This is a genomic window from uncultured Thalassospira sp. (genome assembly GCF_963976115.1).
Lineage (GTDB): Bacteria > Pseudomonadota > Alphaproteobacteria > Rhodospirillales > Thalassospiraceae > Thalassospira.
The window spans coordinates 1-357364 of record NZ_CAXBJJ010000006.1; the positions used below are offsets into that span (position 1 = coordinate 1).

Annotated in this window: 329 protein-coding genes, 2 tRNA genes and 2 riboswitches; of the genes, 184 read left to right on the forward strand and 147 right to left on the reverse strand. The window is 53.9% G+C overall.

All coding sequences use genetic code 11. The features are described 5' to 3' along the window. The first annotated feature begins 440 nt into the window (after window positions 1-440). Window positions 441-980 (forward strand): hypothetical protein, encoded by a 540-nt coding sequence (locus AAC086_RS08475; RefSeq protein ID WP_339777651.1) that lies wholly within the window; start codon window positions 441-443, stop codon window positions 978-980. A gap of 696 nt (window positions 981-1676) precedes the next feature. On the opposite strand, the gene AAC086_RS08480 is transcribed toward AAC086_RS08475, so the two are convergent. Together AAC086_RS08480 and AAC086_RS08485 are read right to left on the reverse strand one after the other, a co-directional pair. Beyond that, entirely contained in the window at window positions 1677-2087 is a 411-nt protein-coding gene (locus tag AAC086_RS08480) for a DUF4169 family protein (RefSeq protein WP_339777652.1), read from the reverse strand. Window positions 2088-2251: 164 nt separating this feature from the next. After that, window positions 2252-3379 (reverse strand): hypothetical protein, encoded by a 1128-nt coding sequence (locus AAC086_RS08485; RefSeq protein WP_339777656.1) that lies wholly within the window; start codon window positions 3377-3379, stop codon window positions 2252-2254. A gap of 335 nt (window positions 3380-3714) precedes the next feature. On the opposite strand from AAC086_RS08485, the gene AAC086_RS08490 reads away from it, so the two are divergent. Together AAC086_RS08490 and AAC086_RS08495 are read left to right on the forward strand one after the other, a co-directional pair. Continuing rightward, window positions 3715-3791: transfer RNA gene (locus AAC086_RS08490), tRNA-Arg, on the forward strand. A gap of 220 nt (window positions 3792-4011) precedes the next feature. Next, window positions 4012-4533 (forward strand): hypothetical protein, encoded by a 522-nt coding sequence (locus AAC086_RS08495; protein ID WP_339777658.1) that lies wholly within the window; start codon window positions 4012-4014, stop codon window positions 4531-4533. 12 nt (window positions 4534-4545) lie between these two features. Here AAC086_RS08495 and AAC086_RS08500 read toward each other — a convergent pair whose 3' ends face one another. After that, window positions 4546-5712, reverse strand: coding sequence for a GGDEF domain-containing protein (locus AAC086_RS08500; protein ID WP_339777660.1), 1167 nt, complete (start codon window positions 5710-5712; stop codon window positions 4546-4548). A gap of 390 nt (window positions 5713-6102) precedes the next feature. On the opposite strand from AAC086_RS08500, the gene AAC086_RS08505 reads away from it, so the two are divergent. Next, window positions 6103-7089: a CoA ester lyase gene (locus tag AAC086_RS08505; RefSeq protein ID WP_339777662.1), complete on the forward strand. Its 987-nt coding sequence runs from the start codon at window positions 6103-6105 to the stop codon at window positions 7087-7089. An 87-nt stretch (window positions 7090-7176) separates the two neighbouring features. On the opposite strand, the gene AAC086_RS08510 is transcribed toward AAC086_RS08505, so the two are convergent. Then, a complete protein-coding gene (locus AAC086_RS08510; RefSeq protein ID WP_339777663.1) occupies window positions 7177-8007 on the reverse strand; it encodes an NAD(P)H-dependent oxidoreductase in 831 nt (276 codons plus the stop codon). A gap of 98 nt (window positions 8008-8105) precedes the next feature. On the opposite strand from AAC086_RS08510, the gene AAC086_RS08515 reads away from it, so the two are divergent. Continuing rightward, a complete protein-coding gene (locus AAC086_RS08515) occupies window positions 8106-9020 on the forward strand; it encodes a LysR family transcriptional regulator (protein WP_339777664.1) in 915 nt (304 codons plus the stop codon). Window positions 9021-9107: 87 nt separating this feature from the next. Here AAC086_RS08515 and AAC086_RS08520 read toward each other — a convergent pair whose 3' ends face one another. After that, entirely contained in the window at window positions 9108-10130 is a 1023-nt protein-coding gene (locus AAC086_RS08520; protein ID WP_339777666.1) for a zinc-binding alcohol dehydrogenase family protein, read from the reverse strand. A gap of 140 nt (window positions 10131-10270) precedes the next feature. Between AAC086_RS08520 and AAC086_RS08525 the strand changes: the two genes are divergently transcribed. Next, complete coding sequence (locus AAC086_RS08525; RefSeq protein ID WP_339777669.1) at window positions 10271-10699, forward strand: helix-turn-helix domain-containing protein; 429 nt, start codon at window positions 10271-10273, stop codon at window positions 10697-10699. Here AAC086_RS08525 and AAC086_RS08530 read toward each other — a convergent pair. Continuing rightward, window positions 10675-11196: a GNAT family N-acetyltransferase gene (locus AAC086_RS08530; RefSeq protein ID WP_339777672.1), complete on the reverse strand. Its 522-nt coding sequence runs from the start codon at window positions 11194-11196 to the stop codon at window positions 10675-10677. The genes AAC086_RS08525 and AAC086_RS08530 overlap by 25 nt on opposite strands. Window positions 11197-11358: 162 nt before the next feature. Here AAC086_RS08530 and AAC086_RS08535 point away from each other — a divergent pair, with 162 nt between their 5' ends. The 7 genes from AAC086_RS08535 (at window position 11359) to AAC086_RS08565 (ending at window position 20798) form a co-directional block, all read left to right on the forward strand. Beyond that, window positions 11359-12318: an acetyl-CoA carboxylase carboxyltransferase subunit alpha gene (locus AAC086_RS08535; protein ID WP_339777673.1), complete on the forward strand. Its 960-nt coding sequence runs from the start codon at window positions 11359-11361 to the stop codon at window positions 12316-12318. Between the two features lie 352 nt (window positions 12319-12670). Next, window positions 12671-13450, forward strand: a complete 780-nt coding sequence (locus AAC086_RS08540; protein ID WP_339777676.1) for an MBL fold metallo-hydrolase — start codon at window positions 12671-12673, stop codon at window positions 13448-13450. Between the two features lie 43 nt (window positions 13451-13493). Beyond that, a complete protein-coding gene (locus AAC086_RS08545) occupies window positions 13494-16697 on the forward strand; it encodes an ABC transporter transmembrane domain-containing protein (protein WP_339777677.1) in 3204 nt (1067 codons plus the stop codon). Continuing rightward, the gene (locus AAC086_RS08550) at window positions 16697-16945 is read left to right on the forward strand and encodes a hypothetical protein (protein WP_339777679.1); all 249 of its coding nucleotides are present in this window, start codon (window positions 16697-16699) and stop codon (window positions 16943-16945) included. The genes AAC086_RS08545 and AAC086_RS08550 overlap by 1 nt, the downstream gene beginning before the upstream one ends. A 232-nt stretch (window positions 16946-17177) precedes the next feature. After that, a complete protein-coding gene (locus AAC086_RS08555; protein ID WP_339777682.1) occupies window positions 17178-18659 on the forward strand; it encodes an NAD-dependent succinate-semialdehyde dehydrogenase in 1482 nt (493 codons plus the stop codon). 41 nt (window positions 18660-18700) lie between these two features. Further along, window positions 18701-20098 carry an aspartate aminotransferase family protein gene (locus tag AAC086_RS08560; protein ID WP_339777684.1) on the forward strand — a complete coding sequence of 466 codons (1398 nt, stop codon included), beginning with the start codon at window positions 18701-18703 and terminating at the stop codon, window positions 20096-20098. Between the two features lie 322 nt (window positions 20099-20420). Then, complete coding sequence (locus tag AAC086_RS08565) at window positions 20421-20798, forward strand: hypothetical protein (protein WP_339777687.1); 378 nt, start codon at window positions 20421-20423, stop codon at window positions 20796-20798. Window positions 20799-20976: 178 nt separating this feature from the next. Here AAC086_RS08565 and dctP (AAC086_RS08570) read toward each other — a convergent pair whose 3' ends face one another. Beyond that, on the reverse strand, window positions 20977-22020 hold the full coding sequence (dctP, locus tag AAC086_RS08570; RefSeq protein ID WP_339777690.1) for a TRAP transporter substrate-binding protein DctP: 1044 nt from the start codon (window positions 22018-22020) through the stop codon (window positions 20977-20979). Between the two features lie 219 nt (window positions 22021-22239). Here dctP (AAC086_RS08570) and AAC086_RS08575 point away from each other — a divergent pair, with 219 nt between their 5' ends. The 9 genes from AAC086_RS08575 to AAC086_RS08615 all read left to right on the forward strand — a co-directional run bounded on the left by AAC086_RS08575 (window position 22240) and on the right by AAC086_RS08615 (window position 31372). Further along, complete coding sequence (locus tag AAC086_RS08575; RefSeq protein ID WP_339777692.1) at window positions 22240-23637, forward strand: PLP-dependent aminotransferase family protein; 1398 nt, start codon at window positions 22240-22242, stop codon at window positions 23635-23637. Window positions 23638-23790: 153 nt separating this feature from the next. Further along, window positions 23791-24375 carry a TRAP transporter small permease gene (locus AAC086_RS08580; protein WP_339777695.1) on the forward strand — a complete coding sequence of 195 codons (585 nt, stop codon included), beginning with the start codon at window positions 23791-23793 and terminating at the stop codon, window positions 24373-24375. Window positions 24376-24390: 15 nt separating this feature from the next. Further along, window positions 24391-25674, forward strand: coding sequence for a TRAP transporter large permease (locus AAC086_RS08585; RefSeq protein ID WP_339777698.1), 1284 nt, complete (start codon window positions 24391-24393; stop codon window positions 25672-25674). 99 nt (window positions 25675-25773) lie between these two features. After that, window positions 25774-26556, forward strand: coding sequence for an Asp/Glu racemase (locus AAC086_RS08590; protein WP_339777701.1), 783 nt, complete (start codon window positions 25774-25776; stop codon window positions 26554-26556). A 14-nt stretch (window positions 26557-26570) separates the two neighbouring features. Beyond that, window positions 26571-27593, forward strand: a complete 1023-nt coding sequence (gene eutB / locus AAC086_RS08595) for a hydroxyectoine utilization dehydratase EutB (protein WP_339777703.1) — start codon at window positions 26571-26573, stop codon at window positions 27591-27593. A gap of 2 nt (window positions 27594-27595) precedes the next feature. After that, a complete protein-coding gene (locus AAC086_RS08600) occupies window positions 27596-28588 on the forward strand; it encodes a cyclodeaminase (protein ID WP_339777705.1) in 993 nt (330 codons plus the stop codon). A gap of 31 nt (window positions 28589-28619) precedes the next feature. After that, entirely contained in the window at window positions 28620-29801 is a 1182-nt protein-coding gene (doeA, locus tag AAC086_RS08605; protein ID WP_339777708.1) for an ectoine hydrolase DoeA, read from the forward strand. Between the two features lie 84 nt (window positions 29802-29885). Continuing rightward, the gene (gene doeB, locus AAC086_RS08610; RefSeq protein ID WP_339777710.1) at window positions 29886-30887 is read left to right on the forward strand and encodes a N(2)-acetyl-L-2,4-diaminobutanoate deacetylase DoeB; all 1002 of its coding nucleotides are present in this window, start codon (window positions 29886-29888) and stop codon (window positions 30885-30887) included. Next, window positions 30884-31372, forward strand: coding sequence for an Lrp/AsnC family transcriptional regulator (locus AAC086_RS08615; RefSeq protein ID WP_339777713.1), 489 nt, complete (start codon window positions 30884-30886; stop codon window positions 31370-31372). Before doeB ends, AAC086_RS08615 begins: the two co-directional genes overlap by 4 nt. On the opposite strand, the gene AAC086_RS08620 is transcribed toward AAC086_RS08615, so the two are convergent. Continuing rightward, window positions 31317-31643, reverse strand: a complete 327-nt coding sequence (locus tag AAC086_RS08620) for a hypothetical protein (protein WP_339777716.1) — start codon at window positions 31641-31643, stop codon at window positions 31317-31319. The genes AAC086_RS08615 and AAC086_RS08620 overlap by 56 nt on opposite strands. A 202-nt stretch (window positions 31644-31845) precedes the next feature. Here AAC086_RS08620 and AAC086_RS08625 point away from each other — a divergent pair, with 202 nt between their 5' ends. The 5 genes from AAC086_RS08625 (at window position 31846) to AAC086_RS08645 (ending at window position 36141) form a co-directional block, all read left to right on the forward strand. After that, window positions 31846-33234, forward strand: a complete 1389-nt coding sequence (locus tag AAC086_RS08625; RefSeq protein ID WP_339777719.1) for an arylsulfotransferase family protein — start codon at window positions 31846-31848, stop codon at window positions 33232-33234. Further along, a complete protein-coding gene (locus AAC086_RS08630; protein WP_339777722.1) occupies window positions 33231-33503 on the forward strand; it encodes a hypothetical protein in 273 nt (90 codons plus the stop codon). Before AAC086_RS08625 ends, AAC086_RS08630 begins: the two co-directional genes overlap by 4 nt. Window positions 33504-33596: 93 nt before the next feature. Beyond that, entirely contained in the window at window positions 33597-34346 is a 750-nt protein-coding gene (locus tag AAC086_RS08635; protein WP_339777724.1) for a hypothetical protein, read from the forward strand. After that, entirely contained in the window at window positions 34343-35509 is a 1167-nt protein-coding gene (locus AAC086_RS08640) for a sulfotransferase (RefSeq protein ID WP_339777725.1), read from the forward strand. Before AAC086_RS08635 ends, AAC086_RS08640 begins: the two co-directional genes overlap by 4 nt. A 227-nt stretch (window positions 35510-35736) precedes the next feature. Next, complete coding sequence (locus AAC086_RS08645; protein WP_339777727.1) at window positions 35737-36141, forward strand: pentapeptide repeat-containing protein; 405 nt, start codon at window positions 35737-35739, stop codon at window positions 36139-36141. A 16-nt stretch (window positions 36142-36157) separates the two neighbouring features. Here AAC086_RS08645 and AAC086_RS08650 read toward each other — a convergent pair whose 3' ends face one another. The 8 genes from AAC086_RS08650 to AAC086_RS08685 form a co-directional block, all read right to left on the reverse strand. After that, window positions 36158-37321, reverse strand: coding sequence for a Gfo/Idh/MocA family oxidoreductase (locus AAC086_RS08650; protein ID WP_339777728.1), 1164 nt, complete (start codon window positions 37319-37321; stop codon window positions 36158-36160). 39 nt (window positions 37322-37360) lie between these two features. Next, a complete protein-coding gene (locus AAC086_RS08655; protein ID WP_339777730.1) occupies window positions 37361-38419 on the reverse strand; it encodes a sugar phosphate isomerase/epimerase family protein in 1059 nt (352 codons plus the stop codon). A 47-nt stretch (window positions 38420-38466) separates the two neighbouring features. After that, window positions 38467-39615 (reverse strand): Gfo/Idh/MocA family oxidoreductase, encoded by a 1149-nt coding sequence (locus AAC086_RS08660; protein WP_339777732.1) that lies wholly within the window; start codon window positions 39613-39615, stop codon window positions 38467-38469. A 12-nt stretch (window positions 39616-39627) separates the two neighbouring features. After that, window positions 39628-40374, reverse strand: a complete 747-nt coding sequence (locus tag AAC086_RS08665) for a sugar phosphate isomerase/epimerase (RefSeq protein ID WP_339777735.1) — start codon at window positions 40372-40374, stop codon at window positions 39628-39630. A gap of 41 nt (window positions 40375-40415) precedes the next feature. Next, complete coding sequence (locus tag AAC086_RS08670; RefSeq protein ID WP_339777740.1) at window positions 40416-41501, reverse strand: ABC transporter ATP-binding protein; 1086 nt, start codon at window positions 41499-41501, stop codon at window positions 40416-40418. A 5-nt stretch (window positions 41502-41506) separates the two neighbouring features. Further along, a complete protein-coding gene (locus tag AAC086_RS08675; RefSeq protein ID WP_339777742.1) occupies window positions 41507-42400 on the reverse strand; it encodes a carbohydrate ABC transporter permease in 894 nt (297 codons plus the stop codon). A gap of 10 nt (window positions 42401-42410) precedes the next feature. Next, window positions 42411-43295: a sugar ABC transporter permease gene (locus AAC086_RS08680; protein WP_339777745.1), complete on the reverse strand. Its 885-nt coding sequence runs from the start codon at window positions 43293-43295 to the stop codon at window positions 42411-42413. Window positions 43296-43382: 87 nt separating this feature from the next. Continuing rightward, window positions 43383-44624 (reverse strand): ABC transporter substrate-binding protein, encoded by a 1242-nt coding sequence (locus AAC086_RS08685; protein WP_339777748.1) that lies wholly within the window; start codon window positions 44622-44624, stop codon window positions 43383-43385. A 197-nt stretch (window positions 44625-44821) separates the two neighbouring features. On the opposite strand from AAC086_RS08685, the gene AAC086_RS08690 reads away from it, so the two are divergent. After that, window positions 44822-45859 (forward strand): LacI family DNA-binding transcriptional regulator, encoded by a 1038-nt coding sequence (locus AAC086_RS08690; RefSeq protein WP_339777751.1) that lies wholly within the window; start codon window positions 44822-44824, stop codon window positions 45857-45859. Between the two features lie 16 nt (window positions 45860-45875). Here the strand turns inward: AAC086_RS08690 and AAC086_RS08695 are convergent, their stop codons facing one another. Then, window positions 45876-46361, reverse strand: a complete 486-nt coding sequence (locus AAC086_RS08695) for a VOC family protein (protein ID WP_339777753.1) — start codon at window positions 46359-46361, stop codon at window positions 45876-45878. Window positions 46362-46912: 551 nt separating this feature from the next. Here AAC086_RS08695 and AAC086_RS08700 point away from each other — a divergent pair. The 4 genes from AAC086_RS08700 to AAC086_RS08715 all read left to right on the forward strand — a co-directional run bounded on the left by AAC086_RS08700 (window position 46913) and on the right by AAC086_RS08715 (window position 50314). Beyond that, a complete protein-coding gene (locus tag AAC086_RS08700; protein WP_339777754.1) occupies window positions 46913-48010 on the forward strand; it encodes a carboxynorspermidine decarboxylase in 1098 nt (365 codons plus the stop codon). 50 nt (window positions 48011-48060) lie between these two features. Further along, the gene (locus AAC086_RS08705; RefSeq protein ID WP_339777757.1) at window positions 48061-49308 is read left to right on the forward strand and encodes a saccharopine dehydrogenase family protein; all 1248 of its coding nucleotides are present in this window, start codon (window positions 48061-48063) and stop codon (window positions 49306-49308) included. 185 nt (window positions 49309-49493) lie between these two features. Continuing rightward, window positions 49494-49772 carry a PepSY domain-containing protein gene (locus tag AAC086_RS08710; RefSeq protein ID WP_339777760.1) on the forward strand — a complete coding sequence of 93 codons (279 nt, stop codon included), beginning with the start codon at window positions 49494-49496 and terminating at the stop codon, window positions 49770-49772. 2 nt (window positions 49773-49774) lie between these two features. Then, window positions 49775-50314, forward strand: coding sequence for a cytochrome b/b6 domain-containing protein (locus AAC086_RS08715; protein WP_339777761.1), 540 nt, complete (start codon window positions 49775-49777; stop codon window positions 50312-50314). Between the two features lie 145 nt (window positions 50315-50459). On the opposite strand, the gene AAC086_RS08720 is transcribed toward AAC086_RS08715, so the two are convergent. The 5 genes from AAC086_RS08720 to AAC086_RS08740 all read right to left on the reverse strand — a co-directional run bounded on the left by AAC086_RS08720 (window position 50460) and on the right by AAC086_RS08740 (window position 55349). After that, window positions 50460-51197, reverse strand: coding sequence for a ribonuclease Z (locus AAC086_RS08720; protein ID WP_339777764.1), 738 nt, complete (start codon window positions 51195-51197; stop codon window positions 50460-50462). 5 nt (window positions 51198-51202) lie between these two features. Further along, the gene (locus AAC086_RS08725; protein WP_339777766.1) at window positions 51203-52090 is read right to left on the reverse strand and encodes an ABC transporter permease subunit; all 888 of its coding nucleotides are present in this window, start codon (window positions 52088-52090) and stop codon (window positions 51203-51205) included. Further along, complete coding sequence (locus AAC086_RS08730) at window positions 52087-52938, reverse strand: sugar ABC transporter permease (protein WP_339777769.1); 852 nt, start codon at window positions 52936-52938, stop codon at window positions 52087-52089. Before AAC086_RS08730 ends, AAC086_RS08725 begins: the two co-directional genes overlap by 4 nt. A 78-nt stretch (window positions 52939-53016) precedes the next feature. Next, window positions 53017-54159: an extracellular solute-binding protein gene (locus tag AAC086_RS08735; protein WP_339777771.1), complete on the reverse strand. Its 1143-nt coding sequence runs from the start codon at window positions 54157-54159 to the stop codon at window positions 53017-53019. A gap of 53 nt (window positions 54160-54212) precedes the next feature. Next, window positions 54213-55349, reverse strand: coding sequence for an ABC transporter ATP-binding protein (locus tag AAC086_RS08740; RefSeq protein WP_339777774.1), 1137 nt, complete (start codon window positions 55347-55349; stop codon window positions 54213-54215). Between the two features lie 247 nt (window positions 55350-55596). Here AAC086_RS08740 and AAC086_RS08745 point away from each other — a divergent pair, with 247 nt between their 5' ends. Continuing rightward, a complete protein-coding gene (locus AAC086_RS08745; RefSeq protein ID WP_339777776.1) occupies window positions 55597-56661 on the forward strand; it encodes a LacI family DNA-binding transcriptional regulator in 1065 nt (354 codons plus the stop codon). A 3-nt stretch (window positions 56662-56664) separates the two neighbouring features. On the opposite strand, the gene AAC086_RS08750 is transcribed toward AAC086_RS08745, so the two are convergent. Continuing rightward, a complete protein-coding gene (locus AAC086_RS08750; RefSeq protein WP_339778406.1) occupies window positions 56665-57042 on the reverse strand; it encodes an Lrp/AsnC family transcriptional regulator in 378 nt (125 codons plus the stop codon). 265 nt (window positions 57043-57307) lie between these two features. Between AAC086_RS08750 and AAC086_RS08755 the strand changes: the two genes are divergently transcribed. Continuing rightward, the gene (locus AAC086_RS08755) at window positions 57308-57574 is read left to right on the forward strand and encodes a hypothetical protein (protein WP_339777779.1); all 267 of its coding nucleotides are present in this window, start codon (window positions 57308-57310) and stop codon (window positions 57572-57574) included. Window positions 57575-57708: 134 nt separating this feature from the next. On the opposite strand, the gene AAC086_RS08760 is transcribed toward AAC086_RS08755, so the two are convergent. The 5 genes from AAC086_RS08760 to AAC086_RS08780 form a co-directional block, all read right to left on the reverse strand. Further along, the gene (locus tag AAC086_RS08760) at window positions 57709-58464 is read right to left on the reverse strand and encodes an ABC transporter ATP-binding protein (RefSeq protein WP_339777781.1); all 756 of its coding nucleotides are present in this window, start codon (window positions 58462-58464) and stop codon (window positions 57709-57711) included. Continuing rightward, window positions 58461-59222 (reverse strand): ABC transporter ATP-binding protein, encoded by a 762-nt coding sequence (locus AAC086_RS08765; RefSeq protein WP_339777784.1) that lies wholly within the window; start codon window positions 59220-59222, stop codon window positions 58461-58463. The genes AAC086_RS08760 and AAC086_RS08765 overlap by 4 nt, the downstream gene beginning before the upstream one ends. Before the next feature lie 3 nt (window positions 59223-59225). Beyond that, entirely contained in the window at window positions 59226-60392 is a 1167-nt protein-coding gene (locus tag AAC086_RS08770; RefSeq protein WP_339777788.1) for a branched-chain amino acid ABC transporter permease, read from the reverse strand. Window position 60393: 1 nt separating this feature from the next. Next, window positions 60394-61410, reverse strand: a complete 1017-nt coding sequence (locus tag AAC086_RS08775; RefSeq protein WP_339777790.1) for a branched-chain amino acid ABC transporter permease — start codon at window positions 61408-61410, stop codon at window positions 60394-60396. A gap of 113 nt (window positions 61411-61523) precedes the next feature. Further along, window positions 61524-62888 (reverse strand): ABC transporter substrate-binding protein, encoded by a 1365-nt coding sequence (locus tag AAC086_RS08780; RefSeq protein ID WP_339777792.1) that lies wholly within the window; start codon window positions 62886-62888, stop codon window positions 61524-61526. A 203-nt stretch (window positions 62889-63091) separates the two neighbouring features. On the opposite strand from AAC086_RS08780, the gene AAC086_RS08785 reads away from it, so the two are divergent. From AAC086_RS08785 to AAC086_RS08800, 4 genes are all read left to right on the forward strand, one after another. Beyond that, window positions 63092-64654 (forward strand): short-chain fatty acyl-CoA regulator family protein, encoded by a 1563-nt coding sequence (locus AAC086_RS08785; protein ID WP_339777795.1) that lies wholly within the window; start codon window positions 63092-63094, stop codon window positions 64652-64654. Window positions 64655-64778: 124 nt separating this feature from the next. Then, window positions 64779-65159 carry a response regulator gene (locus AAC086_RS08790; protein WP_339777797.1) on the forward strand — a complete coding sequence of 127 codons (381 nt, stop codon included), beginning with the start codon at window positions 64779-64781 and terminating at the stop codon, window positions 65157-65159. A gap of 30 nt (window positions 65160-65189) precedes the next feature. Next, entirely contained in the window at window positions 65190-65414 is a 225-nt protein-coding gene (locus tag AAC086_RS08795; RefSeq protein WP_339777800.1) for a hypothetical protein, read from the forward strand. Between the two features lie 3 nt (window positions 65415-65417). Next, window positions 65418-68162: a sensor histidine kinase gene (locus AAC086_RS08800; RefSeq protein WP_339777802.1), complete on the forward strand. Its 2745-nt coding sequence runs from the start codon at window positions 65418-65420 to the stop codon at window positions 68160-68162. A gap of 20 nt (window positions 68163-68182) precedes the next feature. Here the strand turns inward: AAC086_RS08800 and AAC086_RS08805 are convergent, their stop codons facing one another. Next, window positions 68183-69094 carry a LysR family transcriptional regulator gene (locus tag AAC086_RS08805; protein WP_339777805.1) on the reverse strand — a complete coding sequence of 304 codons (912 nt, stop codon included), beginning with the start codon at window positions 69092-69094 and terminating at the stop codon, window positions 68183-68185. Between the two features lie 260 nt (window positions 69095-69354). On the opposite strand from AAC086_RS08805, the gene AAC086_RS08810 reads away from it, so the two are divergent. The 5 genes from AAC086_RS08810 (at window position 69355) to AAC086_RS08830 (ending at window position 76030) form a co-directional block, all read left to right on the forward strand. Further along, window positions 69355-70302: a tripartite tricarboxylate transporter substrate binding protein gene (locus tag AAC086_RS08810; protein ID WP_339777807.1), complete on the forward strand. Its 948-nt coding sequence runs from the start codon at window positions 69355-69357 to the stop codon at window positions 70300-70302. A 33-nt stretch (window positions 70303-70335) separates the two neighbouring features. Continuing rightward, a complete protein-coding gene (locus AAC086_RS08815; protein WP_339777810.1) occupies window positions 70336-72372 on the forward strand; it encodes a tripartite tricarboxylate transporter permease in 2037 nt (678 codons plus the stop codon). 61 nt (window positions 72373-72433) lie between these two features. Beyond that, entirely contained in the window at window positions 72434-73510 is a 1077-nt protein-coding gene (locus AAC086_RS08820) for a tartrate dehydrogenase (RefSeq protein ID WP_339777813.1), read from the forward strand. Window positions 73511-73566: 56 nt separating this feature from the next. Beyond that, window positions 73567-74904: a glycerate kinase gene (locus AAC086_RS08825; protein WP_339777816.1), complete on the forward strand. Its 1338-nt coding sequence runs from the start codon at window positions 73567-73569 to the stop codon at window positions 74902-74904. A 49-nt stretch (window positions 74905-74953) separates the two neighbouring features. Further along, window positions 74954-76030: a tartrate dehydrogenase gene (locus AAC086_RS08830; protein WP_339777820.1), complete on the forward strand. Its 1077-nt coding sequence runs from the start codon at window positions 74954-74956 to the stop codon at window positions 76028-76030. A 104-nt stretch (window positions 76031-76134) separates the two neighbouring features. On the opposite strand, the gene AAC086_RS08835 is transcribed toward AAC086_RS08830, so the two are convergent. Further along, the gene (locus AAC086_RS08835) at window positions 76135-77028 is read right to left on the reverse strand and encodes a LysR family transcriptional regulator (protein WP_339777822.1); all 894 of its coding nucleotides are present in this window, start codon (window positions 77026-77028) and stop codon (window positions 76135-76137) included. Window positions 77029-77144: 116 nt separating this feature from the next. Between AAC086_RS08835 and AAC086_RS08840 the strand changes: the two genes are divergently transcribed. Then, window positions 77145-78308 (forward strand): mandelate racemase/muconate lactonizing enzyme family protein, encoded by a 1164-nt coding sequence (locus AAC086_RS08840; protein ID WP_339777825.1) that lies wholly within the window; start codon window positions 77145-77147, stop codon window positions 78306-78308. 933 nt (window positions 78309-79241) lie between these two features. Then, complete coding sequence (locus tag AAC086_RS08845; RefSeq protein ID WP_339777828.1) at window positions 79242-79655, forward strand: H-NS histone family protein; 414 nt, start codon at window positions 79242-79244, stop codon at window positions 79653-79655. 82 nt (window positions 79656-79737) lie between these two features. Here the strand turns inward: AAC086_RS08845 and AAC086_RS08850 are convergent, their stop codons facing one another. Both AAC086_RS08850 and AAC086_RS08855 read right to left on the reverse strand, forming a co-directional pair. Then, the gene (locus AAC086_RS08850; RefSeq protein WP_339777832.1) at window positions 79738-80661 is read right to left on the reverse strand and encodes a response regulator; all 924 of its coding nucleotides are present in this window, start codon (window positions 80659-80661) and stop codon (window positions 79738-79740) included. Next, entirely contained in the window at window positions 80654-83989 is a 3336-nt protein-coding gene (locus AAC086_RS08855; protein WP_339777835.1) for an ATP-binding protein, read from the reverse strand. The genes AAC086_RS08850 and AAC086_RS08855 overlap by 8 nt, the downstream gene beginning before the upstream one ends. A 456-nt stretch (window positions 83990-84445) precedes the next feature. Between AAC086_RS08855 and urtA the strand changes: the two genes are divergently transcribed. The 7 genes from urtA (at window position 84446) to AAC086_RS08890 (ending at window position 90999) form a co-directional block, all read left to right on the forward strand. Then, window positions 84446-85648, forward strand: a complete 1203-nt coding sequence (urtA, locus tag AAC086_RS08860; RefSeq protein WP_339778408.1) for an urea ABC transporter substrate-binding protein — start codon at window positions 84446-84448, stop codon at window positions 85646-85648. Between the two features lie 98 nt (window positions 85649-85746). After that, window positions 85747-86673, forward strand: a complete 927-nt coding sequence (urtB, locus tag AAC086_RS08865) for an urea ABC transporter permease subunit UrtB (RefSeq protein ID WP_339777838.1) — start codon at window positions 85747-85749, stop codon at window positions 86671-86673. A 13-nt stretch (window positions 86674-86686) separates the two neighbouring features. Beyond that, the gene (gene urtC, locus AAC086_RS08870) at window positions 86687-87814 is read left to right on the forward strand and encodes an urea ABC transporter permease subunit UrtC (RefSeq protein WP_339777841.1); all 1128 of its coding nucleotides are present in this window, start codon (window positions 86687-86689) and stop codon (window positions 87812-87814) included. A gap of 14 nt (window positions 87815-87828) precedes the next feature. Continuing rightward, window positions 87829-88581: an urea ABC transporter ATP-binding protein UrtD gene (gene urtD / locus AAC086_RS08875; protein WP_339777844.1), complete on the forward strand. Its 753-nt coding sequence runs from the start codon at window positions 87829-87831 to the stop codon at window positions 88579-88581. 11 nt (window positions 88582-88592) lie between these two features. Beyond that, window positions 88593-89291 carry an urea ABC transporter ATP-binding subunit UrtE gene (gene urtE / locus AAC086_RS08880; protein ID WP_339777847.1) on the forward strand — a complete coding sequence of 233 codons (699 nt, stop codon included), beginning with the start codon at window positions 88593-88595 and terminating at the stop codon, window positions 89289-89291. Window positions 89292-89335: 44 nt separating this feature from the next. Beyond that, entirely contained in the window at window positions 89336-90568 is a 1233-nt protein-coding gene (gene fmdA, locus AAC086_RS08885) for a formamidase (RefSeq protein ID WP_339777851.1), read from the forward strand. 89 nt (window positions 90569-90657) lie between these two features. Further along, a complete protein-coding gene (locus AAC086_RS08890; RefSeq protein ID WP_339777854.1) occupies window positions 90658-90999 on the forward strand; it encodes a zinc ribbon domain-containing protein in 342 nt (113 codons plus the stop codon). 101 nt (window positions 91000-91100) lie between these two features. On the opposite strand, the gene AAC086_RS08895 is transcribed toward AAC086_RS08890, so the two are convergent. The 9 genes from AAC086_RS08895 to AAC086_RS08935 form a co-directional block, all read right to left on the reverse strand. After that, entirely contained in the window at window positions 91101-91613 is a 513-nt protein-coding gene (locus AAC086_RS08895; protein ID WP_339777857.1) for a GAF domain-containing protein, read from the reverse strand. Next, window positions 91606-92916: a TRAP transporter large permease subunit gene (locus tag AAC086_RS08900; RefSeq protein WP_339777859.1), complete on the reverse strand. Its 1311-nt coding sequence runs from the start codon at window positions 92914-92916 to the stop codon at window positions 91606-91608. The genes AAC086_RS08895 and AAC086_RS08900 overlap by 8 nt, the downstream gene beginning before the upstream one ends. 24 nt (window positions 92917-92940) lie before the next feature. Further along, window positions 92941-93447, reverse strand: a complete 507-nt coding sequence (locus AAC086_RS08905; RefSeq protein ID WP_339777861.1) for a TRAP transporter small permease — start codon at window positions 93445-93447, stop codon at window positions 92941-92943. Between the two features lie 71 nt (window positions 93448-93518). Next, entirely contained in the window at window positions 93519-94508 is a 990-nt protein-coding gene (locus tag AAC086_RS08910) for a TRAP transporter substrate-binding protein (RefSeq protein ID WP_339777863.1), read from the reverse strand. Window positions 94509-94551: 43 nt separating this feature from the next. Continuing rightward, window positions 94552-95787: an amidohydrolase family protein gene (locus AAC086_RS08915; protein ID WP_339777866.1), complete on the reverse strand. Its 1236-nt coding sequence runs from the start codon at window positions 95785-95787 to the stop codon at window positions 94552-94554. Further along, on the reverse strand, window positions 95772-96119 hold the full coding sequence (locus tag AAC086_RS08920; RefSeq protein WP_339777868.1) for a hypothetical protein: 348 nt from the start codon (window positions 96117-96119) through the stop codon (window positions 95772-95774). Before AAC086_RS08920 ends, AAC086_RS08915 begins: the two co-directional genes overlap by 16 nt. Window positions 96120-96313: 194 nt before the next feature. Further along, window positions 96314-97624 carry a TRAP transporter large permease subunit gene (locus AAC086_RS08925; RefSeq protein WP_339777871.1) on the reverse strand — a complete coding sequence of 437 codons (1311 nt, stop codon included), beginning with the start codon at window positions 97622-97624 and terminating at the stop codon, window positions 96314-96316. Between the two features lie 9 nt (window positions 97625-97633). Further along, window positions 97634-98176, reverse strand: a complete 543-nt coding sequence (locus AAC086_RS08930) for a TRAP transporter small permease (RefSeq protein WP_339777874.1) — start codon at window positions 98174-98176, stop codon at window positions 97634-97636. 125 nt (window positions 98177-98301) lie between these two features. Beyond that, entirely contained in the window at window positions 98302-99438 is a 1137-nt protein-coding gene (locus AAC086_RS08935; RefSeq protein WP_339777876.1) for a C4-dicarboxylate TRAP transporter substrate-binding protein, read from the reverse strand. Window positions 99439-99649: 211 nt separating this feature from the next. On the opposite strand from AAC086_RS08935, the gene AAC086_RS08940 reads away from it, so the two are divergent. Beyond that, complete coding sequence (locus AAC086_RS08940; RefSeq protein WP_339777879.1) at window positions 99650-100324, forward strand: TetR/AcrR family transcriptional regulator; 675 nt, start codon at window positions 99650-99652, stop codon at window positions 100322-100324. 199 nt (window positions 100325-100523) lie between these two features. Here the strand turns inward: AAC086_RS08940 and AAC086_RS08945 are convergent. Continuing rightward, window positions 100524-100609, reverse strand: a tRNA-Leu gene (locus tag AAC086_RS08945). Window positions 100610-100813: 204 nt separating this feature from the next. Between AAC086_RS08945 and AAC086_RS08950 the strand changes: the two genes are divergently transcribed. Together AAC086_RS08950 and AAC086_RS08955 are read left to right on the forward strand one after the other, a co-directional pair. Beyond that, window positions 100814-101395, forward strand: coding sequence for a YqaA family protein (locus AAC086_RS08950; protein WP_339777882.1), 582 nt, complete (start codon window positions 100814-100816; stop codon window positions 101393-101395). A 37-nt stretch (window positions 101396-101432) separates the two neighbouring features. Then, on the forward strand, window positions 101433-101951 hold the full coding sequence (locus tag AAC086_RS08955; protein WP_339777885.1) for a disulfide bond formation protein B: 519 nt from the start codon (window positions 101433-101435) through the stop codon (window positions 101949-101951). A 117-nt stretch (window positions 101952-102068) separates the two neighbouring features. Here the strand turns inward: AAC086_RS08955 and AAC086_RS08960 are convergent, their stop codons facing one another. From AAC086_RS08960 to AAC086_RS08970, 3 genes are all read right to left on the reverse strand, one after another. Continuing rightward, on the reverse strand, window positions 102069-102635 hold the full coding sequence (locus AAC086_RS08960) for an HNH endonuclease (RefSeq protein WP_339777887.1): 567 nt from the start codon (window positions 102633-102635) through the stop codon (window positions 102069-102071). Window positions 102636-103053: 418 nt separating this feature from the next. Then, window positions 103054-103347: a 50S ribosomal protein L28 gene (rpmB, locus tag AAC086_RS08965; protein ID WP_339777889.1), complete on the reverse strand. Its 294-nt coding sequence runs from the start codon at window positions 103345-103347 to the stop codon at window positions 103054-103056. 344 nt (window positions 103348-103691) lie between these two features. Further along, the gene (locus AAC086_RS08970; RefSeq protein ID WP_339777891.1) at window positions 103692-103940 is read right to left on the reverse strand and encodes a hypothetical protein; all 249 of its coding nucleotides are present in this window, start codon (window positions 103938-103940) and stop codon (window positions 103692-103694) included. 86 nt (window positions 103941-104026) lie between these two features. Between AAC086_RS08970 and AAC086_RS08975 the strand changes: the two genes are divergently transcribed. Next, a complete protein-coding gene (locus AAC086_RS08975; protein WP_339777893.1) occupies window positions 104027-104215 on the forward strand; it encodes a hypothetical protein in 189 nt (62 codons plus the stop codon). A gap of 74 nt (window positions 104216-104289) precedes the next feature. On the opposite strand, the gene AAC086_RS08980 is transcribed toward AAC086_RS08975, so the two are convergent. Then, a complete protein-coding gene (locus AAC086_RS08980; protein ID WP_339777896.1) occupies window positions 104290-104904 on the reverse strand; it encodes a glutathione binding-like protein in 615 nt (204 codons plus the stop codon). 196 nt (window positions 104905-105100) lie between these two features. Then, on the reverse strand, window positions 105101-105700 hold the full coding sequence (locus AAC086_RS08985) for a short chain dehydrogenase (protein WP_339777897.1): 600 nt from the start codon (window positions 105698-105700) through the stop codon (window positions 105101-105103). A gap of 105 nt (window positions 105701-105805) precedes the next feature. Between AAC086_RS08985 and AAC086_RS08990 the strand changes: the two genes are divergently transcribed. After that, window positions 105806-106720 (forward strand): LysR family transcriptional regulator, encoded by a 915-nt coding sequence (locus AAC086_RS08990; RefSeq protein WP_339777898.1) that lies wholly within the window; start codon window positions 105806-105808, stop codon window positions 106718-106720. Here the strand turns inward: AAC086_RS08990 and AAC086_RS08995 are convergent. The 6 genes from AAC086_RS08995 to AAC086_RS09020 form a co-directional block, all read right to left on the reverse strand. Further along, window positions 106717-107424 carry a hypothetical protein gene (locus AAC086_RS08995; protein WP_339777901.1) on the reverse strand — a complete coding sequence of 236 codons (708 nt, stop codon included), beginning with the start codon at window positions 107422-107424 and terminating at the stop codon, window positions 106717-106719. The two genes, AAC086_RS08990 and AAC086_RS08995, sit on opposite strands and share 4 nt — an antisense overlap. Further along, window positions 107402-108577, reverse strand: a complete 1176-nt coding sequence (locus AAC086_RS09000) for an AAA family ATPase (protein ID WP_339777904.1) — start codon at window positions 108575-108577, stop codon at window positions 107402-107404. Before AAC086_RS09000 ends, AAC086_RS08995 begins: the two co-directional genes overlap by 23 nt. A gap of 91 nt (window positions 108578-108668) precedes the next feature. After that, complete coding sequence (gene gluQRS, locus AAC086_RS09005) at window positions 108669-109505, reverse strand: tRNA glutamyl-Q(34) synthetase GluQRS (protein WP_339777906.1); 837 nt, start codon at window positions 109503-109505, stop codon at window positions 108669-108671. Between the two features lie 23 nt (window positions 109506-109528). After that, entirely contained in the window at window positions 109529-111445 is a 1917-nt protein-coding gene (gene cobT, locus AAC086_RS09010; RefSeq protein WP_339777910.1) for a cobaltochelatase subunit CobT, read from the reverse strand. A gap of 78 nt (window positions 111446-111523) precedes the next feature. Then, on the reverse strand, window positions 111524-112531 hold the full coding sequence (gene cobS / locus AAC086_RS09015; protein ID WP_339777914.1) for a cobaltochelatase subunit CobS: 1008 nt from the start codon (window positions 112529-112531) through the stop codon (window positions 111524-111526). A gap of 153 nt (window positions 112532-112684) precedes the next feature. Then, window positions 112685-113332, reverse strand: coding sequence for a DnaJ domain-containing protein (locus tag AAC086_RS09020; RefSeq protein WP_339777917.1), 648 nt, complete (start codon window positions 113330-113332; stop codon window positions 112685-112687). Window positions 113333-113503: 171 nt separating this feature from the next. Here AAC086_RS09020 and AAC086_RS09025 point away from each other — a divergent pair, with 171 nt between their 5' ends. After that, window positions 113504-113788 (forward strand): BolA family protein, encoded by a 285-nt coding sequence (locus AAC086_RS09025; RefSeq protein ID WP_339777920.1) that lies wholly within the window; start codon window positions 113504-113506, stop codon window positions 113786-113788. Between the two features lie 205 nt (window positions 113789-113993). Here AAC086_RS09025 and AAC086_RS09030 read toward each other — a convergent pair whose 3' ends face one another. From AAC086_RS09030 to AAC086_RS09055, 6 genes are all read right to left on the reverse strand, one after another. After that, window positions 113994-115298 (reverse strand): hypothetical protein, encoded by a 1305-nt coding sequence (locus tag AAC086_RS09030; RefSeq protein ID WP_339777924.1) that lies wholly within the window; start codon window positions 115296-115298, stop codon window positions 113994-113996. Window positions 115299-115637: 339 nt separating this feature from the next. After that, window positions 115638-116228: a DUF2889 domain-containing protein gene (locus AAC086_RS09035; protein WP_339777926.1), complete on the reverse strand. Its 591-nt coding sequence runs from the start codon at window positions 116226-116228 to the stop codon at window positions 115638-115640. A 135-nt stretch (window positions 116229-116363) separates the two neighbouring features. Continuing rightward, window positions 116364-116813, reverse strand: a complete 450-nt coding sequence (locus AAC086_RS09040; RefSeq protein ID WP_339777929.1) for a CBS domain-containing protein — start codon at window positions 116811-116813, stop codon at window positions 116364-116366. Window positions 116814-117054: 241 nt separating this feature from the next. Beyond that, on the reverse strand, window positions 117055-118329 hold the full coding sequence (locus AAC086_RS09045) for an HlyC/CorC family transporter (protein WP_339777930.1): 1275 nt from the start codon (window positions 118327-118329) through the stop codon (window positions 117055-117057). Window positions 118330-118492: 163 nt separating this feature from the next. Next, window positions 118493-119611: a 3-dehydroquinate synthase gene (gene aroB / locus AAC086_RS09050; protein ID WP_339777932.1), complete on the reverse strand. Its 1119-nt coding sequence runs from the start codon at window positions 119609-119611 to the stop codon at window positions 118493-118495. Continuing rightward, complete coding sequence (locus tag AAC086_RS09055; RefSeq protein ID WP_339777934.1) at window positions 119608-120243, reverse strand: shikimate kinase; 636 nt, start codon at window positions 120241-120243, stop codon at window positions 119608-119610. Before AAC086_RS09055 ends, aroB begins: the two co-directional genes overlap by 4 nt. Window positions 120244-120637: 394 nt before the next feature. On the opposite strand from AAC086_RS09055, the gene AAC086_RS09060 reads away from it, so the two are divergent. The 4 genes from AAC086_RS09060 (at window position 120638) to AAC086_RS09075 (ending at window position 126281) form a co-directional block, all read left to right on the forward strand. Further along, window positions 120638-122659, forward strand: coding sequence for an antifreeze glycopeptide (locus AAC086_RS09060; RefSeq protein WP_339777937.1), 2022 nt, complete (start codon window positions 120638-120640; stop codon window positions 122657-122659). Window positions 122660-122682: 23 nt separating this feature from the next. Beyond that, window positions 122683-123624 carry a site-specific tyrosine recombinase XerD gene (gene xerD / locus AAC086_RS09065; RefSeq protein ID WP_339777939.1) on the forward strand — a complete coding sequence of 314 codons (942 nt, stop codon included), beginning with the start codon at window positions 122683-122685 and terminating at the stop codon, window positions 123622-123624. Window positions 123625-123847: 223 nt separating this feature from the next. Next, window positions 123848-125746 carry a GGDEF domain-containing protein gene (locus AAC086_RS09070; RefSeq protein ID WP_339777942.1) on the forward strand — a complete coding sequence of 633 codons (1899 nt, stop codon included), beginning with the start codon at window positions 123848-123850 and terminating at the stop codon, window positions 125744-125746. Window positions 125747-125921: 175 nt separating this feature from the next. Then, complete coding sequence (locus AAC086_RS09075; RefSeq protein WP_339777945.1) at window positions 125922-126281, forward strand: hypothetical protein; 360 nt, start codon at window positions 125922-125924, stop codon at window positions 126279-126281. Window positions 126282-126510: 229 nt separating this feature from the next. Here the strand turns inward: AAC086_RS09075 and AAC086_RS09080 are convergent, their stop codons facing one another. The 5 genes from AAC086_RS09080 to AAC086_RS09100 form a co-directional block, all read right to left on the reverse strand. Next, window positions 126511-127161 carry a GDSL-type esterase/lipase family protein gene (locus tag AAC086_RS09080; protein ID WP_339777947.1) on the reverse strand — a complete coding sequence of 217 codons (651 nt, stop codon included), beginning with the start codon at window positions 127159-127161 and terminating at the stop codon, window positions 126511-126513. Beyond that, on the reverse strand, window positions 127158-128489 hold the full coding sequence (locus AAC086_RS09085) for a CCA tRNA nucleotidyltransferase (RefSeq protein ID WP_339777950.1): 1332 nt from the start codon (window positions 128487-128489) through the stop codon (window positions 127158-127160). The genes AAC086_RS09080 and AAC086_RS09085 overlap by 4 nt, the downstream gene beginning before the upstream one ends. 50 nt (window positions 128490-128539) lie before the next feature. Beyond that, the gene (locus tag AAC086_RS09090) at window positions 128540-128833 is read right to left on the reverse strand and encodes a DUF6111 family protein (RefSeq protein WP_339777953.1); all 294 of its coding nucleotides are present in this window, start codon (window positions 128831-128833) and stop codon (window positions 128540-128542) included. Between the two features lie 83 nt (window positions 128834-128916). Next, entirely contained in the window at window positions 128917-129573 is a 657-nt protein-coding gene (locus AAC086_RS09095; protein ID WP_339777956.1) for a CoA pyrophosphatase, read from the reverse strand. Further along, complete coding sequence (locus AAC086_RS09100) at window positions 129570-130193, reverse strand: DUF1285 domain-containing protein (RefSeq protein ID WP_339777957.1); 624 nt, start codon at window positions 130191-130193, stop codon at window positions 129570-129572. Before AAC086_RS09100 ends, AAC086_RS09095 begins: the two co-directional genes overlap by 4 nt. Window positions 130194-130318: 125 nt before the next feature. On the opposite strand from AAC086_RS09100, the gene AAC086_RS09105 reads away from it, so the two are divergent. The 4 genes from AAC086_RS09105 to AAC086_RS09120 are packed head-to-tail and all read left to right on the forward strand — an operon-like array spanning window position 130319 to window position 137224. Continuing rightward, window positions 130319-131362 carry a MoxR family ATPase gene (locus AAC086_RS09105; RefSeq protein WP_339777960.1) on the forward strand — a complete coding sequence of 348 codons (1044 nt, stop codon included), beginning with the start codon at window positions 130319-130321 and terminating at the stop codon, window positions 131360-131362. Beyond that, entirely contained in the window at window positions 131362-132303 is a 942-nt protein-coding gene (locus tag AAC086_RS09110) for a DUF58 domain-containing protein (protein WP_339777963.1), read from the forward strand. Before AAC086_RS09105 ends, AAC086_RS09110 begins: the two co-directional genes overlap by 1 nt. Continuing rightward, on the forward strand, window positions 132300-135155 hold the full coding sequence (locus tag AAC086_RS09115; RefSeq protein ID WP_339777966.1) for a DUF4159 domain-containing protein: 2856 nt from the start codon (window positions 132300-132302) through the stop codon (window positions 135153-135155). The genes AAC086_RS09110 and AAC086_RS09115 overlap by 4 nt, the downstream gene beginning before the upstream one ends. Continuing rightward, window positions 135152-137224, forward strand: coding sequence for a hypothetical protein (locus tag AAC086_RS09120; RefSeq protein ID WP_339777969.1), 2073 nt, complete (start codon window positions 135152-135154; stop codon window positions 137222-137224). The genes AAC086_RS09115 and AAC086_RS09120 overlap by 4 nt, the downstream gene beginning before the upstream one ends. A gap of 53 nt (window positions 137225-137277) precedes the next feature. On the opposite strand, the gene AAC086_RS09125 is transcribed toward AAC086_RS09120, so the two are convergent. After that, window positions 137278-138279: a LysR family transcriptional regulator gene (locus AAC086_RS09125; protein WP_339777970.1), complete on the reverse strand. Its 1002-nt coding sequence runs from the start codon at window positions 138277-138279 to the stop codon at window positions 137278-137280. A 171-nt stretch (window positions 138280-138450) separates the two neighbouring features. Between AAC086_RS09125 and AAC086_RS09130 the strand changes: the two genes are divergently transcribed. Together AAC086_RS09130 and AAC086_RS09135 are read left to right on the forward strand one after the other, a co-directional pair. After that, window positions 138451-139416, forward strand: a complete 966-nt coding sequence (locus AAC086_RS09130) for a glutathione S-transferase family protein (RefSeq protein ID WP_339777972.1) — start codon at window positions 138451-138453, stop codon at window positions 139414-139416. An 89-nt stretch (window positions 139417-139505) separates the two neighbouring features. Beyond that, complete coding sequence (locus AAC086_RS09135; protein WP_339777974.1) at window positions 139506-140252, forward strand: class I SAM-dependent methyltransferase; 747 nt, start codon at window positions 139506-139508, stop codon at window positions 140250-140252. Window positions 140253-140338: 86 nt separating this feature from the next. Here AAC086_RS09135 and AAC086_RS09140 read toward each other — a convergent pair whose 3' ends face one another. From AAC086_RS09140 to AAC086_RS09175, 8 genes are all read right to left on the reverse strand, one after another. After that, window positions 140339-140842, reverse strand: a complete 504-nt coding sequence (locus AAC086_RS09140; RefSeq protein ID WP_339777976.1) for a F0F1 ATP synthase subunit B — start codon at window positions 140840-140842, stop codon at window positions 140339-140341. Window positions 140843-140847: 5 nt separating this feature from the next. Next, window positions 140848-141333, reverse strand: a complete 486-nt coding sequence (locus AAC086_RS09145) for a hypothetical protein (protein WP_339777978.1) — start codon at window positions 141331-141333, stop codon at window positions 140848-140850. A gap of 75 nt (window positions 141334-141408) precedes the next feature. Then, window positions 141409-141633 carry an ATP synthase subunit C family protein gene (locus AAC086_RS09150; protein ID WP_073953291.1) on the reverse strand — a complete coding sequence of 75 codons (225 nt, stop codon included), beginning with the start codon at window positions 141631-141633 and terminating at the stop codon, window positions 141409-141411. A gap of 62 nt (window positions 141634-141695) precedes the next feature. After that, window positions 141696-142418 carry a F0F1 ATP synthase subunit A gene (locus AAC086_RS09155; protein ID WP_339777986.1) on the reverse strand — a complete coding sequence of 241 codons (723 nt, stop codon included), beginning with the start codon at window positions 142416-142418 and terminating at the stop codon, window positions 141696-141698. Window positions 142419-142451: 33 nt separating this feature from the next. Next, the gene (locus AAC086_RS09160; RefSeq protein ID WP_339777989.1) at window positions 142452-142808 is read right to left on the reverse strand and encodes an AtpZ/AtpI family protein; all 357 of its coding nucleotides are present in this window, start codon (window positions 142806-142808) and stop codon (window positions 142452-142454) included. A gap of 294 nt (window positions 142809-143102) precedes the next feature. After that, a complete protein-coding gene (gene smc / locus AAC086_RS09165) occupies window positions 143103-146636 on the reverse strand; it encodes a chromosome segregation protein SMC (RefSeq protein ID WP_339777992.1) in 3534 nt (1177 codons plus the stop codon). 79 nt (window positions 146637-146715) lie between these two features. Further along, window positions 146716-147312, reverse strand: coding sequence for a DsbA family protein (locus tag AAC086_RS09170; RefSeq protein ID WP_339777995.1), 597 nt, complete (start codon window positions 147310-147312; stop codon window positions 146716-146718). A 236-nt stretch (window positions 147313-147548) separates the two neighbouring features. Then, complete coding sequence (locus AAC086_RS09175) at window positions 147549-148148, reverse strand: DciA family protein (protein WP_339777998.1); 600 nt, start codon at window positions 148146-148148, stop codon at window positions 147549-147551. Between the two features lie 139 nt (window positions 148149-148287). Between AAC086_RS09175 and mutY the strand changes: the two genes are divergently transcribed. After that, entirely contained in the window at window positions 148288-149358 is a 1071-nt protein-coding gene (gene mutY, locus AAC086_RS09180) for an A/G-specific adenine glycosylase (RefSeq protein WP_339778001.1), read from the forward strand. A 112-nt stretch (window positions 149359-149470) separates the two neighbouring features. Here mutY and AAC086_RS09185 read toward each other — a convergent pair whose 3' ends face one another. After that, window positions 149471-149674, reverse strand: a complete 204-nt coding sequence (locus tag AAC086_RS09185; protein WP_339778004.1) for a hypothetical protein — start codon at window positions 149672-149674, stop codon at window positions 149471-149473. A gap of 146 nt (window positions 149675-149820) precedes the next feature. Then, window positions 149821-150921: a site-specific DNA-methyltransferase gene (locus AAC086_RS09190; protein WP_339778007.1), complete on the reverse strand. Its 1101-nt coding sequence runs from the start codon at window positions 150919-150921 to the stop codon at window positions 149821-149823. A 343-nt stretch (window positions 150922-151264) separates the two neighbouring features. Between AAC086_RS09190 and AAC086_RS09195 the strand changes: the two genes are divergently transcribed. From AAC086_RS09195 to AAC086_RS09205, 3 genes are all read left to right on the forward strand, one after another. Then, window positions 151265-151870, forward strand: a complete 606-nt coding sequence (locus AAC086_RS09195; RefSeq protein WP_339778010.1) for a flavin reductase family protein — start codon at window positions 151265-151267, stop codon at window positions 151868-151870. A 293-nt stretch (window positions 151871-152163) separates the two neighbouring features. Then, window positions 152164-152919, forward strand: a complete 756-nt coding sequence (locus tag AAC086_RS09200) for a carbonic anhydrase family protein (RefSeq protein WP_339778012.1) — start codon at window positions 152164-152166, stop codon at window positions 152917-152919. A gap of 68 nt (window positions 152920-152987) precedes the next feature. Further along, complete coding sequence (locus AAC086_RS09205) at window positions 152988-153950, forward strand: SAM-dependent methyltransferase (RefSeq protein ID WP_339778015.1); 963 nt, start codon at window positions 152988-152990, stop codon at window positions 153948-153950. A 110-nt stretch (window positions 153951-154060) separates the two neighbouring features. Here AAC086_RS09205 and AAC086_RS09210 read toward each other — a convergent pair whose 3' ends face one another. Next, window positions 154061-154513: a GFA family protein gene (locus tag AAC086_RS09210; RefSeq protein WP_339778018.1), complete on the reverse strand. Its 453-nt coding sequence runs from the start codon at window positions 154511-154513 to the stop codon at window positions 154061-154063. Window positions 154514-154776: 263 nt separating this feature from the next. Here AAC086_RS09210 and nadB point away from each other — a divergent pair, with 263 nt between their 5' ends. Together nadB and AAC086_RS09220 are read left to right on the forward strand one after the other, a co-directional pair. After that, window positions 154777-156423 (forward strand): L-aspartate oxidase, encoded by a 1647-nt coding sequence (gene nadB, locus AAC086_RS09215; RefSeq protein WP_339778021.1) that lies wholly within the window; start codon window positions 154777-154779, stop codon window positions 156421-156423. A 28-nt stretch (window positions 156424-156451) separates the two neighbouring features. Further along, entirely contained in the window at window positions 156452-156937 is a 486-nt protein-coding gene (locus AAC086_RS09220) for an MOSC domain-containing protein (RefSeq protein WP_339778023.1), read from the forward strand. Between the two features lie 197 nt (window positions 156938-157134). Here AAC086_RS09220 and AAC086_RS09225 read toward each other — a convergent pair whose 3' ends face one another. Then, a complete protein-coding gene (locus AAC086_RS09225) occupies window positions 157135-159003 on the reverse strand; it encodes an ABC transporter ATP-binding protein/permease (protein ID WP_339778026.1) in 1869 nt (622 codons plus the stop codon). A 236-nt stretch (window positions 159004-159239) separates the two neighbouring features. Beyond that, complete coding sequence (locus AAC086_RS09230; protein WP_339778027.1) at window positions 159240-159920, reverse strand: energy-coupling factor ABC transporter permease; 681 nt, start codon at window positions 159918-159920, stop codon at window positions 159240-159242. Window positions 159921-159975: 55 nt separating this feature from the next. Further along, window positions 159976-160192, reverse strand: a riboswitch (cobalamin riboswitch). Window positions 160193-160399: 207 nt separating this feature from the next. Between AAC086_RS09230 and AAC086_RS09235 the strand changes: the two genes are divergently transcribed. The 5 genes from AAC086_RS09235 to AAC086_RS09255 all read left to right on the forward strand — a co-directional run bounded on the left by AAC086_RS09235 (window position 160400) and on the right by AAC086_RS09255 (window position 164146). Then, a complete protein-coding gene (locus AAC086_RS09235) occupies window positions 160400-161686 on the forward strand; it encodes a glutamate-5-semialdehyde dehydrogenase (protein ID WP_339778030.1) in 1287 nt (428 codons plus the stop codon). Beyond that, window positions 161686-162294 (forward strand): nicotinate-nucleotide adenylyltransferase, encoded by a 609-nt coding sequence (locus tag AAC086_RS09240; protein WP_339778033.1) that lies wholly within the window; start codon window positions 161686-161688, stop codon window positions 162292-162294. The genes AAC086_RS09235 and AAC086_RS09240 overlap by 1 nt, the downstream gene beginning before the upstream one ends. A gap of 55 nt (window positions 162295-162349) precedes the next feature. Next, window positions 162350-162739, forward strand: a complete 390-nt coding sequence (gene rsfS, locus AAC086_RS09245) for a ribosome silencing factor (protein ID WP_339778036.1) — start codon at window positions 162350-162352, stop codon at window positions 162737-162739. Between the two features lie 172 nt (window positions 162740-162911). Continuing rightward, window positions 162912-163370 (forward strand): 23S rRNA (pseudouridine(1915)-N(3))-methyltransferase RlmH, encoded by a 459-nt coding sequence (gene rlmH / locus AAC086_RS09250; protein WP_339778039.1) that lies wholly within the window; start codon window positions 162912-162914, stop codon window positions 163368-163370. A 113-nt stretch (window positions 163371-163483) separates the two neighbouring features. Beyond that, window positions 163484-164146, forward strand: coding sequence for a hypothetical protein (locus tag AAC086_RS09255; protein ID WP_339778042.1), 663 nt, complete (start codon window positions 163484-163486; stop codon window positions 164144-164146). Window positions 164147-164233: 87 nt separating this feature from the next. Here the strand turns inward: AAC086_RS09255 and AAC086_RS09260 are convergent, their stop codons facing one another. Both AAC086_RS09260 and AAC086_RS09265 read right to left on the reverse strand, forming a co-directional pair. Then, a complete protein-coding gene (locus AAC086_RS09260) occupies window positions 164234-164764 on the reverse strand; it encodes a dihydrofolate reductase family protein (protein ID WP_339778044.1) in 531 nt (176 codons plus the stop codon). A 332-nt stretch (window positions 164765-165096) separates the two neighbouring features. Then, window positions 165097-166512 (reverse strand): L-serine ammonia-lyase, encoded by a 1416-nt coding sequence (locus tag AAC086_RS09265; RefSeq protein WP_339778046.1) that lies wholly within the window; start codon window positions 166510-166512, stop codon window positions 165097-165099. Between the two features lie 179 nt (window positions 166513-166691). Then, window positions 166692-166790: riboswitch (glycine riboswitch) on the reverse strand. A 247-nt stretch (window positions 166791-167037) separates the two neighbouring features. Here AAC086_RS09265 and gpmI point away from each other — a divergent pair. The 5 genes from gpmI to AAC086_RS09290 all read left to right on the forward strand — a co-directional run bounded on the left by gpmI (window position 167038) and on the right by AAC086_RS09290 (window position 173436). Next, on the forward strand, window positions 167038-168633 hold the full coding sequence (gpmI, locus tag AAC086_RS09270; protein ID WP_339778049.1) for a 2,3-bisphosphoglycerate-independent phosphoglycerate mutase: 1596 nt from the start codon (window positions 167038-167040) through the stop codon (window positions 168631-168633). Further along, on the forward strand, window positions 168608-169951 hold the full coding sequence (locus AAC086_RS09275; protein ID WP_339778052.1) for a peptidoglycan DD-metalloendopeptidase family protein: 1344 nt from the start codon (window positions 168608-168610) through the stop codon (window positions 169949-169951). The genes gpmI and AAC086_RS09275 overlap by 26 nt, the downstream gene beginning before the upstream one ends. Beyond that, window positions 169948-171270, forward strand: coding sequence for a S41 family peptidase (locus AAC086_RS09280; protein ID WP_339778054.1), 1323 nt, complete (start codon window positions 169948-169950; stop codon window positions 171268-171270). The genes AAC086_RS09275 and AAC086_RS09280 overlap by 4 nt, the downstream gene beginning before the upstream one ends. Before the next feature lie 111 nt (window positions 171271-171381). After that, window positions 171382-172821 carry a divergent polysaccharide deacetylase family protein gene (locus AAC086_RS09285; protein ID WP_339778056.1) on the forward strand — a complete coding sequence of 480 codons (1440 nt, stop codon included), beginning with the start codon at window positions 171382-171384 and terminating at the stop codon, window positions 172819-172821. Window positions 172822-172827: 6 nt separating this feature from the next. After that, on the forward strand, window positions 172828-173436 hold the full coding sequence (locus AAC086_RS09290; protein WP_339778058.1) for an RNA pyrophosphohydrolase: 609 nt from the start codon (window positions 172828-172830) through the stop codon (window positions 173434-173436). Here the strand turns inward: AAC086_RS09290 and AAC086_RS09295 are convergent. Next, on the reverse strand, window positions 173411-173677 hold the full coding sequence (locus AAC086_RS09295; RefSeq protein WP_339778061.1) for a hypothetical protein: 267 nt from the start codon (window positions 173675-173677) through the stop codon (window positions 173411-173413). The two genes, AAC086_RS09290 and AAC086_RS09295, sit on opposite strands and share 26 nt — an antisense overlap. A gap of 75 nt (window positions 173678-173752) precedes the next feature. Between AAC086_RS09295 and AAC086_RS09300 the strand changes: the two genes are divergently transcribed. The 5 genes from AAC086_RS09300 (at window position 173753) to AAC086_RS09320 (ending at window position 178507) form a co-directional block, all read left to right on the forward strand. Beyond that, window positions 173753-174550: a methyltransferase domain-containing protein gene (locus AAC086_RS09300; RefSeq protein ID WP_339778063.1), complete on the forward strand. Its 798-nt coding sequence runs from the start codon at window positions 173753-173755 to the stop codon at window positions 174548-174550. Window positions 174551-174640: 90 nt separating this feature from the next. Continuing rightward, entirely contained in the window at window positions 174641-175099 is a 459-nt protein-coding gene (locus AAC086_RS09305; protein WP_339778065.1) for a GFA family protein, read from the forward strand. Between the two features lie 274 nt (window positions 175100-175373). After that, window positions 175374-176255: an alpha/beta hydrolase gene (locus AAC086_RS09310; RefSeq protein ID WP_339778068.1), complete on the forward strand. Its 882-nt coding sequence runs from the start codon at window positions 175374-175376 to the stop codon at window positions 176253-176255. Between the two features lie 316 nt (window positions 176256-176571). After that, window positions 176572-177279 carry a hypothetical protein gene (locus AAC086_RS09315; RefSeq protein ID WP_339778070.1) on the forward strand — a complete coding sequence of 236 codons (708 nt, stop codon included), beginning with the start codon at window positions 176572-176574 and terminating at the stop codon, window positions 177277-177279. A gap of 169 nt (window positions 177280-177448) precedes the next feature. Beyond that, window positions 177449-178507: a squalene/phytoene synthase family protein gene (locus AAC086_RS09320; RefSeq protein WP_339778072.1), complete on the forward strand. Its 1059-nt coding sequence runs from the start codon at window positions 177449-177451 to the stop codon at window positions 178505-178507. Between the two features lie 110 nt (window positions 178508-178617). Here AAC086_RS09320 and AAC086_RS09325 read toward each other — a convergent pair whose 3' ends face one another. The 6 genes from AAC086_RS09325 to AAC086_RS09350 all read right to left on the reverse strand — a co-directional run bounded on the left by AAC086_RS09325 (window position 178618) and on the right by AAC086_RS09350 (window position 186809). After that, entirely contained in the window at window positions 178618-179727 is a 1110-nt protein-coding gene (locus AAC086_RS09325) for a DUF4340 domain-containing protein (protein WP_339778075.1), read from the reverse strand. Between the two features lie 4 nt (window positions 179728-179731). After that, window positions 179732-182635, reverse strand: a complete 2904-nt coding sequence (locus AAC086_RS09330) for a Gldg family protein (protein WP_339778078.1) — start codon at window positions 182633-182635, stop codon at window positions 179732-179734. Beyond that, window positions 182628-183542 (reverse strand): ABC transporter ATP-binding protein, encoded by a 915-nt coding sequence (locus AAC086_RS09335; protein WP_339778081.1) that lies wholly within the window; start codon window positions 183540-183542, stop codon window positions 182628-182630. Before AAC086_RS09335 ends, AAC086_RS09330 begins: the two co-directional genes overlap by 8 nt. Before the next feature lie 551 nt (window positions 183543-184093). Then, window positions 184094-185290, reverse strand: a complete 1197-nt coding sequence (locus tag AAC086_RS09340) for a phosphoglycerate kinase (protein WP_339778084.1) — start codon at window positions 185288-185290, stop codon at window positions 184094-184096. A gap of 152 nt (window positions 185291-185442) precedes the next feature. Beyond that, window positions 185443-186288, reverse strand: a complete 846-nt coding sequence (gene dapF, locus AAC086_RS09345) for a diaminopimelate epimerase (protein WP_339778087.1) — start codon at window positions 186286-186288, stop codon at window positions 185443-185445. Between the two features lie 47 nt (window positions 186289-186335). Next, window positions 186336-186809 carry a hypothetical protein gene (locus AAC086_RS09350; RefSeq protein WP_339778088.1) on the reverse strand — a complete coding sequence of 158 codons (474 nt, stop codon included), beginning with the start codon at window positions 186807-186809 and terminating at the stop codon, window positions 186336-186338. Between the two features lie 409 nt (window positions 186810-187218). Here AAC086_RS09350 and ccoN point away from each other — a divergent pair, with 409 nt between their 5' ends. From ccoN to ccoP, 4 genes are read left to right on the forward strand one after another with little or no spacing between them, the layout of a single operon-like run. Then, complete coding sequence (gene ccoN, locus AAC086_RS09355; RefSeq protein WP_339778091.1) at window positions 187219-188685, forward strand: cytochrome-c oxidase, cbb3-type subunit I; 1467 nt, start codon at window positions 187219-187221, stop codon at window positions 188683-188685. Between the two features lie 13 nt (window positions 188686-188698). Next, window positions 188699-189427 carry a cytochrome-c oxidase, cbb3-type subunit II gene (ccoO, locus tag AAC086_RS09360; protein ID WP_339778094.1) on the forward strand — a complete coding sequence of 243 codons (729 nt, stop codon included), beginning with the start codon at window positions 188699-188701 and terminating at the stop codon, window positions 189425-189427. A gap of 16 nt (window positions 189428-189443) precedes the next feature. After that, a complete protein-coding gene (locus AAC086_RS09365; protein ID WP_339778097.1) occupies window positions 189444-189599 on the forward strand; it encodes a cbb3-type cytochrome c oxidase subunit 3 in 156 nt (51 codons plus the stop codon). Window positions 189600-189618: 19 nt separating this feature from the next. Further along, window positions 189619-190491 carry a cytochrome-c oxidase, cbb3-type subunit III gene (ccoP, locus tag AAC086_RS09370; RefSeq protein ID WP_339778100.1) on the forward strand — a complete coding sequence of 291 codons (873 nt, stop codon included), beginning with the start codon at window positions 189619-189621 and terminating at the stop codon, window positions 190489-190491. A 112-nt stretch (window positions 190492-190603) separates the two neighbouring features. Here the strand turns inward: ccoP and AAC086_RS09375 are convergent, their stop codons facing one another. Further along, window positions 190604-193075: a TonB-dependent receptor gene (locus AAC086_RS09375; RefSeq protein ID WP_339778102.1), complete on the reverse strand. Its 2472-nt coding sequence runs from the start codon at window positions 193073-193075 to the stop codon at window positions 190604-190606. A 391-nt stretch (window positions 193076-193466) separates the two neighbouring features. Further along, entirely contained in the window at window positions 193467-194138 is a 672-nt protein-coding gene (locus tag AAC086_RS09380; RefSeq protein ID WP_339778105.1) for a glutathione S-transferase family protein, read from the reverse strand. A gap of 312 nt (window positions 194139-194450) precedes the next feature. On the opposite strand from AAC086_RS09380, the gene AAC086_RS09385 reads away from it, so the two are divergent. Continuing rightward, a complete protein-coding gene (locus AAC086_RS09385; RefSeq protein ID WP_339778108.1) occupies window positions 194451-195362 on the forward strand; it encodes a LysR family transcriptional regulator in 912 nt (303 codons plus the stop codon). A gap of 19 nt (window positions 195363-195381) precedes the next feature. Here the strand turns inward: AAC086_RS09385 and AAC086_RS09390 are convergent, their stop codons facing one another. Both AAC086_RS09390 and AAC086_RS09395 read right to left on the reverse strand, forming a co-directional pair. Beyond that, window positions 195382-196338, reverse strand: a complete 957-nt coding sequence (locus tag AAC086_RS09390; RefSeq protein WP_339778111.1) for a FecR domain-containing protein — start codon at window positions 196336-196338, stop codon at window positions 195382-195384. A 69-nt stretch (window positions 196339-196407) separates the two neighbouring features. Continuing rightward, window positions 196408-196956, reverse strand: a complete 549-nt coding sequence (locus AAC086_RS09395) for an RNA polymerase sigma factor (RefSeq protein WP_339778112.1) — start codon at window positions 196954-196956, stop codon at window positions 196408-196410. Here AAC086_RS09395 and AAC086_RS09400 point away from each other — a divergent pair. The 18 genes from AAC086_RS09400 to AAC086_RS09485 all read left to right on the forward strand — a co-directional run bounded on the left by AAC086_RS09400 (window position 196955) and on the right by AAC086_RS09485 (window position 215379). Continuing rightward, complete coding sequence (locus tag AAC086_RS09400) at window positions 196955-197281, forward strand: hypothetical protein (protein ID WP_339778115.1); 327 nt, start codon at window positions 196955-196957, stop codon at window positions 197279-197281. The genes AAC086_RS09395 and AAC086_RS09400 overlap by 2 nt on opposite strands. Window positions 197282-197661: 380 nt before the next feature. After that, window positions 197662-199158 (forward strand): cytochrome c oxidase accessory protein CcoG, encoded by a 1497-nt coding sequence (ccoG, locus tag AAC086_RS09405; RefSeq protein WP_339778117.1) that lies wholly within the window; start codon window positions 197662-197664, stop codon window positions 199156-199158. 28 nt (window positions 199159-199186) lie between these two features. Beyond that, entirely contained in the window at window positions 199187-199708 is a 522-nt protein-coding gene (locus tag AAC086_RS09410) for a FixH family protein (RefSeq protein ID WP_339778120.1), read from the forward strand. Further along, the gene (locus AAC086_RS09415; RefSeq protein WP_339778123.1) at window positions 199705-202071 is read left to right on the forward strand and encodes a heavy metal translocating P-type ATPase metal-binding domain-containing protein; all 2367 of its coding nucleotides are present in this window, start codon (window positions 199705-199707) and stop codon (window positions 202069-202071) included. The genes AAC086_RS09410 and AAC086_RS09415 overlap by 4 nt, the downstream gene beginning before the upstream one ends. Next, the gene (ccoS, locus tag AAC086_RS09420; RefSeq protein ID WP_339778126.1) at window positions 202068-202256 is read left to right on the forward strand and encodes a cbb3-type cytochrome oxidase assembly protein CcoS; all 189 of its coding nucleotides are present in this window, start codon (window positions 202068-202070) and stop codon (window positions 202254-202256) included. Before AAC086_RS09415 ends, ccoS begins: the two co-directional genes overlap by 4 nt. A gap of 86 nt (window positions 202257-202342) precedes the next feature. Next, window positions 202343-203044, forward strand: a complete 702-nt coding sequence (locus AAC086_RS09425) for a cyclic nucleotide-binding domain-containing protein (RefSeq protein ID WP_339778128.1) — start codon at window positions 202343-202345, stop codon at window positions 203042-203044. A gap of 179 nt (window positions 203045-203223) precedes the next feature. Then, complete coding sequence (panB, locus tag AAC086_RS09430; protein WP_339778130.1) at window positions 203224-204072, forward strand: 3-methyl-2-oxobutanoate hydroxymethyltransferase; 849 nt, start codon at window positions 203224-203226, stop codon at window positions 204070-204072. A gap of 24 nt (window positions 204073-204096) precedes the next feature. After that, window positions 204097-204951, forward strand: a complete 855-nt coding sequence (gene panC / locus AAC086_RS09435) for a pantoate--beta-alanine ligase (protein WP_339778133.1) — start codon at window positions 204097-204099, stop codon at window positions 204949-204951. 301 nt (window positions 204952-205252) lie between these two features. Then, window positions 205253-206734: a signal recognition particle protein gene (gene ffh / locus AAC086_RS09440; protein WP_339778136.1), complete on the forward strand. Its 1482-nt coding sequence runs from the start codon at window positions 205253-205255 to the stop codon at window positions 206732-206734. A gap of 142 nt (window positions 206735-206876) precedes the next feature. Continuing rightward, window positions 206877-207254, forward strand: a complete 378-nt coding sequence (gene rpsP, locus AAC086_RS09445) for a 30S ribosomal protein S16 (protein WP_339778139.1) — start codon at window positions 206877-206879, stop codon at window positions 207252-207254. 48 nt (window positions 207255-207302) lie between these two features. Beyond that, window positions 207303-207977, forward strand: a complete 675-nt coding sequence (gene rimM, locus AAC086_RS09450; RefSeq protein ID WP_339778141.1) for a ribosome maturation factor RimM — start codon at window positions 207303-207305, stop codon at window positions 207975-207977. A 2-nt stretch (window positions 207978-207979) separates the two neighbouring features. Continuing rightward, complete coding sequence (gene trmD, locus AAC086_RS09455; RefSeq protein WP_339778143.1) at window positions 207980-208702, forward strand: tRNA (guanosine(37)-N1)-methyltransferase TrmD; 723 nt, start codon at window positions 207980-207982, stop codon at window positions 208700-208702. Then, the gene (rplS, locus tag AAC086_RS09460) at window positions 208699-209103 is read left to right on the forward strand and encodes a 50S ribosomal protein L19 (RefSeq protein ID WP_085580140.1); all 405 of its coding nucleotides are present in this window, start codon (window positions 208699-208701) and stop codon (window positions 209101-209103) included. Before trmD ends, rplS begins: the two co-directional genes overlap by 4 nt. A 597-nt stretch (window positions 209104-209700) precedes the next feature. Continuing rightward, entirely contained in the window at window positions 209701-211113 is a 1413-nt protein-coding gene (gene leuC, locus AAC086_RS09465) for a 3-isopropylmalate dehydratase large subunit (protein ID WP_339778149.1), read from the forward strand. Between the two features lie 9 nt (window positions 211114-211122). Then, window positions 211123-211311, forward strand: a complete 189-nt coding sequence (locus tag AAC086_RS09470; protein WP_339778151.1) for a hypothetical protein — start codon at window positions 211123-211125, stop codon at window positions 211309-211311. A 4-nt stretch (window positions 211312-211315) separates the two neighbouring features. Further along, complete coding sequence (leuD, locus tag AAC086_RS09475; protein WP_339778154.1) at window positions 211316-211927, forward strand: 3-isopropylmalate dehydratase small subunit; 612 nt, start codon at window positions 211316-211318, stop codon at window positions 211925-211927. Between the two features lie 97 nt (window positions 211928-212024). After that, window positions 212025-213128, forward strand: a complete 1104-nt coding sequence (gene leuB / locus AAC086_RS09480; RefSeq protein ID WP_339778157.1) for a 3-isopropylmalate dehydrogenase — start codon at window positions 212025-212027, stop codon at window positions 213126-213128. Window positions 213129-213312: 184 nt separating this feature from the next. Further along, the gene (locus AAC086_RS09485) at window positions 213313-215379 is read left to right on the forward strand and encodes a hypothetical protein (RefSeq protein ID WP_339778159.1); all 2067 of its coding nucleotides are present in this window, start codon (window positions 213313-213315) and stop codon (window positions 215377-215379) included. A gap of 355 nt (window positions 215380-215734) precedes the next feature. Here AAC086_RS09485 and AAC086_RS09490 read toward each other — a convergent pair whose 3' ends face one another. The 4 genes from AAC086_RS09490 to AAC086_RS09505 all read right to left on the reverse strand — a co-directional run bounded on the left by AAC086_RS09490 (window position 215735) and on the right by AAC086_RS09505 (window position 219520). Further along, a complete protein-coding gene (locus tag AAC086_RS09490) occupies window positions 215735-216673 on the reverse strand; it encodes a sigma-70 family RNA polymerase sigma factor (protein ID WP_339778162.1) in 939 nt (312 codons plus the stop codon). A 157-nt stretch (window positions 216674-216830) separates the two neighbouring features. Further along, the gene (locus AAC086_RS09495; RefSeq protein WP_339778165.1) at window positions 216831-217265 is read right to left on the reverse strand and encodes a carboxymuconolactone decarboxylase family protein; all 435 of its coding nucleotides are present in this window, start codon (window positions 217263-217265) and stop codon (window positions 216831-216833) included. A 325-nt stretch (window positions 217266-217590) separates the two neighbouring features. After that, window positions 217591-218079: a hypothetical protein gene (locus AAC086_RS09500; protein WP_339778167.1), complete on the reverse strand. Its 489-nt coding sequence runs from the start codon at window positions 218077-218079 to the stop codon at window positions 217591-217593. A gap of 217 nt (window positions 218080-218296) precedes the next feature. Beyond that, window positions 218297-219520, reverse strand: a complete 1224-nt coding sequence (locus tag AAC086_RS09505; RefSeq protein ID WP_339778170.1) for a class I SAM-dependent methyltransferase — start codon at window positions 219518-219520, stop codon at window positions 218297-218299. A gap of 270 nt (window positions 219521-219790) precedes the next feature. On the opposite strand from AAC086_RS09505, the gene AAC086_RS09510 reads away from it, so the two are divergent. From AAC086_RS09510 to AAC086_RS09540, 7 genes are all read left to right on the forward strand, one after another. Further along, entirely contained in the window at window positions 219791-220810 is a 1020-nt protein-coding gene (locus AAC086_RS09510) for an aspartate-semialdehyde dehydrogenase (protein WP_339778172.1), read from the forward strand. A gap of 308 nt (window positions 220811-221118) precedes the next feature. Beyond that, window positions 221119-222069, forward strand: coding sequence for a sugar-binding transcriptional regulator (locus AAC086_RS09515; RefSeq protein WP_339778176.1), 951 nt, complete (start codon window positions 221119-221121; stop codon window positions 222067-222069). Between the two features lie 198 nt (window positions 222070-222267). Then, window positions 222268-223581: a sugar ABC transporter substrate-binding protein gene (locus tag AAC086_RS09520; RefSeq protein ID WP_339778179.1), complete on the forward strand. Its 1314-nt coding sequence runs from the start codon at window positions 222268-222270 to the stop codon at window positions 223579-223581. A gap of 110 nt (window positions 223582-223691) precedes the next feature. Then, a complete protein-coding gene (locus AAC086_RS09525; protein ID WP_339778182.1) occupies window positions 223692-224564 on the forward strand; it encodes a sugar ABC transporter permease in 873 nt (290 codons plus the stop codon). A 9-nt stretch (window positions 224565-224573) separates the two neighbouring features. Next, window positions 224574-225407, forward strand: a complete 834-nt coding sequence (locus AAC086_RS09530; RefSeq protein WP_339778185.1) for a carbohydrate ABC transporter permease — start codon at window positions 224574-224576, stop codon at window positions 225405-225407. Between the two features lie 39 nt (window positions 225408-225446). Beyond that, entirely contained in the window at window positions 225447-226457 is a 1011-nt protein-coding gene (locus AAC086_RS09535; protein ID WP_339778187.1) for an ABC transporter ATP-binding protein, read from the forward strand. Between the two features lie 83 nt (window positions 226458-226540). Continuing rightward, window positions 226541-227311 carry an SDR family oxidoreductase gene (locus tag AAC086_RS09540; protein ID WP_339778189.1) on the forward strand — a complete coding sequence of 257 codons (771 nt, stop codon included), beginning with the start codon at window positions 226541-226543 and terminating at the stop codon, window positions 227309-227311. Window positions 227312-227464: 153 nt separating this feature from the next. Here AAC086_RS09540 and AAC086_RS09545 read toward each other — a convergent pair whose 3' ends face one another. The 7 genes from AAC086_RS09545 to AAC086_RS09575 all read right to left on the reverse strand — a co-directional run bounded on the left by AAC086_RS09545 (window position 227465) and on the right by AAC086_RS09575 (window position 234423). Then, a complete protein-coding gene (locus AAC086_RS09545) occupies window positions 227465-228703 on the reverse strand; it encodes a crosslink repair DNA glycosylase YcaQ family protein (protein ID WP_339778191.1) in 1239 nt (412 codons plus the stop codon). A 194-nt stretch (window positions 228704-228897) separates the two neighbouring features. Then, window positions 228898-229797, reverse strand: a complete 900-nt coding sequence (folD, locus tag AAC086_RS09550) for a bifunctional methylenetetrahydrofolate dehydrogenase/methenyltetrahydrofolate cyclohydrolase FolD (RefSeq protein WP_339778194.1) — start codon at window positions 229795-229797, stop codon at window positions 228898-228900. Then, entirely contained in the window at window positions 229794-230126 is a 333-nt protein-coding gene (locus AAC086_RS09555) for a DUF167 family protein (RefSeq protein ID WP_339778197.1), read from the reverse strand. Before AAC086_RS09555 ends, folD begins: the two co-directional genes overlap by 4 nt. 36 nt (window positions 230127-230162) lie before the next feature. Next, a complete protein-coding gene (locus AAC086_RS09560; RefSeq protein ID WP_085588473.1) occupies window positions 230163-230453 on the reverse strand; it encodes a YggT family protein in 291 nt (96 codons plus the stop codon). A gap of 143 nt (window positions 230454-230596) precedes the next feature. Further along, entirely contained in the window at window positions 230597-232288 is a 1692-nt protein-coding gene (locus tag AAC086_RS09565; protein ID WP_339778202.1) for an iron ABC transporter permease, read from the reverse strand. Window positions 232289-232297: 9 nt separating this feature from the next. Next, window positions 232298-233254 carry an ABC transporter substrate-binding protein gene (locus AAC086_RS09570; protein WP_339778205.1) on the reverse strand — a complete coding sequence of 319 codons (957 nt, stop codon included), beginning with the start codon at window positions 233252-233254 and terminating at the stop codon, window positions 232298-232300. A 32-nt stretch (window positions 233255-233286) separates the two neighbouring features. Then, the gene (locus AAC086_RS09575; protein ID WP_339778208.1) at window positions 233287-234423 is read right to left on the reverse strand and encodes an ABC transporter ATP-binding protein; all 1137 of its coding nucleotides are present in this window, start codon (window positions 234421-234423) and stop codon (window positions 233287-233289) included. Window positions 234424-234690: 267 nt separating this feature from the next. Between AAC086_RS09575 and AAC086_RS09580 the strand changes: the two genes are divergently transcribed. Then, on the forward strand, window positions 234691-235329 hold the full coding sequence (locus AAC086_RS09580; protein WP_339778211.1) for a DNA-3-methyladenine glycosylase I: 639 nt from the start codon (window positions 234691-234693) through the stop codon (window positions 235327-235329). Window positions 235330-235368: 39 nt separating this feature from the next. Here the strand turns inward: AAC086_RS09580 and AAC086_RS09585 are convergent, their stop codons facing one another. The 4 genes from AAC086_RS09585 to AAC086_RS09600 all read right to left on the reverse strand — a co-directional run bounded on the left by AAC086_RS09585 (window position 235369) and on the right by AAC086_RS09600 (window position 239388). Then, window positions 235369-236340, reverse strand: a complete 972-nt coding sequence (locus tag AAC086_RS09585) for an SMP-30/gluconolactonase/LRE family protein (protein ID WP_339778214.1) — start codon at window positions 236338-236340, stop codon at window positions 235369-235371. A gap of 78 nt (window positions 236341-236418) precedes the next feature. Further along, on the reverse strand, window positions 236419-237696 hold the full coding sequence (locus tag AAC086_RS09590) for a TRAP transporter large permease (RefSeq protein ID WP_339778216.1): 1278 nt from the start codon (window positions 237694-237696) through the stop codon (window positions 236419-236421). 32 nt (window positions 237697-237728) lie between these two features. Next, complete coding sequence (locus AAC086_RS09595; RefSeq protein WP_339778219.1) at window positions 237729-238214, reverse strand: TRAP transporter small permease; 486 nt, start codon at window positions 238212-238214, stop codon at window positions 237729-237731. 142 nt (window positions 238215-238356) lie between these two features. Next, window positions 238357-239388, reverse strand: a complete 1032-nt coding sequence (locus AAC086_RS09600) for a sialic acid TRAP transporter substrate-binding protein SiaP (RefSeq protein ID WP_339778222.1) — start codon at window positions 239386-239388, stop codon at window positions 238357-238359. Window positions 239389-239533: 145 nt separating this feature from the next. Here AAC086_RS09600 and AAC086_RS09605 point away from each other — a divergent pair, with 145 nt between their 5' ends. Then, the gene (locus AAC086_RS09605) at window positions 239534-240304 is read left to right on the forward strand and encodes an FCD domain-containing protein (RefSeq protein WP_339778225.1); all 771 of its coding nucleotides are present in this window, start codon (window positions 239534-239536) and stop codon (window positions 240302-240304) included. Window positions 240305-240331: 27 nt separating this feature from the next. On the opposite strand, the gene AAC086_RS09610 is transcribed toward AAC086_RS09605, so the two are convergent. After that, window positions 240332-241375: a LacI family DNA-binding transcriptional regulator gene (locus tag AAC086_RS09610; RefSeq protein ID WP_339778228.1), complete on the reverse strand. Its 1044-nt coding sequence runs from the start codon at window positions 241373-241375 to the stop codon at window positions 240332-240334. Window positions 241376-241717: 342 nt separating this feature from the next. Beyond that, window positions 241718-242332: an alpha-ketoglutarate-dependent dioxygenase AlkB gene (locus AAC086_RS09615; protein ID WP_339778230.1), complete on the reverse strand. Its 615-nt coding sequence runs from the start codon at window positions 242330-242332 to the stop codon at window positions 241718-241720. Between the two features lie 656 nt (window positions 242333-242988). On the opposite strand from AAC086_RS09615, the gene AAC086_RS09620 reads away from it, so the two are divergent. The 5 genes from AAC086_RS09620 (at window position 242989) to AAC086_RS09640 (ending at window position 247207) form a co-directional block, all read left to right on the forward strand. Continuing rightward, complete coding sequence (locus AAC086_RS09620; RefSeq protein WP_339778232.1) at window positions 242989-244221, forward strand: methyl-accepting chemotaxis protein; 1233 nt, start codon at window positions 242989-242991, stop codon at window positions 244219-244221. 169 nt (window positions 244222-244390) lie between these two features. Beyond that, window positions 244391-244747: a metalloregulator ArsR/SmtB family transcription factor gene (locus tag AAC086_RS09625; protein ID WP_339778235.1), complete on the forward strand. Its 357-nt coding sequence runs from the start codon at window positions 244391-244393 to the stop codon at window positions 244745-244747. Next, entirely contained in the window at window positions 244744-245157 is a 414-nt protein-coding gene (arsC, locus tag AAC086_RS09630; protein ID WP_339778237.1) for an arsenate reductase (glutaredoxin), read from the forward strand. Before AAC086_RS09625 ends, arsC begins: the two co-directional genes overlap by 4 nt. After that, window positions 245157-245882 (forward strand): arsenical resistance protein ArsH, encoded by a 726-nt coding sequence (gene arsH / locus AAC086_RS09635; protein WP_339778238.1) that lies wholly within the window; start codon window positions 245157-245159, stop codon window positions 245880-245882. Before arsC ends, arsH begins: the two co-directional genes overlap by 1 nt. A gap of 14 nt (window positions 245883-245896) precedes the next feature. Then, the gene (locus AAC086_RS09640) at window positions 245897-247207 is read left to right on the forward strand and encodes an arsenic transporter (protein ID WP_339778240.1); all 1311 of its coding nucleotides are present in this window, start codon (window positions 245897-245899) and stop codon (window positions 247205-247207) included. A 43-nt stretch (window positions 247208-247250) separates the two neighbouring features. Here the strand turns inward: AAC086_RS09640 and AAC086_RS09645 are convergent, their stop codons facing one another. From AAC086_RS09645 to AAC086_RS09660, 4 genes are all read right to left on the reverse strand, one after another. Next, complete coding sequence (locus AAC086_RS09645; protein WP_339778242.1) at window positions 247251-248750, reverse strand: efflux transporter outer membrane subunit; 1500 nt, start codon at window positions 248748-248750, stop codon at window positions 247251-247253. Further along, the gene (locus AAC086_RS09650) at window positions 248750-251890 is read right to left on the reverse strand and encodes an efflux RND transporter permease subunit (RefSeq protein ID WP_339778244.1); all 3141 of its coding nucleotides are present in this window, start codon (window positions 251888-251890) and stop codon (window positions 248750-248752) included. The genes AAC086_RS09645 and AAC086_RS09650 overlap by 1 nt, the downstream gene beginning before the upstream one ends. 1 nt (window position 251891) lies before the next feature. Then, complete coding sequence (locus AAC086_RS09655) at window positions 251892-253058, reverse strand: efflux RND transporter periplasmic adaptor subunit (RefSeq protein WP_339778246.1); 1167 nt, start codon at window positions 253056-253058, stop codon at window positions 251892-251894. A gap of 312 nt (window positions 253059-253370) precedes the next feature. Further along, window positions 253371-255788: a methyl-accepting chemotaxis protein gene (locus tag AAC086_RS09660; protein ID WP_339778247.1), complete on the reverse strand. Its 2418-nt coding sequence runs from the start codon at window positions 255786-255788 to the stop codon at window positions 253371-253373. 349 nt (window positions 255789-256137) lie between these two features. On the opposite strand from AAC086_RS09660, the gene AAC086_RS09665 reads away from it, so the two are divergent. The 3 genes from AAC086_RS09665 to AAC086_RS09675 all read left to right on the forward strand — a co-directional run bounded on the left by AAC086_RS09665 (window position 256138) and on the right by AAC086_RS09675 (window position 258182). Continuing rightward, complete coding sequence (locus AAC086_RS09665) at window positions 256138-257013, forward strand: AraC family transcriptional regulator (protein WP_339778249.1); 876 nt, start codon at window positions 256138-256140, stop codon at window positions 257011-257013. 89 nt (window positions 257014-257102) lie between these two features. Continuing rightward, window positions 257103-257858 (forward strand): AzlC family ABC transporter permease, encoded by a 756-nt coding sequence (locus AAC086_RS09670; protein ID WP_339778251.1) that lies wholly within the window; start codon window positions 257103-257105, stop codon window positions 257856-257858. 3 nt (window positions 257859-257861) lie between these two features. Beyond that, window positions 257862-258182, forward strand: a complete 321-nt coding sequence (locus tag AAC086_RS09675) for an AzlD domain-containing protein (RefSeq protein ID WP_339778253.1) — start codon at window positions 257862-257864, stop codon at window positions 258180-258182. Between the two features lie 126 nt (window positions 258183-258308). Here AAC086_RS09675 and AAC086_RS09680 read toward each other — a convergent pair whose 3' ends face one another. Beyond that, a complete protein-coding gene (locus tag AAC086_RS09680) occupies window positions 258309-259904 on the reverse strand; it encodes a peptide chain release factor 3 (protein WP_339778254.1) in 1596 nt (531 codons plus the stop codon). 616 nt (window positions 259905-260520) lie between these two features. On the opposite strand from AAC086_RS09680, the gene AAC086_RS09685 reads away from it, so the two are divergent. Further along, window positions 260521-261285, forward strand: a complete 765-nt coding sequence (locus AAC086_RS09685) for a PhoH family protein (RefSeq protein WP_339778256.1) — start codon at window positions 260521-260523, stop codon at window positions 261283-261285. A 106-nt stretch (window positions 261286-261391) separates the two neighbouring features. Here the strand turns inward: AAC086_RS09685 and AAC086_RS09690 are convergent, their stop codons facing one another. After that, window positions 261392-262402 carry a cation diffusion facilitator family transporter gene (locus AAC086_RS09690; protein WP_339778258.1) on the reverse strand — a complete coding sequence of 337 codons (1011 nt, stop codon included), beginning with the start codon at window positions 262400-262402 and terminating at the stop codon, window positions 261392-261394. Window positions 262403-262571: 169 nt separating this feature from the next. Between AAC086_RS09690 and AAC086_RS09695 the strand changes: the two genes are divergently transcribed. The 3 genes from AAC086_RS09695 (at window position 262572) to AAC086_RS09705 (ending at window position 266674) form a co-directional block, all read left to right on the forward strand. After that, complete coding sequence (locus AAC086_RS09695) at window positions 262572-264563, forward strand: heme lyase CcmF/NrfE family subunit (protein ID WP_339778260.1); 1992 nt, start codon at window positions 262572-262574, stop codon at window positions 264561-264563. A 33-nt stretch (window positions 264564-264596) separates the two neighbouring features. Then, window positions 264597-265901 carry a c-type cytochrome biogenesis protein CcmI gene (ccmI, locus tag AAC086_RS09700; protein WP_339778262.1) on the forward strand — a complete coding sequence of 435 codons (1305 nt, stop codon included), beginning with the start codon at window positions 264597-264599 and terminating at the stop codon, window positions 265899-265901. 332 nt (window positions 265902-266233) lie between these two features. After that, window positions 266234-266674 carry a response regulator gene (locus tag AAC086_RS09705; RefSeq protein ID WP_339778264.1) on the forward strand — a complete coding sequence of 147 codons (441 nt, stop codon included), beginning with the start codon at window positions 266234-266236 and terminating at the stop codon, window positions 266672-266674. Between the two features lie 73 nt (window positions 266675-266747). Here AAC086_RS09705 and AAC086_RS09710 read toward each other — a convergent pair whose 3' ends face one another. Further along, complete coding sequence (locus AAC086_RS09710) at window positions 266748-267653, reverse strand: LysR family transcriptional regulator (RefSeq protein ID WP_339778266.1); 906 nt, start codon at window positions 267651-267653, stop codon at window positions 266748-266750. A gap of 96 nt (window positions 267654-267749) precedes the next feature. Between AAC086_RS09710 and AAC086_RS09715 the strand changes: the two genes are divergently transcribed. Then, complete coding sequence (locus AAC086_RS09715) at window positions 267750-268592, forward strand: SDR family oxidoreductase (RefSeq protein WP_339778267.1); 843 nt, start codon at window positions 267750-267752, stop codon at window positions 268590-268592. 154 nt (window positions 268593-268746) lie between these two features. Here the strand turns inward: AAC086_RS09715 and atpC are convergent, their stop codons facing one another. The 6 genes from atpC to AAC086_RS09745 all read right to left on the reverse strand — a co-directional run bounded on the left by atpC (window position 268747) and on the right by AAC086_RS09745 (window position 274505). Then, a complete protein-coding gene (gene atpC, locus AAC086_RS09720) occupies window positions 268747-269151 on the reverse strand; it encodes an ATP synthase F1 subunit epsilon (protein ID WP_339778269.1) in 405 nt (134 codons plus the stop codon). Window positions 269152-269192: 41 nt separating this feature from the next. After that, entirely contained in the window at window positions 269193-270611 is a 1419-nt protein-coding gene (gene atpD, locus AAC086_RS09725) for a F0F1 ATP synthase subunit beta (protein WP_102784437.1), read from the reverse strand. 52 nt (window positions 270612-270663) lie between these two features. Beyond that, a complete protein-coding gene (locus AAC086_RS09730) occupies window positions 270664-271557 on the reverse strand; it encodes a F0F1 ATP synthase subunit gamma (RefSeq protein WP_022731715.1) in 894 nt (297 codons plus the stop codon). Between the two features lie 30 nt (window positions 271558-271587). After that, the gene (gene atpA, locus AAC086_RS09735; protein ID WP_101303197.1) at window positions 271588-273120 is read right to left on the reverse strand and encodes a F0F1 ATP synthase subunit alpha; all 1533 of its coding nucleotides are present in this window, start codon (window positions 273118-273120) and stop codon (window positions 271588-271590) included. After that, entirely contained in the window at window positions 273120-273677 is a 558-nt protein-coding gene (locus AAC086_RS09740) for a F0F1 ATP synthase subunit delta (RefSeq protein ID WP_022731717.1), read from the reverse strand. The genes atpA and AAC086_RS09740 overlap by 1 nt, the downstream gene beginning before the upstream one ends. 522 nt (window positions 273678-274199) lie before the next feature. Next, window positions 274200-274505, reverse strand: a complete 306-nt coding sequence (locus AAC086_RS09745; protein WP_339778275.1) for a nucleotide pyrophosphohydrolase — start codon at window positions 274503-274505, stop codon at window positions 274200-274202. Window positions 274506-274586: 81 nt separating this feature from the next. On the opposite strand from AAC086_RS09745, the gene AAC086_RS09750 reads away from it, so the two are divergent. Beyond that, window positions 274587-275396 (forward strand): ABC transporter substrate-binding protein, encoded by an 810-nt coding sequence (locus AAC086_RS09750; RefSeq protein ID WP_339778277.1) that lies wholly within the window; start codon window positions 274587-274589, stop codon window positions 275394-275396. Between the two features lie 36 nt (window positions 275397-275432). Here AAC086_RS09750 and AAC086_RS09755 read toward each other — a convergent pair whose 3' ends face one another. After that, window positions 275433-277646, reverse strand: coding sequence for a primosomal protein N' (locus tag AAC086_RS09755; protein WP_339778279.1), 2214 nt, complete (start codon window positions 277644-277646; stop codon window positions 275433-275435). 137 nt (window positions 277647-277783) lie between these two features. On the opposite strand from AAC086_RS09755, the gene fsa reads away from it, so the two are divergent. The 12 genes from fsa to AAC086_RS09815 all read left to right on the forward strand — a co-directional run bounded on the left by fsa (window position 277784) and on the right by AAC086_RS09815 (window position 289365). Further along, window positions 277784-278440 carry a fructose-6-phosphate aldolase gene (gene fsa / locus AAC086_RS09760; RefSeq protein WP_339778281.1) on the forward strand — a complete coding sequence of 219 codons (657 nt, stop codon included), beginning with the start codon at window positions 277784-277786 and terminating at the stop codon, window positions 278438-278440. 133 nt (window positions 278441-278573) lie between these two features. Then, on the forward strand, window positions 278574-279263 hold the full coding sequence (locus AAC086_RS09765; RefSeq protein WP_339778282.1) for a DUF484 family protein: 690 nt from the start codon (window positions 278574-278576) through the stop codon (window positions 279261-279263). Continuing rightward, complete coding sequence (locus AAC086_RS09770; RefSeq protein ID WP_339778283.1) at window positions 279242-280207, forward strand: tyrosine recombinase XerC; 966 nt, start codon at window positions 279242-279244, stop codon at window positions 280205-280207. The genes AAC086_RS09765 and AAC086_RS09770 overlap by 22 nt, the downstream gene beginning before the upstream one ends. Before the next feature lie 143 nt (window positions 280208-280350). Continuing rightward, window positions 280351-280638 (forward strand): YrhK family protein, encoded by a 288-nt coding sequence (locus tag AAC086_RS09775; protein WP_339778285.1) that lies wholly within the window; start codon window positions 280351-280353, stop codon window positions 280636-280638. 114 nt (window positions 280639-280752) lie between these two features. Further along, entirely contained in the window at window positions 280753-281358 is a 606-nt protein-coding gene (locus tag AAC086_RS09780) for a glutathione S-transferase N-terminal domain-containing protein (protein ID WP_339778287.1), read from the forward strand. Window positions 281359-281624: 266 nt separating this feature from the next. Further along, window positions 281625-282116 carry a class I SAM-dependent methyltransferase gene (locus AAC086_RS09785; protein ID WP_339778289.1) on the forward strand — a complete coding sequence of 164 codons (492 nt, stop codon included), beginning with the start codon at window positions 281625-281627 and terminating at the stop codon, window positions 282114-282116. Between the two features lie 5 nt (window positions 282117-282121). Beyond that, on the forward strand, window positions 282122-283525 hold the full coding sequence (locus AAC086_RS09790; protein ID WP_339778291.1) for a glutamine synthetase family protein: 1404 nt from the start codon (window positions 282122-282124) through the stop codon (window positions 283523-283525). A 207-nt stretch (window positions 283526-283732) separates the two neighbouring features. Further along, entirely contained in the window at window positions 283733-284524 is a 792-nt protein-coding gene (locus AAC086_RS09795; RefSeq protein ID WP_339778293.1) for a DUF3800 domain-containing protein, read from the forward strand. Window positions 284525-284647: 123 nt separating this feature from the next. Further along, complete coding sequence (gene nadA / locus AAC086_RS09800) at window positions 284648-285682, forward strand: quinolinate synthase NadA (RefSeq protein ID WP_339778294.1); 1035 nt, start codon at window positions 284648-284650, stop codon at window positions 285680-285682. Between the two features lie 99 nt (window positions 285683-285781). Next, on the forward strand, window positions 285782-286621 hold the full coding sequence (nadC, locus tag AAC086_RS09805) for a carboxylating nicotinate-nucleotide diphosphorylase (RefSeq protein WP_339778296.1): 840 nt from the start codon (window positions 285782-285784) through the stop codon (window positions 286619-286621). A gap of 722 nt (window positions 286622-287343) precedes the next feature. Further along, entirely contained in the window at window positions 287344-288078 is a 735-nt protein-coding gene (locus AAC086_RS09810) for a response regulator transcription factor (protein ID WP_339778298.1), read from the forward strand. A 696-nt stretch (window positions 288079-288774) separates the two neighbouring features. Beyond that, entirely contained in the window at window positions 288775-289365 is a 591-nt protein-coding gene (locus tag AAC086_RS09815) for a response regulator transcription factor (protein WP_339778300.1), read from the forward strand. A 158-nt stretch (window positions 289366-289523) separates the two neighbouring features. On the opposite strand, the gene AAC086_RS09820 is transcribed toward AAC086_RS09815, so the two are convergent. Next, window positions 289524-290057, reverse strand: a complete 534-nt coding sequence (locus AAC086_RS09820) for a hypothetical protein (RefSeq protein ID WP_339778302.1) — start codon at window positions 290055-290057, stop codon at window positions 289524-289526. A 188-nt stretch (window positions 290058-290245) separates the two neighbouring features. Continuing rightward, window positions 290246-290893: a hypothetical protein gene (locus tag AAC086_RS09825; RefSeq protein WP_339778304.1), complete on the reverse strand. Its 648-nt coding sequence runs from the start codon at window positions 290891-290893 to the stop codon at window positions 290246-290248. Window positions 290894-291188: 295 nt separating this feature from the next. Between AAC086_RS09825 and AAC086_RS09830 the strand changes: the two genes are divergently transcribed. The 3 genes from AAC086_RS09830 (at window position 291189) to AAC086_RS09840 (ending at window position 293848) form a co-directional block, all read left to right on the forward strand. Beyond that, complete coding sequence (locus tag AAC086_RS09830; RefSeq protein ID WP_339778306.1) at window positions 291189-292049, forward strand: CsgG/HfaB family protein; 861 nt, start codon at window positions 291189-291191, stop codon at window positions 292047-292049. 5 nt (window positions 292050-292054) lie between these two features. After that, window positions 292055-293320 (forward strand): hypothetical protein, encoded by a 1266-nt coding sequence (locus tag AAC086_RS09835; protein WP_339778307.1) that lies wholly within the window; start codon window positions 292055-292057, stop codon window positions 293318-293320. Between the two features lie 69 nt (window positions 293321-293389). Continuing rightward, window positions 293390-293848, forward strand: a complete 459-nt coding sequence (locus tag AAC086_RS09840) for a hypothetical protein (RefSeq protein WP_339778309.1) — start codon at window positions 293390-293392, stop codon at window positions 293846-293848. Window positions 293849-294038: 190 nt separating this feature from the next. Here AAC086_RS09840 and AAC086_RS09845 read toward each other — a convergent pair whose 3' ends face one another. Beyond that, window positions 294039-296654: a DUF3772 domain-containing protein gene (locus AAC086_RS09845; RefSeq protein ID WP_339778311.1), complete on the reverse strand. Its 2616-nt coding sequence runs from the start codon at window positions 296652-296654 to the stop codon at window positions 294039-294041. Between the two features lie 239 nt (window positions 296655-296893). On the opposite strand from AAC086_RS09845, the gene AAC086_RS09850 reads away from it, so the two are divergent. The 13 genes from AAC086_RS09850 to AAC086_RS09910 all read left to right on the forward strand — a co-directional run bounded on the left by AAC086_RS09850 (window position 296894) and on the right by AAC086_RS09910 (window position 314603). Continuing rightward, window positions 296894-297889: a zinc transporter ZntB gene (locus AAC086_RS09850; RefSeq protein WP_339778313.1), complete on the forward strand. Its 996-nt coding sequence runs from the start codon at window positions 296894-296896 to the stop codon at window positions 297887-297889. A gap of 245 nt (window positions 297890-298134) precedes the next feature. Continuing rightward, a complete protein-coding gene (gene zapE, locus AAC086_RS09855) occupies window positions 298135-299259 on the forward strand; it encodes a cell division protein ZapE (RefSeq protein WP_339778315.1) in 1125 nt (374 codons plus the stop codon). A 618-nt stretch (window positions 299260-299877) separates the two neighbouring features. After that, complete coding sequence (mdh, locus tag AAC086_RS09860) at window positions 299878-300828, forward strand: malate dehydrogenase (protein WP_339778317.1); 951 nt, start codon at window positions 299878-299880, stop codon at window positions 300826-300828. Window positions 300829-300974: 146 nt separating this feature from the next. After that, window positions 300975-302204 carry an ADP-forming succinate--CoA ligase subunit beta gene (gene sucC, locus AAC086_RS09865; RefSeq protein WP_339778412.1) on the forward strand — a complete coding sequence of 410 codons (1230 nt, stop codon included), beginning with the start codon at window positions 300975-300977 and terminating at the stop codon, window positions 302202-302204. A gap of 2 nt (window positions 302205-302206) precedes the next feature. After that, window positions 302207-303082, forward strand: a complete 876-nt coding sequence (sucD, locus tag AAC086_RS09870) for a succinate--CoA ligase subunit alpha (protein ID WP_339778319.1) — start codon at window positions 302207-302209, stop codon at window positions 303080-303082. A 68-nt stretch (window positions 303083-303150) separates the two neighbouring features. Continuing rightward, on the forward strand, window positions 303151-306066 hold the full coding sequence (locus tag AAC086_RS09875; protein ID WP_339778321.1) for a 2-oxoglutarate dehydrogenase E1 component: 2916 nt from the start codon (window positions 303151-303153) through the stop codon (window positions 306064-306066). Between the two features lie 114 nt (window positions 306067-306180). Continuing rightward, a complete protein-coding gene (odhB, locus tag AAC086_RS09880) occupies window positions 306181-307461 on the forward strand; it encodes a 2-oxoglutarate dehydrogenase complex dihydrolipoyllysine-residue succinyltransferase (RefSeq protein WP_339778323.1) in 1281 nt (426 codons plus the stop codon). A gap of 23 nt (window positions 307462-307484) precedes the next feature. Beyond that, window positions 307485-308891: a dihydrolipoyl dehydrogenase gene (lpdA, locus tag AAC086_RS09885; RefSeq protein ID WP_339778325.1), complete on the forward strand. Its 1407-nt coding sequence runs from the start codon at window positions 307485-307487 to the stop codon at window positions 308889-308891. Window positions 308892-309064: 173 nt separating this feature from the next. Continuing rightward, entirely contained in the window at window positions 309065-309349 is a 285-nt protein-coding gene (locus AAC086_RS09890; RefSeq protein WP_339778327.1) for a type II toxin-antitoxin system ParD family antitoxin, read from the forward strand. Window positions 309350-309352: 3 nt separating this feature from the next. Further along, entirely contained in the window at window positions 309353-309721 is a 369-nt protein-coding gene (locus tag AAC086_RS09895; protein ID WP_339778329.1) for a type II toxin-antitoxin system RelE/ParE family toxin, read from the forward strand. A 19-nt stretch (window positions 309722-309740) separates the two neighbouring features. Continuing rightward, a complete protein-coding gene (locus AAC086_RS09900; RefSeq protein ID WP_339778330.1) occupies window positions 309741-310424 on the forward strand; it encodes a DNA methyltransferase in 684 nt (227 codons plus the stop codon). After that, entirely contained in the window at window positions 310421-312070 is a 1650-nt protein-coding gene (locus AAC086_RS09905; protein ID WP_339778331.1) for an Eco57I restriction-modification methylase domain-containing protein, read from the forward strand. Before AAC086_RS09900 ends, AAC086_RS09905 begins: the two co-directional genes overlap by 4 nt. Beyond that, entirely contained in the window at window positions 312063-314603 is a 2541-nt protein-coding gene (locus tag AAC086_RS09910; RefSeq protein ID WP_339778333.1) for a DEAD/DEAH box helicase family protein, read from the forward strand. The genes AAC086_RS09905 and AAC086_RS09910 overlap by 8 nt, the downstream gene beginning before the upstream one ends. A gap of 133 nt (window positions 314604-314736) precedes the next feature. On the opposite strand, the gene AAC086_RS09915 is transcribed toward AAC086_RS09910, so the two are convergent. From AAC086_RS09915 to dctP (AAC086_RS09935), 5 genes are read right to left on the reverse strand one after another with little or no spacing between them, the layout of a single operon-like run. Beyond that, the gene (locus AAC086_RS09915; RefSeq protein ID WP_339778335.1) at window positions 314737-315726 is read right to left on the reverse strand and encodes an alpha/beta fold hydrolase; all 990 of its coding nucleotides are present in this window, start codon (window positions 315724-315726) and stop codon (window positions 314737-314739) included. Next, complete coding sequence (locus tag AAC086_RS09920) at window positions 315723-316076, reverse strand: hypothetical protein (RefSeq protein WP_339778337.1); 354 nt, start codon at window positions 316074-316076, stop codon at window positions 315723-315725. The genes AAC086_RS09915 and AAC086_RS09920 overlap by 4 nt, the downstream gene beginning before the upstream one ends. 17 nt (window positions 316077-316093) lie before the next feature. Beyond that, window positions 316094-317374, reverse strand: coding sequence for a TRAP transporter large permease (locus AAC086_RS09925; protein ID WP_339778339.1), 1281 nt, complete (start codon window positions 317372-317374; stop codon window positions 316094-316096). Between the two features lie 18 nt (window positions 317375-317392). Continuing rightward, the gene (locus tag AAC086_RS09930) at window positions 317393-317908 is read right to left on the reverse strand and encodes a TRAP transporter small permease (protein WP_339778341.1); all 516 of its coding nucleotides are present in this window, start codon (window positions 317906-317908) and stop codon (window positions 317393-317395) included. 27 nt (window positions 317909-317935) lie between these two features. Continuing rightward, window positions 317936-318949, reverse strand: a complete 1014-nt coding sequence (gene dctP, locus AAC086_RS09935) for a TRAP transporter substrate-binding protein DctP (RefSeq protein ID WP_339778343.1) — start codon at window positions 318947-318949, stop codon at window positions 317936-317938. A 133-nt stretch (window positions 318950-319082) separates the two neighbouring features. Between dctP (AAC086_RS09935) and AAC086_RS09940 the strand changes: the two genes are divergently transcribed. Next, window positions 319083-320021: a LysR family transcriptional regulator gene (locus tag AAC086_RS09940; RefSeq protein WP_339778345.1), complete on the forward strand. Its 939-nt coding sequence runs from the start codon at window positions 319083-319085 to the stop codon at window positions 320019-320021. A gap of 36 nt (window positions 320022-320057) precedes the next feature. Here AAC086_RS09940 and AAC086_RS09945 read toward each other — a convergent pair whose 3' ends face one another. After that, window positions 320058-321341, reverse strand: a complete 1284-nt coding sequence (locus tag AAC086_RS09945; protein ID WP_339778347.1) for a glycosyl hydrolase family 8 — start codon at window positions 321339-321341, stop codon at window positions 320058-320060. 86 nt (window positions 321342-321427) lie between these two features. Between AAC086_RS09945 and AAC086_RS09950 the strand changes: the two genes are divergently transcribed. After that, on the forward strand, window positions 321428-321874 hold the full coding sequence (locus AAC086_RS09950; RefSeq protein ID WP_339778349.1) for a methylglyoxal synthase: 447 nt from the start codon (window positions 321428-321430) through the stop codon (window positions 321872-321874). A gap of 77 nt (window positions 321875-321951) precedes the next feature. On the opposite strand, the gene AAC086_RS09955 is transcribed toward AAC086_RS09950, so the two are convergent. After that, window positions 321952-322989, reverse strand: coding sequence for an alpha/beta hydrolase (locus AAC086_RS09955; RefSeq protein WP_339778350.1), 1038 nt, complete (start codon window positions 322987-322989; stop codon window positions 321952-321954). Between the two features lie 34 nt (window positions 322990-323023). Then, window positions 323024-323158, reverse strand: a complete 135-nt coding sequence (locus tag AAC086_RS09960) for a hypothetical protein (RefSeq protein WP_339778352.1) — start codon at window positions 323156-323158, stop codon at window positions 323024-323026. 127 nt (window positions 323159-323285) lie between these two features. Here AAC086_RS09960 and AAC086_RS09965 point away from each other — a divergent pair, with 127 nt between their 5' ends. Then, window positions 323286-323732 carry a MarR family transcriptional regulator gene (locus tag AAC086_RS09965; protein ID WP_339778353.1) on the forward strand — a complete coding sequence of 149 codons (447 nt, stop codon included), beginning with the start codon at window positions 323286-323288 and terminating at the stop codon, window positions 323730-323732. Window positions 323733-323747: 15 nt separating this feature from the next. Here the strand turns inward: AAC086_RS09965 and msrA are convergent, their stop codons facing one another. After that, window positions 323748-324452, reverse strand: coding sequence for a peptide-methionine (S)-S-oxide reductase MsrA (gene msrA / locus AAC086_RS09970; RefSeq protein WP_339778354.1), 705 nt, complete (start codon window positions 324450-324452; stop codon window positions 323748-323750). Between the two features lie 318 nt (window positions 324453-324770). Between msrA and AAC086_RS09975 the strand changes: the two genes are divergently transcribed. Next, a complete protein-coding gene (locus tag AAC086_RS09975) occupies window positions 324771-325697 on the forward strand; it encodes an AEC family transporter (protein WP_339778356.1) in 927 nt (308 codons plus the stop codon). Here the strand turns inward: AAC086_RS09975 and AAC086_RS09980 are convergent. Continuing rightward, the gene (locus AAC086_RS09980) at window positions 325623-326414 is read right to left on the reverse strand and encodes an RNA pseudouridine synthase (RefSeq protein WP_339778358.1); all 792 of its coding nucleotides are present in this window, start codon (window positions 326412-326414) and stop codon (window positions 325623-325625) included. The genes AAC086_RS09975 and AAC086_RS09980 overlap by 75 nt on opposite strands. A 150-nt stretch (window positions 326415-326564) precedes the next feature. On the opposite strand from AAC086_RS09980, the gene AAC086_RS09985 reads away from it, so the two are divergent. Genes AAC086_RS09985 through AAC086_RS09995 form a run of 3 tightly spaced genes read left to right on the forward strand, consistent with a single transcriptional unit; the run spans window position 326565 to window position 328632 of the window. After that, on the forward strand, window positions 326565-327416 hold the full coding sequence (locus AAC086_RS09985; RefSeq protein WP_339778360.1) for a DUF6134 family protein: 852 nt from the start codon (window positions 326565-326567) through the stop codon (window positions 327414-327416). Next, window positions 327413-328186, forward strand: coding sequence for an SDR family NAD(P)-dependent oxidoreductase (locus AAC086_RS09990; RefSeq protein ID WP_339778361.1), 774 nt, complete (start codon window positions 327413-327415; stop codon window positions 328184-328186). Before AAC086_RS09985 ends, AAC086_RS09990 begins: the two co-directional genes overlap by 4 nt. Further along, a complete protein-coding gene (locus tag AAC086_RS09995) occupies window positions 328183-328632 on the forward strand; it encodes a nuclear transport factor 2 family protein (RefSeq protein ID WP_339778363.1) in 450 nt (149 codons plus the stop codon). Before AAC086_RS09990 ends, AAC086_RS09995 begins: the two co-directional genes overlap by 4 nt. On the opposite strand, the gene AAC086_RS10000 is transcribed toward AAC086_RS09995, so the two are convergent. From AAC086_RS10000 to AAC086_RS10020, 5 genes are read right to left on the reverse strand one after another with little or no spacing between them, the layout of a single operon-like run. Continuing rightward, a complete protein-coding gene (locus AAC086_RS10000; RefSeq protein WP_339778364.1) occupies window positions 328598-329152 on the reverse strand; it encodes a DUF3833 domain-containing protein in 555 nt (184 codons plus the stop codon). The genes AAC086_RS09995 and AAC086_RS10000 overlap by 35 nt on opposite strands. 31 nt (window positions 329153-329183) lie before the next feature. Then, window positions 329184-330566 (reverse strand): MFS transporter, encoded by a 1383-nt coding sequence (locus AAC086_RS10005; RefSeq protein ID WP_339778366.1) that lies wholly within the window; start codon window positions 330564-330566, stop codon window positions 329184-329186. Between the two features lie 47 nt (window positions 330567-330613). Further along, window positions 330614-331888 (reverse strand): cyclopropane-fatty-acyl-phospholipid synthase family protein, encoded by a 1275-nt coding sequence (locus tag AAC086_RS10010; protein ID WP_339778368.1) that lies wholly within the window; start codon window positions 331886-331888, stop codon window positions 330614-330616. Window positions 331889-331893: 5 nt separating this feature from the next. Further along, on the reverse strand, window positions 331894-332754 hold the full coding sequence (locus tag AAC086_RS10015) for a DUF1365 family protein (RefSeq protein WP_339778369.1): 861 nt from the start codon (window positions 332752-332754) through the stop codon (window positions 331894-331896). Continuing rightward, a complete protein-coding gene (locus tag AAC086_RS10020; RefSeq protein ID WP_339778370.1) occupies window positions 332755-334086 on the reverse strand; it encodes an FAD-dependent oxidoreductase in 1332 nt (443 codons plus the stop codon). Between the two features lie 233 nt (window positions 334087-334319). Here AAC086_RS10020 and AAC086_RS10025 point away from each other — a divergent pair, with 233 nt between their 5' ends. Next, entirely contained in the window at window positions 334320-334910 is a 591-nt protein-coding gene (locus AAC086_RS10025) for a sigma-70 family RNA polymerase sigma factor (RefSeq protein WP_339778371.1), read from the forward strand. After that, window positions 334907-335611 (forward strand): ChrR family anti-sigma-E factor, encoded by a 705-nt coding sequence (locus AAC086_RS10030; protein ID WP_339778372.1) that lies wholly within the window; start codon window positions 334907-334909, stop codon window positions 335609-335611. The genes AAC086_RS10025 and AAC086_RS10030 overlap by 4 nt, the downstream gene beginning before the upstream one ends. A gap of 72 nt (window positions 335612-335683) precedes the next feature. Here the strand turns inward: AAC086_RS10030 and rlmJ are convergent, their stop codons facing one another. From rlmJ to AAC086_RS10045, 3 genes are all read right to left on the reverse strand, one after another. Further along, a complete protein-coding gene (gene rlmJ / locus AAC086_RS10035) occupies window positions 335684-336586 on the reverse strand; it encodes a 23S rRNA (adenine(2030)-N(6))-methyltransferase RlmJ (protein ID WP_339778374.1) in 903 nt (300 codons plus the stop codon). A 6-nt stretch (window positions 336587-336592) separates the two neighbouring features. Further along, complete coding sequence (locus AAC086_RS10040; protein ID WP_339778413.1) at window positions 336593-337423, reverse strand: rRNA large subunit pseudouridine synthase E; 831 nt, start codon at window positions 337421-337423, stop codon at window positions 336593-336595. Between the two features lie 144 nt (window positions 337424-337567). Next, a complete protein-coding gene (locus AAC086_RS10045) occupies window positions 337568-338293 on the reverse strand; it encodes an SIMPL domain-containing protein (protein ID WP_339778376.1) in 726 nt (241 codons plus the stop codon). 293 nt (window positions 338294-338586) lie between these two features. Between AAC086_RS10045 and AAC086_RS10050 the strand changes: the two genes are divergently transcribed. Then, window positions 338587-339261 (forward strand): D-lyxose/D-mannose family sugar isomerase, encoded by a 675-nt coding sequence (locus AAC086_RS10050; RefSeq protein WP_339778378.1) that lies wholly within the window; start codon window positions 338587-338589, stop codon window positions 339259-339261. An 84-nt stretch (window positions 339262-339345) separates the two neighbouring features. Here AAC086_RS10050 and AAC086_RS10055 read toward each other — a convergent pair whose 3' ends face one another. After that, on the reverse strand, window positions 339346-340230 hold the full coding sequence (locus tag AAC086_RS10055; protein WP_339778379.1) for a hypothetical protein: 885 nt from the start codon (window positions 340228-340230) through the stop codon (window positions 339346-339348). A gap of 378 nt (window positions 340231-340608) precedes the next feature. On the opposite strand from AAC086_RS10055, the gene AAC086_RS10060 reads away from it, so the two are divergent. The 3 genes from AAC086_RS10060 (at window position 340609) to AAC086_RS10070 (ending at window position 343407) form a co-directional block, all read left to right on the forward strand. Then, on the forward strand, window positions 340609-341706 hold the full coding sequence (locus tag AAC086_RS10060; RefSeq protein ID WP_339778381.1) for a GGDEF domain-containing protein: 1098 nt from the start codon (window positions 340609-340611) through the stop codon (window positions 341704-341706). Between the two features lie 166 nt (window positions 341707-341872). Continuing rightward, window positions 341873-343057 carry an NAD(P)/FAD-dependent oxidoreductase gene (locus tag AAC086_RS10065; RefSeq protein WP_339778383.1) on the forward strand — a complete coding sequence of 395 codons (1185 nt, stop codon included), beginning with the start codon at window positions 341873-341875 and terminating at the stop codon, window positions 343055-343057. Between the two features lie 164 nt (window positions 343058-343221). Beyond that, window positions 343222-343407: a PLD nuclease N-terminal domain-containing protein gene (locus AAC086_RS10070; protein WP_339778384.1), complete on the forward strand. Its 186-nt coding sequence runs from the start codon at window positions 343222-343224 to the stop codon at window positions 343405-343407. A gap of 109 nt (window positions 343408-343516) precedes the next feature. On the opposite strand, the gene AAC086_RS10075 is transcribed toward AAC086_RS10070, so the two are convergent. Together AAC086_RS10075 and AAC086_RS10080 are read right to left on the reverse strand one after the other, a co-directional pair. Then, window positions 343517-345298, reverse strand: coding sequence for a TRAP transporter fused permease subunit (locus AAC086_RS10075; RefSeq protein ID WP_339778385.1), 1782 nt, complete (start codon window positions 345296-345298; stop codon window positions 343517-343519). A gap of 90 nt (window positions 345299-345388) precedes the next feature. Beyond that, a complete protein-coding gene (locus AAC086_RS10080) occupies window positions 345389-346354 on the reverse strand; it encodes a TAXI family TRAP transporter solute-binding subunit (RefSeq protein WP_339778387.1) in 966 nt (321 codons plus the stop codon). Window positions 346355-346866: 512 nt separating this feature from the next. Here AAC086_RS10080 and AAC086_RS10085 point away from each other — a divergent pair. The 6 genes from AAC086_RS10085 to AAC086_RS10110 all read left to right on the forward strand — a co-directional run bounded on the left by AAC086_RS10085 (window position 346867) and on the right by AAC086_RS10110 (window position 354102). After that, entirely contained in the window at window positions 346867-348192 is a 1326-nt protein-coding gene (locus AAC086_RS10085; RefSeq protein WP_339778389.1) for an MFS transporter, read from the forward strand. 235 nt (window positions 348193-348427) lie between these two features. Then, a complete protein-coding gene (locus AAC086_RS10090; protein ID WP_339778391.1) occupies window positions 348428-350620 on the forward strand; it encodes a malate synthase G in 2193 nt (730 codons plus the stop codon). A gap of 505 nt (window positions 350621-351125) precedes the next feature. Next, entirely contained in the window at window positions 351126-351962 is an 837-nt protein-coding gene (locus AAC086_RS10095; RefSeq protein ID WP_339778393.1) for an ABC transporter substrate-binding protein, read from the forward strand. Window positions 351963-352040: 78 nt separating this feature from the next. Further along, on the forward strand, window positions 352041-352712 hold the full coding sequence (locus AAC086_RS10100; RefSeq protein ID WP_339778395.1) for an amino acid ABC transporter permease: 672 nt from the start codon (window positions 352041-352043) through the stop codon (window positions 352710-352712). Beyond that, on the forward strand, window positions 352712-353446 hold the full coding sequence (locus AAC086_RS10105; RefSeq protein WP_339778397.1) for an amino acid ABC transporter ATP-binding protein: 735 nt from the start codon (window positions 352712-352714) through the stop codon (window positions 353444-353446). Before AAC086_RS10100 ends, AAC086_RS10105 begins: the two co-directional genes overlap by 1 nt. Continuing rightward, the gene (locus AAC086_RS10110) at window positions 353443-354102 is read left to right on the forward strand and encodes an amino acid ABC transporter permease (RefSeq protein ID WP_339778399.1); all 660 of its coding nucleotides are present in this window, start codon (window positions 353443-353445) and stop codon (window positions 354100-354102) included. The genes AAC086_RS10105 and AAC086_RS10110 overlap by 4 nt, the downstream gene beginning before the upstream one ends. A 129-nt stretch (window positions 354103-354231) precedes the next feature. On the opposite strand, the gene map is transcribed toward AAC086_RS10110, so the two are convergent. Next, window positions 354232-354984, reverse strand: a complete 753-nt coding sequence (map, locus tag AAC086_RS10115; protein ID WP_339778401.1) for a type I methionyl aminopeptidase — start codon at window positions 354982-354984, stop codon at window positions 354232-354234. 217 nt (window positions 354985-355201) lie between these two features. On the opposite strand from map, the gene AAC086_RS10120 reads away from it, so the two are divergent. Then, entirely contained in the window at window positions 355202-355837 is a 636-nt protein-coding gene (locus tag AAC086_RS10120) for a trimeric intracellular cation channel family protein (protein ID WP_339778403.1), read from the forward strand. Window positions 355838-356072: 235 nt separating this feature from the next. Beyond that, entirely contained in the window at window positions 356073-357251 is a 1179-nt protein-coding gene (locus AAC086_RS10125; protein ID WP_339778404.1) for a fumarylacetoacetate hydrolase family protein, read from the forward strand. Window positions 357252-357364: the final 113 nt, after the last annotated feature.

Here is a 357364-nt window from a genome sequence, read left to right on the forward strand (position 1 = left end):
ATTAAAGGAAAAGTGCTTTAAAACAGTCAAACTTGCGACTTTGGTCTTTTTTATTCGAAAAACGCCAAAATGTTGCCGTTTGCCAAAATGGTCTGTGTGCCGTTTTCGCTGCTGAATCCTGCCAACAAACATATTGGCACCGCGATCTGACATCGTGAATATAGGTTCGCACCGACCAGGTTGTGTTTTAAGCCAGAAACTTGTTCTCGCCAAACGTGTGTTTTTTAACAAAATTCTCGTGCTCTTTATCATTCGGGCACAATTACAATCCCGATATCCGATTAAAATCAAAAAAATTCTACCGGGGCGCACTCTTGTCTTCACAAGTTTGAAACATATCTGCAAACTATACTTATAATAAAGCAGCCCGGTATTCATACCGCAAACAATGAAGGTTGCACTGGGGAGGGAATTCGTTTCGCCAAAGACGGAGGCCCATAATGACGACCACAACAGATTACATTCCCGGCGATCCCGCCCTGATGTTGACAATCTTGCGGTCAGCATCGGTCGGATTAGGTCCGGATGCTCTTAGGGAAAAAGTTCTGTCCCTGTTTTGCTGCGACGATGACGGCACGCAAATTATTCTGCAAGATACCGCGGCCCTGCGCGACCGCATTGAATATGCGGCATCCCACCTTAAAATGGCCGGCCTGATCCGCATTGCCGATAACGGCACCATGTCCATCACATCACTGGGCAAAGCCATGCTAATCACTTATCCATTGGGCATTGACGACGGGGTTTTGTGCTCCCTGCCTGCATTTCGCAACAGGATTTACACTGATAACGCCCCGGTCATACCCGCTCGACCCCGCATTAACCCTGCTTATGGGCATGGGTTTTCCGCAGGCCTTGGTGCCCACCGCCTGACCGAAAACCCCTATCCCGCCGATTGCCGCGAACATGAAGACTGGTTGATGGGGTGGGACGAAGCCCTTGACCAGGACAAACGCGAAAAGGAAACGCTCCTAAACTGACTATGAAAAACTGATTTTCGGCACCAAAAACAGCTATTTGACAGACCGCTATTTGACATAAGGTGTCACCCGACACCGCCCCGAATTGCAATATCAACCGAAATGTTGCAAACGAACCTGTACCGATTGTGCCTATCCGCACGATGCGCAGCTGTGACGAAATGTTACAGTGCGCCGAAACGTCTTCAAAGGCGGGTAAGGAACGGCACGGGCGGACCGAACCGGGTCAAATGGGGCTTCCCCGTCCATCCCTGCAATAAAATACGGCCCGCATTTTTTAAGGCCATTTTCGCGCGCAGCCATCGTCGCCGCCAAATCACCCGTTGCCGTCCAGCACAGCTTTCATTGCTCCCATCGCCAAAGCCGAGTCGCAACAGACATATCAAGCCTGCCAACAAAGCAGGCATGTCCATTTCCGCCATATTCTAAAGCATGTTTCCTTTAATATGACCCATTTTGTTTGTTTTTGGCGTGTCGTTTGGCAAGGCACAGCGCGCAGCGCGATGCGGCGCATCGGGTGAGCGGTGTAACGCCGCCAAACACCGCCAAAATCAAACCCTGCGGGTCAGCGCAGTCTGCCGCCTGGCCGCGTCGAAATCCTTGTCCGTAAACCCATTACGCCCTGCGGACTTCTCCTTACCAGGCGGCAGACTGAGCTGGCAAAATCGGTCATATTAAAGGAAACATGCTTTAAATTTACGATTTATCCTCAGGATGCTTTTTGCCGCGCCATGTGTCCATCCGAATAACACGGGATGAACGCGCCGCATCATCGCGGGTTTTGGTGGCGCGGCCTTCTTGATCAGCACATTCCTCATCACCGGTTGCATCATCCAGCGTTTTAAGACCTGTTGGCGAAAGGTTCGGTGCCCCATCCTGCGGTGCGTCGTCAGTCTGGCGCAAATGACCGTCAATTTTTTTGGCGGCCATATCCTGTTGCGCACGGGTTTCATCACGTTCGGAACGGGTGCGGCCATACGCAGCCCGGTTGACCTCCGCCTTTCTGGATTTTTCATCGCGTGCCTTGCGTTTGCGATGCTGACGCAAATTCACCACATCGACCATGATCACCTCGAAAATTACGATCCGAACAAACTGATCTGACAAAACCTGTCACATTCATTCCCCAATGACACCCGGCCAAATTAGGGGACATCGCCGCCATTGCGTAGATCGTTTCGTAAACAGCCCGTTTGCACAACAGGAAAAAGGGCACCCCCTGAAAAGGAGGCACCCTGTTTGGCCGTTCAACTGATCAGGATCGAAACTGATTAGCGAACGAAGACGTGAACTTCGTTTGCAGACACCAAAGAACTGGTCGAGTCTGACAGGCGCACGCGCGAATTGGGCATGCCCATATCGGTCAGCGACCGCACAACACTTTGCGCATCGCGTTTCGCCTTGCTGCTGTTCAATGCAACCTGTGCCGGTGTGCCGCGGTTCGGCGTGACAGCAACAATATCAAAGGTCGCATCCGGACGACGTTCCAGCGCACGATTAACAGCGTTGTACAGGGCCTGTTCATATTTCACGCTGGCACTGTCAAACCGGATAACAACCAACGGACGATCAGCCGCGTCGGGCATCGTACGGTTGCTGGCGATCGGTTGTGCCGGTGCTGACTTTGTTGCCAGCGATGCGCCAAAAATCTCGCCATTTTTAACCGCAAGCGACAAAGCGTTCAGATTGGAACGTTCCCCGGCGATATAATTGGTCTGACGTGACAGGTCTTCGCTGATTTCACTTAACAACCGGTCGATCAAAACCGAGGTCCGGCTGGTTTCGTCTTCCAGCATTGCCAACTGACGGTGGTCTTCGTCAACCGCACCCGACACCTGATATGCCGAACGCACCGATTCGAGCAGGAAGGTCGACAATGTCGAATCAGCTGCAACATCGTTGGCCAGTGAATTAAGCGATGCGATATCGCCATTCACCCGGTCAAGTTCCAGTTGCGCCTGGTTCCACTGATTGACCAGCACAGGGTTACCTGGCGTGGTCCCCACCTGAAGGCGCGCATTAATCGCGGCAACAGTGCCATGATAAGCCTGTGAATGGCTTACTGTCTGGGCACGCAACGTTTGCAGCTCGTTATTATGAGAATTAAGCGCCGATTTCAGGCGGTTCAATTCCTGACGCATGCTTTCAACCTTGGTCCCGACAAAAGTCCCTGTCGTAGACATACCGGTTAACGGCTGCGTGCTGCGCATGACATCGGCCTGTCCGGCCCCTGTCCCAATGTCCGTTTGCGCGGCCCCCATACTGGCGGAAGACTGACGCGCCGAATTTCCGGCATCCTCCCCACTGAGCGCCGGCCACATGGCATCGGTAGAATTTGAACACCCGCCTAACAGCAGGGCGACGCCGAAAACGGCGAGGTAGGTTTTGCGAACGGCCATTTCGATCAATTACCTAATAGGAATAAGCGAATCTCCCGGAGCCTGCTTTTTTATAGAAGAAACAAGCCCCTGCTCCCCTGGGATTGAAAAGCATCTTAATAGAGGGTTCCCTACGGAACAAGACGCATTTCCCCCTTTTTTCCCGTAAGATAGCGATAATCGACAACATGGCGGAAAACAGCGGTGTTTGACGGGCTTTGACGATGCTTTTTTACGGCCTTTTCAAAAAAATACAGTTTTTTGAAAATTACCGCTTGCAAAGATCAGCGCGTTTTCATAAGTTCCGCTCCGCCGACGGGGAGCACACTTCGCAAGCCGCCGGAAACAAAGACGATGCGCCCATAGCTCAGCTGGATAGAGCATCTGACTACGAATCAGAAGGCCGGAGGTTCGAATCCTTCTGGGCGCACCATTGAAAGGCTCGACGTTAACGCGTCGAGCCTTTGTTTTTTCCCGCCTGCCACCATCACCAGCCGCCATCCTGCCTTGTCGCGCGACCAATACCCCAACCCGACACAGTTGGATGGATCATCAGGACAAAGCTGTGTTAAATGTTGCACACTCTATATTATAAAGTGTGACCCGCATTGCCAGTACGCCGGTTACCTTGCCGGAAAACAACGGAGACCATTATGAACGCCAATACCCGCATTACCATTTCCTGTCGTGACCGGGTGGGGCTGGTGTCTGATATTACCGGGCGCCTGTTTGATATTGGCGTCAACCTTGGCCCGACCGGCTTTGCCCTTGATCAGGGGCGCGCCACCTTCACCACAGAATGCGAATTGCCCGACACCTGCCCGATCACGGAATGCGAGGTCGCGCTGTGTGAATTAAGTATGGAACAGCCCGAAGTCACGGTAGAGGCGATCTATCCAGTGTTGCCTGCAGCCGACGCACCGGGGGCAACCCACATGATCGAATGTACCGGCATCGACCAGCCCGGCCTGATTGCACGATTATCGGAAATATTTATCGAATTTAACGCCAACATCGTGCAACTGGCCGCAAGTGCGACCCAAGAAAACGATTCGCGTGTTTACAGCACACAATTTGCCGTTTCCATTCCGGCTGATCGTGCTGCCGCCTGCCTGGCGACGCTCGCCAATACGGCAGGTTCCCTGCGTCTGCTGTTCAAATTCCGGGAAATCTGATTTTGCCTGCCGCTACACAACCACCCTGTTACGCCCGGCATTCTTGGCAAGATAAAGCTTCTCATCTGCTTCTTTAAGAACATCCCAGGCATCGCAAGGCCGACCATCTTTTTCGCTGATACCAACCGATACAGTTATTCCAACTGCCAGCTTTTTGCCTGGCAAGGTAAAGCGCGTGGCGGCAATCTGGTCACGCAAATGGTCCAGCACGTCATATGCCCAGGCAACATCGCGCCCGGAAAACACAATGGCAAATTCTTCCCCGCCATAGCGAAACGCCTTGCCGCCATGACCAATATGGGCCAGTTCGCGGGCAATCTTGCGCAAAACAAAATCCCCGGCATCATGCCCATGGACATCATTCAGTTTCTTGAAATGATCGATATCGAGCATGGCAACGCTATATTTCCCGCCAAGTTCGGCCAAGGCATGAACAAGTGCGCGCCGCCCGGACAAACCGGTCAAATCATCGACAAATGCCATGCGCCAGGCTTCCTGCACCAACGCCAGCAAAATGATGCCCGTCGCCGCCAAATATCCGAACGGAATGTATTTGGCCCCGGCCAATGTCGCCACCAGGACCGCGGGTAATGTACAGGCAAAGGCAAATTCAAGCGGCCGCCCCCTTGCCAGCAACACCAAAAACACCAGTGCGAAAAGGATAATTGCCGCCTGGGGCACGGCATTGGCAAAACCGGCCAGTTCAATAAACTGGACATCCAGCACCTTGGACAGCGCAGATGCGACATCGGGTCGAACGGCAAGCAGCATCAGGGCAAACAACTGAACCGCCAGAAACAAAATCCGGGCAATGCCCCGCTTTCGAAACACGCCGCGTTCCGACATAAAAGCAAACAACAGCATGTTCAGCGGTATAATATAAAGCGATGCCAGTTGGAGAAATCTGTCTCCCTGTGGCCGAAGGAATTCTGCCGCACCGAAAAAGAACCAGTAACAAAAAGACAAAACCAGCATCGCAAACACAGCCCGGCTGCGGTTAAACCAGCAGCCCAGAACCACGCCCAGGAATGCCACAAAAAACGGGCGATATTGCAGGAAGCCCATAAAATCACCAGGCAGAATCGCCGCCTGGTCGGCAAATACCAGTGCCAAGGCCGACGCTAGAATCAAAAGCGGCAGAAACCCTATAGAAAGGCAGGTAAAAAAGGCGCGACGCATCAGCCCCCCGGCCTGTTGGATCGATTCTCTGAAATTTGTTCGCCAATATAAAGAGAAACTCTGAAGAATCCCTATAATAGTTTGAATTTAAGACAATGACCTGAAAACACCGCCGAAACAGACCAACCCCTGCCTGCCAAAGCTTCGTTCACCGCACAAAGGCACGTATCGCGCGCGCCAATAAACGTGTGTTGTGTCGGCAGAAACGCATCTCCAACCATCGTCGAATTGGACGCAGCACAACAAGTTTTGCTAACATGGGCAAAATCATTGCGGCACCAAAAAACAAAGACCGCAATATCTGCCAAGGCAGGCCCCGGTACAGGTTTGACGTCATTGCCCCGTTTGCGGCATCCCGCCGCTTTGCGCAATGACAGCAAGGAGAACGACATGAGTTTCACCACCCCGACCCCGGCACCGGCGCGCCTGAACCGATCCGAACTGGCCGTGCCAGGCAGCCGCATCGAACTTTTTGAAAAGGCCGCCAAATCAAAGGCCGATGCCATTTTTCTGGATCTGGAAGATGCCGTTGCCCCGCGCGACAAGGAACAGGCCCGCACAAACATCATTAGCGCCATCAATGACATTGACTGGGGCGACAAGGTTTTATCGGTCCGCATCAACGGGCTGGATACACATTATATGTATCGCGATGTTGTTGATGTTCTGGAACAGGCCGGCGACCGGCTGGATCTGATCATGATCCCCAAGGTTGGCACGGCGTCCGATGTCTATGCCCTGGATATGCTGGCAACCCAGATCGAAGCCGCCAAGGGGCGCAAAAAACGCATCGGATTTGAGCTGATCATTGAAACAGCCCTTGGTATGCAAAACATTCATGAAATTGCCGCTGCCTCCAAACGCAATGAAAGCCTGCATTTCGGGGTTGCCGATTATGCCGCATCGACCAAGGCCATGACCACCGGTATTGGCGGCCCCAACCCGCATTACGGCGTTTTAACCGACAAGGACGGCGACGCCCCGCGCGATTATCACTGGGGCGATATGTGGCATTATGCCATTGCCCGCATGGTGGTGGCGGCGCGCGCCAATGGCCTGCGCCCGATTGACGGCCCGTTTGGCGATTTTTCCGACCCCGATGGCTATCGCGCCCAGGCCGCACGGGCGATGGTACTGGGATGCGAAGGGAAATGGGCCATTCACCCCAGCCAGATCACCCTTGCCAACGAGGTTTATTCCCCCTCGGAGGCCGAGGTCACCAAGGCCAAACGCATACTTGAGGCAATGGAAAAAGCCCAGAATGAAGGCGCGGGTGCCGTGGCCCTTGATGGCCGCCTGATCGACATTGCATCGATCAAACAGGCCGAGGTTATGGTGCATCAAGCCAACGTTATTGCCGCCAAGGACAGCAAATAAACGCCCGAAAAACATACAGGGCCGCATTGATCAAACCCAGTCAACACGGCCCTGTACTTGCTGGCAGATATTGATGACACCTGAATATTAGCTGCCCGCACGCTGCGCCGGGCCAAAAACCGTTTCAACCGGGTCGCCCGGTTGCACCAGATGAATGCGCGTGCCACCTTCGCCTGTTCCAAGGCCAGGTTTAAGTCGCTGACTGGCATCATAATGCCCGCCATTCTGGGTGCGAAAGGGAATGGGCGCTGTGGTGAACAGATTTTTCAAACGGTCGCAAAAATCCTTGCTTACCTGTTGCCACCCCGCCTCATCCATCCGATCACTTTGATAGACGGAAAAGGCTGGCAACACATCAAACCCGGGATAAAACAGGGTGCCATGCGCGATAGGCCATAAAACATCATCCAGGCTGCCATTCACCCCCCGGTCGCTATAATGGGGTGAACGCCCGCCAATCGGCACAATGATCATGGCACGACGCCCGGCCAAAACCCCTTCGCCATAGCGGTCACCCCAGCGTTCACCCCCGTGTTTGCCAACACCATAGGCAAAGCCAAAGGCAAAAACCCGGTCAAACCACCCCTTTAAAATGGCGGGCATCCCAAACCACCACAGCGGAAAACTGAACAAAACAGCATCAGCCCATAAAAGCTTTTTCTGTTCGGCGTCGATGTCCGGGCTTTGGGTTTTGGATGCAAAAGCATGGCGCGATTCAGCGACGTAACTTAACCGCTCCGGGGCAATGATGTCGGTAAAATCCCCCTCGTCGGCAACCGCCTTCCACCCCATCGCATATAAATCCGACACCAGCACGTCATGGCCTTGCTGGCGCAATGTCGCAACGGCCAGATCCTTTAGCGCACTGGTCAACGACCGGGGTTCGGGATGGGCATGAACGATCAGAATATTACGCATAATTCCGTCCTTTTTGAATAATCACCTTTGATACGTGATCATTCCCCATCACCCTGCTATCGTTGAAATCAAAGCTTTTATGGTCTGGTATAAATCAAATGGATATCGAACAGCTTGATCTCAATTTGCTGGTCACCCTCGACACCTTGCTGGCCGAACGCAATGTCACGCACGCGGCCCGTCGCCTGAACCTGAGCCAACCCGCGATTTCGGCCCGATTAACACGCCTGCGCGACCTGCTGGGCGACCCGCTTTTATTGCCATCCCAACGCGGCATGATCCCGACCGAACGCGCGTTGGACCTTCAGGCCCCGCTGCACGACGCCATCGAGGCGGTGCGCCGCGTCATCGCAGAAACCAGCCCGTTTGACCCGACAAAGATCAAGGCGACAATCGCCATCGCCGCCAGCGACTATGTCCAATATTCGGTTTTGATACCGCTTGCCCAAATCATGCGGACAGAAGCACCGGGTATTTGCATTGCCTGGCGCACAATTGATACATCCCGGCTTGAGGCCCAAATGGTGCGCGGCGACATCAACCTGGCGCTAACCACACCGGAAACAGCACCTGAAACCTTGCATATGCGCAAACTCTATCAGGAAAATTATGTCGCCATTGCCCGCCCCGATCATCCTTCCATTCCCGGAAGCCTTGATCTGGAAACCTTTTGCGCCCTCGACCACGTCATCGTTTCACCTGAGGGCGGCGGGTTCCACGGACCGGCGGATGATAGTCTTAAAATACTGGGCTATGAACGCCGGGTGGCACTGTCCGCACCGGGGTTTCTTGTGGTGCCCGAAATTGTCGCACATAGCGACATGATCGCCCTTGTCCCCAGCCGCGTCGCGCATAACCGCAGCGGCCGCCTGCAAATCCTGACACCCCCCTTGCCAGTGCATGGCTTTGACATGGCCCTGGTCTGGCATGACCGCACCACAACACATCCGTTGCATCGCTGGCTCCGCGAAAGAATTTATGCGCTGCTTCGCCCGCCCGCAACAGCACCATAAAAAATGCCGAACCGGCCATTTTCAACCGGTTCGGCATCCCGTTTCAGATGACCAGGGCCTGTCTGTCACACCCTGATTCCTGCGGTGTTAAGCACCAAGGCCCACGAAGGTGATTTTGCCAATCGCCTTGCCCGATTCGAGGAATTCATGCGCCTTGCGCAGGCTTTCGGGGGTAAGGCCGCCGTAATTTTCGGTTGCTGTTACCTGAAGTTTGCCTGCATCAACCATCTTCGCGATTTCGCTTAGCAATTTATGTTGTTCGATCATGTCGGGGGTCTGGAACATGGACCGGGTAAACATAAATTCGTAGGAAAAGCTGGCTGATTTTGCTTTTAGCAAATCCACATTATGGTTGTTCATTGCCTCGGTAATCGAGGCAATCCGTCCTTGCGGGGCGATCAGGTCGCACATCACATCCCAGTATGCGTCGGTTTCCGATGTGCAAAGAATATAGTCAACCGTGGCAAAACCGGCCCCTTCAAGCTGTTCCTTTAGCGGGTTATGGTGGTTGATCACGTGATCCGCCCCCATTTTGCTGACCCACGAAATGGTTTCCGGGCGCGATGCCGTGGCAACCACCTGCAAACCGGCACTTTTGGCCAATTGAATGGCAATGGAGCCAACACCGCCGGCCCCGTTTATGATCAAAATGCTTTTGCCTTTGTTGCCCGCAATATCGGTGCGATCAATATTCATGCGGTCAAACATGGCTTCCCATGCCGTGATTGCGGTTAACGGAAACGCCGCTGCGGTGGCAAAATCCAGGCTTTTGGGTTTTTGTGCCACGATCCGTTCGTCAACCAACTGCAATTCACTGTTCGAGCCAGGCCGCGTAACATCGCCCGCATACCAAACGTCGTCGCCTGCCTTAAACAGGGTCACATGTTCGCCAACCGCTTCGACCACACCAGCCGCATCCCAGCCCAGCACCTTAAAATTACCGTCGTCGGCCTTGCCTTTGCGCACCTTGAAATCAACCGGGTTAACGGCAACCCCCTTGATACGGACCAGAATATCGTGCCCCGTCGGGGTTGGCGTGGCAATGTCAGCCTGTTCAAACAGGTTGGCATCCGTTACCGCGCGGGCAATTTTTAATCCAATGGCTTTCATGATCGTTCCTCCTTGCCGAGGTTTGATTTGCGAATGCCGGAATGCTAACGCATAATTGCCCAACTGATAAGTACGCACAGTTTTGGCCAGTAGTAACATTTTGTATACTAATGGGATTTTCTGCCGGTTTCGGAGGATGAATGCAAAATTTTGATTGCCCGCCAAATCGCAGCCCCGGTTGCCCGGTGGAAGCCACGCTAAGCGTTATTGGCGGAAAGTGGAAAGGTGTTGTGCTGTACCATCTGCTCGACGGCACCAAACGTTTCAACCAACTGGGTCGTCTTATGCCGGGCGTCACCCAGCGCATGTTGACCCGGCAATTACGCGAGCTTGAACAGGACGGCCTGATCAATCGCAAGGTCTATGCCGAAGTTCCCCCCCGCGTTGAATACAGCCTGAACCCAAAGGGCGAAACCCTGCGCCCGATTATTCTGGCCCTTAAAGATTGGGGCGAGGCGCATGTGCCCTATTATGCGCGCCCCGTTGAAGCTCATGACAAATCGCCAACAGAACCGCCATTGTCTTCACAAAAAACGCCCCTAAATCAGGCGATCGAACGCGTTTCCTGATCGGCGATGTCGCGCGTCATGATCCAATAGGTCGGCTCGGTGAAACCGGAATGCACCCCTTCACCCGTTGTTACAAACCCGCAGCGCTGAAAAAACGCAACATTCCCTGTCAGTTCCTGGCGCACATTCAGACGAAGCCGGGACACAGCCCCTTTTTGAACAACATAATCACAGGCGGCATCCATCAAGGCGCGGCCAATGCCCTTGCCATGATACGCAGGATCAACCGACATTTTATACAGATAGGCATCTTCGGGCGTGGTCTCGATCCATATCTGAGCAATAATGGCGTTCTCATTTTGCCCATCGCGGGCAACCAGCACAGCATCGCGCTGAAAGCGCCACTGCAACTCGGCCACATCCACCCGTGTTACCGAACTGGGCGGGTTCACGATACCATCCTGAGCGGCAAATGCCGCTTTCAGAATGACAATCAGGCGGTCAAAAACCGCAATATCAGGATTCAGAAGCGGCTCGATACGTAAATTGGTAGACATATTCTTTCCATTTGGCAAAGTATCTGGGCAAAATTCATGCAATTTGGCCGATGATAGGGTCAAATATTGAATTTATCGCGCCTTTTTTTGCTCCACCCTTGACGTGGCAGACTGATCACGTATGTTCCGCTCCATTGTTTCCCAGCCGGATTTGACGTCCTGATGCACAACTTTCTGGATTTCGAGAAGCCGATCGCCGAACTTGAAGGCAAGATCGAAGAACTTCGCCATTTGAGCGGCAATGACGATGAAGTCAACATTGCCGACGAAGTCGCGCGCCTGCAAGACAAGCTGACCAAATTGCTGCAAAGCACCTATGGTCGATTGACACCATGGCAGAAAACCCAGGTTGCCCGTCATCCGGACCGGCCGCATTTTGTGGATTACGTCAAAAACCTGTTTGACGGTTTCACACCGCTGGCCGGTGACCGGCTTTATGGCGAAGACGAAGCCATCATTGGCGGCCTGGCACGGTTGCGTGGCCGCAGCGTTATGGTGATTGGCCATGAAAAAGGCCGCGATACCGAGTCGCGCGTCAAACACAATTTCGGCATGGCCAAGCCCGAAGGCTATCGCAAGGCAATTCGCCTGATGCGCATGGCCGAACGGTTCAATATTCCGGTAATTACACTGGTCGATACCGCCGGGGCCTTTCCCGGCGCCGACGCCGAAGCCCGCGGCCAGTCCGAAGCCATTGCCCGGTCGATTGAAACCTGCCTGGACATCAAGGTGCCCCTGGTTTCGGTTATCATCGGCGAAGGCGGGTCGGGTGGGGCCATTGCCCTGGCAATTGCCAACACCGTGTTGATGCTGGAAAATTCGATTTATTCGGTTATTTCGCCAGAAGGCTGCGCATCAATTTTATGGCGTTCGGGCGACGAAGCCAAAACCGCCGCCGAAGCATTACGCCTGACCGCACAGGATTTGCAGCAGCTTGGTGTGATTGACGATATCATCACCGAACCCTTGGGCGGTGCACAGCGCGAACCCCAAAATGCCTGCAAGCAGGTCGGCGATGCGATTGAAAAAGCATTGATCGAACTGTCCGGCCTTGAAGGGGGTGTTTTAAAAGCCCGCCGCCGCGACAAGTTTCTGGAAATGGGCCGTCAGGGTATTAACTGATCCCCTCTTTTCATTTGTATTTAAAGGGCTGACAGTTTTGCACTGTCGGCCTTTTTTTCCCACCGACCCGCCCCCCATATTGCCATGTTATGGCACGAAACGAATCCTTTTCGACGTTTTGATCCTGCAGCCCACCTTATAACGAACGCCGTGGCAATTACCGGACAATTTCGCCAAAAATTGCAAAACCCCCAATACTCTGACGTGCATATTGCCTCAAAGGGCCGCAAAATTGGTTTTAATTTGGCAAAATTCCCCCCTGACACCGGGATCGTTACAAATTTGAATAAATTAAGGTGGTTCCCGGTAGGCTTCCTCGACTAAGATTTCCCCAAGCAAGGGGAGTTGGGGAATGAAGCTTACTTTTGCGGGAGCAGGATCAGCATTCTGTACTGCCGCAGATAATTTCCAAAGCAATATGATTTTGGAAACCAAAAATACCGAAACCGGCCAGATGGCACGGCTGTTAATAGATTGCGGCACCGATGCGCGCCACTCGCTGCATCGACTTGGCTTATGGCCAAAGGACTTTGAAGCCGTCTATATCAGCCATTTGCATTCCGACCATATTGGCGGCCTGGAATGGATGGCACTGAGCAATTACTTCATTTTCCATCACCACCGCGTCGATCTTTACATGGTTGAAGAACTGATCGAACCGCTTTGGAACCACAGCCTGCGCGGCGGACTGGAAGTAAGCGATCATGGTGACAGCACACTTGATACCTATTTTAACGTCAAACCTTTGCAGCCAACAGGCCGCTTTAACTGGCATGACGTTAATCTGGAGATTCTGCCGGTAGACCATATTGTCGCGGAAAAAGGAAAGATGCTGTCATTTGCGTTGTTTGGCACAACAAAATCGAAACGCTTTTTCATTACAACAGATGCGATTTTCGATCCCGATGCCCATATGGCCTGCTATCGCAAAGCCGATGTGATTTTTCAGGATTGCGAACTGGGTCCGCGTTGGTCTGGTGTGCACGCGCATTATGATCAGTTAAAAACGCTGCCCGACGACATCAAAGCCAAAATGTGGCTTTATCATTACACGGCCTATACAAAGCCCGATGCCGTTGCCGACGGTTTTTGCGGCTTTGTTGCACCTGGGCAAAGCTTTGACCTGACCTGACCGGATGTGCCGGGCGGGCGTCGTAATATAACGGGAAACGTGCATGCCGAATTCGGTATTTGCCTATATCTGGCGCCACAGCCGCTTTCAACAGATCGTGCTTTTGATCGTGACGGTGCTGTCTTTTCCGTTTTTGTATTATTCGCTCGACCTGCCCAAAATGATCGTCAACCAGGCCATCGGCGGGGCAGGCGAACCATTTGGCATTTTTGGCATTGACCTTAACCAGGTCGAATATCTGTTTGCGCTATCGGGCATCTTTCTCGCTCTGGTGTTCGTAAATGGCGGGTTCAAGTATTTTATCAACGTTTATACCGGCGTTATGGCCGAACGGCTTTTACGCCGGATGCGTTATATTTTATTTGAACGTGTCCTGCGCTTTCCCTTGCCCCATTTTCGCAAAACCAGCCAGGGTGAAATCGTTTCCATGATTACCGCCGAAGCCGAGCCTCTGGGCGGCTTTTTTGGCGAGGCCTTTTCCCTGCCGGTTTATCAGGGGGGCATTCTGGTCACGATTTCGGCCTTTATTTTCATTCAGGACCCGCTGATGGGGCTGGCTGCAGTGTCCTTTTACCCGCTGCAAGGCTACGTGATCCCCAAATTGCAGCGCCGGGTGAACAAGCTGGGCAAGGACCGGGTGCAAAATATCCGGCGCATGTCTGAACATATTGGCGAAACCGTGAGCGGTGCCACAGACATTCGCGCCCACAATACCCAAGGCTACGAACTCATGCGCTATACCCAGCGCATGGGGCGAATTTTTGAAATTCGCAAGGAAATCTATTTCCGCAAATTCTTTATCAAATTCCTCAACAACTTCATCGCCCAGATCACACCGTTTTTCTTTTATTCGATTGGCGGTTATCTGGTTATTGCGGGCGACCTGTCTTTCGGGGCACTGGTGGCGGCCCTTGCTGCCTACAAGGATATGTCGGCACCATGGAAAGAACTTCTGGCCTATTATCAGCGACTGGCCGATGCCCGCATTAAATACGACCAGCTATACGAACAGTTTGAACTGCCCGATCTGGATCAGGAACACGAACTGGTTGCACCGCTTGCCGGGCATTTGCAAAGCCCGATGGATGTCTATGCCCTGTCATGGACAGATGATGACGGCACCCGCGTTGTTGAAAATGTATCTTTCAACCTGGCCCTGCCCGGCTCGGCCCTTTTGACCGGATCTGCCGACAGTGGCAAATCGCATCTTGCCCGCATGCTGGTGCGCCTTCTCACACCCAGCGGCGGTCGTATTCAGTTTGCCGATACCAATGCAACACAGCTTCCCGCATCGTATCTGGGGCAAAGAACCGGCTATGTCGGCCCGGATTCCTACTTGTTCCACGGCACCATCGCAGACAATTTGCTGTATGGCCTTAAACATCGCCCCCTGGTCGAACGCCAGCCGGGCACAGACAAAGATGCAACCCTGAACAGTTCCGATGTCGGAACCCTTCTGCCACCGGCCCTGGTCGAACAGGTTGAACTGGCATCGCCCACCGACCTTCCCGACCATTTAACCGCCGAAATGTTTGATGAAATCAAACTGTCGGGCAATATCCCCTATGATCCAAGCGGGCAATGGATTGACTATATCGGCCCGGGCTATGAATCGCTTGAACAACTTAACAGCGAATTGCTGACCCTGTTGTCGGTTGTTCATCTTGACCGCGATATTTACCGCATCGGCCTGCTTCGCCGCATTGACCCGCATTTACGCCCCAACCTTTCCCAGGCTGTGCTGGCCGCACGTCCGCGGCTAAAAGAACTGCTGGCCGAACGCGGCTTGGCCGACCTGGTCGAACCGTTTGACATTGAACGTTATAACGATAACGCCACCGTCGGGATCAACCTGGTTTTCGGGGTGTCGGTAAACCCGAATTACGACCGGCGGAACTTTCTGAACCATCCGTATTTTCAAAGCGTGTTGCGCGACAATGGCCTGTATGAACCCATGATCAATATGGGCCGAAACATGCTTGATCTGATGATCGAACTGTTTACCGGCCTGCCCCCCGGGCACGAATTTTTCGATCGCTACAGCTTTGTCTCGGCCGACGAACTTACCGATGTCAAACACATGCTGAAACGCATTGATGGTGTCGATATCGACGATATCCGCGAAGACGACAGGTTGCGCCTGCTTGAAGTCGCCATGAACCTGACCCCGGCCCGTCACCGCTTGCGTGTCATGGATGATAATTTCCGCGACCTTATTTTAAAGGCGCGGCCTAAATTTCACGAAAACATTCCCGAGGATATGGCCAGCGAGATCGACTTCTTTGATGCCGAAAACTATACCGCCGCGGCCTCCATTCTTGATAACCTGCTGTTTGGCCGGTTTGCCTATGGTCGTGCACATTCAGAAGAACGCGTTGGCGAAGTTCTGTTTGAAATTGCCCGCGATGGCGGCCTGTATGAAGCCCTGATCGCGCTCGGCCTTGAATCCGATGTCGGGGTGGGGGGCAGCCGCGTATCGCAAAGCCTGCGTCAGAAAATAACACTGGTGCGCGCCCTGATCAAAAACCCCGACATTCTGGTTGTCGACGAGGCCCTGTCCGCTCTTGATAACGAAACCCGGGATCAGCTTGTCGACTATCTGACCAAAAGTGCCAATGAGCGGAGCGTGATCTGGGTTGATGGTGCCGATATGCCGGGCGACCGTTTTTCAACCTGCCTGCATATGGCAAATGGTAAACTGACAAGGCGCGACAAACCCGATGGCAGCACCCCTGACGCCCTTACAGATGCAACGGCCATTAGCGCCGAAACCGACACCATCCCGGCAGAAGACGGCAGCATCGAGGAAGAAGTCCGGTTGCTGCGGACCATCCCGCTGTTTTCAGCACTCGACCCCAATGTCATCAAACTGCTGGCATTTACCAGCCCGCGTCTTACCTATAAGCGGGGCGAAGTTATCGTCAAACAGGGGGAACCGGGCGATGCGGCCTTTATCGTCATTTCCGGGCGCGGCGAAATCTGGCTTACCACCGACGAAGCCAAGACCCTTAAATTACGCGATGTCGAACCCAAGGAAGTAATTGGCGAAATTGCCCTTCTGGTAGATCAGCCACGATCTGCGACCATCCGTGTTGTCGAAGACATGACGGTTCTAAAACTCGACAAGGCCGAATTCCTTGGGCTTGTGCGCCAGGACCAGGCCGTTTCTGTTCAGCTGTTGCGCGTTCTTGCCGAACGGCTGGACCTGACCACCAAACAGCTTACCAGCCGAGACCAGCGGAACTGATGAATAAAATTGCTGCCATTCTGATTGCCGCCGTGTTCGCCATGACCCTGATACTGGGGCTTGTCGCGATCATCGGCGGCGGTCTTGCCGGTGGGTTAATGGTTGTTATCGGCATTCCCTTTGCCTTCCCCACCACAACAACCCTGCTTTTGCTGGTTTTTATGGTGCTGCTCATTCGCACCCTGATCGAAAAGCAGCGCAAACGCCGCGAAATGAAATCCTGGCTGGATGACGACGACAGCCAATAACCCGAAAAAATCAGCATGTTCAAAGTGATAAACCCTGCTGGTTCTCAGAATTTTCACAAAGCCGTCATTGCTGGCAGAAAAAACATCGCTTAAACGCCCCTTCCCGCCAAAAAAACCACACCAAATCGCCTTACCTTCGGTGACCTCCTCTGCGCCAATATTGTTACGCTGCGTTTAGTTCAACAGGCAGACCCGGCGGCACAGTGCCGGGCCCGTTTAAAAGGAGGCTCCGATGACGGCACAATTGAAAGAACAGCGTTGTGTGTCGTTAAGCAATCTGACCGATTTGCGCTTGTTGCGCGAACACGCCTATATCGACGGGCGCTGGAGTTCGGCAGATAACCGTCAGGTCATCGAGGTGACCAACCCGTTTGACGGAAGCTTTCTTGGCACTGTTCCCAATATGGGTGTCGCCGAAACAAGGCGCGCGGTTGACGCCGCCCACGCAGCCTTTCCCGCATGGGCCGCTTTGCTGCCCCAGGACCGCGCGCAGCGCCTGCGGCGCTGGTTTGAATTGCTGATCGAAAACAAGGAAGACCTTGCCCTGCTAATGACGCTGGAACAGGGCAAACCGATCCATGAATCACGCGGTGAAATTGACTATGCCGCCAGCTTTATCGAATTTTACGCCGAAGAAGCCAAGCGGGTAAATGTTGAAAGCATTTCATCACACCTGCCCAATCGCGCCATGAGCATCCGCCGCGAACCGGTGGGTGTTACCGCCGCAGTCACCCCGTGGAACTTCCCCTGCGCCATGATCACGCGCAAGGCCGCCGCCGCCCTGGCTGCGGGCTGCACCATGATTGTACGCCCGGCCACCGAAACCCCGTTTTCTGCCACCGCATTGGCCGAACTGGCCGAACGGGCCGGTATCCCCGCAGGTGTCTTTAACGTGATCACTGGCGACCCGAGCCCGGTGGTGGGCGAACTGTGTGGCAACCCGGTTGTACGGGCATTGTCCTTTACCGGCTCCACCCAGATCGGGCGGTTGTTGCTGGCACAAGGCGCGCAAACCATTAAAAAAATGTCGATGGAACTAGGCGGGCACGCCCCGTTCATTCTGTTTCCCGACATTGATATGGACCAGGCCATTACCCATGCCATTGGGGCCAAATTTGCCACCAGCGGCCAGGATTGCCTTGCGGCCAACCGCATTTTTGTTCATCGCGATATTTATGACCAGTTTATCGCCCGTTTTGCCGATGCCATTAAAAAACTGCGCGTTGGCAACGGGATGGATGAAGATTGCGATATTGGCCCGCTAATGCATGATCGTGCGGTTGCCAAATGCGCCGAACATGTTGAAGATGCCCGCGCCAAAGGGGCCCGGGTTGTGGTTGGTGGTAAACAGCTGGGCGGTCTTTTTTATGCCCCCACCCTGCTGGCCGATGTCACCGATGACATGCAGATCTATCACGAGGAAACCTTTGGCCCTGTGGCCCCGGTTATCCCCTTTGACAGTGAAGACGAAGTGATCAAAAAGGCCAATGATAGCGAATATGGCCTCGCCGCCTATCTTTATACCAATGACCAGTCGCGTGCCAACCGGGTCGCCAATGCGCTTGAATACGGCATGGTTGCGCTCAACTGTGTAAAAATAACCGGTGCGCCGATCCCGTTTGGCGGGGTCAAACAATCGGGCCTGGGCCGCGAAGGGTCGCGCCACGGCATGGAAGAATTCACCGAGCTTAAATATGTCTGCGCAGCATTTTAAAGGCTGGCAGTTCGCCCCACTATCTCGAACGGGAGAAGATAATGAATGTGATTAAAAACAACACCGCCGAACTGCAAAAAATGGACCGGGCACATTTCATGCATCCGTCAACCAACATGCGCCAGCATGCAGACGGCGAAACACCAAACCGCATCATCAATGGCGGCAAGGGCATTTATATTCACGACACCGAAGGCAAAGAAACACTTGATGCCTTTGCCGGTCTGTACTGTGTCAATGTCGGCTATGGCCGCACCGAAATTGCCGATGCCATTTATGCCCAGGCCAAAGAACTGGCCTATTACCACACCTATGTCGGCCATGGTAACGAGCCGATCATTCGCCTGTCCGAACGCATTGTCAAAAGTGCACCCGAAGGCATGCAGCGGGTTTATTATGGCATGTCCGGGTCTGACGCCAACGAAACCAACATCAAACTGATCTGGTACTACAACAACATTCTGGGTCGCCCGGAAAAGAAAAAAATCATCTCGCGCTGGCGCGGCTACCATGGTTCGGGCATCATGACCGGCAGCCTGACCGGCCTTGCCACCTTCCACAATGCATTTGATTTGCCCAAATCCCCTGTTTTGCACACCACCTGCCCGCATTTCTACTGGAATGCCGAAGCCGGTGAAACCGAAGAACAGTTCGCCAAACGCTGTGCGGATGATCTGGAAAAAATGATCCTGCGCGAAGGCCCCGAAACCGTGGCTGCCTTTATCGGCGAACCGGTTATGGGTACGGGCGGCATCATCACCCCGCCCAAAGGGTACTGGGAAGCCATTCAGGCTGTCTTGAACAAATATGATATTCTTCTGGTCGCCGACGAAGTGGTCACTGCGTTCGGTCGTACCGGCAGCTATTTTGGTTCACACCATTATGGCATCAAACCCGACCTGATCACGATTGCCAAAGGTGTCACATCTGGTTACCTGCCGCTATCGGGCGTTATTGTCGGCGAACGGGTCTGGAATGTTCTTGAACAGGGTTCAGACAAAATGGGTCCGTTGGGCCATGGCTGGACCTATTCCGCCCATCCGGTTTGTGCGGCCGCCGCCAATGCCAACCTTGATATTGTTGACGGCGAAAACCTGACCGGTAATTCCGCAGAAACCGGTGGGTATTTCCAGAACCTGCTGCGTCAAACCTTTGCCGATCATCCGCTGGTCGGTGAAGCCCGCGGTGTGGGTCTGATGGCCGCCCTGGAATTCGTTGCCGACAAGGACAAAAAGGAACGCTTCGATGCGAACCTGAAAGTTGGTGCCAAGGTATCGGCAGCGTGCCTGGAACGCGGTATGATTGCCCGTGCCATGCCACACGGCGATATTCTGGGCTTTGCCCCGCCGCTCTGCATCACCAAGGCTGAAATCGACAAAGTTGTTGATATTGCCAAACAGGCGGTCGATGCCGTTACTGACGAACTTGCCGCCAAATAGACCAGATCACAAACGAACTGTTTTTTGAAAAACAGCTCTCTGCCTTTTGGGGCCGAACCGTATGTTCGGCCCCTCTTTTTTGCCTGCACATTTTCTTTTCAGTATGCCAGCCACCAAGAAAAATATACCAACGGAGATCTTACCTATACCAAAGAAAACAAAGACAAATACAGGTGACTGAGAAGTTAAAGCATTGAAATGGCAACTGGACTATTTTTGGTTTGTACAAATCACAAATATTTATTAGCTATACTTGTAAAACAAAAAATATACTTCGGATGGGATATAACCTAACCAATTCGCTGATATAACTGGAACCGAGATGAGCAACTTACCACGCATATGCTGGACTGTGTCCGCCTGCCTGGCCTTCGTCGAAGCAATCTGGGGGCTTCAAATGGTTGTTTTTGAAGGGGCTGAATTTTTCCCGGCACAGAGCTATTCCAACCTGATTGGCTGGATCAGTCTGGCGCTTTATGGAACATACTATCGCATAGGCCGCCGCCATTTCGATTATGTCGACAAAATCCAGGTTTTTCTGGCTGTTATCGGCACAGTGCTGCTTGCGGCCGGGGCGACAATTATTAATGTGGGCGGGCCGCATATGCCGATGAATATCGGTGCGCTGATCATGTTAATGTCGATGGGCCTGTTTGCCTATATCACGCTGGCGAAACCTCTGCGGTTACTTGCAGTCTAATCACCGATTTCCGTGGTGGTTTCCGGTTACCGGGAACTGGCGATCAGACGTTGTAAAACCGACAAAAAACCCCCGAAGGTTAACGTTCAACTTTCGGGGGTCAGTTCAGTTTTGGCTGCGGGGGTTTTGTCAAAGAAGAACTGCCCGGAAAGGCAAATCCCGACAGATGGCAGATGACTTACATCTTGCCCATTTCTTTTTCTTTCTCGGCGATTTCAGCCCGCAGATCGGTAAGAACCTTCTGGGAATCACCACCAACTTCTTTCACCATCGTTTCGCCAACATCCTTGGATGCTTCTGCAAATTTGGCACGTTGGTCGGCATCAAGTTTGATGACCTTGATGCTCGGCTTGGCTTCCTTGATTTTGGCAAGTGCCTTGTCGTTCAGCTCTGCCTGGGCCTTGAAGATATAATCATCAAGTTCCGCCTTAACATCTGTCAACAGATCTTTGCGGTCATCCGACAGGCCTTTATAGAAGGCGTCGTTGGTTACCACGGTCGTGGTATATTGCTGCTGACCGGCATAAATCAGATAGTCGGTAACTTCGTAAAACTTGGCACTTTCGATGAAGAAAATCGGGTTTACCTGCGCATCAATCACGCTGGTCTGCAGCCCGGAATACACTTCACCCCACGGCAATGCCACCGGATCAGCACCAAATGACTTATAGCTGTCAATCAGGATCGGTGATGTCATCACACGGAATTTAACGCCGTTAAAGTCCTTCGGTGTTTCGACCTTTTTCTTGGTGGTCCAGACCATTTCCCCTTCGGGATACATGGTATAAAGTTTCAGGCCTTTGCTTTCAAAATCCTTGGAAAGGCCCTGATAGATCGTCGGGCTTTTCGACAGGATTTCCTTGTTCACGTCGTTATTTTGCGACAGCAAATAAGGAACGCCAAAGACCTGAATCTCGGGAACGAACGTGCCAAGGTGGCCCGGTGATGCATTCGAAAACTGAATGGCCCCTGATGCCGTCAGTTCGGTGATGTCGTTTTCTGTTCCAAGCTGGCCATAGGTGTAAATGGTGACATCAACGTCACCGCCACTTTTTTCCTCGACCAGTTCCTTGAATTTCTGAGCGTATAAATCCTGGACATCCCCCGTGCTTTCTTCAATCGCGAATTTCCATTCTTCCGCGTGCACGGTCATTGCCGTACCTGCAACCGCAAAAACAGCTGCGGCAGACAGGGTCGCCTTGAAGAGCTTTGTCAAACTCATTACAGAAGTCTCCCTTGTTTTGCCGCTACAACCCTGCGTTCTCACAAGATCGGCGGCGGTTAGATTGATATGTCGTATGTTTGAACGTTCGAAGTTTTGAAATGTTCCTGCATCAGGTCAATGAATGTTTTGTATCATTACAAAAATACAAAGCCCCCTACCCAAAATACCCTTCGCCATGTTAGGGTATCTGTAAAACGGATGGGTGGAACGAGTACAATGTGGCTACCGACGACAGACCTGAGTGGTGATACAGGCCCGAAATACAAGGCCCTGGTCGAGGCGATCATCACGGATATCGAGTCTGGGCGCCTGCGCCATGATGTCCGTATGCCGACCCATCGTGATCTGGCATATCACTTGAAAGTCAGCGTTCAGACCGTCAGCGCCGCTTACAAGGAAGTCGAACGACAGGGCTATTTACGATCAGAACGGCGGCGGGGCACCTTCGTTCAGGCCCGCCTGACTGACCGGGCATCATCCTTTATTCTGGACAATCGCCAACCCGACCTGATCGACCTTTCCATCGTACGCGCCGCCTATACCGACTTTCACAACGACCTGTCGCGCCAGATGCACCGCCGCCTGGCCGAGGATATTCATCACCCGTGGATGGAAAGCTGCCGCCCGGTGGCCGGGTTTGATTATCACCGCGAAGTTGGCGTTAAATGGCTGGCGGGCATGGGGCTTTCCGCCGAACCAGGCCAGACAATTATTACCAATGGTGCGGCCCAGGGCATTTTTATTGCCCTGGCATCCATTGTGCAGCCTGACGACGTGGTTCTGACCGAAAGCCTGACAGATCACGGGGTTATTGGCACCGCCAGCGTCCTGCGGTTCAAGCTGGGGGCGCTTCCGACCGACAACGAAGGCATCCTGCCCGAAGCGTTTGAGCGCGAATGCCAGCAACGCGCCATTCGTGCCCTGGTTGTCACGCCGATTTATACCAACCCGACCAATTGCCTGATGGGGCTGGAGCGGCGCAAGCGTATTGCCGAAATTGCCAGCCAGCACGGTGTTTACGTGATCGAGGATGACGTTTACCGCCCGCTTCTTGAACAAAACCTGCCACCGATCACCAGCTTTTTACCCCAGCTTGGCTTTCATGTTTCCAGTCTGACCAAAATTGTGATGCCGGGGCTTCGCACCGGCTATCTGGTTGTGCCCCAACACCTTTCGATTCGCGCCAGCAGCGTGCTGCGCGTCACCGGCTGGATGGGCACCCCCCTGATTGCCGAGATGGGCGCGCGCTGGATCGAGGAAGGCGTGGTGGCCCAGGCGGTAACCGTTCAACGCGCCCTCATGCGTGAACGCCAAAGCCTGGTTGCCGACATTCTGGGGGATGCGGTTGTTCGCCACCACCCGACATCCTTGTCGGCCTGGGTGCGTATCCCCGAACATTGGCAAGAGGAATGGTTTGCCTCGGAATTGCGAAAAAACGGCGTGGCTGTCACCATTTCCGACCCGTTCATGACCGTCAAGGTCAAACGCCCGAATGCCATACGTGTTTGCATTGGCGGGGCCATAGACACCCCAAGCCTGCATCGGGGTCTTATCCAGATCCGCCAGACCATGGATCAGATGCCCGGTGTACATGCATTCGACGTCATGTACTGATTTTGTCATGACACAAAAATTTCATTGAACCGTTCAATATAGCGTTTCTATTCTGACCTTCTGGCGCGAAGCGGACTGAAATTCGTGGGAGGGAACCGTTCGTATAATCACGCGTTCCAAATAAATGTCCCGCACGCGCATCAAGGAGGTCGTATGTCTGGATCGAACGGAGAGGCGCCGATAAAATCTCACACGGCGCTATATGCTCTTAGAAAAGTTGATGACTGGCTATCTGTCATTGAACGACAGTTGCTTGGCTGGAGCATCATCATCATGGCGGTCAACACGGTCGCCAACGTCATTGCCCGAATGGGTTTTAGTTCCAGCCTGTTTTTTTCCGAGGAACTTAATACGTTCCTGATCATTCTGGTGACCTTTGTCGGCATCTCGGAAGCGGCACGAATGGGGCGTCATATTCGCATGTCAGCCTTTTCCGACATGCTGGGACCGCGTGCCAGCAAGGTCCTTATGATCATTGTTAGCCTGGGGACAGCGACCTTGCTGTTTATCCTGGCCTATTATTCGCTTGATTACATTGGCGGACTGATCAAAACCAACCGCCTGACCCCGTCCTTGCGCATTCCCATGTACTTCACTGTTCTGGTTATTCCTTTCGGTCTGACCGTGACCGGCATCCAGTTCGTGCTTGCCGCCCTGACCAATATTTTAAAGCCAGGCGTGCATTTGTCTTACCGGGTTGCGGACACGTATGACGACAACGTTGATACGCATTTGTAAGGGGACGGGAAAATAATGGATTTAGGTACAACAATTGTCGTCGTCATGCTGGGCCTTTTGCTGCTCGGCTTTCCCATGATGGTTCCCCTTGCATCGGCCAGCGTCATCGCCTTCGCATTTTTCATGCCCATCCCGCATCAGATCATTATTCAGCAAATGGTCAGTGGTATCAGCCCGGTTGCCTTAATCGCGGTGCCGATGTTCATTTTTGCCGCCGATATCGTCACCAAAGGCCACACAGCCAGCCGCCTGATTGACCTTGCCATGACCTTTGTCGGACATATGCGCGGTGGCCTTGCGGTGACCACTGCACTTGGCTGCACCTTGTTTGGGGCGGTTTCGGGCTCTACCCAGGCCACCGTGGTTGCCATGGGCGGGCCGTTACGGCCCAAAATGCTGGAAGCTGGCTATAAAGACAGTTTCACAATGGCCCTGATCATTAATGCCAGTGACATCGCCCTTCTGATCCCGCCTTCGATTGGTATGATCGTATTTGGTGTGGTGGGCAAGGTTTCCATTGGCGAATTGTTCATTGCCGGTATTGGCCCGGGCATTTTGATATTGCTGTTATTTTCGGCCTATTCTGTCTGGTACGCCAAGGTCAACGACATCCCCACCATTCCACGCCGCACATGGCTGGAACGGGGCAAGGCCGTGATCAATGCCGGCCCGGCCATCATGTTCCCGGTTCTGATTGTCGGCGGCATTTATCTGGGCTGGGTCAGCCCGACCGAGGTTGCCGCTGTTTCCGTGGTTTACGCCATCATCCTCGAAGTTCTGATCTTCCGCTCGGTCAAATGGCATGAATTATTGCATATTGCCCGGTCCACCGGCCTGATCACGGCGGTGGTTTTCATTCTGGTGGGGGCGGGTACGACGTTTTCCTTCGTCATTTCCTTTGCCCAGATTCCGCAGGCCGTGATTGGCGCACTCGCCCTTGATACCGCAGGTCCCTACACCATTCTGTTTGCCATCTCGATTGCATTTTTCATCGGCTGCATGTTTGTCGACCCGATTGTTGTTATTCTGGTTCTAACACCAATCTTTATGCCGCTGGTCAACAATGCCGGGATCGACCCCATTCTGGTGGGGACACTGGTGACATTGCAGGTCGCGATTGGCTCGGCAACGCCGCCCTTTGGCTGCGATATTTTTACAGCCATTGCCATATTCAGGCGACCTTATGCCGAAGTCATCAAAGGAACGCCGCCCTTTATCTGCATGTTGTTGCTGGTGGCGGTCTTGCTGATTTTCTTCCCGCAAATTGCAACTTTCCTGCCCGAAACCGCCTTTCACTAGGCAATCGGCCCGCCCCGGCGGTTAAAACCGGGACGGGCCAGATACCTTGAAACCCGGCTTTGAACACATCGTTATCGTTTTTGACGGAGCACACCCCCGATGTCAGCCATTTCCGACATCACACCAAAGCTGGTTGATCTGCGCTACAAACCCGACCCGGTTGCACCTGCAGGCCGGATCGGGCTTATTACACTGGCAACCGATTTTAACAGCGAAGACGACCTGCGTCGTATTCTGCCCGCTGATGTCGGCCTGTTTACCACCCGTATTGCCAATGCCAACCCGATCACGGTCGACAGCCTGCGCGCCATGGCCGATGATTTGCCGCGTGCAGCCCGCACCATCCTGCCCGGTTTTGGCGTCGATGTGGCCATTTTTGGCTGCACATCGGGCACAGCGGTGAATGGATCTGACCGTATTAGCGCCTTGATCCGCGAAGGTCTGCCCGGTTGCAAGGTCACCAATCCGCTTTTGGCATCGCAACATGCCCTGCGGGCGGTTGGGGCAAAAAAAATTGCCATCGCGGCCCCCTACACCATGGATGTCACCGCGACCGTGGCCCAAGGCATTGCACAGCAAGGGTTTGAGATAACCCGCATTTTGGCATTTGGCCTTGAAAACGACCCCGATATGACCGCTATTCCGCCCGATGCCTTGCTGGCAGCGGCTTTGCAGGCTAACTCTGATGATGCAGATGCTGTTTTTATTTCCTGCACCGCTGTGCGCGCTGCGGAAATTGTACAGCGCGCCGAACAGCTTTTGGGCAAACCGGTGATTACCAGCAATCAGGCCCTGATCTGGCACGCCCTGCATCTGATGAACTACACAAAACCGGTCACAGGCTTTGGCAGCCTGTTTGGCCAAACACCCCTCACCGCCTGATGAACGAGGTTGCAGTGAAAAAGCCGATCACGCTTGGCGAAATCCTTGCCGCCCGCAAACGTATTGCCGGGCATGTCATTCATACCCCGCTTCGCCCCAGCCAAAGCCTGAGCGACCGTGTCGGAACGCCGGTATGGATCAAATGCGAACATCAACAATATACCGGCAGTTTTAAATTGCGCGGTGCCGCCAATGCCGTTTTAAACCTGAACGACGATCAGAAAGCCAAGGGTGTTGTCGGCGTTTCCACGGGCAATTATGGCCGTGCCCTTGCCAATGCGGCGCGCAATGCCGGGGTCCGTGCAGTGATTTGCATGTCGGAACTGGTCCCGAAAAACAAGGTTGATGGCATTCGTGCCCAAGGGGCGGAAATTTCCATTTCCGGCCAATCCCAGGACGAAGCGCAAAAAGAAGTTGACCGGCTGGTGCGCGAAGACGGCATGACGATGCTGCCACCGTTTGACCATGCAGACATCATCGCGGGCCAAGGGACCCTGGGGCTGGAAGTCCTTGAACAATTGCCCGATGCCGAAACCCTGTTAGTGCCACTTTCGGGCGGCGGGTTGCTGGCCGGTGTGGCGCTGGCGGCCAAATCGATCAACCCGGCCATTCGCGTGGTCGGCATTTCGATGGAACGTGGCTGCGCCATGATTGAAAGCCTGCAAGCAGGTAAACCGACATCGGTGCGTGAATGGCCCAGCCTGGCCGATAGCCTGGGCGGCGGTATTGGCGAAAACAACCTTTACACCTTTGATATGTGCGCCGATCTGACCGACGATTTTGTTCTGGTCAGCGAAGCGCAAATTGCCGATGGCATCCGTGCGGCCTATGTCGATGACCAGCAGGTTATCGAGGGGGCCGCCGCCGTGGGCATTGCGGCCCTGCGCGCCGGACTGATCGACAACCCCGGCAGAACCGTGGTGCTCAGCACCGGTTGCAATATTGATATGGACCTGCATCGCCGGATCATCGGTGGCGAAAATGTCGATCTGGCACGCGAGGCCGAACAGACACCACGCCTATCCGAGGGTGCCTAACCATGCCAAACATCCGCATTCTAACCGAAACGGAATTACGCCGCGTTATCGCCCTGGATGTTGCGGCAATTGACTGCATTGAAAAGGCCTTTCGCGCACTGGCAACACAGGATGTTCGCATGCCGCCAATCTTGCGGCTTGATATCGACGATTATAATGGCGAGGTCGATGTTAAAACCGCCTATGTGCCCGGTGTGGACAGTTTCGCCATCAAAATCAGCCCCGGTTTTTTTGATAACCCGAAACTGGGCCTGCCCTCGGTCAATGGGTTGATGAACCTGTTTTCAGCCAAAACCGGCATCCTCGAAGCGGTCATGCTTGATAACGGGTATTTAACCGATATTCGCACCGCCGCTGCCGGTGGCGTTGCCACACGCCACCTGGCGCGCAAGGATGCCCGCCATGCCGCCATTTTTGGCACCGGGGTTCAGGCCCGTTTGCAATTAACCGCGTTAACCCTGGTGCGCAATATTACATCGGCCACCATCTGGGGCCGCGACATTGCCAGGGCCGAACAAACCGCACGCGACCTGAGCCGCGATTTAAACATTCCCGTCACCGCGACGCACGATGGCAAAGCCGCCTGCGCACAGGCCGACATTATCGTGACAACCACCCCGGCGCGCAGCCCCATTTTGCAGGCAGACTGGGTTCAACCCGGCACCCATGTAACGGCAATGGGGTCCGATGCCGAACATAAAAACGAAATTGACCCTGCCCTGATCGGGCAGGCGGGCCTTTATGTCTGCGATAGCACCGCACAATGCCGCATTCTTGGCGAACTTCACCATGCCATTGATGCCGGAATGATCGATGCCAACAGCAGTCAGACGGAACTGGGTCAGGTTATTGCCGGTTCTGCGGACGGGCGCACAGACGCCACGCAGATTACGCTTTGCGACCTGACCGGTACAGGTGTCCAGGACACCGCAATCGCCACCCTCGCCCGGCAAAGATGCGATGCATCAGGCACCGGCACCGAGATCGTTTCCTGATTAGGGCCTTGCCCTGCTTTGGAGGCCTGCAATGAGCCAGGTTGAACTGAATTTTACGCGCGACGAATATGCCGTGCGGCTTGATAAAACCAAAAAAGCCATGGTGGAAAAAGGGATCGATCTGTTGATCGTCACTGATCCGTCAAACATGGCCTGGCTAACCGGTTATGACGGCTGGTCATTTTATGTGCATCAATGTGTCGTGATCCCGATTGAAGATGACCCGATCTGGTATGGCCGATCACAGGATTCCAACGGCGCCAAACGCACCGTTTACATGACCCATGACCGGATCATCCCCTATCCTGACTATTTCGTGCAAAACACCACCCATCACCCGATGGATTATCTGTCGGAAATTATTGAATCGCGTGGCTGGGGCACACGCAATATCGGGGTAGAGCTGGATAACTACTATTTTTCAGCCCGTTGTTATCTGCAACTGCAAACCCATTTGCCCAATGCCACCTTCAAGGATGCAACCGCCCTTGTGAACTGGCAGCGCGCGGTCAAATCCGAACAGGAAATATTCTACATGCGCCAGGCGGCGCGCATTGTGGAAAACATGCACGAACGCATTATCGAAATTGTCGAACCGGGCATGAAGAAAAACGAACTCGTCGCCGAAATCTACCGTACCGGCATTGTCGGCGTTGAAGGCATTGGCGGCGATTACCCGGCCATCGTGCCGCTGTTGCCATCGGGTGTTGATGCCAGCGCCCCGCACCTGACATGGGACGACAAACCGATCCCCAATAATGCCGGTACATTCTTTGAAATTGCCGGTTGTTACAAACGCTATCATGCGCCACTGTCGCGCACGGTTTACCTTGGCGACCCCGACCAGCGGTTTCTCGATGCGGAAAGTGCCCTGATCGAAGGGTTGCAGGCCGGGCTTGAGGCTGCAAAACCCGGCAATGTCTGCGAAGATATCGCCAAGGCCTTTTTCGGTGTATTGCAAAAATTCGGCATCGAAAAAGACAGCCGCTGCGGCTATCCGATCGGGCTTTCCTATCCGCCGGACTGGGGCGAACGCACCATGAGCCTGCGCCCCGGTGATCGCACGGTTTTAGAACCGGGCATGACGTTCCATTTCATGCCGGGTCTGTGGTTTGAAGACTGGGGCATCGAAATTACCGAAAGCCTGATGATCACGGAACAGGGGTCGAAAACCCTGACCAATTTCCCGCGCCAGCTGTTTGTTAAAAACTAATCTTTTACACAGCGCGCACGGACGCATAAACAAGGGTTGCCGAGGGTCGCGGCAACCCTGCATTTTCAGTCAAGGATACGGCCAATGACACACGCATCGCCCATCACCCCGACCATCCCGCTTGATACTGACGGGGTTTTTCACGGCTTTTTAAAGCTGCCCTATTCGCGGGACGATTCCGCCTGGGGTGCTGTCATGATCCCCATCACGGTGATTAAAAACGGCACCGGCCCCACCGCCCTTTTAACCGGCGGCAATCATGGCGATGAATATGAAGGCCCGATTTCGCTGTTCAAACTGGCCAGCAACCTTGCCGCTACCGAAATTTCGGGACGCATTATCATTTTGCCTGCCATGAACTATCCGGCCTTTAAAAATGCATCGCGCACATCGCCCATCGACAAGGGCAACCTGAACCGCAGTTTCCCCGGCCGCCCCAATGGCACGGTGACCGAAAAAATCGCCGATTACGTTTTACGCTATCTCGTCGCCGAGGCCGACTTTGTGCTTGATATGCATTCGGGCGGCAAAACGCTGGATTTTGTGCCTTTTGCCGCAGTCCATGTCCTGCCCGACAAAAAACAGGAAGCCGCCTGCGTTGCTGCGATGCACGCCTTTGGCGCCCCCTATTCGATGATGATGCTGGAACTCGACAGTGTTGGCATGTTTGACACCGTGGTCGAAGAATCCGGTAAAACCTTTGTCACCACCGAACTGGGCGGGGGTGGTGCTACCAGTGCCGAACGGGTCGCCATTACCGATCGCGGGGTGCGCAATTTCCTGATCCATGCCGGTATCGTCCCGGGCGAGATTGAACAGCCAGAACAGGCCATCATGCTTGATATGCCCGACGACACCTGTTTTGTTGCCAGCGAAAATACCGGCCTGTTTGAACCCTGTGTTGATTTGGGCGAAACCGTAAAGGCAGGCGACATCATTGCCCGTATTTACGACACCGAACGCACCGGCATTCCAGCCACGGTTTATACAGCACCGCGTGATGGCATTTTATCGTGCCGCCATTATCCGGGGCTGATAAAAACCGGCGACTGCCTTGCTGTCATTGCCGATGTGGTGGCTGCATGATCCGGCTTGATGAACAGGATCTGAAGATCTTGCTCACGCTGCAACGCGAAGGGCGCATTACCAAGGTCAAATTGGCCGAGGCAGTGAACCTTTCGCCCAGCCCGTGCTGGGAACGGTTAAAACGGCTGGAAGATGTGGGAGTGATTTCAGGGTATCACGCACGCATCAGCCTGGAAAAACTGACCAAGCCCACACTGGTTATGACCGAAGTTACCCTGCGCCATCATCAACACGAAGATTTCGCCACCTTTGAACGCGCCGTACAGGACATTCCCGAAATTATCGAATGTTTTGCCCTGGGCGGCGGCGTTGATTACATGCTGAAAATCCTGTGTCGTGATGTCGATTCCTATCAACGCCTGATCGACAGCCTGCTCATCGCAGGCATCGGCATTGACCGCTATTTTACCTATATCGTGACCAAAAAGGTCAAATACACACCAGATCCCCCGCTAGAAGCGCTGATTGATCTGCCCAAACGGTAAAAACACCCCCGTGCCCCGCATTTGCAGGGCAAAGCATATCAAAAACCGTAAAACCGCCCGGTAATGGCCCTCTGCCATTACCGGGCGGTTTATTTTTGGCTGGCACAGCCACATCAAACAATTGCCCCCTGCAAAACCCAAACCTGTCCACCACGCAATATCTGCCGCCAAACAGCCCGATGCGATAAAAACCGCTTATTTCAGTAATGCACAACACACCTGACAGCGCGCCGATAACAATTTGATTTCTTTTTTCAAAAGCTTGCGTCATATCGTCGGCGATTGAAACATCGCACGGGCGCGACCACACAAATTAAAAACGTAAAACCGCGTAAAACCCGCCAAAAACTAAACTATTTGGCGAAATGGGGGCGAAAAGCGGCCAAAAAGCCCTATTTACCCTGCGATTAGCCGTAATATTGCCCCGTGCCTTAACTATCCTTTGAACCTATAAGAACCCGGAGGTTTAAGGCGTGCGCTCACCCGAACATAAAAACCAGACACCATCCACATCAGAAGATGACGGTGGTGATCGTGGCTTTTTTGCCATTTTTGTTGTTGGCATTGCCGCCATCAGCTTTTCGGTCGGCGCGGTTGTGATGCTGGCAGACCTGCCGCCATCGCAGTATTTGCGCAATGCATGGTCGGCGGGGGCCGCCCTGTGGCAAAAAGAAACCCAGTATAACGATATTGCCCGGCTGGATTTCTGGGCCCCGGCCCGCAACGACAAAAAAGGCGTTACGGTTTATGATGAAAACCGCGCCCAGAACGGGCTGACCCTTTATTCATCGGGCGATGGTCCCCATGCCGTTCTGATCGATATGCGGGGCAATATTGTCCACGAATGGAATACACCGTTTAGCAAAATCTATAACGACACATCGCCAATCAAGAACCCGCAAAAAGACGAATATATGCACTGGCATACCGCAAAGATGCAACCCAATGGCGATTTGATTGTCCAATATACTGCTGCCGGCGATACGCCTTACGGCTATGGGCTGGCGCGGATTGACAAGAATTCCAACGTTGTCTGGGGTTATCTGGGCACGGCCCACCATGATTTTTCCGTCGACAAAGACGGCAAGGTTTATGCCGTAACCCAGGAATTTCGCACCAACACCTATCCGTACCGAAATCAGTTACAGCCGCCCCGGCTGGATGATTTTGCCGTTATTTTATCGCCCGAAGGCAAGGAGATGAAAAAGGTTTCCATCCTCGATGCGATCATTAATTCCCCTTATGACCACCTGCTTGATTTTATGCCGTACTATTCCAAAGATGACGTCTTGCACACCAATACGATCGAGGTCATTACCGCAGAAACCGCCAGGAATTTCCCCTATGGCAAGGAAGGCGACGTTTTGCTGTCCTTCCGCGATCTGGGCATTATCGCGGTGCTCGACATGGATCAGGAAAAAATCGTTTGGGCGACCCGTGGTTCCTGGCTGGGCCAGCACGACCCGGACCTGCTGCCCAATGGGGATATTCTGTTATTTGATAACCAGGGGCAACTCGACGACCCCGACGCGGGCATGTCGCGAGTCTTGCAAATAGATCCAAAAACCGGTGGCATCACCTGGGAATATGATGGCAGCAAAGACCACTTTTTCTACAGCGATATCCGTTCCGACCAGGAACGCCTGCCCAATGGCAACACTTTGATCACGGAATCAACCTCTGGCCGGTTGTTCGAAGTAAATAACGATGGCGAAATTGTATGGGAATTCTATAACCCCATCCGCCGCGACAACCCCGAAAAACCCGGCGAAAAACTGATCCCCATCGTTTCACAGGCCGAGCGCATTTCTGACGAACGCGTAGCACTGTTTTCTTCCCCCAGGAAAGGAGAAGACCAATGAAGCAGACCCTTAAAAACGTCACCCTTGCCAGTACGATTGTGGCACTGATCCCGCTTTTGACCGCCATGCCCGCCCAGGCTTATGTCGGGCCGGGTGCCGGGCTTAGCCTGCTAAGCGCGCTGTGGGCCGTGATCGCCGCTGTTGCCGTTGCCATCGGCTTTGTGCTGATGTGGCCGATCCGCAAAATGATACGCAACAAGCGCCGCAAAAATGCGGCCACCAGCACAGCGGCACATGCCAACACCGCCAGCACCACCAAGTCTGACTAGCACAGCGCAAAATGCCAAAGCCCTTTGATCGACACCGGTCAAAGGGTCTTCATGAAACCATGGTAGCGCCAATACAGGAACTCGGAAACTCTCATGGGTATTTTTGACTGGCCCGCCCCCGCCTTTAGCTGGCTTGACGCCGCGATGGCCGATCCATTCGGTCCTTTGGGTCGGATCATTATCTGGTCCATCATTTGTGCGATTGTTTCCATGGTGCTTTATGCGCTGCTATCGCCGCAAAACCGGATCAAAAAGGTAAAATCCGACGTCGCAACGTCGCGACAGGCCATGGCCGACGACGATGGCGAGGATTTTGCTTCCGGGATGAAGCTGGCCAAGGCCCAGTTAGGACATTCGTTAAAGCTGGTGGGGGTCATTGTGGTGCCTGCTATTGTGGCATCCCTGCCCGCTTTGGCGTTGCTGGTGTGGCTGGATGGGCAATATGGCTATACCTGCCCCGCACCAGGCACGCCGACGACCATTTCGGCCAGCCCTGAAAATGCCCATGTTGAACAAATCGGCACCGCCCCGTTATCGTCAAATGGCGGCGCCTGCCCGATTGTGCGGGTTTCCACCACCACCGATACCGGCACATCCGACATTGTTGTTCCATTGCAGGCCGCAGTTCCGGTTATCGGCCATCACCAATGGTGGAACACCCTGATCGGCAATCCGGCGGGCTATCTGCCCGAAAATACCCCGATCCAGCAAATCCGTTTTGACCTTCCAACGCAGGAAATCATCCCTATCGGACCAGACTGGGCGCGCGGGTGGGAGCTGACCTTTTTTGTCATGCTGATTCTGGTGTCCGTGGCGATAAAAAAAGGATTCCGCATCGAATGAACAAAATGACACACAGCGACGATACACAATCGCGCAAAGGTGGCGCTTTTCACGTTTCGGGCTGGGATCACTGGATCAGCGGGCAAATTGCCGATAACCCGGACCGCTGGATCGGCTTTGGCAATTTCGATACCAAAATGGCCGCGGATGCCATTGTTGATGTCGCTATTGAAAAACCGGTTTTTGTCGCCGGACTGGCGCGGTCGGGCAGTACCATTTTGCTGGAAACTTTGGCAAAACATCCGGCATCGGCCACCCATCGCTACCGTGACTATCCCCCTGTTTTCACACCTTTTTTGTGGAACAAATTTGTTGATCTGGCGCCAAAACCCCGCCAGCAGGTTGCCGTGGAACGCACCCATGCCGATGGCATCAATATCACCCCCGAAAGCCCCGAAGCCTTCGAGGAAGTGATCTGGATGGCGTTTTTCAACCATCTGCATGACACAGACCACAGCAATGTTCTGGGCGGCGAGGTTCGCAATGCGGCCTTTGAAACCTTCTATCGAGACCATATCCGCAAAATGATCGCCATTCGCGGCGGCGCACGCTATGTCTCGAAAGCAAACTATCTGATCACACGCATGGAATATCTGCTATCGATGTTCCCCGATGCCCGCTTTGTGCTGCCGGTGCGCGATCCGCTGTGGCATATTGCATCCCTTGCCAAACAGCACACCCTGTTTTGCAACGGCGAAGCAGGCAACCCGCGCGCATTGGCGCATATGCAGCGTGTGGGCCATTACGAATTTGGCATGGACCGCCGCGCAATAAATGTTGGCGATACCCACGCCACCCGCCAGATCATGACCCTGTGGCACGAAGGCCGCGAAATTGAAGGCTGGGCGCAATATTGGGCCAATCTGCACCATTTTCTGGCCGATCGTTTGTCGATCAACGACAAGCTGCGTGCCGCAACCCTTGTCGTGCGCTACGAGGATTTCGTTGCCGACCCAGGCAACCAGCTTGAACGCCTGTTTGCCCATGTCGATCTGGACAATGCCGGTGCCATCATTGATGAGGTCGCCCCGACCATCCACGCGCCAAGCTATTACAAACCCAAATTCAGCGATGCCGAAATCACCACCATTCGCGAACTGACAGGCATTGCCGCCGCCCGGTTTGGCTATGAAAACCTGGCGGATGACCAACAGCCTGCCTAAATTGGAAACGGTTGAAGCGGGACAGCCGGATAGATTTCAGCAAAATCACCACATAATCAGCGGCTGCAAATGCGCGTTGCAAAATCGGTCACAGAAGTCCAATTTTTATCGGGATTTTTGCAACAAACGGCACTGCCGGGCGCTTCGATCTATATTCGCTGGTCGTAAATGAATGCGCAATCTGGCAATCTTTGGGGTGTAATCATCATTGACAGGAGAAAACGAAAATGAGTGATCCCCAAGAACACAACCCGTTTGATGGCCCTCAGATGCAGGGAATACACTACCAGCGGGCTGATATGTCAGGCGCTAATTTCGATGGTGTAAACCTCGCGGACGCACGATTTTATGCTGTTTTGACGAAGGCAAAATTCACCGACACCAATTTAAGCGAAGCCGTTTTTGACGATATCAGCCTTGCAGATGCGCGCTTTAACAACGTCAATCTGTCTGGAGCTGCCATCACAAATGCAAACCTGTCGCGATTGACCATAAGCGGTGTCACCTTGGCAGATTCACACATCGAAGATGCTGATTTGACCGGGATGCGGATCAATGGCGTTCTCGTAACCGATCTATTCGAGGCCTATGAAAAGGCGGCTCCGGTGAACCGCCTTTCATCATCGTCATGACGTCATCGGGCTTAAATTATAAAGTTGTCCAGCGTGCCCCGCGCTGTGACGATGCCACCACCGCCTCGATAAAGCGCATACCGTTTAAACCTTCGACAATACCGGGCACCAAGGCTGCCTCGGCATTGGGGATATGCCCATCGATCCGGGCGGAAAGCTGATCGGCGAAATCGGTATACAGGGTGGCGAACCCTTCAAGATACCCCTCTGCATGGCCTGCGGGCACACGCACCCGGCCCCCCGCCGCACTGTTACCCGGCCCGCCGCGTGTGATTAAACGCGGTTGACCGTTCAGCGGGCGAAAATGCATGTGATTGGGGTGTTCCTGCGCCCATTCAATCGATCCCTTGTCGCCATAAACCCGCAATTTCAGGCCGTTTTCATGGCCAATCGCCACCTGGCTTGCCCATAACATGCCGCGCGCACCGTTTTTATACCGCAGCAAAATTTGCACGTTATCGTCCAGCAACCGTCCTTCAACCATGCTCGACAAATCCGCGCATAATTCGGAAATTTCCAGCCCGGTGACAAAATCGGCCAGATTATGGGCATGGGTGCCAATATCGCCCAGCGCCCCGCCCGGCCCGGCCTTTGCCGGGTCTGCCCGCCAGTTGGCCTGTTTGTTTTCAACCGGTGTTGCCAGCCAGCCCTGCGGGTATTCGACCTGCACCAGCCGAATAATGCCCAATTTACCCCCCCGCACCATCTCGCGGGCTTCGCGCACCATCGGATAGGCGGTGTAATTATGGGTTAGGGCAAATAAAAGGCCGGTTTCCTTAATTTTAGCGGCCAGCTCCTCGCCTTCGGCCACACTCATGCATAGGGGCTTGTCGCAAATAACGTGAATACCCGCATCCAGCATCGCCATCGCGGCGGGGAAATGCAGGTTATTGGGGGTGACAATGGCGCAGGCTTCAATGCCGTCGTCGCGCTGTGCCTCGCGCCGTGCCATGTCGCGATAATCATCATAGGCACGATCCAGTGCGATATAGCATTCCGCCGCCGAAGCCCGGGCAATATCAGGTTTTGAGGACAAAGCCCCGGCCACCAGATCATAGCGGTTATCCATCCGGGCGGCCAATCGATGCACCGCCCCAATAAAGGCCCCTTGCCCGCCGCCGACCATGCCCAGCCGGATGCGGCGGGGCGGGGCAGGATAATCGTTTGTGGTTTCAACCATGATTATCTCCTTGTTATGGTTTTTGTCATGGTGCGCCCCTTAGGACAAACCCAACAATCGACGGTTTGCTGCATCATCGCTGCCACTGCTGGCGAAATCATCAAAGGCGTGTTCGGTGACGCGGATGATATGGTTGCGAATAAATTCGGCGCCTTCGCGTGCCCCGTCTTCGGGATGTTTAAGGGCACATTCCCATTCCAGCACGGCCCAGCCATCAAAATCAAGGGCCGTCAGTTTGGAAAAGATGGCACCAAAATCGATTTGCCCGTCACCAAGCGAGCGAAAACGCCCGGCCCGGCCCACCCAGCCCTGATAACCCGAATAAACGCCTTGTCGCCCGGTGGGGTTAAATTCGGCATCCTTAACATGGAACATTTTGATACGGTCGGCGTAAATATCGATGAAATCAAGGTAATCAAGCTGCTGAAGCTGAAAATGGCTGGGATCATACAAGATATTACAGCGTTGATGACCATCAAGCCGATCAAGGAACATCTCGAATGTCGTGCCATCAAACACATCTTCACCCGGGTGGATTTCATAACAAATATTCACCCCCGCCGCATCGGCCAGGTCAAGCAACGGCCGCCAGCGTTTGGCAAGCTCGTCAAAGGCGGCCTCAATCAACCCTGCCGGGCGTTGCGGCCACGGATAAAGATAGGGCCACGCCAATGAACCGGTAAAAGACCCCATATTGGAAAGCCCCAGATTGGCCGATGCCTTGATCGCCAGTTCAATCTGGCGCACCGCCCATTCCTGCCGTGCCTTGGGGTTATGATGCACCGACGGGTCGGCAAAACCGTCAAACATCGTATCATAGGCCGGGTGCACGGCCACCAGTTGCCCGTGCAAATGGGTGGCGATTTCGGTTAAGGAAACACCGGCTTGCGCCAATCGCCCCTTGATCTCGTCGCAATAACCCTTGCTGGTTGCCGCACGCTCCAGATCAATCAGGCGTTTGTCCCAACTGGGAATTTGCACCCCTTCATATCCCAGGCTGGCGGCCCATTTGGCGATATTTTCCAGATTATCAAACGGTGCTTCATCGCCTGCAAACTGGGCAAGAAAAACAGCTGGCCCTTTCATTGTCCGCGACATGGGACCTCCTTTATTATTCATATGTATTTCAAGGAAAGAACGCTGTTTTAACCAGCATCACGCAACAGCGCGCGTGCCGCATCGGGCCCCAAAGCTGCCGGTCGGTTACATGTTGTTTCCAAAGTTATGAAATTGCCCGTTTCACCGGATCGCAAAATCGATGTCATGACATCGATGACGTGCAAGGCAACATCCAGCCCGCAACGATTTTCGCGGTCTTCGACAATGCCAATTGCCATATCTGCCAAACCCGCCGTGCGATAATCGGCCACTTTGCGGCCATCGGGCAAATCGCGATTTGCAATACCAAAGGGATGATCCCAATCCTCCGGCCCGGCAACAAAGTCACCATTTTTTTCACTGTGCAACACCTCGCCCGCAAAAAAGTTCGGATCAGGCACCAGCAAGGTTCCCTTGTCGCCGTAAAGCTCCATCGGGGCATGGCCGTTTTTCCAAACATCCCAGCTTGCCCCCAATGTCACAACAGCCCCACTTGCAAATTCCAGAACCGCATGAATGGTTGTGGGGGTTTCAACAGCTATTTTGTCGCCAAACCGGGGTTCACTGGTAATTGTGCGTTCGGGTTCCGGGGTTGATGACATTGCCGCAACACGCCGCACCGGGCCAATCAACTGCACCAGATTGGTAATATAATAGGGGCCAAGATCCAAAATCGGGCCGCCGCCTGGTTTAAAAAAGAAATCAGGGTTTGGGTGCCAATGCTCCATGCCGTGGCTCATGACATGGCAGGTTCCGCCAACGATTTTGCCAACCCGGTCCTGATCGAGCAAATGACGGGCGAATTGATGCGATCCCCCCAAAAATGTATCAGGTGCCGAGCCAACCCGAAGGCCCCGTGCTGTCGCCATACGCGCAAGTTCCTGCCCTTGCGCCACATCCAGCACAAAGGGCTTTTCCGAATAAACATGCTTTCCCGCGTCAAGCGACTGGCGCGACACCTCGAAATGGGCGGCGGGGATGGTTAAATTTAAAATGATGTCGATGTCACTGCTGCCAAGCAGACCATCAACGGTTTCCGCCCGCACGCCAAATTCTTCGGCGCGTTGCCGTGCCGCACTTTGGTTCAAATCGGCACAGGCGCGTATCTCGATCCCGCGAAAACGCGGTGACTGGGTTAAATAAGACTGCGAAATATTGCCACAGCCGATTATGCCGACACCAAGGGTCCGGGTCATTGTTCGCCCTCCTTAAAGCTGTTGAAAATTCAAAAGCGACCGACGGGCAAACCGCTGCACATCGGAGGGTTTGTCATGCTCCATCACAAACAGCTGTGTCTGACCATGGGATTTCAAACCTGCTAAAAGTTCATCCCATTTCATCACGCCCTCGCCCACATCGGCCCAGCCATCTTCATCCTGGCAGTCCCCTTCGGGGGCAATATCCTTAACGTGGACCACCCAGATACGCGGGCCGAAACGCTCGATCCAGGCAAACGGATCGGCACCCCCGCGCACAACCCACGCCACATCCATTTCCCAGCCAATGTTCGGGGCATTTTCGAGAATGATTTCCTGGGGCACCTGCCCGTCGGCCAGTGCCTTGAATTCAAAGTCATGGTTGTGCCAGGCAAACCTGAAACCGGCGTCCTTGCATTTCTCGCCAACGGCAGCAAGGCGATGGGCAAATGCCACCCAGCCTGCACGATCTGTCGGTCGGGCGTCGGGCATCAGGAACGGACAAATGATGGTTTCAACGCCCAATTCGCTGGCAATGGCAACCGCGGTGGAAAAATCATTTTCCAGCATATCCATGGAAAAATGGCCACTTGGCATGGCCAGTCCGTTTTGATCCATCAAGGCCCGAAAAGCCTTTGGGTCCTCGTAAACCCCGCCAAAACCTTCGACATTTTTATAGCCAAGACCGGCAACAAGTTTAAGCACATCGGCCCATGGCTGAAAATTGCGGGCACTGTAAAGCTGGAAGGATACTGTCATCGCTTCGTTTCCTCTGATAACGGGATAGTTTTTTTGAAAATTTAAAGACGTTCGCCGTTTTGATCGAAAACCGACGCCCGTGCCGGGTCAAAGCCAATACGCACCTGATCGCCAACGCGATAGGTATGTTCGGAATCAATCCTAAAGGTAAATTCGTGCCCCTCAAACCGGGACCAGACCAGGGTATCGGCCCCCATCGGTTCGATCACCTCAATGAGCACTTCGGTCACAAAAGGCAGTTTTTCGGCTTGCTCGCCTGCGGCAACATGTTCGGGCCGCACCCCGAATGTGACCGGCCCGGCAACAGCGCCCCGTCCGTCAAATGAATAACCTGTAACTGGAATACGCGACGCCCCCACTTTGAACGCCGGATCGGCACCACCTTCAAGTTCGGCATTTAAAAAGTTCATGCCCGGCGAGCCAATAAAACCGGCAACAAAACGATTGGCCGGGCGGCTATAGATTGTCTGAGGGGTATCGAGTTGCTGCAACACCCCACCTTTCATGATCGCGATACGGTCCGCCAGTGTCATGGCTTCGATCTGGTCATGGGTGACATAAATCATGGTATTGGAAAGTCTCTGATGCAGGCGTTTTATTTCCACCCGCAATTCGGCGCGCAATTTTGCATCCAGGTTTGATAAAGGTTCGTCAAACAAAAAAACATCCACATCGCGCACCAGGGCACGGCCAATCGCCACACGTTGGCGCTGCCCGCCCGAAAGCTCTGCCGGGCGGCGTTTTAACAAGGGTTCGATCTGCAAAACATCGGCGGCATGGGCCACCCGCCTGGCAATTTCAGGTTTGGCCATACCCGAAACCTGAAGACCGAACGACAGGTTTTTCTCAACCGTCATTTGCGGGTAAAGGGCATAGGATTGAAAAACCATGCCAATGCCCCGGTCCTTGGGTTCCTCCCAGGTCACATTGCGCCCGGAAATCCACACCTCGCCGTCAGTTGCTTCCAAAAGCCCGGCAATCACGTTTAGCAACGTTGACTTGCCACAGCCCGATGGCCCCAAAAGAACCAGAAATTCTCCCTCCTGGATGTCGATATTCAGGGTATCAATCACCGACAGGCTGCCAAAGCTCAGCGAAAGATCGCGTATCGAAACACCATTCGTCATTGCCATTATCCCTTTACTGCGCCTGCGGCGATGCCCTGAACAAAGAACCTGCCGGACAGAAAATAAATCACCAGCGGCACAGCGGCCGTCAGGATGGTTGCAGCCATATTGACGTTGTATTCACGCACCCCGTACGAGGTCGTCACGATGTTATTTAACTGCACCGTCATCGGCTGGTTGTCGCGCCCGCCAAATACCAGGCCCAGCAAATAGTCATTCCAGATCCCCGTTGTTTGCAAAATCACGGCAACAGCGGTAATCGGCACGGCCATGGGCATCATGATGCGCAAAAAGATCTGCCAGAAACCCGCCCCGTCAATGCGCGCCGCCTTAAACAGTTCTTCGGGAAGCGAGGAAAAATAGTTGCGAAAAATCAATGTGATAATCGGCATTCCAAAAATGCAGTGCACCATCACAATCCCCGCTAAGGACCCGAAAATGCCAATTTCGCGCTGAAAAACAATCAACGGATAGATCACCGCCTGAAAAGGAACAAAAGCCCCCATCACCAGAATACCAAACAGCACATTCGCCCCGCGATAGCGCCAAAATGACAGGGCATACCCGTTCACAGCCCCCAACATGACCGAAATCAAAACACTGACGACGGTGATTTGAACGGAATTGACAAAACCGGGGCTGATCCCCGCACAGGTCACACCGGTGCAGGCCGTGCTCCAGGCTTTAACCCAGGCATCAAAGGTCACATTGCCCGGCAGCGCGAACAACCGGCCCAACCGCACTTCATCAAGCGATTTCAATGATGTAACGATCATCACATAAAGCGGTGCGAGGAAAAAAGTCGCTGAAATCACCAGCAATCCGTAAAGGCCATAACGCGCCGGTGACATTTTTTTGGGCTTTCTGCCGCGCGCCACAGCATTATCTGTCTGTGTCATATTCCCTCTCCTAGGCGCGCACGCGGCGCACATATTCGTTGTAAACCCATGGGCCAACCAACAGCAGAACCGGCAACAGCATCATGGTTGCCGCCGCCATCGCAATGGCGACATTGCCGCGTTCGGTAAAGTGATCGATGACGAATTTGGCGGGAACTTCCGTTGCAATGCCGGGTCCGCCGCCTGTTTGCGCAACAACCAGGTCATAAACCCGCACCACGCTGATCGACAGCAACACAACCGATGTCACAATGACCGGACGGATCATGGGAATAATGATAAAAATATAGGTCCGCCACAGCGGAATACCGTCGACACGGGCAGCTTTCCAAATCTCGCGGTCAACACCGCGAAGGCCCGCCAGCATCAGGCACATGATCAGCCCGGTTCCCTGCCAGACAGCGGCGATCACAACCCCGTAAATGGCATATGTTGTGCTGGTCAGCGGGGCAAAGCTGAAACTTTCCCAGCCCATATTGCGCACCACATTCTGAATGCCCAGCGCCGGGTCCATCATCCATTGCCAGATCAAACCGGTCACAACAAAGGACAGCGCATAAGGATAAAGAAAAATGGTGCGAAAAATGCCTTCCATCCGAATGTTGCGGTCCAGCATCACGGCCAGTAAAAAGCCCAGCAACAAACAAAACCCGATAAACAGAACCCCGAAAATCAGAAGGTTGGAAACCGATACCGTCCAGCGATCCGTTGTCCACAAGCGGACATACTGGTCAAAGCCGATAAAATCGAATTTCGGAAAATAGCGCGAGCGCGTAAAAGACAGCGCAATCGAATACATAACGCAAAGAACAAAAACACCAATCGCTGTCACCAGCATTGGCACACTGGCGATCTTTGCAGACAAATTGGACCACATCCGGGTTTTGCGTTTCATGGCAAATCCTGATCTCCAAAACCATAATGTCAGATAATAAAGTGTGGCTTGTCGGCACGACCCCGTTCAAACCACACTTTGATGCGCTTAGCTGCCGTCCTGCAAAATGTGGACAAACTGGTCCTGCACATCCGCAACCGTCATGGATGGTGTGTTCCAGAACTGACTAACCAGGTCTTGAATGCGTCCGTCGGTGTCCGACGACAGAATGGCGTTTTTGGGCAGGGCAATGTTTGCATCGTCGTTCAACAATGCCAGCCCCTTTTGCATACACGGATCGGCCGATGCCATATTCACATCGCCGCGCACAGGGGATGATCCCTTGGCGGTATTGAATTTCACCTGCACATCCGGACTAAGCAACATCGATGCCAGACGAAGCTGGGCGGCTTCTTTATCGGCGTCGTCCTGTTTGGGGAAAATAAAAATATCCCCGCCAGTTGTCAGTATCGGATGCTCGGAGGGACCCGGCACACAGCCATAATCAACCTCGGCTGTTTTGCCCGCCAGCACAAATTCGCCCCGCGCCCAATCGCCCATCGCCTGGGCAGCGGCCTTGCCATTAATCACAAGGCTTGTCGTATCATTCCAGTTGCGCCCGGCTGATCCTTCATCCGTCAGATCGCGCAATTTGGCATAAGTCTCAAAAACCTTGGCAACTTCGGGGCTTTTGGCGGCGTCTTCGTCACGGTCAACATAAACCTTGTTCCAAAGTTCCTTGCCGCCAACCCCCATGAACACATCATCAAAGGTCAGGTCTTCCTGCCATCCCTGTCCGCCCACGGCCAGCGGAATATACCCGGCATCGCGAATTTTCCCGGCCTGATCGATAACATCCTGCCAGCTTTGGGGTTCTTTCAGGCCAACTTCCTTATAAATGGCCTTGTTCGTCCACAGCCACTGATCCGAATGAATATTGACCGGAACACAGTAAATCTTCCCGTCAATTTCGCAGGGGTCTAAAATACTTTTCGGGCGCACGACATCGCGCCATTTTTCTTTTTTGGCAAGGTCCGATAAATCGAGCAACAAACCAGCCTCGGCCAATTCTTCGAACTGGCGGGAATTGTTAAACTGTGCTGCTTGCGGGGCATCGCCCCCCAGAATGCGCTGCATAACCACGGCACGCGCCTGTTCCCCACCTGCAATGGCCGAATCTCGCCACTGGTCCTGACCATTCGCGTCAAATTCCTTGGCCAAAAGCGAAACAGCCGCCTGCTCCCCCCCCGATGTCCACCAGTGAATAACTTCCAGCTCAGCGGCCTGGGCCGAAAATGCCGCCGAACACATCAGCGCAGACGCAAAAAGTGCAATTCTTGACGTTTTCATTTTTTCCTCCCGATGACGGAATTGTTCGCCTGTAGGATGCAGAACAATTCCATTTATTTTTGTAATCGATTACATTGTTGATATTTGCTCATCCGGCGTTTATGTAATCGATTACACAATCGTTGACGCGATTACATTGGGCTGTCAAGATTTTTTCAACCTAAAGACGACGAAATTCGGGGGAACAAAAGGCAGAAATGAAAGCCAACAAGGGAAATCTTCCCCGAATTCAAGATGTTGCCAAAATGGCGAACGTCTCAACCGCAACCGTCAGCCGGGCGCTGTCCTTTCCCGACAGGGTATCGGAAAAAACACGCGACGCCGTCCTGCAAGCCATTGAAAAATCGGGATATACCATCAACCAAAGCGCGCGTAACCTGCGAAGGGGCGGCACGGGGACCATTCTTGTGCTGCTTCCGAATCTGGCAAACAGCTTTTTTTCGCGGGTTTTAAAGGGGATTGAAACCATCGCCTCAAAAGAAGGCTTCAGCATTCTGATTGCCGATTCCCAGTTTCCGCCCATTGATGAAACGGCTTTTGGCAACCTGTTTAACATCAGCCGGATAGACGGTGCCATCATTCTGGATGGCAATATTCCAAAAACTTTCTTTGACCGCCAAAACGATCGGAAACCGGCCATGGTTTTTGCCTGCGAATGGATTCCCGGTAGCAAAACAGCCGCTTTTCACATCGACAACATCGCCGGGGCGATGATGGCAACAGATCACCTTGTGGGACTGGGCCACCGTAAAATCGGCCATGTGGCAGGCCCGCAAAATAATGTGCTATCGCGTGACCGCCTGACCGGCTTTTTACAATCCTTGCAAAAGCATGGCCTGGACTGCCCGACTGACTGGAAAATACAAGGGGACTTCACAATTGAAAGCGGCGTTTTGGCCGCACGGCACTGGCTTTCGCTGCCCCCGGAAAAACGCCCCACGGCCCTGTTCTGTGCCAGCGATGAAATGGCTTTCGGCCTGATTTCAGAATTAAATCAAAACGACATCAAGGTGCCACAACACCTGTCGATTGTCGGCTTTGATGATGTAGAATTTGCCGCCCACAGCATCCCGGCACTTAGCACAATTCACCAGCCACGCCGCCGCATTGGCGAGGCCGCAGCCCGTGCCCTGATCCACAAAATTCGCGATGCCAACGCAGCCCCCCTGCCCGCAATGGAATTTGAACTGGAGCTTATATCACGCGCCAGCACCGCCCCTTTCATCAAAAGCTAGTGGTAAACGCCATTGGTCAGACGCGAATATTGCGCCATTCATCATAAACGGCACGGGCATCAATTTCGCTATCGCCACGAGGGGGCCGGTTTTCGGCGGCAAAAATTTCAAAGCGAATCCCGTTAGGATCGCGGAAATATAACCGGCGCGACGTGCCATCATCTTCGTTGTGGTAAACCACCTTTTGCGAAAACAAATGATTTTGCCAGGCAATCACATCTCGCGGCGCGGCGCACCGTAACCCGATGTGAAAAACATCATCTGGCAATGCCGGATCATTGGCATAGGGGCCCTGATCGGCTGGCCAGTCAAAAAACGAGATTTGCGTGCCATCTGGCAAAGCAAAGGTAATGCGCAAATAGTCGCTTTTCCAGGCCGGGCTATAGCCGCTTTCGGCATGAACCAGCCGGGCCTTCAACACGCGGGAATAAAAATCATCCGTCGCGGCAAGATCGCGGGTCGGAAAAGCCATGTGATCGACGCTCAACACTGCGGGTGGCATTGGTGCCTCCTTGCCATGGTTACATCATCAGATCCAAAACAGGATCACCCCGTTCAGTCAACACTGTACCCGGATTGGGGCACAATTTTGAACTTTTTGTTTCATGCCCGCCAAACCCGCCCGCTTAAAACAGATAAGTCGTTAAACGCCCCGTGCAAGTATCCCCCCTGAATGCAAAAGATTAAACGGTCGCGCATCCACAGCACACACATGAAGTTTAATCAAACCGAAACCTGTTGTTTATCCACGCCAATATCCTCATAATTTCAAGCCATTAGACTTACGCTCATCTCTGTGCCAGAATAACGGCATCATTTCCGCCTCATATCCATGCGTCAGCACAACACGTTGAGCAGTTGACCACCCCTTGCTGCGCTGCTATTGGGTCGCGACATTGTGCGCAGGTGTGGGAACAAACGCCCCTATGTCGCATTTTAAAGGCGGGGTTTGACGCCAATGATCACGGCGAAACGATCATTGCCCACAGACCCTGAAACTTTGGGGCCAGCCGATGTGCCATTTGCCCCATTACTGGACCAGGATGCACCGCCATGATTTCCACCCCCTATTATCTGATCGATAAAGCCAAACTTTTGCGCAACATGGAAAAGATCGCCTATGTGCGCGAACATTCCGGTGCAAAGGCGTTGCTGGCGCTTAAATGCTTTGCCACCTGGTCGGTATTTGATTTCATGGCTGATTATATGGATGGCACAACGTCATCGTCGCTTTATGAAGTCAAGCTGGGCCGGGAAAAATTCGGCAAGGAAACCCACGCCTATAGCGTGGCTTATAGCGACACTGAAATTGCCGAAGTGATTGAAAATGCTGACAAGATCATTTTCAATTCCATCAGCCAGCTTAACCGTTTTGCCGATCAGGCCAGCGGCATTGTCCGCGGTTTGCGCCTGAACCCGATGGTCAGTTCGTCCAGTTTTGATCTGGCCGACCCGGCACGTCCGTTTTCGCGTTTGGGCGAATGGGATGTCACCAAGGTTGACGCGGTGATGGATAAAATTTCCGGCTTCATGATCCATAACAACTGCGAAAATGCCGATTTTGACCTGTTCGATCAGATGCTGGCCGACATTGAAACCAAATTTGGCAGCCTGCTTTCGCGCGTTGACTGGGTCAGCCTGGGCGGCGGCATTCACTTTACCGGCGAAAACTATCCGCTCGATAAATTCTGTGCCCGTCTCAAACAGTTTTCGCAAAAGTTTGGCGTGCAGGTTTATCTCGAACCCGGCGAAGCCTCGATTACGAAAAGCACGACGCTGGAAGTCAGCGTGCTTGATACGCTTTACAATGGCAAAAACCTTGCCATCGTCGATAGCTCGATCGAGGCCCATATGCTCGATTTGCTGATTTACCGCGAAAATGCAAAGGTAACCCCCAATACCGGCAATCATGAAGTTATGATTTGTGGCAAGTCCTGCCTGGCAGGGGATGTCTTTGGCGAATTTCGCTTTGAAAACGAACTCTCGGTCGGCGACCGCATCTCGATCCAGGATGCAGCTGGCTATACGATGGTCAAGAAGAACTGGTTTAACGGGGTTGGCATGCCCTCTATCGTTCTTCGTGAACTTGACGGAACCGAACGCCTCGTTCGGCAATTTGACTTTCAAGACTATGTTTCCAGCCTGTCCTAGGCGGATTGTTTGGGTTTCATCTATTTAAAAAAGGGAGTTTTTGGCCTGAAATGAAGAAAAACGTTCTCATCATCGGTGCTGGTGGTGTGGCCCAGGTCGTGGCCCACAAATGCGCACAGAACAACGACGTGCTGGGCGATATTCATATTGCTTCACGCACCGCTGCGAAATGCCAGGCGATCATTGACTCGATCCATGCCAAGCAAAACCTGAAAAATGTGGACGGTATTCTTACGGGCCATGCACTTGATGCAACCGATATTGATGCCACGGCCGCCTTGATCAGGGAAACCGGCTGCGAAATCGTCCTCAATGTCGGCTCGCCCTTTATTAACATGCCGGTAATGTCGGCCTGTATCGCCACGGGTGCCGCCTATCTTGATACGGCCATCCATGAAGAGCAGGACAAGATTTGCGAAACGCCGCCCTGGTACGCCAATTATGAGTGGCAACGCCGCGAAGAATGCGAAAAAGCTGGTGTCACCGCCATTCTGGGCGCCGGTTTTGACCCGGGTGTTGTCAATGCCTATGCCAAACTGGCTATTGAAGACTATTTCGATGAAATTGAGTCCATCGACATCATCGACATCAATGCGGGCAGCCACGGCAAATATTTTGCCACCAATTTTGACCCGGAAATCAATTTCCGCGAATTTACCGGCACGGTTTATTCCTGGCAGGATTCCAAATGGCAATCAAACACCATGTTTGAAGTCAAAAAAGTTTGGGATATGCCAGTGGTTGGCGAAAGCCAGACCTTCATGACCGGCCATGACGAGGTTCATTCCCTCTCGCAGAACCTCAAGGTGCCCAATGTCCGTTTCTGGATGGGCTTTGGCGACCATTACGTCAATGTCTTTACGGTTCTAAAAAATATCGGCCTGCTGTCTGAACAGCCGGTAACCACCGCTGAAGGGCTGGAAGTTGTGCCGCTGAAGGTGGTTAAGGCCTGCCTGCCCGACCCCAGTTCGCTGGCACCTGATTATACCGGCAAAACCTGCATTGGTGATCTGATAAAAGGCAAAAAGGACGGCAAGGAAACCGAAGTTCTGATTTACAACGTCGCCGACCACAAGGATGCCTTTGAAGAAGTCGGCAGCCAGGGCATTTCCTATACCGCTGGCGTTCCGCCGGTTGCTGCGGCCATGCTGATTGCGTCGGGCGAATGGGATGTCAAGAAAATGGCCAATATCGAAGAACTTCCGGCCAAACCGTTTTTGCATCTGCTTAACGATATGGGCCTTCCGACCCGTATCAAGGATGCCAATGGCGACCGCGATCTGGATTTTTCCAGCTAATCTTCCAAGCGGCTCATCTTTAAATCTTCCCAAAACGGCGGACATGTTCCGCCGTTTTTTGTTTTTCGTCCTGTTCAACCTGACAACCACCTGAAACACCACGACCCGATGTTTCAGCCTGCTGTCAGCTTGGAACGTCAGATTGCCCTTGTCACAACAAACCATTGTTTTCAAGGAACCCCGCAATGCTGAAAATCGTCGCCGCTGTACTTGCCCTGTCTTCCTATGGCTTTTTGCCCTCCGTTGCGTCTGCTGCCGAAATGGGCTGCAATGCCCCGATGGACCAGTGGCAGAAACCCGATGCCCTGCAAACCAAACTCGAAAGCCAGGGCTGGAAGATCAAACAGATCAAAACCGAAGATGGCTGCTACGAAGTTTACGCCCTTGACGAAAACGGCAAGCGCGTCGAAACGCTTTTTGACCCGGCAACGCTGGAAGCCGTAAACAAAAAAGACGAGAACTAATCATGGCGACCACCGTTAAAGTCTGGGACCCGCTGGTTCGTATTTTTCACTGGAGCCTGGTTACAAGTTTTGCGGTGGCCTGGCTCAGTTCCGACGAAATCAAAGATCTGCATGAATGGGCGGGCTATTGCGCCGCTGCTTTAATCAGCTTTCGCCTGATCTGGGGGCTGACCGGATCACACTATGCCCGGTTTAGCCAGTTCGTGCACGGCCCCAAAACCACCCTGAACTATTTGCGCGACATCCCCGGCGGCAAGGCCGAACGTTACCTCGGCCACAACCCGGCAGGTGGTGCCATGATTATTGCCCTGCTGATCTGCATGGGCCTTGTGGCCACCACCGGCTGGATGCAAACCACCGACGCCTATTGGGGCGTTCGCTGGGTTGAGAACCTTCATGAATTTCTGGCAAATTGCCTGCTGGCCCTGGTGATTGCCCATGTGGCCGGCGTCATCATTGCCAGTTACCATCACCGCGAAAATCTGGTGCGTTCCATGTTTACTGGCCGCAAGCGCATCGGCACCCAAAACGATATTCGCTAAGCATCCAACATCATTCAACCGCGTATCAGGCACCATAACGGGTAATCCCTCAGCCCGTTATGTGTCTGATCGCGCTTAAAGCACTTTTCCTTTAATTTCCAACCTTCCTTCCTGCCTGCGTCATGCCCCTGACGCAGGCTTTTTTTTACGACAGGCGCACAACCCCGCCCTGCGGTGCGAGTGCCATAATATGCTCCTGCTCCAGCGCCTGTGTCATCTCGGCCCGTGCATCTGCATCAATGTGATACAGCATCACTTTGCGGCAGTTGCTGTGCGCGGCAATGTCGCGACAATGGCTCAGGCTGGCATGACCAGGAACCGTCGGGTCATCGTTAAAAAGATGGCACTCATGAAACAGAAGATCGGCATCGCGGTAAAGGTCGACCGATTGTGGCGTTGCCCTGCCATCGCCACTATAGGCAAAAACCCGATCTTCACAGCAAATACGCACCGCATGATTGGGAACAGTATGATCGGTTGGTGCAAACGACAAATGCATGTCGCCCAAAACCAGCGCATCGGGCACCATGTGCCAGTCCAGTTGGAAATCTGGCCGCCAGTCGGGGCCAAATCCAAGCTCCAGCAGTTTTTCAAGCTGAAACCGCCCCCAGCGGGTTGTCACAATCAAAAGCGGTTTGCGCCGTCCATAATCCTGCCAGGCGGTCATAACGGGGGCAAAACCCCATGCATGATCGGGATGGTGGTGGGTAAAAAAGATCGCGTCAATCGCGTCGGGGTCTGGCAGGGCCAACAATAATTCCCGGGCGACGCTATAGCCACAATCAATCAGTAATTTTGTGCCATTGCCCGTCACCACGACAGACGAATTTGGCAGGGACGGGTCATTCGCCGCCCCCGTGCCCAGAACCTGAATGTCAAACATCTTGCTTATCTTCCAACCCCGGCCAGCACATCTGCCTTCAGAAAACGTTCGACCACAAACATGAACAATACCGATGGCACCAGCAGCAAAAGGGCTGTGATCGACGCAATCTGATAATTGCCTTCCATCCCGGCACGAAACATCAACATCGGCAGGGTGGTAATTTCCGGGGCACCAACAAAATAGGTACCGGTAAACTCGTCGAGCGATTCCAGAAACACAAAAATGCCGCTGGCGATGAGGCCGGGAAAGGCACTTGGCAAACTGATGGTAAAAAAGGTACGGATCGGCCCGGCACCAATGTCGCGCGCGGCGGCCTCGCATTCGGGATCAACGGCAGAAAACGCCGCTGTCGAAATCCAGACCGCGTACACCATGCCATGCAGGGTATGAACCAGCACCACCGCAGGCACCGTGCCATGCCAGCCAAATTCATAAAACAGCCGGGCAATATTGATATGCACCGGAATATTGGGAAAAGCCTGCGGCACCAAAAACAGCAACAAAATCAGCGACCGGGCAGGCAAGCGCAACCGGGCCAGCGCATAACCGGCCGGAACAGCCAGTGCCAGACAAAACATCACGGTTAAAACCGCAATCACCAGTGAATATTGCAACGACAGCCACGCCGTGCCGGTTGGCTTAAACACACGATGCCAAAATTCAAACCCGTATTGCATCGGAAAGGTATGGGGGAAATACCAGCGTTCGGTTACCGCCCACAAAAGCATATTGGTCAGCGGGCCAAAAATGATCAGCGCAAAAATAATAATTGCCAGCGCCATTGCCAGCGTCCCGACAAGGCCGCCACCGACTTTGGCGCGCAACCAGTCGGCCATGCTGCCATGACGTGGCGACACAGGCGCACCCGCATTCATATGCGACGGGTTCATACCGGTTTCCCCCCTTGTTTTACGCCACGGCGTAAATAAATCCAGGCAATTGCCCCGGTGATCAAATAGGAAATCACACCCAGCGCATTGGCCGTGCCGTAATCGTTATAGGAATTAACCCGAAAGGCCATTTGCACCGTGATCATGGTGGGGCTGTGCCCGCTGATCATGACCGGTACCGACAGAACCGACATCATGATGACAATCGACAACACCAGCGCAACAATCAGGGTGGGCATGACCTGTGGCACCACGATCTGAAACAGAATACGCAAACGACCCGCCCCCACATCGCGCCCGGCATCAAGGGTAGATCGGTCCAGTGCAGCCATCGCACCTGCCACCAGCAGGGTCACAAAGGGCAATTGTTTCCAGACAAACGTAATGACAATGCCGCGCCAGTCGAGAAACCCGATGGTTTGCAAGGGCGTTAAAATACCGGTTTCCACCAGCACCCCGTTCATCAGGCCGTTTTTGGCCAGAAAGGTCCGCATACATTGGGCGGCAACGATAAATGGAATAAATAACGGCCAGCGATACAGGGCGGCCAAAGCGCGAACGAAAAACCGGTTTTCCCCCAATGTCAGATACCCGCCAATCAGGATCGCCCCCAGGGCAATAAGGCAGGCCGAAATCGCGACAATAACGATGGTAAATAAAATATCATCGCCATAAAGCGACAGCGCGGTTGCAAAATTCTGCACAGAAAACTGCGCTGCACCGCCATCTGTGGCGGGCACCATAAATGCATCCACAAATGAATAGGACAGCGGATATATAAACATGACCCCGATGACGGTCAGGGCCGGAAGGACCAGCAAAAAGCCGACAAGCCGGGAAGACTTCATAACCTTGTTCACCCAAGACACAAAAGCGGCAGTGCCCGCCACGGCCAAACCGCAGCGGGCACACCAGAAAAAGCAGCCTTATTCGACGTTCTTTTCATAAGACGTCAGCATGGCGTTAAAATACGGTGCAATCGGAAAGGCTTTTGCCCGCTCGGCAAGGTCTTCGGGCTTGATATCGGTAAACAGCTTGTCCCATGCCGCCTGGTCAAGATGACCTTCGAGGTATTTGGCATCGATGCCCGGATACCAGTTGAATTTTTCAACAATACCCTTGGCCTGGATTTCCGGGCTGGTTGCAAGTTCGATAAATTTAACCGCCAGGTCCTGATGCTGGCTTTTGGCCGGAACCACATAATACATCGGCTGGCCCGGCATACCTGGCTTGGGCAGCAACAGTTTGACATTGGGGTTCAAGCGCCCGTCAGCCTGCCAGCTATAAAACATATCAACCCAGACCGGACCCATCGCAATTTCACCGCGATTCATCATGTCCAGCGTTCCGGCATTGCCCGGCGTGAAGGTCACGTTCTCGTTAAACGTTTTAAGATCGGCCAGGGCCGCGTTCCATTTGTCACCCGCGACCAGGCTTTCATTAAACGGACCATTGATCATCTGGTTTGCTTCACCGGTAAAGGCATACATCCAGCCTGCAACAAACGACACACCCGACATGCCATTACGAATGCCGTTATAGCCAAATGCCTTTGGGTTTTCTTTCACCCAGCTTACCAGTTCCTGGTATGATTTAGGCGGGTTTGCCACCAGGTCGGGGTTATAGGCAAGGGCGGTCTGGGACTGAAACATCGGCAGGACATAGCCCTCGACATTCGCGCCAAGGGCATTTTTTGCCGCTGCCGACGAAATCAGCTTCGCCGTTTTAGCTTTGGCGGTGTATTTTTCCAAAAGATCGCTGGAAACCATGCCCCCGACGGCCTTTTGATGCACAACGGCCACATCGATGTCGGATGCGGCATTGGCACCTTTCTGGGCTTCAAGCCGTTCAACAATGGCATTTGACCCGGCATCGCCCGGCCCGGTGCCAATCACGCGGATCGTCACATCGGGGTGAGTTTCGCGAAATTTCGGTGCCAGAAAATCGGTTACGTAATCGGCCATATTCTGCGAACCGGCCGTGGCCACCGTCAAAACGGTTTCTGCCTGGGCCGAGGATACAAATGCAAGCGCCATAACGCCGGCAACGGAAAGTGTCTTCAACTTCATTGGTCTAGACCTCCTGTTAGGCGGATTTGTGCTCCCGGCTCAGGGTAAAAACCCTAGGCTGCGTACGACTTCTGATCGATACGCGGGAACAAATGGAAAGCCCCGAAGGGCAGAAAAACCGATACCTTGCGGCCTTCATCAAACCGTTTGGCATCGTCAATCAGGACGCTGCACCCGCCAATATTAACGGCATGGCGATAGACGTCCCCCGGATAGGTAACCTGTTCGATGGTGCCGTTAAGATGCAGCCCGCCGCTGGCATCTGGCGCACCCGCCGCTGCCACCGCACCCACGCCCTTATCGGGGCCGTCGCTTAACCGGGCCGAGACAGACCGGAAACGAATGTCGAGTTTTCGCGCTCCTTGCGATGCGGCGGTGGCAAGCTTGTCATCTGCGATGTTCTGGGGTGGGCAGCCATCCTCACCGCCAATCGTCGCCATCCCCCCAGAGATCGCAAAATCAACGGTGATGACATTACTGGCCCCCATAAAATCGGCGACAAAGCTGTTGGCGGGGTGATCGTAAAGGGCGGCTGGTGCGCCAAACTGCACAATGCGCCCGTCGTTCATCAGGGCAAGCTGGTCGGCCATGACCATGGCTTCTTCGCGATCATGCGTCACATGAACCGCCGTAATGCCCAACCGCTTTAATAACGAGCGAATTTCATGACGCAGATCCAGCCGAATGCGGGCATCAAGATTGGATAAAGGTTCGTCAAGCAGCAACAACCGGGGGGCAACGGCCAGGGCACGGCCCAGCGCCACACGCTGGCGCTGCCCGCCTGAAAGGGCGGTTACGTTGCGATCCGCCAGATTATCAAGCTGCAAAAGGGCGAGAATTTCATCAATACGCCGGCCCATTTCGGCCTTGCCCATGCCGCGCAACCGCAGGCCATAGGCAAGGTTGCCATATACCGTCATATGCGGCCACAGGGCATAGGATTGAAAGACCATTGCGGTCGGGCGTTTTTCCGGCGGCAGGGATGTCATATCCTGCCCGTCAATGAACACCCGCCCCTGCGCCGGGGCAATAAAACCGCCAACCACCCGCAACAGCGTCGTCTTTCCGCAACCAGACCGGCCCAGCAAAGCCAGAAAGCCCCCCTCGGACAATTCCAGCGAAACGCCGTCTAAAACACGCTGGCGACCATAACTGGACGATACATTCTGCACCGATAAAAGCGACGTCATCCCTGGTCCCCTGCCTCGATCATTCTTTGCACAAACTTGTTGTGCACACGAGTGCATATTACAGCCGAAAAGTAACAATTAAATGACACGTGAGGGAAAGTTTTCTGACACGTTACTGTCGGCGAAAAATAGCGATAAAACCTATTTAAACGGCCATTTTTAACGATTTTATCTTGCCGGTATGTCTTTCCTGATCCATAAACTGCATACGATTTCAGTTTTTATGAAAAAGTGATCATTAAAGCCCATGAATACTCCCGGAAAAAATCCGAAAAAACACAAGGTTACCTCGCGCGACGTGGCCGAACGGGCAGGCGTATCGCGATCAGCGGTATCGCGCAGCTTTACCCCGGGTGCCTATGTGTCCGAAGCCATTCGCAAAAAGGTTCACCTCGCGGCCAAGGAACTGGGATACCTGCCCAACGCCCTGGCCCGCAGCCTGATTGGCGGGGAATCGTCGCTAGTGGCATTAATCATTGGTCCTATGGCGTCCCCCCATGATGCGCTAGTGATCGAGGCCGTAACCTGCAAACTGGCCGAACTGGGTAAACGGGTGCTTCTTGTCCCCGTTCCGGCAACACGCGTGGCAGATGACAGCCTGCTTGAAGCCCTGTCCTATCAGGTAGAGGCCGCCGTGGTTTTTGCAGGCACCGTTGGCCCGCAAGCCGCCGAAAGATGTACCCGCATTGGCACACGCCTGATCCTGTTTGGCCGTATCGTCGACGTGCCCGACACATGCTGTATCATTTATGACAATATCGCCGCCGCCCAGGCCGCCGGGCGCTTTTTACTGCGCTGCGGGCACCGCAAAATTGCCTATATCGGCACCCGGCATAATGCCTTTTCCGACCGCGAACGTCATGCCGGGCTATCTCATGTGCTCGGCGAAGCCGGGCTTGAAATTCATGCGTTTGAAAAAGGCGATTACGGCCATGACAGCGGCTATCAGGCCGCCCTTAAAATGCTGGGCAGCATTGACCCGCCCGATGCCATTTTCAGCAGCAATGACGGCATGGCCCTTGGCGCCATTGATGCAGCGCGCACCCTTGGCATTCGTGTGCCCGACGACCTTGCCGTCATCGGCATCGACAACAACCCGATGGGCGACTGGGCGGCATTCCGGCTGACAAGTTGGGGCATTCCGGTCGATGACATTGCCAATGTCATTGCAGATGAAATAATGGCGAAAACCGTAAGTGACACAGCGGCAGAAAATGATGATAGCGGCGATAGCACCCCCCCCGCCGCGCGCACCATCCGGTTGCCTCTTACCCTGACAGTGCGCGATTCAACCCGGCGGATGACTCTATGATCATTATTTGATCACCCCAAGCACGGCCAGGCTTTCATAGCGTTTGATATAGGGTTTAACCAAAACCCGGTCAACAAAGGCGCTGTATTCTTCCATATCGGCAACCCGCACCCGTAAAACGATGTCATGCGCACCGGTTACATGGTCGCATTGAACAATTTCCGGTGCCTTTTCCAAATCGGCGCGCAACATATTATAGCGATCAGGCCGGTCGCTATTAAGGGTCAGCAAAACAACAACTGTCATGCGTTTGCCAAATACGCGCGGGTTAATAACCGCAACATCACGTTCAATAGTGCCGTTTTCGCGCAAACGCTGCACCCGGCGCAAACAGGCCGCCGACGACAACCCCACACGATCGGCCAGCTCACTGCCTGTCAGCCGGGCGTTTTCCTACAATAATTCCAGCAATCGGTGATCGAATTTATCCAGCTCCGCCACGGTGCTTTAACCCTCGACATCAATGTTTTCTGTTGGGCAAACAATGGCCGAAGAGCGGCGCGAAAAGAAATCGTTTTTTCCTGAAATTTGCGAAATTATCGCGCAATCAGCCAAACTTTGCGCCCTTTTCGCACCGGCAAAATCCTAATTTGAGGGTGGTTCGGATGTGTTCCGATCCTTCATTAGCAAACTGGGAGCCAGCACCATGTCTGGATATATGCCAACCACACCCCGTCACTTTAACACGCATGACGCTTCTCGGCCCGGTGTCGGCTTGCGCGGCATCACATCCATTCGGGGCTGGCTTCTTTTTTTGGCGCGCCAATTTCTAAAGCGCCGCAAAGTTGCCCGCGATATCGCATGGCTGCAAAATGCGCCCGCCCATCACTTGAACGATATTGGTCTTAGCCGCGATGACATCGACCGCGCCTGTAAAACCGGCCACAAGCTGGACTGGCGAAACACGCCATAACCGGTGAAAAACCGCTATCTTGCACATTCCCCCGGAAAAAAGAGGAGCAGGCACCCCTTATGCCTGCTCCTATGCCGCTTTTGCGGGCTCCCCAAACCGGTGATTTTGTCCGTGGCGAACGCCCCTAAAGTGCTTTAGATCGCCAGATACTGATCGCGCAATTCCGGGTCATCGAGCACTTCTTGCGAGGTGCCATCAAACACCACCTGCCCGGCATCCATGATAATGGCGCGATCCGCCAGTTTCAGGGCGGCAATGGCATTTTGTTCGACAATGATGGTGGTGATCCCCAGTTCCTTGACACTTTGCAGGGTCTTTTCAATTTCCTGCACAATCACCGGGGCCAATCCTTCGTAGGGTTCATCTAACAACAAAATTTTAATGTCGCGGGCCAGGGCACGGCCAATCGCCAGCATCTGCTGCTCGCCGCCCGAAAGGGTGATGGCTTCTTGCAGGCGCCGTTCGCCAAGGCGGGGAAACAGTTCGTAAATCCGCTGGATGCTCCAGCCATGCGGCGGCGCGATCTGGGCAAGCTCCAGATTTTGCTCCACCGTCAAACCGGGAATGATGCTGCGGTCTTCGGGAACAAGTTGCAGGCCGATGCGTGCTGCCTGCCAGGATTTCATCTCATGAAGCGGCTGGTGGTCCAGCCAGATTTCCCCATGTTTCAGTTCGGGGTTAGACATACGCGCAAGGGTACGCAGGGTGGATGTTTTACCCGCCCCGTTGCGCCCCAGAAGGGCAATGATTTCGCCTTCGCGGATATCAAAGCTGACCCCTTGCACAATATAGCTTTCGCCGTAATAGGCATGAATATCCCACACCGAAAAGAATGCCGGGGATGACCCGCGTGCAGGAACCGGCTTCGATGTTGGCACCTGTGCATTCATAGGCTTTCTCCTCCGAGATAGGCTTCCTTGACCTTGGGATCGTTGCGCACCTCTTCGGGTGTGCCTTCGGCAATGATCGCACCTTGCGCCAGAACGCTGATGCGATCAGCCAGGCTAAACACCACATGCATGTCGTGCTCGATAATGATCTTGGTCATGCCGCGTTCTTTAATCCGTTGCAGCAATTCAATCGTGCTGTTGGTGTCATGGCGCGACATGCCCGCGGTTGGTTCATCAAGCAAAAACAGTTTGGGGTCCTGAATCAGGCACATGGCAAGTTCCAACCGGCGTTTATCCCCGCGCGACATCGACCCGGCAATTTTGTTGCGATCCGCAATCAGGCCGACATCTTCCAGAATATGTTCGGCTTGCTCGCGAATGGCACGTTCGCCAAACAGGCCTTTGAAAAGGCCAAAATTGAACTGGCCATCGCGCTTGGCAAAGGCCGGGATCATGATGTTTTGCAACAGGGTCAGATCCGGGAAAATTTCCGGCGTCTGAAACACGCGCGCCACACCAAGCTGGTTAATTTCATAGGGCTGTTTGCCCGTCAAAACCTGATCCCCCAGCAAAACCCGGCCGCGACTGGGCGCAAGCCTGCCGACGATCACGTTTAGAAAGGTCGATTTCCCGGCCCCGTTCGGGCCGATAATGGCATGAACGGTCCCCTCTTCGACCCGCAGGTTAATATCCGTCAGTGCCTGCAAACCACCAAAGGACTTGCTAACATCGGTGACGTCAAGAATGACATTCCCCATCGATCACGCCTCCCCGGTGGAATGTTGTTTGTCAGATGATCCATCATCGGCAGGTTTTTCACCCCGCTCGCGGATCATGCGGCTGATCTTGCCATAACCTTCCATCAGGCCACCGGGCAAGAAAATCACGATCATCATAAAGACAATACCCAGCAACAACTGCCAGCCTTCGCCCACAAACGGGCTGATGATGGCGGTAAGAATATTGTTGAGCCAGTCGGGCAAAAACGACAGCATGTTATGCAAAACGGTGTCGTTGAAAGCTGAAAAGATATTTTCCAGATATTTGATGATCCCGGTGCCCAGAAGCGGACCAATCAGCGTACCCGCCCCGCCGAAAATGGTCATCAGCACCACTTCACCCGATGCCGTCCATTGCATGCGTTCCGCCCCGGCCAGCGGGTCGGTCATGGCCAGAAGCGACCCGGCCAGACCGGCATACATGCCCGAAATGATAAAGGCCGTCAGCAAATAGGGCCGGGTATTATAGCCGGTATAAGACATGCGGGTCTGGTTGGATTTGATCGCGCGCAGCTTCATGCCAAACGGCGAATGGAAAATACGCATCGAGATAAAAAACGCCACAAGCAGAATGATCGCGCAAATGTAAAACCCGCTATAGCCCGTGCCTTCCAGCCCGAACAGATTGGTATTGGGCAGGCCCGATGTGGCTTCAATTCCGGCCATACGGTCAATCACGCGCGGATCAGCCTGGTTTAATTGCAGGCCGGTTTCCCCGTTGGTTATCGGGGTTAGCACCGAATAGGCCAGGTTATAGGACATCTGGGCGAAGGCCAGGGTCAGAATGGAAAAATAGATGCCCGACCGGCGCAGCGAGACAAAGCCGATCAGCCAGGCAAACAGGCCTGCCAGAATGGTGGCAAAAATAATCGCCGGCACCACATTCATCGACAGAAGTTTGAACGACCAGACGGCGGTATAAGACCCCACCCCCAAAAAGGCGGCATGGCCAAAGGACAGATAGCCGGTTAAGCCGAACAGAATGTTATAGCCAATGGCAAAAATGCCAAAAATCATGAATTTCTGCATCAGATCGGGGTAAGCAGCCCCGAAAGGTTGCAACCACAACGGCATGGTCAGCACCACAGCAGACAGCACAACCATATAGATCAGTTCCTGCCGCGGTGTTGCGATTTGCGTGTTTGACATATCAGCTCTCCATCACGCCCCGGCGGCCCATCAGTCCACGCGGACGGGTCAGCAGGATAATCACGGCGACAAGGTAAATAATGATCTGGTCAATGCCCGGAATGATCGACTTGACCTCGGTCATCGAGGAAAAGGACTGCAAAATTCCCAACAGGAACCCTGCGGCAACGGCCCCGCGCAACGAGCCCATACCGCCGACAACCACAACCACAAACGACAACACCAGGAAATCCATGCCCTGATGGTAATCGGGCGGCAAAATTGGCGTATACATCACCCCGGCCAACCCGGCGACCACAGCAGCCAGCCCAAATACAATGGTAAAGCGGCGTTCAATATCGATCCCGAGCAATTCAACCGTTTCACGGTCTGCCATGCCCGCGCGCACCACCATGCCGTAGGTGGTAAAATTAAGGAACGAGAACACCCCGGAAATAATAATCACAGAAAACAGCAGATAAATCAGACGCCACCACGGATACACCACCGCATCCCCAAGCCCGATCCAGCTGCCAATCGCCGCAGAGCCCGCCACGATTTCAGGGGCACTGACCGGAATGGGATTGGCCCCGAAAAAGGTTTTCACCAGTTCCTGCAACACAATCGCCAGGCCAAATGTCACCAGAATTTGCTCGGCATGGGACCGCTTGTAAAAATAACGGATCAGGGTGCGTTCCATTAAAATGCCCAGCCCCAGCATCACCGGGATCGATACAATAATCGAAATCGGCACCACCCAGTCAATAATCGCCGAACCGGTTTTGCCAAACCACAGTTCCAGATAAGGCGTTTCCTTGTAGGCATCGAAAAACGTGACCGAAGGGTCCTTGACCTTGGCTGAAATGGTCAGGATCTTTTCCATCGTGACGGCACAAAATGCACCGACCATAAAGATCGCGCCGTGGGCAAAGTTGACAACACCCAATGTGCCGAAAACCAGCGTCAGACCCAGGGCAATCAGGGCATAGGCCCCGCCCTTGTCCAATCCGTTCAGGATTTGCAGAAAAATCGCGTCCATGAGCTATCCGCCGCAGAGTCTATACAGAGTCTATTTCAAGACCGGAGAACCCGGCCCAAAGGAGAGGCAAAGGTGCCGGGCAACGGCCCGGCACCAAAGTAATGCGGTGCAAATCAGACCTTGTACGGGCCCAATTCCCCACCGAACATGTCGGCTGGATATTCCACCTGTGCACGCGGCACATGTTTGACCACTTCAAGAAGGTCAAACGCGCTTTGCGGGTTTTCTTTACCCCGCACAACCAGCACATCCTTGAAGCACTGATGGTCTTCGGCACGATACAGCGTCGGGCCATTGCCCATGCCATCAAATTCGTACCCTTCAAGCTGCTTGATCACTTCCCACGGCGCAAAGGTGCCCGCCATTTCACAGGCATTGGCATACAGCAATGTCTGGACATAGCAGGTATGGGCGGCCTGAGACGGCGGGAAGCCATATTCCTGGCCAAAGGACTTGACGAAAGCCTGCGACCCATCGTCGCTTAGCGACCAGTGCCAGTTGGTGGTGCCCAAAATGCCCTTGGCGGCATCACCTGCCCCCTGTGCCATCAAACGCGAATAGAGCGGCACGACGATTTCAAACTTCTTGCCATTGACCATTTTGTCCCTCAGGCCAAACTGCACGGCCTGGGTCAGGGAATTGACCATGTCCTTGCCGTAATGGTTCAGGATCAAAACATCGGCACCAGAATTAAGAACCGGGGTGATATATTGCGAAAAGTCACCCGCCCCAACCGGGGTGCGCACGGTATTAACGGTCGTCCAGCCAATGTTTTCAGTTGCGGCCTTGATCGATTCTTCCTGGGTCCAGCCCCAGGTGTAATCCGCTGTCAGATGATAGGCTTTGCGATCAGAGCCATATTCATCCTTAAGCACCGGTGCCAGCGCCTGGCCTGACATATAGGCGTTAAAGAAATGGCGGAAACCATACCGCTTTTTATCTTTGCCGGTGGTGTCGTTGGAATGGGTCAGGCCCGCCATGAAAATCACGCCCATTTCCTGGCACAGGCCCTGCACGGCAACCGCCACACCCGAGGATGAGCCACCGGTTACCATTGCAACATTGTCTTTTTCAATCATGCGCTTGGCCGAAGCACGGGCAGCGTCGGATTTGGTCTGGGTATCGCCGGTAACAAACTCGACCTTCTTGCCCAGAATACCATTCCCCTTAAGGTTATTGGGTTTCATGGTATTGAGCATACCGCCGTCGCCTTCACCATTAAGGTGTTTGACAGCCAGTTTATAGGCACGCAATTCGTCGGCACCTTCATCGGCATACGGGCCGGTCTGCGGCACGTTAAAGCCCAGAACAATGCTTTTGCTGCTGCCGGGATCGCCGCGAAATGAATCGGCGGCATAAGCATTGCGGATAAAGTGCATCGGTGCGGTGGCGCCAATAATGGCAGCGCCCGTTGTCAAAGCCGACCCTTTCAGAACGGTACGGCGTGACACATTACGGATGATCTTGGTCTCGGACATTAGGGTTCCTCCCCAATTGCTGGGATGCGTTTCAGTGAAATGCAAGGCCGGGATTGTCTTGATGTTTTGTTATGCGACCTGACAAGACAATGGGGATGGTTGGAAAATAAATCAACAACAGGTTGATAAAGAACATTTTTTTTGTAAAAATATAGATCAATGTTGTGAAAATTTGTAAATTTTGTCAAAAATAAGGAATGTACATGGCCCGGCAAGCTCCGATTGGTCACCGTATTCGTGGACGACGCAAGGACATCGCGATGACGCAAATCGCCCTTGCAAATGCGGCGGGCATTTCTGCGTCCTACCTTAATCTGATCGAACATAACCGCCGCGCAATTGGCGGGGCTTTGTTGTTGCGGCTGGCCGAAGCCCTGCAAATTCATCCCTCTAGCCTGTCGGGGTCAGAAGAAAGCCGGGTTCTGGCCGATCTGGGCGAACTTGCCGCCGACCCGGTTTTTGGCGACACGCCGCTGGACCGAAACGAATTTTCCAATGTGATTTCGGCAGGCCCGGGCATGGTCAATGCCATGCTGGCCCTTTACCGCGCCTATCGCAGCGCACTTGACGATGTTGACATGATGTCCGAACGGCTCAGCCACGATCCCTATCTGACCGAGGCCAGCCATTCGATCCTGACCCGTATTACATCGATCCGCACGGTGGCCGAAATTTTCGAACATTACGACGACCTGGCCCCGGCCCAGCGCGCGCGGTTCAACGCCACACTGGTGCGTGAATCCGAACGTCTGGCCGAATCTGCCACCGAAATTTTCAGTTTTCTCGATCGCGGGGCCGCAGGCCGCCCGGCGGCCAACCCGTCCGAAGAGGTTGACGACCTGTTATATGACAATGCCAACCATTTCCCCGCCCTGGAAGAGTGCGCCGATCAATTGCGCGCCGGGATTGAGCGCTCTGGCGGGTTGTTCCTGACCGACCTGATCAATCATTTGCAATCGCGCCACAAGGCAACGGTTGAACGATTACGCCCCGAAGAACTGCCCGCAAACGGGCATGTATGGGAGAACGCGCAAAAGCGATTGCAGTTTTCCCGCGCCTTGCCCATCACATCGGCCCGCTTTATTGCCACGCGTGCCGTGTGCCATCTTGAAGGCATGGACGCGGTTGAAAGTATTTTAAACATATCCCGCCTGACCAGCGAGGCCGCGCGCAACCGCGCCCGCCAGGCCCTGGTTTCCTATCTGGCTGCGGCGATTTTGTTTCCCTATGACAGTTTCCGCGCCGAAGCCCGCGCGTTGCGCCATGACATTGAAATGCTGCAACAACGCTTTGCAGGCAGTTGGGAGCAAATCTGCCACCGGTTAACAACATTGCGCCGCCCCGGCGAGGAAGGCATACCGTTTCACTTCCTGCGCACCGATATCGCTGGTAATATATCGAAAAGATTTTCCGCCTCTGGATTGCAATTGCCGCGTTACGGTGGGGCCTGCCCCAGATGGGCCATTCACGAGGCCTATCTGACCCCCGAACGGGTGGTGCCACAGCTTGTGCAATTGCCCGACACAACGCAATATCTGTTTGTTGCCCGGGCTGTGCGCATGGGAAATGGCGGGTATCGGGTGCCGCAATCGGTCCATTCGGTCATGATCGGCTGTGACACCGCCTTTGCCCGCGACATTGTTTACGCCGATGGTGTACCGATGGATGATGCCACCGCCGCCATACCAGTCGGCATCAGTTGTCGGCAATGCCCGCGTATTGATTGTTTGCAACGCGCCCACGCCCCGGCAAAGCCGGTTGCATAAGCGGGTTGGTGTAAATTTAAACTGGATTTCGCAGGTGGCGTGCCACACTCTAAAGTCGAATAAAATAAAAGACCGGAAAACGTTAAGGTCGATTTTATAAAAAACCAAAATCGGGGAGAACGTCGTGACCGACAAACCAACGGTCCTGATCGCGGAGGACGAGGAAACAATTGTCGAATCCCTGGCCTTTCTGATGGAGAAGGAAGGCTTCACCGTCAGCATCGCCACCAATGGCCAAAGTGCTATCGACATCATCAGCCGGGACATACCCGACATGATTTTGCTTGATGTGATGATGCCGGGACGAGACGGATTCGAAGTTGCCCGATCCGTGCGCGAAAACACCGCCACAAAACACATTCCCATCATGATGCTCACCGCGCGCACCCGCGAAATAGACCGCCGCAAGGGGCTGGAACTGGGGGTGGACGATTTCGTCACCAAGCCATTTTCGACCCGTGATGTTGTCGCCCGCGTCAAGGCATTGCTGGGCCGTAGAACCTAACTACCCAGCAAGCAAAGGCAGGGCCCCGCCATGACCCCACCCGCCAAACTGACCGAACGTGCCCTTGTTTTGGCCCTGACTGCCTTTTTGGCCTGGGTGCCCCCACTGGTGGGCATTTTTTCGCTCGATGGCACCCTTTGGGGAATGCCGGTGTTGTTTGTGTATTTCTTTGTCAGCTGGGCGGTTTTTATTGCCCTGTGCGCCCGGATCACGCGCAAACTGCGCCAAAGTGCACAACAGGCGGAGGACATATAACCCATGCTGTCGTCCGAAGTTGTGATTGCCGTTTCGCTGATTTATGTCGGCCTGCTTTATGCCATTGCGTGGTGGGGGGACAAACGCGCCCGCGCCGGGCGGTCGTGGGTGCGCAATCCAACGGTCTATACCCTGTCAATTGCCGTTTATTGCACCAGTTGGACCTTTTATGGCGCGGTCGGGTCTGCCGCGCGTAACGGGCTGGAATATTTGACCATTTATCTGGGGCCGACGATCATATTTCTGGGTTGGTGGTTTTTGCTGCGCAAAATGCTGCGCATTTCCAAGGCGCATCGCATTACCTCGATCGCCGATTTCATTTCATCGCGCTATGGCAAAAGCACCCAGCTTTCGATGCTGGTGACCTTAATCGCGGTCATTGGCACCACCCCCTATATTGCCCTGCAATTAAAGGCCGTTGCCACCAGCTATACCGTGCTGACCGTTTGGGGCAGTTCGGTATCCGAACCGTTTGTCTCGACATCGCATATTTTTGCCGATAGCGGTTTTTGGGCCGCCACCGGTCTTGCCCTGTTTGGCATTTTGTTTGGCACCCGATTTATTGATGCCGACGAACATCACGAAGGGATGGTGGCCGCCATTGCCTTTGAAAGCCTGGTCAAACTGTTTGCCTTGCTTGCTGTGGGCATCTTCGTTTGTTTTTTCATGTTTTCCGGGCTGGGCGATTTATTCAGCCAGGCTGCCCAGGCACCGCGCACCGCCGGGCTGTTAAAATTACAACCCGATAGCGGCACGCGCTGGTTCACCCTGATGGCCCTGTCGATGGCGGCGATATTAACCCTGCCGCGACAGTTTCAGGTCATCGTGGTGGAAAATGTCGATGAACGCCACCTTGCCACCGCCGCCTGGGCGTTTCCGGCCTATTTGCTGCTGATGAACCTGTTTGTTCTGCCCATTGCCCTTGCCGGGATGGGGGTGTTGCCCGCATGGGCCGACCCGGACTTTTTTGTGTTATCCGTTCCTTTGTCACAGGGGCAGTCGTTTTTGGCCCTTGCTGCCTATGTCGGCGGGCTTTCGGCCAGTACCAGCATGGTCATTGTCGCGGCCATCGCGCTTTCAACCATGGTGTGCAACGATCTGGTTATTCCGGCCTTGCTGCGTTTGCGCTGGTTACGGTTGACGGAACGGGGCGATTTAACCGGGCTGTTATTGTTCATTCGCCGCGCATCCATCGTGCTGGTGGTGTTTATGGGCTATATCTATTACCGGTCCGCCGGGGCGGGCGATGCGCTGGCCGAAATCGGCCTCATATCCTTTGCCGCCACCACACAATTTATCCCCATTATGGTGGGGGGCCTGTTTTGGAAAGGCGGCACAAAAACCGGGGCGCTGGCAGGCCTTAGCGCCGGATTTGCCATTTGGGCCTACACGCTTTTGCTGCCATCATTTGCTGATTCCGGCTGGATCGACCCCAAACTGATTACCGATGGTGCCTTTGGTCACCCGTGGCTAAGGCCCGAGGCCCTGTTCGGGCTGGATCATTTCGCCCCGCTAACCCACGCCCTGATCTGGTCGATGGCACTAAATGCCGGGTGTTTTATCGTGATCAGCCTGTTTACCAATCAGGGCGGGCTGGAACGTATACAGGCCACCCTGTTTGTCGATGCCTTTTCGCGCAAGGGTGGGGAAACCGTGATCTGGCGGTCATCGGCCACCATCGATGATCTGTATGAACTGGTGGAACGGTTTTTAGGCCGCGAACGCGCCTATCATGCCTTTTACGATTATGGCACGTCGCGCCATACCGCATGGCGTGGCAAAGGCGAAGCCAATGCCGACATGATCGCCTTTAGCGAACGGTTGCTGGCAGGCTCCATCGGGGCGGCATCGGCCCGGGTTATGGTGTCCTCGGTCGCCAAGGGCGAAATGGTCAGCCTGGATGAAGTGCTGGAAATTCTCGAAGAAACCTCGCACGTGATCGAGCATTCCCAGCGCCTTGAACAAAAATCGCGCGCGCTGGAACGCGCTGCCGCCGAACTGCGCGCGGCCAATGACCGGTTAAAGGAACTCGACCGGTTAAAGGACGAGTTTCTGACCATGGTCAGCCATGAATTTCGCACCCCGCTGACCTCGATCCGGTCTTTTTCCGAAATTCTGGTTGATACCCCGGACTTGGAAGCCGAACGCACCGAACGGTTTTTAAACGTGATTGTGCGCGAAAGCGAACGCCTGACCCGCCTGATTGACGACCATCTTGACCTTGCCCGCCTGGAAGCCGGCCATTCGGACTGGCAACCGCGCGATGTGGACCCCAAAGCCGTATTGCGCGAAACCATAGATGCACTGGAAGGTTTGTTTAACAGCCGCAATACCAAATTACGGGTCGATATTGGCGGCGATACAGTGCACCTGTTTGTTGATCGTGACCGGTTAACACAGGTGTTTATCAACCTGTTATCCAACGCAGCGAAATTTGCCAACCCGGAAAAACCCGAAGTCTTTGTGCGCGGGGCCACACATAAAGACGGATACCTCGTTTCCATTTCCGATAACGGTGCCGGTATTGCCAGTGACGAAGCCCAACTGATTTTTAACAAATTTGCCCGTGGCGGCAAATATCCCGGCGATAAACCGCGCCCGTCGGGCTCCGGGCTGGGGCTGGCGATTTCAAAACATGTTGTTGAACATTGCCACGGTAAAATCTGGGTTGAGAGCAAACCCGGCCGCGGTGCCACTTTCAACGTCTTTATTCCCGTAGCGACAGCACCTGTGACACATACGGTTTAAGGGCTTGCCCGCGTCGTTGCTTAACCAGGCCCGCCTTCTTCGCCGCGTCCCTGAAGCTGCTTGTGCAGGTAATCGATAAAAAGGCGCACCTTGGCCGACACATTATGCCGTTCGGGGTAAACCGCATAAATATCGGCATCGACCTGGGCATAGTGTGGCAATACCAGACACAACCGGTTGGCACGGATATGACGGGCGATGTCCCATTCGGACCGCAACATAATGCCATGCCCGTCCAGCACCCATTTTAAGGCAATTTCACCGTCATTGCTGCTTAAGGTGCCATGCACACGCACGGTTTCCGAATGCTGGCCGCGCTGAAATTTCCATAAATCATAACTGGCATTGTCCTGACGCAAAATAATGCAATTATGCCCCGCCAGATCCGCCAGTGTTTTGGGCACCCCTTTGCGGGCCAGATAGGAAGGTGATGCACATAAAAACCGCCGATTATCCTGCAATTTACGGGCGCGCAGGCGTGAATTGGGCAACCCGCCAAACCAGATGCCAAGATCAAACCCTTCCTCAACCAGATTAATCGGTGCGTCGCTTAACACCAGTTGCACCTCGACCTCGGGGTATAAATGTGAAAATTCCGAAATCACCGGGGTCAGATATTCGCGACCAAACCCGAAGGTCGCATTAACGCGCAGCAACCCTTTGGGGTTTTCGCGCGCGGTTGCCACGCGTTGCTCAAGCTCCTCGATCTCGCGCATGATTTTGATCGCACTTTGAAAATAAGCCTCGCCTTCGCTGGTCAGGCTGATACGGCGCGTGGTGCGGTTCAATAAGCGCACCCCCAACCGGTCTTCCAGCTTTGCCAGCCGTTTGCTGACCGCGGGGGGCGACAAATTAAGTTCCAGGGCCGCAGCCGACAAATTGCCCTTGCGCGCCAGCAACACGAAAAACCCCAAATCACTGTCTGACGACATTATTAACCCAAACGACATAATGAAATGAAAATTCAGAAATTATACAAAACCAATAATAAATCTACACTTCAATCGTCCGCTTTGCAGTTTAAAAGCCCCCACCGGCGTCCTACCGACCGGATTGTGTGGCGCGCAAAGGGACGACCAACAAATCCGCAAACCGGGTATCGCCAATAATAACAATGCCTTCCCCGGTTTCGGCACCGATACTGTCAATAAGGACAGGTCGTGTGGATGTTAAACAAACGGGAGGAATACCAATGCGTAAGCTTGCGTTAGCAGCAGCCTTTGCCGCGACCCTGATTTCAGGCCCGGCCTTTGCCGAATACCCGGATAAAACGGTAAACCTGATTTTGCCCTTCAATGCCGGGGGTGAATCCGATGTGTCGGCGCGCTTTCAGCAACCCTATTTTGAAAAAATCACCGGCCAGCAAATGGTGATCCAATATATGGCCGGTGCCGGTGGTGCACAGGCCTGGTCACAACTTAATTCCATGGAAGGTGATGGCTATACCCTGATGGGCATCAACCTGCCGCACACGGTTTTGCAGCCGATGGAAAAGGATGTTGGCTATGAAACCGATGATTTGGTGGCTGTAAACTATTTTCACTACACGCCAAATGCCCTGTTCGTGCCCAAAGACAGCGAATTTCAAAACCTGCAACAGCTGATCGACTATGCCAAAGCCAATCCCGGCCTTGTCACTTTCAGCGGCTCGGGCTCCAATTCCGCCAACCAGATCGGCCAGACCCAGTTTGACGCACTGGCGGGCATTACCACCACCTATATCCCGTTTAGTGGCACCGGACCGGCCGTTACCGCCATTTTGGGCAGCCAGGTTACCGCCGGTTTTAACTATGTTACATCGGGTGTGAATAACGGCGACGGGATGCGGATGCTGGCTGTGGCGTCTGAAAAACGGGTCAAGGCATTCCCCGATGTTCCGACCTTCAAGGAACTGGGATTTGATCTGGTCGGCGGGGCGTATCGCGGCGTTGCGGTACCTAAATCCACCCCGGAAGACATCCGTCAAAAACTTTCCGACATCATCAGTGAAATCAACCAAAACCCCGAATTCATCAAAAAGATGGAAGATGCCGGGTTTGTTCTGACCGACATTCCCTATGCCAAAATGGCTGATTTTGTTGCGCAAAAGAAAAAAGAATACCGCGCGATTGGCGAAAAACTCGGCATCGCCAACCGCTAAAAACAAAAAACGGGATCAGGGAGGTTTATCACCATGGAACTGCTTGGCTATTTGTTAAGCGCGCTAACGCCGCTCAATATTCTTATGGCGCTAGGGGGCGTGGTTCTTGGCACTGTCATTGGGGCATTGCCAGGTTTATCCGCCACCATGGCGGTGGCCGTTCTGGTCCCGTTTACTTTTACAATGGACCCCGCCACCGGATTAATTGCCCTGGGTGCGATCTATACCGGGGCCATTTATGGCGGGGCCTTTGCCGCCATTCTGGTCAATACACCAGGCACCCCGTCCGCCATTGCCACAACCTTTGACGGGTTTCCGATGGCCAAACGGGGTGATGGCAGCCTTGCCATCACACTGGCAACGCTATCTTCTGTTTTTGGCGGCCTTGTCGGCGGAATATTTTTGCTGCTGTTATCGCCACCGCTGGCCAAAATTGCGCTGGCCTTTGGCCCGCCCGAATATTTCTGGCTGGCCATGTTTGGCTTAACGCTTATTTCCGCCCTGTCGGTTGGCAATACCCTTAAGGGGCTGATGGGCGGCTGCTTTGGCCTGATGCTGGCGATGGTCGGGGTTGCGGTTGTCGGCGGTGATTTGCGTTTCACCATGAACAGCCAAATCCTGCTGGGGGGATTTGACATTGTTTCCGCCCTGATCGGCCTTTATTGCATTCCCGTTCTGATTGATCTGGTTGCCACCCGCGACCCGCATTTAAAAGTCGAAACCGGCAATCGCGGTATTCGCCTGGCCGAGGCCTTTGGCATTGCCTGGCACAGCAAATTTAACGTCATTCGCAGCGCGATTCTGGGCACCGTGATTGGCGTTCTGCCCGGTGCGGGCGGGTCGGTGGCCGGGCTGGTTTCCTATTCCGAAGCCCGCCGGTCCTCAAAACACCCGGAACGGTTTGGCACGGGCGAACCAAATGGGGTTATCGCCACCGAAACCGCCAATAATGCCACCGTGGGCGGCGGATTTATTCCGACATTGGTTTTGGGCATTCCCGGCACCCCGCCCGATGCCATTATCCTTGGGGCCCTTCTGGTTCACGGGTTTAAAATCGGGCCAACACTTTTTACCCAGCAAGGCGAAATTGTTTACACCTTCATTTTCGGTTTGCTGATTGCCACCTTGCTGATGTTGCCTGCCGGGTTGCTGATCGGGCGCTATGCTTATAAGTCGATTGCATCGATCCCCAAAACCATGCTGGTGCCGACCATTGCGTTCCTGACAATCATTGGCAGCTTTGCCATTCACAGCAACATCCACGATGTGCAAATGATGTTTGGCCTGGGCATTGTCGGCTGGATTTTAAACCGCTGCGGTTTTGCCCCCTCCCCCATCGTTTTAGGGCTGGTTCTGGGCCAGATCGCCGAACAGGGTTTTGTGCAATCCTATCTGATTGGCAATGCACGCGGCGATATTTTGGGCATGTTTTTCACCCGCCCCATTAGTGTTGGCATTATCGCCCTTGCCGCCTTTACCCTGCTGTATCCGTTTTACGCCCACCACAAAAAAAACCTCATCCTTGCAAAACTGGCGGTCGAAAACCCCGGCACCGACATTATGGGCGATGCAGAGGCGTCGGCCACCATTCCCAAAACCGGCTTGCTGAGCCAGCCGCGCGATATGGCCGGAACTATCGTTGCTTTGGTCCTGATGGTTATGTGTGCCTGGGCGCTTAGCCAAACCCCGGCCATGACGCCGATGGGGTCGGTTTTTCCCACCACCATTGCCTTGGTGTTGCTTGTTTTTGCTGGCTTTTTTGTTGGCATCAATATTCTACGTAAAAACGGCCCGCGCCCCTCCGATCCGGCCAGCACAGCGGAATCCAGCTCGCGGCGCATTGGCCTTGTGGTTGCCATGGGGCTGTGGATTGCCGCCATTCCGTTGATCGGATTTCTGGCCGCAGGCATCATCGCGTTTTTCGCCTTGGTCGCCATCGCCAATTATGACGGCCTGCCCGCAAAATCCATCATCCTTCACCTGCTGTCGGGATGCGTCATTGTCAGCGCAATGTATGTCCTGATGGCCGAAATCTTGCTGATCCGTATGCCACAAGGAATTTTGTTCTAGGCACGTCCAGGCATTGGCAGACCACCCAAAACCGAAACACAGCAAACACAAGAGACTGAACATGAAGAATTATCATATTGCGGCCATCCCCGGCGACGGGATCGGCAAAGAAGTTATTGCGGCCGGAATTGAGGTTTTAACCACCCTGGCACAGCGCGATGGCAAATTTGGCGTTTCGTTCGACCAGTTCGATTGGGGATCGGATTACTACAAACAGCATGGCCTGATGATGCCCGCCAATGGCCGTGACCAGATTGCCCATCACGATGCCATTTATTTTGGCGCTGTTGGCGCCCCTGATGTGCCCGACCACATTACATTATGGGGCCTGCGCCTGGCAATTTGCCAGCCGTTTGACCAATATGCCAATGTGCGCCCGACCCGCATTTTACCGGGCATTCAAAGCCCGCTCCGCAATGTCAAACAGGGCGATCTGGACTGGGTGATCGTGCGTGAAAATTCCGAAGGCGAATATGCCGGTCAGGGCGGGCGTTCGCACGTTGGCCTGCCCGAGGAAGTCGCGACCGAGGTGTCGATTTTCACCCGCGCCGGTGTCACCCGGATCATGAAGTTTGCCTTCGATCTGGCCCAGTCGCGCCCGCGCAAAAAGCTGACCGTGGTAACCAAATCCAACGCGCAGCGCAACGGCATGGTGATGTGGGACGAAATCGCCGCCGAAGTGGGCCGCGATTACCCCGAGGTCGAATGCGACAAAATGCTGGTCGATGCCATGACCATGCGCATGACCTTAAAACCCGACACGCTTGACACCATCGTTGCCACCAACCTGCATGCCGATATTTTGTCCGATCTGGCCGCTGCATTGGCCGGGTCGCTCGGCATTGCCCCCACCGCCAACCTGAACCCGGAACGCAAATTCCCCTCGATGTTTGAACCCATTCACGGGTCGGCCTTTGATATTACCGGCAAAGGCATTGCCAACCCCGTCGCCACATTCTGGAGTGCGGTGATGATGCTGGAACATCTGGGTGAACAGGCCGCTGCCGACCGGCTGATGCGCGCGATTGAACGTGTCACTGCCAACCCCGACCTGCACAGCCCTGATCTGGGCGGCAAAGCCACCACGCGCGAAGTGACCGATGCCGTTATTGCCGCCATCATGGGCGACAACAGCTAATCGTTTTCAAGCTGGCTCCGCGCCTAAAATCCACCAAACCCGCAGGCAAAATATCGATGACACCGCCTTTTGACTTTTCTGAAAAAACAACAGCTTATGACCTGTCATCCCCCGATGACATTCGTCACTTTCTGGACGTTTTGTTTCGCACGGCCATCAAGGCGGCCGACCCGGCATTTTGCCTGCCTCCGCACCTGCCAAATCCGCCTGCCAACGGCAAAACCGTCGTTATCGGGGCAGGCAAGGCCGCTGCGGCAATGGCAAGCGCGCTGGAACAATATTGGGGCAACAATACCGATCTGTCTGGCGTCGTGGTCACACGCTATGGACATGAAGTTCCGACCCGTAAAGTTCGCGTTAGGTCGGCATCGCACCCGGTGCCCGATGCTGCCGGAATTGCCGCCACTCGTGAAATTTGCAATGCGGTGCAAAACCTGTCCGCCAACGATCTGGTTATTTGCCTCATATCTGGCGGCGGGTCAGCATTACTGGTCGATCCAATTGCCCCGATTACCCTTGATGAAAAGCAGACCTTAAACCGCGATTTGTTAAAATCAGGTGCCAGTATTTCGGAAATGAATTGTGTAAGGCGGCATATATCGCAAGTCAAAGGCGGCAAACTGGCGGCACTTTGCCATCCGGCGCGGGTCATGATGTATGCCATTTCCGATGTGCCGGGCGATGCTTTTCTCGATATTGCATCCGGCCCGACCATTGCCGACCCGACCACCTGCGACGATGCACTGGCAATTTTGCAGCATTACAACATCGACACTGCCCCCTCGATTTTAAACGTGTTGCGCAACGGGATTGGTGAAACCCTCAAACCCGGCGACCCCCGTTTACACAACGTTACCTGCCACATGGTCGCCACCCCGCAAATGGCACTGGAAGCCGCGGCAAAAATATGTGCCGATCACGGCATTTCCGCCCATATTCTGGGTGACAGCATTGAAGGCGAGGCCCGCGATGTGGCACATGTGATGGCAGGTATGGCCCGACAAGTGCAAAAATATGGCCAGCCTTTTCACGCGCCCTGCATCCTGTTATCGGGCGGTGAAACAACCGTCACCGTCCGGGGCAACGGGCGCGGCGGGCGCAATGTGGAATTTTTAATGGCGCTGGCAAACATCCTGAACGGGCAACCTGGCATTTATGCCATCGCCGGCGATACCGACGGCATTGATGGCATCGAAGAAATTGCCGGTGCCATTATCACGCCCAACACCCTGAAGCGTGCCCGCCAGAAAAACATCAACATCAAGGACCAGTTGGCCAACAATAACGGCCACGGCTTTTTTGAAAAATTGGGCGATAGCATTATCACCGGCCCGACCCTTACCAATGTGAATGACTTTCGTGCCATTCTGATTACCGACCCAATACCTTTATAACCAGCCCACACCCCCGCCATCCCGATCAAACGATACAGGAAAAACCACCATGTCGCATAAAACCCATAGAATTGCCGTCATCCCCGGCGACGGAATTGGCAAAGAAGTCGCCCCGGAAGGCGTTCGGGTGCTAAAAGCCACGGCAAAAGCCTTTAATATCGACCTTCATTTCGATGATTTCGATTTTTCCAGCTGCGACTATTACGCCCAACACGGCCAGATGATGCCCGATAACTGGAAAGACCAGGTCGGCAACCATGATGCCATTTTTTATGGTGCCGTTGGCTGGCCCGCCACGGTGCCGGACCACATTTCATTGTGGGGGTCGTTGATCCAGTTTCGCCGCGAATTTGACCAATATGTCAGCCTGCGCCCGGCGCGCCTGATGCCTGGTGTGCCCTCGCCGCTGGCCGGGCGCAAACCTGGCGATATTGATTTTTATGTGGTGCGCGAAAATACCGAAGGCGAATATTCATCGGTCGGCGGCAAGATGTTCCCTGGTACCGACCGCGAAGTGGTGATGCAGGAAACGGTTATGACCCGCACCGGTGTTGACCGTATTTTGAAATACGCGTTCGATCTGGCCCAAAAACGCCCGCGCAAACGCCTGACATCGGCGACCAAATCCAACGGCATTGCCATTACCATGCCCTACTGGGATGAACGCGTTGTCGAAATGGCCAAGAACTACCCCGATATCACCTGGGATAAATACCATATCGATATTCTAACCGCCCATTTCGTGCTCAACCCGGACCGCTTTGACGTGGTTGTTGCCTCCAACCTGTTTGGCGATATTTTATCCGACCTTGGCCCGGCCTGCACGGGGACCATCGGCATTGCGCCCTCGGGCAATATCAACCCCGAAGGCAAATTCCCGTCCTTGTTCGAGCCGGTCCACGGATCGGCCCCCGACATTGCCGGGCAAGGCATTGCCAACCCGATTGGCCAGATCTGGGCCGGGGCCATGATGCTGGACCATTTGGGACATGCCGACGCCCATGACGCCATCCTGCGTGCCATTGAAAGTGTTCTGGTCGATGAAAACCTGCGCACCCGTGATCTCGGTGGCAAGGCCGATACCATCACCTGCGGCAAGGCAATTGCCGATGCGATTTGCGCATAATTCCGGCCAAACCGGCAACGCCTGAAACATCTCGGCCCGGTCGCCATCCTGCGGTATCCGGGCCGGGCATGGTCAAGGTGGCCAACGCCACTGCCCTTGCCCCGTCAGGAACGGCCCTGTTTCAAGACCAACTGCCAAAAACCCTCGATCATCGGACTTTGGCGGCTGGCCGGGCGGAACAACCGGATTTCGATGGGGATGATCAAATCTTCTCCGCCAAAAGGCACCAGCCGCCCGGCGGCAATATCGTTTTGTACCAATGTTTCAGGCAACCACGCCACCCCGGCCCCGGATCGCGCCATGGACTGCAAAGTGGCCGCCAAATGCGATGTAAAACTTTCACGCAAGGCAAAGGATGGGGCGTTATCGGCCCAACTGGCCCGCATAATGCGCCCCAGGCCCGATTCCCGGCGATAAGCCAGCCACGCCACATCCCCCTCCAACGCGCGCGCCTTTTGACCGAAACCCGGCGCGCAAAGCGGCATCAAGCGGTCCTTACCAATCACCACACTTTTGAACTGCCCGGCGGCCAGGTTACTTTGCATTTTGCGGTGAAAATGGGCCAACAAAAATTGCGCATCGCCGCGTTGCATCACCTGTTCGCAGGCCTGCATGCTGTCTGATATCAGGTTAAGGGTGCCAAGCGACATTAACTGCCCCATTTCCTGCATCCAACCGGGAAAAAAGGTAAATGACAAAGCATGGGTGGCCGCAAACCCCATCGCCGCCTTGTTTTGCCCCGCCACCTCGCAGGTTTCCCGGCGCAATTGCAAAACAGACCGGGTTAAGGCTTCTGCCTGATTACGAAAATGCAACCCGGCCGGGGTTAGCGACACATCGTGGGTGGTGCGCTCAAATAACGGCGTACCAACCCAGTTTTCAAGCGCGCGGATCCGGCGGCTAAAAGCGGGTTGGGTAATGTTGCGCGCCTGTGCTGCCCTGGAAAAATTAAGGCAGTCTGCCAGTGCGATGTAATCTTCAAACCAGCGCAATTCCATTTGGTAATGCCGTTTTTGTATAACAAAACACCACAATGGCATTGGTCATCCCATTGGCACAAGGCCTAAAATCGCGACATCAAACAGGTTAAACCAGTACAACAGGGCCAATTGTTATGCGTATTCTTGATGTTGTCGAAATCACCCAACCCATCGCATCGCCCATTCGTAATGCCTATATCGATTTTTCCAAAATGACAACCAGCCTGGTTGCCGTGGTAACCGATGTGGAACGCAAGGGCCGCCGCGTTGTCGGCTACGGGTTTAATTCGAATGGCCGTTATGGTCAGGGCGGGCTGATCCGTGAACGGTTTCGCGATCGTATTTTACAGGCCGACAAGAACAGCCTGCTTAACGATACCGGCGATAACCTGGACCCGCATAAAATCTGGTCGGCGATGATGCAAAACGAAAAACCCGGCGGGCATGGTGAACGCTCCGTCGCGGTGGGTACCATCGACATGGCGGTGTGGGATGCGGTGGCCAAAATTGCCGACAAACCCCTGTTTCGCCTGCTGGCCGAACAAAACGGCGTAAAAGCCGATCCGCGCGTGTTTGTTTATGCCGCAGGCGGTTATTATTACCCTGGCAAGGACTTAGGTGCACTTCGCAATGAAATGCGCGGCTATCTTGATCGCGGCTACAATGTGGTTAAAATGAAAATCGGTGGTGCCGACATTGATGAAGACCAGCAACGGATCGAAGCCGTACTGGAAGAAATCGGCTCGGAAGCCCAATTGGCCGTCGATGCCAATGGCCGGTTCGATTTGGAAACCGGCATCGCCTATGCCAAAATGCTGCGGCAATATCCGCTGTTCTGGTACGAGGAAATTGGCGACCCGCTGGATTATCAGCTTCAGGCGGCAATGGCCGAATTTTACCCCGGTGCGATGGCAACCGGCGAAAACCTGTTTTCCCATCAGGATGCGCGCAATTTACTGCGTCATGGGGGAATGCGGCCAGATCGCGACTGGCTGCAATTTGACTGTGCACTGTCTTATGGGCTGGTGGAATATCTGCGCACCCTTGATGTCATCAAACAGGCGGGCTGGTCGCCCAAACGCTGCATTCCGCATGGCGGGCATCAAATGTCGCTTAACATTGCCGCAGGTCTGGGGCTTGGCGGCAACGAAAGCTATCCCGACCTGTTTCAGCCCTATGGTGGCTTCCCTGACAGCGTGAAGGTCGAAGACGGTTACATCACCATGCCCGAATTGCCCGGCATCGGCTTTGAAGGCAAGTCCGATCTGATCCGCATCATGCGCGACCTTGCCCAATAAAATAACACGAACGCAACGCGTGACGTAAACCGGACGACAAAAAAGAAAGGCGCGCCAGGCAAGCGTGCCTTCCTTTGTATTTTGCGTTTTCAGCCTGCGCTATAAGCGCTGTATTCCAACCCTGAATGTTTAGCGCGCCAAAACCTCGGTCGCAAAATTCACAATCCGCATGTTTTCCGACACGCCTGATGTGAGGCTGATCTAACGGCCTGCAAAATCTATACTTTTATCGCGAAAGATCAATCAAACCCCAGAGTGGGTAAATGACAAAGTTCAATGGGTTAAATAGCAAAGACCATCTGCGTCTTTGATTTTCTTTCCGGTGTTTGCCGTCAATCAGTTGCCGCTGCATAAAATGATGAAACTTATACAGTTTCAGACCGCACATAAATCTGATCATTCACAAAAAAAACAGCCCGGCTTGCAAGATGCATCTGAACTATAAGGTGGGTCGAAAGTTATGACTTAATTCGTGTTTTAGCACTTCCCACCCAAAATTCACTATACTTATATACAGTATAGCTAATCCCATCACCCGCCCCTTCCGCAAAGACGGGCAGATCAGCATAACATTTTGGTATTACCACTTATAGCGATTGAAAATTCGAACTATTTTTAACCGAATATATTAACCTTTCAAAATGAAAGCAGATCCTCCCGGCTCAGGATCAACGCGTAATTTTCCAAGCCTTCCTGTCATATTTTTCACTTTGAACGGCTTTCAACAAGCCCATCAGCCATGTTGTTGCTCAATTTCCAGTAGATGAATTTAAGATTGTCTTGTGGACAACGGTTGCAATTCAAAATAAAATAAACAATTTAAAGTACTGTCCATTTTTCATATGATCAAACCACCTGCTACCAAAACGTCTTGCCCATCGGAAGAATAGGTACTATGTAGGTTCACGAAATAATTCTTTTCAGGAGAAAATAATGACCAAAATCGATATTTCGCAATTAAGTTATAAAGAACTTCGCGATCTGATGGAGCAAACCGAAGAAGAAGTTGAAAGCCGCAAAGAACAGGCGATCAAGGAACTTCGTGCTGAGTTCAACCAAAAGCTTCACGATGCCGGTTTTTCAATTCGCGAACTGTTCCCGGACGTTTTTAAAATGACGGTCGAGAGTTCATCTGCCCCGACCAAAAACAAGCAGTCAACGCCGCCAAAATACCGTAACCCTGAGAACCCCGAAGAAACCTGGACTGGCCGTGGCCGCGTCATTGGCTGGGTTCTTAAGCTGGCTGAGGAAAAAGGCACCACTGTTGATGCCATCAAAACCGATCCGGCTTACCTTAACCCGGACCACCCCAATTATAAGATCCATGTCGCTGACCTGGAAAAATAAGATCAAGGCCCCCAAACCGGGGGCCTTTTTAAATGCCTGAAAACCGCAAAAAATACCAAACCATCTCGACATCAATCGATGTTTAATCCCGCCAGAGAACACGTACCGACATGGTCGCAGCGGCGGTTCTGTTTTCCACGGCAAGTTTAACAAATATCTGTTCGAGATGCTTGTTCACCGTTCGAGGCGACATATCAAGAATTTCGGCAATTTCCTTATTCGACTTGCCATGTGTTACCCATAACAGAACTTCAGCTTCCCGGAAGGTCAGATTAAAAGCTGTGGCTAATTGTTCCTCGTCCGATCCTTTTTGGCCATCAATCAGGCGGATCAGCTTTTCAACACCTTCCCCTTCATCCAACAGACGAAATTCTATTTCCGCACCATTGCGTGAAAACTGGAACACCCCGGGAAGACCGCTGCCACCTGCATCGGAATGATCCCCAAAAAGATGATCAACGATCTCCCATGGGAGCCGGGCGGCCTCGTCGCACCGTAAACCGGCATAGCGCATCAATTCGCCTGCCTGCGGTGTTGCCCACAAAATGGCGCCAGACGGGTCACAGGCAACAATGCGCCGCCCGGTAGAATCCAGCGCCTTGCGGGCCGAACGCGCGCGCCGTGCATTGGCCAAATGCACCCGAATACGCGCAAATAACTGATCAAGGATCACGGGCTTGGCAACAAAGTCCACCCCGCCAGAGGCCAGTGCGCGAACAACATGTTCACTTTCACGAAAGCCGGTCATGAAGATAACCGGGACATCTTCACATCCTTTTTCCGATTTCAAAACGCGGCAGGTTTCAAAACCGTCAATGCCCGGCATCATCGCATCCATCAAAACAAGATCAGGGATACGGTTTTCAACCAGGCCAAATGCCTGGCGGCCACTGGTGGCAACCTCAACATCCATTCCTTCCATGGAAAGGGCATCGGTCAGCATGGTTAAACTTTCCGGTGAATCATCGACCACCAGAATATGGGTTGGTACATTCAGGTCAGGCATCTTTCCGTCCGACCTCCTCAATCGCAGCTATGAAATCCTTCAGACGGAAGGACTTGGTCAGTTTCAACATATGCTGGCAAAATCTTGCCGTATCGGGATGTGACAATTCGATGTCTTTCAACGTCACTTCAATCGAGCGAATAAAACCAATCTGCCCCAGAGTGGTCAGTTGACGCAATTTGTCCGGTGGGGGAATTTCGTGACTTTCAAAGCAAGGTGCCACGACATCCTCGCCCCCTTCGCCGTTATCTTCATAAACCCAGGACAGGGACATCAGGCTGGCAAGGTGATCAAACAGGTCATCAAGCTTAAAGGGTTTGACCAGATAACTGTCATAAAGCAGCTTGAATTCCTGATTGGTGCGCTCGGGACCGGCGTCGGCCGATATCATCAAAATCGGAACCTTGAAATCCATGCCCTGTCGCACCCGTTTTGCCACTTCCCATCCCGAAAGCCCCGGCATGGCAATATCAAGAATAATCAGATCAGGCCGGTTAAGGGCAATCGCTGACAAACAGGCATGACCATCGGTTGTCAGCACAACGTTAAAGCCAAGCGGCAAAAGCGCGTCTTCCAGCAACGCACGCTGATCGGCATCATCATCAGCCACCAAAATGGTCCGGGGTGGCCCGGCATAGCCGGTTATAGCCTGATAAGGGCGAATTTTCTTGTTTGGCTCGCCGGTTGAAGACAGCATTAAACGGATGACAAACCGCGTGCCCTTGCCCGCCTCGCTTGTAACAGCAAGGTCGCCGCCCATAATTTCAACCAGCAACTTGGTAATCGTCAGCCCCAGCCCGGTACCGGGGGTTTGCGCCATACCGATGGGTTGTTCGGCCCGTTCAAACGGCAGAAAAATACGTTCAATGTCTTCCTCGGCAATACCAATTCCGGTATCGCGAATGTCAAATGTTGCAATCTGATTGCTATAACTGACCGAAAAACTGACCGTCCCGCGATGGGTAAATTTAATCGCATTCGACAGCAGATTGATCAAAACCTGCCGCAAACGTTTTTCATCGGTATAAACATAAGACGGGATCGCCGATATGGGCTGAAACTCAAAGGCAATGCCCTTGCTTTGCGCCATCAGGGTAAACATGTCGACGATCTGGTCCAAAAACGGGCGCAGGGCTGTTTTATATCGATATATCTCCAGCCGTCCGGCCTCGATTTTGGAAATATCAAGCAAACCCTCGATCATGTCGGCCAGATGTTCGCCGCTGCGTTTTATGGTTTGCGCCGCATTAAGAATATAAGGCGGCTGCCCGCCCGATTGACGTTCCAGTAATTGGGCATATCCCAAAATGGCACTTAACGGTGTGCGCAATTCATGACTAAGGCCAACCATATATCGGCTTTTGGCCAGATTGGCCGATTCTGCGGCTTCTTTTGCCTGTTTTAACTGACGGTCGGTTTCGTTATGGGCGGCGATTTCATCCATTAAAAGCCCGGTATGGCGGCGGGCTTCTTCTTCGGCAAAACGCCTATTTTCCTGGGCCAGAACAAATAACCAGACCACAATGCCCGATATGACAAAAATAATGACAAACAATTTGGTTAATGTCAGCTCGATAAGATCGATCGAATTACGGGCATCCAGGCGGGTTTCAAAATAAATCAGCCAGAAAACCAGCCCCAAAACCCCGGTCACTGTCAGCAGCATTCCCAGATAATGGGCGATACGGGTATTCACCCACCTTCCAACACCGGCTGAAAAATGGGTTGTGGCAAAGGTTCGCAATTGCCCGGAAAACCGGCCATGGGGTTTACACATGTCATGGCAGCGCGAATCAAGCGAACAACATAACGAACAGATCGCCCCGGAATAAGCCGGGCAATATGCCATGTCTTCGCGATCAAAGCGGTGTTCGCAAATACAGCACGCTTCAATGTCGCCCGTCGCCCAGTCTGTTGCCGTGCTGCGCGCCAGATAATACCGGCTTTTGGTCAGAACCGCGATCACGGGCACCAGCACAAATGCCGATATCAGCGCCACATAGGAATACAGCTTTGATATCGTCTCGCCAAACAAACCGGAATAGGCCAGCAAGGCCAGCAAAATGGCAATGCTCATGGCACCACAGCCAACCGGGTTCACATCATAAAGATGGGCCCGTTTAAATTCGATATGGCGCGGGGCCAGACCAAACGGTTTATTGATCACCAAATTTGAAACAATGCACGCCATCCAGGCAACCGCAGCAATCGAATACAGGCCCAGAATATGTTCAAACGCCCGATAGACGCCAAACTCCATTAACAACAGGCCGATCAGCACATTAAAAACCAGCCAGACAACCCGGCCAGGGTGGCTGTGCGTCAAGCGGGAAAAAAAGTTCGACCAGGCAATTGATCCGGCATAACTGTTGGTCACATTGATTTTTATCTGACAGATCACGACAAAAATGCCGGTCAGGCCAAGGGCAAGTTCTGGCGATGCCAGCATCTTTTGAAAAACATTCAGATACATACGCGTGGGATCAGCGGCATCAGCAAAGGTCACGCCACTTTGAAAGGCAAAAAAGGCCAGAAATGACCCCGCCAGAATTTTAAGCGCCCCGATCACGATCCAGCCGGGCCCGGCGCTGAGTAATGCTGTCCACCATGCAAACCGGTTACGATGGTCCTTGCGGGGTAAAAACCGCAAAAAGTCGACCTGTTCGCCGATTTGCGCCACCAGCGAGAACAACACCGCCGATGCCGCCCCGAAGGATGCAATCGAAAACGCCCCGTCAATTGGCCCAAATAATCCGGTATAGCCCGTCCATTGCCGCACACTTTCGTGGCTGTTAAGGGCGACAAAAACAAACGGGGCAATTTGCAAAATCACCCAGAACGGCTGGGTCCATGCCTGAAACTTGTTGATAAAGGTAATGCCATGCGTCACCAGCGGGATAATGACCAGCGCACTGATAATATAGCCCAGCGACACCGGAATTCCGGCGCACAGTTGCAAGGCGGTTGCGACAATGGCGGCCTCAATCGCGAAAAAGATAAAGGTGAAACTGGCATAAATCAGCGATGTGATGGTCGAGCCGATATAGCCAAAACCGGCGCCCCGGCTGAGCAGGTCAATATCGACACCGAATTTCGCCGCGTTATAGGCGATCGGAATGCCCATCAGAAAAATAATGATCGCGGCCACAACAATCGCGCTGATCGCGTTGTGAAACCCGTAATTCAGCGTGATCGAGCCGCCAATGGCTTCAAGGGCCAGAAAAGACACCGCGCCAATCGCTGTATTGGCAATGCGCCAGCTTGAAAACCGCCTGACCTTATAGGCGGTAAACCGAAGCGCATAATCTTCAAGTGTCTGGTTTGCCACCCAGCGGTTATAGGTCCGCCTGATCCGTGGAATCCTGATTGTTGTTCCCAAAGCCTGTAGCCCGCCCTGCTTTTTGCAAATGCGAAATTCTCCCGGATGCACGATAACACATTCGCGAAAATTCCAGCTCTTTTCCCTGTGTGACAGTCCGTTCGATGATTTTTTGTATTTATTTTCATCTAAACCATCGGTGCTAAAAATGTGAAAAACAACAATGTTGCAAACAGTTGCCGCGTATCTTTTTCCAGCATGAAACGATGGTAGGGGTAAAATGCCCCATGGCATATACGTCAAATGCCCGATTGTTGCGTTGCAAAATTTCTGACGAACTAAGCCGCAGTTGGCACGCAGATAAGCCAGCACTGCTTAAAAAATCATATGTCAGAATGAGGCTTCGCAATGAGACAGAACATAACCTCTCGATTTTCCATAACACGCAGGGCGTTACTGGCCGGTATGGCTGTTCTTCCCGCCCTTACCTTTGCATCCGCGCCGCTTCGCGCCCAGGAAGTTGCGACCGCCGATGCCAACACCACCGGCCTGGCCGTTACCGACGATACCGTCAAAGTGGGTATCTTACATTCCATTACCGGCACGATGGCGATTAGCGAAACCGGCTCGGTCGAGGCGGAAAAACTGGCCATCGACCAGATCAATGCATCTGGCGGTGTTCTGGGTCGCAAGATCGAATATATCCAGGAAGACGGTGCATCGGACTGGCCGACCTTCGCTGAAAAAGCCAAAAAACTGTTGGTGGAAAATAAAACCGCCGCCGTTTTCGGCTGCTGGACATCGGCATCGCGCAAGGCTGTCTTGCCTGTTTTCGAACAATATAACGGCATGCTGTATTACCCGACCTTCTATGAAGGCCTCGAAGAATCGCCGAACGTCATTTACACTGGCCAGGAAGCAACCCAGCAGATCATCGCCGGGATTGACTGGGTTGTGCGTGAAAAGGGCGCGAAATCCTTTTATCTGCTGGGCTCAGACTATATCTGGCCGCGTACCGCCAACAAAATTGCCCGTAAACACATCGAAAAACTGGGTTTGAAGGTTTCTGGCGAAGATTATTACCCGCTGGGTAACACCCAGTTCAATTCCGTGATCAACAAGATCAAACTTAAAAAGCCTGATGTGATTTACGCCATCGTCGTTGGCGGCTCCAACGTTGCTTTCTACAAGCAGCTTAAAGCGGCCGGTATCGACATGTCGAAAGAAAAGCCGCTGTTGCTGACCATTTCGGTGACCGAGGATGAAGTCCTTGGCATTGGCGGCGAAAACATTGCCGGTGCCTATGCCGCGATGAAATATTTCGAAAGCCTGCCCAACGATAACAACAAGGCTTTCGTTGCCGCATTCAAGGAAAAATGGGGGGCTGACAGCGTGATTGGCGATGTAACACAGGCCGCCTATCTTGGCCCGTGGCTGTGGAAAGCTGCTGTTGAAAAAGCAGGCAGCTTTGACATCGACAAGGTGCGTGCTGCGTCACCGGGGATTGAACTGACCACCGCGCCCGAAGGCTATGTCCGTATCCACGAAAACCATCACCTGTGGTCGCGCACCCGCATTGGTCATGCCCGTGCCGATGGCCAGTTTGACGTCGTCTACGAAACCAAGGACCTGATCGAGCCAAATCCGTTCCCGGAAGGCTACCAGTAAGTCCCTGGTTTGCACCCCGCCATCCCGGTTTCTTTGCCGGGATGGCGTCCCCTTTCGGATGATTTTTCATCCCAACAGGTAACCGTGGTGAGGCGACAATGATCGGCGATTACACTTACACCGAATTTACATCCATTTTGGCCATGCAAGGCTTTGCCGGGCTGACGCTGTTTTCAGTCTTCGTTTTGATGGCGCTGGGGCTGGCGATCATTTTCGGCCAAATGGGCGTTATCAATATGGCGCATGGGGAATTCATGATCCTCGGCGCGTATATGACCTATCTCTGCTCGCAATTCTTCAGCGAATATCTGCCATCGCTGTTTTCGTTCTATTTTTTCTTCGCAATGATCCTGGCCTTTGCCGCGTCCTTCCTGTTGGGAATGCTGGTTGAATGGGGATTGATACGATTTTTGTATCGCCGCCCGCTCGACACGCTTTTGGCAACCTGGGGATTATCGCTGATCCTGCAACAGGCCTATCGCTCGATTTTCGGGGCGCGCGAAGTGGGCGTTACCCTGCCCGACTGGCTGATGGGGTCCATCGCGCTCACCGACATCATCGAAATTCCGATCAATGGTCTGTTTGTGATGGGATTAACCGCGCTAATAACTTTTGGCGTTTATTTCGGGATGTTCCGGTCGAACTGGGGCAAAAACATGCGGGCCGTTGTGCAAAACCGCACCATGGCCGGGGCTGTTGGCATCAACACCAAAATGGTTGACCGCATGACCTTTGGCCTTGGCTGCGGCATTGCCGGCATCGCCGGGTCGGCCTTTACCATGATCGGCTCTACCGGGCCAACCGCCGGGCAGCTTTATATCGTCGATACCTTCCTGATCGTTGTTTTTGGCGGGGCGGGCAGCCTGATTGGCACCATTGCATCGGCATTCTCGATCTCGCAGGCGCAATCGGCCATCGAGTTTTTCCTAAGCGGATCAATGGCCAAGGTTCTGACCCTGCTGACCGTCGTCGGTATCCTGATGCTGCGCCCGCAGGGCCTGTTCACCCTTAAGATCCGTCGTTGAGGAGGATGAAACCATGTCGCCTGCTCTGTTCCTGTTTCGCAAGCGTGAATGGATCTACTTTGCCATTCTGGCCTTCGTCCTTGTCATCGTTTTTCCAACATTATTCGACAATTTCCGCCTTAATCTGATTGGCAAATATCTGACCTACAGCTTTGTCGCCCTGGGTTTGGTCTTATGCTGGGGATATGGCGGCATCCTTAGCCTGGGTCAGGGCATATTCTTTGGTCTGGGCGGATATTGCATGGCGATGTTTTTAAAACTTGAAGCCTCAACCCCCGAGGCCACCGCCATTCAATCCACACCGGGCATTCCCGATTTTATGGACTGGAACCAGTTAACATCGCTGCCTTTCTGGTGGCAGCCGTTCCATTCCTTTACCTTTACCCTGTTTGCCACCATTGCCGTCCCGGTCGCACTGGCCTTTATCATCAGTGTTGCCATGTTCAAACGCCGGGTTGGCGGGGTTTATTTCGCCATCATCACCCAGGCCATTGCCGCCATCCTGACCATTCTGATCATTGGGCAGCAAGGCTATACCGGCGGGGTTAACGGCATCACCGATTTACGAACCCTGCTGGGCTGGGACATCCGCAGCGACAATGCCAGATATATTTTCTATTTCATCTGTGTTGCCCTTTTGCTGGCATCTCTGATTGTGGCGCAATTTATCCGGGTTTCAAAATTCGGCCGGTTGTTAATCGCCATGCGCGACAAAGAAGACCGGGTCCGGTTCTCGGGCTATGACGTTGCCAATTTCAAGATTTTCATCTTTTGCCTGTCCGCCGCCCTTTCAGCCATTGGCGGGGCCATGTTTACCCTTCAGGTCGGCTTTATGTCGCCGTCCTTTGTCGGCATCGTGCCGTCAATCGAAATGGTGATTTTCTGCGCAGTTGGCGGTCGTTTGTCGATCTTTGGGGCGATTTACGGGGCGTTGCTGGTCAATGCGGCAAAAACATCGCTGTCGGAAACTTTTCCCGAACTGTGGCTGTTTGCCATGGGGGGCCTGTTTATCGCCGTTGTCATGGTGTTCCCCGAAGGGGTTGCCGGGTTGTACCGCCAGCATATCGAACCGTTAATCCTGCGGGGCGCGTCGCTGTTGCGGGTTGGCAAGGTTCGCAAACCCCGCCCGGCGGCGGAATAAAGGAGGTCATTGTCATGGATGCTGCACACCCCAAGGACTTCCTGCTGAGCATCGAGGGACTAACCGTTTCCTTTGATGGTTTTAAAGCGGTCAATGACCTGTCCCTTTATGTCGAGGAAAACGAGATCCGCGTCATTATTGGCCCAAACGGAGCGGGCAAAACCACGGTACTGGATCTGATTTGTGGTCGCACACGGGCCACCGAAGGATCGATCCGGTTTCGCGGGAAAGAATTAACCAGGCTACGCGAGCATGAAATCGTCCATGCAGGCGTCGGCCGTAAATTTCAGAACCCGTCTATCTATGAAGATCTGACGGTGTTTGAAAACCTGGAACTGTCCTTTCCACGCGGGCGCAGCGTGCTGGGCGCATTAGCCTTCCGCCGCGATGCCGAGGTTATTAACCGGGTGGAGGAAATTGCCGAGATGATTTTCCTCAAAGATCATCTTCAAACAGATGCCGCCATTCTCAGCCATGGTCAAAAGCAGTGGCTTGAAATCGGCATGCTGTTAATTCAAAGCCCAGAACTTTTGATGCTTGATGAACCTGTTGCCGGCATGAGCGTTTCCGAACGCCTGAAAACCGCCGAGCTTTTAAACACCATCATTAAAAAGCATTCCGTCATCGTCATCGAACACGACATGAAATTCGTCGAGGACATCGCCCATCGGGTGACGGTTCTGCATCAGGGCAAGGTTCTTTCCGAAGGTTCGATGGAGCGGGTCCAGAGCGACCCGAAAGTCATCGAAGTCTATCTCGGTCATTAAGAGGGACTGTCATGTTATCGATAGATAAACTTCACGTCGCCTATGGGCAGAGCGAGGTCATTAACAATCTGTGCCTTGAGGTCAAACCCGGAGAAATCGTTGCCATCATGGGCCGGAACGGCATGGGTAAAACCACGCTGATGAAATCGCTGATCGGCATCATTCCATCACGCAGCGGATCGATCAAAATTGGCGATGCAACGCCCGAAAGCCTGGAAAACCTCGAAAGTTATCAGCGCGTGGCCAAGGGGCTTGCTTATGTGCCGCAGGGCCGCATGATTTTTCCGGCCTTAACCGTGCGTGAAAACATCGAAACCGGCTTAACCGTGACCGGCAAAACAGCCGTTCCGCCCCTTATCTATGAGCTGTTTCCGGTGTTGCTGGAAATGAAAGACCGGCGCGGCGGCAACCTGTCGGGCGGGCAACAACAACAGCTCGCCATTGCCCGTGCGCTGGCATCCAACCCCAAAGTTCTGCTTCTTGATGAACCCACCGAAGGCATTCAGCCCTCGATCATCAAGGAAATTGCCCGAAGCCTTTGCCGCATCCGCGACGAGATGGGCCTGTCGATTGTGGTCTCGGAACAGGTTCTGAGCTTCGCACTGGACATGGCTGATCGCGTGCTGGTGATCGAAAGAGGTGAATTTGTTCACGATAGCCCGCGTGCGAGCATCGATGAAAAGAAAGTCTCGGCATTCCTGTCGGTTTAACCGGGACACCTGCGAAACAAAGTTCCATATCAGGGAGTTTTATTATGGTTGATACGCTTATCAAGGTAGATCTTTCAGAATCGCCCTATACCAACGAAAAGATCCATAACCGCTGGCACCCCGACATTCCGATGGCATGCTGGGTCGAACCGGGCGACGATTTTCGCGTCGAAACCTATGACTGGACCGGCGGGCAGATCAAAAACAACGATGACGCCGCCGATGTGCGCGACGTCGATCTGTCACAGGTTCATTTCCTCTCTGGCCCCATCGGGGTTAAGGGGGCCCAACCGGGCGACCTTTTGGAAGTGGAAATTCTCGATATCGGCACGTTCGATAACAGCCTGTGGGGCTTTAACGGGTTTTTCTCGAAACAGAATGGCGGCGGCTTTCTGACCGAACATTTCCCCGAAGCGCAAAAGTCGATCTGGGATTTTCACGGCATGTTCACCAGTTCGCGCCACGTTCCCGGTGTTAAATATGCTGGCTTGATCCATCCCGGCCTGATCGGGTGCCTGCCGGATCGCAAAATGCTCGATACCTGGAACACCCGCGAAAAAGCCCTGGTCGATACCGACCCGCATCGCATTCCCGAACTTGCAACCTTGCCCAATGGCGGCCCAACCGCCCATATGGGCAGCCTGAAAGGCGACGAACGCGACAAAGCCGCCGCCGAAGGGGCGCGCACCGTGCCGCCGCGCGAACATGGCGGCAACTGCGACATCAAAGACCTGTCACGCGGGGCCAAGGTCTATTTCCCCGTCTATATCGATGGGGCAGGTCTGTCGATGGGTGACCTTCACTTCAGCCAGGGCGACGGCGAAATCACCTTTTGCGGTGCCATTGAAATGGCGGGCTGGTTGCATATCAAGGTGTCATTGATCAAAGACGGCATGCAGAAATACGGGGTTAAAAACCCGATTTTCAAACCGTCCCCCATTGTCCCGAAATATGACGACTACCTGATTTTCGAGGGCATTTCCGTCGATGAACAGGGCAAACAGCATTATCTTGATGTGCATATTGCCTATCGTCAGGCCTGCCTGAACGCCATCGAATACCTTAAAAAATTCGGTTATACGGGTGCACAGGCGTACGCCATCCTGGGAACAGCCCCGGTTCAGGGTCATATTTCCGGTGTGGTCGATATTCCAAATGCCTGCGCAACCCTGTGGTTGCCGACCGACATTTTCGAATTTGACATCATGCCAGGGTCAAATGGCCCGACCAAATACCTTGATGGCAAAATCGATGTACCACTCGCCCCCGATCTTTAAGACCCCAACAAAGCCCGTTGATCGCTACCGGTCAACGGGTACCAAACCCGATCTCATCGCGTATTGAACCTGGTGCAAGGAATGACGCCATGCCCTATTACGATTACGAATGCACAACCTGCGGGCCTTTTACCGAAGTGCGCCCGATGGCGCAATCCGCCGCCCCCTGCACCTGCCCCGATTGCGGGCAAATGGCGCCGCGCGCCATTCTAACGGTGCCCAATTATGCCATGATGGATGCCGGAAAACGCCATGCATCCTCCACCAACGAACGGGCATCGCACGAACCCAAAAGCAGCAAACAGCACACAAGCGGGCACGGCCCGGGCTGTTCGTGTTGTGGCGGGGGCAAAAAGAAATCCAGGGCGATTTATCGCCCCGATGGCAGCAAAACATTTCCATCTGCCCGCCCCTGGATGATCAGCCACTGATCCCCAGCCAGACAATACGTGACGAATAATATGAAAAGGGGTGACGCAAAACACCCCTTTTGGTCCATCTCCGCACGGTTTATGCTGTGGCAGGCACAGGCTTAATTTACCGCGAACAGGTCGTGATCCCGCACGCTTGCCCGCATCAAAAGCGGTGCGACAAGAAGACCGGACAACGCAGAAAGATCGTCAAGATCAGCTGTGCGATAGGTTCCCTCGACATGCAAAATGCTGATGGCCCCAATGGCCTGCCCTGCCGCAACCACCGGCACGCTCATGCAGGATGCACATCCAACAGTTTTGATCCGTTCATGATCGGGAAATGTGCGTTGCATCGCGGCCTCATCTTCACCAAACCAGGGCTGTTTTTCACGCAGTACGGTTTGGCCCCACGCGGTTGGACCCATTTTTTTGCCAATTGAAACCGGATATTTTTCCAGGTTGTTCGACCAGACCCGTTCACACAAATCACTACCCTGACTCCAGGCAAAAAACGTCATCAAACGTGGTGAAAACCTTTGTGTAAGCAGATCGGCGACGAAATCGAAAGAAGATTGCGGTTGAACCGCGCAGGCATAGGCAGCGGCCAAACGGCCCATATCAATGTCAGTCATAAAGAAAACCTGGTAACCAAAGAGCAATTTCAGGGAAAACAACCAGCAGCGCGATTGCGACAAGCATCAGGATGAAGAACGGCAGCGCATAAACGGCAACACGCCCCACCGACTGCCCCGTCAGGCTTTGCAAGATGAACAGATTAAACCCGACCGGCGGGGTAATCTGGCCCAGTTCCACGGTGACAATCAAAAAGATGCCAAACCATACCGGATCAATACCGGCCTGCATGGCAAGCGGCAGGGTAATGGGCAGGCTCATTACAATGATGGAAACGCCATCAAGAAACAGGCCCAGCACCAGATAAAACAACGTTAGAACAACAATCAGCATCACCGGGGAAAGGTGCATACTGCCAATCGCCGTGGCGACTTGTGTTGGAATGTGCAGATAGCCCATTGCTGTTGATAAAAATGCCGCCGCAATCAGAATGGAGCAGATCATTGCACTGCTGACCACCGCGCCAAGCAAGGTGTGAACCAGCATGGCAATGGAAAACTGGCGTAGAAAAATGGTAATCACAACCGCGCCAAATACGCCAACGGCAGCGGCCTCTGACGGGGTGGCAATGCCCGAATAAATCGCGCCTAAAACAATCACCATCAAACAAATGATCGGCAATAAATCGACAATCGCCGATCCAAACTGGCGCAGCTTATATTTTGTATCGGCCTTTGGCGCGACATCGGGCGTGATCAGGGCACGCACCACAATATAAACTGAAAACAGCCCCGCCACCATAATGCCCGGCAATACACCCGCGGCAAACAACCGGCTGATCGAAACCTCGGCCAGAATGCCATACACGATCATGACAATAGAGGGCGGAATGAGCAAACCAAAACTTCCTGCCCCGGCAAGCGAGCCTAACGAAAGCGACTGGTCATAGCCGCGCTTTGCAAGCTCGGTCGTGGTTATTTTGCCAACCGTTGCGGCGGTGGCGGCACTGGACCCGCTGACAGCGGCAAACATCGTGCATCCCAAAACATTGGTGTGCAGCAACCGCCCGGGCAGCCAGTTTACAAACGGCATCAACCCGCGAAAAAGGCGATCCGAAATGTCGGTACGGAAAATGATTTCGCCCATCCATATAAACATGGGGATGGCGGCCAGTTCCCATGTGGTTGAATATCGATAGACAATGTTGGCGGCAATCGTACCGATACGCCCGATATCCATACCCGCAATCAGCACCAGCGATGCGCCGCTGACCGCCAGCAAACCCACAAATATCCAGACCCCCATTCCAAGAAACAGGAAAATCAGGCACAGGACCAATCCCGCCGAGAGAAGTGCATCCATAATAAAACTCGGTTTCCAGAAATGTTACAATGCCGGGGTTTCGTGGTTCTGATCGTCAATGAATTGCCGGATCAAAAGCGCAATGAACTGAAGAAACAGCAGGCACAAACCGACAAGGATAATGCCCTGCGGGATCCACATGGGAACTTCGGCGATGCTGCTGCTGACAGAATGGCGCGTCCAGGCACGCGCAACCCGCACCCAGATAAATGAAATCAGAAGCCATGTGACGCCAAGTCCAACCAGGCAACTAAAGACTTCGAGCAACTTGCGATTTTTTCCCGTAACATGCCCCAGGAAAAGCTCCACCCGAATGATGCTTCCTTGCGCCAGAGCATAAGGCAGGGCCAGAAAAGTGGCCGCCGCAACGCCATATCCGACCATTTCATCCATGATGAAAGTCGAACTGTCAAAGACAGTCCGTAAAACGATTTCCAGCAGGATGAACGACACCATTCCCACCAATGACAGCGCGGCAATCGCAGCGCCCAGCTTGGACAAGCTATCAATGAATTTGACGAGGAATTTCATTTTCTGACCGGTTCAAGAATGACAGGCATGAAAATAACATGCCTGCCACAGGTTCATAAAGAGATGCCGGCTTATTTCGCGCGCAAGGCGTCATACTGCTCTAAAAGCGCCTGCGCATCCGCACCAACACGGGCTTTCCACTGTTCAACTTCGGGCGCGGCCGATTTTTTCAGCAAAGACAGAAGTTCCGGCGAAATATCCTTCGTGATGGTCACACCATTTTCAGACATTTTGGCATAATTGTCCTTCACGCGTGTGTCCAAAGCGGCCCAGCCATAAGCCTCGGCTTTCTTGGCGGCATCAAGAACGGCCTTTTGGTCTTTTTCGCTTAAATCATCAAAGGCATCGCGGTTCATATGGGTTACCTGCAATGGCAACGCATAGTTCACTTCGGTAAAGTTCGAAAGATATTCCCAAAACTGCGAGCCCGCACCGCCATCAGCAGATGTTAAAACAGCATCAATGCCATTGGTTGTCAGCTGCGGAACAATATCGCCCCAGCTAAGCTGTACCGGGGAGGCACCTGCATTTTGAAGTGTTTTTGTACCCGGCGTATCAAACGTCCGAATTTTCAACCCTTTGAGGGATTCAACCGTGTTGATCGGCTTGTGCGCCCAAAAGCCCGATGCAGGCCAGGGTGCCGCATACAAAAAGATCTGATTGTCGCCCTCAAGGGCTTTTTCGTAATAGGGGCGGGTTGCTTCATAAAGCTTGCGGGTATCTTCAATCGAGGTTGCCAGAAACGGCAGTGACGACACCAGAAAGATCGGATTGATCCCCGACCAAGCACCCGAAAAAGAAGACGCAAGCTGTACTGCGCCATCGCCAACAGCATCGTAATGGTCAACCGATTTAATACCCAATGCCCCGCCATGATGCACGGTGACATGCACATTGCCACCGGTTTCATCTGACAGCGTTTTGGCAAAAAAGTCGGCTGTTTGTGCGTGAATGGAACTAACCGGATATTCGCTGGCCATGTCCATATTAACTTCGGCATGGGCGGTGACCGCACCCAGACCAAATACGAGCGCAAAAACCGGAAGGATAGACTTCGTCATTATGGTTTCCTTTTAAATCAAGTGAAGCAATCAAACGCCGACGTTAAAATGACCCGGCATTTTTAAAGACCCGTCCACCCTTCATAATGAACGGCATATGCGCGCCCTGGCGGGTCAGCAGAGATAAATCTTTAAGCGGGTTGCCATCAACAACGATCATGTCGGCAAACGCACCCGGCGCAATCACACCGATTTCGCCTTCTTTACGCAGAACCTTGGCTGCATCAATGGTTGCGGCACGGATCACGTCTTTGGCGGGCAAGTGACGGCCGCGCAAGGTAAATTCTTCAGATTGATGATCATGCATCTCGCCCAGAAGGTCAGAGCCATAGCCCATCACCACACCCGCCTTGTGCAGATATGTCAGGCATTCCAGACCAGCCCCCCGGACATCTTCGATCTTGGCGACAGATTCTGCAGGCAGCCCAAATCGCGCCCCTTCACGGGCCAACAGGTCGTAGGTCACGTTGGTCGGAATAACGACAGCACCGGCCGCGCGGATCAGGGCGGCGGTTTCAGGTTTCATCAGATTGGCATGTTCGATCGATTCCACCCCGCATTCAAGCGCACGGCGGATCGCCTCGTCGGTGTAAAGATGGCCCGAAACATACATTTGTGCGTTTTTGGCTTCTTCAACGGCGGCTTTCAGTTCGTCGCTGGAAAATGCCAGAACCGCAATCGGGTCGGTTGGCGACGAAACACCCCCGTTTGCCATAACCTTGATAAATTCGGCCCCGCCTTTAATCTGCTCGCGGGCAGCACGGCGCACTTCATCGACACCATTTACAACAACCCCCAGCGATCCGATCTGATTTTGATAATAATCAACCGACCGCAGGTTATGCCGACCACGATAATCGGTGTGACCACCGGTTTGTGACAGGGCTTTGCCACAAATCACCAAACGCGGGGCTGGCAGGCCATCCTGTTCGATGGCTTCGACCAAGCCGTAATCGGCACCGCCAAGATCGCGCACGGTTGTAAAGCCGCGCATCAACATCCGTTCCATGATTTTCGCCGACCGCAAGGCGACCAGTGAATTGGGAAGATCGGCATTTTTACCAAGGCTGGTGGTGGTGGCAATGACATGCACATGGCAGTCAATCAGGCCCGGCATAACCGTTTTGCCGTGCAAATCGATAACATCAGCACCCGCCGATGTGACATCTTTTGCGACGTCGCAAATACGATCATCCTCGATCAGAATGTTAAGCGGTTCGGTTGGCTCGGCAAGGGAGCCATCAACGATACGAGCATTTTTGATCAGTTTAAGAGACATGATTTTTCTTCTGTGTTGGTGGAGCGAAGGGGACTTTCAACACCCATGCCATGGACGAACATCTGACGCATCAAATGGCGCCACATGGACAGGCGTTCAGCAAAATAATCGGTATAGGAACGGACGATGGTCTGTGCCAGCATCCGGCGAAACAGGCACATCTTGGCGTTCAGGGCGACTTCCGCATGCTTGGGGTCAGCATCATATCGTCGGGAAATCACCGCCCATATGTCATTTAGCGCGCTGTGAAAACCCTGAATGACCGGAACCAGACGCGTTTTGTACAAGGCGTTGTGAGGCATTTCCGGCAGATATTCCAACGTCACAGTCACGCCTCCCCCCCCCCCCTTTTTTTCAGTCGCATTTATCACCAGCCTGATAACAACAGTTGGCCTGATATAAAACAAACAGTCAAGATTGTTTGTTTATTAGTCGGTTAAAATCCACCCGTTTTCCCTCAGCTGTCTTTGATGGAACAAAGACAAAGCGCCTGCACCTGAAGACCTTTAAACTTCAGGGAATCGCCTTAACGATAGGCAAGTGTCGGCAACCAAAGCGACAGGACGGGAAAAAGCATCAGGATCAGAAGTGTGATAAAATCCATCACGATGAACCAGCCAACGCCACGGAACACTTCTTGCAATGTCACAAGGTTCCCCAGCGCCCCTTTGATCATATAAACATTCAGGCCAACAGGCGGGGTGACAAGGCCAATTTCCAGCAACTTGATCAAAATGATCCCGAACCAGACCGGGTCCAGCCCGGCACCATGCACCAGCGGCAAAATCAGCGGCAGGGTCAGCAACAACAGACCAATTGAATCGATCAGCATCCCCAACACGACATAAATCACCGTGACAGCCAGAAAAATCCACCACGGGGCCGAACTGACCCCTAAAACAGCATCGGAAAATGCTGTCGGAAGACCACTTAACGCCAAAAACCGGGTAAAAAATACCGAACCGATCAGGATCACGAAAATACCGGTTGCCGCGACGATGGTGTCACACAATGCGTCTTTAATTGCCGTCCAGGTCAGTGTTCCACGCACGGCCGCAATCACGGAGGCAACAAAGGCACCAACGGCCCCGGCCTCGGTCGGCGAAAAAACGCCCGAGAATATGCCGCCCAGGACAGAGAAGATTAAAACCGGCAACGGCCAGATCGTTTTCAGCGCAGCACGTTTTTCTTCGCGTGTCGGAAGTGTGGTCACCGCACCGGCAAGCGATGGTTTCAGTTTCACACGGACAATAATCATGGCCATGTAAACAAGTGCGGATAACACACCGGGAATAAACCCGGCCATGAACAATTGCCCGACCGAAACCTTGGCATAAACACCATACAAAATCAGAAGAACACTTGGCGGGATCAAGGACCCCAATGTGCCCGACGCCGCAATCGTACCGGTCGCAAGCCCCCGGTCATAATTGTTGCGCAACATTTCTGGCACGGCAATACGCGACATGGCAGATGCCGTCGCAACACTGGAACCAGCCGCTGCGGCAAAAAACGCACATGCCCCGACACTTGCAATTGCAAGGCCGCCAGGTAACCGCGCCAAATAAAGCCGGAGTGCTTCAAACAAGCCTTTGGTCATATTGGTCGAGGAACAGATGAACCCCATTAACAGAAACATCGGTGCGGCGGTTAATTCCCATTGGCCGACATATTCAAACGGGGTGGCTGAAATTGTGCCAAAGGCAACATTCATATTGAACATCGCCGCAATGCCGCCGATGGAGACAAGCCCCAAACTAAGGCCGATTGGTACGCGCAGTGCGATCATGCCAAGGGCAACAAGGGTCCCGATGATCCCGATATCAAGATTACTCATTTTGCCCTCTTACAATGCACGCCAGCGCGTCAGCGCCTTTAACAGGTTGCACAGGATCGCCAAAAGACATCCGATAAACCCGATCGGCAATGCCCAGCGGCTTGGCCACACATAAAACAGGAAATTGGACATGATCGTTTCATGCGAGCGCGTCGCCCGAATGGCGTCGATCATGCTTTGCCAGGCCAGCAAACCGAAAAACACAAACCCGGCAAGGCAAGCGAGGATATAAAGGATCACCTGGGCGGAGCGCGGCATTTGCTGAACGAACAGGTCAACACGGATGTGCTGGTTTTTCAGCTCGACATAACCGAAGGCCAGAAAAATGGCGCAAACCATGTAATAGTACGAAACAACTTCGAGGGTTCCGGTAATACCGACATCCGATACCGCCCGAAGCAGCACATCGGCTGTGACATGCAGCATCATAAGAACAACGAAAATCGCCGAAATCACAAGAAACACCGTGTTCAGCCAGGATACACAGCGATAGAGCAGGCCAGAATCGTCATCAGCGATTTCGGCCACGTCATCATTGATATTTAAAGGCATGGGACAGCTCTGCTTGATGCCGAAAATGAATTTTCAAATGCAACCGATGCCCGCAAGGATTACGCAACCCCACCCGACATCGGCAAAACGCAAGTACCGCACCCAAAGGATGCGGCACCAGCGACTTATTTGATCCCGTAGGTCGCAGGATCAAGCGTGCCATAAATGTTCTTGCTTGCGATTGCTGTCAGGGCATCAATATTGCTGCGGTCAACATTTTTCAGCAAACCTTCCCACTTGGTGTAAGTGGACCGAAAATCATCGATCAGTGCCTTGCCATCGGCAACGCCATATTTTTGTTCGGCAACGGTATAAACATCGCCCAGCACTTTGCTGCGGAAAGCTTCGACCGACGCCATCAGTTCCGGCGATGGCTGCGCAATCTGGTTGCCCTTTTCTTTGGCTTCAACCAGGGCTTCTTCTGAACGGGCAAGATAATTCACAACCATGTTCGACATGGCATGTGCTGTGGCATTCATCAGTTGCTGACGCTGGGTTGTCGTCAAACCGGCCCAAAAACCGGCATTATAGCCCCACTCCGGCCCGGACCAATACATACCCGTCGGAAGTTCGGTGGTATAAGGAGCAACTTCCCAAAGCGAGCGATCAATCAGGTCGTTCGCGGCATTGGTTGCACAATCCAGCGTACCGCGTTCAAGGCCGGTATACATTTCGCTCGACGGCACATTTACCGGAATCCCGCCAACTTCCTCGACCCATTTGGAAACGCTCGATCCGGCGGTTCTGATCCGTTTTCCCTTGATGTCTTCCAGGGTCGTTACGGGCTTGCTGCAAAACAAAATATAGGGCGGTGTGGCATAGGCCCCCAGATAGACAATGCCATTGTCCGCCCATTCTTTAAGCTGGTCTTTGTTATGCATGCTAAAATCGGCAACGGCAAAGATCGTCGTCAAAGGATCGGAATAGTTAAATCCCAGTTCCTGAACTGCATTGGCAACGGGAAGTTCAGAGGGCGTATAAACCGCGGCAATATTGGCCACATTGGCAATGTTATCGCGCGCGCCCTGAAGGCTGGCACGCGGCGCCAAAAGCACACTGCCGGTATAGACTTGCGGGTTAAGATCACCCCCCGATATTTCTTTTACGGTCTTTGCCCATTCGACGTAACCGAACTTGCTGAGCGGATGCTCTGCATCATAAAACGAATTGGCAATAAAGCTGGTTTCGGCATGGGCGCTCAGGGCGCTTCCAGCCACCACAAGGGCTGCGGCCACTGTGGCAAATGTTTTCTTGTCGATCATCTAGGTCTCCTGATATCAGATCGCGAATTGCCTTCCTGGTGTATAAAGTGCGTCCTTCAGTATGCGGGCTCGCCGTCTTCTGAATGTTATGCACAACAAACATACAGACGGGTCTGCTTGTAAATGTCAATCGCTATAAAACGGGGCTTGTAGGTTTTATGCTGGTTGCAATAAGTTAGCCCCGAGCAAAGATGCAGGAGTATTACGTCTTATGGCATTGAAAAATCAGACGTCAGGCGCGCCCGATGCGCCCCGAAAAACAACGCCTGCCCAAAGACGAAGAACCCAGGCTGAACGGTCCAGCGAAACGCGACTACGCGTCTGTCAGGCGACGTTACAGGCCCTTAGCGAAACCGGGTACGAACGAATCTCGACGCTGGAAATCGCCAAAAGGGCGAATATTTCCCGAGGCGCACTCACCCATCAGTTTCCCACGCGCAACGAATTGATCGTCGCGGCTTTTCAATATCTGATCCAGTCCTGGGAAAACGCATGGCCCTTTGATGACCAGCAAGGTCACCCCAACATGGAAACAGATGAGCTGATTGATGTGCTGTGGGAAAAACTGTTTTCGCCCGATAAATACATGGCAGCCCTGGAATTAATGCTGGCGGCCAGACTGGACGATGACCTGGGCCAGGACCTGCGCAATGCCATGTCGCGCTGGACAACAAAACGCGACAACATCATCGCCGAAATGCTGGGTGCCACCCAGGATAACGAACGCACACGCACCTTGATCCAGATAAACCTCTGCCTGCTGCGCGGTTTGGCCGTTCACAAAAGTTTTGACAGTAAACCCGACGCGGCAAAACTCATCATCGACCAATGGAAGGAAATCATGCGTGAAATTTCGAAGTCCGGAAATTTTCTAAAGCGCGGATAACAGGTTCCAGAATATCTTCTGACAGTTACAAGCGCTAGCGCTCAGCGATGGCGCATTTATACTATCTGACAACAGTCTAAGTATCGATATTGCCTGGAAAATTGCATTTCGCGGATGTCCCAAATGCATGCTATCTGCTGGCAGTAACAGATCTACGCCAGCCAAGCCCAAAAGTCATTCAAGATCAGGAAAACAACGATGGTGCCCCCGGGGAGAATCGAACTCCCACTCACAAAGTGAAACAGATTTTGAGTCTGCCGCGTCTACCAATTCCGCCACAGGGGCAGCAAGGCGCTATATGCGCCGTCCATCGTGGGGGCGGATAATAGCGAGAAATTTGTATTGGTCAATGGGGGTTTTCTTAAAAAAATCATGTAAATCACGTTTATGTCAGAAAGCATTGCAGCAACGGGGCAAATGGAGTTACATCACATCGCGTTTCTGCAATTTACTGGCCGGTTTGCGGCCCAAAATCAAAGGTCGCAACTGGTGCTTCGCAAACTCTATGACTGGACCCTGAGCCTGGCATCCCATCGCCATGCTGCGGTCGCGCTGTTTTTGATCGCATTTATCGAAAGTTCGTTTTTCCCGATCCCGCCCGATATTTTGCTGATCCCGATGATCCTGGCCGCGCGCAGCAAGGCATGGCGCTATGCCGCGATTTGCATGATCGGCTCGGTTCTGGGGGGCATGGCGGGCTATGCCATTGGCCATTTCCTGTTTGACAGTATCGGCCAGCCGGTTCTGAATTTTTACGGATACAGTGCCAAATTCGACCAGTTCCGCGACTATTATAATGAATGGGGCGCGTGGGCGGTGTTTATCGCCGGTGTCACACCCTTCCCTTACAAGGTCATCACCATTCTGTCCGGTGTTACCAGCCTCGACCCGGTCATTTTCTCAATCGCATCGATTCTGGCGCGTGGCATCCGTTTTTTCCTGATCGCCGCGCTGATCTGGAAATTCGGCCCGCCCATTCGCAATTTCATTGAAAAACAGCTGGGTCTTGTCTTTAGTATTTTCATAATTGGGTTAATCGGTGGTTTTGTCGCGATCAAATATTTGATCTGACACCCGCTTTCCCACCCCGCGTCATGGATGGAGTCTCATGGGATCGTCATATTCTCGCCGTCGCAGTCCGTCATCGACACCGGCATTATTTCTTGTTCTGGTTTCTGCTGGCAGCCTTGGCTTTGCGTTCTACGCTCAGTATATCCAGAAACTGTTGCCCTGCCTGCTCTGCCTGTATCAACGCGTTCCTTATTATAGTGTGCTTGGCCTTGCCCTTGTTTCACTGCTGTTTTTGCGCCAGCCCGGCATATCGCGCGGCCTGATTTACCTGTGCGGCCTGGCCTTTGCCATTGGTGCCGGCATTGCCTTGTACCATGTCGGGGTTCAGGAACTGTGGTGGGATGGCCCGGAAATGTGCGGTGGACTGCAAAGCGGCGCCAGCAATATTGCCGACCTTAAGGCGCAATTGCTGGCCCAGCCGATTGTGCGATGCGACAAAATTGAATGGAAACTGTTTGGCATCACCATGCCGACGGTCAATCTGTTCTTCTCGATCGCCATGGCTGTTTTCTGCTTTATGGCCCCCAGCAGCCGCATGATGCGCACCCACCATTAAAGCATTTTTCCTTTAATATGACCCATGCCACGCCATCACCCAAACATACAAAGCCGACGCGGTGCCCTGCGTCGGCTTTTCTTTTGGCCGGGTCGTATGCACAAAATGGCAGCAGGATTAAAAATCGTAATCGAGTTCGGTATCCCAGTATAAAAAATCCCGCCAACTTTCATGAAGATAGTTTGGCGGGAAAGATCGTCCGATAGCCTGCAATTGCTGCATAGAAGGCTGATCGGGCCGTCGGCGCAAATGCAACCCGGCCTCTTTCACCGATCGGCTTCCCTTGTGCAAATTACAATTGCCACATGCGGCAACGATATTGGTCCAGTTGGTGCGCCCGCCTTTACAACGCGGAACAACATGGTCGAACGTCAAATTATTAACCGGTAAACGATCGCCGCAATACTGACAGCTAAACCGGTCGCGTAAAAAGACATTAAAACGCGTGAATGCCGGTGTGCTTTTGATCGGCACATATTCTTTTAACGAAATCACACTGGGCAATTTCATTTTAAAGGAAGGCGAACGTACCTCGCGGTCATATTCAGACAGAACATTAACCCGATCAAGGAACACCGCCTTTAACGTATCCTGCCAGGACCACAAAGACAGCGGAAAGTAACTTAACGGGCGAAAATCGGCGTTAAGCACAAGGGCCGGACACGTATTGGGCGATAGAAACATTTCATCCGCTCCGCCGTGTTTACAGAGTCGTACCGCCTGTCTAGCATCTTCGTCACGGGGGGCTGATGAACATCCTGTGACGTTTTACATCCAGGTGGTAACGCACGCATAAATCACTGATTGGGAAAAGTATAAACGATTTTCCCAAAAGCGCAAATCGCCAAATGAGTCGAGTCGCCGCAGCGCAGCGACAGCCACGCCAGCAGGCCTTGTTTAAGGCAAACTTACCCGCCTGGCACGCCCGGTTCAGAACCGAAACACCATGCGAAAACGACACCGTCCCCGTCTGACAAACACCGATGAAACGCAAAACAGCCGAAACGCGCTGTTCCGGCTGTTGGCGGCCTTTCGACGAAATTATCCAAAGCAAAAGGCCCGTCAAAAACGGGCCTTCGTACTTCGTTAAAACAAAATTGCCTTAGGCAGCTTTTGCTTCAGCAGCTTTAACGATCTGACGCTTAACCTTAAGCAAATCAGCATCCAGCTTGGTATTCGCGGTGCCGATAAGAAATGCATCCAGGCCACCACGTTTTTCGATGGTGCGGATTGCATTGGTGGTCAGACGCATACGGACCGAACGGCCGAGCGCTTCGCTCAGCAGCGAGGTCTGCTGCAAGTTCGGAAGAAAACGACGTTTGGTACGATTGTGGGCGTGGCTCACATTCATGCCGACCAAAACGCCTTTGCCGGATACCGGGCAGCGACGTGCCATGACCTGATCTCCTGGTCTAAAAATTCGCAAAAGGACGCTTGGCCTGAACATGCAGGCCCGCGCTTGGAGCCGGGTTAATACTGCCTCAAAACAGTGCCGTCAAGCCTCTTCCATGCATTTCATCAACAATCGCTTCGGAAATTTCCGTTTCGGTGCCCGTTTATCGCTTTTGGCACTTTTCCACGCCGCCAGGTAGTATTGATGCGCAATGTTCATCTGGTTTTGATCGACAACCATCACCGGATTCTCGCATATTTTTTTAATCCGGCCGGGAAATTTACCCTGTCGCGGCCTGGCGAACCGGGATTCGCACCCAAAAATCGCTGATGATTCCTAAACTTGCATCAAACACCCCCCTGGCCGACTGCCTGAGCAATGCTGCCTGCGGCCAAAATGACAACGGTAGAAATATAGAGTATCATCACCGGATGGGTAAAATGGGCAAGGCGGGCAGGAAACGCATTCTGAACCACCGCCGGTCCCGACTGCCCCTGGTCCGACATATTGATAACGGATACCTGATAGGTGAAGGGCACTTGGTATTGCCGCCCCAAACCGCAAAACAACAATGGCGCGGTATTGATCCTTGTCAAAACAGGTTTCAGGCTCTGGTGTTATGGTGCTGCAGATTTTAGGGAGCCTGTCTATGACGGGCCCGCGCTTGGGGAGCAATGAAGAGATGAAAACCGATTCCAAAGTCGCCTTGCCGTTAATCGGCATTCTGCTGGTCGCCGTTATCGGCCTGGTCTTGTATCTGACCGGTTTCGTATTGGCGACCCTTGGTATTTCAATTGCGTCGGCATGGATCTATGTCGCGTTGGCGCTGGTTCCGGTTGCCTTTCTGATCCTGCTTGATTTCAGCCGCTAAGCCAAAACGCGCTGAACAGCCAGACACCAAAACAAAACAGCCTGCCGAGTGTTCGGCAGGCTGTTTTGGTATCGTTAGCCTGCAATCAGCCCTTCTGCGCGCAATGACGCCAAAACCGACGGACGGTTACGCATCCTGTCGCTGAAATCGCCAATATGCGGCCAACGGAAAATATTCAGCCCCAATATCCCCGCCCAATTGATTGCCACAAACAGATACGCATCGGCAACGCAGAAATCGCGCCCCAACAAATACTGACGGCCGTTCGAAAAAAGAGTCTCGAGTTTCTCAAATTGAGCGGACAGTTTTGCAAATGCGGCGTCGCGTATATTCTGATCCACGACATTCTGATGCAATGGTTCGAACTGCATATTCATTTCCTGTTCAATTTCCAGCAGGAAAGCGTCCATTTTTGCCCGCTGGCTTGATCCGGGTTCGGGTGAAATGCCGGTTTGCCAAAAATTATCGGCCAAATACACCAATGTTCCAACACAGTCAGTGACCAGACCGTCACCCGCAAGTTTCAAGGCGGGTACGGTGCCATCAGGATTGATGGTAAGGAAATTTTCACCGTTTTCGGTCTTGTTGTTCTTTTTATTAATCTTGACGAGATTAAATTGCTGCCCTGTTTCCCGAAGGGATATGTGGGTTGAGAGTGAGCAAGCCCCCGGCATATAATACAATATCATCTTGGCACGTCTCTTGGCTTTGCATGTGACAACCTGTCCCCCAACAGCCGACAACTATCGCGATATAAATGGAATACCAATTTATAAACGCAAGGGTTAGATGCAAAACCACCACGTTCTTATCCAAAAAAAATACATCCCCCCTCTGTTCAGCGCGTTTTTTCATGATCAAACCGGTCATACGGGTTTTGGCACCCTAAAAAATCTCGAAGACCTGCCCGGTTTGCAAACCTTCAACCGATTTGGCATAGCCCAGGGCCGCACGGGCCGCTGGCACCGGGTCATGCCCGCGGAAAAATGGCCCATAGCCTTCCATGGCTTCGCGAATCACCCCGGGGCTAACTGCGTTGATCCGCAGGCCGGGCTTCATCTCAATCGCACTGGCACGCACGAAACTTTCAAGGGCCCCGTTGACCATCGATGCCGAACTGCCATAACGGATCGGATCTTTGGCCAGAATGCCGGTTGTCAGGGTAAAGGATGCCGGGTCGGCCACGTAATCACGCCCGATCAACACCAGGTTCACCTGCCCCATCAGTTTGTCGTCAATGCCGATCCGGTATTTTTCATCATCCATATCGGCAAAATCGCCAAAATGGACTTTGCCGGTCGTCGCAATCACGGCATCCAGCGTGCCGAGTTTCTCGAACGCCGCGCGAATACTCGATGAATCACACAGGTCCATCACAACATCGCCGCTTGTGCGGCCTGCGGTAATAATATCGTGGCGTGTGCCAAGCTCGCGTGCAACGGCTTTGCCAATCGTGCCCGAGGCACCAACAAGAAGTATTCTCATCACTTTAATTCCCTATCAGGTGAAAAACGATGAAAGAAGCTTCTCACAAACACATTGGTTCGATAATCTGCCAATTACCAAACACATTGTTCATATGGTTAAACAATGAAACAGTATTTAACCGAAATGCACAGCTTTGCCGCCGTTATGGAATATGGCGGTTTTACTGCGGCAGCAAAGGTTTTGAACGTTTCCAAGGGCCTGATCAGCCAGCAGGTCACCCGGCTGGAAGAAGCCCTGGGCACACAATTATTATTTCGCTCCACCCGCAAACTGGAGCTGACCGAAACCGGGGCGGCCTTTCTGGTTTATTGCCAGCGCCTTGGCGAAAATGCCGAAGCCGGTTTTGACGCGGTCGAAAGCCTGCGCAAAAGCCCGACCGGGACGGTTCGCATTACCGTTCCGGTTTCATTTGGCGAGATTTTCCTCAATGACATCATCACCACGTTTCAGGGGCATCATCCCGACATCGTGATCGAGCTGGAACTGGAAAACCGCTATCGCAATTTAAAATCCGATCCGGTCGATATGGCGATCCGGGCCGGTTTAACCGACGATCCCGACCAGGTTGCCATTCCACTGGGCCAGCTTTCCGAACTGGTCTGTGCCAGCCCCGCCTATTGGCGAACCAATCGGCCGCTGATCACCCCGACCGATCTGATCGACCATAATTGCATCAATAATTTCCATTATTGCAAAGACAATCGCTGGCTGTTTTTTGGCGCTGACGGCCCGCAATCCATTGTGGTACGCGGCACATTACGCCTGAACCATTACCCGCTGATTCGCAATGCAGCCTGCAATAATCTGGGAGTGGCCCGCCTGCCGCGATACATAGCCATGGCAGAGATTGCCGCAGGTCGGCTGGAAACCCGGCTCGACGCCTATAAATCCCCGCGCAGCCCCATCAGCCTTGTTTATCCTTATCAAGGCGCACTGCCGCTTAAAAACCGCCTGTTCATCGATTTTATCCGCAACTGGTTTCATACCCGGCCCGATCTGTTGGAATCACAAACCTAACGAATAGATTCTTCAAGTCTCTGTTTGAAATAGTTAAAACTTGGCATATCAATCTGCAAAGGATCTATCTGTCCGCTACAGATTAAATCATTAATTTCCCGCGCTGATTCCTGCCCATTTAAAGCTTCGCACAAACGTTTTTTCAGAGCATAGGGAGATCGATCATTACCAGGCGTGTTTTCCAACGCTTGACAATCCTGATATGGGGGATCTTTTACGGCACATAGTAGCCATGCTTCAGATTTGGGACGCGGCACCATTGGCACACCTCGGTCAAATCCTTCGGCATCAAACCCTGCCGTAATAGAATAGACCTTGTCCTCCCAAACACCCCGCCTTTGCGAAACGGTCCCATCTGCATCACGAAACAAAATAGCAACAGGCTGATCATCATTCTGTTCTTCAGCTTTCACCCGAGCCAAACGGGCCAAAGCCCTCGCATTTCGATGGAAAAACGCTGTTTCCTTTTTCGATTTTGCACCGGGAAAAGACATACCCTTTTTACCCGAACTAAGCCGCTTCGATGCATGAGAAAGTTCCGTTTCATGCACAAATTGGATGATCCCGGATTGCAATGCAGAATAGCTGTGATTTTCTTCAATGATTCGATCAATAAAATATGTCATCGGCCCAGCGACAAACAGGCCATGCCCATCTAAAGCTCCAATATCACTTGGACCTTCACCACTCACCAGATAGATCATGCTGTTTCAGTCCATTTTTGGGGGAAATTTCTTGGTAAAGTGCTTTTAAATCCGTATCGGCAAAAACTTCACCCGGCCCCATGACAGACAATTTTTTGCGCATTGAGGGAATATCGAAAAACCGGACAGCTTTGACAGCTCCGTCGATATTTCTATAAAGATAATTTACAGATTTGAGCGCGACTTCGTCGGGCAGATAATTAAGAATCAACGGACTATGCGTTGTGGTAATGACCTGAGGACGCGATTTCAGAACGACGTTCACCAATTCTTCTGTCAATTCCGGGTTAATTCCGTTCTCAATTTCATCAAATACAACCAACGCATTCTCACTTTGCAACAAAGCAAGAATAGCCAACACCCTCAACACACCGTCATTAATATGTTGCTGAAAAGTTGTTAAGTCAGTGCCACCATATTTTTCGACAAGAAAAAGTTCTTTCCAGCCCGAACGCATGGATTTCGTCTTAAAGTTTGAACCGGGATAAAATTTGGACGCAACATCATGCAATTTTTTCAAAGATTGTGGCGACATTTCATGGATCAATGCTGACAGCTTTTCTCCGCCCAAACCAAGGCTACCACTTGCCTCCCGGCTTCTTTTTCGAAGCGACTGGGCCGACAAGGCATCAAGCACCTGCATGTCCCGCCATAATTGCTTTATGCTACAAATTGCAGGCCAATCTTCCAGTTCAACATCTTTTAGCTGAAAGATATATGATCCCTTGTAATCCGTTCTAATTTTAGCACTTCTTTCCGGTTTCTCCAGGTTAATAAAAACCCCATCAGACACTCTGGCGACAGTTTTCCCGTCAACTTTAATCTCTTCCTGAGTACAACGCATAAGTGACCGGTTAAAGGAGGCGCGCCAGGAACCACGATCCTGACTATCTCCCGTTTTGAAATCAAACTCTAACTCAAATTCAATATTGGATCTCTTCTTCAACTTGGAATTTAAATCTGCGGCAGACCAATCGCGTGCACGCAGCCATTCATCGGTATTCCCTTTGGCAACACTGGAGACAAAATCAATAAATTGCAAAACAGTGGACTTACCCGCACCATTCAAACCAATCAAAAAGACAGCCTTGCCAAGTTTCAATTCAAAATCGACAAGTGCCTTGAAATTGTCGACATAGAGCCTTGTCAACATATCGAATTTCCTTTGCGGGAAGGATTCAGGCTACATCCTGATAACAAGTTCCTGCGATCAGAAGCAACTATAGAAAAAAGTATCCAGCTTGCTACAAAACGACCATATCAAAAATCTTCGCCACACAAACACCTTTGTCACGCATTGACCGCAAGGTTTCGGATTTATCGCGTTTGGCAAACCGTTTGCCATCCGGCCCGGTCAGCAATTTGTGATGGTGATATTCGGGGATATTGTAACCCAGTAATTCTTGCAGCAGACGGTGCAAATGGCTGGCAAAAAACAGGTCTTCACCGCGTGTTACCAGCGAAATCTCCTGCAAATGGTCATCTAGCGTCACCGACACATGATAGCTGGTCGGCGTATCCTTGCGTGCCAGCACCACATCGCCAAAAATTTCCGGTGTTGCCACCTGTCGGCCTGCGGCGCGGTCATGCCAGTATAATCGCTTGCCCCCCTGTTTTATTGCGCGGCTCATATCAAGGCGCAGGGCATAGGATTCCCCCGCAGCAATACGTTCGGCACGCTCAGACGCACTTAAATGACGACAGGTGCCAGGATAAAGGGCACCATCCGGCCCGTGCGGCGCATTGCCGATCCGGGCAATTTCCGCCTGAATGTCCTTGCGGGTGCAAAAACACGGATAGAGCAAATCCCGATCCGCCAATCGGTCCAGCACTTGCTGATAATCGTCAAAGTGGGCGGATTGCACGCGTACCGGCGTTTCCCATGTCAGGCCCAGCCAGGCAAGGTCTTCGTATATCGCCTCGATATATTCCGGGCGGGCGCGGGTTTGGTCGATATCCTCGATGCGCAGTAAAAACCGGCCATCATCACCGGCATTACGGGCGGCAAAAACAGCCGATGCCGCATGGCCCAAATGCAAATATCCGGTCGGGCTGGGGGCAAAACGGGTGACCTCACCCATTTTGCCAGCCCCGTATATTTATATTACCAGCGATCCTTGTCGCCATGTCCCTTATCCTTGGCCGTATCGGCCGCCACATGGCGCAGCGGGCGTTTGGGGCCGCGTTTGGGTTTTTCATCAAACAGATCGGAAAGTTCGCGCAGCATGGTGCCGCCCAGTTCTTCCGGGTCATTAATCGTCACAGCGTGCTGATAATAGCGCGTCACATCATGACCAATACCAATCGCCAGCAATTCCACCGGCGACCGAGTTTGAATCCAGTTAATCACTTCACGCAAATGCCGTTCCAGATAGTTGCCTGAATTAACCGACAGCGTTGAATCATCAACCGGTGCGCCATCGGAAATCACCATCAAGATCCGGCGTTGCTCATTACGCGCCAACAAGCGTTCATGCGCCCATAACAGGGCTTCACCGTCGATATTTTCCTTTAGCAACCCTTCGCGCAGCATCAAACCAAGGTTTTTGCGCGCCCGGCGCCACGGCGTATCGGCGGCCTTGTAAATAATGTGGCGCAAATCGTTCAGACGGCCCGGTTTGGGCGGTTTGCCCGCATCAACCCATGCTTCGCGCGATTGCCCGCCTTTCCATTGGCGGGTGGTAAAGCCCAAAATCTCGACCTTCACCCCGCAGCGTTCCAGCGTGCGCGCCAGAATATCGGCTGACAGGGCGGCAATGGTAATTGGCCGTCCGCGCATGGAACCGGAATTGTCAATCAGCAAGGTGACCACAGTATCGCGGAAATCGGTATCATGTTCGAGCTTGAACGACAGCGGCGTCGAGGGCATGGCAACGATCCGCGCCAGTTTGGCCGCATCAAGAATGCCTTCTTCCAGGTCAAAGTCCCACCCCCGGTTCTGCTGGGCCATCAGGCGACGTTGCAGCCGGTTGGCAATGCGCGAGACAACGCTTTGCAAGGCAGCCAGCTGCTTATCGAGCATCGCACGCAACCGGGCCAGTTCCATGCTTTCGCACAATTCATCGGCAAAAACGATTTCATCATATTCGCGCGAGAACGGCTCATATCCACGTTCTACCGGTTCGTTGCGGCCATCAAATTCCGGCTGTTCGCCCGGCCCGGCAGGTTGTTCTTCCTGCGATTGGGCTTCAAGCTGCTGGTCGTCAACATCGCCCTCGCCGGTTTCGGCATCATCCGCCCCGCTTTCCTGCTGCTGATCATCGCCGTTCGGGTCGGTTTCATCGCTGTCGCCCTGCTCGCCGCCCTGGCTTTCCTGTTCGTCATCCGGGGCGTCGTCGCCGTCTTGCTGGTCCTGATCGTCACCGTCTTTTTCAGGCGGCTCTTCGAGCAAATCGTCTTCTAGCGACAAATGATCCAGCAAGCGGCGCATCCCGCGCGAAAAAGCTTCCTGATCATCGATCATATTGCGCAGATCAGAAAGGTCGCTGCCGGCTTTTTCCTCGATCTCGGCGCGCCACAGATCGATCAGGTTGCGGGCTGAATCCGGGGCTTTTTCGCCGGTAAACAATTCACGTGCCAACATGCCAATGGCATCGGCAAAGGGGGCATCTTCGCGCGCAGTAAGGCGATGAAAGTTTTTTGCCTTGCAATCGGCATCTTCGTGGGCGCGCAGGTTTTTGCGCACACCGGGAAAATAACGCGACCCAACGGCTTCATAACGGGCGGTTTCCAGCGCTTCGTAAACGGCCTGGGCCTCGGCACTTTCGGGCATGCGTTTTTGATGCAGGGCCGCATCATGATGACGCAGCTTAAGCGCCCAGCCATCGGCAACACCGCGCAAATCGGCCACTTCATCCTTGGGCAGCGCCTGTTTGGGCATGGGCAGGCGCACATGTTCGCCATACCCGCCCGGGCGCCCGCCTTTGACAAAGCCGACCTCCAGATCATTGCGACCGGCGAGCGCACGAAATGTCGCCGCCGTGCCGCGCAGAAATCCGGAAAGCGCCTCGTCGTTTTTCATCGCTTGCAGTCTCGTATTGCTGGGGTTTCGGGCGTTGCGTCACAATTTGCAACGAACCTGAAGTCAGGGATGGTGCGCTTAACGCACCATCACATTGATTGCACTTTGCGGCAGTTCCTCGCCAAAGCAACGCTGGTAATATTCGGCCAGAATGGGCCGTTCTACCTCGTCACAGCGGTTAAGAAAAGTGACACGGAAGGCATAGGCGATATCGTTAAAAATCTCGGCATTTTCAGCGAGCGTAATCACAGTACGCGGACTCATCACGGTTGAAATATCGCCCGACACAAACCCCTGACGGGTCAGATTGGCAAGGGCCACCATTGCCTCGATCTTGCTGCGACCTTCGGCATTATCAAAACTGGCAACTTTGGCAGCAACGATGTTGGTTTCATCGGCAACAGACAGATAATTCAATGTCGCCACAATCGACCAACGGTCCATCTGCGCCTGGTTAATCTGCTGGGTGCCATGATAAAGGCCGGTGGTATCGCCCAGGCCAACCGTGTTCGATGTGGCAAACAACCGGAAAAACGGATGCGGGTGGATCACTTTGTTCTGATCAAGCAAGGTCAGCTTGCCATCAACTTCCAGAACACGCTGGATCACGAACATCACATCGGGGCGACCGGCATCATATTCGTCAAACACCATGGCCACAGGACGTTTCAGGGCCCAGGGCAAAATGCCTTCGCGAAATTCGGTAATCTGTTTGCCATCACGCAGAACAATGGCGTCCTTGCCGATCAGGTCGATACGGCTGATATGGCTATCAAGGTTGACCCGCACACACGGCCAGTTCAGGCGTGATGCCACTTGTTCAATATGGGTGGATTTACCCGTGCCATGATAGCCCTGAATCATCACACGACGATTGTGGGCGAACCCCGCCAGGATCGCCAGCGTGGTATCACGATCAAAACGATAGGTCGAATCGGCAGCCGGAACATGTTCACTGGTCTGGCTAAAGGCCGGGACCATCATATCGGAATCAATCCCGAAGGCCTCGCGGACAGAAATTTTGGTATCGGGTGCATCCAGCGGATGTTCCGCTGCACCACCGCTCGCTTCGTAACTTTGGCTCATAAGGACTCGCGCATTTTGGGGCCGGTTGATCCGACCGAATGTGTCATCTTCGTCATTAATAACGATTAAGCCGCCGCGGACAAAGGAAAGATACCGAAAAATTTTCCCGCGGGGCAAAAACCCGTGCCTGCACCCCCCATTCGCGCAAGCGGGTTATATCGAAACGCGTGCTTCGAGATCGCGAATATAGGTCATCAAACTCGAATAAGCAGCACTGATGGTTTTAAACCGTTCCTCGGCGCGCTTGTCCCCCCCGTTGGCATCGGGGTGGTATTTTTTCGATAGCTGTTTGTATTTGGACTTCAGCTCGTCTTTGGAAAACGGCCAGCCCAGATCCAGTGTCGCCATTGCCATTTGCTGTTCACGCGGCATGCCAAGGGCCCCGGCCTTGCGCGCGGCATCTTCGGCATTGCGTTCACGACGGTGGGTATTGGGGTCGCCACCTGGTCCATGATGGGTTTGTTCACCTTCTTCGTTGAAAAAGCCAAAACCATCAGAAAACTTGAAATCGAATGGTTTTTTGGCCCCGCGAATATGGCCAAATCGCCAGGTCGGGCGTTGCCAATGGGCGTCGCGGCGCACATGTTCTTCGATATCATCGGCTTTCATGCCGCTGAAATAGTCCCAGGACTTGTTGTATTGCCGCACATGCTCCAGACAGAACTGATAATAGGTGCTGAGTTGGCGGTCCTTGGGGGCTCTGAATTCCCCATGCTCCGCACAGCCAGGCCAATCGCACTCTGGCAGATCGGGCTCGCTAAAATACAACGTCTTGCGTTTGTTTCGTTGCGCTCTGTTCATGGAGGTTTATATGTTCGGAACATTCAAGAGATGCAATATCATATGTGCCGATTGCGAATGATAAAAGGGTTGAAAAAATTTACGGCTGCTCCTTTCCGTCGCAAAAGAACGCCAAAGTTACCGCGATTTTAAAGAAATCGAGCCATCCTTCCAACGATTAGAGAATGTTACATGCAAGTTGCCCAGCAAATCCGCGAGATCATCACCGCCCGGTTCACCCCGGCCAAACTTGAAATTATTGATGATTCCGCCAAACATGCCGGTCATTCCGGTGCGGACCCCCGGGGCGAGTCCCATTTTTCAGTATTGATCGTTGCCGATTGTTTTGACGGCCAGAATCGCGTGAACCGGCAGCGCATGGTTTATAGCGCGCTCGACGATCTGCTTAAAAACCGGGTTCATGCCCTGGCCTTGAAAACCATGTCGCCAAGCGAATGGGCCAATATTGCCAAATAAAGACTAAATGTTTAAACATTTAGGGCATCCCACCATGATTTCAGCCCGAGACCCGATGCAGGTTCGGGGCGGAATTTTACCCTCGTGCCCAAGCGAACTGTCCTGATGGATATGATGGATATGAGATGGCAACAGGTGGGGTGTGTGCAAAACAAAGCGAACCGGCAAATCAAACGCGCACCTGTTTCAGTGCTGGTGCTGGTTCTCAGTCCTGGCTGGTCAGGGCTGCCGTCACATCCAGCCCGACGGTCAGCGCGCCCAGCACGTCGCCGTTTTGCGGGTCTGTCACCGGCATCGTAATTTGCGACAAAAACTTTGATGACGACGGGTCATAGTAAATATCGGCGATTTGCACGGCATCGGCGGTTTTTTCAGCAAAGATGTTAAATTTGGCTTCGCTCGACTGATCATAATTGCTGGTCGGGCTGGACATGCCAATGATCAGCCCCTGACGATCAAAAATGAAAGCCTCGGCGAAACGAACATCGCGGTTACGATAGGCACGTTGCAAATAGGTGGAGACATCATTTTGCAAAATTTCGGCCGCCAGGCGCGACGCGGTTCCATTGGCACTGGCTTCCTGCCAGTCGCGGTCCAGCGCCACAACTTTGTCCGGGCTAACAATAGTGCCGGTTGCCGGGTCCTGTTGGTTGGCTTGGTTGCGCAGGGCGTTGATCAGTGCCGGGGCCCGCATCAGTTGGCGAATCCTCACCACTTCTTCGCGCATGATCCGGTCTTGCTCGTCATGATCAAGTTTGACCACGGCAGGCTCGCAGGCATCAAGGGCCCGGTTCAGCTTTTTCAGGATTTCAGGGTTCTCTTGTATGTAATTGTGGGCAAAATACATGACCAGCGGCATATAACTGGCAAAACGCTCGCTAAAATCATCGGCGTTCAGGTTCAAATCTTCGCGTTTCCTGGCAAAGGATTGCTGATCCGTCACGGCAAAATCAATCCGACCTTTTTGCAGCAACGCAATCAAAGACCGCAATGAAGGCGCATGAACCACATCAGGATATCCCTGATCGAGAATCCATTCTGCTTCGTTTGAACCAAGAACCGCCCCAACCGTTACATTCTGGTCGGGATGGGGAACACGCGACGGACCGTCATTGACATGATGACGTGACACCCAAACCCATTTTTCCAAGGCCAGCGGCAATGTTGGCTCGGCGTAACTTGCCATTTCAGGTGACAGCCGCGACAGGAAAAAACCGTCTGCCTGACCCTTGCGGGTCATATCGCGGTTGCGCTGGCGGGGGGCAAGGGTGATGCCGTAATCGACATCGATTTTTCGAAATGCACAATCAAGCCGACGGATTGTTGTGCCGGTCAACGCACCGTTATCAAATTCCTGGTAGGGCGGCTGCAAATTTGTCTGAAGGACGAGAAAACGCTTGCTGGCAGGGTCCGCCTTTGCACGGTGATATCCTGCCAGCCCGGCAACCACACTTAAAAACAACATCAGGGCCAGTTGTTTTCCACCCCGATAAATCCTCACCTGTGCCATAACCGTCCCCAAGCAATACCCTATCCCACATACCTATCCAATATTGGGGCAAGAACGCTTGAAGACAATCTCTTTCGAGTAGCATACCTGATCTATAGTCTAGTATATTAAACAACACCTTGCAAAACATACATCTTCAGCAACCGAAAATCGCTCTGTCGCGGCGGTTTGCCGCCAGAATTTAATAATTCTTGGGGAATATGCCCCATACCCGTCACGAGTCCCGATTGCCAAACCGGCAGGTTTTAACCGTCGTCCCCGGTTGTTCCCTCAACGCCCGCTGCCATCAAACACCCTGACCAGACAGGACATATTGAAACGAATGTGCATCTTTCGTGATTAATCCGGATCGGGGCCAGTATAGTTATCGGGGGCGATACGTTTTACAGCGGCCCCGTCACTGCGCCAGCCATGGCAACTGTTTACCAGCGGGTTTTCGCGCTTGCGCGGCGTTGCCATGCCTTCCTGTTCCTGGCGTTGTTGTTTTTCAGCGGCTTCGCGCGCACGAATTGGAAAAATGGTTTGAAAGGCCGTGGTTGCCACCGGCCCCATAAGTTCCGTCAAATGGGTACATCCATGAATACCGCCAACCCGTTCACGTATTTGCCGTTTTAATCCCGTACCAATTTTCAGCCCCACCAGCTTTTTGTAATTTGGGGCAATTTCTCCACAGGCCGCAAACGGCGCATGATCGGTTACGGCTTCGGCGTCCGTGATAACCATGTCATTGCCCACGGTAATGCGCAGCCACATCTGATGGATCGGCACCCCGGCGGGGATTTCGCCGCGATCATAATTGGCAAAGCCATAGGTTTTAACATCGGTGATATGCCCTTCAATATCCCACAGGCCATCGGCACGCCGATAACCGGTGCAGGTTATTTTTCGGGTATGTATGTGTTCTCGCGGAGCGGGTTCTGACAGGGGCATTTTTCTCTCCTTTACGTAAACGTAAAGACAGAACAAGCCTCTGTGTCAACTCAGAAACGCACTTTGCAAGATCAAGCCGTCGCCTTTGGCGATGCAATCAGACCTTAAAACAGCAAAATGCCGGAGCCATAAACCTTAGGCAACGCCGTAATCCGACCCGAAAATGAACTTTTCACGGTCACGCACTTCGTCTTCCAGCCCCTCCTTGACCACATTGAACAAATCACGGATGGAGACCATGCCTACAACGGTTTCCCCGTCCACCACCGGCAAGTGGCGATAACGGTGAATGCTCATCAGAGCCAGCGCATCTTTGGCGCTGTCGTTGGGGCGCAGGGTATCGGGGTTGGCCGTCATCACGTCGGCAAGTGCTGTTTTGGCGGGGTCAAGTTGCTTTGCAACCACCCGGTTCACCAGATCGCGTTCCGTAAAAATACCGGCAAGCCGGGCAGAATCATCAACGACAATGACCGCACCAATTTTGCGTTCGGTCATCAGTGACACCGCATCCATCACGGAATCGGCAGGGTTAAGGGTGGCCAGGGATTGTTCCTTCACGAGACCCGGTACGATTTTTGTGTCCATTTTGTCTCTCTATGCGGTTTGCTGTTGCCGTTACATGGCACCACTGGCGAACCGGCGCAAAACCGGCGGGAATGCCATCAGACAAATTTTAACCGATAAGTAGAACATTTGCGACCATTTAACACGTAAAACCATAAATAGCCGATCACAAAACACATCAGCCCGCAGGAATGCTGCGGGCTAATGTGTTCTTTAAACAATGGTTTCGGGTCGTCAGCCGGTTTTGCAAAAAGAGACCCGCTTAGCTATCGTCGCTTGCAGGCACACTGTCACCCTGGCGCAGTTTTACCCGCGTCACCTGATTGCGCACCCGGCGCAAGACTTCAAATTCCAGCCCGTGAAAGCGAAACTGCTGCCCAACATCGGGAATACGCCGGGTTTCATAGAGCAAAAGCCCGGCAATGGTGGCCGCTTCCTCGTCTGGCAATCGCCAGCCGAAACGACGGTTCAGGTCGCGAATGGTCACATCGCCGCGCACAATGACAGAGCCATCGGCCTGCGGCTGCACGCCGACCACCTCGACATCGGTTTCATCGGCAATATCGCCAACGATTTCTTCCAGAATATCTTCCAGCGACACCACACCTTCAAAGGCACCATATTCATCGACAACAATCGCGAAATGCTCGTGCCGTTCCTTAAAGGCCTTTAACTGGTCGGCCAGGGTTGTCGAATCGGGAATAAACCACGGCTTTGCCGCAAGTTCGCGCACGGCTTTGGCGTTTTCAGGTTTGTTACCCCGTACAATCGCCTTTAACACTTCACGGGCATGCAACACACCAACAATGTTATCGGGGTCATTCTCATAAATCGGAATACGGGTGTGCGGGCTGGCCAGCACGGTTTCCAGAATTTCATCCATCGAGCGCGACACATCAATCATCTGCACCTTGCGACGGTGCACCATGATTTCCCACACGCCGACATCATCAAGGTCAAGAATACCGTGCAGCATCGCCCGTTCAGCCTGATGATCGCCAATCACTTCGTCATCGGCATGCAGTTCAATTGCCCCGCGCAATTCGCGTTCGCTGTCGGTACCAGGGCCGTCGCCACTGCCAAACAAATGCATGGTGGCGCGCACAATAAACTGGATGGTTTCGGTAACGGGGGCAAAAAGCGTAACCAGAAACTTCATCGGCCGTGCAACGCGCAACGCCATGCTGTCAGCATGTTTCAGCGCATAGGTTTTGGGCATGATTTCCGCAAAAATCAGCACCAGGGCGGTCATTGCGGCTGTTGCATAAACCACGCCGTTGGGGCCAAAAGTGGCAATCATCACCGATGTTGCCATCGCCGATGCCAGAATATTGACCAGGTTATTCCCCAGCAGGATCGCGCCAATCAGCCGTTCCTGGCGTTCGCGCAGGCGATTGACAATAATAGCGCGGGCATCACCATTCTGTTCCTTGTGATGCATGATCGAACGCGATGCCGCCGTCAGGGCCGTTTCCGACCCCGAAAAAAACGCCGACAACATCAGCAGAATAAAAATCACGACAATCGTGATTGTCATTTGGTCCCCTCGTTATCAGAAGGACAATTTTTGCCCTTCAAGTTCAGCCAAACAATGTATCACACCTGCCAGCCCGAATAATCAAAACCGGCAGGATCAATTCGTATCAATGCCTGTCAGCGCATCACAATCGCCACAAAAGAACGTCACCCGTCGCTTGCGCCTAATTGGATTGGCACGACCGTGAAATAGCCGACCGCATTTTGCCGACATCCATTTCGCGCGACGTAAACGCCTTGCCAATGCCCCGGGTCATAACAAAAGTAATCTGCCCGTCGCGAACTTTTTTATCGTGCGACATGTGGCTGATCAACCGGTCAACGTCCCAGTGCACACCGGCAATTTGCGATGCCCGCACCGGCAGGCCCACCGCAACCAGATGTTTAATGATCCGGGCTGTCTCCTGTGCCGGTGCCATGCCCATTGCCGCACAGACATCATGCGCAATGACCATGCCCATTGCCACGGCTTCCCCGTGCAGCAACCGCCCGTCATAGCCCAGTTCGGCCTCGAATGAATGCCCAAAGGTGTGCCCCAGATTAAGCAGGGCGCGCTTGCCGTTTTCGCGTTCATCCTGCGACACGATCCGCGCCTTGGCCGCACAACTGCGTAATACCGCCTGTTTACGTTCATCACCATCTTTGGCAATCACGGCCGGGGCGTTGATCTCCAGCCAGTCAAAAAATTCGGGATCATCAATAAGGCCATATTTTGCTATTTCGGCATAGCCCGCCAGAATTTCGCGTTCCGGCAAGGTATCAAGCACGGCGGTATCGGCCAGCACCAGCCGCGGTTGATGAAACGCACCCACCAGGTTTTTACCCGATTTGGAATTAATCCCGGTTTTACCGCCAACCGAACTGTCAACCTGGGACAAAAGGGTTGTCGGGATCTGGACAAAATCCAGCCCGCGCAGCAAGGAAGCCGCCACATACCCGGCCAAATCACCAATCACCCCGCCGCCCAGCGCAATAATCAGCGTTGAGCGTTCAATGCCGCGCGCCAGAATTTGTTCAACCACCTCTTCAAAGCAGGCGAAACTTTTTGAGGCTTCGCCCGCAGGCACCACAACACTGTGATGCCGGATGCCCGCGCGATCGAGCGATGCCGCCACAATTGGCAAATGCAGTTTGGCAACTGTGGCATCGGTGATCACGACCACCCCGGCCGATTTCGCAAACGGGGCCACATAAGTGCCGGTTTCGGGTAACAACCCGCTGCCGATCACGATGTCATAACTGCGTGCGCCCAGTTCGACGCGAAGGGTTTCAGCACTGTTCAAGATTTCAACTTTCCATTGTCATCAAAGGCCTCTGCCAAGGCGGCAAGAACCCCGTCGCGGGTATCCTCTTTCGAGGCATCCCCACAATCAAATGTTACATTGGCACCGGCATAAACCGGATAGCGCGTTTCAATCAGCTCGGCCAAAATCTGGCGCGGATTCCCTTTATTTAACAACGGGCGATGCGGACGCCCCGCTGTCCGATGAACCAGCACTTCCAGATCGGCCCGCAGCCAAACCGAAACACCCTTTTCCAAAATAAGTTTACGGGTTTGTTCACGGATAAAAGCACCACCGCCCGTCGCCAGAACAACCGGGTCGCCTTCAAGCAAGCGCGCAATGACGCGTTCTTCGCCATCGCGAAAGGCATCTTCGCCATAAAGCCGAAAAATATCGGCGATCGAGCAGCCCGCAGCTTCCTCGATTTCGCGATCGGCATCGACAAAAGGCAGATCAAGCGTTTTGGCAACCATACGGCCAATGCAGCTTTTGCCCGCCCCCATCAAGCCAACGAAAACCAGCGACCGGTTGTTTAACCTGGCACTGATCGTTGCTAATATATCCGTGTGCAAACCCGAATCGGCAATTTTGCTCTCCATGACCGGTTTGCAATCCTGTTTTACCATGTTCATACGGTCCCTTGACCGCCTGAGACGTGTTGACACTGTTGTACAATTCTTTAGGGCACGGTTGCGCGGAACGCAAGCAAACCGCACGGAGAATTGACGATCAGTATGCCCAACTTCACCATGATCGTAAAATTGACATGCAATTATTAACGTTCTCGGCCCTAGACTGCCTTGGTCCTGCCGAATTAGGATGTAACCAGTTTTTCGCAATATGACTGATGTCTCGGTCAGAACACCCAAACCAAAGCTTGAGAGCCCATGAAAATTCTATCCCGGATCATTCTTTTTCTGATTATCGCGGTTATCGCGGGTGGCGCCATTTTCCTTGTGACCTGGGATATACCGGCACCGACATCGCAAATCGAACAGCCCATCCCTGATTCGAGGTTCAATTAAAATGCGTCCAGGCACCACCAGGGCCTGTGTCTTTGCCTGCCTGACCGGGTTGGGTACATTGATGCAGGTTATCCCCGCCCAGGCCCAGCAAGGCCCCGTTCCGCTGTTTTTGCAAAACCGCAATGCCGATACCCAAACCCCGTCACAAGATGGGGCCACGGCCACCGGTGCAACACCGACAGCACCGGGACAAAATGACGGAACACCGGGTGGCGCCACAGGATCGCAACAAGGCATACCCCAGGGACCCAATGGGGTTTTTGGCTGGGGCAAAAAGGGCACCAGCCTGAACACCCCGACGGACCCTGATGCGGTGCAAACACTTGAACTAAACGCGGTTGATGCCGAATCGGTCGGGGTCCTTGATCGCGATTCAGGTGGCTTGGGCGCGGATATGTGGTCTGGCAGCAGTCGCCTGACCGCAGCCAACCTGATTGACGGCCTGCCCGACCACCCTGCCAATCGTGCCATGCGCAATCTGGAACGGCGAATATTGCTGAGCATTGCCGCCGCCCCGGCCGACCACAAAGACATCAGCCTTGTGGCCCACCGCATTGCAAAACTGCAATCAATCGGGGCCTATGGGGATGTTGCCCGGCTGATCAGCGTGACATCGCAAAACAAACCCGCCGCCGACCTTGCCGAAGCCGAAGTCAACGCTCTTTTGGTAACCGGCCAGCTTGACGATGCCTGTGCCGCGATTGATGGATACGGCACCCGGTTCGATACATCGTTCTGGTTAAAGGCAGCGGTCTATTGCCAGCTCCGCAGCAAAAACACATCCTCCGCCAGCTTTAGCACCGATCTGGTGCGCGAAGTCGAAGGTGAAAGCGACAAGCTGTTTTTTGCCTTGAACAAGGCCATTCGCAATGGCGGCAACGTTCCAACCGCTCTTTTGGTCAATTTGCGCCCGCTTGATGTGGCCATGTTGGAACTGACAAAACAGGGCCTGCCCGCCAGCCTGTTACAAAATGCCGACGCCCCCACCCTGATCGCGTTTGTCAAAAGTGCCAATACCGCATCTGATTTAAAACTTGAGGCGGCACGCCTTGCCGAACGGCAAGGTTATATTACCACCGATGAACTGGCGACCGTATACAAGGCCGTTACGTTCAGCTCCGCCGAACTGCAAGATGTGCTTAATGATGCCAGCGAAAGCGCGCCAGCCCGCGAATATGCCAAGCTTTACCAAGCGGCCGCCAAGTCCGATGTGCCGGCAGTACGGGCAGAAATTCTGGCCCATATGTATGACAATGCGCGTAACAATGGCGACTATGGCCAGATTGCGCGCCTGTGTGCGCCATTGCTTGAAGATGTCCCCATCAATAACGATTTTGCCTGGTTTGCCACCGATGCGCTGGCCGCATCAATTTACAGCAACGACCTTGAACGCGCCGGGGGATGGCTGTCGCAGGCCAAGGCATCGGCCAATGCCGGTAACGCGCTTGAAGGCCGCCTGATTGTTCTATACCCGGCACTGGCTTTATCCGGGCTGGAAGACACCGGCGCAACCGATGGCGAAAGCGCCACAAGTACCGGCCTTGCCGCGATCAGGAATTACGGATTGGGCGGAACGGTAAAACCAACCCCGCCCCTGACCGAAACGGCCCCGACATCGCAGGCCCAGGCCAAACACCGGGCACGCATGGATGAATGGGCCGAACAGCAAATGGCGCGTGACGACCAGGTGGCGGCACGGAATGACGCCGAACTGGTCTATAGCCTGTTTGCCGCTTTTGGCATCGAAGTCCCGGAAAAATTGTGGGACAACCTGCTGGTTCAGCCCTATGTCGTTTCGGGTGCCGTTCCCAATGCCGGGGTGGTTCACAAACTGGCACAGGCCGCGCGCAACAATCAGCGCGCAACTGTGGCGTCGCTGGTTGTCATCGCCAATGGCGGCATCAGTGCCGATCTGCAAAACCCGGTTTCACTGGGCCAGTCCATCGCCGCCCTGCATATGGTGGGGCTGGAGGGCGACGCACGACGCATTGCCGTTGAAACGATCATGGAAAATGGCCTGTAAACGATCATGGGTAAAAGAACGACATGGTGACACACCCGCGTGACGACCGGCTTGTTTCCGATTTTCTGGAAATGATGGCGGCTGAACGCGGGGCCAGCCGTCATACGCTTGATGCCTATCGCCGCGACCTTGACGATTATAGCGCATCTTTACAGGCGGCAAAAACCAGCCTGTCACAGGCTCAACCCGATGATGTGCGTCGATATCTGGGTGAATTGGCCGATGCCGGGCTTGCCGCACGTACGCAGGCCCGCCGCCTGTCGGCGGTGCGACAGTTTCACAAATTCATCTATGGCGATGGCATTCGCAACGATGACCCGTCGGCCCATATCGACAGCCCCCGTCTGGGCATGGTGCTGCCCAAATTTTTAACCACCGATGAAATTGACCGCCTGATCGATACTGCCAACCGGCAAGATGGCATCAAGGGGACCCGTCTGTTGGCGATGGTCGAACTGCTTTATGCCACCGGGATGCGGGTTAGCGAACTGGTCGAACTGCCCTATAGTGCGGTCGCCCGTGACCCGCAAATGCTGGTGGTGCGCGGCAAGGGCAACAAGGAACGCCTGGTTCCCCTGTCGGCCCCGGCCAAACGGGCATTGGTTACCTATATTGAAATCCGCGATGCGTTTATTCCCCTTGATAGCGGCGGCCAACCGGGGAAATCGATCTATCTGTTTCCCTCTCGTGGCAAAACCGGCCATCTCACCCGGCAAATGTTTTTAAACATGATCAAGGATCTGGCCCATAAGGCAGGCATTGCGCGCTCACGCGTGTCCCCCCATGTGCTGCGCCATTCCTTTGCCAGCCACCTTTTGGCCAATGGGGCAGATCTTAGAAGCCTGCAACAAATGCTGGGCCATTCCGACATTTCAACAACCCAGATCTATACCCACGTGATCGAGTCCCGATTGCGTGGCCTTGTGCAGGAACACCACCCGCTTGCGCATAGAAAGCCCGGTTAGGACAGGTTTTGGCGCACAGCTAATCCCGTGACAGCCGGTTCATTATCAATACTTTTGTATAACTACCCGAAACCTTATACGCGACTATTTGACGCTTGATTGATGTTGTCATCTATCGGTCATTCAATTGTCATCAAAGTGATACCAAAAGTGCGCTAACAGCATGTTGATTGCAGCCTGCCAAGACAACGAGGTTGCTTAACGATCCGCTGCACGAGGGTAAATGAGCGTGACGCTCAGGTCTGATGATACCACCGTTCCGACGTCCATTTCTGCGCATAGACATGTTCCGCGCGACTGGCCCCATATTATTAAAACGATAGATTTTGCCTTCCAACCTATCATCAGCACCCATACCGGGCGCGTTTTTGGGTATGAAGCGCTGTTGCGCAACTGGTCGGAAGCCGGTTTTGGTTCCATTCAGGATGTGTTTGATACCGCGTGGGAAAACGACGTGCTGCACCGTGTGGACATGGAGTTTCGCGCCATTGTCATCAACAAGTTTGCCCGTCTGCCCAATGCCGATAAATTAAAGCTGTTTTACAACTTTGACAGCCGTGTTGTCCGCACCGCCGATTACCGCCCCGGCCAGACGCTGGAACTTCTGATCGCCGCGGGGCTGGGACCCGATGCAATGTGCCTGGAAATTTCCGAACGTCACGACATCAGCCATGCCCACAATTTTCAAGACATCCTGCTGCGCTACCGGGCCCAGGGTTTCAAGGTGGCAATTGATGATTACGGCAGTGGCTTTGCCCAGATGCGCGCGCTTTATGACTGCGAACCCGACATCATCAAAATTGACCGTTTCTTTATTGATGGCATGGACAAGGACCGGCGCAAGGAACTGTTTGTCACCCAGATTACCGGCTTTTCGCACATGATTGGCGCGCAAGTGGTCGCCGAAGGTGTGGAAACACTGGAAGAACTGATGTGTTGCCGTCGGGTCGGTTGCGATTTTGTCCAAGGATTTTTTATCGCCCGCCCCTCGGTTACCCTGCCTGAACGCACCGACATCATCCCCGAAGTGACCGAAATTTTAGTCCAGAAGCGCCGCCAGGGTGACCATGACGGCGAATTGCTCCGCTCCTTCATGATCGAGGCACAGGCCGTTCCTGACACCATAAAACCCAACGATATTCTGGATTTCTTTCAGAAAAACGCCGATTCAACCATTGTCCCCGTGATCAATCGCCGCGATGAACCCGTTGGTATTATTCGCGATTCGGACTTCAAAGCGTTTATCTACACCCCGTTTGGCCGCGAATTGCTGCAAAACCCGTCCAACCGGGCCTATTTGTCGCGCTTTTTGCGCCGCTGCCCCTCGGCCGATATTGGCACCAGCCTGTCTGATCTGCTTGAAACATTTGTGTCGGCCGACACGCTTGACGGGCTGATCCTGACCGAAGACGGGCGCTATCTGGGTGTTCTCGACCAGCGCGCTCTGTTGCGTGCTGTGAACGAACGCAACACCCTCAATGCCCGTGATGAAAACCCGTTAACCCGCCTGCCTGGCAACAGTGCCATTTATCGCTATGCGGCCAATGCCCTGTCCAAACCGCGCAAACGACGTTTTGCTGTCTATTTTGATTTCGACAATTTCAAACCGTTTAACGACCGCTACGGGTTCCGCCAGGGGGACCGCGCCATTTTGCTGTTCAAGGATATTCTGGGAAAGGCTTTGAGCCAGAATGCCTGGTTTATCGCCCATGTTGGCGGCGACGATTTTTTCGCCTATGTGCAATCGATTGATTTTGAAGACGCTGTTTTGGCCGTGCGTCGGGCACAAGCGATGTTTGACGAGGAAATCAAAAGTTTTTACGACCCCAACACCCGCGAAACCGGCTTTTTGCAAGGCAAAGGGCGCGACGGCAGCAATAAACGTTTTCCCTTGATGACAGTCAGTGCCGCCCTGATCAGGGTGCCGCCAAATCGCACCGATATCACGCTGGATCATATTTCAACCGAAGCCGCAAAACTGAAAGACCAGGCCAAAAACAGCCCGGACCGGTTTGCCACCGCCCTCTATGAAACTAGCGATTCGTATAGCAATCCTCCAAGTGCGGGTCAAACAGCCCCGGCCCGCGAACAGACTGCACTCTTGGAGCAATATCCGGATTGATATTTATCTTTTTATTTTCAAATAGTTATTAAAAAAATACAGCCTTTGTCCGACGATTATATATGGCAATTATCCCCACAAATAAATAATGCTTCCCACGGTCAGCGGCCAGATTATGATGTGCGGCCTACCCGGTTGAATTTTTGTTTTTGTTTGCGCGGATATATCGCACGCCATGATCGGCAAAATTGGTTCTGTATATAATGCGGTTGTTCCTGCGGCCCTGCGCCCGATTGCGCCAGTTGCCGAACCTGCGGCGCGTGGCGATTTTGACCAGATCATTGACCAGACCGGCGAGGCCCTTAGCCCCTCCTCACAACGCGATACGATTGGCGATGATCGCAGCGGACAAAAAAACCTGCCGCGCCAATCGCAAAATGCCGCTGCCAGCAGCGCAAGCGATGCCTATTCAGCCCTGACCATTGATGCAAACGAACCACAAAGCGCGGCGACCGGATATAGCCGTACCGGCCAGGCCGCAAACATTGCGGCCCTTAACCTGCCGCGCGGCAGCCGCGTTGACCTGACAGCATAAATATTTAAAGCATCTTTCTTTTAATATGACGCACTTTGTTTGATTTTGGCGTGCCGTTTGGCAAGGCACAACGCGCTGAGCGATGCGGCACATCGGTCGAGAGGTGTAACGCGGCCAAACGCCGCCAAAATTAAACCCTGCGCGGGCAAAGTGCGTCATATTAAAAGAAAGATGCTTTAAGGCCGTTCGATGATGAAAAACGCCCTTCCCCCCCAAACAGGGCCGGTGATCAGTTGCCGATGCCAAAAACATCGCGCCAGCCTTGCCACTGCCAAATCATTTCAGCCAATATATCGTAGCCTGCCGCATCGGGATGATATCCGTCCCCGCGACGCAAGGCGCGTTGCCATGTTTCATCGGTCCGGGTGCGCGCCAACACATCAAAATAGGGAATATCCATTCCCTTGGCGGTTTCCGCAAACAGCTGGTTCAATCCTTCCAACCGTTCATTGACAATTTTACTCGACCGCCCGCCATCAATAACGGCCTGCGGCCCCACCCACAGGGTCGGGGCCATCGCGCGGGCTTTGGTCATGATATCGGTTGCATTGGCAAGCGATTGCGCATGCGACACCCGCATGGTGGTTTCCTCGCCGCGTTCCTGTGCGTGGTTGGCATCATTAAGGCCAAAGCAAAAAACCAGCACCAACGGAAAATCTGCGACCTGTCGGCGTGTGGCATCAGCCTGCCAGCGATCCTTTAAATCGCTGCTGGTTTCGGCACGAATGCCCAAATTATAAATTGTCGCATCCAGCCCGACATCGCTTAGCAACCGTTGGCCAAGGCGCATCGGCCAGCCGCCCTTTTGCCCGTCGCGCACGCCATTAACCAGACTGTCGCCAAAAAAACAAATCCGATGGCCAATAATACGATCTGTCATTTTGTCTCCTGAGGCAGATTGGAATCCGGGCGGGTTGGAACATGATCGGCCATATAGGCCATCAAGCGGGTGTGATCCGGGGTCATATCGTTTTCAAGCCAGTATTCTTCGGCCAGGCGCAACAATTGCCCTACCATCGGGCCGGGCGGCACCAGGTTTGCCTGCAATATATCGCGCCCCTTTACCGGCAATTGCGGTGCCTGCCACTCATGGGCACAGGCCAACATTTCCTGCCAGCGGGCATTTTCACCCGGCATCGGGCGCTCCGCCCTGGCGGCATGATCTGCCCATGCCATGATCACGGCATCGCGAAAGGCATCGGCCCCTAAATGATACAAATGGCGGCGAATACGTTTGGCATCCATCACGTTGCTGATCAGGCGGAAACTGGCCGTCATCAACGAAAACCGTTCGACTTCATCGTTGGATAACCGCAAAGAACGGGCGCATTGCGCGGCATGGGCAATGCCTTCATCGCCCCCCTTGTCCGATGTAAACAATGCCGCCATCCGGCGTAGCGGATCAACGGTAATCGCCGGGTCGGCCAAGGCCGTGGTTTCAAGCCATTCAACAATACGCAGCCGGGGAATATTAACCAGTTCAGGCAAAATAACCGGCAACACCGAAAACCCGACCATATTGGCAATGGTGGCGGCCGGCGTTTTGGCACGCAGCAATTTAAACATTTCATCGCGGATGCGTTCGCGCGATACACTGCGCAGCCCGGATGCCCCCTTGCGGCAGGCTTCGGCACCAATCGCATCAAGCGGCGGACGGCCAAAATGAGCAAAAAAGCGAAAGAACCGCAAAATGCGCAAATAATCCTCGGCAATGCGGTCTTCGGCCACGCCAATAAACCGCACCTTGCCCGCCCGCAAATCACTTTCCCCATCAAACGGGTCATAGATGGTGCCATCAGGGTCGCAATACAGGGCATTAAACGTAAAATCGCGGCGCTTGGCATCTAGCCACCAGTTATCGGTAAAGGCGACTTCCGCGTGGCGGCCATCGGTCATGACATCAACCCGCAGGGTGGTAATCTCATAGGAATATTCGTTGATAAGGGCCGTAATTGTGCCGTGCTGCAACCCGGTCGGAATCACACGAATGCCCGCATCCTCAAGGGCCTTCATGCTGGTTTCGGGTTTTAAATCGCAGGCAATATCCACATCACCCAGGTCGCGCGCCAAAAGGGCATCGCGCACAATGCCGCCGACATAGCGCGCCGTGCCGCCCTTTTGCGCCAGGGCGGCAAACAGTCGTGCTGTTTCAGGCGTTGCCATAACACCATAAGGGGCCAAATGGCCGGTGGGGTTAAGTTTTGTCATGCGCGTTCTTGCGAGGGATCAATCAGAAGGATCAAAACAAGCCGGTTTGGTTATTCCGGCTTTTTGGGTTCAAAATAGCCTGGCGAAATAACACCGTCTTTCAGTTCGGGGGCGTGATAAATCGAATCAGGCGAGGCACCGCTTGTCAGGGCGGTAAAAACCAAAATACTTCCGGCCAGCAAAACACCAATTAAAAACAGCAAAAGCCACGGTCCCTGATCCCACGGTGGCACCACATCATGTCCTTCTCGGATCGCTTTTGTCCGCGCATATTTCAACCATATGGCGTAAATCACAAATGGTAAAATAATTGGCAGAGCAATCTGGATAATTTCACGCAGCATGGCAGCTTTCTTTCTGAATTATCACAACGGCATCAATGACACGCCACAGCAACAAAGCCAAATCATTCAGCCCCACCCTTAAGCTATTTTCCGGTTGGCCGGGTCACGTTTTGCTGATGAGCCCTTAACACGTCGCTGAAATTCACCAGCATTCCCGCCGTTGCGCCCCAAATATAATAATGTTGATAGGGGATGGCAAAATAGCGCCGCCTGGCCCCTTCAAAATCCACGGTTTGCAGTTTCTGGTTGCCCGGTTCAAGGATAAACGACAATGGCACCTCGAAAACCTCGTCGACTTCAAACGGATCGGCCACAATATCAAACGGCGGGGTTATGATACCCACAACCGGCGTCACCTGAAAACCAGTGACGGTATAATAATCATTCAACCGACCCAGCAGGCGAATATGACGGCGATTCAGCCCGATTTCTTCTTCGGTTTCGCGCAAGGCCGTTTCATCCAGATCGGCATCGACATCTTCCTTGCGCCCGCCCGGAAAGCTGATTTGCCCGGCATGGGCCTTCAAATGGGCGGTTCGCCGGGTTAAAATCACCGATAATCCATCGTCACGATGCACCAGCGGCACCAATACCGCAGCAGCACGGGATTTAAGCGCGCCTTCGGCAAAGGCGCGCGCACGGGATTTGGAACCGGGAAAATCAACAGCATGGTCCCCAACACGCAATTTCAGACCCTCGCGCGGGGCATTCAAGGCCGCCATGATGTTGTCAGGTGTCATGCTTCATCATTCTCCACCGTGCCAATTTTAAAGAAACGTCCATGGCTGTAAACGCCAAGGACGGTGTCGGGGCTATCAGGGGCGGTTATTTCTTCGGCCCAGTCGACCAATTGATAAAAACTTGCACGGTTCAAACGCGCTTCAAGCCCGCGATCCAGCGCGATATAGGGCGATGGTTCACCGGTTTTGGGGTTTTCCTCCACCCGCAACGAATGGTTTTCATCAAGTTCCACCCACTGGTCAATATTGGTGCGCATCCGGATCACGCCGGTTTTGGCGGCGTGATCTCCCTCTTCGTCGGGCCGCGCCCCCGTCTCATCATGACCACGCGTCACCTCGACCACCACAAAGGCCGCGTCTTCCACATCGATCCGCGCCATTTCAGCGGGTGTCACCAGCCAATGCCCGCCTTCTTCGTCACGCTGTAAAACGGTGGCAAACAGTTTGACCAGTTCGACCCGGCCAATGGGGCCACCTTGATAATACCAGGTTCCATCACGATTTATGGACATAGGAATATCCCCGCATATTTGCGGATGACGGCCTGCGGGCGGTTTGCCGCTCCGCAGGCGTTTCCAAAGATTTTCGGCAAGATCGACAGTTTTATCGTTTTGGGTCATGCTATACACTTACGGTCAAGGTTTCTAATATAGCCTGCTTATTAACTAGTTTACGATCCTGGAATTGCCAGCCTGTGTGACAGCCCGATAGATCCAGCGCAACAGAGGATGCAGAATTTACGGCCATGACAAACACGCAGACCTTTCCTGAAGAATTTGGCATGTCGCGCGCCAGCAGCCTTGAACAGGATGCGGCCCGCCTTGATGCCTGTGTTGCCCGTCTGGGCGAAGCCCGCGATATGATCGCCTCTATCATATTCGGCCAGGATGAAGCCGTTGACCAGACATTGATCGGGGTTTTGGCCGGTGGTCATGTTTTGATGGTTGGCGCACCTGGCCTTGGCAAATCATTAATGGCCCATACCCTTGGCAAGGCATTGGGCTTACTTGATAAACGGGTTCAGTTTACCCCCGATCTGATGCCGGCCGATATTCTGGGCTCCGAAGTGCTTGACGACGGGCCCGATGGCAAACGCGCCTTTCGCTTTATCAAAGGCCCGGTTTTTTGCCAGTTATTGCTGGCTGATGAAATTAACCGTGCCAGCCCGCGCACCCAGTCGGCCCTGTTACAAGCCATGCAGGAACGCGAAATTTCGGTTGCCGGTTACAGCCATGCCCTGCCCGTTCCGTTCCACGTGCTGGCCACCCAGAACCCGTTGGAACAGGAAGGCACCTATCCCCTGCCCGAAGCCCAGCTTGACCGCTTTTTGTTGGAAGTGCGCCTTGCCTATCCCGATCAGGATGCCGAACGGCGCATTGTTGCACAAACAACAGGTCGCCATATCAACCGGCCCCGTCAGATTTTGCATACCGACGAACTGATCGAAGCCCAGGATTTTGTCCGTCGCCTGCCCATGCCTGATCGCGTGCTGGATACCATTATTGCCCTGTGCCGCGCGTGTCGCCCCGAAAGCACTCCGTTTGCCGATATTGCCAACAATGTTGCCTGGGGGCCGGGCACGCGGGCCGCACAGTCGCTGTCGCTGGCATGTCGGGCGCGGGCCATGTTGCAGGGGCGTTTTGCCCCGTCGCCTGATGATGTTGCGGCCTTGGCTGTGCCAGTGTTGCGCCATCGTTTCGGGCTGACCTATGGCGCACGCGCCGATGGCTTTTCGGCCGCCTCGCTAATCACGGATGTTCTTTCAAAAATAAGGGATCAGCAAGCATAATGGTGCCTGCGCGCAATTTGCCCGATCAGATTGCCGCCGCCCGTTCACTGGCGGCGCGATTGCCGCAACTTGTTGACGAATCCCGGCGGATGGCAACGGCCCTTCGCAGTGGTTTGCATGGCAATCGCAAGGTCGGTCCGGGCAGCGATTTCTGGCAATTTCGTCCCTATATTGCCGGTGATCCTACCGGCCAAATCGACTGGCGGCGCTCCGCGCGCAGCGACAAGACCTATATCCGCCAAACCGAATGGCAAGCCAGCCACACCTATTGGATATGGCCGCTATTTGGCATGTCATCGTTTTGGGCATCGGATGCCAAAGGCCCGCCCAAAGCCGACCGCATGATGGTGATCGCGCTGGCACTGGCCGATTTGCTGTTGCGCAATGGCGAAACTGTTGGCGCATTCGACCCGCCCCACAGCCGCATTACCGTGCATGACCAGCTTGCCAAACTTGGCCATGCCATGCTGGCTGCACCGTCGGACATGGATGCCGGTGGCAACAACATTCATCCCGGCCGTCGTAATACCGTTCTGATCGTGGGGGATTTTCTGGAATTTGCCCCGCTTGAACGCGCGCCAGCACCGATACTGCGCCGCTTGGTCCACAATCAGAATGATGGCGCCCTGATACAGGTTCTCGACCCGGCGGAATGCACACCGGATTTTGCCGGGCGCATCGATTTCACTAACACCAATGACACCGTAATTTTCCGCAGTGAAAAATTTGAAGACCTGCGCGCGGAATTTATCCATCGCAGCCGGAAATGGCGTGGACGCATTCGCGATGCCGCAATGGCCAGCCAGTGGCTGTATGACCAGCACATCACCGACCAAAGCCCCAGCCAGACATTGCTGGCCCTTTACCAGCACATTACCGAACGACCGGTACGCAGTGGCAAAACAACGGCCAGCCCCCCCAACGCCGGGCATCGGCCATGATATTTGGTGCCGTCACGTTTTTATATCCTGTGCTGCTGGCTGGCTTGTTGTTGCTGCCGGTCTTATGGCTGATCATTCGCAGTGCGCCGCGCCGGCCGCGCAAAATAGTTTTCCCAGCCGCCCTGCTGTTAATTGGCGCGGCCCATAACCGCCGCAATGCCGAACACGCACCGCTTTGGCAAACGATTTTACGCAGCCTGATTTTACTGGCCTTAATACTGGCTGCCGCCCATCCGGTTTTAAACAAAACCGATTACGCCCCGGAAAACGGGGCCATATTGGTCATGGTTGATAACAGCTGGTCTGGCGCCGCCCACTGGCCCCAATACCAGCAGGGCATGAAACAAATCGTCAATCAGGCGCGGTTAAACAACCAGTCGATCTTTATTGGTGTTACCGCGCCCGAAGCAACAGGGGCCAACAGTAGCGACCTGCCGCCGCTCCAGGGTCCGCTATCGCCCCATGATGCCCAAAATGCATTTGATCGATTGCAACCCCACCCCTGGGCACCTGCCTACGCGGCCCTTGCCACAACGATTGCCGACCGGCAGGATATTACCAACGCCATCGCTGGCGCCATTCTTCTGACCAATAATATTGATGCCCCGGGCAAAGCAACACTTGCCACGGATTTATCGGCTGTATCGCCGCTTATCGTTGTGCATCCCGGTGCCGAAATTCATAACGGCACCATTGTTATCTCTGCTCTTGCGCGCAACCGCAATGGCATGACCGTTACCCTAAGCCATAATGTACAGCCCGCAGCACGGCAAACCACACTGGTTGCACGCAATGATCGCGGACAAATCGTTTTGCGCCACCCGCTCACCATCGCCCAACAAACTGCACGCACCCGTATCGAAGTGCCCTTGCCCGGCGATATCGCCAATGCAATCCAGACCGTTGGCCTATCCGATATTGAAAGTGCGGCGGCCCTGTTTCAAACGGGAGCGAAATGGCAGCAACGCAAGGTTGGCATCGTGGTGAGTTCCGGCGAAGGCCCCGTCTTGCTGTCCGACCGGTATTTTTTCCTCGATCGGGCGATTTCACCTTATGCCAGCATCACCTATGGCACCCTGGACAGCCTTTTAGGGCAAAAACCCGATATTCTGGTAACAACCGGCACCATACCGGGGCTTGGCAGCCAGCAGGGCGCACTGGCACAATGGATCGACAATGGTGGAATGCTGGTTCGTTTTGCTGGCTCCACCACCAGCAGCCCCGATGACCGGTTTTTGCCAGTAACATTACGGCTGGGCAATCGCGATTTTGGCGGTTCCATGTCATGGGAACGTCCAAAACATTTAACCCGCTTTGGCGAAAACAGTCCGTTTTCGGGCTTGCCGGTGCCCGAAGAAATAACCGTAACACGGCAATTGTTGGCCGAACCCGACCGCGACATTGTTGCAAAAACCTGGGCCCGCCTGACCGACGGAACCCCGTTGATTACCAGCATCGCGCAAAATGCCGGGCGCATTGTTTTATTCCATGTCACACCGTGGGCGGACTGGTCAAATTTGCCAATGTCCGGGTTATTTGTCGAAATCTGGCAACGCCTGCTCCCCCTTGCCAGTCCCGAAAACCCGTCTTCCCCGCAAATACAGACATTACTTGCCCCTCAATCAATCCTGGATGGTTTTGGCCGCGCCCATCAGCCAGATCCGACGGTGCTGCCTTTGCAAACCGACAGCGAAATACCCGGGCCCCGTCACCCGCCCGGCATTTATGGTCAAAACGGCCAGGCTATTGCCTATAATCTCGGCCCGTATCTGACCGGGCTGGATGTGCCGGTGCGCTGGCCCGATCAGGCACAAATCAAAACCCTGTCTGACGATAACCAGGTCGATCTGGCAACCTTGTGCGTTTTTCTCGCCTTCTGCCTGTTTCTGCTTGATACCCTGATCCTGATTATAACCGGTGCCAACAACCGGTTTCAGGGCCACCAGCGCGGCAAAAAAATGACAAAAGACCTGGCAAAAGCCGACAGGAACGCTGCGATGCAATCAACGACGTTCGCGGCCCGACCGACATCGCGGCCGACAACACGCACCCTTTTCATGCTATTTCTTGTGTCGGCAGGTGCCCCTTTGATACTGGCCGGGTTGGGCCGCGTCCCCCCTGCGCACGCACAGGAAGAAAACGTAACACCGCGTGATTTTCAGGCCGCCTTGCATCCCAGGCTGGCTTATATGGAAACCGGCGTTGCCGCCATCGACAGGCTGAGCCATGCCGGTCTTGCAGGGTTAACCGATACCTTGCGCAAACGCACGGCAGCCGATCTGGCCGCCCCTGTCATGATCAATCCGCAAACCGATGATCTTGGTTTCTATCCGCTGATTTACTGGCCGCTGGCGGAAGGACAAAACGAACTGTCAATCTATGGCCGCGAACAATTGAACCGGTATCTCGCCAATGGCGGCATGATCCTGATTGACACCCGCGACCGCGAGGTTGAACCCGCCCGTTTGCGCAGCCTGCTTGCCGGTATTGAAATACCGACACTGGCCCGCGCCCCGCGCAATCATATTATTTTTCGCAGCTTTTACCTGCTTGACCAGGCCTATGGCCGGTTTGATGCCACATTATGGGTCGATGCCCGCCCCGACCCGCGACTTGATGGTGTGGCATCGGTTCTGTTTGGGGGCAATGACTGGGCGGCATCCTGGGTTCAAACCCGGTTAGAACTCGAACAATACGGCACCGCCACGCGCAACCCGATAGACGATATTTCGCCCCGCCAGCACGAGTTGGCCCTGCGATTTGGCGTTAATCTGGTAATTTATGCCCTGACCGGCAGCTATAAGGGCGATCAGGTTCATTTGCCCGCCATCCTTGAAAGGCTGGGCAGATGAACAGCTTGCAGGATTTTCAAATCAATCCGCTGATTGCACCGGGCTGGCTTGGCATGTTAACCGTGGTGGCGGTTAGCCTTGTTATTGTTGCCCTCGCCTTGCGGTTACGCGGCAGCATCTGGCGCGCAGGGATGATGGCATTGTTGCTGGTCGGGTTGCTGGCCCCGCAATTTACCGATCAGTCCCACGAAAAGCTAAGCGACATTATTCTGGTTCTGGCGGATCGTTCCGACAGCCAGAAACTGGGCAACCGAACCGCCCAAACCGATCAGGCGATTGAGGCATTACACCAGAAATACGATAATGATCCTGACATCGACCTGCGAATTGAAAATGTGCCCGGCACAACACACACCAACATGTTTGCCGCCCTTGACCGTCTTTTGGGGGGCATCCCGCGTGAAAGGTTGGCCGGGGTTGTCATGATCACGGATGGGCAGGTCCATGATGTTCCCAACCGGTTGCACTTAAACGCCCCCTTACATGTTCTCATCACCGGCACCCGGGACGAACGCGACCGACGCCTGCAAATGCACCAGAATGTCGATTACGGCATTGTCGGGAAAAACGCCGAATTCATTGTCGAAGCCATCGACCCCGATATGGTCCCCGGGGCACCGCTGGGCGTGACCCTGTTGCAAGAAGACGGCACGGTCCGGCGCTTTACGATGCCCGCCAACCAGAAGACACCGATTAGCATTCCGATACCCCATGCCGGGCCGGTTATTGCCGAATTGCGCATGGCCGCCCTTCCCAACGAAACCGACACCACCAACAACCGGCTTATTTTAGAGACCACCGGGGTCCGCGACCGGCTTCGGGTGTTGTTACTATCGGGCGAACCCCACCCTGGCGAACGGGCCTGGCGCAATTTGTTACGCGCCGACCCCGGGGTTGATCTGGTTCATTTCACCATTTTGCGTCCGCCGGAAAAAGGCGACGACACCCCGATCAACGAACTGGCACTCATCCCGTTTCCGATTCGCGACCTGTTTGAAGTTCGCCTGCCGCAGTTTGACCTGGTGATATTCGACCGCTATCAACGCCGCGGGGTGTTGCCAGTGCAATATCTGGAAAAGGTTGTTGAATATGTGCAAGGCGGCGGGGCCGCACTTGTGGTGGCCGGGCCTGAATATATTGCCGCCGATGGCCTTTCCGATACGGTTCTGGGGCACTTGATGCCGCTTGCCGCCACCGGGCGTATTCTCGAACAAAGATTTGTCCCCAAGGTGAATGAAACCGGGCGTCTGCACCCGGTGACCTCGGCCATTGCCGGACCACGACAGGCCGCCCCCAAATGGGGCCCGTGGTATCGGCAACTTGAAACCCGGCCAACCAATAATCAGGCCATGACAGTAATGACCGGCATCAACGACCTGCCGTTATTAACCCTGTCGCGGGTCGGCGACGGGCGGGCGGCAATTTTAACCAGCGATCAGATGTGGTTGTGGCAACGCGGGCACGATGGCGGTGGCCCAATTGCCGAATTGCTCCGCCGGTTATCACACTGGTTAATGAAGGAACCGGCACTGGAAGAAAACACCATTGAAACAACCCGGTCCGCCGACGGATCGTCGCTGAACCTGACCTGGCACAAAATCGGTGCCGATCCGCAAACAGCAACGGCACTTGATCCGGTAACGTCCCGCGCCATTCAGGCCCCCTTCACCCGCCAGCCCGACCAGACATGGCAGGCCCGCATTCCGATCGCGCAGCATGGCCTTATTCGCATTACCGCGCGTGACGTCGAAGGCAAAAGCCAAACAGCCCTGCATGTGGACCGCGATGTGCTGACCCGCGAACGGCGCAACACCGCATCAACCACCGAAATCCTAAGTGATGTTGTTTTAGCCAATCACGGCTATATTGGCCGGGTAGAAAGCGGTTTGCCATCCTGGCGGCGGGTTGACCGTGACGCGATCTGGCATGGGTCAAACTGGGCAGGAATGGTCCACACCGACAGCTATCGTACCCTGATTGGCGCCACCACCACCTTGTTGCCGTTGCCTGTCCTTGCTTTCATTGGCGTTATATTGTGCCTGTTTGGCTGGCGACGCGAAACACGATAGGGACGCGTTTCCTGGCAAAATGGGTCATATTAAAGGAAAAGTGCTTTAAATGTTCAGGTGCGCGTCGCTTGTGCGTCCGATGGCATGCTGTCTGAAACAGCTTCATTAACACCGATACGTTTGATCTTGCCACAGGGTCCGCGCATGTCGATGGCCAACCCGTTATCAAACCGTTCCACCAGAAAATCGATAAACAGGCGCACCTTGGTCGGCAGATGGCGGCGTTCCGGGTAAACCGCGTAAATACCACCCCCCAGCCGGGTCGAATAATCCGTCAGGATTGGCACCAGCTCGCCGCTATGCATGGCATTGGCAATGATAAATTCCGGCTCGCCTGCAATGCCCAGACCGCGCCGGGCCGCCGTTGCGGTAAATTCACCATTGTTGCACCACAAAACCGGGTTCACCCGCACACTGGTATGGCCATCCGGGCCATCAAAATCCCAGATATTGGGATTGGGCGTATTGGTATAGGCAATCACGTCATGGTCGCTTAAATCGGCGGGATGTTTGGGGGTGCCGTGTTTTTTAAGATAATCGGGCGACGCCACCAGTTGGCCGTGAAAATCGGCCAGTTTGCGGGCGATCATGCTCGAATCGCGCAGGCGCGTAATGCGTATCGCCATGTCAAACCCTTCCGCCACCAGGTCAACCATATGGTCGGCCAGATGAATATCAACCTTCAACCCCGGATAAAGCTGCATAAAATCGGCGATCACGTTGGGTAAAAACTGCTGCCCGAATGTTAAAGGTGCCGAAATGCGCAATATCCCACGCGGCGTGCCGCGCAAATCGGTCAGGGCGTGTTCCGCTGTTTCAATTTCTTCGACCACCCGGGCGCAATGCTGATAAAATGTAGACCCGGCATCGGTCAGGCTTAGTCGCCGGGTTGTGCGGTTCAACAGGCGAATGCCAAGGCTGTCTTCAAGTTTGGTAACATGTTTGCTAACGGCGGATTTGGACATGCCCAGCTTGCGTGCCGCCCCGGAAAAGCTCTGTTCTTCCACCACCCGGGCGAAAACCGTCATGCCATCAAGATTACCAATAAGCATCATATCATCCTTGCTGTACCGCCTGCATTGCACCGACTGTTGCGCATTTGGAAACAAATTAATGTCACATCACCCCATTGTCTTCAACTTGGAAAACGTCAAAATGAGGACAACAGATATGGGAATTTTGAAGGTCTGCTATCTAAATAGCGGACCAAGACAAAGGAAGCAGAAATGGGATTGTTGATAGACGGCGTCTGGAAAGACCAATGGTATGACACCAAATCCACCGGCGGCAAATTCAAACGCCAGGACAGTGCCTTTCGCCATCAGATTTCAGCCGATAGCAACAGTCCGTTTCCGGCTGAAAAAGGGCGCTATCATTTGTATGTGTCCTATGCCTGCCCGTGGGCGCATCGCGCCCTGATCTTTCGCAGCCTGAAAGGGCTGGAAGACATGATATCGGTTTCGGTGGTGCATTGGCGCATGTTGGAAAACGGTTGGGAATTTTCGCCCGAAGATGGCCTTGGCGATGACATTGGCAATCGCGATTTTATGCATCAGGTCTATAAAGATGCCGACCGGAAATATACCGGGCGGGTGACGGTGCCGGTCCTGTGGGACAAAAAAACCGGCCGCATCGTCAATAACGAATCGTCCGAAATCATCCGTATGCTCAATACCGCCTTTGACGGGCTGGGTGCCAAACCGGGCAACTATTACCCGGAACATCTGCGCGCTGAAATTGATGCGGTTAACGAACGGGTTTATCACGACGTTAACAACGGCGTTTACAAATCGGGCTTTGCCACAGCACAGGACGCCTATGAAACAGCCGTCACAACTCTGTTTTCGACGCTGGACTGGCTCGAAAACCGCCTTGATCAGCACCGCTTTCTGATTGGCAATGAATTGACCGAAGCCGACTGGCGGCTCTTTACAACCCTGGTCCGCTTTGACTCTGTTTATCACGGCCATTTCAAATGTAATATCCGCATGTTGAAAGACTATCCCAATTTATGGGCCTATACCCGCGACCTGTATCAGCATCCCGGTATCGCCCAAACGGTGCATTTCGATCATATCAAAGGCCATTATTACGAAAGCCACACCATGATCAATCCAACAGGGATCGTCCCGCTTGGCCCTGATCTGGATTTTAAGGCCCTGCACGACCGCGCAGAACGATTCCAGGGCTAAGCCCCGCTTTATCCCCTGTCTGCCAACTTGCACCTTGCCATTAAACAGGTCACAAAGATTGCGTCCTGACCTGTTTAATGGTGCTGCCAATGCCTTCGATCCAGAATATCTACGATGATCCGACCTTCCACAAAGGGTATCGCGCGCTGCGCCAAACCGGCAGCGGTTTAAATGATGTTCTGGAACAACCGGCGCTGCGCAGCATGTTGCCCGAAAGCCTTGCCGGGCTGGATATTCTAGACCTTGGCTGCGGCTTTGGTGATTTTGCCCGTTATACCCGGAGCCAAAAGGCCGCATCCGTCGTCGGGATGGATGTTTCGGCCAAAATGTTAGCATCGGCACGCCAGATGACAAACGATAACGGCATTACATTCGAGCAAGGCGCAATTGAAAACCTTACGGCAACGTCCTTTGCCAAAAGGTCGTTTGATCTGATCGTATCCTCGTTGGCGCTACATTATGTGGCCGACTACCCCGTTGCCATTGCCAATATTGCCCGTCTGTTAAAGCCCGGCGGCAGATTGGTGATCTCTGTCGAACATCCGATATGCACCGCGCTGGCCGCTCAGCAATGGCAACAGGATGCCGCAGGCAATGACCTGTTCTGGCCGATTGACAATTACCGCGATGAAGGCCCCAGGCACACCAGCTGGTTTGTTGATGACGTGATCAAATATCACAGAACCGTCGAAACCTATGTGAATGGCCTTCTTGATACCGGGTTACGGTTAACCCGTCTTCTCGAACCCGAACCGGTGACAGTGGGCAGCAATACCAAATGGGACAACCATCGTCGCCGACCGCCCTTTTTACTTTTGGCCGCCCAAAAACAATGACAGACGATGGTAAATGGTCGCCAAAACGAAAAAACCCCCTTGGCGTGTGTGCCGAGGGGGTTTTTACTTTTAAAATGCGAACCTGATTAATTCAGGCGGCCTTTGATTTCAGAAATCGCGCTATCAACCAGTTCGTCAGCCTTCGCACCGGTAACCTTTTCGGTCACCATTGCAAGGGTTGCCTGAGTGGCAATTTCAGCCACATGAGCCCGAACTTCCGCAACAGCCTGGGCTTCCAGGTTGCCAATGCGGTCCAGGGCCTGCTGTTCACGACGCTTAAGCGACGCTTCAAGTTCGGCCTTGGCGTTTACCAGCATGCGGTCGGCTTCAGCCTTGGCATGGGCACGAATTTCATCAGCCTCTTTCAGTGCTTCGCGCTGCTTGGCCTGATATTTGGCCAGAAGCTCCTGAGCTTCTTCACGCAGGCGTTGCGCTTCGTCAAGTTCGTTGGAAATCTTGCCAGCACGTTTATCAAGTGCTGCCGAGATCCCCTTTACAACCTTGAAGCCGCCAAAAATGACAACAACCAGGAAAGCAAGGGTGACCCAGGTTTCCGGATTGGTGAAGAAACTACCGTGTTCTGCTTCCATGGTGTTTATTCTCCAATCACTGCCGCAACTGCATTTTCAGCAGTTTTGGACTGAACCTTGACGCCGATCAGTTTTGCGGTTGCGTCGCGGGCAATATCGGCCGCGGCTTCAGACACACCACTGAGCGCGGTTGTCTTGGCTTGTGCAATCCGCTTTTCGGCTGCAGATGTCTTTTCAGACAGCTTCCTGGCCATTGCTTCGGTTTCGACAGCCTGCTGTGCAGTTGCCTTCTCCGATGCTTCGCGAATATCGGCATGAGCGGCATCCCGGGCTTCTGCCAGGGCTGCTTCGTACCGTGCGATGGCGGCATCGGTTTCGTCTTTCAACGCCCGTGCCTTGCCAAGATTGTCTTCGATAGTCTTGTGACGGCGTTCAAGAACGTCACCAACTTTCGGCAGGGCAATTTTCGACATCAAAAAATAAAGGACGGCGAAAACAACAACCAGCCAGAAAATCTGGGACGGGAACGACGAAATATCAAACTGCGGCATAGCCTACTCCCGAATTCAACGACACCGGCGAGAGTTCACCCTCGCCGGGCCGAGTATTCGCGCAACGGGCGCCGATTAGCCGAACAGAACGATCAGCGCAACGACGAGTGCGAACAGTGCAATAGCTTCGGTAACGGCAAAGCCGATCCAGCCATAAAGTTCAACATCGGCTTTGGCAGCCGGGTTACGACCGACAGTTGCGATCAGGCTTGACCAAATGTTACCCACCCCGATACCGGCACCAATCATACCAATAGCAGCCAGGCCAGCACCGATCATCTTTGCAGCATCGAGTTCCATAACTTCACCCTTTCGAAATTTCTTACAGGCAATAAGAAAAGATCACACCAGTCCACAGCACATCAGTGCATATGGATCGCATCATGGAGATAGATGCAGGTGAGAATTGTGTAAACATAGGCCTGAAGCGCGGCAATGCCGAACTCCAGAACGGTAATCCCCGTCAGCATTGCGAAAGGAAGCACGCCGAAAATGCCGATGAGTCCGACGAATCCGCCAATCACTTTCAGCATGATATGGCCGACCGTCATATTTGCGAATAGTCGGATAGCCAGGCTGAACGGACGAGAGAAATAGGAAATGATTTCGATCGGGATCAAAATGATCGCGGTTGCTATCGGGGCACCTTCCGGGAAGAACATACGCAGATAATGCGTTCCGTGGCGCGCAAAACCGATAATCGTCACACCGACAAAAATCACCAGAGCCATCGCAAACGTTACGATAATGTGGCTCGTAAAGGCAAAACCGTGCGGGATCATCCCTAAAAGGTTCCCGAACAGCACAAACATGAAAAGCGTGAAAACAAACGGGAAATACTTGCGCCCGGCAGTTCCCACATTATCTTTGAGCATGTTGGCGACGAATTCATACATCACCTCGGCTGCACCCTGCCAACGTCCCGGCACCAGTGCGCCACGACGCATGCTAAGCGTCATGAACGCCGTTACGAGAACGGCTGCGATCACCATCCAAAGGGCGGAATTGGTGAAGGATACATCAAATCCACCTACCGAAAGATCGGCCAACGGCTTGATTTTAAACTGCTCTAGCGGTCCAGCCACCGTAATCCTCGCTCAATCTTGTCAGGCCAAGGATTATTCCTTGTCCCCCTGCTTGGGCTTTCCCATCGCACGTCCAAGTCCAATGGCACTATCATACCCTTTGGCTGCGCGATAGGCGTTAAGTCCCCCGGCACCTGCCCCAAGAATGACAAAAAGGACAAGCAACAAAGGCATCGTATTAAAAAACCGGTCCAGTCCCCAACCAATTAACAACCCGACAACGACAGCAGCGATCATTTCCGCTGATATCCGCATGCCAAGCGCCATGCCCGCCGATGAACTTTTCCGGCCCCCCGAAACCGGGCCTTGCTTTTCTTCGCGCCGCCCGACAACGGCTGTTAATTTGCGATCCAGTTCAGCTAACGAGGCGCGATCTTTTTCTTCGCTCATCGTAACAAACTCCGCGCTAACAGCCTTGTTGGCAACACAAGGAAAGGCGCGGGCAACATACTTAGCCCCCCATAGGCTGTCAAGCCGTAAAACCCGGATGGTTGCCGCATGGAAAACCTCATTTAACAAATTGAAAAATAACAATTTTTACCGAAATACCACACTAAAAGCCCCTCAGGTGTGTTCGGGATCACTCCTGTTAAACCCATGCCCGGAAACAACCGCCACCCCGCACAACCGGCGGTTTCCCTAGGTTCCACGACAGAAAATGCCACATTTGGACACGCATTCGCCCTAGCTGGTTAAATTAAGCTCATGCTGTTCTTTTTGCGAATAAACTTCTGCCTGACGCAAATCAACCGACACCAGCGACGATACACCACGTTCTGCCATGGTAACACCGAACAAGCGATTCATCCGTGCCATCGTCATACGATGATGGGTAATCACCATGAATCGCGTATTGGCATGACGGCCAATGGCCTCAAGCAACCGGCAAAAGCGGTCAACGTTGGCATCGTCAAGCGGGGCATCCACTTCGTCGAGCACGCAAATCGGGGCCGGGTTGGTCATAAACACAGCAAATAGCAGGGCCATCGCGGTCAGGGCCTGCTCGCCACCAGATAGCAATGACAGGTGCTGCAGTTTTTTGCCCGGCGGAGATGCCATAATTTCCAACCCGGCATTTAGCGGGTCATCGGCATCGGTCAGCATCAGATGGGCATGGCCACCGCCAAACAGCCGGACAAACAACTGCTGGAAGTGCTTGTCGACCTCCTCAAACGCCTTGTTAAGGCGCTGGCGGGCTTCGCGGTTAAGCTGGTTAATGCCATTGCGCAACTTATCGATGGCGGCCAGCAAATCGTCACGTTCGGTCGCCAGGGTGTTTTTCTGTTCTTCCATCTCGGCCAGTTCGACCTCGGCGCGCAAATTAACCGCCCCAAGGTTTTCGCGTTCGCGCGACTGGCGGCCAAGGCGGGCTTCAATATCGTTTTCGGCGGGCAATGCGTCGTTCTGGTCCAACATGGCCAGGTCTGCCAACTGGTCTGGCGTGGCATTCACCCGTTCGCGAATCCGTTCGATCAAATCGCGGCGATATTGTTCGGCCTGCTCTAGCAAAGCCTCGCACCGCACCCGGCCTTCGCGGGCATCGGCCAGTTTTTGTTCGGCATCCTTCAAGTCCTGATCGGCCTCGCGCTGGGCGGTTTCGGCATTGACCAGCGCATCGGCGCTGTCCTTGCGAGTTTGTTCCGCCATGGCGATGCGATCGCTTAGAATGGCACGGCGTTCCTCGATCTCGTCGGGGCGCAGTTCCAGCTCTTCCAGCTCCATCTGCGCTTCTTCCTGGCGTTCGCGCAATTGGGCCACGCGATCACCCGCCCCTGCGGCACGTTCGTTCCAGGTGGCAATTTCATTTTCAACAAATTCCAGGCGTTTGCGCCGCCCCGACATATCGCGCTGCATCCGCTCAAGCTGGCTGCGCGCCTCCATCTGGTCGGCCCGCGCATCAGAAAGATCGGCGCGCTTTTCATTTAGTGCTGCCTTGATTTCGATCAGGCCTTCGCTGCTTTCCTGCGGTGTTGCGGCAAGTTTTTCCTGCTCGGCAATCAGTTCATCGAGGTCCTGGCGGGTGCGGTTAACCACCTCTTCGGCAGTTTGCAGTCGGCCTTCAATGGCGCTGGCATCGCGTTTGATATTGGCAATTTCCTCGCGCGCGCGCGAAAGCTGGCTATCGGCTTCGCGCGCCGCACGGTGGGCTTCCTGTTCAGCATTGCGGGCTTCGGTAATCTGGTCGTTCAGGCGTTCCACATTGTCACGCGCCGTTTCGGCCCGTTCCGTGCTTTCTGCCACAACATCGTCCATTTCGTCGCGTTCGGCGCGCAATTCTGCCAGCCGGTTCCGCTGGCGCAACCGGGCCGCAGCAGGCAGTTCTGCCCCGGCCAAAATACGATAGCCATCCCAGCGCCATAACGCCCCTTCGCGCGACACCAACCGCTGCCCGGTTTGCAAATCCCTGGACAGCCAGTTGCCGGTCGCATCGTCCTCGACCACGCCGATTTGCCATAAACGCCGGTTCAACACTGCCGGTGCCTGAACAAACCGGGCCAACGCCAGCACATTGTCGGGCAAGGCAGGATCATCGGTTGATGGGTCCACCCCGGCCCAATGGGTAGGGGATTGAATGGCGTCAGGCGCATCCAGGTCTTCACCAAGGGCGGCGGCCATCGCCAGTTCCAACCCGCCCTGCACCGTGATCTGTTCGATCATGGGGGTATATTCGTCGTCACCGCTGGACTTAACCAGACTTTCAAGACCGTCGATTTCGGCAATCAGGCGGGTTTTGCGGGCTTCGACATCGCGCTGGGCATCACGGGCATCGTTTTCGGCAATTTTGGCGGCATCTTCACGATCACGAAGTTCGGCCAGGCGCATTTCGGCATCTTCAATCGCCATTTTGCGCTGCTCGACCGTTTCTTCGCACGCTTCCAACGCCATTTCCGCATCTTCAAGGGCATCGCTAAAATCGGCCTCAACCCGGATATCATCTAGTTTCGCCACCGCCTCGTCATAACGATCTGTCAGGCGAATACGGCGCGCGCCCAGTTCTGACAGGCGCTGCTGCACCGATTTTAACCGGGCATCTTCGGCGGCGGCACGGGTTGTCAGTTCGTCAACTGTGGCTTCAAGCTCTTCAACCTGCAGCGCTTTTTGTGCAGCGCGTTCGCGGGCATCATCAAGCTCGTCATCCTCGCCACCCTGGGCATCCCGAAGCTCATGACGCTCATATTTCAGCTTGTCCAACGCCCCCTGGGCATCATTGGCCAGTTCCGCCTCGCGTGCCAGATCGGCGTTAATTTGCTGAACCCGGGCGCGTAGTTGCGCCATCTGGGTTTCAATTTGCTGCTTGTCTTTATCTAACCCTTCACGCTCGATCACCAGACGCTGCAAGGCGGCACTGGCTTCGGCTTCCTGTTTGCGCAAATCGGGCAGACTGGCGGCAATATGGGCTTGCCGGGTGGTTGCACGGGTGACTTCGGCGGTTAAATCGCGCACGGCCGATTCGCCGGCCACCAGCAATTCACGGGCTTCATTCTGGCGTTTTGCCGCTTCCTGCCAGCGAATATGAAACAGCAAGGCCTCGGTCTGGCGAATGCTTTCGCTTAGCTTGCGATAGCGTTGTGCCTGCCGGGCCTGTTTTTGCAGCGATGAAATCTGGCTCTCGAGCGTGACGAGAACATCTTCGAGACGTTCAAGGTTCTGATCGGCACTTTTTAACCGCAACTCGGCCTCGTGGCGGCGCGAATGCAGGCCGGTAATCCCGGCGGCCTCTTCTAGCACCAACCGGCGTTGCGATGGTTTGGCCCCGATCAGCGCGCCAATTTTGCCCTGCGATACCATGGCATTGGACCGCGCACCGGTTGCGGCATCGGCAAACAGCAATTGCACATCACGCGCGCGCACATCCTTGCCATTTACCTTGTAATTAGACCCGCCACCGCGTTCGATACGGCGCACGACCTCAAGTTCTTCATGATCATTAAACATCGCCGGGGCACGACGTTCGGCGTTATCAAGCACCACGGCCACTTCGGCCACATTGCGCGCCGGTCGGGTCGACGTGCCACCAAAAATAACGTCGGACATATCTGATCCGCGCATTTGCTTGGCCGATGTTTCGCCCATCACCCAGCGCAGGGCTTCAACCAGATTGGATTTGCCACAACCATTCGGGCCGACAACACCTGTCAGCCCGTCTTCAACCCGTAATTCGGTTGAATCAACGAAGGATTTAAACCCCGTCAGTCGCAGCGACTTGAATTGGACCAATCAGTTCCCCCGGCCGATAAAGGCCCGTGTGTTTTACCGGCGCATTCCATAACGCGCCGGTAAATCATGTTTCAATCGTTTAGTTGGTCAGATCGTCAACCTTGTCGGCAAAGAATTCCAGATCCTTTTCGCCGGCATAGGTTTTTCCGTCGATCAGAAAGGTCGGCGTCGAATTGACATTGTATTTCTGTTCGGCTTCCAGGCGCGCACCAACGATGCCGTTCATCAACGTTTCATCGGCCAGACATGTGTCAACCATCTCGCCATCCATACCGGCAAAACGGGCAACCTGCTTGATGCCTTCAATCGGATCTTTGCTCCGTGCCCAGGTCATCTGCGATTTAAACAGCAATTCCAGAACCCCGAAATAACGATCATCGCCCGCGCATTGCGCGACGGCCGATGCGCGCAATGCAACCCCGTCTAACGGGTAATCGCGATAAATCCATTTTACTTTGCCGGTATCGATCAGTTCTTTTTTGACCTCGGGAAATACCTCGTTGGCAAACCGTGCGCAGTGCGGGCAAGTGAAAGATGCATATTCAACAATCGTCACCGGCGCATCTTCTGCACCCATTACATGTTCTTTATATTCGGTGGCTTGCGCCCCCTGAGCAGTCAGTGCTGCCAGAGAAACACCAACCACGGCAACAAGGTATTTAAACGGCTTAAGCAAGGAAACCTCCGTTAAAACAAACTTTTGCGATTACAAGCCGGTTGCACGCGCCAAGTCAACACAGCCGCGAAAACTGCCATTGATCCAACGAGTCGCAAACATCACCCGCAAATGGGGCAAATCCGTGTTTATCCTTTGTCGGACAATGATTCGACAAAGGCAGATACCGGATGCATACCGCACACATATCACCGCCAGTCAAATTCAACCATAAACACGCACCCTTGCGCTTCTGATCATTTTTTTCCGGCACCACTGACATGACGACCCAAACGCAATAGCACTTCCCGCAGGGCCGGGTCTTCGATTTCATTGATCACTTTTTCGCTATCCTGGCGAATTGGGCCTTCAGGCACATGAACCGGACGGCGAATACGGGCTTCGGGGCGAGAAATTTCGCCCTGCATCATCTTGATGCGCTCTACCGCACGATAGCCAAAATAGGTATTCACCCGATCAATGATTTGCGGCATGCGATGCTGCAGCTCCAGGGCCATTGGCCCCGAGACCCGCACAATCAGGGTGCCCCCGCCCGCATTTTCACCACGCGGCTGGCTGTAGCGCACCGGTGCAGTGCAATCTTCCAGGGCCGGACCAACAATTTCGCCCCAGTGCAATAAAATCTCGGCCTGAAAAAAGCCGCGCTTGCGCACCAATGGACGGGTCAGGTTCGAAACAATCGGCGCCACATTGCGCAGGCCCGCACGACGGTCGGTATTGCCCATCGGGGTAATTTTCTGGCGTTTCTTAACCGCATTTTTGGCACCAACACGGTTCCCACCCTGATCCAGGCCAGATGCGCGAAACGTATCACCGGTATCTTTTCTATTGGTCATGGCAATATCTTTATCTCTTGCTCAGGGCTTTTTCTCTTGCTCAGGGCTGTTTTTTCTTGCTCAGGGCTGTTTATCCCCTAGGGTCGCATCAAATTTGTCACCGCTTTCGCCATCCCGCACACCATATCACGGAAACGCCGTGCATTTCACTGATCAAGACATCAACACCCTGCGTCGCACCATGCTTGAATGGTATGATCGCCATCATCGTACCCTGCCCTGGCGGTCAGAACCGGGCGATTTGCCCAATCCATATCACGTATGGCTTTCCGAAATCATGTTACAGCAAACCACGGTCATTACCGTAGGGCCTTATTTTGCTGCCTTTCTGGCGCGCTGGCCCACCGTCACCGATCTGGCCAATGCCGATTTGGACGAAGTTTTGCACGCATGGCAAGGATTGGGCTATTACGCACGCGCACGCAATTTGCACAAATGCGCCAAAGTGGTTGCCGACGCCTATGCTGGCCAGTTCCCCGATACCGAAGACGGTTTGTTAAAATTGCCCGGGATTGGCCCCTATACCGCCGCAGCGGTATCGGCCATTGCCTTTAACCGCCCGTCCAGCCCGGTGGATGGCAATATCGAACGGGTGATTTCACGGCTGTTTGCGCTTGAAACACCGCTGCCCGACGTCAAACCGGAAATAAAAGAAAAAACCGCCACCCTGACACCACCAGACCGCCCCGGCGATTACGCCCAGGCCTTGATGGATCTTGGCGCGACCATTTGCACCCCGCGCAACCCCGCCTGTGGCATTTGCCCATGGCAGGCATTTTGCGAAGGGCGTAAAACCGGCATTGCCCCGGATCTTCCGAAAAAACGCAAAAAACCGGCCAAACCCACCCGGGTTGGCTATGCCTTTTGGATCCAGCGCGACGATGGTCAAATCCTGATCCGCCGCCGCCCGGAAACCGGTTTGCTAGGCGGGCTTTATGAAGTTCCCGGCAGTGAATGGCGCGCCATCGAGGCCCCGGATGCCATTATGCGCGACGAAGCCCCGCTTAAAACGGACTGGCGCGAACTTGGCGGCACCGTTGGGCATACATTTACCCATTTCCATCTTGATATCACCATTCTGGCAACCCGGTTTAACAACGATACGGCAATTGAACCAAAGGGCATCTGGACGACAATTGACGGCCTGGCGGATTTTGCCCTGCCAACAGTCATGAAAAAAGTTGTCCGTCACGCGTTGAAACATCTGTGACAAGCGATCAAATACGCCAACCGGCGTTTGACCCGCTTCATCGCATCATACCACAACAAAAAGGCCCGCAAACTGGCGCGGGCCTTGGTATCAAGCATTGAAGATGAAAAAATCAGGCGGTTATATCAACAACCTGACCACGCCCGCTGCTTTCAAGCGGCTTTGATTGCGCTTCCTGTGCCTGGGCGGCCTGTTCAACACGCTGTGCCGGGGGGACTTCCAGATCATTGCCACCCGTTTCCGCAATCGGGGCTGCGGCCTGTTGAATCTGCATCGGATTGGGCACGTACGCCGCACCATAACCACCAATCTGCATGACAATCTCCAATCCGCTAAACTTATCAACCCCGGATTTATAGCAGAAATCATCGCAAAACAAAAAGGCCGAAACGCGCAATGCGGCGTTTCGGTCTTCACATTTATGTCAGCAGAGCCGTTTTCAAGGCCGCACCCAAAGCAGAATCAGGCCGACATCGTGCCCATTTCCTGACGCAACTGGGTACGCAGATTGTCAATCGAAACCAGTCGTCCGTCACATTTATAGTGCCAGTAAGTCCAGCCATTACAAGCCTGTGCGCCCTGAACCTGGGCCCCGACCTGATGGATTGAACCTGCAGCATCCTTATGCGCAATAGAGCCGTCTGCACGAACCAGCGCTGCGACATTGCCCCGGTTGTCGTAAATTTTTTCGCCCGGCGTCAAAAGCCCGCGTTCGATCACGGCGCCAAACGGAATACGCGGCAAAGACCGCTTTGACTCGGTCAATTCCAGGCTTTCACCATCAAGCATCTGCACCTTGGCAATGCGCGCACGCGCCGCATTGGCATAGTCTTCTTCGCGTTCCAGGCCGATAAAATGACGCCCCAGGCGACGGGCGGCAGCCCCGGTGGTGCCGGTACCAAAAAACGGATCCAGCACAACATCGCCCTGACGGGTGGTTGCCATCAACACGCGCTGCAGCAGAGCTTCGGGTTTCTGGGTAGGATGAACCTTTTTACCCTTGTCGTCTTTCAGGCGTTCCCCGCCCGAGCAAATCGGCAACAACCAGTCAGACCGCATCTGCAAGCCTTCGTTAAGCTGCTTCATGGCTTCGTAGTTAAACGTAATCGCTTTCTGCTCGGCATTTTTGGAGCACCACAGCAACGTTTCATGCGCATTGCAAAACCGTTTGCCCCGGAAATTGGGCATCGGGTTGGTTTTGCGCCAGACAATGTCGTTAAGCACCCAATAGCCGATATCCTGCATCACCGTGCCAACGCGGTAAATGTTATGATAGGACCCAATCACCCAGATCGCGCCGGTATCCTTAAGGACACGCCGTGCTGCGTTCAGCCAGTCACGACTGAAATCATCGTAATGGCGGAAACTGTCGAATTGATCCCAATGATCGTTAACGGCATCAACCTTGGTATTGTTGGGCCGCAGCAGATCACCACCCAGCTGTAAATTATAGGGCGGATCGGCAAAGATCAGATCAACCGATTTTTCCGGCAGGCTGTTCATCAGTTCGATGCAGTCGCCGACCAAAACCTGATCAAGCGGTAAAGTTTGCTTCTTTGTCATAATGCCTTCACGGTTCCCCCTTGAAACTTGAGGAAATCATGAGCGCAAAAAGTTAACAGACTCCGAAAATTATTGCGGAGTCGCCATACTTTGAATGGAATTTCAGTTGTTTAGACAATCTTAACCGATAAGCGTCAAAAGACTGGGAAATTTTGCCGATCAAAGCCGATTCGCCAGACCAGATTCCGTAGCCTGAGAAAAATCAGGCCCCGACGCGAAAATTCAGCAAACCTGCAGAGTCTCATTGCATCGCACAATATTTGAGCTAAGTTTGAGCTAAAAATTTTACAATTTTTGTTCTCTAGTCGCCAATTGCGGCAAAAATCAGATTTAAGGAACTCAAATGTTTTACGAACCGGGCAAAACTTCACACAACCTTCCCCATGATCCGTTCAAGGCCTGCGTTGTTCCGCGCCCCATCGGCTGGATTTCCACCCTGAGCCTTGACGGACATGCCAACCTGGCCCCCTATTCATTTTTCAATGCGGTTTGCGGCAACCCGCCGATGGTGATGTTTGGGGCCAGTGGCGCATCGCGCGACAGTGCGGCCAATGCCCGTGCCACCGGCGAATTTGTTGCCGCCATTACGCCAAAATCAATGCTGCGCGAAATTAACCTGTGTTCGGCCCCCTTGCCCGCCGATCAGGATGAATTTGTTCATGCCGGGCTGGAAAAAATGCCCGCATCTGTCGTCAAACCGTACTTGGTCAAGGGCGTTCCGATCCATATGGAATGCAAGGTTTTCCAGATTGTCGATCTTCCCAGCCCCAACCCGGAAAAACCCAATAGCATGGTCATTGGCACGGTGGTTGGCATTCACATTGACGACGCGGTTATTGTGAATGGCATGGTTGATATCACCCTGTTTGAACCGCTCACCCGCCTTGGTTATGAAGAATACGCCACCATTTCTGAAACCTTCACGGTGCGGCGCGAAGACTTTTGGTAAGGCGCTTGCGTTCTTTATCGATATGGCAAAATGAACAATGCCATGCGATGCGCATGCGAACAATGAGACCGCAAAATAGCGACGCAAACCAGCTGGCACGGCCTTGATTTCAAATAACGCGACACAAACATGGCTTTGATCCGTCATAGCCTGAAGGGTCTTTGCACCCCGTTCCGATCCAAAGTAAATGTTTAAATAGCCTGAAATAAAACCAAACTATAGATTGATAGTCGTGAACGTTGCAGAACCCTGATATTGCGGTGGATGAACGTATAAACATCTAGGATCGTCGCATGAAAAAATCACTTCTCTCTGCCAGCATGATGGCCATTGCGTTGGCCTTCACCTGGCAAAATACGGGCCATGCAGAAGAAAAACATGCCCATTGGAGCTATGAGGGGGCGACAGGCCCGTCATACTGGTCCAGCCTTGATCCGGCCTATCAACTTTGCGGGACAGGACGAAATCAAAGCCCGATAAACCTGGCCAGCATGATTTCATCCAAGCTGGCCCCGGTTAATTTTCAGTATCAAACAGGGGCTACCACCATCACCAATAACGGCCATACTGTGCAGATAACCGCCGAAACCGGATCATATATCGCCTTGAATGGTCATGGTTTTGCGTTGCGCCAAATGCATTTTCACGCACCGAGTGAAAACCAAATTGACGGGAAATCTTTTGCGCTGGAAGGCCACATGGTCCATGCCGACATCAACAACAATCTTGCTGTTGTGGCGGTTATGTATGAAATCGGCGCGCCGAATGCAGCACTTGGCGAAATCTGGGGCCTGTTGCCCGAACATGCAGGCGAAACAACAACAGCGCCGGCATCCTTCAAATGGTCGTCCATCCTGACCGACAACCATGACTATTACCGTTTCAATGGTTCGTTAACCACGCCGCCCTGTGATGAAGGCGTAACCTGGCTGGTTTTGAAACAACCCCAAACCATTTCAGCCGAGCAATTAACAGCCTTTACCCATACCCAGCATGGCGACAATAACCGCCCGGTGCAGCAGATATTTGCCCGTCCGGTTTTACAGTAACGCATCTTTCAAACCTGCCATATGATTTGCTGCTTTTACCCGCCCGAAAAGCGCGGTAAAAGCAGCCCATGACAGATATTTTTTCCGCACCAAACGGCATTGAAGCCGTCATTGAACCTATGAACGCCACCGGTTATCTGGCCGCTGTCGGGTTCGAAGAACAGTTGCGTCAGGAACTGGGGGACGTTATCGAAACCCACGACCGGCTGATGTTTGCGCCTGGCCCGGAAAGACGGGTGTTCTGGGCGCAAAATGTCTGGCGCAATCCGGTTCGCATTGCCATTCCCTCGATCAAGGGCGCGGCCAAGATTTTGCGCTTTAACCAGCGCAACTGGGCCCTGTTCAAGTTTGACCATTTTTCGCGGGCCAAACTGATCGAAGCCAACCTGCCCCACGTTTCGGCCAAACGGCAGGTTTTTGGCGACAATGCGCCAACCGCGCCGCTAGGGTCCTGGACGCTGATCGATCCTGATACCATCATCGCTGCGGCGGACTGTTCCAGCCCGTGGAAAAACGGCGAAATCGAATTTGAAGAAGATAAAACCACCCCGCCCAACCGCGCCTATCTGAAACTGTGGGAGGCCTTCACCCGTTTGGGCATCCTGCCGCAAGACGGCGACATGACAATGGATCTGGGCGGCAGCCCCGGCGGCTGGACCTGGGTTTTGCACGAAACCGGCGCCTCGGTTATTTCAGTCGACAAGGCCAAACTGGACCCGCGCATTGGCAGTTTGCCCCGGGTGGATTTTCGCCAGGAAAGTGCCTTTGGCCTGGAGCCGGAAAAAATCGGCCATATCGACTGGCTCTGCTCGGACGTGATTTGCTACCCGGACCGCCTGTTTCGCCTCGTCAACCAGTGGATGGATGCGGGCATGGCGACCAATTTCATTTGCACCATCAAAATGCAGGGCGATACCGACCACGCCGCCGTGGCACAGTTTGCCGATATTCCGGGATCAAAGGTTGTGCATTTATACAACAACAAACACGAACTAACCTGGATGAAAGTCCCCGGTATTACCGACCAATAACCCGTTTTGCGCCCGATCCTCCTTTAAAGTATATTTCCTTTAAGGCAATCGCGGCATCGGTCTAAAGGGCAAATCGTTTAGCCATAACGATTTGCCCTTTAGAGCATGTTTCAAGAGTGGTCGTCGTGATCAAACACCGGGATAGACGGGTCTAGCGGGTAATAGTCGCCCTTGAACGCACAAAATATTTGCGATTTGGTTTTGATGCCCGAGGGGCCGTCCAGCGTGCCGGGTGTAAGGGCAATGTTTTTTGACCGCACAACCCGCCAGAACAAACCCGACCCGCATTCCTTGCAAAATCCGCGATCGGTTTTTTCCGACAATCGATACCAGCGCAAACCGTCATCGGCGATCAAATGCAATTCATCCTTGTTGACCGACGCATAGGCGCTGACATGGCCATGCAGCCCGGCACATAAATGGCAATGGCACAAAACGGCATCCTCTATCTCGCCATGCACCTGATAGCGCACTGCACCGCAATGGCATCCACCATGATGCCGGGCCGGGCCGGAATGATCTTGCACGTGGCCGTGCGGATCGTTCTGATCGTGATCAAGCATGCTTGCTATCCTTATATCCTACGCGAAACACCGCCAGATGATGTTAGCTAAAATTAAGCAACCTTACTATAGGCGCAACTTCAGGGCAAAAAGCAGGCACCTGCACAGCAACACAGGATCATTCCAAAATACCGTTCACAGGCATGCCCGCAGGAAAAGTGCTTTTAATGTTTGAGATTGTGCACACACAGTCCTATTCTGCCGCTCTAAAGCATGCTTTAGCGGGGGCAAGATGCAAACAACCCTTCACATGATGGGAAATTATGACCGATCTTTCTTATCACTATGATGTACTTGTCATTGGCAGTGGTGCAGCCGGGCTGAGCACCGCGCTTAAAGTTGCCCCGCATGTCAAGGTTGCCGTCCTGTCCAAAGGCAAAATCGACGAAGGCTCGACCAATTATGCGCAAGGCGGCATTGCTGCCGTGCTTGATGCGGCCGACAGCATTGAAAACCATGTTGCTGACACCCTGGATGCCGGCGCGGGCCTGTGCAAACGCGAAACCGTGGAATTTGTTGCCAAAAACGCGCCAGCCGCGATTAAATGGCTTGATGAACTGGGCATTAATTTAACCCGCGACCCTGAAGGCGGCAATGATCAGCCCTTTCACTTAACGCGCGAAGGCGGGCATAGCCACCGCCGCATTGTTCACGCCGCCGACGCCACGGGCAGGGCTGTACAAACCACCTTGCAAAAGCAGGCCATCGCCCACCCCAATATCGATATTTTTGAAGATTATCTGGCGATTGACCTGGTCACCGACCGCAAGCTGGGCGGCGAAGGCCGCCGCTGCGTCGGGGCCTATGCGCTGGATTTAAAATCAGGCCGGGTGAAAAGTTTTAATGCCCGCACCGTGATTTTGGCCACCGGCGGGGCCAGCAAGGTTTACCGGTTTACATCCAACCCCGATGGCTCGACCGGGGATGGCATTGCCATGGCGTGGCGGGCCGGTTGCCGGGTGATGAATATGGAATTTAGCCAGTTTCACCCCACCTGCCTGTATCATCCGCAGGCAAAATCATTTCTGATTTCCGAGGCCTTGCGCGGGGAAGGCGGTAAATTGCTGCTGCCCGATGGGACCCGTTTCATGGACCGGTTTGACGCACGCGGCGAATTGGCCCCGCGCGACATTGTTGCCCGCGCAATTGACCACGAAATGAAACGCCTGGGCAGTGATTGTGTATATCTTGATATTTCACACAAGGGAGCGGATTTTATCCGCGAGCATTTCCCGACGATTTACGAAACCTGCCTTGGTTTTGGCATTGATATGACCCGCGAGCCGATCCCGGTGGTGCCCGCAGCGCATTATACCTGCGGCGGCATCTTAACCGATCTGCGTGCCCGAACCGATTTGACCGGCCTTTATGCCATTGGCGAATGCGCGGGCACCGGCCTGCATGGGGCCAACCGGCTGGCGTCGAATTCATTGCTCGAATGCCTGGTTTTTGGCGAAGCCGCATCGCGCGACATTATCGAGGCCCTGCCCGTTGATGACCGCTTTACCGATTTGCCGCCATGGGATGAAACCGGTATTACCGATTCCGACGAAGAAGTCATCGTTGCCCATAACTGGGAACAGCTGCGCAACATCATGTGGGATTTCGTCGGCATCGTCCGGACCACCAAACGCCTGCAACGCGCCCAGCATCGCATTGATTTGCTGTTGTCAGAAATTGACGAATATTACGGCAATTTCCGTGTTAGCAACGATTTGCTGGAGCTGCGTAACCTGTCGGTGGTGGCAAAGCTGATCATTCAGTCCGCCCTGTGGCGCCGCGAAAGCCGGGGCCTGCATTACACCACCGATTATCCGGAACGTGATGATACCGGCGCACCGCGCCAAACCATTCAGGTGCCCGAAAACTTCGCCGGTCGCTGGGTGGTTTCGGGCCAATGGAAAAGCTGAGCAAACAGTCCCCCCACAGGATAAACCCATGACATTGACCCATACCGGCACAAAAACCAGCACCGCCCCCGGCCAGCTTTGCGGCATTGCCCGCAAGGCAGCCCCGCGCGCCACTATGGAAACGCTGGATCGGGTTTCCGTTTCAACCGAACTGGGGCTGGAAGGCGATTTTCGCGGCAAACTGAAAAAGCGCAAGGTCACCGTTCTGGCACTGGAAGACTGGCAAGCGGCTTGTGCCGACATCAACCGCCCTGATCTGGACTGGACGGTGCGGCGCGCCAATTTGCTGGTATCGGGTTTCGCCCTGCCCCGCGAAACCGGCACCCGTTTTGCCGTTGGCGACCTGGTGTTAGAGGTTTCAGGCGAAACCGACCCGTGCAAGCGGATGGAAGAAGCCGCAACCGGGCTTGAACATGCCCTGCGCCCGAATTGGCGTGGCGGGGTTACCTGCCGGGTGATCAAAGGGGCGGAAATTACCGTTGGCGCACCGGTGCTTTTGGTTATCACAGACTAATCGACATAACGGTCGGTTTATCCCGATGCAGCCATTAAAGCATTTTTCCTTTAATATGGCCCATCTTGTTTCATCTGGTTTTTGCCCTGCCCACAACAGCACCAATGTGTCGTCGTATATGCAAATCGCCCCCCAAAAAGCGGGACCGCACTGTTGCAGTCCCGCCCTTTGTTCCGATCAATAATTTGCCGCCTTGTCTATTTGGCCATCGGTGCGCCATCTGTGGCACCGGCATGGGCTAAAATTTCCTCGGCCTGGCGAATTTCCTGTTGTTGCGCCCACATTTCGTCGTAAAGGCCCTTTTGTTCCAGCAAATCCTGATGGCGGCCACGTTCGGCCACCTTGCCATCACGCAGCACAATAATTTCATCCGCATCAATCACGGTGGACAAACGGTGCGCAATAATCAGCGTTGTATGCCCGCGTGACACATCGCGAAGGGCTTGCTGAATATCTTTTTCCGTCCGGGTATCAAGTGCGGATGTGGCTTCGTCAAAAATCATGATTTTCGGGCGTTTCAGCAACATCCGCGCAATCGACACACGCTGTTTTTCCCCACCCGAAAGTTTTAACCCCCGTTCGCCCACCATGGTTTTAAACCCGTCGGGCAAGCCTTTGATGAAATCACGAATGCTGGCAAGGCTGGCAACAGTGTCGATCTCGTCCTGCCCGGCACCGGGGCGGCCATAGGCAATGTTATAGGCAATGGTATCGTTAAACAGCACGGTATCTTGCGGCACGATGCCGATGGAGCGGCGCAAGGACCCCTGGGTTACATCGCGCACATCTTGCCCGGCAATGGTGATGCGCCCGCTTGAAACATCATAGAACCGGAATAACAGGCGCGTTAACGTCGATTTACCGGCCCCGCTGGGGCCAACCACCGCAACGGTTTTACCTGCGGGAACTTCAAAGCTGACACCCTTCAGAATCTGGCGGTCTTCATTATAGGCAAAATGCACATCATCAAACCGCACCGTCGCTTCCTGACACACAAGTTCACGGGCATCGGGGGTGTCTTCCACTTCCTTGCCGACATCGAGCAACGAAAACATGCGTTCCATATCGGTCAGCGCCTGTTTGATCTGGCGATAAACAAAACCCAAAAAGTTCAACGGTATGTAAAGCTGCAATAAATAGGTATTGACCAGCACGAAATCGCCGACGGTCATATTGCCGTTTTTAACGCCATTTGCCGCCAGCAGCATGTTCAAAACCAGGCCAACTGCAATGATCGCACCCTGACCAATATTCAGTTTCGACAACGATTCCTGCGATTTGACGGCAGCAACCTCGTATCCGCGCAAGGCATTGTCATAGCGCGATGCTTCATGCACCTCGTTATTGAAGTATTTCACCGTTTCATAATTGATCAGGCTGTCAATCGCCTTGGTATTGGCTTCGTCGTCGCGCAGGTTCATTTCGCGGCGATATTTCATCCGCCATTCGGTCACGATCAGGGTAAAGGCAATGTAAATCACAATGGTTGCAAGCGTGATCAGCGCGAACCATACATCATACAGAACCCACAAAATGATCGACACCATCCCGATTTCAAGCAGGGTCGGCAGGATATTGAACAGCATGAAAGACAGCAAAAATTCAATGCCCTTCACCCCGCGTTCAATGGTGCGCGATAACCCGCCCATCTGACGATCGAGATGAAACCGCAACGATAACGCATGTAAATGTTCAAACACGCCAAGTGCCGCATTGCGAATGGCACGCTGGGCAACCTTGGCAAATACCGCATCGCGAATTTCACCAAAGGCCGATGACAACACCCGGACCAGGCCATAACCGATAATCAGACTGATCGGGACCGTTACCAGTGCCGCCACATCGCCAGTGGCTGCTTCCTTGCCCCCGCCCAGTGCATCGACAGCGTATTTATATAAAACCGGCACATACACATTGGCGACCTTGGCCCCCAGCAGGAACAAAAGCGCGATCACAACGCGGATTTTCAGTTCCTTTTCGCCCTTGGGCCATAAATAGGGCAGAAAGGTTTTGATCACACCCAGATCGGCGCGGGCCGATGATTCTTTTGCACCCGTGTTTTTCACATCTTTGTCCTTGTTGAACCCGTCCCCGGCGTGGGTATTGCCGCAATGACGCAGGCATCCATAAACAATATTCCCAAACCCACCCCTCACAAATGGCCCGTATTACCGGTTTTGGCAAGCACGCGGCGCGCAACACACTGTCGCCAATTGCGCAACACCGTCCTTCATTGTGCAAAACAAAAAGGGCGTTTCCCACCCTGGCAGGAAACGCCCCGTCTTTTTAAAGTCCGGCCCGGTCAGGGCGCGGCGCGATACAAACGATGGCCAAAAAACCCGCTATCGCGAAACCGATACAGCGTTTTGGCAACAGCCAATACCGCCAGATCGATCAGCGGTTCGACCAGAACAACCGTCATATAGGCCGCGCCAAAACTGGCGACATGTGCCACATTTTCCGCGCCAAAACCCTGCCCGTAAAAAGCCCAGAACCCAACCCAGCACACGATACCGCCCTGATACGAGGTCGAAAGCGCCAGTGCCTGCAAATAGGACACATCCTTATAGGCACATTTGCGCGGAATTACTTTTTCGGCCAGAACGCCCATCGCAAAAAGCGGCACCAAAAGGGTCGTCAGGTTCATGCCATATTGCGGCAAATCGAAGGGGGCAAAAAACACGCCCTGCACCAGCAGGCCCAGCACCAGCCCGATGGCCGCCGGGGCCGCCCCGAAAATCAGAAACAGGGTCGATCCCAAAATCAGATGAACTTCCGACACCCCGACCGGGTGATGGGGCAACACCTCGAAAAAGAAAAAAACCAGCACTGTGGTAATGATGCTGCGCACCAAAAGCGACCCCACACCTTCGCGGCGTGCGGTATCGATTGCCATTTTTGCCGCCACCCCGACGGCACCGGTTGCAGTGGCATAGCTTAATGCGATTTTGGCGCCATCAACAACGCCAGGTTCGATATGCATATTATAATCCTTTCTTGCACCCACCGTGCATGGACAGAGCAGCATGGCTGGCCCTGTCAGTGATAAAAATTCGGGCAGGTCTCCTGACTTGTGCCAATTGTTGCCATTCCGTCTTCCCGGGATCATCCCAGTGACATCAAGGAGGCAACCGGCACCTACAGTTGCGGGGGCAGTTATGGATTTGGCAAAATATGCACTAATATGCCGCACCATATTCCCTATTATTCCCGATCAGTCAGCCCAACCGGAAAACCCGAAGTTGCACGCTATCAGACCCGACATCCGTCAGGTAAGTAAAATAAGCCGCCAAACCAAAAAAACCGACATGGTTTAGATCCGTAATAAACCGCAGCCTGAAACCGCACCAAGGTGATTGCAGTTGTATGCGGGGCGGACTATGTTGCTAATTTGTTGACGATTTCACAATTTAAAGACAACCCGCTTGCACACAGGCAGCACCCATAGACGGAAACAGGACCATGACGGCACTTGCCAGCACCGAAAACCAGGACATATCACACCTTATGCTTCGCATCGGCATTGCCGCGCGCGATGCCGCCCTGATTCTGGCCCAGGTCCCGTCACAACCAAAAATTGATGCTTTAAATCATGCCGCCCGCCTGATCCGCGAAAATGCCGATGAAATTCTGGCTGCCAATGCCATTGACATGGCAGGCGGACGCAAAAAAGGCCTGACGGCCGCCTTGCTCGACCGGCTTGAGCTAACCCCTGCCCGTGTTGAAGCCATGGCAAAGGGGGTTGAAGACGTTGCCAGGCAGAACGACCCGGTTGGCCGGGAAATGGCCCGCTGGACCCCGGAACATAACGGGCTTGATATTGCCCGTGTCTGCGTGCCGTTGGGTGTGATTGGCATCATTTATGAAAGCCGCCCCAACGTCACCGCCGATGCCGCCGCGATGTGCCTTAAATCGGGTAATGCCGCCATTTTACGCGGCGGGTCTGAAAGCTTTAATTCATCCCGCGCGATTTTTGATTGCATGAAACAGGGTGTGATTGCAGCAGGCCTGCCCGAGGGCAGCATTCAAATGATCCCGGTCACAGATCGTGCCGCCGTTGGCGAAATGCTGAAACTGTCAAATTACATTGACGTGATTGTGCCGCGCGGGGGCAAATCCCTGATCCAGCGCATTACCGATGAAAGCCGCATTCCGCTGTTCAAGCATCTCGAAGGACTGTGCCACACCTATATCCATGCCAGTGCCGACCCCGCCAAAATCAACGACATTGTGCTGAATGCCAAAATGCGCCGGGTGGGCGTGTGCGGCTCCACCGAAACCGTGTTGATCGACCGCGCAATAATCAGCACCCTGTTACCCGCCCTTGCCGATGCCCTTGCCAAAGCAGGCTGTGAAATGCGCGGCGATGACACAGCCTGCGGTATTGATGCCCGGATAAAACCGGCAACCGAAGCCGACTGGTCAACCGAATATCTTGATGCGATTGTATCGATTAAAACAGTTGATGGCGTGACAGAGGCCATTCACCACATCAATCATTACGGATCGCACCATACCGATGCCATCCTGGCCGAAGACAGCGCTGCTGCCGAGGCGTTTTTAAACGGGGTGGATAGCGGTATTGTCATGGTCAACGCATCAACCCAGTTTGCCGATGGTGGCGAATTTGGCATGGGGGCGGAAATTGGTATTTCGACCGGCAAGCTCCATGCCCGTGGCCCGGTTGGAGTCGAACAATTGACCAGTTATAAATATGTGGTGCGTGGCACCGGGCAAACCCGCCCGTGATGAGCGTTCGCATTCCGCGCCGTCATAATGCCCCGCCCCGAGTCGGATTATTGGGCGGGTCATTCAACCCCGCCCATGAGGGGCATTTGCACATTTCGCTTGAGGCGTTAAAGCGTCTTGAGCTTGACGAAATATGGTGGCTGGTATCGCCGCAGAACCCGTTAAAGGCCCGTCAGGGCATGGCGGGGCTGACCGAACGCTTTGATTCGGCGCAAATGATGGCAACACATCCCCGCATTGTCGTTTCTGCAATTGAAACACAGCTTGGCACCAGTTATACCGCCGACACACTTGCAGCCTTGCAACGCCGTTTTACCCAAACGCGATTTGTATGGCTGATGGGCGCAGACAATCTGGCACAATTTGATCGCTGGAAGTTCTGGGAAAAATTGATGTATTGCGCGCCCATTGCGGTTCTTGATCGCGAGGGTTATTCTAATAAAGCATTGCGTAGCACCGCAGCACAGCGTATGGAACGCTGGCGCATTGCCGCAGAAAAGGCAGGTCTGCTGGCCGACATGGAAACGCCAGCTTGGGTTTACCTGCCGATACGGCGCCATCCGGCTTCCTCTACGGCGATTCGCGCCGAAGGCCGATGGCAGGTTTGACCTGTGGGTGTTTTAATTTCCGCATAATGGCGGCGAACATCCACCCTAAATTAAGGTGGCGACAATAATTACCGCAAAACAACGCCTGACACCGAGCGAGTTGCTTGCTCTGATTCAGGAAACGCTGACGGACGACAAGGCCGAAGATCTTGTCACCATTAATCTGACCGACAAAACAGCCATGGCTGATTTTATGATCATCGCTTCAGGTTCCAGCTCGCGCCGGGTCGCCTCGATGGGTGAACATATTGTTGAAAAACTGAAAAGTTCAGGCCAGGGCCGTGCAATGGCCGAAGGCACCGAACAGGGTGACTGGGTTCTGGTGGATGCGGGCGATGTGATCATTCATTTGTTCCGCCCCGAAGTTCGCGCCTTTTACAACATCGAACAGATGTGGGGCGTTGAAAACCCGGCCCTGAAACAACAGGCTGCCCGTCTGTACTGATCGGCACATTTTGCTGTCGCCCGGCGGATTTCGCCGGGCCACCAGCCTTCTGTGATTTGGCAAACCGGTTTTGGTGTTTCTAGCCCTTCCAAACAGGGCGTATCTTATTTTGCGCCCAAATTTGCCAATCTTCCTTTGCTGATCCTGCCACAAAACAAATGGGCGACCCCGCATGCAAATTACCCTTGCCGCTGTAGGCCGCATCAAGGCAGGCCCGGAAAAGGATTTGTTCGACCATTATGTCGCCCGTCTTCGCTGGCCTTTTGTGCTGCGCGAAGTCGAGGAAAAGAAAAAGCTGCCCCCGGCCCAACTTAAGGCCCGCGAAGCAGAGCTTTTGCTGGGCGCAATCCCCGAAAATGCCTTTCTGATCGCCCTGGACGAACATGGTCGCGAATATGGATCTGTTGATTTTGCCCGGAAACTTGAAGGCTGGATCGACCAGAATGGCGGCAATATTGCCTTTGCCATTGGCGGGGCCGACGGCCATGGCGATGTAATAAAGGCCCGCGCCAATACATTATGGTCATTGGGCAAGGCAACATGGCCGCATATGCTGGTCCGCGCCCTGATCGCTGAACAGCTTTTTCGCGCCCACGCCATTCAAACCAACCACCCCTACCATCGCGAGTAGCAAAAACCTATCCCTTGGTGGCGAAATAAAAGACTTTATCCCCAAAAACTTGCAAGCCATATAAGCAACAGCTAAACAAGTTGCCTGTTTAAAAACACAAGGGGGATTTTGTGTTGTTTCAAAAACTTCGTTTGGCAGCAACCATTGGCTGCATAATGTTTCTGGGGGCCTGCGCCGTAGGCCGCAGCGTTGTCGATATTAACGCGCCTTCGTCCTCGCCCAACCCGCAAACCGGCACGTCCATTCGTTTGGTTGATGTGGTTGATAATCGCGTATTTCAGGTTAAACCGCGATCTGCCGATATTCCGTCGCTTTCAGATGCAAAAATTGGCGATCGCAGCATTACTGAACGTGCCTATGCCCGCAAACGCGGTGGATTTGGCAAAGCATTGGGCGATGTCTTGTTGCCTGAAGGTGAAACCGTTGCCAGCCAGATAAAACAGGCCATCACCACGGGATTTCGCAGAGCCGGATACCGCGTGTTTGATGCAAACAGCACCGACCCCGATGCCCAAACCGCCATTCCGGTGAATGCCGACATCAGAAAATTCTGGACATGGATGCAGCCCGGTTTTTGGCAGGTAACATTGCATAACCGCACCGAGGTTATTCTGAATGGCGATCTGCCCGCCTTGAAAGATGGGCTGACCATCGAAAACCATTATAGCGACGGCATGCAGATGGTACTCGACAATGACTGGACGCAAACAGCGTCGCAGGCCCTGGTCGAGTTTTCCGACAAATTGCGCGACGCCCTTTTGCTCCGCAGTAAATAAAACCCCGACATAAAAATGCCGATCGCCATTCATTTTTTAGCGATCGGCACCAATTCGAGCAGAAGATAGCGGGCAAAAAAGCACCCGTTATTTCAATTTGTATTCCATTCGCACCACACCGGACGGGTATATATGGGTTGCAATCGGCATCGGCTTTAAATGGCTGGTGTCCTTGCCAAACAGAGAAATCCCTTCACCCAGCATCACGGGGATGACAAACAGATCAATTTTATCAACCAGACTGGCCATCAAAAACTGATTGATCACGCTGGCCCCTCCCACGATCCAGACATCGCCATTATCAATGCGCTCATTACGCAGGGCATCGCCCAGTTCCATCAAACTGCCGCCAAACGCCACCGTATTTTCCGGTGCATCCTCAATCGGGTATGATGTCAGAACAACGGTTCGCCGGTCACCATAGGGCCACGCACCATAAGACATAACCTGATCAAAGGTTCGACGCCCAATAATCAGGGTGCCAACCTGATCCAGAAACGTCTCGAAATTGAATTCCATCGGGTCATAGTCGTCAAGCCAGTCAACCGCCCCGCTGGAGCGGGCGACATAGCTATCCAGACTGACCGCCACATAAATGCGGAACAGTTTTTTGCGCATCAATATAACCCAACCAATTGACCGGATTTTTCCGGTTTAATTTTAGTTTAAGTTTAAAAACACTGCCGGAAACAGGTGGCAACATTTCGGCTGAAATGGGGTTATATGAACGCAAAAAAGCGCGAACCACCCCAAAAACCGACATTATTCGACCTTTGAGGCACCTATTAACGCCATATTCGATCTTATCAGGACTATTTTTGGTCTGGATCAGACTGTTTTTCGACCAAAGCCTGACGAAACAGGCGTGTAAAACACATTTCCGTATCGTAAGACCCGTTTTTGTCATTTTGGCGTGCTATTTGATACGACACAGTGCGCCGAGCAATAATTTAACACTCGACCACATTGACATTGACCGCCAGCCCGCCCTGGCTGGTTTCCTTGTATTTGCTTTGCATATCGGCACCGGTCTGGCGCATGGTTTCGATCACCCGGTCCAGCGATACGGTATGTTGACCATCGCCGCGCAAGGCCAGCCGGGACGCATTGATCGCCTTGACCGCCCCCATGGTATTGCGCTCGATACAGGGCACCTGCACCAACCCGCCAATCGGGTCGCATGTCAGGCCCAGATTATGCTCCATGCCGATTTCGGCAGCGTTTTCCGCCTGTTCGGGCGATCCGCCCAACACCGCACACAATGCCCCTGCCGCCATCGAACAGGCCACACCGACCTCCCCCTGACAGCCCACCTCGGCCGCCGAGATCGAGGCCCGTTTTTTATAAATCGAGCCAATCGCCGCTGCGGTTAACAAAAATTCACGAATTTTCGCCTGGGTGACATTGGGGCAAAACCGTTCATAATAGCGCAAAACAGCCGGAATAACGCCTGCCGCCCCGTTGGTGGGGGCGGTGACCACCTTGCTGCCTGCGGCATTTTCTTCGTTTACCGCCAGGGCGTAAAGATTAACCCAGTCAATAACGGTTAACGGGTCTTTTAACCCGGCCTCGGGGCAATCGACCAGTTCGCGATACAGTTTGTTGGCCCGGCGCTTCACCTTAAGCCCACCGGGCAATATGCCCGGCGTGGCACATCCGCGATCAATGCAATCCATCATCGCCTGATAAACCCGATCGACAAATTCATAGGTTTCATCGGCCGCCCGCCACGATTTTTCATTTTCCATCATCACCTCAGCAATCGATAAATGATGTGCCTTGCAAATCGCCATCAATTCATCGGCCGAAGAAAAGGGATGGGGCAGGGTAATATTATCGCCCGAATATTCCGCCCCGCGATCATCGCCCGATACGATAAAACCACCACCAACCGAAAAATACTCCTGGCAATGCAATCGCACGCCATGACGGTCAAAGGCGGTAATCCGCATGCCATTGGGATGCTGCGGCAAGCTTTCATCCATATGAAAAACAATATTATTTTCAAAACTGAAATCTACCTTTTGCTGACCAAACAGCATCAGGCTGCTATCGCGCTTGATGGCATCAATCGTGGGCGCAATGGTATCAGGGTCGACAGTCCGGGGGCGTTGCCCGCACAACCCCATTAAAACGGCGGTATCGGTGGCGTGCCCCTTGCCTGTCAGGGCTAGCGACCCGTAAAGATCAACAATGACGCTGCCGGTTTGCGGCAGCAATTGGCGGGCATCCATTTCAAGGCAAAACCGGTACCCCGCCCGCATCGGGCCGACGGTATGCGAACTCGATGGTCCGATGCCAATGGTATATAAATCAACAACAGAAAGATTAACGTCCTGGGGACGTTGCGTGGATGAACTAGGCATAGGCCTCCTTCGGCTCAAGATCGCGTTGTTTTTATGCGACATCAACGAACCGGTGCCAGCCCCCTCTGTCCTTTGGGGCCAAGTGGCCCTTACCTGAGATTGTGCGTCGGGCGGAGAACCACCACGACTTCATCCTTCGGTGGAAAGACGGCAAAACCGGCTTTCACTCTCCAGAGCCTCAATCCGCAACGGTTCTTGTGCCTGAGAGTGTCCAGGGCAAATTGCTCCTTCGGCGCCGCCCGGAACGTTGCCCGACCGATCTCTCCCATTGCGGTATACGAGGTATCACCGTTTAAGGGTTTTATCGTACATGCCGGACTGGAACCTTGTCAAAGAAGCGCTGAGGGTAGCGTGAAAATTTCGCGCAGGGTGGCTGTTCAGCGCCATCTTTCATGATAAGTTACCAACAGAATTTGCGTCAGATGGCGGCACCCACCGCGCCCGGCGCCGTTTTGACTTGTGGCTGTGTCACCATTTACAAATTTGTTTACTGGTAATTCAGCCTTTTATCCTAGAAGTGGGGTTATGACAGTGACTGTATCGAACGCCGCAAAGCGCCCTCGTCCGGTAGTGCTATGCATTCTGGATGGGTGGGGCTATCGCAAAGAAAGCGAAAACAACGCCGTTGCACTGGCCAATACGCCGGTGTGGGACGATTTGTATGCCCATAATCCAACCGGCTTTATGAAGGCCTGTGGCCTGGATGTTGGCCTGCCCGAAGGGCAAATGGGCAATTCTGAAGTCGGCCATATGAATTTGGGTGCCGGTCGCGTTGTGATGCAGGAACTGCCCAAAATTGACGAAGCCGTCAAAACCGGCAGCATTGCCGATACCGATGCCGTTAAAAAAATCATCGCCAGCCTGAAAAAAAGCAACGGCGTTTGCCACATTGCCGGGCTTCTGTCCGAAGGCGGGGTTCATTCGCACCAGGCGCATATGGCAGCCCTGGCCAAAATTATTGCCAATGCCGGTATTGCCGTCAAAATCCATGCCTATACCGATGGCCGCGATACCCCGCCGCGCAGTGCCGCCGGGTTTTTGAAAAAATTCCGTGCCTTGCTGGGCGATGCCAACATTGAAATTGCGACCCTTACCGGGCGCTATTATTCAATGGATCGCGATAATCGCTGGGAACGGGTCAGCCAGGCTTATTTCGCCATGGTCGAGGGCAAAAATTACAGCAAGGCCCAAAAGGCAAACACCGCTGAAGACGCCATTGCCAACGCCTATGACGCCGATACCAACGACGAATTTATTCTGCCCACCATCATCGGCGACTATGACGGCATGAAAGACGGCGACGGCCTGCTGATGACCAATTTCCGCGCTGACCGGGCACGAGAAATTCTAGCCGCGCTGTGTGCGCCTGATTTTGACGGCTTTGATCGTAAAACGCCGGTCAAATTTGCCGTGCAGGCCGGGATGGTCGAATATTCATCGAGCCACGCCACATATATGGATGCGATTTATCCGCCCAAAACCCTGCCCAACATCTTTGGCGAAGTGGTTTCCAAGGCGGGCATGAAACAGTTGCGTATCGCCGAAACCGAAAAATACCCGCATGTTTCGTTTTTCTTTAACGGCGGCGAAGAACAGGTTTATCCGGGTGAAGACCGCATTCTGGTCCCCTCGCCCAAGGTTGCGACCTATGATTTGCAGCCCGAAATGTCGGCCCCCGAAGTTTGCGCCAGGCTGGTTGGCGCCATTGAAGACGAAACCTACGACACCATCATTGTTAATTTCGCCAATCCCGACATGGTCGGGCATAGCGGCATTTTGTCGGCAGCGATGAAAGCCGCCGAAGCCGTTGATGAATGCGTTGGCAAAGTGGTTGCTGCGGTTCGCAAGGTCGGGGGCGTTATGTTCATTACCGCCGATCATGGCAACTGCGAAACCATGGTTGACCCCGAAAGCGGCGAACCCCACACCGCCCACACGCTGAACCCGGTGCCGACCATTCTGGTCAACGGGCCAAAGGGCGTTACCCTGCGTGATGGCCGCCTGGCCGACGTCGCCCCGACATTGTTGCAATTGCTGGGATTACCGCAACCCGCGGACATGACCGGCAAATCGCTGATCGAAGGTCTGAAACCCGATGCTGCGCTGCCACCGGCAAGCTGATATTGGCAAATGGTTGATCGCTCCGGCACTTGCCGCCGTCATGGTGGCCAGTGCCGGAGCGTTTTTTCCGTTGGGCGCACAATCGCTGCGCAAGGTCGACTCACGCCTTGATGCCGTGCAAAGCCAGCTTTCCCAACAAAAAAAGCAGGAAGAATTCCTGTCGCGCAAATCACATGAATTGCTAACCGAAGAACAGGCCCTGCAATCCGAGGAAATTTCGGTTGCCCGTCGGGTTCAGCAATTTGAAAGCGAACTGACCGAACTTGAAGACAAGCTGGTCGATCTTGAAAACCGTGAAAAAGACGCCACCACCGCGCTGGAAGACAAAGCCGGGCAATATGCCCGCATCCTGATGGCGCTGGAACGGTTATCGACCACCCCGCCCGAAGCCCTGATCGCCCTGCCGCGCAGCCCGCAGGACACGTTGCGATCTGCGATTTTGCTAAAGGCGGCCCTGCCCGGTGTTGAACAACACGCCAAAGATTTAAAACGCGAACTGGGCGAGATTACCGACCTGCGCGCGACGATTAAAACCCGGCGCAGCGAGCTGGGCGACGTTACCGCAAAACTGCGCGACGAACGCGAAAGCCTGTCGCGGTTGCTTGACGATAAACGCCAGTTGCGACAGGACACCGAAGATGAAGCCCGTGAAGCCGCCCGGGCTGTGCAAAAAATGGCACAGGAAGCCAAAACGCTGGGCGAACTTCTTTCCAGCATTAAAAACCGCGCCGATGGTTTGCCTTCCCCGCGTGAAAAACCGGACTATGAATTGGTCAAAGACGCACCTGAGAGCGAAATTGACGATGTGCTGACCACAACCCAAACCGCATCTGTTGGCAAACCGGCGGCGCAAACCGGCATCCAAAACAGCGACGCGGCGCAAGAAGTAGCGGTCGCAAGCTCGATTACCGGGGCCCGTGGCCATTTACGCATGCCCGCGGCAGGAAAAATTGTAACACTTTTTGGTGAACGCAGTGTTCAAAGTGGACTTCCCGGCGGCGCGCACGCCAAGGGAATAGAGATTGAAACGCGCCCCGAAGCTCAGGTTGTGTCACCTTTTGATGGCAAAGTGGTGTTCGCTGGCCCCTTCCGGGGGTATGGCCGCCTCTTGATTATCGAACACGGCGAGGGATACCATAGCCTTGTTGCGGGTTTTGATCACCTGGACAGTGTGGTAGGACAATATGTACTGGCGGGTGAACCTGTTGGAACCATGGGCGAAAACAGGCCAAAATTGTATCTCGAAATGCGCCATGACGGCGAAGCGATCAATCCGCTTCCCTGGCTGGCATCACAAAACGGCAAGGTAAGCGGATGAAAACGTCTCGATTGGTAGTATTTGCACTGGCGGCGGGCCTTAATTTCGGCCTTGTAGCGCCGGTTTTTGCACAATCCACGGCCCCCGGTAGTACCCCGACATCGTCAGCCGAAACCTATCGGCTGCTAAACCTGTTTGGTGACGTATTTGAACAGGTCAAAGCCAAATATGTTGAACCGGTCGACGATAAAAAACTGATCGAGGCGGCCATCAACGGCATGCTGGCATCGCTTGACCCGCATTCATCCTATTTGAATATGGATAATTTCAAGGATATGCAGGTCGATACCCGCGGTGAATTTGGCGGGTTGGGCATCGAAGTCACACAGGAAAACGGCTTTGTAAAAGTCATTTCGCCGATTTTTGATACCCCTGCCCAAAAGGCCGGAATACAGCCGGGCGACTTTATCACCAATATTGATGGCAAATCGGTGCGCGGCCTGCCCCTGAACGACGCGGTCGATATGATGCGTGGCAAGGTCAATACCGACATCCGCCTGACCATTGTGCGCAAGGGTGAACAGGCCCCGTTCGATGTAACGCTGACCCGTGCCGTGATCAAGATCCAGTCGGTGCGCCCGCAGGTTAAAAACGACGTTGGCTATATTCGCATTACCAAATTCAGCGAACAAACCTATAGCGGCCTGCAACGCGCCATCGAAGACCAGAAAAAGGAAATCGGACCGAAACTGAAAGGTTTCGTGATCGACCTTCGCAACAATCCCGGCGGGCTTCTTGATCAGGCAATTGACGTATCCGATGCGTTTTTGAATGAAGGCGAAATTGTTTCAACCCGCCCGCGTGATACCCAAAACACCGAACGCTATACCGCCAAGGAAGGCGACCTTGCCGACAACCTGCCAATTGTTGTTCTGATCAATGACGGGTCGGCATCGGCATCGGAAATTGTCGCTGGTGCCTTGCAGGATCATGGCCGCGCCATCATTATGGGCACGCGCAGCTTTGGCAAAGGGTCGGTTCAGACCATTTTGCCGATGCCCGGTAACGTTGCCCTGCGGCTGACCACGGCACGCTATTACACCCCGTCTGGCCGTTCGATTCAGGAAGTCGGCATTGTGCCCGATATCATTATTCCCCAGTCGAAGGTCGAAACCATCGAAACCGGCCAACGCCGGTCCGAAGCCGACCTGAACGGAGCCTTGCATAACGAAGATTCAGCGACTGTCGATGCTGAAACCCAGGCAGACAAGCTCCGCCAGGACGCCGAAAAAGTAACCGAAGACGATTATCAGCTTGCCCGCGCACTTGATATGATCCGGGGCATCTCGCTTTATGGCAGCTTCAGATCAAAAAGCTGAAAGATCGTGACGGGAACAGGAAGAGACTGACCCGCAGTGATCGGTAAACTGTTCAAATTTCTGCGGCCAGGCCGCAAAACGGAATCCTCTGCAACCGATACGGATGACGCCATGTTGTCCGACACGGTGGCGGAGGATGTTCCGTTTACAGAACTTCCTGTTGCCGAACAATACCGCCTGTTGCCGGCACGTCCGCCGTCGCGGCGCTGGCGGCTGTCCAAACTTCTGCTGCTGGTGCTATATCTGCTGCCTTTTGGCGTTGCATATTTGGCCGCCCTTCCGCTTATCGACCCCGAAACGGGTTGGCGGCTGATCCATCTGGGCAGCCCCAGGGTAACAGCGGCCATCCCCGGCACAGAACGCGAACTTCAAAGTGAAATCGCCAAGGGTGTGCTTGATATCGAGGCCCGAAACCGTGCCGAAGAAGAAGCCCGCCGTAATGCAACGGATAATGGCAACAACGCCCCCGACGCACTGGGTGACCTGCCACCCGAAATTGCCAAACTGACCGGTCAGGGATCAGGTGCGACGGGCAATGAACCCGCATCTTCAGGTTCCCTCTCGCCCGAGGAACTGGCTGCCATGGCCGAAGAAGGCGGGTTTGAGCAAAAGATAGAAGCCGATCCCCTGCGCCCGGCCCCTATTCCCGGTCTGGATGAAGAAGGCAGCTTTGGCAGGGTTCCCCGCATTGCCGATGATGGCACAACACCGGCACAGGCCTATGCCCGCCCCTTTACGCTTGAACCCGAACAACCCTATGTCGCGGTTATTGTTACCGGGTTGGGGCTAAATACCGACCGCACGGCCAACGCCATCGAAGATTTACCCCTCAATATTTCACTGGCCCTGTCGCCCTATGCCGAAGATCTGCCCAAAACGCTGGCACGTGCCCGGCAAATGGGCCACGAAGTGTTTTTGCAATTGCCGATGGAACCCGATGACTTCCCGTTATCCGACCCGGGGCCGCGTGCCTTGATGACCACCCTGCCCGAAGGCGAAAATCTGGTGCGGCTGGAATGGTTGCTGGCGCGCTTCCCGGGATATGTCGGTGTTGTCGGGCATCTTGGGTCAAAATTTGCCAATCTCGACAGTTCGATTCGCCCGGTGATTGATTTTCTTGATAAAACCGGACTGATGTATATTGATGGCAACAATACCGGGACCGTCAGCCTGGCCGCCCAACTGGCCGCCAATGCAGAAGAACCCAATGCCATCATTGATTTCAATATTGATACCATCCCCAGTCGCCAGGCAATTGACGCCCAGTTAAGTGCACTGGTGAACAAGGCAAAAACCGACGGTTTTGCCATTGGCCTCGCCCAATCCTACCCGGTGACAATTCAGCGGTTGCGTAACTGGGCGCAACGACTGGAACGTCAGGGGGTAAAACTTGCACCGGTTTCTGCCCTTGCCAGCAAGCAGGTCAAACCGCAATCGCCTCAAGAAGCTGCCGCCACCCAACGCATGAACGAGACAACTGAAAATGCGCATAAGGGCGACGCTTCGCCAAACAACGCTGACGCCACCGAACAAACCATCGAGGGTAATTGATCTGCCATGTCCAAAGATCCTGACAAAAAACCCAAATCAAACAAGAAGAAAAAATCCAGAAAGATCAAAGCAGGCACCCTTCCCTTGCCCCTTGATGCCGGGCAATCGTCGGGCAGCGATGCTTCGGATACCAACCTTCCCTATCGCCCTTGTGTTGGTATTGCTTTGTTTAACGGGCGCGGCGATGTCTGGATTGGCAATCGTATCGGCTTTGAAGGTGCATGGCAACTTCCCCAGGGCGGTATAGATGGCGACGAAACGCCCAAACAGGCAGCCCTGCGCGAGTTGATGGAAGAAATTGGCACCGGCCAGGCCGAAATCATTGCCGAAACCCCGGAATGGCTCACCTATGATTTACCCCCGCATTTGATCGGCAAGGCATTCGGCGGCAAATATCGTGGGCAAATGCAAAAATGGTTCGCCATGCGCTATCTTGGCACGGACGAAGACTTTGTTATTAACGGCGCGCACCCGGAATTTGATGCCTGGCGCTGGAACGATTTTTTATCCCTGCCCGATATCATCGTTCCGTTTAAACGCCCTGTTTATCAGCAGTTGGTAGAAATCTTCAAAACTGTTCCAGATCAAATCAAACAAGCCGACGATCAGGCATAAGCAAATTTGAATGCTTGAACAAAGCGCGCATTTGATTAAATTCCTGTGTCATCAACACCCCTTGGTTTAGAAAGGCTTTAAAATGGGTATGGATCGCCTGATATTCGGTATATTGACCGTTGTAGTTGGCCTTGGAGGCCTGTTTTATGCGTCGGCCGCGCATGATGGATATTCCTATTTTGTCGGGCTGATTATGTTTTTTGGCGCCATCCTGTTCATGTTCTCGCTGATCAACAGCCATTTCGACGAAATCGAAAAAACACATTAAGCCCCAGCGGATGCACGCCCGGCGGGGTCCTGACGAAAGGACCGGATTTTGACCAATACACATTGGGACCCAACTCAATATGGCCTTTTCGGTGATGAACGCCGCCGCCCGGCAATTGACCTGATTGCCCGCCTGCCCAAACCCGCCCAGGGGTTTAATCCTGCACATATTGTTGACCTGGGATGCGGTCCTGGCACCATTACCTCGCTTTTGGTTGATGCCTTTACCGCCGACGGCAACAAACCCGCGGTTACCGGCGTCGATCATTCGGCCGAAATGCTGGAAAAGGCCCGCGCCCATGATGACCGCGTCATCTGGCAGCAAGGCGACATTGCATCCTGGGCACCCGAAACCCCGGTTGACCTGCTGTTTTCCAATGCTGCCCTGCAATGGGTCCCCGGCCATGCGAACCTGTTGCCGCGCCTGTGCAGCTTTGTAAAACCCGGCGGATTAATCGCCTTGCAGGTCCCCAACAATTTCCTGGCACCCAGCCATCAGTTGATCGCCGAAGCCGGAGAAAAATGGGAAAAAGAAGTCTCAGCCGCACAGGACCAGCTTAAAATTATGCGGCCGGGCGACTATTTCGATGTTTTGGTCCCCCATTGTAACAATGTTGATTTATGGCAAACCCAATATTGTCATGTTCTGCGCGGGGAAGACCCGGTTTTCAACTGGGTTTTTGCAACCGCCCTGCGTCCGGTTCTGGCCAACCTGCCCGACGATGACGCACGGGCGGCCTTTTGCGACCATTACAAAACCAGGCTAAAACAGGTTTATCCGGCCCGGCCCGATGGCCTTACCCTGTTTCCGTTTAACCGCCTGTTCATTGTTGCCAGCAAAGCCTGAACACCCTGGTTACCAGCATCATTATGCCCGCTGCCGATGCGGGAAATGAACATCGCCACGCAAAATAACGCCAATCAAAAGGGCAAGGATATGACACTGACAAAAAGCACCCTTACCGGGCGTTGCCGTTGCGGGCAGGTTCGGTTTGAAATCAGTGCCCCTCCGTTACTGACTGCCGCCTGCCATTGTGCGGGCTGCCAAAGCATGAGCAGCAGCGCATTTTCGTTGACCGCCATGATCCCGGGCGATGCCTTTAGGGTAACCCAAGGCGACCCGGTGATTGGCGGGCTTCATGGACCGCAACAGCATCATTATTTTTGCCCCAACTGCATGACGTGGATGTTCACCCGCATCGACGGGTTTGATGCATTCGTTAATGTCCGCCCCACCCTGCTTGAAAACAACCAGTGGTCGACGCCGTTTATCGAAACGATGACAAACAATAAACTCCCCTGGGTGCAGACCCCGGCGCACCATCGCTATGACGAATTCCCCTCCATAGACGACCTGCAACATTTAATGGTTGAGTTCGCAGCAGCCCATGACTGACGAAGACAAAAGCCCGCCCCCTTCCCGCCGCAACGCCTGACAAACAAAAGCCCGGATCGCACCCGTCACGAAATTATGACATGTGGACCATTGGCACGGGCTGCTTCAACTGTCATGATCACGGATCAAAATAGCCGACCCCGGATGGTAACATCGGCTGCCAGAGCACCATCGCCCCCGAAACACCTTTCGTGACGACGGTTTATCGCAACCGGCAACAGGGCACGGGCCGTATCGCGCCGACCGGCCCGCAACAATCACCACAGGTTTTAAAATGTCAGATATCGTCGCGACACAAGATGCACAAACACCGACTCCGGGCCGGGTGGTGCGTGATGTTTTCGTCAATCTGTGTGGATACGAAACCCGCATTCGCCAGTGGGGCACACCGGGTAAACCTGCCATCATCATGGTGCATGGCCTGGCCCGCCTATCGACCGATTTTGACATTGTTGCCCGCCAGTTGGCCGATGATTATTTTATCCTGTGTCCCGATATTCTGGGCCGGGGTTATTCCGCCTGGGCGCAAAACCCGGATCAGGAATATGTACCGGGCTTTTACGCCGCCCAGCTGATGGAGATGCTGGACCATTTCAATATCGACCAGTGCAGTTGGATCGGCACATCCATGGGCGGCATTGTCGGCCTGGTGGTTGCCGACGTGGCACCAAAACGCATCAGCCGAATATTGTTGAACGATATCGGCCCCGAACTGGCACAGGATGCCGTCGACCGAATCAAATCCTATGTCGGTGGCACGCCGGAATTTACCAGCATCGCCGAGATAGATGCCATCTTGCGGACCATTTATGCCCCGTTCGGCCTGGAAAATGATGCCGAATGGGCCGAACTGGCCCTGAATTCGACTCGTCGCCTGCCCAATGGCAAATATGCCATGCATTACGACCCGCGCGTGATGGCGGTTTTTCGCGACCAGATCGACGATTATGACGGCTGGGATATGTTTAACCGCCTGTCCTGCCCGGTCACATTGTTTAGCGGCGCGCAATCTGACCTGGTACCGGAAACAATTGTGAAAAAAATGCAGGATGCCAGACCCGATATGGCGGTGCTTTCTCTGGAAAACTGCGGTCATGCGCCCTATCTGAATACGAAGGCCCAAGTCAATTCTGTTAAAATATTCTTAAAAAGTTAGACTGGTCACACATAAACCACTTTGATCTGCACACTGGAACCATCCTGAAAAAGCTGGAAAACCGGCAGGGAATGGTTGCCATGCAATAAGTCAGCTAGCCTTTTGCGCCGAAATGACCATATTGCCGAGCCTGACACGCAAACAAAAAACCGCATCCCGTCGCCACTTGCGCGTCGGTCCAAAGATGCAGAATTTTTCTTTCAAGGGCGTCCTTTGCAGTGCCTGCAAATGTTCATATCCATGACAGTCGATTTATCGATGTCACAAATTGAACGCTGCAGACGGTACTGACGTGATCAAGACGGGAACAACGGCGATGAAAACGCAGCAATATCTAAAAACGGGACTGATCGGCGGCATTTCGATGCTCTGCGCCGCTTTTCCGTTTGGTGCTTGCGCGCAACAGGCCGTTAGTGAAACCGACATGGCGGTTGCAGCAGCGCCAACGGAAACATCCAGCCAAATATCAGGCTATCTGGTGCAGGGTATTTTACCTGGCCCCGGACGCAATGGTTTTGACACCTATTTCAGCAGTGCGCCCAGCCGCAGCCACGGCGTGGTCCTGACCCTGCCCGGCAGCAAATCCAACCCGAATGACAACAACCAGGCCGGATTGATGTGGTTTGAAGCAAATAGCAATCAAACCGCAAATAACGGCCTTGCCGCGCAGTTTGGCATTGGCTATTCGCCAAATCGTGCTGTTGGTTTTGCCTTTGGCCCGGTCGTCGAACTTAACGGATCGCTTGGTCATCATATCGGATCATCATCAAGCGATAACGAAGATTATCTCGTCACGCCAACCCTGCGCAATGACACCGGCATTTCAAGTGTCGGCTTCGGCTCCGGGCAGGGATCAGACAGCGCCGGGCTTGCCGCCAGCCTGTCCTATATGCCGTTCGAGGATTTATGGGTCGGCATTCATGGCCGGTTGACCAGCGAGTTGACATCGTCCTCCAGCGGAAGCTCGAACGACCGGTTTGATGCCATGCTGGGTCTTACGGCGGGCTATCGGCTACAATTTTAAGGCATAAATCATCAATTTTCGCGAAAATTGCGTTCGGATGCGGGTGATCTCTTGCCAGTACCGCAACGAGGTTGCATGTTGCCCATAGCAGCATTTTTAATGCACTCTGCAAAGGCCGGGCAAAATACCTGCCTTTGGTTTTAGAATGACGGCAAGCCCTGGAAAATAAATGACCGTGTCATCTTCGCCTTTTTCCGGTTCTTCTCAAGATCCGTTTCTCGCTTGCAAGGAACTGGCTGCGGCCAAAAATGCCAATCTGTATCGGGCCGCCATGCGCCTGAACAGTGCGCGACAGCGGTTCTTTCTGGCGGCTTATGCCTCTATGCGGGTGATTGACGATATCGTTGATGACGGATTTTTGGAAAAATCCGATGCCGAACGCGATAACCTGCGCGATGACACCTTTGACATGATCGACCGCTGGCAAGACCAGATCGAAGCCGCCAAAGTCATGGCCGACAACCCGTGGCCCGATGTTGGCCCCTTGCCCGGCCCGGTCTATGACGCGCTGACCCTGACGTTGGGCGAAAGCGATTTATCGGTGGACCCGTGGGTTAAACTGGCCGATGCGCTGCGCAAGGATGTCGCCGAAGACCCGCTCGATGAATGGGACGATTTTATTGGCTATTGCGAAGGGGCCACCGCCGCCCCGGCATCGATTTTCGTTTATCTGCTCTCGGCCCGCTATGACGAGGAAATCGGGTATGTTTCCAATTTAACCGCATCGCCGCTCTATCATGCCCGCGACATGGCGATTTTTTGTTATGTCATCCACATCCTGCGCGACCTGCCGATTGATATCAAAGGCCCCGACCGGCTGGTGACCATTCCCGGCGAAATTCTGCTCGCCGCCGACATCAGCATTGGCGAAATTCGCAATGCCATTGGCCAGCAAAATTACGATGCCCTAAATGTGATGGGCACCTTCATGCTGGAAAAGGCATGGGAACATTTTGAAACCGGGCAAGCCCGCAGTGCCGAGCTTCTGGCGATTCTCGAACCCGAAGAAACCGACACATTATCACGGTTGTTTAGTGTCTATATTGAACTTGCCGCAATGATGGATGCCGGATACGGCGCGTTTCTGGCCGACCGGGTCGCCATTATTGACACCACAGCCGAAAAAAGCCTGCCCGATCAAACCACATCCGCCGATATTGCGATCAAAACAATACCAGATACAGACAATTCCGAATCCGGGTCCAGCGACAACAGTACCGCATCGTAACAGCGAAATTCGATATTTCTGTTTTAAATCATTTAAATAACAAAGGCCCGGCACATAAAATGCCGGGCCTTTGTCGTTCAAATTAATCAGACTTACAAAAGCCTGTCGGTTCAGTTCACGGCCTTGGCACCTGCGGGCGCGGCCGGTGTCGCGGATGCAGCGGGGGCATCTGCCTTTTTGCCCACCAGCAAGGCTGATGCATCGGCATGTTGCACCAACTGTTTGCCGGTATAGCCCGCAATGCGGAAATATTCCGGCCGCGCGGACAGTTTCAGGGTGTAATCCCCGTCCTTGCCATCGCCTTTGCCAATCAGATACTCAACCGGCTGATCCTTGCCCTTGATCGTCAGGGACAGTTTCAACACCGGCTGATCCATGCCGTATTCGGGTTTGGCATCGGTGCCCAGTACCGATGAAATCCGAACCTTTGCCACCATTGCCGCCAATATTGAGGCCGCAGCAGGCTGAAGTTTCTGGTCCGGGGCCGCATTGGCAATCTCCCACACCGTTTTGGTATCGGCTTTGTCCTGGTCTGCCATATCGGCATTTTCACCGGCAGCCGGTTTGGCCGCCGCCGAAGCCGCATCCTTGTCAGCGCTTGTTGCGTCGGTGGTTTTGGCAACAGGTGCCTTGTTTGCCACCAGCGACAAGCCATCGACATCCATTTTCACAATATCGTCCGCCGATATTTGCAAAGCGGTGCTGTCGATCCAGTCATCTGCCTTGGCCGGGGCGTCATAACTGCCCATGGTTACGGCATAGACTTCGTTCTGGTCATCGCGGCGGGCATGAATTTGATGGGTGCCCTGCGATGTGCCAAAATACAGCACAGCCTTTGTTGCATCCCCCTTGGCAAGGGTAATGCGACGTTCAAAATCATCTTTGGCCAGTTTAAACCGTTTTACAGCGCCACTGGATGTTGCGATTGGCAAACCTTCATGAAGTCCCGAAAGTTTACTGATCAATCCGTCAACTTTATTGCTGTCAGCCGGGAAATTGCTTTGATCGGGCAATTTCCAGTCCTTGCCGGTTTTCACCAGCACAACCTTGGCACCGTCTGAATCCTCAATCGTGACATGGTCGATGTTATCGGTTTTGGCAGCGACAAGTTTGTCATTTCCAGTGCTGTCGCTGTTTTGCGGCTGGTAAAAATTAATACCAATGGCGAACCCGACCTGGACGATAAATAACAGCACCAATATCTGAATGGTCCGTTTCATAATTTCAGACCTCCTGAAGAATGCGCTGGTAGTGTTTGCGTTCGGCTGCCGCCACCCGGCGACGCCAGCCCCACACGGCCAGAAGACCGAACAGGGCAATACCGTAATTCAGATATTCCCACATCTGTTCAGAACCTTCGGATGTTGGAACAAGGGTCCGGGCAAACTGGGTCCGTCCGCGCAAGGCCAGCAAAGACTGATCTTCAAGCGACCAATCGACCACATTTTGCATAAACTCCAACGGGGCCGTGTAACGCGTGCCCATCCCGCGCGAAGCAAGGCTTAACGAGGTATCATCGGCAAAGCTGTTGGACCCCACCAGAACCAGACGGGCGGAAGACGGCGAACGATCAATCACACCGCCAATCTGGACGTTTTTGTCGTCGTCCTTTTTGGCCGTCGCAGCGTCGTTCTTTTTCGCACCGTTTTTGTCGGCGTCTTTGGCAGCATCGGCCAAAAGCGGCGAGTCTTTACCGGCATAAAAGGATTTGAACTGCCCTTCAATCGCGACCGCCAGATCATGCGATCCACGGCTTCCCGCAACAGCAAAGCCGGTATCAGGGTGGGCTTTGTAATCGGGCAGAATGTCGGTGCTGTCCGACAACCAGCTTTTTGAGGAGCTATGCAGAAGTTCTGTGACCGTCCGATCCTTGTTTTTGGCAGGATCGACCGTAACCGGCGATGCCCAGTCCAAGGTTAGCTGGTCCAGCCCGGCAGTAACCGGGTTATCGCCATTTAACTGATCGCCGCGCAAATCGGGGAAATGCGGATAAGGCATCATGCTGATTTGCTGAACGGTCATCCCGCCAATTTTACGTTCAACCGGCACCGGCAAAGACGCATTTTGAGGGTCCAGCACCATTTTGTCATCGATTGTCACCCCATAACTGGCAAGCCAGTCTTTCAGGCCAGAGCTGACCTTTTTGGCCGCAAGGGTGTTGGTGATGCTGATATCATACGGCGATGTTGCCATCACCACACTGCCACCGCGCATCAGGAACTGGTCAATGGCAAAACGCTGTTTGTCGTCCAGGTTAACCGGGTCCAGCACCATCAGCAAATCGGCTGCTTCGGGCACATGGCCGTCTTTCAAATCGGTTTCCACCACACGGGCGTTTTCCGACAGGGTTTTGTAAAGTTCGGTATATTGCGGGCCCGGGGCCTGCTGCATATAGGGGCTGGGCGGGGGGGATGCCGGTTTCATCAGGGCGATGGTTTTCAAAAAGCCCGGTGCCATACGATGCAGGGCCGAATCGATCGATCGTTTCAGCGCAGCCTTGTCGGTGGTTTCAGGCAGCGGCACCTGCACCTCGTCCTTGCCGCTTTTCAGCATCATGTAAAACCAGAACGGTTGCGGGTTCATCAGGCTGGCCACTTGCGGGCCAAAGCCATAATCATCTTGCAACCGGGTTGCCAGCGCCCCGTCATTGGCGTCGGGGTCCTGAAAGGCAACGTTGAACTTGTCGCCTGCCTGCTTTTTATAATCCTTTAAAACGTCATCCAGCGTTTTGCGAAATTTCTGCAACTGGTCGGGCAGTTTGTCACCTGGCGAAATAAAGCCTTCAAACGTGACCGGCCGGGTCATGTTTTCAAACGGGTTGCCGCCGGCCTGATACTGATTAACCAGCTTGCGAATGGTGCGGCTGATTTCATATTCCGGGTTTTTAAGGCCAACATTAATGTCGCCTTCACCCTGGGTTTTCACCTCGATCAAATCGCCATAAGTCAGGGTCTCAAACTGATCACCATAGGCAACAACAACATCGAAATAGGAATTCACAACCGACGACTGATAGCGGCTGTTGGTCTGGAACGGCACCGGACGAATACCGTATTTCGAGGCAGCTTCCTGTTCCTTGTCGGGGTCGGCTGTGGGGTCGATAAATTCAACCCGGACATGCCCTTTTGATGCCACCTGATATTCCGCCAGCAAATCCTTTATCCGGGGGACCAGAGGGGCGAGCAACGGATGGGTGCGCGGCGAGAAATAAGCGCGGATCACCAACGGTTCGGCCAGATGTTGCAGTTCCTGTTTGGTCGAGGATGACAGCGAATAAATATGCTGGCGGGTCATATCCGCACGGGCCGCCGTAATCGGGGCCAGCCAGAAATTGGCCGCGATAAAGTTCAGCACAAACAGGGTGGCAACCGCCCCCCACAAACGATGTTTGTTGCTGGCCGGATTGCCATGCCAGCGCAGTTTTTCAAGGCTGAACAGGTTCAGCGTTAAAAACACCCCCACGATGGACAGGTAATAATAAAGATCCCGCAGATCGAGAACACCGCGCGTAATTGACTGGAACCGGGTGCCGGTGCCAAGGGCCGCCAGTAAACCGCCAACTTTATCACCAAACAGCGATGTCAGCGTATCAGACCCGATCAGGTAAAAAACACCGCAAACAAGGGCTGTGAGGATCAGGGCGACAATCGGGTTATCGGTGCGACCGCTCATGTAAAGGCCGATGGCGATATAGGACGCGGCCAAAAACAGCGTTGCAACATAGCCGCCCATCACCGGCCCCCAGTCCAGCGGGCCAAGAATAGACACTGTGACGGGCAATGGCAGGGTAAGCACCAGTGCCAAAACCACCAGTAGCATCGCGGCCAAAAACTTGCCCAGCACCAGCGAAATTGGCCGGACCGGCGCGGTAAGCAGGGTTTCAAGCGTGCCTGCCCGGCGTTCTTCGGACCAGGCCCGCATGGTTAGGGCCGAAACCAGAAAAATCAGTAATACCGGCATCCATTTAAACAATGGCTGCACGTCGGCAATGTTGCGGGCGAAAAAGGTTTCAACCCAGAAAAACACAAACAGATTTACCGCCAGAAACGCACCAATAAACAGATAGGCGGCCGGGGTTGCGAAAAACCCCCGAAATTCCTTGCGGGAAATACGCAGGATGTCAGCCATTGACCACCTCCTCATTGACCTCGGCGAAAATGGTTTCCAGATCGCGGCGTTGCGGTTGCAGGGCATAAAGCAGCACGCCGTCGCGGCTCAGGGCCTGGGCAATGACCGGGGCGGCATCATTGCTGGCTTGCAGCCGGTAATGATGGCGACCGCCTTCTTGCGAATGGCTGACAATGCCGGTGATTTCAGGAACGGTTGAAAAGGCCTGTTGCGCATCGCGGTCTACGGTGACCAGCAAACCACCCGATTCCTGCAATTCATCAATGCGGGCATCGACCACCAGTTTGCCCGCCCGCATGATCAGCGCACGTTCGCAAACGGCCTGTACTTCCTGCAAAATATGGGTGGAAACAATCACGGTGGCGGATTTTGCCAGATCGGCGATCAAATCGCGCATATGGCGGATCTGGGTGGGATCAAGGCCGTTGGTGGGTTCATCAAGAATGATGATATCGGGGTTATGCAAAATCGCCTGTGCCACACCAACACGCTGGCGATACCCACGCGACAGGGTTTGAATGGTGGCGGTTGCCTTAACGTCAAGAACGGTACGGCGAATGGCACTTGCCACCGCAGCCGGGCGTTTGTCGGCAGGCACACCATGCAGGCTGGCCTGATAATCGAGATAGTCGATGACTGTCATTTCCGGCCAGACCGGGCAGTTTTCCGGCAAATACCCAATGCGTTTCTGAATGGCGCGGGTATCACGCCCGACCTCCAGATCGTCAATGGCAATTTTGCCCGAAGTCGGCTCCAGATAGCCGGTAATCATTTTCATGATCGTGGTTTTCCCGGCACCATTATGGCCCAGCAAACCGACGATCTCGCCGTGCTCTATTTTAAAACTGACGTCGTCCACCGCTATGAAATCACCATAGCAGCGCGTCAGATGCTCCAGTTTGATCATCTGTTAGTTCCGTAAACGGGATTTTTGAACGAGATGGGACACATGCAATTATTCACGCATCGCGGGGAGAGCGACACATGCCAGCTTTTTGCTGAAATTCAAGAAACCTGCCCGTTACGAAGGCGGGGGAATAGGTGTAACGAGCGGGCAGTGATGAAATCGGCTGTCATGACCAGTCATTGTGACAAACGTCCATGCTGTGACAAAACCAGGAAGGGTTAACACCCCCAACCTTTGGCTAGAACATGGCAACAATATGACACCCTGCCCATGGGAGCCAAAATTGCAAAATTTTGCTAATTTTGTGCAGGGCAACATTAGCAAACCCCGCAAGGAATAACGGCTTGCGCGGCAGTTCAAAACAGCACCAAACCCCGTATCATCCCCAAACAGCGCCTATTGTTTGACCTATACCTTTTGTGAATCGCAATACTGGAAACCGCCCGAACACATAAAACCCTCGCCAGATTTTACCGGCGAGGGTTTTATCATTCAGGGCATCATCCGACGCAACAGTCTGGCTGACAAGCCGGTTCGGGCAGCTGCCGGGATCAGTCCTGGTGCAAGGCGGCCACACCAGGCAAAACCTTGCCTTCCAGCCATTCCAGAAAGGCACCGCCTGCCGTCGATACATAAGAAAAATCGCCATCCACACCAGCATGACGCAGGGCAGAAACTGTATCGCCACCACCGGCGACAGACAGCAACTTGCCAGCCTTGGTCAATTTGGCCGCGTGTTGGGCAACCGAAACGGTCGCTGTGTCAAACGGGACAATCTCAAACGCCCCCAGCGGGCCGTTCCACACCAGTGTTTCACAGCTTTCCAGGCGCTTGTTCAAATCCGCAATCGTTTCCGGGCCTGCATCCAAAATCATGCCATCGGCATCTATCGCTTTCAGATCCGAAACAACATAATCAGCATGTTCCTTGAATTCCCTGGCAACCAGACCATCGACCGGCAACACGATTTCGCAATTGGCGGCTTCGGCCTTGGCGAAAATTTCGCGGGCGGTTGCCAGCAAGTCATGCTCGCACAGGGATTTCCCCACATCAACACCCTTGGCCGCCAAAAACGTGTTGGCCATACCGCCGCCAATCACCAGCTGGTCAACCCGTTCCACCAGATTGCCTAGAAGGTCCAGCTTGGTCGAAATTTTGGCCCCGCCGACAATCGCCATAACCGGGTGTTTGGGGGCCTCAAGCGCCTTGCCAAGGGCTTCAAGTTCGATCTGCATTAGCCGCCCGGCATAAGCGGGCAATTTGCGCGCCAGCCCTTCGGTCGAGGCATGGGCGCGGTGCGCACAGGAAAAGGCATCATTGACAAAAAGATCGCCCAGCTTTGTCAGTTCTTCGACAAAAGCAGGATCATTCTTTTCTTCTTCGGCATGGTAACGCAGGTTTTCCAGAAGGGCGATGTCGCCGTCCTTTAACCCGTTTACGACATCGGCGGCAGCCTGACCAATGCAGTCATCGGCGAAAATAACCGGGCGGCCCAACTGTTTTGCCAGGGCATCGGCCACCGGCTTTAATGACATTTCGGCAACGCGCTGGCCTTTGGGGCGGCCAAAATGGGTGATAACCACCAGGCGCGCTCCGGCATCGGCCAGCTCAATCAGGCCCGGCACCGTCCGGTCAATGCGGGTGGTATCGGTTACGACGCCATCTTTCATCGGAACATTAAGGTCGGCACGCAGCAACACGCGCTTGCCTGCGACAGAAACACCGTCAAGCGTATTGAAATCAGCCATTATCAGAACCTGCCTTTGCGTTTAACAAGCCCCGGCGGGGCAATGAAACCATGCCCCAAAACCGGAAACAGCCGCCAGAACAGCGGCGCGATCATCGGGAACCTTTTTTGGCCGATCTGCAAGCCCGGTGCAAGCCCGAAGCGAAAACCGGATCAATGAACACCAAAAAGGGAAGGATGGAGAATACCGGAAAAACTGGTGGCAACCGGACCGGTCATCAGCACATGATCATCGGCCAACCATTCAATGCCCAGAACGCCGCCATCGAGAACAACCTCGACAGTGCGCCCGGTCAGGCCGCGGCGCGCGGCGGCAACCCCAACCGCACAGGCACCGGTGCCGCACGCACGGGTAATGCCCACACCGCGTTCCCACACCCGCATCCGAATGCGATTTTCCGCCATCAAATGGCAGACTTCGATATTGGCGCGTTCGGGAAACATATCGTGATGCTCCAGAACCGGGCCGTATTTTTCCAGATCGATGCTTTCGGCATCGTCAACAAAAAACACGGCATGGGGGTTGCCCACACTGACACCAACCGCGTCAGATAGCGGTCCGACCGAAACCGGAATGTGGTTGGTATCAACAGCCTTAAGCAATGGAATTTCGCGCCAGTCCAGCCAGGCCGGACCCATATCAACGGCAACCTGGCCATCGGCAAGCCCGCGCGCTTCGAGCAGCCCGGCAACGGTTTGCACCGTCACATCGCGACGGTTCAGTTCGCCCATCAGCACATCGGCCACACAGCGCGTGGCATTGCCACAGGCAGCAACTTCGCTGCCATCATTGTTGCGAATGCGCATAAAGGCATCGGCGTCGTCATCACGCGATGGTTCAATGACAATAAGCTGGTCACAGCCCACCCCGGTTTTACGATCCGCAATGCGGGCGGCGGTGGCATCGTCCATGTCCAGAACAACCGAATCGCGCCGTCCGTCAAAGACGACAAAATCGTTGCCCAGGCCATGCATCTTGGTAAAGGAAATTCCGTTCATATCCGTTTCGCTACCGGCTGTAAAAAAGCGACTACAGCCTGACAGCATCACGGCTTTGATGCCGGGGCGCAATAGCGGATTTTGCGGGGGACATAACCGGCATCTGAAAAAAACGATTTCAACCGCATATTAGGTTCATCCACCGCAACATATGTTGCCGCACAGCCGTGCAGCCGTAACAACCGGTCCATTGCCTCGCGCATACAATTAAGAACATGTCCCCGCGCGACAATTTCCACAGCTTTTACATTATCAACATGTAGAACCGGCCCGATGCTGATGTCGGTACGAACTTCATACGAAAACAACCCGTGAACATAGCCACGTTCATTGCAGACAATGACGATTCCCTTATCACGAAGCCATAAGCTCTCAGCGACCGGATCATCTGCACAAACGTAGTCAGCGACGAAATCCTGCCATTTTTGCAAGGTCATCCCGGCTTCGGTCATCTGGACCAAAGGATAGGTCATATCTGCGACCCCGACGGTTAGGGGGCGTGCGCTATAGGTATTCAACATGATGGTTTTCCCGAATTTATACGCCGATCATGACGTAAAGAAAACGGGTCAGCGTTGATGTGCATCAACAACAACCGCCCCAATAACAAGGCATAAGCATTACTGCGACAAAACATTCCGACGCGACAGCAAGGTCACCGGTTTTATTTCGCGCATAACGTTAAACGCCCCATCATTGATAACAATCAATGTAGGGCGAACGAAATGTGCCAATATTAGCGGAAATCTATGTTTATATGCGTTTTGTTTGAACTATGTGGTATGTCTGAATGACGATCACAGGTTGAACCGGAAGTTTTAATCGTCGGCGGCACGGGGGATGACAAGGTCATTGCAGGATGCCGCCAGGGCTGTTCGGATTGCCGGCCCCAAGCGGCAATCCACCCGCACACGCAAACGGGAGTCGAGAATGAGCCAGGGGAGCATGGCACAGACGGCTTCGTCCGCCGTTGACTACAATATGGACGTAGTGCGCTGGGGCGCGCTGGCGACTGTCTTTTGGGGCGTCGTCGGCTTTCTGGCAGGTGATCTTATCGCTTGGCAGTTGGCGTTTCCCGCATTGAACTTCAACATCGAGTATCTGAATTTCGGGCGTTTGCGCCCGCTTCACACCTCGGCAGTTGTTTTTGCATTTGGCGGCAATGCGCTGCTGGCGACATCGTTTTATGTCGTACAGCGTACTTGTCGCGCCAGCCTGTTCGGTGGCAAGGCCCTGCCTGCCTTCGTTTTCTGGGGCTATCAGTTGTTCATCGTCATGGCCGCTATCGGCTATGTGCTGGGCATCACCCAGGGCCGCGAATATGCCGAACCGGAGTGGTTCGTTGACATTTGGCTGACCATCGTCTGGGTTTGCTATCTGGCCATCTTTGTCGGAACCTTGCTGAAACGCCAGGAACCGCACATTTATGTGGCCAACTGGTTCTACCTGGCCTTCATCGTGACCATCGCGATGTTGCATCTGGGGAACAATCTGGCGATCCCGGTTTCGTTTTTCGGCGCCAAATCCTATTCGCTGTTTTCTGGTGTTCAGGATGCCCTGACCCAGTGGTGGTATGGCCATAACGCCGTGGGCTTCTTCCTGACGGCTGGCTTCCTGGGCATGATGTACTACTTCATTCCCAAGCGCGCCGAACGTCCGGTTTATTCCTACCGCCTGTCGATCATTCACTTCTGGGCGCTGATTTTCCTTTATATCTGGGCTGGTCCGCACCATCTGCACTACACGGCCCTGCCCGACTGGGCGCAAACCCTTGGTATGACCTTCTCGATCATGCTGTGGATGCCGTCCTGGGGTGGTATGATCAACGGTCTGATGACCCTTTCAGGGGCCTGGGACAAACTGCGTACCGATCCGGTTCTGCGTTTCATGGTTGCCGCTGTTGGTTTCTATGGCATGTCGACCTTTGAAGGCCCGGTCATGTCGATCAAAGCGGTTAACGGTTTGTCGCACTATACCGACTGGACAATCGGTCACGTTCACTCTGGCGCTTTGGGCTGGGTTGCATTCATTACCTTTGGTGCGATCTACTTCCTGATCCCGGTTCTGTGGAATCGTGAACGCCTGTATTCCATGCGTCTGGTTGCCTATCACTTCTGGCTTGGCACCATTGGTATCGTTCTCTACATCACCTCGATGTGGGTATCGGGTATCATGCAGGGCCTGATGTGGCGTGCCCACGATCAGCTTGGTTTCCTTCAGTATTCCTTCATCGAAACCGTTGAAGCCATGCATCCCTACTACATCATCCGTGCCACCGGTGGCGCCCTGTTCCTGCTGGGTTCCTTCCTGATGGTCTGGAACGTCTACAAGACGATCCGTGGTGATGTCCGTCGGGAAGCACCGATCGGGGTCAGCGCCCCGGCAGCGGTCCAGTAAGGAGGGATGGAAAATGCTTCTTAAAAAACACCACTTCCTCGAGAAGAATGTTTTCTTCCTTATTCTCGGTATTTTTCTGACCATCATCGTCGGCGGGATTGTTGAAATCGTTCCGTTGTTCACGATGGAACAGACGATCGAGAAGGTCGAAGGTGTTCGTCCCTACACGCCGCTGGAACAGGCAGGCCGGAACATCTATCTCCGCGAAGGTTGCTATAACTGCCATTCGCAGATGATCCGTCCGTTCCGTGACGAAGTGGAACGTTATGGCCATTACAGCCTGGCTGCAGAGTCGATGTATGACCATCCGTTCCAGTGGGGTTCCAAGCGTACAGGGCCGGATCTGGCACGTGTCGGCAGCAAATATTCCAATGCCTGGCATGTTGCCCACCTTGAAGATCCGCGTTCAGTCGTGCCAGAATCGATCATGCCGGGCTATCCGTTCCTTGCGAAAAAGGAACTGAAGTTCGACGACGTTGCACAACATCTTCAAACGTTGCGCATGGTCGGCGTTCCCTACACCGATGAACAGATCAAGGACGCCGTTGCGGACCTTCATCTTCAGGCCACCGCAGACGAGGATTACGACGATTTCCTCGCCCGCTATCCGAATGCCGCCACCGGGGATTTTGACGGCAATCCGGATAAGCTGACCGAGATGGATGCCCTGATTGCGTATTTGCAAATTCTGGGACGGATGGTGGACTTCACCACCTACAACCCAAGCATGAATCTGCGCTGAGACAAGGACGCGAATTATGGAATTTTTTTCCGCACTCGCTGATTTTCTCCGGCCCTTGTGGGGTCTGTGGCTGATGGTTTTCTTTGCTGTGATTATTGCTTTCGTCATGTGGCCAAGCAAAAAACGGCAAAAAGACTTTGAAGACCATGCCCAGATCCCGTTCAAGGACTAGGACGAGGGAGAACCGAGCTATGTCGACGCATGTCGAAAAAGACAATGTTACCGGCCGCGAGACAACTGGCCATGATTGGGACGGCATCAAGGAATTGAACACGCCGCTCCCGTCCTGGTGGGTCTATGTCTTTTGGGTCTGCATCATCTGGTCGATCGGTTATTGGGTGGTTTACCCATCCTTTCCAACCGCACACGGCTATTTGAAGGGTATGTTCAACGTTACCGAACGGTCGAAAATTGAAGAAACGATGGCAAATGTAACTGCCGAACGCGCGCCTTATATGGCACGCCTCGCAGCACTGGATGTTGACCAGATTGCCAACGATTCGGAACTTCTCAATTTCTCGATGGCAGGTGGCAAGGCTGTATTTGCTGAAAACTGCGCCCCGTGCCACGGCACGGGCGGGGTTGGCAATACCGGCTTCCCGTCGCTCCAGGACGATGACTGGCTGTGGGGGGGCACGCTTGACGATATCTCGCAGACCCTTCATGTCGGTGTTCGCTGGTCGCAAAACGAAGATACCCGCTTCAATGATATGCCTGCCTTTGGCAAGGATGGCATCCTGTCGCACGATGAAATCAACGACGTCGTGCAACATGTCATGTCCTTTGGTGGCCGGGAAACCGACCCTGCCGCCGCCGCACGCGGAACAGAAATCTTTGCTGATAACTGTGCGGCCTGCCACGGCGATAACGGCAAAGGCATCACCGAAATGGGTGCGCCGAACCTGACCGATAATATCTGGCTGTATGGCGGCGACCAGGCCACCATCACAGCAACGGTCACCAATGCCCGTCGCGGCGTGATGCCAGCCTGGGAAGGCAAGCTTAGTGACGAAACCATCAAAATGCTGGCGGTTTATGTTCACTCGCTTGGTGGTGGTCAATAAGGATTATCCTTAACGACCCCAACGGAGCGGTCTGAACACCCTCCGTTATCCAGACAAAAAGAAGACCGGGGTTTTGCCGCCCCGGTCTTTTTTATTGGCGATTACCGATAAATCACAACTTGTAACTCAGCGAGAATTTAAAGTTGCGCCCCTTGCCCGGAAACACGCCCAGATAGGGTTGATAATAGCTGTCAAAGACGTTCTGAATGGTGAAGTTTGCCTCGGCCCCGTAAAAGGCTCCGTCATCGGGGGACCAGCTGACAAAAATATCATGCAAGGCATAACCCGCACTGGCCGGATAAGGCGAATAGGGGAAAACGGCATCGTCAGGAACATCTGTCTGACGTTTGACAAACTTGCCTTTCCAGCCCAGCGACAGGTCATAGGGCGCAATCTTGTAGCCCAGTGTCGTCACCAGTTTCATCGGCGCAATGTCATAAACCGGCTGATCGGCGGCCTCTGTATCACGGATCGAGCCGTTATGTTCACCTTCCATTACGGAAAAAGTCGCCCCGCCAAAAACACCCGGGCTGTCATAGTAAAACTCCGCCTCGATCCCCTGGGTATAATAACCCGGCAAATTGGCATAAGACGGCGCATTATCTCCATATCGGGCAATATTCGGGCTGCCAAACAGAACCTGGATATTGTCCTTCACATCATTGCGAAATACCGACAGGCGGGTATGAACCACGTCCTTGTCCTGCATCACGTTATCAAAACGGGTCGCCAAACCGATCCGCTTTGAATTTACCCGCTCCACATTTAGCTGGTTGGATGTCGCCCGGCTGCTGCCCACCGTATAAATTTCGTCCACCAGCGGGGCGCGCAACTTATAGGCCCAGTCGCCAAACAAGGTATAATTCGGGTTCATTTTGTAAAAGACATTCACCGACGGCGAAAACCCGCTATAGGTTTCCTGACCATAATCATGCCCGACAGCAGGATTGTTATAACGACTGCCTGCATTGGGCACCCCTTGGCTGACAATATAATCATATCGCAAACCCGGTGTCAGTTCGATGCCATGGCCAAAATCAACGCTATATTCCCCCCACCCGGAATAGATGGACTGATTGCCCGAGGGAATATTATAAGGCTGCAAATATCCATAATTATAGTCGGCCTTTTTCGCATTAAACCGATCATAGGCCCAACTGTCACGGTCCTGATATTTATACTGAACCCCATAAGTGAAACTGTTATCAAGCCCGAACAGTTCATAGTCCGACTGGTTATAAAGATCGGCGGTATAAGTGTCATAGGTCAGCCAGTTAATGTTGCCGCCCAACCCCAGGCTGACAAACATATCATCAATCAGACGGTCATCACGCTGCCGGGTGCGCGACCAGCTTAGTTTTGCTGTGGTGTTGATCAAATCGCTGTCGGGGTTATAGGTATATTCGCCCGACAAGGATCGGTCGCTGGTTTCGCGGTCCACTGTGGATCGTGCGAGAGCAAGATCATAGCCATACCGCCCAATCTGATAATCAGACGGAACAATCTGGCCGCGCTTTGCGGCAAAGGGTGCCAAACGGTCGCTTTCGGACATCGCCCCGGCCACTTCAAAAAAATGGTCGTTCCGGTCCAGGCTGCCTTTGAAATGGCCACTATAAAGGGTACCCGATGACAGGTTCAAACGCTGCCCATCGCTGGTGCGGAACTTTTTATTCGCCCGGCGGGTCCCCGAAACCAGCAACTGAATCCCGGCATCCTTGTCTTGCCCGTAAACCGCCGTGGTTTCGGTATTTTCATTCCCATTGGTCGCATAGCCAAATTTGGTGAAAGCCCCAAAATCCTGCCCTTCCTTTAACATATCGGCCGCCGATTTTGTTGTAAGCTCCACCGTGCCGCCAAATGCCCCATAGGAGCGCGGCGAAAATGCCCCTTTATGCACATCAACTTTCTTGATCAGGTCCGGCTCGATAAAAACCGTGCCCTGACGGTATTTCTCGAAATCCTTTTGCGCGCCATCAAGCAGGATTTTAACATCCTCCTGATCGCCAAACCCCCAGATATTAAGAGATTGGCCCTGCGGGCGGGCCGTGCCGTTCATATCGATACCGGGCAAATCATCCATCAATTCGGGGACGGTTGTTGCCTGAATGCGGTCGATCATTTCACTGCTGACCGAGGAAACACCGACATTGAAACGGTCAATATGATCGGCAACGATAATCACCGGGTCGAGTTTCAGAACCTCGTCTTCGCGCGCAGACAGCACATCTGTCGCAGGTTTGCCGGGCAATATGATGATGCTGCCATTACCAAGCTGGTATCTCATACCGCTTGCCCCCAAAAGGTGGTTTAAGGCCTGTTCAAGGCTATAACGCCCGACAAGAGGCCCCACCTGCTGATGACCATTCACCCCGTCACTCAGCGCAACGGGACGGTCAACCTGCTGGGATAACAGATCAATCGCCGAAACAAGATCGGTGCGGGGGATATTGAATTGCAAGCTGCTATCCGCCGCCAGTGCCGGTTTTTGCTGGGCAAAGGCAGATACCGAAATAGCAGGGATCAGGGCCGTACCCAACAGCAATACCCATTTAAACGAAGAACCCGATGGCAAGGGTGAAGTCATATTCTGGTGTCCTAAACTATCTGACGGCAGGGAAAGAAATCCGGCTTGATAGTAAGGACGCAGAAACAGCTGACTGCCCGACAAAGAAAATGAAAATTATTCGCAATTAGTTTTGGAGTTACGGAAAAAAGCCAAAATATGCTGGAATTCCGAAATTTCGGTTGGCCCACAATCTGCTGGACGACACCATCCAGCACTCTCAGCGATGCATGCTGGCGAGGGCTACCCGATATTTGAGGGGGTTTTTCCAATGGTGCCGGAAAGTATTCGCGCGAAAAACCCGACCGAAACAACACCAGCTGATCAGATAGCCCTCACCAACACATGCGTCGGATATTGGTGGCTGATCCCCACCCATAGCGGAATGGAAACCAGCCACCGCAAAGCTGTGTTACAGGGTCACACCCACGCTGCGCAGGAAGGCTTCCATGCGTTCATCGACCTCGGCTTTTGTTTCAGCCCAGGCCGGGATGGTACGCAAAAGATTATTATGCCAGACCATCAGGTGTGGATAATCACCGAATGGAAACTTTGCCCGGTCAATTTGCGAAAACGGTGCTGCAATATCGATATCGGCAAAGGTCAGCGCATCGCCAACCATGAAATTCCGACCTTCAAGATGCTGGTTCAGCACTTTCGCCGCCCCGTGGATACGGTCTTCGGCATATTTAACCACGGCTTCGTCCTGGGGCTGGCCCATGACCGGTTTTGCAACACGCTCGCCAAAAATGGTGGTGGTAAAGGTGCGCCATTGCTCACCCGACCAGAACATCCATTGCAAAACCTGAAACCGTTCTTTCTCTGTCCTGCCAACCAGCGGGGAATCCGCCTTGCTGGCAAGATAAAGGTTAATGGCCGATGCCTCCCATAAAATGGTGTCTTCATCCTCCAGCACCGGTGTCAAACCATGGGGATTAAGGCGTGCCTTGAAGGCATCGGTCTGACTTTCGCCTTTGAACAGGTCAATTTTGACGCGCTCAATATCAATGCCCATGATCTTTGCCGCAGTGGTTACACGGCGCAGGCTGCCCGAGCCCGCGTCACCGTAAATCCTGATCGCCATTATAATACCTTTCAAATCAAAGCCCGTGACTGGGCGCTGCCACGGCTATATATCCATTCACATATCGAATGAAATTGACGGAATTATAATACCATCTATTCTATTTTAGAATTTAAGATGATTGTTTTAGCAGCCATCCATGCTGCGAAACGTAGCGTCACAAGGTAGGCAGCACGATAAGCCAAAGCATTGGGGGCAGCCCTGCGCCATCGGATGGCCCTGTCTTTCCCTGCCCAATAATCACGGGCTTGGTCGCGCATATGAAAACCGGAAAAGTGAATGACCGGGTAAGCAGAAATTGAAAGGTGGAGAATGGATAAGCTGGATGCCATGCGAATGTTCGTGCGCGTTGTTGAAAGCGGCAGCTTTTCGCAGGCGGCGCGAGATTTGAATATCAGCCAGCCAACCGTCAGCAAGCAGCTTGCCGCCCTTGAAGCCCGGCTTGGGATCCAGCTTTTGCAACGTAATTCGCGGGTGCTGGCCGTTACGCCCGCCGGACAGGACTATTACGAAGCCACCCTTGATATTTTGCAGGATATAGACCTGATTGAAGAAAGGGTGACCGAGGGGCAATCCGCCCCGGCAGGATTGATCCGCGTATCGGTTTCCCCGGCATTCGGACGCATGTTTATTATTCCCAGGCTGGCGGAATTCCGCGACCGCTTCCCCGATATTTTGATTGAAATGGAGGTATCGGGTCGGCATGTGGACCTGATCGAGGAAGGCATTGATGTTGCCATTCGTATTGGGCGGCTGTCGGATTCAGCCCTGATCGCCCGCCATATTGGCGATATGCGCATGATCACGCTGGCATCAAGCACCTATTTTTCCCGGCATGGCACCCCGCAAAACCTTGATGAGCTAAGCCAGCATCACTGCATCAGCTATGTTTATAAAGGCGACATTATGGGCTGGGGTTTTCTGGTAAATGGCGAGCAAGTTACCTTTGATGCCAAGGGTGCCTTTCGCACCAATGATGCCGAACATGTGCGCGGTGCGGTGCTTGCCGGTTTGGGAATCGCCCATCATGCCAGTTGGCTTTTCACCCGCGAACTGGCAAGTGGCGAGGTGATACGCATCCTTGATGCTTATGCACCATCGCCCTACCCGATCAATGCGGTAACAGGTGCCGGGCGGCGCATGTCATCACGCGTGCGGCATTTTATCGACTTTCTGGCAGCCATTTGCGCCGGGCAGCCTGAACTGAAAATAGCAGATGACTGAAGCACAAACGGCAAGGCACCTAATAAATCAGCGTTAAATTGCCGGTTACCGGCTGAATGGTGATGGGGGCCAGTTTGGCCAGTACGGCAATGGTTTGATCAGCGCGTGTCAGGTTAAACCGCCCGGTTATCCTTTTTTGTTCCTGATACAGGGGCGAAAGTACAAAACGGTGCCCGCTATGGCGTGAAATACCATCCAGCACATCGGCAAGCGGGGCGTTGCGAAAACTTTGCCAGCCCTTGCGAATTTCCAGTGCGTTTGCCAGCGGTACTTTGGTTTGCAGGGCATCGTGCCCGGCACCAAGCCACAGGCGGTCGCCCGGTTTCAGTTCATAATTGCGGCTATCCCCGGCATTGCCATGCACCCCGACAATGCCTTCCAGAACCGACGTTTCAACATCATTCCCAATGATGGAAACGGCAAATTTGGTGCCCACTACCCGCACCGTTGCCTGGTCGGTAATCACCTGCATCGGTCGTTGCCGATCCTTGGCGGCCGAAATAACGATACTGCCATGGGAAAGGCGGATGTTGCGAAATTGATCATTGAAGGCAATGTCATAATCACTTCCCGGCGCGACCGAAGCAACCGAGCCATCCGCCAGATCAATTTCCTGCCAGGCGGCATCGCGCGGGATTACGGCAACCGCAGATAAGGCCGCGACCAGCGCAAAACCCGCACCAGCAAGGGTCATACCCAACCGGCGCAACGGATTAGCCCGCCGTGCCGGTTTATGGCTCAAGTCTTGCTGCCGAACTTGCTTGGTCCGCAAGGGCGATGCCATACGGCTTTGCTGATAGGCAAGACTGATGCGATCAAACGCTTCACGGTTGCCCGGTGCGGCGTCACACCATTGGACAAAAGCCGCGAAATTTTCGGCTGCGCGGGCATCGTCGGCCATCAAATGCCACCAGTCACGCGCCGCCTGTTCCTGTTCCTGTTCCTGTTCCGCTTTGCTCTGATCGGGCCCGGCCATCACAGGATATCCAGATTACACATCAATTGAGGAATGCTCGCTGCTACTTTCAGGTCTAAATTCATGATCCTAACTGTCCTTGTCGGAAAAATAACGCCTTTTTCCAACATCGTGCCGGCGCAATATCTCGCGCAGGTCACTTAAGGCACGTTGAATGTGTTTTTCAATTCCCTTCTTGGTCAGGCCTGTTGCATGTGAAATGGCGGAATAGCTCATGCCCTGAACGCGGCTCATACGGAATATCCGCGCGCGTTTATCGGGAAGTTCGGCCATTGCTTCCATCACCCGGTCCAGCGTTTGCCGATGTTCCAGCCGCTGTTCAGCGGATGGCGACTGATCGGATATTTTCTCCAGCCGGGCTTCAAGGCCACTGCCATCATCCGCCCATTGCCGGGTAAACTGGCGTCTGCCGTGATCGCGGATCAGGTTGATCAGAATGGTGGCCAACAGGGCATCGGGTTTTCCGACCTCGGCCCAGTCCAGTTGCATGGCACGGGCAAAACATTCCTGGACGAAATCCTCGGCATCTGTACGCGAACCGCACCGCTGATAGGCAAGCGCAAGCAACGCCTTGCGGCGCTTTGAAAACAGATTATGCAGCGGATCATGTGCAGACATGCCTGAGCTTGCGAAACCAACAGTGAAAAACAGGTTGGTGCCGTTGGTAACAGCTTTGCCACAAAACAACAATGTAAATAATAATCATTATCATTATTGTTATAAATACATAGATGCCCACTTCACCCGGCAGGTTCCTATACCCGGTTCATATGCGAATCTGGCGACGCGACGACTCATATTCGCAGTGAACCCTTCGCAACCATTTTTCAACAGCGATTTGTATGGGTATTGTCCGGCAAAATTACGTTCTTTTATGTCGCAAAAACCTCCGTTTCATGCGGCTTTCAGACGTACTTTCGTCAAAAAAATTCATAAAATTTAAAATCCTTCGCATCTGCAAAATCGCCCTGCCGTCAATACCGATCCGGTCCTTTATCACAACTTTTGAATATAAAACCGTGACACTTCAAGCACTTGCTGATGACCGGGCATCAGTTCCCCTGCTCGAAAACAGGATTTGCTTCGGTTGAATACGTGACAGGTAACCGTCCACGAGCAGTTCGCAGGGCCGAAAATTGATTTGTGTCATGGAACAGCAAGGCCAGTTTCCAATATTTTGCCTGCGGGATTTGAATAATCCCAAGTCTGTCAGGCCGAGCGTGCCGACCTGACAGATCCCCGCAGACCAGCTGGTTGATTGCCCGACAATCAACAGAGAGAGCAGACGGTCTGTATCGCACGGCGAATGGTCAGGTCCCGATCATGGAATTATCTCGTACTCAATCATCCGCGCCCGAAAAGATGACGCCGCAACACAATGACGCGCCGCTTGAGGACGACATCCCGTTATATAAAGACCGTGAAAAGGTCTACCCGAAACGGGTTTCGGGCCGTTTTCGCAATCTGAAATGGTTCGCGCTGATCGCGCTATTGGCCATCTACTGGATTGTGCCGTGGTTGCGCTGGGATCGGGGGCCGTCAGCGCCACATCAGGCGGTCCTGATCGATATGGATCAGGGCCGGGCCTATTTCTTCTTTATCGAAATCTGGCCGCAAGAAGTTTATTACATTACCGGCATCCTGATTTTGGCTGCAATCGGCCTGTTTCTGGCAACCTCGCTATTTGGCCGCATCTGGTGTGGCTATGGTTGCCCGCAAACCGTATGGACCGACCTGTTCATGCTGGTTGAACGGTATATCCAGGGCGACCGCAATGCCCGGATGCGCCTGGACAATGCCCCGTGGTCCCTTGAAAAAATTACCAAAATCGGGGCGACCCATATGGCATGGATCGTCATCTCCTTGCTAACCGGCGGGGCCTTTGTCCTGTATTTCAACGATGCGCCGACGCTGATTGTCAATATTGTCACCGGCAATGCCAGCATGGCTGTCTATGTCACCATGGCCTTTTTGACATTTTCGACTTATCTGCTGGCGGGTTGGGCCCGCGAACAGGTTTGCACCTATATGTGCCCGTGGCCACGGTTTCAGTCGGCCATGCTTGATGACGAATCCATGATCGTCACCTATGAAGGCTGGCGCGGCGAGCCCCGTGGGCCGATCAAACGCAAAAATCTGGAACGTGGCGAAGTCCCTGCCGTTGGCCATTGCGTTGATTGCCGGGCCTGCGTCAATGTGTGCCCCACCGGGATCGATATCCGCGATGGCCTGCAACTTGAATGCATCGGCTGCGGTTTGTGTATTGATGCCTGTAACGACATCATGGACAAAATAAGTTTCCCGCGCGACCTCGTGCGTTTCGACTCGGTCCAGAATTCGCAATTGCGCGCCCATGGCCAAGCCACCAAAGTTCGCATTGTGCGCCCGCGCACCATTTTCTATTCCATCTTGCTGGTACTGGTGTCGGGCGTGATGATGTTTGGCCTGCTCAACCGCAGCACGACGGACGTTAATGTCCTGCGGGATAGAAACCCGCTTTATGTGCCGCTTTCCACCGGCGATGTCCGCAATGGCTACACGCTGAAAGTTCTCAACAAGGAACAAAGCGCGCAAACTTACCTGCTGGATCTGTCGGGCGTTAATGCCACCGATTTCCAGGTTATTGGTCAAAAACAAACTGCCGATGGCACGTTTTCCCTGACAGTCCCCGCCGATCAGGTCGGAAGCTATCGGGTTTTCATTGCCGCCACCCCGTCAAGCCTGCAAAGTGATGCCACACCGATTAATTTCATTGTGACAAACACCGAAACCGGCGTTTCTGAAACCCATGACACCATCTTTGCCGGCCCTAAAAAATAGGGTCGCCCCGCCGAAAAGGGCCGTCGAAATGACCACTACAACGACCACAAACTCGATCCCGGCTTCCTCGGGCCCGCGCAAATCGGACCGGTGGATCCCGTGGTATTTCGTGGGCGGCTTTGCCGTCATGCTGTTCGCCAATGTCTGCCTGATTGTTTTTTCCCAAACCAGTTGGGTCGGACTGGTCAGCGACCACGCCTTTGAAGATGGCAACTCCTATAATCAGGCCCTTTCCGATGCGCGGGCCCAGGCCGAACTGGGCTGGCGCACCAAGGTCACGGTTGCAGGCGTGATGAATAACGAAGCCACCATCACCGTCCTGTTCCGTGACAAGGTGCAAGAGCCGATTTCCGGCGCAAAGATGGAAGCGGTTTTGATGCGCAATGACCGCGACGATATGGATGAAAAAATCATGCTTGATGAAATCAGCCCCGGCGAATACCGGACCCGCGCCAAGGTTCCGGTTTATGGGAACTGGAAATTGCGCATTGTCGCCCATGCGCAAAACCACGACTACCAGGTCGTCGAGGATGTACTGATTAAACAATGAACGCCGTGATCGCCTGCCGCCATTGTGGCGAGCCGGTGACTGCCAGTTCGCCGGCTGGACCTGACTTTTGCTGCACCGGGTGCGAAGGCGCCTTTTCCCTGATTAATGATCTGGGCCTTCAATCCTATTACAACCGCCGCAGCGTTGATCCCAACATTCGCGCCCTTAAACCCGAAGATGACGGGTTGGGCGCCTTTGATTTTACCGATCTTGTCAGCACCGGCGAGAATGGCAACTGCCGTCTCGACATGATGATCGACGGGCTGCATTGCGCGGCCTGTGTGTGGCTGATTGAAACTATTTTACAACGCCAGCAACAGGTGGTTCAGGCCCGGATCAATATGACCACCCGGCGCCTGCATCTGGAATGGCACGGACAGGCCGGTGATATTGCCGGGCTTGTGGCACCGGTTTTCCAGATGGGATACCGGTTGATCCCGTTTGACCCTGCAACCCTTGAACGGGCCGCCGACCAGCGCAATCGCGAACTTTTACGCTGCCTGGCCGTGGCCGGGTTTGCGGCAGGCAATGTCATGCTGTTATCGGTGTCGATCTGGGCTGGCTACATTCAGGGCATGGGTGAATTTACCCGCGACCTGTTTCACTGGTTTTCCGCCCTGATCGCGGTGCCTGCGGTTGCCTATGCCGGACGGCCCTTTTTCAGGTCGGCCCTGGGGGCCGTGCGGCACGGCCGGGTCAATATGGATGTTCCCATTTCGCTGGCCGTGCTGCTGGCCTTGGGCATGAGCCTGTTTGAAACCATGCGCGGTGCCGAACATGCCTATTTTGACTCTGCCATAACCTTGCTGTTTTTCCTGCTGATTGGCCGCTATCTTGACGGGCGCGCGCGCAGCCAGGCCCGGTCCGCTGCCGAACATATGCTGACCTTGCGGGCACGATCCATCACCGTGATTGAAAAAGATGGCACGCGCAAATTGCTGGCCCCGGAAAAAGCCCAACCCGGCATGATCGTGCTGGTTGCAACCGGCGAACGGGTAGGCGTTGATGGCAACATCATTGACGGACAGTCCGACATCGACACCAGTGTTATCAGCGGCGAAAGCCTGCCGACCCCGGTCACAATTGGCAGTCGGGTTTTTGCCGGCACCATGAATTTGTCGGCACCGATCCGGGTGCAGATCACGGCAACAGGCAACGCGACCCTGCTGGCCGAGATTGTCCGACTGATGGAAAATGCCGAACAGGGACGGGCAAAATATGTCGCCCTTGCCGACCGGGTTGCCCGTGCCTATGCCCCGGTGGTTCACAGCCTGTCGGCCCTGACATTTCTGGGCTGGTGGTTGATTGGCGGTATTGGCTGGCAGGATTCGCTCATGAATGCGATTGCGGTGCTGATTGTCACCTGCCCGTGTGCGCTGGCACTGGCGGTGCCGGTGGTTCAGGTGCTGGCAACCGGGCGGCTGTTAAAAGCCGGTATTCTGGTTAAATCGGCCACAGCGCTGGAACGGTTGACCAAAATTGACGGCGTTTTGTTTGATAAAACCGGCACCCTGACAACCGGCCGCCCCGAACTGATCACAAAACCGGACCCCGATGCCCTGAAACTGGCCGCATCAATGGCCGCAAACAGCAACCACCCCCTGTCACGCGCTCTGGTTCGTGCGGCGGGCGACACATTTGTTGCCACCCGTGTCACCGAACATCCGGGACAAGGGCTGTCGATGATGACGGCACAAGGCGAAATTCGGCTGGGCAGCCGTGATTTCTGCGGGGCAGGATTCGCCATTATTCCCGCACCATCCGAAAACGGGCCGGAAATATGGCTGGCCGAACCCGGCAAAGCCGCCACCCGGTTTGGCTTTCGCGATTTGCCCCGGCCCGATGCCGCCAGTACCATTGCCGCCCTGCGTCGGCAGAAAATCCCGATACAGCTGCTGTCGGGGGATCGCGTGGAAAATGTGCGTCAGCTTGCTCTCGAACTCGACATTGCCGACTGGCAGGCGACATTGTCACCGGCGCAAAAAGTTGCCGTGGTTGAACAACGTGCCAATGCCGGTCATCATGACCTGATGGTGGGCGACGGCATTAACGATGCCCCGGCCCTGTCTGCTGCCCATGCATCGATGTCACCGGCAAGTGCGGCTGAAATCAGCCAGAACGCCGCCGACATCGTATTTCAGGGCGACAGGCTGGGCGCGGTTTTAACTGCCCTTGACGTTGCCCGAATGGCCGACAGGCTGGTGCGTGAGAACTTTTCGCTCTCTTTTGCCTATAATCTTGTCACCATTCCTCTGGCCGTGGCCGGAATTGTAACACCTCTGATCGCAGCCATCGCCATGTCAACATCATCCCTGGTTGTCATTGCCAATGCGTTGCGGCTAAACTGGAAGAAACAATCATGAGCAATCTGCTGCTTTTAATACCGATTGCACTGTTTCTGGGCCTTTTAGGGCTGGGTGCCTTTTTATGGGCATTGAAGTCCGGGCAATTCGACGATATGGATGGTGCCGCAAACCGAATACTGTTTGACGATGACGAAGATATCGGTCCCAATCCCCCGCGAAAAGGATCGAAATCACAGTCATGAAATGATTGTCTTGTATCCTTTCATCACAATCGTCTAAAGTAATTCCAGTTTGTGCGCGTATATACTGTGCAACCTTGGAGAAACAGATGGCGGTTCGTTCCCAGCTTTGTGAGGCCTGCGATATTCGGGACCTTACATTTTGTTCTGCCTTGCATGGCGAAGAACATATTCGGCTGCGTCAACTACTGACCCACGTTCAGTATGACGGGCACAGCACCATTTTCCATGAAGCTGAAGATGCCGATTACGTCTTTAACGTAACCTCGGGATCGGTGAAACTTTACAAGCTTCTTGGCGATGGCCGCCGCCAGATTACCGGCTTTCTGTTTGCCGGTGATTTTCTGGGCCTGGCCCTTAACACCACCTATAGCTATACCGCCGAGGCGATCGAACCGGTAACAGCCTGCCGCTTTCCGCGCCAGAAGCTGGAACGCCTGTTTGACGAATATCCGCGCCTTGAAAAACGTATGCTTGGCATGGCGGTTGATGAACTTGCCGCCGCACAGGACCAGATGCTGCTGTTGGGCCGCAAAACCGCCAAGGAAAAAGTGGCGTCCTTCCTTTTGATGCTGGCCCGCCGCCAGGAACATCGTGGCATGGATGCTGCCGGCTCCATCGAGGTTCCGATGAGCCGATCTGACATTGCCGATTATCTGGGGCTGACCATCGAAACGGTGTCGCGCACCTTAACGCAGTTGCGCAAGGAATCGACCATTTCGCTTAAAGACAACAAGCATATCGATGCCATCGGCATGAGCATGCTCGAAGATTTGGCCGAGGGGCTGTAAATCCTTTAAAAACAGCCATCTTTATGGGGTCGGGGCCGCAAACGGGAACCACCCCTGACCAAAGTGCATATGCAACTGCGAAAAAATATTTCGCGCCCGCTGTCATCCTATTGTAAACATGACTGCCCGTCCGGCGAAGACCGGGCTGTACATACCGGCACCCCCGGGGGAGAAACGTCATGAGCACCACCACAAATAAAAAGGGCCGGATCACGGTTCCCGCCCTTCGCGCCCGCAAGGGTGCCGAGCCGATTGTCTGCCTGACGGCCTATACCACACCAATGGCCCAGCGCCTTGATGCGCATTGCGACCTGCTTTTAGTTGGCGATTCTGTTGGCACTGTGGTTTACGGCATGGACAACACGCTGGCTGTTACGGTTGATATGATGATCAACCACGGCAAGGCCGTGATGCGGGGCAGTAAAAATGCCTGCGTCGTCATCGACCTGCCCTTTGGCAGCTATCAGGAATCCCGGGAACAGGCCTTTCGCACTGCCGCCCGGATTTTATCCGAAACCGGTTGTGCTGCGGTCAAATTCGAAGGCGGCGCCGAAATGGCCGACACCATCGAATTTTTGACCCAGCGCGGCGTCCCCGTCATGGCCCATATCGGCCTGATGCCCCAGCAGGTCAACACGCTGGGCGGCTTTAAATCGCAGGGTCGTGACGATGCAACCGCCAGCAAAGTTATGCTTGATGCCAAAGCCGTTGCCAGGGCCGGGGCTTTCAGCGTTGTGATTGAAGGGACGGTCGAAGCCGTTGCCCGCGCCATTACCGCCGAAATCGACATTCCCACCATCGGCATTGGTGCCTCACCGGCCTGCGATGGTCAGGTGCTGGTCACCGAGGACATGCTGGGTCTGTTTTCCGATTTCACCCCGAAATTTGTCAAACGCTATGCCAATCTGGGGGATCAGGTGGGCGAAGCCGCAGCCCGTTATGCCGCCGAAGTTCGCAACAGAAGCTTTCCCGGTGACGAACATTGTTATGGCATGACCAAACCGGGCAATTTGCGCGCGGTAAAATAAGACAAGACAAGCGATTTTCAAAACATGAACCTGCTTACAGTTCACACCGTCGCCGATCTGCGCGCCCAGGTTGCCAAATGGCGCGCAGAAGGCCTTAAAATTGCGCTTGTGCCCACCATGGGTGCGTTGCATCAGGGCCATATCAGCCTGACAACACTGGCCCGCCAGTTTGCAGATCGCGTTATTGTCAGCGTTTTTGTCAATCCTACCCAGTTTGGCCCGACCGAGGACTTTGCCGCCTATCCCCGTACCCTGCCCGACGATCAGGCAATTATGGATGAGGCCGGGGTCGAACTGTGTTTTGCCCCCACGGTTGAAGAAATGTATCCGTCGGGCTTTGCCACCCGCCTGCATATCGATAAAATGACCAACATGTTGTGTGGTGCCTCGCGCCCCGGCCATTTTGACGGTATGGCGCAAGTGGTTAGCAAATTGCTGCTTCAGGCCCTGCCCGATGTCGCCCTGTTTGGCGAAAAGGATTACCAGCAATTGATGGTGATCAAACGTTTTGTCACCGACCTGAACATTCCGGTATCGATCATCGGTGCCCCCATCCACCGGGAAGATGACGGGTTGGCCATGTCGTCACGCAATCGCTATCTCTCTGCGAACGAACGCAAAACTGCTGGCACCCTGTATCAGGTGTTAACGGCCATTGCCAATCGCGCCGCCGGGGGCGATGCCATTGAACCCTTGCTGGAAACCGGTCGCCAGCAGATCGCGGCGGCAGGTTTCACCCCGATTGACTATCTAGAAATTCGCGATGCCGACAGCCTGGACCTGATGCAGGGTGTGATAGACCGCCCGGCACGGGTTTTTGTTGCTGCCCGCCTTGGCAAGGCCCGCCTGATCGACAATCTTGCAATTATGCCGCGCTAAAGTACCATCGCAACGACGCCTTGCCATTGCAGCATCCCGATACGCGGGAAAGGCCGTTCAAACCGGTGCGAATCCGCATCGCCCGGGCGGTTGCGGCCTGCCCCCTAAAATGTCGGTAAAAACGGCAGAAACCGGCGATTTCACCCCGCTTTGCGCTTGACTCTTACCCTGTACTCACTTAAACACCCCTCAGCAAAGGTCATCCGTGTGGTGACTCCCCCAGTCCTCGAGATCTCGAGCACTGGGCAAATTTTTTTTGTGCGCACATGGTGGAAACACCGGCAAACAGACGGGATATGGGATGTTTGAAGGACTTAGCGATCGGCTTGGCGGCGTTCTCGACAAACTGCGTAAACGCGGTGCGTTAAAGGAATCTGACGTCCGCGAAGCCATGCGCGAAGTTCGCGTCGCCCTGCTCGAGGCTGACGTCGCCCTTCCCGTTGTGAAAGATTTCATCAGCAAGGCGACGGAACGTGCTGTCGGCCAGGATGTTCTGCGATCGGTTACGCCAGGCCAGATGGTCGTCAAGATCGTCCATGATGAACTTAAAAACATGCTGGGCGATGGCGAAGAAATCAATCTTGCCGCCACCCCGCCGGTTCCGATTTTGATGGTCGGTTTGCAGGGTTCTGGTAAAACCACCAGTTCCGCCAAAATTGCCCTGCACCTGACCAAAAAGCGCAATAAAAAAGTCCTTCTGGCCTCGCTCGATATTTATCGCCCGGCCGCCCAGCAGCAGCTTAAAATTCTGGCTGATGCCAATGGTCTGCATGTTTTGCCGATTATTATGGGCGAAAAGCCGGTCGCCATTGCCAAACGTGCCATGGATATGGGCCGCAAGGAAGGCTTTGATGCCGTGATCCTTGATACGGCGGGCCGCCTGCATATCGACATGGAACTGATGAGCGAAGTCGCCCAGGTCCGTGATGCAGTAAAGCCAACCGAAACCCTGCTGGTCACCGATGCCATGACCGGCCAGGACGCGGTAAACGTTGCCAAGGAATTTGCCGACAAGGTTGGCATTACCGGCATTGTTCTGACCCGTGTTGACGGCGATGCGCGCGGTGGTGCGGCCCTGTCGATGCGTCAGATTACCGGTTGCCCGATCAAGATGCTTGGTGTTGGCGAAAAAATCGACGAGATGGAACCCTTCCATCCCGACCGTATCGCGGGCCGTATCCTTGGCATGGGCGATGTTGTCAGCCTGGTTGAACGGGCCGCAGAAACCATCGAGCGTGAAGACGCTGAAAAGATGGCCAGGAAGCTGCAAAAAGGCCAGTTCGACCTGAACGACCTTCTGGCACAGCTTAAACAGCTTCAGAAAATGGGCGATCTGTCGGGCATCATGGGAATGTTGCCGGGCATGGGTGCAATGAAAAAGCAGATGGCCCAGACCAAGATCGACCCCAAGCTTTTGAAACACCAGGAAGCAATCATTCAGTCGATGACCGTGAAAGAGCGCGAAAACCCCGCGCTCATCAAGGCATCGCGCAAAAAACGTATTGCGGCGGGTTGCGGCCTGAGCGTTCAGGACGTCAACAAGCTTCTCAAACAGTTCCAGACCATGGCAACGATGATTAAAAAAGTCGGCAAAATGGGCAAAAAAGGGATGTTTGGCAAAGGAATGCCCCAGATGGACCCATCCATGCTGGAAGGCGGGGATGCTGGCAATGTTCAGCTTCCCAAAGGTTTTCCCGGTATTGGCGGCGGTATGCCAAAACTTCCGGGATTGGGCGGCGGTGCTTTGCCGCCGGGCTTTCCGGGGTTTGGTAAAAAGAAATAACCAGGCCCCCGGTTCGAAAGAACCACTTCAAGCGGTCTCGCGCGAACCTCTCTTAAAGGTTCCTTCGAACCGGACCAAATTGGCCCTGTAAAGGGCCGTAACGTAAAGACTACTAAACCCGAGCTGAAAGGAACTTATCCGAATGGCTGTCAAGATTCGTCTCTCCCGTGGCGGTGCCAAAAAGCGTCCTTACTACCGCATCGTAGTTGCTGACGCCCGTGCGCCTCGCGACGGTAGCTTCATCGAAAAAGTCGGAACCTATGATCCGATGCTTCCGAAAGAAGCTGAAAACCGCGTTACCTTCAAAGAAGAACGCATTAAATATTGGCTCGGCGTTGGCGCCCAGCCGACCGAACGCGTTGCCCGTTTCCTGGGTAAAGCCGGTCTGGCTGATGCGTTCAAACCGACCGAACAGCCCAAGAAGTCTGCTCCGAAGGCGAAAGCCCAGGAACGTCTTCGTGAAAAAGCTGAAAAAGCTGCTGCCGCTGCTGAAGCTGCTGCCGAAGCTGCCAGCGAATAATTGGCTGATCGTACGATCTGATCAGATACCAGGTAATTGTGAACTGACATGGCTGAGAACCGCAAATCCAAAAGCGATACAGATTTTGTCTGCATCGGCATGATCACGGCCCCTCACGGGGTTCGCGGTGCCGTGCGCGTCAAAAGCTATACCGTCGATCCGGATAATCTGGTTGGTTATGGCCCGTTATTTGATGCCAAGGGGAAACAGAAATTCAAACTGTCGCCCGTTGGCCACGTTCGTGACCAGTTGATCGCCAAGATCGACGGTGTCAATGACCGTGACGGTGCTGAACGACTGCGCGGAACCCGGCTTCATATTCCACGGGCGGCATTGCCGGACACGGAAACAGACGACGAATTCTATCTTGCCGATCTGGTCGGTCTGAAAGCGATCCATATTGATGGATCTGTTTTTGGCACCGTCCGCGGCGTGGCTGACTTTGGGGCGGGCGATGTCATCGAAATCGCCCTGGAAGAAGGCCGGGGAAAAGTTGTTGTGTTGCCGTTTACCCGCGCTGTTGTGCCAGAAGTGGTTTTGTCGGAACGCAAGCTGGTGGTTAATCCGCCCGAGGGGCTGTTGCAGGAAGATGAAGGACCGGGCAATCGCCCGCGTCGGGCATCAAAATCGCGCAACAACACCCAGGCCGACCGCGACTCCGAAGCCGTGACCGCAGATGCGGCAGGCGCGGAACCCGCGACCGGCAGCGGAAAGGAGGCCTGAGGATGCCTGTGTGGCAGGCCAAGGTCGCAACCCTGTTCCCGGAAATGTTTCCCGGTGCTGTTGGCCAGGCTCTGGCGGGCAAAGCACTGGAAAACGGGATCTGGTCGTTAGATGTCAAAGACATTCGCGATCATGCGACGGACCGCCACCGCACGGTTGACGATAATCCTTTCGGGGGCGGGGCCGGTATGGTCATGCGCCCCGATATCGTCGATGCCGCCCTGCGTGAACTTCGGGCTTCGGCACCGGAGTTACCGCTGATTTATCTCAGCCCGCGGGGAAAAATGCTGAACCAGAAACGGTGCCGGGAACTGGCAGCGGGACCAGGTGTGATGCTGTTATGCGGTCGATATGAAGGTATCGACCAACGCGTATTGGACGAACACCAGGTCGAGGAAATCAGCATTGGCGACTACATCCTTATGGGCGGCGAATTGCCGGCCATGGTCCTGATTGAATCGTGCATACGCCTGATCGAAGGGGTGGTGAATAAAGCTGCTTCCGTCGATGAGGAAAGCTTTGAAACCGGGTTGCTGGAATATCCGCATTACACGCGCCCGGCCAATTGGAACGGGCGTGACGTACCGGAAATTCTACTCTCCGGGCATCATGCCAAGATACAGGCCTGGCGGCTTGACCAGGCAGAAGAAATCACTCGTGAACGGCGTCCTGACCTTTGGGATCAGTATGTTGCCACGGGCCCAGCAAAGAGGGTTAAATCATGACCAATGCAATCATTCAGCAGATCGAAAAAGATCAGCTTGATAAAATCTCCGCAAAGCGTGCCGTCCCCGAATTTGATGCCGGTGACACCGTTCGCGTTCACCTGAAAGTTGTTGAAGGCACGCGCGAGCGTATTCAGCAGTTCGAAGGCGTTTGCATCGCGCGTAAAAACCGCGGCCTGAACTCTTCCTTCACCGTGCGTAAAATCGCATCGGGCGAAGGTGTTGAGCGTATTTTCCAGAACTATTCCCCGGCCATCGACAAAATCGAAGTCGTGCGTCGTGGTGATGTTCGTCGTGCAAAGCTTTACTACCTGCGCGGCCGTACGGGTAAGTCGGCACGTATCGCCGAACAGACCACCGGTCACAAAGGCAAGCTGACGGCGGCTGAACGCAAGAAGTAAGCTGACCACCGGGAAACCGGACAGCACAAAACGGGTCCATTGCAAAATGGGCCCGTTTTTTTATTCCCGGCCACAACCTGCCCCGACCTGCGAAGACCAAACCATGGCGGTATAGCCATTTTAAGTGCTCGCAAAAGTTGTGTTATGGCGAATCGGCAAAAGGGGCCTCTCAACCATCGCATTGGCGGAATTGTTCGCCCTTAGCCATCACCTTTTCCTATATCAGCTATTTAAACTATAGGGCTTGATCCCGGTTTATCGCTGGCACCAACCACCCAGAGATGCCAAAATCTGATCATTTCAATTTAAAGATGTTGTCGTCCGAAAAAACACCCGCTCTGGCGCTTGCGATTTAAAAGCGGGCGTGTATAAAAACAGTCCCGCGGCAAAAACAGCCCCGGGCAAGCGTTTCTGAATAATAAAATTTCGCAGCGAAAAGCTGCGCCGGAGGAAATGGCGGTATCCCGCCACCCTGCATTGCCGCCAGATCATCCCGTGATGACCCTGCGACATCATCCCCGGTATCATTCACATCGCCTGCCCTGTGCATCATGTTTTGCAATACCGCACACAGGATCGAATAGAGAGGAGGTCGAGATGGGAAACCCGAAAACCCTTTTTGACAAAATTTGGGCAAGCCATGTGATTAACACGCAGGATGACGGCACCTGCCTTATTTATATCGACCGCCATCTCGTTCACGAGGTTACCAGCCCGCAGGCCTTTGAAGGCCTTCGCAATGCAGGTCGCAAAGTGCGCCACCCGGAACTGACGCTGGCCGTGCCCGACCATAACGTGCCGACCACCGACCGCTCGCAGGGTATCAAGGAAGAAGACAGCCGCATTCAGGTGGAAACCCTTGACCAGAACGCGCGCGACACCGGCATTCACTATTTCCCGATGAACGACCTTCGTCAGGGTATTGTGCATATTGTTGGCCCGGAAGAAGGCTTTACCCTGCCCGGTGTGACCATGGTTTGCGGCGATTCGCATACCTCCACCCACGGTGCCTTCGGGGCGCTGGCATTTGGTATTGGTACCTCCGAAGTTGAACATGTTCTGGCAACCCAGACCCTGGTTCAAAAACCGGCCAAAAACATGCTGGTCAAGGTCGAGGGTGATTTGCACCCCGGTGTGACCGCCAAAGACATCACCCTTGCCATTATTGGCCGCATCGGCACCGCAGGCGGCACCGGCTATGTCATTGAATATGCAGGTTCGGCCATTCGCGCGCTTTCGATGGAAGGCCGCATGACGGTTTGCAACATGTCGATTGAAGGCGGCGCACGCGCTGGCCTGATCGCACCGGATGAAAAAACCTTTGACTATATCAAAGGCCGTCCGATGGCCCCCAAAGGGGCGGCATATGAACAGGCTGTTGAATACTGGAAAACCCTGCCGTCTGACGAAGGCGCGCATTACGACAAAATCGTCGAACTTGATGCCAATGACATCATCCCGCAGGTAACCTGGGGCACCAGCCCGGAAGACGTTGCCCCGATCAGTGCCGTTGTGCCCGGCCCGGACGATGTAACCGATGCTGGCAAGAAAAAAGCCATTACCCGTTCGCTTGAATATATGGGTCTGGTTGCCGGTACGCCGCTGGAAGAAGTTAAAATCGACCGTGTTTTCATTGGTTCTTGCACCAATGGCCGGATCGAGGATTTGCGCGCCGCCGCCGTTGTCGCCAAAGGCCGCAAGGTTGACGCATCGGTCAATGCCATGGTTGTTCCGGGGTCCGGTCTGGTCAAGGAACAGGCCGAAGCCGAAGGTCTGGATCAGATCTTTATCGAAGCGGGTTTTGAATGGCGCGAACCGGGCTGCTCGATGTGCCTGGCAATGAACCCGGACCGTCTGGAACCGGGCGAACGGTGTGCATCGACATCTAACCGGAATTTTGAAGGCCGTCAGGGCCGCGGCGGCCGCACGCATCTGTTAAGCCCGGCCATGGCTGTTGCAGCTGCCGTCACCGGTTATCTGACCGATGTTCGTAAACTTGAAATTGTGTAAGGCACGGCAATGTCTGCACAAGCCTTTATGATCACCGAAAACGGCGTAACGCGGTATGGGCGGGCAATGGTGTTGGAAAGCCTGTTGCCCCAGCTCACCGGTATTAACCTGCCGGATTTCGTCGCCAATGACATTGACGCCGCCGAAGACCTGATCGAAGCGCTGGGTCTGGTGCTGGACGCCGAAAACAAGGGATAAGACAATGGACAAGTTTGACACTTTAACCGGTGTGGCCGCACCGTTGCCGATGCTCAATGTCGATACCGACATGATCATCCCCAAGCAGTTCCTCAAGACCATTAAACGTTCCGGTCTGGGCAAGAACCTGTTTGACGAAATGCGTTTTGACGATCAGGGCAATGAAATTCCTGATTTCGTTTTGAACCAGGCGGCCTATCGCAATGCCAAAATCCTGGTGACCGGGGCCAATTTTGGCTGTGGTTCATCGCGCGAACATGCGCCCTGGTCGCTGCTGGATTTTGGTATCCGGTGCATTATAGCCCCCAGCTTTGCCGACATTTTCTATAACAACTGCTTTAAGAACGGCATTTTACCGATCGCGCTGCCGCAGGAAGATGTTGATAAACTGATGTCGGATGCCGAACGCGGTGCCAATGCCACGGTAACGATTGACCTGGAAAAACAGGAAATCACCGGCCCGGATGGCGGTTGCATCAAGTTTGATGTCGAACCGTTCCGCAAGCATTGCCTGCTGAACGGCCTTGACGACATCGGGCTGACGCTGCAACAGGCCGATGCGATTAACGGTTTTGAAGCCGAACGTGCGGCTTCCCAGCCCTGGCTGTCGCTTTAAAAAATTCCGGGTGGCGCAAATATTTTGCGCCGCCCGTTTTTAATTCCCGCATGTCTGGCGCGCTTGCGCGCCGCTGTTTCTTTGCGAAGGTTTGAAAATGACGATTACCAAAAAAGTCCTGATGTTGCCGGGTGACGGCATTGGCCCCGAAGTGATGCGCCAGGTTCAGCGCGTTATGGACTGGATGGCTAAAAAACGTGACATCAATTTCGACGTCACCGAAGGCCTGATCGGCGGCGCATCGATCGATGCCCACAACAACCCGCTGACCGACGAAACCCTGGCCGATGCCATGGCGGCTGATGCGGTTCTGCTTGGTGCCGTGGGTGGTCCGAAATGGGACAATATTCCGTTCGATATCAAACCTGAACGCGGCCTTTTGAAAATTCGCAAGGAAATGGGCCTGTTTGCCAATTTGCGCCCGGCCCTGGTATTTGACGCCCTGGTTGGCGCATCGACCTTAAAGGAAGATGTCGTCAAAGGCCTGGATATCATGATCCTGCGCGAACTGACCGGCGGCATTTATTTCGGCCAGCCGCGCGGCATCGAAGAACGCGACGGTGTCCGGTATGGTTACAACACCCTGGTTTATTCGGAACCGGAAATTGAACGTATCGCGCGCGTTGCCTTTGATATGGCGATGAAGCGGAACAAGCGCCTGTGCTCGGTCGACAAGGCCAACGTTCTGGAATCCACCGTTCTGTGGCGCGAAGTTGTTGAACGTGTTGCCAAAGACTTCCCGGAAGTTGAACTGGGCCACATGTATGTCGATAACGCCGCCATGCAACTGGTCCGCAACCCCAAACAGTTTGACGTGATGGTCACCACCAACATGTTTGGCGATATCCTGTCTGATTGTGCGGCCATGCTGACCGGATCACTGGGCATGTTGCCGTCGGCATCGCTGGGGGCGGCCGATGAAAACGGCGCACGCAAAGCATTGTACGAGCCGGTCCACGGCTCTGCCCCGGACATTGCCGGCCAGGACCTTGCCAACCCGCTGGCAACCTTGCTGTCCTTTGCCATGATGCTGCGTTATTCGTTCGACATGGGCGATGACGCCACCATGATTGAAACTGCGGTTCAGAACGTTCTGAAAGGTGGCCTGCGCACTGCCGACATCATGCAGCCGGGCATGGCAAAGGTTTCAACCACCGTTATGGGTGAAGCCGTTATCAACGAACTGAACAAGCTTGTGTAACCACAGCCTGTTCATAATCTGAATTTTAAGGCCGGAGCCATCAGCGCTCCGGCCTTTTTATTTGGATTCAACCCATTGGATCGCAGAAAGAACAAAATAAATCGTAATCGGTTCATGCAATACACACCCCGCGTGATATGTTGGTGCACAATTTTTCCAAATTTGCAGGGAATCGTTCGATCAGATGGCCAAAACCGCAAAATTCATTCTTGGCAGCGTCGTTATTGTCGCTGCTGCTGGTGTCGGGCTTCACTTTTTGGCCCCGGTCTATACCGAAAACAATCTGCGAAGTGCGCTGACCGATCCGCAATCAACGATCCGTGGCGAATTTGGCAATTTTCAGATGTCGCCGTTCAAAGGCACCATGTCTGCTGACAATGTCAAAATCACCAGCGTCGATAACGCCGTTTATAACGCACAGCATGTCGACATCACGGGCATCGACTGGCTTGCCGTTTACGGGTTTAATCCATCTGGCGATGCGTTGGCGGGTACCATGGCGTTAAAAGGTGCCACCATCGCGGTGAATGGACGCAAAATTGCGTTTGATCAGGCAAGCCTTACGGGCGTTTCGGCCGATCCGGCAAGCTGGCTGCCCGAAACATTCGCCGCTGCCGATATTCAAATCCCCAACCTGACCCAGACCTATCAGGATCAAATCAGCACGATCGAGGATATCCACATTCAGGATATCGCCTCCAGCCATATTGGCGGCATTACCACGGGTGCCTGGAGCTATGATGCCGGGCCAGATCAGGGCAATGCCAGCATTGCGCAAAGCATCTTTGCCAATTGTGCAGGCCCGCTGCCGCTTTTACAGCAGCTTGACAACAGTGATTTTAACTGGAATTCGGCTGAATCTTGTAAAAACATGGCGCTGGCCGATTTAACCATGTCCCTGCCCGACCATTCCGCCATTTCGGTGGCGGGCATATTGATCGACGGCATGACCACACAATCGATTGAAACCGCCAGCATTAACGCGCTTAAAATTCGTCTGCCCAAAAATGAAGGGTCCTTCGAAATCGGACGGGTTGAGCTCAGCGGGTTTGATCAGGCCATTGACCCCGCCCTGATCCCGGTCCCGGGCGAAAAGTTTGACTTTGACCGCTGGCTGGCGGCATTTGAAACCGTGAAAATCGGCAAGCTGGAATTTTCCGACCAGCATTACACCATGCCCGATGCAGAAATACGCTGGGACCGGTTCGCCATCACCAACCTTGCCAATCACGTCATTGGTGAAGTGTCGTCGAGCGGACTTTCCGTGCATGGCAGCACCGTTGCCCAAACCATGAAAATCGGTATGGATCAGGCAACATTTCGCGATATTGACATTGCCAATATTGCTGCTTTGTCCCGCCAGTTCAAGGGCATGACCGCCAACAACCCGCAAGAACAACTTGCAGAAATCCAGGGCAAAACACTGGGCGATTTCGGTTTTCCCTTTAACCCGCCAGTCTTGTCTACTTATTTGCTGACCGGTGTGGAACTTGGCATTACCGGCAGAGAAACCTTCCATCTGACATTGGACGAGCTGGGCGGCGCATTGGGGGATGTTGGTCCGGTTCGCGAAGGCGGCCCGAATGTTGCCCGGACTGCCACCAGCCATATGGGCGGCCTGAGCATCGATATGCCCGATGAAATCAGCTCCGACCCGCGTATTACCAGTATGCTGGGTGTGGACCGATTTAGTCAGATTACAGTGGATATGGACGCACATCAGCGCTGGAACACAGAAAATGGTGAGTTCCAGTACGCGCTTGATGAATTAACCGTTCGCGATTTTGGCACTGTGAAATTCTCCCTGACATTGGCCGGGCTGACATCGGACATCATCGGTCAATTGCAGGACGTTCCCGTGATCGACACCGAACAGCGCATCGGCAAAATCCTTGGCGATTCGGCGCAACTCAAGGACGCTTCGCTGGAAATTTCCGGCGACAACCTGATGCCAACCGTGTGGAAAATTGCCGCAGCAACAAGCGGCGTTCCCGCCGACCAGTTGCAATTAACCGCCGGATTGGCCGTTATCCAGGCCCAACAGCAATATGGAACAACCGGGCAATTGGGCGCGTCGCTTGCGCAGTTGGCAACCTGGCTGGCAAAGCCGCACCGCCTTCAAATCACCCTGACACCGAGCCGTCCTGTTGCGTTTGGCCCGCTCATAAAGGCGAAACACCCGCCCACGCCGCCGGTTATGGCCGAAACCTTTGGCCTTAAAATCCTCGCCAATGATGAAATTGGCAAATAGCCGATTGCGACAAACACGATCAGATCTTAACGGCCAGGCGCATCCCTCCGCCTGGCCGTTTTCAATTGCACGGCAACCTGTGTTCGGCAGGAATGCATAACTTTAACTAAAGCACTTTTCCTTTAATATGATCCGTTTTGTTTGTTTTTGGCGTGTCGTTTGGCAAGGCACAGCGCGCTGCGCGATGCGGCGCATCGGGCGAGCGGTGTAACGCCGCCAAACACCGCCAAAATCAAACCCTGTGGGCCAGCTCAGTCTGCCGCCTGGCCGCGTCGAAATCCTTGTCCGTAAACCCATTACGCCCTGCGGACTTCTCCTTGCCAGGCGGCAGACTGAGCTGGCAAAATGGGTCATATTAAAGGAAACGTGCTTTATCTATCGGTTGAAATACGGCAAGCTTGTCGGGATTACGATGCACAAAAACACGGTCAATACTGCCGTTATTTACGGTAAACGTAATCGCGCTATGCACAACACCGTCTCTGGCAAACAGGACCCAGCTATCGGCTTCACTTTCCCGGATCAGTATATCCGAGGTCGCAAAATTTTTGCGCCAGACCCCGGCAAAGAACCGGGCAACATGATCCGTCCCGAACAATATGTTAAGATTAACACTGGCTTTACCGCCGCCGTCACTTTGCAACATCACGTCGGGCGAAAGCAGGGCCGCAATCCTGTCGGCCCGGCCCGATTGCAAGGCAGCAATGAAATCTGCCAGATCATCCCGTTTTAATCGCTGCGCGCGCCCGGCTTCGCCGGATAGAACCGCCGCAACACCGCGCATATCTGTTGCGGGTTTGCCCTGTTCCGACGCCCCCTGATCTTGCATTTTTCGACGTGCTCGAAACAATATTTGCCGGGCATTGTTGGGCTGGTTTCCCAGTGCTTTGGCAATGGCGGTATGATCCCAGTCAAAAACATCATGCAAAACCAGCGCGATACGCTCAGACGGCGAAAGCTTTTCAAGCATCATCAGATAAGCCTGAGACAGGGAATCCTGATCCATCAGCGCGGCTTCGGTGTCATTGGCAAACGGGTTCACCCAGGGTTCGGGCAACCAGTTTCCAACATAATTTTCGCGGCGACGGCGGGCTGATTTCAATACATCAAGGCATAAATTGCTGCACACCCGCACCAGCCAACCAACCGGATCTTTGAGGCTGGCAGCATCTGTGTTCTGCCAGCGCAACCAGACATCCTGAACCGCATCTTCGGCATCGGCGTGGCTACCCAGCATGCGAAATGCCAGGGCAAAAAGCCTGGGACGAAGTTGTTCAAAAATTGCTGTCGACATCTTACCGCCTTGCCCTATCCAACACACGCAGCGGCACAGGCTTGCGCCTGTACCGCTTAAAGCATCTTTCTTTTAATTGCTGTTATCACCGTGTTTATATCATGGCCGTACTATAGCGGGAGGGACAGGCCGACCCGTTAAACCCGAAAATTCCAAATCAGGCCCGTTGATGCTGAGCCACACCCAACCGGTTCCACGCATTGATCAGGGCAATACCGGTGGTAAGTTCCGATATTTGTTCAACATTAAAATGCGCGCCAAGGGCTTCAAAGCTGGCGTCAATTGCCGTGGAATCGGCACCAGCAGTCAGTTTTTCGGCCCAATCAAGGGCTGCACGCTCATGCGCATCAAAGTCCCGGGCAGTGCGCCACACAGCCAGCATGTCGATTTTATCCTGCTGCCCGCCCTGTTTCAAATAATCGTCACGATGCATGCGCAGACAAAACGAGCAGGCATTCAGCTGCGATACCCTGCATTTCACAAGCTCGGTCACCGTTTTTGGTACCGTGTTTTCAGTCTCGAACACGGTCGAGGCATGATACAGCCCTTTAAACAAAGCAGGGCTGGTTTTGGCAAATTCAAAGCGGCTCATGGTGCAATCTCCTGTTTGCAAATGGCGAAAAACATTCGCTGCAAACAGGACGAGACAGCATGGCGTGCCGTTACATCACGCCGGGATTTTTTCCCAAAAAACAATCATCGTCAAATTCAGGCCCGGCGGCACAGTTATAAAACCCCAAATAACCATTATTGAGTTAAAGCACTTTTCCTTTAATATGACCCTCATACCAGACGCAGCATGGAATTTAACGGCGTCTGGTAAGATCTAACTGGCGTTGATGTTGGTGCGACCGCCGCCTTTAACCCGTCCGCTGGTAAAGAAAACCGCGCCTTTGCTCAGGAAATTCCACTTTTGCTCAGGAAATTCCCCTTTTGCTCAGGGCTGCGGCCAATGTTGGATGCAAAACCCAGTGCCAGTCCCCGGTTTCCATCTGCCTGCCGTCGGCCAGACTAAAAATAGCGGCAAGATACTCGCTAACATCGGTTTGGCATTGTGGCAACCCGGCCGCCATCGCAATTTTGCGACCAATGCGCCCGTATTTTTTAAGGCCGATACGCGGGCCAAAATGCCCGGCAGCAAAGGCAAGGTCCAACCCGGTAATACAATGATGCGGGGCACGTAAATGCGCGCGCAGCATATCGCGCTCGCAACTCGACAAATCAACACAGCCCAAGGCTGCACAATATTGATCAACCGACCCGACATAGACCGGTCGGTCCCCTGTATCCGCTGCGTCTAATGTTGTTTGCATATCGGAGTTCACAAAATCCCGCCCGTCGCGCTGGCGGGCATGCGAATTGAGAGACGGCCTGGAATCGGGCTGAGAATGGCTTGAATACAGCATGGTTTTCCTCCCTAAAAGGAAATCAACCGTTCATATCCGGAGTATCCAGGGCCGGTTGCATCCCTGTGTCCCGGTTGGCGGACTCTTGCGGTCCACTGGGTAGGCACGTTCAAAAATACAAACCGTAATGCTGTTATTTATGAGTTATTATTTGGCAAATCAGGTAACGGCGGCAGCAAAATGGCATGGAAAACACCCCACCTTGCTGCCCGCATCTTTAATTGTGACGAAAGCCGGATTTGGTAAATACAAACTGGCCCACACGCATGCCACCACCGCCCTCGCGCGCATCAAAGGCATTGATGCAGCCCGCCAGGTAAAATTCCCACATCCGCTTGAACTCGGTATCGTATTTTTCCGGGTCAAGCTGATCCTGAATGTCGCGAAATTTGTCCCGCCATGCCATTAAGGTTCGGGCGTAGTTTTCGCCGGGATGAAAATGGCAGGCTTCCACATCCAGATCGGCCTGTTCGGCTGCTTCAACCACCTCATGCACGGCGGGAATATAACCGCCCGGAAAAATATAGCGGTCGATCCACGGCGAGGTAAAATCGGGCCGGGGCTTGATAATGGTGTGAATAACCGCACGTCCGCCCGCCTTTAACAAGTGGCTGACCTGGTCGAAATAGGTTTTGAATTGCGGACGCCCCACATGTTCAAACATTCCTACCGATACCACACGGTCATAACGTTCCTTGTTGGCTTCGGCAAATACCCGGTAATCCTGCAAGTGATAATCCAGACCTTCATGGAAATCGTCCGGCAATTCCGCCTTGCGTTCCAGTGCCCAGTTATATTGTTCGATCGACAGGGTAATACCATGGACCTCGGCCCCGGTGGTCCGGCGGATAAAGCGGCTTAGCCCGCCCCAGCCACAGCCAATATCCACAACCCGAGTTGCGGGATCGGTAATTTGCAGACGATCCGTGGTCAGCGTCATTTTATGCTGCTGGGCCTCGGCCAGGTTTTTGGCCCCGTCATCCCAAAATGCGCAGGAATACTGCATGTCAGCATCAAGAAACCGGGTATAAAGATCGTTGCCGATATCATAATGATGGCGCACCCGGCGGGATGCGGCCTCGACCGAGGTAAATTGCGCAATTCTAAACTTGAATGCCTGCAATTTTTCGATCAGCAAACCAAAGCTGCTGCTGGAATGGCCACCATCAAAATTAAGGCGCAACACGCGGATCAGGTCTTCAAGCTCGCCTGACGTAATATCGAGCCCCCCCTGCATGTAAACTTCGCCAAATCCCGGGTCGGGGCTTAACGCCATTTTCATGGCATTGGTCCAGTTGGGCAACGTCATGGTTGCGCGTGGATCACCGCCATCACCAAGGGCGACCTCGTGGCGGTCATTTGCACGCACGACAAGCGTGCCGCGCGTTACATGTTCACGGAAAAAATCCAGGACTTTCTTGTCAGTCCAATTCAAAGTCATCGGGTACGTCATAGCCGTCCTTCTCAAGCCGGAAATGCGACAACCCCCAAAATTGTGAAACATCAACAAACATTTCACAACCCCCGTACGATATAGTGACATATTTCACTGCAATCTCAAGCAGTAAAAACTGAAACCATCCTTGCGCGACGCCGCAGAAAGCCTTACATCTCGCGCAGCTTACCGGTCGGTTCAGGGTAACCCTATACAATTGCCCAGGGGGAAATCCGATGCACATGCACACCGCACCAAAACAGAAAGAGGCACTTGATGGGTTACAAAATCGCCGTTGTTGGCGCCACCGGCAATGTCGGGCGCGAAATGCTCAACACACTGGCTGAACGCAACTTTCCCGCCGAGGAAATCTTTGCGCTGGCATCATCGCGCTCAATCGGGCGTACGGTTTCGTATGGCGATGACGACCTGATCGTTCAGGACGCCGCCCGCTTTGATTTTTCTCAGACCGATATCGCCCTGTTTGCCGCAGGTGGTGAAACGTCGAAAAACATGGCCCCCAAAGCCGCCGAAGCCGGGTGCGTCGTTATCGACAATTCCAGCTACTGGCGCATGGAACCGGGCGTTCCGCTGATCGTACCCGAAGTTAATGGCGATGCCCTTGCCGGTTACGCCAGGAAAAACATCATCGCCAACCCCAATTGCTCGACCATCCAGATGGTGATGGCGTTAAAGCCGCTGCATAATCTTCAGCCGATCAAGCGCGTTATCGTCTCGACCTATCAGGCTGTTTCGGGCGCTGGTCGGGCGGCCATGGACGAGCTGTTTAACCAGACCCGCGGGATCTATGTGAACGACCTTCCGACCAGGGAACAGTTCACCAAGCAGATCGCCTTTAACGTCATCCCCCATATTGACGAATTTATGGATGATGGTGCGACCCGCGAAGAATGGAAAATGATGGCGGAAACCCGCAAAATTCTCGACCCCAACGTGGCCGTTCATGCCACCTGTGTGCGGGTGCCGGTTTTTGTTGGTCATTCCGAAAGCATCAATATCGAATTTGAAATGCCGGTGACCGTTGAAGAAGCCCGCAAGGCGCTGAAGGCTTTTCCGGGCGTGTCGGTGATCGATTACCGCCGGGACGAAGGTTATGTCACCCCGCAGGAAGTGGCGGGGGAAGACAATGTCTTTATCTCGCGTATTCGCAAAGACCCAAGCAACGCCAACACCCTGTCGCTGTGGTGTGTCAGCGACAATTTGCGCAAAGGGGCGGCCCTTAATGCAGTGCAAATTGCCGAATTGCTTGTTTCGGATTATCTGCCAAAGAAATAACGCCATTTTCTAATTGGGCGTCTGTTTAAGGTGGTCGCCCGGATTTGGGCGGCCACCTTTTTTTGCACCAGTTTAAAACCGGCATCACGGACCCGGTTAAAACAAGCAATAAAAATCTTGCCAACCCGTTGGCAATGCTTTGCTTGCCTCCTCAAACAGGTACCCAGCATGGCAGCAACCGGCAGAATGATTTGGCAATTTTTCCTTTGTCCTGTTGCCAGAACCGGCGTTAGGGAACAAAAATGACACCAACAGCAGCGCACACCATGGGCGCGCACGGCCAACAAAAATAAAATCGGATAAAAGGGATGGTCAAACGAACCCGAAAAGAAGCCGCCCGCCTTGATGAAGCCGCCCGTGCGGGATGGCTTTATTATTGCGCAGGCAACACCCAGGACGAAATCGCAACCAAACTGGGGGTCTCGCGGCCAACAGCACAAAGGCTGGTCTCGGCCGCCGTCAGCGAAGGTTTGGTCAAGGTAAGGCTGGATCATCCGATTGCCGACTGCATGGAACTGGCCGCCCGGTTGCGCGACCGCCATGAACTGGAACATTGCGAGGTTGTGCCAACCGACCCGGCCGCCCCCGATGCCATGTTTGGTATGACCCAGGCCGCAGCGACAATGCTGGAACGTGTTTTACAATCGCCCGAGCCAAAGGTTATTGCGCTGGGTACCGGGCGTGCCATGCGCGGCATGGTAAACGAAGTTCAGCGCATTGATGCCAGACACCACAAAATTGTGTCGCTGGTCGGCACCATTGCAACCGACGGTGCCGCCAGCTTTTATGATGCCGTGACCGAACTGGCAGACCTGACCCGTGCGCCGCATTACCCGTTATCGATCCCGGTGATTGTGCCACGTGCCGAGCAGCGCAAACCGATGCAGGAACAGGCGCCAATGGACAATATCCTGCATTTGGCAGCGCGCGCGGATGTCAAATTTGTGGGTATTGGCCAAATGGGCGATGACGCCCCGCTGCTGGTGGACGGGTTCATTACCCCCGACGAACTTAAAAGCCTGCAAGATCACGGTGGCATTGGCGAACTGATCAGCTGGACCTTTGATCGGCACGGGCAAATTCTGGACCATGACGTGAACAACCGCGTGACCAGCGCGCCGTTGCAAATCCCGGCGCAAAACACCATCGCCGTCGCCAAGGGCGCGAGAAAGATTGCGGCGATTCGCGGTGCAATGGCAGGCAATTTAATTACATCGCTGGTTACAGATGAAGGCACCGCACGGGCATTGCTGCGTTAAAAACGCCAAAACAATCTAAATAAATCAAATCCCTATCGAAACCCGCAGCCCATAGCTGCGGGTTTTTTCTGTTGCGGCGCACAATCGAATTGGGTTGACAAGCTGATTGAAAATTGAGTGAATGCTCATGTCATGAACAAATGATCAAAATAAGCAACGCAGTTTGCTTGACGGGAAAGCGTCCTTTAGGGAGGAATTATGAGACATATCAAGGGAGCAGCGCTGTGTGCGTTGTTGGCCGGTGGCGTCGCATTTGGTGCCAACGCCGAAACCAAACTGACCATCGCCACGGTGAATAACGGTGACATGATCCGCATGCAAAAGCTGACGGATGACTTCACCAAGAAAAATCCCGACATCTCGCTGGAATGGGTGACGCTGGAAGAAAATACCCTGCGTCAGCGCGTCACGACCGACATCGCCACCAAAGGCGGCCAGTACGACATCATGACGATTGGCACCTATGAAGCGCCGATCTGGGCGAAAAAAGGCTGGCTGGCACCGCTCGATAATCTGGGTGCGGACTATGACGTGGACGACATCATGCCCGCGATCCGCTCGGCACTGAGCAACGATGGCAAGCTGTATGCGGCACCGTTCTATGCCGAAAGCTCGATGATGATGTACCGCAAGGACCTGTTCGAGAAAGCAGGCATCGAAATCAATGGTCGCCTGACCTGGGACCAGACACTCGACATTGCCAAAAAACTGCATGACCCGGCAAATGGCGTTTACGGCATCTGCCTGCGTGGCAAAGCCGGCTGGGGCGAAAACATGGCGCTGATCACGACCATGGGCAACGCCTATGGCGCACGCTTGTTTAACGAAGAATGGAAGCCTGAATTTAACGATCAGGAATGGAAAGATGCCCTGACGATGTATGTCGACATTCTGGGCAACTATGGTCCTCCGGGCGCAACATCGAACGGCTTTAACGAAAACCTGTCGCTATTTAACGCGGGTAAATGCGCCATGTGGATCGACGCAACGGTTGCCGCGTCTTTCGTGACCAACCCCAAAGATTCCAAGGTTGCCGATCAGGTCGGTTTCACCGAAGCCCCCTGCGCTGTAACCTGCACCGGGGCCAACTGGCTTTGGGCCTGGAACCTGGCAATCCCGGCTTCGTCAAAAAACACCGATGCCGCCGAAAAATTCATCGCCTGGGCCACCTCGAAATCCTATCTCGAACTGGTCGCCAGCAAAGACGGCTGGGCGAACGTTCCCCCGGGAACCCGCATGTCGCTATACCAGAACCAGAAATATCTTGATGCCGCCCCGTTCGCCATCAAGACCCTTGCGGCCATCGACAGTGCCGATCCGATCAACTCAACCCTGAAACCCAAGCCCTATGTCGGGGTTCAGTTTGCCGCCATTCCTGAATTTCAGGGCATCGGCACCGTTGTCGGCCAGCAGTTTTCAGCCGCCCTTGCCGGTCAGGTCACTGTTGATCAGGCATTGGAAAACGCACAGCAATCCACGGATCGCACCATGCAGAAAGCCGGATATTACTGATCCTGGTTCTGTAATCTGACCTCCTTGACCTGGTAGACTGGGTGGCGGGCAATTTCGCCACCCCTTTTCTTCCCGGGTTCGTCAAAGACACTGCAAACGGGGAGCGCACCATGTCGACACGGGCCTCGACCCTGGCCGGGCGCTTTATGGCCACACCGTCGATCATCGCGTTGTTTTTGTGGATGATCGTGCCTTTGGGCATGACAATTTATTTCTCATTCCTTCGCTATAACCTGCTCACCCCGGGGACGGAGGAATGGATTGGCCTGGTTAATTACAAGTTCTTTTTAACCGACCCTGCCTTTTTTGCCTCTCTTACCAATACGCTGCTTCTGGTTGGCTCTGTTCTGGTCATTACCGTTATTGGCGGCATTTTGCTGGGATTAATGCTTGATCAACCCATTTTTGGCCGTGGCATTTTGCGTATTCTGGTCATTTCACCGTTTTTTATCATGCCAACGGTCAATGCCCTGGTGTGGAAAAACCTTTTGATGAACCCGGTGTCAGGCTTTTTTGCCTGGATATCGACATCACTGGGGTTTCAACCGATCGACTGGTTTACCCATGCCCCACTCACCGCGATTATCATTATGGTGGCCTGGCAATGGTTGCCCTTTGCCACCCTGATTTTGCTCACCGCCTTGCAGTCGCTTGACCGCGACCAGAAAGAAGCCGCCCAGATGGACGGAGCCGGCCCGGTGTCGATTTTCTTTTACATTACCCTGCCCCATCTCAGCCGCGCGATCACGGTTGTCATCCTGATCGAAACCATTTTCCTGCTCAGCGTGTTTGCCGAAATTTTCGTCACCACGGGCGGCGGCCCCGGCTTGTCGACCACCAATATCGCCTTCCTCGTCTATACCCAGGCCCTGCTGCAATATGACGTTGGCGGTGCTTCGGCGGGCGGTATCGTTGCTGTCATTCTTGCCAATATTGTTGCGATCTTTCTGGTTCGCCTCATCGGCAAAAACCTCGACGCATAGGGGACGACAATGGAAAGCAAATTCAAAACACCTTTCGGGCGATTTGCCTATTCGGCCTTTGCCTGGATCGTCGGCCTTGCCGTTTTCTTCCCCATCCTGTGGATGGTGCTGACCAGTTTTAAATCCGAACTTGATGCGGTCAACATGCCGCCCCTGTTTTTCGACTTTAACTGGACGCTGGAAAACTATACCGGGATTTTAGAACAGTCGAACTACTTCAAGTTCGCCATGAATTCGATCATCCTGTCGTTCGGATCAACCTTTATCGGCCTGATCTTTGCGGTGACCTGCGCCTGGGCCATGGCCTTTAACCCGACCAAACGCACCAAGGATACCTTGTTGTGGATGCTATCGACCAAAATGATGCCACCGGTCGGTGTGCTGGTGCCGATCTATCTGGTTTTTCGCGACTGGGGCCTGCTCGACAGCCGGTTTGGCCTGATCATGGTTCTGTTTTTAATGAACCTGCCGATTATGATCTGGATGCTTTACACCTATTTCAAGGAAATCCCGAAAGATATCCTTGAAGCCGCCCGGATGGACGGGGCCACCCTGCCCAAGGAAATTCTCTTTGTGCTGTTGCCCATGGCAATTCCCGGCATCGCATCAACCATGCTGCTTAACGTTATTCTCGCCTGGAACGAAGCCTTCTGGACCTTGAACCTTACGACCTCGGATGCAGCCCCGCTGACTGCCTTTATCGCGTCCTATTCCAGCCCCGAGGGGTTGTTCTGGGCAAAATTATCGGCGGCATCGACCCTTGCTGTTGCGCCCATTCTGATCGTCGGCTGGTTCTCGCAGAAACAGCTTGTCCGTGGTTTGACCTTCGGCGCGGTGAAATAACCGCCGCCGAACCAAAATATACAGGGAAGGAACACCACCATGGGTGCAATCCGACTGGAAAATGTCAAAAAAAGCTTCGGGAATATCGATGTTATTCCCGGTGTCGATCTTGAAATAAATGATGGCGAGTTTGTTGTATTTGTCGGCCCGTCGGGCTGTGGCAAATCAACGCTACTGCGCCTGATCGCCGGGCTGGAAGATGTCACCAGCGGCAAGATCATGATCAACGATGTTGATATGGTCAATGAATCACCGGCCAAACGCGGCCTGTCGATGGTGTTTCAGTCCTATGCGCTTTATCCTCATATGACAGTTTATAAAAACATCGCCTTTGGCCTTAAAATGGCGGGCGAACCCAAGGATGTTATCGAAGAAAAAGTGCGCAATGCTGCCAAAATCCTGAACCTGACCGACTATCTTGAACGTCGTCCGGGCGCGCTTTCGGGCGGGCAGCGCCAGCGCGTTGCCATTGGCCGGGCCATTGTCCGCAACCCGGCAGCTTTCCTGTTTGACGAACCGCTGTCAAACCTTGATGCCGCCCTTCGCGTCAATATGCGCCTTGAAATTACCGGCCTGCATCAGGAACTGAAAACCACCATGATCTATGTGACCCACGATCAGGTCGAAGCCATGACCATGGCCGACAAAATTGTGGTCTTGCAGGCAGGGCGGGTCGAACAGATTGGCAAGCCGATGGATCTGTATGCGCGGCCAGCCAACAAATTTGTCGCGGGTTTTATCGGATCGCCGAAAATGAATTTCATTGAAGGCGATTATGCCAAAGCACGCGATTGTGCCTGTGTTGGCGTGCGCCCGGAACATTTGCTGCTGGGGGCAGATCGGGGCGACATCGCCGCAACCGTCAAAATTGCCGAGCATCTGGGGGCTGAAACCTATTTGCATGTCAATGCCGACACGATTGGCCCGATGACGGTCCGTGCCACCGGCGAAGTCCCGCTGGGCGAGAATGACCGTATCTGGTTAACGCCGGACCCTGAACGCATTCACCGCTTTGACAAAAACGGCAAGGCAATTGCACATCAGGATTAACAAAAATCCGGACTTTTGATCGGATATATAAATAAATTCCGGTCAAAATCCTATTTTTCCACCGAAAAAACTGCGAGATTAAAATGTATCTGAAAATGTTCGATCTGACCGGACGTCGCGCCTATGTCACAGGCGGAGGCCGCGCCATTGGTCTTTCCTGCTGCGAGGCCCTTGCCGAGGCAGGAGCACATGTGGTTATCGGCGACATCAGTGCAGAAGTTGCCGAAGAGGGCCGCGACTACCTGAAATCCAAAGGCTATGATGCCAGCATCGATTTGATGGATGTTACCAACCCCGACCAGGTCCGCACCAGTGCCGCCAAACAGGCCACACAGGGCGGCATTGATATTCTGGTCAACAATGCCGGTATTGCCCGTTCGGAAACACCGGCCGAAACGGTTGAGGATGAACATTGGCGCAATGTCATTGATGTAAACCTGAATGGCACATTCTGGTGCTGTCGCGAATTTGGCAAACAGATGCTGGATAAAAAACGCGGTGCCATCGTCAATATCGGTTCCATGTCGGGTTTTATCGTCAACAAACCGCAAGAACAGGCCTATTACAACGCATCGAAGGCAGGCGTTCATCACCTGACCAAATCCCTTGCCGCCGAATGGGGCGCACGCGGGGTGCGCGTTAACGCGGTTGCGCCAACCTATATCGCAACCCCGTTAAACGAATTCGTCAAATCAAAGCCGGAAATGTATAACGCCTGGATCAGCGGCACCCCCATGGCCCGCCTGGGAGAAACCCATGAAATCGGGTCTGTTGTTTTGTTCCTGGCATCTGACGCCGCCAGCCTGATGACCGGTTCCATTGTTTTGGCTGATGGGGGCTATTCCTGCTGGTAAAATGGCAGGTTTAGCCGACGATCACTGTCCTGAAATGTATTTGTGATCGGGCCAAGACAACGGATGAACGGGGCGTGGTTGTGGGACCTACGCCCCGTTCGCTTTTTCAGGGCCGTTTATATGAACGGTCCATCTAATTAATGCATGTTTCCTTTAAATCACCGCCCCTTGCGCGGCAAGGCGTTTGGAAAATGCGTTCATTTGTGTCACATCCACGCCGTCCATATCAAGGAACCGGGCCAGGTGATGCAAATGTGCATATAGCTGTGCTGCAACATCATCATTGTCACAGCCCTGTTCGGCATGGGCGGAAAAAACCCGTAACAGCTTTGCCTGCCGGTCGGCCTTCAAATCCACACGGGCGACAAATGCGCCATTGAGCATAAAGGGCAGCACATAATAGCCAAACTGGCGCTTTTCGGCCGGGGTATAAATTTCGATGCGGTAATTAAAACCAAATATGCGTTCGACCCGGTCGCGTTCCCACATTACCGGATCAAACGGCACCATCAGGGCCGACGGCGTTGCCCGACGGCGTATTTTGGCATCCGGTGCAATAAAGCCCGGCTGCGCCCATCCCTCAATCTCGGCCGGAACCAGATCGCCATTTTCAACCATTTCGGCCACGCGTGCCTTGGCATCCTCGGTCGGCAGGCGAAAATATTTGCGCAAATCGGCAATGGTCGCAACCCCCATCGCCACAATGCCCTTCGCAATCAGTGCGCGCTGGGCCACATCGCGCGGCAATGCCGGTTCATGGGCAGCATCACCGATAATCCGGTGGGGCAAATCATATTCGCGTTCAAACGAACTGCGCCGTTTGCGTGCCATCACCTGCCCGCTCCAAAACAGATATTCCATCGCCGTTTTGGCCTTGGTCCAGCCCCACCACTGGCTGCCCCCTTCGCGGGGTTCCTCATTAAGTTCACTTGCCGCTGTCGTACCTTCACGATCCAGATGGCGCAGCAAACTGGCAACAAAATCGGGTTCATCGTCCGCAATGCGGGCCATGCGGCCCCACATGCCCAAGCCGCGCAGGGCATCTTCCATGCGCCAGCGATAAAGCGGATAATCTTCCACCGGGATCAGCGATGCCTCGTGCCCCCAATATTCAAACAGTTTGCGCTGCTTTGCCGTGCCCCAGCTTAACTGGTCCAAAAGATCGCGGTCATAAATACCAAGCCGGGAAAAAACCGGCATGTAATGCGCCCGGCTTAACACATTCACGCTATCAATTTGCAGCATGTTGGTCTTGCGGATCATCTTCATGATCCGTCGCCGATCCACCGGGCGGGTGGGGGCGGGTTGCTCGAACCCCTGTGCTGCCAGGGCCAGATGGCGGGCCTGCTTTGCGGAAATGGAAACGGGCTTTATCGCGCTCAGATCAGACATGGCATCCCCAAACAATTCTTGTTTCGATCCTGTAATCAACGGTTTGGCCTGATGCTATCACACCATGCTGACAATTTTGGCAGGAGCTTTTCTGTTTTTGTTCTGCCCGGGTCAGCAATAAAAAAGGGGCAGACACATTGCCTACCCCTTTTAAATTCAATCAGAAATCCGACCTGAAATATCGACTTGGCAGATCAGCCGCCAAAACCCAGTTTCGGCGGCGTCACACCATTGGCGCGACACGCCGCAATCAGGGTGTTATTCAGCAGGCAGGCAATGGTCATGGGGCCAACACCGCCGGGAACCGGGGTAATGGCACCGGCAACCTCAACCGCGCTGGCAAAATCAACATCGCCCACCAGTTTCATTTTGCCGTTTTCGCCTTCAATGCGGTTAATCCCCACATCAATCACGGTGGCACCTTTGCCGATCCAGTCGCCGGTAATCATGTTGGGGCGGCCAACAGCGGCAATCACAATATCGGCACGGCGTACTTCTTCGGGCAAATCGCGGGTGCGCGAATGGGCGATGGTCACGGTGCAGTTTTCTTTCAACAGCAACTGCGCCATCGGCTTGCCGACAATATTGGACCGGCCTACAACCACCGCACGCTTGCCCGATAAATCGCCCAACGTATCTTTTAGCAGCATCAAACAACCATAGGGCGTGCACGGGGCAATGCCATCGCCGCCGGTTGCCAGCGCACCGGCATTGATAATATGAAAACCGTCCACATCCTTGGCCGGGTCAATCGCGGCGAGAACGGCGTTTTCGTCAATATGTTTGGGGACAGGCAACTGGCACAAAATGCCATGCACCTTGGGGTCGTTATTTAACTGGGTAATCACGGCCAGCAAATCTTCCTGGCTGGTTGCGGCCGGAAGCTTGTGCTCGTAAGAATTCATGCCGCATTCAAGGGTTTGCTTGCCCTTGTTGCGGACATAAACCTGGCTGGCCGGGTCTTCGCCCACCAGCACCACCGCCAAACCCGGAACAACACCGTGCCCGGCTTTCAGTTTGGCAACTTCGCGGGCAATGTCGCCGCGCAGTTTTGCGGCAAATGCCTTGCCATCAATGATTTTTGCACTGCTCATTTTAAATCCTCGCCCGTCCATTGATTGATTTGCGCCACGATCTGCACGGTGTCGCCCGATATGGTCAAAACCTTGTTCCGGTCGGTGTGACCGCTGACAATGGTAATCGCCGATTTCGGCCACTTGGCGGTTTTTGCCAGCAACTTGACCAACGCATCGTTTGCTTTGCCATTTTCCGGCACGGTTGTCACAGTGGCTTTCAGGCGGTTCTGCCCGTCGGCATCTTCCTGTGCGCCGCCAACGCTGTTGCGCGACGCCTTGGGTGTCAGCCGCAGACAAAGCCGGACACCCTTGCCGTCTGGCAGAATATCACATGCGGGTTTTGCCATGATCAGCGGGCCGTTGTCAGCAACGAAAAGGCACGGTTAATACATCATCTGCGCAAATAATTCGAACATCAGGCTTTTAAGAAAGCTCAGCAACAAAATCAGCACGACCGGCGACAGATCAATGCCCCCCATATTGGGCAAAATCGCCCGGATCGGTCGCAAAGCGGGCTCGGTAATGCGATACAGAAAATCCCCAACCATATAGACGAAACGGTTACTGGTGTTGATTACGTTAAAAGCAACCAGCCAGCTTAGGATCGCCTGAAGAATCAGACACCAGATATAAAGGCTGATAACTGTGCTTATCAGCATCAGGACAGACTGCATTACCGCTCCTTCTTGTTGTCGGGCCCGTATGGATGACGGAAACCAATTCACCGCGAAGGTAATGACAAGGACACATGGGCGCAAGCGCCAAGCCACCCGAACGGGTGGATTTGGTCAAATTTCCCTGTATTTCCAATCAAAAATCAGAACAGGCGGCCTTGTTTGCGCGCCCAGATCGCCACAGCAACCGGAATGGTCATGGTTATGGCAATCGCCATCACACTCATTGCCATGCCCATACCAACCGATCCCTGTTCAAATTGCCGCCAGATAAACAACGCCACGGTTTTTGTGCCGATGGGGGCCAGCAAAATGGTGGCCACCAGTTCGCGCGCTGCCACCGCAAAAACCAGCAACATTGCCGCCAAAATACTGGGGAAAATCAAGGGCATTAAAATACGGAAAAACACCTTGATGCCCCCGGCCCCGGCCACGCGTGCGGCGTCTTCCAGGCTAACACTGACCTGGCGCAGGGCGGCATTGGCATAGCGCACCGGATAGGGCAGCAACAAACAACAATAAGCCAGCACCAAAATACCGATGGTATTATAGGGGGTTATCGGCAACCACGGCTGGTTCCACGCCAAAATAAGGCCCACCGCCACCACCACACCGGGAATGGTGTTGGGCATCAGGGTTAGAAAATCGAGGATACGTGATGAAACCGTGCGCTGACGCACCACGACATAGGCCGTCATGGTGCCCAATATGCCGGTAATCAGCGCAGCCCCCAGCCCCAGCGACAGGCTGGTGCCCAGGGCCTCCATTGCGCCACCGGAATTGGCGAAAATTTCGGCGAAATTATCGGTCGAGAAATTATCTGCCGCCAGACCACCGGAAATGGTCCGGGTGGAGGCGGTTAAAATCACCGATAAAATCGGCATGACCGCCCCTAAAAAACCGATAATGGCAAAAAACATCACCACCGGAATCCGCCATACGCCCAGTTCAGCCGCACCGCTTGCCCCGGGTTTGCCCGAAACGGTTTGAAAATCGCGGCGCGAGACAATGCGGTTTTGCAAAACAAAGGCCGCCATCGCGATTAAAACCAGAATAACCGACAATAACGACGCACCGGGCAGATCAATCGGATAATCCGACAGGCGTTGTTCAATGCCGGTGACCAGCACCAGAAAACCGCTGCGTGCCGCCAATGCCGCCGGTGTGCCAAATTCTTCAATCGCCATGGCGAACACCAACAGCAGGCTGGCAGCAATGGCAGGCGTGGTAAGCGGCAATGTAATGCGCCAGAACGACCGCATTGGCGGGCAACCCGCCACACGGGCCGCCTCAAGGTAGCGCCCGCCAATCGAGGCCACCATGCGCGAAACCGCAAAATAGACAACAGGAAAAACATTCAGCGTCATAACAAAGACGACGCCCCAGAATGAAAAAAGAAAACCACCGAAATTAATGCCGGTTATCTGTTCCAGATAACCACGCGGCTGCAATGCCATGATCCAGCCAAGGGCGGCAATATAGGGCGGAATGGTAAAGGGCACCAGAAACACCACATCCCACAGCCCGGCAAAGGGAATGCGAAACAGGCCGCGCAAAATGCCCAGCGGCACCGCCACCAGGGCCGAAACCAGCACCACACTGCCGCCCAGCATCAGGGTGTTAAGCGTCCAGGACAGCAAGTGTTTGTCAAACAGGGTTACAACAAACCGCGAAAACGGATTGGCAAAAATGCCCCGCGCAATATCGGGAAAAATGGCCTGTAAAATGACAAAAAGCAGCGGAAACGCCACCAATACGGTCAAAACAGGGGCAACGGCGGCAAATATCATGCCGCCATTGCCAAATACCCGCGATGTAAGATGTTTCAGGCGCACGACAGGCCTTTATTCCATGCCAAAGGTTTTGGCAAAGTGATCCAGAACCGCTTTACGGTCGGTTTTCGGGTCGACTTCCAGAATTTTAAGATCGGCAATCAACGGACGATCTGCTGTGACATCGGCGCGCGCCGGCATCAACTGGGTTTTTGCCACCAGAGCCTGACCGGCATCGGACAACACATAGTCGATGAATTTTTTGGCGTCATCCGGATGGGCCGATGTTTTCAAAATCATCATCGGGCGCGGAGCAATCACGGTGCCGCTTTTCGGGAACACAATTTCGATTGCCTCACCCTTGGCCGCCTGTGCCAGACCAATATAGTCGACCGCACCAAAAACAACGGCCTTAGCCCCCTGCAATACCGGGTTCAGGGCCTGGGCATTGGCACCGGGAACAATCATTTTGTTTGCAGCCAGACCATCAAACAGTTTCCAGCCGAGATCTGGCTGTGCGGTTAATGCCGCAACCAGTTCATAGGCCGAACCGGACTGTGCCGGGTCCGGCATCGTGATCAGGTCGTGATATTCCGGTTTGGTCAGATCGGTCCAGTCGGTCGGTTTCGGCGTGCCGCTTTTCGGGTTCCAGGCAATCGCCAGTGCCGAAATGCCCTGGGCTACATATCCCGGGCCTTTGAGAAAATCGGGAACGTTTTTGGCATTGGCGCTGGTGTAATCCAGCAGCATGTCTTTTTTGGCAAAGCTGGTGGCGGTTTTCCACGATGCCGAAATAACAATATCGGCCACCGGGTTGGATGATTCAGCTTCCAGGCGGGCCATCACCTTGCCGGTGGTGGCCTGAAAAACATTGACGTCAATACCGCTCTCATCCTTGAAACCGGCCGCCAGCTTTTCAATCAGGCTGCCCGGGCCTGCTGTATAAACCGTCACACTTTGCGCCATCGCCGTGCCGGAAAGGGTCAGGCAGGCAAAACCCGCCAACAGAACAGTTTTAAGGCTTTTCATCGTCGTTATCCCCAATTTAAAAATTGTATGACTTATGCACGGTGGGTCTGCACGTCTTCATGCGGGTACCAAAAGGCCCGGTCCCACGAAATATCAAGATCATGACGGGTGCCGTCGCCAAGGCGGGTGGCGCTGAACATTTCCAGCGCAATATCAGGCTCAAACCGCATCTGAACGGCATAGCCGTCGCCGCGAAACATGCTGTGAACAACCGTTCCGCGAATGGCATGTCCGTCGGCAATGCTTTCAACGGTGCCGGCACCGCCAATTGATGGCACCAGCGCCGAACGCGGCAAAAACAAATCCCCCGATTTGCTGCCATTCACAAGCCCGGCAGGCGGGCATAACCGATGCGCCCCACCCCGGATCACCAGATCGCCGCCGTCAACCTCGGCGGGAAGCACCAGCCCCAGCTTCAGAAAATCAACCACAATGGGCGAAGACGGATTGCCCACCAATTGTTCGGGAGCATCAATTTGCAAAATATTGCCGCTGTGTAAAATCGCCACGCGATCCGCAATGGCAAAGGCCTCGCCGTGATCATGGGTGACATAAACCGCCGTCATACCCAGTTTACGCAGCAAAGACGCAATATCAATCACGAGGCTTTCGCGCAATTCGCGGTCCAGGTTGGATAAGGGTTCGTCAAACAAAACAAGGCGCGGCCGCGATACGATGGCGCGCGCCAGCGCCACGCGCTGTTGCTGCCCGCCCGAAAGCGTTCCCGGTTGCCGGTCGCCCAAATGGCCAAGGCCAACCAACCCCAATGCCTCGGCAATGCGGGTGTCGCGTTCGGCCCGGCCAATGCCCTGCATTTCCAACGGAAAACCCACATTTTGCGCCACCGTCATATGCGGCCACAGGGCATAATCCTGAAACACCATGCCAATCGACCGGCGTTCGGGCGGTACAAACGCCCCGCCGCTGGCATCGGCGACCTGTTGATCGCCAATATGGATCGATCCCGTGGTAGGGCGCGATAACCCGGCCAGCAACCGTAACAAGGTTGTCTTGCCACAGCCCGACGGCCCCAAAAGGGCAACCACCTCGCCCGGGGCCACGCTTAAATCAATGGTTTTAAGCACGGTATTGTTGCCGAAACGTTGCGAAACGCCGGTCGCAATAACCGGAGAACCGGTTTGCACAGAGGATTTTTCAGCACTGATCATGAGAGCGATCGGACTTTTCAAGTTTATTGACCGCTCAAGGATTTATCATGCCGAAATTGTTTCAATTTTTAATATTCAGTTGCATTTTAATTACAGATTTATGTCAATCGGCTCTGCAAGCGCACACTTGCACAGTATTTACGCAACCCCGCCTGTACACGGGTTGAAAAATGCTGAAACCGGCGCTGTTTTTGCTTGCGAAAATTGCTATTCTGCGTGCACCGTAACCCCGCATCCAGGCATCCAGGCATCCAGGCATCATCAATCATGACCGAGCCCATCAAACAGTCCCCGCCCCCGGCAAACGAAGATATATTTGCCACTGGGGCACAACCGCACCGGTGCAAGTGGGCCTTAACCCATATCGATAAACCGTTTTATGTTGCCTATCATGACCACGAATGGGGCACGCCGGTGCATGACGACCGGCATTTTTTTGAAATGCTGATCCTGGAAGGCGCGCAGGCGGGGTTAAGCTGGCTGACGGTATTATCGCGGCGCGACCAATACCGTGCCGCCTATGATCATTTCGATGTGCAAAAAGTGGCGGCCTATGACGATGCCAAACAGGCCGAATTACGGGCAAACCCCGGCATTATCCGCAACCGCCTTAAAGTTTCCAGCAGTGTTGGCAATGCCCGCGTTTTCTTAAAAATCGTCGAAGAATTTGGCAGCTTTGATGCCTATGTCTGGCGTTTTGTCGGGGGCGCCCCCATCATCAATCACTGGCAAAACCACAGCGACGTTCCCGTTACCACCGATGTCAGCGACGCGCTGTCGAAAGACCTTAAAAAACGGGGTATGCGGTTTGTTGGCTCAACCATCATCTATTCGTTTTTACAGGCAACCGGACTGATCATGGATCACACCACCAATTGTTACCGGTATCACGATCTAAGCACCTGAAACTCTATCCGTCAGCCTGCCCCCTCCGCCACTGTCATCCTATCGCCAATGCCAATGCACCGGCGGCATTCCGGCAACAGGGGATCGGAAGCTGGCGATTTTTCCGTCATGAAGGCAGCCAAGATAAACCGTTCGCAAATCGGGACCGCCGAACGCCACACTGGAAATATTGGCAAGGAAACGGCCCCGCGATTCAGACATGTGTTCAGGCCCGAAACGACCGGCAAGGAATTCCTCCTCGACGAAATCAACCCGTTCGGGATCGCTGTCTTCGAGCAAAATTTGCGGTTCCTCGCCGGGAACCACCCGGATCAGCCGGTTGCTAATCACGCTGGTCAGCCAGATCGCCCCGGTGCTGTCAAAGGTCAAACCATCGGGAAACGTCCCATGGCCAAAGCTTGCCACAACCTCGCGCGTGCCCAGCGTGCCATCGGCGCGCAACGCCAACCGTGTCAGACGACGGCCAAAAGTTTCATTAACATAAAGCCATTCCCCCGCCGGATCGACGGCGACCTCGTTGGTAAACCCGAAACCATCCGCCACGATCCGGGTGCCGTGCTGGTCGGCGACAAAAACAAAGCCGTCATCGGCATCAAGCCGGTTGGCGCGCGTTCGCGGTTGCAACCGGGTACTAACCGTGCCCCAAATCCGACCCTGGGCATCAAGGGCGACAAAATTACACGGTAACAGGGTTTCCCCATCTGCCGTGGTAATAAAAGGTGTTGCCTCCCCGTCCGGCGTCATCCGCCAAATGCCGCCGCTATCGGCCAGGTTGGCGGCAAGGAACGACCCGTCGCGCATCAGGGCAATGCCGTTCGGCAAAAGTGCTGATGTGCCCGGTGCTTTTGGTGCGCCGATAAAGGATTGCTGATCATCTGCGCCCAATCGGACGATCCCGCCGCGCCAGTCGCAAACAAAGACTGATCCTGATGCCGTGGCCAGAACGCATTCCGGGCGTTCAAGCCCCACGCCGAGATAGGTTAAACGGGACGGATCAATTGGAAATGACATCGTTCGGGTAACCTCATGAAATTCACGCAAAAGAATTGAGGACAAAATGGCACGCGGTAACGGGGCTTTAACCTGTGCCTAACGGTACAAGGCCGTTGGCAGCCACATTGAAAACTGCGGTACAAATGTCACCAGCATCAGCACAATCAGCAGCGGAACGAGAAAGGGCATGGTGGCACGTGCCGATTGCTCGAAGGTGACGTTAGAAACCTTGGCCAGCACATAAAGCACCATGCCAACTGGCGGGGTTAACAGGCCGATCATTAAATTTAACACCATGATCACGCCGAACTGCACCGGGTCCACGCCAACGCCAACCGCAAGCGGCAGCAGGACCGGTACCAGAATCGTGATCGCCGCTACCGTTTCCATGAAACAGCCCACCACGAACAGGATCAGGTTAATCAGTATCAGCACCGCGATCTTGTTGTCGGTCGTCATCGCAATCATGTGCGCGAATTGCTCGGGCACACGATTTTCGGTCAAAATCCAGGAAAAGATCGATGCACTGGCGACGACAAACAGAATAACAACAGTGGTTTCCATCGATTCCCGGCTGACCGCAACAAAGCTTTTCCAGTTCAGATTGCGATAGACCACGGTTCCCAGAAACAAGGCCCAGGCAACAGCGGCAATTGCGGCTTCGGTCGGAGTGAAAATACCCATTAAAATGCCGCCAACAATCAACAACGGCGTAATCAGCGACAGGAACGCTCGCGAGAAACTATGGGCCAAAAGGCGCAAGGCAAACTTGTTGGCCGGGGTATAACCACGCCTTCGTGCATACCATGCGACCATGACCATCAGCGATGCGGCCATCAGGAGGCCGGGCACCATACCTGCGGCAAAAAGTTGCCCGATCGAGGCCGAGGCCAGAACCCCGTAAATCACCATCGGCAGACTGGGCGGAATAAGCGGGCCAATCGTTGAGGATGACGCGGTGATCCCGATTGAAAAATCGGTATCATAACCCGCTTCACGCATCGCCTTGATCTCGATTGCCCCCAGACCACCGGCATCGGCAACGGCCGCACCTGACATGCCTGCAAACAAAACCGAGGCCCCGACATTCACATGTCCCAACCCGCCACGCATCCAGCCGACCACGGAGGTTGCAAATCCAAAAATCCGCTCGGTAATCCCGGTCGAATTCATCAGATTACCCGCCAGAATAAAAAACGGCACGGCCAGCAAGGGAAAGGAATCAACACCGCCAACCATACGGTGAATCACCACCAGGCCCGGAATATGTCCGGAAACCAGGATATAAATCAATGATGATCCCGCCAGTGACAGTCCAATGGGCAAGCCCAGAAAGATGAACACCGCCAATGCAGCAAACAAAAGAATAATCAACGGAAGGTCTCCCCGAAAGCGAGTGGCGCGGATCAGCGTTCGCCGTAGCGTTGCCCGATATTGCGAATGGCGATGACAATGGCGCGCAAAGTCATGGCACCAATGCCTGCGGCAACAGTCCAATAAACGATCCCCATCGACATATTAATGGACGTCATTGGCTGATTACTCATGGCATTGGCGAGCTTGATCGCGAAATAGGTCAGCGCCCCAAGGATGACGATGCTGACAAGATCAATCAGCGCCGCCATCACGCGGCGGACCGGGACGGCAACGATCGTATGCAAATAGGTCATATTGACATGCGCATGTCGTTTGATCGCCGCAGCCGCACCGATGAAAGTCATGGCGATCAGAAGATAACGGCCAATTTCCTCGGTCCAGCCAAAAGAATCATTCAGGGCATAGCGAGTAAAGAACTGCAAAAAAATGACCGCGCCGGTCGCCCAGAAAAGCCCCAACCCCACCATATCCTCGACCCCGAGGCGGGGTACCGGCGCATCCTGATTGGCCGTCATTCCGTCCGTTTCATCCGATATCGCGAAAGGCGTTTCCCTGCGTCCTCGCTCAAAGAGCGAGGACGCAGGCGTGCTGTTCTTGTCGTCCATTTTCATCACCCCGGCACATTCCCAAAAAATGTCGCACCATTGATCGTCATAATCAGGTGATCAACTGCACTTTTTCATAATCGGATTTGCTCCACGGCACGTTCTCGCCGGTTAGTTCCGGGATCATCTTTTTGCGGAAAGCTTCGCGATCAACTTCATCAACCGAGACGTTGTATTTTGTCTTGAAGTCGTTAATCAGTGACATTTCGGTGGTACGTACTTCGTCGGTGCATTGGGCCATGGCTTCATCGAAAACCTGCGAAAATATCTGCTTGTCCTCGTCCGAAAGCTGCGACCACAATGAAGAACTGGTCATCGCGACCAGCGTGTCGATCATGTGGCCAGTCAGCGCGATATGCTTTTGAACTTCATAGAATTTCTGGGCAAAAATCGTCGGCAACGGGTTTTCCTGACCATCGACCACGCCTTGTTGCAGGGCCAGATAAACCTCGGAAAAGGCAATCGGGGTCGGATTGGCACTGACTGATCGCGGAAAAAGCAGGTAAAGCGGCACATTGGGAACGCGAAGTTTCAGCCCCTTCATATCATCTGGCTCGGCGATTTTCTTGTTCGATGAGACATGACGCAGCCCGTAATAAACCGTTCCGACAACATTCAGATTTGAGCGCGTATTGAATTCGGCGGTTACCTGTTTGCGCATGTCGCTGTCGCGATAGGCGACCCAATGATCGAAATCGCGGAACATATAAGGCCCGCTGATCAATGCCATCGGCCCATAAGCACGGCTGGCCGTCGGGCTGCCGGTAAAGCCCATGTCGATCGTACCAAGGGTCAGGCCTTGATAAATCTCTACCTCGCCGCCAAGCGAGGAAGACGGAAACACATTGATCTTATAACGACCCTGGGTTTTCTCATGGATTTGATCGGACGCCCACAGCACCCATTTATGGAAGGGCTGGCTATCATTGAAGATATGGGCGAATTTCACTTCCTGGGCTGCGGCGAAGGCCCGGGGGCTAAAGCTGCCTGCGGCAAAGGTTGCCGCTGCGGCCATCCCGGCCCCTTTTAAAAACTGGCGCCGCCCCAGGCCCCAAACGGACCCGTTCTGGTTTTCTTTAGACATGAATTCCTCCTGTGTTATTTTTTACCTGCGTCATACTTCTGGTATTTTCGCATATCCCGCTGGTTTACCAGCGGTGTTTGAGGTACACTAACAGTGACCTATCAGATAGGTCAACAGGCAAAAAGAAGAGGCCTAAAGGTTTGATATGAAAACACGCAGACAACCAAAGGTGCGCGAACCGATTTCTTCTTCCGGCAAGGCATTGCCGGAACGTCGGGTCAAACGCCAACGGCTTCACGAGCAGGTCGCGTTGCAAATCGAGGGCATCATTCGCGACAATTACAAACCAGGTGATCCGCTGCCATCCGAACGGGAATTGATGGAGCTTTTCGATGTCGGGCGCTCTGCCGTGCGCGAGGCGCTGACCCTGCTATCGCGCATGGGTCTGGTCGTGGTCCGCAATGGCGAAAAGGCGCGGGTTGCAGAACCAACCGCCAAGGCCATGATCGACGATTTATCAGGAGTGGCACGACTGCTGCTTGCAGAGGCCGAAGGTATTCATCATTTTCAAGAAGCGCGTGCCTTACTGGAAATCGGGCTGGTGCGAATTGCAGCGCAACAGGCCTCCGATAAGGATTTGCAGGTTTTGCGCGCGTTGCTAGATGACAATCGCGATTCCCAGAATGATTCTGAAGCGTTCCTGCGCAGCGACGAAGCCTTCCACATTGCGATTGCCAAAATCGGGGGTAACCCTATTTTTACCGCTGTTTATACCGGTGTGGTCGAATGGCTTGACGATCAGCGCAACATTTCGGCCAAATCGTTGGACGGCAACCGGACCGCCTATCAGGCGCATGAAAAAATCTATGCGGCAATTGCCGCCCACGACCCGGTCGCAGCCGAACAGGCAATGGAGGACCATCTTGTCGCCGTTGCCGAACGCTATTGGCGGATGAAAGCTATCATCGAAGCATAAAAGTGTAACTTCGGGATCGACATTTGTTCAGGCAAGGCTGCTGGCGCGCACGATCAGTCTGGTTTTCAGGACCCGGTTTTCTCCGATGGCCTCACCCAATGCCAGTTCGGCGGCAAGGCGGCCTTTTTCCACAGTATCCTGTGCAATCGTCGATAAGGGCGGGCGGGTGCGCCCGGCGCGTGGAATGCCATCATAGCCGATCAGCACAATGTCGCCCGGTACCGACCGTCCGATATCGTTGATCGCTTCAAGCGCCCCGATGGCGATAATATCAGACATGGCAAGAATGCCATCGATTGCGGGGTTGCTTGCCAGCATCTTGCGCGTCTCGATGCGTGAATTTTCCGACAGGTTGTCGCATTCAATATGGACAATATCGGCAGCCGATATTCCGGCATCGCGCAAAACCGCGTGATAACCCGCCAGCCGTTCACGCACCACCCGGTGGCTAACCGAACCGCGCCGGCGTGCATCCATCAGGCCCAACTGGCCTGCCTCGTCGGCCTGAAGCGACAGAATGGCAAATTTACGTGCTCCGCATTCCAGCAAATGCCGGGCCGCAGTTGCCGCCCCTTCAAAGTCGTCCAGCACCACTGTCGCCGTCGCGCCGACAATGTCGGTATCAATCCCGACCATGGGTAAATTGCGCCGCCGAATGGCAGAAATAATTTCGTTATTGTCGGAATAGCAATGCACCAGAAAAGCATCCACCGCCGCATTATTAACGGCCATAACCGCCTGTTCCTGATTTTCGGCCGAAATAATCATCATATTGACGGCCTGGCGGGCGCATTCACGGCCAATACCGCGCAAAAGTTCAATCGCAACCGGGTCGCTAAAGGCATATTCAAGGTTATCGGGAAAAACCACGCCCAACGCGCCGGCCTTGCCGGTGCGCAGCATGCGCGCCATCACATGCGGCCCGCGATATCCAAGCTCGCTTGCAATGGCCAATATCTTTTCGCGCAATTCATCGCGCACCAGATGCGGCTTGCCAAAAGCATTCGACGCCGTTCCCTGGGATACCCCCGCAGCCCTGGCCACATCCACCAGCCGAACCCGTTCGCCCATATGCCGATATTCCCCCGCTTTGCGTTCGTCACGTTGCGCAAATACCCTAGCACATCAGATGACATTTTTTTGAATCGGTTCATCATAATATTGACAGATGCCATATGACACCCCCACAATGCATTTATTGAATCGATTCATTGCGATTCTATATGGCAAATTGTCCCTTCGCAATTTGCTGACCGCGCGCTTGTTGGTGTTTGCGGTTTTCCCGGCAATCTCGTATTGCACTTCCATACCCTGCCGCCCCTGAAGTCGGGGCGGTCTTTTTTTGTGCTATGTGGTGAAAAACCGTCTCAACACCCCGGCGGCATTATCGCAACCAGCAAGCGGCACATGGCGCTAACCGCGACGATCCGCGATTGTCTGGCGAAAGGTAAGGTTGATGCGCGGCGCTACCGGACGGGCGGTTTTGGGAATTTGATGTACCCAGTGATGCTGGGTTGAGCCTGCCATGACCAGCAACGAATTATGGGGCAGGTCAACACTCACCCGGTCGCCGTTCTTTTTATGGCGCAAATGAAACCGCCGTTCCCCGCCAAAGGACAAACTGGCGATAACCGGGTTTTCGCCTAGCACATCTTCATCATCGGCATGCCAGGCAACGCTGTCGCGCCCGTCACGATAAAGGTTTAACAACACCGTGTTGAACCTGTGGGCTGCCTTTTCCTCGGCCAGCTTGCGCAAGGGCACCAATACCTTGGGAAACGGGGCTGCCGGGTGATAAACGCCGCTATAACGATAGGCAACCTCGCCATACCACGCGGTTAAACGCGGCACCGCAACATCGCGCCCCATAATAAAGGCTGTTTCCTGCTGCCAGTTAAGGGCGGTGTGCAACCGGTCAAACACGCGATCAGCATCTGCCGTTGGCAGCACATCACGATATAGCCATGCCTCGCCATCACAGGGCAGAATATTTTGTGGCGGCTGGTCAGCAAACAGATCGCGTATCATCCCGTTCTTCCCTGGCTGGAATGGGCAACGTCCATATCAATGTTTTAGAATCAGGACCCTAGGCGGTTTTGGCGCAAATTTGAAGCATCGTCACACCTGTCGCCGCCGCCGGGGGTGATGTTCTTCATATTGCAACGCAACAAAACCCTCCCAATCCGGTTTACCAATACAGCATCCGAAAGGCTCAGGGATACGTCGAACGGCCCGTTACCCCAATGCCAAGGCAGGCACGCAACAAACCTTTTATTCTTCATGGGCTTACATAAAGATTGCTGTGCGAATTTGATCGCAGTACCGGAAAAACCGGTGATATTGACGGGTCTGTTTGCCGTGCGACTCCTTGTGCCGCGTCGCAAAAACGATTCGACAGGTGGCCTGTTAATATGTGGCACACCATATAGGCTAAAATCGTGATTTTGCTATACTTAAGGTCATAAAATAGCAAGGTAAACAACCTATCCACCCACCCGTTTGGAATGAGCTTTATGCTCATTCTTCTTTTCCATTTGATATCGCAGGTAAAATCCCGCGACATACATCTGATGGTACGTGGTGGATGTCTTTGGATGCCAATAAAGCAGGCAGGGGTCCGGGGAAACGTACACAGACGGTCGGCTGGCAAAATTGCGGTCGGAAGTTCTAACAGGGGGAATAAAATGTTTCTGTCGAAACGCAATCAGATCGCCGAAAACCAGGCCGCCCTTTCGCTGGTGCAGGCCCAGCAGCAAGAAGAAGCGCTGCTTTACAAACATATTCTCAATGCCATTCCCAGCCGATTGCTTGCCTGCGACCTGGACGGGGTTGTGCGTTATATGTCCTATGGTTTTGGCGAGTTGATCTATTCGGGGCGCGGCGAACAGGCAGCATCGGCCAAAGGAAAACGGATAAATGATCTGCACCGGGTTCTGGGGCAGGATAAATTCCGTAATATTGGCCGGTCACTCAACCGTTTGCCGCTGGAATACCGGGTTCGCATCGAAGAAGACACCATCCTGATTGCTATCACCGTCATGAAAAATGATGATGGCACGCCTAATGGTTTCGCCCTTTCAGCCGATATCATCACCGATGAAATCACCTTGGGCAAAAGCTGCGTTGATCTTTCGAGCGATGTCAGCAATTCGGCTGTCGCGCTTAAAAAACTGTCGGGCGAACTGACCAAAACATCGGCCACCAGTGCCGATCTGGCCGGTTCCGTGCGCGGCTCGGCCGACAATACCGCCGTTACCGCCCAGCGCGTTGCCTCGGCATCTGAAGAAATGACACAGTCGATCAACGAAATTTCCAGCCAGATCGGCCGCCTGACCGAAATCGCCAATCGCGCGGTAAAGGAAATGGATCATACCGGGTCGGTCATGAACCAGCTTAGCAACGCGGTAGATGAAATTGGTTCGGTGGTAAAAATCATTCAGGATATCGCCAGCCAGACCAACCTGTTGGCCCTGAATGCCACCATCGAAGCCGCCCGCGCCGGGGATGCCGGCAAAGGTTTTGCCGTGGTTGCCAACGAAGTTAAAACGCTGGCCACCCAAACGGCGCGTTCAACCCAGGAAATCACCGATCGCATCAGCGCCATTCGAGACAATACCAGCCGCGTTGTCAACGAACTGGGCGACACCCGAACCGTGATCGAGGAAAACGAAGAAATTGCCGGTAATCTGGGTGCCGTTGTCGAACAGCAACGCGCGGCCTCGCAGGAAATTACCATCAATATTCAGGACGTCGCCAATGGCGTGAAAAAGATCTCGGGCGATCTGGGCAATCTTGATGCACTGGCCGATCAGGCATCGGACCAGGCAAATCGCCTTGCCAGCTTCTCGGTCGATTTAAACAGCCATTCCGATAATCTTTATCACCAGGTTAAGAGTTTGCTAAAGAACGTCGAGTAAACTTTCGCAATCAAACTCGCCCCTATGCGAACCCCGGCATCATTTTGTGATGCCGGGGTTTGTTTTTCAGAGCATGTTTCCTTTATCCACATCCCGCCGAACTTTCGCATTTATCGACCCGTTAAAAACCAGCTTGCCATCGCGCCAATATGTCTATAATGTTGGACATATGGACACAAATGAAATCATCGCGGTTTTCGCCGCCCTCTCACAAATCACCCGGCTGGAGGTATTTCGCCTGCTGGTGCGCAATGAACCCGGTGGCCTGCCTGCGGGCGAGTTGGCCAGGCTACTTGATGTACCCCACAACACCATGTCGTCACATCTTGGGGTATTGTCGCGATCAGGGCTGATCCGTTCGCAACGTCGGGGCCGATCAATCATTTACCGCGCCAGCATTGCCCGTATGAACGATCTGCTGGGGTTTATGGTCAATGATTGCTGTGCAGGCCACCCGGAGCTGTGCCACCCCCAATTATCAGACATAATCCCTGACAGTTCCCGTAAATCGGAAGCCAAAACATGATCCCGCTGATTTATCACAACCCCGATTGCGGCACATCGCGCAACACCCTGGCCATGATGCGCCAGTCCGGCGAAGAGCCCCATGTCATCGAATATTTAAAAACGCCGCCGACACGCGAAAAGCTGGTGAAACTGATCACGGCCATGCACATCACCCCGCGTGATTTGCTGCGCCAAAAAGGCACCCCCTATGACGTGCTGGGACTCGATGATGACAGCAAAACCGATGCTGATTTGATTGAGGCCATGCTGGCCGATCCAATCCTGATCAACCGGCCCATCGTGGTAACCGAAACGGGAACCCGCCTGTGCCGCCCGTCGGAACGCGTGCTTGATCTTTTGCCCCACCCGATCACGACCTTTACCAAAGAAGACGGCGAAACCGTGACACGCAAGGCCCCGACCCGATAATGACAGACATCACTTTGAACGATCTTCCCAATATCGACGCCGACAGCCTGCATCGCGTGGATTATGCCGCCCTTGCCGGGCCAGATGCCCCGCACCACGCCCCGCGTATTCTTGTTCTGTACGGGTCATTGCGCGAACAATCCTATTCCCGCCGGGTCGCCGAGGAAGCAACCCGGCTGCTGCAATGGTTTGGCTGCGAGGTTAAAATCTTTAACCCGGCTGGCTTGCCCCTGCCCGATGATGCGGGGGCCGATCACCCAAAGGTGCATGAATTACGCGGCCTTGCCGAATGGTCCGAAGGCATGGTTTGGGTTAGCCCGGAACGCCACGGGGCCATCACATCGGTGATGAAGGCCCAAATCGACTGGATTCCCCTGTCGCTGGGCGCGGTACGGCCAACACAGGGCAAAACACTGGCAATCATGCAGGTGTGTGGCGGCAGCCAAAGTTTTAATAGCGTCAACCAGTTGCGTATTTTAGGCCGCTGGATGCGGATGGTAACCATCCCCAACCAGTCTTCCGTGCCCAAGGCATTTAATGAATTTGATGAAAATGGCCGGATGAAACCCTCTCCGCTTTATAACCGTATTGTCGATGTCTGCGAGGAACTGGTGAAATTCACCTGGCTGACCCGCCACCATTCCCCCTATCTGACAAACCGCTATTCCGAACGTGTCGAAACCGCCGAGGAACTCTCCCGGCGCGTCAATCAACCCTCTATCTGATCAGGGAATAGCTTATGCTTGCAGTGCTGATTTTTGCAATCACGCTTGTTTTTGTGATCTGGCAGCCACGCGGCCTTGGCATCGGCTGGAGTGCGATGGCCGGGGCCGTGGTTGCGCTGGCCTGTGGGGTGGTCAATTGGGGCGATGTCGCCATTGTCTGGGATATCGTCTGGGATGCCACATTTACCTTTGTCGCCCTGATCATTATCTCGCTTATTCTGGATGAAGCTGGTTTTTTTGCCTGGGCGGCGTTGCATATTGCCCGCTGGGGCAACGGGCGAGGACGGCTGTTATTCCCGCTTGTGATCATGCTGGGTGCGGTCATTTCGGCATTTTTTGCCAATGACGGGGCTGCCTTGCTGTTAACCCCGATTGTGCTTGCCATTCTAACCCGGCTTGAATTTAGCCCAAAATCGGCTTTGGCCTTTATCATCGCCACCGGTTTTGTTGCCGATTCAACCAGTTTGCCGCTGGTGATTTCCAATCTGGTCAATATCGTTAGCGCCAATTTCTTTGACATCAGCTTTGCCCGCTATGCGCAGGTGATGGTGCCCGTCGATATGGTTTCACTGCTGGCGACATTGCTGGTTCTGTGGCTGTATTTCCGCCGCGATATTCCATCGCATTATGACCTGAACCTGCTGGAAGCACCCGGCAATGCCATTCGCGACCGCCAGGTGTTTTATGCCGCCTTTCCGATCATCACGATTTTGCTGGTCGCCCTGTTTGTGACCGCCCACTGGCACACCCCGATTTCGCTGATCATGGGGGCCGCCGCCCTGACCCTGATCGCCATTGCCGGGCGCTGGTTTAGCGCCAGGCACAGCCATGTCATATCGCTAACCCATGTTTTTAAACACGCCCCCTGGCAAATTGTGCTGTTTTCACTGGGCATGTATCTGGTGGTTTACGGGCTGGGCCAGGCATGGTTAACCCACTGGGCATCGGGCATATTGGCAATGCTGGCAACACAGGGCCAGGTGGTTGCCACCATTGGCACCGGCTTTGCCGCTGCTCTATTGGCATCGATCATGAACAACATGCCCGCAACCCTGATCGGCGCGCTGGCGATTGATCAGGTTCATGTCACCCCGTTAATTCAGCAATTAATGGTTTATGCCAACGTCATTGGCAATGATCTGGGACCCAAATTCACCCCGATCGGTAGCCTGGCAACCTTGCTGTGGTTGCATGTCCTGGCGAGCAAAGGCCACAAAATAAGCTGGGGTCAATATATGAAGATCGGCATCGTTATCACCACACCGGTGCTGTTTTTCACCCTGCTGGCACTCGCGATCTGGCTGCCTTTAATCTCGGCCCCTTAAGGCACGTTTCCTTTAACATCAATATCGCAAGTATGATTTGCGGTTACCCGGCAACATCCTTTGTTGCCGGGGCCACAAAATAAGGATCAAACGGCACACCATCGCGATTGGTCGTTTTTGCCATTTGATCAACTTCTTCGGCATCCAGCCCGACGGCGGAATACAAATTGATGGTTTCCAGTTCCAGGCTGGTCCGGGCATCGGCCAGGCCCTGTTCCGATTTGGTCAGGGTGCGTTGTGCATCCAGTACATCAAGGAAATTTGACAGCCCTTGTGTGTAACGTACCCGGGATTGTTCAAACGCCTGGCGATGATGGGCCACCGCCAAAATAAGACTGTCGCGCTGCGACACCGCCCCGACATAGCCAAATATTGCCGATTCAACATCACTGATCGCGGCCAGCAACGTTTGACGATATTGATAAAATGCCTGTTGGGCGCGTTCTTCGGCCACGGTGATGTTGGCCTTGCGCACCCCGCCATCATAAAGGGTGGCGTCAATCACCGCACTGATCGCAGCCAATGCCGTGCGGACAATCGGCCCGGTACCAAACCCCGTTGCCGCCATCGACAGGCTGCCCTTCAATGTCAGTTCCGGGTATAAATCAGCCGTTCGCACGCCAATTTCGGCAGTTGCCGAAATCAGGCCCAGTTCAGCCGCCCGCACATCGGGACGACGGCGCAACAAATCGGCGGGCACGCCAATGGGCGGGGCATTGTCAAATTCCGGCAGGGCATCAGCCCGGCTTAGCGCATCGCGATAGGTGCCAGGTTGGGCGCCGGTTAAAATCGCAATCGCATTGATCGAACGGTCGATGCTGGTTTGCAAAACCGGCAAAGTGGCCTCAATATCGGCCACCTCGGCGCGGGCGCGCGATAAATCAAGGTCCGATGCCAGGCCAGACCTGGCGCGCAAGTCAACGATGTTGCGGGTCTGGCGTTGCAAATCCAGCGAATTGCGCAACAATATCTGGCGTTGCTGGGTACCGCGCAGGGTAATGTAATTACGAATAATGTCGGCAATGACGGTACGATAAACATCTTCACGCAGGTAAACCTGCTGTAAAATATCGGCCTCGGCCACTTGCCCTTCACGGGCCTGCCCGCCCCAAATATCCGCGCTCCACGACAATTGAAGGCTGGCATTGCCGCCAAAATCGTCCTGATAATTTCCTTTTTCCTTTGTCGACCATTGCCGTTCGGCACTGCTCCCGCCCGATGCCGTCGCCTGCGGGCCATTGCCGCCACGCACACCCCGGGCAACGGCGCGGGCCTCGGCAATTCGGCTGGCGGCAATTTTCAAATCAATATTGTTATCAATCCCGTCTTTCACCAACTGGCTTAGCACCGCATCCGACGTACTTTGCCACCAACGGGTTTGATCGGGTTTATGATCGGCAATTTGTGGCACTTGCGGGCCATAATTGGCCTTTAAGTCAAATTGTGGTGCCTGATATTCCGGCCCTGCCGTCACACAGCCACTTAACAGCAAAAGTGACAGGCCCCAAACCGGGCTTCGCCTTAAAACTGACCCCTTCCGCATCACCCGGCACTCCCTTCATATTCATCCGTGTCGGGAATGGATTGGGCAATACGCAACTCGTCTTGCAGTTTTTGGCTGCCATCGGCGCGCGCCGCCACCAGCGGGGCCAGCAACAAATATAAAACCGGGGTCAAAAACAGGGTAAACACGGTGGCAAAACCCAGCCCGCCAAAAATAACCCAGCCAATTGCCGCGCGGGCCTCGGCCCCGGCACCAGTACCCAGCACCAGCGGCAAACCGCCCAGCACGGTTGAGATCATGGTCATCATAATCGGGCGCAGGCGGATCATTGCAGCATCATGGATGGCATCGCGCACCGATTTGCCCTGATCGCGCAGCTGATCGGCAAATTCCACCACCAGAATGCCGTTTTTCGCCATCAACCCCACCAGCATCACAAGGCCGATCTGACTATAGATATTGATCGAGGTATGGCTGATCACGAGGGCAAAAATGGCCGCCGCCAACCCGAACGGCACGGTTAACACCACAACCGATGCCGACATGAAACTTTCAAACTGTGCGGCGAGCACCAGCAACACCACCAGCACCGCGACCAAAAACGTAATCAGAACATCATGCGACGTTTCGCCAAGGGCCGCCGCATCGCCTAAAAACAGCAAACCGGTTCCGGTGGGTACAACGGTTTTGGCAGCATTTTCAATATCGCCAACCGCCTGTTGCAGGGTATAGCCGGGCGCCATATTGGCCGTGACGGTCACCGCACGTTGCTGTCCTTCCCGGTCCAGTTCCGATGCCACCGCCTCTTCATCCAGACGGATAATCGATGACAGCGGCAAAATACGCCCGTTTTTGCCCGGTACAAACAGGTTATCAAGGTCGGATGGATCATTGATAGACCCGGCACTGCTGCGCAATTTGACCGGCACGGTTGTGTCATCCACCGAAAGATCGGTGACTTCATACCCGTCAATCATGGCCCGCAAGGTGGTATCGAGGCTGTCAATCGACACCCCGAGATCAAAAGCGCGCTGACGGTCAATATTCACCAAAAGCTGCGGCTGGGTGGTTTGATACCCCACCCGAATGCTGGTGATATTGGGGTAATTCCTTTCCAGTTCTTTTTGCAAAGCCTGGGCGTTGGCGGCCAAATTGCGATAGTTGGTCCCGGTCAGGGCAAATTCCAGACTTTCGCCCGAGCTGCTGCCCCGCAACCCCAATGAATTGGGCTGATAGACAAAGGCCTGAACACCCGGCAATGCATTCAGTTTTCCCCGGATTGATGCGGTAATTTCCTGCTGGCTGCGACTGCGTTCTTCCCATGGCACCAGGCTGGCAATCACAAGGGCGCGGTTATTGTCGCGAAAACCAACAATCGTATAAATATTCTGGGCCTCGCCACGGGTTACAATTGGCCGCAAAATATCTTCAACCGCTTCGACCTGGCGGTCCATATAATCAAGGCCAACCCCGTCCGGCCCGCGCAGCGACACCAGCAACCGTCCCCGGTCTTCTTCGGGCAGCAATTCCTGTTTTACCGCCGAAAATGCCCCCGCAGCCAGGACCGCGACAATGATCGATGCCAGCACCGTCATCACTGGAAATTTCAATACCAGTTCCAGAATGCGTTTGTATAACCCGCCGAAAAAGTCACCAACACGATCGAGCAAATGAAATTTACCATCGTCTTTCTGGTGCTTTGCGGGATCAATATGTTTCAGGCGCGATGCCAAAAGCGGGCAAAGTGACAGGGCAACAAAGGACGAAATAGCCACCGAAACCGCCAGCACAAAGCCAAATTCGCGAAACAGACGGCCTGCCGTACTGGGTAAAAACGAAATCGGTACAAACACCGACATCAATGTCAGCGTGGTGGCAATCACGGCAAAAAACACCTGCCGGGTGCCCAATACCGCGGCCGCCAGCGACCCCAGCCCCTGATGCCGCCTGCGCTGAATATTTTCCAGCACCACAATCGCATCATCAACGATCATGCCCGTGGACAAAACCAGCGCCAGCAAGGTCAGGATATTGATCGAAAATCCCAGCAACCAGATCGCCGCCACCGTGCCAATCAGGGCAATGGGAATGGTCACCGTCGGAATAAGTGTGGCACTAAAAGATCGTAAAAACAGGTACAATACCCCGATCACAATCACCACGGCCAGCACAAGGCTGCGGATCACTTCCCACAAGGCACCTTCGATGAAAACCGAATCGTCGGAATTGACCAGCAGCTTAACACCGTCAAGCTGGGTATTGAGCTTTTCGGCGGTCGCCCGCACACCTTTGGAAATTGAAATGGTGTTCGATTGTGCCTGACGCACAATACCAAGGCCAATCACCGCCCGTCCATCAAGGCGGACATAGGATGTGGCATCGTCAGGGCCATAATAAATATCTGCCACATCACCCAGGCGTACGCCATCGCGCACAAAGATCGCCTTGATATCTTCGGGTTTCCAAACCGAGGCATTGGCCCGCACAAACAGTTTCTGATCGCGGGAATCAAAACTGCCCGCCGGAATATCGAACTTTGCCGTTTTCAAAACGTCGGCAATGTCATCAATCGAAAAACCATAGCTGGCAAGGCGCAACGGATCGACGCGCACATGCAAAACTTTCTCGCGGTCGCCATTTTCGTTCACCTCGGCCACACCGGGCACCGATAACAGGGCCGGTATCACCTGGTCTTCAACAACATTTGCCAACTCGTCCTCGGTCAGGCTGCTGCTGACCACGGCCAGGCGCATGATCGGGCTGGCATCTGAGTCAGCCTTGACGACGCGAATATCATCAACCTCGTCGGGCAGGCTGCGTTGCGCGCGGCTTACGGCTTCGCGAATGTCATTGGCGGCATCGTTAATTTCCACATCGGGCGAAAATTCAATCCGAACCCGCGAACTGCCTTCCTCGCTGCTTGAACTGATATCCTGCACACCGCTTACCCGCGATGCTGCGCCCTCGATGATGCTGGTTACTTCGGTATCCACCGTTTCCGGCGAGGCCCCGCTATACGTTGCCGATATGGTCACAACCGGTCGGTCGATATCGGGAAGTTCGCGAATTTCCACCCCGGTCATGGCGGCCAGACCGGCCAGAATAATCAACAGCGAAATGACGACAATCAGGATCGGCCGTCGCACACTCAGCGATGCAATGTCGTTATTTTCCGACATATCAGGTGCCCCCGTCCACAGAGCCGTTTCGTTGGGCAATGCCTTGCTGGTCATCTTCGCGAATGGTGGCGGCAACATTCCGCCCCGGGCGCAATCGCTGCACGCCTTCGACCACAATCAGGTCGCCTTGGGCAATCGGGCCGTCAAGCAGGATATGCCCGTTGGTACGCTTCACCACCCGAACCGGCACCCGGTTGGCCTTTTCCCCTTCGATCCGCCACACATAGGTGCCGCCATCGCCCCACAAAACCGAAATTTCAGGAACCGACGGGTAAGACTTGCCTTCAACGTCGATATAAACCGCAAACGACATGCCAGAACGCAACCGGCCACTGGGGTTGGGAATACGGGCACGCACGCTAAATGTCCGGCTTTCGGGGTCAACGCGGCTGCCAATGGTATCGACAACCCCTTCAAATTTCTCGCCGGGCAGGCTCCAGGTTTCTACCCGCAATGACTGGCCCGGTTGCACATCGCGAAACCGGGTTTCCGACACCTCGAAATCAACCAGAACACTCTCAACGTTATCAAGCGTGGTGATCATGGTTGTTTTATCAATCCGGTCGCCAATTTCGACAGCGGGAATACCGATCATGCCATCAAACGGGGCCAGAATGGTGCGGTCATCCAGATCAACCCCCGCCTGATCAAGGCGAATGCGGGCTTCGGCCAAAGCGGTGCGGGCTTCGTCAACTTCGCTGTCGGAAACAGCCCCTTGCGGGCGGGCCTTTTCGTAACGGTCCAGCATCTGTTTGGCGTCGCGCACCTGCACAGCGGCAAGGTCGCGGGCCAGTTTTTCGCGGGCGGAATCCAGGATCAGCAACACCTGGCCGGTTTTCACCTGATCGCCGGCATGAACCAGCACATCTTTAACCTCGCCTGCAACCGGCGGATAAAGCTGCACACCCATGGCGGACCGGCCCGTTCCCACCGCTTCGACCACCGTGTTGTCCGGGGTTAAAACCGCATATTGGGCAATCACGGGCAAGGCCGGAACAGCTAAAGCCGGTTTACCCGACGCGCCCGGAGCACGGCCCGCGTCATTCTGAACAATAATCGGCCCCCCACCAGACAGAAATGGCAATTTGCCGTTGCGATAGGCCATCAACCCACCACCAAGCACCACCGCCACCCCAAAAATTACAACCAGCCTAACCATTCGTGACATCGAATGTCCCGTCCCCTGAATTCAATTCGTGAAAAGCCGCGAAACCGGTTTGAAAAGGCATCAAAACCCGCTATCGGGTTTTTAAACAGCCCTGACATTTACACTGCCATTCACGGCGAAAATGTACGAGTTCAAAATTGTACGTCATTGTATCAAATAGTACGAAACGTCAGTTTCGATGCCATGGACCATCATAACCTATACGTCAAAATACCACCGATGAAATGACCCGGCATAAAAAAGACCGGGAAACGAGCAGGTCGCTCCCCGGTCTGACGGTTGCATTCCAGAAAAATCGTGTGCTGCCTGATATTAACCGGCAATCAGGCGCGGTTCGATAAACGAATCGTTCGCCACCTCGGCACGCAAACGGTCTTCGTCATCATAAAGGGTGCGGGCTTCGGTCAGGTGTTTTTGCCACATGCGGGCAACAAACATCACAAGGTCGCCGCGCTGTTCAAGCGGATCGGTAAATTTCAGGCGCATTTTCGGGCCATCAAGCCCTCTGCGGCTCATCACTTCAACATTATAGCGGCCCTTGAGACCGGCAATTTCCACCGTCATTTTACGGCCCCGTTCCCAGTCCTGTGACGGAACAACCGAAATCCCCCCAATCGATAAATCATACAGGCTGGTATGTGTTCGTTTGCCCTGGTCATCGAACATTACGGCAATATCACGCCGCGCCATCACCCGCGCATCATCACCATTTTTATCGTCTTTGTCGGCGGCATCGCGTACCGCCCGGTTTAGCGACAAAGTTAACTCGCTCACATGGGCGCTAACATCATCGGCATGTCCGGTCAGATCAAGGCTCAGGCTGCGGGTATGATCAATATCGCGCGATACTTCCAATATGGCATCACCCACATTTTTTGCCGCATCACTGGCCGCACGAATGGCAACCGAGATTTCCTCGGTCTCGCGGCGCTGTTGGGTAACATCGCCGGCAACCTCGTCGGAAATTGTCATCATGTCGCGTACGGTAATACCGACATTTTCCATCGCAGAAACACAGCGATCGGTCACGCTGCCCATCGCGCCCACATGGGCGGTAATCTGTTCGGTGGCTTCGGCGGTTTGACCGGCCAGGTTTTTAACCTCGGCCGCCACCACGGCAAAACCACGTCCGGCCTCACCCGCCCGGGCCGCCTCGATGGTCGCATTCATCGCCAGCATGTTGGTCTGGGCGGCAATACCGCGAATCAGATCAACCATCTGTTCAATACTGGTCGCAACTTCGCGCAAATCATCAACCGCGGCGGCAGATTGACGGGTACTGTCCACGGCCGATTGCGCAATGGTGCGCTGGCGTTCAACCCGCCCGGCGATGGACCCGATGGCCCCCGACAGGCGTGTCGCCGCATCGCTGATCGATTGTGCATGTTCCCGGCTTTGATCGGCGGCTGATGTTGCAGCTTCGGTTTGGCCGTTTACACGATCAGCGGCAGCGGCAACTTCGCCCACCGCATCGCGCATCCTGTTCACCTGGCGCGAAACCGATTCAACCAGCCCCGATGTTTCCCCTTCAATGGTCTCGGCCATGCCACCCAGCGATTCCCGGCGTTTTTCTTCTTCCTGGCGTTGCAATTCAATGCGATCTTCGGCCATGGTTTCAATTTTCAGGGCATTGTCGCGGAAAATTGAAACGGTGCGGGCCATCACGCCAAATTCGTCCCGGCGCTTGATATCAACCAGGTCAATATTGGTATCGTTGCTGGCAAGGCGGGTCATATCGCTATTTACACGGCCTAATGGCCGCAAAATGCTTGTTGCTGTCCCTGTTGCCATCACAATGGCAATCAGCGCCCCGATCCCCGCCACAATCATATTGGTCATGGCCGAACTTCCCGATTTACTGTGAACCGCGTCCACCAGTTCATTCTGTCCGGCAATGGCTTCGCTGCGGATCTGTCCGGTAATCTTTTGCACTTCCCGCACAGCCATTTTGAAATTGGTCATCGACTGGCTAAAACCGATATACGAGCCTTCAAACTGGTTCGCCCCCTGTTTTAACAAATCATTATCGCGCGTGGCATAGGAAAACAGTTTTTTATCTGCCCGCTTTAACGATCCTATCGCCGTTTTGATCTCGTCAAGAAGACCGGTCAGGGACGATGTGGCATTGCGGGCTGATTCCAGGGTTTCAGGGGTGCGGACAATCGCATATTCCAGGTTGCTGACAATGGCGGTCAATTTTTCCTGCGACAGGCGGTCACCATATTTTTCCGCAATTCCCGGGTCGCGTTTATTGATAAACGCCACCAGATCGGCGGACGATCCCCCCATCTGATGCGCGCCCAGCAGCATGGTATCTGCCGATGCGGTCATATTTTCCGCCCGCAAGACCAGCGGCTCCAGGGTGGCAATGTATTTTTCGGCCAGAACCTTCAATTCAGTGGCTTTTTCTTCATCACCAATCGCGATCAGCGCATCGGCCAGGTCTTTACGACTGGAAATCGCATTTCCCTGAATGACGGCAATTTCGTTGCGAACCTCCGGGTCAACCGTTTGCGCATAAAGCAGCACCTGGTTTGACAGCCGTTCCAGCGTCAAGGCATAGTCATTGGCCAGGCCAACCAGTTCCGTTCGTTTGGCAATGCGGTCCGCATCACTGGAAAACCCCAGCAAATACCACGACGACAGCGCACTAAGACCCAGCAGCATCAACACCAGAATTAAAAAGCCCGCATAAATGCGATGGCCAATGCGAATACGGTCAAACAACATAACGGCTCCGAAGGTTCGGTGAAAATCGTTTACGTTGCTGCCTTACAATCAAACGGGCGCCGTTTTTGTAACACTTCAATGAAGATCATGTTTCAGCCGTTTTATGCGCGCAACAACCATCATCAAAACAGCAAATGAACATTTATCACGGCAATAACGCATCAAATGAACCCATCCTTACGAAGGGGGACATCCCGTGCCTGTCAAATTACCATCCCACCATGCGACTCGGTGATTTATAGCCGTTCCAATAACATTTTCAGCCTTTTGTACCATTCGCTCGCCAACAAGATTGTATGGCATCAATATTGTACAAGCTGGCCTTGAAAATCCGCGTTATACTGGCTCCATGACCCGTTTAAACCAACCGATCCGGGCGGCAGGGCGCCCTCGTGAACATGTTCGCGAACATGCGCGCCATTGGCGGGCAGCGGACGGCATTGACCTGTTTGAAGCCGACTATAAACGGTTCACCTTTCCCAAACACAGCCATGATTATTACGCCTTTGGCACCATTCTGAATGGCGCAGAAAAGTTTCTGACACGCGGCACCACCCACATTGCCCGGCGCGGCCAGCTTTTGTTAATGAATCCGATGCAGGTCCATGATGGCGGCCCGGCCAGTGATGATGGCTATCACTACCAGATCATGTTTATTGCCCCGCAGATCTTTGCCGATCTGATCGATGAAATATCGCCCAAAAGCAAAGGCCTGCCGTTTTTCAGCCAGCATGTCATCGACGACCCGGTCCTGCATTTGCAACTGCAAAAACTGCACCGCCTGTTTCTGCCTGAAACCCGGCATTTAACCAGTAACCTGGAACGCGACAGCCAGCTTCTTTATGGCGCTGCCCGGCTGGCCCTGCGCCATGCCGATGCCCCACCGTTTGAATTTCACCCCGGTGCCGAAGACCGGCGCATTCGCAAGGTGATCGACTATATGATGGCGCATCAGGATGAAAACATCTCGCTGGAAACGCTCGCCGCCCTGACCGGGTTAAGCCGGTTTCACCTGTTGCGCGTTTTTAGCCACGCCACAGGCCTGCCCCCGCATACCTATCTGAACCATATGCGCCTGCGCCGCGCCAAACGGATGCTGTTTGACGGCCACAGCATTGCCGAAACGGCAGCCGCCACCGGTTTTTCCGATCAAAGCCATTTAAACCGGCATTTTAAAACCATGTGGGGGGTCAGCCCCGGCATTTTTATTGCCAATATGCGATAACCGCAATTTCATCCAATATTGGAACGGGTCCAAGCGCGCATAATTAATCCCAATTAAAAATGCCTTTGCATAAATATTGGGAAAACGTCATGTCGTCTGCTTCGCATTTTACCGCAAGCGCCCTGCGGCGAGGTGCCCTTGCCTGTTTGCCGCTGTTGCCCAGTACCTTTATTTTTGGTGCGGTTCTCGGTGTTCTTGCCACCCAGCGCGGGCTGAGCCTTGGTGAACTTTTATTCATGAGCCTCACGGTTTTTGCCGGGTCGGCCCAGTTTGTGTCGGTTGATTTGTGGCGCGAAACCATTCCCGCGCTGACCATCATTGTCGCCACCGTCATTATCAATCTGCGTTATGTGCTGATTGGGGCGTCACTGCGGCCGGTTTTTCGCGGTCGCCCGTTATGGGTTAAAATCTGCGCCATGCACATGGTCGCCGATGAAAACTGGGCCATGACCATGGCGCAAAAGGAAACACCGATACCGGGCTTTCTGTTAGGTGGCGGCCTTTTTCTTGCTGTTGTTTGGGGCACGGGCAATACACTGGGTTATTTGCTGGCAGGGGGCATTCCCGACCCCAATGTCTATGCGCTTGATTTTGCCTTTACCGCCATCTTTGCCGCGCTCACGGTGGGCATGTGGAAAGGCCGGGCTGACCTGCTGCCCTGGATCGCCGCAGCCACGGGGTCGATTGTCGGCCATTACCTGTTACCCGGCACATGGTCGATTCTGGCTGGTGCGGGGGCCGGTGTTGCGGTTTCCGCCCTGACCTGGCCCGGCGGCGACACCGCCCCTCGCAACACCGCAACTCCGCCCGCCGACAGCCAATATGCACCGCATGCAGGAGAATAACCCGTGACCGATTTCATGATCCTCACCCCCGAAGCGATCCTGACCATTCTGGGCATGGCGGTTGTTACCTATGGCATGCGGTTGGGCGGGCTTTTAATGGCAGACCGTTTGCCACAAACCGGGCGCTGGGCCCATGTGCTTGAACGATTGCCCGGTGCGGTTTTAATTTCGGTCTGGGTGCCAAGTGCGCTGTCGGCCGGGGCGATTGGCATGGTCGGCGCTGCGGCCACATTGATCGCCATGGTCGCCACCCGCAACCTGTTTGCCGCCATGATTGCGGGTATGGGGCTGGTCGCCTTTGGCCGTTATTTTATCGGAGCCTGAAGCTCAACCCTGAAGGTTCCGTTTTGTGTCGCGATCACTGCGACACAAAAGCCGACAGTTTTGATCAACTGTCGGCTTTTTTTCCTGTAACCTCAACAGAACGTCGTCTGCTCTGGTTGTGGCTGCTTATGCCGCAACCATATTTTGCTCACGCGTCGCTTCGAACCGGCAGTTTGGCCAGTCACGCTGGGCTGTTTCCAGATGCCAGGCATTGCGGGCAATGAAAACCAGGGTTTTGTCATGGTCTTCAAACAGGGCGGACTGGTTGGTATCGCGGAACTTTTTTAATTCCAGCGGGTCATCGCACATCACCCAGCGCGCGGCATAGGCCGGTGTTGGTTCGAAATGAACCTTGATGCCATATTCCGCTGAAATGCGTTCTTTAAGCACTTCAAACTGAAGCTGACCCACCACACCGACGATCCAGTCGGCCCCCATCATGGGTTTAAACACCTGTGAGGCGCCTTCTTCGGCCAGTTGTTCCAGCGCACGTTGCAGATGTTTGCCTTTTAACGGGTCATCAAGGCGCACTTTTTGCAGCAATTCAGGTGCAAAGGCCGGAACACCCCGGAAGCGCAGATCTTCACCTTCGGTCAGGGTATCGCCGATCCGCAAGGTGCCATGGTTGGGAATGCCAATAATGTCGCCCGGCCAGGCTTCCTCGGCAATGTCGCGTTCATTGGCAAAAAACAGCATCGGGTTATGCACGGCCATTTGTTTGCCCGCACGCACATGTTTTAATTTCATGCCGCGTTTGAAATGCCCCGAACACAGACGGATAAAGGCAATGCGGTCGCGGTGGTTGGGGTCAATATTGGCCTGCACTTTAAACACAAAGCCCGAAACCTTGGTTTCGTCGGCATTGACCGTGCGGGTGGCGGCTTCTTGCGGGCGCGGGGTGGGGGCATTCTCGGCAATGCCGCGCAACAATTCCCGCACGCCGAAATTGTTAATGGCAGAACCAAAAAATACCGGCGTCAAATGGCCTTCGCGGTACGATTCGACATCAAATGGCGGGCACATTTCGCGCACCATTTCCACATCCTCGCGCAATTGCGCAACCAGATAATCCGGCACCAGTTCGTCCAGTTTCGGGTCATGCAGACCTTTAATCTGGATCGCTTCCTTAACGACGTTGCCGCCCTTTTCCATGAACAGAACCTGATCATTGACCAGATCATAACAGCCGCGAAAATCACGACCCGAGCCAATCGGCCAGGTCACCGGGGTGACATCCAGCGCCAGATCCTGTTCGATCTGGTCCATCAGTTCAAAGAAATCGCGGGTTTCACGGTCCAGCTTGTTAACGAATGTCGTAATCGGCACATCGCGCAGGCGGCACACTTCAAACAGCTTGCGCGTCTGGGCTTCAATGCCCTTCGCGGCGTCAATCACCATCACCGCACTGTCAACCGCGGTCAGAACCCGGTAGGTATCTTCGGAAAAATCTTCGTGGCCCGGCGTATCAAGCAGGTTGAAGATATTATCTTCAAACTCGAACGTCATCACCGCCGAAGATACCGAAATACCACGGTCCTGTTCGATTTTCATAAAGTCCGAACGCGCCCCGCGCTGTTCTTTCTTTGCCTTGACAGCACCGGCCATCTGAATAGCACCGCCAAACAGCAACAGTTTTTCCGTCAGCGTGGTTTTACCCGCATCGGGGTGCGAGATGATGGCAAAGGTCCGGCGGCGCGAGACCTGATGGTCGATCGACGACATGGTGGTTCCAATAATCCTGAGACATTCAATTGCGGCGCACTGTACTGATTTTTAGCCATGATACCACAATGAAATCGTCATATCGGGCATGAAGCGGGCGGTTCAAGCCAAAAAAGGCCACCGAACAACATAACGCGCGAAACGATACGGCAACCGGCATCAATCAAATGCGACAAAATTCATCCCTTTCACCCGCGAACTGCGCCGTTTGTGTCGCAGTGAAGCAATTTTTTTGTTCGCAGTTGCAAGATAAACATTTGAAAACAAGGCGTTTGCGAATTCATTCAAATTTAACAATGCAAAAAAGGGTGACAAGTGCGGATTAGCAGGCGTAGGATTCTGATGTTCGGTCATGAACCGAACTTAAAAGGGGACAAACGAGTGCCGCAAATCAGCGTCTCACATCGTATCTTTTCTCCCCCCGGATCGCAGATGCGAAATGCATTTGGGTCCGGCACACTTCCTAGCCGTCCTCTTATTTACAAGATGAAGAATGTTCGCGCGCCTTTCCAACACTGGAATGGCGCGTTTTGCTTTTTTGCACAATGTAAGTCGAAAGCCGCTGAAATTTCATGTGTTTCGGATGGTTGCGACTTCAAATCGCGAGGTGATCATCATGGGTAAGCGCGCAGCACGCCGTCGGAGCCATCCGCAGCAGTCAGATGGCAACATCCACGAACTGTTCGACGAGAACAAATCAACCTGGGACCCCTTGGCAGAGCAGGGCCAGACCGTGCCACCAACACATCGCGATCAAAGTTTCCGCCGCCATATTCGACCCAAAAGCGAAAATCAGGCGGCCCTGATGCAAGCCATTGACGATTTCAACCTGGTTCTGGCCCTTGGCCCGGCAGGAACCGGCAAAACCTATATCGCTGTTTCCAAAGCGGTCGAGGCGCTTGATGCCGGCGATGTGGGCCGCATTGTTCTGGCCCGCCCCGCTGTTGAAGCGGGGGAAAATATCGGTTTTCTGCCTGGCGATGTCGAAGCCAAAATGGCCCCCTACCTTCGCCCGCTATATGATGCCCTAAACGACCGGCTGGGCAATAAACGCCTGCGGACTTATCTATCAGACGGCACCATCGAAATTGCCCCGATCGGCTATATGCGTGGCCGTACTCTCAACAACGCCTTTGTAGTGATTGACGAAGCGCAAAACTGCACCTATGGCCAGCTTAAAATGCTGGTCACCCGTCTGGGCTGGAATTCCACCATGATCCTGACCGGCGACCCCGACCAGACCGACCTTTTGCCGGAATTATCCGGGCTTTCGGAAATGGCAGATCGCCTGCAACATGTCGAAGACATTGCCTGCGTTCAGCTGCGCGACAAGGATATCGTCCGTCATCCGCTGGTCGCCAGCATGTTGACGGTTCTGTAATCCTCTCCTTTCGCGACCGCATTAAAACACCAAAGGGGGCTGCTTTTGCGGCCCCCTGCTTTTTTCTGATCACGATCTTGAGGGTTGAAGTCCGAACACGAACAACTCATCGCCCGGTAGCAAGCTCGCTGTTAGACGCGGGAATATCATCCAGCCCCACCTTGCGCGCCCGCGCGGCATGCCAAAATTCGGGGTCTTCGGTATAACCGCTAAATTCATCGAGATGGATATCTTCAGGCGGTTCGGGGTGGATGGTAATATCAAGGTCGGGATATTCGCCGCGAATGCTGTCCATCACCTGATGGCAAATGGTGTGGGCTTCGCGCATCAACATGCCACCATCCATGATCAGTTCAATTTCGGCAAAACGATGCACGCCCGATGACCGGGTGCGCAAGCGGTGAATGCCGATCACGGATTTGTGTTTCATGGTCAGTTCAATAATGCGCTGGCTGTCTGGTTCGGGCAATTCCCGGTCCATAAGTACGGCAACGGCTTCGCGCCCAACCTTGGCGGCGGAATAGAGCAGGAAAATCGCAACAATGCCGCCAATAAGCGGATCGGCCCACAAAAAGCCCGATCCGACCAGCAACAGGGCGATAATGACCGCGGCATTGGCCAGAATATCGGAACTGTAATGCAGCGAGTCGGCTTCTACCGCCATCGATCCTGACATGCGCATGGCCTTGCGTTGCAGCAACACCAGCCCCACCGTCATTACCAGCGATACGATCATGATATAGATCGCTTCATTGGCCAGGCGCATCGGCTGCGGGTTTACCAAGCGCGAGGATGCCTCGGCGAGAACCAGAATGGCCGCCCCCAGCATAAAGGCCGACTGAAACAACCCGGCCAGCGGTTCGGCCTTGCCATGCCCAAAACGATGATCATGGTCGGCAGGGCGCCACGCACTGCGCACGGCCATGAAATTGATCACGGACGTACCGATGTCAAGCATGCTATCAATCATCGAAGACAGAAGGCTGACCGAGTCCGTCATGAACCATCCGATGGCCTTAAGGGCAATCAGGGTCGCAGCAATGATAATGGAAGCCGTCGTCGCACGACGGGCCCACATTTCTCGCTGTGCAATGTCGATCACAGGACATTGATTCATTTCACGACCCTTCGGTATGGCTAACTGTACGCTTGAGCAGGGTGTATATAATAATTCTATTTAATGTGCCCGTGCAAATAGCGCAAATTTGATATTCCGCAAGGTTTCCAAACTTTGCATCGCACATTATACCGGCTCGAACCTGAATATAAAGGATTGGCAAGCCCCCATGATCGTTGAACTCGGACACTATGCCCTCGTATTGGCGCTCGCGATGGCGTTTGCCCAATCCACTGTGCCGTTTCTTGCCGCCGCGCGCAACGACAGTGCGCTGCTGCGTGTTGCCCCGCGCACGGCGATTGCGACCTTTGTGCTGGTTGCCTTTTCCTTTGGTGCGCTGACATATGCCTATGTCACGTCCGATTTTTCGGTTTTAAATGTGGTGGAAAACAGCCACACCGCCAAACCGCTGATTTATAAAATTACCGGTGTATGGGCCAACCACGAAGGATCGATGCTGTTATGGGTCTTGATCCTGACACTGTTTGGTGCGGCGGTTTCGGCCTTTGGCCGCAATTTGCCCCCCAGCCTGCTGGCCCGGGTGGTCGGCGTTATGGGGCTGATTGCGGTTGGTTTCCTTTTATTCATCCTGCTGACCTCAAACCCGTTTGAGCGCATCGCCAACCCGCCGCTCAACGGTCAGGGCATGAACCCGTTATTGCAGGACCCGGGCATCGCCATTCACCCGCCCTTCCTTTATCTCGGATATGTCGGTTTTTCCGTGGCTTTTGCCTTTGCCATTGCCGCCCTGATCGAAGGCCGGGTTGACCCGGCATGGGCGCGCTGGGTCCGCCCGTGGACGCTGGCCGCCTGGGTCTTTCTCACTGCAGGCATCGGGCTTGGCTCGTGGTGGTCCTATTACGAACTGGGCTGGGGCGGCTGGTGGTTCTGGGACCCGGTTGAAAACGCGTCTTTCATGCCGTGGCTGGCCGGTACGGCCCTGCTGCATTCTGCCATTGTGGTTGAAAAACGCGATGCCCTTAAAAGCTGGACCATCTTTCTGGCCATTATCGCCTTTTCGTTTTCCCTGCTCGGCACCTTTCTGGTTCGCTCCGGGGCTTTGACATCGGTTCACGCCTTCGCGACCGACCCGACACGCGGCATTTTCATTCTGGTTTTGCTGGCCCTGTCGGTTGGGGGCTCGTTTGCGCTCTATGCCTGGCGCGCCCCCACGCTAAAAGGCGGCGGACTATTTCAGCCCATTTCGCGCGAAGGGGCGTTGATTTTCAACAATGTGTTGCTGTCAATCGCGGCGGCAATGGTGTTTTTAGGCACCCTTTATCCGCTGTTTTTGGAAACCCTGACCGGAGAAAAAATCTCGGTTGGGGCGCCGTTTTTTGATGCCACCTTTGTCCCGATCATGACACCGCTGATCATTGCCATGGCCATCGGCCCGTTTTTACCCTGGAAACGCGCCGATCTGTTTGTTGCAATTGGCAAACTGAAACTGGCCATCGCCATTGTTGTGGTGACAGTTCTGGTGACTTACTGGCTTTCGGGTGGTCCGGTTTTTGCCCTGTTTGGCATGGGGCTGGCGGTGTGGCTGTTTGTCGGCTCCATTGTGGAATGGGCCGGGCGGTTCAAACTGTTTCGCGAACCGTTGGGCAACAGTTTTCGCCGTATGCGCAATTTGCCCCGCTCCGCACATGGCATGATGCTGGCCCATGCCGGGGTTGCCATTGTCATTGCCGGGATCACCGGGTCGCAAGCCTGGACCACTGAATCCGTTCAGTCGATGGCAATTGGCGATAGTGTCAAGGTCGGAAGCTATAATTTCACCTTAAACGACATCAAGGAAATTCAGGGGCCGAACTACATGGCCCGGCAGGCCCATATCACGGTTCAGCATCCGGGCGATAAAACAACCATTCTGGCACCGGAAAAACGCATTTACACCGTCGAAGGCCGCCCCACGACCGAAGCCGCCATCAAGTCGTCCTTTACCGGCGATGTCTATGCTGTTTTGGGCGATCCCGATGAAAACAACAACTGGGTCACCCGGTTTTACATCAAACCGATGATCCCGTGGATGTGGGCAGGCGGGCTGGTGATGGTCTTTGGCGGGCTGATGTCCCTCTCTGACCGGCGTTACCGGGTTGGCGCACCGACCCCGTCGCGCAAGGCTAAAAAATCCGCCCATGCGGCCCAACCGGCCGAATAAACGGCAAAAACGAAAACAGGATACCCCCTCCCCATGACTGTCTGGATTGTTTTTGCCCTCGTTACCGTTGCTGTTGCCGGGTATGTTCTTTGGCCTGTGATAACAGGTGACAAACGCCCGCCCGCCCAACAGGGCGATGGCGATGCCCAAAGCACCGCGGACCTCGAAAAGTCGGCTGCGGCGCACAATGCCGAACTGGTCGACGAGGATGAACTCCAACGCGACCTGACCGTCTATCGCGACCAGCTAAGCGAAATCACCCGCGACATTGACCGCGGCATTTTAAGCGCTGAACAGGCCGATGCCGCAAAAATTGAAGTCCAGCGCCGCATTCTGGCGACCGACCAGCGCATTCAGGCACGCGCCGCCAACCGTGTTGGGAAAACGCCAGGCGCCTTTGCCCGCCCTGTCGCGGTGGCGCTGATCCTGATCGGCCTGATTGGCGGCTTGGGACTGTATCTTGATATTGGTCACCCGGCACTGCCGGACCGGCCTTTCGCCCAGCGTGCCGATGAAATCATGGCCGCACGCAATGCTCAAAACCACAATCAGGATCGTGACCGTGCGCTTAGAAATGCAGTCGCCGATCTGTCGCAAAAACTGATCCAGAACCCGGGCAACCTTTCAAACTGGGAATTGCTGGGCACCAGCCTGATGGCATTGAACCGCCCGCAAGAAGCACAAACGGCCTTTCTTGAGGCGGTTAAACTTTCCAACCGGGACGGCGCCTATCTGGCAATGTATGCCGAAGCCATCATTCGTGCCAACGACGGGCAAGTCACCGCCCCGGCACGCGGCGCACTGGAAGAAGCCGCCAAATCTGGCAATGACAACCCGCGCATCGGATTTTATCTTGGCGTTGCCGATTTACAGCAAGGCCATGCCGATGCCGCCGTCGAACGCTGGATATCGCTGGTCAACGCGGCCCCCGCCGATGCCTCATGGGTGCCGATGGTGGTTCGCCAAATTCAGCAAGCAGCCCAGGCCGAAGGCATTGATATTACCGGCCGCCTGAAATCGGCCAATATTGCCAATCGCCCCGCCATTGCCGGCAATGTCGGCCCCAGCCAGCAAGATATGAAAGCCGCTGCCGACATGTCGCCTGAAGAACGTCGACAAATGATTGAAGGCATGGTCGGGCGGCTGGCATCAAAGCTGGAAGAAAACCCGCAAGACCCCGATGGCTGGGCCCGCCTGATGCGTGCCTATATGGTCATGGGGATGCAAGACAAGGCACAGGAAAGCTACCAGCAGGCACAAATTGCCCTTAAGGACGATGCCAAAGCCCTCGACCAGTTGTCCATCATCGCCGCACAATCAGGCATTGCAACCAATTAAAATCAATAACCAAAGTTGATCATCCGTCGTCGCGTCATACCCCTATGACGCGACTCGGACTTTGCTGTTTTGAAATGTGCAGTTGCACAAAGGCCGTCTTGCAGGTTAAGAATCGATCCCTGAAAAAAATCGCGATTGGTCCTGTTTTGGCAGGCTGTTCAAGGTGGCAAAGCCGAAAAAATGTCATTTTTTATCCGCAAAAGATCAAATTGCGAACGACAATCAAAAACTACTCATCTATAAATATCCGGCAATGCTATAATCCAGTCTAGTACAGTGCTAGCTAACCGGGGTATTATCCCTGTTCATAAGAATAATGGAGCTTGGTGGAAATGTCAGCGGTGAAGACGCCCAGCCATTTATTGCTGATTGAAGATAATCCCGGCGATGCAAGGCTTGTGGAAGAAGCCTTAAAGGAATTTTCCCGCCCGGTAAGCCTCCACCATGTTAAAGACGGCATTACGGCCCTGCAATTCCTGCAGAAAGACGGGCAGTACCGCAACGCACCACGGCCAAAGCTGATATTGCTGGATTTGAACATGCCCCGCAAGGACGGCCGCGAGATGCTGCGCGATATTCGCAGTGACCCGGCATCGGCCAGCATCCCGGTTATTGTTCTGACAACATCGGGGGCCGAACGCGATGTTGATCTATGTTATGCCGCCGGTGCCAACTGCTATTTGCGCAAACCGGTTGATGTGGTTGAATTTATCGATCTGATGAAAATGATCGAAACTTTCTGGCTTGATACGGCCTTAACGCCGTCACACTAACGCATATTTCCCTGCGTTTGTGGCTTTACATCCCTTATTTTGGCATGCCCGGCACCTGTAACGGCTGTGCTTTTCAGCTTTTTCCGCGTGTACTTGCTTTCATTACATCAATAAATGCCCGCAATCCGGAGGGTACATGCCGATGACCGGGATAATATAAATACAAACCGGCAATTGGCGGGCACCAGTCATCAAGTACGGTTATCAGGCTCCCATTTGCCAGCGCGTCTTCGGCAACTTTTTGCGGCACATACGCAATGCCAAGCCCGGCCATGGCCGCCTTTACCATCAAAACAGGATGATCCAGCGTTAAACTGCCTGGAACATCAATATGTAATTCCTGCCCATGACGGGCGAATTCCCAATGATAGGGCTTGCCACTGGGCAAACGATACCGAATGCAGTGATGGAATTTCAGATCGTCCGGTATGTGCGGCAAAGATCGATTGTTAAAATAAGACGGTGCTGCGACGGCAACAAACCGGGTTTGTCCGCCAAATCGCACCGCAATCATATCTTGTGGAATGGCCTCGCCTAACCGGATACCGGCGTCAAAACCTTCGGCGACAATATCCACCAGCCGCCCGTCCGTTACCAGATCCAACGACATATCGGGATATTGCGCCAAAAAGTCCGGCACCACCGCATCCAGCAACATTGCAACGGCAATGTCACTGGTGTTAATCCGCAGCATGCCGCTAGGCCGATCCCGAAAATGGTTTACTTCTTCAAGCGCAAAATCAAGGTCGCGCAATACCGGTTGCAACCGGGACAACAGTTTTTCGCCCGCCTCGGTCAGGGCGACACTGCGGGTCGTGCGATGAAACAGACGCACCCCCATATTTTCCTCCAGGGTACGAATAACATGACTTATCGTGGATGGGGCCAACCCCAGTTCGTCGGCTGCTTTGCGAAAACTTTGCCATCCGGCAATACAGGCAAACGCCTTCAGATCATTAAGGCTGGGGGTATAATTCATGGGTATTTACCATCAAGTCATGCCAATTAGGCAGCATAGACCCAATAATCTAAAAATCTATAGTCATACATATCTTCTCCAACCAACGAGGTATGTATGACCCGCACATGGTTTATCACCGGCACGTCTTCCGGTCTTGGTCTGGAAATGACCAAAATCCTGCTCGCCCGTGGCGACACAGTCATTGCAACAGTTCGTAAACCCGGCATTCTGACCGACCTGACTGCCCAATATGGGCATCGGTTATATGTGATGCAGCTTGATGTCACCGATACGGCACAAATCCGTGACGTGATTAACCAGGCATTTGCCCGGTATCCAACAATTGACGTCATCGTAAACAATGCCGGTTACGGCCTGTTTGGTGCTGCCGAGGAACTTGGCGATGATCAAATCGTTCATCAGATTAACACCAACATTATCGGGTCAATCCAGGTGATTCGCGCTGCCCTGCCGCATTTGCGTGCGCAAAAACACGGTCGTATTTTACAGGTATCATCCGAAGGCGGACAAATCGCCTATCCTAATTTCAGCCTGTATCATACCACCAAATGGGGAATTGAAGGCTTTGTCGAAGCCGTCCGGCAGGAGGTTTCAGGTTTTGGCATCGACTTTACCATCATAGAACCCGGCCCCACCCAAACCGGCTTTGGAGATGGCCTTATCAGCCCACCCCCGTTAGATGCCTATAAGGGAACACCAGCCCATCAGGTTCGCGAGGCGATAGCCAATGGTAATTTCGCCATCAAGGGCGATGCCGTGAATACAGCACGGGCGATGGTTAATTCCGTAGATGTAACACCTGCCCCGCTTCGTGTGACACTGGGCAGCACGGCCTATCATGCGATCCACGCGGCCTTGCACGAACGCCTTCGTAGCCTGGAGGCCCAAAAGGACATCGCATTTTCTGCCGACCGCGTCGAAACACAGCGCCCCTGACGATTTTGACGCCAGATAAAGTGACATGAGCAGACCGTAAAACACGCGATATTCATCATTACGACACGCGCTGACCATGCCCTGCGACAGGACAACAAAAAGGGCCGCTATCCGAATGGGATAGCGGCCCTTTTATCGTGACATTTCTGTCAGATCAGTTGGTCAAAGCATCAATCTGTGCAGCAGCAACCTGGACTTCACGTTCGGCATTTGCCTTTTCGTGGGTCGTTTTTGCGGCATCAAACGCAGCCTTGGCAGCTTCCAGACGGGCTTGTGCGACATCGGCCTTGATGTCGGCAACAGAAATCGCTTCTTCAGCCAGAATGGTGCAACGCTCGGGGTTAACCTCGGCAACACCACCTGCAACAAAAATGCGTTCCGAAACCGTGCCACCTTTATAGATGTCAATGACGCCCGGACGGATGGTCGAGATCAGCGGTGAGTGCTTGGGCAGCACACCAAAGTTCCCGTCCGTGCCCGGAACAACAACCATCTCTACCGGCTCGGATTTGAGCAGGGCAGACGGCGAAACCAGTTCCAGTACAGTCGTATCAGTCATGACAGTCCTCGCTCCTTACCCGGAGGGGGACCGAAACTGCCTTAGGCAGCTTCGGCCATCTTCTTGGCTTTTTCGATGGCTTCTTCGATGGTGCCGACCATGTAGAATGCCTGTTCAGGCATATGGTCGTATTCACCAGCGCAGATCGCCGCGAAAGCTTTGATGGTGTCTTCGAGCTGAACGAACACGCCCGGGCTACCAGTAAAGACTTCTGCAACGTGGAAAGGCTGCGAAAGGAAACGCTGGATTTTACGGGCACGTGCCACGACCAGTTTGTCTTCTTCCGAAAGCTCGTCCATGCCAAGGATGGCGATGATGTCCTGAAGACCTTTGTAGGTCTGCAGAATACGCTGAACTTCACGTGCGGTTTCGTAGTGTTCCTTGCCGATGACACCCGGATCGAGTGCACGCGAGGTAGAATCGAGCGGATCAACTGCCGGATAGATGCCGAGCTCGGCAATCTGACGGTTGAGCGTCGTGGTCGCGTCAAGGTGAGCAAACGAAGTTGCAGGTGCCGGATCGGTCAAGTCATCGGCCGGGACATAAATTGCCTGAACCGAGGTAATAGAACCTTTTTTGGTCGAGGTAATACGTTCCTGCAGCGCACCCATGTCGGTTGCCAGCGTCGGCTGATAACCCACAGCAGACGGGATACGACCGAGAAGGGCTGACACTTCCGAACCAGCCTGGGTAAAGCGGAAGATGTTATCGACGAAGAACAGAACGTCCTGGCCTTCTTCGTCACGGAAGTATTCCGCCAAAGTCAGACCGGTCAGAGCAACACGTGCACGTGCTCCCGGGGGTTCGTTCATCTGGCCATAAACCAGTGCAGCTTTTGAATCGCCTTCGAGATTGATAACGCCTGATTCCATCATCTCGTGATAGAGGTCGTTACCTTCACGGGTACGTTCACCAACACCGGCAAAGACCGAATAACCACCGTGGCCTTTGGCCACGTTGTTGATCAGTTCCATGATAAGGACGGTTTTACCAACGCCCGCACCACCGAACAGACCAATTTTACCACCCTTGGTGTACGGTGCGATAAGGTCGATAACCTTAATGCCGGTAACCAAGATTTCGGTGTCGGTTGACTGATCGATGAAAGCCGGAGCTTCGCGGTGGATCGGGGACCGTTTCTTGGTGTTCACCGGACCACGTTCATCAACCGGCTCGCCGATCACGTTCAGGATACGACCCAGGGTTTCCGGACCAACCGGAACCGAGATCGCGTCACCGGTATCGGTGACTTCCTGACCGCGCTGCAGACCTTCGGTGGTGTCCATCGCGATCGTACGGACCGCGCTTTCACCAAGATGCTGTGCAACTTCAAGAACCAGACGCTGACCGTTGTTGTCAACATGCAGCGCATTCAGAATGGGAGGCAGTTCGCCGTCGAATTTAACGTCGACGACGGCGCCCATTACCTGGGAAATTTTCCCCGCCTTCTTGTTCGCCATAGGTATTGTCTCCTGCTCGGACAAAACTATCCGTTAACTTCCTGCGACCCGCTTACAAAGCCTCGGCGCCGGAAATGATTTCAATCAGTTCATTGGTGATCTGAGCCTGACGTGAGCGGTTGTATTGGATGCTCAGTCGGTCGATCATGTCGCCGGCATTGCGGGTTGCGTTATCCATCGCGGACATACGCGCACCGTGCTCGGATGCACTGCTTTCCAGCATGGCACCGAAAATCTGGACGCCAACATTACGCGGCAGCAAATCAGCCAAGATTGCTTCTTCGGACGGCTCATACTCATAAACCGCAGAAGAACCAGTGACTTCTTCTTCCTGCTCTTCAACATCTGCTCCCGCGAACGGAACCAGCTGCTGCGCTGTAACAACTTGCGAAATAGCCGACACGAACTTGTTGTAGAAGATCGTGCAGACGTCAAATTCGCCTTCTTCGTAAAGCGCCAGAACCTTGTCAGCAACTTCGGAAGCCGAAGAGAAATTAATCCCCTTCTTACCTTCGATGCCGATATACCGGGCGACAATGTCGCCACCAAATTCACGCTTAAGCGCATCTGCACCTTTACGGCCAACACAGATCAGCTTCACGGTTTTGCCTTCGGCCTTAAGGGCACGAATTTTAAGACGTGATGCTTTTACGATTGATGCGTTGAAACCACCGCAAAGGCCGCGGTCCGCGGTGAAGACGACGAGCAGATGCACGTCATCCTTACCAGTACCGGCCAGAAGCTTTGGTGCCCCTTGCACTCCACCTACCGCAGCTGCGAGGCGGCCCAGCATCGTCCCCATGCGATCAGCATAGGGACGCGCTGCTTCCGCTGCATCCTGCGAACGGCGGAGCTTGGAGGCAGCCACCATCTTCATCGCCGAAGTAATTTTCTTCGTCGATTTGACGCTGGCAATGCGCGAGCGCAGATCCTTCAAACTAGCCATTGCGTTTCCTCCTTCGCCTAAAGTTCAAACTTACGCGAAGGTTTTCGCGAACTTGCTGAGGAACGCTTTAAGCTTGGTTTCGCTGTCATCAGACAGAACCTTCTCGGTGCGGATCGCATCAAGGATGTCAGCGCCACTCGAACGGATGTCCGACAGGAACTGCTCTTCGAAGGCGCGAATCTTGTTGATTGCAACACCATCAAGGTAGCCTTTAACACCAGCGTAGATCACCACAACCTGCTCTTCGACTTTAAGCGGCGAGTACTGCGGCTGCTTGAGCAGCTCGGTCAGACGTGCGCCACGGGCCAGAAGTTTCTGGGTTGCCGGATCAAGATCCGATGCGAACTGTGCGAATGCTTCCATCTCACGATACTGAGCGAGTTCCAGCTTAATCGAGCCAGCAACCTGCTTCATCGCTTTGATCTGTGCGGACGAACCAACACGCGAAACCGACAGACCAACGTTCACAGCCGGGCGTACCCCCTTATAGAACAGGTCGGTTTCAAGGAAGATCTGACCGTCGGTGATCGAAATCACGTTGGTCGGAATAAACGCCGAAACGTCGTTGCCCTGGGTTTCAATAACCGGAAGTGCGGTCAGCGAGCCAGCGCCGTTTTCGTCGTTCATTTTCGCAGCACGTTCGAGCAAACGAGAGTGCAGATAGAAAACGTCACCCGGGAATGCTTCACGTCCCGGCGGACGGCGAAGCAGGAGCGACATCTGACGATATGCAACTGCCTGTTTGGACAGATCATCGTAGAAGATCGTTGCGTGCATGCCGTTGTCACGGAAGTACTCGCCCATTGCGCAAGCAACAAACGGTGCAAGGAACTGCATCGGTGCCGGATCAGAAGCGGTCGCAGCAACAATGATGGTGTTTTCCATCGCGCCACGTTCTTCAAGGACCTTAACAACCTGTGCAACGGTCGAACGTTTCTGACCAACAGCAACATAGATGCAGAACATCTTTTCGCTGTCGTTTTTCGCAGCATCGTTCACCGGCTTCTGGTTCAGAATGGTGTCGATGATGATGGCGGTTTTACCGGTCTGACGGTCACCAATGATCAGCTCACGCTGGCCACGGCCAATCGGGATCAGGGAGTCAATTGACTTGATACCGGTCTGTACTGGCTCGTGAACCGATTTACGCGGGATGATACCCGGTGCTTTGACGTCAGCAAGGCGACGTTCTTTTGCACCCAGATCACCTTTGCCGTCGATCGGGTTACCCAGTGCGTCAACGACGCGACCGAGAAGTTCTTTACCAACCGGAACGTCAACGATGGCGCCAGTACGTTTAACCTGGTCACCTTCCTTGATCGTACGGTCAGAACCGAAGATCACGACACCAACGTTGTCTTCTTCGAGGTTAAGGGCCATGCCCTTAATACCACCTGGGAAGTCAACAAGCTCACCAGCCTGAACATTGTCCAGACCGTAAACACGGGCAATACCATCACCGACGGACAGAACCTGACCGACTTCGGCGACTTCGGCATCAGCACCAAAATTGGCAATCTGATCCTTAAGAATAGCGGAGATTTCCGCGGCGCGGATTTCCATCACGCAACCCCTTTCATAGCGAGCTCGAGCTTCTGAAGTTTAGTCCGAAGCGAGGCATCAAAAACCCGGGAGCCGACCTTGACGATAAGACCGCCAAGAACCGCCGGATCAATTTTAAGGTCCACTTTTACAGTGGCGCCGACAACTTCTTTGAGAGCGCCGGTAACGGCTTCGATTTGCTCTTTCTTCAGCTCGGCTGCCGAAGTCACCTGAGCGGTCACTTCACCATTATGAGCTGAGAGCATGGAAAGGTAGGAATTGATTACGCCCGGCAGGACAAACAGACGACGCTTCTGACATAGAAGCCCAACTGTCTTCTTGGTCACCTCGGAAACACCGAGCTTATCAAGAAGAGCAGCCATCGCCTTGGCCTGCATATCCCGGGAAATCACGGGACTACGGAGAACATTCCGGAGCTCATCGCTTGTTGCGATGGCTTGGTCGAGCAATTCAAGATCACTTTTGACAGCATCAAGCTGCTTGGCCGATTTGGCCAAGTCAAATAGTGCTGTGGCATAGCGCCCTTGGAGCCCGGTCGCGGCAGTATTTTGGGACACCGGTGAAAGCCCTCAATTCTGGTTATGAGAACGACTCGGATACATATAAAAAAATGATCCCCCGAAGAGACGGCCCTTCGGGAAGCGAGCGTTTGGTAGCACATGTCCCAGTAAGGAGCAACCCCCGCGCCACCGCAATTGTGACGAGTTTGGCCCCCAGATACGATGTAAAGCCGTCATCGTTGAAAAATCGCGGCGTTTTGCGCCTTCGCGTAGCCTGCCTGCACCCACGGAAACGGCGCATTTCAGGCCAGGGCGCTCTAAAAAAACCACGAATCTTGAAGAATCTGGCAAAATTAAGCCATCTCCCCTGATCAACCAGAACGCAACTGTGATCCAGCACACAAGATGCCCAACCCAGAGGGGAAAATGCGCTAATGAAAATCCCGCAAACCCGATTCTTTTTGAGACGAAAAAAAGCAAATGCCCCGCCACCGAACAGCCATCGTTAAACTGACGGACCAAGTCCCATCCTAATGATCGCGGATGGCCGACGGGTTCCCGGAGTCAGACCCCATATTGTCAGATGTGCGATCCGGTACCATCGCCCGTGGCCTGCCACACACGGTTGCGATTGATGGCCATCTTTGCATCGGTTTCCTCATGCAGGTCCAAACCAAATTGCGCGACCAGCCGATGCAGCAAAATCATCACATCGGCACTTTCCTTGCCAATTTCACCAGGATCGCGCAGGGCAACCGCCTCGCGCAGTTCCTGCATTTCCATCATCGCCCGGTCCACCAGCGCAACCGGATCGGCAACCGGCCCGAAGGTCTGCTCGGCCCACGCACAAATGCTGGCCTGATTTTCGTTATTCATCTTCATCATATTGTATCCGTAAAGTGTTTTGAGGAAGACCTTCGCTCATATAGACTATTCAAAAGGGGTAACCACTTATTGGAGAACACAATGTCGCTGGACAGCAAGGCTGTCTACCGTCTGTTTGTCAGCCTGTTGATCGGGCTGCTGGTGCTATTCTTACCCGGCCCGTCATCCGCCCGCCCCCTGATCATTGAAGGGTTAAGCGAGGCACCGCTTAAATGGCAGGATGGCACGCGCATTCGCGGCATTGATATCGACATAATGAAAGCGGTTCTTGACGAAATGCAAATTTCCGAATTTGAATTTCGGCTGGTCTCCAGTGGCAATCGTTTGCTTTATAACGCCCGCAACGGGGCCAGCGACATTGTTCTGTCGCTGTCGCAATCTTCCGAACGACAAGAGTTTTTGGAATATCCCGACCAGGCCCATTTATTGCTCGATTGGCGTTTCGCCATTCGCAAGGCAGATCGTAACCGGATCTCGTTTCGCAACTTTTCCGATCTGGCAGGCTTGCATATCGGGGCGGCGGCCAGTTTTTCCTACAGCCCGGCTTTTTGGAATAGCGGGCTGGATATCGAAACTGTCGCCAAAAACAACCTGCTGATCCCGATGCTGCTGCATGGCAGATTTGATGTCGTGCCTCTTAATTACATGACATCGCTATACGAGGCGCGCCAAAACGGCATTGCCGACAATCTGATCTTTTTGTATCCCCCCATTCGTCAGGCTGCCTATTATAATGTCTGGTCCAAGGCATCGACCTATGACGGCAAGCAGATCTTTCAGCAGAAATACGACGACATTATCCGCAAAATGCGGAACGATGGCACCCTTGCCGCCATTATCGAACGATATATTGGCCCACAGAAATACATGACAAAACAATATTCCCAATAAAGGCAAAACCGGCTTTATCCGCGATCAGACAAGCCGCTACATAAAGCTGTAAGGATCAATATCGATCTGAACCCGCACACTGCCCGGTGTTTTAACCCGCCCCAGCCATTCCTGTATCACCGCCTGTACTTTTACCGACTTATCCGTCCGCAGCAAAAACCGTCGGCGAAACCGCCCGCGCAATAACGAAAGCGGGGCCGGTGCCGGGCCGAGAACGACGATGCCATCGCCGCGCGGGGCCGCCCGGCCAATGCGCCATGCGGCTTCATCAACCTCGTTTTCCTTTTTGCCCGACACAATCAGCGCGGCCAGCCGCCCGTGCGGCGGCATGCCGTATTTCATCCGTTCCGACAGCTCGACCTGATCAAACGCATCGCGATCCCCCGCGGCAATCGCCTTGATCACGCGGTTGGTGGGGTCGGCTGTTTGCAACAAAACCGTCCCGGGGCGTTCGCCGCGCCCGGCGCGCCCTGCCACCTGTGTCAGCAACTGATAACTGCGTTCAGCGGCGCGCAAATCGCCCCCGGCAAGGCCCAGATCCGCATCAATCACCCCCACCAGCGTCAGCATGGGAAAATGATACCCCTTTGCCAGAATTTGCGTCCCAATTAACAAATCGACTTCGTGGTTATGCACGCGGTCCACCAGGGCCGCTGCGGCCTTGGGCCCGGAAATGTTATCTGATGTGGCGACTTCAATTTTCAAATCGGGAAAGGTCTGGATCGCTTCTTCATAAAGCCGTTCGACACCGGGGCCACAGGGGGCAAGTTTTTCCTCTGCCCCGCAGGCCGGGCAGGTATCGGGAATTTTGGCGCTATAGCCACAATGGTGGCATTGCAATTTGCCCCATGCCCGGTGTTCAACCAGCCATGCCGTGCAATTGGGGCACTGAAACCGGTGGCCACAGGCCCGACACAGGGTTAACGGCGCATAACCCCGGCGGTTTAAAAACAGCATCGCCTGCTCACCGGCGGCAAATGTTTCCAGCAACCGTTTTTTCAGGGTCGGGGTAATCCAGCGCAGCCTTTCGGGTCGATCAACCCGGATATCGACAATTTCGACGCTGGGCAAAACCGCCACCCCGTGTCGCTGGTCCAAAACCACCCGTTCATAGCGGCCCGCCTCAACATTGGCCAAGGTTTCCAGCGACGGGGTTGCCGATGCCAGCATGACAGGAAACCCGCCCAGATGCCCACGCGCCACCGCCATATCCCGGGCATGATAAATAACGCCTTCTTCCTGTTTAAAGGCATGTTCGTGTTCTTCATCGACCACGATCAGCCCCAGATTTTTATAGGGCAAAAACAATGCCGATCGCGCGCCCACAACCAGTTGCGCACTGCCGTCGGCCACCGCCCGCCAGGTTTCACGCCGTCGCGCCTGCCCCACCTCGGAATGCCACAAAGCAGGTTCCACACCGAACCGGTCGTAAAAACGCCGCAACCATTGGGCCGACAGGGCAATTTCCGGCAACAGCACCATCACCTGTCGCCCCAGCGACAAGGCCGTTCGGACGGCTTCAAAATAAACCTCGGTCTTGCCCGACCCGGTCACACCATCAATCAAGATCGTTGAAAACTGGTTGGCTTCGACCTTTTCACACAAAAAATCAGCCGCAGTTTCCTGGTCGGGCGACAGATCGGGCCGCCCGATTGTCAGGTCTGGCGGGCTAAACGGCGACGGCGGGGCCACTTGTTCGCGTTTGACCAGCCCGGCATCGACCAGCCCTTTTAGAACACTAACCCCGGTGCCGGTTTCGCGCAGGATGTCGGCCTGATCCAAAAAGGAATGATCGCGCAAAAAACCAAGAACGCGTTTTCGCGCCGGTGTCATGCGCACATTATGGTCCGACTCGGTAATGCCGCGCGCCAAACCAAAGCGAAAAACCGGTTTTGGCGCATCAAGCGCGTCAACCACGCTCATGCCCATGCGCAAAACAGCCCCTTGCGGACTTAATGTATAGGCCGAAACCCAGTCAATGAAACGGCGCGCAATGGCGCCCATCGGCGGCACAGGCAGCACGCCATAAATCTCGCGCAGCTTGGCCGGGTCGACATCGCCCCTGGCATCGCCCCACACAACACCACGCTGGGTTTGACGTCCCAGCGGAATTTCGACAAAATCACCTGGTTCAAGATCAAGGCCGTCGGGAACGACATAGTCATATGGCCCCGCCAAAGGCAGGGGGGGCAGCACAGAAACCGTGCGACGTTCAAACAGATTTCCCGTTATGGCCTTTGCGGCGCACATATATTATAAACCCCGTCACGATAGGCTGGCGTGATCCGAACCGTTTGTGGTCCGGTTTTACCCGGCTCGAAACGGTCCCACAGCCAATAGCAGTAATCTGCGTCATCGAACAACGGTCTTCATCAGCAGGAATTACAATGAAGTTCTTCATCGACACCGCCGACATCGACGCCATCCGCGAACTTGCCAAATCAGGCCTGGTAGACGGCGTTACCACCAACCCGTCGCTGGTTGCCAAGGCTGGCCGCCCGTTTATCGACCTGATCAAGGAAATTTGCGACGTTATTGACGGCCCGGTCAGCGCCGAAGTTGCCGCCACCGATTATGACACCATGATCGCCGAAGGCCGCAAGCTGGCCGCGATTGCCGACAATGTCGTCGTCAAATTGCCGCTCACACCCGACGGGCTTAAAGCCTGCCGTACTTTCACCGACGAAGGCATTAAAACCAACGTCACGCTGTGCTTCTCGGTTGGTCAGGCCATTCTGGCTGCCAAAGCCGGTGCAACCTTTGTTTCACCCTTTGTGGGTCGTCTTGACGATATTTCCAGCGATGGCATGCAGCTGATCGCCGATATTGTTGAAGTTTACAACAACTACCCGAACTGGGAAACCGAAGTGCTGGTCGCATCCGCCCGTGGCCCGCAGCATGTTGTCGACTCGGCCCGTCTGGGTGCCGATGTTGTTACCATCCCGCCGCAGGTTCTGGGTCAGTTGTTCAAACACCCGCTGACCGAAAAAGGCCTGGAAACCTTCCTGGCCGATTGGCAGAAAACCGGCCAGTCGATTCTTTAAGGCTTTTTAGCCCTGCGAATCACTGACCTGTAAAAGGATGGCGTTTTTTACGTCGCCCTTAATCAGCATTTAACCCGGTTGCCGTCATTCTGGCAGCCGGGTTTTTTAATGAGACAACAGATTGCCGGGACCAATGGAACAAACTGCTTTGCGCGCCGAAGACATCGCAACATATCTTGCCGACAACCCAGATTTTTTCAAACATCGCCACGAACTTCTCGACAGTCTGGAAATGCCGGTACGCCATCACGGGTCCGGTGTTGCCGACATGCAGCAATATGTTGTCGAACGCCTGCGCGCCGAAAGCGATCGTTTGCGCGGTGCCACCAGCGAACTGATCAATATTTCCAAATCCAACCTCGAAACCCAGCAACGCATTCATCGCGCGGTTCTGGCCCTGCTAAATGCGCGCGGTTTTGAAACCTTTGTCGAAGCCTTGCAGGATCTGGTGCCCGATCTGCTGGATCTGGACTGCATCGCGATTTGTTTTGAAGAACATCCCGAAAACCCGATCCCGCGCTGTGGTGGCCGGGTCCGCCGCCTTACCCACGGGGCCGTTGACCAGGTTCTGGGCGAAGATCATGACGTGTGGCTGGTGCCCGAACATGCCGGTGACGAAGCCATTTTTGGCCCCAAGGCCGATATCGTCAATTCGGCTGCCCTTGTACGTCTGGCCCCGTTTTATGGCGATCCGGTTGGGCTGGTCGCCTTCGGTGTGGCCGAACCGGGATATTTCAGCCCGGCACAGGGCAATGATCTGATCATGTTCCTGTCTTCCGTGATTGAATTCGGGGTGCGTCGATGGCTGACAAATCCGGCCTGACCCCCGCAAGTGCGTTAACCGCCCTTTCCCTGCCCGCCGATACCCGCAAAGCCGTCGATGACTGGCTGCAATGGTTGCGCAGCGAACGGCGGGCCTCACACCACACCACCGACAATTATCTGGTCGATCTGTATGCCTTTCTGGCATTTACCGACCAGCATTGTGGCGGTGCGCCTGCTTTGGCGACCCTGTTGTCCTTAAACCCGCGCGATTTTCGCAGTTGGCTGGCACACCGCAACGATCTGAATATGGCAAAATCCTCGACGGCACGGGCACTTTCGACCCTGCGCAATTTTTACCGTTTTCTCGATCGCACCGGGCGCGGGCAAAATGCCGCCATTACCACCATCCGCAATCCCCGCCTGCCGCAATCTGTGCCCAAACCCTTATCCCCCGAAGATGCCTTGGCCGTGATTGACAATGCCGGTGCCTTTCAGGATGATCCGTGGCTTGCCAAACGCAACCTGGCCCTGTTCATTTTGCTCTATGGCTGCGGTTTACGGATTGCCGAGGCACTTGACCTTAATGCCGATCAACGCCCGCAAGGCACATCGCTGATCATTACCGGCAAGGGCAACAAGCAGCGCCTGGTGCCCGTCCTGCCCGTGGTGATCGAAGCGATTGACGATTATATCGCCGCCTGCCCCTATCAGCCCACCGGTGCTGATCCCCTGTTTTTAGGCGCCCGCGGCAAACGCCTGATCGCGCAGGTGGCCCAGCGCGAAATGCGCCGCATTCGCGCCTTGCTGAACCTGCCCGAAACCGCAACCCCGCACGCCATGCGCCACAGCTTTGCCACCCACCTTTTGGCCGGGGGCGGCGATTTACGCACCATTCAGGATTTGCTGGGCCATGTGTCGCTGTCCACAACCCAGCGCTATACCTCGGTCGATAGCGAACGGTTGATGGCGGTTTACCGGGGGGCTCATCCGCGCGCCCGTTAACAAAACAGATCAATATCTGCGTCGATGTTATCGACAATTTCGTTCTTTAATTCGACAAGTGCCATAAAATCAACAGTTTGAAGAAACACTATCGGTGGCTCCCGCGTTGCATTGTCATGCACACACCCAACAGGAGTCTCCCCGTGAAGCTGTTTCGTACCCGCCGGTTCGACCAGACCCAACGCCATCGCGACCTTTATAGCCTTTATGAACTGATTTATGCCGGGGTCGATCTTTTGGCCGCGATTGCCTTTATTATTGGCAGTATCCTGTTTTTTTACAAATCCCTGATGGAAGCGGGCACGTGGCTGTTTTTGGTTGGCAGTATCTTTTTTGCCCTGCGTCCCACCGTGCGTATGCTGCGTGAACTTCATCTCGCGGCTCTGCCATCGGGTGGACAGGAAGAAACCGAAACAAATACCGGCTTGTAGGGGATAGCCCCAATCACAGCCGCGTCAAATATCGTTAAAAATTTGGTTGTCATCACACAGGCTTTTGCCCTTACACTGCGCACATACATTGTTCTGGCACAGAAAGGCCATCTGATGATTCTTCGTAGCTCCGCTGCCTCGCCTTTTGGTCGCAAAGTCAAAATGACGGCCAAATATCTTGGTGTGTATAACGCCCTAAGCGTGGAAACTGCCGATACCACCAACCCGGAAGACACCCTGCGCCAGCAAAATCCGCTGGGTAAAATTCCGGTCCTGATTTTGGATGACGGGCGCAAATATTACGATTCGCGCGTGATTTGCGAATTTCTGGACTCCAAAGCCGATGGCCGCACCCTGCACCCCACCGAAAGCGACGCCCGCTGGGACGCGCTGACCCTTCAGGCGCTGGGCGATGGCATCGTCGATGCCTCGATCCTGCAAGTATATGAAAAACGCATCCGCCCGGAAGAAAAACAATATCAGGGCTGGCTCGATTATCAGTCCGAAAAAGTAACCCGCGCGCTTGATGCCCTGTCCGCGACCCCGCCCAGCCTTACGGGCGATATGACAATTGGTCATTTTGCCGTGGCCTGTGCACTGGGCTATCTCGATCTCCGCTTTGAAGGCGCATGGCGGGCAAAATACCCAGCGCTGGTGACCTGGCTGGATGCTTTCCGCGATCTGGTTCCGGCCTTTGATGCCACCGGCCCGGATGCCTGAATAATCTGCTTCATGATCAAAGGCTTAAACCACATCACGCCTGTCTTGCATGATGTTCGCAACAGCTTTGCCTTTTATACCGACGTGCCGGGGGAAACCCCTGGCACGCTGGAACAGCGGTTCCTGTTTGTTGCGGGGCGATCAGACCAAGCCTTGATCATGATGCACCGCCGCTTGACATGTTGTTTACCTAACAGTCGACACCAGCACCAATACCAAATACCGGCCCCGCCCGCATGAAAACGCCCCGATCGGAGAATTAAACTATGTCCCGTCTCAACAGTGTTATCCGCCGTCTGCAAGCCCAGCGCGATTGCCTGAATGCATCCGCTGTCATGATTGATGGCCTTGAAGGCATCGTTCTTGAAATTGGCCTTGGCAATGGCCGCACGTTTGACCATCTGCGCGAAATTATGCCAGATCGCGAAATCTATGTCTTTGATCGCCAGATCAACGCCCACCCCAAATGCATCCCCGCCGATGACCATTTGTTTTTAGGTGATATTTTCGAAACCCTGCCCAAAGCCTGCGAACAATTTAAAGGCCGGGTTGCGCTGGTTCATTCCGATGTCGGTACAGGCGATGAAGACCTGAACGCGAAAATCGCCTCCTTTATCGGCAGCACCCTGCCCCCGGCCCTGATCAAAGGGGCCATTGTCGCATCGGATCAAAAAATCGATGTGCCGGGCACCATTGCCGAACCGCTGCCCGAAGGTGTGCCCCAGGACCGTTATTTCTTCCGTCGTTTTCAGGGATAAATTCTATGGACAGAAACACTGATAGTGCCCCGAACACCAGCGCGCCAACCGGGGCCGATCTTGCCGAAGCCCTGGCATTTCTGAAAAAACATCCCGATGTTCAGGCAATTGATGTGTTTCTGACCGACTGCCACGGCATTGGTCGCGGCAAAACCATTCGTCGCCACGAACTTGAAGGGCTTTTTACCACCGGCCGGGCCTTGCCGATGTCGCTGTTCGGGCAGGATGTGGCAGGGATAGATGTCGATGCCTCCGGCCTTGTCCTGACCGAAGGGGGCGGCGATAAACGCTGCTGGCCCATTCCTGGCACGCTGGGCTATCTGCCCCATGCCCACCGCGGGCAAATGCTGATCACGATGTTTCATGATGACAACACCCCGGTCGAAGGTGAACCGCGCCCGGCCCTGCTGCGCCAGATCAACCGCGCCCGGCACGCAGGCTTCACCCCGATGGGGGCGTTTGAACTGGAATTTTACCTGATCGACCCGCAACGCCTGCCCGACGGGCGCTATCAACCCGCCCCCTATGTGCTGACCAAACGCAGAAGCAGGCAGCGCAACACCATGTCGGTCGACGAGCTTGACGAAATGTCGCCCCTGTTTGATGCGATCTATGACGGGGCCGCCCATTTGGGCTTAACGCTGGAAACCCTGATTTCCGAATATGGGCCGGGGCAATATGAACTGACCATTCGCTACCGCGATCTGCTTCATGCTGCCGATGACGTGATCATTGCCAAACGCCTGATCCGCACCTGCGCCCGGCGCTTTGGGATCGAGGCGTGCTTTATGCCTAAACCCTTTGGCAGCGAACCCGGGTCAGGCATGCATTTGCACTTGTCGCTGGCCGATGAAAACGGCAACAACCTTTTTGCGGACCAACCCGATGGCAGCCTCAGCCCGCTGATGTGCAATGCCATTGGCGGACTGCGCCAAACGGTAAGCGAAACCATGCTGGTTCTGGCCCCGTTTATGAATAGCTGGCGGCGTTTTGCCGCCAGCGTTTATTCGCCCGCCTCCGATGACTGGGGCGTTGAAAACCGCAATGTCGCCATTCGTGTCCCCGGCCATCCCGGCAAAACCCGCCATTTTGAACATCGCGTTGCCGGGGTCGATGCCAACCCCTATATGGTTGCCGCCGTCACCCTTGCCGCCGCCCTTGACGGCATTGAAAACCGCAGCGACCCCGGTGCCCCCTGCACCGATGAAATGAATGTCGCCAAAAACCCGACCGACCTGCCGCGTAGCTGGCTTGAAGCCATCGACCGCTTTGATCAGTCCACCTTCGCCCGGCATGCGCTGGGCGATTGCCTGCATACGGCCTTTGGGGCGATCAAAAGGGCCGAATATGAACAAATGGCGCTTGAAGTAACCCATGCGGAATGGGATTTGTATGGGTTTACGGTTTGAAATTGACCAAACCAATACCCTTTTTAAAATTCACTCATGCACCAAGCTATCTTGATCACAGCCCGGACCGATGGCAAAATTATTGACAATCAGGTCAATACTACTTACAAATAACGTCGAGACGCATTTATGGAAACATATATGCTCTCTTTCCGAGGCCCATGCCATGTGCATGGGTTTTCGTGTATCTGGGGGACCGGGCAGATTATGACGCTTTTCAATGTCTATCTTGACGAGTTTGGTCACATCGGCCCTTATCTTTCTCGGAAGCACCCAAAGTACAAAGAAAGCCCTGTCTTCGGGTTAGCCGGATTTATTATTCCGACCCACGAAATACGCGGCTTCAGTACCTGGTTCTACCAACAAAAATGCCGATTACTTGATTTTGAAATTAAACGCTCTCATGCACATCCTGCGACTTGGGAAAAGAAAGGATCGGCTCTTTACACGGTACAGAATGTCAAAAAATACCGGGAACTGAGAAATTTCACCAACCGGCTATTCAATAAAATTGACCGGTTGGGAGGCCACTTATTTTATGTCGGGCTTCGAAAAACCTCTCCGATAGAAGAACATAATCCTAAAAGCCTTTACCTTGCTGTGCTTCGCGAAGCCATCAAACGTCTCAACAGCTTTTGCGAAGAAGATTGTCAGGACAGTGCGTTATTCACCCTCATCATGGATGAGCATGAACAGCGGCTTCAGTTTGTAACAGAAGCCGCTCGTGCAATGTTCAATAGCAATGAACCACGCAGATGCCTCGTTGAACCGCCTTTTCAAGTAGAAAGCCACCTGTACCAAACCGTACAGGCTGCGGACTGGATTGCGGGCCTCGTAGGACGCATGGGATGTCACTGGCAAGCTCATGAAGAATATCCGGATTTTGAAATATTTAGCACTTACTTCGAAGCAAGACTGAACGCAGCATCGGTCAGAAGCGGCATCAGATCATATCCCAAAAATACACCGGGCTTCATCTCTGACGCCTCTTTGGACTAAATGCCCCATTCCCTTGCCATCCTGTGCCAATAGCGATATTGAGGTTTCATACAGTCATTAACTTGCAACATCGGGTCCCGCTGATTACCTCCGGGTTGCAACAAGGCGAGATGAGACAACGCCATGAACCAGATTATCACCATTGCCGAGGCGCGTGCCGGTGCAATGTCTGAAACCCAGATCGATCCGACCCTTGATCTTGAGGCGGAAATTGCCCGCCTTAAGAAAGAGAAAAACGCCATCATTCTGGCGCACTATTATCAGGATGGCGAAATTCAGGATTTGGCCGACTTTGTCGGCGATTCACTGGATTTATCGCGCAAAGCCGCCGCGACCGATGCCGATGTGATTGTGTTTTGCGGTGTGCGTTTTATGGCCGAGGTTGCCAAAATCCTCAGCCCGGAAAAAACCGTGCTGCTGCCCGATTCCAAGGCGGGCTGCTCGCTCGAGGATTCCTGCCAGCCCGAAGCCTTTCGCAAATTTCGCGAACAGCACCCCGACCATGTATCGATCACGTATATCAATTGCTCGGCCGAGGTAAAGGCTGCGTCTGATATCATCGTTACATCGTCAAATGCGGCTGAAATCATCGACCAGATCCCGCTCGACCAACCCATTTTATGGGCACCCGACCGCCATCTTGGCAGCTATCTTGCCAAGAAAACCGGTCGGGACATGGTTTTGTGGCAGGGCTCGTGCATTGTGCATGAACAGTTTTCCGAACGCGAACTGATCCGTTTGAAAACCCAGCATCCCGATGCCAAAGTCGCCGCCCACCCGGAATGCCATGACGGCATTTTACGCCATGCCGACCAGATCGGGTCGACCCGCGCCATTCTGGAATATGTGATTGACGGCCCCGACCAGAAATTTCTGATCGCAACCGAACCCCACATCATTCACCAGATGGAAAAGGCCGCTCCGCACAAAACCTTTATCCCGGTGCCCGGTGCCGATGGCAGCTGTGCGTGCAACAATTGCCCGTTCATGGAACTAAATACGCTGGAAAAGCTTTATCTGTGCCTGGTCAATAACGGCCCACAGATCGTGATGCCGGAAGATTTGCGGCTTAACGCCGTCAAGCCGCTTGAACGGATGCTGGAAATGTCAAAAAGCATTCCGTTGAAAAAAGAGGCCTCGGCCGAAAACGCCGCCTGATCCGAAACATTCAGGCCCTGCACATCGGCTGCGGGGCCTGTTTTTTCTGTACGATCTGTGCCCTTCCTTCATCCCCGATCCAACAAACCGGCGCATCCCATGACCGAATTGACCCAAAGCGAAATTTCCGACTTTATCGACCGTGCCTTTGCCGAAGATATTGGCACCGGCGACATCACATCGGACAATGTCATCCCCGAAGATGCCCGCCTGCGCGTTGCCGTGGAAACCCGCGAAAGCATTGTGGTTGCCGGGCTTGATATTGCGCTGGAATGTTTTCGCAAACTGGTACCCGATGCCAAAATCGAAAAGAAATGCAACGATGGCGATACGTTAAACCCGCAATCGGTTCTTGCCGTCATCGAAGGGCCGGCGCGGGGCATTTTAACCGCCGAACGCACTGCATTAAATACGTTGCAGCACCTTTCGGGCATTGCCACCACCACCTGTGCCTATGTACAGGCCATGGGCAAAACATCGGCCAAACTGCTTGATACCCGCAAAACTTTGCCGGGCTGGCGCAAGATGGAAAAATACGCCACCCGCATGGGCGGGGCGCAAAACCACCGCATGGGCCTGTATGATGGCGTTATGATCAAGGACAACCATATCGGCGTTGTCGGATCTATCACCAAATGCGTGGAAATGGCCAAGGCCGCCAACCTGCCCAAGATCGAGGTCGAATGCGATACCCTGCACCAGGTGCGCGAAGCGGTTGAGGCCGGTGCCGATATTATCCTGCTTGATAATATGGGCCCGGACATGCTGCGCAAGGCCGTCGCCATTGTCGCGGGTCGTTGCAAAACCGAGGCATCGGGCGGTGTGCGATTAGATAGCATTGGCGAGATTGCCGCGACTGGCGTTGATTACGTATCGGTTGGCCGCATTACCCAAAGTGCGCCCGCGGTTGATATCGGGCTGGATGTCGCCATTATCTGAAATTTCCTAAACGAACCTGCCCAGGGCCTGTAATTTTTCTACAGGCCCTTTTTGTCAGTTTAAAGCCATCACATTGCAAAATGGCAACACCCCGTCCGACTTACACCTTAATTGCTGAAAATATTAATTTTTTGCCACTTCTTTGTAAGAATCGGCCACATTTTTTATCCGACTTACGACGACCTCATAAAATAACCCACCACTTAAGAATAGGTCATTTAGTATCTTAAGAGTAGGATATGCCTACAACCGGCGTAGTTATAAAGGTGTTCCATTTTTACTAATAATTTGCGGTAACGAACAAACAGATAAAACCTGGGGATGCAATCCCCCATATTTGCACCAATCCCGTAAATATATGAAGTTAAATAGCATTTTTAAATATTTAAAATTTCTTTCCCTATCGGGTGTCCGTTTTTGGGTGCCAGTTTCGCGACCTTAAATTAGGTAAAAATAATCTAAATTTGTCCCGAAAAAGAAAACTAACCTTATGTATATTCATTATTGGAGGGAAAAAAAGACTCATATTATCTACCCCGAATAAGGCAGACTCGCCCCGCGTTACCTCCCCATAGTTATGGAACGATCAAAAACAGAAGCTTAATCTATCACTGGCGAAAGGATAATGACCATCCAGCTAGGCCATACTGACAAATCCTTAAGAGATAACCACGGATCACTTCGGTAGGGAACAAATCGAACTTAAATACTTTGGGGGAACTATGACGTTGATTGATGAAAATTCCATTCAGCATGTTGCCATCGTACATCCGGGTAGTTTGATGCGCCATGCCTTGACAGCAATTCTTGAAGAATTCCACAATATCTCTATTTTCAGTGCCGCGTCACTGAAAGAACTCTGTAACGATATCCACAAGAATCCCCGCCTGGGCGTCATTTTATTTAACATAGATGATGTCTCGCAAGACATTATCCATCTCACCTCCCTGCGCACCCAATATCCGGCGATCAAACTTCTTGCGCTTTCGCATCATTACGAACTGGAAGATCTGTTCGCCCTGTTTGAAATAGACATCGACGGTGCTTTGCTTGACGATGTTTCACAAAACACCCTGAAACTGGCGTTCCGGATACTCAAGGAAGGGCAGAAACTGTTTCCATCGAATATGGCGCAAGTCCTGCTGGCACGCATACAGCACCCATGCGCCGCAGTCGCGCCAGACATCATCGAGGACGAGGTGGATCTGTCCCAGCGAGAACAGGAAATTTTACATTGCCTTGAAAAAGGTGACTCAAACAAACGCATCGCCCTTCGGCTCGATATTGCCGAGGCCACTGTCAAGGTGCATGTCAAAAGTATCCTGCGAAAAATCGGCGTCGACAACCGAACCCAGGCGGCGATCTGGTCGCTTCGTCAACGAACGCGACCTTTTGGACAAACCTTTTTTGCTGCACCACATCGATCGCTCTCACGCTTCAATCATCTGCCCGCGTAAGACGCATCAACAAAAAACAATAGCACAATTTTTACACCCGACTCCTTGGCTACATTCAGTTTTGCCCTGGGATAACTCCCTTATGGGCTGGTCCGTAATTACAACCGTGATGACAGAGATAGACAGGGGCGCGCGTGCTGAAACGGGGCATCCCCTTCCATCTAAAGCAGCAATGCATCATCCTATCGCTGACGTGTCAGTTCACAGGGCCGTTCCCCCGATTAACCCAGCCGAACCCATTGAAATATACGCACCTTGCAGCAATTTTCATTGTGCATCGCGCCTATTCGAAAAAGCATTGCAGGCATATTCAGGGGCACCCCTAATAAACACACCCAAATTGCCAGTCAGCATCAACACCTGACAATAGTCACCCGAAATAGATAATAAATAAAGTAACTCTACCCCTACTGGAGAATAGATTTGGAGGCACTTGGTAGCTATCCTGATTTTGACAGCACGGGGATATCATCCGGAACATCCACATTTTACTCGAAAGATTGAAATGCTTAGTCCATCCGGATGAGTTTTCTTTTGCAAAAAGACACCCCCGTAAATTAGAAAGCAACGAATACAGGGATAACGACAATGCGGATGTCAAAGAGCTCTGCGGAAATACTCGTCGCAGTTGTACATTCTAGTTTATTATTACGCACTGGTCTGACCAGTCTGCTGGGTCACACCAAAAATGCAGAAATGATCAATGCCCCAAATCTTGATGATCTGATTTCGGTAACGCCGGCAGGTCGTAAAATCGATGTTGTTCTTGTCAGTATCGATAACTTCCAAACACAGATGACCTCGCTAGCCACGTTTCGGGAAAATAATCCCGGTGTCCGCATCATCACACTGGCCCATGAATACGACGCCGAAAGCCTGTTTGCATTATTCAACCTTGGCGTTAACGGGGCTTTACTTGACGATATATCTCAAACAGCAATAGAACTCGCCTTCCAGCTGATTACAGAAGGTGAAAAGATTTACCCGTCAAACCTTGCCTCCATTATGATGGAACGCTTTCATTTCATGGCATCGCTTGAACTCGATACGATCGATATGCTCGATATCGAACTTTCCCCACGAGAGCATGAAATTCTTGAGTGCCTGGCGAGTGGTGATTCCAACAAGCGCATTGCGATCCGGCTAAACATCTCCGAAGCCACGGTCAAGGTGCATGTCAAAAGCATCCTGCGTAAAATCAAGGTCGATAATCGCACGCAGGCGGCAATTTGGGCCCTGCGCAGCCAGCCACGTGGCACTGGTGGTTACGCCACTTCGCTTAGCTAAATCACGTTCCGCCCCAAACCCACATCGAGAGTAACCCGTCATTTTACATCAACAATTCCAGTTCAACCCGCCTGCCCGTCCAAAGGCGACCAGACGGACCCAACGATCGCCATCAACCATCCTTTAACGCCCCGTTATCCCGGGGCGTTTTTTTCGTCCTAAAAGCCCGATGCCATCCATGTCCAGCCATCCACCGGCGATGCGGTCACCGGTGGGATCAGGGCCCGGCCATCCCGCGACAACAAATTTATCCAGCCGTTAATGGTATATGTGGCCGCCATACTTTGAAGCGGAGAAAACCGTCGGTCGCTATCTGTGGCCATAAAATAGGCATTGAAAACCCCCACCGAAATACCGCCAACGGAAATCGATGTGCCCTGATATCCCGGTAAAATCTCGCCATCAGCCGTTCGCACAATCGCCGTTCCACCCTTGCTTTTTTCCACAGATAGCAGTCCGCCGGTGGCATCGCGCAGCATATTCTCGGGCCGACTGTTATAAAGTTCATCATTAATTATCGCCTGGCGTGCCGCCCGGCTCATGCCCGGCGCCCCGGTCGGCGTATTAAAGGAATACGGCTTGTTATTGAATTGTGCCTGCCCGGTGGAAGAAAATCCGGCCGTAAAAATCAGCCCTGCCAGCACTGGCACGCCATATCTCGTTATTTTTTTCAAACCTGTAAAACCGGTCATGATGTCCTCATCCTTTCATGAAGATTACATTCTATCAGTCGCATATGGTCTGTTTTGAACGTAAAGTCAGGTCGAAAAACCGCTCTAATACCGATGCCCCGGCGCTACTCCCGACGTTAAGAGCAAAAAGTGTTCAATCGAGTTATCCTCTCAGGCGCACTAAAATTCGCCAACAAACCTGATCGGTCCTATTTCTCGAACTCTCCGGAATGGCGTTCGATGAAATAAGCAACAATCGCCGCCTGTGTTCGGGTCGAAACGCCAAGGCAATCGTAAATTTCGAACAGCCAGTTTTTGATTTCCGGAATACTGTAGTTGGCATAGCGCGCAATTTCGGCATTGCTTTTGCCTTTTTGAACTTCCCGTAACAAATACCAGTCCAGAACAGTCAGCTTTTTTGCCAGGGCTGCGGCACTATCACCCAGCAACAACGCCACTCCATCCAGGGTACCAGGCAAAAGCCAGTAATCCTCGTCTGCCAGCAAGCAGATCTCATCTAGCAAAGCCGCCGTTGATGAAAACATCAAGGCATTGCTGCCACACTCGAAATGCCGCCCGACAATATAGTGCCCGTCGTCCACAAACGTGATCAATGGCATTTTGCGGGCCACACGAAACAAATACCGGACCTGTAAATGGCTTAACAATTCCATTCGTCGCTGACCGATCAGGGCGGCGCAAAACCGGTCGCCTTGGCGCAAAACCACCCGAAAATCAGGGTCGGCAACCGGCATCCATCCTGTATCGGCATCGAACAGGGCGTCTATTTCCGATGCGCGAAAGCCAATTAACAACACCTGGCGTTTATCATGTTCCATGCTGATGGAAGTATTCATGTCGGCTTCTTTTCTAGCAACATTCAAGAGCCTTGATTCAAAACATTTTTCCGCTTCAACGCAATATGCTCTATAGCATATTCATATTTAAAAAGTAGTATCCATAAATAATTACCGAAATAATCAATTATGAAACAATGAATAAATATGATATTTTTTAATAACCATCTTTAACCACCAAGTAATCATTTATGTAATCTGGAATAAATACCCGGCTGTGCCATAGTTACATTAAGCAAACGGCAGTTATAATTTGCAGTTTGGTTCTTGGGGAAACACAGCAGGGATTGGAAAAATGTTTCGTAAAATAGCCGCAACCGCATTGACCGTTACAAGTCTGGCGGCATGCGCTCCGGGGCCGGGTTCCTATTCACAGAACCGTATCGACCCGATGGTTTCCTTTCCGGTCACAGATAACGAAACACCTTACAGCGCCTGTTTGCGCCTGTTGAAGGATGTCCCGGCAAACCGGCTTCCGATCTTTGCCGTGGGTGAAGTCGCAGACAAAACCGGACAGCTTAACTATGACGAAAACGGTCATGCCGTGTCGCAAGGTGTTAGCGAAATGGTGATGAGCGCGCTTTACAAATCCGGTCGCGCAAATCTGGTCGAACGGTTCGATTTGCGCATTCCGCTTGCCGAAGTCCGCTTGTCCGAACAGGGCCGGCTGACCCGCTCCATTGAGCAATATGGGAAAATACCGGCCTCCGACTTCATTCTGGTCGGGGCCGTAACCGAACTTAACTACAACATCCTGAGCGAAGGCGCACAACTTTATGTCCGGGGCATTGGCGGCGGGGGAAGAACCGTCGTGATCAATGTCGCCATGGATTTACGCGTCATCGATTCAAAGAATTTCTCCGTGCGCTATGTCAGTTCATTGCAAAAGCAAATCATGGGCTACGAAATCAGCGCCGGGGTCTTTCGTTTCTTCGGGATCAATCTTGTCGAATTTGACGCCGGGCGCATCCGGAACGAGCCGCTACAGCTTGGCGTCAGAGCGGTTGCAGAAATGGGGGTCTATCAGATCATGACAGATTTCTTGGGGCTGCCGCAAACACCGGAATGCGAACTTAGCAAAACAAGCGACATGAGCGCGCATCTGGAGCGGTTTTCTAAACTTTCCGAAACGCACACAAGTAATCAACAGGAGTAACCAAAATGCTTAAGACCAAACTGTTGCTGGGCACCGTCTTAACCGCTGGTGTACTGGTAATCGGGGGCCCTGCCTTTGCGTTCGACAATGTTGAATGGTCATGGGATGGCAATGTCGACACCAATGTCAGCGTTGATCTTAACATTGACGATCCCGCAGAATTTTCGATGGTGGAAATTTTGCAGGAAAAGCTCGGCAGCACCTCAGCCACCTCGAACGTACATGGCATTCACAACAACCAGCCAATCATGAGCGAAACCTCAGGCACTTTCACCTTTGAAGGCGAAGCCTGGTCAAACAACTCGCCGTCCAGCCTGGACCCGGATGTTGCCGATTTTAGCGAAACAACCTCGGGGAATGTTGATGGTATTGATGCCGGTCAGGGGACAAACCCGTCCTCCTTTGGTATTGCCAATGGTCCGGTTGGCAACAACCCGGATTCCGAAGGCGGCATTGCCTCTGCCGGTGGTGCATTTGAAGGGGCCGACATTACGGTTACCGGTGCAGTATACGACCCGTTCGGTGCCGATGGTGTGGGTAATGGCGAAAGCGACGGTGTGATTTTCACCGTGAGTGTTGATAACATTCAGCCCAGCGACAGCTATGACGCGGCAACCGAATTGCCTAAGCTTAATGCCACGGCAACGGCCCTGGCCAACAACGCATCGGTGTCGGGTGAAGGTGTTGTCAATGTTCATGCTGGCCAGTTTGCCTTTGACGCAGCAACAGGTGGCGAACCCGCAGGTGGCGACGCTGCTTCGGCCAGTTACGGCATGGGCAACCAGACCAGTCCGAACACCAATCTTTCCGGTGCCCTCGGCCTGACCCTGCTTGCGCTAAATGGCGACATCGCACCGTCATCGGTAACGGCAACCACCAATGCCTATGACATCGACAACTTCGCTGTTGACGCCAGCGCAACGGCTCTTGCCAACAACATGAACATCTCGGTTCAGTCTGTATCGGCTGGAGAACCCCCGGTTGACGGCGATACCCAGTCAATGTCGGCGGCCTTCAATCATGGTGGCAATGGCGACTGGGGTAATGGCGGAGACACCGATGTCGACGGTATCCAGCCGGACGTCGCCCTGATTTCCGATGTTACCCAGTTTGCTTATGCAAACGTAACGGCAAACAGCAACATCTACGATGTTAATCTGAACCACTATACCGGTCTTGGTTCGCTTGATCAGCCCGTTATCAACGGTGCTGCCACGGCAATTGGCAACAATCTGTCAATCAAGGTTGGTGCCCCGGCCATCGACGATTAATCCCGCAAGGAGAGGGGGAAAGATTTTCCCTCTCTCTTTCTTGCCTCCGCCTGACGAAAGGAAAATCTGATGTTTACGGTCTCTCGACCCGCTTTGCCCCGTCATGTTTGCCCTCAGGTCAAACACGCCCTAAAATACGGGGCAAAAATTCTGACATTCGCCGCCATCCTCACAGCATCGGGGCCTCTTTCGGCGATGGCACAAATGTTTGAAAAACCCTGGTCCGCTCCGGACCAAAACCGCGCATCGCTGGCTGTTGTGATGAAGCAGGCAGAATCCGGACTTCTAAGCGGTTCGGGCAGTGCCACGACATCGTCCGGAACCAGCAGCCTGACCCAGCTTGTCTGCGGCGGAGGGGGCGGCACCGCAAGTTCCACGGCCAACTCGGCCTGCGTGATTCTTAATAATTCAAATGGCACGGTAAATGCCGGACAGGATTCGACTGGCGATCAAACCGCCAATTCCAATACAGAAACCAGCACAACAAATTTGAGCGACGCGCTCGAAAATCTGTCCGGCAACCAATAATCAATCAAATAATTCCGCCGGTCGCCGCCCCTCCCCCCAATCATCCCCGGGCGGCAGCCCTGCACGTTCTGACCCCAATCAGGAACGTTATTTCCCGGCCCGTGCAACTCCCCACTACCCTGCGGGCCGGGCTTTTTTCCATCAGAAAAACCAGCCATCAGCCTGTTTTCCATCGCGACGATCCAACCCGTCACCGTTCCCCATCAGGCAAATCCCGGGTTGCCGGAGTGGCTTGTGCCGGGCTGTCCTGTGTTTTGGTGTGATCATAATCGATATCGGAACTTTGTTGTTCCGGCTTCGCACTTTGTGGCTGGGACACAATGGCACCCGCCTGACGATACCTGCCGCTTTCATCATCCTCATCGGCAACCGGATCGGCTTTTTTGCGCATCCGTGGTTCACCCGAAAGACTGCGGATCGCAGCCTCCAGCCGGTCCATATCGCGCAAATTGACATCGCGCTGCGGAAACGGAATTTCGATACCTTCTGCGCGAAAACGTTCCAGCAACTCAAACCGGATCGCACTGGCAACCGACAGCACATCGCCAATATCGCGCAGAAAATAGCGCAATTCAAAATCCAGCGAACTTTCGCCAAAACCCAGAAACACAACCTGAGGGGCGGGATAACTTAAAATCTCGCGACGCTTGTCGGCCAGTGCCAGCAAAATATCGCGAACCTTGTTGGCATCCGCCCCATAAGAAACCCCGATGGGCACAATCCCGCGCCCGGAACGTTCTTTCAGGGTCCAGTTCAGCACCCGGTTTGAAATCAGTTCGGAATTGGGAATAACCACCGATGCGCGATCAAAGGTTTCAATCTCGGTCGCACGCACCCGGATGTCTTTGACAAATCCCTGATCTGCCCCCACCACAATCCAGTCGCCAACCTTGATCGGCCGTTCGATCAGCAAGATCAGGCCCGATACAAAGTTATTCACAATACTTTGCATCCCAAAACCGATACCGACCGAAATGGCACCGGCAATGATTGCCAGGTTGGAAAGATCAACCCCCGCCGCCGACACCGCAATCAGAATGGCCAACCCAATGCCGACATAGCCGAAAATGGCCGAAACCGAATGCTGCAACCCTTCATCAAGCTTGGTATTGGGCAGAACCTGCGTGTTCAGCATTCGCTGGAAAAACCGCATCAGACTTAACAGCAACAAGAACAGGAAAACGCCAATCAGAATGGCGCGCAAGGATATGTTGATACTGCCAATCTGAATGCCAACAAACGCGGTTTCGACCGCGCCGAGCAGATCGGTCCAGGCAATATCGGTAAACACCAGAATCGCGGTTGGAAAGGCCACAATTATCATTGATGCATCAATTGTTACCCGTAACCAGAAATACAGTGTGCCATGCACGGCATCGCTGGTGGTTTCGTCACGCGCGGTATCGGGCTTAACCAGATAGGTATGAATAAGGGCGCGCAGAAATTCGCGTATCAGCCAGTAACTGGTGGAAAACGCCAGTGCCAGCATCATGTTTTCCAGCACAAACCGCGCCAGCGCCACATAACCGATAAACGACAGGATCGGCAGCAACACCGATACAAATAACGTAACCCGACGGCATCGGCGCTCAACCTTGCGCCACCAGTTTTGCTGTTCATCAACCGCGTCATGTTCCCACCATGTGCCAAGGGCGGCAACAAACATCACGGCACAAATCAGGGTGATATTGCTAAGGCTTTGCACCAGTGCCAAATCAAGCGAAGCCCCGATTGTGGTTGCCCCTTGCAGCAGCACAATGTCAAAGGCAAAAATCAGGGCGGCAAAAAGGCCTAAAAACCCGACCACCCGCGTCCCGGTAATGGTCGTCCCTGCCGATCGCATTTGCGGGGCAAAGGGCGAAAACACACTGCGGATGGACGCGCCGACAAACATCAAAAACAGGACGGCAAAAAAACACTGATTGATCAATTCACCGCCACTGCCAACCATCAGGTCATCCTGGGACGCCAGAACACGATACATCACAAACAGCAACAATCCCGGCACAATCGCAGACAGCGAAAACCGCGTTCCCGAAATCAGTGCCAGTCGGTCTTCTGTGGCGGCATGTTGCCAGCGCGAAGGTAAAAAGCGAAAAACCAGAACCTCGCCACCAATCACTGTTGCAACAATAGCAAACAGCAAAAACACCAGTTCCGGTGCAACATCTTCCAGCCGATCGCCAATATGGTCCGCCAGATCAATATTCGAATACCGGCTGCGCACCACGTCCGGCAGGCTCATCGCTTCGGCCGTGCTTTTCTGCCACACAGCCGGGTCCCATGGCACATCAGCGCGGCTAAAAATACGCCGGGTAAAGCGTTCGCGCGACAAACGCCCAACCTGATCCAGCAATTCACCAGCCCGAAAAGCAGCCAGTTCACCCTGTTTCTGAATACCACTAACCCGCGAAATTTCCTTGTTCAGGCGGTCTCGCTCTGCGGTAACAGCGGGGACTTCACCCGCATCGCCTTCGGGTTTTGGCCCCAGCTTGCCCAAGGCAGCATTCAAGCGTTCCAGCTTGGTCTGCGCCAGGGCCTCAAGGTCGCGTGCATCACTGATCGACCGTTCCAGTTCAGACCGGCCATCCGCCAGGTCCCGCCCGCTCACACCCGGACCTGACAGCTGTTTTTCAATCTTGTCGAATGTCTTGTTCCAGCCTGCCAGGATCTTTTGCGAATTTTCGAGGATGTTTGCCTCATCCACGCCGCCGCCACGGCCCTGTGCATGGCCTGCACCCGGTGTTCCCATGGCCATAAACAGCGCGAAAACAACCAACAACATGACATGGCGAAACTTTTTCATCTTTACCCGAACCATCGTGAGTTTTTCATCGTCCTGCAAGGCAGCTTGTTTGTGCCCGAATTGTAATGTCAGATCTAACGATCCGGCACCCGTAACGTTCCCGTACAAACAGACAAGTGCACATATATACCTATGACAGCACCGCCCGCTGATTACCATATCGTCCCATAACGGCCTTTAAACATTTGTCATGTTAAATTGATCAGTCTTTGATCCCAAATCGCCACGGACCCGCACCAATGACCCCAAAAGCACTGATTAATGCATTTCGAATTGATCATACCGGCAAGGGTGTTGCCCTGTCGGTCGATGAATTTGCCACATCAATTCCTTCCACTGGCGACGGCGAATATATCTGGGTTCATCTGGACTGGATGGAACCCGGCGTTGCCGCCTGGCTCAGCAGAACGGTCGGCCTGGATGCCAGCATTGTTGAGGCCTTGGTAACACGGGCAACACGGCCGTCGGTTCTGTTTTACGATGATGGCTATTCAATGAATTTGCGGGGCGTTAATCTAAATAACGAATCTGACCCGGCGGACATGATTTCAGTCCGCATCTGGTGCAGTGAAAAACTGGTGATCACGCTGCGCAACAAGCGTTTATACGCGTTTGACGATATCCGGGCGAGTATCGAGGCCAATACAGCCCCGCCCGTCAGCGATGCTTTTGTGCTGACGGTTGCAGAACGGCTGGTGTTTCGCATTGATGATGAAATCCACACACGGGATGAAAAATTCGACATCCTTGAAGACCTGATTGACGACACCCCCATATCCGAATGCAAAACCCTGCCCCTGCGCATGGAAATAATGGATGTACGCCACCGGCTGTCGCGATTGCGCCGCCATATTGCCCCGCAACGTGACGCCCTGATAAAATTTGTCACGGAAAAACCCGGCTGGAGCGATAAAACCCACAAACGCCGGGCGCGCACCCTGACCGACCGTGTGACCCGGCTGGTCGAAGAACTTGACAGCTTGCGCGAACGCACCCAGATCGCCAATGACAGCCTGATGGCAATTGAAAGCGAACGCATGAACCGCACCATGTACTGGCTAACCGTCATTGCCGGGCTGTTCTTGCCCATCAGCTTTGTCACCGGGCTTTTAGGCATCAATGTGGGGGGCATCCCTGCGGCCAACAGTTCGTGGGGCTTTTGGGGCGTATCCCTTATTCTCGCCGCCGTGGTGGCATTCGAAGTCTGGTTATTTAAAAAACTGCGCCTGATCTGACGGGTTATGTCGTGCAGGTAATATCCCGCTCAACCAGACCTGGCGGGGATGGCGACAATTGCCCCGTTAACAAAGCAGCATCCCGCATATTGCATTGCACGATGACGATGTTTTATGTCTTCTTGTTCCAAACTGCCTGTGTGCCTGCTGGTATCTTTTGAGAACCGGTCGTCTTTCAGGTCAAAAATTGTGCCGGGGCCTCAAAAACCGGGGCGCTGCGTGTCTCATTGCCTGGAAGTACTCGAATGTCTGACGGCCCTCTTGCCCGATATCGCAAAAAAATCGCTGATGGCGACCTTGCCTATGATCCCATGCAGGAACTTTGCGCTGAAAAGCTGCAAAGCCTGTTTAATGCAGTGCGGGACTATCGCCCCAATAATGGCAAGGGCACCTGGTATGAACGCTTTGGCCTGACCAAACGCCGCAACGACCCGGAACCGCCACAGGGCCTGTATATTTACGGCGAAGTCGGGCGTGGCAAATCGATGCTGATGGACCTGTTTTACGAAACAGCCCCCGTCGAACATAAACGCCGGGTGCATTTCCACGACTTTATGCAGGATGTGCATGAATGGCTGCATAAATTTCGCAAAACCCGCACCAGCGAAGACTCTGATCCGATTCCCCCTCTTGCCAGGTATCTGGCCGATCAGGCGTGGCTGTTATGTTTTGATGAAATGCAAATCACCGACATTACCGATGCCATGATTGTCGGCCGCCTGTTTGAAAAGCTGTTTGATCATGGCGTGGTGGTGGTCACCACATCAAACCGCGTGCCCGATGATTTGTACAAGGATGGCTTGCAACGGCAAAATTTCCTGCCCTTCATCAACATGATCAAGGAAAAGCTCGACATATTGGAGCTTGCCAGCCGCACCGATTACCGAATGCGCAACCTGACGGCGGCCGACGTCTTTGTTTACCCGGCCGATGACAACAGCCCGGCCCGGATCGACGAATTATTTGCCAAAGTGACCGAAGGTGCGCGGGTAGATGCAAGCAGCTTGCGTGTCAAAGGCCGCGATATTGCCATTCGCGCCGCCGGGGCCGGTGTCGCCCGGTTCAGCTTTGAAGAACTGTGCACCCGTCCGCTCGGCCCGGGCGATTACATTGCTCTGGCAACCCATTTTCACACCATCGTGATTGATCTGATCCCGCAGATTGACCGCTCACGCAGTGACTGGGCCAAACGGTTCAACACCCTGATCGACGCCATGTACGAGCATAAAACCAACCTGATCTGCGCCATGGCAACCAACCCGGAACATCTTTATACCAGCGGTGATTTTTCGTTCGAGTTTCAGCGCACAGTGTCGCGCCTGACCGAAATGCGCAGCCAGGAATATCTCGACCAACCCCACCTGACCTGACAGATAAAAGCCAGCCCCGGCTTTCTCGCCGTTGTATCTGTGCGGCCAAATGTCGGGTCGTTCTGCATTCACCTGGCGCTAACCACAAGCCCACCGGCACCGACTCCAAGACCGGCAGATGTTGGCACTGCGGCATAATTCAACCTGCACACGTCCTGCAGATACAGAATCTTGCGCAAAGGCCGTCAAGCCGGGCTGGAAAGAGCAGAATATTCAATCGCCTTGATGGAATTAACATCCCGCTGGTCGCATGGCTGATCCCCAATTCGCGCAAACCTGAGAGCTTTTAAAAGGTAAACTGCGACAATTTTGCACGACTGCCAAACTTTCAGGCAGTGCTCTGCAACATACATCGCCAGAGTTTGCCACGCCTTCGGCGTGCTTCGCAGTCGCAACATGATCGGTTTTTAAGCGTTTAGACAATAGTTGCAACAAACCCCGAACTGGCGGTTTTCCGGGTCAAAACAACGGCGTTTCCCCTTGTAAAACGGGACGAATCGGTTTACCACACACGATGTTTGTGAACGATTATTTCGCGTTCGCAGGTTTACATTTTCAATCGCGCTCCCCAGTTAAGTTTCAACGCCCCGGAAGCGCAATAGGGAAGAAGGTAACGGAATGGCCCGCAACAAGATCGCGCTCGTCGGCGCTGGCAATATCGGTGGTACTCTGGCCCACCTCGCTGGCCTGAAAGAGCTTGGCGACGTCGTACTTTTCGACATCGTTGATGGCATGCCGCAGGGCAAATCGCTTGATATTGCTGAATCCTCACCCGTCGACATGTTTGATGCCGACCTTAAAGGTACCAGCGACTATGCCGGTATCGCCGGTGCCGATGTCGTCATCGTCACCGCAGGTGTCGCCCGCAAGCCGGGCATGAGCCGTGATGATCTGATCGGCATCAACACCAAGGTCATGACCCAGGTTGGTCAGGGCATCAAGGAACATGCCCCGGATGCATTTGTTATTGTTATCACCAACCCGCTTGATGCGATGGTCTGGGTGATGCAGCAGGCAACCGGCTTTGATCCGAAAAAAGTCGTCGGCATGGCCGGCGTTCTGGACTCAGCCCGTTTCCGTTATTTCCTTGCCGAAGAATTCAAGGTTTCGGTCAAAGACGTCACCGCATTCGTTCTGGGCGGCCACGGCGACACCATGGTGCCGTCGATCCGTTATTCGACCGTTGCCGGCGTTCCGATCCCTGATCTGATCAAAATGGGTTGGACCACGCAGGAAAAGATCGACCAGATCGTTCAGCGTACCCGTGATGGTGGCGCCGAAATCGTTGGCCTGCTGAAAACCGGCTCGGCATTCTATGCCCCGGCAGCATCGGCGATTGCGATGGCTGAAAGCTACCTCAAAGACCAGAAGCGCGTCATGCCCGTTGCAGCTTATCTCAGCGGCGAATATGGCGTTGACGGCATTTATGTCGGTGTTCCTGTTGTTCTTGGCGCTGGCGGCGTCGAGCGCATTGTCGAGATCAATCTCGACGAAGAGGAACAAGAAAACTTCAACAAGTCCGTGGCGGCCGTTCGCGGCCTTGTCGACGCCGCCAAGGGCATGCTGTAAGAAACGCGGAACGGGCCGGTTTTAAACTGGCCCGTTTTTCTGTCATTGTCCCGGGCTATTCCATCGGGGCTTTGGCCGCGCGGATTGCAACAACGTCCCTGTCCTATTAGCGGGACATTGAAACCACGATTTCTGACCCACAGGAAATCGTACGGAAGGCAAGAAAGCGACCGAACATGAACATTCATGAGTACCAGGCGAAAGAAATTCTTCGCAAATACGGTGTGACCGTGCCGAACGGCAAGGTCGCCTATACCGCACAGGAAGCCATCGAAGCAGCCCAGTCTCTTGCGGGTCCCATCTATGTCGTCAAGTCCCAGATCCATGCTGGCGGCCGCGGCAAAGGGACCTTCAAGGAAGCAACTGCCGGTGACAAAGGCGGCGTTCGCGTCGTTAAAAGTGTCGAAGAAGTCGGCACCAATGCAGGCCAGATGCTGGGCGCGACCCTGGTTACCCACCAGACCGGGCCGGATGGCAAGGAAGTCAAACGCGTCTATATCGAAGAAGGCTGCGATATTGCCCGCGAACTGTATCTCTCGATCCTCGTTGATCGGGCCTGCTCGCGCGTGATCTTCATGGCATCCACCGAAGGTGGCATGGACATTGAAGAAGTTGCCGAAGCAACCCCGGAAAAGATCGTCACCGTTGACATCGATCCGGCAGCCGGTTTCTCTGGCTTCCACGGTCGCAAACTGGCATTCGCCCTGGGCCTCGAAGGCAAGCAGGTTTCCAAGGCCGTCAAATTTATGACCGCCATGTATAAATGCTTCCTTGAAACCGATGCTGCCATGGTTGAAATCAACCCGCTGGTCGTCACCGGCGACGGCGACATCATCGCGCTTGATTGCAAAATGAACTTCGACGACAACGCATTGTTCCGCCATGCCGACATCGAAGAACTGCGCGACGAAGACGAAGAAAACCCGGCCGAACTTGAAGCGGCAAAACACAGCCTGAACTACATCAAGCTTGACGGCAAAATTGGCTGCATGGTCAACGGTGCCGGTCTGGCCATGGCAACCATGGACATTATCAAGTTGTATGGCGGTTCACCGGCAAACTTCCTTGACGTTGGCGGCGGTGCCACCAAGGAACGTGTGACGACGGCTTTCAAACTGATCCTGTCTGACCCGAATGTCGAAGGCATTCTGGTCAATATTTTCGGTGGTATCATGCGTTGCGACGTCATTGCTGAAGGCGTTATTGCCGCAGCACGCGAAGTGAGCCTGAATGTTCCGCTGGTTGTTCGCCTTGAAGGCACCAACGTTGATCTTGGCAAGAAGATCCTTGAAGAATCCGGTCTGCCGATCGTTTCGGCTGACAATCTTGCCGACGCCGCCGAAAAGGTGGTCAAAGCTGTGAAGGAGGCCGCGTAACCATGGCTGTTCTCGTCGATAAAAACACCAAAGTTATCTGCCAGGGTTTCACCGGTTCGCAGGGGACCTTCCACAGCGAACAGGCCATTGCCTATGGCACCAAAATGGTGGGTGGCGTTACCCCGGGTAAAGGCGGCACCAGGCATCTTGACCTGCCGGTTTTCAACACGGTTGATGAAGCTGTTCATGTTACCGGTGCCAATGCATCGGTGATCTATGTTCCGCCTCCCTTTGCTGCCGATGCCATCCTTGAAGCAATCGATGCCGGTATTGAACTGGCTGTTTGCATCACCGAAGGCATTCCGGTTGCCGACATGGTTCGCGTCAAGCGCGCCCTTAGCGGCACCAGAACCCGCCTGATCGGCCCGAACTGCCCGGGTGTTATCACCCCGGACGAATGCAAGATCGGCATTATGCCCGGTCACATTCACCGTCGCGGTAAAATCGGTATCGTTTCGCGTTCCGGCACCCTGACCTACGAAGCCGTTGCCCAGACCACGGCAGCCGGTCTTGGCCAGTCGACCTGCATCGGTATCGGCGGCGACCCGGTTAACGGCACCAACTTCATCGATTGCCTCGACCTGTTCCTGCGGGACCCGGAAACCGAAGGCATCATCATGATTGGTGAAATTGGCGGTTCTGCCGAAGAAGAAGCTTGCGAATTCCTGCAGGCATCCAATGTTAAAAAGCCTGTCGCCGGTTTCATCGCCGGTGTTACCGCTCCTCCGGGAAAACGCATGGGCCATGCCGGTGCGATCATTTCCGGTGGTAAAGGCACTGCGGATGCTAAAATGGAAGCAATGCGCAGCGCGGGTGTACTAGTTGCCGATTCCCCGGCAAGCCTTGGCTCGACCATGCTCAAGGCTTTGAAAGGGTAATCAGGGTAATCAGAGGAAAGGCAAAGGAAGGCGTAGCCCCGTTGGGTCATCGCCTTCCACGACCACAAATGAAACCTCAAGATCTTGACACGATTCTAACTGAGTCGAATGCAACCTATATCGCGGAACTTTACGCCCGGTATCTGGAAAACCCCCAGTCGGTAGACCAGAGCTGGGCCGCGTTTTTTGCAGGGTTGCAGGACGACGCATCCGACCTCCTCGCTGAAATGCGCGGGCCGACCTGGCAACCACGGGAAACCAAGGTTGTTGGCGGCATGGAAGGTTACGACGTATCCCAGGGATACAGCGAACGTCCGGTCAATGGCGGTTACGCCCCGGTTGCGGCAAGCCCCGCATCCCAGGCGACAACCGTTAATTCCGATGCTATCCGGGCGGCCGCAAACGATTCAATTCGCGCCCTGATGCTGATCCGCTCCTATCGCGTGCGGGGTCATCTGGAAGCCAATCTTGATCCGCTGGGCCTTGCCCCGCGTGATCCCCATCCGGAACTGCATCCGAAAACCTATGGCTTCACCGAAGCCGATCTGGATCGTCCGGTTTTCATTGCCAATGTTCTTGGCCTTGAATCGGCAACCATCCGCCAGATCGTATCGATGGCCCGCAAAACCTATTGCGGCTCCATCGGTATCGAATTCATGCATATTCAGGAACCTGAACAAAAAGCATGGATTCAGCAGCGGATTGAAACCATCGGCAATCAGACCGAATTTACCACGCGTGGCAAAGAAGCCATTCTGGATCGCCTGATTGAAGCCGAAGGGTTTGAAAACTATTTGCACACCAAATATGTCGGCACCAAACGTTTTGGTATCGATGGTGGCGAAGCCCTGATCCCGGCCCTGGAACAGATCCTCAAACGCGGCAGCCAGCTTGGCATCCGCGAAGTTGTGTTTGGCATGCCCCACCGTGGCCGTCTGAACGTTCTGGCCAATGTCATGTCCAAACCGTTCCAGGCGATCTTCTCGGAATTCATGGGTAACCCGTCCAAACCCGACGATGTCATGGGTTCTGGCGACGTTAAATATCACCTTGGCACCTCTGCTGACCGTGAATTTGACGGCAATGTTGTTCACCTGTCGCTGACAGCGAATCCCTCGCACCTTGAAGCGGTTGATACCGTTGTCCTGGGCAAGGTTCGCGCCAAACAGGCACAGCGCAAGGACACGGCCCGCGAACAGGTTATGGGTATTCTGATGCATGGTGACGCGGCTTTTGCCGGTCAGGGCCTTGTTGCAGAAACCTTCGATCTGTCCCATCTGAAAGGCTATCGCACCGGCGGTACCATTCATTTTGTGGTCAACAACCAGATCGGCTTTACCACCAAACCGTCGGACTCGCGTTCTTCCCCCTATTGCTCCGACATCGCCAAAGTGGTTCAGGCCCCGATCATTCACGTCAATGGCGACGACCCTGAAGCCGTGGTACATGCAGCGCGCATCGCCACCGAATTCCGTCAGGAATTCAAACAGGATGTCGTGATTGACATGTTCTGCTATCGCCGCTTTGGTCACAACGAAAGCGACGAACCGGCATTTACCCAGCCCAAGATGTATGACGTGATCGGTAAACACCCGACCACGCGCGACATCTATGCCCAGCAGTTGATCAAAGAAGGCGTGTTCACCGAAGCGCAGGTCAAGGAACGCCACGAAAAATTCCACGCCTATCTGGACGAGGAATTCAAGGCATCCGAGAACTATCGCCCGAACAAGGCCGACTGGCTTGAAGGCAAATGGTCGGGTCTGGCATCAAGCCACGGCGAAGATGCAGACTGGATCGGCGAAACCGGTGTTGATGACAATCTGTTGCAGGAAGTTGGCCGGGCCATTTCGACCCCGCCCAGCGACCATGACATCAACCGGAAAATCCTGCGTCAGCTTAAAGCCAAGGCCAAAATGTTCGAGACCGGCGAAGGGATCGACTGGGCCACGGCCGAAGCACTGGCATTTGGGACCCTGATGTGCGAAGGCACCCCCGTTCGTCTGTCCGGTCAGGACAGCCAGCGCGGGACGTTTTCACAGCGTCATTCCAAACTGGTTGATCAGACCACCGAGGCCAAATACACCCCGCTGAACAATATCCGTACCGGCCAGGCCGAGCTTGAAGTTCTCAACTCGCCCCTGTCCGAAGCCGGTGTTCTCGGGTTTGAATATGGCATCACCCTGGCAGAACCGCATTCGCTGGTTCTGTGGGAAGCACAGTTTGGCGACTTTGCCAACGGTGCCCAGGTCATCATTGACCAGTTTATCAGTTCGGGCGAAGCCAAATGGCTGCGTATGTCCGGCCTGGTCATGCTGTTGCCGCATGGCTTTGAAGGTCAGGGACCGGAACACAGCTCGGCCCGTCTGGAACGGTATCTGCAGCTTTGTGGTGAAAACAACATGCAGGTGGCGAACTGTACCACCCCTGCAAACTATTACCACATCCTGCGCCGCCAGATCCGCCGCAGCTTCCGCAAGCCGCTGATCCTGATGACGCCGAAATCGCTGCTGCGTCACAAGCAGTGCGTATCGACCCTGTCCGAATTTTCGACCGGCACGACCTTCCAGCCTGTTTTGGCCGAAACCGCCAAACTGGTTGACGATAAAAAGGTCAAACGTGTCGTTCTGTGTTCGGGCAAGGTTTATTACGACCTGCTGGCAGAACGCGAAAACCGCGGGATCGAGGATGTTGCCATTGTGCGCGTCGAACAGCTTTACCCGTTCCCCGAAAAGGAACTGGGTGCCCAGTTGTCGCGTTACAGCAATGCCGATGTGATCTGGTGTCAGGAAGAACCCGAAAATATGGGTTCCTGGTACTTTGTCGATCGTCGGATCGAAAAAGTCCTGACCGGCATCAAGCACAAAACGTCCCGTCCGGTATATGTCGGTCGTTCTACGGCGGCTTCTCCGGCGACTGGCCTTCTCAAGATTCACCTGCGCGAGCAGGCCGAACTTGTTGATGCCGCACTCAGCGTCAAATGATTTCACAGACAGGCAGGGACCCTTCCCTGCCTGTCTGGTCTGATCTGGTCACAACATATTTTTATTTGAAATCGGCAGACCCACACTGCCTTTTTAAAAACGGTCGAGGAAAAAATGGCGACTGAAGTTAAAGTTCCCGCGTTGGGCGAATCTGTTAGCGAAGCCACCATTGCCAAATGGTACAAAAAAGTCGGTGACACTGTTGCTGCTGACGAACCGATTGTTGAACTTGAAACCGACAAAGTAACGGTTGAAGTCAACTCTCCGGTTGCTGGCGCAATTGCCGAACTGGTTGTTGGCGAAGGTGACGAAGTTGAAGTTGGCGCGCTGATCGCCATGATCACCGAAGGCGCTGCAGGTACGGCCGCCAGGGAAGAAGCTCCGGCGGAAGCCAAGGCTCCGGCCAAAGAAGAAGCTGCTCCGGCCCCCAAGGAAGAAGCCAAACCGGCGGCTCCGGCGGCGGCAAGCGCACCGGCAACCCAGTCCGCCAATACCGACCACCCGCTGGCCCCGGCTGTGCGCAAGCTGGTCGAAGACAACAACCTTGATGCCGCGAAAATCCCGGCATCGGGCAAAGATGGCCGCCTGACCAAGGGCGACGTTCTCGATTACCTTGAAGGTGGCAAACCGGCTCCGCGCGCCGCAGCAGCGGCCCCGGCAGCACCGGCAGGTCCGAAACCGCAACGTAACCTGCGGGACGACGAAGAACGCGTCAAAATGTCCAAGCTGCGCCAGACCATCGCGCGCCGCTTGAAAGAAGCCCAGAACACCGCCGCCATGTTGACGACCTATAACGAAGTCGACATGACCAACCTTCTGGCGTGCCGTAACAAATACAAAGACGGCTTTGAAAAGAAACACGGTGTGAAACTTGGTTTCATGTCCTTCTTCATCAAGGCCTGCACCACTGCGCTGAACGAATGGCCGGCGGTGAATGCCGAAATCGACGGCGATTCTTTCATCTACAAAAACTACTGCGACATCGGCGTTGCCGTTGGCACCCCGCAGGGTCTTGTGGTTCCAGTGATCCGTTCGGCTGAAAAGAAAACCTTTGCCGATCTGGAAAGCACCATTGTCGATTTTGGCAAGCGTGCACGTGACGGCAAGCTTGGCATGGACGAAATGACCGGCGGTTCCTTCACCATCTCCAACGGTGGTGTTTTCGGCTCCCTGCTGTCATCGCCGATCCTCAATGCGCCGCAGTCCGGTATTCTGGGCATGCACAAAACCCAGATGCGCCCGGTTGCCATTGATGGCAAGGTTGAAATCCGTCCGATGATGTATCTGGCACTGTCTTACGATCACCGTGTGATTGACGGTCGCGAAGCTGTTTCGTTCCTCGTCCGCGTCAAGGAATGCATCGAGAACCCGGAACGCATCCTGCTCGACATCTGATCAGACAAAAGGATCACTTACTCATGAGCGAGAACTACGACATTGTCGTGATCGGCGGCGGACCTGGCGGTTATGTATGCGCCATCCGCGCCGCACAGCTTGGTCTCAAGGTTGCCTGCGTTGAAAAACGCGGCACCCTGGGCGGCACCTGCCTGAATGTCGGGTGCATTCCGTCAAAGGCATTGCTGCATTCTTCGCACCTGTTTGAAGAAGCCGACAAGCATTTCGACATCCATGGCATCGACATCAACACCCCGAAGGTCAATCTTGAAAAGATGATGGCCCGCAAGGACAAGGTTGTTGATTCCAACGTCAAGGGCATCGAATTCCTGTTCAAGAAAAACAAGGTTACCTATGTCAAGGGTGCAGGCGAAATCGTCTCGGCAACCGAGGTTAAGGTTGCCCTGCTTGATGGCGGCGAAGAAACCCTGAGCGCTAAAAACATCGTCATTGCCACCGGCTCGGAAGTTACCCCGCTGCCCGGCGTTGCAATCGATGAAAAGCAGATTGTTTCCTCCACCGGTGCTTTGGAACTGTCGTCTGTTCCCAAAAAACTGGTTGTGATCGGTGCTGGTGTTATCGGCCTCGAACTGGGTTCGGTCTGGCGTCGTCTGGGGTCGGAAGTGACGGTTATTGAATATCTTGACCGTATCCTGCCCGGTATGGATGACGAATTGGCCAAACAGACCCAGCGCATTTTCGCCAAACAGGGGCTGAATTTCAAACTGGGTCACAAAGTGACCGGTGCGAAAACAGCCAAGGGCGGCGTCAAGCTCTCGGTTGAGCCCTCAAAGGGGGGGGATGCCGAAGAAATCAAGGCGGACGTTGTTCTGGTCGCCATTGGGCGTCGTCCGTTTATCACCGGTCTTGGCCTTGATAAAATTGGTGTTGAGCTGGATGATCGTGGTCGCGTTAAGACCGACGAATATTTCCAGACCAACATTCAGGGCGTTTTTGCCATTGGCGATGCCATTATCGGCCCGATGCTGGCCCATAAAGCCGAAGAAGACGGCGTGGCTCTTGCTGAAATGATCGCGGGCGAAGCTGGCCATGTCGATTACGGCAAAGTCCCCGGCGTTGTTTACACCTGGCCCGAAATTGCTGCGGTTGGCAAAACCGAAGAACAGCTTAAGGACGAAGGTGTCGACTATTCGGTTGGCAAATTCCCCTTCACCGCCAATGGCCGTGCCAAGGCCATGGAAAGCACCGAAGGTTTCGTCAAAATCCTGGAAGACAAAAAAACGCACCGCGTCGTCGGTTGCCATATTGTCGGCCCCGCTGCTGGCGACCTGATTGCCGAAGTGGTTCTGGCGATGGAATATGGCGCGTCTGCCGAAGATATTGCGCGCACCTGCCATGCCCACCCGGCACTGGGTGAATCGGTTAAAGAAGCCGCCATGGCTGCCGATGGCCGTGCCATCCACATGTAATTCACATCCCTTTCGGGTGTGTGACAGGTCAACGGCCGCTCCTTTTGGGGCGGCCGTTTTTTGTCGTCTGGTCCCTGCCTCCAGTCCCGCGTCATCTGATCTGCATGTCCGAAACAATTATTGGCAATCTTTGCCAATGACGATAATATTTAGTAATTGAATGGAGTTTCGACATGCCAACCAGAAATGTCAATTTGACCGACGATCAGGATGCCTTCGTTGAAAAGATGGTCAAGGCCGGAAAATACCAGAATGCCAGCGAAGCCATGCGCGATGCCGTGCGCGGATTGCAGCAACGCTGGAAAGAGGACGAGTTGAAACTGGAACTGCTGCGCAAAAGCATTCATGACGGCATTGCCGATCTTGAGAACGGCGATTACAAAGATATGGACGATGTGGACCTTGAAGGCTGGCTCGCCCACCCTGGAAAAACCACCAGCAAACCTGCCGGAGCCTGATCCTTGGCAGCGCAGTACAGGCTTACGATGTCGGCCAGAACCGACATCAACGCCCTTCTCGATGAAAGTACGCGCCAACACGGGCAGGACGCACGCAACCGTTACGCCGCCTTACTTCTGGCGGCACTCCGCAGGATCGCCAAAAACCCCGAAGGCGGTGCAACATCGGCAAGACCGGAATTACACCCTAACGTTCGAAGCTTCCACATCCATCATAGCCGCACCGAAAGCAACGCCGCCCCGATCAGCAATCCGGTACATGTAACTTTCTACCGCACCACCGAACCGAGCATCGTTGAGATCATCCGCATCCTGCATGACCGGATGGAACCAAGTCGCCACTTTGAAGTTGCTACGAATCACAAGACATGAACGAGAAAAAGAGACGACAATGGCGCAACTAAACGAGCAAAAAGCCGCCCAACGGTTAATCAGATCAAAGGAGCGCGTCGCGGACCACGGGGAAGTATTTACGCCAACTTGGCTGGTTGAGGCGATGCTCGACCTTGTTAAGGATGAGTCCGAACGCATCGACTCCCGCTTTCTGGAACCTGCCTGTGGCAGCGGTAATTTTCTGGTTCATGTCCTGCAACGGAAGCTTGCCGCCGTCGAAATCAAGTGCGGAAAATCCGATTTTGAAAAGAACCACTATGCGCTTCTCGGACTAATGTGCATCTATGGCATCGAACTTCTAGCTGACAACATGATCGAATGCCGCGTCAACCTCATTGAAATTTTTGCAGATTATCTAAGACTGAATCCGTCAGATAACCTCTACCGTGCTGCATTGGCGGTGCTATCAATCAACCTTGTTCAGGGTGATGCGCTAACCATGAAAACGCATGATGGCGAACCAATTTCATTCGCCGAATGGGGCTATCTTGGCAAAGGAAAGTTCCAGCGGCGTGATTTCCGCCTCGATGTGCTCACCGGATCATCCGCTTTCAGCGCCGAAGGCACCCTGTTCGCTCATCTTGGCAAACATGAAATCTTCAAACCGATCAGGACCTACCCAACAATGACGGTGAACACACTGGCAGCTGCCTACGAAAATGTACCGGAGGAAGCCAAATGAGTCTGCAAGCCAGCTTTACCTTGCGTGGCAGAAACCCGGATGTACTGACCTGCATCGCGAATCTGTCGAACGACGAGGTATTCACACCTCCCGAATTTGCCAACCAGATGCTCGACACCTTGACCGAAGCATGGGCAGCTGACCACAACGGCGAGAACCTCTGGACTGACAAGAAGGTGCGGTTCCTCGACCCATTCACCAAGAGCGGCGTGTTTTTACGAGAAATCACCAAGCGGCTGACGGAGGGCTTGAAAGACGAGATACCGGACCTGCAGGATCGCGTCGACCACATTCTAAACCAGCAGGTGTTCGGTATTGGCATCACCCATCTTACCAGCTTGCTCGCGCGCCGTAGCCTCTATTGCTCGAAACACGCCAACGGTGAGCACTCTGTTGCAAGAAGTTTCAAGAACGACGCCGGAAATATTTGGTTTGAACGTACCGAGCACAAGTGGGCGGAAGGCAAATGCAAATTTTGCGGCGCAAGCCAAGCATCGCTCGACCGAGGAGATGACCTCGAGACTCACGCTTACGCATTCATTCATACCGACAACATCAAGTCTCGGATCGCCGAGCTCTTCGGAGGCGACATGCATTTCGACGTAATCATTGGAAACCCGCCTTATCAATTGAACGACGGCGGACATGGAACAAGTGCAGCCCCAATCTACCAGAAGTTCGTTGAGCAGGCCAAAAATCTTGAGCCGCGATATTTGACAATGGTTATACCGTCCCGCTGGTTCTCTGGCGGGAAAGGTCTCGATGATTTTCGAGAGTCGATGCTATCTGATAATCGTTTGCGTTCGATTGACGATTATCTCAGCGCCGCAGATGTTTTCCCAGGTGTGGGCTTGAAAGGTGGCGTTTGTTATTTTCTTTGGGATAACGAGAACCTAGGGCCTTGCCGCGTCGCCACCCATTTCAAAGACTGGCCCATATCAGAGACAACACGCCCACTTCTGGAGAAAGGTACGGATATTTTCATCCGATTCAATGAAGGCGTATCAATTCTTCGCAAGGTCATTGCCCAAGAAACAGGGCAAGACACGATCTTGTCATTACCAGATGATCTACGTTTTGATCGGCTAGTTAGTTCGCGGAAACCTTTTGGGCTTGAGACAAAATTTAAAGGAACGGCCAAAAAGCGTAGTGACGACGACCTCACTATCTACCAAAACGGCGGTATAGGCTATGTAGCTCGGAATTCGATCTCCACAGGTAGCGGTGTGATCGATACGTGGAAGATATTTGTTGGTCGCGCCGCACCTGGCACAGGAAACAGAGACACCTATCCCCACCGCATCATCAGCACGCCATTCGTTGCAGGACCCGGCACGATTTCTTCCGAAACCTATCTATGTATCTCCCCTTTTGAAACCCAAGAAGATGCCGAAAATGCTTTATCATATCTGTCATGCCGCCTGACACGTCTTCTAGTTCTGCTTCATAAGCCCTCTCAAGATACAACACGCAAAGTGTATACGTTTGTCCCTGTCCAGAGCTGGAAAAAACGTTGGACGGATGCGGACCTTTACGCAAAATATAATCTAAACGCCGAAGAAATAGCTTTCATCGAGAAAATTGTTCGCCCTATGGATTTGAAGAGTGACTTGTTCGGTGAAATCTTGGTGGACGAAGATGAATAAGCACTCCATCAAGGAAATCCTCGCCCCCAAACCTGAAGCCCGACCACGCATCTACGCTTATTCGATTGCGGATGAAGCACACGCTGGTCTTCTGAAGGTCGGACAAACGACACGCGATGTGAAACAGCGGATCGCCGAGCAGGTCAAGACCGCTGCTATAAAGAACTATCAGATCGAATTGGACGAACCGGCGGAGCGTGACGACGGAACCGTGTTTAGCGATCGAGAAGTGCGCGCTACTCTGATCCGGAAGGGCTTCCAAAACATTGAACTGGAATGGATGCGATGCTCAGTTGCGGACGTACGTACCGTGCTTACCGAACTGCGCACTGGGAAGAAGTTCAGCGGAACGCATCATCAAACATTTTCCATGCGTCGAGAGCAGGCAGAAGCGGTTAACGTCACGCATGCCTATTTTCATTCGCGTTGGGCGGAAGACATGCATGCGGTTCCGCGATTCCTCTGGAACGCGAAAATGCGCTTTGGCAAGACGTTCACCTCCTACCAACTGGCCAAAAAGCTTGGCGCGAAGCGGGTTCTAGTCGTCACCTTCAAACCGGCAGTCGAGGATGCATGGCAGACGGACCTTGAAAGCCATGTGGATTTTGACGGTTGGCAATACCTATCAAAATCATCGGGTGGCGACCCGACACAGATTGATCGCAACAAGCCTGTTGTTTATTTCGGTTCTTTTCAGGACCTGCTTGGCCGTGACACGGCTGGAAACATCAAGGCGAAAAACGCGTGGCTCCATAAAGAAAACTGGGACCTCGTGGTGTTTGATGAGTATCATTTCGGCGCGTGGCGTGAGACTGCCAAGGAACTGTTCGAGGGCGAAGATGAAGCGGTCTTTAAGAAAGAAACCAAGCTTGAATACGCCACTGATCTGGATGGGGTAAACGAGGATCTGAACGTTCTGTCGCAGAAGGAAACCGAGTTCCTTCCCATCACCACCAAGGCCTATCTTTATCTCTCCGGCACGCCGTTCAAGGCATTGGCGACGGGTGAGTTTATCGAAGAACAAATCTTCAACTGGACCTATACAGACGAACAGCGTGCCAAGGCCGGTTTTGTCGCCAAGAACCCCGGCGAATGGAACCCTTATGGCGCACTGCCACAAATGCGTCTGTTGACCTACCAGATGCCCGACGAACTTGTAGCAGTCGCGAGCGCAGGTGAATTCGACGAGTTCGATCTCAACGAGTTTTTTGCTGCCAACGGCACAGGCGACGCGGCGCAATTCAAGCACAAAAACGACGTTCAGAAGTGGCTGGACATCATCCGGGGGCAGTACGCAGCAAAAGCTGTTGAGAGCCTTAAGACAGGCACCAGGCCTCCGTTTCCATATTCAGACGTTCGCTTGCTGCCCTATCTGCAGCATTCCTTCTGGTTCCTGCCCAATGTGGCGGCGTGCCATGCAATGGCAAAACTCCTCACTGAGAAGCACAACACCTTTTGGCGCGAATACGATATCGCCGTTGCCGCCGGTGCGTCGGCAGGGATCGGTCTTGACGCCCTGCCGCCCGTGCGCAAAGCCATTGGAAGCGGGTTCGACACCAAGACAATTACCCTCTCATGCGGCAAGCTCACCACGGGAGTCACGGTAAAACAGTGGACATCCATTCTGATGCTTCGCAATCTGAAGTCACCAGAAACCTATTTTCAGGCTGCGTTCAGGGTCCAATCACCTTGGTCCATCAAGAACCCGAACGGCGACAACCCTAACGAAGAGGAAATCCTGAAACCCGTCTGTTTCGTTTTCGACTTTGCGCCAACGCGCGCCTTACGGCAGCTTTCGGAATACGGGATAGGCCTTTCACCCAATGAATCGAACCCGGAAAATGCAGTAAAGGATCTGGTATCCTTCCTGCCGGTACTGGCCTACGACGGCGCGAACATGACCCAAATCGACGCAGGCGGTATTCTCGACATCGCGATGGCAGGCACGTCGGCAACATTGCTGGCGCGCAAGTGGGAAAGCTCGCTGCTGGTCAACGTTGACAACGATACCTTGCGCCGGATTATGGATACTCCCGAAGCGATGTCCGCAGTTGAACGCATAGAAGGTTGGCGTGCGCTGGGTGATAAGATCATCGAAACCATCATCAACAAGAGCGACAAAGTCAAAGCTCTCAAGGACAAAGCACAGGGTGGCGAATTATCCGCCAAAGAAAAGAAAGAACTGACGGACGAGGAAAAGGAATACAAATCAAAACGAAAGCTCGTTCAGGAAAAGCTGATAAAATTCGCGACAAGAATTCCTGCCTTCATGTATCTGACGGACTTCCGCGAAAATACACTCCGGGACGTGATCACCAAGCTGGAACCGGACCTGTTTCATGCCGTTACAGGCCTAACGGTCGCCGACTTCCATCTGCTTGTCCGCCTTAAGGTTTTTAACACCGAGCGTATGAACGAAGCCGTCTTTGCATTCCGCCGTTATGAGGATGCGTCGCTACGTTACACGGGTATTGAAAGTCACGAGGGCCTGTCACACTACGGACTTTACGATACAGTTGTAGCTCGGGAATAACAGATATGACTCAAGCTTAGCAGCAGATGTCTGATTGTGATGATACCCCTAGCAGATTGGCCCACAAAAAAGGGGGAATACGACCAAAATCGTATCCCCCTTTTCAAACAAGGCAAAATGCAAAAAGAGACGATTATGTTGACGCCTTTGCGGCCTCGGCCATCCAGTCAACAACCATCGCGGCAATTTCCGCGCTGTTATCATCCATCATGGGAACATGGCTGTTACCCCGGATGCCCATCCTGGGAAGGTCCATTTCCGTCGTTTGTTTTCCGGCATCTGACAGAACCTGACGGTACTGATCGGTCGCCGTGCGATATTTTTTCCACGACGGCACGTCGTCGATAAAATCGCCCCACATAAACATATGCGGAATATCACCAATGCGGGCGACATCTTCCGGCGTCAGGCGCGGCGCACCGGCGGGTTCAATAACCACAACAGATCGCACCAGATGCGGCACCCGTTTCACCATATTCAGGGCAAACCAGCCCCCCTGGCTATGGGCGACCAAATGAACCGGGCCAACCTTTTCCAACGCCGCCTGATAGGCGGCCAGCGTCATTTCGTCATGTGTCGTCCAACGTGGCACCAACTGGGATGCCAGGGCATCAAACCCCGCAACCGGGAAACGCTGCCCGGCATAGGGAATACGGTCATCATAGGATGCACGCGCCCCAACCCGATACATGCTCCAGGCTTCTTCCTTGGTGCGAAAAACCGGCCCGGTGTCATAAATTTGCGGATAGGGCGACCATGATGCCCGTCCGCGTTCAACGGCATCGGTCACAATCACATTGTAACCCGCCTGTAAAAACAGCCACTGCCACCCCGGACGCCCGTCGGGGGTGGTTTCCCAGGTCACGCCGGTCATCGCTCCGCCATGCCAAAACATAACCGGGGCCTCATGGCGCGGTTCGGCAAGTGTGACACAGTTGGCATACAACTGACCGGTCACATAGGATCCGTTCAGGTCCACCTCGCGCGACATACCCTCGCCCGCAACGCGCATAACAAACCGGGGCTGGTCGCTGAGCTCAACGGTTTCCCCACCAATGTGAAAACTGCTGATTTCGGAAACCACAACATTTCGGGGCGTTATTTTTGCAACAGGTACATTCATGATTGTGTCTCTGCCCCAATATCCGACGCGGCAATATCATCAGGGTTCAGCGCAATCAGCCGCACACGGACAGATGTATCGAACTTTTCGGCAAGATAGCGACAAATCGCATCCGCACAGGCCTTTCTAACAGGGGCCGGGCGGCTTTCAGAGGCGCGGTGATCCATTCGGACCAGCAAGGCACACCCGGTTACCGCGCCAAATGCCGGTACAAACATGATTTGTTCCGTGCCAGGACGCGGTGCGAGATGTTTATGAATAATCGCCAATAAATTTTCGGCGGTATTCGTGGCATCAAGGCTGACTTTTTCAACCAGTTCAGGACTAACAGTGACGGTCAATATTGGCATATCGCGGATTTTTCCAGTTAACGACCATAAGCCAGCTCAGGCAGCCACAGGCTGATCTGCGGCACGAAGGTCACAATCAGAAGCAAAAACATCAGGATCAGGACAAAAGGCAGGGTCCCGCGAATGACAGTTGCCATTCGTTCCCCTGAAATGTTCTTGAGGATAAAAAGATTAAGACCCACCGGCGGTGTGAGCAGGGCCAGTTCCATATTAAGGACAACCACCAGACCGAAATGAACCGGATCAATCCCCAGATGGCCGATAATCGGCAGGACCAGCGGGACAAAAATCAGAATGACCGAAATCACCTCGAGGAACATACCCAGGACAAACATGATCGCGTTTGCCAAAAGCAGGAATTGCCAGGCATTCAGGCCCCATTCGGTTACCATTGTCGCAATCGAACGGGTCACACCGGCACTGGTCAACCAGTGACCAAAAGCCAGGGCCGACAGAATGATAACAATAATGACAGCAGTCTGGCGGATCCCTTCGGACAGAACATCGGGAATGTCGCGCAGCGGTACTTCACGATAGACAAACACGCTCACGATGATTGCGGCAAAGGCAGCAACCCCGGCGGCCTCGGAAACGGTCACGAACCCGGTGTAAATACCGCCTAATACCACAAGCGGAATAAACAGGGCCGGAACGGCATCACGGCAACATTTCATCACCTCGGCCCAGCTCATGTCATCTTCAAGCGGCAATTTGTTTTTGCGCGAATACCAGATGATATAGGCAACAAACAACGCACCCTGAAGCAAACCAGGGATCACGCCAGCCAAAAACAGACGGGGAACCGATGCCTCGGCAATCAGGCCGTAAATCAGCAATGGCAAACTGGGCGGAATAAGAATACCCAAAGTTCCGGCAGCGCCCACCGTACCAACCGAAAAGCTGGCCGGATATTTACGGCTTGCCATGGTCGGGATAAGGGCCGTGCCCATGGCCATGGCCGTTGCCACCGATGACCCGCAAATCGCGGCAAAAAACGTTGTCGCAATAACGCATACAATCGCCAGACCGCCACGATTTCGCCCGGCAATGGTGCTGGCAAAATTAATCAGCGCCCGGGTAATACCGCCGCGTTCCATAAAGGTGGCAGCAATCACAAACAGCGGCACCGCAACCAGGGTCTGCGAATTCATTTCATTGGCAAACTGCTGCGCCAGCGAGATCAGCGGCACGCCGTCAACCAGCCAGCCGATAACAGCAAGAGAGCCAAGAACAAGGTAAATAGGGACCCCGGCCAGCAGCATCACAAAGAACAGCGCCAGCATTAACCAGATAATCATAAGAAATTTGTCCGTTAATCAGCTCGTCAACGAGGACGACCGGCTTTCGCTCAGGCGGGTGATCAAAAGCATCACATAACGCAGCAGCGAAAATCCGTAGCCAAATGGCACAGCAAGATAAAAAATCCACATCGGAAAGCTCAGCGAACTGTCACTGATTTCACCGAACCGCAGGCCAAATTGCACCACATCGATCCCTGCCTTGAGGATGATCGCGCAAAAAACAATTCCGACCAGCAAAACAAGGATTTCAAGCACCTTGCGCATTCTGCGAGAAAACAGGTCAACCACCAGGTCAGCACGAACGTGTTTATCCTGTGCGGCAAGCGAAGGCAGACTTAACATCGTCGCCCAGCCCACCAGATAGACCGTCACCTCCGCCCCCCAATCCGGCAAATAGGCCGGTGCCAGATAGCGAAGAACCGTCTCTCCCACGATCAGGATAATCGCCATAATGGCCATTATCCCGATCAGGAATTTCTCAACACATTTAAGAACGTTCGAGACCCGGTATACGAAATTAAGAATGTTCACGTTCTGCTCCGTACCCGGTTCAGGAATTTACTGTGCGGCGGCAATCGCGGCTTGTGCCCGGGCGATGAAATCCTTGTCCATGTCAAGTTCATCAACGATTTCGGGTTGGGCCTTCATCAGTTTCTCACGCATTGCGGCCAAATCTTCTGGCTTGGCATCAATGGTTTCAATACCATGTTCGGCATTGGTTTTACGGGCGTCAATCTGGGCCTGGGCGGCAACATCACGCACCTGGTCAACCATGTTTTCCCAGGTGTCGCGCATCAGATTTTGTAAATCTTCCGGCAATTTCGACCATGCAGCCTGGCTCATAATTGGCACATATTCAATAAAGGCCTGCTTGTCTTCATAGGCGTATTTGATGCCTGCATCCCACAATTTCGAGCTGGCAACCGATTCCTGCGTTGCCCAAATGGCCGAAACCACATCGGTCTGCAATGCCTGTGGCACATCAGACCAGGCAATTTGAACGGGATTTGAGCCAAACACACGATAGCGCGCCAATGTTGCCGCACCGCCCGGAACACGAACAATCTTGTCCTTGAAGTCGTCAGGCGATTTAATCGGAACATCGGTGGTAAAAGCGGTACCATAGCCAAGATCAAACGGACGACCCAGTACAACTACACCCAGCTTGTCTTCAATCCGCTGGTTCAACTCCTTGCCAATGTCACCATCGACAATCTTGTAAATGACATCCTTGCTTTGCCCGTAAAACATCGGCAACAACAACATCCCGGCTTCCGGAACATATTTGGAAAGATGCTGATGTGCCGGGGCGGCCATATCAATGGCACCTTGCGCCACCGCCGTTGCCACCATCGGCCCCTTGTATTTCGAAGCCGAGTCAAACACCCGCATTTCAAGCCGCCCGCCCGACTTTTCGTTCAGGGCTTCGGCGAATTTACGAAATGACACGTTCCGCACATGGTTGGGTGACGTATCAAGCGACACATCAATGGTATATTCGGCGGCATGTGCCTGTGGCAGCAATGTCGCGCCAATCAGCGCGGCAGCGGTAAAAAGTGCTGAAATCTTCATTAATCTGTTCCCTCCTGATGTGGCTATTGTTGATTTTTAGCCACATGAACGCTAGCACCGCACCCATTAAAAGAGTAATATATAATTTCAAATCACCCATACATAAAAGTTATATGTCAGCGGCAGAACACAGATGAAACAGGCCCAACATCTTCTAAACCTGCCACGATTGGCCGCATTTGTTGCGATTTGCGAAGAAGGCAGTCTTAGCAAGGCATCTCATCGTCTGGGCATTGCGCAGCCTGCATTAAGCACCATGATCAAGAAAATCGAGGATGATCTGGGTGTGCCGATTTTAACACGCCATGCGCGCGGGTCAGTCCCCACTGCCGCCGGGCGCGTCCTGCTTAAAAGTGCCTATGAAATGCTGGGCATCGCAGAAGCCACCCTTGAAGAAATCGGCACCACCAGTTCCGACCCCGAAGGCGAGGTTGCCATTGGACTGCCCGCAGCAACCTCGATGGTTCTGGCCGTACCGCTGATCAAGCATTTGCGAAAATGCCTACCCAAGGTTTCCCTGCGGGTTGTTGAAACCTTTTCCGGTTATTTATGGAACTGGCTTCAAGACGGCAATCTTGATGTTGCGGTGACGTTTGATCGGGTTTCCATCCCCGAAATCGTCTGCCTGCCCCTGTGCAAGGAAGACCTGTTCCTGATCGGTAATTCCAACCTTTTAAAAAGCGCGCCGAACCATATAACCCCCCACAATCTGTATAAATTCCCCCTGATCCTGCCCTCACGCATTCACGGCATCCGTGGCAAGGCCGAAGCCTTTGCTGCATCGGGCAAAGGTTTGGACATTCGGATGGAAATTGACGCCAGTACACATCTGGTAAAACTGATTGCCGCAGGCGAAGGATTTGGGCTTTTGGCAAAATGTGCCGTAACCGACGAACTGGCACAAAAAACCGTTCGTGCCATTCCACTTGAACCCAGTCTTTCACGGCAGGTTTCGCTGGGTATTCGCCGTATCAAAATGCAAAACCCGGTCGTCGCCCGCGTGGTTGAGGAAATGCAACATATCAGCGCCGATCTAATCCATGCGGGCACATGGCCCACCAGCGACACCTGAAAACCGCGTTCAAGCCATATATGACCCAAACGTAAATTATTCCAACGCGCCCGACGGCGACCAGAAATTCCCTGACAACACCAACAAACACAGTAACGTCACGCTATCCTCGTAATAGTCCATATGACGGTCGCGGATATTGGCATACATATCATTCAGCCATTCCTGCCCATCAGGCAGCAACATGGATGCCACCGCCATTGGCGCAACAAACAAGGTACTGTTTTCGGTTTCATAGGGAAGCGGTAACCCGCTTAGCAAATATCCGGACTGAATTTTGCCCGGGTCGCCTTTAACCCGTATGCGCATCCACCTTGCCATATGTCGGGCAATGGTTGCAGCCTTTGGATCATGTTCCAACAAGGCATCGCTGGCCAAGCGCCAGGGCACGCGGGCTGCATTAAAATAATATGCACCATCATAATACCCCTCCAGATAGTTCGGCGGCGCGGCATGGACGGTGCCATCGGGTTCGACAAGGACAAAATCGGGCAGCAACCCGGTCCGCGGCGAAACCTCCTGTTGCAGCGCGCTGGCAACATCAAGCACCCGATTTCGCACCTTCGCCCAAAGCAGATCACCCGTTGCCCGACCAAAGGCGGCAAAATGACCGGGCATAAAATCTGACGGGCGCGTTCCCCATTGATCATATTCCGCGCCGTTCGGAACCACCCAGTCGCCCAGCAAAGGCAACAAACTGTCCGGTCCAATTGTGCTTTCTGCAAGTCCCGCAATCACATCGCGCGCAGCCTGCAAATAAGCCGGGTCCTGCCACTGATCTGCGGCTAATAACAGGGCGAAGGCAATGTCGGCATCACCATCAAAAGCATTGTCGTTTCCCTTGGGGTCTGGCGGAATTTGCCATCCCATCAGGCGCGGGTCTCCATCGCTTGGCCATTGCCGGGCAAAGCGCCACATGCCATCAAACAGGGCCTTGGCATCGGTGGTGGCATCGCGGTCCGCCCCGGCCATCAGGGCGGTGATGATCATGCCATATCCCTGCCCTTCCGACACGGTGCGCCCGGCTTGATCATGACCAAAGGTCACCCGGTATTGCGGGGCATCGCCGTTTGCGCCTTCAACCTTGCGCACATAATCGGCTTTCCATTGCTGGTAAAATTCCACAACATCCGCGTCGCGTTCTTCTGCGGGCCAGCGCGACGGAAACAGCGCACCAGTGCCATAGGATTGATGCTGGGGAAAAGGACGCAGGGCCGTCTCGGCCGCCTGCGCGCCTGCGATCAGACCACGGCCAGAAACAATGAAGGCACCGGTTATGATCATCGCCATCGCAAAATTGCGGTTAAAATCGGCTTTCATTTAACCCCTTTATCTGCAATCCCGCGTGACCATCTGGCTCATTATATGCTTAATAAACATTATTATCCTGTCTTTGGAGCTTTGCCATGACTTTATCAATCGGACTTGTCGCCCACGACCGTCGCAAACGCGAAATGGCTGACTGGCTGGAAACCCACAAGCACCAGTTTGCCACTGCCCGCATATTTGCCACCGGCACCACCGGCCGCGTGCTTTTGGAACGCTTTCCCGATCTTGATATTTTTCCCTTGAAAAGTGGCCCGTTTGGCGGCGATCAACAACTGGGTTCCATGATTGCGCAGGGCGAAATACAGGCCATGTTTTTCTTTACCGATCCGATGACACCCCAACCCCACGATGTTGATGTGCGCGCCTTGATCCGGTTGGCAAACATGTATGAAGTGCCGATTGCATGCAATCGCAGCACCGCCGACCTTTTAATCAGCAACCCGAAATTCGAGGAAATCTGCGAGCTTTATCGCGGCCATTCCCCCGAACAGGATTTTGCCGATTACACCAATCGCAAGGTCTGAACCGGCGCGCGCATTCCGGGATCGTAAAAATACCATCCAGAAATGCGCTGCAAACCTCCTTGAGCGGTCACCCGCCGCTACCAGCTGGCAACTTCAAGGATGGCATCGGCAAAGTCATTCGGCGCTTCCTGTGGCAGGTTGTGCCCGATCTTGCCCGCAAGCGTCCGATGCCGGTATTTGCCGGAAAATTTATTGGCATAAGCTTCGGGTGCCGGATGGGGCGCGCCATTTGCCGCGCCTTCAAGCGTTATTGTCGGAATATTAATCACCGGCATGGTGGCAAGTTTTGCTTCAAGCGCGTTATATTTTGCCTCGCCCGTGGCCGTACCCAAACGCCAGCGGTAATTGTGAATGACGATTTCCGCATGATCGGGGTTTTCAAATGATTGGGCCGTGCGCGCGAATGTCACGTCGTCAAAATCCCATTGCGGCGATGCCAGTTTCCAGATCAGTCTGTTGAAGTCATCGCGGTTGGTTTCATAGCCGATGCGCCCGCGCTCGGTCGCGAAATAAAACTGATACCACCATGCCAGTTCGGCCTTGGGTGGCAACGGCATCTGATTCCCCGCCTGGCTTCCGATCAAATAGCCGCTGACCGATACCATCGCCTGACAGCGTTCCGGCCAAAGGGCCGCCATGATATTTACGGTCCGCGCGCCCCAGTCAAAGCCACCGACAATGGCACTTGCAATGCCAAGCGCATCCATCAGGGCAATCATATCAACCGCAAAAACCGATTGCTGCGCATTTCGGACGGTGTCGGCGGAAACGAAACGTGTCGCGCCATAACCCCGCAGATAGGGCACAATCACCCGGTATCGGGCATCGGCAAGGCGTGGTGCGACCTCGGCAAAGCTGAAGATGTCATAGGGCCAGCCATGCACCAGCAGGACCGGCCTGCCGTCCTTCGGCCCCATTTCCGCATAGGCGATTTTCAAGTCGCCTGCGATGACGGTGTGCAGGGCGGTGAACGCGTCGGGAATGGTGCCTGCGATTGCCGCTTTGGCACTGTTTCCGAACGTCACAAACTGGCTTGCCGCAAGGGCCGCAGTCGCCGAAAGGATCAGACTTCGCCGGTTTTTGTTGATCGGTTCAACAGGGGTGTTGTCAGTCATTTTGGGGTTTCCTGTAATGTCTGCCGCCTGGAATCTAGCGGCCAATACCGGTTGATGTAGAGGCGGTCGGGAAAAGCGACATGTTTGCAATGTCCTGCGGGTCGGTGTCCCACGCGCATGGCCACGCGGCGAGCGCAGCCACCGCCAGCACAATCACCATTTTGCGCATCCTGCTTCTCCTTATTTAATTATCTTGATAAATATTATTACGATAATTAAATTGGACGCAACCATTTTTTGTTTGATCATAATCATTATCTTGATAAATTAATTGTGATCAGAGGGAGAAACCGGACATGCGATCAGATACTGCCAGGTTGGCCGACTTCATGTGCTTCACGGTCTATTCGACCAACCTCGCCTATTCACAGGTTTACAGACCGGTTCTTGAACAGCTTGGCCTGACCTATCCGCAATACATCACCATCATCACCCTGTCGGAAAAAGACGGTCAGTCGATCAAAAGTCTGAGCGAAAAACTGTTCCTGGAACCCAGCACGATTACCCCGATGGTTAAACGTCTTGAAGCAATGGGTTATGTCACCCGCACCCGTGACATTCATGACGAACGCAGCGTTCTTGTCAGCCTGACCGAAGAAGGCCGCCTTCTGCGCGAAAAGGGGTTGGGATTTGGTGCGAAAACCGTAGCGGCATCCGGCCTTTCTGCCGATGAGTTCAGGATGCTGCAAAAGGCAATTGCAAAGCTTCGCGACAACCTGATCACATCGGCAGAACAGGGCTGATCATCCCGCAACCTGTCAGTTGATCAAAAGCACCGGCTCGTCGCGATAAAGCTCGGGGAAAACCTCTTTGAACTTGTCGATTTTGGGCTGCTCGAACAGCGCGATATAGGGCTGTGTCAGATGGTTATAAAGATAGTTCTGGTGATAGGCCTCGGCCGGGTAAAAAACCTTTCCCGGTTCGATGCGTGTGGCAATTTTGCTGCCAAAAACCCGGGCCCCGTCCAGTTGCGCAATATAGTCATGGCTGACTTTGCCCTGCGCGTCATCGGTCGGGAAAATGGCGGAACGATACTGGGTGCCAACATCCTGCCCCTGCCGGTCAAGCTGTGTCGGGTCATGTGCGACCGAGAAGAAGATCTGTAACAGCTGCCCATAACTCACCACATTCGGGTCAAAAACCACCTGAACGGCTTCAGCATGGCCGGTTCGCCCGGTTTCGGTCTGCTCATAGGTCGCGGTTTTGGCACCGCCACCGATATAGCCCGACACAACCCGCGTCACGCCCGTGACATGCTGGAAAATGCCCTGCATGCCCCAAAAACATCCCCCGGCAAAAACCGCCGTTTGGGAACTGCCCCGATCCTCGATATCCGTGACCGGCGGCGGGATCAGTACCGGTTTGCTGATGGCCGGTGCATTGCGGATCACAACAACCGCAATCGCCGCCAGCACAAGCGCGCCTGCGCTTAAAACCTTCCAGCCTGTTCTGTTCCTGAACATCTTTGTATCATCCAATTTAATTATCAACATAATAAATATGACGATAATTAAATTGATCTCGTAATGGCGATTTGTCCAGCCGCAAATACGCCGGGAAAATTCAAGTGTGTGTGAATGCCACGCGACATGCCGGGTCGCCCGCAGCACTCTCAATCCAAGCGGTTAAGCATCTTTGCGAAACGGGCATATCTGCATCCCGATGAATTATCGCCTTGATGATGCGACAAGGTTCTGAATTCATGTATTCTTTACTGGCAGGCCATTCACCAGTCGGCCTGCCCTATCCAGTGCCCCACATCAAACTGATGCGACCGCCCCATGCAACTCGCCTATGACCTGATCGCCGCCATTTTTCCGATCTTTGCTGCCATCATTGTTGGCGCAATCCTGAAAAAATACCTGATCCAAAGTGGCGAGGTTTGGGCGGGAATTGACCGGTTGACATATTATTTACTGTTACCGGCCCTGTTAATGATCGGCATTTACCATGCCGATTTCAGCACCGGCCATGCCGGCACCGCCGTTGTCATCACCATGGCAGCCACATTGGTGCTCGCCGCCATCATGTTGATATTTCGCCGTGTCATCACCAAAAACACGCCGCTCTTTACCTCGATATTTCAGGGATCGGTCCGCTATAACAGTTATGTTTTATTAGCCGTTGCCGAAGCGCTGTTTGGCCGCGACGGGCTGGCACTGGCGATTGTGTTTATTGCCGTGATGGTGATTGTCACCAATATTCTGGCTGTGGTTGTGCTAAATGCCCTTAATGGCCGGGGCGGCAATTTTAAACGCATTGCCATGGGGCTGGCCAAAAACCCCATCATTCTGGCCGCCGGGGCCGGGGCGGTTTTAAACATCGCCAACATTCACATCCCGTTGCCGATTGAAAACACCGCATCCCTGCTTAAAACTGCGGCCCTGCCGCTGAGCCTGCTGTCGGTTGGGGCGGGGCTTAAATTTGTGCTCGACCGCCATTCGCTGGGCGCAATCGCCTTTAGCAATGTGGTCAAACTGGCCTTGCTGCCGTTAATCACCGGCATTGCCCTGCACCTTGCCGGTATTAACGGCATGGTGCTGGCAATGGGGGTTTTATATTCGGCTATGCCGTGCGCCGGGAATGCCTATATCCTGGCCCGGCAATTAGGGGGCGATGCCGATGTCATGGCCTCAATCGTCACCATCGAAACCTTGTTCTCCGCCTTCACCATTTCCGTTATCGCCGCCATACTGACTGTCAATTGAGGCCCGGTGCGGGGCAAAATCGCCGTCATAGCCACAGGCGACCAATGCATCGCGCATCAGTTCGGGCGGCGGGGCATCGACCACAATCGGGTCGCGTTCGGCGTGAAACGGCACCACAATCCGCCGTGATAACAAATGCAAGGTGGGCGGGGCCCCAAAAACAGGGGCCTTGCCGGTGCCATAAAACGGGTCGCCAATCACGGGGAAACCGATATGGTCCAAATGCACACGTAACTGGTGGGTCCGCCCGGTATGGGGGACCAGTTCCAGCCATGTCATGCCCTCTGCACGGCCCAGCACCCGGTATTCGGTGCGTGATTCCTGGCCGCTATCATCAACCACCATACGCCAGCCGCTTTCATCATTAAACTTGGCAATTGGCGCATCAATAAAGCCATGATCATCGGGCACGGTACCACGCACCACCGCCCAATAGGCCTTGTCGATTTTCTTTTCGGTAAACAGCCGGGTGATTTTTTTCGATGACTTGGCATGGCGGCATAACAGCAAACATCCTGCCGTATCGCGGTCCAGCCGGTGGGCCAGGGTCGGGATAGAGGCAATGCCAAACGTCAGATCGGGCAAATAGGCATCAACGTGAAAATAGGTTTTTGGCCCCCCGTGCGATGCCAGCCCCGGCGGCTTGTTGAGAATAATCACATTTGAATCGCGGTGCAAAACACAGGCGATCAGGTCTTCGGCAATGGGATGGGCCATAAAACAGTCACTTCCTGACGGGGCAAATTAACAAACAAACGAGCAAGCAAAACCGGACAAACCCTGACGGGGATTGATCCGGCATCCTTAAAACTTCGTAGGGAATATATGGATTATGCCACAATAACAACAGCGCCTGGGACCAAATCAATGAATCGCCCCCGTGATGAAAGCGACTCTGGCCTGCAAAAAGCATCCCCGGCCAGGCCCATAAGGTCGCGTTTTATGCGGACGGTGGCAAAACTTGCCATCTTGCCGGTTTTTTGTTTTTCGGCGCTTGCCCATGCGAACGGTACGGCGGCCTCCGCAAACGACACCACCGCGCGCCCAGCCCCGCAATCTATCCTGCCTGGGGCAAACTGCACCGATATTGATCCGGTTGCCCTGTATGGCGGGCATGAATGGAACTTTCAAATCCGCCGCGAAGGGTCCCCGGTGGGGATGCATAAACTGCAATTTCATACCGGCAAGGATGGCATTCAGGTCATCGCCGAAAGCATGATCAACATCTCTTTTCTGGGTTTTTCCGCCTATAAGTTTGATTATCGGTCCGAAAGCCTGTGGCAAAATAACCGGTTAATGAAACTTGCCGTCGCTGTTGACGATGATGGCGATAAAACCAGCCTGAAGGCCCGCTATGACAGCACGCGCAACACGCTGGTTGCCACCGGACCCGATGGCAAATTTAGCCTGCCAGCAGGAATATTTCCCACCAATCACTGGCATTGCGGCGTTCTGGGGCAAACACAGCTGTTAAACACCATCACCGGGCGACCCAATAAAATAAACATTCGTAATATGGGCATTGAAAAAATCGTTGCAGGCAATGGCGGTAAAGCCCGCATGGACGCAACCCATATTCAATATGACGGCGAATTGCTTACCGATGCCTGGTACGATGCCGACGGGCGCTGGGTCCGGCTGGCCTTCAAGGCGCGGGACGGCTCGCAAATTGTCTATCGTTGCCTGACCTGCACCCAAATAACAAAGGCCCCGCGATGAAAAACAAAAGCTGGCAGACCATTTGGGTTATCGGCGCATCGGCAGGGATCGGTGCCGCAATTGTGCAAAAATTTACCACCGAGACCGACGAAAACACCACCAGACACCTGGTCATTTCCGCCCGCTCGCAAAAAGCATTAGAGGAAATGGCCCTGGCAAGCCCGCGCATTTTTGCCGTACCTTGCGATGTGGCAGACCCGTCATCGGTTGATCTGGCGTTAGATCTGATCGAAACTGATTATGGCCTGCCCGATCTGGTGATTTATTGCGCCGGATTTTACACCCCGATGCCGGTAAGTGAATTTTCCCGCGATACCATCGCCAAACATGTTGCGGTTAATTATCAGGGCGCGGTCAATTGCCTGGACCCGTTATTGCGCAAAATGCGCGCCCGTGGGCACGGCGAAATTGCCATTACCGCATCGGTGGCGGGCTATCGCGGTTTGCCCAAGGCAGGTGCCTATGGCCCAACCAAGGCGGCCCTGATCAATTTGTGTGAAACCCTGCGCGAAGAACTGACCGGCAGTGGCGTGATCATACGGGTGATTAACCCCGGTTTTGTCAAAACCCGCCTGACGGACAAAAACGATTTTGACATGCCCTATTTGGAAACACCCCAACAGGCGGCAAACTTTATCTATAACGGCTTATGCAAAAACAATGATTTCGAAATTGCCTTTCCGCCGCCCTTTGTCCGCCAGCTTAAAATTGGCCGTATTTTGCCCTATAGCTGGTATTTCAAAATGATTGAACGGGTGATGCAAAAATGAATACCCAAAACCAGGATGATCCCCGGATCAAGGCCCTGCAAAACTATGCCGATGTTTATGCCAGGTTAACGCCCGGCACACTTGATGCCCTGCGCGCTGTAACCACGCCCGACATCTGCTTTACCGACCCGTTCACCACCCTCAACGGCCAGGATGCCCTGTGTGCCTATATGGGTAAAATGTTTGAAGACGCCGAAGATGCCAAATTTATCATCAGCCACCACATGATCAGCACCGATATGGGGTTTTTACGCTGGCATTTTTCAGCAAATATTCCGGTTATCGGCCAATGGAACTTTATTGGCATGTCGGAAGTCACCTTTAACGCCGACGGCACCCTGATTGCCAGCCATACCGATCATTGGGATTCAGGCAGCAAATTTTACGCCAAAATCCCGGTTTTAGGCTGGTTTATTCGGCGGCTTGCGAAAAAAGTGGCACATTAGGTTTGGCAAAAAACAGCGAAATTTCGCCAATTTCCACGCCCCATTTGCTGACATGGGCGCGGTTAACCAAAACCCCGTTGGGCTGCAAAAACATCCAGTCATCAAAACGGACGCGCCAGGTGCCATCACCGACCTTCAGGTCCATGACATAATTCCAGTTCAAGGCATTGCCATATTGAACACCCCTGGCCGTGCCGACAATTTCGTCAAACGTACCTTCATATTCATGATCGGCGGTTTTGCGAATTTTCCACACCCGCTGATCTTTTTCACCATCATCATAAAGGAAATCTTCGGTCAGGGTTAAAACCCCGTCATTGACCGTTCCGTTAATGTCGACCGTAAATTGACGGCGCAAGGTTCCGAACCTGTCTTCAAATATGCCCCATGCCCGACTGTGCCCCTGAAAATAGGAAAACACATCGAAAACGGGTTCTTTATTTTCAAAATCCTGTGGCTTCATCGCCCCGCATCCACTGACAAAAACAACCATCAAAAAAGCCAACCCTAACCGCAACATGTCGTTATTCCCTTTGATAAATTGGCAAAGATCAGAACGTACGACGGTTCAAGCGCCGACGCAGGGCAGACTGGTGACGGGCATCAAGCGGGAACCGCCACATCATAACAACCGCCATTATTTTCAATACGATGGGGATCAGCGCATAGATCACCAGCAGCATCAACATTGCCAGCGTATCGTCGGGGTTTGTGCCATTTGCGGCTGTAGATGACACATCTGTCAGCCCCAGATAACCAAGGATCGGAAACGCCACCCCGGCGGCCACCGCCATGGCCAGTTTGTTGGTCATATTCCACAGCGCAAATAAAAGGCCGGTGCGGCGTTTACCAAACCGGTAACGATCCCAGTCATCGACATCGGCCTGAATGGCGGGGGGCAAGGCCATGTCCGCCCCCAATGCGGCGCCGGTCAGCGCACAAATAACAGCAAAGCCAGCGAAATCGCCAACACCCAACACCGGGACAAAGGCAAAGGCAACAATTGCCACGATCATGGCACCACACCATACCCGGTGCTTTCCAATCGCCCCACTTGCCCCAACCCACACCGGCATGGCCACCACCGCACAGGCAAAATAGATCAGGATCAAAATATTCTGATCTTCCTGCCCCAGCCCGAGCCCGTATTTGACAAATAACGGAAAACACACCGCCGGCAGCCCGTTGGCCAGCCCGTTTATCAACCAGGCGCCTAACAGGCGTACAAACAAGCGGTTCTGCCACAACCCGGCCCATTGCGAGGGCGACGGGACAGAAGCACGCATATCCCCGCTTCCGGCCTGAGATCTCACCGCGCCCGCGCGCGCACGTCCTGCCATGTTGCGCAGCATATCGGGTACAAACAACATGAGGCACGGTACCGTCACCGCACCCAAAACAATCGTTACCGTTGCCAAAAGGCTGGTCTGTTCCAAAGGCCCGTTCACAGCCAGCATAACCGGCACGCCCCCGGCACACAAAATGCCGATCACCCCGGCCCCTTCGCGCAGGGCACTGATCTGACTGCGCTGTTTATAATCGCCCGAAAGCTCGACCCCCCAGGCCAGGTAAGGCACCTGAAACATTGTCCAGCCGATAAACAGCACACTGGCCCAGCCAAACAGATAAAAGGCCGAGGGATGCAAGGGCGGATTAAACACAAACCAGATGCCAATACCGGCAATAACCGCCCCTGCGCCCACCCATGGCTTACGCGACTGGCTTCGATCCGACAAATACCCCACCAGCGGGTCCGTAATCATGTCAATCAAACGGATGGCGAAAAACACCAACCCGGTCAGGGTAAGGCCCAACCCTAGCGTATCGCCATACAGGCTGGGCAGTAAAACATAGGCCGGAATAGTGGGAATAGCAGCCGCCAGGGCTGGCAACGCATACATAAATGCCGGAAACGGGCGGTTTTGACGTATCATTTAAAATGGCCCCCTTCGCGCTTGTGCCAACCTTATCGTTTCACGCCCTAAGCGTTCTGCCTGCCATGACCAATCACAAACAGGCCGACATCAATGGTTCCGGCTTCAAACCCGGTTTGGCAATAAGACAGGTAATATTCCCACATGCGTTTGAAACGTTGGTCAAACCCCTGCTTGGCGATGGTTTCCCAGGCATGTTGAAAATCGCGCTGCCATTCGCTCAGGGTCCGGGCATAGGATTGGCCGAAAAATTCCGAATGCTGCACTTCCAGCCCCGCCGCCAACACCGCTTTGTTCAGGGCAGTTGGCGATGGCAACATACCGCCGGGGAAAATATAACGCTGAATAAAATCAGCCCCTTCACGATAGCCCTCAAACCGGTCTTCTTCGATGGTAATAATTTGTAAAACAGCCTTGCCACCGGGGCGCAGGCGGTTACGGATCATTTCAAAATAGGCAGGCCAGTGTTCTTCGCCGACGGCTTCAAACATTTCGATGGATACCAGTTTGTCATACTGGCCATCCTGATGGCGATAATCACGCAGCATCAGGTTGGTTTTACCCGCCAGCCCGGCAGCATTCAGGCGCTGCTGCGCATAGGAAAGCTGTTCTTGCGACAGGGTTAAACCATCGACATAACAATCATAATTTTGCGCCGCAATTTCGGCAAACCCGCCCCAGCCACAGCCGACTTCCAGAACTTTCTCGTGCGGCAAAAGCTCGGCCAATTCGCAAATACGGTTATATTTGGCGGTTTGGGCGTCGGCCAGCTTCTGTTCGTCATGTTCATACAGGGCGGCGGAATATGTCATGCCCGGGTCCAGCCACAGGCGGTAAAATTCGTTCCCCAGATCATAATGATAGGAAATATTACGCCGTGATCCTTCAATGGTATTGGTATTGCGCAAATGGGCCAGGCGGTGCACCAGACGCGAAATCATACCTGCGGCAAAGCGCGCCTGAACAATGGGTTCATTTAAAATGGCAAGCTGCATCAAACAGGTTAAATCGGGGCTGCGCCATTCACCATCGATATAGGCTTCGGCAAAGGCCAGATCGCCGCCGGTTGCCAGTTTGCGAATGGCCCGCCAGTCACGCACATCAAGAACCGCGTGCAGGTCAAGCCGTTTCTGCCCGGTAAAATTCAATGTCCGCCCGTCGGGCAACACCAGCGTTAAACGCCCGTAATGCAAATGCGACAATACCCGCACCAGCATCCGTTCCAATACGGTTTTAGGTCGCACAACACTGCTGATCAGCGGTAAAATGCGGTCGCATAATGAACGAACAACCAATGAGCTAGAACGGGAGCGATCAGGCATGGCTTTTACCTTTTTCCTGCATCAAGGACGACAGACGGGCTGGGAACAATCAATGTGATACGGTTTTGCGGCGGGGATGGACGTTTGTGAAAGGTAAATCCCTTGCGCCACAAATGCAGGGCTTCCCAATGAATGCCTGCAACAACCTTCAACGTCATCAACGGATAGCGCATAAAAACAGCCAACAGATTGCGATCCGTCAGCTTTGTCCGCTCGCCAGCAAAGGCCGCATTTAAAAACAGGCCATCGTCATCGCTTTCGTCAATCGATACGGCAACGCGGTTTTGTGGCGGTTTAATCCGGAACCGGTAATCGGCCTTCATGCCGATAAACGGGGAAACATAAAATTCCTTGGCGCATTGCTGATGCACAATGCCTTTGGCATCCTGGCTGCCCGGTGTCACGGGGATCAAATAGCCGTGCCGATCGCCAAATGTGTTCGATACATCGTGTAAAATTGCGCCCAGTTCGCCGTTTTCGCGATAGCAAAAATAAACGCTGAGCGGATTAAAAACAAAACCAAGGATGCGCGGATAACACAAAACATCCACCCGCGCGGCACAGTCGGCCAAATCGTTTTCGCGCAACATTTGTGTGATGCGGGTGCGAATATTGCCGCCTTCCCCCTTAGCGTCACCACAGCCAAAATCACGGTCATGAAACGAAAACAGGTTAAACCTGTTGCGGCTAAACAGTTTCAACCGGTCGCTTAAACTGTCTATTTCATCAAGATCGAACAGAAACGACACCACCCGATAACGCAACCGGTGCTGACGCGGACGCAGGCGATGATGGGTTACCAACCCTTCATACAGGGCCGATCCCCGATATGTTTCCGGCCTGTGATCCGGGCGGGTAAGTGCCATTTATGCCGCCTCGCTGTCATCACGCGGGCGCGATGACGGGTGCGATGACAGGGGGGATACATGAATGCGCCCGCTTTCATTTTCCACATCCCACGGGCGTCGCACTGCGCCCACCGCCTCGGCCACCGCCAGACCGGACTGAATACCGTCCTCGTGAAAGCCATAGCCAAAGTAACTGCCGCAATACCAGATATTTTGCGTGCCCTGAATGTTCCACAACATGCGCTGGGCGGCCATTGCCCCGTTATCAAACACCGGATGATCATAAAGAAAGGATCGAATGACAGACCCGTCACGCGGGGCAACCGGCGGGTTCAACGTCACAAAAAGCGGCTGATTATCATCAATATGCTGCAACCGGTTCATCCAGTAGGATACGCAGACTTTCTCCTCGGCTCCAACAGTTTGGCGCAGATAATTCCAGCTTGACCATACCTTGGGGTTCTTTGGCATCAGGGCCGGGTCATTGTGCAAAATCGCCAGATTGCGTTCATAGCGAAACGCGCCCAACAACCGGGCAACGGCGGCATCGGGTTCGGCCTGTACCGCCAGGGCCTGATCGGCATGGCAGGCCAAAATAACATGGTCATATTCTTCGCGCTGACCATAACGGTCCTGGACAAAGGCACCCGTTGGGCTGGGGCCAACTTCGGCCACGGCGCGGTCCAGAACCACCGTACCAATGCCCGCCATCATGCGGGTCACATATTCGCGCGATCCGCCCAAAACAGTGCGCCATTGCGGGCGATCTTTTATTTGCAGCAAACCGTGATTGTCGCAAAACCGCACAAAGGCCGCAACGGGATAGGCCAACATCATATCCACCGGCGTCGACCAGATGGCCGCCCCCATTGGCAATAAATGATCATTAATAAAGGCCTTGCTGTAACGATTGGCACATAAATAATCGCCCAGGCTTTGCGCACCGGCTTGGGCATCTTGCAATACCCGGGGGGCCTCGCGATAAAAGCGCATAATATCGCGGATCATGGCCCAGAAGGCCGGGCGCAACAAATTGCGCTTTTGCGCACACAGGCTGGCAAGGTCGCTGCCACCATATTCAACCTGCCCGTGATCCAGCGATGCGGCAAACGACATATCGGTTGCCACGGTTGGCACATTTAAATGCTCAAACAGGGCACATAAATTAGGGTAACTTGCCGTATTATAAACAATGAACCCGGTATCAACCGGGGTGCCATTGGCATCAACCGTGTTGGAATGCCCACCGGGGCGGTCATCCTTTTCATACAGTGTCACGTCATGCTGTTTTGACAACAGCCAGGCAGCGGACAGGCCCGAAATGCCGGAACCAACAACAGCGATTTTCATTTTTGAACCGGACCTGATCATTCTTTGTGCCTGCTTGCGGTTTGCTGATATAGATTACATATAGCTACGTGGAATTCATGTATCCGGATCAAAAAAATACGATGCCCGTCAATTAATTAGGCAGCCTGTGATCAAAACTTTGAATCTGGATGATCCAGCACGAAACAAAGACCGTATCTCGACTTATGATGCATAATGTCGCGGTTCGGTCCGATGAAGGGCCAGTGAAACATATGAACGATACAGCGACAAAACGACGCGTCCCGGCCAACCCGGAAGAAGCACGTCAGTATGCCGACTGGATCGTTGCGGTTGCGGCCTCGCGCGACCGGGCGGCTTTTGCCCGGCTGTTCGCCCATTTCGGGCCACGGGTAAAAGCCTATATGTTTCGCTTTGCCGGAACCCAGGAAATGGCCGAAGAACTCGCCCAGGAATCAATGATGCAGGTATGGCGCAAGGCGCACCTGTTTGATCCGCAAAAAGCCGCGGCCAGCACATGGATTTTTACCATTGCCCGTAACCTGCGGATTGATCGGTTACGGCAACGCAAACATATCGAAGTGGATGACGCAGACTCGACATTGATTGTCGACGAAAGCCCGATTGCCGACGAACTCGTCAATCAAAGTGAACAGGCAGCGCTGATACAGATTGCCCTGGGCGCGCTTCCGCAGGATCAAAGAGTGATCGTAGAATTGTCGTTTTTTGAAGAAATATCGCACAGTGAAATTGCCGAACGGCTGAAAATTCCGTTGGGTACAGTAAAATCACGCTTGCGGCTGGCGCTGGGTAAAATGCGCGGCGGACTGGAAGGTGTCGCATGAATATCAAACATCACCCGACACACGAAACACTGCTGGCCTATGCTGGCGGATCGTTGTCGCAGGCCATGGAACTGATCATTGCGACCCATATGACATTGTGCCCCCAGTGCCGAAACAAGGTTGCCGAATTTGAAGCCTGCGGCGGGGCCATGTTAAATGACAGTGCCAGCCTTGATATGAGCAACGACGCGCTGGATCATGTTATGGCGATGATCGAGCATGAAAGTGCCAATGAAAATGCCCGCGTCGAACCTGCTGCCATCCCGCGCCGGGTCGCGGTTGGCGGCAGTGTAACGGGCAGTGCTGTGCCATCCCTTCCCACCCCGTTGGCAAACCTGTTGCCCGACAATATCCTGTCGCTGGAAGATATTCCGTGGCGCACACTGGCACCGGGCGTAAAGCATTTTCCGTTAAAATCGGTGCAGACCAAAGGCTCGGTAAGATTGCTTAAAATTGCACCAGGCACCAGCATTCCCGATCATGGGCATAGCGGCCATGAAATGACCTTGCTGCTTAAAGGGTCTTATATCGATGATGTGGGCCGGTTTCGCGCCGGAGATGTTGCCGATCTGGCCGATGATGTCGACCACCAACCGATTGCCGACACCGCCGAGGACTGCATTTGCCTGATCGCGACCGACGCGCCGCTTAAATTCAACAGTATTTTACCCAAATTACTGCAACCCTTTATCGGGATGTAAAGCCAGGCTTGGGCCTAAAACCGTTAACTTGCCGACTGCACCGGCCCTGCAATATCAGGGGCTGGTGCTTTTTTATTGGGCCTTCACCAACCAGTCTTGATAATGCACGCCGGGGCCGGGCAAATGCACCACATCGCGCAGCCAATCGCCAATTGCGGCCAATTGCGCATCAAACTGGTAAGGCGGATTTACCACCAGCAATCCCGAACCCAGCATCCGCCCCTTGCCACCGCCATGGCTGGCGGCAATTTCACTGCATAAAACACCACCCGTTGCCGGGATCTGGCGGAACATATCGTGCAATTCGTGATCAAACCCGTCTTCCAGGATCGGATACCACAGCATATAGGTTGCCGTTGCCCAGCGCCGATAGGCGGCAATAATCGACCGTGCCGCCCGGGCATAGTCCTGTTTCACATCATAGCTGGGGTCCATCAAGACCAGTCCGCGCCGAATATGGGGCGGCACCATCGCCACCAGCCCCTCATATCCATCCCGTTTTTGCAGGGTCACACGGCGATCATGATAGAGGCGGCGGTCCAGTGTTTCATATTCGCGCGGATGTAATTCCATCACTGACAAATGGTCGTCTTCGCGCAGCATTTTTTGCACAATAAAGGGCGAACCGGGGTAATAAAGCGGCGGCTCCAGCACTTCATCACCATCCATACCGGCTTCAAATTCAACCCCCAAACCGCGATTATCTGGCACAAAATCCTCAATCAGGTCCAGATAGGGCACCAGGTCCACGGGCACTCTTTGTTCTTGCTGCACCGCAGCAATTCCGCCTTTCCATTCGCCGGTTTTTTGCGCCTGAAGACTGGCTAAATCATACCACCCGGCTCCGGCATGGGTATCTATCACGCAGAACGGCTTGGTCTTTTTTTGCAGGTGCGCCAAAATCAGCACCAGTGCCGAATGTTTATGAACATCGGCAAAATTTCCGGCGTGAAACCCGTGCAAATAACTTAACATAATGGATTAATCCTTTACCGGGCGACGGCGGTTAAATGGGCGCGCCCCGCGCGACGACCGCGCGGCACTGTCCTGGCCCGTTATATCCGAGGGTGAATCTGATGACCTGGCGCTGCGGGTACGATGGACCTTCCGCGATGGCTTTGCATCATCGTACACGGAACCATGTGCCGCAGCCTGCCCACCGCACCGGTTGGCAAACGATGGTTTTTTCGCCCTGCGCGGGCCTTTTGCCGCATCGTCCGACCGGGGTGCCGCAGTTGGCCCGGATAACGGCGCAGCTCTGGGGGCGGCAACCTCAATTTCGCGCCATTGCCCCGGCACCAGTCCATCCAGCGTCCAGTCGCCAATGGCATATCGCACCAGCCGCAAGGTTGGAAAGCCCACCGCAGCGGTCATACGGCGCACCTGCCGGTTACGGCCTTCGGAAATGGTCAGTTCCAGCCAGCTTGTCGGGATCGATTTGCGAAACCTTACCGGCGGGTCGCGTTCCCACAAACCGGCAGGTTCGTCGATCCGACGGACACGGGCTGGCAATGTCATGCCATCCTTTAACATTACACCATTGCGCAGGGCCGCTAGCGCGGCATCATCAGGGTCGCCATCTACCTGCACCCAATAGGTTTTGGTTTTTTTATATTTGGGATGGGCGATTTGCGCGTTTAACGGGCCGTTATCGGTTAACAATAACAAGCCTTCGCTATCGCGGTCTAACCGCCCCGCCGCATAAACACCGGGCAAATTGACATAGTCAGCCAAAGTCTGCCGACCGTTTTCACGGTCGGTAAACTGGGTCAGAACCCCATAGGGTTTATTGAGTAAAATCAAGCGCGCCATCATCGCCGCATAAAACCGCTTTTTGCCGACAAGTCAATCCGGGCGATAAAACTTTACGCCCGCCCCACCCCGGATTGCCAGTGCAAACTGACCAGAGCCAAGCGGGCACAAAACAGGGCAATAGACCCAAAATACCGGTTTGAACTAGTCCTCAAGCAGATATTCCATCGTCGTCACAACCCGAACGGTTTTATTGATCTGGTTGGATTCCTGCATATTTGGCGCACCATCGGCTGCCAGAATTTGAAACAGGCCCTGGGTTGCCCGGCGAATGCCTCCCAGTTTACCGCCAGAATCCTTGGCAAATTGCTGCCCGCTTTCGCGCGCATTGGCGGTTGCCCTGGCGATCATTTCCGGTTTGATGTCGTTTAGTTTGGTAAACATATAACTTGGCCCGGCATTATAGCCCTGCCCGCCCAAAACAATGCCATTTTGCAACAACTTGCCAATATCCTGCGATGCCTTTGCCACGGCTTCGACATCATCAGAGCGGACCTGCACGGTCTGGCTGACAATATAACGGCTTTCGACCGGGCCGGAACGGTAACTTTGGGCCAATTGATCGGTAACCTGCAAATTTTGCAGTTCAGTCTGATCGCGCGAAATCCCATGGGTTTCGAGGAACTTTTGCAGAATTTCGGTATCGTCCTCGATTTTCTTCTGGGCCGTTTGCAAAACATCGTCGGTGGCAACAAAAGTAATGGGCCACACGGCCCGATCGGCCTTTACATCCTGTTCCGCCAACCCTTTGACGGTGACATAGCGATCCAGCGCACGCATATTGACAATGCCCCGCCCCACCATCGCCCCCGCACCGATAAGCCCGACCGCAACCAACAAGGCGGCAATGACACCTGAAACTTTACCCATTTTTCTGTCCGTTTCCTGTTTTGCCCAAAGCCACACCGCCCCGGACCGTTGATCGACAAAGGCAAATACTGCGCCACCCGGTCAAATTTTGGTACCACCGGGCAGATTCCCTATGGTGACTAGACCCACAAATAATGGTCAAATTTTGGTTGCAGTTTTCCTGCCCTTGAATGCATTCAAATTCTCGTCGCACAAACCTGTTGACCATGTTAAAACCACGCATCCTTTCTGCGGATGATGCCGCCCGAAACGGCCATTCCGTGTTGCACACCAAACTTCGGGGGACTGCCTTTATGCGCCGCTCAGAAATCAATGCCTGCATTTTGCACGCCAAGGAACTTTACAATTCGATTTCTTTTCGCCTGCCCGAATGGGCACATTTTTCACCAGAAGAATGGGACAAACAGCCCGACCTGGCAAAATGGTGCAACAACCACCAGATGGGCTGGGACGTGACCGATTACGGCGAAGGCCGCTTTGCGAAACGCGGGCTGATCCTGTTTTGCCTGCGCAATGGCATTTTGCGCCAGCCAGGCGAAGTTCCCTATGCCGAAAAGATCATGATTGTGGGCGAAAACCAGGAATGCCCGTGGCACTATCACAAGGTCAAGATGGAAGACATCATCGTGCGCGGTGGCGGCAACCTGGTGGTAGAGCTTTATAACCTGACGACAGACGGCGAAATGGACAAGGACAGCGACGTTCATGTCCGCACCGATGGCAAACTGAACATTCTGCCTGCCGGTGGCAAGCTTGTTCTTGAACCCGGCCAAAGTGTTACCCTGCCGCGCACCATGGTGCATCGCTTTTACGGCGAAGAAGGCAAGGGTGCCGTCATTGTCGGCGAAGTTTCACAGGTCAATGACGATCTGGCCGATAACTATTTCTTCGATACCGATGCCCGTTTCACCAAAATTGACGAAGACGAAGCCCCGATCCACCCGCTATGGAACGAATTGGGAAAATAAGCACCGGTTTGCTTTAAAATGCAAAACACCGCCCGCGCCTGTGCCGGGTGGTGTTTTGTCGTTTACTGGCCGGAAAAGATAAACCTATTCCGCCGGGCGCGATCCTTCAGTTTCGCTGCGCGGCCCCAGTATTTCGGCAAATTCGGGCATTTCGCGCAGGCTTTCAAACTCCACTTCCGACCACGCGGGTTGGCGCATGGCATCTGACAATTCAACAGCGCGGTGCAAATCGGCCAGGGCGGCCTCGCGAAAACCAAGCCCGGCATTCGCGCACGCACGCTGATAATGGCCATTGGCACTTTCGGGGGCTTCAGCCAACAGCCGGTTACACAGGCTTAGCGCCCAGTCGCGTTCGCCCAGCATCAAGGCTGCATCGGCCTTATAAGCCATCACTTCCGGGTCGCCGGGTGCCATTTCCAGCATCCGGTCATAAATCTCGATCTTGGATCGCGGGTTGGTCACCTGATTGGCCTGCAACCAGTAAGCATGCAGGCTTTGGGTGCGTTCGATCTGGCGCTGGTTTTCGTTAATCACCTGACTTTTCAGGCGCAATTCTTCTTCCAGCGCGCTTAACCGTGTTTCAAATTCGTCTGACAGGCGGCGCAGTTCTGTATGGGCCAGCGAGCGCACACTGGATTTAAGTTCGCGCAGCGACTGCCAGCCCAGCATGGTCAGCAAGGCTCCCACAGCGGCAACAAAATAAAAGAAATAGGTCACCGTATTCGACGAATAGCTGATCGCCTTGTCAATTGCCTCTAGTTGACGATTGACCACTTCGCGCATCAGGTCGGTGCGCATTCCCTGCATATCTGTGCGCAGGGATTTTATTTCATCTAACAAATAGCGTTCCATCAAGGGCGGCAGATTGCTGCGTTCTTCAGCAGTAACCTTGCGCACATCAACCATCCGGGGGAGGGACTCGGCACCAGAATCGTCGCGGGGCTGTTGTGCAAAGACAGGGACCGCCACGACCAGTCCGATTAATGTCACCAACATTGTTATTTTTACACGAACAGGTAAAAACACCCTACGCCTCCCGGTTGTTATTTTTAATTTGTCAGTATCATATTAGACTGTTTATCACGATTATAATTGCCTGATTTTTAGACAGATCAAACCTTTTCGGTAATTTTGACCCAAATCAAGACGAAACGGGGTGCCGGGCACCTATACAAAGGATGGGAATTATTATATTTGTGATCTTTAATCATGTGAGCGTCGTTCAACAGCAAACGTGTCTCTGTTTTCCCGTCATCGCTTCTGAAAACCGTCCCTGATCCGGGCTTCTGTTACGAAAACTGCTTTTTTTATCCCATTATGCAGAACACACTCAGGACATCGCGACTGATGAATGAACATGTCGACGCCGCAAGAAAGGCACGCAAGATCGCGCGGGAAACCGTTGCGCTGCTTTCGAGCCTGGATATTGCGCCGACGCCATCAAATTATGCCCTGTTTTACCACTATTTGTCAGGCACCAGCGCCGAACTGACCCAGACGATCGACATTTTGCGCTCCAACCATCAGGAATTTGATGTGTTGCGGTGCCATTATTTATGTGAACGTTTTTTTGGCTCGCAGGCCTTTAACCCGGTGACGGCCAACCATGTGCCGGGCATGTTGCAAAACCAGCCCTTACATACACGCCTGATTGATGCGCACCCGCCTCATATGGCAAACGCATCACTGGCACATGAAGATGATGGTGGCCTGACTGCTGGCGCAGCAACCGAATTTGAAGCCAAACCGGCAACAAAAAGCGATGTCGAATCATCGGAAATTTCACGCCTGCGCCAGGATCTGGAAGAAATGCGCCGCGAAGCCATGACCGACCCGTTAACCGGCATTGCCAATCGCAAAATGTTTGACCTGCAATTGCGCAACCGCGCAATGGAAGCGATGGAAACCGGCACACCGCTGTGTTTGCTCATGATTGATGTTGATCATTTCAAACAGTTCAACGACACGTATGGCCACCAGACCGGCGATCAGGTTATCCGCTTGCTGGCCCAGACATTGCGCAACAATATCAAGGGTCGCGATACCGCCGCCCGGTATGGTGGTGAAGAATTTTCAGTCATTCTGCCCCGTACCGACATGAAGAATGCGCGCCAGCTGGCGCAGATCATTTGCCAGAATGTCCCGCAACAAGACGTTATCAGTGAAATTGACGGATCGGCCATTGACCGGATCACGATATCCATCGGCATTGGCTGTTTTGATTATGGCGAACCGCTAGGCCACTTGATACAGCGTGCCGATCAGGCCCTTTATCTGGCCAAACAAAAAGGGCGGAACTGCGTCGTAACCGAAGATGCCCTGAAGGAAGAAGCCCCAAAGGACGTTGCGGTCAGTGAAATCCCGGTTGCGCAAAAAAGCCATGCCGCAGAGCCAAGCCTGACCCGGGATGACAAATCAAAGCACCCCAAAAGCATTACCGCCTGATAACGATTTTGCCGCCATCAGATAAAGGCAACGCGCCGTGACGATTGGCCGGGCTGTTTTATCGCAATCGCGATCAAGACCGGGCGCAAAGGCTGACAGGCAGACATTTTCAGCTTATAAGCAGGCCGTTTCCATTTATGTCATGACAGAAAAGAATTGAACGGCCGTGAAAAACCTCGATGTAATCGTTATTGGTGCCGGTGCGGCAGGTCTGATGTGCGCCATCGAAGCCGGCAATCGTGGCCGGTCCGTTATGGTAATTGATCACGCAGACCAACCGGCAGAAAAAATCCGGATTTCCGGGGGCGGGCGCTGCAATTTCACCAATCTGCATGCCAAACCGGAAAACTACATTTCACAAAACAAACGTTTCTGCGTCTCGGCCCTTAAACGCTACACCCAGCACGATTTCATCGCCCTGGTGGATCGCCACAATATCGGCTGGCATGAAAAAACCCTGGGTCAGCTTTTTTGCGATGAAAGTGCATTTCAGATCATTGATATGCTGCTTTATGAATGTGAAGATGTGGATGTCGATATCAAACTGTCCACCAGCATCAAGGAAATTGAAGCGGCCCCGGATGGCGGATATATCGTCACATCACTCAGCGGTGCGCGCTGGCACTGCCAGTCGCTGGTGGTTGCCTGTGGCGGTTTATCGATCCCGAAAATCGGGGCAACCGGCTTTGGCTATCAGATTGCCCGCCAGTTCGGTCTTGAAATTATCCCCACCCGTGCGGCCCTTGTTCCGTTGACATTCGACCCTGACACCCGCGCCGATCTGGGCCAAATGGCCGGTATTTCGGTGGATGCCGTCGTCGCCCACCAAAAAACCCGCTTTCGCGAAGGGTTGCTGTTTACCCATCGCGGTCTCAGCGGCCCGTCGATTTTGCAAATTTCATCCTACTGGCGCGAAGCCGAAACCATCCAAATCAACCTGAACCCGGAACAGGATGCGTTTGAGCTGTTAAAATCGGCCAAGGAAGAAACACCAAAACAGATGGTGCATAACGTGCTGTCACGCATGCTGCCCAACCGGCTAGCGCACTATATTACCGCCCGTCACGGCCTCGAACGCCCGATTGGCGAAACCGGCGACAAGGCCCTGCGCAAACTGGCAGGTGATGTCAATCAATGGCAAATCGCCCCGCAAGGCAGCGAAGGATACCGCACCGCCGAGGTAACACTGGGCGGGGTTGATACCCGTGAATTATCCTCGCAAACCATGGAAAGCCGCAAAGCACCGGGGCTTTATTTCATTGGTGAAGTTGTTGATGTTACCGGCCATCTGGGCGGGTTTAACTTCCAATGGGCCTGGTCATCAGGCTGGTGTGCCGGGCAGGTTGTGTAAACAACCAAGGTTTAAACGCACCTCTTCCCACCTTATCCTGACGTATATTTTGCCCCGGTCAAACAACGCCACCGGAACATTAAAGGTCTGCCGACGTTTCTCTATCAATTGTTAAGAAAACAATGGTGGCTCCCACCAAAACAAACAACAGACGAGGTCCGATCATGACAGGATTTGGTGGTATCTTAGGCGTTATCATTCTGATTGCCGACATTTGGGCAATTATTAATGTGTTTGGCAGTGGCGCAAGCACCGGCTCAAAAATTTTATGGACGATCCTTATTCTGGTCCTGCCGCTAATTGGCTTGATCATCTGGTTCTTTGCCGGTCCGCGCAGCGGCCGGGCGTAGTTTAACGAACCTTGCGATAATACAGTTTCCGCCCAAGTAAAAAGACGACCGTCCTTTCGGGCAGTCGTCTTTTTCATTTTCGCGTCTTGTTTCTGTCTTCTATTCCTGGTTAAAGACCAAAAGAAAAAACAACCAGCGCCCCAGCCGCCATCAACAGCAAACGGATGGCCGCAGGCCGGGGCGATATGATGCCATATGAAATGGCCCCCAGGCCAACAGCAACCTTAACCGTCGCCGCCATCGCCAGCATCGGATGGCTGGCAAGCGCAATGAGCGACGGATTGGCGACCATCGCCAAAGGCACCAGATACAACCCGACCCCCAACGACATTGCCGTTCCTGCGACCTTCAGCCAGTTTTCCTCGACCATGCCGGCGGCAATGAATACCGCCCCGCACACCGGCGGCGTAATGGTTGAAAGCAATGCAAACCAGAACACAAACAAATGCGCCTGCAACGGATCAAGCCCCAGTTCGCCAAGGGCAGGCCCCGCCACCGATACGCAAATCACATAGGCCGCCGTGGTCGGCACTTCCATGCCCAGCACCAGACACGCGATAGCCGTTAACAACAAGGCAGGCCACAACATGCCACCCGAGCCCGACAGCAACAGCGAGGTGATTTTCACGCCCAGCCCGGTCAGGCCCAAAACGCCGATCACGATGGAAGCACACAGAATGATCGAGGCGATCATGGAAATTTGCCGCCCGGCATTCAGGCACACATCAATGAAACGATCACGGCTGCGCTGTAAATCAAACGTGAGACCGGCATCAAAAAACAGCAACCCCGCCCCAACCAGAAGGGCGATGCAGGCCGCATATTGCGGGGTATAGCCACCGCCAAACATACCCCATAGCAACACCGTGAACGGTACCAGGAAAAAGGCCGAGGTAATGACCACAGCGCGCAATGTGGGTCGGTCTTCATCGGGCAGGCCGGGCAAATCATACCGCCCGGCATAGGCATTAATGCCAATCCAGACGGCCAGAAAATACAAAATCGCTGGCGGCAGTGCGGCCACCATAATTTCAGAATAGGGATGGCCAGTCAGTTCCACCATCACAAAGGCCCCGGCCCCCATCAAAGGCGGCATGATCTGCCCGCCCGATGACGCCACCGCCTCGACCGCAGCAGCAAGGCGTTTAGGGTAGCCCAGCCGCGTCATCGCAGGCAGGGTAATGGCCCCGGTTGACGCCACATTGGCCGAGGCAGAGCCCGAAATGGAGCCAAACAAAGCCGATGAAATAACCGACACCTTGGCCGCCCCGCCGCGCAAGCGTCCTGCTGCGGCACCTGCCACATTCATAAAGCCCTGCCCGGCTTCACCCGCATTCAAAACCGCGCCAAAAATCACAAAAATCGCAACAATGCTGACCGAAACGCCGGTCAGGCTGCCCCACAAACCACCTTCGGCAATGGTCAGCGTTCCCAGCATGCTTTCAACCGGCAAACCGCCATGACCAAACTCGCCGGGGATATATTGCCCCCAAAACCCGTATGCCAGCGCAAGCGATGCCACCAGCGGCAAAGGCCAGCCAATGGCACGGCGCGCCATTTCCAGCACAATCAGCAAAACGGCCAGTGAGACAATGATCTGGAAGTTATCCGCCAAAAATCCATATTGGTCGGAAAGTTCGCTGTGATGCAGCGCGATCCAGCCACAGCCAAACAAACCGATGGCCGTCAGAACCATACCGCTGATTTTTTGCCAGGGTGTTTTGGCAACAAAAATCAGCGCCCATGGCAAGGCCAGCGCCATATGCAACGGGCGGCTTACCAGATTGGGGACAAGGCCGGAAAAAATCAGCCATAGATGAAATACGATGGATACAGCCCCAAGGGCGATCCAGACCGGGCGGGCAAGGCCCGGATGGGAAGCAGATTGCATGATATTCCTGAAACAGAAGGCCCGGCGCAACTCAAACAGGCACACCGGGCCACAAGGGCAGATAACGTCGCAAAACGCTTAAAAAGACGCTTATTTCTGATCGTCGCGAACCGGAAAACCGGCTTCGGCATAATAGCGCAGGGCACCGGGGTGAATTTTGCCTTTGATATTGACCAGCATATCGGGCGTAACACCTTTCCACCACGCGCTATCCTGGCCCATTTTGGCTTTCTGCCCCCAATAGGTTTTGGTCAGGGTGTAGGCGGTATCATCGTCCATGGCTGTGGTCGCATAGGCAATCACCGACAGCGATGATGTATGAATATCATCGGTCTGGCCGTTATATGTCCCTGCCGGAATAACGGCGAGGTCACGACCGGTTTTTGTAATCTGATCATCGCCAAGCGACAGGATTTTCACATCCATGCCTGCTGCGGCCTCAATCACGTTCGGTGCAGGCCATGAACCAGCCGTGACAAACGCGTCGATCTGACCATTTTTAAGGGCCGCCACGGCATTGGATAATTCGGCACTGGCAAGTTTTACTTTGTCTTTCAGGCCAAACAATTCCAGGTATTTTTCGCCTTCCTTGGCCCCGAAAGATCCCTTGCCCAGCAAAACTGTTTTACCTTCAAGGTCGGCAAAGCTGTTAATGCCACGATCCGCACGTGCCACAAAATGCATGGTCAATGACGGAATAGGGAACAAGGCGCGAATATCGGCAAATTTATCAGTCGGGCGACCTTTGAACGGGCCCGTGCCCGCCTGTGCCGATGCAACCAAAGCGGGCGGCGATGTAAACATATAGTTGCCCGGGCGTGCCGAGGCTTCCATCACATTCTGCACCGATCCCTGGCTTTCCTCGACCGTGACAATAATATCGCCCTTGGTGCCGGTTTTTGTTGCTTCGGCAAACTGGGCCGCCATCTGATAATAGGATGACGCCGATTTGGCCGATTTAAGGGTGACACGGGTTTCGGCATGTGCCGCCGTTCCCAGCGCGCCAAGCAGGCCCAGGCCTGTCGCCAAAACACCGATTGTGCGTAAAATTTTCAAGGTATCCTCCCGTTTTTCGGCCAGCCCCATAATCTTCCATCTGGCCGTTTGCCGTTCAAGTGCGCAAAATTCCACCCGATATCGGGCAAACCCTGGCAAATTTCAACCAATTCCAGATCATAGAAAGCATGCAAAGGGCAAAGGTCAAGTAACTTGTCGCGCCCAAAGCCGCCCGCCGCAACGCAGCATTTCACGCTTTATTTATATCCATCCTTGCAGCCGCGAACGCCCGCCCAACCCGCAATTGAAGACGCACTGCATTTGCCAGCGTTTCAGCCATGTTTGTTTTCATGTTATGGTTGCGTATTGATTGCTGGTATTTTCAGGCAAAATGGCCTATGTGCGGCACATCACGTCATGCCGTTTGGGAAGGTTTCCCAAATTCTGCCGGGAACACCCCGGATTGGAATACGTTCCTGAAAATCATAACCGTTCTCCCCTGGCAGATTGACAGCCCCGCTGTCGGTCCGGCAGGGTATTTGCCGAAATCCTGCAACGCCAAGAGGTTGGCCATGTCGCGTTCGCCTATTGCGATGATTATTGCCCTGTCGGCGACCCTTTTTGCTGCCTTCACCCTGAATTCCGGGTCGTCGCTGCAATCATCGCTGTTGGCGTTGCGTGCATCCTCCGAAGGGTTCGCGCCGATCTATACCGGTATTATTATGGCGTCCTATTATTCCGGTTTTGTCGGTGGCATCATCTGGGGGGCGTCCCTGGTGAACCGGGTCGGTCATATCCGCACCTTTGCCGCGCTCGCCTCTACCGGATCGGCCATTACGCTGCTGCATGCCGTGTTTGTCGATCCCATCACATGGTCGCTGTTTCGGGCCATGACCGGTTTGTGCCTGTCGGGTTTGTATCTTGTTGTTGAAAGCTGGCTAAACGAGCAGGTCGACAATAATTCGCGCGGTGCCATGATGGCGGCCTATATGACCGTGTCGCTGGGCGGCCTGGCCCTAGGGCAGTTAATGCTGAACCTGTCGCCGATTTCCGGGTTCGAGCTGTTTACACTGGCATCGGTCTTATTGTCGCTATCGCTTGTTCCCATTGCCTTGACCCGCCAGCCGCCGCCTGCGGCCGTTAGTCACAAACGCATGAAGCTGCGGCGCCTGTTTAAAATTTCGCCGCTTGGCTTTGTCGGTGCGGCTGGCAGCGGTGTTTTTTCGGGGGCGATTTATGGTGTTGGCCCGGTGTTTGCCGCCGATCTGGGCCTACCCACCGCGGATATCGCCACCTTCATGTTTTTTGTCATTCTGGGCGGCATGCTGTTGCAATGGCCGATTGGCCGCGCATCAGACATGGTGCCACGCCAATATGTATTGATTGGTTTGCTGGTCGGCCTGATCATGACCGGCCTGGTGCCTTATCTCATGCCGGAAACAGTCCGCAACCACCTGTCTTTCTGGGGGGCTTTACTGGGTGTGTTTACCATGCCGGTCTATGCCATTTCAGTGGCCTATGTGAATGACTATCTGACCCCGGACGATTTTGTCCCCGCCAGTGGTGCCCTGTTGATCGTTTATGGCGGGTCGGCCGCATTTGGCCCGATTGTCGGTTCCCTTTTCCTGGATTATTTCGGTCCCTGGGGCTTGCCGCTCCTGTTTTCAATCGTGGCTTTTGCCATGGCTGTTTTTGCCACCTATCGGGCCGGTTTTGGTCGCCGGATCACGCTGGAAGAACAGGGAACATTCGTTGCGGTCCCCCGTACCACACCAATGGTTACCGAACTGTCGCCCCTTGGTGACGAAATAACCGCCGATGAAGAATCGACTGCGGCACAGGCCGCAACAAGTGACGCCGCACAAAACCGCGATACATCTTCATCCGGCGGGTCATAACACCGGAAATGGCACCTTTACAGAGCCAAAAGGCCCACTCTGGATCGCGCAAGAATCAGGGTTATTGCCGCCCGGATCCTTTCAGCTTTTCAAACGTTTTCCATAATGCGGAAAACATCCCGCAAATTTGAAAGCTGTGGTGGACCGGGGATGGTGCAGGCACCTATGCTAGGTTCAGATAGCGGGGCATACCGATACGTGCCCGGTTAAACCGTGATCACTGGCGAGAGGAAACATGACCCAAAGAATCAGCAAAGGTAGCTTGCAGGTTGCAACCGTGTTGCATGACCTGGTGGCAAAAGACGTCCTTCCGGGCACCGGAGTGGATGCAGATGCGTTCTGGGCATCGTTTGAAAAGCTGGTCAAGGAACTGGGACCGCGCAATCGTGCCCTGCTGGCCAAACGCGATACCTTGCAAGCGCAGATTGACGCATGGCACCTGTCGCGCCGCGATCAGGCCCGCGACCCTGCCGCCTATAAGGAATTCTTGGCCGAAATCGGCTATTTATTGCCGGAAGGCGATGATTTTTACATTTCCACCACCAATGTTGACGCCGAAATTGCCCGCGTTGCCGGGCCGCAGCTGGTGGTGCCGGTGATGAATGCGCGCTATGCCTTGAATGCGGCCAATGCCCGCTGGGGCAGCCTTTATGATGCGCTTTATGGCACCGACGTGATTGACGCGCTAGACGGCAAGGAAAAAGGCAAGTCCTTTAACCCTGCACGCGGGGCCGCTGTGGTGGCCTATGCCGCCGATTTCCTTGATCATGCTACCCCGCTGGCAAATGGCGCACATGCCGATGTTGCCAAATACGAAGTCCGCGATAATGGGGCGGGCTGGTGGGCGCTTCAGGCAACCCTGAAAGACGGCACCGAAACCGCCCTGGCCCAACCGTCACAATTCATCGGCTTTAACGAAAAAGATGACGCCGTAAGTGCCATTTTGCTGCGCAATCATGGGCTGCATGTCGAAATTTCCATTGATCCGACCCACTTCATTGGCAAGGACCACGCTGCCGGGGTTGCCGACGTGATCATGGAATCGGCCCTGACCACCATTCAGGATTGCGAAGATTCGATTGCCGCCGTTGACGCCGAAGACAAGACCCTGGTGTATCGCAATCTTTTGGGCCTGATGAAAGGCACATTGGAAGAACAGTTTGAAAAAGGCGGTAAAACCCTGACCCGCCGGTTAAACCCGGATCGGACCTATCAGGGGTTTGATGGCCAGGAAGTTACCCTGCCCGGTCGCAGCCTGATGCTGGTGCGCAATGTCGGCCATCTGATGACCACGGATGCGGTACTTGATGGTGATGGCAACGAAGTGCCCGAAGGTTTCCTCGATGCCATGATGACCGCCGTGATTGCCAAGCACGATATCGAAGGCAATAGCAGCGTTTCAAATTCGCGCATGGGCAGCATCTATATTGTGAAGCCCAAAATGCACGGGCCCGAAGAAGTGCAACTGACCAGCGACCTGTTTGCTTTCGCCGAAGAAGCCGCCGGTCTTGCCCCCCATACCCTTAAAGTCGGCATCATGGACGAAGAACGCCGCACCACGGTAAACCTGAAGGAATGCATTCGTGCCGCACAGGACCGGGTCGTGTTTATCAATACCGGCTTCCTGGATCGTACCGGTGATGAAATCCATACCAGCATGGAAGCTGGCCCCATGGTCCGCAAGGATGCCATGAAGGACCAGTACTGGATTGCGGCCTATGAAAACTGGAATGTCGATATCGGCCTTGAATGCGGCATGAAAGGCATCGCCCAGATTGGCAAGGGCATGTGGGCCAAGCCGGACCGCATGGCCGAAATGATGGAAGCCAAAATCAGCCATCCCAAGGCCGGGGCCAATTGTGCATGGGTGCCCTCACCCACCGCAGCCACCCTTCATGCCATGCATTACCACAAAATTGATGTGCGTGCCGTGCAAGACGAAATTGGCAAGCGCGACCGTGCCAGCCTGGATGATATTCTGGCTATCCCGCGTCTGGGCGATCAGCACCCGATGCGCAGCGAAATCCAGGCCGAACTGGACAACAATGCCCAGGGTATTCTCGGCTATGTCGTGCGCTGGATCGATGCCGGGGTGGGCTGTTCCAAGGTACCCGACATCAACAATGTCGGCCTGATGGAAGACCGTGCCACCCTGCGCATTTCCAGCCAGCACATTGCCAACTGGCTGCATCACGGCCTGTGTGATGAAGCACAGGTGATGGAAACCATGAAACGCATGGCCGCCATCGTGGACCAGCAAAATGCCGGTGATGCAGATTATCGCAACATGGCACCTGACTTTGACAACAGTGTTGCCTTTCAGGCGGCATGTGACCTGGTATTCAAGGGCCGTGAACAGCCCAATGGCTATACCGAACCGGTCCTTCATGCCCGCCGCCGCGAAGCCAAGGCAAAATACGGGGCCTGATCACCCCTGCCAAACAAAACTTAGCCGGTGGTGACCAAACATTGCCGGGCGTCAAATACCAGCAAACCCCGCCCTTTCGTGGCGGGGTTTGTCGTATCTGGTGTTTAACACACGGCCCTCAAAGGCACGTTTCCGGCCTAAACAGCTCACCCAACAGCCTTTGTTTTTTGTAATGACACAATAAAAAATATATCTAACCACCAGTTGAACAGTTAATTGGATCATATTTTTTAATATATCCGTAATATTACTGAAATTTACAAATATTTGATAAAAATAAAAAGCGATAGTTTATTTTTATATTTCTAATTCTGGTTGATACAATGCGATACTCGATATATTTGTCTCATTTTTTGAGAATTTATTTATATTAGACTTTTTTTTATTTACTGCTTATGTTGATGAAACTTCATCGTCACTTCAAATGACACGCATAATGGAAATGCGGTTGTCCTTCAGGGCAACCAGAACGCATTCCGCCAATCAGCACATCAGGAGGCTACAAATGAAAAGCATCTTTCGAAAACTTGCGCCTGCCGCTGCCATGCTTGCCATGGCAACAATGGCTTCGACCCATGCGCAGGCAGAAACATTAACCGCCGGGGTTGAAGCCGCCTTTCCGCCCTGGGCCTATGTTGAAGATGGCAAATATAAAGGCATCGCCATTGATGCCATGCGGGCAATTGCCAAAGACCAGGGTCTGGATGTTGAATTCAAAGACCTTCCCTGGCCGTCCTTGATCCCGGCACTGGTCAAAGGGCGCATTGACCTTCTTGTCACCGGACTGAACGTGACCCCGGAACGCGCCAAGGCGCTCGATTTTACCATTCCATGGTGGGAAAACGACGACGAAATTCTCGTCCCCAAAGATTCCGACAAAAACCTGATCACGGCAATGTGCTGCGGGGCCACAGTTGGCGCCCAGGGCGGTGCGACCCAATACAAATGGCTTGAAGATAATCTGGCGTCAAACGACAAGGTTGATATGACGCTGCGCGGTTACGAGGATTACGTTACCGCCATCGCCGATATGCTTGCCGGTCGACTGGATGCGGTTGTGACCTCGACCGACACCGCCGAGGACTTCATTGCCAAAGGACGCCCGATCAAGATCGCCGGGACCATTCAGCAAAACCAGCCCCAGGCCCTTGCCGTTCAAAAGGGTGACCCGAAAAAGTTGCTCGGCAAAATCAATGCGGGGATCATGAACATTTATAAATCCGGCCAGTGGGCCGAAATTGTTCATCGTTATGCACCGCAATCGACCATTCGCGACATCCCGACCACAATGCCTTCCTATGTCGATACCTATCAGGGCGACATTCCCGGTTACACGAAGTAACGGACGGCTGGCCGTATTGCTGCACCCACAAGGTTGTAGCAATACGGCATTCCTTTTTGTTCCAACGAGCATGAAAACATGATTTTCGAAACGTTGTTAAGCCAGATGCCCTATCTGGCCCACGGCCTTGCCATCGCCATCGGGTTGCTTGTTTGCCTGTTGTCATTGGGCCTGGTGCTGGGCCTGGTGCTGGCGATCCTGGAAGTTTACGGTCACTGGACGCTGCGACTGGTTTGCGTCCTGTTCGAGCGCGTTTTTCGCGGCATTCCGGCAATTGTGTTGCTGCTGCTATTTTATTACGGCGTCACCGATTACATTGAAATGGGGTCGTTCACGGCGGCCGTTCTGGCCCTGGGTTTGCGTTCGGCAGCCTATCAGTCGCAAATCTTTCGCGGGGCCTTCCTGTCGGTGCCCACCGGCCAAATGATGGCCGCACGCGCCATGGGCATGAACAAATTGCAAGCCATCCGCGAAATCATTATGCCGCAGGCCCTGCGCATGTCGATCGGACCATGGACCAACGAATTTTCCAGTGAATTAAAGGCAACATCGCTTGCCTATGTCATCGGCGTCGTCGAACTGACCCGTCAGGCCAAATACATCATCTCAAATACACAGGGCAACATCCTGATTGTTTTTGGTGTGGTTGCCCTGATGTATTTCGTCGTCAATCGCGCAGGAAACTGGGCACTGTACAGATTAGAAAACCGTCTTGCTCTACCGGGCTTTGAACACAGGGGAGACGCATAATGCTGCTGCGTGTTGAAAATATTCATAAAAGCTATGGCGCGGTTGAAATCCTCAAAGGTGTTTCCTTTGACATGGCACCCGGGCAATCCAAAGTCATCATGGGGCCATCGGGTACTGGCAAATCAACGCTTCTGCGCTGTGTCAACCATCTCACCCCGCCCGATCAGGGCCGGATTTTTGTTGAAGGCGAAGAACTTACAGCAAAAAACCTGAATTCAATGCGCCAGAAAGTCGCCTTTGTCTTTCAGGATTTCAACCTGTTTACCCACCTGCGCACGGTTGAAAATGTTGCCATCGGACCGCGAAAATTACGCGGCTTTGGCAAAAAAGCGGCCCTTGATCTTGCCTATAAAGAACTTGAACGTGTTGGGCTGTCGGACCGGGCAGATGCCTATCCCGCCGAGCTTTCAGGCGGGCAACAACAGCGGGCCTCAATTGCGCGCGCCCTTGCGATGGAACCCAAGCTGATCTTGTTTGATGAACCGACCAGTGCGCTTGACCCGGAACTGACCGGCGAAGTGGTTTCGGTGATGAACAAGCTGGCATCCGAAGGCATGACGATGCTTGTGGTCAGTCACGAAATCGGTTTTGCCCGCAAGGCAGCAGATGAAGTCATCTTCATGGAAGGTGGCAAAATCATTGAACAGGGGCCGCCTTCGCAATTGTTTGAAGCACCACAGCAAGAACGGACACGCGCCTTCCTCAACGTGATCGAGCACGGAGGCGACGAATGAGCGCGTGGCTCGATTTCGCAATTGAACATTTGCCCTATGTGCTTCAGGGCGTTCCAACCACGCTGGGGCTGTGGGTATCGGCGATAACAATCGGGGCGATATTGGGGCTTGTTCTGGCGTGGGCGCGCATTTACGGCAACCGGCCAATCTATTTGATAGCCACGATCTATGTGGAAATCTTTCGCGGCACCCCGATGCTGGTACAGATGTTGTTCATCTATCTCGGCCTGCCGGAAATTGGCATTGTCTTTGACCCGCTAACCGCTGCCATTATCGCCATAGGCCTTAATACTGCGGCCTATCAGGCCGAATATTTGCGCGGTGCTGTTCGCTCTGTTCCCACGGGGCAGATGACGGCGGCCCGTGCCCTTGGCATGGGAAGGTTTCAGGGGTTTGTAAACATCATCCTGCCCCAGGCCTTGCGCCGTGTCATTCCCCAGTGGTCGAACGAGGCTATTTTAGAACTTAAATATACCTCGATCGCCTATGCCATCGGCGTCACCGAGATCACGGCACGCGCCGAAAAAATCGGCTACGAGACGTTTCAGTTTTTCGAAGTCTTTTTGCTCATCGCCGCAATCTATGTGGTCATGACCAGTGTGGTCGCACAACTGTTGCTGCTGTTGGAAAAGAAGGTCTCGGTCCCTGGGCTTTAGGCGGTTTTTAAAACACGCACCGGGTCACCCTGCCGATATTATCGCCCCCCCCTCTGACACACTGCACAAACCCCGCCCTTTTTGAGGCGGGGTTTGTCATATCAAAAGCATTTTTCCTTTAAGGTGCCTTCAAGTCAGAATTTCATATCCCTTGGCCGTCACAACAATGCTGTGTTCATATTGCACTGTCGGCGCACCAGTATCGGCATACAGGGTCCAGCCATCATCCTTGTCTTCGGTCGCCCATTCGGACCCCAGCGACAAAAACGGCTCAATGGTAATGACCTGGCCTTTTTTAAGGGTACGGCGTTCGTGCGGGTCATCCCATGTCGCAATGGTGGCAGGTTCTTCATGCAAGGACCGACCAACACCATGGCTGGCAAGGTTGCGGATCAGGGTATAGCCGTTTTTGCAGGCAAAGTTTTCAACCGTCAGGCCGATTTCGCGCAAAGGTGTGCCGTGGCGCACCTTGCGCACAGCCTGCATCATCACTTTGCGGCCATCTTCGCACAGCTTTTTAATCTCGGGCCGCGATGCTTCAAACCCGCCCAGAACAAAACTGGCACCGGTATCGGCGAAATACCCGTTCAGGGATGCCGACACATCGACATTGACCAAATCGCCGGTTTCCATAACGCGGGGGCCGGGAATGCCGTGGGCAATCACTTCGTTCACACTGATGCAGGTGGCACCGGGGAAATTATATTCCCCTTCCGGGGCTGAAATGGCCCCGGCGGCATCGAGCATGGCGCGGCCAATGTCATCAAGCTCGGCCGTGGTCATACCCGGCTCGGCGGCAGCGCACATTGCATCGCGTATTTCGCCGCACAAACGCCCGATACGGCGCATGGCAACAAGGTCGGTTTCGTTTTTAATTGTCATGCAAAGGCTATCGCGTTTTTGGGCCGCAAAGTCAAGATTGCAGCATCCCGGCCCTGTATCGCAACATCGCGTGCCGTGATACAGGCTCACCACGACCCGCACATATTCAAACGCCGTGATACATATGGACCCTTGCGTAAATCGCGCTGGCAGATTACGCCCTGTCGGCTATGCTGCGACCAACAATCACCCCATCAACATGGCAATGGACACTCAAATGACCATGACCGACATGACCTATTGGCTCGAACTGACCGGTGTTGCCGTTTTTGCCGTGACCGGTGCGCTCGAAGCATCGCGTCGGCAAATGGACATTGTCGGCTTTATCCTGATTGCCACCTTTACCGGCATTGGCGGTGGCACGGTGCGCGATGTGATCACCGGCGAAACCCCGGTTTTCTGGATCCGCGACCCGGCCTGGATCATTACCTGCATTGCCAGTGCGGTGGTGGTGTATTTCACCGCCCACCTTCTTGAACGGCGTTATGTTGCGTTACTCTGGCTTGATGCCCTGGGGTTGGCGATGTTTGGCGTTACCGGGGCGGCCATTGGCCTTAATTTAAACCTGTCGCCGCTGGTCGCGATTATCCTTGGTATGATCAGCGCCACCTTTGGCGGCATGGTGCGCGATGTGGTCTGTAACGAATTGCCGCTGATCCTGCGCCCGGAAATTTATATTACCTCGGCCCTGCTCGGGGCGACGATTTATACCGTGGGCACAGCCCTGCTGGAACTGCCCAGGCAGCCCGTTGCCCTGGTGGCATTTTTATGTGCCTTTGCCCTGCGGGCCGCCGCCCTTAAATATCGGCTCAGTTTCCCGGTTTATCGGGCACGCCCGGGCCGGGAATATTAAAACCCACCGAAAAAACATCGCAACTGGCTGTATGTAGCGCGAAAATATCGATCAATCGCAATTCGTTAACCGCGAAAAGGTAACGGCATTTCCTTTGCAAAAAATGATTCGGTATTTTATTGATAAAACACATTTTCCATGCTGTAGTTGTTTTCACATCGTGCCTGCCTCCTATAAAGGTCCGATACGGACCCGGCATGCACCCCGATATTCATGACAATAACAGGCCAGTTAAATGCTTGAACATTCGATGAACGCCCAGGACATTCTGCCGCACGATACGGCATCGGCCTTGCTGATTGGCCGGGTCTGGGACCCGCGCGCAAGCGGGCCGACACCGGTTTTGATCGCAGATGGCACATTACGCGATATCAGCGCATTAGGTGCTACCACCAGCCAGCTTCTGGAACGCGACGATCTGGTGGAAAAACTTCGTAATTCCGACGATTTTGCCGTTCTCGGCACGCTGGACGAAGCCCTTGCCAACAGCACACCAGATGCCGATCTTGGCAAACTGCATATTCTGGCCCCCAACGATGTTCAGACTGTTAAAGCCAGCGGTGTGACCTTTGTGTCCAGCCTGCTTGAACGCGTGATCGAGGAACAGGCCCGTGGCGATTCATCGCGCGCCGACCAGATCCGCCGGGAAATTACCGAAATCATCGGCGAAGACCTGTCGCAAATTCAGCCAGGGTCCGACAAGGCCGCCGACATTAAAAAGGTGCTGCTGGAAAAAGGCGCTTGGTCGCAATATCTGGAAGTGGGTATTGGCCCGGATGCCGAAATTTTCACCAAAGCGCCGCCGATGTCATCGGTTGGTCAGGGGGCGAATGTTGGCCTGCACCCGATTTCGCATTGGAACAACCCGGAACCTGAACTGGTGCTGGCGGTAACATCAAGCGGGCGCATTGTTGGTGCGACCTTGGGCAATGACGTGAATTTGCGCGATGTCGAAGGGCGCTCGGCCCTGTTGCTGGGCAAGGCCAAGGACAATAACGGTTCTTGCGCCATCGGCCCGTTCATTCGCCTGTTTGATGGCGATTTCACCCTGGAAAATGTCAAATCGGCTGATATTGCCCTGACCATTGACGGCGAAGACGGCTTTCACCTTGAAGGTGTCAGCTCGATGAGCAAGATCAGCCGCTCGCCGGAAAGCCTGGTCGGGCAGGCCATTGGCAAACATCACCAGTATCCTGACGGCTTCATGCTATTTTTGGGCACCATGTTTGCCCCGGTGCAGGATCGTGGTGCCAAGGGGGCAGGCTTTACCCACGAAACCGGCGATATTGTCAAAATATCCACCCCGCAACTTGGTGCGCTGGTTAACCGGGTGGATCGCTCCGACAAAATTACCCCATGGTCATTTGGCATTACAGCCCTGATGAGCAACCTGGCAAAACGCGGTTTGCTGTAAACAGCCTGCAACGGCTTTTATCCATAAACACATAAACCCCGAACATCACCGTTCGGGGTGACCTTCCCCCCGGAACAGTCTCACTTACAGGGTGAGTGGTTTCGTTGATACTT

Coding starts and splice junctions, on each gene's coding strand:
- AAC086_RS08475 (WP_339777651.1), top strand. CDS start 441: ATGACGACCACAACAGATTACATTCCCGGCGATCCCGCCCTGATGTTG.
- AAC086_RS08485 (WP_339777656.1), bottom strand. CDS start 3,379: ATGGCCGTTCGCAAAACCTACCTCGCCGTTTTCGGCGTCGCCCTGCTG.
- AAC086_RS08495 (WP_339777658.1), top strand. CDS start 4,012: ATGAACGCCAATACCCGCATTACCATTTCCTGTCGTGACCGGGTGGGG.
- AAC086_RS08500 (WP_339777660.1), bottom strand. CDS start 5,712: ATGCGTCGCGCCTTTTTTACCTGCCTTTCTATAGGGTTTCTGCCGCTT.
- AAC086_RS08505 (WP_339777662.1), top strand. CDS start 6,103: ATGAGTTTCACCACCCCGACCCCGGCACCGGCGCGCCTGAACCGATCC.
- AAC086_RS08510 (WP_339777663.1), bottom strand. CDS start 8,007: ATGCGTAATATTCTGATCGTTCATGCCCATCCCGAACCCCGGTCGTTG.
- AAC086_RS08515 (WP_339777664.1), top strand. CDS start 8,106: ATGGATATCGAACAGCTTGATCTCAATTTGCTGGTCACCCTCGACACC.
- AAC086_RS08520 (WP_339777666.1), bottom strand. CDS start 10,130: ATGAAAGCCATTGGATTAAAAATTGCCCGCGCGGTAACGGATGCCAAC.
- AAC086_RS08525 (WP_339777669.1), top strand. CDS start 10,271: ATGCAAAATTTTGATTGCCCGCCAAATCGCAGCCCCGGTTGCCCGGTG.
- AAC086_RS08530 (WP_339777672.1), bottom strand. CDS start 11,196: ATGTCTACCAATTTACGTATCGAGCCGCTTCTGAATCCTGATATTGCG.
- AAC086_RS08535 (WP_339777673.1), top strand. CDS start 11,359: ATGCACAACTTTCTGGATTTCGAGAAGCCGATCGCCGAACTTGAAGGC.
- AAC086_RS08540 (WP_339777676.1), top strand. CDS start 12,671: ATGAAGCTTACTTTTGCGGGAGCAGGATCAGCATTCTGTACTGCCGCA.
- AAC086_RS08545 (WP_339777677.1), top strand. CDS start 13,494: ATGCCGAATTCGGTATTTGCCTATATCTGGCGCCACAGCCGCTTTCAA.
- AAC086_RS08550 (WP_339777679.1), top strand. CDS start 16,697: ATGAATAAAATTGCTGCCATTCTGATTGCCGCCGTGTTCGCCATGACC.
- AAC086_RS08555 (WP_339777682.1), top strand. CDS start 17,178: ATGACGGCACAATTGAAAGAACAGCGTTGTGTGTCGTTAAGCAATCTG.
- AAC086_RS08560 (WP_339777684.1), top strand. CDS start 18,701: ATGAATGTGATTAAAAACAACACCGCCGAACTGCAAAAAATGGACCGG.
- AAC086_RS08565 (WP_339777687.1), top strand. CDS start 20,421: ATGAGCAACTTACCACGCATATGCTGGACTGTGTCCGCCTGCCTGGCC.
- dctP (WP_339777690.1), bottom strand. CDS start 22,020: ATGAGTTTGACAAAGCTCTTCAAGGCGACCCTGTCTGCCGCAGCTGTT.
- AAC086_RS08575 (WP_339777692.1), top strand. CDS start 22,240: ATGTGGCTACCGACGACAGACCTGAGTGGTGATACAGGCCCGAAATAC.
- AAC086_RS08580 (WP_339777695.1), top strand. CDS start 23,791: ATGTCTGGATCGAACGGAGAGGCGCCGATAAAATCTCACACGGCGCTA.
- AAC086_RS08585 (WP_339777698.1), top strand. CDS start 24,391: ATGGATTTAGGTACAACAATTGTCGTCGTCATGCTGGGCCTTTTGCTG.
- AAC086_RS08590 (WP_339777701.1), top strand. CDS start 25,774: ATGTCAGCCATTTCCGACATCACACCAAAGCTGGTTGATCTGCGCTAC.
- AAC086_RS08600 (WP_339777705.1), top strand. CDS start 27,596: ATGCCAAACATCCGCATTCTAACCGAAACGGAATTACGCCGCGTTATC.
- doeA (WP_339777708.1), top strand. CDS start 28,620: ATGAGCCAGGTTGAACTGAATTTTACGCGCGACGAATATGCCGTGCGG.
- doeB (WP_339777710.1), top strand. CDS start 29,886: ATGACACACGCATCGCCCATCACCCCGACCATCCCGCTTGATACTGAC.
- AAC086_RS08615 (WP_339777713.1), top strand. CDS start 30,884: ATGATCCGGCTTGATGAACAGGATCTGAAGATCTTGCTCACGCTGCAA.
- AAC086_RS08620 (WP_339777716.1), bottom strand. CDS start 31,643: ATGACGCAAGCTTTTGAAAAAAGAAATCAAATTGTTATCGGCGCGCTG.
- AAC086_RS08630 (WP_339777722.1), top strand. CDS start 33,231: ATGAAGCAGACCCTTAAAAACGTCACCCTTGCCAGTACGATTGTGGCA.
- AAC086_RS08635 (WP_339777724.1), top strand. CDS start 33,597: ATGGGTATTTTTGACTGGCCCGCCCCCGCCTTTAGCTGGCTTGACGCC.
- AAC086_RS08640 (WP_339777725.1), top strand. CDS start 34,343: ATGAACAAAATGACACACAGCGACGATACACAATCGCGCAAAGGTGGC.
- AAC086_RS08645 (WP_339777727.1), top strand. CDS start 35,737: ATGAGTGATCCCCAAGAACACAACCCGTTTGATGGCCCTCAGATGCAG.
- AAC086_RS08650 (WP_339777728.1), bottom strand. CDS start 37,321: ATGGTTGAAACCACAAACGATTATCCTGCCCCGCCCCGCCGCATCCGG.
- AAC086_RS08655 (WP_339777730.1), bottom strand. CDS start 38,419: ATGTCGCGGACAATGAAAGGGCCAGCTGTTTTTCTTGCCCAGTTTGCA.
- AAC086_RS08660 (WP_339777732.1), bottom strand. CDS start 39,615: ATGACCCGGACCCTTGGTGTCGGCATAATCGGCTGTGGCAATATTTCG.
- AAC086_RS08665 (WP_339777735.1), bottom strand. CDS start 40,374: ATGACAGTATCCTTCCAGCTTTACAGTGCCCGCAATTTTCAGCCATGG.
- AAC086_RS08670 (WP_339777740.1), bottom strand. CDS start 41,501: ATGACGAATGGTGTTTCGATACGCGATCTTTCGCTGAGCTTTGGCAGC.
- AAC086_RS08675 (WP_339777742.1), bottom strand. CDS start 42,400: ATGACACAGACAGATAATGCTGTGGCGCGCGGCAGAAAGCCCAAAAAA.
- AAC086_RS08680 (WP_339777745.1), bottom strand. CDS start 43,295: ATGAAACGCAAAACCCGGATGTGGTCCAATTTGTCTGCAAAGATCGCC.
- AAC086_RS08685 (WP_339777748.1), bottom strand. CDS start 44,624: ATGAAAACGTCAAGAATTGCACTTTTTGCGTCTGCGCTGATGTGTTCG.
- AAC086_RS08690 (WP_339777751.1), top strand. CDS start 44,822: ATGAAAGCCAACAAGGGAAATCTTCCCCGAATTCAAGATGTTGCCAAA.
- AAC086_RS08695 (WP_339777753.1), bottom strand. CDS start 46,361: ATGCCACCCGCAGTGTTGAGCGTCGATCACATGGCTTTTCCGACCCGC.
- AAC086_RS08700 (WP_339777754.1), top strand. CDS start 46,913: ATGATTTCCACCCCCTATTATCTGATCGATAAAGCCAAACTTTTGCGC.
- AAC086_RS08705 (WP_339777757.1), top strand. CDS start 48,061: ATGAAGAAAAACGTTCTCATCATCGGTGCTGGTGGTGTGGCCCAGGTC.
- AAC086_RS08710 (WP_339777760.1), top strand. CDS start 49,494: ATGCTGAAAATCGTCGCCGCTGTACTTGCCCTGTCTTCCTATGGCTTT.
- AAC086_RS08715 (WP_339777761.1), top strand. CDS start 49,775: ATGGCGACCACCGTTAAAGTCTGGGACCCGCTGGTTCGTATTTTTCAC.
- AAC086_RS08720 (WP_339777764.1), bottom strand. CDS start 51,197: ATGTTTGACATTCAGGTTCTGGGCACGGGGGCGGCGAATGACCCGTCC.
- AAC086_RS08725 (WP_339777766.1), bottom strand. CDS start 52,090: ATGAACCCGTCGCATATGAATGCGGGTGCGCCTGTGTCGCCACGTCAT.
- AAC086_RS08730 (WP_339777769.1), bottom strand. CDS start 52,938: ATGAAGTCTTCCCGGCTTGTCGGCTTTTTGCTGGTCCTTCCGGCCCTG.
- AAC086_RS08735 (WP_339777771.1), bottom strand. CDS start 54,159: ATGAAGTTGAAGACACTTTCCGTTGCCGGCGTTATGGCGCTTGCATTT.
- AAC086_RS08740 (WP_339777774.1), bottom strand. CDS start 55,349: ATGACGTCGCTTTTATCGGTGCAGAATGTATCGTCCAGTTATGGTCGC.
- AAC086_RS08745 (WP_339777776.1), top strand. CDS start 55,597: ATGAATACTCCCGGAAAAAATCCGAAAAAACACAAGGTTACCTCGCGC.
- AAC086_RS08755 (WP_339777779.1), top strand. CDS start 57,308: ATGTCTGGATATATGCCAACCACACCCCGTCACTTTAACACGCATGAC.
- AAC086_RS08760 (WP_339777781.1), bottom strand. CDS start 58,464: ATGAATGCACAGGTGCCAACATCGAAGCCGGTTCCTGCACGCGGGTCA.
- AAC086_RS08765 (WP_339777784.1), bottom strand. CDS start 59,222: ATGGGGAATGTCATTCTTGACGTCACCGATGTTAGCAAGTCCTTTGGT.
- AAC086_RS08770 (WP_339777788.1), bottom strand. CDS start 60,392: ATGTCAAACACGCAAATCGCAACACCGCGGCAGGAACTGATCTATATG.
- AAC086_RS08775 (WP_339777790.1), bottom strand. CDS start 61,410: ATGGACGCGATTTTTCTGCAAATCCTGAACGGATTGGACAAGGGCGGG.
- AAC086_RS08780 (WP_339777792.1), bottom strand. CDS start 62,888: ATGTCCGAGACCAAGATCATCCGTAATGTGTCACGCCGTACCGTTCTG.
- AAC086_RS08785 (WP_339777795.1), top strand. CDS start 63,092: ATGGCCCGGCAAGCTCCGATTGGTCACCGTATTCGTGGACGACGCAAG.
- AAC086_RS08795 (WP_339777800.1), top strand. CDS start 65,190: ATGACCCCACCCGCCAAACTGACCGAACGTGCCCTTGTTTTGGCCCTG.
- AAC086_RS08800 (WP_339777802.1), top strand. CDS start 65,418: ATGCTGTCGTCCGAAGTTGTGATTGCCGTTTCGCTGATTTATGTCGGC.
- AAC086_RS08805 (WP_339777805.1), bottom strand. CDS start 69,094: ATGTCGTCAGACAGTGATTTGGGGTTTTTCGTGTTGCTGGCGCGCAAG.
- AAC086_RS08810 (WP_339777807.1), top strand. CDS start 69,355: ATGCGTAAGCTTGCGTTAGCAGCAGCCTTTGCCGCGACCCTGATTTCA.
- AAC086_RS08815 (WP_339777810.1), top strand. CDS start 70,336: ATGGAACTGCTTGGCTATTTGTTAAGCGCGCTAACGCCGCTCAATATT.
- AAC086_RS08820 (WP_339777813.1), top strand. CDS start 72,434: ATGAAGAATTATCATATTGCGGCCATCCCCGGCGACGGGATCGGCAAA.
- AAC086_RS08825 (WP_339777816.1), top strand. CDS start 73,567: ATGACACCGCCTTTTGACTTTTCTGAAAAAACAACAGCTTATGACCTG.
- AAC086_RS08830 (WP_339777820.1), top strand. CDS start 74,954: ATGTCGCATAAAACCCATAGAATTGCCGTCATCCCCGGCGACGGAATT.
- AAC086_RS08835 (WP_339777822.1), bottom strand. CDS start 77,028: ATGGAATTGCGCTGGTTTGAAGATTACATCGCACTGGCAGACTGCCTT.
- AAC086_RS08840 (WP_339777825.1), top strand. CDS start 77,145: ATGCGTATTCTTGATGTTGTCGAAATCACCCAACCCATCGCATCGCCC.
- AAC086_RS08845 (WP_339777828.1), top strand. CDS start 79,242: ATGACCAAAATCGATATTTCGCAATTAAGTTATAAAGAACTTCGCGAT.
- AAC086_RS08850 (WP_339777832.1), bottom strand. CDS start 80,661: ATGCCTGACCTGAATGTACCAACCCATATTCTGGTGGTCGATGATTCA.
- urtA (WP_339778408.1), top strand. CDS start 84,446: ATGGCTGTTCTTCCCGCCCTTACCTTTGCATCCGCGCCGCTTCGCGCC.
- urtB (WP_339777838.1), top strand. CDS start 85,747: ATGATCGGCGATTACACTTACACCGAATTTACATCCATTTTGGCCATG.
- urtC (WP_339777841.1), top strand. CDS start 86,687: ATGTCGCCTGCTCTGTTCCTGTTTCGCAAGCGTGAATGGATCTACTTT.
- urtD (WP_339777844.1), top strand. CDS start 87,829: ATGGATGCTGCACACCCCAAGGACTTCCTGCTGAGCATCGAGGGACTA.
- urtE (WP_339777847.1), top strand. CDS start 88,593: ATGTTATCGATAGATAAACTTCACGTCGCCTATGGGCAGAGCGAGGTC.
- fmdA (WP_339777851.1), top strand. CDS start 89,336: ATGGTTGATACGCTTATCAAGGTAGATCTTTCAGAATCGCCCTATACC.
- AAC086_RS08890 (WP_339777854.1), top strand. CDS start 90,658: ATGCCCTATTACGATTACGAATGCACAACCTGCGGGCCTTTTACCGAA.
- AAC086_RS08895 (WP_339777857.1), bottom strand. CDS start 91,613: ATGACTGACATTGATATGGGCCGTTTGGCCGCTGCCTATGCCTGCGCG.
- AAC086_RS08900 (WP_339777859.1), bottom strand. CDS start 92,916: ATGGATGCACTTCTCTCGGCGGGATTGGTCCTGTGCCTGATTTTCCTG.
- AAC086_RS08905 (WP_339777861.1), bottom strand. CDS start 93,447: ATGAAATTCCTCGTCAAATTCATTGATAGCTTGTCCAAGCTGGGCGCT.
- AAC086_RS08910 (WP_339777863.1), bottom strand. CDS start 94,508: ATGACGAAGTCTATCCTTCCGGTTTTTGCGCTCGTATTTGGTCTGGGT.
- AAC086_RS08915 (WP_339777866.1), bottom strand. CDS start 95,787: ATGTCTCTTAAACTGATCAAAAATGCTCGTATCGTTGATGGCTCCCTT.
- AAC086_RS08925 (WP_339777871.1), bottom strand. CDS start 97,624: ATGAGTAATCTTGATATCGGGATCATCGGGACCCTTGTTGCCCTTGGC.
- AAC086_RS08930 (WP_339777874.1), bottom strand. CDS start 98,176: ATGCCTTTAAATATCAATGATGACGTGGCCGAAATCGCTGATGACGAT.
- AAC086_RS08935 (WP_339777876.1), bottom strand. CDS start 99,438: ATGATCGACAAGAAAACATTTGCCACAGTGGCCGCAGCCCTTGTGGTG.
- AAC086_RS08940 (WP_339777879.1), top strand. CDS start 99,650: ATGGCATTGAAAAATCAGACGTCAGGCGCGCCCGATGCGCCCCGAAAA.
- AAC086_RS08955 (WP_339777885.1), top strand. CDS start 101,433: ATGGGATCGTCATATTCTCGCCGTCGCAGTCCGTCATCGACACCGGCA.
- AAC086_RS08960 (WP_339777887.1), bottom strand. CDS start 102,635: ATGTTTCTATCGCCCAATACGTGTCCGGCCCTTGTGCTTAACGCCGAT.
- rpmB (WP_339777889.1), bottom strand. CDS start 103,347: ATGGCACGTCGCTGCCCGGTATCCGGCAAAGGCGTTTTGGTCGGCATG.
- AAC086_RS08975 (WP_339777893.1), top strand. CDS start 104,027: ATGAAAACCGATTCCAAAGTCGCCTTGCCGTTAATCGGCATTCTGCTG.
- AAC086_RS08980 (WP_339777896.1), bottom strand. CDS start 104,904: ATGATATTGTATTATATGCCGGGGGCTTGCTCACTCTCAACCCACATA.
- AAC086_RS08985 (WP_339777897.1), bottom strand. CDS start 105,700: ATGAGAATACTTCTTGTTGGTGCCTCGGGCACGATTGGCAAAGCCGTT.
- AAC086_RS08990 (WP_339777898.1), top strand. CDS start 105,806: ATGAAACAGTATTTAACCGAAATGCACAGCTTTGCCGCCGTTATGGAA.
- AAC086_RS08995 (WP_339777901.1), bottom strand. CDS start 107,424: ATGATCTATCTGGTGAGTGGTGAAGGTCCAAGTGATATTGGAGCTTTA.
- AAC086_RS09000 (WP_339777904.1), bottom strand. CDS start 108,577: ATGTTGACAAGGCTCTATGTCGACAATTTCAAGGCACTTGTCGATTTT.
- gluQRS (WP_339777906.1), bottom strand. CDS start 109,505: ATGGGTGAGGTCACCCGTTTTGCCCCCAGCCCGACCGGATATTTGCAT.
- cobT (WP_339777910.1), bottom strand. CDS start 111,445: ATGAAAAACGACGAGGCGCTTTCCGGATTTCTGCGCGGCACGGCGGCG.
- cobS (WP_339777914.1), bottom strand. CDS start 112,531: ATGAGCCAAAGTTACGAAGCGAGCGGTGGTGCAGCGGAACATCCGCTG.
- AAC086_RS09020 (WP_339777917.1), bottom strand. CDS start 113,332: ATGAACAGAGCGCAACGAAACAAACGCAAGACGTTGTATTTTAGCGAG.
- AAC086_RS09025 (WP_339777920.1), top strand. CDS start 113,504: ATGCAAGTTGCCCAGCAAATCCGCGAGATCATCACCGCCCGGTTCACC.
- AAC086_RS09030 (WP_339777924.1), bottom strand. CDS start 115,298: ATGGCACAGGTGAGGATTTATCGGGGTGGAAAACAACTGGCCCTGATG.
- AAC086_RS09035 (WP_339777926.1), bottom strand. CDS start 116,228: ATGCCCCTGTCAGAACCCGCTCCGCGAGAACACATACATACCCGAAAA.
- AAC086_RS09040 (WP_339777929.1), bottom strand. CDS start 116,813: ATGGACACAAAAATCGTACCGGGTCTCGTGAAGGAACAATCCCTGGCC.
- AAC086_RS09045 (WP_339777930.1), bottom strand. CDS start 118,329: ATGACAATCACGATTGTCGTGATTTTTATTCTGCTGATGTTGTCGGCG.
- AAC086_RS09055 (WP_339777934.1), bottom strand. CDS start 120,243: ATGAACATGGTAAAACAGGATTGCAAACCGGTCATGGAGAGCAAAATT.
- AAC086_RS09060 (WP_339777937.1), top strand. CDS start 120,638: ATGCGTCCAGGCACCACCAGGGCCTGTGTCTTTGCCTGCCTGACCGGG.
- xerD (WP_339777939.1), top strand. CDS start 122,683: ATGGTGACACACCCGCGTGACGACCGGCTTGTTTCCGATTTTCTGGAA.
- AAC086_RS09070 (WP_339777942.1), top strand. CDS start 123,848: ATGAGCGTGACGCTCAGGTCTGATGATACCACCGTTCCGACGTCCATT.
- AAC086_RS09075 (WP_339777945.1), top strand. CDS start 125,922: ATGATCGGCAAAATTGGTTCTGTATATAATGCGGTTGTTCCTGCGGCC.
- AAC086_RS09080 (WP_339777947.1), bottom strand. CDS start 127,161: ATGACAGATCGTATTATTGGCCATCGGATTTGTTTTTTTGGCGACAGT.
- AAC086_RS09085 (WP_339777950.1), bottom strand. CDS start 128,489: ATGACAAAACTTAACCCCACCGGCCATTTGGCCCCTTATGGTGTTATG.
- AAC086_RS09090 (WP_339777953.1), bottom strand. CDS start 128,833: ATGCTGCGTGAAATTATCCAGATTGCTCTGCCAATTATTTTACCATTT.
- AAC086_RS09095 (WP_339777956.1), bottom strand. CDS start 129,573: ATGACACCTGACAACATCATGGCGGCCTTGAATGCCCCGCGCGAGGGT.
- AAC086_RS09100 (WP_339777957.1), bottom strand. CDS start 130,193: ATGACCCAAAACGATAAAACTGTCGATCTTGCCGAAAATCTTTGGAAA.
- AAC086_RS09105 (WP_339777960.1), top strand. CDS start 130,319: ATGACAAACACGCAGACCTTTCCTGAAGAATTTGGCATGTCGCGCGCC.
- AAC086_RS09110 (WP_339777963.1), top strand. CDS start 131,362: ATGGTGCCTGCGCGCAATTTGCCCGATCAGATTGCCGCCGCCCGTTCA.
- AAC086_RS09115 (WP_339777966.1), top strand. CDS start 132,300: ATGATATTTGGTGCCGTCACGTTTTTATATCCTGTGCTGCTGGCTGGC.
- AAC086_RS09120 (WP_339777969.1), top strand. CDS start 135,152: ATGAACAGCTTGCAGGATTTTCAAATCAATCCGCTGATTGCACCGGGC.
- AAC086_RS09125 (WP_339777970.1), bottom strand. CDS start 138,279: ATGATGCTTATTGGTAATCTTGATGGCATGACGGTTTTCGCCCGGGTG.
- AAC086_RS09130 (WP_339777972.1), top strand. CDS start 138,451: ATGGGATTGTTGATAGACGGCGTCTGGAAAGACCAATGGTATGACACC.
- AAC086_RS09135 (WP_339777974.1), top strand. CDS start 139,506: ATGCCTTCGATCCAGAATATCTACGATGATCCGACCTTCCACAAAGGG.
- AAC086_RS09140 (WP_339777976.1), bottom strand. CDS start 140,842: ATGGAAGCAGAACACGGTAGTTTCTTCACCAATCCGGAAACCTGGGTC.
- AAC086_RS09145 (WP_339777978.1), bottom strand. CDS start 141,333: ATGCCGCAGTTTGATATTTCGTCGTTCCCGTCCCAGATTTTCTGGCTG.
- AAC086_RS09150 (WP_073953291.1), bottom strand. CDS start 141,633: ATGGAACTCGATGCTGCAAAGATGATCGGTGCTGGCCTGGCTGCTATT.
- AAC086_RS09160 (WP_339777989.1), bottom strand. CDS start 142,808: ATGAGCGAAGAAAAAGATCGCGCCTCGTTAGCTGAACTGGATCGCAAA.
- AAC086_RS09175 (WP_339777998.1), bottom strand. CDS start 148,148: ATGACCAATAGAAAAGATACCGGTGATACGTTTCGCGCATCTGGCCTG.
- AAC086_RS09185 (WP_339778004.1), bottom strand. CDS start 149,674: ATGCAGATTGGTGGTTATGGTGCGGCGTACGTGCCCAATCCGATGCAG.
- AAC086_RS09190 (WP_339778007.1), bottom strand. CDS start 150,921: ATGACAAAGAAGCAAACTTTACCGCTTGATCAGGTTTTGGTCGGCGAC.
- AAC086_RS09195 (WP_339778010.1), top strand. CDS start 151,265: ATGTTTTACGAACCGGGCAAAACTTCACACAACCTTCCCCATGATCCG.
- AAC086_RS09200 (WP_339778012.1), top strand. CDS start 152,164: ATGAAAAAATCACTTCTCTCTGCCAGCATGATGGCCATTGCGTTGGCC.
- AAC086_RS09205 (WP_339778015.1), top strand. CDS start 152,988: ATGACAGATATTTTTTCCGCACCAAACGGCATTGAAGCCGTCATTGAA.
- AAC086_RS09210 (WP_339778018.1), bottom strand. CDS start 154,513: ATGCTTGATCACGATCAGAACGATCCGCACGGCCACGTGCAAGATCAT.
- nadB (WP_339778021.1), top strand. CDS start 154,777: ATGACCGATCTTTCTTATCACTATGATGTACTTGTCATTGGCAGTGGT.
- AAC086_RS09220 (WP_339778023.1), top strand. CDS start 156,452: ATGACATTGACCCATACCGGCACAAAAACCAGCACCGCCCCCGGCCAG.
- AAC086_RS09230 (WP_339778027.1), bottom strand. CDS start 159,920: ATGCATATCGAACCTGGCGTTGTTGATGGCGCCAAAATCGCATTAAGC.
- AAC086_RS09235 (WP_339778030.1), top strand. CDS start 160,400: ATGACGGCACTTGCCAGCACCGAAAACCAGGACATATCACACCTTATG.
- AAC086_RS09240 (WP_339778033.1), top strand. CDS start 161,686: ATGAGCGTTCGCATTCCGCGCCGTCATAATGCCCCGCCCCGAGTCGGA.
- rlmH (WP_339778039.1), top strand. CDS start 162,912: ATGCAAATTACCCTTGCCGCTGTAGGCCGCATCAAGGCAGGCCCGGAA.
- AAC086_RS09260 (WP_339778044.1), bottom strand. CDS start 164,764: ATGCGCAAAAAACTGTTCCGCATTTATGTGGCGGTCAGTCTGGATAGC.
- AAC086_RS09265 (WP_339778046.1), bottom strand. CDS start 166,512: ATGCCTAGTTCATCCACGCAACGTCCCCAGGACGTTAATCTTTCTGTT.
- gpmI (WP_339778049.1), top strand. CDS start 167,038: ATGACAGTGACTGTATCGAACGCCGCAAAGCGCCCTCGTCCGGTAGTG.
- AAC086_RS09275 (WP_339778052.1), top strand. CDS start 168,608: ATGCTGCGCTGCCACCGGCAAGCTGATATTGGCAAATGGTTGATCGCT.
- AAC086_RS09280 (WP_339778054.1), top strand. CDS start 169,948: ATGAAAACGTCTCGATTGGTAGTATTTGCACTGGCGGCGGGCCTTAAT.
- AAC086_RS09285 (WP_339778056.1), top strand. CDS start 171,382: ATGTTGTCCGACACGGTGGCGGAGGATGTTCCGTTTACAGAACTTCCT.
- AAC086_RS09290 (WP_339778058.1), top strand. CDS start 172,828: ATGTCCAAAGATCCTGACAAAAAACCCAAATCAAACAAGAAGAAAAAA.
- AAC086_RS09295 (WP_339778061.1), bottom strand. CDS start 173,677: ATGGCTGTTGATCAGCGAGAACATGAACAGGATGGCGCCAAAAAACAT.
- AAC086_RS09305 (WP_339778065.1), top strand. CDS start 174,641: ATGACACTGACAAAAAGCACCCTTACCGGGCGTTGCCGTTGCGGGCAG.
- AAC086_RS09310 (WP_339778068.1), top strand. CDS start 175,374: ATGTCAGATATCGTCGCGACACAAGATGCACAAACACCGACTCCGGGC.
- AAC086_RS09315 (WP_339778070.1), top strand. CDS start 176,572: ATGAAAACGCAGCAATATCTAAAAACGGGACTGATCGGCGGCATTTCG.
- AAC086_RS09320 (WP_339778072.1), top strand. CDS start 177,449: ATGACCGTGTCATCTTCGCCTTTTTCCGGTTCTTCTCAAGATCCGTTT.
- AAC086_RS09325 (WP_339778075.1), bottom strand. CDS start 179,727: ATGAAACGGACCATTCAGATATTGGTGCTGTTATTTATCGTCCAGGTC.
- AAC086_RS09330 (WP_339778078.1), bottom strand. CDS start 182,635: ATGGCTGACATCCTGCGTATTTCCCGCAAGGAATTTCGGGGGTTTTTC.
- AAC086_RS09335 (WP_339778081.1), bottom strand. CDS start 183,542: ATGATCAAACTGGAGCATCTGACGCGCTGCTATGGTGATTTCATAGCG.
- AAC086_RS09340 (WP_339778084.1), bottom strand. CDS start 185,290: ATGGCTGATTTCAATACGCTTGACGGTGTTTCTGTCGCAGGCAAGCGC.
- dapF (WP_339778087.1), bottom strand. CDS start 186,288: ATGAACGGAATTTCCTTTACCAAGATGCATGGCCTGGGCAACGATTTT.
- AAC086_RS09350 (WP_339778088.1), bottom strand. CDS start 186,809: ATGTTGAATACCTATAGCGCACGCCCCCTAACCGTCGGGGTCGCAGAT.
- ccoN (WP_339778091.1), top strand. CDS start 187,219: ATGAGCCAGGGGAGCATGGCACAGACGGCTTCGTCCGCCGTTGACTAC.
- ccoO (WP_339778094.1), top strand. CDS start 188,699: ATGCTTCTTAAAAAACACCACTTCCTCGAGAAGAATGTTTTCTTCCTT.
- AAC086_RS09365 (WP_339778097.1), top strand. CDS start 189,444: ATGGAATTTTTTTCCGCACTCGCTGATTTTCTCCGGCCCTTGTGGGGT.
- ccoP (WP_339778100.1), top strand. CDS start 189,619: ATGTCGACGCATGTCGAAAAAGACAATGTTACCGGCCGCGAGACAACT.
- AAC086_RS09375 (WP_339778102.1), bottom strand. CDS start 193,075: ATGACTTCACCCTTGCCATCGGGTTCTTCGTTTAAATGGGTATTGCTG.
- AAC086_RS09380 (WP_339778105.1), bottom strand. CDS start 194,138: ATGGCGATCAGGATTTACGGTGACGCGGGCTCGGGCAGCCTGCGCCGT.
- AAC086_RS09385 (WP_339778108.1), top strand. CDS start 194,451: ATGGATAAGCTGGATGCCATGCGAATGTTCGTGCGCGTTGTTGAAAGC.
- AAC086_RS09390 (WP_339778111.1), bottom strand. CDS start 196,338: ATGGCCGGGCCCGATCAGAGCAAAGCGGAACAGGAACAGGAACAGGAA.
- AAC086_RS09400 (WP_339778115.1), top strand. CDS start 196,955: ATGCCTGAGCTTGCGAAACCAACAGTGAAAAACAGGTTGGTGCCGTTG.
- AAC086_RS09395 (WP_339778112.1), bottom strand. CDS start 196,956: ATGTCTGCACATGATCCGCTGCATAATCTGTTTTCAAAGCGCCGCAAG.
- ccoG (WP_339778117.1), top strand. CDS start 197,662: ATGGAATTATCTCGTACTCAATCATCCGCGCCCGAAAAGATGACGCCG.
- AAC086_RS09410 (WP_339778120.1), top strand. CDS start 199,187: ATGACCACTACAACGACCACAAACTCGATCCCGGCTTCCTCGGGCCCG.
- AAC086_RS09415 (WP_339778123.1), top strand. CDS start 199,705: ATGAACGCCGTGATCGCCTGCCGCCATTGTGGCGAGCCGGTGACTGCC.
- ccoS (WP_339778126.1), top strand. CDS start 202,068: ATGAGCAATCTGCTGCTTTTAATACCGATTGCACTGTTTCTGGGCCTT.
- AAC086_RS09425 (WP_339778128.1), top strand. CDS start 202,343: ATGGCGGTTCGTTCCCAGCTTTGTGAGGCCTGCGATATTCGGGACCTT.
- panB (WP_339778130.1), top strand. CDS start 203,224: ATGAGCACCACCACAAATAAAAAGGGCCGGATCACGGTTCCCGCCCTT.
- panC (WP_339778133.1), top strand. CDS start 204,097: ATGAACCTGCTTACAGTTCACACCGTCGCCGATCTGCGCGCCCAGGTT.
- ffh (WP_339778136.1), top strand. CDS start 205,253: ATGTTTGAAGGACTTAGCGATCGGCTTGGCGGCGTTCTCGACAAACTG.
- rpsP (WP_339778139.1), top strand. CDS start 206,877: ATGGCTGTCAAGATTCGTCTCTCCCGTGGCGGTGCCAAAAAGCGTCCT.
- rimM (WP_339778141.1), top strand. CDS start 207,303: ATGGCTGAGAACCGCAAATCCAAAAGCGATACAGATTTTGTCTGCATC.
- trmD (WP_339778143.1), top strand. CDS start 207,980: ATGCCTGTGTGGCAGGCCAAGGTCGCAACCCTGTTCCCGGAAATGTTT.
- rplS (WP_085580140.1), top strand. CDS start 208,699: ATGACCAATGCAATCATTCAGCAGATCGAAAAAGATCAGCTTGATAAA.
- leuC (WP_339778149.1), top strand. CDS start 209,701: ATGGGAAACCCGAAAACCCTTTTTGACAAAATTTGGGCAAGCCATGTG.
- AAC086_RS09470 (WP_339778151.1), top strand. CDS start 211,123: ATGTCTGCACAAGCCTTTATGATCACCGAAAACGGCGTAACGCGGTAT.
- leuD (WP_339778154.1), top strand. CDS start 211,316: ATGGACAAGTTTGACACTTTAACCGGTGTGGCCGCACCGTTGCCGATG.
- leuB (WP_339778157.1), top strand. CDS start 212,025: ATGACGATTACCAAAAAAGTCCTGATGTTGCCGGGTGACGGCATTGGC.
- AAC086_RS09485 (WP_339778159.1), top strand. CDS start 213,313: ATGGCCAAAACCGCAAAATTCATTCTTGGCAGCGTCGTTATTGTCGCT.
- AAC086_RS09490 (WP_339778162.1), bottom strand. CDS start 216,673: ATGTCGACAGCAATTTTTGAACAACTTCGTCCCAGGCTTTTTGCCCTG.
- AAC086_RS09495 (WP_339778165.1), bottom strand. CDS start 217,265: ATGAGCCGCTTTGAATTTGCCAAAACCAGCCCTGCTTTGTTTAAAGGG.
- AAC086_RS09500 (WP_339778167.1), bottom strand. CDS start 218,079: ATGCTGTATTCAAGCCATTCTCAGCCCGATTCCAGGCCGTCTCTCAAT.
- AAC086_RS09505 (WP_339778170.1), bottom strand. CDS start 219,520: ATGACTTTGAATTGGACTGACAAGAAAGTCCTGGATTTTTTCCGTGAA.
- AAC086_RS09510 (WP_339778172.1), top strand. CDS start 219,791: ATGGGTTACAAAATCGCCGTTGTTGGCGCCACCGGCAATGTCGGGCGC.
- AAC086_RS09515 (WP_339778176.1), top strand. CDS start 221,119: ATGGTCAAACGAACCCGAAAAGAAGCCGCCCGCCTTGATGAAGCCGCC.
- AAC086_RS09520 (WP_339778179.1), top strand. CDS start 222,268: ATGAGACATATCAAGGGAGCAGCGCTGTGTGCGTTGTTGGCCGGTGGC.
- AAC086_RS09525 (WP_339778182.1), top strand. CDS start 223,692: ATGTCGACACGGGCCTCGACCCTGGCCGGGCGCTTTATGGCCACACCG.
- AAC086_RS09530 (WP_339778185.1), top strand. CDS start 224,574: ATGGAAAGCAAATTCAAAACACCTTTCGGGCGATTTGCCTATTCGGCC.
- AAC086_RS09535 (WP_339778187.1), top strand. CDS start 225,447: ATGGGTGCAATCCGACTGGAAAATGTCAAAAAAAGCTTCGGGAATATC.
- AAC086_RS09540 (WP_339778189.1), top strand. CDS start 226,541: ATGTATCTGAAAATGTTCGATCTGACCGGACGTCGCGCCTATGTCACA.
- AAC086_RS09545 (WP_339778191.1), bottom strand. CDS start 228,703: ATGTCTGATCTGAGCGCGATAAAGCCCGTTTCCATTTCCGCAAAGCAG.
- folD (WP_339778194.1), bottom strand. CDS start 229,797: ATGAGCAGTGCAAAAATCATTGATGGCAAGGCATTTGCCGCAAAACTG.
- AAC086_RS09555 (WP_339778197.1), bottom strand. CDS start 230,126: ATGGCAAAACCCGCATGTGATATTCTGCCAGACGGCAAGGGTGTCCGG.
- AAC086_RS09560 (WP_085588473.1), bottom strand. CDS start 230,453: ATGCAGTCTGTCCTGATGCTGATAAGCACAGTTATCAGCCTTTATATC.
- AAC086_RS09570 (WP_339778205.1), bottom strand. CDS start 233,254: ATGAAAAGCCTTAAAACTGTTCTGTTGGCGGGTTTTGCCTGCCTGACC.
- AAC086_RS09575 (WP_339778208.1), bottom strand. CDS start 234,423: ATGATCAGTGCTGAAAAATCCTCTGTGCAAACCGGTTCTCCGGTTATT.
- AAC086_RS09580 (WP_339778211.1), top strand. CDS start 234,691: ATGACCGAGCCCATCAAACAGTCCCCGCCCCCGGCAAACGAAGATATA.
- AAC086_RS09585 (WP_339778214.1), bottom strand. CDS start 236,340: ATGTCATTTCCAATTGATCCGTCCCGTTTAACCTATCTCGGCGTGGGG.
- AAC086_RS09595 (WP_339778219.1), bottom strand. CDS start 238,214: ATGACGGCCAATCAGGATGCGCCGGTACCCCGCCTCGGGGTCGAGGAT.
- AAC086_RS09600 (WP_339778222.1), bottom strand. CDS start 239,388: ATGTCTAAAGAAAACCAGAACGGGTCCGTTTGGGGCCTGGGGCGGCGC.
- AAC086_RS09605 (WP_339778225.1), top strand. CDS start 239,534: ATGAAAACACGCAGACAACCAAAGGTGCGCGAACCGATTTCTTCTTCC.
- AAC086_RS09610 (WP_339778228.1), bottom strand. CDS start 241,375: ATGGGCGAACGGGTTCGGCTGGTGGATGTGGCCAGGGCTGCGGGGGTA.
- AAC086_RS09615 (WP_339778230.1), bottom strand. CDS start 242,332: ATGATACGCGATCTGTTTGCTGACCAGCCGCCACAAAATATTCTGCCC.
- AAC086_RS09620 (WP_339778232.1), top strand. CDS start 242,989: ATGTTTCTGTCGAAACGCAATCAGATCGCCGAAAACCAGGCCGCCCTT.
- AAC086_RS09625 (WP_339778235.1), top strand. CDS start 244,391: ATGGACACAAATGAAATCATCGCGGTTTTCGCCGCCCTCTCACAAATC.
- arsC (WP_339778237.1), top strand. CDS start 244,744: ATGATCCCGCTGATTTATCACAACCCCGATTGCGGCACATCGCGCAAC.
- arsH (WP_339778238.1), top strand. CDS start 245,157: ATGACAGACATCACTTTGAACGATCTTCCCAATATCGACGCCGACAGC.
- AAC086_RS09640 (WP_339778240.1), top strand. CDS start 245,897: ATGCTTGCAGTGCTGATTTTTGCAATCACGCTTGTTTTTGTGATCTGG.
- AAC086_RS09645 (WP_339778242.1), bottom strand. CDS start 248,750: ATGCGGAAGGGGTCAGTTTTAAGGCGAAGCCCGGTTTGGGGCCTGTCA.
- AAC086_RS09650 (WP_339778244.1), bottom strand. CDS start 251,890: ATGTCGGAAAATAACGACATTGCATCGCTGAGTGTGCGACGGCCGATC.
- AAC086_RS09655 (WP_339778246.1), bottom strand. CDS start 253,058: ATGTCACGAATGGTTAGGCTGGTTGTAATTTTTGGGGTGGCGGTGGTG.
- AAC086_RS09660 (WP_339778247.1), bottom strand. CDS start 255,788: ATGTTGTTTGACCGTATTCGCATTGGCCATCGCATTTATGCGGGCTTT.
- AAC086_RS09665 (WP_339778249.1), top strand. CDS start 256,138: ATGACCCGTTTAAACCAACCGATCCGGGCGGCAGGGCGCCCTCGTGAA.
- AAC086_RS09670 (WP_339778251.1), top strand. CDS start 257,103: ATGTCGTCTGCTTCGCATTTTACCGCAAGCGCCCTGCGGCGAGGTGCC.
- AAC086_RS09680 (WP_339778254.1), bottom strand. CDS start 259,904: ATGTCGTCGATCGACCATCAGGTCTCGCGCCGCCGGACCTTTGCCATC.
- AAC086_RS09685 (WP_339778256.1), top strand. CDS start 260,521: ATGGGTAAGCGCGCAGCACGCCGTCGGAGCCATCCGCAGCAGTCAGAT.
- AAC086_RS09690 (WP_339778258.1), bottom strand. CDS start 262,402: ATGAATCAATGTCCTGTGATCGACATTGCACAGCGAGAAATGTGGGCC.
- AAC086_RS09695 (WP_339778260.1), top strand. CDS start 262,572: ATGATCGTTGAACTCGGACACTATGCCCTCGTATTGGCGCTCGCGATG.
- ccmI (WP_339778262.1), top strand. CDS start 264,597: ATGACTGTCTGGATTGTTTTTGCCCTCGTTACCGTTGCTGTTGCCGGG.
- AAC086_RS09705 (WP_339778264.1), top strand. CDS start 266,234: ATGTCAGCGGTGAAGACGCCCAGCCATTTATTGCTGATTGAAGATAAT.
- AAC086_RS09710 (WP_339778266.1), bottom strand. CDS start 267,653: ATGAATTATACCCCCAGCCTTAATGATCTGAAGGCGTTTGCCTGTATT.
- AAC086_RS09715 (WP_339778267.1), top strand. CDS start 267,750: ATGACCCGCACATGGTTTATCACCGGCACGTCTTCCGGTCTTGGTCTG.
- atpC (WP_339778269.1), bottom strand. CDS start 269,151: ATGACTGATACGACTGTACTGGAACTGGTTTCGCCGTCTGCCCTGCTC.
- atpD (WP_102784437.1), bottom strand. CDS start 270,611: ATGGCGAACAAGAAGGCGGGGAAAATTTCCCAGGTAATGGGCGCCGTC.
- AAC086_RS09730 (WP_022731715.1), bottom strand. CDS start 271,557: ATGGCTAGTTTGAAGGATCTGCGCTCGCGCATTGCCAGCGTCAAATCG.
- atpA (WP_101303197.1), bottom strand. CDS start 273,120: ATGGAAATCCGCGCCGCGGAAATCTCCGCTATTCTTAAGGATCAGATT.
- AAC086_RS09745 (WP_339778275.1), bottom strand. CDS start 274,505: ATGATGAAGATGAATAACGAAAATCAGGCCAGCATTTGTGCGTGGGCC.
- AAC086_RS09750 (WP_339778277.1), top strand. CDS start 274,587: ATGTCGCTGGACAGCAAGGCTGTCTACCGTCTGTTTGTCAGCCTGTTG.
- AAC086_RS09755 (WP_339778279.1), bottom strand. CDS start 277,646: ATGTGCGCCGCAAAGGCCATAACGGGAAATCTGTTTGAACGTCGCACG.
- fsa (WP_339778281.1), top strand. CDS start 277,784: ATGAAGTTCTTCATCGACACCGCCGACATCGACGCCATCCGCGAACTT.
- AAC086_RS09765 (WP_339778282.1), top strand. CDS start 278,574: ATGGAACAAACTGCTTTGCGCGCCGAAGACATCGCAACATATCTTGCC.
- AAC086_RS09770 (WP_339778283.1), top strand. CDS start 279,242: ATGGCTGACAAATCCGGCCTGACCCCCGCAAGTGCGTTAACCGCCCTT.
- AAC086_RS09780 (WP_339778287.1), top strand. CDS start 280,753: ATGATTCTTCGTAGCTCCGCTGCCTCGCCTTTTGGTCGCAAAGTCAAA.
- AAC086_RS09785 (WP_339778289.1), top strand. CDS start 281,625: ATGTCCCGTCTCAACAGTGTTATCCGCCGTCTGCAAGCCCAGCGCGAT.
- AAC086_RS09790 (WP_339778291.1), top strand. CDS start 282,122: ATGGACAGAAACACTGATAGTGCCCCGAACACCAGCGCGCCAACCGGG.
- AAC086_RS09795 (WP_339778293.1), top strand. CDS start 283,733: ATGACGCTTTTCAATGTCTATCTTGACGAGTTTGGTCACATCGGCCCT.
- nadA (WP_339778294.1), top strand. CDS start 284,648: ATGAACCAGATTATCACCATTGCCGAGGCGCGTGCCGGTGCAATGTCT.
- nadC (WP_339778296.1), top strand. CDS start 285,782: ATGACCGAATTGACCCAAAGCGAAATTTCCGACTTTATCGACCGTGCC.
- AAC086_RS09810 (WP_339778298.1), top strand. CDS start 287,344: ATGACGTTGATTGATGAAAATTCCATTCAGCATGTTGCCATCGTACAT.
- AAC086_RS09815 (WP_339778300.1), top strand. CDS start 288,775: ATGATCAATGCCCCAAATCTTGATGATCTGATTTCGGTAACGCCGGCA.
- AAC086_RS09820 (WP_339778302.1), bottom strand. CDS start 290,057: ATGACCGGTTTTACAGGTTTGAAAAAAATAACGAGATATGGCGTGCCA.
- AAC086_RS09825 (WP_339778304.1), bottom strand. CDS start 290,893: ATGAATACTTCCATCAGCATGGAACATGATAAACGCCAGGTGTTGTTA.
- AAC086_RS09830 (WP_339778306.1), top strand. CDS start 291,189: ATGTTTCGTAAAATAGCCGCAACCGCATTGACCGTTACAAGTCTGGCG.
- AAC086_RS09835 (WP_339778307.1), top strand. CDS start 292,055: ATGCTTAAGACCAAACTGTTGCTGGGCACCGTCTTAACCGCTGGTGTA.
- AAC086_RS09840 (WP_339778309.1), top strand. CDS start 293,390: ATGTTTACGGTCTCTCGACCCGCTTTGCCCCGTCATGTTTGCCCTCAG.
- AAC086_RS09845 (WP_339778311.1), bottom strand. CDS start 296,654: ATGAAAAAGTTTCGCCATGTCATGTTGTTGGTTGTTTTCGCGCTGTTT.
- AAC086_RS09850 (WP_339778313.1), top strand. CDS start 296,894: ATGACCCCAAAAGCACTGATTAATGCATTTCGAATTGATCATACCGGC.
- zapE (WP_339778315.1), top strand. CDS start 298,135: ATGTCTGACGGCCCTCTTGCCCGATATCGCAAAAAAATCGCTGATGGC.
- mdh (WP_339778317.1), top strand. CDS start 299,878: ATGGCCCGCAACAAGATCGCGCTCGTCGGCGCTGGCAATATCGGTGGT.
- sucD (WP_339778319.1), top strand. CDS start 302,207: ATGGCTGTTCTCGTCGATAAAAACACCAAAGTTATCTGCCAGGGTTTC.
- AAC086_RS09875 (WP_339778321.1), top strand. CDS start 303,151: ATGAAACCTCAAGATCTTGACACGATTCTAACTGAGTCGAATGCAACC.
- odhB (WP_339778323.1), top strand. CDS start 306,181: ATGGCGACTGAAGTTAAAGTTCCCGCGTTGGGCGAATCTGTTAGCGAA.
- lpdA (WP_339778325.1), top strand. CDS start 307,485: ATGAGCGAGAACTACGACATTGTCGTGATCGGCGGCGGACCTGGCGGT.
- AAC086_RS09890 (WP_339778327.1), top strand. CDS start 309,065: ATGCCAACCAGAAATGTCAATTTGACCGACGATCAGGATGCCTTCGTT.
- AAC086_RS09900 (WP_339778330.1), top strand. CDS start 309,741: ATGGCGCAACTAAACGAGCAAAAAGCCGCCCAACGGTTAATCAGATCA.
- AAC086_RS09905 (WP_339778331.1), top strand. CDS start 310,421: ATGAGTCTGCAAGCCAGCTTTACCTTGCGTGGCAGAAACCCGGATGTA.
- AAC086_RS09910 (WP_339778333.1), top strand. CDS start 312,063: ATGAATAAGCACTCCATCAAGGAAATCCTCGCCCCCAAACCTGAAGCC.
- AAC086_RS09915 (WP_339778335.1), bottom strand. CDS start 315,726: ATGAATGTACCTGTTGCAAAAATAACGCCCCGAAATGTTGTGGTTTCC.
- AAC086_RS09920 (WP_339778337.1), bottom strand. CDS start 316,076: ATGCCAATATTGACCGTCACTGTTAGTCCTGAACTGGTTGAAAAAGTC.
- AAC086_RS09925 (WP_339778339.1), bottom strand. CDS start 317,374: ATGATTATCTGGTTAATGCTGGCGCTGTTCTTTGTGATGCTGCTGGCC.
- dctP (WP_339778343.1), bottom strand. CDS start 318,949: ATGAAGATTTCAGCACTTTTTACCGCTGCCGCGCTGATTGGCGCGACA.
- AAC086_RS09940 (WP_339778345.1), top strand. CDS start 319,083: ATGAAACAGGCCCAACATCTTCTAAACCTGCCACGATTGGCCGCATTT.
- AAC086_RS09945 (WP_339778347.1), bottom strand. CDS start 321,341: ATGAAAGCCGATTTTAACCGCAATTTTGCGATGGCGATGATCATAACC.
- AAC086_RS09950 (WP_339778349.1), top strand. CDS start 321,428: ATGACTTTATCAATCGGACTTGTCGCCCACGACCGTCGCAAACGCGAA.
- AAC086_RS09955 (WP_339778350.1), bottom strand. CDS start 322,989: ATGACTGACAACACCCCTGTTGAACCGATCAACAAAAACCGGCGAAGT.
- AAC086_RS09960 (WP_339778352.1), bottom strand. CDS start 323,158: ATGCGCAAAATGGTGATTGTGCTGGCGGTGGCTGCGCTCGCCGCGTGG.
- AAC086_RS09965 (WP_339778353.1), top strand. CDS start 323,286: ATGCGATCAGATACTGCCAGGTTGGCCGACTTCATGTGCTTCACGGTC.
- msrA (WP_339778354.1), bottom strand. CDS start 324,452: ATGTTCAGGAACAGAACAGGCTGGAAGGTTTTAAGCGCAGGCGCGCTT.
- AAC086_RS09975 (WP_339778356.1), top strand. CDS start 324,771: ATGCAACTCGCCTATGACCTGATCGCCGCCATTTTTCCGATCTTTGCT.
- AAC086_RS09980 (WP_339778358.1), bottom strand. CDS start 326,414: ATGGCCCATCCCATTGCCGAAGACCTGATCGCCTGTGTTTTGCACCGC.
- AAC086_RS09985 (WP_339778360.1), top strand. CDS start 326,565: ATGAATCGCCCCCGTGATGAAAGCGACTCTGGCCTGCAAAAAGCATCC.
- AAC086_RS09990 (WP_339778361.1), top strand. CDS start 327,413: ATGAAAAACAAAAGCTGGCAGACCATTTGGGTTATCGGCGCATCGGCA.
- AAC086_RS09995 (WP_339778363.1), top strand. CDS start 328,183: ATGAATACCCAAAACCAGGATGATCCCCGGATCAAGGCCCTGCAAAAC.
- AAC086_RS10000 (WP_339778364.1), bottom strand. CDS start 329,152: ATGTTGCGGTTAGGGTTGGCTTTTTTGATGGTTGTTTTTGTCAGTGGA.
- AAC086_RS10005 (WP_339778366.1), bottom strand. CDS start 330,566: ATGATACGTCAAAACCGCCCGTTTCCGGCATTTATGTATGCGTTGCCA.
- AAC086_RS10010 (WP_339778368.1), bottom strand. CDS start 331,888: ATGCCTGATCGCTCCCGTTCTAGCTCATTGGTTGTTCGTTCATTATGC.
- AAC086_RS10015 (WP_339778369.1), bottom strand. CDS start 332,754: ATGGCACTTACCCGCCCGGATCACAGGCCGGAAACATATCGGGGATCG.
- AAC086_RS10020 (WP_339778370.1), bottom strand. CDS start 334,086: ATGAAAATCGCTGTTGTTGGTTCCGGCATTTCGGGCCTGTCCGCTGCC.
- AAC086_RS10025 (WP_339778371.1), top strand. CDS start 334,320: ATGAACGATACAGCGACAAAACGACGCGTCCCGGCCAACCCGGAAGAA.
- AAC086_RS10030 (WP_339778372.1), top strand. CDS start 334,907: ATGAATATCAAACATCACCCGACACACGAAACACTGCTGGCCTATGCT.
- rlmJ (WP_339778374.1), bottom strand. CDS start 336,586: ATGTTAAGTTATTTGCACGGGTTTCACGCCGGAAATTTTGCCGATGTT.
- AAC086_RS10040 (WP_339778413.1), bottom strand. CDS start 337,423: ATGGCGCGCTTGATTTTACTCAATAAACCCTATGGGGTTCTGACCCAG.
- AAC086_RS10045 (WP_339778376.1), bottom strand. CDS start 338,293: ATGGGTAAAGTTTCAGGTGTCATTGCCGCCTTGTTGGTTGCGGTCGGG.
- AAC086_RS10050 (WP_339778378.1), top strand. CDS start 338,587: ATGCGCCGCTCAGAAATCAATGCCTGCATTTTGCACGCCAAGGAACTT.
- AAC086_RS10060 (WP_339778381.1), top strand. CDS start 340,609: ATGAATGAACATGTCGACGCCGCAAGAAAGGCACGCAAGATCGCGCGG.
- AAC086_RS10070 (WP_339778384.1), top strand. CDS start 343,222: ATGACAGGATTTGGTGGTATCTTAGGCGTTATCATTCTGATTGCCGAC.
- AAC086_RS10075 (WP_339778385.1), bottom strand. CDS start 345,298: ATGCAATCTGCTTCCCATCCGGGCCTTGCCCGCCCGGTCTGGATCGCC.
- AAC086_RS10085 (WP_339778389.1), top strand. CDS start 346,867: ATGTCGCGTTCGCCTATTGCGATGATTATTGCCCTGTCGGCGACCCTT.
- AAC086_RS10090 (WP_339778391.1), top strand. CDS start 348,428: ATGACCCAAAGAATCAGCAAAGGTAGCTTGCAGGTTGCAACCGTGTTG.
- AAC086_RS10095 (WP_339778393.1), top strand. CDS start 351,126: ATGAAAAGCATCTTTCGAAAACTTGCGCCTGCCGCTGCCATGCTTGCC.
- AAC086_RS10100 (WP_339778395.1), top strand. CDS start 352,041: ATGATTTTCGAAACGTTGTTAAGCCAGATGCCCTATCTGGCCCACGGC.
- AAC086_RS10105 (WP_339778397.1), top strand. CDS start 352,712: ATGCTGCTGCGTGTTGAAAATATTCATAAAAGCTATGGCGCGGTTGAA.
- AAC086_RS10110 (WP_339778399.1), top strand. CDS start 353,443: ATGAGCGCGTGGCTCGATTTCGCAATTGAACATTTGCCCTATGTGCTT.
- map (WP_339778401.1), bottom strand. CDS start 354,984: ATGACAATTAAAAACGAAACCGACCTTGTTGCCATGCGCCGTATCGGG.
- AAC086_RS10120 (WP_339778403.1), top strand. CDS start 355,202: ATGACCATGACCGACATGACCTATTGGCTCGAACTGACCGGTGTTGCC.
- AAC086_RS10125 (WP_339778404.1), top strand. CDS start 356,073: ATGCTTGAACATTCGATGAACGCCCAGGACATTCTGCCGCACGATACG.